Origin of the sequence: Clostridium pasteurianum BC1 (assembly GCF_000389635.1) — a bacterium.
GTDB classification, from domain to species: Bacteria; Bacillota; Clostridia; order Clostridiales; family Clostridiaceae; genus Clostridium_I; species Clostridium_I pasteurianum_A.
The window spans coordinates 749,729-1,211,101 of the sequence record NC_021182.1 but is presented as its reverse complement, the minus strand read 5'-3'; the positions used below and the strand labels follow the sequence as shown (position 1 = coordinate 1,211,101).

Sequence of the window (461,373 nt, the reverse complement as noted above, 5' to 3'; positions counted from 1 at the left end):
ACAGAGGAGAATTGAAAGTTGAAAGTTAAATTAAATTTTATATAAACATTGGATTAGGCATATGAAAATAAATAGTAAGTCAAAGATGCTAGTTAGCTATTTATTTTAATGTGCCTTAAAATATCCTAAGGCAACATTATTGTATATAATACATGGAAGCATATTATTGACATTGACATAAAAATTATTATTGTATAAAATAGTATTAATTTTTAGAATTTATTAATAAATAATATTTATTATAAACTAGGGGGAGCAGATTATGGAAAAGTTAGATACCAAGTATGGTGTTATTAAAGGTATATCTTCCATGGACTACTATAAAAACGGTAATCCACGAGATTGCGTTGTAACTGAAGTAAATGAATTAAAGACAAATTATGGAACTTTTATTCCACAATATGAGAATGGCAGCGAAAGACGTAAACATATTAAATCATTTTCTTTCTATGATAATGGAAATTTACAAAGTGTTTATTTAGAAAAGCAAGCTAAAATCAACACTTCTATAGGAATTTTACCAGCAGAATTAATTACTTTTTACCAAAATGGCAACATAAAACGTATATTCCCTTTAAATGGTCAAATTACAGCCTACTGGTCAGAACTAGATGAATATAAGCTAGCAGAGGATATTTCCTTTGATCTTTCTGTAGGAAAATTTGAAAAGAAAATTATAGCTGTAAATTTCTATGAAGATGGAGTTGTAAAGAGTATTACTTTTTGGCCTAATAATCCTGTAGAAATAACTTCACCCATTGGTAAAGTTATGGCACGTATAGGTTTGGCCTTTTACAATAGTGGAAAGCTAAAATCCTTTGAGCCACTTAAACCAACTAGAGTAGAAACTCCAATAGGTGCTATAACCTCTTATGATACAAATGCACTGGGTATTCATGGAGATTTAAATTCTATAAATTTCTTTGAAGATGGAAATATAAAATCACTGATAACTTCCTCAGATACTATAGAAATTACTACAAAGGCTGGAGAAAAGAAAATCTATAAACCAGGTTTAAAAGTAAGTGTTATCAATGATGAAGTTATGGAAGTAGTTCCAATGAGGGTAAGTTTCAATGATAATAAAGTTTGTTTCAACAACAGCGAAGATGCATATTCTATTGATGAATGTACTTTCAAAGTAGAATGTATACCTCTGCAGACTAAATCTCCTTGTGCAAACTGTTCTGGAAATTCAGACTGTAATGGTGACTGCTGTTAAAGTTTTACTGAAACTCTAATTAGTAATTTAAGAAGGTTGCGAACTAACATGAAGGTTTTTATTCATTAACCAGTGAAAACTTTTGTGGCTGTAAAATTCCAAAAACATGGAATTTTACAGCCACAAAAAACTAAAGATTTCACTTCGTGAAAGGTGAAAGCTTCAACATCGCTTTGCTTGTTGAAAGTGATAGATTTGGCTAAAGCCAAAAGTGAAGGATATTTTTTCTCCAATTCTCTACGAAAAAATTTTAAAATAAAACATAATTAGTCTTTTATAATCATTACATTTTTAGTTATAAAGCTTTTTTCGCAGCGCAGCAGAGAAAAAGCATCCTTATAATTTATAAAATTCCTCAAAAGATTTCTCTACATAGAAATGATCGTCAACGCCACATAGTTCCCTTACCGAGTGCATCGCAAGCAGCGGCGTTCCTATATCTACACTTCTTATACCCACATGAGTAGAAGATATAGGCCCTATTGTACTACCACCTGGCTCATCTGATCTGTTTACAAATTTTTGTACTGGTATATTTGCCTTTTTACATATTGTTTCATATACAGCAATACTATTACTATCCGAAGTATATTTCTGATTTGAACTTATCTTAATAACTGGTCCCTTGTTAATAATAGGTCTATTAGTAGGATCACTTTTGTCTCCCCTGTTAGGATGAACTGCATGAGCGGCATCTGCAGAAATCATGAAGCTTTTATAAAGAGCTCTAAAATAATCTTCTCTATCTCCACCAAAGGATATGACAATTCTTTCAAGAGTACTTGAAAGTAATTCTGAATCAGCTCCTTGTTTTGTAGAACTTCCCACTTCCTCATTGTCAAAACAGGCTAGAACACTAGTAGCTTCTATCACATCAGAATTACTAAGAGCTATCACTCCTGCATGAACCATCTCCAGATCATCTAGTCTGCTGCTGGAAACAAATTCATTATTAAGTCCCATTATATTTCCCTTGTCATATTCATATAGGAAAAGATCAAAATCAAGTATTTCATCTGCCTTTATATTAAATTCCTTAGCTATAGTTTTAACTAAGAGATTATCTTTTTCTAAGGTATTATTTATAAGTCCTAATAGTGGAAGCACATCTGTCTGTCTATTTAGTTCAACCCCTTTATTAATTGCTCTATTCATGTGTATTGCCAAATTGGGAATAATCATAATTGGTCTTTTTATATTCACAAGGGCTGCTTCTGGATAAAGTAGATCCTTTCCCTTTACAGTTACCCTACCTGCTAAAGAAAGGGGTCTATCAAGCCAGGTATTCAAGATTGGTCCTCCATATACCTCCGTATTTAGTTTTACATAATTTTTTTCTGATGTAATTTCAGGACAGGGTTTAATTCTAAAGCTTGGTGAATCCGTATGTGCTCCAATAATTTTAAAACCTTTTTTAGCTATAATTCCGCTCCCTACAATAAAGGATATAATAGCTGAATCATTTCTAACAACAAAATATTTTCCACCCTTTTGAAGTTCCCATCTATCGCCTTCGTTGAGTTCAATAAATCCCTTTTTGTCAAGGACTTTTTTAATACTTGTTACTGCATGAAAAGCAGAAGGACTTTCATATATAAAATCTATAAGATTTTCAGCTAATTCTATTTCAGTACTCATATTTAATTAAACCTCCAAGTTTATATTTTTTAGACAATATAAAGTATATCAAAAAATGGCTTTATTTTTCCATAATACTAAAAAATAAATTACATACATTTGTTTCTTAGTTCGTCTTTTGAACAAAAAATTACGAATTGAAGTAATAGTATAATTACTATACTATTTAATCAAAATATCGTATAATAGGACTTAAAATATTAAGCATGTTTAAAGAAATAAACCACTATATTTATTGAGCTATTTTTTTAACATGCCTCATGCAGGGAGTGTTTAAAATGACTGTAAAATTTATAATATCGCATTTTATAAAAAATTACGATAATATAAATGACAAAGATGTTAGAGAAAAATATGGAATTTTAAGTGGAATTATTGGAATTATAATTAATTTAATGCTCTTTATTATTGAAATCATCCTTGGTATTTTTACTAATAGTATTGCCATAATTGCAGATGCAGTCCATAATCTGGCAGATGTAACTTCTTCCTTGGTAACTCTTATAGGATTTAAACTGGCAGGAAAGCCTGCGGATAAAGAGCATCCTTTTGGACATGGAAGAATGGAATATGTTTCAGCACTGGTAGTTTCTTTCTTGATATTAATAGTAGGCTTTGAGTTTATAAAAAGCTCATTACAGAGAATATTACATCCAGAGCCTGTTAATTTTAATCTAATAACCTTTATAATCATACTTGTTGCTATACCCTTAAAGCTGTGGCTCAGTCACTTTAACAAAACTTTAGGCAAGTTAATTGAATCCTCTACTCTTGAAGCTACAGGAGCTGATTCCTTAAATGACGTAGCAATACTAGGTGGAGTTATAATATCTCTATTGGTATCGTATTTTACTCATATTTCTATAGACGGCTATGTAGGTATGGTGGTGGCAATTTTTATATTGATATCTGGAATTTCCTTTATAAAGGAAACCCTTAATCCATTGCTTGGTGAAGCTCCAGATCCTAAATTGGTAAAAGAACTGAGGAAAGGTGTGCTTAGCTATGATTATATTTCAGGAGTACATGATTTAATAATACACAATTACGGTCCAGGAAGAACCATGGCATCCCTTCATGCTGAAGTACCCTGCAATATGCCAATTATGAAAATTCATGATGTAATTGACACTGCCGAAAAAGAACTTTCTGAAGAACTGGATATGTTTATAGTTATACATATGGATCCCATATGTAATAATTCTGCTGAGGTAATCAAGACTAAAAATTCTGTTATAGAAATATTAAAAAACTTTCCCATTGTAAAATCCCTTCATGATTTCAGAATAGTTGGGGAAGGTAAAAATAGAAAATTAATATTTGACGTAGTTATAAGCTTTGACAATAAAATATCAGAAGAAGAGAAAGAAATCCTTAAAAATAATATTGATACGGCTGTAAGAGAGGCAAATCCTTTTTATAGTACGATTATAACTGTAGATCAAGACTATACTCATTAAACTTTAAACTAGTAATATAGAAAAAAGGACGAAGGAAAAGCAGTTGCCTATTTTCTCTTCGTCTTTTTCTATTTTTAAGTACTAATCCTGCTCTGTTAGAATTATTGGTCCATCCTTTGTTATTGCAAGAGTGTGTTCATATTGGGCTGAAAGACTTCCGTCTACCGTACGTGCTGTCCATCCATTTTTATCTTCCACAGTTTCATAGCTGCCTATATTTATCATAGGTTCTATAGTAATTACCATTCCCTCTCTAAGCTTTATACCTCTTCCTGGTTTACCATAGTGAGGTACACATATATCATCATGCATTTTTTGTCCTATACCATGTCCTGTATAGTCTCTTACTACAGAATATCCAAGAGACTCTGCATAAGTTTGTATTTCATGTCCTATATCACCTATGTGATTTCCCACAGCAGCTTTCTTTATTCCTCTATAAAGGCACTCTTTTGTGACCTTCATAAGATCTTCTGCTTCCTTTGATATTTTTCCTACAGCATAAGACCAGGCAGAATCAGCAAGCCAGCCATTTAAATTTACCACCATATCTATAGTTACAATATCTCCTTCTTTTAAATGATTCTTAGTTGGAAATCCATGGCAAATTTCATCATTTACTGAAGCACAAGTAGCATAAGGATATCCCATATAGCCTTTTTCTTCCGGAGTAGCATTATGCTCTTTTAAAAACTTTTCCACAAAACTATCTATTTCCATGGTAGTTATACCAGGCTTTATCAATTTTCTAATTTCCTTATGGCATGCTGCCAATATTTTGCCTGCTTCCTGCATATATTCAATTTCTTGTTTGGTTTTTATTTCTATCACTATTATCCCTTCTATCCTTAAATCTCATAAAGAAATATTCAGCCAGTTCAAGTTTATTTTGCATACTATTATTTTGATAAAAACTTTCATGTACATACTACTTTTCAATGCAGAATTCACTTTGTATCTTTGACTTGCTATTCTTTAAATACCTTAACTTTTTTCTTATTATACTAATTATTTGATTTTAAATCAATTTATTCATTTGTTACTTCCATTATATTAATAAAGAAAATTGTTGGTATACTATTTTATTAAATAAATTATACAATTACAAAAACCAATAATTCCAAAAATTTATTTAGTCATTATTCCTAATTATACCACAATATAATCACATATCAATCCGTATAATGATTGTTATATTGTATAAAATAAATATGATAATATTTTAATTTTAAAAGTTTTTTATTTTTAGCATCAGTATAATATTATAATAGCATCTGACTATAGTTATGTGGAAGGGAGACCTTATAAAATGGCAAATTTCAACTCATTGAATAGCTCAAAGGCTAATATAAAAAGTGTAGAAGATCATAATGAGAATGCAGAAACGGCTATGTCTCAGCAAGTTAAAGAAGTAAAGCAATTTGCAATGGATAAATATAATGTAAATGGTCAAACTCAGAGAGGATATAATAGACATAAGGATGACAGACAATAATTAAAAAAATTATTTGATTTTTTTAGCAATTTTTTTATATCATCAATGATTCAAATAATCATTGATGATATAACTTTTTATAAGTTGTACTTAAAAATTTTAAGCAGGGCAATCTCTGCCTAAAACTAAAAACCTTGTAAGGATCAATGAATCTTACTTAATGGAAGTTTTCACTCCCACTTGCTTAGATGCTATACTAACTAATTATTTATTTACCTGTCTAATATAAATCATATCCCAGTATTGTAAAGTGGGAACTGTAAATGTAATGTAATTTCCATTAGCATCAGTTCCTTTTGTAAATTGTACATTATAAGTTTTTCCATTATTGTAGTCAGGTGAAACAAAAGATACACTCCCTACTGGATTTGTATAGTAATATTTCACAGTAAAATTAGATAATGCAGTAGGTATTGGATAATCTGCATTAGTGTCTCTCCAAGAATTATTTGATTCTCCTCGTAGGTTTATCAGATGAATAATTTCATAATTTGAATCTTTTTTAGTAAATGTCCATACTTTATTTGCCTCGCTAGTTGTACTTGTAGCAATATCCTTTAATGATGAATCTTTCAATACAAAGTATACTTGCCACATGGGCAAACATGGGTGAATTTCTGGGATAATAAAGAGTACAAAGGTGGACAAACAATTACAGTTGATGCTCCATTAGACTATATGCCTATATTTATTAAAAAAGACTCTATCATCCCAACTCGTGATGTACAACAGTACACAGGAGAAAAACCATTAACAAACTTGATACTTAATACCTATTTAGATAACAAAGCAAACTACAGTTTTTATGAAGATGATGGCAAAACACTTGACCACAATAACGGAAAATATAATGTTACAAATTTTGATGTAAAACAAGCAGGAAATGAAATTGAGTTCTCTCAAGATAAAGTAAAACAAAACTACAATTCAAGCCTGCAACAATATACATTGAAATTAAATAATGTTAATAATCCATCTAAAGTTGAAGCAGCTAATGAAAAATATACAAGCGTTCAATCAATGGATGCCATGAACAATACAAATCGTTCTTATTTCTATGACACAAACAGTAAAACACTGTATGTTCATATTCCAGTTGATGAAAACCACAATGTGAAAATTCATCAGTAAAATAATTTTGAAGCTGTCTTAAAAGAAAATAAATATCCATTAAATTTGAGAACAGCATCATTCAACTACAAAAAATCAAATTTTAATAGTAGAATAAGCTAAGGAGCTGTCTCACAATATATGTATTGTGAGACAGCTCCTTTTTAGAAAGTAATTAAAAAGAAAATGTTCTTCTGAAAAATCTTATTAATTCTGAGAATATTACAACTGTAAAAGTATATCCTATAACTTTTAGCCACATTGTAAGAGATAATGGTACAGTTCTGAAAATTTCCCCTCCAAATTGAGTTATTATTATCTGCAGTATAAATGTGAGGCCTATCATAAGCAGCATAGCTTTATTTTTCAACAAATTCTTGAATATGCTTTCATCTTCTAATTCTCTGGAATTGAAGGCATTAAATAGCTGGAATAATACGAAACTAGTGAATATTATAGCATTTTGCTGCTGAGCATTTCCACCTAAAATATTATTATTTATTAGGAGCATCATCATAATAATTATGAATATGCCATTTACTATTATGCGAGATAACATGTGCCCTGTTATTATATTAGCATCTCTTTTCACGGGCTCTTTTTCCATAAGGTGTTCTCTTAAAGCTTCAAGACCTAAAGATAATGCTGGAGGACCGTCCATTATCAGATTTACCCATAACAATTGTATAGTAGTAAAGGGAAGCTCTTTCCCCAGTATTTCACAGACAATTACTGTAACCACAGCAATTAAATTTACTGTCAATTGAAACTGTATAAATCTCTGGAAGTTCTCATATATTCCTCTTCCCCACTCTACTGCTTTGACGATAGTTGAGAAGGAATCATCCAGAAGAATAATATCACTTGCTTCCTTTGAAACCTCTGTACCAGTTATACCCATTGCAATTCCTACATCTGCATTCTTTAAGGCTGGTGCATCATTAATACCATCACCAGTAACAGCTACTACATTACCAGTCTTTTTTAGTAGATTTACTATTCTCATTTTAGTGAGAGGTTTACTTCTCGCAATTACTACTATCTTATCCAATATTTTCAGAAGTTCTTCATCAGACATTTCATCTATTTGTTGTGCTTCAACAATTATGCTGTCCTCATTAACCATATTTAATTGCTTTGCTATAGAAGTGGCAGTTACAATATTGTCTCCCGTCAACATCTTTATATTTATACCAGAGCTCTTACATTTTTCTATTGCATCATATACATCATCTCTTAGTGGATCTGCTATGGAAACAAATCCATCAAAAATCATGCTATCTTCAAGTTTATTCTGTATTTTGTTCCATTCTCCCTTTACTTCATCAATATTTCTATGGGAAAATCCAAGTATTCTCTTTGCTTGTTTCTGCAATTTTATAATTTCGTTATTTATTTTTTCCTTCAATTCATCTGTAAAATCTTGTACTTCATCATTAATTATTATCTTATCGCATAATGAAATGACCTTTTCCGGACTACCCTTTGTATATACATTATATATTCCATCTTCCTTGGTAACTGTGGTCATTGATTTCTTTTCTGAACTAAATGGATACTGATATATAACCTCAGCGGCATTTCTTATATCAGTGTAATCTACAGCTACTTCATTATTGCCATCAGATACGTAATCACGGCATTTTGCCTCACATATAGTACCTGATGAAGAATAATTACTACATTGTGCCGGTTCTCTTGAACAGTCTGTTTCACTAAAAGCTTTTAACAATGCACATTCTGTGGGATTACCTATAAATTTTACGCTATTTTCTTGTATATTAATATCTGCAGTACTATTTATTGTAAAATTCTCAATCATGAATCTGCTCTTTAAATCTGATGGATTTAATAAATCACCATTATTCCATATATCTATTACTGTCATTTGATTTTTAGTAAGAGTTCCCGTTTTATCAGAACAAATCACATTTATACTTCCTATAGTCTCACAGGCAACTAATTTTCTCACAAGAGCATTGCTTCCTGCCATTTTAATTATATTTAAGGCCAGTGTTATGGCAACTACGGTAGGCAGCCCCTCGGGGACTGCAGCTACTATCAAAGCTATACTCGTCATAAATGCATTCTGAATAGTGTCAAAAGACAAACTGTTACTTGTATAAATTTTAAATAATTCATAGGAAAATATTAAACCAGCTGCAATTATTCCCAATAAACTTATGGATTTAGCAAGCTTATCTAATTTTTCCTGCAGTGGGGTAGATTTTGTCTCAGTACTCTTAAGCTCCTCTGCAATATTTCCCATTTCTGTTTTATCACCAATGGAGGTAACAACTATAGTACCTTGTCCGTAGGTTACAAAGGTACCTGCAAAAACCATATTTTTACGTTCAGACAAACTGGTTTTAGGTTCTTTAATAATAATGTCACTATCCTTGTCAACGGGAGCACTTTCTCCTGTGAGCATGGATTCATCAACTTTTAACTGCAAAGTATCTATTAATCTTCCGTCAGCAGGAACTTTATCGCCAGTATCAATTTTTACAATATCACCTATTACTACATCTTTCTTATGTATATATTGGATATCTCCATTCCTCAATACTTTTACTTTTATATCCTCATTTATGCTATTTAATGTATCAAAAGCTTTTTGTGACCTTCCTTCCATAATGATATTAATACCTACAGAAAGCCCTATAGCAATTAATATACCTATACTTTCTGTGAATTCAGCATGAAGTCCCTGAAAATATTTGTACAAATTCATCCCAATGGTTATCAATGCAGCAATTAATAGAATAAATATCATTGGCTCTTTTAATGCCTCTAATATTTTTTTTATAATAGATACTTTTTCAGATGGTGAAAATTGATTTTTACCATATTTTTTTTCATTTTCTAATACCTGAACATCATTCAACCCCCTAGACACATCTACTTGAAATCCATTTAAAATTTCTTCAATTGATTTTTGAAAGATTTCCATTTTTCCCCCTCCATTAAATATTTATCACATTTTTAACTTATCATTTTACTTGCATATTTAACTTATTATTAATTATTCTTCTTAAATGAAATAATTATATACCCTCCTCAACTTAATCTCTAATAAAAAATTTGTTATCACTCTATATTTATTTAATGACACAACCTTATTATTTTTGGCTGGATATCAAATAAAAAAGACTTTTAACACAACAAAACACTAATAGTGTGGTTGTGTTAAAAGTCTTACAGTGACAAATGTCATGATAAAGCCAGGTTATAAAAACCAGGATGTTGACTTTATCTCCCTTACGGGTAGTTACTCCCCTTTAACAATTTCATTAAATTATTCATATAATAATTAAATACAGTTAAAATTATAAAGGGAAAATTATTAAATGTCAATATATAATAATAATATTTACATTATGATGTATAAAATAACCCATTAAATTTATTTTAAAAAAATACTGTAAATAAATTTACCTTAAAAAAACTAGTTCGCCACTTTTCATTATGTAGTATTTCTTCAATCTTCTTTCTTGGACGAGGTTCTGGACTTTCAGCTGCATAACCAACAGTAACAATGCCAACTACGTATTTATCAGAAGGTATATTTAAAATTGGTCTAATGTCTTTTTGATCGTACCATCCAACCCAGCAAGTACCCAGCCCTAAATTATTGGCTTCAAGCTGTATATGTTCAGCAGCAATTGATGTATCACCAATTACACCCTTAAGCTCTACTTGTGGACTATTTTCATCTACCGTTATAACTTCAGTTCCATCTATTCTAGCAGCTATGTCTGCAATACATAGAATAAATACTGGAGCTGAAAGCATCCATTTTTGATTGTGAGCTGCTTCAACTAATTTTTCTCTAGTAGATTGTGATTTTACCACAACAAAGTGCCAGGGTTGTGCATTCATACCTGATGGTGCAAGCCTTGCACTATCAATTAATTGAATTATTTTCTCTTCCTCCACTGATTTATCGGTATACTTTCTTATACTTCTGCGATTTTTAATTTCTTTAGTCATAAATTTATTCCTTCTCGTATTCTCTTCTACAAGGTACCATGCCCCTTGTTATGGCTTATTTACTTAACTTCAACGATTAAAAATGCACATAAGTCCGTTTTCATTCATGCATTTACCACAGGATATGCATTTGGGTGCTTTATCTGAATCCTCTTCCCAAAGATTTACTAAATTACTTTCACTTATAAGTGGTCTTGAAAGTGAGAAATATTGAATTGCTGTTGTATTCAGTATCTCATTCATCACGTCAGGAGTTCTATTTTTACCTACTAAAATTACAGGTGTTTGTATTTCTGCTGCAATTTCAGCTGCATAATCTCTGTATATTGATTCCTTGTACTCAGTTATATCATTACCACCACTGATTTCTATACCATCGATTCCTTTGATTGAAAGCTGTATACATGTGTATTTACAAACTTTAAAAGCATTTTCATAATCATTAGCATCAATGCTGTTTACCTTAATGAATATAATAAAATCTTTACTGGTTCTCTTTCTTATTTCATCATATATTTCTAGGATAATTCTAGAATTATTCTCAAGATTCCCACCATAATTATCTCTTCTCTGGTTATGAATAGAGCTTAAAAACTGGCTTAGAAAAAATCCATGAGCAGCATGAATCTCAACACCATCAAATCCTGCCTTTTCAGCTCTGGCTGCTGCATCTCCAAAGTCAGTTGCTATTGCTTTAATATCCTCAGTTGTTACATCAGTAGGCTTTAACATTTCTCCCTTTAGGCTTGCATAGCTCATCTGAGCCAAAACTTTGCTGCCATATTTATGAATCATAGAAGTAAATTCTTTATATTCTCCTATAAATTCATCGCTATAGAGACCCAGTTGTCCATTTAAAGACTTTGAGTTTTCTGTAAGATATATTGCGCTAGTAATGATAAGTCCTATCCCGCCTTTTGCAAGATCTTCATATAATTTAATAAGCCTGTCTGTTAAATGCCCCTTCTGATCCGCCATATTTTCCCATGTAGCTGAACGCATAAGTCTGTTTTTTAGTTCCATTTTATTTATAATAGTTTTGTCAAATAATGTTTTCATAATGATTCTTCTCTCCTTAAATAAACTTTATTAGTTGTAATCAATCTGGTTACAACTTAAGTAAAAAAATCGAATAAATTCTATTCAATTTTTTTTAATATATCTTTCACAATATCCTCCATTGTAAAACTTTGGAGTACCTCCTCCATGGCTCCTTGAGCCTTAAGCAAAACACACTCAAGTGTATCCTCAATATTAGCTCCTATAGGGCATTCAGTGTTGCAATCTTCATGGATTTGAAAAAGTCCCCCTGGTTGAACTACTTCTACAGCCTTATATACATCAAGTAAACTTATATTTTTTATAGGCTTTAAAAGATATGCCCCACCACATCCTGCGTGTACGCCAGCTAATCCAGCTTTTTTTAACATTCCAGTAACTCTTCGAATAACCACAGGGTTAGTGTTTACACTGCCAGCAATTAATTCTGAAGTACATACATTATCTTTTGCAATAGATAATATTGATAGTATGTGGATTGCTACGGAAAATCTACTACTTATTTTCATATTAGCACCTCCCGTTGTAATCATTATAGTTACAGTAAAAACATTTGTCAATATATTTATTAAACATTTCTATATCTTTAGCTTTATGTACTTCAACCAAATTCGATAGTAATACAAGAACAAAGTATAAATCGTTACATTTTACTCCTTAGTTTCACTCTTTACTATTTCTTCTTTTTTTCCAATAACACTAAACACTACGCCACCAATGATTAGAATTGCACCAATAACAAAATTCACATTAATATTTTCTCCCAAAAACATCCATCCAAGGAAAACTGACATCATTGGCTGCACAGGATAAAATAGAGAACAATCACCCGCTTCTATCATGGATAAGCTTTTATTCCATAGAAAATGGGCAAGAGCTGTACAGACAACCCCTATATAAATCAGTGATAGAACAACGGTCCAATCGAGGTGAATATTAGGAGTTATTATAAATTCCCCAATAGAAAATGGTAAGGTACTAACAGCTGCTATAATAATACCATAGGTAGTAATCTGAATAGGATCATACTTTTGAGTAACTCTTCTAACTATGACAGATATCAGTGACCAAGATATCACTGCAAATAGAGAAATCAAAATTCCAATTACTTGTCCACTTTCATTTGATCCACCAATGATAGTATGTACACCAACAATAGCTAAAATAATACAAATTATTTTTTTCAAAGTTAATTTTTCTTTAAGTATAATTGCTGCAAACAACATGATCGTAATTGGATTCACTGAATTAACCAACGAAGCAAGAGAGGCATTAGAGAACTTTACACCTATTAATTGCGCTACAGTAGCTATAAAATACCCTATAAATCCTATTAAAAAAACATATTTATAGTCCTGCTTTTCAATTTTTTTAGTCTTCGTATGCTTCATTATAAAAAATAAAATTATTCCCGCAATTATATATCGTACAGAAGAAATCATAAGCACAGGGACTTTTCCCATTACAAATTTACCAACCACATATAAACTACCCCAAGCACAAAAGGTTATAATAAGATATAAATAAGCCATTTTTTTATTTTTCATTTTATGTTTTAGTGAGAAATTATATGTTTCTCACTAAGATTAGCCACCTTTCATTAAAATTTTAATTTAGCCTTTACTTCAAAGAATAGCGTTATTATTACTATTATTTTATCACAGAATTTATAACATATAGAAAAATGCCTATAAAAATACATAAAAAAAGTAACACTATGCAGCAATATTACTTTTATTTTAGGCTTTGTATCTTAATATTTAAATTTGTAATTTTTAAATATTGCGGACTGAAATGGAAAAATTTACACCCCTGGGTGTAAATTTTTCCATTTATTAATTCGTACTTTCTCACTATTACTAATTGAAATTTGATTTTCCTTAGATGATCTTAACCACGGTTCCCACAGGAACCAAACTACTAAGTTCAATTACATCCTTATTGTACATTCTTATACATCCATGAGAAACAGGTCCACCTATGGAACCGGGCCTGTTTGTACCATGAATTCCAACCCCTCTTGCACTAAGGCCAAGCCATCTAGCTCCATAAGGTCCACCTGGGTTTATTTGCTTGTTTATTATTTTAAAGGTGCCTGCTGGTGTAGGAGTAGCTCCTTTCCCTACGGCTACAGGATAAAGTTTATAAAATTTATTATCTTTATATAAAGTCAAACTTCTTGCATTTCTGTTTATTGTAATGCTATATGTTGCCCTATAGTATCCTTCACTATACCGAACCGGATAAAAAACCATTCTACTATCTCCCCAAACTTGCTATATAGAACTATTATATTAATACAGCTATCAGAAAGTGAGATTTATTCTAATTTTTGTAAATTTTAAATTCTTCCGTTTAATTTCAGTTTAAAATCTAAAATTTTTGACAATGTATCTATATCTCCAGCTAGCCTATTTTAAATCTTACTGCGTCAACAGAACCCTCAGATAGCTCACTATCTTCGGAACCTGTTTCCTTGTAGGCTTCAAAATATTCGTCGCATCTTTGACTTACTATTTATTTTCACATGCCTAGTATCTTTGTAATAAATTGCATTAGGGATAAATTTAAATTCGGCAAGCAAATTCCCTATTTACTACTATCAGCAATTAGAGTTATAAATGCATCAGTACTAATAGGATCAGCTTACCGAATTAAAGATTAAAATTTCTATATTTACTGTTGTGTATACTGAGGTTCTTCTTCTTGAATATGTTTTAATCTTCCATTCAAAATTTGTAATGAATCCTCAAAGGTTTTAGCTAACTGTTGAAAATCTTTTTTTGCAGCTTCATTTTCTGTTTGTAATGCAAAAGTCTTCATTGTAGCTGCTGCTGATTGAACGCCGGCTATAGCCTGCTGCATCTGTGTTCCTACTGTCATAATTCTCACCTCCCTTCAATAAAATAAGCTTAAGAAAATCTTTATATACTGTAATCTTCTAAATACAATAAGCTTAAAAATATTTATCTACCCCATATTAACCTTTAGTCTTAAATATTAATGAAGCTATAAAGCCAAATATTATAGCTGAGGAAATGCCAGCGCTTGTGATTTCAAATATGCCAGTGAGCACTCCGATAATACCATATTGTTTATTTTCCATTAAAGCACCTTTAACTAATGCATTGCCAAAGCTGCATATCGGTATTGAGGCACCTGCTCCTGCAAACTTTACTATAGGGTCATACAAACCGAAGCCGCCTAATATTGCTCCTACTACTACAAATGCAGTCATTGTATGGGCAGGTGTAAGTTTAAAAACATCCATCATTATTTGACCTATAACGCATATAAGTCCGCCTATAATAAAAGCCCAAATAAAAATTCCCAATTTTAATTAACACCTCACTTTAAGTATCTCAAAAGCCATAGAAATGTATACTTCTTTACATTTCTATAGATACTGCATGTGCAATACATGGAATACTTTCCTTTTGCTGATAGGACAATGGTGATAATAGCGCCCCCGTTGCAACAATCAGTATTCTCTTTAATTCTCCCTTTTTCATCTGTTTAAGTAAATGGCCATAGGTAACAATAGCTGAACAAGCACAACCACTGCCTCCAGCTATTACAGGCTGATCTTTTTTATAGATCAATAGACCACAATCTGTAAGTATGTCTCGTGGAATTTTCAATCCATGCTTTTCTAATAAGTCACCAGCAATTCTATGACCAACTCTTCCCAAATCTCCTGTCGCAATTAAATCATAATGGGACGGATCTATATTTAAATCCCTGAAATGTGCTTCTATGGTATCTACCGCTGCTGGTGCCATGGCCACTCCCATATTATAGGGATCTGATATGCCCATATCTACTACTCTTCCAATAGTAGCACAGGTTACTCTCGGTCCCTCACCTGCTTCACCTACCAGACATGCTCCAGCACCTGTTACAGTCCATTGAGCAGTTGGAGGTTTTTGTGCCCCGTATTCTGTAGGATATCTGAATTGCTTTTCAACGGTAATATTGTGACTGGAAGCACCTGTTACAATATATTTTGCTGACTTACTGTCAATCAGCAGTGAAGCCAGTGCAAGACCTTCCATGGAACTTGAACAAGCTCCAAAGATACCTAGGAAAGGCATTCCCAGTGTACGTGCAGTAAAGCTGCTGGATATAAGTTGATTCATTAAATCTCCACTTATAAAAAATTGAACATCGTCTTTTTTCATATTTCCTTTTCTTATGGCTGTTTCACAGGCCTCTTCCAATAATTTTTTTTCTGCTTTTTCACAACTGTCCTGTCCCAACCATACATCCTCATGGAGAATATCGAAATCATCAGCTAATGCACCCTGGGCTTCAAATGGTCCTCCTACGGCAGCAGAAGATAGTATCACTGGTTTAGAATCAAAAATCCATGTTTGATGTCCCTTAAGCATTTACATCCCACCTAACCACATGATAAGTATTTTTACAATAGCAACAACAAAAGCAGAGAAAACCCCAAAGGCAATTACCGATCCAGAGAGTTTGAACATATTACCGCCTACACCTAATACGTAGCCCTCCGTTCTATGCTCAATAGCAGCGGAAGCAATGGTATTTGCAAATCCAGTAATAGGCACGGCTGTACCTGCTCCAGCCCACTGGGCAATATGATCATAAATTCCAAGACCGGTAAACAGTGCAGAAGTTATTATTAAAATAGCAGCTGTAGGATTTCCTGCTGTCTTTTCTGTAAAATTAAAATATGTTATGAAAAACCACTGTAACCCTTGACCTATAGTGCATATGATACCTCCCACTAAAAAAGCCCTGATACAATTTTTTATGACTGGCCGCTTAGGTTCTCTATCAGAAGCAAAATCCTGATATTCCTGTTCTACAGGAGTGAGTTTTTTCTTTTTCATATTAGACATAACTGTCACCTTCTAACGTAATAAATATGGTTCTAATTTATCCATAATTTTTTTTATCCTATCAGCATTATATGAATACATTTTTCTAACCCTTAAATCTTTTGTCTCCAAGGAAAAGGTAAATAAATCAGCCTGAACCTTTGCCATACTTGAGTAAAGTAGCTGTTTAACCTGAGGCTGAGTGATATGCATAGAATCATCAAATACATCTATAAACAAATCCCCTGAAGAATCCACCTGACCAATAAATACATTGTCAAGTGATACACCAAAATTTGATAATTGAACTTCCAGCCATTCTCGATTCAAACCTCTATTTTTTAAAGCTTCGTCCAGAATATTTCCATCTAATATTACTGTTTCCGGCTCAGACAAAGGTGCGACCTCTCTTTGTAAGTCATGAGCAGTAACAGGTTTCTTATCCGACTTTAATAGTACATTTATTTCTCCAGTGGATTCCATTACAGCGAACTCCACATCTGCCAGATTAAAGGCATTCTTTGATCTCAATTCTCTTAATAGTTCTTCACCTGTATATCTCACTTCCATCAGGTTTTCTTCCATAACTTTTCCATCTTTTATTAATATGGTCTCTCTGCCATTTATAAAATCATGTATCCAATTACTTTTTATTGCTAAATAATCCAGCGCTACAGAAAATGCAATCCAAACTGCTAATATCATAAGTGCAAAAATAGTATTGGGTACTATACCTAATGAAATTAATGCTGTAATAATAGCGATTACAATATAACTTACAAATCTAAAAGGTGTTATCTTTAATAAATTTACCTTACCAATAATTCTAACTATCACTAAAGTTAAGAAAAATAAAATTACGGATCTTAAAAGTACTATAATCCAATTTTGCATAGCCTTTTTTCCTTCCCAGGTACCTTGTATCTTTATATAAATAATCAGTCAATTTTAACTGTTAAACTTGATATTTTTTAAGATACCTTAATTGCCTTTGTATTGAGGTTCTTCAAATTCTATCTTTTTTAATCTATGTTCCACATTCTTAGTAACTGCTTCTGTAATTTTAAGAGCTTCTTTATAAGCTATGACTTCCTCTTTATTTTTACTCTGCACAGAATAAGTTCTAAGTGTACTTTCAATTCCCTTTAAATCAGCCAATGTTTGCTTTACTCTAGCTCCTACTGTCATTATTATCAACTCCCTGAATATCATGCTAAAATTATTATTATCAAAAATCCAAAAAAGTATTACTATTTTTATTTTGTTATTTTTTACATGATCTGTAATTTATTTTTATACTAATAGTTAAAGTATACTAATAACCTACAATTCGGAAATTGACATTATAATAAACTAAAACGAATTATATAGAAGTGCTAGTAGTAATCTTGTAAAAAGAATTTAATAGATGGAAAGAAACTTATGAATAACAAATAATTACTAGCTAATTTCATCAAAAAATAAAAGTTGTCTCAAAAGTAATAAATATTAATTAAATTTGAGAGCAGCCTTATTCGTTTATTAAAAATCAGATTTCAATGATTATTTTTAATAGTAGAATATTTAAAAAAACCTGTCTCGCAATGTATAGATATACATTGCGAGACAGGCTCTAAGAATCTGTATTTATATTTAATTTTAAACTTAAGTCTACTATGTGTGCTGATACAATTAGCCAAGTACTAACTACACTTCATCAGCATTGAAAACTTATCTACATAATTGTTGGTAAGATCTTTTAATGAAATATTATTATAACCAGCAAATTCTATGCCATTTACCTTAGCAGCTTCATAGTCATTTATTGAATCTCCTATTAATATTACCTTTGAATTATCATATTTATTATCTTCTATAATACTTTTTACTATATCATTTTTATGTCTAGGTGAACCATAAATTGCAGAAAAGCAATGGTCTATACCTAATTCCCTGCATAAATAATTTAATTCTTCATTCTCAGAACCAGAGGCAATATATAATTTTTTTATGTCTTTATTTTTCTTAATAAATTCTACAGTATCTTTAATAAGATAGTCTAACTTAATTAACTCACTCTTCATTATTTCTGTAAATTCTTCTGCATATTTCTTTATTAAACTATCCTCTATATTCGATTTTAATATTTCTTCATAAAAGTATTTAATTTTATGAAATCTTGATAGTCCACCATTCTTTCGATTATATTTAACCAGTTTTTCTACGTCATCTGTATTAAAGTCAGAGAAAATAGCCCTAAATCCATTATCTCTTACTTTCATAGAATCTACTATGACACCATCGAAATCAAATATAATTACATCATATTTATTAAAGTCAACCATATTAGTCATCCCCTTATTAAAATATTATATAATCTTCAGTAAATACTATTTTACCATAGAGTTATCTTTTAAATTTTTTTATATCTGAGCCGCTCTAGTTAACAATTCACAATCATAATCCATACACTTTTTTGAAATATACTGGGTATATAAATCTTCTATATAAGTTTTATCAAATTTATTTTTCTTTTCATCAACTATATTTTTAATTATATTTTCTGTATCCTTTGCCGTAAGATTTGATTTGCCAGCTAAGTAAGTTGAATAATTTGGATGACAATTATAAATTGCAGATATATAGTGAGCAGGTGAATATCCCCAGTAATTTTCTCTATGAATCTTATTTAAAGAATTATCTATTATATCTAATAAAGGTTGTATTTTATAATCTTTATCAAAATTTCTTACTAAATAATCTACAAATAACTCTGTATTTAAGTTTCCTGCTCCCCTTCCCATTCCTAAAACTGATGAATCAATTATTAATTGTCTGTCACTAACTGACTGCAGTAAAGTTATGGCATTTGAAAAGGCAAGTTGAAGATTATTGTGTGCATGTAAGCCTAATCTAACACTAGCTTTTAAATTATTATCAACTAAGGAAGCTAATCTTAAAATATCCTTATCATGCATGGATCCAAAACTATCTACTATATAGAAAGCATATATATCTAATTTATTGAATTCATTTATAACTTCTAACAGTTCCTCTTCAGTATAAGATAAAGTCACCATAGGCTGAATAAAAACTTTAAAGCCCTTTTCTATTATTTTTTCGGCCTGCTGAAAAGCTTCTCTCCACTCTTCCTTACGAAAAGCAAGCCTTATACCAAAGATATTATCGTTATAGTCCATATTATCTACATCAAAATCTCCTAAATTCATCATAACAAGATATTTAGCATTATTATTAGTTAGTATGTTTTCAATACATTCTATGCTATTAAACATAGTACTATCTCCACATCTATCACTTTTTTTGCTTATATATCCAAGCTCTATGAATTCAACTTTAGATTCTATTAAAGAATCAATAAGGTTTGAAGCAGTATCATCGGAGAAGGACCAATTATTTATATATCCTCCATCCCTCAGTGTACAATCCAATATATTTACATTTTTCATTAAAATCACCTCTTATCTAATTATTTTAATACCCTTTAAATCTATAATTTATTGATAATCCCATTTTTTTGTCTCTATCATCATTAAATTGAACAAATAATCTATAAACTATTTATCTCATTTAATTTTTGTCTAAAAGCTGAAATAGATATTTATCATAAGTATATTTCTTATTTTAATATACAAAATCCAACATACAACCTTGACCGTTAATCAAGTTGTATGTTTATTATATTATATCATATATGAAAATACAATATATTTTTTTAAATATTCAGTAAATTTTTTATATATTTTTTGATAATCTAATAATATTGCATTATAAACGTAATTCTTGGTATCTATGATGCTTAGAGATATTTATGACTTAATTGAAATTGCTATCTAAAGAAATATTGAACTTTACTTTCAATTTAAAGAAAGATTGGAGTGCTAGATTTTCTAGTCATCGGATAAACAGAATTCTTGGCATCAGGTGGAGTTTTTATTCCATTTGATGGTTAGAAGTCGTTATCCAGGGACGTAGCCACTCTTTACTCCCACTTTGAAGAAGGTGGGAGTATTAGAGTGGGTAGTCATCGGATAAAATTCTATTTACAAAAAATAGAACTGCCAATTAGCTATATATAATATATAAACTAATTGGCAGTTAAACAACACTTAACTCATTTAAACTATCCTCTGTTATTTGAATATTTATCACCCTTTTTTAGTTATTTTATGCTGATTGCTGCATTTTCAAATTCAATCTTAAAAATTTTCTCCGAGATTTTATTGAACGTCTATTATTGAATCCACAATTAACATTTCTTAAAATCTACATTTATAATTTTTTAAAACTTATGAACATAATTTTAAGATAAAAGTTACTAAATTTTCTGTTCAAATAAAACCTAGCCTCCAGTGTATCTAGTCAGCTACTATATTTTCTATAATACACTATTTGTTGTTTGCTTAATTTACTACCATCCTACAAACTTACATCTAAATTTTATTAACCTAAAAACTATTTTGTAAGCTTTTAATGAGTTAGGGTTGTTTAGAAGAAGTTCTGTATCTTCTTCTTGATTTTATTATAATGTAAACGTTTGTATTTGTCAATTGTTTCTATTAAAATTTTTAAAATAAACTATTTTTTAATCTACCATTTAAACAGTCAATACAAAGATTGAGAAAAAATTATAATTAATTTGTCACTTTTGAATATACTTCAATATCATTTCCTTCACTGTCTTTAAATTCTAAAACCAAATTATCATTAATTTGAGTTAGTGGAAAAACTATTTCAGCTTCTAATTCTTCTATTTTTTTAATTAGCATATCCATATCATTTACCTGAAAGCTGGGCAGACAGTTATCCCCCCAAGTTACTTTTTCTTCTGCTTTTTCATTATTAAATAAGCAAAATCTAAAATTCTCCAGCTGAAATATACTGAAAACTTCATCCTTTATATAAATTTGCTTGTCCAAAATCTTTTCATAAAAATCTATTGCCCTTTTCATATCTTTTACACAGATATATAGTGAATTTAATCTCATTTCCAAATTCATTTCTTTATTTTCCTTTCCATAACTTAAAGATAGAACATATATTTTGAAGCATACAAAGAAGCAATTAACAGTTTCTAGTAAATATTCTGTTAAGGTGTTATGATGCAAAATAAGATGGTATACTGACTAGTTATTTTACACTGTCTTAAATCAACTTATAACTTTTTTAACAATAAAATATGCTTCATAGTAAAAATAGTATTTTGCTAGTCCAAAACAATAGAAAGTCTATTAATATCCTCAGTTTTAGGATCCTTAACAATTAAATGTGTTGAACGCCATATTTCTCCACAACCAATTACAAACACTCTATTAAAGAACTTCTTTAATTTTAAAAAATCTAAAGACCTTTCTATCTCTTCTAACTTCCAGCCCGACAATGGTACTCCAAAGCACCCATTATTTCTATCACATTCCCACAATAAATACATAACAAGTTTATCATTTATAAAATCCTCTATTTTATCCAAACGTTCATCTGATATTATCTCAAACGCAGTTGATGGTTTCCGATTTAAAGTAGGCAATATAGTATTAATTCTAAATATAGCTTTAATACTATTATCTATTTTATCTTCCCTATATAATTGTTCATATGCTAATTTCGCTTCTTCCAGTAATGTGCTTGCCCATATGCCAACTATTTTTTTATTAAATATAAAAGTCCTGATGTTTTTGAAAATACTTGGAAACAATCTAATTGTTGGTATATTTACAAACTCTGTAAAATTCATTTCCTCTTGGAAATATAAAGTTATTGGCATATTTTCAATACCATTGTGATATACTATGCCAGTTAAAACCTGCAGCAAATTATTTGTCATAAGTATTTCTCTGCAATCTGATTTTTCAATGTATTTAAAGAATGATGCTCTCTGAAAATTATATGATGTTCTAGAATCATTATAATGTTCCATTTTCAGCTCTTCCAACTGGACACCTTTTAACATAAATCTAATGCCCCCTCAGCTTAAAGTATATTATTTATCTTTTATATTGTACTTTATTTTTTAGCTCTGTGATGCTTTAAAAAAAACAGTATCAGTTATAAAAGAATACTTATTTCCATCAATAAAGCACACTAGCCTCTTAACTTATACATTAATATTATAATACAGCTTATTAACTATCAACTAGTAATTACAAATTAATGCAAATATGTCTACATAATGTATTGTAATTATAATCATTAGGAGTTTTATTCAAATTACTTTAATAGAGAGTTTGGTCACGTTAGTGATTTGCTGAATACTGTCTCCCTTAAAGAAAAAAATATCGTAGTATCCAAATATGGATTCCACGATATTTTTATACATATTTAATTTCTATAACATAAAAACAAATTTTTAGGCACGATATAATATTCAATCTGCTAACTGAAATATATTATGGCAATTTATTTCCTGCTGCTCTATATATTTCATACCATTCCGGTCTTGAAAGTTCTACGTTAGATGCTTTAGCAATATCTTTCAAACGTTTAACATTCATTGTACCAACTATTGGCTGCATTTTAGCAGGATGTCTTAGAAGCCATGCAATAGCAATAGCTGTATTTGGAACATCTTTCTTTTCTGCTATTGCATTTATGGTCTTATTTAATTCTGGAAATTTATCATTATCTAAGAATACTCCCTCAAAAAATCCATATTGAAAAGGAGACCATGGTTGGATTGTTATATTATTTAAACGACAATAGTCCAAAATACTTCCATCACGATCATTTGATGAGTCAATTTTCATGTTTACATTGATTCCAGCATCAATCATTCCAGTGTGCATAATACTTAACTGCAGCTGATTAATAATAATTTTCTGATTTAAATACTTATTAAGCAATTCAATTTGATAAGGATTTTGATTACTAACACCAAAATATTTAACTTTGCCGCTGCTATGTAGTATATCAAAAGCTTCAGCAACTTCTTCTGGTTCTACAAGGGCGTCAGGACGGTGTAATAACAAAACATCTAAATAGTCAGTTTTTAATCTCTTTAAACTGCCATCAACTGCATTTAATATATGTTCTTTTGAAAAATCAAAAAATCCTGATCTAATACCACACTTTGACTGGATTATAAATTTTTCTCTTACACTAGGCTTCATATCAACTGCTTCTGCAAATAGCTCTTCACATTTACCATTACTATATTTATCAGCATGATCAAAGAAGTTAATCCCCTCTTCTAAAGCAGTATTAATAAGATTAGATGCTTCACTGACACTAAGTTCAGTAAGTCTCATACATCCTAGAGAGATTTCAGAAGCATTAGTAATTTTCCCATTCCCAATATTAATTTTCTTCATTAAAGGCACCTCTTTTTGATGATATTATATTTTATTTGGATAGATTTATCCTTTGTAAACATTTTACACTAAAGGAATTGTAAATGTCTACATTAATTTATTTTATTAATTTTATCTTAACAATTAATCTGTTTTATTCACTGAAATTAATAATATAAAAACTATCAATTGATTATATTTTCACGCTTAACACACTAATAGCGTAAAATTCATTTCTGAGTTTTACGCCATTTAAATAAATTTATTAACTTTCAATACTTTTATTTGAAAATATCACCTTACAAAACTCTATTCTTCAATAAACTTCATTAATTCCTTATTAAATTCATCTTTCTGATCATAAAATGACCCATGACCACTGAATTTAAAAGGTAGAAGCTTTGAATTCCTAATACTTTGATTTTGTACTTCTCCTAATTGAAAGGGAACAACTTTATCATGAATTCCATGAATAATTAATGTTGGAACATTTATGGCTGCTAAATCAGAAAATAGCACTTCACGTATCCATGTATTTGCCACTGCAGCAGTTGCCCACCCAGCTGCCTGCAAGCCTAGATTTAAAAACCATGTGGCAAAGGGCTCAGTTATATGTTGAAAGAAAAATATATTACCAAAATCACTGAGCATTTGAGGACGGTCAGCATAGGTTCCATTAATAATATCTATTACAGTTTGCTCATCTAAACCATAAGGGAAATTGGGACGTTTAATAAGACTAGGTGCAGCTGCAGCAAAAAGAGCAAGCTTTGATACACCTTCTCCTTTAAATCTACCCATATACCTAATTGCTATGGCCCCTCCTGTTGAGTGCCCTGCCAAGGTAAAATTTTTCAATTTTAATGCCTTAACCACATGCCAAACATCCTCAGACAATCTATTGTAATCATATCCTGTAAAAGGTTTATCTGATTCACCAAAGCCTCTTTGATCTATACCAATACATCTGTAGCCTCTTTTAGGAAGCTCATCAAATTGGTACTCAAATAAATTATGGCTTCCAGGCCAACCATGTAAAAACACAATAGTCTTATCACCTTCTGGGTTAAGATCTTCTACATAGACTTTCACTTTTGGTTCTACTCTAACATAGTATCCCACCAAAATACCTCCCATATTTAAATAACTATATTGACATGTTATTCATATGGGTAAGAATTTATGAATGATTAAGCTAATTCTTAAATAGCATATTATTAATTTTTCAAAGAACACCATTTTCGTATTACTATTTTTAAATTTATTTTACTTTCAGAAATAAATAGTCCTGCTAAAGTAAGAGATGTGCCAACTAAGGCAATCCATGTGATTTTTTCATGTAGAACAACAGCTGCTGTCATAATAGTTATCACTGGAACCATATAAATATATATACTGGTTTTAACTGCTCCCAAAATTTTCACAGCCAGATTCCATGTTACAAAACAAAGAGCAGAAGCACCTAATCCAAGATATAAAATATTTAATAAATTAGGTATATAAACGAAAGATTTTAAATTCAATTTAAAATCAAAAATAAATAATGCAGGTATCATAAACAGAAGTCCATAAAAAAATATTCTACGAGTTGTTTGAACTGTATTATATTGAAAACTGCTTATCTTTTTTGTCACAACAGAATATACAGCCCATATAATAGCTGCAAAAATGGCTAATATATCTCCTAATGGATTTAATTTTAAAATCATATTACCATTAAAACTAATCATAAAAATACCAATAATAGCAAAAGCAAAGCCTATAAAAAATTGAGATCTTAATTTTTCACCATCTAAAAATAAATGTGCAAAAATAGCAGTAAAAAATGGTGCAATAGAAATGATAACACCAACATTTGATGCTAATGTATAAGTAAGAGCAATATTCTCTAAAAGAAAATATAAAGTCACTCCACATAACCCTGCCAAAACAAAATACAGCTCCTGTTTTTTCTTTATGATTTTAAGTCTATGGGGATAAATAATTAACAGCATAATAAATCCCATTGTAAAACGGAAAAACAATATCTCAATAGGAGAAAAATCCTTTAACAGAATTTTAGTTGATATAAAGGTAGTTCCCCAAATCACAATAGTAATTAGTGCTGATAAATGTCCATTAGTTATTTTATTTCCAGTCAACTTTTTCCCCCCTTAAACCCATGATACTGCTGCTTATCATCCTCAATAAATATATTCATATATTGTTTTGGCGTCAATCCAATAAATTTCTTAAAAAAATTTGAAAAATGACTTTGATCATTAAAACCAGTTTGTAGCGCAACATCAATAGGTGCTGTACATTTTTCCAATAATTTTTTTGCTTTACTAATACGAATAGTTTCTAAATAACTATATGGTGAAATTCCCTTTTGCCTTGTAAAAGAACGTAATAAATAATATTTGCTTAATCCTGTCAAATCACTTAAATTATTCAGAGTAATATTCTCTTTGTAATTTTTTTCTAAAAATTCACAGACTGCTTTTATCTCTGCACTAGGTTCTATTATTGCTACAGTTGCAGCTGGTTCGGTATATTCTTTAATTAACTGCTCTATCAAAAAAAAGAATATTTCTTCCTTTTTAAAATCCTTTTCTTCTTGCATTATCATAAGATGCAGTTCACTTAAAGATGAAACTAGTTCATTATGAAAAACAACTTGCTGAGTAAAATAAGGAAGATATTTTTTACCTTTTATTTCATAAGATACTTTACTCATAATTTCTGGCTTAATATTGATGCATCGATAATCCAAAGTTCTACCATCAATCTGTTCACAGGTATGATTATCACCAGGATTAAACAGAAGCAAATCTCCCGGTTTTATTGTATATTCTTTATTTTTACATGATAAATGCCGTTGTCCGCTTTCAATAAAACCAATTACATAATATTCGTGAAAATGATTAGGAAATTTTTGCATAATTCCTTTAAAATTATAGGCTTCAATGTTTAGTTCTGTATCAAAACGTACAGTTCGAATTTCTTTTTTCATTTATGCTCCTCCCCTCTATCTGTTTCTAAGGATACCATAAATAGATTTATTAGTTCTTGTATGATATTGCCTAAATTAATTTTCCAGTTGAAGCAGTTACCATGATTATATAATTAAAAATCTTTCATATTACTTATATTTTGCAGATTAATTTATACCTTCATATATTTTTTATAATTCGATTTTCAAATGTACTATTGGTTTATGCGAAATATTAGTTAGAATGAATATATACAACTTCACATTTGTAACAAATGTAAAAAGGTACTTACTTCTCAGTAAATACCTCTTATAACTTCTGCAAATTCATATATCCTTTTAAATAGGAAATAGCTTCACCTGATAACTCTACTATTCCTAATAATACAATACCAACTTGCATTTTCTCACAAAACTTACTTACAGCAGTTATGGATTGAATAAAAACTATTGAACAATATAATCATCTATTTTCAGATTAAAATATTTACATATTTCATCTATTTCCTTTAAAGTATTATCATTTATAGGAATACCATTTTTGATCTTATCATTATATGCCTCAAATTCCTTTTCTCCATGGATGTATACTCTATACTTTCCATTTGCCTTTTTAGATTCTCTAATTTCATTTAAGTACTCCGAAAAGTTTTTTTCAATTATTTTTTTGTCCCCAAACATTCCATAATCAATTGCAATGAATGAATGGCATGTACCAGAAACTCCATTCATATGAACATAGTTTGCCGTTAACCCACCAGATAAGATTGCTGTGAATAATTCAACTGTAAGTGCAAATCCATAGCCTTTATGTCCACCTGAAATTTCTTCTGATCCACCTAATGGAACTATTCCTCCACCCTCTTTATTAGCTATATCATATAAAACTTCTTTTGCATCTGATGTATCATCCCCCTCTGAATTAATTGCCCATCCTGCAGGAAGTTCCTCATTTCTCTTGTTATAAACTTCTATTTTCCCTCTAGTAACAACACTTGTTGACATATCCATCAAAAAAGGATATGGACTAGCCGGCATGGATATTGCAATAGGATTACTTCCCATCATAGCTTCTTTGCCGAATGTAGGTACTGTAATTGCTGGAGAATTAGTCATTGAAATCCCAAGCAATCCCTGCTCCTGGGCCATTCTTGCATAGTACCCTGCTATACCATAATGATTAGAATTATTAACTAGAACTATTCCCATTCCTGTATTTTTTGCTTTTTCTATGGCTATATTCATGGCTTTTTTGCCAACCACCTGTCCTATACTTTCTCCTGCATCTATAACAGCTGATATTGGTGTTTCCTTAACTATTTTTATTCTTGAGTTTACTTTCACCAATCCGCTTTTTATCTCTTTATAATATTTTGCCAGCCTCTGAATTCCGTGAGATTCAATTCCAAACAGATCTGATAATAGCAAAACATCAGTTATATTTTCACTGTCATTTTTATTGAATCCGAATTTTTCAAAAACTGCATTACATAATTTTTTTAAGCCTTCATATTTGTATGTTTTATAACTCATAACATCCTCCAAGAACTATAATTTTCCCCAAGAAAACTTAGGTTCACCTTCATAGAATTTCAAATCTTCAGAATTTGTTAAAATGTCTAAATTTGAATTTGATTTAACCTCTTCTATAAGAGGTTCACTAACTATAATATTTTCTAATTCCATAGTATTTTTTATCCACACAATCTTATATTCTCTATTTTTAACCCCATTGCAGATTTTAACAGCAATCTTTATTGCATCTTCTGAAGTTGATGCAACCATAGGTATTTTAGCTGGTTCCATATATGTACTAGTGAAACAATTTGTGTACATATCTATAAAATTTATTTTATCAAATAATTTTCTGGTAATAATATCTGATACACCTACCCCGTTGGCATTTCCATGAGATTCTTTAGTGATATCAAAAATTACACATTTTTTAAATTCTGGGCCACCACTGACACATCCAGTAAAATATAATCCAGTTACATTTGGATCTTGACCATTACCACTTATATTCTTACCTATTTCATCTATTATGAGTACATCAAACTTCGGTATAAGTATTTTACCCATAAGCTCTCGACTCTCTTTAAGTAGAGTCTCTTCTTTTTTTAGATCCAATATTTCATCTTTAGTTATAATTTCTATTTTATAAATTTCGTCATAAGCATTCTCCACTATAGCTACAGCAAATAATACTTTAGTCTTCTTAGCTATCATGCAGCCTATTTGAGGTATTAATTCTGGAAATCGTTCAAAGCCTTTACTGTGAATTGAATCTGCCCCCTTTTGCTTTCCAAGACCAATGCAAAGCATCTTGCAAACTCCACTTTCCACCTTTCCTCTAAAACCTGTGTGCGGCTTTATCCTCGGAATTATTACTATACCATCAGCATTTAGTGCGCTTTTTGCTACGTAAACAGGTAAATCAGATTCATATTCTCCTATAATTTCTGTATCCATAGACAAATCTATATTAACTCCCATGTTCTCTTCTGTAATTCCATAAGAACCTAAAATTTCTTTTTGTCCCTTCTCTGTTGCTCCACCATGACTTCCCATCGCTGGAACTATGAAGGGCCTCGCTCCAGCTTCCTTTAAAGAATCTATAACTGTTTTTGTTATTATATCTATATTGGCTATTCCACGACTTCCAACACCCACTGCAATTCTCTTATTCTTTAAATTATGTAACTGGGAATGAACTTTTTCTTTCACTTCATTTTTGATATCCACAATTCTATCTTTCTTGAAATTTTGTCTTACCTTTAAAAACTTAGGCAATTGTATTTGATTGAATTTACTTAAATTTAAAGATTCCGTAATATCACCTTCTCTCAATAGTTCCCACATGTTTTAAGTTTAGGCATCGTAAATAAATAACTAGTCAGTATGCTATATCCTACTGCGTCAACAAAAGCTTCAGATAGTTCACTATATCAGAACCTATTTTCCTGTAGGATAAAATTTAATATTACGTATAATAATTATAGATAGATTAAATCCTTAGTTCAGATTTACATAAACTAAGGACATTTTCTACTATTTTATTCCTGCATCTGTTGCATAAGTTTTATCTAGAAGATCCTTGACATCTACATCTTTTCTTACAGTATTATTTTCTCTTAAAGTTTTAATAGTTGATGTAAGTGAATTTACAACTTGATCTGTTAATCTTATATCAAAATCTTCTTTAGCTAAACCCTTTGCTGCAACTTCTTTATTTAACTTAAGTTCTTTTGAAATAATATCGGCTGTTTTATCTGGATTTGCCTTGACCCATTTTTCTGTTTTATCATAAACCTTCAAAATTCTCTTTACTATATCAGGATTATTTTTTGCGAAGGAATTACTTGCCAAAATCAAGTTTACTTCATATTTAAGACCAGTTCCATCACCAATTGAGTAAGCTGTATTTTCAGCTTCAGTAGAAGAAGCATAAGGCTCCCAAACAATTCCTGCATCAATATTTTTTGATGCAAAAGAAGTCTTTATATCAGTAGGTTGTAAGTTAACCAATTGTATGTCGCTTTGTTTAAGACCAGCTGACTCCAAATATCTGGCGAGCAGCATATGTGCAGAAGATCCCACTGTTACAGCAACTTTTTTGCCTTTTAAATCCTTAGCTGATTTTATATTTGATCCAGTTGCAGCAAGTATAGTGTTCAATTTATATCCCGATGCATAAACTCCTATACCCTTAATATCAGTATTATTTGCTCTTGCCTGAATAGCAGGCTGATCACCAACTTGACCAAAATCCAGTCTTCCACCAGCAAAAGCTTCCATCATTGGCGGTCCAGATACAAAGCTTTGAAAATTAATTTTTATATTATCCTTTTTAAATTCCTCATCAAACCATCCTTGGTTTTTTGCAACAATTAAAAGTGTATGATTTATTCCTGGTTGATAACCTATATTTATTTCTTTCGGTTTTGTTGATGCAGTATTGTTTCCTGCTGATGAATTTGTAGAGCTATTAGTTTGTCCACAAGCTGTAGACACCAATATACTTATTAATAATATGGAGATTAGAACAGTTATTTTTTTCAATTATAATTCACTCCCTTTTTTCTTATTAAGCTAAATAATATATAATTTAAATTAAATACTTAATCGTCTATAAATCACTTTTATTATGAATATAAATTAAATTTTAGTCAGTATATTTGTAATTTTTAATAAAACTTGGCTTATTTATATATCTGCATCTATTTCAAGTACTGGCAGTTTTTCATCTACTAAATTTGAATACTTTAATCCACTTCCAGTATTTAAAAGTACAATTTTATCAGTTGACTTTAAAAAACCATTTTTGATAAGTTTGTCCACTGCTGCAACTAATGTTGCTCCTTCCGGGCATATAAATAGTCCCTCTGTCTTGGCTAAAAGATTAAGTGATTCTATAATTTCAGAATCTTTTACTTCAATTGCTGTACCTTTACTTTGTCTCACAGCATCAAGAACTATAAAATCTCCTAATGCTTTAGGAACACGTATACCCCCCGCTATAGTATTTGCGCCATTGCAAAATTCAGAAGCTTCTGAATCTTCATTAAAGGCCTTTACTATTGGATTACATCCCTCAGACTGTACTGCTATAAGTTTTGGAATTTTATCTTTAATCCATCCTAGCTCCTTCAATTCTTTGAATGCCTTCCATATTCCAATTATTCCTACGCCTCCGCCAGTTGGATAAAGTATAGCATCTGGAAATTCCCAATTAAAATATTCGGCAATCTCAAGTCCCATAGTCTTTTTGCCTTCAATTCTATAAGGCTCTTTAAGTGTAGCTGCGTCAAACCAACCATGCTTTTTTACACCCTTAGCTATTATCTTACCTGCATCGGATATTAAACCTTTAACAAGATAAGTTTTTGATCCATATATGAAAGCCTCTTTTTTAGCTAAATCTGGTGCATCTTCAGGCATAGCAACCACAAGTTCAATTCCTGCTTTAGAAGAATAAGCAGACCAAGCACCACCTGCATTTCCTGCTGTAGGCATTGCTATTGTCTTTATACCAAGTTCCTTGGCCTTTGACACTCCAACTGCTGCGCCCCTTGCTTTAAAAGTTCCTGTAGGATTTAATCCTTCATCTTTAATGTATAAATTTTCTGCTCCTATTTTATCGCCTAAAGCTTCAAGTCTGAATATAGGTGTATCTCCTTCTCCAAGTGAAACTATGTTTTTTTCATCTTCAATAGGTAAAAGCTCCTTAAATCTAAATAGGCCTTTGCTTCTAGATTTAAATACATCCTTGTCCACATTCTCTTTTAACTTATGTAAATCATATCTTACAAGTAATGGTCCGCCACACTCACATAAATTATGTTTTTCATCCTTTGAATACTCTTTTCCACATTTTGAACACTGTAAATGACTAAAATAACTCATATAAAATTACTCCCTCTCCACTATGTTTTTGATATTTTAAGCATATAAAAATAAATATACTGCCTGTTATTTATTTAAATGCGCCTATATATTATATGAAAATGGATTTTCTACTTTTGTAAAAAATTCATCATATATTTCACCTTTTATGTAAGTAAAATCATATCCACTTCTATCACGCGGCCTTGATAATTCCACAGGAACTATTTTTTTAATTCTACCTGGTCTGCTGGATAGTACTACAACTCTATTTCCAAGGTATACAGCCTCATCTATATCATGAGTTACAAGAATCATAGTAGTTTTTTCTTTTTCCCATATTTTTAGAATTTCCTGCTGCATATTAATTCGAGTCATAGCATCTAAAGCTCCAAAGGGTTCATCCAATAATAAAATCTTAGGTTTATTGATAAGGGCTCTTGCAATGCTAATTCTCTGCTTCATTCCTCCTGATAACTGATCAGGATAAGCCTTTGCAAAATTGCTTAATCCTACTAATTCAAGTTGTTCATGGACTAGTTCCTTCTTCTCTGAATTTGATACTTTTTTACTGAGGCCAAAAGCTATATTTTTTTCAACCGTAAGCCATGGAAAAAGCCTGGATTCTTGAAAAATCATTCCTCTATCAACCGCAGGTCCCTGAATGGGATTTTCATAAGATAATATGCCTCCTGAATAATCTGTATCAAGACCTACTATCATTCTAAGTAAAGTGCTTTTACCACATCCACTTGAGCCTACAATACTTAAAAATTCTCCATCCTTAACAGATAAATCTATATCCTTCAATACAGTAAGTTCTCCATTATCTATTTTAAAAGTTTTATTTAAATTCTTTATTTCAATAGCTTTTTTACTTTTATCATCCATGGTTTTACCCCCTAATTTTCATTATTTATGTCCCATTTAATAACCAAGATTTGTAATTTCTTTATTAAATAATCAATTAAGAAACCAATTATACCTATTGAAAAAACTCCTACTAACATAACATCTGGCTGAGATAATTCCCTGGCATAGGAAATTTGATATCCTATACCTGAAGTTGCAGCAATAATTTCTGCCGTAATAACACTCATCCATGCACTTCCGATTCCAATACGCAGTCCTGTAAAAATAGATGGTAATGCCGATGGGAAAACAATTTTTATTAATGTGTCCAGCTTACTTTTTTCCAATATTTTTGAAACTTCTAGAAATTTTTTATCTGCTCCTTTTATACCGTAAATGGTATTTATAAGTATTGGCCAAAAGCTTCCTATAATTATTATTGTTATCTTTGATGCTTCATCTATTCCCATCCAAAGTATAAGTACAGGTACCCAGGCTACAATAGGTATTGGCCTTAAAAACCCTATAATTAAATCTAAAGCTTTTTCGATACCTTTGAATAATCCAATTAATATCCCAAAAATTATTCCGAGAATGGCGCCTATGGCATATCCTTTTAAAACTCTTAATATACTTATATACAAATTTTTAAATAAATCTCCACTTTTTATCATGTCAACTAAAGCTTCATAGATTACATAAGGTGAGGGAAGCACAGATGATCTAATAAATCCTTTGTCACTTAATACTTGCCATAATATTAATAATATTATGGGCACAATCAACGCTATGAGAATATTTTTAATTATCCTATATATCCTATGTAAAATAACTTTAAAATTCATACCTATACTCCTTTCAAATCTTGATAATAGCATAAATTTAGATTCTAAGTGTTAATCACTTTTTATCATTAAAGCAAAATATATTTAACCTACCGGAAAACTTGTTTATTGGGTAAAAAAATAATTCCTACTAATTGAATATGTATACTTTGATTAACTAAAATATTACACCATGTCTTTAATATTTGTCAATACTATATATAAAATAAATTCATTAATACATACTAATCTTATCTTTTTAGTAAAATTATAAAATATCACTTTTATAAATCTTTAACTTTGTGTATGATTATAGCAAATAGAAGCTTACATAACAAATATAAATAAAATATTGGATTTATATGAAATTAATATAAATCCAATATCAGAGGTGATTATTGATGGATATTAGACAGCTTAAGTATTTTTTAACTATAGTAGAAGAAGGCAGTATAACTAAAGCTGCAGAGCGATTACATATAGCTCAACCACCCTTAAGCCAGCAGCTGAAATTACTTGAGGATGAACTTGATATAAAACTTATAGATAGAAATACACGAAAAATTCAAATAACAGATGCAGGTAGGATACTTCAACATCGTTCTAAACAAATTTTAGAATTAACTCAAAACACTGAAAAGGAACTAAAAAACTTGAAACATGGCTTTAAAGGAATACTATCTCTGGGTACAGTTCCATCTTCAAGTACTACCATTTTATTAAAAAGATTAAATGAATTTCATAATAAGTATCCTCATATAAATTTTAAGATAAGAGAAAGCAACACTGATGAAATATTAAAATCACTTTCTATAGGCACAATAGAAGTAGGCGTTATTTTGACGCCCTTTAATTCTGAAAACTTTGAATCACTGCTGCTTTCCAGTGAACCTATGATAGCGGTCTTTAAACCTGATGCATATTTTATCAATAATAAAAAGAATCCTATAAGTTTAAATGATTTAATAAACAAACCTTTGATAATAGATCATAAATTCAAAGACATGCTAATTTCTTCCTGTCACCAAGCTGGATTTGAACCAACAATACTTTGTGAAAATGAAGATGCAAGATCAGTTCTTCTATGGGCTCACACAGAAATCGGCATAGGTATATTACCTAAATCCGCTGCTAACCTGATCCCAGGATTAGACTTAAAATACATTGAAATAGACGAATTATCTTTAAGAACTAGACCTGCAGTTGTATGGGTTAAAAACAGATATTTATCTGATGTAGCTAGAAACTTTATAGAATCATTTAAAACAGAATAGAAGTATACAACAATTTATTTTATAAAGATCAAAAAAGAGAGCCTCTTTTTACTTTGAGACCCTCTTCTCTATTATTTTTTCATTAATATTTCTATCTTTTTCTCTAGTTCATTTACTTTTCTATATAAGGCTATTTCTCTTTTAATTAAATTTTTCTCTGCTAAAGCTGTCATAAGCTGATCCTGTGCGTGTATTACTAAGAAATTAGGTGTTTCATTATCCATCTGACCTTGAATTAATTTATTTTGATAATCATGTCCTTGGTAGAATTCCTCATCTGCATCATCAAGACATTTTTCTGCAAGCTGAAAGTCTCCATTTTCTGCAGCATCCAATGCATCATAGGCCTTCCCCCTTGCATTTCCTCCATGAAGTACAAGATTAAAAACAATTTGTTCCAAATCAAATTTATTCTCTTCACTCACTGCTAAGACCTCCCTTTATTATTAATATATTTTATTAAACCTGTTCTCAATTTTCAATTTCAAGTTCTGCTTTCTTCTCATTTATTACAAGCTGTTTTTCAAACAATTTGAAGAAAGGAAAATAAATCAACGCAGATAGAATTAAATTTACAAGCTGAAGTGCTGCCCCCTGCCAATATCCACCAGTAGCAATAATTCCACCGAAAAATACCGGAACTGTAAATGGCGGCTGCATTACTATTTTAGGAACAATTCCGCTATAAAATGCAATATAATTTACGGTTACTGCCACAACAGGTGAAAGTATAAATGGTATGAACATTATAGGGTTAAGTACAAGAGGTGCTCCAAACATTATTGGCTCATTTATATTGAATATTGCTGGTATAAGTTCTATTTTTCCAATACTCTTAAGTTGTTTTGATGCTGAAAATAAAAACATTATTACCAGTGGCCATGTTAAACCTGAACCACCTATATGGGTAAACATATGGAAGAAAGGTTCAGTAATAATTCCATGCATTGGCGTTCCAGCACTTCGTGCAGCAGTATTTGCTGCTAATTGGGCTGTCCAGAATGGATAGGCAACAGATGATACAACATTCATTCCATGAATACCCAGTGACCATAATAGCATCATTAAAACAATTTCTATAAGTGCAGCAGGATAACTATTGGAAACTGCAACTAAAGGTTTGAATACTTCTAACACCAATTGCGGCAATGTTATGTGCAGATTTGCCCATACTATCCATTCCAAAGCCCAGGAGAAAGTAATCATTATAAAAAATGGTACCAGTGCACTAAAAGTTCTCACTACATAGGGTGGAACACCAGCTGGCATTTTTATTACCAAACCCTTTTTAGTAAATAATTTTACTATAAAAGTTGTTAAAATACCCCATATTATTGCAATAAATAAGCCTTGACCGCCAAGATAATTTAAAATATCTCCAAATTGAACCTTTGTAATATCTGAAGCTGGAAAACAAACAATAAAAAAGCATATCAATGATAGCATTCCACAAAGTGCTTCATCCATGTCCCATCTTGATGCTAGACTGTAAGCCGTACCAAAAGCAACAGCTACTGCCATAATACCAAAACTTAAATTAAAACCTATCATAATATTGCTTTGAATTGGAGTAATTGCATTATTCCATGCATTTATCACGCCCCACCCCAGTGCTGTTGGTGGATTGGCGATAATTAAAAATATTGAACCACTTATTATAAGTGGGAGGGCAAAAATACAAAAGGCATCACGTATTGATTGTAAATAAATATTTTGTGCTAATTTCCCAAGAACAGGCATTAAATTATCTTCCATCCATTTCATGAATTTACTATTTTCCATAAAATTCAGTCCTCCTTAAATATTTTATTTTAAGATAAGGGTAGTCCTCATCTTAATTACAATTTACCATTATCTTTTGCAAGGTTGATTATCTGGTCAAGAACCTTTCCACCATTCATCAAGGCAAAAGCCTGCATATCTACTATTTCTACAGGTATATTAAATTTACTTGCAGCTGCCTCAACTTCTTTTTTTAAATGTCTTACCTGTGGTTCAAGTAATGCTACAGAATAGTTTGCTGCCTTTTTCTTAAATTCTCCTGTGCCACCAGCATCCACTTCTATATCTAAATTTCTCTTTTTTGCTTCATCTGTAACAGCCTTTGCAAGTGAACTTGATGTTGCTCCCCAACTACATAAAATTATTGCTTTCATTTTAAATTCCTCCCTTTATAATTTTTCATTTTCTTCATGGATATATTTAAATTATTTTGATATTGAATAAGCATTTTTTTAAACCACTTTTGCATCCAAAATAAAAAAACTAAAAAAACAAATGCAAATATGGACAGTTCAAATGCTGAACCAGTTTTACCTGCTGATATAAGACTTTTTATTTGAATAATCCACGGCAAACTAATTAAAATAAAGAAAAATGCAATAGGTCCCTTAGCATTATATAGAAAATTTTTATTTTTCATATTGCACCCCCTAAATTATTTGAAGAGCCTCATTTCCCCATTAGTTTATTTATATGAAAAAATTTTTCCTATAATTCATTATGTCTTGCAATAAAATTCAAAACAACCACAAAAGGCTTCTCCTTTAATAATAGAGAAACCTTTTTACAGATTTAAACATATAAATTATATTTTAGTGATTAACATGTATTAGCCAAAATCTTATTTTCTTATCGCTCCATCCTAAATCCCATGGAACATTATTTCTATCTGCGTTATGACAGGTTACAAGAGAATATCCTTTTGAATCAACACCAGTTACTACGGATATATGAGTTATATCTCCCTTTTTTTCATAGGCTACAAAATCACCCGGCAGCAGTTTATAGGAAGCTTTATACACTTTTTCATAACTTCCATGGGCAATTACTGAAGCTCTGCCGCTGCCAACCCAGTAATTTTTAAATTTATCTGCATTTAGCCAAGGACCTGTAGCACCTCTACCATCGTAATTCCAAGCACCATTTTTCTTAAATTTTGCACCTTCAAAGAGAATTTGCGAAGCAAAGTTGGCACAATTTCCACCTTGTGAATTATAGTCTCTGTATTTTTTATTATATTTAAAACCATATTTTTCTTCACTGGCTGCACCACAATATTTTTCAGCATATTCCATGGCGCCTTTTCTTCTTTCTTCCATATTAGATAAATCTCTAGCTGGCTGGGAAAGTATATACTGTTTTATATCATCCGCTTTTATATTATCTAAATTTAAGGAGTCACCAAAGGGATCTTTATACCATTCTTTTGTAATTATCCATTGTCCATCCCTGTTTTCAAGATTTAAAACGTGATAAGTTCCTATTCGTGATGTATTGGTAATATCCGATTCATTTACATAGGAATATTTATACTCAGTGGAACATATAAGATTGGCAGAATACCTACCATCACTTCCCCTGACTTTTCTAATAATAACCTTAGGTTTTATCTCTTTAAATTTAATCCCTTGCTTTTCTGCCCAATTATGAATATATTTTGACTTTTTGACTTCGTACTCATAAGCCCAGGTCCCATATTTGGTTTTTATATCATATATAGACTTAATGTATTCTAAATCATTATCTATTATTGCTTTGTTTCTCTTTTGAAAAATTTCCTCTATAGCTTTGGAAACTTGTTCTTTTTCATCAATATCAATTTCCATTACTGCACTGGCAGTATTAAATGGAAAGAATACTAAGCAAGCTATTAAAATAAAAAGCTTTGACACACGCTTCATAAGTAAACCCCTTCTCTCAATTTATCCTTTAAATTATTCAACTGAAAAGTTTCCCTATTTATAGTGTTCTTAGTATTCCCAATAAATTATAAATATTATCTGTGAATTTAATCCAAATTACTTTTATTTTAAAGCATTTTCAATTTTTTCTATAAAATTTTTAACATTTTCTTGTTCTACAGGAACTCCATTATACCAAAGTTTATCAGATTCCTGGTTTTTACCAAAATATCTGGCCTTTAATATTATTTCAGGTCTGTATTCAAAATGAAGTATATCAAAATGTCCCCATTTTCCGCCCCAAACAAAATTATTCTTTTCGAATACTTCTACAACTTCTTTTGAGTAGGATAAAAGTCTTTTTTCACCCTGCTCTCTACTAGCCCATTTCCAATAATCTCTCCTGTCACTGGCTAAATCTATGGCCGTACCGAAGGCATGAGGACTTAATCTGCCTGTTCCTGCAATTATTCTGTAATTATAAGTACCACTGCAATGAGCCAAAAAGGCAGCAATTTTTTTATTTTCATTAGTCATTCCCCTAAGTTCTTTAAAGGAATTATTCAAGGCTTCTGATGCTTTGTTGTTTTTATTGAATTGAAAAGAGCCATAGCCTGTATGCACCATTGTAAGATTTTTTTCTATCTGCTGTCTTGAAGCTCCATAAACTGTTTCAGTAAGTCCATATACTCTAGAACGTCCTGGATCAAAATTTTTATCCATAAGTTTTGTAACAGGTTCTAAGGGATAAATTTGTTCCAACATATCCTGTAAATCTGGATTATTTAATTTTTCTTCAAAACTTTTTGTTTTTTTATCATCATAAAGAATTTTTTTCGCTGATTTCACTACTAAATACACATTATTATTACTATCTCTGGTAATGTTATCCACATATTCAGGATAGGCCATCATTAGTATCAAGAGATCCTGTTTCATGGTTAAATCATAATTAGGCTCCTCTGAATTCTTACTTAGAGCCTTAGTATTACAGTTAATACTGAAAATAATTAAAGCTGTCATCAGAAATGTAATTATCTTTCTCATAGAATTCACCCTTCAAATATATATTTAAAAATGTTTTATATATATTTTGGGCATTACTTCTAATAGTATGTGAACCAAATTCTAACATAAAGATCTTTATAACAATTCTTTTGAATAATTACTGATTTCCTGTATAATTCTATCTATATTTTCAACCTTTGCAAATCTGTTTTTAAAAATTCTAAAATTATGATATTGGTATACTTCCTTTGCAGATAGATCTCCATTGTCAAAGGTTGTATTGGTATCCTCTGGCATTATTAATTTATATCCTTTTTCAAAGGCTACTCTGCAAGTTGTGTCAATGCAATACTCCGTTTGCATACCTACCAATAACAATTCTTTTATATTTTTACTATTAAGGTATTCTTCTAAATATGTATTTTTAAATGAGCTGTTATAAGTTTTTCGTATGATTTTTTCTCCTTGTTTAGGAGATATAGATTTATGTATATCCCACCCTTTAGAAAAAGGCTCTAGATTGTCCTCTTTTTCACCATCATGCTGTACATAAATAACCTCTATTTTATTGGATCTACATACATCTAACAATTTTTTTATATTCATTAGAATTCTATCTATATTAAAAGGCTTATCATCAACTAATGCGTTTTGGACATCCACAATTAATAAAGCTATATCCTTCATTCTAAAAGTCCCCCTATTTTTAATTTAATTAACTTGGTATATAAAACTTTGGTTGGTAATTTTATCAATGATTATATCTTTTCTAATTATTTCATATTTTTATCTTAAAGTAACCCAATATCTTTGTGTAATTTCTCCATCTCCATAAACTTCGTTTTCAAGGATGCCACCATTCTTTACAATAGTTTTAGCAGATGCAATATTATTTTTATCACAAGTTATTAATACTTTTTCAAAATCAAGTTGTTTTGCTATTTTTAGTGCTGATGAAAGCATTTTAGATGCATAGCCTTTTTTACGTTCTGAAGGTCTTATCCCGTAACCTATATGTCCTCCAGTTTTCAAAAGATATTCATTTAACTGGTGCCTAAAATGCAAAGCTCCATATATTTTTTCTTTTTCGTCTACTAAAAAGTAAAGTGTAGCAGGCACAAAACCTTTTTCGCAGGCTTTGTCAGTTTTATCACTCTTCCAATTATCAATCAACTGAAGATATTCCAATTTATTTCTTCTGGAAGCATAAGGGACTATTTGTTCTTCTAAATTTTCCCATTCAGATATGTAGTCAATATATGATTTTTCTAACTTTACTGTAGGTTCTATAAGCTTAAAGTTCATATGAATCCATCCCCTTTCATTTAGATCTCTACAACATAGTTTTTCTAAGCTATTGGACAATTTATTCTATGACTAGGATTGTAATGCGACATTATCTAAAGATACAATAGCATTGAAAAACCATGAAATAATTAATATAAACTATAGTAGTAATAATTAACTATTACCATTATAATTTATTGTTTTATTCTTGTATATAAATAAAATCTCTCATTCTTCGTTCACAAAACTGTTTATTTAAATATCTAAAATCTAAATAGCATATTGACAACAAAAGATTTATGATATAACATTCAATTAAATATATATGAATTGAAGGTGTATTAAATGATAATGGTTATCGATTTGAGCAAGAAACAAGCTTACGGAATTAGCCTATCCAAAAATAAACATTATGTAAACTTGTTAGATAACCTGTCATTGGCACTTTTATGCTATTACTAAATGTAGTATAAAAATTAGTCTCCATTACTTGATAGGTTATCAAAATATGGAGGTTATTATATCATGCAAATCACACACAAAAATTTTAATTTAATTATCTACTTATTTGGAGTTTTTATATCTGGTATTGGAACAAGGCTTACCACTATCGCCTTATCTGATAAACTTATAAAACTTACTGGAAATGATTTAAGCATAAGCTTAGTTTTTATACTTCAAAGTATTCCAATTTTGGCTTTAGGTATGTTAGCTGGAAATGTAATAGATAAAAATAACAAAAAAACTTCCTTTATAATAATTAATCTTATATCTTCTTTTACTTCTCTAATTTTTGCTTTATCAAATAACATAATAATAATTTTTTCTGTTATACTTTTAAATGGTATTATTCAAGCATTCTATATACCAGTAGTTACTTCCTTAATGCCCTTATTAGTTGACGAAAAAGATTTAATTAAGGCAAATTCCATTAAAATGTCCATCAATGGAATTATAATGATAGCTGGTTACGCTTTCGCCAGCATTTTACTCAGTGCTGCCGGAAGTACTACAGCCTTTATGCTGGATAGCTGCTCTTTTATTTTTATCGCAATAGTATCAATTTTCCTAAAAAGCAGGCAAAGTAATACTTCTTCATATAATCATCTTGCTGCAAGTTATAAAAGAGACATGCTTCTGGGCTGGAACTTTATAAAAAACAATAAAATTATAAAGCATATGTTTATACTTGATATGATAATTAATTTTATTATATCCATGCAGGAACCCCTTACCTATATTTTTGTAGAAAAATATCTAGGTGGAAGAATCTTTATGGCAAAGAGAACTGCATTGCTGTTTACTTTTGCAGGAATAGGAACAATAGTTGGAGGTATAATTCTCAGACAGTTTAGGAGTAAAAATAAATTAGTACTATTTTCCTTTTCACTGATTTTTGATAGCATATTAGTTATAATTTTTTCACTAAACAGATATTTTCCAGTTTCATTATTAATATTTGCAGGCATGGGTATAGTTGGATCCTTTACAGGTAGTATACTACAAACAGTTATCCAGCAGTATACTCCTGATAATTTATTAGGACGGGTCTCAGGTTTTATTAATTCTATAGTTCAGCCTTTATGTGTGCTGTCTATTCTCATAGGTGGAATTTTTTCTAATTTAATTGAGGTAAAGTGGATTTTTATCATTGGCTCATTATTAGAACTATTAACAGGATTTTATTTTATTAGAAAATATAGAGATTAATTATTCTTTCTAAAGAATCCTATAGAAGATATATTAATATTTATGAGGATTATTTGCCTAATCCAATATAAAAACACTATGAAACTCATATGAGTGATTTTCATAGTGCTTTTATTATTTCATCAAAAATGTGTTTTCTTATTTAAGGTGGCTCCAATTAATTGCTTCCCTAATTTAAAATAATTGTTTAATTCTATATAGAAAGATAACCAAGAAGAATTTAAGGTGTGAAAAGATAAGTATAAAGTATTATGCACTCTTTTCAAATATCTTTAATAAACGTAAATAATGATTTGCTTCACGTAAAGTATGGTCACCTAATAATGGTATTATTATTGACTTGATTTTACACTCTACCAATCCCTGTGTACCTTGTGCTTTAAATTTACTTATTTCTGTAGTGGCCTTAAGACTGTCATCTGTAACCTTTGAAATTGGTATTGTCTTATCCATAGCTGCTTTTGCTTCTTTTGTCAATTTATCAAACTCGTTTCCAAAGTTATTTGCAGTATTTATGAGCTGCTCCTCAGTTGGATCAAGAAGACCACGAATAAATTTTGAGTGCTCAGCCATAATTCTATTCCAGAATGTTTCTTGCTCGTAAGCTTCTTGTTCCAAATTAATTTCTTCACGATTCTGCAATCTTTGAACTATAGAAAAATAAAACTTTGCTTCTCTCATAATATGGTCTATAAGTAGAGGATAATTATTTGTAAATATCCTGCAGGATATAACATCTGATAATATCCTAGCCTTAAACTGTATTAAAGATCTAACTAAATCCTGAGATCTTTCATTAAGTATATATACTCTTCGTTCAAGAGCAGGATTATCTCCTGTTAAACTATTACCCCTTAATCCTTCCTCTGCTTGTGTCAAACCAGTGGCAATATTTATTCCTGTAAAATATGCTGAAGCCATTTCAGCTTTTAATGTAAAAGGAGTTATTACTTCACCAGACTGTAACACGCTAGTACTAACAACACCATTAGAAAGTGATATAACATCTGCTAAAAATCTATCAAACGCTCTTCTAAAGTCATCTGCTTCATCAATAAACCTTGAATTCTTTTGCGTAAAGCCTGCTTCTAAAAAAAATGAGTGTTCTTTCATAATTCGTCCGAAAAAAAGATGCAATTCAAGAGATTGTCGTATAAAATTAATACTTGATAACATAATTTACCTCTCTTAATATAATAATTATTGACTATTATCTAATATACTAATTAAACTCGACAAATATTACTATATATTATCTGTAATATATAGTAATACATAATTCATTTTTTACAATCACATCTTCAATAATTCCTTTATATTTGTAACTTTATATTTAAAGTATATTTGCATCTTTTTTATTTGGCCATTCTCCTCTATGCTTCAAAGTATTAAATGCTGGCCCTTCCACATTACTACCATCATAGCTAAATCTGGAACCATGACAAGGACAATCCCAAGTTTTTTCTGCTTCATTCCATACTAGTTCACAGCCTAAATGGGTACAGGTTATATCAACCATGTGCAAATCGCCCTGCTCATCACGATAGGATCCAACCCTCTCACCATCAACAGTAATTATTTTAGCTTCACCAATATTAATTTCTACATCTTTAGGCGCTGGAGCAATTTTACCCTTTATAAGCTCTTCTGCCACATCCGCATTTTCACATACCAATTTGGCACCTGAAGCAGCTATATCAAATCTAGATGGATTATATACAGGTGACCATGGACTTTCTCCCTTTGTAATTAAATCCGTCAATATATTTGCAGCTGCTGTACTATTAGTCATTCCCCACTTCCCAAATCCTGTAGCTACCAATATATTGGTAGTATTAGATGCACAGTAGCCTACATAGGGAACATCATCTACAGTCATACAATCCTGTGTGGACCATCTATATAGTATTTCTTGTAAATCAAAGGACTCTCTAGCAAAATCCCCTAAATTTTTGTAATGTATATTAGTTTTACTCTCGCTGCCTGTCTTATGCTTTCCTCCACCTACCAGAACAATTTCCCCATCTCCATAGTTTTGGGAACGAAGAGAATGCACTGGATCTTCAGCTGTTATGAACATACCCTCTGGAAATTTTTCTTTAATCTTAACTCCAAGTACATAGGATTTTTCTGCATATATCCTTGCAAAATACATGGATCTTCCATCATAACAGGGAAAATGAGAAGCTATAATGACTTTATCAGCAGTTACCCTTTTTCCATCCTCTGTTACCACTGTACATTTTTCTCCATCTTTAATATCCACAACTTTAGTAGTTTCAAAAATCTCACTTCCATCACCTGGTATTTCCTTGGCTATTGAAAGCAAATATTTTAAAGGATGAAATTGAGCCTGATTATCAAATTTAATAGCAGCCTTTATATTAAAGGGTAATGGGATATTTTCTTCATAGGATGCCTTTATTCCAAGACTTGAAGCAGCTTCTACCTCCTTTTCAATTTTTTCTATATACTTTTCAGATTGAGTATATACATAAGCAGGACACCAACAAAAATCACAATCAATATTTTTTTCCTTTACAAGATTTGCAATAAAATGAATAGCTGATTCATTAGCTTCTGCATATTGCCTTGCTTTTTCTTCTCCAAATTTGGATATTATTTTATCATAAATCAAATTGTGTTGAGAGGTTATTTTAGCAGTTGTATGTCCTGTAGTTCCATGGGCAATTCTGTTAGCTTCTAATACAGCTACCTTTAAGCCTTTATTTTTTAAAAGAAATGCTGAAGTTATCCCAACTATTCCTCCACCAACTACGGCAACATCGACCTTTGTATTCTCTTTTAAAGCAGGATACTCTTTTCTCTCCGTAGATGCAATCCAGTATGGTTCATGAATACTAGAAAAAACATCTGAATTATATGATCCTATACCTTCCATTTATATCCTCCACATTTAAAATTTTTCATTATATTGTTTGCTTAAATGTGATAGTTTATACTTCATAATTCCCATCCTATTACATCAAGATTTCTCACTATATATTGTGGACAAAAAAGCTTTACTTTGTTGTGAATATTACTTACCCAATCCAATACAAAAACACTATGAAAATCACTCATATGAATTTCATAGTGTTTTTATCCAATGACTAATCGCTGTAATATTCTTCCTCACTTTGTAAAAGCAACTCACACAAAATCGAAAATTTTGCTTCTCTGCCTTTGTAAAGTTAGATATATTATTGGATATAGTTTAAATATAATTTCTTTTATCTACAGTGAAAGCCTCTGTATTCTTTCCCTATTACTCTTTTTAGTATGAATAATTAATATATAATTTAACATCAGCAAAAATGCCGTAAAAAAGAATACATGAGTAAATCCAAAATTTGACGATATCTGGCTGCCTATTAATGGCCCAATAACAAGTCCGGAAAATTGCGCAGCTTGATTATATCCAAATATTGTTCCCGATATTTCCTTAGCGGAAGTTTTCTTGAGCATAGTAGCTATTGCGGGCATAGCACCAGCTTGAGCAATTCCAAGTGCAAATCTCAAAATCATAAGTTCCCATGGATTTCTTACAAAGGCCATAGGTATAAATACCACAGCTGAAATTATAATAGAAATACTCAACACCTTGAAATAACTGCCTTTATCACCTAGCCTACCAATTTTTGATGCCGATATGAGAATACCAAAACCAGTAGCAGACATTACTATTCCAGAATAAATACTAATGTGAGAGCTTCCTATATGGGCAGCATTCAATAATTGCCTTACATATAGAGATACAATAGGCTCTATTGACTGATTTGAAGTATTTATTATACAGGTAGTTATTAATAATATGATTATGAAAGACCTTGATTCAACTCTATCCCAGATTGATTTTTCCTTATACTTTTTACTATTACTATCCTGCTTCTTTAAGTTAAGTTCCCCTTTATTCTCCACCAGAAAGAGCTTAACTACTAAAAATGACATGAACAGAAATCCTGCTGTTATAAAAAAGACTATTCTTATTCCCACAAGTTCATCCAGATATCCCCCTAAAATAGGTCCTAAAAGAGTACCTGCCATACTTCCTGTAGTAAGGGTTGCCAAAGCCCATCCCGTATGACTTTCTGGTGTCTCCTTTGCTACAAAGGACATAGCTGAAGGAATAAATCCTGATATCAGCCCTTGAAGTACACGAAAAAAAATAAGCATATAGACATTAGCAGCAAAGGCTGTACCAAAGCTTACCAAGGACAATCGAATAGCTGTACACATCATAACCAGCTTTCTTCCCTTTTTATCTGAAAGTTTGCCCCACATTGGAGACATAATTGAAGCAACTAAAAAGGTGATAGCAAAAGCTATTCCTGATAGTTGCTCTACAGATTTTATATTTGTAACACCTAAATTTTCAATATAAAAGGCTAAAAATGGAACAACTAAACTCATTCCTATAGAAGTAGTGAAAGAACCCATCCAACATACCGCTAAATTTTTTTTCCATACTGTCAAAAATATCACTCCCAAGTCTCAAAGTATTTTACCATAATAGATTGTATCATATTTTTGACAACAGTGAGTAATTTTAGCCATGGTATTAATAAAATCTTTATTTTATTTTTATCTTTGCTTCAGCTGACATTCCTGGAATGATACTGTTATTTCGATTAAAAAAATACCACAATATCCAAAATTCAATATTGTGGTATAGTAAAAGACTATAAATTATTATCTATGAAGCTTTTTATTTCATCAACATTGTCAAACTTAAATAATTATGCAATAGATTCAGCTGTTCCTGGTTTTAATATTCCACAACTGCCAGTTCATGAAGAGCTCTTGTAGTCATTACATACATAAACTTATCTTTTTCAGTGTACTTTTCATCTTCCACAATTATAACTGCATCAAACTCAAGACCTTTGGCAAGGTAGGAAGGAATAAGAACTGTTCCTCCTTGATAAATCATGTCTTCCCTGTCTATAACCTTTAAAGAATTATTTTTACTCAAAAGCTTTCCGTATCTATCAGTACTATCCAAATCCCTACAAACTACAGCTATACTATCAAATTCTTTTTTTGTATAGTCTTTGATGATATTATCTAAAGTCTTAATAAATTCTTCTTCTGATTTTGGATTAAATATTTTAACAGTCTCTCCACTTCTAACTAATGGAACTATTATATCATGCCCTAAAAATTTATTGGCATATTCCATTATTTCCTTTGTTGATCTATAGCTTTTATTTAGCTTAAAATGCTCTGTTTCTATATTTTCTATTAAATTATCAAGTTCATTAAAGGGTATTTCACCTTCTAAAGGTATAAGTCTCTGATTGCTGTCCCCTACTATTGTCATGCCCTTGCAGTCTGTAAGCTCTTTTATAACTTTAAAAGCCAGCTTGCTATAGTCCTGAGCCTCATCTATAACTACATGTTTTATTTCCTGATCAATAGTTAAGCCTTCAAATTTTATAGAAAGATACAGTAGTGCAGTTAAATCATCTACAGTATAAGGTTCTGTACCGTTTATACTGGTATATAGTTCTATTATAGAAGGTTCTCCAAGCCATGTCATACTTTTCTTTACATCCATAAGTGTCTTTATAACTTCTCTTATTTTAAGCTTTCTTTTGTAATCAAAGGATGTTCCCTGAAGTTTTAATTCATCTTCAGTCAATTTACTTATAGAATCTCTATAATTCTGTTCTATTTCTCTAACTATACTGTCTCTCTCATCCTTAAGTTTTGAAAAAATGATTCTCTTTAACTTTTTCACTCTTCTAAATATAGGCATATCACTATAATATTTTGTATACATTTCCTGAATTTCTGATTTTGGAACTATAATTTTATTGTTAAAAAACAAATCTGCAAATATATAGTGATTTTTTTCTACACTACTTACAAAATCATCTAAGTCCTTTATAAACTTATCACTATTTTTATAGCTTACAGATTTAATAAAATCACTATCTCCCTTTAAAATTCTCTCCATATATTCTCTAGTAGTCATGATATCACGCTGTCTTACATCTAAAAGTTCCACAGCAAAATCTCTATAGGTTTTCTGGTTAACCCCTACCTCACCAAGACTTGGCAATACAGAAGATATATATTCCATAAATATAGGATTAGGCCCAAGAATAAGTACTTTATCCTGAAGAGTATCTCTGTGATTATATAAAAGATAAGCCACTCTATGCAGTGCTATGGTGGTTTTTCCACTACCTGCTACTCCATTTACCACTACTATTTTATTCCTTGGCTGTCTTATAATATTATCCTGTTCTTCCTGTATGGACATTACGATATCCTTAAGCTTTTCCTCTGCATTTTTGCTTAACACAAGCTGTAATATGTCATCCTTAACATCTACAGAAGAATCAAACAGCCCCATAAGCTTCTTTCTTTTAATAATATACTGTCTTTTTTTTATTATATCTGCCTCTACCTGTCCTAATGGAGCAGTATATGCATTTTTTCCAAGGCTGCTAGTATAGAATAGTGAAGAAACAGGTGCTCTCCAATCTACCACCAGGGGTTCATAGGCACCCTCCGGAGTAACTCCAAATCTTCCTATATATATCCTTTGATCCTCCTCATCTTCTTTAAAATCAACCCGTCCAAAATAAGGGGATAACTCAAGTATTGTAAGTTCTTTCAATCTCTTATCTATGATTTTAAAAGCTTCCTCTTTTACAAATCTTTCATGGTCAAAGTATTCTATTATCTTATCTTCATCATCTTGAAATTCTTCAATATTCTTTTTTCTGCTGTCCAATATATATTGAGTTATATCTTTTCTCTTTTGTATATAGTTTAGTATTTCCTTACTTATTATGTCTATTACACCATGAAGTCTTATCTTTTCCTCCTGAAGCTCCAGTTCATCATTTTTGTCTTTATCTATATATCCTGTTTCTGCCAATTTGGACTCTCCTTTACAAGTTTCATAAATTCATCACCCATTAATGTTTCTTTCTCAAGAAGTATGCCAGATATATTTCTAAGGAGTTCTATATTCTCCTTTAGTAAATTCTTAGCTCTATTATGAGCTTCTTTTATTATATTCAAAGTTTCCGTATCAATTAATGTAGAAGTTTCGGAACTGCAATTTTGTACCGGTCTTCCATCTAAATATCTATTTTCTACTGATTCTAAAGCTACCATATCAAATTTGTCAGTCATTCCGTATATAGTTATCATATTTCTAGCCATCTTAGTTGCTCTTTCAATATCATTAGCTGCGCCAGTAGATATAGAATTAAATTCAACTTCTTCTGCAGATCTTCCTGCCAGCATAACAGTAATTTCATCTATCATTTCTTCCTTGGTAACCAAATATTTCTCTTCCTCTGGAAGCTGCATGGTATAACCTAAAGCACCCATAGTCCTTGGTACAATGGTAATTTTGTGTACAGGATCTGTATGCTTTAATAGGGCTGCCACCACTGCATGACCTACCTCATGGAATGCAACCTCTTTCTTTTCTTTATCAGATAAAATTCTATCTTTTTTCTCCTTACCTGCTATTATAACCTCTACTGCCTCTTCTAAATCACTCTGTGCTATTTCTTTTCTTCTACCCTTAACTGCTAAAAGCGCGGCCTCATTGACAATATTTGCAAGGTCAGCTCCCACTGCTCCAGGAGTTGCCTTTGCTATTGCTTCCATATTAACCTCGGTAGAGATTTTTACTCCCTTTGAATGTACTTTTAATATAGATTCTCTGCCTTTTAAATCTGGTCTATCTACAATTACTCTTCTATCAAATCTTCCTGGTCTTAAAAGAGCTTTATCAAGCACTTCCGGTCTGTTAGTAGCTGCTAAAATAACTACACCCTTTGATGAATCAAAACCATCCATTTCTGCTAAAAGCTGATTTAATGTCTGCTCTCTTTCATCATTTCCTCCTCCCATGGCATTATCTCTGCTCTTACCTATAGCATCAACCTCATCTATAAATACTATACAAGGTGCTTTTTCCTGAGCCTGTTGGAATAAATCCCTTACTCTAGCTGCCCCCATTCCTACAAACATCTCCACAAAATTAGAACCGGACATAGAGAAAAAGGGTACCTTTGCCTCTCCTGCTACAGCCTTTGCAAGAAGAGTTTTACCTGTTCCTGGAGGCCCTACGAGTAATGCTCCCTTTGGAAGCCTTGCTCCAATTTGAGCATATTTTTCAGGATAATGAAGGAAGTCCACTATTTCAATTAAAGATTCCTTAGCTTCTTCTTGACCAGCTACGTCCTCAAAGGTTATTCCCGTTTCACTTTCCGCGTAGAGCTTTGCATTATTTTTACCAAAGGACATCACCCCACTGCCAAGTTTTTTGTCCAGCATACCTAGCAAAAATCTACCAGCTATTAAAAATATAGCTATTGGAAACACAAAATTTATAATAAAGTTTTTTATAGGATCATCACTGCCAGAAGGTACTGTTATCTGTGCTCCTGAATCTTTAAGTTCTGTTTTTAAATCTGGATCATAAAGTCTTCCTGTGTACAATACTTTTTTATTTATTCCACTATTATCAGTAGGTATTACAGTTATTCTTGTAGGCGTAACCTGAACCTCTGATACTTTTTTCTGTGCTAATAGATCTAAAAATTTGTTATATGTTATTTCTTCTGTTTTTATACTCACCATTAGATAATTTAATATAAGTACTAAAATAATAACTCCGATGGAATAATAAGCTGCGTACTTAAATTTTTTGTCGCCGAAATTATTGTTAAACATATCTCTGTTCCCCTCCATTTCTTAATACTAAGTGTATCACTAAATACACGTTTTTTCTATTACAGTTTTTTTTACATGTGCAATAATTTAATATAGCATTAAGATTAATTATCAATGAATCTTACTTATAGATATCCAATATCATAAATAAAGGTTTATGAATTTTTTATATAAAAGTCCAAATACTATAAGTAATAAATATAGTATTGGAGTGAAATATATGGCAATGCATTTAGTAGAAGTTAAAACTTTACACGGATATACAATAAATGAATTAAATGAAATAATTAATAGTTCAAAGAGTAAGTACACCAAATCTCTTTTGAGTGCTGTCATAATGAGATATAACGGAATTCATACTGATGATATTATGAAAACTATTTGCAGAACACGCGCATCTATAACTACTTATATTCATAAATGGAATGAATATGGTATAGATTCAATTATAGATAATCGTGGTGGTTCTGAAAGTAGTTTTACAGATGAAATGCTTCAGGATTTAAAGGACGTAGTCCTAAGTAAATCACCTGAAACCTTCGGTTTTATGCGTTCCAGCTGGACAACAGCTCTATTGACTGAATATATTAAAGAAAAATATGGCAAGTCTTATTCTGCAGAATGGATAAGACAACTACTAATAAGTCTTGGTTTTTCTTTTAAAAGAGGTCAATATAAACCAACTAAAGGAGATCCTTATTTGCAAGCTATCTTTAAAAAAAATAGCTGACTTACTACCTATCATTGAGAACACAGAGGACTCCGTCCTATATGTTGAAGATGAAACAGGAATAAGGATAGAATCTGTTAATCGCAGAAGTTGGAGCCCGGTAGGGCAATCCCCTATAGTTGAAAGTAATAACACACACGCAGGTTTCAACATTATTGGTGCTACAGAAATATCTAAGAACTATAATACTTTAATCAATATATATCCAGCAAAGCATTCCATTACTTCTATAGAAATGCTTGAGTTTTTAAAGCAACTTCTTGAGCAAAACAAAGGTAAGAAGATATTTTTAATATGGGACAATTACAATATCCATAAAGCAAAAAATATCCAAGAATTTGCACAGCTGCATAACGAAGAATTGTTTCTGATTAATTTACCACCATATTCTCCTATGCTAAACCCACAAGAAAACGTATGGAAATGGCTTAAAGATACATGTTTTCAGTGTAAAGCTCGAGAATCTATTGATAAATTTAAAGAATTTATCGAAAAACTATTTCTTCATTGTAATTCAGATAAAATGCATTCTATTATAAAACCTCTTGTTACTGCCAAAAGTTACTATAAATAATTTATTATTGAACTTGGATATCTATAGTGGAAATTTGTACTTCCACTAAGTCTAGATGAATTATCCAGGGACGTGTCGCTGTTTTGGTATTACAGAGACTAGTCATCGGATAAATTATACAAATTTTATTTCAATAATTAAATAGTATAATGAAAATAATACTGTTAAGTTATAGTTACAACATGATTTGAAATAAATTTAAAGGTATACTATACATTTAGCATACCTTTAATATTTTATCATTCTTTAATTTTTCCATTTTCTAAATATTTTCACTTTACTTCATTGTTGAAACAGGTATGTAGGTAACTCTATCTCTTGGTTTTAAAAACCACTCTTCAACTATATTTATCCATTTTTTAAAGTGCTCTGTCTTAAGGTGCTCTTCCATGGCCTCCTCTGATTTGTAACCCTCATAGAGTAGGAACTTATTTGGTTCATCCTTGCATTGAAGAAAATCAAAGCATTCAACTCCCTTTTCTTTTCTTGAGTTATCTCGATTTTCTATAGTTGCCTCTATAAATTCTTCTATGTGTTCTGGTTTTATGTAAAAAGTAACGTTTTTTATTATCATAGTTAATCCTCACTTTATAATTCACAAAGAAATATTTTGATTTTTTAATATTTTGCCAGATTATATTAGTATAGTAGTAATACTTGATTCAACCTATTATAAACAGTGTCCATTAATGGTATATACTATGATAAGGTAATAAATCATCAATAGTAACTACTTTGTCTTTTTTTATCATTACTTCACATTTATAATTATCATCGTGGATTTGGCAAATAAACTCCCTACACCTGCCGCAAGGTGGAATTATTTTTCCATCTTTATATACAGCTATTAATTTAACTATTCTATTTTCTCCAGCAGTAATCATTGAAGCAATAGCAGAATGCTCTGCACAAAATCCCATAGATGAAGGTGTATCTATACATACTCCAGTATAAACTTTTCCACTTTCACTCAAAATTGCTGCCGCAACAGAACCAGCATAAGAATTTTTTGAAAGTTCTCTAGGATTTAATGTATTTTTCGCAATATCATATAGTTCATCAAATGTCATAGCTATCATCCTTTCAAGTATATATATAAACTTAAGATTTAACAATATGTCCATATGCTTTCTAATAGAAGATTATGATAGAATATTGTCTATTAGTTTACTAAAAAGTATCTAATATTTAGAAAGTTACATATTCTAAATATTGATTTTTACTTTGACCATATTTTATCAATAACCGCTTCACCAAGGGTATTTAGAGCTCTAACGACTCTATTACAGACAATGAGTAGACATTTCAGAAGAGTTTTCTAATAAATCCTTTAAATCATTTAAGAAATTTCCTGCATATGCACCATCAAAAACACGATGATCAAATGATAAAGTCAATGGGATATATTCTACTGCAACTATTTCTTTTTCCTTCATCTTTAAAAATGTATTCATTTCTCCAATACATAATCCGGCTACAACAGGTTTTGAAAGAGCTAATATTCCATTAGGAATATGGAAAGAACCAAAATTAGATACTGGAAAATTCCCATAATGTTCTTTTACGAACTTCAGAGAGAAATTTGGGCTTACTTTTTCCAATAGCCTTACATATTGCATTCTTTTTTCTATTTTCCGAATATCCTTATCATTTAATTGATCAGAAGGTTTCTTTCCTACAATTTTTTTCATTAAATTTATAATATACTGTGAAAAATTTCCTTTACCATCCGCTATTTTTTTTCTCTCCTCTATGCTTTCCTTAGCAATATCAGCCAGATTTTTTTTGTTAGCTTGACGGATTACTATATATTCAACATGTTTTCCCGTATCTACAGGAATATTCAGGACAACATCTTCATTTTCGATAATCTTTTTACCATCAAAATAAGAATATAAGAGAGGATATTGAATCAGCGTGTCCGCAACAGCTTTCATAATAATATTGGTTATTGTAATGTGTGGATTGGTTATATCTTTCTTGTATTCCAGCCTTTTCTTCATTATTTGTTCTGTTTCAATATTTATTGTCATTGCAACAGTAGGCACCATAGATTTTTGATTAAATTTTGCGATTTGAAATATCCTAAATAGTTTATCTGTCTGATTTAAATTGTTATCCATTTATATTCCTTCTCATTTGTAAAGATTATCACTACTTTAATTTTACATTTCTTCTTAACAATATTGTATCATATACAGCTATTTATTGTAATGACAAATACTCAAAGTCAGACTGAAAAATTATGATTTCATCTTGCAATTGTTTTTATTATATTTTCAAAATTTGACCCATGTAAACAATTCTCCTATCCCTATAGGTGGGCAGAGGTAATGCACCAATAATTATTACTATGTATCATAAAACAAATAAAATTTCTCCCTTCTATTGATATATTAAACTCTTTGTGAGAAAATAAATTTAGATTCAATTTACGAGAGTGTTCTTTTAGATTGGATTTACTATTGATACTGCATTCTGATTGCAAAGTAATTCTGAGCAAAAGGAAGGAGATAAAGCTAAGTAATTTTACCTTCCTGTTTTTTCAGGAAGGTTTTTTATTTTTATTGAATTTCATTACCCAGAATAAAGCATGTTAAAAAAATATCAAAAATCTAAAATACTTTAATATGCCTAAGGCATCTGAAAATAAATAACAAGTCAAAGATGCGGCGTATATTTTGAATCCAACAGGGAAACAGGCTCTGATGATAGTGAGCTATCATAGGCCTCTGTTGACGCAGTATGATTCAAAATAGACTAGCATACTGACTTAGGTATTTTTTAGAGATGCCTAAATAAGAGTCAGAGGTGAAGCTTTTGGATAAGAGATTAGGTGTCATTGGAATTATAGTTGAAGATATACGTAACGCACAGGAAGTCAACCAGATACTTCATAATTTCAGTGACATTATCGTTGGTCGAATGGGCATACCCCATAAAGAAAGGCAGGTATCTGTTATATCTTTAATAGTTGATGGCCCTATGGACAGCATAAGTGCCATGACTGGTAAACTGGGAAACATAAAAAGTGTAAGTGTAAAATCAGCAATATCTAAGAAGTAGCAATTAAAGTTAGTATTGCGTGGGTTTTAAAACTGAAAGCCATATCTTTATATGATTGTATATTATTATTAACTGGAGGGAATAAAATGAATATTGAAAAGGCAGATTTTATAGATGACAATGTTATAAGGGAACATCTTGCTAAGGGAAATGAGCTTGCTAAGGATAAAAATTATATTGAAGGACTTATAGAAAAAGCTTCTGAAGCACATGGTCTAACTATTGATGAGGTTTCTGCCCTTTTACATGTAGAGGATGATTCTCTATTAGATAAAATGTATAAAGCCGCAATAAAGATAAAGCAGGAAATCTATGGAAACAGAATAGTAATGTTTGCACCTCTTTATGTAAGCAGCTACTGTGTAAATGGCTGTGAATACTGTGGTTACAAATGTACAAATAAGGAAACTAGAAAAAAACTTACAAAGGAAGAACTCGTTAAAGAAATAGAACTTATTGAGGATCTAGGTCATAAGAGAATCGTAATTGAAGCAGGGGAAGACCCTGTTAATTGTCCAATTGATTATATAACTGATTGTATGAAAACCATTTACAGCGTAAAAAAGGACAATGGTTCCATAAGAAGAATTAACGTAAACATAGCTGCTACCACAGTGGAAGACTATAAAAAATTAAAGGCAGCCGGCATTGGTACTTATACTCTTTTCCAGGAAACCTATAATAGAGAAACCTATTCAAGACTTCACCCAACAGGTCCAAAACATAACTATGATTATCACACTACCGCTATGGATAGAGCCATTGAAGGTGGCATTGATGATGTTGGTATTGGTGTACTATATGGTCTCTATGATTATAAGTATGAGACTATAGGAATATTTTTACATTCAAAACATCTTGAAGAAAAATTCAATGGTGTAGGACCACATACAATATCTGTGCCAAGGCTAAGACCTGCAGAAGGTGTTAACTATGACAATTTTCCATACTTGGTTTCAGATCATGACTTTAAAAAGCTTGTGGCTATAATAAGACTTGCTGTACCTTACACTGGAATGATTCTTTCCACAAGAGAAGAACCAAACTTCAGAGAAGAAGTTATAGCTGTGGGAATTTCTCAGATAAGTGCTGGTTCTTGTACTGATGTTGGGGGATACGAAGATGAATATGGAAATGCACCTACTCCAGCAGCCTCTCAATTTGTGGTGAGTGATCACAGAACTCCTATTGAAATATTAAAGCTTTTATGCAAAAATGGCTATATTCCAAGCTATTGCACAGCCTGTTACAGACAGGGAAGAACTGGTGAAAGATTCATGAGTTTAGCTAAAACGGGAAATATCCATAATTGCTGTCTTCCAAATGCCATTATGACTTTCAAAGAATTTTTGATAGACTATGCTGATGATGAGTTGAAGGAAATTGGTACCAAAACTATAGAAAAGAATTTAGAGGATATAACTTCTGAAAAGGCAAAGGAAGAGACTATCAGAAGATTAGAGAGAATAGAGGCTGGAGAAAGAGATCTTTATTTTTAATATATAAATTATAGAATTATCCACTATATATTGTTAAAATTTTAAACAATGTTTCAGAATTACGTCTCAAAAAAAAGAAATATTCATTAAATTTAGGAAAGATTTCATTTACTTGTTATAATCAGATTTTAATAGTAGAATATTTGAAAAGCTGTGTCACAATGCATAGATACGCATTGTGACACGGCTCCTCTATTTACACCTTTGCTAGGAAACTTGTCCAGTATATATACTCATTAATAATTTTTTCCATATCCAAAATGTTCCGCTATTTTCTTATAGCCTGGAACTTCAATTCCATTCTTCTCGGAAATTCGTACAATATCAAATATGAGTTCATCCTTTTCACTTTGTTTACCCTTTTTAATATCCTTTTGCATGGAAGCCGTTATATTAGGGGCAAGTCCATCTAAAATATCCAAATTCTCTTTAACTAAATCATTAGTTAAATTAATATTCAAAGTATCCGCAACTTTTTCTAATTCCTTAAGAAGCGCTATGAACATCTCCCTGTATTTTCCCTGTTTTTGAACTTCACCTACGTTAACATCAAAATATGCACCAGTAGCTGCAAGTGGAGAGGTAAAGGAAAACTTTCTAAAAGTATCACGCTTTATATTATCTGAAATAATCCCATCAATTTGACATTCCATCAGATCATCCTGTATTTTCTTAAGAGAATACATATCTATTTCTGTGTTTTCCATAGGGCCAAATACAACGCGAAAGATCATCACACCTTGAGTAATTTCTCCTGGTGCTGATACGTATCCACTTACATAAATACAACCGTCCAGTACAGTTATATCAGGCAAAGCCTCTTTTAATTTTTCTCCTGCAGTTAAAGTGTTTAAAATTGGAATTACAACAGTTTTTTCATGAGAAGTCTTTTTTATTATAGGAATGATATCATATATTGAATATCCCTTAACGCATACAAAGATTACATCAAACTTTCCAATGTCATCACTTCCGTCAGAGCACTTAACATCTTTTATATGTATTTCACCCTTTCGCGAAGAATGAATAATAAGTCCCCTCTCTTTCATAGCCTTTAAATGAGCTCCTCTGGCAATAAATGTAACATCCTTTCCATAGCTGGCAAGATAGCCTCCAATGCACCCGCCAGTACCCCCTGTTCCTACTATTAAATATTTCATAACCTAATCCACTCCTTCGTAATCATCATGAAATTTTAATTATCGCTATCAAAATCCTTTATCTTATCATCATTGATAAGAATTTCATATTTGTATTGTGTATTGATCTTTCCATTACTATCTTTGTAGGAAACGGCAAAAACGGAAACTGTATTTGTCTCTCCTAAATTATTTTTGAAAATATCCATGGATTCTTTTGATACAGACTTATTAGCTTCTTTTAATATAGTGTCTTTTTCCTCTTTAGTATAGCTATTTTTTATGGTTACACCCTCTGTAACGTCTATATTATCGGATAAAGTCTGAGATCCATCTATAGGTTCCGTTTGAAAAATATATTCCATTTTATCATCTTCATTAGTTCCTTTACCTAGATAATATCCATCAGTAGCATGTAATTTATAAGTTCCAACATAAGACTGGCTTACAAGCTCTTCTCCACAGCCTGTAAATAGCAGAGAAACCAGTAATACTATTATTGCAATTTTAATTCTTCTCTTTTTCATTTTACACCACCCTAACAAACCTGTAATTTTTATTATCTCTCAAAATTTATTAATTTTACTTAATATATATAGGCATATACACACAATTTTCTTTAGTAATTAAACTGCCTAATCTGCAGTACATTCCAATGAATTCATTCTTGCTGTAGAAGCAGCCCAGTATGGGAAATAGATTTTTTCTTTCTCTCTTATAGGTTGAATTTAACATATAATTTACTGCCTTTATATTTATCCTCTCCTGAAATATATAATTTTTAAGATCATCTACAGAGGACAGTTGTCTCCGTGTATATATTCCCTGTCCCTCTCTTTCCAGTATAGGCTTACAAATATAATCTATAGTTTTCATGGATTTATGACTTACGTCTGTATAGGGAATATATTTTAATATAATATTCCTCTCATAAGCTGTAAAAAAATCTGTATTGAGCATTTCATATATAACAGCAAATAGAGCCTTACTTTGTGCTATCATTGTTACAGGCTGATTTATGCAATTTTTATTATTTATCCAGCTGCCCACCTGCTTAAGATTAAATTTTCCAAACCAATTTAGTGGGAAATATCTATAAATCATATCTATCTGTTCGTTAAAGTAGTATAATTTGTTATTTTCTACTCTTAAATTATAGACATTACCTTTTATAACTTTTATATTATATCTACTGCTGATTTTTCTTACTATGCTTACAATAATATCTATATTATAATAATCTTCATAATAGCAGCTGCTAAATATTCCTATGGTTGTTGGATAGTATTTCAATATATATTCTTCTATATTTTTGGTCAATATCTCTTCAAATTTTTCATTTGGATTTTCTATATCCACTTCATATCGTTTCATAAGATAGTCATTCAATATAGTGCTCTCATATAGACCCGCTGGAGTTTCATTATTCAGCTCCATTAATTTTAAATTATTATCTGCATCCAAAGCCCAATCCATTCTGCCTAAAATACTGAGGTAACTGAAATCCTTTGGTGAATATATATTTTCGCTCACCTCTGATATACCTAAAATCTCATCAAACCAACCCTTATTTCCATAAACAAATTCGGAAACTCTATTAAATATGTTTAGAATTTCTTCAGAGGCATTCTTCAATTCCTGAAATTTATCTTTACTTAAAAGAATTTTATCTAAGGATACATATTCCCTTGCATTATTATAAGCACCGAGGAAACCAAGTTTTACAAGATCTAGATTTACATTTTTAAACTCTGTTTTCCTACATTTTATTTCACCATTGTATTCAATGTTAAGTTTACTGTTTTTTACTCCTATAGGTGTAATAAAGGTAGTTTCATTGTCTGTAAGATAATCGTAATTCCATCTTGAACACATGCCTATGATTTCATTGCAGCATAAATACACTCCAAAATTACAAAAGGCATCCACATTATGGGCATAGCCTTCCTTTAATTCAACTATATTATCTTTTCTTATATCTCTAAATTCCTGCAAAATATAGTACTCTGTATAATTTTCAATATCCTCTATAATACTTTTCCACTCTTCTTCTGAATACAAACTTCCTATAAATACGTCTTCGCTATAACGTCCAAGTATAGGCTTTATCACATAACTGTCCTTATTTTCTGTGGCTTTATTTATATTTTTCTCAGATAACAGTTCTGTATAGGGGATACACTGTCTCACTATTTCTGAAGTCTGCGTATCTAATCTATTTTCTTTTAATAATTTGTGAAAGTAAGCAAATATGCTTTTACTCTGAAGAACTACTATTCTTGGATCATTTAATATCAGTACTTTATTCCCTGTATACAGATTTAAAATATTTTCTATATCATTCACTTCATATAAGTTTTCAGTTGGAAACTGCCTCAGTATGATATGAACAGGTTTATGAAAGCAGTATACTTTTTCATCTTTCACATACAGATTATTAGCCCCACCTAAAATTACATTTATTCTGCTGTCTTCAAGCCATTCTCTATAGAGCATGGACAAATGAACTTCCTCATAATGGCAGGGATCTGCTAGTATAAACACATTGACTTTTTTATCACCATAATATTTTTCCACTATTGAATTAAATTTATCTTTAAATTTTTCCACAAAATCTTCATTTACATTATTATCACAGTTAAAATACTGGCCTATGCCTAGTTCTCTCTGTGCACAGGGCTTATCATAATTGCCTTCACTAAAAAATATTTCTCCACTATTTTCAATAAAGCAATCATACCTTGTCCAAAATACATCAGCTATTTCTCTATTTAGATTTAATATTTCATTTTTAAGAGGAAAATCAGGAAGCATCTGTTTATAATCCACATATTTAGTATTTAGATTATTCAATATATCCAGAGATAATTTATCAATTACAGTGGTGAAGAGCTTAATTTTTTTATACTCCACTTCTGAAAGATAGAAAGGGTAAGGAGAGTAAATATCACCTTTCCTTTTACAATGTATAGCATAATAATTAAAAAGCAATTCATCTACCACATTATTATATTCCACTTTCTGAAATCTCCTTCCCGTTAACCTGCCGCACTGCCTCCATGAACGCCGCTGTATCCACCGGAATCAGAGCTGCTTCCTATATGGCTTGTTGAGGATGAAGAAACTCCCCCGCTGCTGCCTTTAATACTTGAATTTGAACTGGTATAGGGACTATTTACACCTGTTGTGTTGGTAGTCCAGCTGTGCCATCCAAAAAAATCCACATTGCCTCTAGCTCCATTATTTACAGTGTATCCTTGAAAAAAAGAATATGGATAATATACAAAGGGAGCAGAGTAATTCGATTGCTGCTGCTGTGCTTCTTCTTTATCCTTGTCTGTTATATTTTTTTGGCCGCATCCGTATAGAGGACTGGCAACCAACATGGAAACGACTAAACTCAACGCTATTTTTTTCTTATCCATATAATGTTAGCTCCTATTCTCCTTAGGCATATTCAAATAAATAACTAGTCAGTATGCTAGCCTATTTTGAATCCTACTGCGTCAGCAGAACCCTCAGATAGCCCAACTATCTTCGGAACCTGCTTCCTTGTTGGATTCAAAATATTCGTCGCATCTTTGACTTACTATTTATTTTCACATGCCTTATTTAAATTTACATATTCAATGTTTACAGTTATTTTATTGGCTTTAAGATAATTCAAATATCCTGCTATATCTTCTTTTACATTATCATTACATATATATGAAACAGTATTTATCTTTAAAAACTCCAGCATCTCTACTTCAGGTAATTCTTCCTCCGTTACTTCATATTGATTGTTATATTCATTTACGTTGTTTATTTCAATATCCCTATAACGATTGCTGTCCAGTATAATCATATACCTATCATTATTCCTCAAACTTATATTTGAAAATAAATTTAATTTTTCTAATAGGGGCTTACTTTTAACTATTCCAAAGTCATGACATACCATATTGAAATCTGGTATTATGGTGTATTTATCCCTATATTTATAGGCATATTCCATTCCTAACTCAGCTGGTATATCCAATATAACCAAATTATCTTCAGTTTTCAGAGCTTTAATTTTTGAAATGTCTAATTGTACCCTTGTACCTACATTTAAACCACTTAAATTTACAGCTGAAACAAAGGGTAGTGACTTAACAAAGCATGACATTATGCCTGCATTTAAATAAAAGTTTTTGTATATATTATAGTAATACTGTTTAATATCTTTGTCTATCAATATCTATTGCTCCCCTCAGGTTCAACCACTATAGAAAAGCATTTATCTAAATTAATGCGATGAACTATATCCTGCTCATCCTTAATGTCTATAAAATTCCCCTCTACTTTTTCAAGAGTTACTCCTTCTAATATAACATCGGCCTTCTCATTATTATAAGTCTGAGCAGTAGTATAAATATATATTTTTACCTTAGAGTATAAATATTTTTCCAATCCATTCATAGCAAAACTCTCCTTTAATTTTATTTTTTTACACTATTTCACAAGAAAATTAATTATATAACACAATAATCTATTAAATGCGGAAATTGCATAATTAATTTATTTATTACATTGGTTTATTCACTTCTTTCCTTATCATCTACGCTATAACCCACTCTTTCAATTACTTTTTCTTGAAGTCCTTATAATGCATATCTATATTTTTTCTTAAAACAAAACACTATCAAATTTATTTAAATCAAATTTGATAGCATTATTTCTAGTATTCTTTCTATTACCTATAAATTCCAATTAGAATTACGTTCTTATTCAATAATTCTTATAATTCAATGTGAAGTAAAGTCCTATTGTTCTGGAGGCTTATCCTCAGTTTTATTTTCATTACTTGAGACCTTCTTTGATAGGAAGTCCAAAATATTCACACCGGTTAAGGCCTCAACAGTCTCTGGAAGCTGGGATACAATATCATTTACATAGCCCGTAACCTTTGCAGCACCTTTATTACTGCCTTCTCCATTTCCATTATCAACAATAACAATTTTTTCTGTTTTTGCCAACGGTTCAGATATAGCTTTGGCAATTTCAGGTAATTTTTCTATTATCATTTGTGTCATTGCTGCATCATTATACATTTTAAAAGCTTCTGCCTTTTTCATCATAGCCTCTGCTTCTGCTTTACCTTTTTCTCTTATTATATCTACTTCTGCCATACCTTGAAGTCTTAGAGTTTCTGATTTTGCTTTACCTTCTAATTCAATTGACTTAGCCCTTGCTTCTGCATCTGCAATTTCCTTATATCTATCTGCATCTGCTGTTTGAACCTGTCTATACTTATCTGCTTCTGCCTGTTTCCTAACAGTAGCCTCCAGTTCTCTTTCTTTTCTAAGTGCTTCTTTTTCCGCAAGCTCTATTTCTCTTTCCTTTTTAGTAAGTTCCACCTGAAGTGCTGCTTCTGTAAGTTCCTTTTCCTTCTGTTTCTTTGTAATTTCTACCTGTACCTGAGTCTCTGTAACTTCTTTCTTTGCCTTATTGGCTTCTATTTCATAGGACAAATCAGATATAGCTTTTGCTTTTTCCTGTTCACTTCTATAGGATTGTACCTTTAATTCCTTTTCCTTAGAGGATTCAGCAATTTGAGTTTCTGATAGAATCTTAGCAGCTTCACCTAACCTGTTTGCCTCAGCTGTTCGTATTTTTGTTTCCTTTGCTGCCTCCGCTTCCGCAATAAGTGCATCTCTCTTTACAGCAGCTATTCTTGGTTTTCCAAGTGCTTCTAAATATCCGTTTTTATCTGAAATCTCCTTAATAGTCAATACCTTAAGTTCTAAGCCCATTTGAGAAAGATCAATTGCTGCAACCTCCTGTACATGGGAGGCAAATTTTTCTCTGTCCTTGTAAATTTCCTCTATAGTCATCTTTGAAACAATTTCTCTTAGTTTACCTTCAAGCACATTTTTAGTAGTATGTTCAATAACTTCAAGAGTATGCTGCATTCCATTGGAAGTGTTGAATTGTTCCGCTGCGGATAAAATTGAATCAGTATCTGATTTTACCTTTACTACAGCAACTCCATCGGCCATTATGCCAACACCTTGTCCAGTTAATGCCCCATCAATACGAACTTCAATCTCCATATTTTCAAGAGAAATTTTATCTGTTCTCTCTAATAGTGGAATTACAAAGCCACCACCACCAGTGATTACTCTCTTTTTAAGTCCAGTTATCACTAATGCTTTGTCTTGAGGCACTCTTTTCCACATGGAAAAAATACTTAGAATTAAGAGTATAATTACTCCTACGATAATTCCAGGAATAGTTAATATTGTTAAATCCATTTTCTTCTCTCCTCGTATAATAAGTTTATAGTCAGTTAAATAACTGCTATAGACTTATTTATTTTTTATATTTTGTATAGATTAAGAAAGCATCTCTATTTTTCTAATGGGGATTCTCCCAATTCAATATTGCTGATTCTTTAACTTTCAAATCTATACATTTTAACTTACTATTTATCAAAGGATTTCCTAATGCTAAAATAGTCCTTATGGAACTTTAGCAAAGGTTACTGCATTATCTCTCCTGCAAAACTTATTGTTATTGCCTAGAAAGCTTGCAGCCTGACCAAAGTATCATATTCTGCTTACACAAATGTTGCATATCCTTTCGTAGCCACCAGCAAGGTTTTTCGTCTGGATAAATGCTGATTACGCGAGGTTGCAGTCAGTACTTTGGATTAGGATAATTCCTTTCTAATTTCCTCATTATTTTTGAAAGGTGGTGATTTCATGAAGAAATTAGATTACTTATCAACTCTATTTGTTGGTATCGATATTGGTGCGAGACAAAATGTTGTCTCTGCTATTAATTTTGATCAAGAATTCTTGATTAAAATGGAATCTGTTCCTAATACACAATTTGGTGCAGAACAATTAGAATCCATGCTTGTTAAAGTGTTAGAAAAGAACACTTTTAAAACTGTAATAATCGGCTTAGAATCTACTTCCTTTTACGGAGTACATATTGCCAATTTTTTATCTTCAAGTGAAAGACTTATGCCTTACAAGCCTTATGTTTACTGCTTAAACCCTAAGGAAGTTGCTAACTACAAAGATTCCTTCAATTCTCTTGATAAAAATGACAGCATTGACTCTTTTGTTATTGCTGATTTTGCAAGAGTTGGCAGAATTCATACTGAACCCTGGCGGGGTTCTCAATATCTTGCTCTGCAAAGACTTACAAGACACAGGCTTCATATTGTTGAATGCTTAACCAGAGAAAAGACTTACATGTTATCCAATGTATTTCTCAAGTTTAGTGAATTTGCTTTGTTACAGGGTGATGATCATCCTTTTCTGATAAATATGGTGCTACTGCGTCATCTATATTGACAGATTTTCTTTCTTCTGAAGATATTGCAAATACTTCAATTGAAGATCTTGTTGACTTCGTCAATAAAAAAAGTCGCAAGCGGATTTCCAATCCACAGATGACTGCTGAAATTCTGCAGCAGGCTGCACGTAATTCATACCGCCTTGATAAATGTTTGTATGAGCCTTTAACAACCTCAATTGCCTGCTCTTTTAATTGTATTCAGGCTTTTGAGAAAGAACTTAAAGCTATTAACAAGGCTATTGAAAAAGCAGTTATGGGAATGAACCCCGTGGAATACCAAATTTTAATGTCAATACCTGGGTTCGGTCCTGTTTACTCTAGTGGTATTCTTTCAGAATTAGGTAGTGTTCATGCTTTCCCTAATAACAATGCCATTGCTAAATACGCTGGCATCGTATGGAAGGAAAATCAATCTGGTGGCTTTAAGGCTGAAAACACACCAATGAACAAAGCAGGCAACCGTTATTTGCGCTATTATCTGATAGAAGCTGCTGGAAGTATCGTAAGATATATTCCTGAATATCAAGAATTCTATCAGAAGAAATTTGCTGAAGTAACTACACATCAGCATAAACGAGCACTCGCACTAACATCTCGTAAATTGATTCGTTTGATTTTTGGATTGCTGGCTAAAAATCAACTCTACTCTTCAAATAGGGTAGATAAATAAATAGTTTTTACGAACATACGTTCTGAGTTTGACGTATGCTTGTTAAGATTACCTTTTTTTTCCAAAATCATTTTATTCTCTTTTCATTTTGTTCTTGACATATTACCAAATTGCTTTTATTAGGCATACTCAAAATCTTTTTATTCATTTTCAAATGCCTTATTTATTTTAATAAGCCTTTGCTTAATTAAACTTTATATTATTATTTATTTCAAGCTTTATCAACAAACAGTGCCCAAATAGATAGCAAAGATTACTTGAAATCTTTAGTTATTGGATAAATCTTGATTATTATTTAAGGGTTCAACATAAAAAACACTATTTTTTATTTCATAAATGAGTACCTCTTCCCCTTGCTTCACAGCTTTCTTAGCTACGTGCTGTGCTGGGGCATTGTATTTACTGCCATTAACAATATAAGCTATACTGCCAAACCCGTTTTCCAGTATGGGTGATATAACTACTGCCGTCATGCCAATAAGTTTGTCCTGAGAAACTGCGCTGGTATTTTGAGCTCTATATAGTGGCACTACTATAAATCTATATAATACCGTAGAAATTATAAATCCCAAAATAACTGCTATTATAACTACTGTCATCCAATTTAATTTATACCGTGTTCCAATAATTCCCACGCCACCAAATACCGTAATAAATGAAACTATAGTTATAGGCTTAAGTGGAAATGCGGCAAAGCCTCCTGAAGAACTTCCTCCATCTAGGTGAGCATCCATATGCAGATCTAATCCAATATGAACAATTCCAAAGAGTCCCCCTATTAAAAAAGTAAACACTGTGTAAATCACACCTACACAAAATATAATTGTGTATATTCTCTCCATAAAGATCCCCCTAAATTTCTTTATTTAACATTACTTTGATTACAGTCCATTATATTACAATATATAACATTATATCATAACACTGTTGAAGATTGTAGAATTTATTTTTAATAAATCTTATATAGATTGCTATCAGAAAATTTTGGGAACATATGATTCTAAACATCAAATAAATTTTTTGTGAAAATTTATTTAGAAATTTGATTTATATATCATAGATTAGGTACGATATAATAAAAGGTTTATCAATACACCTTAATATTATTTTTTATACTATATATTAAACCCTTTAACACTGGAAGGATGGTTGAATATTCAATATGCAAATTTGGATTATGAATTTTATGGAGCATTATGGTTACCTTGGCACTTTTTTAATGATTTTCTTTGAAAATATTTTTCCACCTATACCTTCAGAAGTAATTCTTACCTTTGGAGGCTTCATGACTACAAATACCAATATGACTATAATAGGTGTAATTATATCCGCTACCGCCGGTTCTGTTGCAGGCGCCGGTATTCTCTATTGGATAGGTCATTTGTTCGATGTGAAAAAATTTGAGAAAATAATAGATAAATGGAGTTATATTCTCAAATATTGTTCTTTATCCAATCTATTTTTTTGCTGATAAAAGGAATTGCTATAGATTCATCTACATCTAATATTTAAAGCAATTCCTTTTTATATTCTATTTTTCATCGCAATATTTTATTTTATATACTCAGTAACTAAATCAGTAAAAAGGATACCTTCCAAATGGTCTATTTCATGACAGAAACATTTTGCTAAATCTCCTGTACCTGTCAATATAATTTTCTCTCCATTTTCATTTAATGCTTGTACTGTTACCTTTGCAGGTCTTTTTAATTTTCCAAATACATTAGGAATACTTAAACATCCTTCTATAACTTCCTGCTCTCCCTGCTGCTTAATTATCTTTGGATTAACTAATTTTATAAGTCCTTGCCCCATATCTATTACAACTAATCTCTTTAATATTCCAACTTGTGGAGCCGCTAATCCTGCACCATTTTCTGAATTATACATAGTATCAGCCATATCATTTAAAATTTGTTTTATTTTATCATCCACTACTTCAACCTTTCTGCTTTTTTTCCTTAATAGTTTATCATCAGAAAGCCTAATTTGCCTTAATGCCATTTAAACAACACCTCTACTTTGTTGTGCTCTAGATTTCCTTTCACTTTCTTCAAATAGAAAAACTTCCTCTATTGAACAGTGAAATATTTTACCGATATCATAAGCCAACCATATAGATGGCTCAAACTTTTCTGTTTCAATAGCGTTAATCGCCTGTCTTGATACCCCTACAAGTTCTCCTAATTGTTCTTGAGTTAATCCAAAAGATTCACGTAATTCTTTCAATCGATTTTTCATTAATTATCACCTCTGTAATGTTGACCTTACATAACAAAATTAGCATTACGTAAGGTTCATGTCAAGTTAACCTTACATAATATAGATATCCAATTTCATAATTAAACATTGTTTTAAGCTACAAGGCTTTTTAATTTTATATATTAAAACATAAATTTATATATCAAGTTGTTTATCTATAAATCAGATTATATCCAGCCTTTTTCTTTCCAATATATCTTGTCAGAATTATCGTCAGGAAATTTTGAAATCATAATTTTCATAAGAGTAAATAAAAGCTTAGTGAAAATTCTTGTATGAATATGTTTTCTCTTTTTCATTACCTTGTAAAATTTATTTGCTTTTTTTATTAGAATATCGTTAAATTTATTTTGCTTTTTCTCTTTCATTTCTCCCCAGTTCTTTGCAAAAATAGTTAGTCCGCATTTATATATTCTTTTGATCATCTGATAAAGTTTTTTTCATGCATATACTATTTGTATTTCCCACATAAGGTTCATAATTTTGTATTAAATAATATCCGTTATTTTTATATAAATTAATTGCTTCGTTTTGCTTTATTCCCGTTTCCAATATAGCATATTTATATTCTTTACTTCTAGCTAATTCTTCCAATTTATTGATTATTAATTTTGATAATCCTTGTCCTCTATGTTCTTTCATTACAAATATTCGTTTTAATTCTATAGTATTAATATCATGTTCTTTAAATCCTCCACATGCAACTGGAACTTTATCTTTATAAATAATTACCACATCATTTATATAGTGAACTTTGTTGTGTTTTTTATATTGCTTTTGTAATTCTCCATATCTTTCCCCTAGGTCATCATCTAATAATTTTATAAGCTCAATAAAATCAGTATTCTTACTATCTGCTTTTACTACTTCTAAGTTCATTTTATTTCCCTCCATAAGTGTTAATATCTTAAGGGATATTAGCACAAGATTATTTTTCCTTCCATGAATAAAATAATTCCATCCACTGACATTTACTTTACCTGCCTAATTCACAAGAGCATAGATTAGTTCATACATAAATATTATAGTAAGGCATATTAATTATCAATCTATAAATTCAATTGAATACAAATATATATTATAGTTTACTAATAAATAAAAGAAGAATCCTTATTATCTAAAGATTCTTCTTAGCATTTGATAAAACATCTCTATTTTATCATGAAAATAAATTTTTTCACTTCTACTAGCGGAAGCTTAATAAAAACACATTACTATCTTTCATTTCTTATTAGTTCATGTATTACATATGTAGCATCCATAAATTTAGCAATGGACTGTTCCCTGTTCAATCTATTTATTATTATTCCTATAAGTTCGGACATATCAACTGGCTTAAACCACTCAGCTTTTTCAAGTTCAGGAGATATATAAGTCAAATTTGTTGAATAAACTCTAGTTATTATATTATCATCATAATATTTTTGGAACTTTTCTAGTCCTTCTGTAAAAAATGCAAAAGTAGTAGCAACATAAACATTTTTTGCCTTCTTTAATTTTAATTCTCTTGCTATATCAAGCACTGACTCTCCTGAGGCAATCATATCATCAACTATTAAAACATCCTGATTTTCAACATCTCTTCCCATATATTCATGTTTAACTATAGGGTTTTTGCCATTTACAATTGTTGAGTGATCTCTTCTCTTATAGAATAATCCAACATCCACACCAAGGACACTTGAATAATATATAGCTCTATCCATAGCACCTGTATCTGGACTTATAACAAGCATATCATTCTTAGGTATTTCTATATCCTTTTCTTCTGTGATAATAGTTTTAAGAATATCATATGTAGGGTATAAATTTTCAAATGACAATAGTGGAATTGCATTTTGAACATTAGGATCATGAGCATCAAAGGTCAATATCTCTTGTACACCTAAACGTTCTAGTTCTTGAAGCGCTAGTGCACAGTCTAGGGATTCTCTACCCTTTCTTCTATGCTGTCTTGATTCATAAAGCAGTGGCATTATAACAGTTATTCTTTTAGCTTTTCCTCTTATGGCTGATACGGCTCTCTTAATGTCTTGAAAGTGTTCATCTGGACCCTTATGATTCTCTATTCCAAACATATTATATGTACAACTATAGTTTCCTATATCGCAAAGTATATAGATATCCTTACCTCTAACTGAGTCTGAAAGTTTTACCTTACCTTCACCATTAGAAAAACGTATTTCTTCCACAGGTAATAAAAAGTTTTCATCTACGTTTCTTCTCTTTTTGATATGTTCATTAATTTTTTCCCCTAATTCTCTACAACTTTCCAAAACAATTAGACCTAGTTCTCCATTATTATGGGTGAAAACTTGACTGCTGCTCATATTTATCCTCCATATATCAATTTAAATTTATACATTTTTCGACTATTTTACTTAATTAATTTTAAGTATACAAACAGCTTATGTCAATGGTAAATTCATGCTTATAAATTTAATTTATTGAACATGCTTCTTTCACTCTTCAAACAAAAAGCTTTATCATCTACAGCTCTCATTGTGGCAAGTATTCCATCAAGATGATCATATTCATGCTGCAAAAGTTCTGATAAATCTCCCTCCAGCTTCATTGTAGTATCTTTAAAATCCATGTCCTTAAACTCAATGGTACATCTTTTATGACGCTTAACCTTTACCAATAGTTCAGGAAAGGACATGCAATCATCCATAACTTCCATTAGTTCATCATCTTCAAAGTGCAATATTGGATTTATAAAGACCATAGGTTTATCAATATACATGTATATTAATCTTTTAAATACACCTATCTGAGGTGCAGCAATGGCTCTACCTACTCCGTATTTATTTCTAAAATCTATAAGAGTATCATGCAAATCACAAACAATTTCCTTTATTCTCCCTAGTTCTTCTTTTTCTATGTTTGAACTAATCTTATAGAGTTTTGGGTTTCCTAATAAAATAATTTCTCTTACCATAAACTTCACTCCTAAAATATATTCTATTTACTATTATCTTTATCTTCTAATTTGTCCAAAATGTCATCTATCTTTTTGTCCATCTCTTTATTTTTGTTAATAAAATTTTTCACTGCTCTTATTACTATATATGCACCCACTATAAGTGCAAATAATATTAAGAAATTAATAACTGTAAAATAATTAATTTCTAAACAAATCTCTCCTTTTTTAATTTAATGACTTTTTCTACCATAAGGACATACGTATAAACACATGCCACATACAGGCACTTGTCCATTTTCTTCCATCTCATTAAAATATCTATCACATTTTTTTACATCAAATCTTTTTTCACGTGCTTCACCCTCGCTATAATTTCTTCCAAGCAAAGCTCCCTTTGGACATATTTTTACGCAAGCCATACAGTTTCCACATCTTTGCTCCAGCTTTTCTCCTATAACCTGTAATGGTGCATCAGTCAGTACACTTACCCATCTTACTCTTGGTCCATGTTTGTGAGTAATTAACAAACAATTTTTTCCTATCCAGCCAAGACCAGCTAACCTTGCTGCAATTTTGTGTGAAAAAGCTGCATTTATATAATCACTATTCACTCGCTCTGCTGCTGATATGGGTAAGGCTCTATATCCATTTTTCATTATATATGAAGTTATTATGGAGGCTATATTGTCTAATCTATCATTTATAACCTCATAGCAATGATGATATTCTAATTTAGCAATGTTATCAGACGGATTATTCAAATAATCAACAATGGTAGATGGAAATACTATTCCCATTGAAATAACTCTAGGATATCCTTTTACAAGTTCCCCTCCATATTTCATGACATCAGCCTCATATTCACTTATATCTGCAACTCCATAATAGTCAATCATAAAATTATTTAATATTTGTTGTATATCATCTTCCAAAGAAATACCTCCCTTGTGATTTATCATCTCTAATTGATCATAAATAAGTTGAAATAATATTTTTATAGTGCAGACTTTTCCTTATATCCTCCATAAATTTTATGCATTGCTTTTCTTATCATGATTTTCAGTTTAATAAGAAATAATATCGTTTAACTTTCTTGCAATTTCATTCATATGCTTATCATTTGTACCGCAGCAACCACCAAAAATCTTAAAATTAAAGTCTTTATATAATTTTAACATATCATCTTGATTTATAAGTATTGTATTTTCAGTTTAGTTTTCCATACATTGTATCATATTACTTTCTATTCTTACAAAATATATCTAATTTCTTTATAAATTCATCACTTTAATTGATAATAATATTACAAATTACTTTACAAAATTACAAAAATTGTGTATAATTCATATTTGCAAATATGAATTTACATATTATTAATATTTACAATTAAATGTTAATAATATATTGAATTTTAACTTTAAGTAGTCAAATAATCTAGCAAAATATTTATATAATTTAATTTACTCATAAAAAGTCTTATAACTAAACAATTATTTATAAAGACTACTTACTAAATCTAAATTTAATGCATTTATGAACTATTGTATTAATATTAAAATAAATCTTAAATTCTTGAGTATTTATAATTTTTTTAATATATACTATCTATTTTTTTATACCCATAAAATTAAGAGGAGATGTATGCAATGGATAATGTAAACACCGCTGATGACAAAGTAGTAGATAAGCAAGAATCTGTACAAGAAAAAAATAAGGAGTCAAAAAAAGATATAGCTTATAAAGTAGCAGCCGGAATTGCAAATGCAATACTGGTTATGCTTGGAATAGGACTTCTTTGCGAAACCATAGGAAAATTTATTCACTGGCAAGCCTTCATAGGCATAGGTACCATCGCAAAATCAATGCTTGCACCTGCTATTGGAGCTGGAGTTGCCTATCAACTTAGTGGAAATACACTTATTATATTCAGTGCTATGATTGCATCGGCAGTTGGAGCCAATGCAGTTCATTTCACTCCTGCTGGACTTACCTTCGTATCCGGTCAGCCAATTAGTGCAGTATTAGCAGCTCTAATAGCAGTATATGTAGGAAAAGCAGTAGCAGGAAAAACGAAACTGGATATGATGGCTATACCCTTTGCTGCAGTAGTAGTTGGAGGAGTTGCAGGACTTGGACTTGCTGCAGTAACAACACCGGCGCTTAACTGGCTTAGTCAGCAAATTGCACACTCAATAGAGATATCACCACTTATTGGCTCAGCAGTAATTTCTCTTACATGGAGTATTCTTCTAATGTCACCAGCCTCCTCTGCTGCAATAGCAATTGCACTTAAACTTGATCCGGTATCAAGTGCAGCAGCACTTATAGGATGTACTGTTCAGTTTGTGGGATTCACTATAATGTCCTTTAAGGAAAATGATGCAGGTGCAAATATAGCACAAGGTCTTGTAACACCAAAGGTACAATTCCCCAACTTAATCAAAAATCCAAAGCTTGTAATTCCAACATTTTTAGCATCACTAATATGCGGTCCTATAGCAATAGTTCTATTTAAATTCAGTGCTTCCTATGAGCTTGCAGGGCTTGGACTTAATTCATTAATTGCACCACTTAATATTACAGCAACACAGGGAGTAAAAGGACTTCTTATTTATATTTTTACAGGTATAATTCTTCCCTCTGCAATAATAATGCCTATTTATTTTGTAATGAAAAAATCAGGGCTCATAAAAGATGGAGACATGCATATGGAAATTCAATAAAAGGCAAATTATGTGATTTGTTTTTTATATAGCTCACCTGAAATTATAAAGATAATATTATATTGATTTTGGGTGAGTTATATTTTTTTCTTCAATATAAACTTTTAAGAATATCTCTTGTGGTGTCCAAAGGAATTCACCTATATCTTCTTTAAGTTTATAATAAAGTTCATCATCACCTTTTGAAAAGCCAACTAAAGGGGAATCCCATGCCCTTTCAATTATATCTGCACCTAATGAATTATTTGTTGACTTATTAACAAATTTATATTACAGAAAACCTAAATTTGACGCAGTTAAACTAAAATAGATGCACAGTTAAATGCACATCTATTTTATAAATTATTATCTATAAAGTTTTTCATTTCTTCGACATTAGTAAATTTTAAAGAGTGTGCAATAGAATTAGCTGTTCCTGGTTTTAAAATATCATTATCTTTGTGATAATCAAATTTACAAGTACGATAAATCCCATCTTTACCTATGCCACCGTAAATAAAGCTACCTTTTCTAAGCGGTTTCATATTAAAATATGCAAGTAATCTTTTTATTTGTCCCATGTTAAAACGTATCGGCATAATTCTTATAAACCTATCTCTTTCTTAAGTCTTTCTCTATCACCATCACAACGAATTAGCTTTAACATATAAACTTGTTTTGATATGCTCTCTACCTGATTAAACAAGTCAATTTTATCTATATAAATATCTATATATTCTAAAATGCTATCTATAAGATTTTCTTTTGCTTCTTCTAAAGTATCACCTTCGCCATACATATCAATTTCATTAAGAGCTATAGTATATCCCCCAACTTCTTCACCTAATTCTATAATTGGATCAATTTTTAGAAATCCCATCAAGTAATCTATATATAGTGTTTTTATATGACTTACTTCTTCATCCACTTTAGCATTCTTATTTATACCTTTAAAGGTTACCAATTCTAATCCTTTCAATGCTGCACTATTAAGATCGCTATAATATCTCTTTGTATCTCTAATATTAAATTTTCTCCTAATTAAAGCTTCCATGTTATCGCCACCTTTTATTATAGTTTTCATCTTTTCACCCCCATTATAATGTATGTAGTTACTGTAGTCAATGTAACTACATATATTATTTTATCCATATTTTATTATGTCATTCTATTTAAATTTATTTTGTAAAAATTAACTTATTGGTACTATTTAAATGAGGTGATGATGTGAAAATTGGATACGCTAGGGTAAGTACTGAGGAACAAAATTTAGATAGGTAAATAGATATTCTAAAACGGCCCAGTTCCAGTTACACCAAAGAGAAAGAGTACTAATGTTTAAGATAAGAATATGCTTAAATTAACTACTTTATATCAATTATATTTCCATCTTTGTCCGTTACATATCTGCCTTTTGTCATATCAAGTATAACATATTTATTCGACCACTTATCTCTTACAACAGCACATTTTCCAATTGGAATATCAAATGGTCCGTAAATAACTTGTCCTCCGGATTCTTTTATTTTTTCTACAGCTTTAATAACTGACTCTACTTTAATGTCAACATTCATCTTCTTTCTTTCATTTTGTAAAAGAATTTCTGTAAAATCATCTTCCAAACCCATTCCAACAGAAGTGTCATTCTTCCATAATACCTTTAAACCAAGCTTAGAATAATAGTCCACACCTGCTTTTAAATCTGGTACATACAGCTCTATACAATCTATGCATTTTAACAATCCCATTTCCTTTATCTCCTTATTTTATAAATAATTATCCCAGTTCCCTACCACAGGACTGTTAAAAATTTACGAACTATTATTTATTCATCTATATAAAAGTTCAAACAAATACTCATACTAAAGGATTAAATCAACTATTTCTAAAAACTTATCTGTCTGCATCACTTGTGCAAAAACACCATTAAGCGAAGCCATAAACGTATTGTGTACTATTTGAGCGGGGATGGCAGTGCCATGCCAAAGCAAATCTTTCGTAGTACACGCATCCTCAAGCACTGTCACCAAAAATCCTAAATCATGCGCTGCTCTGACCGTTGTATCAATGCACATGTGACTCATCATGCCGCAGATTACAATATGGTGGATATTATTCTGAAGTAGTTCCTCTGACAAACCAGTCTTCAAAAATGCATTGGGAGTATGCTTAACAAAAACTTTTTCACCAGCTTTTGGTAGAACACTTTGGTGTATTTCCGCTCCTGTGCTATTGGGCAAAAAGAAGGTTGCCCCCTGTTGAATGCTGATATGCTGAACGTGATATACTGCTAAGCCATTCATTCTATAGAAATCCAATGCTTGTTTTGCATATACTACTGCCTGTTTAGGAAGATATAATTCATTTTTTCCACATTCAAAATAGTCATTTTGAATATCAATTAAAATAATTGCACTTTTCATTTATTTACCTCCAATCTTTATTGAAATTATAACGTCCACTGATTGAAAGGTAAATTACCCACTTTTTTGTTTGTATAGATCATCTTTTATTTATAACAAATACCTTTTTTGTCAAGGAAATCTGTTAAGCCATGTTCCACCATATAGTCAACACCAATTTCTTGCATAATGTTTATAGCCTTCAGCATCTTCATACCCCTATCTGCTGTAAGGTAATATTCTACATGCAGAGGATATCCTTCAAAGTTATGTTTTCCTACTAAACCGAATTCCTGCAATTCTTTTAATTGCTGTAACAGCATCTTTTGGTTAATTCCTTCAATGTCTTGCTGTAATTTGGATAAAGATGTGTTGCCATATTGGAGCTGAAAAAGGATAATGGCTTTCCATTTCCCCTTTATAATGTCATGTGCAATTTCTAAAGGACAAGTATAATTATCTCTAATCTTCATTATAATCCCTCACAGTATAAGATTGCTTTTGTTAAATAGCATGATACTTCAATTTATTTTGCATTTTTTCAATACATGAATTTTCATTCTAAGACTGACTATATAATATTGACAACTCCGGAATATCTTCAATTCTCATTTTTCTTATTATCATTTTTGAGCACCTTTCCAATTATATAAATAATCTTCGTAATATCTTAAAAGCTTCGTATTATTGATTTCTCATTTTGCCTATATACTATTTTATTGAGATAACCACAAATGCTTTTATAGTGTGTTTATTTCCATATTTATCATTAAAATAATAATCTATCGGAATTATATTTATTTTTGAAAAATTTGAATATAATTCTTTTAGTTCCTCAGCAGTAGAATAATGATGTGGTATATTCTCTTCGCCCTCAACATTATTAATGAAAGTATCTTTTTCTATCGCCTTACCTTTACCATAATTTTCATCATCTATTGAAACATAATCAATAACCACTACCCCATTAGGTTTTAATACTCTATATATTTCATTTACATTTTCACGGGAATCCTCTAATGTCCCATGCCCAGTGGTCCATAAACATAAAATCCCATCAAATGAATCATTATAAAAAGATATATTTCTCATATCATGTTGTTTAAACTCAATATTACTCAAATTCAGTCTTTCAGCCTTTGATCTAGTTATTTCTAATCCTGTTTCAGAAATATCGGTAGCGTATATCTTAAATCCCCGCTCCGCAAGATATATTGAATGTCTGCCTGTACCACATCCTAAGTCCATTATATTTTTACAATTATTTTTTCTAAAAATATCTGCAGCTACTCTTGCAGTTGGTAGTACATCAATTTGAACTTCACCTTGGTCTTTATATATTTTATCCCATTCTTGTTCCCACTTAATCTCCATTATTCTCACCCTTTTATTCACATTTCTCACTGTAATTATAGATATTGTCTCTACTATAACTATGTAATCTTACATTAATTTAATAGCTAAATTTCCAAGTATATTTTCTAATAAAGTGTTTTGAAGTATATGTATATATCTACAACTTCATTATTATTTCTTGTAAATGCACTACTAACTTGTCCTATACGATTGAAGCCTAAACTCTCCCATAAATTTACTGAAGCAATATTAGTTGAAACTATAGAATTAAACTGTAGTGCTTTATACCCACATTCCTGTGCAACTTTTATAGAATGTTTACCAAGTATTTTCCCAATTCCCTTTCTGCGGAACTCCTTTGTTATGGCATAAAGTGCATTAGCTATGTGATTTCCTCTTCCTGGAAAATTATCATGCAGTATGTAAAATCCTATTACTTTTCCATTGTATTTTGCACAATATACTGCTCTTTGATTAAATAATATTTCGGAAATTTTACTATTAGAAAAATGTTCTCTCCAGAAAAAGCTCTCTCCCTCATCAATAACTTCATTCCATATATATTTAATGGAGTTTATATCTTCTTCTTTGAATTTCTCAATAATTACATTCATATGTTATTCACCTCAGCTAATTAAATAAATTTCGTAAGTTATTCAAAATACTCATTTCCAGCATTCTTATTTAATAATCCATTAACTCTGGGCCATTTTCCCGTTTCACTAATTGTAGAAGAATTTATAATTCCAATATGACACATAAAATGACGATATTGTCCTAATACTAAGGCTAATCTGGTATATTCACATTTTTCAGGTTTTTCGTACAACATATCATCTGTTAATTCATTCAAATATTTATTAATCTTAATTTTTATACCATCAAAATACTTAATTAGTTCTTCTCTAGTGAGGCTTGTATCACTTTTAATATCAAGAGAATTAAGATTCTCCTTGTGAAAAGCAGGCTCATCATATATTTCTGGATTAATAAACCATTGATCCAGAGAATGAAGTGTATGATACAAATGCTTCCAAATAGGCATTTCACAGATAATGGCATTTAAGTTACAAGTGTATAATGTTATTGTCATGTTAGAGAACATGATGTCAGTTTGTTCAATAATGGTGTTAATTAATGCTTTTTCCATTGCTATCCTCCTATTTAGTTCATATTATCTTACAAAGTTCAATATCTGTCTTTAAATCGTATCTAGTATTATAATAATTTTTAGAGATTCATTAACTAAATAGATATAAAAATATTTATCAGTTACTATATTCAGATAGAATATTATTACTTAGTATATTTTCTACTTCTCCCATAAAGCTATCACCTGCTCCCCAATCAAAGTTAAAAAATATGCCTTCTGAACTTGCTGTGGATATTACTCTCACCTTTGTATTATCATCAAAATTATCAGCAATAACAACTAAAGCAACTCTATTTTTTACTCTAAAGAAATACTTTTCAAAAACTAATGTTCCTATATATTTTTTATCCTGGACTTCATGAAACTCTTCATGTATAAGATCAGCATCAATATTATTTTTAATTTTACTTAAGACCTCATCTGGTAATATATTTACTATTAAACCTTTTTTATTCATTTATTTTCACCATCCAAATTCATCTATTCAACAAAAATTAAATCAGAATTAATTCTAAATTAGCTTATGTGGAAATTATAACATATTTTCCATATTTCATATAACTATTTTTAGGCAATATAATATACTTTTAATATTTTATATCTATCACATAATCAGGTTACTTCCCAGGAATAATATACTTTATTTAGACTTAATAGTTGAGTAAAAGACAGTACCTAAAATAACAATTCCTCCTAAAATTTCTCTCAATGTAGGTACTTCTCTCAATAGAAAAGCAGCAAAGATAATACCATAAACTGGTTCAAGGCTGGAAATAATTCCTGCTGTTTGCGTTTTAATATTTTTTAATCCTTTTATAAATAATGAATGAGAAACCCCGGTAAAAACCATACCTAAGAGTATGAGTAATAATATATCTTTAGTTTGAAAAACAGTTTTTTGCAAAAATAAGAAAGGAATTAGTACAATTGTTACCACAAGCTGTTCATAAAAAGCAATTACGGAGCTAGAATATTCTTTTACACATTTTCTATTGAGCATTGAAAGAATTGCATATGCAAAGCCAGATAGTATTCCCCAAAGAACTCCTTGAGTTAAATTATTACCTAATTGAAACTTTGGAATTACAAGCACTACTCCCAGAAAAGTAATAATTGCAATTACAATATCTGATAATTTAATTTTTTCCTTGAAAAAACATGGTTCAAGAAAAGTAACGAAAACAGGAGATGTAGAAAAAGTAAGTAGTCCTATTGCCACTGTAGAAATCTGAATAGATTTAAAGAAAGCACTCCAGTGAATTGCTAAAATTACTCCCATCACTATCAAATAAAAATAATGCTTTTGTTGTTTTAGTTTTATGTCTTTCTTAAGATAAAGCATTAAAATCAATAAAAAAATACTTGAAAAGAAAACTCTGCCAAGCACAATTATTATTGATGGCAGTGAGAGTAATTTCCCAAATAAACCCGATAGACCAAATAAAAAAACTGCTAAATGAATTTCCATTAAACTTTTAGTATTTTCTTTCATATAATAATCCCCTTGCTTCATGCATAGCTTGTCTTGCTTATACTTAACATATTAATTTTATACTTGAAAATACTTAAAGAACAAGGGCTAATTTTAAACTCACAGGAAAACCTATGAGTTTAAAATTAAAATGTACTAAATTATTATAGAAAATAATAAATGAATTTATTCTGGTAAGAACTTTCCGTCTACCATTTTTATTATTCTTCTTCCATACTGTGATATTGATAAATCATGGGTTATAAGCACAATTGTCTTTCCCATTTCATTTAAATTTACTAAAACATCCATTATTTCTTTTCCGGCTTTACTATCCAGATTACCAGTAGGCTCATCAGCTAATATAATATCAGGTTCACCTACAATGGCTCTTGCAATAGCTATTCTCTGCTGTTGTCCTCCTGATAATTCATTAGGTCTGTGATTAATCCTATCTATAAGTCCCACACTTTCAACAGCCTTAATAACCCTTTCATGTCTTTGTTTATTATTTATTCCTCTATACATAAGTGGCAACTCTACATTTTCAATGGCAGTAAGTTTTGGCAGCAAATTAAAATTTTGAAATATAAATCCTATTTTACTATTTCGTATTTCAGCTAATTTATCATCACTTAATTTTGCAACATTGATATTATCTAAATAGTATTCTCCATCATCTGGTACATCTAAGCATCCAAGTATATTCATCAATGTGGATTTTCCTGATCCTGAAGGTCCAATAATAGATACAAATTCTCCAGCATCAATTTTTAAATTTACATCTTTCAGTGCATATATTTTCTCATTTCCTAAAGTATAGGTCTTACTTATATTTTTCAACTCAATCATAATCCCTACCCTCTCACACATAATTATTGTAAACGTTATTATAGTATATGATTGTATTGGATATTATGATGCAACTAATTTGTTTAATTAATAAGAATATATCTCATCACTGAATTATAATCATATTCAATATATACTATATAATTTATTACGCAACTATTCAGGTCTTTACAATAAAACATCTTGATTATATGGCATTATAATTATTGCATTAACCCTAATTTCTGTCAGATTGATTTCCTTTATTTAAAGTAAAACTGTATAATGAACTTTTCTCTGATACGGGAACTGCCTTACTTGATCCCTTCAGCTTTTTCATGGTTATATAGTAAGCAATTCCTAATGGTATGCATGAACCAATCCATGCCAAAGGATTGGCAAGAGAGACACCTGCAAAGCCCAAATGCTTTGATATAATAACAGCTGCGAAGGTTCGCATACATAATTCCATTACCCCTGCTAAAGTAGGTGCAAAACTCTGCCCCAGCCCCTGCAGGCTATATCGATAAACAAAAAGTAGTGCTAACAGGAAATACATTGCCCCATTGATATTTAAATAAATTTGTGCAAGAGAGACTACTTGCGGCTGACCATTTCCGACAAAGAGTCTTATCATCCACTGACCGGCCAAAATATTAATTGCACCAACAACAATACTAAATCCTACTGATATGATACTACATTGCTTTACACCAATATGAATTCTCTTAATTTTGTTAGCTCCATAATTTTGGGCTACATAGGTGGCCATAGTGATACCAAATGACATCATGGGCTGAATGGCAATTATATCAATTTTTTGTGCTGCAGTATATGCGGCTACAGATACTTCCCCTAAATTATTCAGTGCAAATTGAAGAATAATAGCACCAATAGCAATAATAGAAGCCTGAAATCCCATAGGTATTCCCACTCTTAAATGCTCCCAAAGAATTTCCTTTGTCAAATACCAATCCTCCTTGTGAAGTTTCAAAATAGGCATTTTTTTTGTGATATATATAAGACATAATATTGCAGAAAATGCCTGGGATATTGTAGTTGCCCAGGCAGCGCCGGAAACTCCCATGGAAAATTTCAAAATCAATATAAAATCTAAAATGATATTTAAAATACTGGCAGCAATTAAAAATAGCAGAGGTGTTCGACTATCTCCCAAAGCTCTGATAACATTAGAAAACAAATTAAATAATACTGACACTATAATGGCCCAATAAATTACAATGATGAAATTGTAAGCATCTTCTATAATCTCTGCCGGCGTATGCATTATTTCCAAAATAGGTCGTGCTAATATAACACTGACAATTGTAAGTACTATTGTAATTAACAAACTCAGTATAATACTTGCCGCATAGCTATGTCTTACTCCCTGCTCATCTCCAGCTCCAAAACGCTGAGCAGTGATTATGGAAAATCCAGAAGTTATTCCCTGTGCAAACCCAATTATAAGGAACATAATACTTCCTGTACAACCCACTGCCGCCAAAGCATTTACCCCAAGGGTGCGTCCCACAATTAGAGTATCAGCTATACTGTAAAATTGCTGAAAAAGATTTCCAATCAGTAATGGTATTGTAAAAAAAATGATCAATTTAGCTGGATTACCCTTTGTTATGTCTCTTATCATAAGAACTACCTACCTTTATATATAATATTTGAAGAATTTTAATTATAACTGAATCCATATAATCTATCTACATGGCATTTCTTCTGTAAATCAGCCAATACCCTAACAAGATTCTTAGTTACTTTTGCATTAGAATTTCAAAATTATTTAGGCACATCAAAATAGACTAGTATCTCACTAGTTATTTATGATGACTTATTTCTATCAGTTCTTGTAATCGTTTTATCAAATAAAATATAAAGTCCTTCTAATCTTTTAACTTTTACTTCTGTAATTATCTGATTTTATATCTAGCCCATGACTAGTGGCAGTAATACTCCACCTCCTAATGGTAGAGATAACAGCCACGCGTCTAGATAATTCATCTAAACTTGGTTGTGAGTATAATTCCCACCAAGTAAGATTTATTTATCATACAAATTATATATTAATACTTAAAGTTAACTTTAAGTCAATAGTTTTTTATAAATTTGTAAATACTTATAATCTTACAGCACTTTTTTCTACGCTTTAATATATTGACAATTTCATCTTAAAAAAGTAAGCTTTATATTATATGAAATCGTTATCCAAGTTTTTCTCTTTTTTTGCTTTCACAGAGTAAAAGCATAGAGCAAAATCTTGAAGATTTTAAATCGATCAAAATATCATGGGAATATTAGCTCAGATAGTCATATAATAAATTTTGGGAGATGAAAATAGTGAGTTATAGCATTTCGCAGGTAGCCAAAAAATTTCATTTAGAAGCATATACCCTCCGCTATTATGAGAAAGAAGGTATCCTTTCTCCACAAAAAACAGAAAAAGGCATTCGTTATTTTACAAACTCAGACTTAGAAGAACTTGAGATGATATGCTGTCTAAAAAGCACCGGTATGTCACTGAAAGATATAAAAAAGTATTTTGATCTTTGTGCAAAGGGAGATGAAACATTAGAACATCGTATGGAAATTTTCACATCTCATCGAAATCATATTCTACAGGAAATGGAACAACTTCAAAAACATCTTGAGAAAATTCAAAAAAAGATTCAGTGGTACAGTGGGTATATGAAATCTAGAAGAAAAAAGTAATATTTCATATATCCTTTATATACTCACTGAATCTTATAGTTTCCTTATGTCTTACATATTGTAAATAAGTTATCCTATGCCTCAGTTTATTTAAAACTTGAAGCCTTAATCTTGTTTCTTCATTTCTAAAACTAATATATGAGAAATTTCTTTAGCTTCAATTAAGATATCTTCTTCAACAATTTCCATTGCATCTCTATCATCTAATTTAATATTATTTACTTCAGCACTTCCTTCTATCTGAACTAAATATGCCTGTCTTCCTTCTTTTACCGGAAGGCTACTTTCATTTCCCTTATCAAGCTGCAATGAGTAAATATTAATATCCTGATTTATTTTTACAGGTGCATTTCCCTCTTTACTTGAAACCATATGAAGCCATTTGTTTCTTCTATCATTCCACTGGAATTCATGATCCCCATAATTCGGTTTATATCCTTCCTTATCAGGTAATATCCATATTTGCAAAAATCTTAATGTTTTATTTCCAAAATTATGTTCACTATGATATACACCTGTTCCTGCACTCATGTATTGAACAGAGCCACGGGTCAAAGTTTTTTTGTTGCCCATATTATCACCATGAGTAAGTTCTCCCTCAACTACATAAGATACTATCTCCATATCTCTATGAGGATGGGTATCAAATCCGGTATTAGCTTGAACCAAATCATCATTTATAACTCTTAAAACTCCAAAATTAATATTGTCCGGATTGTAATACTCCGCAAAAGAAAAATGAAATACACTTTGTAACCATCCTAGATTGCTTCTACCCATATTTTTGTTTTCTATTTTCCTCAACATACTTTTCACTCCTTTTGATCCCTATATACTATAGGATTTTTATTTATATTTACCTATCTTACCAATACTTATTTAATATATTTTATATATTAAGTTACTTTTTATAACTTTATTATTACATATGTATTATTAGTAGTCAAGATTTATTTTAAAAAAGTCCTCATATGTTTCTAAAAAAATATAAACAGATTTCTTAGTATCGGTATTTATGATACTAAGAAATCATTGTCCTTTAGGGTAAATCGTTATCTAGAGACATAGCCACTCTTTACTCCCACAGCTTTCGCAGAGTGCCATGGGAGTATTAGATGTCATAGTCATCGGATAAAATATCTTTCACCTGTTATTTATTCTCATATTCTTAATTTTTTATATACATCTACAATAAAAAAATCCCCTAAAATCAACAGGAGGTTTTCTATGATAAAAACATACACTTAACATATTGTAATGATTTCATTTTTAAGCTCAAGTATATTAATAAGCTAAAATTATGAATACACTTTCTTTTTTATCTAAAATGTTTCATCTATTTAGTTTTTACTGGATTTATTGTAGAGCAAGGAACATTAACTAAACATTTGCCACAAACATCTGATAAACCAATATCTGAATGAAATTTATCGTTATACAAACACATTTCATAGCATTTATGTCTATCAAAACAATCAACTCCTAAAGCATTATTCACACATCTGTCTACACATTTTTTACATATATTCATATGCTTATATAAACAATTCTCTCCATTTTTTCTTTTAGTAGGCTCTATTTTTAGCTCAGTTAAAAAACTGCCAACTCTTCCGCAGCATCCTTTGTCAGTAATCAGCATGTTATTTAATCCGAATTTTCCTAATCCAGCAATAAAAGCAACATGCCTGTGAGACCAGTTACTAATCAATTTTTTACTATCAAAATTATGTGTTGCTGGTATAATATTTGTTTTGTATCCAAATTGTTGTAACTCATCTTTAATAAAATTATTTAAATCCAATATCAGCTGATTAGTCTCTATATATGCTTTTGCCCAAATTTTTGAACATTCTTTTCCTTCTATATTACTTTTAACCACTGCTTCATCAAAAGGTATGAAATACGCTACTACTGTTTCAGCTTCTGGTAATAAGTCCTTAGGTAGTGCATGAGAAGGACTTACTGCATCTGCATAGGCTACCAAAGGTTCTTTCCATTTAGTTTGAACATATTTTATTTCCGAATAGTGTTCTACAAATTTTTTTATTATAGTTTGTACCTTATTATCCATTTTTGCCACCCTCTATCCATCATTGAATTTAATCCTATTAATCCTATTAATCCTTTATCATAATTATTATACTTTATATATGGCAAGTTGAGTTTGACTTTTAAATTTTTTCTATATTATATATATCAATATGGTCTTTTATAATTATTCATTACAGAAAGTCTTGATACCAATAAAGATGTTTTTGAATCGTTAAGTATAGTAACTTTTAGAGTTGTAGTTTAGAATTCATCAAAAGATATTCACTACTTCTTTAGTAGTATAAAATATAAAGAAATGTTGCAAATTCAATAAAAAAACAGCTGAATATCTATTGATTATCAATAGATATTCAGCCTCCAGTTTTCTGGTAAACTAGTGACACTTCTCGGGTCATTTTATAGCAATCTGCTATAATTAGTATGTTAATATTATTATATTCCTCTAGTTTTGTCAATATAATTTTTAAATAACTTCAGTTACAAAGCTGAAAAATCCGTACCCTCAAATAGAATAAAGTCTTTTCTTAAACCCTCAGTAACATAAATTTCTTTATCCTTTGTAATAAATATGGCCTCCATATCTTTGAGGCTGTTAATTAATTTCATACCATCTTCAAGTCCTAAAATAAAAATAGCAGTAGATAAGGCATCTGCTCCAATAGATTTTTCTGATACAATTGTAGCACTCATTAATCCCGAATTTGCAGGATATCCTGTCCTAGGATCTAAAATGTGATGATATTTTACATTATCTTTTTCAAAATATCTCACATAATCTCCAGAGGTTACAATTGTCTTATCAACTGCCTTTACAGCCCCCAGGCACTGCCCTCTTTCAAGGAGAGGATTCTGTATACCAACCTTCCAGGGTGTTCCATCAGGTTTATTACCTAAAACCAGAACATTGCCCCCAAGATTTATAAAAGCGGATTCAATTCCCTGCTGCTTGTATATTTCTATGGCTCTGTCTGCTGCATAACCTTTTGCTATAGCTCCAAGGTCTACACTTTCTCCAGTCCTTTCAAGCTTTGCCGTACCCAGTCCATTATCAATGATAATATCTTTATATCCAGTAAAGCTTAAAGCCTTGTCAATTTCTTCTTTAGAAGGTACTTTTGCATGATTTGTGAATATACCCCAAAGTTTAGCTATCGGTCCTACAGTAATATCAAAAGTTCCGCCGCATATTTCAGAAAAATATTTGGCTCTATTTAGAACATATAGAGACTCACAGCCAAGCTCTACTTCCTGCTTTCCAGCAGCCCTATTTAACTTACTTATTTCACTGGATTCAAGAAAGAAACTCATAAGAGCTTCTAATCTTTTCATTTCTTCCTCTACCTTTGTTGCAGCTATTTCTGCTTTTTCTCCAAAAACCCTTTGACTTATAACCGTTCCCATGCAAAAAGTTTCCATTTCGTAAAATTCACTCATAAAATTCTCCCTTTAATTTTATTTAATAAAATATTACTGCAAATCATTTACAAGTTTTAATTATCTTTACGAAAAATTCTGTAAATTAATCAAAATATATAAATCAACATTTTCATTTGAAATTAATACTCAACTGCATTTTTATTATATATTATCTAAGTAATCTGTTCAACAGTTGACTATAGTTAACTAAAAACAATTACTTCGTTTTTGAAATAATTCCTCTAATTCATCCACTTTTTCCATCATTTTTATATCATTCAAATTCGGTTTTCTTTCTATATACCATCGGTAGGCTCTTTCTAATCCTTTTTCTAATGAAATATTAGGAATATACAGTCCATCTTCTACTAATTGTTTTATATCCAGCATGTATGTTACATCTCTGAAAGGAAAATATTTTCTTGGTTCCAATTGTATCTGGTTTATATCTATTTTCTTTATAATAGGATTTTTTCCTAAAACTTCCCCACATTTTCTTATAAAGTATTCCCATGAAATAATTTCAGCATTTGTCACATTGTATATCTTTGAAACACTTTTGTTATACATTGCACTTTCAAATATTCTAATCAAGTCATCAATATGTATAAACTGAGTTTTGATATTATTTCCAAAAGGTAATGGAATTACTTTATTATTGCTAATTCTATCAAAAAAGTACCCTTCTCTATACAGATTATTGTTTTCACCATAAATGTAAGCTGGTCTAAAGATTAAGTAGGGAATTCCACTATTAATAATAAAGTCCTCTGCTTCTTTTTTATCAATGCCGTACTTTCCCCAGTTAGGATTTTCTCCTTTTTCAAAACATTCTTCCATGGCAATATTACTTGGCTTGTATACTGCTCCTGACGAACAAAATATATACTTTTTTAATCTACTATAGATATCCAATATCATAAATAAAGGTTTATGAATTTTTTATATAAAAGTCCAAATACTATAAGTAATAAATATAGTATTGGAGTGAAATATATGGCAATGCATTTAGTAGAAGTTAAAACTTTACACGGATATACAATAAATGAATTAAATGAAATAATTAATAGTTCAAAGAGTAAGTACACCAAATCTCTTTTGAGTGCTGTCATAATGAGATATAACGGAATTCATACTGATGATATTATGAAAACTATTTGCAGAACACGCGCATCTATAACTACTTATATTCATAAATGGAATGAATATGGTATAGATTCAATTATAGATAATCGTGGTGGTTCTGAAAGTAGTTTTACAGATGAAATGCTTCAGGATTTAAAGGACGTAGTCCTAAGTAAATCACCTGAAACCTTCGGTTTTATGCGTTCCAGCTGGACAACAGCCCTATTGACTCAATATATTAAAGAAAAATATGGCAAGTCTTATTCTGCAGAATGGATAAGACAACTACTAATAAGTCTTGGTTTTTCTTTTAAAAGAGGTCAATATAAACCAACTAAAGGAGATCCTTATTTGCAAGCTATCTTTAAAAAAAATAGCTGACTTACTACCTATCATTGAGAACACAGAGGACTCCGTCCTATATGTTGAAGATGAAACAGGAATAAGGATAGAATCTGTTAATCGCAGAAGTTGGAGCCCGGTAGGGCAATCCCCTATAGTTGAAAGTAATAACACACACGCAGGTTTCAACATTATTGGTGCTACAGAAATATCTAAGAACTATAATACTTTAATCAATATATATCCAGCAAAGCATTCCATTACTTCTATAGAAATGCTTGAGTTTTTAAAGCAACTTCTTGAGCAAAACAAAGGTAAGAAGATATTTTTAATATGGGACAATTACAATATCCATAAAGCAAAAAATATCCAAGAATTTGCACAGCTGCATAACGAAGAATTGTTTCTGATTAATTTACCACCATATTCTCCTATGCTAAACCCACAAGAAAACGTATGGAAATGGCTTAAAGATACATGTTTTCAGTGTAAAGCTCGAGAATCTATTGATAAATTTAAAGAATTTATCGAAAAACTATTTCTTCATTGTAATTCAGATAAAATGCATTCTATTATAAAACCTCTTGTTACTGCCAAAAGTTACTATAAATAATTTATTATTGAACTTGGATATCTATAGTATTAATTGAAGTTAACAAGGTTTTCACATCATCTTTTGTATATGCAGATATATCGAAAATGAACTGGTATTCTCTCTCTTTTAGAACCTGCTGAAGTTCATTTTTTGATTTTCTGTTACAAATTAGGTGTTCTCTAAATCCATTATAATCTATTAATTCAAAACCTCTTGTAAGGATGTCAACATTATATCCTTGTCCAATAAGATATTTTGCCAAAGAACTACTTACAAATGTTGTGCCACCCATAATTAAAATAGATTTCATTTCAAAACTCCTCTTTTTTATTCTTGTAAATACTTTAATAATTATTAATTCACACTATCTTACAACTGTTATACTATATGAGAATAGTATGTATCAATCTGATGTTAAGATTATACCAACCATTTGAGTTTAGTAATCTAACCTCATAATATGTTCACTACCAAATAGCTGACCACTAAAATAAAAACCAAAACTTTGAGCTTTTCTACTATGCTTCATTGATATAATAATTGACACTTGATTCAAACTACAAAAAGAAATCGTATTAATTAAAAGATTATGTTCAAGATCCCCTATAGTTTTTTCTCAAGTAAATAAAACAATCCTTTTCTCCAGTTTGCTTCTCCAATCTTTTGATATTCAAGTTTTTCATACATTTTTAAGGCATATGGATTTAGAGAAAAAGCATCTAATCTAATAGATTGTATTCCTTTTTCTGTAAAAAATTTTCAATCATAATCATTGTATTCTCCCCTATTTTTTGATTCTGATAAATTGGATTAACACATAATCTATGTACTACAGCAAACCTTTCATTATCATATTTCCAATTTCCATTTTTATATTGTACGTCAAATTCATTATTAACGACTACAACAGAAACAATTGTATTATCTTTAATTCCAACATACATTTGTTTTTTTAATATATCTTGTTCAAGAATTATATTAGTAGGGTATATTTTATCCCATTGGGGTATATTATTGTCATTCATTACATTAATTGCATTTCTAAAGATGTCCATGATTATATTTAAATCCTCAAGTTCTGCTTTCCTTATTTTCATAACCCCACTCCTTCTCATTATATAAATAACCTTTACTATGCATAAAATTACTGTTCTGCATAGATTTATATAATAATTATATCTTTAATTAAACAGCATTTCCAGATTTTATTTATGAAATAAAGAATGCATATATAGCCCTAATAACTATATTTAAATAAAAATAAATTACTAAGTAAAAATCAAAAAAACAATATAAAAATTGTAAATGAATGTGTCTATTTAATTTATGTATAAATTTTCATTTAATATATTTACACTAAATAGAAATAAAAAAAGGCATCACTGCCTTTTTAGTTAATAAATAATATTAGAAGATTATGAATCAACTTTCATATTTACTTAATAAAACACGTGAACTACCACCACTTATAGAAGTGGGTGGCTTCGTGGTCAATACTCCTACTGTAGCAAGTTTACCCACGCTATCAAGGTCGCTCCGACCTCTCTAACATATATCTTTTATTACATTGCTAGTTTTAGTAGATTTTTACTGGCATTTATATCTCTGTCCATTATCATTCCACACACAGGACATATATAAGTCCTGCAAGATAAGTCTTTTGTTTGGCTTGATTTATTTCCACAATTAGAGCATAACTGACTACTTGCATAATTTGATGGTGCTATTATTATTTCTCTTCCATACCATTCTGCCTTATATGCAAGCATTCTTCTAAATTCTGCAAAGCTTACATCAGCTATTGATTTAGCTAATTTATGATTTTTTATCATGTTACTTACTTTTAAGTCCTCAATGACTATAACTTGGTTTTCGTTAATTAATTGAGTGCTTACTTTGTGTAACATATCTTTTCTTTGATTAGTTATTTTTTCATGTAATTTTGATACTTTTATTCTAGCTTTTCTCCTATTATTACTACCTTCTTGTTTTCTTGATAGGTCTTTTTGAAGTTTAGCTAATCTTTTTTCGGATTTCTTTAAGTGTTTGGGATTCCTGAAAAATTCTCCATCACTTGTTATTGCAAATTCTTTTATTCCTAAATCTACTCCTACCTTTTTATCTGTTTTAGGTAGTTGAATGTTTTCGCAATCAGCTAATATGGATATATAATATTTTCCACTAGGCACTTGAGATACAGTGCAAGACTTAATTAATCCATTGAATTGTCTATGCTCTTTTATCTTAATCATAGACTTTAATTTAGGTATTTTTATATGACTATTTTCAATGTATACAGTGCCATTTTGATTATTTGTTGTGTAATTATTGGTATTGGTTTTTTTCTTGAACTTAGGAAATCCCATTGATTTATCTCTAAAAAAATTCTTATAAGCTTTATCCAAATTCATTTGAGCATTAGCAAGTGCTAAACTATCAACTTCTTTAAGCCAATCAAATTCATTTTTATATTGTGCTGGTGTAGGATATTTTATTTGCTTAATATCTAAATCTTTGTTTTCCTCATAAGATTTAATTCTATCTGCTAACATTTTATTATATACAAATCTAGTACATCCAAAAGTCTTAGCTAAATATAATTTTTGTTCTTCATTTGGGTATATTCTGAATTTGTAAGCTTTTAGCATTTCCACACCTCATTTCATTCCTTGATCTTCAATATACTTTCTAACTATATCTATTGGAGCACCTCCAGTTGTTATAAGGCAATAACTCCTACTCCAAAAATATTCTTTCCATAATTGCTTTTTTATTGATGGAAACTCTTTTTTTATAAGCCTACTACTGGCACTTTTATAAGCATTTAGGAATTTTGATATATCTGTGTTTGGTGAACCTCTAAATAATATATGTACATGGTCTTTATCATGATTCCATTCACCTGAAGTAATATTATATTTAGGGCATATATACTCGAATATTTCCTTTAGCCTGTTTGATATTTCACCATTTATTACTTTTCGTCTATATTTTATAACCAATACTAAATGATAATTTAGTAAGAATACTGAATGATTATTTGTATCTAAATTCATTTGTTTACCTCATTTATATATTTACTACTGATTTTAGAATACTTCATCTATACTAATTCGTCAAGAAGTTATTATTTTAGGTATCGAACCTAAAATAATAAGGGCTATCCATCTCCCTCTTATAGAAGATGGGAGAATTCCGCCCTTTTAGTTAAACAGTATTTCCAGATTTTATTTGTGAAATAAAGAATGCATAGTTATAATAACTATATCTAAAGGAAAATGTGAATTAACTTAAAACTAATTTCATCGGAATAAATTTTATTCCATTTACAACTTGCTCTACATCCGTTTCGATAAAATCCATACTTTTGTAAATTTCAACAGCATAAGGCGATGAATTAACTTCAATTTCACTAATTGAATCATCTATATTTTTAGATTTATCTAATGATATTTTCAGTAAATTTTTTGCTATTCCAATTCTTTGATATTCTTTTTTAACAAATAATAATGAAATATGATTTGCGTTTCTCACTTCAATAGCTCCAACAATTTCATCTTTATACAATGCCACAAAAGAATAGCTTATATTTTTCAACCGTTCTTTTAACAAATCTGGTTTTACATAATTGATAAATTCTCTAACTCCTTCATAGGGATATTCTGGTGCAATAAAGTGATTAAAACAATCAATTACTAATTTACAAACAGTATCTTCCTCCCCTGAATGTAGTTCTCTAAAAGCTATATGAGATTTAGTCATTTTTTTCTCCTTTCATTCTCAAATAGGCATGCTTCTATTCCATAAAAATCCTTTCTGAAGTTCCTATCAAATTTTTTATAATTGTATTTTCCATACATTCCAATCATAAAATTATTCATAATCTTTCCCCTTTATTAATACTTCTGAGAATTGTATTTAGTAAACTATATTAGAAGGTTCTGTACTAAATTAGTTCAATATTATATTTATTTGATATGAATTAATTATTTTTTACTATGCTAACAAAATTAACAATATTACAATCAGGGTCTCTAAACCAGAAAGACCTCGCTCCCCATGGATGTGTTGTTGGTAGCATAACAAATTCTACACCTAATGCTTTGAGTCTTTCATATTCTGAATCAACATCCTTTACTCTAAAGTTTATTGTAAAGCCTCCATATCCTACTCCACACATAGAATTATGGGCCATACTTTCCATCCCTTCTACAGAAAATATTGCAATATTTCCTCCATCAGTTTTCAATTCTGCATGGACATTATTACCATGTAAAATTCCGTCAGGGCAGAAACATTACTTGTGATAAGACATACTCCTATAAATTCCATTAAGAATTCCCCTTTTTGACTTCATATTTTTTTACTTTGATTCATAATTTTTTACTATAAATAAACAACTTCATATATAAATTTATGTTTTAGGATATAAAATTAAAATGCCTTATAGCTTAAAATAATGTTTAATTATGAAAGTGGATATCTATAATGAGTATTAATTTAATATAATAATTATAATTTATAGAAAAGGAATTATTAGGTTAAATTATATCTCTGCAACAATTTTACCCATCTCACTTGTATCATATCCACCTATATGTTCAAACTCATTCTTAAATGCATCTGATCGGATAATTTTCAGCAAGGTTTCAATCTCTGTAGTGTGCAGGTCTTCTTTTCTGATAACCAAATCATATCTTTCTTTCTGGAGTGGAATAAATTCTATGTTGTCCACCTGTCTCGCTATCTTTTCGCTACCTACTGCCACATCAGCCTTACCGCTGCTGACTGCACTGGCAACCGCTAGGTGTGACTGGGTTTCATTATCGTATCCCTTAACGGAGCTTCCATATATTCCAAGAAGTTTTAAATTCTCATCAAGCAGTACTCTTGAACCAGCTCCATATTCCCTGTTAATCATGGTAATATCATCCCGTCGAAAATCTGCCCATGTAGGGGTAGCATACGCAAAAATGATATTTCGTACGTTAAGAAAAGCATATCCCCATAAATGTAATTATTTAGCCTATAATATGCTTTTCTTAACAATTCAAATCTTTGAAATTCATTCCGCGAAAGTTTGCCAGAGTGCATAAAGTCAATGTACTACATTTGTAATATATCATATAAAACAATACATTTAAATGTATAATAAGAAAAAAGGCTTTAGTTAAACCTACTATAAGCCTTTATATATCAACGCTTTATGCTATTTTTACGAATGTAAGGTTTTATCTAAAATCGTACATTAGTTTAAGACGTAATTAATGAACATTGTGAAGAAAAACAACATCTGATTATGCTTATTTTACGCTTAGGCAAAATGGGTGACCCTCGGGGTCAAACATAGTAACAAAGCTATTCCCACCAAACTGGCTTTCTGCTTTGCAAGCTCCTAATGCTTCTGCTTGTAATACAGCAGTAAGCAAGTCATCTACTTGGAAACCAAAATGCATTTGTTTTTGCTGTTTGCCTATCTCCTCAGGCCAAACAGGTTTAACATCTGACGTAAGGACAGTAAAAAGAGAAAAATTAACATGGAATAAAGTAACATGAAAAAAAGGATAGAAAAAAACATAGCCAAGCCCTAAAATATAAGTTAAATTCGGACAAACAAACTTATAAAAAAGGAGAATTGGCTATGCTTAACAATCAAGAATATATTACCGCAGAATTAGGAAAAATGCTATATGAGATTTTACCCATATCATCCAAGAAACTAAAAAATTTAGTATATATTGTTTTGGGAATATTGTTATCAAAATCAGTTATAATCTCAGAAATATCAGAAAAGCTAAAGGATTACTATACAGAAGCCAATGAAGAAAGTAAAATAAAAAGAATTTATAGATTTTTTTCAAGTTCAACAATAAAGTCAGACTACCTATATTATAATTTTATCGATGAAATTATGATAAATTATATAAAAAGAAGTACCACTAATAAACTGGTTGTAATATTTGACCATACAACACTGGAAGATAAATTTTTAATACTTAAATTTTCGCTGAAAGTGGGAAAAAGAGCAGTTCCACTATGGTATAAAATATTTGAATATAATGAAAAAGATAATAAAAATTTCAAACATATAAAACAGGGAATAGAAGAGATTAAGGATCTTATAAGTTCATATAATTATGAAGTTGTATTGCTGGCAGATAGAGGTTTTAAGAGTATAGATTTATTTAAGTTTATAAATAAAATAGGATGGAAATATTGTATAAGATGTACCAATGATATGCTTGTAAATATAGAAGGGAAAGAAAAAATAAAATACCTTAGAGATATAAAAACTCTAAAAAAAGGCGTAAAAAAGTTTAATGGAATTTTACTAAGTGCTGAAAAATATAGATGCAATTTAGCAGTTTGTAAGGCAGAAGAAGCAGCGGATACCTGGTATATAGTAACCAATCTTGATAGTAAGAATGCTGTTAATGAATATAAGAAAAGATTTATTATAGAAGAAATGTTTAGAGATTTAAAATCCAGTGGCTTCAATATGGAAGATACATGGACAAACAGTCTTATATATTTTGAAAACTTATATTTATGCTTATGTATAGCATATACATGGATGATAATATTAGGAGCAGATTGTTCTAAGAATAAGAAGAGTAAGATAATAGGCGCAACTAAAAAGATAAGAAATAAAATAGTTAGAATATACAGCTTATTCAGCAGTGGATTGACATGGTTTAACAGATGTTATGATTCTAATAGAAAAAAATATGCCTTAAAATTTAATTTGATACTTTATGACATCTAATATGGCAAAAAAAGTAAATATATTCTTTAATAGTAAGGCACCAGTATACCCATTCTCTATTACATTAATTTCATGTTTATGATTATATTATCTTTATAAGCATATTATTGCATTATTACTATTTGGAAATATAATCTTGTAAATGATTTTTATGTTTATTATTCTTATTTAATGCAATTCACTGTCCGTAAGTCAGGGTTTAACATATTCAAAATCTGCTTCCATAAACAATAACTCAAGACCTAATTGGGTGCGTAAAGTTGCGCAATTACCCATTATACAAGAGTCCCCACCAAGAAGTTCAGTATAAAAATTACAGAGTCTAACTGCGTCTTTGCTGTCGATAGCAATATTGTTTATGCAAATCCCTTTTATCATTTATATAACCTCCTTATAATAGATAATATTAATTCGCCATTTATTACAGTTGCGACTTAATCACTAGAAAAATAATACCATTAAACACCATTTTTACAAACTAATACAGCCTATCTATATACATTTCATAATTTAAATAGAAATTATAGTTTGATGTTAAAACGATTTGCCCTCCGTAAAGGTCTAAATTGGAATAGCTTAATTGTAAAGTCAATACCACTGGATTACAAGTGGTATTGACTTAATATTAATTATAGCGAGAATGTTTCAGGTTCATCAGTATAAGAATAAATAGTGGATGTTCCTTTTGTAAAGTATAAAACAGCAAAAACTCCATCATCAACGTTATGCCCAGATTTTAAAAATGGATTAGATTCTAGTGCAAATTCCTTTACTTCACGTCTGTCATCATTTGCAACTTCTCCAGTAACACGAATCCATTGTCCTTTTTTATTCATACAAGAAATTTCGACTTTAGGGTTTTCTACCATTTGTTTAAAGCATTTTTTTGTATTGTCTGTGACAATGTATAATTTTCCTTCATATTCAAAAACAGCGGCAAATGGTCTGACTCTTGGCTGGTTACCCTCAGTAGTTGCTAAATAAAAAGTACCACTTTCTTTTAAAAATTCTAATGTATTGTTCATAAGTATGCTCCTCTCGTATATGTGTGTTAAAATTGACTACATATTTCACCAAATATTTAATCAATTATACTGCTAAGATAAAAAGGGGCATTCAAGATAATTATTATTATTATGTTGAGTGCCCCTCATAGTTTAAATTTATTTCAATACTTATTTATCAGATAGTAGTTGTCCCCCTATACCGATATTTTCTTTTTCATTTTCTTTTATAAAAACATAAACTCCTTGTTGTGCAGCTTTTGTAACTTTAACAACTGTTGCTGTAAATTCTTTTACTAATTGGCTCTTTTGTTCATTACTTATTTTCCCAACTTCTAATTTTATTACTGGCATAATTTTACCTCCTTTGTTGTTTATTTAATTAATTAATTATAGTATCATTATAATAGATGGATGTTTTCCCCCCCCGATGTAATCAGTATAGTTACATCGGTAACAATTGTCAATAGTCCATTAATGTTACCCCATTCCTAATTTATCACGAATTCATTATAATGTTATAAGGAATATGTTAGATACAGTTAAATTTAATAGATATACTACTCTTCAATTTGTATAAAATGCTCTCCAGAAAGTGGTCCCCCCACAAATTGCATCATTTTACCTCCAATTGCAAGAGATCCTAGATCAACAGGGTAAAATCCCATTTGGTCGAATAATCCTTTAACTATGGATTTTGCTTCTAGATCATCTCCAGCATAAAATAGAACACGTTTGCCACCGTTAACTTCTCCGTCTATAAATTCTGCGTATAGTGTACTAAAAGCTTTAATTACCCTGGCACCCGGTAGAGCTTTTGATACCACCTCACTGGATGTTAGTGTCTCTTCTGCAATTATTAGTTCAGGAGATTGATTTGTAACATCAATAACAATTCTATTTTTCCAATTAGGCAATCCCTTTACAGCCTCAGATATTTTTTCCCATCGTACTGCTAGTACAACCACCTCTTGCTTAGAAGCTTCCAAAACTGTTCCAGCTGTAGCCTTCAATCCAATTTCAGTAATCTTTTCCGCTAATGTTTCAGGTCCTCTACTGTTACTAATAATCAATTCATGTCCTGCTTCGACTACTTTCTTGCCCACTGCAGTGCCTATATTTCCTGAACCTATAATACCTATTTTCATAATGTTAATCTCCTTCTGTAACAATTATAGTTACAACTAATTTTATTTTATTATTATTTACAATAATTCTATTATTATACTTCCATAAATTTTATTCACACAATCTATGGACATTCCAGCTAGACCTCTAAAAGACTATTTATTGTGGTGTATTTCAGCTAACGTCTGACCACCGACACCCATATTGTCATTCTCAAGCTCTTCAATAAGGACAGTAAAAACACTCGCAGGAGCTTTTGTAACCTCAACTGCTGCAGAAGTTAATTTCTCAATCAACATCTTTTTCATTCCAACATTAGCTTTTCCCATTATAACTTTAATTACTGGCTGACCACCGATACCCATATTTTCATGCTCAACCTCTTCAATAAAGACAGTAAAAACACTCGTAGGAGCTTTTGTAACCTCAACTGCTACAGAAGTTAATTTCTCAATCAACATTTTTTTCATTTCAACATTATTTTTTTTTCCCATTGTAATTCTAATTACTGGCATAATTGCATCTCCTTCAACTAATTTTATTTTATTATTATTTACAATAATTGTTTAACTCAAAACTATTTTCATAGTTACTAAATTTATGTAACTGCATTGGTTACAACACCTCCATGTAACTATTATAGTTACATCTATAATAATTGTCAATAGATTAAAAAAATATTACAACCTTACCGTATATCTCAAAGGTTATGAAATAAAGAATAGTAGTTATACCTATGATTTGTTTTGGATGCACTGATAATAGTGGTATGGCTTCAACACCTCACATAGATTATTTTTTAAACACTATAAATGCAAGTGATGTAACCATCACAGTTACATTGTTAAACAAAAAAAATTGATTTAATTCTACTCAATCTTTTTTAATATGTTTGTAACTATATACTCCATTGTAACATTCCGAAGTAAATCCTCCATGCCTTTCTCCGCTCTAATCAAAATAATATCAAGAACTTTCTCAATATTTCATCCCACAATACACTCTTGATCTGTATCCTTATGTATTTGAAAAAGATGTCCATCTTCCACTACATCTACAGCCTTATATACATCAAATAAAGTTATATTTTCTATGGATTTTAAAAGATGTACACCACCAAGGCCTGCGTTTACCTTAACTAACCCTGCCTTTTTTAACAAAACATTTAAATTGAATAATATCAAAAGCATTTTAAAACATTAGAGATTGTAAACAAACAAAAAAACATCTGTAGCTCTAGATGTTTTTTTGTTTGCAGTCTCTATTTAATTTTAATATATCTTCAACTATATCTGCTATTGTAACATTCTTGAGTTCCATCTCCATAGCTGTCTCTGTACGATGTAAAACTTCCTCAAGAACAAAATGAATTTTTGATCCTACTGTACAGTTGGGATCGGAATCTTCATGTATCTTAAATAGTTGCCCTTCTTTAACAACCTCAACTGCTTTATATACATCTAATAAAGTTATATTTTCTACTGGCTTCAAAAGATTAGCTCCACCACCACCTGCATTAACACTAACTAATCCAGCTTTTTTTAACATTCCTGTAACTCTCCGAATAACTACAGGATTTGTGTTTACACTGATAGCGATAACTTCTGAAGTAAAAACTATATCTTTGCCAATATCCAACATGGATAACATGTGGACTGCAACAGAAAACCTACTACTTATTTTCATATTTTTAGCCTCCTATTGTAATCATTGTAATTACATACAGCACAATTGTCAATAGCTTTTATTTTGGGGCTAGTAAGCTTTCCAATTATAATACTCTGAGTTGTTGATTTAAGAGCAAGTGACAATATTATACGCTGAATATTCTCCCACTCTTCCAGCTGCTTTTGCATGTTTTGTAACTGCATCCCAGGCTAATTCTTTAGCTTCTCTTGTAATTCTCCATAATTTATCATCATGTTTTCCTAATAAAAAAACACCGTATAATTCATTTTTTGAACACTACAATATTTTAATATTTGTAACCATTAATTTTATTTATATAATTTAAGTTGTGTTACTTATAATATTTTATAGATAACTATACAACAATCAGGTTTAAGTAACATTTTACCAAGGAACAGTTCCATTTTCATCGAAGAATCCACTTGTAGGGGTAGCGTACGCAAAAATGATATTTCGTACGTTAATGGAAGAATAATTACAAAAATATAATTATTTTACTTAATAAATTCATAGATCAGATTATTTTTATAAATTTTAACTTTTAAATTCTTATGTGCGAATGTAATCTTTTATGTAAAAGATTACATTGGACAAAACATCATAAAGCATTGATATACAAAGGCTTATAGTAAATTTAACTATAGGCTTTTTCTTATTATTCATTTGAATGTATTGTTTTATTTGATATAATATAAATGTATTACATTAATTTTGTGCCCACTCGGGGCACTTTTTAGGAGTGAATTTATGATAGTGGAACCCATAAAAGATAAAAAGAAGATAGAAGCTTTACTTACTTACCTAAAAGGAAAAAATGAAAGGGACTGGATCATGGCTAAGTTCCAATTGAATACTGGACTTAGAATAAGTGATGTGGTTAAGGTGAAGGTAAGTGATATTTTAACTGAAAACTTTAATTTCAAAGATTATTTTGTGCTGCAGGAGCAAAAAACAAATAAAGAAAAGAAGATAAAGCTAAATGACAGCATTAAAAAAGCTTTAAATTCCTATATAAAACAAAATAAGCTTGGATACGATAATTATATCTTTAGAAGTAGAAAAGGTCTAAATGGGCATATAACTGTCACACAAGCCTATAGAGTATTAAAAGAGGCAGCTGTAAGCATTGCTATAGAAGATTTTGGTACCCATTCTTTACGGAAGACCTGGGGTTATTGGACCTACAAAGCAAGTAGATATAATATAGGTTTAATAATGGACACGTTCAATCACAGCAGCCAGAAAATCACATTAAGATACATAGGAATAGATCAGGTGGCTAAGGATGAGCTTTATAGCTTAGTTCAATTTTAACAAAGGAGTAATTTCTATATGATTTTAAATAGAAGAGAGTTGCTTACTGAGCAGCAAAGAGAAGAATTTATAGGTATTCCATTTGAAAAAGATGAGCATCAAATGAGTGTGTTTTATATGCTATCAATTGATGATATTGAAATAATAAACAAACACAGAAGAGATTTTAATAAATTAGGATTTGCTCTGCAGTTGGCATTACTTAGATATCCAGGTTGTTCTATATCCAACATGAGAAATATTCCTTATTCAGTTGTTAAATATATTGCAGATCAATTAGATCTAGAGCCTGAGGTATTTAATTTGTATGCTGAAAGGGATACTACAAAAAGAGAACACCTAGAAGAAATATGCATTGAATATGGATATAGAAATTTCTCAAAGGATGAAGATAAATTTTTATTTGAGGAGATCTTAAATTATGCTATGGAAAATGAGAATTCAACTTTTCTCATAAAAAAGGCTTTAGAAATATTAAAGAAGGCTAGAATAATATTCCCTGCTATGATAACTATAGAAAGTATTGTTTGGTTTGCTCGTGAGAATGCTGATAACATTACATTTAAATGTTTAACGGAGAACATGCCATTAGCTCAAAAAAATCTTCTAGATACTATATTAACGCCAATGGAAGATATGGTAACAACATATTTATCATGGATAAAAAGTGCTCCATTAAATCCTTCGTCCAAAACATTTAAAGAAATAATAGAAAGAGTAAACTATATAAAAAGTCTTGAACTAAATATTGATATAAAATCAATACATCCGAACAAATTACGCTATTTATCAAGACTTGGGTATAAATATGATGCCTATGCATTACGTCGTTTTGAAGAAATTAAGAGATATTCAATAATGGCAGTTTTTCTAACTGATCTCAATGGAGAGTTAATTGATCAAGCTATTCAAGTACACTCAAAGCTTATGATTTCACTACATTCTAAAGGATTAAAACTTAGAGATGAACTGAATGTAAAAAGTTCAAAATCTGCAAATGAAATAATGCATCTTCATGTTAAACTTGTAAAAGCTATAGATACCGCACTTTCAGAAAAGAGAGATATTTCAAAAGAGTTAGGAAATTTAGGGGAGTGGGCAATTTTTAAAGAATCTGCATATAGTGCTGAAAAAATTATACGCCCCTTAAATAATGATTATCTTGATTTGCTAGATAGCAGTTTCGGAAATTTAAGAAAATATTCGCCAATTCTTTTTAAAAATTTAGATTTTCATCCATCAAATAATTCTACATCCTTAATAAATGCTGTTAATGTCATAAAAGATATGAATGATAACAACAAACGTAAAATTCCTGACGATGCTCCTATAGATTTTATCTCGAAGCGTTGGAAAAATCATGTATGTAATGAAGATGGCACAATAAATAAACGCTATTATGAAATGGCAGTCCTTACAGAATTAAATAATGCAATTCATGCAGGTGACATATGGATTAGTGATAGTAAGCGCCATAAGAATATAAATGAATATCTTATTAGCGATGAAGACTACCTGCTTAAAAAATGAAGCAGGTATTTCTGTAAGTTTATCAATAGATGATTATTTAAAAGAACGACAAGAAACTTTATTAGACAAGTTACAATATGTATCAAAAAACTCGAAAAATCTTGAAGATGTAAGTATTGAGGGCGGTAAAATCTCATTGAAAAAATTAGAAAAAAATGTTTCAGAAGAATCTGAAAAGTTTAATTCCATGATTTATGGAATGATTCCTAAAATAAGTCTTCCTGAATTACTTTTAGAAGTTTCAGAATGGACTAATTTTGAACAACATTTAACCCATGCATCTACAGATAAGCCTCCTAAGAATGAGGAAATTCCTATATTGATGGCCGCAATAATGGCACTTGGTACAAATATAGGAGTTCAGAAAATGGCAGATTCAACATCAGATATTACCTATGCTCAAATGGCAAATATATCAGAATGGAGACTCCATGATGATGCTTTAAAAAAAGCTCAAGCCACTCTTGTGAACTATCAACACCATCTTGACCTAGCTCAGTACTTTGGAGATGGCACAAGTTCATCCTCAGATGGTATGCGTGTTGAAGTTGGAGTTTCCTCAATTTACGCTGATAAGAATCCACACTATGGAATAGGGAAAGGACTTACTATGTATCGTCATGTAAGTGATCAATATTCTGCTTTTAATATAAATGTAATTACTACTAATTCAAGGGATTCTCTATACTTGCTTGATGGTATATTGGGACACGAATCTGAACTTCAAATAGAAGAACATTATACTGATACAGCTGGATATACAGACCAAATATTCGGATTATTTCATTTATTTGGAATTAGATTTGCTCCAAGAATAAGAGATTTATCAGAATGCGTTTTGTTTTCATTTAATGATACTGAGGAATTCTATAAAACTATTAAAGATATTGTTAAAGGCCGTATAAATGTTAAATCAATAACTGATGATTATGAATCTGTATTAAAATTAGCACATTCAATATTTATAGGTAAAGTTTCAGCATCCTTAATCTTAGAAAAACTAGGCTCTTACTCAAGAAAAAATAGTATGGCAAAAGCATTAAGGGAAATGGGTAAAATAGAAAAAACAATATTTATATTGGAATATATATCTGATAAAAACTTTAGAAGACGCATTCAAAGAGGATTAAATAAAGGTGAAACTATGAATGCATTGGCAAGAGCTATTTTCTTTGGTAAATTTGGAGAATTTAGAAGAAGAGCTTTACAAGAGCAACTGCAAAGTGCTAGTGCCTTAAATATTATAATTAATGCAATAACAATTTGGAATTGTGTTTATTTAAACAAAGCTGTTGATCATCTAAAGCAGAATGGTGGATTTGACGAAAGTCTCTTAAATAATATATCACCACTTGGATGGAAACATATAAATTTTTTAGGAGAGTATAAATTTGATTTAAATCAAAACGGACATTTAAAAGAGTTAAATCTTTAAATAAAACACGTTATACCCTAAATTATTGCATTTATGGAACCACATTTTTCTTAGCGTACAAAATATCATTTTTGCGTACGCTACCCCATATATATTTTATTCATTTCCTTACCTACTAAGTTTTAAAAATTTTACTTTACACTTATTTACTCTTATGAACTTTAAGAAAAAATGAGTATTAATAATTCAACTGTCTTATAAGTCTTTTATTAAGCTCCCAAAGTGCAGTTTTATTACCATCCCATTTTAGAAGAGAAATAGCATCATCATAATTCAACCATTTATATTCCGTATGCTCATTTGAAAGTTTTAATTCTTTATTTATAATTTTAACTCCATAACAATATTCATTTATAATATAAACATTTTCACCCCAAAGAAATTTTCCAACAACACCTTCAACAGACATTGAATTAACTGTATCTAGCTTCATGTACAATGAGTCCTTTAGAAGTTCTGCCTCTTCCCAAGCTTCTCTCATAGCAGATTCAATTATTGTTTCCCCTTCTTCACCTCCACCTGCAATGCCCTGCCAGTAATCTGCATCACTTCTATGAAAAATAGCATACTCTATTCCTTCATCACTCTTATGATAAGGGAATACTAAAACTTGATAAGGCTCCCTCACATTTACCACCTACTTTTTTGACTATATTTATTGTTTTCTTATAAAAGGTTCTTTTATTTCAATATCTAATAAACTTCCATAAGCATTTACCTTTCTATAAGCATTTCCCCAGGTTTCCTTTTTACGATAATCTCTGATTTTATCCATATCAAACTCAGCTATAAATATGTCCTCTGTTTTATCATCTGCCAGTAAAATTTTATTATCTACATATCCATTTTCGTTAAAAACAATGGGACTAAAAGCACAGGATTGCCCCCACCCCTTTGCAGGATAATTTGCCATTGCAACTCCTGTCATGTTCTCAAAGGCTCTTGTGGACAATTGATTAATTCTTGCTGGATTCATATCACATGCATTAGGAACAAGTATAATCTCTGCACCCTTCAGCATTAAAACTCTGGCACTTTCGGGAAATTCTCTGTCATAGCAAATCATTACGCCAAGTTTGATACCATTAAAATCGCAGGTTTTAAATTCCAATCCATTTTCCAATATTCCTTCTAGAGAAAAATCACATGTATGAACTTTAGAATATTTAATAAGTATATTTCCGTTTTTATCAATAACTAATGCCGTATTTTGAGGTGCTTCCTTTCCTTTTGACAGATATGTAATTACAATACCTACTTTTAATTCACTTGCTATCTTTTGAAAGCTGCAAATATAATTACTCTCTTCATCTATTGCAGAGTCTAGCCAATCCTGTCTCTCTTTTTCGAAATTAATATCTCTTGGATTATCAAATGCCCCATCGAATGGAGGAGCATAACCGTTAGACCACATTTCTGGAAATAAGACAATATCTCCACCTTTTTCTTTAGCCTGTTTAACATATTTAAACCCTAATTTCAAATTATCTGATAAATTATTTGGCTTTGCTTTATGCTGGACCAATGCTACTTTTAATATGCTCAAGTTATCAACTCCCTATATAAATTGCTACATACACCTATCAATGATAACGCCTATTTTACATTTAAATTCCTTCAAAGAGAATATATCAAATTTTTAAATTATTTTCTTGACTTAAAAAGACAAGATTATAAATACAAACGTTTTTACTCTATCCCTTCCCATTCATTCATAAACTTATTTAGATATTCTTCCATGTAACGGTGTCTATTTTCAGCTATACTCTTACCCATATCCGTGTTCATTAAATTTTTTATAAGTAGTAACTTTTCATAAAAATGATTTATTGATGTGCTAGTGTTAATACTATTCTTATACTGCTCAAATGTATCATATTTTTGCACACTTATGTCTGGATTATATATTTCTCTTTTAACTGCTCCTCCAAATGCAAATACTCTTGAGATACCTATAGCGCCTATTGCATCTAGCCTATCGGCATCTTGAACTACCATGCATTCCTTTGTACTAATTTGTGATTTTACATTCGCACCTTTAAATGAAATATTTTCTATTACATCGCACGCCTTTGAAATCACCTCTTCTTGTACATTATTACTTTCAAGCCATTCACTTACTACCTTTGAACTAATATCTGTATCCCCATTATAAAATTTATAATCAGCTACATCATGTAGGAGTGCTGATAACTCTACAATTAACATGTCAGCTTGTTCTTTTTCTCCAATTTTTATTGCGTTTCTCCATACTCTGTATGTATGCCACCAATCGTGTCCTGTTTCCTCTCCATAAAGTTTACTCTTAACAAACTCTTTGGTTCTTTCAATAATTAATTCCCTATCCATATTTTTTCTCCATTCTAAATATCTAATATAAGAATAGTTCCTCTTAGATTTTTATCTTACGAAAAATATAAGTAACAAAAAATCCTCTATCATCTTCATTTTCAATATATTCAATTAATTCAAATAACCTTTTAAAAACCTCATTCTTGATGTATTTCATAATCAACATAAACAGAGTTCTAAGTATCGGTATTTTCGATACTTAGAACTCGTTGTCCTTTAAGGTAAATCGTTATACGAGGGACGTAGCCACTCTTTATATTATTTTTCCTACAATATTAACTCATAATAAAATGATATAATAGTATATGCCACAATAAAGATCCTACAAAAACTATAGCTAGTCCTATGTGAACAAACCTCCAGATTCTTCTACTTGCTGGAGAAATTCTTTTTAAACATTTTATCACTATGCCTGATATGCAGAGTAAAATCATAGAGAAAAAACATATAAATCCTGCAGATATTTGAATAAAAAATATATTTTGTCCCACGTGAAGAATTGCTATTATAGTTCCGATAATGCCCAAATAGCAATGAAAATTTAATGCTTGCCTCAAATTTATTTTAATTTTTGGAGCATAGATTTTAATTCTTTTTAATATGAAATAACAAAGGCAGATTAAAAATACTGCCCCTGCAATCCAACCTAATTTATCTGTTTGTATGCCCATAAATTTCCACCTTTTTCCAGATTATTAAGGTATATGAAAATAAATAGTGAGTCAAAGATGCGACATATATTTTGAAGCCTACAAGGAAACAGGTTCCGACTATAGTGGGCTATATGAGGGTTCTGTTGACGTAGTAGGATGCAAAATAGACTAGCATACTGACTAGTTATTTATTTGAATATGCCTAAGCTTTACTGCCCTTTTCTAAAGCATTATCAATAGCCTTTAAAATGACCTTGCTGCTATTGGTTGCTCCAGAAACTGTATCCACTTGTAAGGATTGAGCTGCTATAACTCTCTCAGGTATCACTTCTGCTCTTTGACCTTTAACATTTTTGTGGTGAATTATTTTTATCGCCGTAATCTTATGATTATCCACAGTAACCCTTACTTCAGCTCCAACCTCTAATGCATCAAAAGACCCTAAATAAGTTCCATTTGAGACCTTAGATAAATCAACTTTTTCTATGTTTATATTTTTTATTATATTTTTGTAATTCTGTAAATAAATAAAATACCTTACTCCAAAGAACACTCCCGTAACTATTCCTAAACTAACCAATGTAACAATAACTCGCTTAATCATAATTCTCCCCCTAAATTATTATCATATTTATTATATACTTAAACTTACTAAGCAATAAACAGATTCCTAAGTATCAGTATTTTTGATACTTACTAACAGAGTTCTTAGTATCGGTTTGTGATACTTAGAACTCGTTGTCCTTTATGGTAAATCGTTATCCAGGGACGTAGCCACTCTTTACTCCAATTTTGAAGAAAAGCAGAGAACAAAAATCTTCGATTTTCTGTGAATCGCTTTCACAGAGTGCAATGGGAGTATTAGAGCGAATAGTCATCAGACAAATTTATCATCCGTTATTTATTAGAGAATTTATCATGCTATCAATAAGCTGCTTTTTATCTTTCCAGGGAAATTCCGTATGAACTATAAATAATGAGGTTAAGCCGTGTATCCCTGCCCACAAACATTGACTTATAATTTCAACATCTTTTCCTTTAAAGTTTCCCTGCTCCTTACAGCATTTTATTGTATTCAAGAGTATATCATAAGTTCTAAATCCTGAGGAATCTGTGTCATGATAAACTAAATTTTCCTCATACCTCAATACATTACTCATATAAGCCAACTCATAATAATTGGGATTTTTAAGTGCAAAATTCACATAAGCCTGACTCATCCTCTTCAATTTTTCCATACTGCTGCATTGTTCATCACTAATTTCACTAAAGATGTTGAGAAGTCTTCCATTGTTTTTATTGTAAATATGAAATAGAATATCGGCTTTATTTTTGAAAAACTGATATATAGTTGGTAAAGAATATTCAATTTTATCTGCAATTTTTCTCATTGATATATTTTGATATCCATCTTCTGCAAACAATTCCTCTGCTGCTGTAATTATTTTATTTTTCAATTCTATTTTTTCTTTTTCCCGTCGTTCCCTTATTCCCAAAACTTCTGTACACCTCATTATTTATAAAATAAGACATGTTAAAATAAATAGCAAAATAGACTTACTCACTAGTTATTCATTTACAATGCCTTATATCATAGTAATAAAATCTAACACTGTTATGATTTATAATTACATTTTATAACGAATTTTCTGTAAAAACAACCTGTTTAACAAATATTTTACAATACATAATCAATATATAATCAATGTAAAATTAATTACTTTAACTTAATATGCAGAATTCTCCACTCCTGCATAGTTAGGAGATAGATAGCACATATCACATTAATATAAAACAAAAAGACTACCCAAAAACTAAAATTTACGTAAATATCAGTTTTTTTAGATAGTCTTTATACCTGCTTACATATTTATTATTTTATATCACTTATCTTATTCATCATATCCAGACATTTTCCTGTGCCAATAACAACGCATTCAAGAGGAGTTTCTGCAATATGCACTGGTATATGTATTTCTTTAGATATTAGTTTATCTATATTCTTTAAAAGTGCACCACCACCTAAAAGCATTATACCATTATCCATTATATCTGATGCAAGTTCAGGTTGAGTTTTTTCAAGTGTAACTCTAATGGCATCAATCATCAAGTATATTTTTTCTTTTAGCGCTTCTCTTATTTCGCCCCTTGTAATATTTGCAATCTTTGGAAGGCCTGTAGTTAGATCTCTTCCCTTTACCCCCATACTGCCCTCTTCTTCATTCTCATCTTCATAGGCAGATCCAATTTCTATTTTAATACTTTCAGCTGTTTCTTCACCTATCATTAAATTGAATTTTTTTCTCACATATTTAATGATTTCCTCATCTAATGAATCTCCTGCAACTCTTAAGGTCTTGCTTGTAACAATTCCCCCAAGAGAGACAACAGCTATCTCAGTAGTTCCACCACCTATATCTACAATCATTCTTCCTACTGGCTCTTCAACAGGAATACCCGCTCCTATGGCAGCAACTACAGGCCCTTCAATCAGCATTACCTTCCGGGCTCCTGCCTGAGTTATGGCCTCATTAATTGCCTTCTTTTCAACTTCAGTAATCATGGAAGGATGACAAATTACAATTCGAGAACTGGTAAAAGTACTTTTACCAATGACTTTTGCAATAAAGTTTTTCAGCATGTGTTGAGCTATATCAAAATCACCAATCACTCCATTTTTTAAGGGCTTAATGGTTATAATGTTTTTAGGTGTTCTACCTATCATTTTTTTAGCCTCTGAACCTACAGCTAAAATTTTTTTATTTACCACATCTACAGCAGCTACTGAAGGCTCATTTAACACAATACCTTTTCCTTTTACATATAATAAGGTATTTGATGTTCCCAAATCTATACCTATATCTTTAGACGTTATAAAAAACTTCATCAAAATTTCTCCTTTCAACAATTGAATATATCTTTCTTTTTAGAGATACACAAATAAATATACTATTATTTAAATATGTCTCAATTAGAGAAGAATTGGATTTACATTTTTCATGAAGTCCTTCTCTGGATAAAGCTTGTCTGCCACTAGTATATATTTCATTGCTCCATTTTTCAATGGGTAAATATTCTCTATACATCCATTATTTATTCATATATCAACAATATTCTATTTATTAAACATTCTATGGGTAAATTAAACCATATAAAAAAACCACCTCCGGTGCATATTCATGCACTTTGAGGTGGTTCATTTACCCAGTTTATTTTTATTCTACATATTCCACTGGTATTATTATAAATTTTAATTCCTGTTTAAATTTAAGAAGACTGGCAATACTTCCAAACTCTACACCATTACTACCACATAAACTTGGAACAACATTACCATAGTACAGATTATCAAAATTAGTTACTTCGTATTTCTCAAACTTATCTTTTTCAATTTTTTCAGCCAAAGCCTCTCTGTCTTTCTCATTCACAAACAAATATTGTGTCTTTCCCATAAGACTATTGGGTTCAACAACATTTAATCCATATAAAACTTTTATATTATGCTTATCAAGATAATCTACTAAATCCCTCTGTTTCTCTGCATAAACTTCTTCTAATTCTCTTTCCATTTTCATCATCCTCCTACTAACGCACATAAAATAACTAATATCATATATTAGTTCTGAATACATGCCTAATATAATAATAAATTTAATCTAACGGCTAGTTGTTATAATATATACATTTATTTATTACAACATCTATACCATTCTAAAAAATTCATCTAAACTTTATGAGAGTGTACTCTCAAGAAGAAAGATGTGTTGATCAATAAGTTATATAAATATAATACACTAATATTCAATTTATTACACTCTATTTTTTATATTTAATTAATAATTGATCAATGGATCTTATTTATTAGAAGTTCATACTTTGCTAAGTTTATATGAACTATTTATATATTTTCTTGACATAAATATACTACACTTTTAATATATAAATTAGTACATATTTTATAAACAGAGTTCTTGGTATCAGATGGAGTTTTTTTCCACCTCATGGTTACTAACAGAGTTCTTAGTATGGGTATTTTTGATACTTAGAAATCGTTGTCCTTTAGGGTGAATCGTTATCCAGGGACGTAGCCACTCTTCACTCCCATTTTCACAGAGTGCCATGGGAGTATTAGATTGGGTAGTCATCGGATAGACCCATTTTCATTACAAAATATCTATTTTTTAATTCGGTATATTAACTATTATTGATTAAATATCTACTTCTAATTGAAACTGATATATTACAAAGATACAATACACAAAGGAGGAAAAAATTTGTTTAAAAAAATTAAATTTAAAATCGTTGTATGTTTTTTAGTTTATGAAATGGTTTTCATATTCATAACTTCACCTTTCTATATTTATAAAGGCCCCTTTAACACCCTAAAGAAAATTGTAGTTGCTACTATAATGGGTACAAGGCATCAATATTTGGTAACTTCATTTTTATCTCAAAATGAAATCAATAATATAATAAATAAAAATACTCTTAATAATACCCAAAAAGAGAATATCAATAATGTTAAAATTGTAAAAAATGAAAGTGATAAAATTACCCGTTATGAGGTAAAATCTGATTCTGGCAGATATAGTGGATATTTACTTTCCATACCATCCACCTATAAAATAAAAGTTGCATGGACAAAAAAATTGGGAACAGAAGGAGAAAGAACCAGCGAAATGGCAAAGGAGCATAATGCTCTAGCTGCAATAAATGGAGGTGCCTTTACAGATAACAAATCTCAAACCTATGGTGGCTCAGCAGCTTATCCTGGTGGCTTTGTAATATCCAATGGAAATATTATATATCCTACAAGTAATGTTAATATGGATAAAAAGGAAAGTGTAACAGCTTTCACAAAATCAGGACAGCTCATAGTTGGTGATTACAGTATAAACGACTTAAAAAGTATGGATGTTTCAGAAGCAGTTTGCTTCATACCACCAACTCTAGTCATTAAGGGTAAAGGGCAGATATCGGATAGTACTTCAGCAGGTTTAAATCCCCGTACAGCTATAGGCCAAACTGCCGATGGTACAGTTTTATTTTTAGTACTTGATGGGAGAAAAAATTTTATTGATTCAGGTGCCAGTCTGAAAGACGTTCAGGATTTAATGCTAAAATATGGTGCTGTTAATGCAACAAGTTTGGATGGAGGCTTTTCTTCTACCATGTACTATAATGGCAAGGTAATAAATAATACTCACAGCTGGAATGGTGAAAGATATGTTGCCACTTCCTTATATGTAGAGCCTTAGAGGAGAATTACTGATATGAAATGGATAAAAAATATAATAATTTGGAGTATAATTGCTATAGTATTACAAAGTGCAGTGTTTTTTGCTGCTGATAGATACTACAGAACCTCTTTACTAAACACTAAAACCACAGAAATAAAAATTGAAGATAAAACCCCAGCCAAAAAGATAAATATCAATATCCCTTTAGCTGCTACTAAAATAGAATCATCTTTTGATGGACAATACATATCCTACTATGAAAATAATAAATTAAATGTAGTTAATACCAGTAGCGGTTCAGTAGAAACAGTACCTTCGGAAAAAAACAATGAACAGGTATACAGCAAATGGCTGCCAGATATAAACATAATAATTTTATGTGAAAAATCTCTTGACGATCCAACTGAGATTAGTATTTACACCTATAATGCAGATACTAACAGTAAAGAGAGTCCTACAGACTCCTCTAATGCAGCCATAAAACTTAATCTAACTAGCAGTAGAGATAAAATTTCTGATATAGAATTTTCTACAGCTATGAATACCTTCTATATTAAAACTTTAAAAACCAATGAAACCAGCAGTATTTTCTTCAATGATGTAAATGGTAATATGAGTTCTTTAATTACCTCAAGAAAAATTGGTACTATGAAAACTTTTAAAAATAACCCAGGTCTTGTATACGAGGATTTAAGTAATGGTGTTATAAGATTTACCAATGAAAATAAAAGCATAGATAATGAAAATTATTGCATACTTAGTACGGATGATAATGAGAATGTATACATGGGAGCTCTTAAAAATGGTACAGTAACTAATATATTATATGGCTCTAGAGCTACTTCCGTATCACAGTGGCATCAAACAAACCTGGAAAGCCCTGTGAATAAAGATAATATAATAATAACTAATGCCGGCAAAATTTATATAAAATATCCTAGCAACAGCTATGTAATAGATGAACAGTCCAGTGGAAAAACCACCTATAAGGGTAATTTATTGAGTATAACTGATAAGGAAGTTCTTTCCTTAGATAATGGTAAATTAGAGAGTACAACACTAAAGTAACTTAAACTAGCAAGACTTTTATTATATTCATTAAATAAATCCATGGATAATGTTAAAGCCTATACATTATCCATGGATTTTATTTTTAATTAATCCACTTTTAATTAATTATAATAACTATGTTTATAACAATTTGATAATATGCTTCATTTAAGTTCATTATTATTTGTTTTTATTCGTTATTCATAGTTATTATTATAATAATGTAATTTTTTAAAATCAATATGTTTTTAAATATAAACTGCAATTAAACTATTATATTTTACTTAATAGTAAAAAAGCATTATAATTGTTGTATTGATAATACAATAATTATAATTAGAAAGGAAATTCCTTATGAGTGAAAATTCTTCACTAACACCACAAGAAGTAGCTGATATTTTAAAAATTGCGAAGACAACTGTATATGAATTGATTAAGCGAGGAGAGCTTAATGCCTACAGAATCGGCAGAAGAGTCAGGGTAGAACAAAGTGATGTAGAGGATTATAAAAATAGATCAAAAAATTTAAATAATGTTAATATCAAAGGATTTAATAATAACAATATTAGTAAAAATAAAACTATAAATAGTACTCCTATACTTAATTTCAATAATAATGATATTATAAAAACATATAACTCCAATGGAGAAGAACAAATAAAAACTAACTATAATACAATACTCAATAACAACATTGTACTAATGGCCGGAGAAGATGTACTTTTAGATATACTATCACGCTATCTATCCAGCCATCCTAAAGGAGCAAAAACCATGCTTTCCTGTGTTAGCAGTTACAAGAGTTTAGTAAGCCTGTACGAAGGTGAAGCACAGATTGCCACCTGCCATCTATGGGATGGTAAAACAGGAGAATATAATATACCTTATATTGAAAAGCTTCTTCCTGGAATTCCCGCAGTGATAGTGCATTTATCTTCTCGTACCCAGGGCTTTTATGTAAAAAAGGGAAACCCCAAAAAAATAAAAAACTGGGAAGATTTAAGACGTAAGGATATTACTATTGCAAATAGGGAAAATGGATCAGGCACCAGAGTACTTCTTGATCAGCATTTAAAGCTTCTTGGAATTTCAAGTCAAGATATAAAAGGTTACAATGAAAAATATCTAACCCATTTAACTGTAGCAAGTGTTGTTTCCAGTGGTAAGGCAGATTTGGGTCTTGGAATTGAAAAAGCAGCTTTTCAAGTACAGGGAATAGATTTTATACCTCTACAAAAAGAAAAATATGATCTTGTTATAAAAAAAGAAGATCTAAATAATCTCCCCTTTAAAGCATTAATTGAAATACTCAACTCAGAAAATTTTAGAATAGAATTAGATGGAATTGGTGGATATGATTTAAGTGAAACTGGTAAAATAGTTGAAATTTAAAATATAGCAATATTTTAAGATTTAATCATCCAGAACATCTATCAATCTTGTAATTAAAAATCACTATGAAATTAGTATAATTTCATAGTGATTTTATTTATGAACATAAGTATCAATATAATCTTAAAAGTTCATATTAAATTTAGACTTTATGATAAGTCCGCTATTTAATATATCCTATAGATCCATAAGACCATATTGCATTAATATTTCTTCAAGTCTTTCTTGAGTCATTGGCTTTGGTATAACAAATAATTTGTTTTCATCTACTTTTCTTGCTAATTCTCTGTATTCTTCAGCTTGTTCACAAGTAGGATCAAATTCTATAACAGTTTGTTTATTTATTTCAGCCTTTGTTACCATTGGGCTTCTTGGTACGAAATGTATTAACTGACTTCCAAGTTCTTTAGCAAATGCATCAAGTAGTTCATATTCATTTGCAACTTTTCTGCTGTTACAGATGATACCACCTAATCTAACTCCACCGCTCTTAGCATATTTTTGGATACCTTTTGAAATGTTGTTAGCTGCATATAGAGCCATCATTTCTCCACTTGCTACTATATATATTTCTTGAGCTTTTCCTTCTCTGATTGGCATTGCGAATCCACCACAAACAACGTCTCCAAGTACATCGTAGAATACATAATCCAAATCATCTGTGTAAGCTCCAAGTTGTTCAAGCATGTTTATTGAAGTTATTATTCCTCTTCCTGCACATCCAACTCCTGGTTCTGGACCGCCTGATTCAACGCATCTGATTCCACCATATCCATCTTTTAATATAGAATCTAATTCTACGTCTTCTCCTTCTTCTCTCAATGTATCAAGAACTGATTTCTGAGCTAGTCCTCCTAAAAGTAATCTTGTTGAATCTGCTTTAGGATCACAACCTACTACCATTATCTTTTTACCCATTGCATGAAGACCTGATGTTAAGTTTTGTGTTGTAGTTGATTTACCTATTCCACCTTTTCCATAAATAGCTACCTGTCTCATTTATAAAATCCTCCTAAACAAATTAAATTTATTATTTTAATTCTGTGTAATAAAATTTACGATCATATTAATATTTATTAAAATTCAGCAATAAAACTGCGTTAATATGAGTATATTATCTTTTAATAATAAAATCAATACATTTTTTAAAAAATTTTATATTTTTATGTTAAATTATCAATAAACAATATTTATATTTGATATTTTAACAAATGATGCGAAATCATTTACATTGGCTAAGATTATATGTTTATATAAAAATTTAATTTATACATTGATTAAATATTCTATTGTAATTTTTTAATTTTTAAATTTATAAAAATTAGTTACTTAGCTTTTCTAACTACAATCTAGCCTATATCTTTATACTTAATATTTTCTGAACTTATAGCCATTACCGGGCACACTTTAGCACATAGATGACAACCTACACATTTATCACTAAGTAAAATTGGTTTTCGATTATCTGCATCCCATTTTATAGCCTGATGACCTCCATCATAACAGGAAATATAACATCTCCCACAGCCTACACAAATATTTTCATCAAAAGAAGGATATAAAATAAAACTTCTATCCAGTTCTTCAGCAGGAACTATATTTTTAAGAGCAAGTCCAACCATATCCTGGAGCTTATTAAAACCTTTCTCCTCCATATAATAAGATAGTCCACTTATTAAATCTTCAATTATTCTATAGCCATACTGCATTACAGCTGTAGTTATCTGAATATTGGTAGAGCCAAGCAGTATAAATTCTGCAGCATCTTCCCAGGTTTCAATGCCTCCCATGCCGCTTATGGGCACACCTTTGAGTGTTTCATTTTTTGCTAAATCATGTATAAATCTTAGTGCTATAGGCTTAACAGCTTTACCTGAATATCCTGAAACAGAAGATTTACCATTGACTATTGGATAGGATAGGAAACTATCTAAGTCTATTTTAGTGATACTTTTAATGGTATTTATTGCAGCAAGACCTGTTGCTCCACCTTCCATAGCAGCAATTGCTGGGATCTCCATATTTCCTATGTTAGGTGTCATCTTAGCAAGTATAGGTAAATTTGTTCCCCTTCTCGTTGCCTCACAATATTTTTTAACTAATTCCGGATTCTGTCCAACATCACACCCCATATTATTGTCTGCCATTTGAGGACATGAAAAATTACATTCTATTATATCCGCACCTGTTTCTGTGACTAACTTTGCAAGTTCAGTCCATTCCTCCTCATCTTGGCCCATTATAGATGCTACTAAAATTTTATTTGGATATTTTTCTTTAATCTGCCTCATCCACTCCAAATTTTCCTCTAAAGAATGTTCTGAAATCTGTTCAAGATTTTTAAAACCTATGAAAGGAGTTCCCTCTTTACCTATGGTATCGAAACGTGGAGAAACCTCCTTTGCAACATAAAATCCAATTGTCTTAAAAACCACTCCTCCCCATCCCATTTCTAGAGCTTTTGCACACATTTCAAAATTATTTCCAACCACTGAAGAAGAAAGGAAAAATGGATTTTCACACTTCACGCCACAAAATTCAATTGATAGATCTCTCATATTAAGCATCCTCCTCACTCTTATTTTTATCTTCCATTAAAAACTCGTGCACCATATTTATCTGAATAGGTCTATCTATCTTTCCTCGTATGCAATTTCTCTGACAAAACCTTCCATTATTGCAAGCTTCACCGCATTTTCCTACTAATTCACTATTTCTCTTTACAGCCTCTCCAGCCCCTCTAAAGTTTTGAAATCTAACAGATCTCATATTCTTAGCTGGATCAAATCCCACCGGGCATGCCTTACTGCAAGGTGCATCATAACACAAAAGACATCTTGCTGTTTCTTCTATAATCATAGTTTTTGTCACTTTCTTTTTAATCATAATAATTTTCCTCCATTTCCCCATTAATTTTGTTTATCCAGTAATTATCTTCTCTAATTACATCCATACTATTCTATATACTAAACTGCTAATTTTGCAGTATATTTCTAAATTAAATATTTATATACTCACACATTAATAATTACAATATTGTAAATTTTCAATCAAATTAACAATGAACTTATCCTAACATATGAATTAATAAAAATTTATATCTTTAAAAGCAGCAAATTTCTATATGGCCGATTTAGATGCATTAGGCTCCATTATACTGCTAAAATCATCAATTCTTATCTATTCATTGGTGTTAATATATTTGTATTGCTTTATACACCCGTCCTCAAACATCACTTGAAATAATTTAACTTTCATTGTCAGAGTTTAAAGTAGGTATAACTGATATGGCATGTACATTGCAGATATCCTGAAATGAATATTAGAAAATCTTAGTTTTACGTGTTTCAAACACGTTAAGTGACTTCCTGAAGTACCTTAACTTTCATGATTAGATTTTAAAATAGGTCTCATTGGTATGACTTGTACATAGCAGATATCTTCGAATGAATAACTAGTAAACCTTACCTTGCGGACTTTAAAATACGTTAGGTGACTTTTACTGTCTGAGCGAAGGGAGTTTAAAAGTCATAGTATTTTAAACTAAGGCAAGGTTAGATTTACTTTATGAAATGAGGGATATCCTAGATGTACAAGTCATACCAAGTTTTGAGACTTATTTTAAAACACCCTCATCAAAACTCTAAATCACCACTTCAAGTGATAACTATTTTCTTCTACGTTTGAGCATTTTGCCCCATCCAGGTTTTCCCAGGAATTCTCCATCCTTAAACACAACACGACCTCTTGAAAGAGTCATAACAGGATACCCTTTAAGCTCAGTACCTTCCCAAATAGTGTGATCCACATCAGAATGCATATTATCCTTTGAAACTACAAAACTCTTATCAGGATCATAAATTACAATATCTGCATCACTACCTGGATTTATGCTTCCTTTTGCTGGTGCACAGCCAAATATCTTTGCAGGATTACTTGAGCAAAGTTCTACAACCTTATTAAAAGAAATTCTTCCTTTATTAGCTTCACTTAGCATATAAGGATACATATTCTCTATACCCATGCAGCCATTTGGAATCTTTGTGAAATTATCTTTTCCCCAGTCCTTCTCATAGCTTTTGAATGGACAATGATCTGTAGCTATAGTTGTTATATCTCCTGTCTTTATACCTTCCCACAAGGCATCTTGACTTTCCTGTCCCTTTATAGGCGGAGAACATACAAAATTTCTTCCATCTTCTCTCTTATAAACCTCACTAGTGAAATTAAGATATTGAGGACAAGTTTCTGCATAAATTTCATAGCCTTCATCTCTTGCTTTTTTAACTTCCTCCATACCCTCTTTATTTGCAAGATGTACTATATACAAAGGAGCTTTCAGAGATTTTGCCAAATGTATTGCCCTCTTATCAGCTTCTGCTTCTACAAATTCAGGACGGCTCAAATAGTGATACCAAGCTGAAGTTTTTCCTTCGTTTAAAAATTCTTCTATTCTCAAATCTATTAAATCTGGATTTTCAGCGTGGACACTTATAAGAGCACCTGTCTCCTTTGATTTTTGCAATATTTTATAAAAAACACCATCATCAACCATAAGCCCTTCTTTTTTATAAACCATAAACACCTTAAAACTAGGTATTCCATAATCCACCGCTGTTTGAATCTCCTCTAATACTTCTGGTCTTAAATCTGTAATTGCCACATGAAAAGCATAATCTACGCAGGCCTTTGGTGCACAAAGCTTATCCCTTCTAGCTGCCGTTTCAAGAATACCCTCACCTTTAGTCTGAAGCGCAAAATCAAACACTGTAGTAACTCCACCACAAGCAGCTGCTCTTGTTCCTGCTTCATAATCATCAGAAGAAACTGTACCTCCAAAAGGCATTGCCAAATGAGTATGTGCATCTATAGCCCCAGGTAAAATCAATTTTCCCTCTGCATCTATTATTTTTGCGTTTTCTGCATGTATATTATGTCCTATAGCCTCTATTTTCCCATCTTTAATTGCCACATCAGCCTTAAAAGTATCCGTAGCTGTGACTATAGTTCCATTCTTAATTATTGTATCCATAAAAAATCCCCCTCATAATCTATCTTTATTATTTGTGTATATAAAGTAATTATATATTTTTATACATAATTACTATTTTCCATAATTAATTTTACTTAAAAATATGATAAGTTATATGCCAATTTACTTTTTGCTTTATCCAAACTAAATAAAAGCTCATGCCATAATTGAAAATATCCTCAACTATCAGTAATTTATTTTATATTTATTTTGTAAATATACTTTGGTCACATTTAAAAATGTTAAACCATCAGCATCAGCAATTTTATAATAAACTTATGCCAATACTAATGGTTTATGATGCTATAGAAATTTAAAATATACTACAGAAAAATATTTTTAATTTTTACTATATATGTTTCAACAAATTATATTTATTATAAAATATTTATTTTAGAATATTTATTTTACTCAAACATTATTGATCAAATGTATAATTTTAATTACAACTTATATAATATGAAAATTCTATCTATATTTTATACAGCTGAACTTCCTTCTCCGTCTAAATTTTTACTATTTTCTTCCGAAACTCCATTAGAAGAATTTAAAAGTAAATAAACTATAAAAGATACTGCAAAACCTGCAAACCATGAATAATCAACTATTACGCTTAATGCTGGAACTACTTTACCTATAAGAGCTACAACTACCCCAATAACTAATGCTATAATTGCGTTTTTATTAAAACCATTTGAATAAGAGTAAATTCCATTTTCATCAAAAAGATCCTTAAGCTTAAGAGTTTTCTTTCTGCAAACCCAATAATCACAAATAATAATTGCTGCAATTGGTCCAAGTATTCCTGAATAGGTCCCAAGCCAATTGAATATATATCCACTAGGATCAGCTAAAAGTCTCCAAGGCATTATAATTATACCTAAGATACCTGTAATAAGTCCCCCTGTTTTAAAGTTTATACGTGTTGGCATTACGTTTGAAAAATCATTTGCTGGTGAAACAATGTTTGCCGCTATATTAACAGATAATGATGCAATAACTATTCCTGCAAAGCCTATAAAGAGAACTATAGGATTTGTAAATTTTGAAACTATATCAACTGGATCCCACATTGCTTTTCCAAATATAACAACTGTAGCTGAAGTTACTATTATACCCATTGCTGAAAATATTGTCATTGTTGGTGGTAATCCAATAGCCTGACCTATCATCTGCTGTCTCTGACTCTTTGCAAATCTCGTAAAATCAGGTATGTTAAGTGATAGAGTAGCCCAAAAGCCTATCATACCCGTTAATGATGGAATAAATACTTTTATGAATTCACCTGTAGTTTTAAATTTACTTGGTTCACTGAATAGTGGTCCAAAACCGTGTGCAGTATAAACTGCCCAAATTACAAGAATAAGTGCAAGAATTAATACTACTGGTGCAGCCCAGTTTTCAAATTTTCTAACCCAATCCATACCTTTATATATAATGTATATCTGTATTGCCCAGAATATCATAAAGGTTATAGCATTAGGCAGTGCCAATCCCAATATAGAGAAACTTCCACCCATGGTTTTCCAACCAGGTATTATTGATGCAAACAGTACATTTAGAGCACTTCCACCTATATAGGTATTTATACCAAACCACCCGCAAGCCACTATAGCTCTCAGTATTGCTGGTATATTGGCTCCCTTTGTACCAAAAGACACTCTTGCTAAAACCGGAAAGGAAATTCCATATTTAGCACCTGGATGAGCATTTAACAACATTGGTATTAAAACTATAAGATTTCCAAGAGTAATGGTTATTATTGCCTGCAGCCAGTTCATGCCCAGGGCAATAAGTCCACCAGCCATCATATAGGTAGGTATACAGTGTGCCATACTTATCCATAGTGCTGTATAGTTGTAAGTATTCCAGTTTCTGTCCTTAATAGCTGTCGGGGCAAGGTCCTTATTATATAATTTACTGCCACTTACATCTTCTTTTAATTCATACATCTCTTCTTTCATAACAAACTTCACTCCTCTTTAGTCATATTCAAGTAAATAGCTAGTCAGTATGCTAGTCTATTTTGCATCCTGCTGCGTCAACAGAGCCCTCAGATAGCTCACTATCTTGGTCACCCGCTTCCTTGTCGGATTCAAAATATTCGTCGCATCTTTGACTTACTATTTATTTTCATATGCCTTAATTTAATTTTTAAATTATTTTTTGTTCTCACTAAGTTTAAATGAATTTTAAAAAATTATCAATATGTTAATATTATTTACTTTAAATTTTAAATTTATTAATTTATACAGTAAATTCAGAAAAATTTTACCAATTTATCATCTGAGGAAGGGATGGGTAAAGCTCATCCTTTATCTTCGTAATTAAACGAACTAAATAGATGCCTCTACTTCTTATCGATATCCAACACCGTTTGCAGTAATACGTTAGCCCCTTTTAAGCAATTATCAAGGGGGGTTTTTTCTATTTCACAATGGCTGTGCCCACCAATACTTGGCACAAATATCATAGTTACAGGCAGCATATCAGCTACAAACTGGGCATCATGTCCAGGACCACTGTACATTCTCATATTGGAGTATCCATGAAGATTTGCATTTTTTTCAACGAAGTCCACCAATTCTTTATTATAGCTGACGGTTTTACGTGACCACAATTCCTTGTAGCTAACCTTACACTTTGCAAGTTCAGAAGGAATTCCCTTAATAACTTCAACCACTTGCTGTACTACTGCTGGATCTTGATGTCTTGCATCCAATGTAAACTTAACATCATCCGGTATAATTGTATGCACATTTGGCGAACAAATAATTCTACCAGTAGTATAAACTAGTCTTTCATCAAGTTTGTCAAGTTCTCTATGAAGATACTGAATAGCCTCAGAAGCTGCTAAAAGAGCATCCTGTCTCAATTTCTGCGGAACTGTTCCGGCATGACCAGCCTGGCCGATAAATTCAAATTCATAATTGACCATCCCAACAACGCCTTCTACAACGCCGATATCCATTTTTGCAGCTTCAAGCACTGGCCCCTGCTCAATATGCAGTTCTACAAAAGCCATATAGTCCTTAGGATTCATTCTGTTCTTCTCATCACCCTTATATCCGCTTGCATCAAGAGCTTCACCAAAGGTCATTCCTTCATTATCCTTTGACGCCAGCATCTTTGCCTTATCAAATTTACCAGTAATAACACCTGATGACATCATGGCAGGGTCGAAACGAGCCCCTTCTTCATTGGTCCATATCATAACTGTAATTGGATGGCGGTGGGGAATCTTCTCTGCAACGATAGTTTCAGCTACTTCCATTGCGGTCATTACACCTAAAATGCCGTCATAGTTTCCACCTTGTACTACTGAATCGCAATGTGATCCCATTGCAATATGCGGAAGATTTTCTGATCCTTTAAATGTGGCATATATATTTCCCATATCATCTATTACGATCTCTGCGCCCAGTGCTTTCATTCTCTTGCAGAATTCTTCTCTTGCCTGAAGGTCTGGTTCTGATAAGGATAACCTTGTTATCCCACCTTTTCCGGTATCACCGAATTTACTAAATGTAACAATCTTATCTTCCATTCTTTCTCTGTCACAACTAATATTTTTCATTATACATCCTTCTCTCTAAAATTCTTTATGATTTTCTCCTACCCCTATTATCATATAGTCTCTACATTATCTGTCGTTAAATACCTTCATCACTGCTCTGGTTTTAAAATAATGCTCCAGGATGTGGTATTTACGATTAAAAGTGCTTTGAACGAGTACTAGCAAAACTTAGATTTTCTTTCGCAGTGAAGGCACTCATAATTGAAAATATTACATCCTGCTTTAGAGCATTATTTTAAAGCTACTCCCATTAATGAGTTAAACTATCTGCATAATCAAGAACTTCATCTAGTATTGCCATAGCTTCCTTAATTTCCTGCTCTTTTATTATAAGAGGTGGAGCAACTAATATGCAGCTCTCATGAGAATAAGTTGAAAAGCCCTTCTCTTTTAACATTCCAACAAGCTTTGACATTATCTTCTCTGGATCTTTACCATAAGGAACCATTGGTTCTCTTGTTTCCTTATTTCTAACAAGCTCTACTGCTGAAAACAGTCCTATATACCTTACGTCCCCTACAGAAGCATGTTTTTCTTTCAATTTTTCAAGCTCTGCTCCAAGCACTTTACCCATCTCTCTTGAATTTTCAATAAGTTTTTCTTCTTTATACACATCAATAGTCGCACAGCCAGCAGCACAGCCAATTGGATGAGCGCTGTAAGTTAAACCACACATAAGCACATTATCATCAAAATGTTTTGCAATTTCCTTGCTGACAATAACTCCACCTAAAGGCACATATCCACAAGTTATACCCTTAGCAAAAGTAATAATATCAGGTTTTACATTCCAATTGTTACAAGCAAACCATTCACCAGTTCTACCAAAGCCAGCCATAACTTCATCATAAATCATAATTATGTTAAACTCATCACACAATGTTCTAACCCCTTCAAGGTATCCCTCTGGAGGTATTATGACTCCGTTACTTCCTGTTACAGTTTCCAATACTATTGCAGCTACAGTGTCAGCTCCTTCATAAGTAATCTGCTCTCTAAGTTTATTTACATAATACTTTGATGCCTCTTCTTCACTTTTAAATTCTATCTTTTCCTGGTATATATAAGGATCAAAGAATTTCACAAATCCAGGTATTCCAGGTTCACAAGTATATCTTCTAGGTTCACCTGTAAGATTTGCTGCACCAAAGGTTGAACCATGATAAGAACGATAACGTGAAAATATTTTATACTTTCCAGTAAACATTCTAGCCATCTTTATGGCATTTTCATTAGAATCCGCTCCTCCTAAGGTAAAAAATACCTTTCCCATGTTATCTGGTGCGATTTCTATTACTTTTTTAGCAAGTTCTGATCTTACATCTATAGCATTTCCTGGACCTGTGAAAGCAAGCTGTGACGCTTGTTTCTGTATGGCCTCTATAACTTTTTTATTTCCATAGCCTATATTTAAATTTACAAGCTGTGAAGACATATCATAATATTTTTTACCATTTTCGTCCCAGAAATAAATTCCCTCTGCATTTGTAATTACTGGAGGATTTAATTTAGCCTGAGCACTCCAGGAATGTAAATTATATTTTTTGTCATATTCTTTTATTTCAGCTACTGTTAATACAGCCTTTTCTTTATTTATTGTTTGTTCCATAATAATCGATCCCCCTAAAATATTCTTAATTGATTTATACATTGTGAAACTTTGCCAATTTCATATTTGATATTGTTAAAATAAATATAACCTTAAAAATAAAAAACTAACTATTTACTCATTGATTACTTTTTAGCACTGTGATCATCTTGTATATCCTGTTTAAAAACTTTATTTCTATCTAATCCTTGATTGCTCCTTAACATGCCCTAGTAAATACTCTTATAAATATCTATAAGATCTTCTAAGCTAGATTTTCTCGGATTAACTAACGCACTTCCACTTTTAATGGCATCCTTGGCAAGAGTTTCTATCATCTCTTCCTTAACTCCTACATCTCTTAGTTTTACTGGAAGCCCAGTTTCTGCATATAATTCCTTTACTGCCTTTACAGCAAGATTACTTGCTTCTCTTAAGGATAATCCCGCAGTGTTCTCCCCCATGGTTTTTGCAATATCTCTAAACTTTTCAGGGCAAGCTGCTCTGTTATATTCCATAACCCTTGGAAGAAGTATGGCATTTGCAAGTCCATGTGGCACTCCAAAATATGCACCAAGAGGTCTCGACATGGCATGTACTAATGCCACTGAAGCATTGCTAAAAGCAAGTCCTGCCTGCATTTGTGCAAAAAGCATGTTGTTCCTTGCATCCATGTTTTCTCCATTTTGTACGGCCTTTGCTAGATTTTCACTTATAAGCTTTATAGCCGAAAGTGCCTGCACACTAGTAGCTGGCTGAGCCTTTTTTGATATGTAAGCTTCTATAGCATGTGTCAATGCATCCATACCTGTAGCAGCGGTAACATCTGGCGGCACCATTAATGTCAATTCTCCATCTAAAATTGCAGCTTTAGGTATCAGTGCCTCTCCACCTATTAACATTTTAACCTTTCGTCTTGTATCAGTTATAACTATAAACTTACTCACTTCACTTCCTGTTCCTGCTGTAGTTGGAACTGCTATAACCGGTACTCCATGAACTTCTGGCTGCTTTTTCTCATAATCCACAATACTTCCACTGTTAGTGAGCATAATGCTTATTCCCTTTGCTGCATCAAGAGGGCTTCCTCCTCCTAAAGCTACAATTACATCGATCTCTTCCTCTTTGGCAATTGAAGTTCCAAGCTCTACTGTATCTACGCTGGGATGAGATTCAACTTTGTCAAAAATTATATATTGAAGATTTTCCACTTTTAAACTATCTATAACTTTGTCCAATGCTCCAGTTTTTTTAGATGAACTCTTCCCCGTGACAATCATTACCTTTTTGCCATATTTTTTAGTTTCTTCACCTATTTGTTTTACTGTACCTTGTCCATATATTATTTTACCTGGTGATTGAAAAACTGAACTTATCATCATTGTGCCTCCCAACTGAATTTATTGCCATTTTGTCAAATTATTTTTAATAAATTTGATAAATTAATAATTATTATGTAAGTAATTTATCATATTTCAATTGGTTTTTATATGTCCATGATGTACAAATATATATGACTTCATTTGTTTATTGGTATCTATTATTTTTAGCTATCTAAATATATTTCAAAAATTTTCCGATCTTTAAAGCCTCATTGAAATCAAATAGGGTATTTATATCTCTAAGATTGCATTGTAAAATTTCTTCCATTCTGCTCATTCTGTACTTCATAGTATTTCTATGAATAAAAAGCTTTTCAGCCGTTTTTCCAAGATTAGCACCTTCGGATAGGTAAGCTTCCAATGTTTTCACCAGATTTGTTTCATTTTTTAAATCGTAATCAATTAATTTACCTAAGGTTTCATAGTAAATTTCTTTCATTTCACTTTGTCTATTTCCATCAAAGAATATTCTATATATGCCAAGTTTTTTGTACTCTTTTAAACTACTTTTCTCTCCACATATTTTTATAATTTTTAATGCCTTTTGTGCTTGATTAACACTCTTCCTGAAATCCCTCAATTCACTCCATTTATTGCCTATTCCTATGCTTACAGTTAAATTTTTCAATTTTTCCTGAACACTTTTTATAATATCCTGTCCAATAGCTGCAGTTCCATCATATTTATCTCTTACTTCCCTTATAGGCATCATTAAAATAATGGAATCACCCTGTATTACATAAAGTACCTTTCTATTCCATTTGTTCATAACAGACAATACAATTTGTTCTATATTTTGTTTAATTTCTATAATAGTATCTTCCTCATTTATCTTTTTTTCTTTAATAAAATTTTTAAAATTATCTATATCTACAACCAATGCACAGTAAATCTTATTTGAATTATACCCATAGTTAGAAGCCCTATTTAAAATTTCGTCCGTAAAAAGTGAATCCCCCATAATAATTTCTTTCATGAAACTATGCATGGATTCATGTTCTACCTTATTCATAAAAATTGCTCTTGATATACTTTGAGTTACATCTATTAATTTAACTTCAAAAGGCAATTCAAATATGGGAAAGTCAAATTTATCAGCCAATTCTTTTACTTCTCTAGGCGTTTCTTTTATGTAAGGTCCCGTATTTATAACAAGTCCTGAAAGATTTCTGTCTATTAAGTCATTTACGAATTTCAACAAAATGTTTACATCATTTTTTATAACTACCCCTGTTATAAAAAGTAATTCTCCCCCTTTTACCCATTCCGACACCTGAGGACTTTCCACCACGTGAATCCACCTTATAACTTTATTAATTCCGCCCTTTCCAGCTACTAATCTCATTTTCTCAAAATAAGGTAATTTTAAAATACTCTCACAAGTAATAAGCATAAGTTTAACATCTCCTTTCTACCAATGAATCTTTTTATCAAAAATGTACAATTCCTAATTTACACTTACATATACTGCTATTATATATCATTATCTTAAAAAATAAATATTATAATTATCAAATCGTTAAAAATGCTATAAAATTATTTTCTGATGCTGTAATTTTATTTCTTCCCTTTGGAATTTTAAGCAGAAAATCACCCTTTGAAATACTACTGCATATTCAATCATATGGAATTAGACTAATTTTATCATTAATCCCTGCTATATATACACTAAAGAATAATTATTAGAATAGTTAAGAACGTAAAAAATCTGTGTAACCCCTATTACTAAAATAGACGTTACACAGATTTTTTATAACTAACTATGTTTTATTTTATACAAATCTACAATTTGAATATTTTCAATTATAATTATGCCTATTGTAAACCAGAAACTAGCAGCAGCAAACTGGAGTATTGTTCATGCACATCATAGCAGTACATCCACATTCCATCATGCTCATCATACATTCACAACATCGTTGAATCATAGAACACATCATTTCATCTCCACTAGTCCAAGTCATGCACATTCCGTCCATAGTCATTTCGCATTTGCACATTCCCATCATCATGTTGCATTCCATCATTTTCATTCCGTTCATCATCATACACATACTAGTCATTCCGCCGCTTAACATTGAGCAAAGATTCTGCATCATTGCAACTGCTGTTTCATCTTTTGACATGCACATCATTTTCATTCCATTTTTACATTTTTCCATTTTCATTTCCATACGTGGAATCATCATCATGTTCATTTGTGGCATTGGCATATCCATCATACCCATACCATTGTTCATCATCATTCCTTTATTCATCATCATATTCATACCTTTACCCATCATTTTTGTTTCCATTTTTATACCCTCCTAAAATTTAAAAAATCTACACAGATTTTTTAGTTACATACTTTTTTCCAAAATGGAATAAAGTATACATAGCCTACCGATTTATAAGTGTTTTGCATTATAATTATGTTTATTGTAAACCAGAAACTAGCAGCAGCAAACTGGAGTATTGTTCATGCACATCATAGCAGTACAACCGCATTCCATCATGCTCATCATACAATCACAACATTTTTGAATCATAGAACACATCATTTCATCTCCGCTAGTCCAAGTCATACACATTCCGTCCATAGTCATTTCGCATTTGCACATTCCCATCATCATGTTGCATTCCATCATTTTCATTCCGTTCATCATCATACACATACTAGTCATTCCGCCGCTTAACATTGAGCAAAGATTCTGCATCATTGCAACTGCTGTTTCATCTTTTGACATGCACATCATTTTTATTCCATTTTTACATTTTTCCATTTTCATTTCCATACGTGGAATCATCATCATGTTCATTTGTGGCATTGGCATATCCATCATACCCATACCGTTATTCATCATCATTCCTTTATTCATCATCATATTCATACCTTTACCCATCATTTTTGTTTCCATTTTTATACCCTCCTAAAATTTTAAAAATTTAAATAATAGCTTGTCTCTAGTTTACTAGTTAACTCACATTTCTGGTTTATTGAATAAACTTTGCCTCTAGTTTCTCCAGTAAGCTGTACCTCTGGTTTGTCCAGTAAGTTGTGCCTCTAGTTTATCTAGTCAGCCACCTGCCTCCAGTTTTCTGGTCAGCAGTGTTAATACACTTTTATTTTAATAACAAAAAACTACAGCAGTATTCATAAAATATTTCATAAATATTACTGTAGTTCTATATTTAACATATTGAAATTTTTTATTCATCATTTTACATAAGCAACTGCACATCATGTTCACATTATTCATCATACAGCAGCATAAGCATGACATAATCATACAGCATGCAGAGCACATAGTACTCATTAATTTATTCATAGCCATAGAAGGGAACATATCATTGATTTTTACATTTTCATTTAATAAATTTAGTTTTAATGATTTCATGTTTACACCCTCCTTAACCAATATTTTCTCTCATTAATTGTATTTTATTCCATATTGGTATTAACGTCAAGTGTAAAATCAAATATTACATTACATTTATTTTTTTAATTGATAGAAGATGGTAATTATAGTTTTCAAGATCATCGTTAAAATGTTTAAAAATCTATTTCCAATGTCCACTAAAAATACCTGAATATTTTAAAATACTTAGCACTTCATTGACAAAATATTTTCTAAAAGCTATAATTGGGCAGTATTTATTTTGGTAGTCAACAGTTATTGTATTCTTGAACTAAGAATAATTTAAAGTATGGAGTAGTACATAATCCCATATACTAACAAATGTACAAACACAAGGAATATAATAGTGTGTATTTCAGAAAGAAGGAATAGTTATGAACAATATTTATGCTGTTAAAGGTAATATTATATTTACTCCTAGTTTTGGTAAATACAATATATTTAAAAACAGTTATATTATAATAGAAGATAAATATGTTAAAGGAATATATGAAAAACTTCCTACAATATATAAGGATATATTAGTAAAGGATTATGGAACTTCACTTATAATACCTGGTTTTGTAGATTTACATCTTCACGCTCCTCAATTTGCAAATCTGGGGCTTGGACTTGATAAGGAATTAATGCCATGGCTGGAAACCTACACTTTTCCAGAAGAAAAAAAGTATTCTGATTTAGCTTATGCTAAAAGAGTATATTCTTATCTTATAAAGGAACTATGGAAGCTTGGCACCACCCGTTCTGTAATCTTCGCAACTCTTCATAAGGAAGCCTCTAAAATGCTTATGGATATGTTTAATCAGTCAGGACTTTCAGCCTATGTAGGTAAAGTTAATATGGACAGAAATTCACCAGATTTCTTGGTAGAAACTACTGAACAGTCTTTAAAGGATACGGAGGAAATTCTCATAGAATACTCAGATAAATACGATTTAGTTAAGCCAATAATAACTCCCAGGTTTGTTCCCACCTGTACTACTAAATTAATGAATGGTCTTGGAAAACTGGCAGTAAAGTACAATGCTAAGGTACAATCTCATTTATGTGAGAATAAAGATGAAATTTCCTTTGTAAAGCAGCTTCACCCTAATAGTAAAAATTATGCCAGAGTATATGATGAAGCAGGACTTTTAGGACAACTACCTACCTGCATGGCACACTGTGTATTATTAGATCAAGATGAAATTGATTTAATGGCTAAAAGACAAGTTTTTGCAGTACACTGTCCTAATTCCAATAGTAATCTATCCAGTGGCATGGCTCCCATAAGAGGACTTATAGATAGGGGTATCCCTGTAGGTCTTGGCAGTGATATTTCCGGTGGTCATAGTTTATCTATGCTTAACACCATAGTATCTGCGGCTCAAGTATCAAATTTAAATTATGCTATTAAGAGAAGATCTGAAAAGAGTTTAACTACCTCTGAGTTATTTTATCTTGCTACAAAAGGCGGTGGAAAATTCTTTGGAAAAGTTGGCAGCTTTGAGAAGGATTATGAATTTGATGCTTTAGTAATTGATGACAGTACTCTTCCAATAGTAAAACCTTTATCCTTAGAAGAAAGGCTTCAAAAATTCATCTATACTGGTGATGACAGAAATATAAAGGTTCGTTATGTGGCTGGAAATGAGGTTTTAGAGCCTGTATTTTAAACAATTCAAATATTTTTTTAGATGAAATACATTTAGGCATTTTTCAATTTTCTCCATTTAATAAAAAAAGCCTGAAGTTAGTATTAGCAGCTAACTTCAGGCTTTTTGTGCAGAATAAATTTACTTAACTTCCATATAAATTTATTTACCTGGTTTAAATGTTGTACAACAAGTATCATCACTAGTATGTGGATCATTTTTACCGCTCATTGGATTAACCTCCAAAGCACTTGCATTACAGACATTGTTTTTCCAGTAATTGCAGCTATCAACACCGCATTTGACTTCCATTTTAGGTGCGCTCATAATATAAATCCCCTTTCATTTGTGTATTACATAGCTTAGTATGCTGTAAAAAATAGATTTTATACGTAAAACTAAAAAGGATACCGTTTCATATTTTTAACATGTATCAAGGAAACATAATTGGCTAATCTATTATTTAAAACTCCCCAATTAATATTCTTTATAAATGTAGCTATATACTTTTTCTTATCCGTTCCAAAATCCATAAAATATGCATGCTCATAAAGATCCATAACTAATAGTGGATAAGAAAGCCATACAGCACCAGTATCATGTAAATCACTGCCTATTATGTGAAATTTATTATCTATGGAATCAATAGAAAGAACTGCCCAACCTCTCATAGACAACCCTACATTTGTGAGATAAGATATAAATTTATCATAGAAAGAAAACTGGTCTATTATAGCATTAAGTACAGGACCGAAAGGAGTATTATTTCCTCCTGTCATATTTTCAAAATAAAGCTGATGAAGTTTTACACCATCTAAGGAATATGTTTCTCCCAGCTTCAAACTACGCATATTTGAATAGGTTGCATTACTATCAGTGTAATTCTCAGGTACATAAGGTGTATTCCAAATTTTATTTAATGTATTTACATACCCTACATATAATTTGTAATGTTCGTCTAGTTGTTTAGTTGAAATTCCATTAACTGATTTTAGGTTAAAAGTCTCGGGTTTTATATTATACAATTAAATCACTTCTCCTATAAAACATATCATTATATACTATGTGATAAAAATTTAAATGTTCAACAATTCATACTATTATCTTAAAATAAAAGTTTATCCAATGACTCCTCCCTATAACACTCTATCACTATATGGGAAAAACCAAACAAATACAAAATGAAGTAAGATTCATTGATTAATACTTTTCAGTTAGCTTTATTGTTCATTATTTCCCATTGACAAATATAGGCTACACTACTATACTATATAGTAGTGTAGCCTATAAAGGAGGTGTAGCCTTGGTATCATCAATTGATTTAATAATTCTAGGATACTTATTTCGTGGTGAAAAAAGTGCTTATGAAATGGTTAAAGAGTTCGAAACCTGGGACTTGACTCATTGGATCAAAATAAGTAATGCTTCTATTTATAAGAAGATTATTAAGCTTTGCGAAAGTGGATATCTCAATTCAAAGACTATTAAAGAAGGTGAAATGCCAGAAAAGATTGTATATTCTATAAATAAAAAAGGTAATGAATACTTTCATAAACTTATGGATGAGTCTTCAACCAATATTTCCAATGTATATTTTGACTTCAGCGGCTTTATTGCAAACTTAAATAATGTTAGCGTTGATGAAAGACATACTTTGCTAAAAAAGTTCAATAATACATTAAAAGCAAAAAATGAATACATGAATGGCGCTCATAAAAAAGAACATAAAGACTTGAAAAATGAAAATAGTACTGCGGAGGATATCATAGGCCTTTATGAAGATCTATATAAACTTTTAGATAAATGGTCTTCAAAACTATTAGAAAAATATTGACATTATTTATTTTGTTAATAACAAGGATTCCATTTAGCAGGTAATTCATCAATGAATCTTACTTGGTGGGAGTTTGTTGTACTCCCGCCAAGTTTAGATGAATTATCCAGGGACGTGTCACTGTTATCTCCAGCTTTAGAAGGTGGAGTGTTACAGAGATTAGTCATCGGATAAATATGCTGAACACTGCTTACAAGGATTACCTTTAAAATCTAACATGAAAATAATAATAACAATTATGTTAAATAAAATGAAAAATACGAGGAGATTTAAAATGAACAAAAAATCTAATTCCAATACTGCCATTGCCTTTATTGCCATAATATTAGGTTTTTTTATGGCACTTTTAGACACAACCATAGTTAATATAACTCTGCCTAAAATGACAGAATACTTTAATACCACAGTACAAAATATATCCTGGGTAATAAATGGCTATAACATTGCCTTTGCTGTAATGATAATAACAGCTTCAAGACTTGCAGACCAATTTGGAAGAAAAAAATTATTTATTATGGGTGTAATAGCCTTTACTATATCTTCCTTACTATCAGGTCTATCCGCTTCTCCAGAAATGCTAATTGTATTCAGAGTAATACAGGGTTTATCTGCTGCTTTTGTAGTACCAGTTACTGTGCCCCTAGCAGTTAACATATTTCCTCCTGAAAAGCATGGAATGGTAGTTGGATTATGGGGAGCTTTTGCAGGTCTTGCTGCTGCTAGTGGTCCTTCTCTTGGAGGTATACTTACTCAATTTTTCAGCTGGAGATTTATATTCTTTATAAATATACCTATTGGAATTATTTCAATCATTTTAACAATAAAATACATTAAGGAATCCTATGATACCTCTGCTGATAGAAGTATTGATCTTTTAGGCATATTTACACTTTCTACTGCCGTATTTTCATTAACTCTTGCACTTATAGAAGCTAATGATAAAGGATGGACTTCAAGCTTCATAATTTCATTATTTGCCATATTTATAGTATCCTTTATACTGTTTATAGTATCAGAATTAAAAGTAAAAAGTCCAATGCTTCCATTTAGCCTTTTCAAAATAAAATCTTTTTCCTGTGGAGCAGTTGCCCTGTTTTTGCTGGGTCTTGGCATGATGTCTGGTGCATTTTTCTTAGCTTTCTTCCTAACTCAGGTTAAAGGGTTAGATCAACTTTACGCAGGTCTCATTATATCAACCATGGCAGCAGGTTCTATGGTAAGTTCAGCTCTATCCGGACGTTTTATGCAGAAATTTGGTGGAAGATGGTTCAGCGTTGCAGGTATGGCTCTTCTTTCCCTATCCTGCTATCTTTTCAGTACTCTTACTCAGTATTCAACAGATTTAGACATAATATGGAGACTTGTTGTAGGTGGTATTGGTATGGGGCTTTCTATGTCCTCCATGATGGGCTCTATGATAAAAAATGTGCCAAAAGACAAGGTTGGTATGACCTCAGGTGTAAACAATATGACAAGAACTCTCGGTACAGTACTTGGCGTAGCGGTACTTGTAACCTTATTTAATTCCAGCATGACTAGTGAAATGTCAACAGCTAAAACTGATGCCATTAATATAGTTAAAGCTGATACAATTTTTAATGCTGATGCTAAAACAGCTATGATAACTTCACTTAATTCAAGCAGTTCATCTAGATCTAGCAGTAAACCAAATATAAATGATATATTAAAACAAATTGATGCTAAAGAAAAGGAGACTTTACAAGCCTCTCCCCCTGCTATGCAAGATAAAATACAGCAAGGTTTTGAGGCTCAAAAGAAGGAAACAAAAACACTTTTTACAAATATACAGACTAAATTTACAGATCATACGGTAGCTGCCTTCAGTTCTAGCTTTAGATATGGATTTTTCATATTGATACCTGGAATATTCTTTGCTTTCTTTAGTGATGAAAAAAGAAGAAAAGAAACTGATTTATCAAAACATAAGGAAAATAATTTATCTGCAGTATAAAACATAAAACCTATGATGGAATATGAATTCTATCATAGGTTTTATGTTCTACAATTTTTTATGAAATCTATCAATGAATCTTACTCAGTGGGAGTTTGTATTCCCACTGAGTTTAGATAAATTATCCAGGGACGTGCCGGTGTTATCTCCACCTTGAGAAGGTGGAGTGTTACAGCGGCTAGTCATCGGATAAACTATCGGTAAGCAAACTTCATAGAATATTTTATCAATGAAATCTTAAAAATTGCTTCTAAGTAACTTTTAAGATTTTAAAAGTTACTATATATGCCAATTAATCAATTTAAAATAAAGTTTATATAGAAATCATCGTGAAATCAAATGACAAGCAACTTCATGCTTATCTCCCAGTTTTTTAAACTCTGGAATTTCTTTGCTGCAAATATCCATTGCATAAGGACACCTTGTGTGAAATCTGCATCCTGAGGGAGGATTTTCCGGACTTGGAATATCTCCTTTAAGAATTATCCTCTTCCTTTTCAGTGTAGGATCTGGAATCGGAACTGCCGACAAAAGAGCCTTTGTATAAGGATGAAGCGGATTTGAAAACAACTCATCCCTTTCCGCTAATTCTACAATTGTTCCAAGATACATTATGGCTATCTTTGAGCACAAATGTTCCACCACACTTAAATCATGAGATATGAAAAGATATGATAAATTACGTTTTTCCTGTAAATCAATAAATAAATTTATAATTTGGGCTTGTATTGATACATCAAGTGCAGAAACAGGTTCATCTGCAACAATAAATTCTGGATTTAAAGCCATGGCCCTGGCTATTACAATACGTTGCCTTTGTCCCCCGGAAAATTCATGAGGAAATCTGTCATAGTAATGGGCAGCTAATCCACACATTTCTAAAATTTTCTCCACTTTTTCATGGACTTCTTCCTTAGATGCAAGTTTATGTTCCAAAAGTGGCTCCGCTATAGCATCACCTATTCTTATTCTAGGATTGAGGGAGCTATAGGGATCCTGAAATATATACTGCATCCTGGGTCTTAAACTTTTCAGCTCTTTTTTACTTATATTATTAATATCTATATTATCGAATATAACTTCACCAGAAGTTTTTTCATGCATTCTTAGGATAGTTTGCCCTATTGTCGTTTTGCCACTTCCAGATTCCCCTACCAGTCCAAAGGTTTCTCCCTTATTAATCTTAAAGCTCACTCCATCTACAGCCTTCACATATCCAGTAGTTCCTCCGAACAATCCGCCTTTAATTGGAAAATACTTTTTTAAATCCTTCACTTCCAGCAATACCTCACTCATGTAAATTTCCCTCCTCATATAGCCAACATGCAATTTTATGATTATTATCTATAATATATGAGGGCATTTTTTTCTTACATATGTCCATGCAGTGTTCACAGCGGTCATTAAAATAACAGGATTCCTTAAGCTGAGATAGATCTGGCACATGTCCCTTTATTGAATAAAGACGTTCTTTACGCTGCCCTATAATTGGCTTCGACTGTAAAAGTCCTTTTGTATAAGGATGTTTAGGATTTTTAAATAGCTCTATTACAGGTGCCTCTTCTATAATTTTACCTGCATACATTACAATGACATGGTCAGCCATTTCAGCTACAACTCCCAAATCATGAGTTATAAATAAAATGGACATATGAAATTCCTCTTTTATTTCTCGAAGTATATCAAGAATTTGTGCCTGTATGGTTACGTCCAATGCCGTAGTTGGTTCATCTGCTATTAAAAGCTTCGGTTCGCAGCTTAAGGCTATGGCAATCATAACTCTTTGAAGCATTCCTCCACTAAGTTCATGAGGATAGGCTTTCATTATTTGCTCCTGCCTTGGAAGTCCAACCTTCTTAATAAGTTCTATTGCTTTATCGTAAGCTTCTCGTTTACTCAATAGGGTATGTTCTAATATTCCTTCCATAATCTGTTCACCTATTGTAATAACTGGATTCAGCGAAGACATTGGCTCCTGAAATATCATGGCTATTTCATTTCCTCTGAGATTAGTAATTTCTTTTGTATTCATGTCTAGAATATTTTTTCCTTTATAAATTATTTCTCCCCCTACAATTTTACCGGGATCATTTATTAATCTCATAATAGAAAGTGATGTAACACTTTTACCACAGCCTGATTCACCTACTATGGAAAGCACTTGTCCTTCTTTAATTGAAAAGCTTACATCATCTACTGCTTTACTTACCTCTTCTTCTGTATAAAAATAGGTTTTCAAATTATTAACTTCAATTAATGTTTCCTCCATAAGTCTACCTGCCTTTCATCTTAGGATCTAATGCATCTCTTAATGCATCACCTAATAAATTAATGGCTACCACAGTTAAGAATATTGCAACTCCCGGTGGAATCCACAGCCATCCACGTTTTTGAAAATCTAATAAATTATTTGCTGCATTTATCATATTTCCCCAGGATGGTGTTGGTGGAATAACCCCCAGTCCTAAAAAGCTTAAAGTGGATTCACTTAATATTCCGTTAGCAGTACTCAAAGTAGCCACAACAATTAAAAGTGGAAAGGTATTTGGAATTAGATGATTTAATATTTTCCTTTTATCACTTAATCCAAGTACATCAGCTGCTTTCATATAAGGCTGCTCACGAAGAGAAAGCACCTGACCTCTAATAAGTCTTGCAAGTCCAGGCCATCCAACAAAACTCAGCATAAACATTACAATATAAATTCTGTAATCATTTGGCACCTTAAATTCAGATAATAGAGCTGCAATAATAATTAGTAATGGCAGACCGGGTATGGACATCAATATATCTGCAATACGCATGATTATATTATCCACTATTCCACCATAGAAACCTGAAACTGCGCCAAGTATTGTTCCAAGTATTAGTGAAAGTATCATAGATGCTATTCCAACGGTAATGGAAATTCTTCCTGCCAGCATAAGTCTTGTAAGTACATCCCTTCCATATTCATCTGTACCCAGAATATGTGCAAGACTCGGTGCCTCTTTCATTATGGTAGTATCAATATCATTTGATCCATAAGGTGAGAATAGAGGTCCTACAAAGCTAAATAAAATTATAAATATAATAAAACCTATGCTGACAACAGTAAGTTTATTTTTTAATAATCTATGTAATGCCTGCTGCCATAAAGATTTAGATTTCTTTTTTGTTCCACTTTCTGTATTTCTTTTAATTAACGCCATTATTACTGCTCCTCCTTTTTATCTTTTCCTGACTGAAAGGTTCAGACCTCCACCTCTAAGCGAAGCGAAGGTGGTACTTTCCAATCAGGTGGGGTAGACTCCCCACCTGATTTACCGATGCTTCAGCCTGCTGAAACGAGTTCACTTTAGTCGAATTCTTGGATCCGCCACTGCATATAAAATATCAGCTAGAAAATTCCCAAAAATAGTTAGAAAAGAAAGAAGCATAGTCAATGTCATTAGCACCGGATAATCTCTAGCACTAAGAGCATCCAGTTGAATTCTTCCAATACCAGGCCAGTTAAAAATCTGTTCTGTTATAATAGCTCCAGAAAAAAGTCCTGGAATTTCAAATGCCAGAAGAGTTATAGCAGGAAGCATAGCATTTTTTAACGCATGTCTAAATATAACTGTCCTTTCCTTTAAACCTTTAGCTCTGGCCGTTCTTATAAAATCCAATCTAAGCACATCCAGCATACCGCTTCTAAAATATCTGGTAAGAGATCCCACACTTAAAAAAGTAAGCACTCCCACAGGTAAAATCATATGCCTAATTACATCTAATACATAGGTAATACCTGTATAATTGCTACCCGTTTCAATCATGGAGCCAACTGGCAAAAGCTTCAGATCCACTCCAAATATTTTAATCATAAGTAGTCCTATGAAAAATGATGGAACAGATAGTGAGGCAAAAACTCCTAGAGTTACTATTCTGTCGAAAAAAGAGTGCTGTTTTGTAGCTGAAAATATTCCTATTACCAGAGCAATAGACCAGGTAAAAATCAATGTGGCAATGGCAATTATAAAGGAATTCCATATAAATTGATTTATTAAAGAAGTAACTGATTGCAAATATTTTAAAGAAAATCCAAAATTACCATGTATGGCATTATTAAGCCAGATAAAATATCTATGTATTATGGGCTTATCAAGTCCGTATAACACTCTCAGTTCATGAGCTCTTTGAGGAGTTATTTTTCGGTTTCCGTCAATGTAATCCCCTGGCATCAGGGCAAATAGATAAAAAATTATAACAGAGACTCCAATAAGTGTTGGAATCATCTGCAAAAATCTATTTAAAACATACTTTTTCATATACACCCTCCTAAAAAGGGCTGTTTCAAAATGCATTGCATTATGCATTAGAAACGGCCCTTTTTATTAAACTAATTTTTTTATTTTTTAATTTTTAATTTTGAAAGGTTAGTTGAATCAACTCCAGCAAAATCATTATTCTCTAAGCCCTGTATTCTACTGTTCCAAGCTGATATTCCTTTTCTATAATCTATTAATATAACAGGAGGGTCATTGCTTAGTTCTTGGTAAAGCTTCTTGTAAGTTACTTTTCTCTTACTTTCATCTAAAGTGCTGATTCCCTCTTTAATAAGTTCATCTACCTTAGGATTAGAGTATCCAGAAACATTTACATTAGCTGACTGACCAGACGCAAATTCTGCTACTGCATCATTTGGATCCACTAGACCATTTGAGCGGAAGCCTCCAACTAAATCATAGTCACCTTTAGTTAACTTTCCAATCAAAGTATTAGAATCCATTACTTCAGGTTCAAAATCTATGCCAAGCGCCTTATAGTTTTCTTTTGCTATTGGTATATTCTTATCTGTATTCTTACTGGTTAAATATGAAAGTTTAAGCTTTTGACCGTCTTTTTCACGAATACCATCTGAACCTACTTTCCAACCAGCATCATCCAATAATTTTTTAGCCTTAGTCTGATCGAATTTATACTTATTTATGCCATCCTCTGTATAAGACCATAAGGTAGGTGCTCCTATAACATTTGCAACTTCACCATAGCCGCTATACATAGCATCAACAATTTTTTGACGATCAAGTCCATATATAAGTGCTTGCCTTACAGCTTTATCTTTCAAATATGACTTCTTGCTATTCATGTATATTAGTCCATAATCAGGAACTGTACGTATTCTTATATTGGCAAAGCCCAAACTCTGTAATTGTTCTATAGTATCTTTATCAGTAGCAAATGAATCTAAGTCAATTTCGCCAGTTTGAAAAGTCTGAAGTGCTGTGGTAGTAGATGAAACCTTAAAAATAAGATGTTCAATATTAGGTTTTCCACCATAATAATTTTCATTAGCCACATACCTTACTTCTTGTCCTGGTACATATTTGTCAAGTTTATAAGGTCCAGAACCTACTGGTGTTCCATACAGTGCCTTTAAGTAATCAAGTTTACCTCTCTGGTATTCTTTACCATAATAGGCCTTTGATAATACTTGTCCTCCTAATACGGTCAAATTTAAAGGATTTATTTTTTCAGTAGTAATTTGAATTGTCAATGGATCAATAACTTTAATTCCCTCTATAGAAGCTGCACTTCCATTTTTATATGCATCTGCACCCTTTATATACGACTGTGAAATATCCACATATCCTGAATATGCGGGATCATCTAAAAGAGTTAGAGTGAAGGCAACATCATCTGCAGTTATTGGTGAACCATCACTAAATTTTAAGTTTTTTCTCAAATGATAGGTATAGGTTAAGTTATCCGAAGATATATTCCAGCTTTCAGCTAAATCGGGAGTTGTCTTTCCTTTTTCATTAACAGCTACCAAAGATGAAAAAATAGGTCCTACAGCATTACCATCCCATCCATTATCATAGAAATAAGGCAGGAAGACTCCACCTGGTGAATGTATTGTAGCAATAAAGGTATCTGGACGATCTTTTACTGGACTTTTACTTGCATCCTTAGCAGTAATATATTTGTCCGTAGTATTTGATAATTTTGTTTCTTTAGCTGGCTGCTTTGATGCTGAAGAATTTCCGCAAGCACCCAAAAGCAGCATCACGCTAATAGCTGCTATAATTACACTAATAGTTTTCCTTTTCATTTAATTACCCCTCTCAATATATATATTAATTAGTATTACATCAAAACAAATAGTTTTTAAAGAAATTATTACAAAATTGTTTCCTATCATTCCTATTTGTTTACATTTATTTGAATTTTATAATAGAAATTTAACATTGTCAACAATATGATTAAATTAAACAGTATTACCATTTTGCTTTTTTATTAGTAAATAATTAAAATAAAAACATTTAATTAATAAATGAATATTTAATTACCTGTTTAATTAACAATTTAGGAAAATATAAATTTACTGTAGAGAAAGTCTATCTATAATAAATGGAGTAATACTCTTAAGTAACAATACTATTTTGTTTATAAATTAAATTCTAAACATGTAAAGGTACTTTACATAAAAATCTAAAAAAGCATATAAAAATTTTTAATTTTTACTTACTTCTAGGAGGAATATAGACTTATATGTAGAAATACTATAATGTAAACATTTTAATAATATATTTTACTTGTTTGTAATATATTTTATATTAAAGGAAGGTGTGTTAAAGTGAAAAGACTATTTATAAAACCAATTCAAGATCAATTTGAAAAAGTAAATCAACGTACGAGAAAATTAGTAGGTATTATCGACAAATCCGATGAAAACCATGTCATCCAGGGAATTATGAATGTGCTTCATAAAATAAACGATAATTTTTATATTATAACCAAAAGATCTGAGTATTATCTATATGGTTACGATAGCGATAATTTAGGTGTAAAAATAATTGTCAATCATAACTTTTCTGAAGTTGATGCCAAAACTTCTAATATAGAAATGCACATGAGTCCTTCTGAAGATAATGAAAACGATTTGGTTATATCTATAGAAACTGACAATCCGGAACACTCTAATGACGTAGAAGCCTTTAATAATTTTTGTCTACAGCAATTGTTCATATATGAAGAGTAAACTACCCAACTTAAAGAAATAAGAGTTTTCTGCTTTCAAGAGTTCCTAATCTATACTCTCCACGGGCTTGAAATCCCTTTTCACTGAAGATACTGTACCATAGTGATCTGCATGAACATCGAATATTTTACGTAATGTAATATCTATCTCTTACCTATAGAGGATTGGAAAATTTCACACATTAGGTTAAAATAGACATGAGAATATTTCAATATGAAATGTTTTCATGTCTATTTTTTTATTTTCATAGATATAGTTATATATTTTTCAAAATATATCCATTAATGACTTACTATCTATGTTATTCTTTGATAAAATATTGTCATACATAATATTTTTCATATTCATATGTCATATAGTTAGACATATGAAAATAAATAGTAAGTCAAAGATGCGACGTATATTTTGAATCATACAAGGAAACAGGTTCCTTTATATTAAAACTTTTATCCCATGGCTATCCACTCTAATACTCCCATCGCTTTTCGTAAAGTGTGAATAAAGAGTGGCTACGTCCCTGGATAACGACTTATCCTAAAGGACAACGAGTTCTAAGTATCAGAGGTTATAACCAAAGACTCCACCTGATGCCAAGAACTCTGTTTATATGAATATAAAGTAATTTTGAAGTAAAAACTACTTAAATGTGTTGCAATTATCATTATAATGTATTAAAATAATACTTAATAATTATTATTTGTTAATAGTACATATTATAAATGAGGAGTGATTATAATGAAAGCCCTAGAAGTAAAGAAAGATATTTATTGGGTAGGTGCCCTAGATCCAGGTCTTAGAATATTTGATATCATAATGTATACACCTTTCGGAACAACCTATAATTCTTATATAGTTAAAGGCAAAAACAAAACAGCTGTCTTTGAAACCGTTAAAGAGAAGTTTTTTGATGAATATCTTGAAAGATTAGAATCCTTAAATATTGACATAACAAGCATAGACTACATTATAGTTGACCACACAGAACCGGATCATGCAGGCTCTGTAGCAAAACTCCTTGATATATCGAAGAATGCAAAGGTAGTTGGTTCTTCTACTGCCATAAAATTCTTAAAAGGCATTGTAAATCATGACTTTGATTATATTGAAGTAAAAGATGGTTCTAGCTTAGATTTAGGTGGAAAAACTCTTAAATTTATTTCAGCTCCTATGCTTCATTGGCCTGATTCCATATATACTTATATACCTGAGGATAAGTTTTTAGTGACTTGTGATTCCTTTGGATGTCATTACTGCTTTGAAGAAATGTTTGATGATAAAATAGAAAATTATGATGATTATCTTGAGGCATTAAAGTATTATTTTGATGGCATTATGGGGCCTTTTAAACCTTATGTTTTAAGAGCCTATGAAAAAATAAAAGATCTCCCTATCGATACAATCTGCACAGGTCATGGACCAATTTTAAGAAAACACCATAAGGAAGTTATAGATCTCTACAAAAAATGGGCTTCTGAAAACACATTAAATCCTAAAAACATTGTAATCAGCTACGTTTCTGCTTACGGATATACAAAAGCTTTAGCTGAAAAGATAAGTGAAGGAATACAGTCCACAGGTGATTTTAATGTGGAATTACTAGATGTAATATACAATAAACAGGAGGATGTAATAGATAAAATAACTGATGCCACCGGTGTATTGTTTGGTTCACCTACCATTAACAGTGACGCACTTAAGCCAATTTTAGATCTTCTCAATATATTAAATCCAATAATTCACGGCGGAAAAGTTGCCGCTGCCTTTGGTTCCTATGGTTGGAGTGGAGAAGCTGTTCCAAATATAGAGAGAAGACTTAAGGAATTGAGATTTGATGTTCTCACTCCAGGGCTAAAAGTAAACTTTAAACCTTCTGAGGAAGACTTTATTTCTGCCTATAAACTTGGTGAAAGCTTTGGAGAAAAAGTAAAGGAGCATCTCAATAAGGGTGTGAAAAATAAAAAAAAGGCTAACACAAAGAAATGGAAATGCCTTGTATGCGGAGTAGTATTTGAAGGAGATAAACCTCCTAAAGTCTGCCCTGTATGTGGTGCTGGAGAAGATCAGTTTATAGAGGTAAAACAGGAAGATGTAACCTTCGCTTCAGATAAAAAAGAAAAATTTCTTATAATAGGAAATGGTGCTGCTGGCTTCTATGCTGCTGAAGCTATAAGAAATAGAAATAAAGCTGCTGATATTGAGATAGTATCTTCGGAAAAATATAGAACTTATTATAGACCAGAACTTTCAGATTATCTAAGTGAAAATCTTCCGGATAATAAGCTCTACGTTGCGCCAGAGATCTGGTATACTGAAAATAATGTAGTACTTACTCTAGGTACAACAATAAAAGAAATAAAATCAGAGGAAAAAAAGGTAATTCTACAGGATAATACTGAAAAGTCCTATGATAAGCTGATACTGGCAAATGGAAGCAGAAACTTTATTCCACCATCCATAGAAGGTATTGATAAGAAAGGTGTTTACACACTAAAATCTTTAGATGATGCTTCTGAAATAAAAGATAATTTATCTAAAATAAAGAATGCAGTAGTAGTAGGTGGAGGTCTTTTAGGACTTGAAGCTGCTTGGGAAATGAAAAAGCACGGTATAAAAGTATCCGTTATAGAGTGCATATCAAGACTTTTACCTAAACAATTAGATGAAGCTGGTGGTAAAGTATTTAAACAAATTGCAGATAAATCAGGTATAGATATAGTGCTTGACGAATGTGCAATTAAAATACACGGTAATGAAAAAGTCACTGGTGTAGAATTAAAAAGCGGTAAAATTATAGATGCAGATTTAGTTCTCTTCTCCGTTGGAATAGTTTCAAACAAAGAAATTGCTGAAAATGCCGGTATTACTGTTAATAGAGGTATCTTGGTAAATGAAAAAATGGAAACAAATAAAAAGGATATATATGCCGCTGGTGATGTTGCCGAATTTAACAGCTTAGTTTATGGTAACTGGAATGCAGCAGTAGAAATGGGTAAAGCTGCTGGTGCCAATGCTGTTGGAGATGATGTTAAATTTGAAGACTTTGTTTCTTCTGTAATATTCAATGCATTAAATACCTCCGTACTGTCTCTTGGAGAGATTTCACCAAAGGATGGCAAAAAAGTGGAAGTTGCAGATGATAACAGTGAAAAAATCAAAACCCTATTCTTTAAAAAGGATGTATTTGCAGGTGGTTATCTAATAGGCGATACCAAGGAAGGTGCTAAGCTTATTCTGGCAATGGAGGAAGGCAAAACTCTCAATGAGGCTCTTTCTGAAGGCCTTATAGTTTAATTGACAACGTCCATTTGGTAGTACCCTCGGGGTAATTTCCAATAAAAAATCACTATGGGATTCATATGAATCCCATAGTGATTTTTTGCTGCTACCCTAGGGCTGCTAATTTAACCCTTCTTTACATTTTTTATTAATTCTTTAAATATATTAAGCATTTCAGGAGAACTGCTGCTCATCATTTCAGGATGCCACTGAATTCCCATGACAAAATTTTCTTCCTCCTTTTCTATGGCTTCAATAGTACCATCCTTTGTCCTAGCTGCAATTTTAAAACCTTCTGCCACTCTATTCAAGCTTTGATGATGAAAACTATTTGTAGTTACTTTTGAGCCCAGTATAGAGTTCAATCTGCTTCCCTCCACAATTTCCACCGTATGCCCCGCAGTAGAAGGACTGCTTTCTTGAAAATGCTTTATATAACAATTTTCATCATAGGATAGATCCTGATTTATAGTTCCTCCAAAGGCTGCATTCATAAGCTGAATTCCCCTGCATATCCCAAGTACAGGTTTATTCATTTTACAGGCCTCCTTTAACAGCCATATATCAAATTCATCTCTCTCTGGTAATATAGCCCCCAATTTTTGCTTTGGCTCTTCACCATAAATTAATGGATTCACATCATAACCACCGGACAAAATTAACGCATCTGCATTTGACATTTGTTCTTTAGCTAGTTCCTCATCATTTACAATGGGAATTATATAAGGTATACCCCCTGCCATAGCCACAGACCTTACATAATCATCATTTACATAAGCCCTTTTATAGCCTGGAAACATTCCGCCTTGATCAATTTAAAACTTCCCGATATACCTATAATAGGTTTCTTATTCATTTCATTCCCTCCTGTTAATCCAGTTATTGCTTTTCATTCATATATTTTTTCTTCTAAAACATCCTTCTTTAAGTTTGATAAATATACATTTTCTTGTAAAATTAATCACAGTTCCCAGTACTGGACATCCAGCTTCACATCGCCATCTTTTGAGTAGAAAATGATATTTCTGCTGTCTCTATGTGGATATATTCTTGCTGTAAAAACTTCTTCTCCACCATTTACAAAAACCTCAATAGAAGATGTATCCATAAATATATGCAGCTTTAAACTACCATGATTTTTGACCTTACATTTTCTAACTCCCTTTAAGCTTAATCCACTTTTATCTCTATCTAAAACTAATTTTTCACTTTTCGCATCATAATAAATAAGTGTCTCTTCACTGCAATCTTTATTACATCTAAGTTTTATTCCAAGTTCTGAAACAGTATTCCATGAAAAATCACACAATAATTCGCAGCTATCACCATTTATATTATGAAATTTAACTTTATCACTTTTTATTCCAACATTTTTATACTTTATCTCATTTTTTCTTAAAAGCTTCATTTCCGATACTGGCTTTTGAATGATTTTATCATTTTTTATACCAAGTTCTCTTACAATTGTGAGACAATGCAGCCAACCATTTTTAACTGTAGGACTTTCCTCTTCATCGGGCAATCCCATCCATCCTATTAAAAGCTGTCTTCCTCTACTATCTTCAGTAACTTGCGGAGCATAGAATTCAAAGCCTCTATCCAATTCCATAAAGCTTCCATAATTTAATTTTCCCCTTTTATAATCAAGAGTTCCCATTAAATATCCACATTGATGCCTGTTATTATATAAATCCTCTTTCCTCTTAACTCCCTGAGGACAAAAAATCAATATATCCTTACCCTCTACATTTAATAAATTAGGACATTCCCACATGTATCCTAAAAAATTCAATTCATCTATATTTGCTCCTGCAACTTCACCTATCATCTTCCATTTAAATAAATCCTGTGAACTATACAATAATGCAGCACCCTGTTCTTCTACAGTTTGAGTTCCTATTACCATATACCATAATCCGTCATGTTTCCAAACCTTAGGGTCTCTAAAATGTCTTGTATATCCATCTGGTTGATTATATATGACAGGATTATTTTTATGCTTATTAAAATTCAAACCATCTTCAGTCCGTGCAATACACTGATAGGTTTCTCTATTATTAGAAGCATCTTTAACATTTCCAGTATACATTACAGTAAATATGCCATTACAGTTAACGGCACTGCCGGAATAGCAGCCATGAGTTTCATACCATTCACTGGGACAAAGTGCTATAGGCAGCTGCTGCCAATTAACCAAATCAGTACTCTTTATATGGCCCCAGTATACTTTTTTGCCTTCAGGGAAAAAAGGATTAAATTGATAAAAAAGATGATACTCACCATCTATATAAATAAATCCATTTGGATCATTCATAAAACCTACTGGTGGCATTAAGTGGTATTTTAGCCTATAGTAATCACTATTAACTTTTTCTTCTCCATTTGCAATTGCTCTATATGCTAATTTCATTAGCTCTTCATTATTATTCATTATTATCACCATCAAAATTTAATTATTTTTAGTTCATTTAACTGTTATGCCTATTCAATATTAAAAAAGAGGATTGTATCCTCTTTTTTCTAGTCTAATCTAATCCAATTCGCACTAATTCATCACCTTGTTTTACTTTACCATATTTTAATGATTTAACAAACTTCATTGAATCTGAATTTGTAACAATAACCATAATTATTGGAGATTCAGCTTCCTTTTTTACTAAGTTCAGATCAAATTCAACTAATTTCTGTCCTTTCTTAATAGCATCACCAGTTTTAACAAATGTATTAAAACCTTCCCCGTTCATTTTCACAGTATCAATACCTATATGAATAAGCACTTCAATTCCATCACTTGTTTTGATGGCAATAGCATGTTTTGTATCAAACACAAGTGTTACATTTCCATCAACCGGTGAAACTACCACCCCATCTTCCGGATCCACTGCTATACCTTTTCCCAATAGTTCTTCAGAAAAAGTTTTATCTGGCACATTTTTAAGTGACATTGCTTTTCCATTGCTTGGTGATGCTAAATTAGAAAGAATATTTGCATCTGTTTCATGAATTTCTGTATCATCTAATTCTTCAACCTGTTCATCACTTTCAATATCTTCAACTTCTTCTATATCCTCAGCTTCTTCTTTTATACCAATAATAAATGTAATGATAAATGCACCTCCAAAAGCTAAAACCAAACCTATTAAATAGTGAATTATAGAACCCTGCTGTACAATTGCGGTTCCTGGTATACCTGTTACACCAATACCAGTCATTGCAACTTTAGTTAATACAATATAACCTCCTCCTATGGCACCTCCTATAGCCGCTGCTATAAAAGGTCTCACAAACCTTAAATTAACTCCAAAGATTGCTGGTTCAGTTATTCCAAGCAAGGCTGATAAAGAGGCAGGAGAAGCAATTGCTTTTATCTTCTTATTTTTTGTCTTAAAGTAAACAGCAAGAGCAGCTCCACCTTGAGCTACATTGGCCATTGACCAAATTGGCAGTAGAAAATTTTTATGAATCTGTGGATTTGCAAGTAATCCTGCTTCTATAGCATGAAAACTGTGATGTATCCCGGTAATAACAATTAATGAATAACAACCGCCAAATAATATTCCGGCAAATACACCTGCTGTATTATACAAACCCTGAAGGCCAAAGGAAATTCCATCTCCAAGCAATCTTCCTGCTGGTCCTATTACTAATAGTGAAAAAAATGCACTAATCATCAATGTTAAGAAAGGGGTAAGCAAAATATCTAGTACATCTGGAATAATTTTTCTTAAATTTTTTTCTATATGACTCATTATCCAGACAGCAATTAATATTGGAAGAACAGTTCCCTGATAACCTACCATGCCCACGTGAAGTCCAAACACAGAAATAGTGGTTTTAATTCCCTCTCCAACTGTCCAGGCATTTTGAAGATCCGGATGTATCATTATCCCGCCTAGTGCTGCTGCAAGAAATGGATTAGTGCCAAATTCCCTAGCAGCACTGAAGGCAATTAAAACAGGCAAAAATACAAAAGCTGCATTTGAAAACATATTTAGCAATATATATATTCCACTTTTGTCATTTACCCAGTGAAAGGTCTGAAACATACCCAATAGTCCCATCAAAAGACCACTGGCAACTATGGCAGGTATAATAGGAATAAATATGTTTGATAACATTCTTGCAAATTTTGCGAAGATATTCATGTTTTTCATTGCGGCTTTTTTAGCATCACTTAAACTGGCCTGTTGAATAGAGGTTCCTTCTATAAATGCATCATAAACCTTATTTACTGTTCCCTGTCCAATTATAATCTGCAGCTGACCTGAACTGTTAAATACCCCTTTAACTACATCAATTTTTTCAATTTTTTTTACATCTGCCCTTTTGTCATTTTTTAAAACAACTCTCAGCCTTGTTGCACAATGTGCTGCACTTAATACGTTACTTTCACCACCTAAATACTTTAAAATCTCTTTAGCTATTTTGCTATAATCCATTATTTAACCCTCCTCAATAATTTAATTTTTTCTATGTCAGATATTATTGTTTTTACTAAAAAAATAGCAGTAACTTTTTCATAGGCTTTACTCATCAACCTTGTATAAATTTAACTTTATGCTTGTTAAATTTCCTGACATAACCAATATTCTAAATTTATATAAATTAGCAATTGCTAATACAAAATAAAAAAACCTAAATTGATGAAATATACCTACTGTATATCCTTCAACTTAGGTTTTGCCTGCATAACCAGTAACAATCCCGGATATTAAGTTTTATTTTTTTCATGATTCTCCACACTGGAAATAACTCTCTGTATGTGCAGAGTAAGATAAACTATTTCTCCATCATTTATTTTATAATGATAATTTTTTTCAATAAATTTCTTTACTTTTAAAGCACAGTTACAGGGCTGTTTATAATTTATCTTTACCATTTCTAAAAATTCGTCATGATCTTGAGACAAAGTTTTATTTGAAACCACCCTCTGAGCAAAATACTTCAGGTGTGTTATCAGTCTGTCATAGGATATATCATCCTCATTAAATTCTATTGTGAAAAAATATTTTATTATATTCAATATTTCCTGAACAATTGTAGTTATGTTCATAGTATTGTTCATACTCTCATTTAGTGAAGCGTCAATTAAGTGCAAAGCAATATAACCAGCTTCATCTACATTCATTTTAATGTCCAATTCTTTTTCAATAAGTTTTAGTGACCATAAACCAACTTCATATTCATTTTTATGAATCCTCTGAATTTCCCAGAGTAAATGATTTTTAAGACTAATCCCTTCTTTAAATCTTTTAATTGCAAATGCTATGTGATCTGTAAGTGCTATATAAATATGATCATCGAACTCTGTATTTAATTTTTCTTTACCGTAACTTATTATAGCTTCAGATAATTTTACATACTCCATAGGAATTTCATTTACTAATTTTTGAAACTTTTCATTTTCAATTGTGTTTTCCAAAATAAAAACCTTTTCAATTTTTGAACTATCCAGCATGTCCCCTATCTTTTTTTGAAAGGCAATTCCTCTACCCATAACTACTTTTTCAAGCTTTGTATTTTCATCTAAAGTTGTAACTACATTGTTATTTAATACTTTTTTAATTATCACAGTAATCACCCCAATGTTATGTGCTATAAACAGAGTTCTTGGCATCAGGTGGAGTTTCTATTCATCTGATGCTTAGAAATCGTTATCCAGGGACGTAGCCGTTTTTTACTCCCACTTTGAAGAAAAGCAGAGAACAAAAATCTTCGATTTTCTGTGAATCGCTTTCACAGAGTGCAAGTAGAGAACCAAAATCTTTGATTTTGTGTGAATCACTTTCACTGAGTGCGAGGAGAGTATTAGAACGGGTAGTCATCGGATAAAAATGCTATTACTCTATAACCCAATCACAGGCATCTTCAATATAATAATATAACTAGCAAATTTATTGTTCACATAATAAAACACCCAAATCAAAATAAATATAAAATTTATCTTAACTTGGGTTTTGCCTGCCTAACAGTTACAATCCCTTTATTCATTTCATGAATTTATGATAACATTTTCATTGGCCTCTGTCAACGTATTTTCAACAAAATTTTGTCAATATGTTTAATATAAAATAATTATCAGAATATATTTAATTTACAATAAATTAAAATTAATAATTTGTTAATAATTATTTTTAAAAATAAAACCATACAAAAATCAACAAAAAATTTAATTATAATCCCTGTATGATTGATTTCGTATCATATGGTAATTAAAATTTAATCCCATATATTATATACAAGTACATAACAAGACGATTATACATATAAAGGTACATTGCCCAAAATTTTATTTTTCATAAAATTTATGTATAATTATAGACAAAGGGAAGAAAATATATATATATATAATAAAAAATAAAGAGAAAATGGGAGGAAACAATTATGTCTATTAGTGCAAGAAACCAATTAAAGGGAAAAGTTACAAATGTAAAAAAAGGTGTTATAACTGCTGAAGTGGTTGTAGACATCGGTGGGGGAAATCATATTACTTCAATAGTATCTCTTGAATCCATTGAAGATCTTGGTATCAAAGAAGGCTCAGAAGTAACTGCTCTTGTTAAATCAACATCAGTTTTACTTTTAGCTTAGTATTTTCCTATATAAAATATATTTTTATTGTCACAATGAAATGTTCTGTTAAACATAAAATAAGAGGAAAACTTTCAAATAAGCTTTTCTCTTATTTTTATTTAAAATATCTCTAAATTTTTCCCTGATTGCCACTTCAGATATTTCTAAATTTATTTTCATATTAATCCTCCCATGATTAAAAAAATCATATAGCACTATATTCTCCAAGTAATTCTCATAGGCAGTAATAATGCAAAATTTACCTGTGAAAATTTTCTAATCACATATTGATAATAATCAATACTTTGTCGAATCACCCGGAAAATTAGACTTAATAAACATGTAGAATACTATTATATATATCTTCAGTGAGAGTTAATGCACCACTGTAACCAACATAATTCTTATCCAATATAAGACTGTTTAGTATTGGAATTGAAATATCCAATTCATATCCCTTCAATTCAGAAACTATATCCTTATCCCAAAAGCTACCTATAATTAGTGGTTTATGGTTTTTATGATCATAATTTCTTATGCCCTCATGGATTTTTCCACCATCAGTTTCAAATATAACCTCTGCCGAAACGGCCTTTGAAGAGTTTTCAAATTCATTTCTTATAGATTCCTGATGTTCCTTTGGAGTATCCTCAGTAATATACTGCTGACCTGGTACAAGCCCAAGCTCCTTTATTAAGAATTTATTTATACCAAGAGCATAAAAGGAATCAGTGATAGTAAAGAACCTATGAAATAAACCATAACGAAATTCTAAAAAAAAGTCAGCTGATCTCCCCAAGTAATAGTAATAATTTTTTTCTTCTTCTCTTATAAAATCTTCCGCCTTATTTTTATCCAGATTTCCAAATCCAACTACTTCTCTCAAAAACTCTGTGGTTTGTTTAGCACCTATAGGAAGTATTGGATGATATAAATAGGGTGTTCCATATTTGTTTTTTAATAGTTTTGCTGTTTTCAGTCCTACCCATGGAGATAATACAATGTTAAACTCAGCATTGGGAATAGTTTTCCATTCCTCTACCCCCTTGGATTTTGGACCAAATAGTATATTTACTTTTAGTCCTATTCCCTCTAACAGACGCTTAATCTCTGCCAGATTCCCAGCCCAAAATGGATCCTGATAAGGAACTGAAGACCAAACATTAACCAAACTCTTTTTAACCTTTGGCTGAACATCTCCTATAAATTGATTTATAATAGCTTCAATTACCAATTCATGTCCCACATAATTAGTTCCTTTAAAGCCACCAGTTTCTGCATATACTATTGGTACACCCTCTTTTTGGTATTTGGAAACTACCTGACCCACATCATCTCCTATAATATCAGAAGTGCACCCAGTCATTACTACAAACAAATCTCCTTTCAAAATCTTAAGGGTTCCATCTATTACTTCTCTTAATCTATCTTCCTCTCCAAATACTACTTCTTTTTCTGAACTGTTTGTGCAGGAAACAGCAGTACCTCCAGCATAACCAGTTCCCTGATATCCAGCATCACCAGCATCAAGACTTACACCACTAAAGACTTTTTCACTGCCGCCTGGTCCAGAATTAAGGATTGGTATTGCCTTATTTATAGCTAAAACAGTTTGCTGTGCTCCTATAGCGCATACATATCTTGGTTGTTCAATTATCTCTGCCATTTATTTTCCCCCTTGAAATTTTATATTAATAAATAAATTTATAATTAATTTAGCAGCTAATTTAAGTGATATTTTCAATAAAAAGGCCAGAGACTTTAAATAAATATTTATTTAAAGTCTCTGGCTTACCAGTCAACTAAAACAATCCTAAGCACTGGCACTTACTGTAGTGGTATAAATTTTTTCAAGAAGAGTAAGTGCTCCTCTATAGCCTACATAGGACTTTGATATAACCACCTCATAAGAAGCTGGAAAACCTATTTCCACTATATGTCCTTTTAGCTCCTTTGCCAAGTCTCTCTCCCAGGTAGTACCAAAAATAATAGGCGGCTTATTTCCAAAATCTGTTTTTCTTATTTTTTCATGAATAATATAGCTGTCCTCTTCAAACTCCACCTCTGTAGACACATCTTCTGCTATATTTCTATATTCTTCCACAATGAGCTTTCTGTATTTTTCAGGCGGATTATCTGTAATGATCTGTCTTGCAGGTATTACCCCCAGCTGATTGACTAAAAATTTTGTTATTGCCAAGTTATAAGCGCTATCCCCTATAACTGCAAATTTTGCTGGAAGTCCCCAAAAATACTCTGCATAAAAATCAGAAAATCCTTCTAGATAGTTATAATATTCCTTTCTCTCCTGTTCAATAAACCTTTCTGCTCTCTCTTTATCAATCCCTGCAAAATCCACTACTTTTCTAAGGAAACTGCTGGTTTCCTTAGCTCCTATGGGGATTACAGGAATATGCAGATAGGGCTGCCCATACTTTTCTTTTAAGTGTTCTGCAGTCTGAAGCCCCAGCCAAGGAGATAAAACCAGATTAAACTGTGCTTTTTTTATATTTTTCCACTCTGAGACACCATCACTTTTATTTCCGAACAAAATATTGACCTTTAATCCTACACCCTCTAAAATTCTCTTTATTTCTGTAAGATCACCCTTCCAAAAAGTATTATGATAAGGAAGCAGTGACCATACATTTACAACACCCTTTTCTTTAGGTCCATCATAGTCACCTACATACTGATCAATAATGGCCCTGGTAACAAGTTCATGACCAGTGAAATTATTACCTTTAAAACCTCCCGTCTCTGCATATACAATAGGAAGTCCTTTTTTTTGAAATTCACCTACCACAGCTCTTACATCATCCCCCACTGTGTCTGGGATACATCCTGTCATCACCACAAATAAATCTGCCTTTAAGATTTTAAAGGTAGCTTCAATTAATTCTCTTAATCTGTTTTCTCCCCCAAATACCACTTCTTTTTCATTTATGTTAGTACTTGGAATAACAGCACCGCCTCCATAGCCACCTCCTTGGAAACCGTTGTTAAAGGATATGCTAGTAACCTGCTTCTGCGCACAGCCCGGACCGCAATGAGTAATTGGTATTACTCTTGGAATGGCGAAAGCACTGTGTATAGCTCCCAAGGCACAACCATACCTAACCTGTTCAATAGAATTTGTCTTCTTTAATTTTTCACATTCTCCAAAATCTTTATCTGTATCTTTTGTTCCTGAAATAGACATTCTGTTAACTCCTTTTATGTTAAATAAATCTTACTCAATGAAAGTTTGTACTTACACTAAGTTTAGATGAATTATCTAATAGACATGCTGCTGTATTAAATAAACTAATTTCATATATTTTACTTTGAAAGCACATAGGGATCTTTCTGACTGAGCCACCAATCTGTATAGGGCAATTCTACATTTTCAGATAGATCCTTATGAAATTTCTTACGTGCCAGTATCTCAAGAATAGTTTCTCCTAAATTTATAATTCCCTGATAGCCTACAGCATGATGGCCATCTCCAAGAGGTGCTGCTGGAATGCCCATTCGCGAAGCTAGTGGAGCAAGTCCATTATGTCTTATGATGATAAAATCAGGATTTATATTTTTAAGCAGTCCATAAAATTGATATTGTTGACCATTACTTACACTAAACTGTGAGACATCTCCATAGTTTTCCACTAAAAATTTTAGAGAATCCTTTTTATCAGCATCTTCACCATCAAATATTGGTTCATGGTGAAAGGTAAGGGATCCATCTATCTCCACTCGAAGATCTCTAAGCACTGCAATAATCCCATGGGCATAAGAAGATCCTGTGGCTACATATCCTACTTTACCCTTAAGGAGTTTTCTAAGTTCCTGTAATCTTTTTTCTATCCTCTTATGTTCTTTCTCTATATAGGCTTCCGCTTTTTCCTCTCTATGAGTAACCCTTCCCAGTTCTCTTATCCATGCATCTGTGGCAAGAATTCCATAGGGCTGAGGAGCTTTAACATCTATAACCCCAAATTGTTTTTCTAAAGCAGCGGACATATAGGAAGATAGTGTGTAACAAAAGGAAACACTGGCAGCGGCTTCTGACATTTGCTCCAAATCCTCTACACTAGCTAGATCCACCACATAATTAACCCTAAGACCCAGTTCCCCAAGCATAGGTGTAAATATATCTTCACCCCAAAGATCAATTACATTAACTAAATCCTCCTGTCTCTTAGGATTTTTACGGGCTACCTGCCTTATAATTCCATGGTAGGCTGCATCAAAGCCTGTAGTCCAGTGTTTTGATCTGAAGCCTTCACAATAGGTAGGAATAACAGGTATTTTAAATTCCTCTTGTAATTTATTTGTTACACTTTCTATGTCCTCTCCAATAATTCCTGCAGCACAGGAGGTGCCAACAAAAATCACTTTAGGATTGTGTCTATTAAAAGCATCTCTTATAGACTGTTCTAACTTTTTTAGTCCTCCAAAAACTACATCACTTTCATCCATATTTGTACTAATTATTTTAACATTTTCTACCGGCAATCCTCTTATAGCAAGACCATTACGATATAAGGAATTGGATAATACCTGACCTGCACCACATCCTACAGGAGAATGCTGAATAAAAACCGCATCTCTTACATTACTATGCTGACATGATACCATCTCTTCACTGCACTTGGATCCCTGACTAAAAGGTCCTCTGGCCTCACAGAGCCTCTTACCTCCATTATCCTTGCAGCCTCCGCAGGTGTATTCAGAATCCCTTAAAATTTCTGATGCCTTTCCGGTTTTCCATGCAATGATGGTTCCAAGCCTCTCTTCACGAGTCTGCACCAAGGAATTATCCAGATTCAGTTTCTTCATAAAATTCCCCCTTTTTTGTTTTTTGCTATAAACATTGCTTTATCATCAATGAATCTTACTTAGTTGGAGTTTGTATCCCCACTAAGTTTAGATGAATTATCCAACCACTAGTCATCGGATAAATTATTAAATTTAAGTATTTAGATCTGCAGTTTATCTAATGAACTCATTTATCGATTATTATGTCATTTTTGGATATTTCTACACCTCTGAGGTAAATGAAAATAAATAAAAAACACTAGAAACTTATCTCACCTTAAAAAATGAAGTGATAAGCCTCTAGTGTACCTAGTCAACTTTAAATATTAAATTTATCTTATGAACATAGTATCAAATCATCCATAGTTTGTCAATAGGTTTAGTATATATTATGCTCTATAGGCCAGATTGTTCAAATTTTTTTTCCATAAATTCTGTTATCTTATGAAATAGTGGCTTTAAAATTACAAGAAGTAAAAATATAATTGTAAAATAACCTAAGGCTTTAAAACTACTGTATACATTACTCCATACTGGCCCGGCTATAGCTTCCCTGAAACCATTTATCGCATAGGTAAATGGCCATAATGGCTCAAGAACTCCAAATATTTCAGGATTGGTTTGTATTGGATAAATTCCTCCAGATCCTGCAATTTGAAACACCATCATTACTACTGCAATGGCTTTTCCCACATTACCCATTAAGGATACCAGCGTGAATATTATAATGGTAAAGGTGACTGCAGATGCCAATGAAAATTCCATCATAAGTGCCATATTTTTAGGATTTACTCCAAGTATATACTTATCCCCAAGAGTAACTATGGCAGCCTGAATAAGTGCTAACATTAAAAATAAAAGCAGTTTTCCAAAATGTTTTTGTATAAAATTTAATTTTTCCTTACCCTCAAAATCTCTGTATTCTGTAGTCAATAGAGCACATAAAAGCAGCGCACCTACCCAAATTGCAAGTACAGTATAAAAAGGAGTCAATCCAATTCCAAATATACCTTCTCCGTATACATCAACTTCTTTTACGTCCATAGGTGAATATATAAAACTTGACAATTTATTTGGATTCATTTTAAGTATCTTTACTAAATCATTTAAGTCATCCCCATTTACAGTATTCATTTTAGAAGTTAACTGATTTAGCTGATTTTGAATACTACTTAATTTATCCTTTAATTGATTTGCCTGATTAACGGATAACTTACTGGTAGCTATTCCATACTGAGCTAAAGCTCTTAACTGGGGAACTATGACTTTTGTTGCTTCCAGTACAGAATTAACATCATCTAAACTTGTATTTAAATTATCCCCTATATTATTAAGTACTGGTAATGCACTGGAATAAAATTTATTTGATGTATTATCAAGGCTATTTGAGACTTGATTATTTTCTGCCAAAAGTTTATCTATTTCATTATTTAAGGAGTTATTATTTCCCGCATTTATGTTGTTTCCCAGCATAATTTTTAATTGATTTAAATTATTACCCTCTGTCTTTATTAATCCATCCAGGAACTGAAGAGAATTTATGGTATTAGTTAAAGCACTATTATTATTGGTTTCAGCTATGGACTGAATAAAATTAATATCAGTTGCTGCAGTTTTATCTAGCGAATTATTTATATTGATAAGCTCATTTATATTCTTTGCAGTATCCGTAGAATTAGCTAAATTACTGGCACTGTTATTGGTATCCTTAATTTGCTGCAGCAGTGTTTGAATTCTATTATTTATAGATTTAGCCTGAACCATATCATTATTCAGTGTACTGGCTGTGGAATTTACAGCCTGCTTTGTATCTGAAACTAATATTTTACTGCTCTCTGTAGCTTGCTGCAAACTATTAATCTGCTGAGTTATCTTAGGAAGATTATTTTGTACCTTTCCCAAGTAATTCTGTAATCCTAGAGAATTTGAATTTGCTTCATCTATATATTTTTTTATGTCCGCAATATTGTTATTTGCTTCATCCAGAGTTTCTTTAAACTGAATAATTTGTGCCTTCTGCTTATCCGGATTATCTACTATGGAATTCAGGGTATTTAGTGCTTCCCTATTGACAGTACTCACAAATTCAGCCTTTAAATCACTGGCAAATCTTTCTTTTACTGAGTTTGTTATCTTAGCAGCAATAGCATTTAATTTTTCATTACTTCTGTATATAATATTAGGCTTTTTAGGATTTGCAGAAGCTAAACTTACCATTCCCGCTGAAAAATTATTTGGGATTTCTATAAGTGCATAGTATTTCCCCTCATTTAGTCCATAGTTTCCCTGCCAATCATCTACAAATATCCAGTCTATTGTCTTATTCTTTTTAAGATTGGCTACAACCTCATCGCCTACATTTATATTTTTTCCATTAAAAGTGGCTCCCTCATCCTCATTGACTATGGCAATAGGGAGATTTCCTGTATTGGCATAAGGATCCCAACAGGCTTTTATGTTTATCCAGGCATACAAAGATGGTAATATACACAGTCCTATAACTATTACAATGGCCGCAGGATTCACTACTATATTTTTTATATCTCTCACAAATATGTTAAGTAATTTTTTCATACCTTCACCCCACTTTCTAACTATTCTCCTATACCTGACTTTTTGAATTTAGCTTCAAATTTTGAAATTACAGGATCCAGTGGTCTTTTAAAAAATAATCCAAGCAATATAAATAATATTGATATTAGTATCAGCATGCTGAAATCCATCATTACAGTGCTTATAAGAGGACCACCTATGGCCTCTCTAAAGCCACCTACACTATAAGTAAAAGGTAACATTGGCTGCACTATTCTAAATGCCAATGGATCTAATTGTATAGGATATGTTCCACCACTTCCGGCCACCTGGACTATGAGCAGTATAATGGCTAAAGCTTTACCTACATTACCTAACACTGAAACTAAAGTGTATACAATTATTGAAAAAGTTATTCCTGATACCACTGCGAAGGCTATCATTAAGGATGTATTTACAGTATATACCCCTAGGAGAAATTTATCTCCCAAAGAGACTATGAGGGACTGTATTACTGATAGACTAATAAAAGTCAGCATTTTACCAAAATGTTTTTCTCTCAGACTAAGCTTTCTATATTCTTCTGTAGGAACTGTCTTAGTTGTAAGTATAGATGTAAGTAAAAGTGATCCCACCCAAATTGCCAGTACAGTATAAATTGGTGCCATACTGGAACCGTAATTTGGCGTAGTATATATGGATTCATCCTTCAGATTAAAGGGGTTTGCTATAAAATCTGCCATAAACTGTGGATTACTCTGAAGTATGGATATTATTTGCTGCAGATCATTATTGTTAACCAGTTGGAGTTTGCTGGCCAATTTTGCAATTATATCTTTAAATTCTAAAAGTCTACTATTTAAATCACCACTTACTTTAGAAGCTAAAGTAGTACCTTCAATTGCACTGCCCATAAGTTTGTCTATTTGCTTATTTGTGTCCTGTGCCTGCTGCATTAGATAAGTGGCATCATTAGTTGCGGTTATAAGACTGTTTCCTATAGAATTTAATGAACCTCTTGCTTTTGAATTGTACTGATTTATTGAATTTGTCAATTGGCTGTTTACACTGGCAGTACTATTGTTTAGAGAATTCAGTATCCCTTTGTTAATATTATTTGTCTTACTGAAATTCTGCTGCAAATTATTAACATTGTTTTTTTCACCATTTAAAGAAGTCTGTATATTATTTAAAGAACTTACCATATTTGCTATATCTGCATTTGGAATAGCACCATTAATCTTTTGCAAATAATCAATTATGGCATTATTGGAATTATTGGCCCCATCTATAGCCGAATTGATTCCAGATGCAACAGAATTAAACTGCGAAGTATTGGAATTTAAGCTCATTTCATTCAAGTTATTAAGCATGCTCTGAATTCTATAAATTGAAGCATTTTCATTATTTAAATTGATCTGAATATTATTAGCAGAATTATTTAATGTAGTCTGTGTAGATTTTATCATAGCTGCATTATTCTCATTACTTTGTATTACGGAATTCAATCCACTTTCTACAGAGGGAATAGTAGCTCTCAGTTCCGTTAAAAATGTCCCTAGATTTCCAGAACTGATATTTATGCTCTGCAGTGTACTAGTTATTAAATCCATATTATTATTTATATTTATTATGTCATCCTTCACCTTAATTATATTATCTCTATTTTTTTGCGCATCTTGTCCAACTTCATTTAGAGAAGAAAATAAAGTCTGATTCACTGTAACAATAAAATTTGAAGTTATCTGATCTATTAAGGTATTCTTAGCTACATCTGTTATTTTACCGGCTACTGGATTTTCTTTTGTATTTACCTTATAGGTTATCTGAGGCTTTTTAGGATTATCTGAAAGAATACTTACAAAGCTTGAGGAAAAATCTTCTGGTATTTCTATCTCTGCATAATATGTACCATCTACAATTCCCAAATCCCCTTCCCTTTGACTTACAAATTTCCATCCAATCTTATTGTTGCTCTTCAAGTTTTTAACTATTTCATTTCCCATATTCAAATTCTTATTCTTAAAGGAAATCATTTTATCCTTATTTACTACAGCTACAGGGATTGTACCAGTATTTTCATAGGGATTCCAGCAAGCCTTTATGTTTACCCAGGCATACAAAGAAGGAAGAATACAAAGCCCTGTAATAATTATCAATGCTATGGGATTATGTATTATGCTCTTCATATCTCTTTTAAAAATAGTAACTATATTAAAAATATGTTCCATTATCAATACCCCTCTGTTTATTAGTATTTCACTGAAAGTAAAAATTATTTATTCTAATTATATGATAGCTTTTATTATATAATTATACTTTTATTCTATAAATAACAATAGTCCCCCTAGGAGGTAACTGGCACTTATCTCCTAGGGGGGACTATTGTTTTAATAAAGGCTTGTCTTAAATGTCTAGTATTTTTTATTTACTCTTATACCCTAGATTATATAGATGTTCTATGTAATCCGGATCATAAAAATGTTCTAGTTCCAATCTTTGATTTACTCTTTTCATGATTTCTAAAAGTTTATAAGATACTTGCACTTCATCTTCTAAATTCCAATAAAAACGACATAATTCTTCTAACAGATTTACCATAATTTTAATCTTAGATAAATTATTTCTTGTCCATTTATGTATTGGGTACACACAAAAACGTATATAGCATGCATCCTCATTAGAATCAAGTACAAAAGTGACTTCATTAGAATCAGTAAATATGCAGTTACAAGTTGGAATATCCAGCTTATTTTCATATTCAAATTGATCTGCCAATTTGGTTGAAATTAAATAAATTAATTCTCCAATATTTTCATCTATTTCAGTAGTTCCAAATAACTTGATATTTGAAGCAACTCTCTCATCAACCTTAACTGACAATTCTTTTAGTGCATTTTTTAATGTAACCATATATTATAAAGCCTCCTTTTAGTAAACTATCTCCATAACTATTTATACCTTTGTAAATATCAAATACTTATTCCTATTTCTACTTCTTATAAACGATTATACGCGATATGATACATTTTACAACATAAATAACTACTATTGTACACTATATCATATATTTTACTATATAATAAATATTCATTTATGGTTTTTCCAAATGGTAGTTTCTTTTCATTATTAAGTTCAATTTAAAATATTGTTCTATTCGTTTACGTATGAATTGAGCATTACCGAGTTAATGTATTTTTATTTCTTTTTATTATTAACAACAATCTACCATTTATAACAGTGATAGTAATAACTATTAATTCACTTAACAAAGCTATTTTTTCTATGTCATCAATATTATTTGTATACCTATTATAGACATTATCAAAACCATTTTCATTAGCATTTCTGAGCTGCATATCATCTACAATAGTTTTTTTATAAAAATTGATATCAAAAATATTATCAGTTGGTAGGTATTTATCCTCAATAGTTATATTAAATTTTATCAGGCTAAAAATTATAACTATACTTATTAAACATAATAATATTTTTGAAAAAACAAACAAAATTTTCTTCCTGTTATTACCTAATATTTCATTAAAATAATTGGTTTTAAGTTTCTCTTTAAAAAATGTTAGTAAATCCCTAAAATATTTTAATGTTATTTTTATTAGAACAATAATTCCACAAATACCTATTATAAAATATAGTATTCGTGTATACTGAAAGCTTATTTTTTTTAGTGTTATATAATTAACCATATTATATAAGGATAAGCTTCCTCCCAGTGTTTTGCTTAAGTTATTATTAATATTTTTATAACTTATTTGTGCCGTTTCCTTAGTTGTAAAGATATCTAAAAATAAATTTTGATTTTTATCATTTATAGTATAGGATGAATATGGAACATATATCCTTTCATAACCATCTTCTGAGGTACTGTAAATAAAGGATTGATTTTCTTTGTATACTCCAACAATTTTATAATTTTCATTATTTAAAGTAATCATGTTTCCAATTACTTTGATGCTTTTAAATACATCATTAGCCAAAACATCACTTATTACTGCAACCTTATTTCCACTTTCTACAGATAAGAAGTCAATTTTACCTCCTGCTACCATATTATAAGGATATAGACTAAAATAATTTTCATCTGTTAGCACCATTTTTGTTTTTATTTTTTTACTAGGTGAATTCCCGTATTTGTTCGTTACATCACATAGAGTTTCTTTGTAGCCTGTAAAGATAAGTTCTTTATATTTTTCCTTTACTTTATTGAGGTCGTCAAAGGTTATGCCGTTATCCTTTGTACTCAAACTTTTATTTATTTTTTTATACTCTAGTATATTGGAAACATTTTTGTTTAAAGTTAAACTAAAATAAGTACTCAATATAATTAGCATAATTAATACAATTAAACTTATTATGAATCTCAGCTTTATGACTTTTTTTATATTCATAAAATCACCTCTACTAATTTCCAGTATCTAATTTAACTTCTGAATTATCATCTATAGCTTTGGAGGTACTCATGACAATGCCAAGACTATTATTGGGGATTGAAGTTCCATTCTCTGGCTTAATAGAACAATTTTCATCATCGGAAGCTACCACCTGTACTTGAACTTTTTGAACATATTCATAGAATCCTAATGCTCCACCCTTTTGATTTACAACATATATATAATTCAATCCATTTTCTTCGGTTAAACAACTTTTAGGTATTACATTGTCATATCTTTTTGTATTATCTACAGTACTTATAATAACATTGTCATCTTCTTTAAGATTGGGTTTACCATCTATGCTAGCAGAAAATTCATATTGACCCGTTTGATCATTAAATTGTTTTTGCAAAACTTCAGCGGTCAATTCCTTTGCTGAATTATTATTATTACTGCTGGAGGCTATAATGTTTACTTTATCACCTACTGCAATATTTTTTGCATCATTAGAAGTGTTAGTCCAATTAACGAGAAAATCAGGCTGGCTGCCTACAATTTCAAACAACGCATTATTACCTGCTACCGTACTACTATTTGATGATTTATTAGAGGATGAATTTTGAGTTGCATTTTGTGAATTTATAGCTACTATTTTCCCATCTATGTCTGACAATATACTTCCATCTGAAGTTAATCCCTTACGAATCTGTTTATATTTAATATTCTCCGTATCCAATTGAAATTGATATTCATTAATCTTATTCTGATCAGGATTAGGTGCATTTTTTAAAGATTCTATTTGATTTTGAAGGTTTATTATTGTTGCTTTCTCTTCTCTTTCACTTAAAGTTATTTCATCATTATCTACTTTAGCTAAAACATCCCCTTTTTTAACATCTTGATTTATTTTTACAAGAACATCTTTAACATTCCAATTATTCATAGCATAAATTTTATGAGTATTTGCATATTTTATAGTTCCTTCTGTCTGATAACTATTTCCTATAGTTCCTGACTTCAAAGTAACTACACTAACTTCAGGAAGCAGCATATTTTTTATTGTTTTAGAAAAATATGTGCAGAAAACTATAATACTAATGAAAATTATAATAATTATATTAATAGTCTTATTTCTTTTATTCATATAAATCCTCCTATTTTAAATCAAGATGCTGTATTCCTTCCATCAGTTGTTTTTCCCCTTTTAAGAATATAAGTATTGATGGAATCATAAATAGTACTCCTGCTGCAAAAGCTACTCTAAGTTCTGTTTCATTAATTTGTGATAAAAAAATAGACATTGGTTGTTTTGCATTTTCTAGTAAGATTAAAGGTTGTTCAATCATATTCCAGTTATCTAAAAAGCTGAGTATGGCAAGTGAAGCCACAGCACCTTTGCATTGAGGTAGTATAATTTTAAATAATATTTGTATATGATTAGCTCCATCAACCTTTGCTGACTGACACTGTTCATCCGGAATAGCTTTTATAAACTGTGTTAATAAGAATACACCAAAGGTTGAAAACATTCCTGGAAGTATTACTGAAGCATAGCTCCCTACCAAATTCATCTTTTTGAGAATAATATATATTGGTACAAGTGTTACCTGATAGGGCATTAGCATAAGTAAAATAAACATAAAAAATATAGGTTTATTAAATGGAAATTTTATTTTTGCAAAAGCATAAGCTCCTAAAACAGATATTACTATTTGCCCAATAACTGTAGGCAGTGTAAGTATTATAGAATTCCAAAATTTCAATAAAAATTCAGGACTTCTAATAAAAACTTCATAATATTGAATTAGTGTAAAGGAGTCTGGAACAATATGAAAGCTATAATCTGAAAGTGATTGATTAACTTGTGCCATTCCCATAAATGAGCTAGAGATCATATATACTACTGGCAGTAAAGCACAAACAGCACAAATAATTAAAATTAAGTATTTAATTACTTTTAAAAATATATTTTCTTTTATCACAATTTCCTACCCCCTATATATCGTATTTGCTTTGCAATTTAAATAAAAAATAAATAGAAATTGCTATAAAAATAAAAACTATAACTGATGCGGTAGAAAGTCTTTGATAATTTAAATTGGCAAAATTATTGTTTATAAAATGCTGCAGCATATAAATGCTTGAATTTGGATATTGTCCCGAAAGCAAGTATGCTTCTCTATAAATCTTTAATGAATTTATCAGTGAAATTATAAATACGAAGAATATAGTGGGAACTATTAGTGGTAAAGTAATATTAAAAAAAATACCCACTTTCCCATAGCCATCAATGGCTGCCGCTTCATAGTATTCCTTTGGTACATTATTTAGTCCTGCAAGAAATATTATCATATTGTAACCACAATTTTTCCATATATAGAGTAAAACAAGAATAAAAAATGACCACCCCGTATTAAGATAATCGGGTCCAACGATACCCAGTTTTAAAAGCAGCTGGTTAACAGTACCTGTCTGAGCAAAGAATATTTGCCATACAAGCACTACAGATGCTATGGGAATGACAAGTGGTAAAGTTAATACTGTTCTAAAAAAGGAGCCTTTTTTTATTTTACTATTCAAAATAATAGTAATTCCTAAGGATATTATCATAACTAACGGAACACTTATTAAATTAAACAATAATGTATTTCTAACTGCTAATTGAAAGGCACTATTGTTGAATAAGTCTATAAAATTTTTAAAACCTACGTACTCTACATTTCCAACTCCCTGCGTGAAACAATACACTAAACTTATTATGAAAGGAATTCCAAAGAATAAGAGAAATCCTATTATTGATGGTACAGCAAAAGCATATCCAATTATACTTTCACGCTTATTGTAATTCATAATTTATACTTCCTCCCGCTTTACTCATTAAAGATATAGCTCAACTAGTGCCTGCTATATCTTTAATCTAGGATTAATTTGATATTTTAATTATATATATATATAATTACATTTTTAGCTATAATAGTATTTCCACTTTTTTCACCCCATACCTCAACTAAGGAATCTACTTTAATATCTGATATAGCTCCAGCTTTATCTGTGGAAGTATTTCCCTTATCGGATGAGGTTCTAATAGTAAAAGCAGTATCTTTATTAACTTCAAATGTGCCTGTATTATTTGCAGCTGCTTTTGAGCTTTTTTTACTTCCTGTAACTGTTCCATTAGATTTTTGGGTTATTTTCGAAATGTTTATCTTATTTCCATCTAATTCTGTAACATTACCTTTTATATCTGGGTTATTTATTGATGCTGTTGTATCCGAAGGCTTATTATTGCCAGAATTGCTATTTTGTGTTGAAGATTCGTTATTAACATTTTTATTTGAAGTTGAACATCCTGTTAAAAATATAAAAATAATTATACTAACTATACATATTACAATTTTAATATTATTTTTACTTTTCATTATACATACTCCTTTATTCATTAATATATAATTTGATTTTGTTTTCTAAAGCTTTAACACAACTTTCATAAGATGATTTATCTTCAAAATATGGAGTCAAAGATTCCATCATTATCTGCTCTACTTCAGAATCAGTAATTACAGCATTCTCTATATTATTTGTTATCTTACTATAATATTTTTGAAAATTATCAGATAATGGCTGTTCTACTATTTTTATATTTTTATTGTATTCAAAAGTACCATTTACTTTCTCCTTCATATATTGGTTTTCCAGATCTTTTGCAGCTTTCTTATTAATTGGTATAAAGGAAGGTAAATTAGAGGATGATTGTATATCCTCAGAAATAGCAGTTTTTATAAAATTATATGCTGCTGATTTATTTTTACAATTTTTACTTATAGCTAGGGATTGAGCAACAATAGCAGTAGCTTTATCGCCCCCTTTATAGGTTGGCATACTATTTATAATTTGTGTCTCTCCAATAACTTGGTTTATTAGAGATTCGTATACAAAAAAAGTGTCTCTTAGAGCAATAGGATCATTTGAAAATAGAGTATTTCCATTTTTTAAGTTTTCAAAGCCTTCAACGCCAGAATAACCTGAAATGTCTGCTGGCTTTTTAGATGCTTTATAAATCTTCTTATAATTATCTATTATTTCTTTAAATCCCGGTTTATCAAAGTATACTCTCTTATTGTTGTAATCAATAAATTCTTCACCACTGCTGGCTAAAAAGTCTCCTATATTCATTGGCATGGCAAAGAGGAATTTGTTTTTATTGCCATTTATTGAAGAAATATATCCATCCAATGCATTCATAAAATCTTTTTGAGAGTAGTTGTCTTCCAATTTAATATTGTTATTTTTTAAAAGCTGTTCAGTGGTTATATATTGATTAACATAATAATCCAAAGGCATTATTAATTGTTTACCATTATACAAACCTGCCTCAATAACTTTTGTATTATAATCTTCTTTTTTAAAATCCTTATCCTTTTCCATAAGAGGTTTTAAATCCAGAAGCATTTCAGATCTTTCTAGCTTTCTTATACTCATATAATCTAAATCTAATATATCTGGACCATTCCCTGCTAAAGTATCCGCAAGCATTTTTTTTACATATCCATTGATTCCATCACCTTCATTAATATCAAATATCACTTTTTGAATCTTTATATTGGGATATTTTTTTTCAAATTCATTAATAATACCCTCAATCCTTTTATCATAACTTCCATTTTGTCCCGTAACATAGATTTTTAAAGTATTACTCTCCTTTGAGTCTAATTTTTTCTTATTTATTACCGGATAAATACCCAGAACTGATATAATGATTATCAGGGTTACAAATAATATAATTTTTTTTCTCTTCATTAATTCACCTTCTTAATATTTTTTCTTATTATCTATATATTACCAAAACAAATATTAAGACAACGTTAAGATGGTGATGAAATACAATAAATTTTTTCTTTTTTACTATATATCTTCTTTTTGTAAAACAATTTATTTATATTAGATTTGATATTAAAAAATATAAAAACTCATTAAATGGGTAATTGTTGTTTGCCAATTACACTATAAATATCCATTCAATGAGTTTTAAATATTTAAGCTGTTTTCTAAAAACTAAAGGAAATTTAGAATACTTTCCATTTTTGATCTCAACAAAAACCTTGCCTATATACAAGTCCATTACATACTTTACGTAAGCAAAGCCAATACCTGTAATTATTCAGTTAAAGGTCTTAAAGTGAAAGGAAAATATTTTCTGTGTGAAAGAAAATTAATAAACAAAACATATAATCTTTTGAATGTCAGTCTTTCTATAAATTTGTGGTATACATGATTTTACGAATATATTTCAGAAAAGTAAAGATACTTATCAACTAACCACGTCAACAGAATTATCTAAATATCCTTCTGCTTGCATATTGTATAACTTTGAGTAGAGTCCTTCTTTTAACATTAAACTGTTATGTGTCCCTTTTTCAATAACTGTACCTTCATTCAATACTATTATTAAATCAGCCATCCTCACTGTAGAAAATCTATGAGATATTAATATACTAGTCCTATTACCTACTAATTCTTTGAAATTTTTAAACAATTCATATTCTGTTTCAGCATCAACGGAAGCTGTTGGTTCATCTAAGATTAAAATTGATGAATTACTCATAAATGCTCTGCTAATGGCCAACTTTTGCCACTGACCCAAGGATAATTCAACTCCATTTGACCACAATTTTTCTAATTTTGTATCAAATTTATTTTTTAATGACTGAATAAATTCATAGGCATTTGCCTTTTTAGCGGAAAGCTCTATCCTATCCATATCACCAAGGTTCTCTATATTTCCAAAGCCTATATTTTCTTTAACTGTAAATGGATACTTCATAAAATCTTGAAATACGACATTTATACATTTATATAATAACTCTAAACTAAATTCATTAATGTTTATTCCGTCAATAAAAATTCCACCTTCTGTTGGCTCATATAACCTTGCTAAAAGTTTAATAAGAGTTGTTTTCCCGCATCCATTTAGTCCAACAAGGGCACAATTTTGGTTTGCTTTTATTTTGAAACTAACATTTTTTAGTACATATTTATTTGATTCCGGATACTTAAAGGATACATTTCTAAATTCAATACAATCCGTTATGCTATTCTTAAGAATTTTTGGTACCTCTTTAGCTACAATTATTGGCTTCAAATCTAATACGTAAAACAAATTTTCTATATAAAGATTATTTGAATATAACTCTGCCATATTATTCAGAGTACTTTTAATTGAGTTATCTACATTAGTTATTGCTGTCACATACATATTCATTGATCCTATAGTTAATCCTTTGCTAATAGTAAGAATAACTATATAAAATTTATAGCAATATGTAATTATCACACTTAAACAATCAGCAAGACTTAAACGTCCAAATCGCTTCTTCTCTACAGATTTATCTTTATCAAGATTTTCCTTATATATTGATAAGATTAAATTCTCAAAATATTTTCCCAATCTACTTAATTTTATTTCCTTAACACTATTGTAATGAAGCATTAGCTTCTGAAGATGTTGTGCAAATCTGGTTTTTTCTATTCTCTTACTATAAACACTATATTTAAATTCCGATATCTTTAGGTTTAAAATAAACATGGGAATAGACGTTAGCAAGCATAAAAGCAGCATAAATGGACTTAGCTGAATTACAATTGCTATAGATCCTACTAATATAGTAAAGTTTTTTATCACTTCCATTAATGCATTGATAATTGCCATTGCAGAATAGGCCGCTTGATCATTTGCTTTTTCAATTTTATTATAAAAATCGTTATTTTCAAAAAAAGAAAGATCTAATTCATTTGACTTCTTCACAATAAGTTTGCATATATGATTATTTAAAGTCCTCACTTGGATTACAGAGTAATATGTATTTACTCTCTGAATCAATTGAGAAAAAACAGTAATTGCAAATTCTATGCCTAACCACAAAAACACCACATTATAATATTTGTGATTATTTGCATTAGCCAAAGCAGCTACAACACTGTCAATCAAATATTTAGAAATTACTAAGTTCAAAGGAATAATTACACCATTAATAATTGTAATTATCAATGTAACTATGAAACTTATTTTTGAACTATCCCATAATAATCTTATTGCTTTTAATAAAAAAGTACCCATCTTTTTTATTTCATTAACGGAGTTTTTAATTTTTACCATGTATTGAACATATCCTTTCAAACTTATTTTTGTTTATAATAAATAATTTTTCAACATCAACATTTGGTTTCACATGATAACTTTTTTCTTAACAAAAAAGCGTTCCATTTCTGCTATAGAAAAAATTAAATTTCTCGCATAATAAAAATTATGCGAGAAACTTTTATGTTACTTTTATACAATATATGATGAGTTAAAGTTTGAATTTAGATTGCTAGTATTACCACTTTGGCAGTTACATGAGCATGTGTAGTCATCTGCACCGTTATATGCTGAAGACCATGAATTGTAGCACATACATGCGCAACGATTCACCTCTGTTGAGAATGTTGTAAAATCTCTTCCTGCTGGATTTACTAATTTCATAATTTTTTCCTCCCCTAATCTTTAAAAAATTTATAATTTATAATAAACATTAATTTCCCCTTATGTACATTATGGCGCCTTTAGAGAAATTAAAGTTACTATTGATTGAAATTCAATATTCTCTCAAATTTGTCCTTACTTTCAAACAAATCTTCTTTAGAATTGAATGAAAGTAACAAATTTTCATTTTTCAAGATTTTTTCTATGAGAATATTGAAGTCTTTAAGTTGAAGTTCCTGAACAATGGAACAACACAAATTATATTCATGGTTAACAGAAATTAATGGCTCATTAAACAAATAGTTGCTTACACATTCTTTAGCTATTTCTTTATTACTAACCACTTTATTCTGTCTATAATATTCTGTTAACTCGTATATAAAATTTTGCTTATACTTTATAAATTGTTTTTCTGAGAGTCCATGAGATGCCAGTTCCTTTATTATAATATTAAAGACACATTCAGCTTTCTTAAAAAGCCCTTCTTTAACCTTCAATTCCAGAACATTAAAATTCATTTCACTTAATAATCTTTCTGAAACAAAGGCCAAGCTAATAAAATCTATTTCGTTGATCATCAATACTTCTTTAATATATTTTTCAATCAATGTTAAGCCAAAATAATCTGTTATTTTCGACTTGAGGTCATTTATTGAATTGTAACGTAAGCTTGGCTTCAAGTAGTATAACTGCATCTCATCATACTTCAGATTATGAACAGTATTCATTAATACTTTACTTGAACTTATATTACTCTTAAACGATGGTTTTACATAACTTGAATTACTTCTTTCAATGGTTGAAAAAATCTCTTCCAACAATGCTTTAGCTTTACATTTTTCAATTGAGCCAACTATAAAAACAGCACTGTTTTCTGGCTTGTACCATTTGTTATGAAATCTTTGTACGGATTCAAAACTTAAATCCTGAACACACTTTAAACTGCCCAAAGGAAATTTATCTTTTAGCTGTTTAATACCTACCAGCTCCGGCAAAATAATTTGCTGTAATCTAAATTTTGAAGTTTTGCTTTCAGTAATTATTTCAAGCCTCAGTTCCTCTTTTATTTCATTCATGCTGCTCATTACAAGATTGCGTCCAGTTATTATGTCCCTAAAGGCCACTAATCTATATTTAAGCTCTTCAATTTGACAATTTAAAAAGTAAACCGTCTCTTCGAAATTGGTATAGCCCGACATTAAACTGTTTTTCTTAACCTCTATATTGTCTTCATTTGTATATACAAAATTACTATTATAAATACACATATGCTCGATAAAATGCGCTATTCCCGCTTGACTATCTTCTTCCATTAAAGAACCAACTTTTACCACTAAAGATATTCTTATTACATCACCTTCAGCAGCATTGTCGTATATATAATAACTAAGGCCATTTTCTAATGTTCCCAGTTTTAGTTTGTCCATGTCACTGTAATATTTATTTATATTTACTTTCATAATGATGTTCTACCTTAATATAAAATCATTTAAATACTCTAGTTCTTTGGGATTAATTTCCAAACATTTATGGTAGAGTATTATGGATTTTTCCATATGTTTTCTAACAAAATTACAGTAATACCTTTTCTTTTTCATATCAATCTTTCCGCTATTAAAACACATTGCATAGCATATTTCACATAGCCTAGAGGCCCAACAGTTTTTGCAATCATTTAAAGCCTCATTTGCATATTCTTCTACTAATAGTTCTTTCACCTTTTTCTTATCTACTCCATCGTATACATTCCCTATTACTGGTGATCCATCAATTCTTTCACATACTAAGAAATCTCCATTTGCTGTAACATATATCTTTCTGCCACCGGGAACACAGCATCCATTTAAATTGTTATCCTTAATATACTTTATAAATATTGGGCGTCTATGAATTCTAACGAATGGCGATTCAATAATTGTTTTTGAAAAGAATTCCTTATCCTCTGAATTTTTTAACTTGTGTAAGTATGATTCTTCGGACCAAATTCTTAGATAGTCAGGGGATTCACCATTTTGGGAAATTATTCTTTCAACTTCATCATAGTCGATATTGTTTACAGTGGGATATGTCACATTTTTGCTGATTTTTTCAGGTAACCAATCCAGACCTTTAAAGAAAAGAGCTATTTCTTTAAGTTTCTCAAAGGAATATGGTCTATTAAAAACCATACTTAGTGTTACTCTCTCCTCTGCACTATCACGTAAAGTCTCTACTATGTATTTCAAACCTCTTATGGCTCTTTCGAAACTGCCGTTACCATTGATGTCCTTTCTTGAACTATCATGAACATCTTGCGGCCCATCTATACTACAGGTTATACTAAGCCCCTCTACAGATGCCAAGTATTCAGCAATTTCCTTTGTCATCAATGTCAGATTGCTTGTCAAAGAAAAAGTAAGCTCTTTATCTTTGATTGTCTTCTTTGCGTACTCTATACAATTTTTCAATAAATCAAACTTTATAAGTGGTTCTCCCCCATAGAAAGTGATGGCAACCCCTTCTTCTTTATCTCCATGCAAATTGGCATAATCAATTGCTTTTTTAGCAATATCTTCTGTCATATCATTTTCGTTGAAGTTTCTCCTATCATTATAGTTCTCAGAATAAATACAATATCCACATCTCAAATTGCATTTCCCGGTTAGTTCTAGCACAATTTGCCTTACACGGCTATCTAGTTCTTCATCCAATTCTTCAAGATGTCCAGGAGAAACAAACTTGAAATCATTGCCTGCTTTTAGAATATCTTCTTCTTCTATGGCATTCTTAATATTTTCAATTGCTTGAAAATATTCTTCATCACTAACATCATTCCTCATATTCACTATCTCATCTATTTTACCGCTTATAATTTTTTCCAATGTCTTATACTCAAATTCACTACAACTTATAACTTTACTTGTTCCAGTATCATAGATGTAGTAAGATGAATCTGTTTTAAAAAGTTTAGCTAAAGCTCTTGGCTGATTTGTATTCTTTTTTAAATAGCTTATGTATTCATCAATTTTACTAGATGATTCTTGAAGTTCCAACATATTTTACCTCCTAAAAATAATAATATATAATTAAATTTTGTATTTATGCACATGCTTTAGAAACATTTGCAATTATTGTATGTTCAGAGAATAACATGATTTTATTTCTATTACAATAAACTTTCCTCAATATATATCTTATTCATCCTAAAGGAATATTTTTATCGTATAATGATTTTAGGATGTAATTTATGCATTTATGGTATAAGTACTACAACTATTAAATTTTATATATTATAATTAAATATAATAAAAAATCAGCTTAGTTTAAGCTAAACTGATTGCAATTATTTATTATTGTTATATAAGAGTATGAAAAATTTAGAAATCACACTAAAAATACCTGTAATAGTTCTCGTAAACAGATAAATCTTCGTGATTTAGAGCATACTTATAGTGAAACGAAAGGAATGGATATAATTATGAAAACACCAAACATAAAAAAATTCATGGCAATTGCCATATGTACAGTATCAATGATAATTGCTGAAACTTCATCTTCCATGTGTTTGTTTTTCTTAGCCAAAGAAACTAAAATGCCAAAATCTTTATACAAAGTGGATTAAATTAGTTTAAGTCCTTAATAACTAAATCTTGTTTAAATACACAATCCTTAACTTTAGTATGCAAAAATACATTTGCATACTTTTCCTTTATAATTTTTCTAACTATCTTTAAGCCTACTCCTCTCCCGTAACCTTTAGTTGAAAAACCATCTTCATATATCTTATGTATAGGGGGGGTATTTTCATGGCAAATATTGCTAATTATAAAAGATGTATAATTCTCTTTCTTTATTATAGCTAAACGAATAACTTTTTTATCACATAAAACTGCTGCTTCTATTGCATTATCAAGAAGAATGCCAATAATTCTACATATATCTATTTCGTTAATTGATAATTCATGTATATCATCATAGATTTCTATATAAGTATTAATATTATTTGAATTTGCACTATAAATTTTAGATGAGATTAATCCCTTTAGGGAATTAATTTTTATATTCTTAAGTAGATATAAACTCCTATTCTTATTTATTATTTTTTCACTCTCAGGTTGGAGTTCATTTTTATAAAATGTTTTTACACCTTTCATATCATTAGACTCTATATAGCTTCCTAATACCTGGAATATATTGGCATAGTCATGCTTAAATCTTCTTAAGTCATCTGACATAGTTTCAATCATGTCTGTATACTCTTTCAGATGCTTTAATTCTTTATCTTTATATTCCTGAAGCAACTTATTTTTAATAATTCTATTATTTAAATATAATAAAATAATAACAATAATAAAGTCACTAACTGTATTAAAAGCATTTAAATTCACAACAAAATTATCTAGATTTTTAGCAAAATACTTATAATCAAATATATTTATGTTTACTATAATTAAAACAAATCCTGCATAAAAAAATACAGCTAACCTATTTCTCAAATTTTTTGAAATCTCATAGTTATGGATATTTACTTTGTTCAATATTTTTCCCAACAATCTACTTATAATAAAAGATATAGATGTTATAATTATTGCTATAACAAAGTATTCTAAAGATCGTTTTGATATGCTATTAAAATTTACATGAAAAAAAGTAATTGCAAGAAAAGCAGTAATAGAATCGCTAACTGCAAAAACAAGATCTGTTAAAATGACTATAAATATAGAATAAGATATTTTTCTTAAATTCATAAAACTAAAACAAGTTAAAATTACAGTTGATATTGGAAGTAATAAAAATTCTTTTCCTATTGCAACAATAATTAAATCTATTAAAGTATTTATTAATAGATAAAAGATAGTACCTTTTGTAATTTTATTATAGGTAAAATTATAAAATATAATTAGAAAATTTACTGATAAAATAAGTAAGTATAAAAAATAATATATTATGTCATACATTTTTTTGCATTCCCTTCATATAGCGTTTTGAGACATAGCATTTATCACCGTTAATCATATATATAGTAAGATTGTCTTTATCAATTGATTTTATATTCCTAGTATTAACGATATAGGACCTATGACATTTATAAAAATGTGGTGGTACTATTATTTCTATTTGTTTTAATGAACAATAAAACTCTATATTCTCATCAAAGGTGTGTAATCTAATTCGATGATCTTTATCTGTTTCAAAAAAAAGAATCTGTTCAGGTTGTAAATTTACAATCTTATGTCCAATATCTATAGAAATATATTTTTTTTCAATATTTTCAAGTCTTTTGAAGTTATTATAAGCTGCTCTTAAACATTCAATAATCTTAACCTTCAGATTTTCACTATTATACTTAAGTATATAGTCCATAGCTTGTACTTTATATTCAAAAGTTAACAGAGTTAATTCTGCATGTGATGTAACAAATATAATGTATCCTTTAGGATCATATTTTCTAATTATAGTAGCAAGCTCTATTCCGTTAATATCACTATTTAATTCAACATCTAAGAAATAAATAAAGTTCGTATTTTTAGAATTTGATATATATTCAATTACTTGTTTAGGGTTAAAAGTACTAAGAGTTATATTTAGATCAAGATTTGAGCTATTTATTTCTTCTATAATAATGTTTTCAATCTGTATTCTTTGAGCATTGTTATCTTCACAAATTATAATATCCATCATTTTATTATTATTACCTACCTTAATTTTTTATTATTACAACTTAATTATTAAGACATTTATTATAGAAAATTATATCAATTTAAGTAATAATTTTCAATTAATGTACATAATTTTTACAAAATAATTATATATTTTAACACTAGTGTTTAATAAATGGATTTAAAATACTATTGACAGAAATATAATGTAATAAATTGCAATTTTATATAAAAATATATAGATGAAAATAGCCAGCAATCTTGCTTTAATATAATTATCCACTAACCATAAAAGCAAGGAGGTTGCTGACTATCTATGGATAAGTATATCACTATCTTTGAAAAATTATTAGATATTATTAATTGGAATACCTTGAAAATATCTACGTATAAGCTAGATGTTGACTATAATGTTGCATCTAATCATCTAAAAACACTTCTCTATTTCCATTTAGCGAAGCTAGATAGTTTAAGAGATATTGATGATTTTATGCAGTCTGACTCTAAATTAACTTAATCAATAAAAAGCGTTAGCTTGGGAATGTTATCTAATTACAATAATTATATTGATTACAATATTTATCTTCCGGTACTTAATGAATTAATTTCTAATGCTTTAGAAAATTTACCTGTAAATGAAAAATCAAAAAAGTTTGGAACTGTAAAACTAATAGATTCTTCAACTATTACAATGGCTAAAACTTACTTTCAATGGGCAGAATTTCGTTCTTCTAAAGCTGGAATAAAGCTTCATACAAAATTTAATTTGAATAAAGGTATTCCTGAAATTATACTTGTATCCAATGCTAAACCTCATGATAGAAGTAAAATGGAAGATGTCATTACTGAGAATAACTGTATATATATCTTCGATAAGGGTTACGTTGACTACAAAAAGTTTGATTCATTTAGTGAAAAAGGAATACGCTTTATTACAAGATTAAAAGATAATGCTGCATTAGATGAAATAAATAGTTGGTGCTATGTCAATAAAAAGTACAAATTAAAATGAGAAAGTTCTAATTAACTTCCATATTTTAACTTGCCATTGACATACTAAGTTCCTTGACTTTTTCATATGTTTTTTCAAACTCATTTGGTGACATATAATTGCAGTGACTATGAATTCTTGTGGTATTATAAAACGTTTCAATGTATTCAAATACAAGAATATAAGCATGACGATAATTTTTAATTCTAAAACGATTTATCCATTCACGTTTAATAATTGCGTGGAAAGATTCAATACATGCATTATCCCATGGAAAAGCTTTCTTGGAATAACTAAGTATCATTTTTGAAGCAGCCTTTTGATATTCTTTTGATACGTACTGACTGCCCCTGTCACTGTGTATAATAACTGGGTTAGCAAGTTTTCTATTTTTCTTAGCTTTATTAATTGTGTCAATAACACATGAAACAGCTAAAGTTTCCGTAAGCGTCCAAGCTATAATTCTTCGAGAGTATAAATCCATGATGCTTGTAAGGTATACAAAACCTGCATTAGTCCAAAGATATGTAATATCTGTGCACCATACTGCGTTTGGTGCAGATGGATTAAATTGCTCATTTAGAACGTTTTCTAGTTTGCTGCTGAAATCAGAATCCTTTGTAGTAACGGTATATGGTTTTACATATTGAGCTTTAATGCCAAGCTCCTTCATGTATTTCCCAACTGTACGTTCTGATATTTTTTCACCAGCTTTTTGTATTTCTTTTGTGATTTTAGGAGCACCATAATTTTGGTGGGATTGATCATAGACTTCCTTAATTTTTTCCTTTACAATTTCTTTTCTCTTTTGTTGATTTGAAGGTAGGCGATGCAGCCATGAATTATACCCTGAACGTGAAACGCCTAATATACGAAGCATTCCGTTGACAGAAACTTGGCGTTTCCACTTGAGGTCTTCACATTTATCTTGGACTTCAAGATATATTGCTTCTGTCACTTTCCCAGAATGCTTATGGCTTTTTTTAATACATCAAGAGCATCCTTTGTATCACGAAGTTCACGCTTTAATCGTGCAATTTCCTTTTGTTCATCACTGGAATAATTACCTGAACCTCGAACTTGAATACCATTTTCGCTTTTAGAATCTCTAATCCACTTTGACAAAGTGCTACCACCTATATCAAGGTTTTGAGCACAACCTCTTACTCCAAGTTCTTTATGATCCATGTAATATTTTACAGCATCTTCTTTGAACTGCTTGTCATGTTGTTTTTTCATGATTAAGTTCCCCCATCTCTTATATTTATTCTAAAACTTATTAGGAACTTTCTCAATTTCTCTTGTACTTTTTTTATTCTAACACCAAGTTGTAAAATCACATACTCAGATATCACTTTACTAGATGATTCTATAAATATCATTGAAGATATTATTTGTAATCTTGGAACAAAAGGCATTAATTTAACTAAAAACCAGTACAGAGTTATTAGTGTACTTGATTCGGAAGGTAAAATATTAACTTTTGTAACTAATATATTTGAATATACCAGTGAAGAAATAGCATGGTTATATAAAAAACGTTGGGATATAGAGTTGTTTTTTAAATGGATTAAGCAGAATTTAAAAATTAAAAGATTTATAGGACATAGTCTTAATGCAGTTATGATGCAAATTATCTCTGCAATAATAACATTTATCATAATAAAGTTAATACAGGATATATCCCAAACATCCTACGGCTTGCTGAAAATAAAAGGGTTAATAAAACACTCACTTACAAAATTAGTATATAATAATTTATTTTCTTGGAGTCAATGGCTGGGCAGTTAAATCTTCTTTATAATCCATATATAACCATGCAAACTATCGCTTTAAGGGCATCTTTGCTCATTTTAATAGGAATTATATTCTATTATCATTTTCTTTAGTAATTTATTTAGAAAATAATTAAACTAAAAATGTCAATGAAAATATTTACTAATAATTAAACACTAGTGATATTTTAATTAATTTATATTATTTACTATTAAGTTATTATATTAAAAAACTATGTTATGATATAATATTACGTATAGACTTATAAAAATTGAAATATATGTAAGGTAATGGTGTTATAATGGATATAGTTGATAAGATGAGCAGAATATGTATAAAATTTGTAGCTAAAAATTTACAAAAGACTGAAGAAGAATTAGAAAAAATAAAATATGGAGTACACGTAATTCTTGTAAACTTGGTTAAATTAACTATTTTATTTTTGATTGCGTCTATTTTAGGAATAACAACTTATACATTTATTGCTGTCATAAGTTTTGCTTCTATTAGGATATTTGCTTCTGGTGTACATGCTGAATCCAATTTAAATTGCACTATAACTAACATAATATTATTTCTAGGTAATGTCTATTTAAGTATAAATATCCTCTTAGATAAAACCATGATTATAGTTATTATTACTTTAAGTTTAATACTAGTTTTTCTATATGCTCCTGCTGATACTAAAGCTCGACCTCTTGTGAGTAAGAAATTACGAAAAAAGCTTAGAATTTATTCTATTGCAATTACTTTCCTACTTGGCATTATAGCTTTAACATGTAAAAATAATATATTTGCAAATCTGATTATTTTTTCTGTATTAGAAGAATCATTATTAATTACACCCTTAATTTACTATATTCTTAATAAAACATACAAGAATTATGAAAATATAAATATATAAGTATCTATATTTTACAAGATGAAAGGAATAACATAAATGAATAGCATAAATAATTTAATATTTACCATTATATACTATCTTTTCATGTTTATATTGCCAATTTATTTTTACTTAAAATTTAAGAACAAAGTTAGTCCATTTAGCTATCTAAAACTTAATAATAAACCTTTAAAAGGAATTGTTATTGGGTTATTGATATCACTAATATATCTGCTACTTCTTATAATAAGAAATTATATATATGGCTGGAAACCTATAAATTTAAATATTGGTGTATTATGGATAAACATTTTATTAGTTGGAATATTTGAGGAGGTACCTTTTCGAGGATTTGTGCTTCAAAAGCTTCAAGATAGGACAAGTTTTCTAACTGCAAATATTATGACTACATTATTATTTGTATTTATGCATTATCCTTTATGGATTTTGACAGGAATAGACATATTACAATCTTCTATTTCTATTGCATTTATTAGTTTCATCTTCGGATATGTTTACAAAGAATTTAATTCATTATGGGTTCCTATAATATGCCATTCTATATTTAACATGTCAACTTGGATAGGTTTAAAATAGAATTCAAATTCCAACCTATAATTTCTCTAAAACTTTCAATATTGTCTCACTCATTTGAAAAAACTTCGTTAATTTCAATATTACAGATTTATTTAAACATTCATTAATCAATTGAATCTCTGTTCTTACATACTTACTTCTTTATTCATTAATATACAATTTGATAATGATATAATTATTATCATGGTTAAAAATAATATAAATTTTTTTCTCTTCATTGCATCATCACCTTCTATTTAACATTTTTGTTTGTTGTGTTGCATGTGTCTATATTAGCAAAGCAAATGTTAATATAACGTTAAGATGGTGTTATGTAAACAAATAAAAAAATCTCTAAATTCATAATTTTGTATAGCAGTGTTTGCTGGTTATACTAAAATTACAAATTTAGAGAGTAGCAATTAATTAATCAAAGATAGTATTAGAGATTTATCTATTAGTTTTTTTATCCGATAACTAGTCGCTGTAACACTCCACTGCACTCTGTGAAAGTGATTCGCACAAAATTAAAAATTTTGGTTCTCTACTTTTCCACAAGGTGGAGATAACAGCGACACGTTCCTGGATAATTCATCTAAACTTAGTGGTAGTACAAACTCCCACTAAGTTTAGATGAATTAATATTTTTGAGTAAATGTAGTATTACTTTATAAACACTAAAGAAAATTTAGAATATTCTCCTTTTTTGCTTTCAACTAAGACTCTGCCTTTATGCAGGTCCATTACATGCTTTACGTAGGCAAGACCAATACCTGTACTTGTTCGACTTTTAGTTCCATAGTAGGGTGTAAATATTTCATCAAATTTAAACTCATCAATACCAATGCCATTATCGTAAACTTCTACAATGATATTGGTGTCATTTTCTGAAACTTGAATATTTATTTCATTACTAGTTTTATTTTCATCTACAAATTTCATAGCATTATCAATAAGATTAGCAATACATCTTTCTATCCAGATTTCCTTTCCTTTAATTGTTTCAACACCTTCTTCTGGCATATTGAATTTTATATTATTGAAAATTACAGTATATTCATCAACTATCTTGGCACAGACTAAAGCTAAATCTACACTTTCTTTATTATTAGATAAACTGAAAGTAGACATAGCTAAAATATCAGTAATAACTCCATTTAAGCCATCTATATATTGTGCAATTTCCTTAGTATCTTCTCCGATTTCTATTTTGGCCCTTAAAACTGCTAATGAATTTCTAAGTTCATGGGACGCATAGGAATTTAACCTTTGCAAGTTTTCATAGGATAATTTAATTTTACTTAAAGCCTCATTATAAGCCACTGTTAAATCATAAATTTCATCTTTAGTTTTTGAAGGCCGAATAAGCTCTATAGTTTTAAAATTTCCTTGGTTTTTAACTTTTCCTGTAAATTCAATTAAAGGTTTTAATGCAAATGAGGCATATTGCCTGCTTAAAATAAAATTTATAACTAAAATTATAGCTATTACTATTAAGATAATTATAATAAATCTATTATAAAGAGTATTCATAAATATATTTTCAAAATTTTGTCCAGTAAGTTGTATACTGCTACTAGAATTGTCTATGTTATCTACATTAGAATTATTATTAACATTCTTTTGACCTTCTTTTAAAATAATAACATTACTATTTTTACCACTTGCATCTAAATTTTTAGAAGGCTTTTTTGCAGTCACAGATTCTGTCTGTATTGGTAGATTTTTATTAAATATAAGACTTGATATTATAGGCTGTCTATTGATATTTATTTTTAAAAAGCAGTAAAACAAAATTATACAAATAATGATTAAAACAATGGTAAGCAAACTATATAATAATGCTATTCTATTTCTTATTTTGAGCATACTCTGTATCCCTTTCCTCTTAATGTTTCAATTAAAGTTTGACCATTTCTATCTTTTAATTTCCGCCTTAAATTGGTAATATGTACTCTAATGACATTAGAAAATTCGTTGGCATCTGTTCCCCATACATGTTCAATTATTTTCTCCGATGATAGAATGCCTGGATAATTATAACACAATAATTCTAAAATATCATATTCTCTTGAAGTTAATTCAATTTCTTTTTGATTTAATTCTACTGTTTTTTCTTTAGTATTTATACACAATTCTCCTATTGTAATTATATTGGAAGGCTTATTGTAATTACGTCTAATTAACGCATGCAATCTTGCACTTAATTCTTTAAGTGCAAAGGGCTTTCCTAAATAATCATCTGCACCACTGTCCAGCCCAATTATTTTATCCTCTGTATCTGTTCTTGCTGTCAGCATTATTATTGGTGTTGTTATAAGTTTTTCTCTTACAGTTTTACAAAGGGTTATTCCATCAATCTTTGGTAAATTTATATCTAAAATGATTGTATCATATTCATTTATTCCTATATAATACAATCCTTCTTCTCCGTCGTAAGCAGTATCACATATATAATTATATTTTTTCAACCCATCTTTCAATAAACCACATAGTTCTTTATCATCTTCAACTATTAATAACTTCATATTTTCTCCTTCTATTAATTTATCGGATAAATTAATACTAAATATCATTAAAATAATATTTTAAATCTCTATATAAAAGCAGCATTTCTTATTAGAATACTTCAATATTGCACTATTATAATATAACATAAGTTTCTGAAAATATTAGGCAAGTTCAGTTTTTTCTATTCTTTCATTATAAAGATAATATTTTAATTTTAATATTTTAAATTTACAAAAAACATTGAAATAAAAGTGGATAAATATAAAAGTACTATCAATGAATTTAGTTTAATTACAATTATAATATCATATACTAATATTGTAAAATTTTTCATTACCAAAATTGTTGATGTCTTTTTACTCATTTCTTAAGTTTTTCTGAACGCACCTGCATAACAAGTTGTTTTCTTAATACAATAAAAAAACTCCAACAACTAAAATGAGTTATTGGAGATTTGCATTTCCATCATAGCTTTTTTACCTTTATTTATAAAGGCACTGTTAACTTTATCAAAATTTTCATTTTGCTTTATTATGGATTGAAGCTCACTACTTTCTGCTAAAAACTCTTTTTCCTGTAAGTTTGCAGTGTCAAGCCAAGTAACATCATTATCAGATGCAACACCATAATCATTTAATATATACCAGGAACCATTTTTATTTACAAAAGATACAATTTCCACATCTGGTCTTGGCTTTTGTATATTCTGAAAATAAGTATTATAGGCACAAATCATTACTGCATAATTACCCTGCTTTTTTATATTAAATAATTTTATTACTTCTATTTTATTCACATTAAAGGCATTCAGTTTCTTTTTAACAGAACCGACTTCTGACATCTGTGGGTTTACAAAATATTTACTGAGGAATTGTGCATCTTTACTTACTTCACTGCTGTAATAACTTTTTACAGTTTCCTCTGCAGTGCTTCTCTCTGAGTTTTCTGTTACCTTAGTCTTTTGTATCTTTGCATCCGTTGGCGTTATCTTTGAATTTTCACTACATCCAGTAAGTATCATTGCTGCTAACATTATAATTGAGAATTTTTTCAAAATGGTTCTATTCACCCTGCATACCTTCTATCTTCAATTTTTAAGGGGTTTATTTTATTTTTACACCTCTAACAAATTGAATTCTACATCAAAAAAATTCTTATGTAAATAGCATAAATAAAGTTTTTCCAAGGAAATATTTTCATCACAAATCATTTGCATTTTTTCAATAGTACGGAGTTTATTTCGCCACCTAAAATAATAACAATGGCAGTAATAAGAAGCCACAGCATCAGTATTATTACCGCGCCGATACTTCCATAGAATTTTGAATAATTTGCAAAATTATTTATGTAGAAGGAAAAGACTAGAGAAGATATTATCCAGCCTAAAGAGGCAAATAGAGCTCCAGGCATAACCTCTCTTAAACTATGTTTTTTACATGGAGCAAATTTATATACAGCACTAAATATACTTATCATAATTGCAATGCTCAATATGTATTTCATAAAATTCCATATAATTTTAAATTCCTTTGAGAGCCCAAACCATTTGATCAAAAAATTGCTGTTAGTCTCCCCAAATATAAGTAAAAATACAGAAAACATGATTATTATTACCATTCCAAAGGTAAAAGCCAAAGATATAAGTTGTACTTTTATTATGCTTCTGGACTCTTTTTCATTATAGGCCTTGTTTAATCCCTTTATCACTGCATTGAAGCCAGCAGAAGCGGACCATAGTGTAAGTATTATACTTATGGATAAAAGTCCTCCCTTTTTGCTACTTACTACCTCAGAAATAGTTTTATCTGCTAAACCATAAGCCTCTCTTGGAATTACAGTTCTTAAATTATTCATAATATCACTTGTTTTTATGTCACTATAACCTACTATAGTCATTAAAAATATTAGAAATGGGAAAAAAGCAAATAGTAAACTATAGGCAAGCTGAGAAGACAGTGCCAATATATCATCTGCCAATGCTTTTTTAGTCATACTTATAAGTCCACACTTAAGTTTTTCCATAGAAAAAAGCATATAATCATCCTCACTCCACAAATTATTTGATCTATGGGTGTAGTATTTCCAATTAATATCGCTTCATATGCGCTAAAAAAACTATCAATAATTAGATTTCATTAACTTTCAACTGTACATTGTGCACTCTGTGAAAGCGATTCACACAAAATCCAATTCATATTTCATTAATTGTTCACAATCTCAATTTGACATAAAAGACCTACTTCATTTATAATTGAACATACAAATTTCTGGGAGGTGCATTTTATGAGATTACTGTATATAGTAATTTTCTTCCTAGGTATAGGATTATTATGGTCACTGCTTGAGGCTCAGGTAGTTAGAGTAAATAAAATTAAATTTAAAACAACAAAAGTTACTGATAAAATTAAAATAGTATTTATATCAGATACACATTATGGTGATTATTATTTCAAGCATAGATTAAAAAGTATAATAAATAAAGTTAATAGACTTGAGCCTGATCTGGTAATACTGGGCGGTGATTATCTATTTGTAGAAAGAAATACAAAATTTAATAAGACTGATTTAGATAAATTTTTTAATGAAATAAAACAAATAAAGTCTAAACACGGCATAGTTGCAATTTTAGGTAATCATGAGTATTATCTCAAGGAAAATATAAATCTATTGCTGGAAAGTATGGAAAAGTGCAAAATAAATCTACTGAAAAATAAAACTTACTCTATAAATTTTAAAAATTCCACAGTGCTTTTTCATGGAGTTGATGATTTAAAAAGTGGACAGGTTAACACTGACGTTCTTCAAATAAATGAAAAATATTTAAATATTATGATTTCTCATAATCCAGATTTCTTTGAAGAATACAATATAAATTTTGATATTGGCTTAAGTGGTCATACTCATGGAGGTCAGATAAATTTATTTGGACTATACGCTCCTGCAACAGAATCCTCCTACGGTCAAAAATTTATAAAAACTATTAATACTAAAGGTAATTCAATGATAATAACTTCGAAAGGTCTTGGCTGCAGTAGACTTCCTTTAAGATTTTTTGCTGTTCCTGAGATAATTGAATTAGATGTTAAACCGCAGTGATTACCTTTAGAACTTGAAAACTCTTGCTTGATCTAATTATTTTAGAAATAATTAGATCAAATATATTACCTATTTTTAATCTTCATAATTTCTATAGTATCTCCTGGTTTTATTATTCCACCTTTTAATACTCTTGTAAATACACCCTCCGTTGGCATTATACACTTTCCTACCTGCTGCTTTATGGCACAGCCTTTATGACACTCTTTTCCGATCTGAGTTATCTCTTGAACAGTGTCACCTATTTTTAATTTTGTACCTACAGGAAGCCTGTAGAGTACTATATCCTCTGTAGTAATATTTTCGGCAAATTTACCTGGCACTAGGCCTGTTACACCCATTTCTATCATTTTGTCTATACTTTCCTTAGCCAAAAGGCTTACCTGCCTGTGCCATTTTCCCGCGTGAGCATCTCCCTTAAGACCATATTCCTCTATGAAAATGCCTTCTTTTATAGAAGTTTTTATAATTCCTTTTTTATCACTAATGTTAATTGCTATAACTTTAGCCATTTCCCAAAATCTCCTCTTATATATATCTTGTATTGCTGTTAACCACCAATATCCATCATATTTCTGCTTATATAATTTCCATCCTCCAAATTGTGTTCCTTAGGCTTATTTATAATAATATTATCTATTAATTCACCAATATTTTTTCCCTGCCTAAGGGGCACTTTTAAGTCTATCTCCTCATTAGAATGAAGGCATGGCTTTATCTTACCATCTACAGTAAGCCTCATTCTATTGCAATTTTTACAGAATTTACAGGATATAGGGTTAATGAGTCCCACTCTACCCTTACCTGCTGAAAGTTTATAGTATTTTGCCGGAGAAGAAATATCTGTGGCTGCAGCTTCTGTTAATTCCGGCACCTTTTCCAGTACTATGTTATTTGAAATATAATTATTAAGAGACCAATATTTTAAAGCACCTATAGGCATAAGCTCTATAAATCTTACATCTATTTCTTCATATCTTGTTAAATTTACAAAGCTCTCTATTTCATCTTCATTAAAGCCCTTTATCAATACCACATTAATTTTTATGGGAGTAAGTCCAGCATTTTTAGCAACTTCTATTCCCTTCAGTACATCAGCTAATCTTCCGCCTCTGGTGATTTTGGAATACTTCTTTCCATCTAAAGTATCCATGCTTATATTTACTCTGTTAAGTCCAGCATTTTTTAAGTCCTCAGCATATTTACCCAGTAATATTCCATTGGTAGTCATGGAAAAATCCTTCACCTTTTGTAAGTTTCCTATGCCTTCTATTAAATTCAACAGCCCTCGTCTTACTAAAGGTTCTCCGCCAGTTATTCTAATTTTATCTACGCCCTTTTCTACAAAGCTTTCAGCTAAACTCTGTATTTCCTCCAGACTTAAAATTTCTTCATGGAGCATTTTTTTTATTCCCTTTTCAGGCATACAGTATTTACATCTTAAATTACATAAATCCGTAACTGATATTCTCAAGTAATTTATTCTTCTTCCATATGAATCAAACATCTCCCACCCCCGTTGTTATAGTTAAATTCATCTTATCCATATTTACTTATTTATATATAGGAACTTTTAAAGATAATCAAAACTATAAATAGTTATTTTCCGACAGATAAATATTCAGCTATTCCTTCTTCTACATGAATATATATCCCAATATTAATGCGAATTATATTATATTCATTATCATATAATGTATTTATGGAATTATCAATATCTTTCTCTTTCACAATCATATAGTATCTTCTGGAAAAATTTACACCCCTGGGGTGTAAATTTTACCATTTATTAGTTACTTCACTCTTTCTCACAATTATGAATTACCTTATCTTCACTGCTTACTCATTTTACTATACTTGATTACATCCTCTTGTGTATTAAGATTTAGAAACATATAAAGATTGCCGTCATATTTTCTTGCAATATTCTCTTTAATAAAATGAGTATTTATGATATTAATAAGTGCTAGCATAGATCTTCTATTTTCCATTATAAGCTTTTCTATTTTAGGAAATATTTCTGCAGAATAGAAGGCATTAAAGGGTTGTACTTTATCCCCCTGTTCTGTAACACAGGCATCCGCTTCAGTTCTAATCAGTTCCTTTTTCATGTATCTTATATAATCCAAATTTATATTTGGCATATCACAAGCCATAAAATATGCATATTTACTCTTACTCTCTTTAAGTCCTACATGAATTCCCGATAAAGGCCCCTTTTGCTTTATCTCATCAGACACTATTCTGCAGCAGCTGAAATCATCTCCATATTCATCCGGTTTATTAGTTACAATTACTATGTCCTGAAATTCCCTTTTAAGTTCATCTATTAATTTATACATCAATTTTACTTCATCTATTTTTAAAAACTGCTTGTCAAAACCCATACGGGAACTTTTCCCCCCAGCAAGGATTACTGCAGTTTTGAAATTATCCATAATTTACTCCATATTGGCTAGACTGCAGGCAGTGTTTTTTCTCTTTTTCTCAATATCCTCACCTATAGTCTCACCTTCAACCAGCCTTAAAGCATCCATAGGGCATACTTCCACACAAGCTGGCCCGTTTTCTCTTCCCACACATAAATCACATTTGTTGGCCACTAATTTTTCTTTACTGACAAATTTCCCATCTCTATTGCATTTAAGTCCTGTTTGTTTTATTACTTCGCCCTCTTCATCATGCTGTACAATTAGATCTATAGCTCCAAAAGGACAAGCAACCATGCAGGATTTACATCCAATACAGGTATCTTTGTTTATTAAAACTACTCCATCCTCATTGGTTATGGAACCATTAGGACATGCATTTCCACAGGGTGCATTTTCACAGTGTCTACACTGTACAGGCGCAGTTATATCTGCAGTTTTTATAACCTTTAGGCAAGGATTAAAATTTAACTTATCATTTTTCTTTGCTAATATATTTTTTTCTGAGTGAGCCATTACACAAGCTGCCTCACAGGTTTTACAACCTATACATCTGTTTGGATTTGCTATAACAAAACTGTTCATCTACTCTCTCTCCTTAATTCTAAAATCCCTTAGGTAAATTAATAGCTGCTTCTATACTTCGCTTTTCTTTCTCCTCTAATGGATTAATAAATCTTAGTGCCTTTTTAGGACATATTTTTACACATGCCTGAGTATCTTGCTCCTTACATAAATCACATTTATATGCAAATTTTGCTGAATCCTCAGCTTCACTTCCTACTTCCACTGCTCCAAAAGGGCAGGCCATTACGCAGGCTTTACAGGCAATACAGGCTTTTTCATCAATTATTATAGCATTATCTATTTCTTTTATAGCCCCTACAGGACATACATTTGCACAGGGAGCATTCTCACAGTGTCTGCACTGTATTGGCACTGAAAATTCTTCATTTTTAATTACATGAATTCTTGTTACTATAGGTATTCTCTTTCCTCCAACAAAAATCGGCTTATTAGCATTCTCCTTGCTGCTGTGGGCTCTAAAGCATGCCACTTCACAAGCTCTGCAGCCTACGCATTTACTGGCATCCCCTATTACAAAAGAATTAGTGTTCATAATTTTATTCAACCTTTCTTAAGTGTTTAGGCATCTGAAAATAAATAACAAATCAAAGATACCACCTATATTTTGAATTTAATAGTTTTTTCACTTTATAACCCTTTCCTCAATAAAACAGGCTACTTTTTCCACATCATTCAGATCAAGTTGTGGAAGCTTTATATCTTCTAATCTTTCATCTGTTGCCACAGCTATAATATTAGAGGAATCGAATTCGCTGCTATTTATTAGAAGCTTTGCTGCCCTTCCCTTTCTGTGTACTTCTATCTGTGGATAGCCATTACTTTTAAAACCCTCAATTATTATCAGATCCATACTTTGAAAGCGGTCTATTACACTTTCAATACTTTCCTCTTTCCGTAGTCTTTCAATCATGGCAAGTTTCTCTGCTGAAGCAATTATCATAGTATCTGCTCCAGCCTCAGTAAACCTGTAACTGTCTTTACCCTCTTTATCTATTTCAAATTTCTTTACATCATATTTTAGTACTCCTAGTCTGTAGCCCTTACTTTTAAATATTCTAATGAGATCCTCTATTAATGTAGTTTTACCCATATCCGATTTAGCTGAAATTATAGAAATCACTTTTTTATGAGAAAATGAAGTATCCATTTAAAATCTCCCCTGACTTTACACAGCTCTTTTCTTCCGGCACTATTACAACTCCATTTGCCTCAGTTACAGAGGCTAGTCCACTAGAACTCTGCCAACCTATTCTATATCCGTAATAGACTCCATTTACCTTTTGTATATTTACGTATATATACATTCTTTTTCCCTTTTTAAAATTATAATCATCCTTTAAAATCACAGGTAAAATATCAGTACATCTCTTTTTTCCCATAAATTTATCACAAGCTGGTATTATAAACTCCTGGAAAGTATTTATTGCTGCCAGTGGATTGCCAGGCAAACTAAAAAACAATTTATCCTTCACCACGGCAAAGGTTAGAGGTTTTCCAGGCTTTATTGCTACAGAATTAAATTTTATATCTGCTCCAAGCTCCACCAGCACATCTTCCACAAAATCATAGTCTCCTTTAGAAGCCCCTCCTGAAGTTACAACTATATCAGATACCTTTAGCGCTTCTTCAATCTTTTCCCTTATGAGGTTCTTATTGTCTTTTACCAGTCCAAAGGATATAGGCTTAAGTCCTGCATTTTTCAGCAGTGAAATCAGTGTATATTCATTGCTATTTCTTATCTTCCCCGGATAAAGCTCCTCTTCTATATTGATCAATTCATCACCAGTAATTATGAGAGCAACTGTTGGAGTTCTATATACAGGAATTTTACTATAGCCAAGGGAAGCCAAAAGCCCTATTTCAAAAGGCCTTATGACAGTGCCTTTAGCAAGAGCAAGGTCTCCTGAATTAATTTCTTCACCACGTTTAATTACATTTCTATCTGCTTTTACCTTATCATATACAAAAAGACTGATGCCCTCAATTTTTACCTTTTCAAACTGTATTACGGCATCTGCCCCTTTAGGTAGTGGTGCTCCTGTCATTATCCTAATAGCTTCACCCTTTTGCAATTCTCCTTCAAAAAAATCTCCTGCTTTAATAATACCTGTTATATTAAATTCTATTGGAGCTTCTCTTAACGCCTCTGCTGTTTCCTCACTCTTTATTGCATAACCGTCCATGGCAGATTTACTAAAGGGTGGTAAATTGTCTTTTGAATATATATCCTCAGAAAGAACCCTGCTTAAACTATCTAATATATATTTTTCCTCCACATTACCCAGAGGTGTTTCCTGTAAAATTATGTTCAAAGCCTCATCTCTACTAATCATCTAAATTTTCCTCACATAAAATTATTTTTATTTTACGTTTTTTACTCTCATTTGCTTCTTTATACTATCATAATTATCTTGAACATTTTTCTCTGCTTCTTCCTGATCCTGAATCCTCTCAAGCCTAACTGCACAGTATTTAAATTCAGGTGTCTTGGAAATTGGATCCAAGCTATCAATAGTAAGTTCATTACATGCACCTACCCACCATTGATAAGTCATATAAGTAGCACCTTTTTTTACCCTTTCCGCAACAGCAGCACGAGTGATTATACTACCTCTACGAGAACTGACTCTTACCAGTTCCTGATCTTTTATATTAAGTTCTTCTGCATCTTCTTTACTTATTTCTATATATCCAGGTTCATCTGCCAGTCTCTGAAGTGCACGACAGTTTCCTGTCATAGTCCTTACAGAATAATGTCCAATCTCTCTCACCGTAGAAAGTACCAAAGGGTAGCTTTCATCTACTAATTCCAGAGGAGACCTCCATTCACAGGCAAATAATTTTCCCTTTCCGCTTTCTGTCATGAATTTACCACCTTTATACAGATAAGGTGTACCTGGATCTTCCTCTGAAACACAAGGCCAAAGTACTGCCCCCTGTTTTTCTATCTTTTCATAACTTGCTCCAGCAAATTTTGGGCAAAGACTTCTCATTTCATCCCAAATTTCTTCTGTATTTTTATATTTCATAGGATATCCCATAGCAGTAGATATTTCACAGATTATTTCCCAATCATCCTTAACATCTCCCATTGGTTCTACAGCCTTTCTTATTCTCTGAAAGCCCCTGTCTGCAGCGCTGTATACACCATCGTGCTCTCCCCAGGAAGTGGCCGGAAGAATTACATCTGCATGAAGAGCAGTTTTATTCATAAATATATCCTGAACTACTACAAACTCCAGCTTATCGAGAGCCTGTCTAAGTTCTGCTGCATTAGGATCACTTTGAGCCGGATCTTCTCCAAAGATATAGTAAGCCTTTATCTTGTCCTGTTTAAGCACCAGCGCTGGTACCTCTGTTAAAAAGTGTCCTTTTTTACTAGGAAGCTTTACTCCCCAGGCCTTTTCAAATTTTTCCCTAACCTTTTTATCTTCAACAGATTGATAACCTGGAAATTTATTAGGAAGCATTCCCATATCGCAAGTACCCTGTACATTATTTTGTCCACGAACTGGTCCAATTCCCACATTAGGCTTTCCAAGATTTCCTGTTAATAGTGCCAGGGAAGCCAGTCCCTTTACTACATCCACTGCCTGTGAAAATTGGCATACTCCCATGCCGTATAAAATAGTAGCAGTTTTAGCTTTAGCATATATCTTCATAGCTTTTCTTATATAATCAGCACTGACACCAGTTATCTCTTCTGCGTATTCAGGAGTATATTTTTCTACTGCAGCTTTGTATTCCTCAAAACCCTCTGTATACTTTTTCACAAATTCGCTGTCATATAATTTTTCATTTATAAGTACATTGCCCAAGGCATTTACAAGAGCCATATTAGTTCCACCCTTTAGTTGAAGCCACAAATCTGAAATTTTTACAGTTTCTATTTTTCTCGGATCTGCTACAATTATTTTTGCACCCTTTTCCCTTGCCTTAATTATCCTTCTGGCTACAATAGGGTGGGTTTCAGATGGGTTATAGCCAAATACAAACACCACATCTGTGTTTTCAATCTCAGGAATTGAATTTGACATAGCCGCACCGCCTAATGAATAGTCAAGACCTGCTACAGAAGGGCCATGGCATACTCTGGCACAGTTATCAATATTGTTGGTACCCACTGCTGCTCTTATAAATTTCTGCATTACATAGTTCGGTTCATTTCCAGGCCCTCTTGCAGAGCCTGTACCTAAGATAGCATCAGCACCATATTTAGCTTTTATTCTCATAAGATTTTCTGCTGTAAATTTTATAGCTTCATCCCAGGAAACCTCTTCTAAAACACCACTTTTTCTTATCATTGGTTTCTTTAGTCTTGAGGTTAGAAGTTGAGGATCATTTAAAAAGTCCCAGCCGTAATATCCCTTTAAACAGAGCTTACCTTCATTGGTTACACCATTAGCTGGTTCTGCACGTACAATCTTTCCATCTTCTACTACTAAATATAAATTACATCCACTACCGCAATAGGGACATACTGTTAAAACTTTTTCTTCCATACACTACACTCCTCATATATCTATAAAATTATCCACAGATATTTCTTTGATAAGGCATATGAAAATAAATAATAGATCAAAGATGTGACGTATATTTTAAATTAAACAAGGAAACAGGTTCTGATGATAGTGGGCTATCAGAGGGTTCTGTTGACGCAGTAGAATTTAAAATATACTAACATACTGGCCTATTTATTTTTTGAATATGCCTAAATTAAAGTTATCCACATATTAACTTAGTTTATTGTATAAACAGAGTTCTTGGCATCAGGTGAAGTTTTTGTTTATGACCTCTGATGCTTACTAACAGAGTTCTTAGTATCGGTTTGTGATACTTATAAATCGTTGTCCTTTAGGGTAAATCGTTATCCAGGGACGTAGCCACTCTTTACTCCCACTTGTAAGATTCATTGATAATTTTTACACTGATAACGTATAAAAGACAAAACAAAAAACCAGTACAATGCATTTTCAATTTTATACATCTGCACTGGTTCATCTAAAAGTTAAAATATTAACTAAATATCTTTCTTTCCAATCAAACCATTGGGTCTATTAACTTTATTGTTATTAATATGGTTCTATCATTTTCTAGTACATATTTTACTCTCTTTATTTCTAATAGTCAAATCATAATACGACTTATTTTTCATACTTTTAGTTTAATATGACAAGTCACCACATTATATAATATTCAAATATTACAAATTGAAGTTTATTTACTAAAAAAAACTGTAGTATAATTACTATTAATAAGCTAACTAGGAGGAATAAAAAATGATAAGCACTGCAATATTAACCATAAGCGATAAAGGCTCCAGAAATGAAAGAGAAGACACCACAGGTCCATCTATAAAAGACACTCTCCCAGAGGATAAATACTCTGTAGACTATTACAAAATAATACCTGATGAAATTGACATTATAAAGAAGGAATTAATATACCTTTCTGACACTGTAGGCATCAATTTAGTGCTTACAAACGGAGGTACAGGTTTCTCTAAAAGAGATGTGACTCCTGAGGCCACAATAGATGTAATAGAAAAACAGGTGCCTGGAATCCCTGAGGCAATGAGAAATGCCTCTCTAAAGATAACTCCTAAAGCAATGCTGTCAAGAGCAGTAAGCGGCATAAGAAAAAGCACTCTCATAATTAATTTACCTGGAAGTCCAAAAGGAGCAGTAGAAAATTTAGAAGTAGTATTACCCGCACTTCCCCATGGTATTGACATTTTAACTGGAAATGCATCTGAATGTGGACGAAAGTAAAAATCAAGTTTTATTATTATTTTTAATAGTGGAGTAATCAAAAGGCTTCCTCATTATGCATAAATATACACAATGAGGAAGCCTCCTTATATGTTATATAATCTCCCGACCTTTGCCGAGTATGTTAGCGAAAAATATGAGAAAGAATCTCCTAACCAAAGCTAGGTATGTATCACACAAGTCTTATAATAACACCTTGTTATTATATAATCAATAGTTTTGTATAAATTTTTCTATTAATACCATAGTTATTTTTATGAAAACATATACATTTTATTAATAATTAATACTTATTATTAATAGATATTCATTTTTAATTATAATTTATACATTTATGGATAGCTTTAATTTTGGTTTTAAAATATTATTCAGGAAATCGTCTTCAAGTGTAGCAACGTGTCTGCCAAGCCTAACTTTTGATACCACCTTAATTTGCTCACATAAAATAGTTCCTGTAATTAAATTTTTTTCACCTTCTACTAGTTTGTAATCATTTTTTTTAATTTCAATATGAGTGGCAATTTTTTTTGGTCTATTGGATATAGGCACTATTATGGTTGTTGGTCCCCTATCGTTTCCCGTATTATTTTGGATAATTATTGCAGGTCTAATTTTATTCTCCTCTGAACCTATATTTTTTCCCAGCTGACAAGTCCAAATTTCTCCACGCCTAGGTTTAATACGGTTACTTAGATCTACATTTCCAATAATTGCTATTTTATCCATGTTCCATTGAACATATTCAAATATTTCTCTTATATTATATGCTCTTTTGGCAAAATCATGCATTTCAGAATTATTTATTAATTTTTCTTCAGTGGCATTAGCATAATCTTTTACTAATTCTCTAATTTTATACTCTGCTTTTTTAATATAACCCTCAATTTCAGTAATATTCATATCTTTAATCAACACATTACTCACATTATCACGCCTCCCTTAAAAGATTATATCATAAATTTTGAATATGTAAAAAGCACCTTAGAAGTAATTTAATAAATGTTTTACTCCCTAAGGTACTTATATATATTAAAAAATTTTACTCACTGGAAACATCTATGCCTTTTATAATATAATGACTTTTCTTTTCCTTTTTTACTTCCTTTTTTACAGCCGCTACAGATTTGGAAATCTCAGAAGAATTTGAAAAACTATTAAATTTTCCATAAATGCCAGCAATAGCTATGGAAGTCAACCCAAACATATTCTTACTTCCATTCCTATCGGAGGCTATTACATAACCCTTTTCTCTATCTTCTTCACTAAAGAAATTCAAAATTTCCTTATCAAAGACGGAAATAAAATCCTTACATATATCTGTGCAGTTTTCATAACCAGTTTCAACTACACATACAAAATCATCGCCTCCAACATGTCCAACAAATCCATTGTATGTTGTAGAAGAATTAATTTGATTCTGAATACAATTGGCTGTAAATTTTATAACCTTATCTCCATTTTCAAAGCCATAAGTGTCATTATAAACTTTAAAATTATTTAAATCAAAATATAGAACACAGAATTCTCTGCCATAAGAAATCGTATCATTCAGTACTCTGTCAATAATAATATTTCCTGGGAGTCCAGTTAATGGATTCAATTCCTTTGCATAGTTTTTTTCCAGTATGGTATAGTTACAATAAATTTTTTATTGTAACTATACCACAGTACTTAGATTCTTGGGTAACAATGACATAGTCATATATTTTTTCATTATTTCTTGCCATGGCAGCTTTTGAAACTTTATCTATAGGTGTATAATAATCTACAATTAGAGCTTGATTATCCATTACTAGAGAAACCGCTCTCTTTGAAAAAATAGCATTGCCATACTGTGTAGCTAGCATGGAATTTAAAGTATGCTCCATTACAAGGCCTGCTGGATAATTTTCGTCATCAACAATACACGCTCCTGCTGCTGTTGATTCAACGAAATAATTTTTTATTGCACTGCACAGTATTTTTAAGTTAAAAGCTGGTTCCTTTTTTACAATATGTCCAATATAGTGAGTTTTAAGCTCATAATATGAATTTAGACTTTTATTTAAATTAATTATTTTTTCTCTTATTTCCTCAGTGATATCAAAAAAAGTGTCTTTTGGCTTTTGGAGAAAGAAACCCTGTCCAGCATAAACTCCTAATTTAATTAAGGTATTAAGTTCTGCTTCGGTTTCTATACCTTCTGCTATAATTTTAAAATTTGTATTTTGTGCGAGACTTACAAAATTTTTAATTATTGCCTGTTTAAAACTATCCTTATCAATATCTCTTATGATATCCATATCTATTTTTATGTAATTGGGTTTTGTTTCCGCTATAGTTTTTAATCCAGAATAGCCCGATCCTACATCATCTATAGCAATTTTATACCCATGTTCAATATAATTATTTAAAATAGCTCTAAAACTTTTATAATCTTTAATAGAAGCCCTCTCCGTAATTTCAAAAACTATAGCTTCTGAAGAAATCTTATGTTTCATTAAAAGTATCTTGGAAAATCCCTTAGTGAACTACCACCACTTATAGAAGTGGATGGCTTCGTGGTCAATACTCCCAACGGAGCAAGTTTACCCACGCTAACAAGGTCGTTCCAACCTCGCTAATACCAAAATTATATTGCTAATTTCAGTAGATTCTTACTAGCATTTATATCTCTATCGTGATGTGCACCACAGCTAGGACAAATCCACCCTCTTAGTGCCAGATTTTTTACTTGTGGATTTTTACAGCCACATTCTGAACATAATTGGCTGCTGGCATAATTACTAGGTGCAATTATAATATCTCTGCCATACCAGCTTGCTTTATACTCTAACATTGTTCTAAATTCACTCCAACTAGCTTCGCCTATTACTTTAGCTAATTTTTCATTTTTCATCATATTTTTTATTTTCAAGTCCTCAATAACTATAGATTGATTTTCTCTAATAAGTTTAGTTGATAACTTGTGTAAGAAATCTTTTCTTTGATTCATTATTTTCTCATGTAACTTAGCAACTTTTAACCTGGCTTTATTTCTATTCATACTACATTTTTGTTTTCTTGATAAGTACTTTTGTAACTTTGCTAATCTTTTCTCTGATTTCCTAAACCATTTAGGATTACTGAAAACATCACCATTAGAGCATATTGCAAAATCTTTCAAGCCAACATCTATCCCTACTTTAGTATCAATTTTATGTAGTTTTATATTTTCTGTATCTACTAAAATTGATATATAATACTTGCCACTTGGGGTTTTAGAAACAGTACAACTTTTTATAATTCCATTGAATTTTCTATGTTCTTTTGTCTTAATCATGGATTTTAGTTTAGGTATCTTAATATATCTATTTTCTATAAACACAGTTCCATTTTGATTATTGGTAGTAAAGCTATGATAATTACTTTTCTTGCTTTTGAATTTGGGAAATCCAACAGTTTTATCTCTAAAAAAATTTTTATAAGCCTTATCTAGGTTTAATTGAGTATTACAAAGTGCTAAACTATCAACTTCTTTCAGCCACTCAAATTCAGCTTTATATTGTGAAGGTGTGTTTTTCAACATTTTACCAGTCTTTTCATAGTGATTTATTTTATCTGCTAACATCTTATTATATATGAATCTAGTACAGCCAAAAGTTTTTGCTAAATATATTTGTTGTGCTACATTTGGGTAAATCCTGTATTTATAAGCCTTTAGCATATCATCACCTTATTTCATCCCCTAATTTTCTATATACTTTCTAACTATATCTATAGGAGCGCCACCAGTTGTTATAAGACAATAACTTCTACTTCAAAAATACTCTTTCCATAACTATTTTATTATATGTGGAAATTCTTTTTTTATAAGTCTGCTGCTAGCACTTTTATAAGCATTTAGGAATTTAGATATATCTGTGTTTGGAGAACCTCTAAACAAAAGATGTACGTGATCTTTATCATGATTCCACTGGCCTAAAACAATATTATATGTTGGACATATATACTCGAATATTTCTTTTAGTCTGTTTGATATTTCATCATTTATTACTTTTCTTCTATACTTTTATAACTAATACTAAGTGATAATTTAACAAGAATACTGAATGATTATTAGTATCTAAGTTAATTATAATAACCTCATTCTCAATTTTACTACTGATTTTATAATATATCACTTTTTATAACTTATCAAAGATTTATTATTTTAGGTATCGAACCTAAGATAATAAGAGCTATCCATCTCCAAACTATTGAGGATTGGAGAATTACGCCCTTTTAGTTAAAATATACTTCAAAAAGGTTCTTTTTTGAGGGTAAGGCTTTTTTTACACTGACCTTTAAGATCGTTCCAGATTAATCCAAAAGATGTTATAATACACAAAGAGGTGATTTGTATGAAATCAAATATCAATATATTGATAACTGAGGATGATACAGATATCAATACATTACTGTGTGATATATTGACAAAAGAATGCTATAACGTCCGGGCTGCCTATTCCGGTTCTGAAGCTAGAATGTGCATAGAACAGTATGACTATGACATAGTTCTTCTCGATTTAATGCTTCCGGGAATCAGTGGCGAAAATCTCATATCTGAAATAAGAAAGCTGAAAATTATGCCTATTATAGTCATATCGGCAAAAGTATCCCAGCAAGATAAAATAAATGTATTAAGACTGGGAGCAGATGATTTTATAGGAAAGCCCTTTGATATACATGAAGTACTTGCAAGAATACAAGCTCAATTAAGGCGATATAAAGAATTTTCATCAGTAAACATAACAGATAAAAAATTGAGCTATAAAAATATAATTTTAGATATGGAATCAAAAGAAGTTTTAATTAGAAATAATCCTATTATTCTAACCTTTAGAGAATACTCCATATTGGAATTATTAATGTCTAATCCAAAAAAAGTTTTCACAAAGGCCAATATATTTGAAACTGTGTGGAAAGATAATTTTTTTGGTGATGACAATACAATAAATGTACATATAAGTAATCTCCGAACAAAGCTTGCTCAGGCAGATAATGAAACAAAATATATTCAGACAGTATGGGGTATAGGGTTTAAACTGCATGAATAAAATAATTTTTTCCAATTGTCAATTTACACTGGCGAAAGTTTGTCTCGTTCTTTTCTTAAATTGTAAATTCAAATCTTAATGTTTTCTTAAGATTTGCTTTAATCCATCTTATCTATTCTATATGATAATAAGTTTGAAATCTTTAATATACATTAAAGAAAATCTACTATAGGATACCAGTTAGTAGATTCTGCAAGAATTCTATATATGAATAAGAAGGAGTGATTTTTATGGTTAGTAATATGTCAATAATAGCTATGATTATTTCTATAATTTTATCTATTGCTTTTCCATTGGCCTTATTAATTTATTTTCGTATTCGCTGTAAAATAAGTTTTGCCGCTGTAGGTATAGGTGCCGCAATATTTATTGTGTTTTCACAGATATTAGAGAGATTAATGCATTCCTATATGTTATATGACAATAATGCTACTTCCAACCTGCTGAAAAACCCATTAGTCTTTGCCATCTATGGCAGCTTAGCAGCAGGAATTTTTGAAGAAGTAGGCAGATTTGTAGGTTTTAAGTTTTTTCTTAAAAAACATAGAGAGTGGAAAGACGGAATAGCCTATGGCATTGGGCATGGTGGTATTGAAGCTATACTAATTGGTGTTTTGGGAAACTTAAATAATATAATATATTCAAAAATGATTAATGCAGGCACTTTTGAAAAAACTTTAGGCCAGGCATTATCAGTAAGTAAATTGGAACAAATTAAATCTTCTCTAATTAATACTTCCCCCTTAATTTTTACTGTATCTGGAATAGAAAGAATACTAGCAGTAACACTCCAATTAGGGCTTTCTCTTTTAGTACTTTATTCCATTAAAAAGAGAAAATATGTTTTTCTTCTGCTGTCTATAGTTATTCATGCGTTAGTTGATTTTATGGCAGTTTTTTTGGCGCAAAAAGGAGCCAATACCTGGACAATAGAAGGCATTGTACTGGTATTTGCAGTAATCAGTGTTGCATTTATAGTTAAATCAAGAGAATTATTTTTACTTGAGAAAATTCAAAAGCCTGACAATATAATGAGGTAAAAGATATGAAAGATATAGTATTAAAAACCCATAAACTCTGCAAAAAATATGGCAGCGAATTTGCTGTAAACAATATTAGCATAACCATAAACAAGGGAGACATATACGGCTTTATTGGAAGAAACGGAGCTGGAAAAACTACCTTAATAAGAATGATAACTGGACTAATCCATAAAACCAGTGGTGAAATTGAACTTCTTGGAAGCTCAGGCAATATAACTTTAGATGAAGCCAGGTCCATGACTGGAAGTGTTATAGAAACTCCTACCTTTTATGGTGATATGACTGCCAGAGAAAATCTTGAAGTTTCAACACTGGTCAGAAATATTCCCGGAAAACAGTGCATAGAAGATGTTTTAAATATGGTAGGTTTAAAGGATGTTAAGAAAAAGAAGGTCAAAAATTTTTCCTTAGGCATGAGACAGCGTTTAGGCATTGCCAATGCACTTTTAGGAAATCCCCGTTTGCTAATATTGGATGAACCCATAAACGGACTGGACCCAGTAAGTGTAGTGAAAATAAGAGAACTGCTAAAAAAAATAAATAAAGAAAAAGAAACTACTATATTAATCTCCAGCCATATATTAAGTGAACTCTCAGAGCTAGCCACCTGCTATGGAATAATTAATAATGGCAAATTGGTAGAAGAAATTACTTCAGAGGAACTAAGTGAAAAGTGTAAACAGTATATAGAACTTAAGGTAAATAACACTAAAGGAGCTGTAGTTTTATTGGAAACTGAGCTTGACATTAAAGACTATGTGGTTCATGAAAATAATATAATAAAAATTTATAGTAATCTTGATGATGTCGGGAAAATCAATACCTTACTTTCCACTAATGGTATAATTATTGAAAAAATTCTTTCCAAAGGACAAAATCTAGAAGAATATTTCTTAAATGTTATAGGAGATGAGGCAAATGTGTAGACTAATTCATGCAGAAATCTATAAATTATTTAGAATGAGAGGCTTTAAAATATTGTGTATAATAGCACTAATACTTGGAATATCTATGGCTGGTTTATCAAAATTATCTTCTTCTGAAGATTTTTTGAAAAGCAGTTTAAAAAGTTTTCCTCCAGAACAGCAGCAGACATATATAGAACAGCTAAAAAAAGCAAATGCAGAATCCTATTCTAAAGTAACAATTGGCAGTATGGGGTTTTTTGTCCATTCCAAGGACATCTTCCATCCTACTGGTAAAGATGTTTTCCGTGCTTCCTTTGGCATAGGTGTAATAGAAATATTGGCATCAGTGCTTATAGGCTCTATGATAGCCATAGAATACTCTTCTGGAACCATAAAAAATATACTTGCCTATGGCAAAAAAAGAGAATATTATTATATAGCTAAAATAGTTGCTGCTTTTGTTGGCTTTACTATAATATTAGGCCTAATGGTTACTTCAACTACCATTATAAGCAGTTTTACTTTTGGATGGGGGGCTCCATTTGCCATTAACGATGCACTTTATATATTAAAAATATTTGCTGCTGCCCTAGCAGTTGGTCTTGGAACTATTTCTTTTTTAATATTTATATCAACCCTTGTAAAAAGCAATGGTGGCACTATACTGATAGGCATAATATTATTTTCAATTTCACCTATGTTCATTGCTTTTTTATATGGAAAATATACCTGGTTTGACAAACTTTATAAGTGTATACTACCCTATAATTGGGCTTTAGCTACCTCCGCTGCTGTTACTAATAATGAACTTTTAAGAGCCTCTTCATTAGGAATTATAACATTATTAATAACTGCTGCAGCTGGAATTGCTGTATTTAAAAATCAAGACATAAAATAATTAGAAAAATTCGCACCCCTAGAGTGTAAGAATTGGAAATTTACATCCCAGGGGTGTTCTTAAAAGGAGGTCATTATTATGACTGAAAAAAGACCTGTTTTAAAATTAAAATATTCAATTTCTGAAAAAATCATTTTTGCATTAACTGTACTAATACTTATATCAGACTTTATACTTATTGCAATATATTGGAGAAATATGCCTTCCATAATACCAACACATTTTAATTTTTCTGGTAAACCTGATGGCTGGGGGGGAAGAGGTAGTCTTTTAGTGGTTCCAATAACAAACCTGTTTATATTCATATTACTTGCAGTACTCAGCAAATTCCCTCACATTGGTAATTATCCTGTAAATATTACTGAAAAAAATGCCAAGTATCAGTATAGTAATGCTAGAAAATTAATGATTGTAATGAATTTGGAAATAGTGTGTCTTTTTTTCTATATATTCTTAAGCGAAATATATTCAGCCCTAGATAAAAGCAATGGACCTGGAATTTTATTTTTACCTGTATTCTTATTAGTGATTTTTGGTACTACTGCATACTTCGCAATTAAAATGTATAGGAACAAACCCCCTATCACATAACTTTTACCTACTATAAACTTAAAGCTTATGTACATTCCATTTATGGCAATGTTGTCAATAGGCATATATGCTTTATACAGACTGATAAAACAAGCTTCTGCCTTTGCAAGCCTTGGTATGAGTATAATAATCCTTGGAATAAATATATTTTCTATCTATGTAAATGTTTTTCATTAGATTTTTGATAACACCCTAAGGGTGAAAATTGAAAATTGGAAAAAATTGCACCCCTGGGGTGCAAAATTAGGAGGTAGATTAAAATAAAACTTTAACTTTTCCTGTCTATCTTTTTATTTTTAGCAAGCTTTTGAAAGCACCTCCACTTTTGTTTTGAGACTCCGTTTTTTATATTGGAAGCGCAAAACAAATAGTTGTCCCATTAGATGAAGATTCAACGCAATTTATAAAGCCACCATGGGCTTCAAGAATATATTTAGAAATAGAAAGACCAAGACCGGAACCGGGAATATTCTGATTTCTGCACTTTTCCGCTCTATAAAATTTATTAAATATAAATGGAATATCCGCAGAGGAAATGCCTATGCCTGTGTCCTTCACATAAACCTTAATATACCTTCCTGTATTTTCGAAGAATATAGAAATGGTTCCCCCCTTTTTTGAATACTTTATACTGTTTGAAACCAAATTATACATTACCTGCGAAAGTCTCTTTTTATCTCCATTTAGCACTAAGTTAGGAATTTTATCAAGAACAATAAAATGAAGTCCTCTACTCTCTACTTCCACAGATAAGTCCTCCAATAAATCTTTAAAAAAATCACCACAGTAGAGCTTAACAAAGTGATATATTCATTTTGTTAAGCTCTGCCTTTGAATGTTCTAAAATATCCTCAAGAAGCTTAGATAACATTCTTACTCTGTTTAAGATTATTGAGCAATAATTTTCAATACCAGCCTTATCTTTAACAATACCATCCTTAATTCCTAAAACGTATCCATGAATAGCCGTTAAAGGGGTTTTAATATCATGAGACAAGCAAGCTAAGAGCTCTTTTTCCTTTGATTTTATTGAGACTTCCTTTTCCTTTGAATACTTAAGTTCGTCTCTCATAGCCTCAAAATCGTGGCAAAAGAGGCCAATCTCAGTATCATAATCGTATTGTATTTTATAAGAAAAATCTCCTTTTAAGATTCTGCGAGCACTTTCATGAAGAGTAGCCAAGGGAGATAAAATATCTTTTCGTGTAAAAATATAAGTAAGAATTACTAGTATAATTATAATAAGCAAAGCAATTGTTATAGGTATTATATTTAAAAAGGTTAAAAATCCCGGAGCAATAGATAAAAATTTATCCTTGGGAATTAGAAAAATTACTGTACCTACTTGAGTATTATCTATAATCAATGGCTCAGTATATTTAATAATTTCGGGCTGCTCAAGGGAAGCTTTGTTATCATATTCCATAAAGTCGTTTAAATTTACTACAGTATCTTTTTTATATTTAACAATAGAGGAGGACAAAACCCTGCCATTTAAATCTATAACTGCATAGGGAAAATCGGTTTTCAAAGGAGTGGTAAAATCCCTTTTAATTAAAGCTTCTTCTATATTAGTTTTTATAGAAGAAGTTAAAAGTCTACCATTATTAACAGTAGGATAAAAAGTATTTTTGTTATATATGAGAGCAGAAGAATAAATGATAACAAAAGTAATTAATACAATTATTGATAAAGACAGCACTTTTAATTTGAAGGATATGCTTTGGTTATTCATCTAAATCCTCCTCCCATTTATAGCCAACGCCCCACACAGTCTTAATATAATTTACATTGTATAAAGAAAGTTTTTCGCGAATTCTTTTTACATAAACGGCGATAGTATTTAAATCTCCAAAGCCGCTTAAACCCCATACATTATCATAAAGCTGTTCCTTTGAGAATACTTGAGATGGATATTGAGATAGGAAGTCTATTATTTCAAATTCCCTAGAGGTTAAATGAATCTCTTTATCCTTGTAGGTTACTTTATAGCTTTTACTATCGATAATTAACTGGCCAAACTCCTTCTTATCAGGAATATTTTTTAAAGGAGTTGAAAATGTTTTATATCTTCTAAGATGAGCTTTTATTCTAGCTATTACCTCCATGGGAGAAAATGGTTTAGTAATATAATCATCAGCACCAACCCCTAAGGATAAAATCTTATCTATATCACCACTTTTAGCAGATATCATTACTACAGGTATATGGGAAGAACTTCTGATGGTTCTGCAGATCTCAATGCCATCAATCTCCGGCAGCATTATATCTAAAATAATAATATCAGGATTAAAGGAGTTAAAATCAGAAACAGCAGTTCCTCCATTATGGCAGCACTGAACTGTGAAACCTTCACTTGTTAAATAATCTCTTAATAAATTTCTAATATCCTCATCATCCTCAATTATAAGAATTTTTTCATTAGACATATTATCCCCCCGAAATACTTTAATAAGGCATACGAAAATAAATAGTCTAGCATATTGACTAGTTATTTATTTGAATATGCCTAAATATATTTTATCATAAAAGAAAGAGAGTTTTACCACCCTCTTTCCTTTAAAAATTCGAATATTAAAATGTCTCTATTTTTGTAGTCTTCCTTTGAGAACTTACCTAAGGACAATTCACCGTCAATTCTGCCATCTTTAAGGTATATTAATCTAGAAGCACGGGAGGCAGCCTTTAAATCATGGGTAACCATTACCACTGTTTGTCCCTTATTATTTAAGTCTGTTAATATGTCCAGAACTTCTTCCCCTGCTGTGGAGTTAAGAGCTCCAGTAGGCTCATCTCCAAATAGTATTTCGGGAGAGGTAATTATGGCCCTGGCCATTGCTACTCTTTGCTGCATACCACCAGAAATTTCCGAAGGGTATTTATCCTTGGCCTCTGTTAACCCAAAGGTTTCAAGAAGCTTTAAGGTTTTTTCATTAATATCTTTCTTATTTTTATTTACTCCATAACCGCAATAAGCTATATTTTCAAACACAGTTATATCTGGCAGTAAATTTATACTTTGAAATACAAAGGAAATGTCTTTCTTTCTAATGAAGGAGAGTTCCTCCTCTTTCATTGAAGTAATTTCATTATCAAGAAGCTGTACAGTACCGCTGGTTGCCGAATCCATACCACTTAAGGTGTATAGCAGCGTAGACTTACCAGAGCCGGAGCTGCCCATAATTACAGTAAAATCTCCTTCATATATGTCTAAATTTAAATTTTTTATCACATTAAGAGCAGTTTTCCCTGTGACAAAGGATTTACAAAGATTGTTAGCTTTTATAACTGAAGTTTTCATAAAATCACTCCTCCATTAATTCAGTAGGCTTAGTATTTTTTATAGCGGTGCAGCATATAAGTGTAGTTACTAATATTAAAAGGACCATAGCCGTTATTAGCAGCAGCATTGTTATAGGAGATATTATTAAAACATCTAGATTACTAATTACTGCAGCAATCATAGGTCTTGCTACAGTTAAATTTAACAAGATAGATATAATAGTACTAAATAATGTTAATATCAATATTCTATATAGATATCTGTTTCTTATTTCTTTAGTGGTAAAGCCTAGTGCCTTCATTATTCCAAAGTTTCTTCTATTATCTCTAATATTCATTATGATAATATTTAGTATTGTTATGGAACAAAAGGCTATAAATACCACAGTTAATAAATTGCTCATAGGGAGCATGGTACCAGGGATAGAATCAATGTTATATTTAAGCAAAGGGTGAATATCACTGGCATCTAAATTGGAATATCTATTATTAATATATTTCTTAAATCCTTCTATATCAGTACCAGCTTTAAGGTTTACAAATATTTCACTGCCTATAAATTCAGGAAGCTCTTTTTCTACTGCAGAGTTTAATATTCTTATACCATATCCGTTGGACATCATTGAACTATAAGAGCCTGATATTAAATAGGAGGCTTTTTTATTATTTATAGATAACTCTATATAGTCTCCTACAGATAGCCCTGCTTCCTTTAATATTCTTAAAGAAACAGCTACTTCCTTAGAATTTTCAGGATTATGACCCTCAATGATAGTAAAACCTAAATCATTATTATAAGAATTCATGGCAAACACATTATATATTGTGCTTTTTATAGAATATTTTTTAGTATCAAGTTCTACCCCAGTTAGCATTATGGAACCATAAGCATAATTTTTAACTCTATTATCCTTCTTTACCTCATTCAAAACCTCCTTTAAAGCTCCTGCTGAGGTAACCGATGGGGCACTAATGGTTACATTACTTTTAGGTAGCCCAAGCCAAATATTAGTATTTTCCTTCATCTGGGACATAGTTACATTAAAATTACCAAAGAGCAATACTAAGCTTAGCGATAAGGTTAAAGTCAATGTAATAAGAGCAGTAACCTTTTTATATTTAAACATATCGTTTATTGCCAGGGCTAAGGGAAAAGTAGTGTTTTTAATCAGTGATTTTGTCAGCTTTTCCCTTGAAGAAGTAACACCAGTTCTAAGAGCCTCCACTGGGGAAATCTTATTGGTTCTTTTGATTACAAAATATAAATTTATAATTACTACTAAGGGAAATAAAATTATTGTAGCTAGAATAACCTTAAAGTTAATATTTACATCTTGAAAATCACCAATATACTTTAAAATCTTAGAGGCCGTATAGTTTAAGATAGGAATACTGCACAGAGCTCCAAGTATACTTCCAATAAAGGCAGTTATTGAATAACCTATAATGTAGAATTTAAGGATTTCTCTTTTAGAAAAACCAAGAGCTTTATATATTCCAATTGATTTATACTCTTTTAAAATATTATTCCATAGGATAAATCGTATCAGCAGCACTGAAACAATAAACACCAGAATTGAAGCTAAGGTGGAAGCACCGCCTATCATAGAAGATGTACTAGTCGAACCTAAGATTAATAAATCTTTATCCGCTACGAATCCACCAACCTTTACAGCCGAGGTTAAGTCTTTTTCTACATTAGCAACATTAGTCCCCTTTTTATTATCTATAAAAATAAATGTTGCTTTCCTAAAGGAAGAAAAATCCTGAGCACTGTTCTTATTGATATATAAAATAATTATACCAATCATAGGAGAGGGTTGAAGAGAGTCATTAATTAGGGAAGTAACCTTTAAAGTGACGTCCTTAGTCTTTGTTTTAAAGGTTAAGCTATCTCCAATGGCAATATTATAATTATCTGCTAGAAGCTTTGTAATCCACACTTCACCTTCTTTTGGACAAATGGTGTTATTTGATGAGTCACCTTTATTTAAGCCAAAGGGAAGATTTTTGATATCTTCTATAGGCATGATGTCATACATTGAAAGCTTTAAATTTTTACCCTTGTGATAAAGGTCGTTGCCAGAGGTGAAAGCCTCAATAGCTTTAACATCCTCAATAGCTGAATTGCTTTTACCCCATTGCAGTACATCCTTTGTAGAACTTTCATTAGCATTATAACAAATTAAATCGTAAAATTTATCGTTGGAGTAAAATTCATTAACATACCCTTGAATAGAGGTTAGCATTGACAAACTACTTGTAAATATTAAGGAAGATAGAAATAATAAGATTCCTATTAGAAAACATTGAAGTTTTTTCTTTTTCAGCTTTTTCCACCACATATAAGCACATCCTTTCTTTAATTCTATAATACCTAAGAAAAATTAAAGAAAAATAGTTAAATTATTAATGAAATCTTACAACATTTCTTGTCAGTATATTTTTAAACTGATCATTCGTGAATCTATTTTTATTCACCTCTTATAAAAAACCTATATTTTACAGTAAACCTGTTTCTTATTTAATACCCAGCATAATATTTATAATTACTCTTTAACTCTATACCAATATTGATACAATTCTTTAAATCCAAGTTTTGAATACAATTTTAGTGCAGGTAAATTATTTAACATAACTTGCAAATAAGCTTTTTCTATTCCTCTATTTTTACCAAATTTTATTATGTTCTTAATTAATTATTCACCATATCCATGATTTCTGTAACTTTTATCAACAACTATATCAAACAATCCTATATAATTATTTTCTAATACACCCAATCCACAAGCTATAATTTCGCCGCTTAATGATAATGAAACAAAACAACTTTCATTATTAATATTTTGAAGTATTTTTTTTAATGTAATTTTATCATTAATATTTACAGAATTTAATTTACAATAATTATTTAACCATTCTTCATTAACCTGGGTATATACCTTTATCTTAGTAAATTCAGGTTCATCAATATCTGATAAATTCAATAATTGTACACTTGTATGGTCAATAGATTTATACCCTCTATCTTCTAAAATATTATCCAAATTTATTGGAAAAGCCTTTGAAGTCATTTTAAACACAGTCTTTAAATTTTTTTTCTCAAAAATTTGTTCACATAAATTAATTTTTATATTAATATCCTTTGATGAATAATATAATGGATTAACAGAATTGGCTCTCTTCGTATATCCATTTGCAAATCTAATTATCCATCCATCAATAAATAGATTTTGAATAGATGGCCATGCATTCATTGATAATTCTTCTATTTCTCTCATTTTGTCCCCCATGTGAAATTTAAATTTTTTTCAAATATTTAAAATAGACAATAGTTCTAATATCTATTCTGATTTCATAATCTATATCCAACAATTTAAAATCTGAATACTTTAATAAATATTCATGAATTTTCAAACCAATTAATTCATATTGCCCATCTACCAGTATATTATATATGACTTTTCAATGCCTCCTTAGAAATTTATATTTTGCATAATTATTTATATTTATTTATAATTATACATTATATCATTTTAAAGTAAAGATTTGTGATGATATATTCATACCTTGATACTTATTAAAATTTAATTCCTTCAAAGGGCTTATATAAATTTACAGATATATCCATTGACACCTACCCTATTAATATAGCATATACTACTGTGACTATAGAGCCTGACTTTCTAAATAGTATTTGCAAGTTTAAGTATGTACAAAAGATACTTTTTTATAAAATAAGGAGAAGGAATATGAATGGATATAAAATCAAGGCTGAGAAATAAGACATTTATTTTATGTATAATAGCATTTATAGTATTGGTAATAAAAACATTCACCAATATTCAAATACCTGATAATTTTGATACTGTAGTGAATATGGCACTTTCAATATTAATAGGGCTGGGAATAATTATTGATCCATGTTCACCAGGAATATCTGATACGAAGTTTAATTTAACCAAAAATTTAAAAACTAAAAGAAGATATGTTTTAAAGAAAGATTCACAAGATAATAGAGATTATTTATTCAAAAATTTATTTAATAATATAGAATTACCTTTGAGCATTGATTTACGTGAAAAAATGCCACCGTTATTTGATCAGGGTCAAGAAGGAAGCTGTACTGCAAATGCTGGAGCAGGTGATAGAGAATATATGCTTCAGAAAGATTCAATTAAATTATCAAGGCAGTTTCTCTACAACGTAGAGAGAATAATTGAAGGTACTTTTCCTGATGATAATGGTGCTCAGATGCGTACAATTTGCAAGGCTCTTAATAAGTACGGTATAAGTGAAGAAAGTTATTTGCCTTATAATGAAGAAAATTTAAGTGCTGCACCAAGTGAGGAGTCATATAAAAATGCCTTACAATATAGAATTTCAAGTTATTACAGAGTACTATCAGAAACAGAAATAAGACAAGCTTTATCACAAGGGCAAGCAGTTTTATTAGGTATGATTGTCTATGAAAACTTTGAAGATGTTGGAAGTGATGGTCTTGTAAGAATGCCAAATAAAAAAACTGAACAGATACTAGGTGGTCATTCTGTATTGATTGTAGGTTACAGGGATAATGTAAAAAATAAGTTTAAAACTTTAATTAACAAACTAATAGGAAAATCAAATGGATATTTCATTGTGAGAAATTCCTGGGGTGAAAATTGGGGAGATAAAGGATATTTCTATTTACCTTATGAAGTATTTTCAAGAATCAAACAGGATATATGGGTAATTATTAAGTAAGCAAATAAGTCTGGTAAGGACAAGCTTGCCAGATTTTAATCAAGAAACCTAACCTTCTATGAGTATTTTTCCACACTTCATCATTTGCTAAAATCCTTAATATTTAATACAATTTATCTTAGAATTAATTCAAAATTTCTTAAATTTCACTTGTTCAATTATATAATTATTTTTAAAACAATATTTAATGTTTTAAAATAATCTATTATCTATAATGAAAAGAGGACTATTATGAAACACATAGCAAATATTATTTCCATAATAAGGATTATTGTTTCCATTATAATGATTTGTTTTTATAGAAATAAATTGTTATTTATTTCTTTATACTTAATTTGCGGGCTTAGTGATATTATGGATGGATATATTGCACGTAAAACCAATACACAAAGCTCAATAGGTGCAAAACTCGATTCATTTGCTGATTTAATAATGTTTGGAGTTATAACAACATTTATACTGATTAAATCTTTGGATAAAATTGCAGTCTTTTTACCGTGGGTGATTGCCACTGCGATTATTCGCTGTATAAACATGATTATTGCGGCATATAAATATCGTTCCTTTATCAGTTTACACACCTTAGGCAACAAGTTGGCTGGATTTCTTGTTTTTATAAGCCCTTTACTATTTGTTACATTTCATACGGTAAAAATTTTCTGGCCTGTGTGCATCATTTCTGTCTTATCAGCTATTGAAGAAGGGGCTATACACCTAACTACAGATAAACTTGATTTAAATAGAAAAAGTATATTTCATCATGAATGATGAAATAAAAAGAGTTTTCAATAACTCAATTGTAGAAAAAATAATCTGTGATTTTTTAAATTTATCATTAAAAGCGGTTAATATATTAAAATAACCACTGGAAAAAATGATAACAATTTTGTAATATTAAATATTATAATAATAGATACATTTATCTTTAGTAAGGAATGATCAAATGAGTTCAGAAATACATTTTTGTGCAATATGCGGAAGCAGCTATGCTGTGGAAGATCATCATATAATGTTTAGAAGTCAGATAAAGCCTTTAGAGAAATGCCCCTATAATCACATTTATCTATGTCCAAAGCACCATAGAGATCCTAAAGAAGGCGTTCATTTTAATGCAGAATTAGATGCAAAGTTAAAAGCGGCTTTTAAACTTCAATTGGAAAAATTGTTTACCAAGGATACCTATACACTTAGAGAAATAAGGGATATATTGAAGATAGGAAATAATGCTGTAAACAAGTTGTGTAAAAATATGTGGACCTATGAAGGACGATATAAAAGAGATGATATTATAAGAGCATGCACTTCCAAATATATAGAATGAAACTCCATCTGATGTCAAGAATTCTGTTTATTAGAATGTACTGAAATATGTTTTTAATGAGAGATTAATGGTTTAAAATAAAATTATTCAGCCAAATTTTGCAGCTGCATAGCTTTAATTATTTTCTTGAACTACTTTTCCATATCCTTTGCCAATAACATCAGCTTATTTATTGTTTTCCAATTGCGGACAGTATAGGGTACATCTAATCTGTGAAGATTATTGGCAAGCTTAGAGTTTCGAATACTATTGCGGAATAAGAGAAATACCTCTCGACCTTTAATTATGTAATCATCATTTTCATTTCTATAGTCATTCAAGCATTCAATCTTTTCTTCTGAAGGAGCATGAGTCAGTAGAGAAACATATAAGCTCTCAACTTTTGATGATGCCTCTGCTTCTGATATTGCTTCCTTAGAAAATGGACAATTTTCAATAATCATTTCTAAATCCTGAGCCCTTCTCAAAACAACTTTAACTGAAAATCCAAAAACATCCTCAATCTGATTCTCAATCTTCTTGCGCAGTACTTCTTCCTCTTCATTTGACTTAAATAGTACATTACCACTTTGAATATATGTTTTAACTCCGCAAAGTCCAATGGATTCAAGTGCTTGTCTCAGATTTGCCATCTTAATAATATTCTTTCCACCTACGTTAATACCCCGTAGTAATGCAATATAAATCGTCATAATAGCCCCCCTGATTATATCCTATTTACTTTCAATCTTCTTAGCAGAAATTATCATAAGTATTTCTGCAACAATCATAACACCACTCATTATAAATAGAAATGGTTTTAATTTTTATTATTCTCAATTTAATTTCTCGCACACATATGGAGATTATAACATATTTTAATATTATTATGCCTTTATTTTCGTCAGGAAAATTTATTCAGAAATTCTATTTACAAAATATTTATATCAGATTATTAAAAATTATCTCTTACAGTAATCTTATCCATATGATTAGTAAACATTATTAAGGCAAATATAAATATCCATAATTGTAAAGATCCTATGTTTATTCTTTCTATAGCCCCAAAAATAGAAATTTTATTGGCTATAGCAATAACAGACATTCCGCCAGACACAAATATAATTACACTTGTAGCAATAGAATAATTAGAAAACTTTTTAAAATTCTCAAGTTTTCTAAATCCAAGTCCTGCAAATAAAGGTGTTAAAATAGCTGTAGGAACAATTAGGGCAGTGATAACAAGATGCATGAAGCCTTCAAATGTCATAGTAGCACCTGCCATATCTTCAGGAAAGAATCCATAGGAAACACCAATTAACACCATTGCTATAAAAATAATCATAGAAACATTTATAATTTTTACCTTAAGTTTTTTTAAATAATTAAATGAACCTATTGAAAATATTAGCCCACATATACCATACATATTTGTAAAAATACTTAGTATTTCTCGATTTGGAGCATCTGCTGCAGTTAAATCACTTATAGGCTGTGTGATGTTATTATAACCACTCCACAACATACTTCCAATAATAACATGTATTAAGTAAAACAAAGGTGAAATCATTCCAAATATCGAATAAATTTTTTTCATTTTTACCCACACCCCTTTTTATATATTTTCGATTTGTTAAACATTTATGGATATGCCGATGTTATCTATATGTTTATAAGTCTAAGGATTACAGCAACTATTCATTGAACAAAATATTACTTTATTTTATTAGTCCTTAGATAATTACAGATAAAATTTATATTATTGAACATTTTCTTAATTATTGGAGCTGTATTCTCTCCATTGTTTACTGCATGAGCATATTCAAAGGTTATTGCAACTAATGCGTAATTATATTCTTCAGCAACTAATTTACTATCTACTTTCTTAATAAGCTTTTTCTCCATCATCATATCTATTAATTTAGCTATAAATTCCGAAGGCTCCCTCAATATAACTTCAAGCATTAATTTTTTTGCCTTTTCATTTCTAAATTGTTCTGAATATATTATCCTTGCTATACTGTCAAGTTTTCCATTTAACGATCTTCCATAGCTTATTACAAGATGTTTAAATAAATCTTCTGGTGACATGAAATCCATCATTTCATTTAATTCTAATTCAGAAGGTCTGTAATTTTTAATAGAACCTGCAAAATAATCAAATATATTATCTATTATTGCATCCTTACTTTTATAGTGATTATAAATTGAACTTTCCCTAATTCCAACCCCCTTTGCTATTTCTCTCATGGATACACCATTACAACCTTTTTTTGAAAATAGTTCTATAGCCTTTTCAAATATTTTTTCCTTTGTATTTATTTTAGTTTTTGTACTTTCCATTTTTGACTACCTTTCTATTATAGATAAACAAACTATCATATGTTAGTTTATAATTTAATTATACTAACATATGATAGTTTAATCAATATACTTTTAATAATTCATTAGAATCAAAAAACCATCTTAACATAGACGTATCAAATACTATATCAATTGAATAAACAAATTATTTAAAAAATTTTATATCTCATTTTATAGTCATCTGATATTTCTAAATAAAATATGATAAAATATTAATATAAAACTATAATTTATAAGATGCTATAAAGGTGGATTACTCAATGGATACAAAAATAAGAAATACAGAAGATGCCATTATGAAAAGTGTAATGGATGTTTTTAGAGAAGATGCTTTAAAATTTTTCGGTGTAAAAGCTAAAATAGTATCATCCGCTAGAACTGAGCTTAAGAATTTACAAATTACTACAGCCTTTATGGATTATACTTTTTTATTAGATGATAATTCCTTCGTACATCTTGAGTTCCAAACTACTGATAAAAAAGATGATTTGTCAAGATTTCTCGCTTATGATGCTGCGTTACACTATAAAGAGAATAAAAATGTTAATACAATTGTAGTTTATTCCTCTGATATAAAAAAGGCTGTCACAAGTATCAATATTGGCTCCATAAAATATTCAGTAAAAGCCTTTTATATGAATTCTATCGATGGAGATAAAAAATTAGATTATTTACGTAATAAAATTTATAACAATGAAATTTTAACTAAACAGGATATATTAACTCTTGTATTTTTACCTATAATGAGCAGCACTAAAAATAAAACTGACAGGATAGTGGATGCTATAACACTTTCAAAATCTATTAAGGATAAAGAAGCTGAAAGCAATTCCCTTGCCCTGCTCTATGCCTTTGCTGAGAAATTTGTAAGCAAAGAAAATATGAATAAAATTAAGGAGGTGTTCCGCATGACTGAGCTTGGTAAATTATTAAAACAAGAAGGTATTGAAGAAGGTAGAAAACAAGGTATTGAAGAAGGTAGAAAAGAAGAACTAATAAGGACCTCGATTAAACTATTAACTAAAAAATTTGGAATTCTACCTGATGATATAAAAAACAAGATAGAGAATTCTGACACTACAGCATTAGAAATTATAGTTGATGGAATACTTGATTTTGAAAAATTAGAGGATATATTTAAATATTTAAAATAGAAGTTATTATGTGCTATTGACTTAATAACACATAATTTTTTCTGTGTATAATCTACTTCTTACTTAAATAACAAAGAAATATTTTATTTTGCAAAGGTAGTCCATAGATGCTATATGTTAATACAATTACTGCACTGAAAAGTAAACATATTAATACAATAAACTATAATCCTATTCATAATTAAAGTGCTTTTAACTTAAACTATATCAAGCCCAACTTTCCTAGTTGGTCTAGAAAACACCTTATCCAGTTCATCCAATTCACTTTCTGATAATACAATAGAAGCAGCTTCCGCATTTTCCAGTACATGTTCTGCTTGAGAAGCCTTTGGAATAGCAATTATATTTCTTGATCTCATGCACCAAGCTAAAATTATCTGCAGCGGCTTTACACTATGATTTTCTGCTATTTTCTTTACTGTAGAATCCTTTAATAATTGCGTTCTCAGTGATCCACCCTGAGCCACAGGACAATAAGCCATAATAGGCATTTTATGTAATCTTTGCCATGGTAATAGATCAAATTCAATTCCTCTGGAGCCTAAATGATATAAAACCTGATTGGTAACGCAGTTGCTGCCATCCTCACACTCCAATAACTCCTCCATGTCTTCTGTATCGAAATTTGAAACACCCCATCTGAGTATTTTCCCCTGTTTTTTCAATTTCTCCATACCTTCTATAGTTTCTTCTAGTGGTACATTCCCTCTCCAATGCAGTAAATATAAATTCAAATGATCTGTTCCAAACCTTTTCAGGCTATTTTCGCAGGAGCTAAAAATATTGTTTAATCCAGAGTTATGAGGATAAACCTTAGATACTAAAAATACACTATCTCTAATCCCCTTTATAGCTTCCCCTACTAAAGTCTCAGATCTTCCACTGCCATACATTTCTGCCGTATCTATTAGTGTCATTCCTAGTTCTATACCTAGCTTTAGTGCAGCCATTTCTCTTGCTCTGTCATTTGACTTTTCACCTAAGTACCAAGTCCCTTGACCTATGATTGGAACTTTCGTCTTATCTGGTAGTTCTATTAAAAGCTTTCTGTTTACATCAGCAATTTTTTCTATTTTGTTTTTATTTATTTCAATCATAATTTTACACTTCCTTCAATTCACTTATATATCTAATTACATTTGTTTTGAGTAATAGTTTGTCAGCACAATTGCTAATATAAGTTCTAACAAAAATACAGAGGAAATCATGATAATAATAACAACATTTACCCCCATAAATCCAAGAACTAAAACAATAATGCTAAGAACATAAATAAGAATTCGGTTAATTTTTGCTCCAACCTTCTCTCTAATTCTTATATTACGTTCATCATTTACCTCAATATTTTTCTTACGAATAATTTCTTCTGTTTCTACTTTTGAAATAATGAAAGCTCCAATAAAATTTCCTATTCCAATTGAGAATATGGCTGCACCTAAACCAATACATAATCCAGACACCCCTTTTAACTTTTCACTTATAACAAAGCCTCCAATGTAAATTGAAATAGCACCTATAATTGTTAGGACAGCATAAATCCACATATTATTTTTCTTAATCATTATATTCATTCCTCCTCATAAATAAATATTTCTTCAATACTCATATTAAAATATCTTGCAATCTTAAAAGCAAGAAGAATTGATGGATTATATCTTCCATTCTCAAGAGAACCTATTGTTTGTCTTGATACCTCTAAGACTTCTGCAAGTTCTTCCTGCTTCATACCGTGTTGCTTACGTATTTCTTCTAATCTATTTTTCAAGCTTTCACCTCCGGAGATTATGGAAAGTATACTTTCCATAACTATAATACTATACCTTTCACTTCATGTAAAGGTAGCTTTCCATAATATAAGATTATTAAATTATAATTGTAACAATGGATTACACAGAATAATATGCTATAATTTCTATATTAATTAAGTTTTTATTTAAATAAACACCATTTTGAAGGGATGTGTATTTATTGAAAAGTTTTGAAAGTAAGAAACTTTTTATATACATTTTAGGTGCTTACGGTCTATCAGGATTATTTGCATTGCCATTAATATTAAACTCTGATTTAAATTCAAAAATAATTTACTATATATTGATGTTCTTGTCCCAATTATGGACAACATTGTATTTGATAATTGAATAATACAGTAGTTATACAATAAATATATAATATATTTTATCTTTAATAATGGAATTATATAGATAATATGATATAATTTTTACATCAATTAAATAGAAAATATAAGATATTAAAAACTAAATAATTTAAAGAAATATTAATTGAGTATATACATATAAGGAGGTTAAGTATGATTGATTTAGGTTTAACTGATAAAATCGCTTTAATAACTGGAGGTACTCGTGGGCTTGGTCGAGCTATTGCAGAGAAATTAGCAAAAGAAAAGGTAAAGGTAGTTGTAACTGGCATTAATGAAGAACGAGCAAAACAAGTAGCAAATGAAATATCATTAGCTTACAACGTTGAAACTTTAGGTTTAAAACATGATGTAAGTTCCGAGGAATCAACAAAGGAAGTTGTAAAAGCTATACTTGAAAATTTTAAACGAATAGATATTTTGGTGAATAATGCAGGTATTACAAGTGATGGTATAATGATGATGATGAAAAAAGAAAAATGGGATAAGGTAATTAGCGTAAATCTTACAGGAGCATTTAACTGCACTAAGTTTGTATCTAAACATATGTTAAAACAAAAATCAGGCAGCATAGTAAATATAACAAGTGTTGTAGGAATAACAGGCAACGTTGGACAGGCAAATTATTCTGCTTCTAAAGCTGGACTTATTGGTTTTACTAAAACAGTGGCTAGAGAATTAGCAGACCGAGGCATAACTGTAAATGCCATTGCTCCAGGATATATTTCAACGGATATGACATCTACACTTTCTGATAAAACCACTGAGGAAATATTATCTAAAATTCCAATGAAAACCTATGGTAAGCCAGAAGCTGTAGCAAATGCAGTTTTGTTTCTTGTTTCAAATATGTCGCAATATATTACAGGTCAAGTTATTAATGTAGATGGTGGAATGGTTATGTATTAGAGTTTATTGAATTTTACATGCACAGAGTTTTGAAGAAATTTCTAAGGAAAAACTGAAATTTCTATTAATAAAAATCAAAGTGTTGAAATAACAAAAAAATAGAAAAACTCATGGGACAACAATTTGCAGGTATGGTGTAGAAAGGGTACTTCTTGTTTCAGTTAATCCAAAAAATCTTTCAAATTCTTTACTTTTAAATTATAATCCTTAACCCATGTTTTATAAGCTTGACTATCTAAAAAATCAACCATTTTATTTATTTCCTGCGTTTCGTTAAAATATTCTAATGCTAAATAGTATTCTTCTCTATCATTCTCAAATAGAACAATTGGCGGAAGATTATTACCTATAAGCAGATAGTTAAGCAGCATTCTCCCCACTCGCCCGTTGCCATCTGCAAAAGGATGTATGGTCTCAAACCAACAATGGAAATAACTAACTACTTTTAAAGCATTATTCTCATTTATCTGTATATCATTAATTTCTTCAATTAATGATTTTAAATTTTCTTCTACCTCTAATGGACTAACACCTACATCATGTAATCCAACTATATAATCACCTTTTTTAAATTCGCCAGGTTTTTCACCTTTCTTTAACAAATTCTCTGTGAAACAATCTTTCATTAAAACATAGTGAAAATTTTTAATTAAATCAATGGAAAGTTTCGAGCTATTTTTTTCACTTAATTTTATAATATTTTCGCAAAGTTTTTTATGGTTTTCAATCTCTTTGATTGTCTTCTTATTTCCTGTGAAATCTGTAACTTTCTCTCCCCTAAAAACAGTTTCAACGTCCCTAAGTCTTGTTTCATTGTTTTCTATCTTATTTGAAGAATATGTGAATTTCAAAAAGAACCTATTTAATAAATCCTTAGTTCTCCCTTTTCTCCACACTTTCACAGCCTCATCATACAACATCTTTTAAACCTCCTATTTTGTTATTTTTAGTTAAAATATAATATAGATTATATCACATATTTTAACCTGACTTCTCATAATAAATTACCTTTTCTTTATAAAATTTTATCTTTAACTCATATTCCGCACAATGATTTTCATATTTACGATATTTAAATTTTTGCCTTAAACATTCGTTAATTATCAAGAATTTAATTAAAAAAACGGTCTCAATCTTCGTAGGTTGATACCACATAAAGGCAAAAATTGCATAAAGCCATAAATTTAGTTGTATTTTTATGCATTCAGCGGAATATGAGCTTTAAAATACCTTTTGTATATGAACGTTATTTCAGAAGATAACCCTTCTCTTGAAGTGATAGACATTAATTGATATGAATATTACTGAAATTTTCCGTAGGTATCATGACCATATCCTGCTGCACTATCCTTTTCTTCCAAAACTGATAAAATTATAAATAACTGCAACCTTTCTACTGTTATCTTAGTCTAATTAGTATAGCACAAAATATTAACCCTATTAGAGGTGATGAAATGGACGACATAAAATTAATTGCAAAAAAGGCTAAGAAAGGAGATGACAAAGCTTTTGCCAAACTCATTGATATAAATAAAGAAAAACTTTATAAAATAGCTTATATTTACGTAAAAAATGAGCAGGATGCTCTAGATATTTTAAGTGATACCATATACAAGGCCTATTTGAACTTAAATAAACTTAAAGATCCCCAATTTTTTAATACTTGGATAGTGAGAATACTTATAAATACTGCTGCAAATAAAGCTAAAAGCAATAAGAAAATAGTATACATTGATGACTATGAGCAGGTAAAATCAGAAGCAATACATAATATGAGTGACTTAGATTTTAATATACCAAAGAATATAGATCTATATAATGCCATAGATAAACTGGATACAAAATATAAAAATGTAGTGATCCTAAGATATTTTCAGGATATGACCATTTCTCAAATTGCAAAGATATTGAATTATCCAGAGGGAACAGTAAAATCTTATTTATTTAGAGCATTGAAAAAATTAAAAATTGAGTTAAAGGAGGAATGTATTTAATGAATACTGATTTTAAAGATATTTTTGATAATATACCTGTTTCTGATAAATTGGATAAGGTTATTAAGGGGAGCATAATTAAGGCTAAAATTGAAAAGAAAAAAAGCTTTATAAAAAATGTTTCATTTAAGCTTCTGCAGGAATTGCCGCAATAGCTATATTTTTTACTGCTGGTATTAATTGTAGTCTATCCTTTGCAAGTACAATTAATAATGTACCTATAGTCTCATCTATAGCACAAGCATTACAATTTCATTATGATAAAAATATGATTAGTGCTGTAAATCAAAGTGACTCTCAAAATGTAAATCAGACAGTTTCTGACAATAATATAAGTTTAACTATTAATAGTATTGTCGGTGATGATAAAGATAAATTTATATTGTATACATTGAAAAGCAGTGATAAAAAAATTAAGAATTTACTTCTGAACAGCTTTACCATAACTGATAGCAATAATAATATTATTGTTGATAGTAATGGATTCAGATCACAGATACTTCCAGTTACTTTGATGGATCAAGAGGGAGATTTCCTGTCACTAAATAGTTCAAAGGATTATAAAGTCATAGTTTCCTCTTTAGGAGATTCAATTAAGGACTATGCTGATACGGGGGAAACCTACGGCTCTATAGAAATAATATCTCTAAATAATACTGCAATACCGGATAAATTAAATTTAGAAGTTTCAAGCTTTACGGAAGCCTATAATATGACCTATTCTCAAAAAAAATATGCAGATTTTATATCTAAATTTAATAGAGAGCCTATGAATATTAAGGGTAATTGGAATTTAAGTATAAAAGCTGCTGCAAAAACCGAAAAACCGGAAGAATACAATAATATTAAGTTTTCTGCCAATAATACAGATCTTGAAATAAGATATTTGAAAATTTATCCAACTCATATAGAAGCAAATATTAAGCTCGGTATGGATAAAACCAATAATTCACAGGCCTGGGGGATTGGTACAAATCATGATGGAGCATCGCACACGGATAATTATAATAGGCTACCTTATTTAATTGATGAAAATGGAAACAAATATATGCTTTCTCCAAGTAATTTTTCATACAATCATGAAGATAAATCAGTAAAAGCATCATTTCAAAGTTCTTATTACAGACATCCAAAACATTTGTATTTAGTAATAAGCAGACTTAACTATTCACCAGGGCCACCTTATACAAATATTACCCCAGTTAAAATACAAATAAAATAACTATGAGATTAATTCTTGTCATTAGCAAAGTAAAGCCAGCATTCTTCTAATTTATTAAATGCTTAGAAGAATGCTGGCTTTATAAATTTATAGTTATCAATTATCACGATACTATTTAATAAATCCTAATGATACTTTTAACATTGTCTGTTAAAAATGCATCATTTAGCATATGTAATGCTATTAAGCAAACATTAGCATTTCAATTCTTATATTTCTCATTGAGCATACCTTTCAAGCCATAGCATCATAACTTACTATAATTAACATGGTAAATTTCTTCATATTGTTCTTTATGCATTTTTGTCCATCAGATTATACCTTCAATAATTTATTTGGATGATGATTTACTATGTAAACACCAATACATACTAATATAAGTGCAACAGCATTTTCCCAGTCAAAAATATTTTCTTTCAGAAATATTGATGATAAAATAGCACCAGATATGGGAATTAAAAAATTGAAAAGAGCAATTGAACCAACTTTATTATATTTTAAAAGTATTGTCCATATGGAAAAAGCTACAGCTGAAAGCAGTCCAAGATATAATAAGACAAGCGTAGAACCTATTGTAAAGTTTGTAACATGACCTTTATTGGAAATACCTAAAATTAGTAAAACTAGTCCACCAATTAGCAATTGATAACCAGTTACCAGCATGGAATCTATGCTTTTGCAAATCTTTTTTCCATAAATTGAGCAGGCAGAAAATGCAAAGGCAGCTACAGCAATAAAACCCTCACCGTTAATTTTAAAGCTGAAATTTAAAAGGTCACTGCTGAAATTTACTAACAATACACCAATAAATCCTAGTATACAGCCAATTGCTTTTCGAGAATTTATTCTATCATCATTATATAGGAAATGAGCAAGGATGACGCTGAAAAAAGCAGATGTAGAGTTCATTATAGAAGCCTTTACACCACTAGTATGAGCAAGTCCAATATAAAAAAACATATACTGCAAGGTTGTTTGAGTTAAACCTAAAAGTATAAGTTCTTTTATATTTTTTCTTGTTAATGAAAATAAATTCTTAGATGAAAATAAAGCAACTATTAAAACCATCAATCCTGCTATTATAAATCTGTACCCTGCAAAAGACAATTCAGAAAATATATTATCTGTACTTATTTTAAAAAGAGCATATCCACTCTTAACTCCTGGGTAGGCACTTCCCCATAATATGCAACAAAATGAGGCAAGCAGTATTACTATTTTTCTATTTGTAAAAATTTTTTTGTTATTCAATTCTGTCAAATCCTTTATTTTGTATTTCGTCTAAATTTACTACTATTCCCCTTAAATCCAGTAATATCATTAAATCATTTACCCATTAAGAATACAATAAATTGCGTCCTATAACAAATGAAAGTAGGGAAAATTTACACCCCTAGGGCAAATTAAAAGCTGTGAATTATCTTCATTAAAATGTAGCTGATTATTATAATCCAAATACATATTATAATGACTCCAGCAATCCATTTTTTAGGCTTACCCTCTTTAAAAATATTTTCTGATTGTTGTCTGCATTCATTCATAATATCACTTGGTATTAGCTTTATAGCAAAGGCAATACCAAGTGGCAATATAATCAGATCATCAACGTATCCTAAAATTGGTATAAAATCAGGTATCAAGTCAATAGGACTTAAAGCATAACATACCACTAATATTGAAACTAATTTTGCATAAAAAGGTACATCCGGTCGTTTATATGCAAAATATAATGCCCCAATCTCCTTTTTCATTTTTTTAGCTCTTTTCATAATTATTGAAATACCCATATTATATCTTTTATTTAATTTGTTTTTCATAAATCACCTCGGGGTTAATCAATTTTTTATTTGAACTTAAAATAAAGTTATAAATCATTACTCTCCTATGAAATTATATCATAACTTTATCCTATAACTAGCCTCTGTAATAATGGATTATATAGAATAATATGTTATAATTTTTATATTAAAAAAGCACCCCCGGGGTGTAAAATCAGGAAATCATAGATATATATCAGAAAACTCCGCCTTTATCATTTCATCACTAAAGAAGATATTCTTCTTATTATTTGTTTCTACGGTTCTTGCAGGTAATGTTACTTTAAATATACTACCCTCGCCCAATTTACTTTTTACGCTTATATTTCCATAATGCAATTCAACAATTGACTTTACTATATATAACCCTATACCAATGCCCTCTGTAGCTCTTTGAAATGACTTGTCCACTTGTTTAAATTTTTCAAATATATGCTGTAAATGATTTTTTTCAATACCAATTCCTTTATCCTTTACAGATATTTCAATAAAATTATTTTTATCTATAAGTTCTATAGAAATCTCACAACTGTTTTCTGAAAATTTAATTGCATTGGAAATGAGATTAAGTATAACTCTGCAGATATTATTGGCATCATATGCAATAATCTTCTCATCTATATTTGTATTAAAAACAATATTAATTTCTTTGTCTTCAAAGTATTCCGATATATCTTTAACTATGGTTTTAAGCATACTAACTATATTTTGATTAGATAAATTTACTTCGAAGTAACCTAATTTTATTCTTGATAGGTCCACCATATTATTTATTATTCTTGATAATCTATAACAATTTTTCTTTATTGAATGTATATCTCTATTTAATTTCTCCTTATCTCCACATAAGGATTTATTATTTGAATACAATTCAAATAGCTGAACTGCACTGAAAATTACATTTAAAGGTGTTCTCATCTCATGAGATAAATTTGCAAAAATTTCCTCCTGTACTTTAAGAGTTTTCTCCATTTCCTTATTAGCCATTATTTCTTCAGTAACATCGATTCCAATAGCAAGTATTTCTAACACTTCATTATTAATTCCCAAAATAGGCTGATATATTGTATTTATAAATTTTTCTTTACCAAAAACTGTGAATTTTCTATATTTAGAATAAGATTTTTTATTTTCCTCTATTATGCCCTTAACATGTTTAAGAATATAATTTTTATCAAAACTATTTACTACATCTTTATAGTTCATACCTTTAATAGATGATATAGAACCTATATCTGAATTTTCTAGCTTTAGAAAATTGTAGGCTTTTTTATTAATATCTATAAGTTTTAAATCTGGATAGGATAATCTTAGCACTGGTAAATCCAGTTCTTCTATCATACGATTTAAAATTTTATATTGTTTATCTATAAACATATGATTATCATTTTTTACTTTTTCAGTAATATCATTAATGCACATTACTCCTGCTATAAAATCTCCTTCATTATCGTATACAGGTGCAGCATTTACATTATAATACCTAAAATCATTATTATATTTTACAATACTTTTAAATTCCGATATTTTTTCACCTCTTAATAATCTATTAACAGGTAAATTCTCTTTAGGAATTACTTTCCCATCAATATCAAAATACTCAATTTTATCATAAGTCTTCCCTGCTTCTCTTAAATTTCTATACATGGGATACTTATTTCTTGCTGCCTTATTTATATCTATGTACTTACCATCTTTATTGACTATTAATAGAGGCTCTGCCATATTTTCAATTATAGCCTCTAATTGTTTTTTTTGGTTTTCAATGATTTTGCTCTGTTTATCTCTTAATTCTCTACCTCGTATTTTCTCCGTTATATCCCATTTATTTTCTACTATATATTTAATATTACCATCTACATATATAGGTACAAAAATTAAATTCCAATAGCTAGTTCCATTCACTTTATCTTCATGTTTAAATTCATTTATATGATATGATTCTCCAGTCTTTTTTATTGTAGACCATATTTTATCTATATTATCGTCCTCAATACCATTTACTATTTCCTTCTTATATTTTCCTATACAATTTTCTCTTTTAGCATAAGATGGATAAAAGTATTTTAAAAACTTATTATTACAATTAAGCATAATAAAATCAGGAAAACTCCAAATTGAAGTTCCAATTTTATCATTTTTACAAATCTGTGCCACAAACATCATCTTATCCTCAATACGTGAATTTGGTTTTTCTCTAAAATAATATTCTCTTTCATTATTACCTTCTAAATTTTTGCAAAGAATAGTTACCTCTCGGGCATTGCACTGTTTAGTAAACATATAGCCCTCAAATTTATCTTTAATATCTTCAAAATTCACTACAGAATTAATTCTAAGTAACATACTTATTTCATTAAGAGATTTTCCAACCAATTCATATTCTGAATATCCACTAAAATCTACAAAATCCCTACTAACTTTAGTAATAAAATTATTATTACTACAAAAAAATAGTTTTTTAATAGCTTTTAAAGTATACTTCATTACATATCCCTCTGCTTTCAATTAATGTTCTTTTTACTTTTGTTATTTATAGTAAAAATTTCATATACTTTATTTAATGATACTGATATTTACCATTACGTATAATTATACTATATTAAATAATCAAAAATATAAAAAAAGAATTCTCTTTTTTTTGACATATTATGCAGTTTATATATATTTATATGCTTTGTATTTTCAAAATTCTATGTAGATACATATTTTATCACATCAATTCATCTAAACTTAATGGGATTTTGTACTCCCATTAAGTTTAGATGAATTATCCAGGGACATGCGGCTGTTATCTGCACCTTTAGTAGGTGGAGTATTACAGCCACTAGTCATCGGATAAAAATAATGAGCATTAACACATAATATTTATGTAATAATGCTCATTGGTTAATACCCCAGTGGAGTAATTTATGTATATTTTTAATTTCTGTCCTTAATTCGCCTCTGGGGTGAATTAAATCTCCGTCAACGCCTTAAACACCTCAACATATTTAGAAGCTTTCCTGTAAAATACAGCCGGTTTACCAAGTGGTACATCAACTTCTATCTCTCCACCCCTATATACATCACCAGTCCACAGATGCACCCATTCATCTTCTGGAAGATATACCTTCCAGACAGCTTTACCTGGTTCATAAACTGGTGCCACTAATATATCTCTTCCATATAAATATTCATATTTAATATCATAAGCCCTTTTATCCTGTTCATAATGCATAAATAGAGGTCTTTGTACAGGCACTCCAGTTTCTGAATTCTCCTTTACCAGAGCTTTAGTGTATGGTTTTAAAGTAGTATATATTCTGCTCATCTTTGCAAAATGCTGCAGCGTTTCCTTATCTGAATCGAACTGCCAGTTATCCTTTGGTCTATTGCCTTCGTGAGTTCTCATTATTGCAGTAAAGGTAGCCATTTCAGCCCATCTCATAAATAATTCTTTTGTTCTCTTCATTTCAAATAGAGTAGTATAGCCTCCAATATCACTGTGATGAAGTCCCCATCCTGTCATTCCTAGGGATAATGCTGCTGGAATTACAGAAGCTAGTCCATCATCCAAACTCCAATCCACATTTTGATCCCCTGCCCACATCATTGTGCAGTATTTTTGACTTCCTGTATAACCTGCTCTCATGAAGAATGTAACATCCTGAAGCTTTCCTGCCTCTTCTACTGCTTCTCTATTTATCTTCGCCCATATAGCAGGCCATGCATTATGCATTATTTCAGCACTGACTCCATTGTTTAAAATAACATCTGTTGGCAGATATTCACCAAAATCAGCCATCCATCCAGAAAGTCCAAAATCAATCATTTCTTTTTTGATTACACCCTTATACCATTCACAGGCTTCAGGTATGGTAAAATCCACTACTCCTGCATAAAACTCTCCAAATTCCACCAAGTAATCTTCATTATTATTATTCTTAGCTAAATATCCTCTTTTACTGGCTTCCTTAAATAAATCACCTTCTACAGCAATATAAGGATTTATATAACCTAAAAATCTTATTCCTCTTTCTCTAAGTTCCTTTATTTTCACATCCAGCTTTGGGTATAATTCTTTATTCCACTGCCAGTTCCACATAAGCCGCTTTCCAAAGGAGGTCATTCTTATTCCTTCCCAATCCTGAGCCCATATACCGCCTACTTTTAGTCCCTTTTGTAGAGCATTTTCCAATTTATTTAATACTACTTCTGTTCCGCCTTGAATACCAAGCCATACACCCTCATAAACCCATTCAGGAAGTTCTGGCTGTTTTCCAAGGAGTCCGGTTAATTTTCCCACTAATTTCACATAGGTTTCCCCTGTTTCGAAAATCAATTTCTCTGGCACACCCCATATTTGCAGTTCATGAAACTCCTCATGACTAAAATCAAAATCCATATAGACGCTGCTGTCTACATGGCAATAGTATTTTCTGCTGGATACAAAGGTAGGCTGTGGGAAAAATGTAGTATAATAATCCCCTCCAGCATTGCCACGTTCATCAGCCTTAAAAGTTATATAAGTATTTTTATTTCTCCCAACACCTTGCTCAGAAGTCCACAGCGGATAATTCTTTCCTCTTAAATCAAAATCTGAAAATTGTTCTCCACATCCATATATATGTTCTTCCTTCTCAGCATCTATCCTCAGCCAAAGCCTATTTAGTTTATCAGGATTTTCTAAAAATTTAACTACTGTTCTTTCATCTTCTACTGTAAATAAAACCTTTAAAGAATTAAGTCCTCTTTTAGAAAAAGTAACTATTACTCCATCAACATTCTTATAGACTTCAAAATCATCAAGAGCTACCTTTTCTATTAAATAGTCTTTTATTTTAAAATTACCACGAAACATATCATAGGTGGCCTCTCCCTTTCCTGCATATATCCATGGTCTTTCAAGAGTATGAGTAATTATTTTCTTACCATTAACCAGTATACTAAATCCATTTTCTATCTTAATAAACTCCATTTATTGAATCTCCTAATCATTTTGAAATCTTATCTCAATATTCTCACCAATTATTCCAGCATAGGCTCCTTTTTCAATAAGAAGTTTTCTTTCCGGATGAGCTAAAAGCCATTTATTTTTTGCAAATAAAAGTATATCTCTGTTATGTTTTAATGTAGCTTCTCTTAAAGGCTCATTAGTTCCTTTAATTAATATCACTATACATTTAAAGCCATCCTTTGAAGTTTTGCAAGGGCCAAAATGTAATGTAGTTTCATATAGCTGTATTGCTGTACTCTTTTTAACAAAGAAAGCTTCAACCTTGCTGGAATCATATTTATTATTATTTACATCTTTTAATTGCCCAAGGAGCAGCACCATATCCGTAACAGCCACATTTATCTCGCTGCCCTTATGATATTCAAGACCATTTAAAGTTGAATTACTTCCATTACAATAACCTATTTCTATAGGTATTTCACCATAGAATTCATTTTCTAATTCTTCTCTTATTTTTGTATTTTCCATTTCACTAACTGAAGCTATATAAATATTTCCTTCAGAGGGTATTTGTGTCTTTTCCTCCATATATTTAGTTAACTCATTAAAATCATAATCATCTATTATTTCCCCATATCTAGTAAAGGCTTTATCCTGAATATCTTTAATATTTATACGGTTATTTGTCTCTATCAATTGTTTTAAATCCATTATTATTTTCCCCCATGTATCAATAAATATTACTTAGCAGAAGCTTGTACTCATCCTACTAAATTTACATGAATACCTAGTTTCTGAAGTTGCTCATCTCCACTTTTTGATAAACAGAATTCTTGGCATCAGGTGGAGTTTTTGTTTATGACCTCTGATGGTTAGAAGTCGTTATCCAGGGACGTAGCCACTCTTTACTCCCAATTTGAAGAAGGTGGGAGTATTAGGGTGGGTAGTCATCGGATAAACAGAATTTACAGCAGCTAATTATAGGACAAACTGATAACCACCTGCTAAAAGAGTGGTGGTTATAGTAATTTTCAAAACATAAAATGGGTTGAAACTCATATAATTGATATTCCAACACAAAATGCAAACAAACATTATTGAATATTTTATTAATGTTTGAAACTTTTATTATTAATACTTTAAAACTTTAATGCCTAATAAACTACACATAGTCTTAATCTCTTCCGTCACATCACCATAGGCAACCACAAAATGAGGCTCCCAGCCATCTCTAACAAATTCTGCTATCTTTTCAGCAGCCTTTCCTCCTTCTGGTCTTACGGTTACAGAAGTACCAAAAAACTTTTGTGGCTCTTCTAAAGCTTCTCCTTTAAAAATAAACATGCGAAAACCATCTCTATCTTTTCCAAGTCTTAATACAGTAACTCCACCGCTTTTAAGACCAAACTCCATAGTTGGTCCAATCTTACGATTTGGATGAACACCTAGTTTAGAGCCTTCTTTATCATTTGCAAGAGTGCTTGCCCCAGCTCCGCAGTGCCAGTAAACTATGCTGTCACATTTTTCGTCCACTGCTACCGGATCACCAAAATAGGTTGCCTCCCCACTAAAACCGGCACCAATAAACATACTTATCACACCGCCAATATCTGTTTCACAGGAAGCGGCAATACCGTTATCATTTAACATGGAGAGTACAGCACAAACCGGCGCTCCAAAGCCTGTAAAAAAATCTGGCCAGCAGCGGGATGCCACTGCACCGGCTCCTGTTTCTTCTATAAAGTCTTCATAGGATCTGCGCAGTCTAGCATATTTTTGCAAATTTTCCTCTGGCATTTTATCATAGCCTTCTGTACGAGACTTTAGCTCGTCTAAAGCTTTAGCAATTTCCTCATTACTATAAGTAGAAGCCTTATTCATTATACTTGCAGCCTCTGTCCTCACAATTCTAGTGCCAAAGGTACCTGATAGTTTAGCCTCATCTATATTACCGAAGCCAAAACCCTGTGGCTGTGAACCTATTACTCCTATAACTAGATTCCTTAATTTTTTAGTCATTTCCACTGCACTGCCAATTTTACGCAATTTCGTAATAACAGTCTCTTCCTCTGGATTTCCAAAAACAAATTCATGCTGATGCCCCTGCATACGTATGCTGTTACCAGCAGAAAATGCTCCCGTTAAAGAGTTAAGCTTTAAGCGTCCTCCATCAATAGAAGGCTCCCTTACAGCCCAAACAACTATAGGACAATTAAAACGTCGAGTTAGTTCAGTAACAAACTCCCCCCCTACAAAGGTACTGCATTGATAGATAATTAAATCCTGCTGCGGCAGAGTATCTGCGAATTCGCTCAGCATTTCTGGAGAAGTAAGCAGCTCTTCTGGTATACTTATATTATTGAAGATTCCCTTCAACATATCACAGGATTTTTTAAAATTCTCCTCAGCACTGGGCATAAAAAAGGTAGTACGAGCAAGTGAGAAAAATGCTATTTTTATATTCATACGTAAACATCTCCCGTTGTAAATATCTAATGTTCAAGGCATTAAGCCCCTTGACATAGCTGATTTTGTATGGTCATAATACAAAACTTTAAATAAGTTTTTTCAATTCTAATGAAAATGAAAACTTACTTTGAGATTAATACGTCTTATTGCTTGATGTAATATTCCAACTCAAAGCCTCAGATTAACAGTATGGATGTTTTAGACCATACAACCAGATTTTTTACTTATAACTTCTTTTGCCGCCTTAACTATATGTTCTTTTGTCATTCCATACTTTTCTAATAGATAAGGAGTAAAGCCAACCTCTCCAAAATGATCTTTTATTCCTATTGTCTTAACAGGTACAGGATTTTCTTCTATTAATACCTCCGCTACGGCACTTCTAAGTCCTCCAATTATATTGTGATTTTCACAGGTTACTACTGCCCCTGTCTTTTGTGCAGATTTTATTACAGCTTCTCTGTCTATTGGCTTAATGGTGTGTATATTTATTACTTCAGCATTTATATTTTCCTGTCTTAATATTTTTTCTGCTTCAATAGCTTCCTTCACCATTATTCCTGTGGCAAAGATACTTACATCTGCTCCTTCTTTAATTAGATCTGCTTTAAATAGATCAAATTCATAGTTTTCATCAAATACTACAGGAGCAACTTTTCTAAACATTCTTATATATACAGGTCCCTCATAATTAATTATTTTAGGTAATGCTTTTTCAAGCTGAACAGCATCTACTACTTCATAAATTACTATATTGGGAATACTTCTCAAAACTCCAATATCCTCAAAACTCATGTGTGTACCACCATTTAGTTCTGCTGCAATCCCCGGGTCTGTTCCAAGTATTTTTACATTTCTATTTGCATAGCAAACTGATATTGTTATCTGATCACATATTCTCCTGCTGGCAAAAGGAGTAAATGTACCTATAAAGGGAATCATTCCGTAAGCTGCCATGCCAGCAGCTACTGAAGTCATATTCTGCTCTGCTATACCAATATCAAAGGCTCTTTCAGGATACTTTTCTCTCAGCGAAATAGTTCCGTTAGCTTTGGCTAAATCTGCATCTAATACTACTATCCTATCATCCTTCTCCATTATTTTATCCAAAGTATTTCCAAGTACCTGTCTTACTTCCACATCTTCATACATATAAATTCCCCTCCTAATTTAGCTCCTGAAGCGCTTTTATTTTATCCTCTTCACCAAAAGGCATATTGTGATTAGCTGCCCCTTTGTCCTCTACAAAGGAAACACCTTTACCTTTTATTGTATTTAAGATAATCATTGTAGGTTTTTTCATAGATTTTTTTCCTTCTATAACAGCAGTATCTATTTCTTTTACATCATGACCATCAGCTACATTAATAACATTCCATCCAAAGGCTTTCCATTTATCCTGTAAAGAGTCCAGATTATTTATATCCTTTACCTCACCGTCTATCTGCAATTTATTGTAATCAGTGAAGGCAATTAAATTGTTCAATTTTAATTGTGAAGCAAGCATAGCTGCTTCCCAGATCTGCCCTTCCTGACTCTCTCCATCTCCAACCACAGCATAAATATATGCACTGTCTTTCTTTATTTTTGAAGCCTTTGCCATACCCACTGCACAGGATAGGCCCTGACCTAAAGATCCTGTTGTCATATCAATACCAGGAGTTCTCAGCATGTCACAATGGCTTGGCAAATTAGTCCCAGGCTGATTTAAAGTATGAAGTTCTTCTAGTGGAAAGTAGCCTTTATCTGCAAGAATGGAATATAGTGTTGGACCTGCATGTCCCTTTGATAACACAAATCTGTCTCTGGCTTCTTTTTTGGGATTACCTGGATCAATATTCATATGTTTATAGTATAGAACAACCAGCACATCCACTATAGATAGAGAACCACCAATATGTCCAATTCCCAAAGTACCAATTTCATCTACAGTAAGTCTTCTTATATGTTTACTTTTTTCTATTAAAAAGTTATTTTCACTCTCATTCATATTACAAACCTCCAAAAATTTCACTTAAAACTTCTAAACATCTCAATCAAATCTTTTTTTTCCATTTTCACCGGATTATTTAATAAATTAGGATGAATACTAAGTTCTGCAAGTGTCTCAACCTCTTCATCCCTTATTCCTGCATCCTGTAAACTTACTTTCATGTTCATTGAAAACTTTAGTTCTTTAATTCTGTCTGCCATATCATTGGCATCCTTAAAACCCAATTGTTTGGCAAAATCATTCACTCTGCCATCTTCAGCCTCAGCATTTATCCTGGTAAAATAATCTAAGGTAAAGGCACAGGCTTCTCCATGGGGCAGTTTGTATATATTAGTCAGTGGAAAAGAACAGGCATGGGAACCTGTGGTCTTTGGAAGGCCAAAAGCAAGTCCTGCAATTAAACTGGCCTCACTCATCTTTTCTCTTGCTTCTATATCTTCACCATTTATATAAGCCTTTTCTAAATATTTAAAAACCAAAGAAGCTGCATGCAGTGCCAAAGCATCGCAAATTGGCTGATGATCCTTACTCCAAAAACCTTCAAGGGCATGGGATAACACATCAAGGCCTGTAGAGGCTGTTATCTGTTTTGGCACAGTTAAAGTTAATGTGGGATCCACAATGGCATATTCAGGATAAAAATTTTCACTGGCAAGAGGTGCTTTCCTCCCAATATGAGGATTAGTAAGCACGGAAACCGCTGTAACCTCACTTCCCGTTCCAGAGGTAGTTGGTACAGCTATAAGTGGAATATGTTCTTTTCCAAACTTCTTTTCCTGATTATGATAAAGCACTATAGAATCCTCAGTTTTACATAGACTTGCCGCTGCTTTGGCACAGTCTATAGGACTTCCTCCTCCAAGAGCTAATACAAATCCAATGTTATTCTTTCTTATAACATCTGCACAATTATCTACATTATCTACTGTAGGGTTTGGTACAATATTAGAAAAAATTTTAGTTATTAATCCTTTAGAATAGTCTAAAATCTTTTCTGCTGCTCCATTTTCAGCAAAGCTGGGACCACACACTAGAAGTCCATTTTTATAATTTAAATCTTTAAGAATGTTGTATAGATCTTTAACCTTATCAATTCCAAATATTATCTTTACAGGCTGTTTATAAAACCAATCCATAATCTCTTATTGCATAATGAGTATCTAACAATCTCATTATACTTCCTTTCTTCAGAATTATTTCTCCTTGTTAATCCTTAAAATACTACTTATCGAACTTAAGTCGATATTAATTCTTATTTTCTGAATCATTGCTTTAATATACAAGATTAAATAACACTTAACTATAGCTTCTCTTCTATTCCCTTAACTTCTTTATAGGCATTTTTCAAAAATTCCTGTCTCCATTCTTCAAGTCCCTCTGTAAATTCAGTATTTAAAAAGCTATCTACTATATCTAAACCAAGTTCCGGAGCTATTATCCAACCGCCCAGTGTAAGTACATTGGCATTATTTATTGCACGAGATTTCTTAGCTCCATAGACACTTTCCACTACAGCTGCATAAACTCCCTTATGCTTATTGGCAACTATGGACATTCCCATACCTGTGCCGCAAATTAATATACCCTTTTCAAATTCTTTATCTTGAATAGCTTTAGCAACTATAGGAGCAACTTTAAAATATGGAAGTGGTTCGTTGATGTCTTTTGTACCCACATCTGAAACCTGGTAACCTATAGAACTTAAATGCTCCTTTATAGCTTCCTTAAGAGTGAAACCTGATTTGTCAGAACCAATTATTATTTTCATAAATAAACCCTCCAATTTTTTATACTTTATTTTTGGTTAAATCTTTCACCTTGGCGCACCGCGGCAATCTTTCACTTTTTCACCTCGTGAGCCTGATGAAAAGCTTTCACTGGTTAATGAGTAAAACTCACTTTCAGCTAAAAAATTAGCTTTTGACTGCCCCGCTTGTAATACCGGATATAATTCTTCTTTGAAAAATTAATACCATAACTATAACTGGAACTGTTATTATAATAGATGCTGCTGATATCTGACCCCAAGGTACGTTGTATTCTCCCTGAAGCATAATTATACCTACTGGTACAGTTCTCATATCTCCATTTGTAGCAAAAATGAGTCCAAATAGGAATTCATTCCATGCTGTTATAAAAACCATTATAAAAGTAGTAAATATTCCAGGTGTGACAAGGGGCATTATTATTTTTAAAAATATTATGAAAGGCGATGCTCCATCAATTTTTACAGATTCATCTACCTCTTTAGGTATATCCTTGAAAAAAGCTTGAAGATTCCAAATGGCAAGAGGAAGAGCAAAGGTAATATAGGGAAGTATTAATCCCCAATAGGTATTAAGTAAGGATATTTTTTTAAACATTACGAATAGTGGACTAACCAAAGCTATTCCAGGGAAAATCGATACTGAAAGCACGAAAGCCAATATAAAATTTTTACCCTTTATATTAAGCCTTGCTACTGCATAAGAACAAAATAGACCTATAACTAAGCTTATTACCGTTGTAGCCATAGAAACTATAAAACTATTTAACATATAATTTAAAAACTTGGTTTGAGTAAAAATGTATATATAATTTTCCAGATGTATTCCATTTGGAAGTAAACTCATATCCGAACTGTTTAATTGTGCAGAACTTCTAATAGATATGATAAATTGCCAGTAAACCGGAAAAAGCAATACTATAATTACCAAAGCTACTAATATTGTAAAAAATATCTTATTTCTGATTTTAGTATTCATCTTTAATCCTCCCCGTACTTTTAATCTTCATTTTTAGAACCCAAAAGTTTAAGATAAGCTAAACATAATATAAATATTAAGACAAAGGATAACATTGCAACTGCTGAACCATAACCAATATCCAAATTATTAAATAGCTGTTTATATGCATACATTATAATGGATACCGTTGAGTTTCCAGGACCTCCCGCAGTCATTCCATATATGGTATCAAATATTCTAAGAGCTCCGATAATCCTAAAGAGCAATACAACAATGACTACATTCTTTATGTAAGGTAAAGTTATTCTCCAAAATTTTCCAAAATAGCTGGCTCCGTCTACATCGGCTGCTTCATAAAGTTCTTCCGGAACAATCTGAAGTCCTGCCAAAAGCATTAAAGCCATAAATGGCAACTGTTTCCAAACGTCAGCTATTATTACAGCCCACATAGCATATCCCTTGGTTCCAAGCCATACTATTGGAGTTTTAATTATATGCAGATTCATAAGTATTTCATTTATTACACCTAATTTATCATTGAACATAAATTGCCACATCAAAGCAACTATAATACCTGGTATAGCCCAAGGAATAAGTATGGAAGTTCTCACTATTCCTTTCCCTCTAAAATTGCTATTCATAATAAGTGCCAGCACAAACCCTAAAGCCAGCTCAATTATTACTGAAAAAAAAGTAAAATAAAAAGTATTCCATAAACTCTGCCAAATAACCGGATCTGCAAGCATTTTTATATAATTTTTTGCTCCGATAAATTTGGTTGCATCTGGATTCTGAAGCTGCATATCAAAGAAACTGTTCCAAAAGGTTTTTATTATAGGATATACTGCAATGAGAATTATTATAATCAATGCTGGTGCTACCATTAAATATCCCAATCTTTTTTCAGAATAATCCTTTTTATGTCTATTTTTTTTATTATTAGTAATATCAGGAGTAACTGTAGTTTCAACATTTTCTGTTAATTGACTCATTCTATAATTCCTCCATATTATTTTTTTAGAGACTATACCAAAGTTGTGTTATCTATCTTTATATTATCAATAAATCAAATCATTAAGACTTTGTTTTTTATACCTAAATTAGATAAATTATCTATATGAAATTTTAGTATAGTCTCTTTAATTTTTTATTTTTTATTTATTACTTATTATGTCATTCAATTCCTTTGCAGCCTCTTTCACTGCACTATCTACAGGAACTTCACCAGTAACTGCTTTATGCAAATTAACCTGCAGTGCATCTGATATCTTTGCATAATATGGAGAAATCGGTCTTGGTTTTGCAACCTTTAATATAGGTAATAAGTCTTTATATTGTGGGGACTTAGCTAATACATCATTATCAGAATACAAACTTTCCCTTGTAGACATGTATGAACCTTCAATAGCATTTATCTTCTGTCCTTCTTCACTTGTAACAAACTGAATAAATTTCCAAGCCTCTTCAGGATGCTTTGAATTCTTGTTTATACCAAGATTCCATCCACCTAAAGTAGCTCCTGCTTCAGTTCCGTCTGGGCCCATTGGCATAGGTACTATGCCTACCTTTCCTTTAACTGCTGATCCGTCTGCATTTACACTTGTATAATTAAGTGGCCAGTTTCTCATAAATAAAGTCTTTCCCTGTACAAATTGATCTGTACAATCCTGTGGCTTATATGTAACTACACCTTTAGGTGCAACATTCTCATCTATAAGACTTTTCATTATTTTTATTCCAGCAATTGACTTAGGTGAATCAATTACAACCTTTCCTTTACTGTCAAGAATATTTCCTCCATTACCAAATATAAATTCAGCAGCATTACAAACTATTGCTTCATTTTGAAATGCCTGAAATAATATTCCCTGAGTTATACCATTTTTACCTATGTTATCTTTACTTATCTTTATTAAGTCATCCCAGGTTTTTGGAGGTGTAGGAATTAAATCTTTTCTATAAAACAATACTCCTGCATCTGTAGAGAATGGAACTCCATAAATATTATCCTTATATTTTACAGAAGCAATATTTCCAGGGAAAAACCCCTTTTGCTCATCTTTAGTAAAATATTTATCTAGTGGAAGAAGCCAACCTGCAGATGAAAATTCGCTTGCCCATACTACATCCATTGTAACTACGTCTATGCTGTCATCTCCTGTAGATAATGCAGTTGTATAAACATTATGCTGTTCTGTTGAAGTTGAAGGTAAATTCTCAATTTTAACTTTTATATTAGGATATTTCTTTTCAAAGGCTTCAACTATTTTTGCAGCAGCAGGAGTTGCATCCTGACCTCTCTTCCAAACTATAGTAACTGGTTGATTTGGATCTGATTTTTCACTGGAACTCTGTTGTCCACAACCTGCTAGCAGTGTACTAACTCCCAATATACCTGCTAATAAAGAGATGATTATTTTTCTTTTTTTCATATTTATCCCCCTAAATTTATTTATTATATTGATTTTTATAATTTTTTAATTATTTAATACTATTAATAGTCTCCGCTATAACCTTAAGCTTTTTCATTTTCTCCATATCAAGTTTCACCTCATCCATAGGATACTGCCTGTCTATATATTCATACTTAGGTTCACCAAGACGATGATAAGCTAAAAGTTCATAACTTACGTTTGGCTTGCCTTTAAGAAAATTAACTATTTCCTCTATATCTTCTTCTGAATCATTAAAACCTGGAATCACTGGAGTTCTCACCAATTTATTAAGTTTGGGAAATTTTTCACACAGCTTAATAAAATTATCTAATATTAGTTCATTAGATGCCTTGGTGAATTCTAAATGCTTATCTTTATTCACAGATTTTATATCAAACAAAATTGTATCTAAAAATTCTGCAACCTGTTCTAAATTACTCCAATTAGTATATCCACAGGTTTCTATGGCTGTATTCATTCTGCGTTTTTTTGCAGCCTTAAGAAGTTCAATGGTAAATTCAGGTTGGCTTAAGGGTTCTCCACCACTGATAGTTAACCCTCCTCCGGATCTTGCATAGAATACACTGTCTTTTTCAACTAACTTTAAAACTTCCTCCACAGTCATTAATTTACCGTAAACAGATAGCGCTTTTGATGGACAGGCATCTGCAAAAATATTGGGGTCTATGTCTATATTTCTGTCAATTATAATTTCATTGCACTCTGTCTTTCTAATTTCATCATTACTGCATAAACTTAAACATTCAGTGCAGCCACTGCTTAATATACATTTACAGCTGTTATAAGCAAGCTCCAGTTCACTTTTTTGTGATTCTGGATTACTGCACCATCTACATTTCAGAGGACATCCTTTTAAAAAAACAATTGTTCTAATACCAGGACCATCATGAACAGAATAGGACTGTATATTGAACACATATCCCTGTTTGCTCTTATCACACTGCTTACTTTCAATCATTCTATTCCTCCAAAAGATTTCTATGTATACATACTTATTAAGTATGTTTTTCTCGGTAGTACTTTAAACACACATATACAAGTAGTAACTTGAATACAAAGGAACCAGTTTTTATTTATAGTAATTTAAATACTAAGATAACAAGTTAAAGATACTGATTTTTTATCAGAGAAATACTTAGTTCTTTATCCATGATTTTGGATTATCCAAAGCTTTTAAAAAACTTAATCCAGTTCAAAAATAAACCGGCATCTAACTTATTATATATTTAAATACCTAACCTAAATTTTCATGTTCAGTTCTTGCTATTATATCATTCTGTAAATCTGGTGAAAGATCTGTAAAATAAGCACTGTAACCTGCAACTCTTACCAATAGATTGCGGTATTTTTCAGGCTCCTTTTGTGCATCCAGAAGGGTCTGTTTATTTATAATATTAAATTGAAGATGCCACAATTTTAAATCACACCAGGTTCTTATAAAGGATACCAGCTTTTCACTTCCACTGTTTCCTTCCACGCAGGCAGGACTTAATTTTACATTTAAAAGTCTTGCTGCTCTTTCTCTGTGACTGTAGTTCTTAGATGTAAAGTTTGACAGAAGTACCGCTGTAGGTCCATTCACATCAGCTCCATGGGAGGCAGAAGAACCATCAGCCAGTGGTGTATAAGCCTTTCTTCCGTTTGGAGTGGCACTAACTACCTTTCCAAATGGTACATGGGAGGTAAATGGTACATATCTTAAATCAAGATGTACACCTAGTTCCTCAGAATATTTTTCTGTGAATTTAAGAGCTTCTAAGTCTAATGCTTTAGCTATAGAGTCTGCATAGGAATCATTGTTTCCATAGCTTGGTGCATTGATAAGCATCTGTCTTATTACTTCGTAGCCTTCAAAATTATTTTCTACAGCTTCTATTAATTTTTCCATTGTAATTCTTTTATCTTCAAATACAAGCTTTTTAATTGCTGCTAGAGAATCTATAACTGTACCATAGCCTATAAATTCAAAGTATCCAAGATCAATCCCACCTTCTATTTTAGGAGTATGAAGATCCTTAAGATTCTTCATGCATAGGTCATGTAATGCTGATCCCATAGGAGCAGCAAAGTGTTTGGGTCTTAAATTGATTATTTCATGCTGCTGAATAAAAGCATGTTTTAAGAAGTTTGTCTGCTGAGCCAGGTATGCCTTCCAGAATTCTTCCCAGGTGGTGAAATTTCTTGGATCTCCAGTTTCAAGTCCTATAGTTTCATCTCCATAAAGTTTCATTTTACCATTATAAAGTACCATTTCTACCGCAGCTGCAAAATTAATATAAGCACAAGGACTTGTATAAGTATCTCTGTTTGGCATTCTGCATTCTGCACAGCCAGATACTGCATAGTCATAAGCTTCTTCAAATTTAGCACCTTTAGCAAGAAGTAATGGTACAACTTCTTCATCATTTATTAGTTTTGGAAAACCTGAACCATCTTTTATGGTTTCTGCTACTTCATATAAATATCTTTCAGGTGATCTTGCATGAATCCTTGCTGCAAGGTCAGGATAATTTAAAGGAAATTCCCTTTTTGATTGTAAAAACAAATAGGTAAGCTCATTGGTAGCATCCACTCCATTCTTTGTTTGTCCTCCAATGGTAACAGCCTCCCAATGTGCATAACCTTCATTAAAAGCTCCTCCTGTTGGAGAAATATAAAGATCAATAAACTGAGCCATAGCTCCCCATACACATTCTAATAATTCAATTGCACCCTCATCTGTTAATGTACCATCTTCTATATCTTTCTTATAATAAGGATATAAATACTGATCCATTCTGCCGTTAGAAATAACTGTACCTGTCTTTTGTTCTATTCTTGAAAACATTTGCGTAAACCACTGAGATTGTACTGCTTCACGGAAATTACGTGCAGGATTTTCTGGAACCCAGCTGCATCTTTCTGCTATTTCCTCTAATTCTTTTTTTCTCTTGGCATCAGTTTCTTTAAGTGCTAATTCATCAGCTAATTTTCCATGTCTCTTAGACCATAGTATAATAGCTTCGCTCACAGTAATTATAGCCTTAAGGAAAGGTTCTTTTTCCATACTGTCTACAGGACTAAGCGGATCAAGAGCTTTCAGTTGTTTTTCCGCATCTTCTTTTATTCCCTTAAATCCCCTTTTAAGTACCTTTTCATAGTCATGAACCCACTGTATGGATGAACGAAAAGATGCAGTTTCATTTACAATAAATCTTGATTTTAGAGAATCCTTTGGATCGTATGTAAACTTTACTGTTTCCTTTGGCAGTGCCTTAGCTAAATCCTCATGAAAAGTCTTACCCTTCCAGTAAGGTGCAATGTCTTTTACTATGATGTCAGCATCTTCTTTTGAAATATCAAAAGGAGACTTAGTTCTTTTTGGAAGTTCCTCAATAGCTAGATCCAAGAAGTCCCCATCAAGTTCAGGATAAAGTATTCCGTATCTGCCTTCATAACCTGATCTTCCCACAATAAGCTGATTATCTTCAATGTAAATAGTTATGTTTTCAGCTATATGTTTTAGTGCCTTTGACCATCTTAGAACAAGAGGTTCCCCCTCAGTTTCTCTAAAGGACTCTGTAAAATATTTTGCTCTTTCCACATCAATACGAGGACGGGTATTTTGGAAGCTATCTAATATTTCGTAGGATCTTTTTCTGCCATAGATTTTATGTTTACCTTGGAGTTCTTCCTGTATTCTTTCTTCTTGGGGTGACAAAACTGAATAAGTTGTTGACATAGTAATCTCCTCCTGACTAATTTTAGTAAATCTTTAATATTTCCGTTTTGTGCATATGATGTGAAATTCAATAATCTATATAGATTCAATGCTTTTTACTTTAGATTGATTTATAAAATATTTAATTCTAACATATAAAAATCACTACTTTTTGAAGTAAAAATATTAATGTAATTCTTCTCTAAAATAAATTTAACCTTCAGTATTTCTGATCAGCCTCATTTATATACTATTCCTATATGTTTAATTAATAGTAGCACAGATATTTTTCAGTGTCAATAATTAATTAATAGTTTTAATTAATTAAAATTATTTCATTTTTCATCTAAATTTTCTAATTAGTTTCTCTTATATTGATTAATCATATGATATTTATAAATTACATAATTTCAATGATTATTATGTAATGTAAGTTTGCATTAATACCAGGTTCATATGAATTGTTTAAGGATGTGGCAATGCTATGGCTTTCTCTAGTATATACATATTACAACGGCTAGTTATCATATAAATTTAATATCTTAATTTAATTTTATTACATCTTCATATTTGTGTATTAATTAAAATTATTAATTATTGACTTTAAAAACTATTGATGATAGTCTAACTATATATTTAAAAATTAAGAATTAATGTTGCTTTTTCTCAGCATAACTGATAAAAAGCTTTATAATTAATTTTTTATGAAATGGAGTTTTATAATGGAAAAAGGCATTAATTTTTTAGACTTAAAGAAAAAGAATAGAAAGCAAATATTAATGACCATAAAAAATCACGGTGCTCTTCCACGTATAGATATATCAAATATAATTAACCTGACTCCGGCTGCAGTAACTATAATAACAAATGAAATGAAAGAAGAAGGAATTATTACTGAAAGAGGTCAGCAAATAGAATCCAATAAAAGAGCAGGAAGAAAAAAAGTACTAATAGATATAAATTATGATTCAAAATATGTTGTAGGCGTTTCCATTGAAAGTGAAAGTCTCAGTATAGGACTTTGCAATTTAAAGGGGCAAATTTTAGATAGTAAACAGTTTGATATTTCTCAAAAAATCAGTAAATCCACACTTAATATTTTAAAGCTTATAAGTGATACTTGTATTAATTTGTTTTGGAAAAACAATGTGAAGAGACAGGATATCTTAGGATTAGGAGTTGGAATTATTGGCTCTGTAGACGCATTAAAAGGCATGAGCAAAAACGCTTATGGTATTTTCGAAAAAAATATGCCAATAAAAGAGCTTCTTGAGCAACAGCTTAATATTCCAGTATGTGTTGATAACAATGTACGGGCTTTGGCTATGGCTGAAATAGATTTTAAATCCTCTGAAACTATTGAGAACAATATGATATTCGTTAAATATGGTCCCGGAATAGGAACAGCCATCGTTATTAATAATGAAATATATGAGGGCAGCAATAATAATGCTGGAGAACTGGGCCATATAATAGTCAAACATCCTGGAGAATTATGTAAATGTGGTAAAAGAGGTTGTCTGGAAACAGTAGCTTCCCCAAATGCAATTCTGGTTAAAACTAAAAAAATTTTTTCTAAAGATAAAGCCCCTTTTCTCCATAAAATTACTGAAGGAAAGTCTGAAAATATAAATTTACTTCATATTATTGAAAGCTATCAAAATGGAGATAAAAACGTAGATGTTATTCTTGATGAAGCTACTTTTTATTTTGCTGTAGCTCTATCTACAGCTATTACCCTGTATGATCCCAAACAAGTGGTTCTTTATGGTGAAGCCTTTAAATATAATTTCTTCCTAGACAAATTAAAATTATATTTAAAAGAAGTTGCAGGTAATGATAGTTTGCCTGATATTATAAATGTTAGCAGCATAGAGTTTGAATATAAATTTTTAGGTGGTGTAGCTCTGGCATTAAGAAAATTTTTCTACGATGAAGGTGGAAAGGCTTTGCTTGAATCAGTAAATTAGTTCCAAAAATAGCTGCATGAAATACATTTCATGCAGCTCTAATACAATTTGAAGTATCATTATATTACAAAAAGTATACCCAATAAAAGATAGTACTACACATATCCTTGGATTGAACAGTTTACTGGTTTAAAATAATAATATAAATTTTAAACTCACTTTGTATTTTCAATAGTATTTATAACAGATGCGCTTTCACTAGAAAGTTGTCTATAGGTACCAAACTCTGGATTATTTTCAGGAAAATTTACATCTGTAGAACTACCTATAACAAAAGTAGTACCTTTTGCAGTAAAATATCTTTTAGCACCATTAATAGTATCTAACATACCTTCATCAAGATTCGGTGTTTTCTTCACAATTCTAAAAAGCAAACCAGCACCGGCTACCGGATGACTAACTGGCTTAAAATAAACAGTTAATCCATTATTGTCTTCTACAACACTGTATTTATTTTTCCAGGAAGCAGGAAAAGTAATGGAGAACCCTAAGTTATTACTAACATATTTTTGCGATGCTGATGAAATTGGCGGTTGAACTGCTGTTTTCGGAGGTGTTGGCTGTTCAGCTGGCTGCTGTATTGGCTTAGATTGCTGCGGCGGTGTAGCATCCTGTGAAGTAGGTGATGAATTTGTATTTACAGTTTTATTTGTGTTATTAGTAGTAGTTGATTGATTAGATAATGAACCTGTATTAGACACAGTATTACCAGAAGTATTGGCATTGGCAGAAACTTTATTTGTTTTGTCATCTGGATTTTTTCCATTTACTATAACAAATACTCCCACGAAAACAATAACTACAAGAACTGCAAGAATCCATATAGATGATTTTTTCTTGAATAAATTAATCATATCTACCATCCCTTTAATATAAATTTTTTTTACAAAAAGTTTATGGCTAATAATTTTTTCACCTAATATTCTATCCATCTCTAATATTCTATAGATTGGAATAGTTCATGAATGCTAATCTATACAGAGAATAAATGTATTACTATATTTGCTTTCCATTTATCATTTATATGTCTATAATATCATTATATCACATAAAATTCCAGAATACTATCATCCTTACATAGCATTAATCTTATAAAGATGTAATTTTGCATGAAAAATATCTGTTTGCCTTTTGGTGAGTCCAGCGCATCATACTGCTCCCACCATTCTTTAAATTCCTCACTTATCTTTGAAATTTCTTCTACAATTTTATCCCACCAAGGATCACAGTTGTATATGCTGTAATTGGCGTGAAATTGTTATTTTGTATTTGATATATTATAAATAATTTCTAGTTATACTGGGGAAAATAAAATATCAAAGAAAATTTTCCGAAGATTAAAGAACTTTACCTGAATCAAATATATTTTCTAATCAGTATAGAAAGGAGCACATAAATATATGTTAATGAAAGAACGGGTACCACATGATAAAAGCCACACTCTCGCTCTATCTCAGGAGGGTTATTTATTTATCAAAAACAGGATTGATCAGTACCAGTCCAATCTATTTGAGGCACACTTACTTGGAGAAAAAGTAATTTGTATGGGTGGAGAAGAAGCGTCGAAGGTGTTTTACGATCCGGAACGGTTTCAAAGAAACGGTGCGGCACCTAAACGGATACAAAAAACATTGTTTGGTATGAATGCCATCCAAACTATGGATGGTGACGCACATATTCACCGAAAGCTTCTTTTCATGTCACTGATGACTCCAACTCATCAAAAGCGTCTTGCTGAGCTTACAATGGAGAAGTGGCAAGCTTCTATTGACAAATGGAAAAGTTCCGAAAAAATTATACTTTTTGATGAAGCAAAGAATATTCTATGCTGGGCAGCATGCCATTGGGCTGGAGTTCCACTTTCCGAATCTGAAGTAAAAGATCGAGCAGAGGATTTTAGTGCAATGGTTGATGCTTTCGGAGCGGTGGGACCGCGGCACTGGAAAGGAAGAAGAGCAAGGTCTAGAGCTGAGGAGTGGATAAGTGGTGTCATTGAAGATGTCCGAGTTGGTAAGCTAAAGTCTGAAGAAGGTTCAGCACTTTATGCAATAGCATTTCACAGAGAACTCCATGGCGGTGAGCTTGATACTCAAATGGCTGCAGTAGAACTTATTAACATACTACGGCCCATTGTGGCTATTTCAACCTTTATAACTTTCACTGCTTTAGCTTTACATAAACATTCAGAGTATAAAGATAAGTTGCTTACAGGCCACAGTAATGATCTTGAAATGTTCGTACAGGAAGTTCGTCGCTACTATCCATTTACCCCTTTCCTAGGTGCAAGGGTACGAAAGGATTTTATTTGGAATCAATGTGAATTCAAACAGGGAATGCTCGTGCTGCTTGATATTTACGGTACCAATCACGACTCCCGAGTTTGGGAAAATCCTTATGAATTCCGACCTGAGCGTTTTAAGAATCGTAAGGACAACTTATTTGATTTCATCCCCCAAGGTGGAGGCGATCCTGCCAAAGGGCACCGCTGCCCGGGTGAGGGTATTACCGTGGAAATCATGAAAACGAGCTTGGATTTCCTTGTGAACAAGATTGAATTTGAAGTCCCCCATCAAGATTTAAGCTATGATATGGCCAGAATACCTACATTGCCTAAGAGTGGATTTGTTATGAATAATATTAGGCGAAAATTTTAAACTGTAGGTAAATAAATTGAATAACCAACGGTCCGGGTATCACAACCCGGACTGTTTTAAACTTTTTATTTAAACAGCTTCTCTCCTATTTCCACAAAGGCCTGGAAAACCATATAGGCCTTTATATCAATTTTAACATCTTTTTTAAGTAAAGCTTTTACTTCCTCTTGTGAAAGAAGCATTACTTCTATATCCTCTTCTTCTTCAAGTTGCTGATCCGAGCCATCTCCAGTGCAGGTACAGAATACCATAGCCGCTGATTCATCAGTCATACCTGGAGAGGCATATATCCTCTTTCTAGTCTTTTCATGATTTATTTTTGCAAGTTTGAAGCCTGTTTCTTCTCTAAGTTCTCTGGCAGCGGATTCCTCAAAATCCTCTTCCCCATCAATGAGCCCTGCTGGCAACTCATATATGTAATCATTTAAAGGTACTCTGAATTGTCTTATGCAAACTAATTTATTTGATTTTTCATGCAGTGCAGCAATTATGGCCGCATCCGTTTTCTCTTCTCTATTTTCAAAGCACTGTCCATTAAGAGTTTCAAGATCCTTTCTTGAGGCCATGGCCCACTGCCCTGTTTTTCCATTTTTCTTTTCATATTCTACATCATAAAGATTTAGAAATTTTGTCTCTGCTAATGCTGATAGTTTCTTTATTCTATTTTTATTCATAATAACACCTTCTATCCCAATATAAGTTGCAACCTAATTATCAAATAATCCTTGATATTTATTTTTGAAATTTTTCCATCTATCATGTTTATTATAATCTATAATAATCATTCATTTCCATAAAATTTTTATTTATAATTTTAATTTCTATAAAAAAATGCAATTCACTTATGAAATGTAAATTATATAAAAAGGACTTATACCTATTTCTTAGAATTAGAAAATATTGATAGTTTAATCCTTGAATTTACAAATCATTAGGTAAAATGTATAAAAATATACTTTTTGTTTGAATTTGAGTGATAAAATTCCTTATTTTACACATTACACTTGATTAAATCATATTTATATGATAATATGATAGTAATCTTATTAAATCAATTGTATTAATAGGTAATAGTTGTGAATTGTGATGATAGGAAAAGTAAATTATGATTTGACTAAAAGAGAGGATTTCTCTTGGATGAAAAGAAATCTTAGCCAATAATAATTGAAATGCATCCTAGAGCTCTGAATTGAAGCCTAGTAGACTTCAGCGAGTGTGCTCGTTAAAGCATTAAAGTATAATTGTACTAAAGAGAGTTGCTTATATTTGTGTGAATTAATTTTTATACTGTATAAGATAAACAGAGTGGAACCGCGGAAGTAACCTTCTGCCTCTGAATAGAGACAGAAGGTTTTTTTGCTTTTTAGAGTCCGGAATCTAAAAAGTAAATTTTTTATTATCATTAGGAAGCTATCTATAGTAAAAATTTAGGGGGAAGTCCAAGTTATGAAAATCAAAAAATTATTTATGATACTCTTAGCTATAATAATATGTATAGGTATGGCCGCCTGTTCAAAAAGCTCAGGGAATAATAATAGTACAGCAGCTAATAGTAAATCCAATTCTAAGGAAATAGTAATAAAATACCCTAACACTCAATGGTATGATCTGGTATACATAGCCGATGCAAATGGTTATTTTAAAGAGCAGGGAATAAAGATCAATTACGTTGGTGAAGTACCTGCTGCACAAATTGTTCCATCTGTTGCATCTGGAAGTATTGATTTTGGCTTGAGGCATACACCTCTTGTTGCAATGGCAAAAGCTCAAGGTTCAGACCTAAAAATAGTTGCAGCAGGAACTCAAACATTAGCTGATTATCCTCATATGAGATATATAGTAAAAAAGAATAGTGGTATAAATACCCTTAAAGATATTGCTGGTAAAAAAGTTGCTATAAATTCTTTTGGAGCTTGTTCTGAATTTGTTACAAGAGAATTTTTGAGACAGCAAAATCTTGATCCCAATAATGTACATTTTGTTGTTTTGCCTGATTCCCAACAAGAGCAAGCTGTTGACAACGGTTTAATCGACATTGCTATTGTACACGCTCCCTATACACAAAAAGCCTTAAATAATCCAGATTTAAAGGAATTGACTAATGACTATGCCCTGCAGCAAGGTATAAGTGGAATGTGTCCATATTTTACAAACGGAGATTTTGCCAAGAAAAATCCACAAGCAGTAAAAGGATTTGTAGCTGCTGTAGGTAAAGCTGCAGATTGGTCAAAAACTCATGAAAAAGAAGGTAAGGAAATAATATCTAAAAAATTAGGCATTAAAGTTGATGATGTTGAAGCTTGGAATTATTATCCTCATCAAGTTATTCAAAAAGATGCAGTGGACTGGTGGATAAATTATTTAGAGAAAAATGGAAAATTGAAGCCAGGTCAAGTTAAAGCTGATGATTTATATACAAATGAATTTAATTCTTATAGTAATTCATCAAAACAGTAAATCGTCAAAATAATCAGCTTTACACAAATGTAATTTAATTATTATATAAGCATAGTAAATTTTTCAAAAATTCTTTACTATGCTTATGCTATTGATAATGATAACTACAATATTATAAAGGGGATGGGAATTTTGTCAAAAATATCAGTAAGAAATGTGAATCAATTTTATAAACATCCTACTGACAAAAAAGCTTATAAAAAAGTATTGGAAGATATAAATTTAGACATTCACGATGAACAATTCATATGCCTGGTTGGACCAAGTGGATGTGGAAAATCAACTCTGCTTAATATTATAGGAGGTCTAATTAAGCCTAGCAGTGGAGATATCCTAGTTGATTCAAATAAAGTAACCGGGCCTGGAAGTGATCGTGGCATGGTATTTCAAGGATATGCACTTCTTCCATGGAGAACAGTATTAAAGAATGTAGAACTCGGCCTTGAAATAAATAAAGTTCCTAAAAAGGATAGAAAAAAAATAGCAAAAGAGTTTATAGATTTAGTAGGTCTCTCTCAATATGAAAAATACTACCCTGGTCAATTATCAGGAGGTATGAGACAGAGAGTAGCTATAGCAAGAGGTCTTGCTTACAATCCCAAAGTACTTTTGATGGATGAACCCTTCTCAGCATTGGATGCTCAGACTAGAGAAATTCTACAGCACGAACTGCTTAATATATGGAAAAAAACTAAAAAAACAATTATCTTTGTAACTCACAGTGTAGATGAAGCCATATATTTAGCAAATGAAGTTGTTGTACTTGGAGCAAATCCAGGCAAAATAGTTAAAAGGTTAAAAATTAATCTTCCCTATCCACGAAGCCATGACAATAGAGAATTCCAAAACTTAAGAAAAGAAATATGGTCTGAAATAAGCAGTCAAGTAAATAAAAGTTCTGACATAACAAATAAACAAGGACGTGATAATTGTGAAATTGCTTAAATTATTTGGTTCAAAATTAAATTCTTTTTTATTTTCAAATTTATTACTAATTGTATTTCTTATTCTATGGCAGGTATTGCCACAAATTGGAGTGTTAAAAGAAACCTATACAAGTACTCCAACAAAAGTTCTATTATCAATTATCACATTACAGGAAAATGGAGAACTGAAAGTACATTTATTGATAAGTCTAAAGAGAATTATGTTTGGATTGATTCTCGCTATCATAGTTGCCGTTCCCCTTGGTTTATTCATTGGCAGAATAAAACTTCTAGAAGCCTTATTGGATTCTTTCTTGCAAATCTTCAGGCAAATATCTGCTTTAGCACTTTTCCCCGTTTTCATATTGTTTTTTGGAATCGGAGAAACTTCTAAAGTAGCAATTATATTTTGGGCTAGTTTATGGCCAATATTGATAAACACCATAAGTGGAGTAAAAGATGTTAATCCTCTATATGTAAAATCAGTATTGACTATGGGCTCTGGAAAATTCGTAGCATTTATAAAAGTTATACTTCCAGCTTCAATCCCTTCAATTTTAACAGGAGTTAAGCTTGGAAGTGCCTATGCCGTTATGGTTTTAGTTGCAGCTGAAATGATAGGTGCACAATCTGGATTAGGATTTCTAGTTAATAATTCTCAGGAAACATTTAATACATCATTGATGTATGGAGCAATAGTTTTGTTATCAATATTAGGCATTGTATTGAATTTCATTTTAACATTTCTTGAGGGTAAGTTAGTTTTTTGGAGAAAATTTGACGCATAATTTATATAAAAAATATACAAATGTTTAAAATTCCATGTGCATTTAATATCTTAATATGAAATGTACATAGAATATTATTAATTATATGAGGTGAATTAAATGACAAATTTTACAAACAAAAGTTACCAATTAAAATTCAATATTGTAGATAAGGCAAAGGATTTAGGTATAAATCTTGTAGGCTTCGCACCTGTAGATAGATGGGGAAAATTTGAAGAAACTAGTGCTGAATATTATCCACAAAATATATGGCCTGAAATGAAGACGGTTATTGTATTTGCTACTCAAATATTTTTACCCATGCTTGAAACAACTCCTTCCGTAGTTTACTCAGAGTTATATAATACAACAAATAGAGTTCTAGATGAAACTGCATATAAAATAGCAAATTATCTAAATACCCTGGGACATCAAGCAATTTTCTTTCCAAGAGACTGTTACGGAGATATTTCCGTACTTGTGAGAAAGCCAGTCGCAGCATTTTCACATGTATTAGCAGCCAAATATGCTGGTCTTGGAACCATTGGATATAATCATACTTTGTTAACAAAAGAATTTGGTCCAAGAGTAAGACTAGTTTCTGTTCTCACCAATGCAGTAATACCACCTGATCAGGTAATAAAAAAAGATCTCTGTATAAAATGTGAAATGTGCAGAAAATGCTGTCCAACTTCATCTTTTGAAACTACAGAAAATTTAGTTGCTGATATGAATAAAACAAGATGCGCTGAATATCATGCCAAATTAAAAAGTGCATATTGCTATCCCTGTGGAGTATGCATAAAAGTCTGTCCTATTGGTGACGATAGGAAAATATATGGATATGATTCAAAAAAATATTTAAATGAACGTAAGGCATTAGAAAAAAATATAAACGATCCTGAATATGCCGGATGGGTTCATTGCAGAGATCATGGTTCTAACCCAATTGAGTAATGATTTTTTATATTTAATAATTATTAATGCATTTTATTGTTTATAAACTTCATTACTTTCCTCTTGTATACTATATAACATTAAAGTGCATACTAGCTTTCGTTATTATTTATGTGTTACTATTTTATTATATGAGTTAAATATCAACTATATATTAAAATAGCTAGTCACTATATGAATTTAACCATAATTAGGGTGATTATACCCTATAAAATTAGGTGTTAGAAGGAGAGCAAATTATGAGCAATTTTACAGAAATCAAACCTGAAGAATTAAATAAAAATCTATTTCAAATTGTAGGCACTGATTGGATGCTTATTACTGCAGAAAAAGATAACAAAGTTAATACAATGACTGCATCTTGGGGCGGTTTTGGCGTTATGTGGGGTAAAAATGTAGCCCACATTGTTATAAGACCTCAGCGTTATACTAAAGAATTTATAGATAACTCAGTCAGCTTTTCTCTATCAGTTCTTGATAAAAGTTTCAAAAAACAATTGAGCTATCTTGGAACTGTATCTGGTAGAGATGAAGATAAAATTTCCAAGGCTAATTTGACAATTGAGCATTCAGATGCTACACCATATTTTCAAGAAGCAAATCTTGTATTTATATGCAAGAAACTATATGCACAGGAGTTTAAGCCTGAATTCTTCATTGAAAGTGAACTTGATACAAAATGGTATCCTGACAAAGATTACCACACACTGTATATAGCAGAAATTGAAAAAGTACTTATAAAATAATAGTAAAAGGCAGTTTGTTTTTCACAGCACTATTGACATTAGTAGTGCTGCTTGTAAAAATCTCAACAAAAATAGCAGCTCCATACAATTGGTGAGCTGCTATTTTTTAATTATAAAAAAATCAAAAAATGTTATTTTTAAACTCTGCTAACTGAAGTTGATGCTAAAAGTACACCTGCATCAGCAATTCCAAGAGGTACTGTTCCAAAAATTGACCCTATAAATGGAACATATATTATGGCTCCAAGTAATGCTGCTGAAGATACGGTAGCATAGGACATGTACCTATTACTCATTATTTTTTTATTATTCCTGCAATCATGTACATTAACAAGCTGAGTCAAAATCAAATTGCAAAAAGCCATTGTTCTTGCCTTTTGAACTCCGAACCCCAGGATATTATATCCCTCAAAAACGGCTGCACTAGTAAGTCCAATTCCAATTCCTCTTTTTATAATTTTAGAGCTTATCTCTTTACCAATAAGAGGTGCATTTCTTTCAACAGGAGGATAATCCATAACATTTTCAGAAGGAGACTCAACTGCAAGAGATGCTCCTAATATTGTTTCGCAAATAACATTAGTCCAAAGTATTTGAATTGGAATTAGTGGCAGCATTCCACTGACAAAAGAACATGCTCCTATTGCTATTATTTCTCCAAGACTGCCTGCCAAAAGATATTTTGTTGTATTCTTTATGTTATTAGATACAGCTCTACCCTCCTCAATTGCCCTTACTATAGTTGAAAAATCATCATCTACCAAAGTAATGTCTGCCGCATCCTTTGCAACGTCACTTCCATTGTTACCCATAGCAATACCTATGCTAGCTTCTTTTATAGCCGGTGCATCGTTGACACCATCCCCGGTCATTGCCACCACATATCCAAACCGCTTAAAAGCTTTTACAATTCTAAGCTTTTGTTCTGGTGATGTTCTTGCAAATACTTCTATATTACTTATTTGGGAGTCCAATTCCTCATCACTCATATCTTCAAGTTCAGCTCCGGAAACTACCAGTCCACCGTCTAATAGTCCAAGCTGTTTTCCTATGGCAGAGGCCGTATCCTTGTTATCTCCAGTTATCATAACAACCTTTATTCCTGCATTATAACATTTTTTTATAGAATTTTTTACTTCAAGCCTTGGTGAATCTTCCATGGCAACTAAGCCTAGAAAAGTAAAATTACCATCAATATCATCCTTTTCACAATCTAGGTCCTTATACGCAAAAGTCAATACTCTTAAAGCTTCACCTGTCATATCATCACGAATTGATATTATTCTTTCTTTATCTGCCTTTGTAAATAATCTTTCCTCTCCATCTTCATAAATCATACTGCATTTATCAATAACCTCAGTAAAAGCCCCTTTACAATAGGCTCTTATGTGATTCTCACTTTTTACTACCACTGTCATGCATCGCCTACAGCTATCAAATGGAACTTCTCTTATTCTTTCAAATGATTTTTTTACATCTTCTTCATCTATACAACATTTTGCAGCTGCAGTTAAAAGCGCTCCTTCTGTTGGATCTCCCTGCACCTGCCATTTATTTTCTTGTTTCATAAGCTTTGCATCGCTGCATAAAACTCCTGCCCTTAAAAGTTCTTCTGTGGAATGAGTTTTATTAGGCTCCCCCTCTAAAAGCATCATTTCTCCCTTTGGTTCATAGCCAAGTCCCGTAACTTTATACAATGACTTATCACAGTATATCTTTTTTACTGTCATTTCATTTAATGTAAGTGTTCCAGTTTTATCACAGCAAATGACATTAGCACATCCCAGTGTTTCCACAGCATTCATTTTTCTAACTATGGCATTTCTATTTGCAAGTCTTTGAACACTTAATCCCATGGCAATAGCTACTACTGCTGGCAAACTTTCAGGTAAAGCACCGACAGAAAAACTAACGGATAGGGTTAAAACTTCAGCTAAGCTTCTTCCTGAAAGAATTCCCACTGCACCTACTCCAATACAGAACAAAATACAAATTCTTGTTAATTTTTGTGTAAAATTTTTCATCCTTCTCTGCAGTGGAGTTTCATCTAATTTTATATTCTGAAGCATTGCAGCAATATTACCTATCTCAGTATTCATACCTGTTTCTACAACTACAGCTGTGGCATTACCTGAAACTACATTAGTTCCCATATATAACATGTTGTCCCTGCTTGCAAGTTCAACATGTTTATTACAAATTCTTGTACTCTTTATTATTGGTACTGCTTCACCTGTAAGTGAGGATTCATTAACCGTAAGGTAGTTACATTGAATTATTCTTGCATCTGCGGGAACCCTTTCTCCAGCATCAATTAATATAATGTCTCCAGGCACTAAATTTTTTGATTCTATTTCTAATTCTCTTCCGCCTCTCAATACTGTTGCCTTATGGACAATCATATTCTTAAGTGAATGTATAGATTTTTCCGCCTTATTCTGATGAATTATTCCTAATGAGGTTTCAACAAAAACTATACCAAGTACAACTATTGCATCTGCAATTTGCCCCAAGAAAAATGAAGCTACACCCACTCCAACTAAAAGTTTTGCAGAAGTATCATTTAGATTGCTAAATAACTTTTGAAGTATGGATTTTCTTTTTTTTTCAGAAATAACGTTTAGCCCAAAATCCCTTAACCTATCCTCTGCAGATTTATTTGATATACCCTTTTCGTAATTTGTCTTTAAAACAGCCCTTATATATTTAATATCCATAGCATGCCACATATTGTCATTGGATTCAGCCTCAGGTAAATTTGGTGCTATAGAGAGTGCTATTTCTTCATTGTAATTCTTACTGCTATTTTTTCTAGAATTTTTGTTCTGTACTTTTAGTTCATCAATAACTCTTTCCAAAAAACTTACTATAGTTTCTTCATCAATTATGTATTCATCATATAAAATAAGTACTTTTGAAGTTATTGGATTTGCTTTTACAAATTTGATGCCCTGTCTTTTATACAATAGTAATTCTACATGTTGAGCATTTTGTTTGCTTCTGTAAATATATCTTACTGGTATTCTTATTCTTTTGTAAAGTATGAATTCTTTATTACGTGTATTCTTGCAATCAATACTGACAGCAGTGCTCTGGCTCATATTCATCATCCTTTTTTGCATTTTAAAGTATAATATAATTTCTATCTAATCATCTTCAAATAAACAGCAAGTCAAATAATTAATTATTTATTTGAAAATACCTTAATTAGTTGTTTTAGTTTTCCAAGCTTTATAAAAAATATTCATATTTGTGAGAAAGAGTGAACTAACTACCAAGTTGGTTAAAGTAATTAATGAGCAGAAACTATCAAGTTGCTTTGCACTTTTCTCATAAAAACATTTTTACAAAATACAAAACTATTTTTCAGTTTCTATGTATTAAATTTTTATTTATAGTAAATGATATATCTATGTATTTATTCGTTTTTTCTTTAGGCGTCAAGAGTGTCACAGCGTCTAATAATCGGATACATTAATAAATTTAGGAATACTTTAGGAGGTATATGTAATGGATACATATATGGAAAATAACAATAACAAAATAGAAAACAGTACTGGCAAAATTAATACTGCTGATACTACTAAAAATAATAAGGTTACTGAGGATGATTTAAAATCACTTCAAGAAAAATATGATAATTTAAGTAAAGAAATTCAATCACTGGAAAACATGAGAGTCGGTATGAAGGAAAGCATAGAAACTATGCATTCAAGCTTTGGAGATATTAATAAAAATATTGGAGATATACTTGAAAGATTAGATAGAATTACAGTTGATTCAGATACTACTAGGCATACTAAAGATGATATATATAGAATGAATTTTTCACTAAGAAATTTAGTAGGCAGACCTTTAAGAAAATTAGCAGTTGGAACCCTAAGCGGGATTTATACTGTAGCTGATAAAGCTTTAGAAAGTGCATACAATGCAAAAGAAAATGCTGAAGATATTTTTGCAGAAGCACAATATGAGAGCAAAAAAAGAAGAATGCATACTGCACACCAAGGTTAACTCTAATCCTTGCTGCAGCCTAGACATCTGAAAATAAATAGCAATCTGCACTAATTCATGGCTAGTTATTTTTTAAAATGTCTTTTATTAATGGGAAAGGAGTCTGTATATGAAGTTTACTGCTCTAGATGAAAATACCTCTTCTAAAACACAAAATCTTAAAAATGTAGAAGAGAGACTATATAATGCTCAGTCCATAATAAAGGATTGTATAAAACTTACCTTGGAAGATATCAATTCTAATCCATCCTGTGAAAAAGAATATGTTGTCTCCTGGGCAAATTACCTAAAAAGTTTAAGTGATTATTTTTTTGTAGCTAGTGAAAATAGTGGGAATAAAGACATTTATAAAAAAGTATTTAGGCGTATGATGTTTAAATAATTTTAAAAAAATATTAAAATATGCTCTCCATGTTATTAAAATATAAACATTAGTCAATAATTAAAATACAGTATCTGAAAGTATACTGACTAGTTATTTCTTTACGACGCATACAGACTAATGTTCAATTACTTTTTAACGTGGAGGTGCATAATATGAATATTAACAAATTACTTTTGGGAGCAGCAGCAGGAATAATCCTAGTAAAAATTTTACCAAAGACAAAATCTTATTTAAAACCTGCAGCAATAACTTTTCTAAGTAAAGCTGTAACTATGAAAGATGAAGCAGTAGACTGTTTGAACAGTATCAATGAGGAAGCACTTGAAAATCGTACTAAAAACAAAGAAGATTTAAGCTAAAAATAAAAGTGCATAAATCACACAAAAAACCGTTGGGCAAACGGAGTTAGCTTGGTAAGTATACTGACGTTAGTTAGTACATCCCAAGAAACCCCCGCCTCTAAGCATAGCGTAGGTGGTGGGAGTATGTCACATTTACAGGTGGTGATAATTTTGTATGAATTACATGTTTTACCTGGACGTGTAAGATTTAAAGCTAACAGTATTTATAAGGACAGAGCACTGGCTAAATATATAAGTGTTTATATTGACAATTTGTACGGAGTAAACTATAGTAAAATAAATATTAATACTGCCACAATACTTGTTATTTATGATGAAAAAAAATCAGATTATAACCTTATAAAAAGCAATATTAAAAAAGCTCTTTTGTCCATATTGAAGAACGAAAGAAGAGACTTGAAAAATTATGATAAATATTTTGAAACAATTGAAAAACGAGATAAAGCAAAACTAAAACTTATTTCCTTTGGTGTCGCTTATATTTCTTTTAAAATTAAGCAAAACTTTCATGGTAACTTTTCATTTAGTACAAATATAAAAGTGTTAGAGGCAGCTTCAGTTGTTACTATTATAGGCGGATATCCTCTTTTAAAAACATTCTATAAAAAATTTACAAAACACATTCCAACAGATACAGATATATTATTGAAATTAACTGCTCTTGGACTTATAATCATGCGTGAAAATTCAAAGGGTATGTTTGTATTGTTCTTAAAATCCTTAAGTGAGTACATAAAATTATCAGCTGAAGTAAATTGCATAAGGCAGCTAGGTCAAAGTACAAGGAAAAATGCTGGCATGGCATGGCTTATTGACAATAGCAATAAAGAATTTTTAGTACCGGTAGAGACACTAAATATTGGTGACAACATACATGTTCACACTGGAGAAATGATTCCATCAGAAACTATTATTGAAGATGGTAACTGTACTGTTAATACCCTCTACTACAATGGTCAGCCAGTAGTCAGTCAATTAAAAAAAGGCAGTACTGCCCATGAAGGAATAACCTTGCTTTCCGGAAATATAAAAGCTAAGGTTCTAGAAATTCCAAAACCCTCTATGAAACCTAAGGATATACTGGAAAATATGACTATAAGCAAAAAGATTAGACGCTACCAAAACAATGTTGCTCCTATTTCTATAGGTGTAGCTGCACTAAACTACATATTAACAGGAGATATGCTGAATGCTCTTTCCATATTGTTAGTTTTATGTCCAGCAGCTTCCACTACTGCATTAAACAGTGGAATGAGAAATTATTTTTCACTTCTGCACAAACATAAAATCTACTATAAGAATCCAAACTCCTTAGAAAAAGTTATAAATATAGGCAGTATAGTTTTCGATAAAACTGGTACTCTCACTGAAGGAATTATGAGGATAAAAGAAGCAAAACTCTACACTGATTTTTATTCAAAAGATGAACTTTTAAAGATGTGTGCTGCAAGCGAGTTAGATAATTATCACCCTATTTCTATATCTCTTCAAAAAGAAGCTAAAAATTATGACATCAGTAAAGTAACCAATTCTACTCTCATACCATCTAGTGGAATTGAAGCAAGCTTTGACAACCACAATATATTAATTGGAAATATAAAGCTTATGAAAGCTAAAAATATAAATATTAAAATAGCTGAAATGGACTACTACAACTTTGAAAAAAATCTCTACACACCAATATTAGTAAGTGTTGATGGAAAACTTTGTGCTGTATTGGTTTTAGAAGATATTATAAGAGATGGATCTATGAATTTAATTAAAGGGTTAAAGACTTCAGGTCTTGATGATATATACCTTCTAACAGGAGATGTTGATGAAAAGGCAAATAATACGGCTAAATCACTGGGAATAAACAATGTCTATAGTGAATGTACTGCTCTAGACAAGGAAACTGTTATAAATCACATGAAGAGGAAAAAAACTGTAATGATGATAGGTGACGGTGTAAATGACTCACAGGCAATGAAAGCTGCCGATATAAGCATATCCTTTTGCAGTTCTGCCTGCGATAAAGTAAAGCTTCATTCAGATTGCATTGTATTTGATGATAATATGGAAAGCCTTGCAGATTTTATTTCACTATCTAAAAAATCATATAAACTTATGAAGCAAAGCATCGCTGTTTCTGAGTTATACAATATATTTTTAGGAACAATGGCATTTTTCGGGTATTTTGATGCCTTTACTGCAAAATCTTTAAATACCATTAATTCAATAATTGTATTAACTATGAATGAAAGAATAAAATTTAAATCTCCTGGAAGCTTTAAATTTAATGATAATTATCATTTTTCTAAAATTAATCAATTAAATAATAATTGCAAACATCAATAATCATCACTTATTCATGTTTCTTTAAATAGATTAATGCTTCCATATAAAAAATCTTTCAGCAGTACTGATATAATCTCGGTTTGCCATGAGGCATCCCTCTGCATTAAAACTAGCACTAACTACTCTATTATTCGCTAAAGCTACAATTGCATAGGCCCCTTGATCTTGCCATATAAAAATAAACTTTTCATAAGTGTTAATATGAATACTGTCTGCTATAAGCTTACCATCCTCTTTTAAATTAACACTGACATACTTATTATTATCCAGAGATTTCAATGATACTGCACCATCATTTTCACTAACTACTAAAAATCTTTCCCGGTTATTCATGAAATTGGAATGTGCCATTAAATGTCCACCATTTTCAGCATTTACAGTTACTACTTTACTACTGTATTCATTATCTCCATATACACAGGAGCTAAGTGAAATAATATCTCCATCTTTAAGTATGGGTGAAGCTTCATTAATGCTGCATTTAGCTAAAAATAAAGCCTTATTTTGTCTAATCACACCGCAATTTAACTGTTTTATATTCTTTATTTTGTACATCCTGCTACTTCCAATATAGAAAAATACAACAGGATTTATTTCCTCTTCTGCATCAAATTCAAATAATTTTTCACCTAAACTTACCTTGTCCCCCTCTTTTACAAACATTTCAATAGATTTTATATTTTTTATAGAAATAAATATTCTAACTCCAAAAAATGTCTTTATTTCAATATTGTTTTCATTTTCTTTCAATGAGGAAACAATACCTTTTACCGGTGAAACTATTGGATCATTTTTATTCTCTTCATTTATGTAAATTAAATGACGTTTCAGCACCTTTGTACGAGAAATAAAGGGTGACAGGTAATTATATAATTTACATAGGTAAAGAAAGAACACAGCTCCTGGTATAATCATTATAAGTTTAAGTGGAAACTTCAGTTCTACAATAAGTAGTACACTAAGTGCTAGCGTAATTATTAATACTAAAAGCAGATTCATAAAAACATAATTATAATAGGAATTATAAATCTTCCCACCAATAGGTGCATATATTATTTTATTATAATACTTCTTTTTTTCTCTATTTATACTTTTAGTATCTTGAAAAACCTTTTTTCTTTTTACCTGTCTTGTATAAATGTTCTCTATGTATTCCCATATTCTAATTAATTTATCAATGAGAGGTGAATATACTATTTCTCTATTTTCCTCTTCTGAAGCATCAATATCTTCTTTTGAAGCATTAATATCCGCCATCTCTGAAAAATTGTGTTCTCTGCTAAAAATTGTAGTATTTTCTCCATTAAAGCTTTCATTTCCTTCTTTGCTAAAACTTGCAGTTTCTTCTCTGCTAAAAGCCGGTTCATCATTTACTTCCAACTGCTCTTTGCTGTTTTTTCTTGTATCTTTAAACATTATTCTAAGTGCAAAGAAAACTATTAAGTATACAATTCCAATAAAGATAATCTTAAAAATGAAACTAAATTTACTCATTAACAAGTACTTCACCATCTTATAATTAGTCATCTTTGAAAATAATCAATTCATTATTTTCATATGCTTTTTATTTAAATTTTATGTACATATAATATATTTCATAAAACTTGTAAACACAGCCAACATAGCTTATTATAAATTATAGCTTTAAGTACAGAATATTTCTATGCTTAATTTTAATTTTTTTGTGAACTTTAGTTTTTTAGTTAAAAATGCACTATATAAATCCATATTTAGTGCTGATTTCTTACACTATAACAAAAGGCTGCCAGCTTTTATCAAATAAATAATTCTTAATAACACATTCACATAAATATATTTTTTCTTTTGCACAAAAAAATAGGTAGTCATTACGAACTACCCACAAATAGGTTGATTATATTTCATACATATATTACCATATTTATTTAAATAATGCAATCAATTATTCATAAATATTAAAAAATAGGAAACACTATGTTTATTCAATGTAAATATAATATGGAGTGAATATAAATGTTAAATAATTTTTTTAATTCAATAGAGCGTAGTGGTCATATAAATCTCGTCATGGGATCAATTGTCATTATTTCATTTATTATTGCATTAACTATCATTGGAATAGTTATCTATAAATCTGATAAGAAAAAATAAATATATTGATGGAGGAGAATGTTAAATCCCGAACTTGTTTATTTATAATTAAGCAAGCTAGTTTGAATTTCACTTTGCATCCACATTTTTAGTAGCTATAATATTTATACCAGTATCAGCCACATCTCTTATTATTATATCATTTATTGCTACAGGTGCTTCTACAACTACATCTTTAAGTGCTTCCAGGCATTGAAATATTTTACCTTTGGGAATATCCTGCTCAGTCTTTACAGAAACAACATTTTCAACTCCATCCTTTACTTTCACGCAGGAAGTCACAATCCTAGTTGGATTGGTACATTCCTTCTCGCCATATACATAGCCTCTATTACAGGCATTTCCAGTTACATTTTTTACAGTAGTACCCTCTAAATATACTTTTAGAGAGCATCCCCTTGGACATCCTATACAGGTTAACTGTCTCTCTTCACTCATACTCTATCACCTCTCAACCATTACATCTATTTTCTTACAATCACTGTGTTTATCCAACATCTGCTTTGTAATTTTTATAGTTTCCATTTCACCTGGGGTTAAAATACTCTTTTTTATATGAATTTCTCTTTCATTATCAAAATAGGCAGATACATAGCTATTTTCAAATACATCGCCGACTCTAAATCTTACATCTACAGCTTTTTTTACATTTTCCCTATTTATATAAGTTGGTACAGTATATCTTACTCCATTAGAAGGCACAATTTCTATGCCTTTATTATCAAATTTTTTACCTTTCACATATTCCGCGGCATTTGCTCCTGCAGCCATGCTCTCAATAGTAACGTTATCAACTAAGTCGTGTACATGAAGCACATTACCACAGGCAAATATGCCCTCCACGCTGGTTTGCAAACTTTCATTCACAAAAGCTCCTGAAGTAACCCTTGATAATTTAATCCCTGCCTTTTGTGAAAGATCGTTTTCTGGTATAAGTCCTACAGATAAAAGTACAGTGTCACAACTAATAAATTCTTCAGTTCCCTTAATTGGCTTTCTATTATTATCTACTTCTGCTATGGTAACACCCTCTACTCTATCCTTACCCTTTATATTTGTTACTGTATGAGACAATTTAAGTGGGATATCATAATCATCCAGACACTGAACTATATTTCTCTTTAGTCCTCCTGAATATGGCATCACCTCGACTACTGCCTTTACCTTAGCTCCTTCAAAGGTCATTCTTCTTGCCATAATAAGTCCAATATCACCTGAACCAAGTATTACAATTTCTTTTCCTGGCATATACCCCTCTATATTTACAAACTTTTGTGCAGTACCAGCTGAATATACGCCTGCACATCTGCTTCCAGGTATATTAATAGCTCCCCTTGGTCTCTCCCTACAGCCCATTGCTAACACAATAGCTTTAGCCTGGATTTCTATAATTCCATCTACGTCATTTACTGCAGTAATTTTTTTGTCCTCTGTTAAATCAATTACCATGGTATTTAATTTATAAGGAATTTTCATATAAATTGCCTTATCTATAAATCTTTGTGCGTATTCGGGTCCTGTTAGTTCTTCCTTAAAGGTATGAATGCCAAATCCATTATGAATACATTGATTTAGTATGCCGCCAAGTTTATTATCTCTTTCCAGTATCAATATATTTTCAATACCCTCTTCTTTTGCCTTTATTGCAGCAGCAAGACCTGCCGGTCCCCCGCCAATAATTACAATATCATATTGCTGCATTATTCTAACCTTCCTCTCTCTATACTTTAAAATCCCAGTGCTATCTTTCTTATTGATCAATGAATCTTACTTGGTGGGAGTTTGTACTACCACCAAGTTTAGATGAATTATCCAGCGACTAGTCATCGGATAAACAGAAACTTCAATAGCTATCTGGTATGAGTTCAAATCTTTTTTACTAATATTAAATAATCCTATTCCTTTATTTTTCCTATTAGTATCTTTGAACCACTGCCAAATTTGCTCACATCTTCAGGAGATGTGAGCAGCTCCCTTGATAAAATATCAACTATTTTATTTGAACAAAATCCTGATTGACATTTACCCATGCCTGCTCTGGTTCTTCTTTTTACACCATCTAAAGTTCTTGCTCCAAGAGGTCTTTTAATTGAATTTACAATTTCCCCTTCAGTAACAATCTCGCACCTGCAAACAATTCTTCCATAAGCTCTATTTTCAGCTATCAGCTTTGATCTTTCCCCATTACTCAATTCTCTAAATTTAGGAATGCCTTTTCTAATAGGATTAAAGTCTTTATTCTTATCTGGTGAAAGCTTCTGTACTACTATATCCCTGACCATTTCTGCAATGGCTGGCGCACTGGAAAGTCCTGGAGATTCAATTCCTGCAACATTGATAAAATTATCCACATCTTCAGCTTCACCTATTATAAAATCATTTAATTCTGAATGAGCCCTAAGTCCAGAAAAAGAAGTTATTACCTGTCTCATTGGAATTGTATCAATTGTGAGCTTTGCCTTAGATAAGATATCATCTATACCCTCTTCAGTTGTTGAAAGATCATCTTTATCTTCTATATCTATTGCATTAGGTCCTATTAGTAGATTTCCATCCACAGTAGGTGTGACAAGTACCCCCTTACCCATTTCAGTAGGAAGCTGAAATAAAGTTTTTTCTAAATTGTCTCTTGCATCCTTGTCAAACAGACAATACTCTCCTTTTCTTGGTATAATATTAAACTTATTTGCACTTAACCTATTATTTATTGTATCTGCATATAAACCCGCTGCATTTATAACTAATTTTGCACTAAAGTCACCTTTATTGGTTTTTATAATAAAATGAGAATCATTTTTTACTATGTCCTCCACAGCTGTCAGTAGCTGAAATTGTACTCCATTATCATAGGCATTTTCTGCGTAGGCTATAGTCATCTCATAGGGACATACAATTCCACCTGTAGGTGCATACATGGCTGCAGCTACCTTATTTGATATAATGGGTTCTATGGCTTTTACTTCTTCCCTATTAAGTATTTTTAAATCTTTAACTCCGTTTCTTTCCCCATTTTCCTTTATTGCTCTCAATTTATCTAAATCTTTTTCATTAAAACAAAGTACTAAAGATCCATTTCTTTTAAAAGGGAAATCTAATTCTCTAGATAGCCTATCAAACATCTGATTTCCCTTAACATTTAGTTCTGCTTTAAGTGAACCAAATTTTGCATCATAGCCAGCATGCACTATGCCGCTATTTGCTTTACTGGTTCCATTGGCAACATCTATATCCTTTTCCAGTACACAGATATTTAAATCATATCTGGATATTTCTCTCGCTATACTGCAACCGATTACGCCAGCTCCAATAATAATTACATCAAACATTTTATACCCCCCAATTTTTTATTTATTCATTACTTGCATTACACCAATTCCTCGATCTATCTACCGCTGCATGCCAATGTTTCAATAAATCTTCTCTTTTTGACTCTTCCATATTTGGAGTAAATATTCTTGAGGTTTCTCTGTTTCTTGTAATGTCTTCTCTGTCTTTCCAATATCCCACTGCTAGTCCTGCAAGATAAGCCGCTCCCATTGCCGTAGTCTGTACTACTTTAGGTCTGTCTACTTTGATATTTAAAAGATCAGCATGGAACTGCATAAGGAAATTATTAACGCAGGCTCCTCCATCTACTTTTAAGATTTTCAATTTTATATCAGAATCCTCTTCCATAGCTTTTAACACGTCATAGGTCTGATATGCCAAAGCTTCTAATGTGGCTCTGATTAAATGTTCCTTTTTAGCACCTCTCGTAAGCCCTACTATAGTACCTCTTGCATAGGGATCCCAATAAGGAGCACCAAGTCCTACAAAGGCAGGAACTACATAAACTCCATTGGTATCTTCTACAGCCTCTGCGTATTCTTCAGTGTCTTTTGCACTTTTAATCATTCTAAGCTCATCTCTTAGCCACTGAATGGAAGCTCCACCCATAAATATGCTTCCTTCCAATGCATATTCTATCTTTCCATTTACTCCAGCAGCTATTGTAGTAATCAAGCCATTTTTAGATTTTACAGCCTTCTCTCCTGTATTTAAGAGTATAAAGCATCCAGTACCATAGGTATTTTTTGCAGTTCCTTCATTAAAGCAAGTCTGGCCAAACAAAGATGCCTGTTGATCCCCTGCATCTCCACATATGGGAATAGGTTTCCCAAATATGACTTCATCGGTATTACCATAAATACAGCTGGAGGGTTTTACTTCTGGAAGCATAGATTTTGGAATACCAAATATATCAAGTAATTCATCATCCCACTTTAAGTCGTAAATATTATATAACATAGTTCTTGATGCATTTGTGTAATCGGTTACATGAACCTTACCCTTTGTCAGATTCCAAATTAGCCAGGTATCCACATTTCCAAATAATAAATTACCTCTTTCTGCTTCCTCTCTGGCTCCTTGAACATTATCCAAAATCCATTTAATTTTTGTTGCTGAAAAATATGCATCCAGCATCAATCCTGTTTTCTCTCTTATAACATCTTCAAATCCTTGTTCCCTAAGTTCATCACAGAACTCTGCTGTCCTTCTGCACTGCCAAACTATTGCATTATATACTGGGACTCCCGTTCTCTTATCCCAAATAATTGTAGTTTCTCTCTGATTTGTTATACCAATTCCTGCTATATCCTCAGCTAATATATTACTTTTTGCCATTGCCTCCGCTGCCACACTGAACTGTGTAGCCCATATTTCCATAGGACTATGTTCAACCCATCCAGCTTTTGGATATATCTGAGTAGATTCTTTTTGTGCACTGGTGACTATATTACCACCTTCATCAAAAATAATACATTTTGAACCTGTAGTTCCCTGATCTAAAGCCATTACATATTTATTCACTTTCCCACCCCACTATTTTAATAAATCTTTCCTTAATTAAATGATACTACAATTATTGAAAACCTTATCATTGTATTTTGTTTTATTTTTGTTGTATATTGTCTTATTTATATTTTAAAATAGTATTATCTTGTTGTATACTATTTTTTTGTCCTGCTGTAAATATTACACCAATATATAGAAAGACTATCTTAAGATGCATATCAATGTATTTCAAGATAGTCTTTTTTATTTTTTATATAAGCCTATTTTTTAATAATGTTTCTATAATTAGTGGGCGTTATTCCATTAATTTTTTTAAAGATTTTTGTAAAATATCCACATTCATAATATCCAAGTTCTGCAGCTATATCCACTATTGGTATATCTGTATATTTCAGCATTTCCTTTGCTTTTTTTATTTTGCATTGATTTACGTAAGTTGTAAAATTAATTCCTATTTCTTTTTTAAATAATCTGCTAAAATAATACATACTGAGATTAGTAACGTTAGCCATCTTTTCCAGACTTATTTCATCTCTGTAATTTTCCTCTATATATTTTAGTGCAGGTTGTAAAGCCTTATTTATGCAATTTCTATTTTCTTTATCTGCTTCATCCTTTTCCATAGAACATAATTTATTTTTTTCGCCATAACCATCCTTGTCAGCTAATTTCAACTCTGCTTTTTTTCTTTTATTTTCATGAAGTTTTAATGTGGTAATTTGTGTATTTAGAACCTCATTTAATTGTGCATCTCTTACAGGCTTTAATATATAATCGTTTACATTTAGTAGCAAAGCTTTGTGAATTAAATTAAAATCATCGTAGGCTGTAATCATTATAATTATTTTATTATGATTTCTATTTTTAATTATTTCTGAAGCTTTAATACCATCTATTCCAGGAATTCTTACATCCATAAAAATTATATCTGGATCTAATTTTTCATCCAATTCTATAGCTTCTCTACCATTTTGTGCCTCACCTATAACTTCTATTGCATCCTTAAAGTTTTTTAACATAATTTTTAAAGCTTCTCTCTGTAATTCTTCATCATCTACTAATAATATTTTATACATAAAAATCACCTGAACAATTTTTATATTATATAATCTGCAATTTATTTAAATTATATATCACTGATATTAGATACCTATACCATATTTATTTAAATAAAATACCTCGTTTTAATAAAATATAATCTATTGCACTATATAACATATTATACACTTTCAAAATAATCATAGCACAACAGTATATGAAAGAGTACAACATATATTAAAATCAAAATAAAATTTTATACAATGCAGCCCCTACTATTCCTCCACATATAGGTGCTATTACTGGAATCCATGCATATCTCCATTCAGAGCTTCCTTTTTTATATATAGGCAAAACATAGTGGGCTATACGTGGCCCAAGATCTCTAACAGGATTAATAGCATATCCTGTTGTTCCCCCTAAAGTAAGTCCAATTGCCCAGATAATACAACCAACTACTATAGGTGACAGCCCTTCCGCCATATGTGTATTTCCTATACCCAATATTGAAAAAACTAATATAAAGGTACCAATAAATTCAGAAATGAAATTTGAAAATGTATCTCTAATAGCTGGCTGAGTACAGAATACAGAAAGTTTTGCGTCATGATTTTCCGTAACATTAAAATGAGGTCTATAATATATCCAGACTATTACAGCCCCAAGAAAAGCACCTGTTAATTGAGCAGTTACATATATGGGTACACTATTCCAGGGAAATTTTCCTATTACAGCCAGGCCAATTGTTACTGCTGGATTAAAATGGGCTCCGCTAATATTTCCAAATATAAAAACAGGTATAGCAACTGCCAATGCCCATCCAGTTGTAATAACTATCCATCCTGAATTTTCAGCTTTTGTTTTATTTAATACTACATTGGCAACAACTCCATCGCCTAGGATAATGAGAATCATGGTTCCTAACATTTCGGCTATAAATTTTGACATAGCTATCTTCCTTTCAAGTTAATTTACCTCATAAACAGAGCTCTTAGCATCAAGTGGAGTTTTTGTTTATGACCTCTGATGCTTACTAACAGATTTCTTAGTATCGTTATTTTCCATACTTAGAAATCGTTGTCCTTTAGTGAAAATCGTTATCTAGGGACGCAGCCACTCTTTACTTCCACTTTGAAAAAGATGGTAGTATTAGAGTGGGTAGTCATCGGATAAAATAATTAAGTAAGCCCCCATAGCAAACGTTTTCAATTCTTACAATAAAATTCCACCCTCTTTAAAATTATTTTACGAAATTAATTTCCCTATCTAATATGATACAATATATTATTAAATGGTTATTAAAATATTTTGTCTTATATTTGTAAATTCTTGCTTACCTATATATTATTAAACAATATTATTTTGACTTTGGTACCTTTATTTTCTGAACTGGTTATATCAACAGAATAATTTTTTCCATAGAAATAATTCATTCTTTGCTTAACATTGACAATTCCAATTCCATGGGAAGAGTCTTTTTCACTGGCTTTTCCACCGCTTATTAATTCCAGTTTGTCCTCATCAATACCCACTCCGTTATCTTCAATAGATATAATTAAAGCTTTACAAGATTTATATGCTTTAATTTTTATCAATCCACCGTCTTCTTTTAATCCTATTCCATGAATTATAGAATTTTCAACAAAAGGCTGTATAATCATAAATGGAATCTTTATTTTCTGATATTTATCATCTACATCAATGTGAAATTCTAGTCTTGAACCAAATCTTATTTTCTGTAAATTTAAATAAGAAGTAATGTAATTAATTTCATCTTCTAAATCTACAACTGCACTTGTCTTTTTTAATGTATATCGGAGAATTTCTGATAGATTGCAAACAACTTCCTTTGTTCTTGGAGCTTCTTCAATTAACGCCAGCGCTGAAATGCTGTTTAAAGTATTAAATAAAAAATGAGGATTAATTTGGGATTGCAATGCCTTTAACTGTGAATCTTTTAATTCCTTTTCAAGTTCTGTTTGAATCTTCTCAGCCTTCATAAATCTTACATTTTTCTCGCTAAGTTCTTGCTGCAGCATTTTTAAAGCTCCCTGATCTACAATATAATTACTTATACTAAAGATCATTTTAGCAATGGCCTGAATTTTATCGTAGGGTATAACAGGTATATTTTTATACTTATCCATAATTTTATCTTTATTAGCTGCTTTTTCATGGATTTCAATAATACTTTCCAATGCTTCAAGCTTACTTTCCTCTGTTAAGACTTGTCCTGCCATTAAACTACCAAGATATTCTCCTTTAAATATAATTGGAATTGCAAAATCTATAATTCCCATATGACATTTATATATATATGGACTTCCCCTCCTTACTGACTCTAGTCCACCTATAGAATCACATTTCTCACATAAGTCTCTTAAATTACTTTTTTCCCGAATATTTCTACAAAAATCAGTACACATACTATGACTGGTCAATGGTTTTCCATGGCAATCCGTTGTAATAATTGCCGTGCCCGTAGAATAGGCAATATCATCCTGTATCTTTTGGAATTCCTCCATATCTATAATATCTTTTAAATTAAATTTTCCAGTCAATATTTTCCACCCCAAACAATTCTTATTTCATACTATATATTTTAACCTTTTGAGCAACAAAAAAACAATGTGAAGATCAACATAATCCCATGAAATTCACATTGCTAAAGTTTAAAATAATATCTATTTGCTTTTTTTAGGCAAATGTGACTTAATACTATCTGCCTTGCCAGCTGCAATTTCATCATAGTTTTTGCTATCTTGTTTTCTCCAACCCTCTTTGTCAGACAAATTTATTAAATATTTCATGAAAGGTTCTCTCAAATCCTCTCTCTTTAGTGCCATTTCCACAGTAGCCTGTAAATAACCAAATTTATCTCCTACATCATATCTTCTTCCCTTGAATTCATAAGCATAGATAGCCTGATGCCCAAGGAGATTCTTCAATGCATCTGTTAGCTGTATTTCATCGCCTTTTCCCGGCTTAGTTTTTTCCAAAACTTCAAATATATCAGGCATTAGTATATATCTTCCAAGGATTGCTATATTGGAAGGAGCTTCTTCCACGCTTGGCTTTTCAACCAAATCCTTTACCTTATATACTCCCCTTTCTATATTTAAATTTTTTACTATTCCATATTTTGACACCTGATTTTTTTCTACCTGCTGAACCCCTAAAATAGATGTTTTGTATTCGTTGTAACAATTTATAAGCTGCTTTAAGCATGGTACCTGAGCATCCACTACATCATCACCAAGCATTACCGCAAAAGGCTCTTCACCCACAAAACTCTTTGCACAATGAATAGCATGCCCAAGTCCTTTAGGCTCTTTTTGTCTTATAAAATGAATATTAGCCAGATTAGTTATGTCCTTTACTATCTTTAGTAATTCTACCTTATTATGACTTTCCAATTCTAATTCCAATTCTACAGATTTATCAAAATGATCCTCTATAGATCTTTTATTTCTTCCTGTAATTATAAGAATTTCTTCTATACCAGAGGCCACTGCTTCTTCTATTATGTACTGTATGGTTGGTTTATCTACTATTGGCAGCATTTCCTTTGGCTGGGCTTTTGTAGCTGGTAAAAATCTTGTTCCAAGACCTGCTGCTGGTATTACTGCCTTTCTTATTTTACTCATATTCTATTTGTCCCCCTCTAAAATAGTTATACTTTTATGTTATTACAGCATATATTATTTTTCAACATATAATTTCCATGCATCTCAAATTTATTTAACTATTTGTTCAAAATTTATTTTTTATATTAATTAAAAATTTTACTTATATATAAATTGTAGCGATATAATAATAGAATTTCCCCATCTTCAAATTTATATATAAGATTTTTAAAAAATAAAATTTCTAATTTTTCTGAAAAATTGTCTATAATATCATATATATTAAGCATAACGGCATAACGGGAGGTTGAGAGTATGTATGACGAAATAGTCAAACTCATAAACACCGTTGGTTTCCCCATAGCAGTTAGTCTATTTCTTCTCATTAAGTTAAATGGACAGCTTGATACCCTAATCAAATCTATTCATGAATTAAAAGAAGAAATAGCTGCCGTTATAAAAAACCAGGACAGGAAGTAAGACCCAAGTCTTACTTCCTTCTTATATTGATTTCTATAATATTTTCTCAAATATAAATTGCAATTAAGATTATACCCTTACTGAATAATAAATTTTTTTATTAAAATTTATTATTTAATATTTTTTATTAAAATGAGCATACTAATTATATGTTCATAAAATCTACTATTTAGGTGCTTGTGAAATTAAAAATAAAAATTTTAAGTTAACTTAAAGGAGGTAATTATTCATGGCACAAAATGAAGATCACAATAAAGGAGACCGCTCAGGTGGCGGCATGCTTCACTGGGTATGGAGATTGATATTAGTAGCAATTGTTTTAGCAGTAACATCATTTTTGACACCAGGCTTTTCAATTAGAGGATTATGGTCATTTCTACTAGCAGCAGTTATAATAATTGTAGTAGATTATTTGATAGAATCTTTTATGGGAGTTGATGCATCACCTTTTGGTAAAGGATTAAAGGGATTTATTATCTCTGCTATAATAATATATCTAACACAATTTATAGTTCCAAATATGCATGCATCTATAATAGGTGCAATACTAGCAGCTATAGTTATTGGAATAATAGATGCAGTTATTCCTGGCAGAGCAATGTAATCCAAATTCATATCTTAGTTTAGATGAATTATTCAAAGACTTGTAGTTATTGTATTCATTTTTAGAGATGAAGTATTACAGTAACTAGTCATAGAATAAAATAAGAAGGAAAGTAAGACTGTAAAATGTCTTGCTTTCTTTTTTATTTATAATCTCATATTTAGCAAGTAGTTCCTACAAGCCTTCATATTGCTAGGATTACTGGTAAAAATTTTTGTAATAAAAAATCACGTATTCTCAATGAATCGCGGAATTACTTGCAAGGTTAGAAATAATTCTTGTAATAAATTTTTAAATTATTCTGTAATAAATTTCTCTTCGTCATATATATAGTCAGAAGCACAGAAAGGAGGTGATAATATGGCAGCAGCACTAACTAAAGTTTCTTCTTCTGTAGTTATAGTAATAAACACAGGCAAAGATGCAAATGGAAAAGACACCAGCAAAAAATTAAACCTCGGAGCTGTAACCACTACAGCTGCAGAACAGGATATATATGACGTAGCTTCAGCTATTGGAAATATCCTTAACTATCCTGTACAGACAATTCAAAAAGTGGACAACAGTTTATTAACTAATGAGTAAAGCTCACCAAGTAAATTTCGTAGATAATAATATGGATTAGAATTCTGCAAAAGAATACAGATAATAAAGAAAGGAGGAATTGTAAATGGCACATAAACTAACTTTAAAATTTACTACTGAAGAAGATGGCAAATACTTCTCATTATCAGTAGACAATGTTAAGCAAGATGCAAATGGACAACCATCTGTAACTGAAGCAGAGGTAAACAGCCTAATGGATCTTATAATCCAAAAGAAAATTTTCTCCACAAAAACTGGAGATATAACTGGGAAAAAAGATGCCAAGCTAGTAACTACTTCTTCTGCAAGCTTTGGACTTAACTAATATTGACATGAAAACTTCTAGCCCTGCTGAAAATGCAGGGCTATTGTATTTTAACCTAATTATGTAAAATAACATAAGGCATATTCAAATAAATAACTAGTCAGTATGCTAGCCTATTTTGAATCCTACTGCGTCAACAGAACCCTCAGATAGCCCACTATCATCAGAACCTGTTTCCTTGTATGATTCAAAATATTTGTCGCATCTTTGACTTACTATTTATTTTCACATGCCTAAAATTTCAAAACCTGTGAAAATTTTTTATACAAGTTCTTGTACTTTATTTTTACCCTGACATTTACATACAAAATATTATATAATGTTATTATTACTGAACTTCAATTCAGAAAGTAATTCAGAAAACCTTTCATAATGCTTAATTCTATTTAAGAAAAATTTTTACAGACAAATCTAGTGGTATGAAGGCTTATAATGATTACTTGCCGAATATAGGTTGAAAATATAATAAATTTATGGAGGCATAAAATAAAATGATTTTTTCTAAAAAAATGGACAAACTCACTTCAGCTATATTTTCTCAGCTCAGTGACAAAAAAAATAAACTCATAGCTGAAGGTGCACAAGTGATAGATTTTAGCATTGGTACCCCAGATATACCACCAGCACCTCATGTTATTGAAACAATAGTTAAAGAATCAAGTAAAATAGAGAACTACATATATTCTATAAATGATACAGATGAATTACTGAGTTCAGTACAAAAATGGTATGGTAAAAGATATGGAGTAAACCTTGAAAAAGATGAAATAGTATCACTGCTTGGATCTCAAAGTGGCTTTGCAGAATTAGCTTTAGCCCTGGTTAATCCTGGTGACATAGTATTAACTCCTGATCCTGGCTATCCTATTTTTACTGTGGGACCTTATCTTGCCGGTGCAAAGATAGTCAAAATACCTTTGTTAAAAGAAAATAATTATCTAATTAACTTTAACGCCATAGATGAAGAAACAGCAAAAAAAGCAAAACTTATGGTGCTATCTTATCCCAATAACCCAACGGCAGCCACAGCCCCTCATGACTTTTATGTGAAGCTTGTAGCCTTCGCAAAAAAGTATAACATAATTATACTTCATGATAATGCCTATAGTGAGCTTGTATTTGATGATACAGAAGGCGGTAGTTTTTTGTCAATCCCTGGAGCTAAGGATATTGCCGTAGAATTTAACTCACTATCTAAAACTTACAGCATACCAGGCTGCAGAATTGCCTTTGCGGTTGGAAATAAAGAAATTATAAACCAATTAAAAACCTTAAAATCCCATGTAGACTACGGAATGTTTTTACCCTTTCAAAAAGCTGCAATTTCAGCTTTGGAAGGCCCTCAGGATTATGTCCAATTAGTAAAAAATACTTACAGAGAAAGAAGAGACCTCCTTGTAAATGGATTAAATAAAATTGGCTGGCCTATTGACAACACGGGAGGCAGTATGTTTGTATGGGCTGCCATTCCTCCAAAATATAAATCTTCCCTGGAATTTACTTTTGATCTCATGGAGAAAACAGGAGTTATTGTAGTTCCCGGCAGCAGCTTTGGAGAATATGGCGAAGGCTTTGTACGTTTTGCCCTTGTACAAAATAAGGAAAAAATAGCTAAGGCAATACAAAACATTGAGCTTAGTGGAATATTGGAAATCTAAAAACAAATTAATAAATGGAAAAATTTACACCCCAGGGGTGTAGATTTTTCCATTTTTAGTTTGCAATCTTCTCATAAGTTTAAATTGCAACTACCATTCCCCCCTTTTTTTGGAAATTATCCTATATTCATTAAAGCATATTTGACAGTTTCTAATCTAACACCTCATAGTAATTTCCAGCATAAAATACTATTGATAATTAATGTTAAGGTGGTTCACAATATGCCCATATATAAATTAGGTTCTAGTGGAACAGAAGTAATGAAAATACAGGCAGTATTAAAAAAAATAGGCTATAATCCCGGTGCTATTGATGGAGTATTCGGAAGTCAAACTGAAGCAGCGGTAAAAAATTTTCAAAGAAATAATGGATTAACTCCAGATGGAATCATCGGTCCTGACACTTATAGACTACTGGAAAGATATATTCTGGGCTATTATACTTATACCATAAGACCGGGAGATACTCTGTATAATATAGCCAGAAAATATTATACTCAGGTAGATAGAATTATTGCTGCAAACCCTGGTATAAATCCTTCTAATTTAATACCTGGCACTACTATAGTTGTTACCTATGGGATAGATGTAGTTGATACAAATATAAACTATACTTATGATATTTTAGACAGTGACCTTCGAGGCTTAAAGGCAAGATATCCCTTCATAACCATTGGGAGTGCAGGGAAAAGTGTGCTTGGAAGAGAACTTTATTATGTAAAGCTTGGGACAGGACCAAATGAGGTTTTCTATAATGGTTCTCATCACGCTTTGGAATGGATTACTACCCCACTGCTCACTAAATTCATAGAAAATTTTTCTAAAGCCTATGTAGATGGAACAAATATAAGAGGATACTCTCCACGGGATATTTGGAACAGAAGCAGTATATATATAATGCCCATGGTAAACCCTGATGGAGTTGATCTTGTTCTTAATGGATTATCCAGAAGTAATCCTTACTATAATGAATTAATAAGGTGGAACAAAGGAAGCACAGATTTTTCACAGAACTGGGAGGCCAATAATCACGGTGTCGATTTAAACCATAATTACAATGCATTGTGGCAATTATCAAAAGATGCTGAAGCCAGCTATGGAGTATTTGGCCCAGGTCCTACAAGATATTCAGGTCCTTCTCCAGAATCAGAACCGGAAACTAAAGCAGTTGTCAGTTTTACAAGATCTCATAATTTTAGACTGGTAATTGCTTACCACAGCCAAGGAGAAGTTATATACTGGCAATTCTCCAATCTTACTCCCCCTGAATCCTTACCAATAGGTAATCAATTTTCAAATGTAAGCGGCTATGCCCTAGCTGAAACTTCAGGAATAACCTCTTATTCAGGCTATAAGGACTGGTTTATTCAGGATTTTAGAAGACCTGGCTATACCATTGAGGTTGGTCGAGGAAGAAATCCACTTCCAATAAGTCAATTTAATGAAATATATAATGACAATGAAGAATTGCTACTGCTGGCATCTATTATCTAAATGAATTATATACACATGCTGTCTCAAAATTTTATTTTAAGGCAGCTTATTTTCTAAATTTCTAAACATTACTACCAATAGGATATATTGTATACATATTTTATTAAATATACTTTTTGCAATATATTATATACTAACTCTTTTATTCAAATATTTATCTATACTACTTTACTAATCCATTTAATTATATGTATTAAAGAGGATTTTTGTATTTTATGTAGAATATATTTAAGTTGATTGGATCCAATTCTATAAACTGAAATTAAAGACCATACTAAAGCAAATAATTCTTAATTTCACGGAGGTATTAACCATTTTGGGCTTTTTCAAGTATAAATATATAAAACACTGCATTTTTCTAATAGTTCTTATTGTTTTTATTAATTTATGCCAAAATACTGTCTATGCAAAAGGTGAAACAGAAAAAAACATACTCATTATAAGTTCAGACGAAAATTATGGTAATTTTATGGATGGAAATAAATCAATGTCCTGGGATAATTCAATATTATCTTCTATAGATTCAGTTTTTATAAATAGCAAGCAAAATATAAATGTGAACCTCCAATACCTTGACTTTAATAATGTCTCTCAAGATACATACTTTCAGGAAATTTATAATTTATACAAAACTAAATATAAAAATACTAAATTTGATGCTGTAATTACTATAGATGATTTGAATGATAGTGCCTTTAAGTTTATGCTTAAGTATAGCAATGAATTATTTCCCAATACCCCTATTATATTTTCGGGAGTATCTTCTTTTGATAAGTCTTTGCTTAATAATCATCCACTCTTTACAGGAATAACAAAGAATTCTGATGTAAAAAGTACCATTGACGTTGCTTTGAAACTTCACCCAAAAACTAAACAGGTATTTGTAATTACAGATAAAAGTGCATATGGGGTTTCCAATAAAAATATTATTAAAAGCTTTATGCCTTTATATAAAGATAAAGTTAAATTTTTATTTTCTGAGGAAAGTGATATAAATAAACTAAAAAAAGAGATAGATAGCTTACCAGAAGATACGGTTATTTATTTAAATGCAAGTTTTAAAGATAGTAATAATAAAATAATTCCAGCTACAACAGCTGCAGATATACTCTTTAAAGATTCCAATATACCTATGTACAGCAGAGAAAGCTTATCCACAAACAAGCAAAGCCTAGGTGGAATGATGACATATGCTGATAGTTATGGAAATAGTATAGGTAAACTAGCTTTAAAAATATTACAGGGAGAAAAACCTTCCAATATACCAGTTACGGAAGATGCCTCACATAACTATGAATTCAATTACACACAGTTAAAAAAATTTCACCTTGACATAAACTCTTTACCTAAAGGATCAAAAATAGTCAATGAACCTATTGGATATTTTGATATATATAAATCTATGGCTATACGTATTTTTATTCTTATTGTCATATTTGTAGTTGTTTTAGAAACACTTTTTATAATTTTTAATATATCTAAGCGTAGACTTGCTGAAAAACTACTGTCAGATCACGAAAGTTTACTAAAAACATTGATAAATTCTACTCCTGATTTAATTTATTTTAAAAATGAAAAAAATGAATTTCTTGAAATAAATGATGCAACCTTGAAACTGCTGAACATTACAAGAAAAGATTATAAAAATATCAATATGAACAAACTAAATGATATATCAATTTTTACTAAAGAACTGCTTGATAAATTAAAAAGAAATGATAAAAAAGCCTGGAAATTAGGTACTATGTATAGAATGGAAGAACTTATGCTGGATCAAGTTGATAACGTAAATAAAATTTACGATACCTTGAGAATCCCTTTATTCAATGAAGATAAAAGTCCTAAGGGATTAATTTTACTAGGTCGTGATATAACCCAACATAAACAAAATGAGAGAAATGAAAAATTTATTAGGGAGTTAAAATACTATGATGAATTAAAAACCAATTTTTTTTCTAATATCTCTCATGAACTTAAAACTCCACTAAATTTAATTTTTAGTGCTCTTCAAATCATAGAACTTAAGAATAGACGTACTCTTGAAGATAAAGATTTAGAAAAATACACAGCTGTAATGCGACAAAACTGCTATAGATTACTTAGAATTATTGATAATCTTATAGACATAACAAAAATTAATTCTGGTAATTTTTTTACACACCTTGAAAATAACGATATAGTATTTATAATAGAAAATATTGTAACATCTATTGTAGACTATGTAGAAAGTAAAGGTATAAATATTACCTTTGATACAGAAATTGAAGAAAAAGTTATGGCTTTTGATCTGGATGCCATGGAAAGAATCATATTGAATTTGCTATCTAATGCAATAAAATTCACACCTACTGGGGGAAGTATAGAAGTTAATATACATGATAATAAGGACAGTATAGTTATTTCTGTAAAGGATACAGGCATAGGAATACCTAAGGATAAACAAGCTTCAATATTTAAAAAGTTTGTTCAGGTGGACAAATCTTTATCCAGAAGCAGAGAAGGCAGCGGCATAGGCCTTTCCTTAGTAAAGGAACTAGTAGTTTTGCACAGTGGAACTATTGAATTAGAAAGTGCTCCAAACCAAGGAAGTGAATTTAAAATAACCCTTCCAGTGAAACTAGTAAAAGAAGATAAAAACAGCAGAAATGATACAATCATTAAACATAATAGCAAAATTAAAAGAATTAAAATAGAGTTTTCCGATATATATGATTACTAAAATTAACTGGACTAATACATAGTCAGAGACTCATATGACATCCCTAGGTTAATTTACTTGGCGTACAGTCAGACACCTATGCAGCTAACTTATATTTCTGATTTTTACTTAGTTATTTAGTTAATCCCTAATACTTCATTTCTTAGCATTTGCTTATGAGATTCCATAAGCATTTTTTTATGTTAAATCTACACAGACTAAACTTTCTAAAAAAGGAATTTTATATTTTATGTAGAATATATGCATATGTAATATAACAAAATCTACAAATTTAGATATAAAATTACATTAAGATAAATAATTCTTAATGTAGACGGGGGTATTAACTATTGTGAAAATTTTTAAACATACAAAACAATATATTTTTCTAATATCTTTTGCTATTTTTCTTTCTTTATTCCAAAGTACTGCTTATGCTGAAAATGAAACTGAAAAAAATGTACTTATTTTAAATTCAAACAAAAATTATAATAATTTTACCAATGGCACTGAGTCAATGAGTTTTGAAAATACAATAATATCATCAATAAATTCAAAATTTATAAAAAGTAAAAAAAATATAAATGTTGCAATTGAATATATGGATTACAATAATAACTTGGGGGATACCTATTCCCAGCAGCTTTATAATCTGTATAAAGTTAAATATGAGAATACAAAATTTGATGCTGTCATCACTTTAGATGATATGAATGATAATGCCTTTAAATTTATGCTTAATTATGGAGACAAATTATTCCCCAATACCCCTGTTGTATTTAGTGGAGTACCTTCTTTTGACACTTCTTTGGTTAAGGGTCATTCGAACTATACTGGAATAACAAAGAATCCGGATATCAAAAGTACTCTTGATGTAGCTTTGAGTCTTCATCCAAAAACTAAACAAATATTTGTAATCACAGATAAAACTCAATTTGGAATTTATCATAAAAAACTTGTTGAAAGTTTAATACCTCTATATAAAAACAAAATTAATTTCTTATTTTCTGATGAAAGTGATATCTTTAAATTAAAAAAAGAAATAAATAACTTACCTAAAGATACTGTTATCTATTTTAGTGCAACTGCTGATGCCTATAAAGGCATCAGCGACAAAGTAATCTCACAGTCATCAGCTGCAGATATACTCTTTAAAGATTCTCGCATACCTATTTACTGCAGAGCAAGCTCATATATAAATAATCAAAGCATAGGCGGTATGCTTACATACGCAGATAGTTATGGGAGTAGTATAGGTGATTTAGCTTTAATGATATTAAATGGTGAAAGGCCTTCCAGTATACCTGTTACAGAAGACACCGCCCATAACTATGAATTTAATTACCTGCAATTAAAAAAATTTGGCATTGACCTAAAATCTCTGCCCAAAGGATCAATAATACGCAATGCACCTATAGATTATTTTAATATTTATAAAAACATGTTTTTCCCCATTGCTGCTTCTATTATCATATTTATAATTGCTTTACAAATGTTTTTAATAATTTTTAATATATACAAGCGCAGACTTGCTGAAAATTCGCTGTCCGATAATGAAAACCTGCTAAATACATTAATAAATTCTACTCCTGATATAATTTATTTTAAAAATGATAAAGGAATTTTTCTGGAAATAAATGACGCTGCTCTCCGCCTCTTAAACATTAGCAGAGATGATTATGAAAATATTAATATGAATGATATAAATACATCTCCATATTTTAACGAAGATTTACTTGATGAATTTGAAACCAACGATAGAAAAACATGGGAAACAGGAACTATATATAGAACTAAAGAAGTTATTCTAAATAGAAGAGAAGAAACTAATAAAATTTATGATACCTTGAGAATTCCTCTATTTAACGAAGACGGAAGCCGTAAAGGATTGATGTTATTAGGTCGTGATATAACTGAGCATAAACTAAATGAGAAAAATAAAAAACTTATTAAGGAGTTAAAATACTACGATGAATTAAAGACCAACTTTTTTTCTAATATTTCTCACGAATTTAAAACTCCCTTAAATTTAATTTTCAGTGCTCTTCAAATTATAGAACTTAAAAATAGAACTACTGAAGGTAAAGATGAAACTTCAGAAAAATATATAGATATAATGAAACTAAACTGTTATAGATTGCTTAGAATTATTAATAACCTTATAGATATAACAAAGATCGATTCAGGTAATTTTTCTACGCACTTTAAAAATGATGATATAGTCTTTACTTTAGAAAATACTGTAATGTCTACTGTTGATTATGTAAAAAGCAAAGATATTAATATTACTTTTGACACAGACATTGAAGAAAAAGTTATGGCTTTTGATTCAGATGCTATAGAAAGAATTATACTTAATTTATTATCCAATGCAATAAAATTTACACCTCCTGGCGGAAGCATAGAAGTTAATATACAGGATAAAGTAGACAACATAGTTATTTCCGTAAAGGACACAGGGATAGGAATACCTCCTGATAAGCAAGCTTCAATATTTAAAAAATTTGTTCAAGTGGATAAATCTTTATCAAGAGGTTCAGAAGGCAGTGGCATAGGTCTCTCCTTAGTGAAAGAACTAGTGGTTTTGCATAATGGAATAATTGAGTTAGAGAGTGCTCCAAATAAAGGAAGTGAATTTAAAATAACCCTTCCCGTAAAGCTGCTAAAAGGTGATGAAAATTGTAACAATGAAGAGAAATTTGCAGACCATAGCAATATAGAAAAAATTAAAATAGAGCTTTCGGATATATATGTATGATTCTTTGGCTACTAAGAAAAGGACTAAACAAACTCTCGCAAGTTGAAAATTAAAATTGGAAAGAATTACACCCCTAGGTTATATTCCTCTTATGTAGCAATCAAGACTTAACAAATATTTGATGAGGTGCTGAAGTTCATATGTTGGACAAGCAGTATTAAATTGTAGTAATAAAAAAAGAAAGGATGATAACACAATGAAATTAAGAATTAAATTTATAAAATCATTAATAACTTTAAAATTTATAACTATTTTTTCTATATTTATTATCCTACTAGTTTCAGGAGTCGCTTATTCTCAATATGCAAAAAATCAGTCTGCTGAAACTGCGCATGCTGCTGAATTGTCTACAAAAAATAAATTGGAACAGCAAAAAAATGAAAAGGATGAAGCAGATAATAAATTAGAGCAAGTTAAGCTGGCAAAACAACAAAAACAGGAGCAAGAAAAACTAGCAGCACAAAAATCACAAGCTGAAGAAGAAAAACAAAAACAATCAGAACAAGAAAAACAGAAAGAACAAGAACAAAAAGCTGCCCGGCAAAATTCACAAAAACAACAATCTGCATCTACAGCCAATAATTCAGCTAAGCCTATAATAGTTCAGTCACAAGAAGCTGCTCCAACCCCACCAGTACAACAAAATTATATAGTAAATTTTCTAAATACAGGAAACTCCAATCAGGTAGTTGTTGTTTATACAAATAGCTATGGTCAAATAAGTGGAACTTGTGAAACCTTTCAAAAATCAAATGGAGTATGGCAAAGAGCATTAAATCCTTTCCCTATAAATGTAGGAGCAAATGGTTTTGCACCATTAGGTCAGAAGAGAGAAGGTGACACGAGAACTCCCTCAGGTAAGTTTGGATTTGCCAGCATGATGTTTGGGAGATTGCCAAATCCAGGAGTAAACTACACCTATAAACAAGTTAATGATAATGACTACTGGGTAGATGATAGTAACTCCAGTTATTATAACCAATATAAAAGAGGCTCCGGAGGCTTTAGTTCAGCAGAACGTCTTAACATAGCAAGTTATAATTATGCCGCAGTAATAGATTATAACAGCAGCAGGACACCCTACATGGGAAGCGCAATATTCTTCCACGTATGGGGAGGATCTGGTCACGGTACCGCTGGCTGCGTAGCAACTGACCAACAAACACTTATTAGTTTTCTAAAATGGTTAAATCCTTCTCAAAATCCAATTATTATAATGGGAGTAAAAAATCAATTGTCAAATTTTTGATGCTTCAAAAAATTATTGATACTTCTTCTTACTTCAATAGTATTTCTTCCTTGCTCTATATTAGCGTGATGGGTTGACTTAAATTATAATCAATAGCTCTTTATTTCACAATTTTTATTTTCAGATATGTTATAATTTAGATTGTTCAATATTTTACATGGAAAAATAAAATTACTAAAAGCACCCCTGGGGTGTAAAAATTGGAAATTTACATTCCAAAATCACCGCCCCAGGGGTGTAAAAATTGGTAAAATAATTACTTCTTTTTATATTTAGAACTTTCTATAGTTATAGTTTGACTGCCTTTTGTCAAGTCTACTTGCTGGCTCCAATTTTTATCCAGCTCATAGGGTCCCTTCGGAGCCTTTATTTCCTTTAGTACGTATTTACCTGGTGCTAAATTTGCTGCAGTAGCCTGACCCTTTGAATTAGTTTCAATTTTGTCAGTTCCTATAGCATTTCCATTAAGGTCATAGAGTTTAAATTCTGCTTCATTTAATGATTTTTTACCATTGCCGGCGTCTTCTGCATTTATTTTTAACGTAGTTGCATCACTTTTCCATATGCTATTGATTGGATATAGAGTAATATTAGCCTTTGAATCTCCATTTTTTGAGTACGTTTCCATACCAGTGCTTGTGTCATCTGGGAATATAAGTGAAGCCCCGGTTACTTCTCCATCATTGCCAAATACCTCTATAGAAGACCAGTCAAGGAAGATTCTAAGTTTGATTTTACCATCTGCAGTCATACTCATATCTCCAGTTTCTAAAGCCTTAAACAAATCACTTTCATAGTATCTATTGCCATTTTCTGTTGGTATCTTTCCTGATTTACTTCTGTCAATGGATACCTTTTTACTTGCTATATTGTAATTTACCACAGTTTCCTGATTGTTGCCTACTCTAAGCTTAAAGCCCACATCTGTAGTATTCGCTCCTGGTGTAAATTCAGCATCAATTTCAGTCTGTTTACCTGTAACCCCTTGAAGTATATTGCCAGTAGCACTGACAGTAGCGTTTTCTATTACTGTAGGAGCTAAGCGTAAACTGTTGTATTCTTTTATAGGCTCCTGAACTAATCTAATCTGTCCATCTCCATTTTTCTTCAATTTCAATTCATGCTGCAAAGTGAAAGAACCATTATATGGGTCTGTAATAGCTGACAGCGCATTACAATAGTTATCCCAGGTGTTCATCCAGTTAATCATAATCCTTCTGCCATCAGGAGTATTGTTGTAAGTCTGTGCCGCATAAGAGTCTTTACCAAAATTTGTTGGAATTCTATCTGATTCTGATACAAAGGTCAATTTTCCATTTACCTGTTTCAAATCACCAATTCTATAGTATCTTCCACCTTCACTTAGTACCCATTTTGATTCATTTGTTCCTTCCACATTAAGTTTGAAGATATCAGGGCATTCAGTTTGAATTTCTGGCTGCATTGCTTCTGGTGTCCAGTTTTTAAGATCTGAAGATGAGAAAAATCTAAGTGGGCCTCCAGCAGCTACCATAATCCACTTTTTAGCATCTTCATCCCAAAATACCTTTGGGTCTCTGAAGGCACCGTTGGCAATATCCTTTAAAGGATCATCAGCAGTTTTTATAACAGGATTTCCAGTATATTTAGTCCAGGTTCTTCCCTTATCAGTGCTGTAGGCAATATTCTGCTGCTGTACCCCACTATTATCAGTAGTGTAAATTGCAACCAAGCCTTTTTTCTCCGGAGTATTAGTGAAGAAACCTGTGGTATTATTTTCATCTACTACTGCAGAGCCAGAGAATATAGCTCCAATATTATCTGGATAAAGAGCAATAGGAAGTTCTGTCCAGTGAACTAGATCTGTACTTACTGCATGTCCCCAGTGCATAGGACCCCATTCTTTACCATAAGGATAATATTGATAGAATAAATGATATTCTCCTTCATAGTAAACCATACCATTAGGATCATTTACCCAATTTTCCTTTGCTGAATAGTGAAACTGTGGCCTATACTCCTCTGAATAATAGGAGCTTGGATCCTGTTCTCTCTTAACTTGTACTAAATATGTGCTTTCATTATTATCTGAATCCTTAGCAGTTACATAGACTTTATTCAGTCCCACAGGAATGGCAATTTCATTAAAAGTATTGTTTTGGACTGTATTATTAAATACCTCAGAGCCTTTACTGTCCAAAACTCTTACATTTACAGTACTAGAATTAACTGCCACAGGTTTTATACTTATTTTATCTGTTGCATAATCTATAGTAGTATTATATGAGTATATGTTTTCATTAAATGCTGGTTCTAAATTTATCCCATTAATCTGAAGATCTGTTAGTTTAGGATAAGTTGCAGCATTTATGTCATATTTATTTAAATTTTGATATATTTCTGCTCCACTATAAGTCAATACTCCAAATTTTCCGGAACTTAAACTGCCGTCGCTGCAATTTGCCACAAGTGAACCATCAATATAGTACTCTATATGTGAACCTATTGCCTTCACCTTCAAATTATAAGTATCCTTTGTAGAAGCTAGCCTAAATTCGCTTAAAACAGTAGCTGCGCCATTTACAAATTTAAATAGTTTACCCATGCCAGCGCCCTTGTCTACATTAGCCACATAGGAACTGGAACCGTTGTCATTTGATCTGAACACTAAGGATGCTGCTCCTGTAGATGGCAGAGTTACATCACTTTGATAAGTAAAATCTGTTCCTGTAGTCTGTGATATAGCAAAATTATCTCCTCTTCCCAGTGAATATAATCCCTCATTAGTCTTGTTCCAGGTTCCAGCCTTTACTGCCTGAATATTTGTCAAATTAGTTAAAAATCCATTTTCATCATTATCTACTGCACTGTCACTAAATCTAACATTGCTAAAGGTAGCCTTAGTATTATAGGTTAAAATACCTACATTTCCGCCTGTCCAACTTGGATCATTTTGCATAAGTACAAGGTTGCCATCTAAATAGAACTTAATGTTTTTATTGCTGTCCACAGTTACTTTATAATGGAAAGTATTTTTTGCCTTCTGAGCATCTGTAAGCGCTGCTACTTCATTGAATCCAAGAGGTTGCCCAGGAATAACCTTAAATAATCTTATTACACCAGTTACATTATCGTTTTGAGAGTATGAATATCCCTCTGTTTTATTGATATTAACACCATACCATACTCCACTGGATGGGTTGTCCTTATTTGCTACTCCAAAGGTTAGCGCTGCTGAAGGCCCATCTTCAAGATTAACATCTGCCTCATAGGTGAATGTTGTGCCGTATGTACTAGTAACGCCAGCATTGTCACCATTATTTTTTAAAAGTTCAACACCATTGTCTGTATTTCCAAAATTACCATTTATAAAATCTTGTCTAGTGATAAAGGTAGCTGTTTCTGCCTTTGTTACTACAGGTGATACTGTAATACCAGTAGTTAAAAACATGGCGAAGCATATAAAAAAACTAAATACACTCTTAAACTTTTTTTTCATTAAAAAATTCCCCCTATAAATTTATATTTTTTTAATTAAGTCGTACAAGTAATTCAACTGTGTCGTAAAACTAAACTTCCCTCAGTAAAATTCATTGGTAACAGAGCCAGATGTAAGTCAAATATTTATGTCTACGCCATATAAACGTTTACATCAATCACCACCAATCTACTTTTATTTCTATCTATATAATCCAGCAATTTCTATGCCACATATATGTATCAAAATTATATTGAGTAAAATCAACGTATTTTTGAATTTTATTCAATGTAAATAATACACTCTATTTTACTTTTCAAATACTGTATTATATTCTTGATACAATTTTAAGGATATTTCTTCAATTTTGATACATAAGTTTATTATATATTGCAAAGATTTCACAATCTTTTAAAGAAATAAAAAAACGAACCCCTTTTGGATTTCGTTTTTATTGTTCTAAGAATAAATAAAATTCGTAATATTACTAAAATGCTGCTCATAATAAACTTTATTCAATTTCCCTGTAATACTTCTCTTATTTCTAATAATTGTGCTTCATCTGCATAAAGCATAAATTTGCCATTTCTGCCAATAAAACTCTTACCACATTGCTTCACACTTTCCGGTATAGCATATCTAAATTCTATTTCTTTAAACTTTTTTATATAAAAAGACTGTAAATGAAAGCAATAAAATCTATATCCAATATAGGAGATAAATTTTTCTCCCTTTTTTAATTCTGTATCTGCCAATTCTAAATCCTTAACTGGTCGACGCATCTTCAATAGTAATTTTATTATGGATCTGTTTAGTTCTTTTAATTCTCCATCTGTTATCACACACTTCGCCCCCAATTTGCATTTCTAAAAACACCAATAAGTATATTATATCTAAAATTCTCAAAAAGTTCATCCTAATTTTAGATTTGTTCATAGAAAATACCCCTGAGCTGCATTATTGCACCTCAGGGGCCCATTATTTACCAAAATCACACAGTATTGCACTCCAGTGGTGTAATATTTACCAGTTGTGCACTAGTTTGATACTGTTATGTTCCTTCCACTTAAACTGGTCTGGGAATTATTATTTCCTGTTTCCCTTATTACTATGGTATGTCTTCCATTAGTAAGTTTAGTTGTATCTAGACTATAGTGATAACCGCTGTTTACGTTGTTATAGGATGGATATACTTTTGACACATCCAATCTTCCATCTCCATAGCTGGCTGTTCCTACTACTGTTCCATCCACCAGCACCTCTACCTTTTTTACTCCATTTCCATCAAGAAACCAACCGTTAATCATATTGCTGCCACTTATGGTCTGTCCCTCTGAAGGCGTATCTATGCAACCTACGGGATTATTTGATACTGTTATGTTTCTTCCCCCTAAATTGGTCTGAGAATTATTGTTGCCTGTTTCCCTTATTACTATGGTATGTCTTCCATCCTTTAGCTTTGTGGTATCAAGATTATAGTGATAACCGCTGTTTACGTTGTTATAGGATGGATATACTTTTGACACATCCAATCTTCCATCTCCATAGCTGGCTGTTCCTACTACTGTTCCATCCACCAGCACCTCTATTTTATTTACTCCTGTGGAATCCAGAAACCAGCCATTAATCATGCTGCTTCCGCTTATGGCCTGTCCCTCTGAAGGGGTATCTATACAGCCTATTACTGGATTAGCCACTGTTATATTTCTTCCACTTAAATTGGTCTGGGAATTATTATTTCCCGTTTCCCTTATTACTATGGTATGTCTTCCATTAGTAAGCTTAGTTGTATCAAGACTGTAGTGATAGCCGCTATTTCCGTTGTTATAGGATGGATATACCTTTGACACATCCAATCTTCCATCTCCATAGCTGGCTGTTCCTACTAATGTTCCATCCACCAGTACTTCTACCTTTTTTACTCCATTTCCATCAAGAAACCACCCATTAATCATATTGCTGCCACTTATGGTCTGTCCCTCTGATGGAGTATCTATACAGCCTACGGGATTATTTGATACTGTTATGTTTCTTCCCCCTAAACTGGTCTGAGAATTATTGTTGCCTGTTTCTCTTATCACTATAGTATGCTTTCCATCCTTTAGCTTTGTGGTATCAAGATTATAGTGATAGCCACTGTTTCCGTTGTTATAGGATGGATATACCTTTGACACATCCAATCTTCCATCTCCATAGCTGGCTGTTCCAGCTACGTTTCCATCCACAATCACTTCTATTTTATTTACTCCTGTGGAATCCAGAAACCAGCCATTAATCATGCTGCTTCCGCTTATGGCCTGTCCCTCTGAAGGGGTATCTATACAGCCTATTACTGGATTAGCCACTGTTATATTTCTTCCACTTAAATTGGTCTGTAAATTATTGTTTCCCGTTTCCCTTATTACTATGGTATACCTTCCATTAGTAAGCTTAGTTGTATCTAGACTATAGTGATAGCCGCTGTTTCCGTTGTTATAGGTTGGATATACCCTTGCCACATCCAATCTTCCATCTCCATAGCTGGCTGTTCCAACCACTGTTCCATCTACCAGTACTTCTACCTTTTTTACTCCATTTCCATCAAGAAACCACCCATTAATCATATTGATGCCACTTATGGTCTGTCCCTCTGAGGGAGTATCTATACAGCCTGCAACTGGATAAATAGAATTCCATTTTGCATATAATGTTACACTAGAATTTCCCATAGTAAAAATACTATTAGGTGAATAATCTATACCGCTTCCATCTGGTGCTGTATTCCATCCTGCAAATCTATAACCTGTTTTTACAAGATTACCTACATTACCAGATACAATTGCTGTTTCCCCTGAAGCATATGCTTTACTATCAACAGGTACACTTCCACCATTGCCGCCACTTCCATTATAGGTAACAGTATAATTTTCTGTATTAACATCTGATAAGGCACTAACCAATTTCCACACATCGACTGACCCTAACCCGGTCACCATATCATAACCTAGTGAAGAGGAATATTCGCCATTTGATCCACTAACAATATCATGAAATACTGATTGATTGGCCAATGAATACAATCTTGAATTTGCGAGTCCTATAGTACCTAGGCCTTTACTTTCTCTACTCTGGTTAACTAAAGCAAATATAGCAGCCCATTCTGGAGCAGCCGCACTGGTACCTCCATACTGATACCAGTTTCCATTAGAATAAATAGTATATCCGGTATTAGGATCAGCATCAAGGGAAACATCTGGAATCATTCTGTGTCCATTATTTAAAGGTGTTATTCCCTGCTGCCATGATGGTGTTGAAAAAAATGAGCTGCTGCCGCCTCCACTACCATATCCGTAACCATCCACACCCCAACCTGTTTCACTGGAAATTTCCCCGGAACTATTATTTATTTTTAACGTTGTTCCTCCAACAGCCGTAACATAAGGGTCTGATGCTGGATAATTAATAACATTACTTCCATAGTCCCCTGAAGCTACTACAAAAGTAATTCCCTTTGCTGCACCAGCCATAAATAAATTGTTCATTTCAGCTAACTCAGAAGGGCTAAAGTATTGCTCTTCACTTCCCCAAGAATAACTTACTACGTTAGCTTGTCCATCATCTACGATTTGTGTAAACAAATCCGTTTCTGTAGCTGTATCTGCATTAACTCCATCATAAACAAGTAATTGTGCTCCTGGAGCACTTGATAGGGCACACTCTATGTCCATTGTAGTTTCTTCAGAGCCAATTTCATCATACTGCGGAACACCACCCACATTTATAGTAGTAATAGCATTAGTTCCTTTAATGTCAAAAGTATTAAGAAAATTATCTATATCACTTTTATTAAAAGAATTATAAGATGCTATAGCTAATTTGATACCCTTGCCATTAACATTATTTGCATAAGCAGATGTAAAATCATATGCTTTTTGTAATTGTTGTGGGGTAAAGGATGATGTACTTAATGATTGAGACTTTATTTGTTTATTGTAAGATGATGATGGTTTAAGCTTAAAATTATTGAGACCAGAAATATTTTGCACCAATCCTACTATATCATCTGGTAGTTGTGGCTGGGTGCTATTAGCCAAAAACTCTACTCCATCTTTAGAGTAATAATTTAGCTTTACTTTAAATGCCTTTTCTATATCCTGTACAGAGCCAGTGGCTTTAATTGTCATATGGCTATTGTAAGTTTTAGTAATTTTTAATCCACTGTTTTTCAAAAATTCAATAACCGTGTTATTTGCACTTTTGCTAGGTAGAAAATTATTATTCATATCCTGGGCACTTACTACTCTCCCAGCTTTACCAGCGTCATGTGCTGCTTTAATTTTATGTTGCAGCTGATCCTTATTTCGAAATTTTAATCCTATTGTTATACTTAACTGCTTATTAGCTTCTACATCCCCCAATTTTGTAACACCACTGCTGCTAAGTACAGGTAAAATATTACTGTCCTCCATGTACTTATAATTTTGATTTCCAGTGGTGCTGGCAAAAACTGGTTGTGAAATCATAAGAAAACTTATCACTACTGCTAATATTCTTAAAAATTTAAATCGATTACTCTTTCTCATTTATTCACCCCTATTACATTTATAAAAAATAGTATATTAAGTACATTATACATAAAATTATCACAAAATTCATATTATAATTTTATTAAATTTCATTGAAAATTTATCCATTTCTAAGCATCACATAGAATAAAAACTTCACCTGATACCATGAACTCTGTTTATCTAAGCTTTTAAGCATGACAAATAAATAATTATTCAGTATCTTTTACCAGATAATTATCTTCACAAGCCTCATATTCACGGAAGAAACTTTTCACCAGCGCCAAACTCTGTCATATATTTCCAGTAACGCTTTGGCATATGACTCATGCGGCACTTTGGATTATGACGCCCTTCCACCTCAATGGTATTATAAAAAAGCCTCCACAGTTTACGAAAATGCAATTCCTCCTCATCTGGTTCTGGAATCTTAAGATCTTCAATGGGAATAATAGAAGGCTTATGTGGCTTATATATTAGCGCCATACCATGGGTTTTATCATAAATTAAAAAGTGTTCCTCCGGATATCTCTGGCAAAAGTGCTGTACCAGTAATGGCAACACATAATTTTTAGGCTCTATTTCCGCCACTAGCCCACCCTTAAAAACAGAAAAACGAATAAACCCCTTAAGTAAGTGACTTTCGTTATTCAAATGTTTCACTGCCTTAAATAGTCTGTTTACTACATCGTCAGTAAGCATATCCATTACTTTACTTCCGTAACGATAGCCTCTACGAAGAAACAAAAGTATGTATAATTCCTTTTGCAAAAGGCAAGTTAAGAAGGCGCGATGCACAAAATCCAGGGCAGCAATGCCCATTTTTTTAGGTATGGAACTAAAAACTCTAGTGGATTTCTGCAAATCCGTTGAAATTTCCTTTATGGGAAGTAGTAAAGTTTGAGATGCGCTGGGCAGAATAATATCCATGGGGATTTCTTTTTTATCATAACTTTCAAATACACAGCACAGCAATCCGTCAAAGCTTCCATCATATTGATAAATAATATTTGATTCACTAAGCATTTTATCTATAATTCATCACCTTTTTTATTCAAATTATTTGCACAATCTAAGTTAGTGTAAGTTCATCAAAAAAAGATAACTGCTCTGGTTTTTGTTCAAGGTTTAAATTCTGTTTATACATGTCCAGTGTTTTTTCAGACATCAAAGACCTCAATACTGAAGCCTCCGTTATTTTTAAGCCCTCAGCAATTTTACCAGAGCAGGTTATAAAGTACTGTGCTCGTTTTAGTACAACTCCCATTCTCTTAAGATGTTGAAAATCAAGTTTAGAGGTACGACGAGCAGTTACAATCCGCTTAGCACTGTTTACCCCAATGCCCGGTACTCTCATTAAATCCATATAGTGTGCGCGATTTACCTCCATAGGGAAAGTATCCATATGATTTATTGCCCAGTTACATTTTGGGTCTATATAAGGATTAAAACTCTGGTGATCCTTATCCAAAATCTCATTAGCCTTAAAGCCATAAAACCTTAGAAGCCAGTCAGCCTGATAAAGTCTGTGCTCCCTCAAAAGCGGAGGCTTAGTGCTCACCTCTGGCAGCACAGAATTCTCAGCAACTGGTATGTAAGCAGAAAAGAAAACACGTTTAAGCTTATATTTTTTATAAAGTCCTTCTGTTAAATTTAAAATTTGAAAATCCGTTTCTGGTGTAGCACCTACAATCATCTGTGTGCTCTGACCGGCGGGGGCGAACTTAGGTGCATGCTGATATTTTATCAAATCTGTAGAGTTTTCATGTATCAGATTTTGAATATGTCCCATAGGCGCTAAAATGGAATGTTTTGACTTGTCCGGAGCCAAAAGCTTCAAGCTATTTTGTGATGGAAGCTCTATATTAACACTCATTCTGTCTGCCAGCATCCCAAGAACCCGGATTAAATCCCTATCCGCTCCAGGAATGGCCTTTGCATGAATATATCCAAAGAATCTGTACTCTTCTCTCAGTATACTCAGGGTTTCAATCATTCTTTCACAGGTGTAATTAGGATTTTTCAGTACACCAGAGCTGATAAAAAGACCTTCGATATAATTACGACGATAAAAATTCATAGTAAGGTCTGCAAGCTCTCGTGGCGTAAATGAAGCCCTTGGAGTTGAATTTGAACGGCGGTTCACACAGTATTTGCAGTCATAGGCACAGGCATTACTCATCAATACCTTTAAAAGGGAAATACATCTCCCATCCGCCGCAAAGCTATGGCATATACCACAGGCTGTAGAATTTCCAATCCCCCCAGCAGCAGCCTCCCTATTTACTCCACTAGAAGTACATGCTACGTCATATTTTGCTGCATCCGTGAGAATTTTCAGCTTATCAAAAACATCCACCTAAATCATCTCCATAATCCTCTATAATTTCTTAAGCAATAATTCCTTTTGCATTAGCTAGCATATGTTTTGAGAAATTTAACTTGATTTTTTAAATCCTCATTATATTTATACCCATAATATCACAGAACATACGTTCTTGTAAAGAAGATATACTAATTTAAAATTACATTTTAAATCTTAATATTTTTATATTTCTGGATAAAAATTATATTTCCAATGAAAAAAAAATGCTAAAAAGACACCGTAAATTTTAAAAACCCAAGCTGTAAAGATCTTATATAAATATATTAAAAAACGCCTCAAGATAAAATATACTTTCTATCTTGAGGCAATATAAGCTAACATCTTTATTATATACTGTTGGAGTACTTTAATTTGCTTCTTCAAGTATTTCTTCAGATTCCATTGTCTTTCTATCACTCTTTAATAAAAACACCATGAATACTGCACTAAGGGATATAACAGCGGCTATGATGAATGATGTATGCATTCCCGCTACCTGAGCATCAAGGGGATTTGCATATTTACCATTCTTGCCCCAATTACTCATTATGGATATCAATACTGCGGTCCCCATTGAAGCACCAACTTGACGAAAAGTATTATTCATAGCAGTACCATGAGCTATTAACCTGTTTGGAAGAGCATTGAGACCAGCAGTTGTCAAAGGCATTAATATCATTGCTATTCCAGCCATACGTACAGCATACACAATTACAATAAATGTAACTGATGTATTTAGATTCAGGGAAGAGAAAAGAAAAGTTGTTACAGTTATAATTCCCAACCCCACAAAGGCCAATAATTTACTTCCTATCTTATCAAAAATTATACCTGCTACCGGTGACATAATCGCCATCATAACAGCACCTGGGAGTAACATTAATCCAGAATGAAAAGCAGATATACCACGCATATTCTGTGTATATATAGGCAGTATGGTTTCTATTGCCATCATCATTGAGAATGCAATAGTACCAAGTATAGTAGTTAAAGTAAATATTCTATCCTTAAATACTCGAAACTCCAGTATAGGAGATTTTATTTTCAGTTGTCTCCACACAAACAATAACAGACTAATTATACCAACAACAAGTGTTGCAATTACCCATCCATCTGACCATCCATTTGCACCGGCGGTACTGAAGCCATATAATATTCCTCCAAATCCCAAAACAGATAGGATAACTGACAGAATATCTAAATTACTTTCCTTTTGCTCAGTAACATTTTTAAGTATAAATAAAGATACAATCAAATCAATTACTGCAATAGGTAAAATAATATAGAATAAATAATTCCAGGAAAAACGATCTACAATCCATCCGCTTAAAGTAGGACCTATGGCTGGTGCAAAGGCAATTACAAGACCTATCATTCCCATTGCTGCACCACGCTTTTCCTTTGGAAAAATAATGATGAATACAGTCTGCATAAGCGGCATCATGGCACCAGCACCTACAGCCTGCAGAATGCGGGCAATTAATAAAATTGTAAAATTAGGTGATACAGCGGCTATTAAAGTACCCACACTAAAAATACCCATAGAAAATATGAATAAAGCACGTGTTGAATACCTTTCAATTAGAAAAGCCGTTATTGGAATGAATATTCCATTTACAAGCATAAAAGCTGTTGTAAGCCATTGAGCTTTATCTGCTGTAATATTAAAACTTCTCATAATATGAGGCAGTGCTGTAACAAGCAAAGTCTGATTTAAAATTGCCACAAAGGCCCCAATAATAAATACAAGGACAATTGCATTACGATTACTTGGCTTTAATGATGTTGTATTGTTCATTGAAAATCTCCCCTTCTCTATATAAGGCACATTCAAATAAATAGTCAGTCTTTAACTTACTATTTATTTTCATATGCCTAATGCTTTTAGTTTGCTGATTATGGGTTTAAGGTTATCAATTTCATTTAAGTATCCTAATAGAGAGTCTACTAAATAAATTGCCTTTGTTGTTTTGGAAAGTTCCTTACTAAGATGATCTAAAGCAGCTAATGATTCCTTTTTTCTTGTATCACGGTCTGGAAGATTATTTAATTCATCTGCAATATCTAATAGACATTTTTCAATCATATCCTCTTCAAAAATATCTTTATTTTCCCTATAATTAAATTTACTATTCACCTTCTCTTCAGCAAATAGAGCAGGCCTGTTTTTTTTATCCTTAACCAGTACATCTAAATTTTTCTTTATTTCCTGAACAATTTGCTCCGTAGTAACTATTGATTTATTATCTATCATGATTTGTGCGAGCATATTTACACTTCCCATAAGTATAAAGGTTAAATCCCATACAATATTTAGAATATCCTCTCCATAGTATTCAAGTAAATTATTTTTATTCCAGTTCATAATTGTAAATCTTACAAATTCTATATGCTTTTTTATCTCTGTACAATCAACAGAGGATGATGTAAAAATAAGCATTTTAGAAAGTTCTTTGTTTTCTATGTAAGATTCAATTTCATAATAAATCTTTGCTTTAAACTTTTCTTCATCATTCATATTCGCTTTAGAATCAATAGTAGAAGCTTCATGGAGCATCTGTTGAATATTATATTCCAGCAGCTTTCTCAATAATTCATTTTTGGATTCAAATAATTTATAAATTGAAGCCTTTGATATGCTGCAGGCTTCAGCTATACACTGCATTGATACATTATTATATCCATGTTCCGAAAAAAGTTTTTTTGCCTCTAAAAGAATCTTCGTACGTTTTTCCATATCTATTTTCACCCCTAAAAACCAGTTGGTTTTTTAAAAACTCATTGGTTTCCAAAACTATTATATAATTTATTCATAATTAAATCAATAGTAAATTTGTTATTATAACTTTACATATGATCAGTTTCCAAAATTTACATCTATAAGGTGTAGATTTATACTCTTATGGAAATATTTTTACCTCAGGGGTGCGAACATATTCAACTCTGGAAAAATTTACACCACTGGGGTATATTTATATATTCATATATTCATGTATTCATAAAAAAGTTTATCTTTCTGTAACAAAATCTATAGAAATTTATGATAATATATACATATAAATGCCATTAAAAGCATTTCAATGTCATTTTAATACTTTATGCAAGGGGGATAATATGAACAGGAAGAAAATATGTGCAATAATTTTGGCTTTCAGTATTGGAAGTACATTATTTTTGTCAAAAGATTATTTATTAGGAACAACAAACAGCGTTTACGCTGCAACTATTAATGAAAATCTGTCACCAATAACAGATATAGACTTCCCAAAAGACAACAGTAATAATAGTAAGTCTATATTTGTAGGTGGCTGGGCATTAAATAAATCTGGTGTAAAGCAAATTCAAATACTTGTAGATGGACAATTTAAAGGCAATGCAAATATAGGTGGTTCAAGACCAGATGTGGATAAATTCTATTCACAATATAATGATACTAATAGCGGCTATTCCTACACTATAGATTTCAATTCCATTGGAGCAGGATCCCATACTTTATCAGTACAAGCTATAGGTAATGATGGCACAACAAATTTAAATTCGGTAAAAATAAATGTAAATAAGCCTGCACCTTTAATATGTGTGGATATTCCTCACAGTGGAGATGCTACCTTAAATCAAACTACCATAGCAGGCTGGTCCTTAAATGCCTCAAAGGTATCCAGTGTAGACATACTTGTAGATGGTACTAAAGTGGGAAATGCATCTTTAGGCATAGCAAGACCGGATGTAGCCAATATTTTTCCTGCCTATAATGACGGAACAAGTGGTTTTACTTATACTTTAGATACAAGTAAATTATCTCATATAGCTCATACCATAACTGTACAGTCTAACGGTAATGATGGAAGCTCTGCCATACAAAATTTCACACTAAACAGGCCTTCAAATATTACAACTATAGACACTCCAAAAGGTTCAATTAGTGGAAGTGCCACCAATGTAGATGTAGCTGGCTGGGCACTGAATCCTTCTGGAGTAAAACAAGTTAATATTCTAGTGGATGGTACACCTGCAGGTACAGCATCCCTTGGAGACTCAAGATCTGACGTAGCAAAGGTTTTCCCTCAATATCAAAACAGCACAAGCGGATACCATTATACTTTAAATACTTCTGCTATTGAAGGTGGCAAACATACCATAACTGTACAAGCAGTTGGTAACGATGGAACTGTGGAGCAAAACAATTCAACCATAAATTTTGATAAACCACTACCTATCATGTGCCTGGATACTATAAAAAATGGTACCAACGCTCTAAATTCTCTGCCAATAAACGGATGGGCACTAAACATTTCAGGCTTAAAACAGGTAGAAATATCTGTTGATGATAATAAAGTAGGCACTGCAGATATAGGTACAGCAAGACTGGATGTAGCTAAAGTGTTTCCAGACTACAACCAAAACAATAGTGGATTCGACTATACCCTTGATACAGGTAAATTAACTGCTGGAAACCATAAAATAACAGTAAAAGCCACTGGAAATGACGGCACTACTTCTTCTCAGAATGTTACCATATACAGACCAGCTGCTATGACAGACATAGATTTTCCTCAAAATGGCTTGCTGCTTAAAGGAAACAGTACTAATGTTACCGGTTGGGCACTGAATCCTTCCGGAGTAAAGCAGGTTAATGTATTAGTGGATGATAAACAAGCAGGTATAGCAGCTATAGGAGATGGAAGACCAGATGTGGCCAAAGTGTTCCCTCAGTATAATGACACTAAAAGCGGATATCACTATACTCTAGATACTTCCACTATTGGAGGCGGAAAACACACAATAACTGTGCAGGCAGTGGGCAATGATGGTTCTGTACAAGCTAGCAGCATTACTATTACAAGACCAGATAGCCTGCTAACTATAGATTCTCCTCAGGTAAATCAAAGCTTTGACAATCAAAACAGTGTTAATATAGGAGGCTGGGCACTAGACATTACAGGCGTAAAACAGGTATCTATAGTTGTAGATACTCAGCCAGCTGTAAACATAACTCCTGGAGTTCCAAGGCAAGATGTATACAACGCTTATCCAGATTACAATAATAAAAATAGCGGTTATAATTATACTTTAGATCTTACCAAATTAGAAACCGGTACTCATACCATAACTGTATCCAGCACAGGAAACAGTGGACAGACAGTATCATCAAGCAAAACAATAAAAGTAAATAATCCATCGCTGATCCCTGTAACATCAGTAAGCCTAAATAAATCCATAGAGAATTTAACAGTGGGTGATACTGATACCCTTACAGCCACTACAGTACCAACAAATGCTACAAATAAAGATGTAACATGGGCATCTTCAAATAGTGCTGTAGCAACAGTAGATGCTACTGGAAAAATAACTGCTGTAGCCGCAGGTACTGCTACAATTACAGCGACAACTGTGGATGGAAGCAAAACTGCAAATTGTACTGTTACCGTTAATAACAAAAAAGGCTATGTAAACAATGCTTACCTTAATGTAAGATCAGCCCCAAGCTTAGATGCCAACAACATTGTAGGAGTCCTATATGACTATCAGAGTATTGACATCTTAGACAGCGTAACTGATAGTGCTGATAATATTACATGGGATAAAATTATTTATAATAATAGCACTGCCTATGTATCTGATGCCTATATACAACACTATACTTCTCCTCCAAATAATGTAGTTAATATTGCCTCAAATATAACCAAGCAATTCGAAGTTGGAACCTCCGATCAGATTGTAGGAAATTTTGATGGTGAAGGTTTATCTCTTGGATATCTTCAGTGGTGCATAGGTCAGAATACTCTTCAGCCTCTTCTTAACAGAATGGATAGTCAATACAACAGTGAGATGAAAAGTATTTTTGGAACTAATTATGATTCCATCCACAACATGCTGCAGGACACTCCGGCTAATCAACTTAACTGGGCTAAGAGCATTAATGATTCCTCAAATAATATTACGAACTCCTGGTATTCACAGCTTGTAAATTTAACTAATAATCAGGATTTCATAGGTATTGAAAAAGATGCGCAGGTATATACAGTACATCAGGCAATGCTTATATGCGATAAATATAAGCTAAATACAGTAAGAGGCTTTGCCCTTGCCTTTGATATTGTCAACCAGAATGGCAGTATATCCACAGCTGCTCAGGAGATTATATCTAGTACTTATGTTACAAATCCTAATATGAGTGAAAAAGACCTTCTTAAGGTTATTGCAAACGCCATAGCAAGTACTTCAACTACTAATTCCAGTGATATTCTGGCCAGAAAAATGGCTATAATTAACGGACAAGGAACTGTTCATACAATTGATCTTAACCTTGATTCAAATTATGGCCTAAGTGATAATTTGTGGAGATAAGAAAATTGAAAATGCATAATTTCTAAAATTTGCACCCCTGGGGTGCAAATTTTTTTTTACTGAATTTAGACAAAATATACTATTTAATTACAAATCTAATCTAAAATTAACATTTGGTATTTATTGTATATGTTAAATTTAATTATATTTTCTACTTAATTCTATAAGTATAAACTTTTTTAAAAATCCTTATAGCATTGATTCTATCTATAAAAATATCCACAAAATCCATTTACAACTAGTATAAGAACGCCCATGTAAAACACCTCAAAAAATGGTATTTTATATATAAATAAAAGGAAATAAGCGATATGATGAGAAAATTAAAAATAGTCAATAAAATCTGACTTTTTCCCAACAAATAGGATATTGCCAATATATACCATAAAATATTATAGTTACATCAATGAAAATAATATTGCTTGTAAATTCAATAAAAAAACAGATGAAAGGGTGTATACATATGTATAAAATATTTAAAGAAAAAACACTAAATTACAAATGGAATAATTGGATGAAATTTTTAAGAGACCTTAACAAATGGACTAAAAAAGAGGCTGCTGAGAGATGTATGACAGACATTAAACTATATGGAATGTGGGAAAATGGAGTGCACACCCCAAGGAAAGAATCTCAAAAGAACATAGCAAAAGCCTTTGGAGTGAGAGTGGAAGACTTATTTATAGACATTCCCAAAAAAAGTTTATTTATCATGGTCATATGTTTTTCACTTACGTAATTATCTTTCTGTACAAAATTCATAAATATATTTTTATAAAAGCTAATAGGAATATTTTTTTATTAGCAAATGCAGTGTGTGCAAGGAGCCTATAGGTATTGCTGTAATCACCAATATATTAAATTAAATATAATATTATAAGGGGTGTTAATCATGGAACAATCTATTAAAAATACAGATACATCAAAACTTACCAAAGCTGATATGGAGGCACTAGTTAAAAGTGCTAGGGATGGAAATAGTGAATCTATGGAGATAATCCTAAATAAGTTCAACTATTTTATAATAAAGCATGCTGGAAAATACATAGTACCTTCTCATGATTTTGATGACCTTATCCAGCACGGCTTTCTCTCCATAATAAAAGCTGTATATCTTTACAAACTGGGAAGCAACAACTTCACTACCTATTGCACTAATGCAATTATAAATAATTATAAAGCTCTTTTAAAAGGTCATATAAAACACTTTAGAGAAATTCAAAACGAGGCAATTCTGAGTTTACAGGTTTATGACTTCACCCTAGAAGATGAAGTTATTGCCTACGATGAGACAAAACGCATTATGGAAGCTTTAAATAAGCTCCCTGATGAAGAAAAAAATATAATTATTGGAGTATATCTTCAGCATAGACCGCTTACAGAAGTGGCTGCCACCTTGAAAATTAGTTATAGACAAGCAGTTGAAATAAAGAAAAAAGCTCTTCATAAGCTAAGGCAGGCTGCTAACAGGAAATAGTCAATTCACCCCTGGGGTGTAATATTTTCATTTTCAATTTTTGGAAATTTTTACACCCCAGGAGTGCTTTTAAATACTAGTGAGACCCTTTAGGAACCACTTGTTAGAAGATGACTAGAAGTCATTTCCTTGCTAATATTTAGTACTAATTTTCATACTTCTTCTTAAGTTCCAATATCTTTTCTATACTTAATCCTGTACCCTTTGCTATTATTTCTTCATCTACTCCAAGCTTCAGAAAATTTATAGCTGCTTCTTCTTTTCCTTTAGCTTCTCCTTTAGCTTCTCCTTTAGCTTCTCCTTCAGCCCTTCCTTTAGCTTCAGCAGATTTTATTCTAGTCAGTTGATCACTTATTTCAGCTTGCTGAGCTTCGTATAACATTCTAGCTTTTTCATCTTTACTTATTATCTGCAATAAATCATAGGCCTTTTTTATATCCTTATTCTTTTTGGCTAACATCTCTACCTCTCCTTTCGTTCTTGCATCCAGGAATTCCATCCATTGGACTATAGGGTCATCCTCATCCATCTCCACATCTTTATCAAAACGTTTTGGTAATTCTAAAAAATACACTTCCAGTATATCGGTTAATCTATATCCTGTTTCATCCTCTGTTATATGATAACTGGAATACAGCTTATTTAATGGTGTACACTTGAAGTCTACTATATTTATTGTTACACATTTCTTTAGCTTATCGTAGGTATCTCCTGGCTTGATCTGACCTGTATACATCTTACTCCAATAGAATATAGTTCTTTCTGCCATGTACTCTGTTGGCAGTATTTGTATTTCTACATCTATCTGTTTGCCTAACTTAGTTTTTATCCTTACATCAAGAATTCCTTTTTTGTCTTCCTTGAATTCCTTTATAAGTTCACTATTTATTATTTCTATGCCTTCAAATTCTTCTTCTGGAACAGTCAATATGTCACTGAGCAATGCTATTGATAAGTCTTTATGTTTCTCATTACCAAATATATACTTGAAAACGAAATCATATTTAGGTGACATTATGAAATTATCATCTAGTATTTTTTTCTTTTTTCCAGCCACTGTATCACATCCTCTATATTTGCCACTAAATATTAAAATACATTATCTTTACATCTTCATACTTTTATTTTATCAGAAAATTAAGTCTTATTCTACACTATCTATAATAACTACATCAAATTAATGTTTAGCCCATAAAAAAACAGAGCACATTGAACTGTTCTATTTATCAGCTTTATTCCCATTTTTTCATGACTCTCAGTCACCATGGCAGAAATTTGAAACAAAGTAAACAATTTCTGCTATGCAATAGGAGGATTTAACCTAATGTGCGGAATTCTTTAATCCTCTATATTTGTTTTATGACAACTAGTATTGTAAAAACCTATTTAAATCGTAGTTTTTTCATAAGGCACTATCCACGTTGTGGTTTTTTTACTAAAATCCAAACAATTTCAAGTAAACGATACCAAAACATATTTAAAGTGTTATAATTAAGTTGTAAAAATTTATGCAGAGAGGTGAAATATTGTGGGAAATAAATCTTTGTTTGAACCTATAAAAATAGGTAATGTGGAAGTAAAAAACAAAATATCAATGGCACCTATGGGAGCTTTCGGACTTATAGACAATGAAGGTTGTTATAATCAGAGAGCTATAGACTATTATGTTGAAAGAGCTAAAGGTGGTACAGGCCTTATCATAACAAGCATTACTAAAGTTGAAAATGAACTTGATAAAGCTGTACCCGGTGTAATTCCAATGATATCCATCAATCCAGGAAGATTCTTAATGACCTCCGCAGAGATGACTGAAAGAGTTCATGCTTATGGTACAAAAATATTTTTACAACTTACAATGGGTTTTGGAAGGAGTGGTGCTCCTGGAACACTTTTGACTTCCCAGCCTGTTTCTGCTTCAAATATCCCAAATTATTGGAACCCAACTGTTACCTGCAGAGAGCTTACAACCTCAGAAGTAGAATGGATAGTTACAAAATTTATTCAGTCTGCTGAAATCGCACAAAAAGCGGGTTTTGATGGTGTTGAAATACACGCCGTACATGAAGGCTATTTACTTGATCAGTTTACCCTTTCCATATTCAATAAGCGAACAGATAAATACGGAGGAGATTTAAGAGGAAGACTTCAGTTACCTATAGAAATAGTCCAAGGAATAAAAGGCCGATTGGGAGATAAATTTCCCGTTGGTTTAAGATATAGTGTTAAAAGCTGTATAAAGGATTGGAGACAGGGAGGACTTCCAGATGAAGATTTTGTGGAAAAAGGACGTGATTTAGAGGAAGGCCTGGAAGCTGCAAAAATTTTGGAAGCTGCAGGATATGACGAACTAAACACAGATGTAGGAACCTATGATGCATGGTATTGGTCACATCCGCCTCTTTACCAAAAAGATGGTCTCTATCTTCCATATACCAAAGAATTGAAAAAAGTTGTAAAAATCCCTGTTATAGTTGCAGGAAAACTTGGTGCCCCTACTGAAGCTGAAAAAGCTCTAGAAGATGATGCCGCTGATATGATTGGGCTTGCAAGACCACTTCTTTCAGATCCATACTGGCCTAAAAAGGTTCTCTCAAATCATCCTGAAAAAATTCGTCCCTGCATCGGATGCCATGCTGGCTGCCTTGGCAGAGGCTTTGAAGGAAAACCTTTAAGCTGTGCAGTAAATCCAGCTGCCGGCAGAGAAAGATATTATAAAATAGAGCCCGTACTAAAACCAAAAGATGTAATGGTAGTAGGTGGTGGACTTGCAGGAATGGAAGCAGCCATAACTGCTAAAAAAAGAGGCCATAAAGTTACACTCTATGAGAGCACAAATGAACTTGGAGGAGTGGTTATTCCAGGTTCAGTACCTGATTTCAAAGTTGATGATAGAAGATTACTTAACTGGTATAGAAACGAAATAAAAGAATCTGGAATTGAAGTTGTTTTTAATACAAAAGTAACAGAACAATTTGTAAAAAATGAAAATCCGGAGGTTGTAATTATTGCAACAGGTTCAAAGGAAATTAAGTTAGATCTACCTGGAATAGAAAAAGATAAAGTTTTAACAGCGGTGGAAATTCTAAATACTAAAAAGAAAGCCGGGAAAAATGTACTTATCATTGGAGGCGGACTTGTTGGCTGTGAAACTGCTCTCTATCTTGCAAATCAAGGTAAAAAAGTTACAATTGTTGAGTCAAAAAATAATATATTAGATTCTGGCAAGCCAATTCCTCATATGAACAAGATTATGCTTATTGATCTTCTTAAAAGCCACAATATAAATACTATAACAGGTAATTCTTTACTTGAAGTAACTGATGAAGGTGCAGTATTAATCAGCAATAAGTTTAAAAAACAAAGTGTAGAGACTGATACTATTATAATTTCTGTTGGATTTAAATCTGATAGAAAATTATATAATAAACTTCATGGTAAAATCACTGATTTGTATCTCATTGGCGATGCCTATGAAACTGCAAATATAATGGATGCAATTTGGAGTGCCAACGAAATTGGACTTAACTGCTAATAAAATAATACCCCAGGGGTATACTATTTTCAATATTTGGAAATAGTACACCCCTGGGGTAAATTGAAAAAATTTAAATTCAATCACTGTACTTGGCAGCAATACCAAGTATAGCCCAATATATCACTGCAGTAGATATAAAGCTTATATTGAAAAATGCCTGTATTAAATAACCTGTTATACAGCCAAATAAAATCCATATGTGTATTCCCTTTTTGCGCCTTTTAAAAAGTCTAAAAAGGATAATCAATACAATAGAAATATATACTGCTAAAGCTGGATAGCCTTCCGTTATGAGTATTTGCAGATATTCATTATGAGCTTTAAAATATAGAGCTCTTTTTTTGGACTCAGCATCATTTAACACCAGATTATAAGTATCCGGGCCAGAACCCAGTATAGGATTTTTAAATAAAAAAGGAATGGCCTTCTTCCATATAAATATTCTACTGGAACCTGAATCATTATTATCAATATTCTTTGCATCTGTATAAACAGTTTTCACTCTATTTGTGAGGGCATCATCTTTATTCTTACTTTTAAAGTCATGATTCATAAAGTTAAAAATTAATGCAGCAGCAATGAACACCAGTACTAATCTCATAATAAGCTTCTTATTACTATTTATATTAATGAGGCAATAAATAGCGAAGATTACAGAGTAAAAAATGGCTGCAATCCATGCACTTCTGGTGGTGGAACTAAACATCAGTCCGATCACAAGGGCAGTTACAATAAAATATTTTATTTTACCACTATGTATAAACAATCCAATAAATATAGGAATAAAAAGTGTACAATAAGTTCCCACGAAATTTCGCTGACCTATAGTAGAGGTAGGCTGACCTCTGAATTCATTGTTGACTATGTTGAGTATAGGATCGATTTTAAAATACTGTAAAATACCATATATAGCAATTATTGAAGCACTGATCAAGATTACATTAAGGCTTTTTTTAGAGAAGTGAAAGTTTTTATAAAATATAGTGAAGATTATTAAATAAGTCAAAAGAGAAAATATACCTTCTCTACATCTAGGTAATCCAAACAAACTCAAATTCATTTCCTTAGAAAATATAGTTGAAAGTATAAGTATTACTGCATATATGAATAATAGTTTGTCCAAAAGTTTAATTTCATATTGTTTTCTGTAATAAAAAGTAATAATAAATACTATTGCACTAACCACAACCACAGCAATTATCCTGTAATCATTAAAAATATCTGTTCTCCAAGGGGTAATAAACAGTGGTATAAATGCCATTATGAAAATAGCATAGAAATTAAAAATATATTTTTGAATATTATGGTCAGATATTTTACCACTAGTCATAGCATTTGTATTTTCTTTCATTTACTCACATCCTTCCAATGTTCATTATAGCTTATTTACAATATTACAATGTTTTTTATGCAAGAATTTAGCAGTTTTGCTTTTAACTGCTGATCTCTTAATCATTTGTAACCGCATATATTCACTTCTCATAATACTTATAACATAATATTCATTATATAATATAAATTGGTTTTCTTAAACAATAACTAAATTAAAAAAGTGTTAACAACCTAAATAAAGCAGTTCAAAATTCTGCTCTGTTTGCCAACTTTATTTTCATTTTTTCATGAGGGACTGCCCCTATAGTGAGGGCTTGCCCGAACTTACTAATTTATGCTTGCTATTAGCTTAACTTCTTCTCATAAATAACTTTAATACAAAATTCATAAAATACAGCAAATTCGATAGATAGTATTTTACCGGTATAAACATTTTCCTTTATAACTCTCTATTTAATAATGAGTTACACTGGTTTTATGAGTTTAAAAAGATTTATATCATGTAAAAATTTTTCTTATAGCATCCTTCCACATAGTGAGCAACACTTTACTTCTAATATAAAAAAGGCTATATTTTTAGAAATAACTTTCTAAAAATATAGCCTTTTACACTATTTCTTAAAAAAGAAAGAAAACAACCCCTTCTTCTTTTCTATCTTTTTTATTGTAACATCTATTTCTTCATTTTTTAAAATGCACTGTGCATTCCTTTGAACAGAGTCATAAACCTCTCTGTATTCTTTCCTTATATCTTTCATAACTAGTCCCAGATTTGGACATCGCTTTCCCGTAGAATGAGCATCAGAAGCAATGAAATGACAAAGACCATTATCCATAAGAGCAAAAGCTGCTTCCTTTACTCTGCTTCCAAGGAGTCCCATTATACTAGAGGTATTCAGCTGAAATAAACAACCTTCTTCTACAAACTTATTTATATTCATTAGATTACCATTAATATAGAGATATCTTTCAGGATGGGCAACTATAGGTCTTACTCGCAAAAGTTTTAACTCATAAATAATATCTATAGCATCATCAGGAAGTATATCCATAGGGAACTCAATGAGCATATATTTTGAAGCATTTAAGCAATGTATACTTCCCTGTTTATAGGCATCTAAGGTATACTTGTCTACAAAAACTTCTTGCCCGGGAAATACGTCAATATTTATTCCTCTGGACTTAATCTCAGCATTTAAATTTTCTACATAACCCAACACATCTTTAAATTCATTTTCATAGCTTCCCCTATAATAGTGAGGAGTAGCTATAATCTTTGTAGTATTATTTTCTTCTGCAATGCCAAGCATTTCAAGGCTCATATCTAAATCCTCAGAACCATCGTCAATACCCGGCAGTACATGACAATGGATGTCTATCATTATTCTTCCTTCTTTCCCTTTTTACTTTTTCCTTCTCCATAGTAATAGTAATAATAACCGTATTTCTTGCCACCAGTAACTTCTGACTTATTGAGTACAACCCCAACAATATTAGCTTTAACATTATTTAATAATTCCTTAGCTTTCTCAACTGCTGATATTTCAGCTTGTCCTGCGGCAACTACTAAAAGTACCCCCCCTACCATAGTAGAAAGAAGTTGAGCATCTGTGACAGCTACCACTGGAGGTGTATCTAATATTATAAAATCAAAAATTTTCTTTGCTTCATCTAAGAATTGCCCCATCTTTTTTGATCCAAGCATCTCTGAAGGATTAGGTGGTACTGTTCCTGAAGTTAAAATACACATATTATCATTATATTTTTGAGCTACTTCATCAAATTTAAGCTGACCAATTAGAAGATTTGAAAGCCCCTTATTGTTAGAAAGATTAAATTTTTTATGTATTGAAGGTTTTCTAAGATCACAATCTATTAAAAGAACCTTTTTACCAATCTCAGCCATAGAAAGGGCTAAATTAGAAGAAGTAACTGTCTTTCCTTCATTAGGCCCTGAGCTGGTAACCAAAATCGTATCCAATTTATTATCAAAACTTGAAAACTGTATATTAGTTCTAAGTGTTCTGTATGCCTCTGATATAGGTGACTTAGGATTATCCTTAACTATTAACATTACTTTTCCCCCTCGTAATTGTCATATCATTTTTAACATTAAATCAATATTTTCATAATTTATTGACTTTTTAAGCTTATCTTACATATCCTCATGCATAGGGATAGTTCCCAGCACTGGTAAATCAAGATATCTTTTAACATCTTCAGATGTCTTTAATGTGCTGTCCATATATTCTAATAAAAATGATATACCCACAGAAACCATAAGTCCCAAGAAAAATGCAATGGCAATATTCATCTTCTTATTAGGTTTAACAGGGCTCTTTGAAAGTTCACCCTTATCCATAATCTTTACTTCACCGGCATTGTATACACTTGGTGAATTCTCTACAAAGGCTTCTGAAACAGCTGTAACTCTATCTAAAGCTTCCTTAGCTGTGCCACCCTGAGCAGTTATATCCAATATCTGAGTACCAGTTTCAGGAGTAACCGTAATTAGCTTGCTTAATTTATCAGCAGTCATACCATTACCAAGCTTTTCTGCTGCCTTTCCTTGAATTAACTGTGAAGTGGCAATAGAAGCATAGGTCTTTGTTAAATTTTGATACATCATAACATCATTGTATTGAACAGTTGAATTGCCAGTATCATTTTTCTTTCCCACTATTGTAGTAACCTGTGATTGATATACTGGAGACGCTACAAAATAACTGAATATTCCTGCTATAATAACTGCCACTAAAGTAATTGCAATTATTATGTACTTTCTCTTGTTTAATACATAAACAAATTGACTTAAGTCTATAGTATTTTCGTCATTCATAAATTAACCTCCGATTTTTCATAAATTGTATATTATAAATTATACAATTTTTTTTACTAATTTTCTATAATTTTTATTTACCAATTGTTTGAACTGTATTTAATACACTCTTATTATACCAAATATGTTTTTATTTTGCTTTTATTGACATAATTGCGTATCTTTTATTATATAGTATTTTATGATACTTTCCAATATGTTTTTATAGCAGTGACTGACACCATATTCCTTACTTGGAAAATGTTCTATAACTACCAAGATAAATTAATATTTCATCATATACATTATAAAAGTTAAATTTATTTATAAAATATCCTCAAGAAATCAACTTCATGGTAACCTGCTAAAATCATCATTCTCGCCTAAAATTATCTAAAAAAATCCACATTATACCAAAGTTTATATTGCATCATGTTTAATTAGATGTTAAACTAGATTATAGAAATAATTAAAAAAATATTTTTATTTTGTTAAATCTGTGTAAATTCCCCACGTTTCTTTGAAAGGAGGTGAATTTAATGAAACTAAGAAAAAAACTTATCGGCCTTTTAGTAGCTGCATCATTAATTGTTGGTACAAGCGTTACTGCTTTTGCTGCGCCAAATAGTGTTGTTGGTACTAAAGTAAATAATGCTAGTAAAACTGTTACTGCCTTTGTTACAAAAGGAAGTGATGTTATTACTACATTAACTCATGCAGATTTTCAAGCATATGTTCATTTTGCTGCTACTTATTTAGCACATAATAAGTCATTATCAGCAGACAGTTTACAAACTGTTATAAATGACATTAAAGATGTTCATTCTAAGTATCCAAGTGTTACTAGTGTAGCTGATTACAAAAGCTTAAGTGAAGCTGATAAAACTGTAATCAGAAACGATGTTAGTGATGCTGCTGCAGCAGTTGGATTAACAGTTACAAGAAGTGCTGATGGCTCATACGTAGTTACAGACAGTTCCACTGGTTCTGTAATAGACACAATAACAAAATAACGACAATAAAAAAAGATCCCAACAACAAAAATAACTGACATATACTACTCCGACCATCAAAGTGACTAGCAACTAATACTTAACGACTAGATTTTAAAGGGAGTTTTTTGCTTATGGTTATAAATAGTACAACCTTAAGTAATAAAGCTCCCAAGCACAAATAGGAAAGGAATTCCAATTAGAATTCCTTTCTTCCCATATGTTAAATTAAATTATTCATATTATTTGTAAGGAAGTGAATTTAATGAAACTAAGAAAAAAACTTATCAGCCTTTTTGTAGCTGCGTCACTAACTCTTGGTACAGGCATTACTGCTTTTGCTGCACCAAAAAATGCTACTGCCGCTGATTTAGGTATTGTTAGTAAAGCCGTTACTACCTTCGTTGAATTAACTAATGCTAGTAAGACCATTTCTGTTCTTTTTACAAAAAGAAATGATGTTATAACTGCATTGACTCATTCAAAATTTGATGCATTCGTTTCTGTAGCTGCTAAATATTTAGCACATCATCCGTCATTATCAGCAAGCGACTTACAAACTGTTATAAGTGACATTACCGATGTTCGTTCTAAGTATCCAGGTGTTACAACTGTAGCTGATTACCAAAAATTAAGTGAAGCTGATAAAACTGTAATCAGAAACGATGTTAGACATGCTGCTGCTGCACTAGGATTAACAGTTACAAGAAGTGCTGATGGCTCATATGTAGTTAAAGACAGTACAACTGGTTCTGTAATAGACGTTATAGTATCTAGTAAAAAAATTAATGACAAGCAAAATAAGGACAAGCAAAATAAAGACAAACAAGATAAAGACAAGCAAAACCATGGCAAATAAAATCACAGCAATGAAAATGACTAACCTCTAATTCCACGACTATAAAAATGATTAACATATAATACTTAGCAGAAGTAATACTTAATAACTAGATTTTAAAGAGAGTTTTTACTTATTCAACCTCAAGTAATAAAACTCCCAGCAAAAATAGGAAAGGAATTCCCAATGGAATTCCTTTCTTTCACTGCCTATCACCCTGTAACTACTCCGTCTTTTATATTAATTCTTCTATCTGCTTTTTTAGCTATTCTCTCGTCATGAGTTATTATAACAAAAGTTGTCTTAAAGTTCTTATTTATATCCCTAAATACATTATATATATTCTCTGCTGAATTAGAATCCAAATTACCTGTAGGTTCATCTGCAAGTATTATTTTAGTATTATTCATAAGGGCCCTTGCAATGGCAACTCTTTGCTGCTGTCCCCCAGATAAATCATAAACTTTATTCTCTTTAACTGAAGAAAGTCCAACTAAATCCAAAAGCATCTCTGCCCTTTCACGAGTTTGTCTTCCATAAAAAAGTCTGTTTATTGCACGGGGCATAATGACATTCTCCATGGTATTAAACTCTGGCAAAAGATAATGAAACTGAAAGATAAAACCTATCTTTCTATTTCTAAGAGCTGCCAAAGCCCTTCTACTCATTTTATCAATTCTTTTATTCTCAATATAAACTTGTCCAGTAGTAGGTTTGTCTAATGTTCCCATTATATTTAAGAGAGTACTTTTACCACTGCCTGAAGCCCCTACAATTGAATTAAAGGATCCTTCCTCAATAGATAAATTAACATTATGCAGAATCTTAGTTTTAATCCTTTTGCCCTGTACTTTATTTATATCTTTAAGTTCTATAATATTACCCATTCTTTATTACCTCCACTGGATTTAATTTAAAGGACTTTAAAGCTGGGAGGATTGCCGCTAAAGTAGATGACGCCACGGCAATTAAAGAAGAGACACCAATAAATCTAATACTTATAATTATATCTACAATAGGCTTTCCATCAGAAGTAATTATGTACTTATTAAATCCTTTTATATACAGCAGCGTGAAAAAAATACCAACAGCAGTTCCTATTACTCCCAGGATAAAGGCTTGTAATATAAATACAAGAGCTGCAGAATCATCCTTTATTCCCATAGCCTTAAGAATACCAATTTGTTTATATTTTTGTACTACACTTATATTAAGTATGCTTATTATGCTTAAAGCAGCAGCAAGAAGTACAAAGAACTGAATTATAATAGAACATATTCTCTGCCCAATTATTGCACTTGCTATAAGTTCATTTTCTTCTTTCCAATTTTTAATATTTAAATCTTTATCCTTAAAGAAACTTTGCATTTTATTTTGAATAACATCTGCATTATAAGGATCTTTAACAGAAATCTCCATAAAGGTAATTTCATCTCCAAGTTCAGATAAATCTTGTGCAGTTTTTAAATTAGTTATAATCCAAGCACTGTTTATTTTAACTGCCCCTAAATCATAAAACCCCACTACAGTAAGCTGCGTCTTTTTTCCATCAAAATTTACTATATTTATTTTGTCCCCTATATTTATCCTCAATTTATCCTTTAAATCTTTACCAATAAGAGCTTCTCCATCTTTATCAATCATCTTTCCTTCATAAACTTTATCTTTCATGTTATATAACTCATCAGCATCCTTAGGAAAAAAACCTCTTACTTGTATATTTTCTTTTTTTCTACCAAGCTCTATAAGAGCATTATACTGAACTCCCGGGGCCACTGTAGTTATCTCATTACTTATCTTTTTTATTTCATTTTCTATAGTCTGCCATGACTCTATACCATCTTTATTTGAAGTTACACTGATATGAACCATACTACCTATAACTTTACTTAAAAGGCTTTTCTCAAGACCCTGACTCAGTAAACCTACAAAAATCTGTACTGATATTCCTATAGCAATACCAAAAATTATAATAAAAGTTTGTATTTTGCTGCTTCTCAGAAACCTTATAGCTATTTTCAAAGACGTTAGCATAATTTGTTCCTCCACAAAATCGATGAAAAGATACACCATATTTCTACAATTTAATAAGTATTTTAATATAATTATAACATAGATTTAAAAAGATTAGTTAATATATGCCTGTTTTTTATCATTTTTTACATTTTTATAATAATTAATTGTATATTTTTTGCTGTTACTTAATCTTTCCATATAGACTATTTCCGTTGCAGCCCCAAATATTTTTGTAGCATAATTCAAAATTAACCATAGAATGTAATTGATCATATTCATAAAAAAGCAACAAAATGCAAGGAGGTTTTCATTGATACTTTTGTACGCAGCATTGATAATGCCCTTTGGCACAAATGGTGGAATGGTTCCAGATGGAGTGGCCGGAAAAGTCTTGGCGGAACATTAACCTCGGCTCCTGTAGCTGTGTCCTGGGTACCAAACAGAACTGACGTATTTGCAAGAGGCACAAATAATGCAATGTGGCATATTTGGAGGAATTAGTTATATATAGCTTCCGTGCGCTACTGTTTTGTTGAATTTCAGCTATTATTACACCTTGCCCTATAGCATGAACTAATCCACTTTTTGCAAAATAGACTTCACCTTTTTTAACAAATATATTAGGGATACATATATAACCTCCTAACAATATATTTTTTATTCTAAAATCATACATACTCTTATATTATAGATAAGACATTTCTTAATTTTTTTGTAGACTTGACCAAATTTGCTATTAAATAAAGTGGCTATATAACCCTATAGCCACTTTGTACAACATTTATTAAATAATCAAAAATACTATATCTTATATCTCAATCTCTAAAGAAAGATTCATCGTCAGTTTTTCATTCGGATTAATATTTATCAAATCCTTTTTAGTATAGAGAGAACTATTTTGGGCAGACCATGGTTCTACACATATAAAATCTTTTCCAATGACTGACCATACAACCATATATTTAAAATAATGATCATAGGTAAAAGTAAACTTTCTATTGAGGTCTTTTAAATTAAATGAAAAAGAGTTCCCTATATGATCCAATAACAGCTTGGATTCCACACTTTCTGATATATCAATATTTTCACGGGAATAAAGTTTAATTTTCATATCATTACTATCTAATAATTCAGTAGCATTTGTATCATAATAAACATTAGTTTTATCTTTTACATCAAAGTATGGATGATAACCTATTGACATAGGCATAGTACTATCTGATTTATTTTTAAATTCATGTGAAATAGTTAGCTTACCACCCTTTAATGAATATTTTAATATAAATTCAAAATCAAAAGGGTAAGATTTTTTAGTATTATTATCACTTTCAAATTTTATTGTTATAGAAGCATTATCCCCTGTTGATTTATCTACAACTTCCCAGTTATTTATTCTGGCAAGTCCATGATTTTTCATTGAATATTCCAAACCATTCAGCTCATATTTACCATCAGGTAATTGTCCGCAAAGTGGAAATAAAATAGGGATTCCTCCTCTTATATTTGAATTCAAGTCATAAAAGGTTTCCTTATCCAGGTACAGCATTTCAGTATCATTTATACCAAAGCCTATTATTATGCCACCTCTTTCGGGACATACTTTTATATATGAATTACTTTCAGTGTCAATTAATTCATATATTTTATACTTATCTTCATATTCCTTTACTTCAAACATTTTAAAATTTCCTTTCATACCCTTTAGCTGTTACATGCTTTATTTATTATTTCCATAACAGCTTTATTAAAGTTCTCCATTTTTTTATCCGCATGGTCAAGATCACTGCCAACTACAGCCATATATACCTTCATCTTTGGTTCCGTTCCTGATGGTCTTACAACAAACCAGGAACCATCTTCTAATATGAATTTAAGTACATTGGACTTTGGAAGTTTTATTTCAATTTCTGAGTTTTCTAGTATATCCTTTTCTATACTTAATTTATAGTCAAAGCTCTTTACTATCTTTACTCCATCTACAATAGGTGCCATAGAATGTCTTAAATTTTCTAAAGCTCTTTGAATTTTTTCCTGGCCCTCTTTACCTTTAAGTTCCAAAGACACTAAACTTTCTTTATAAAAACCATATTTATTATAAAGATCCATTAATGCGTCATACAAACTTAATCCTTTATTCTTATAATATAATACCATTTCACATATTAGAGTAGCTCCTATTACTGCATCTTTATCTCTAACAAAAGTTCCAGCAAGATATCCATAGCTCTCTTCAAATCCAAATAAGTATGTATTTGATCCGGTCTTTTCAAATTCCTTTATCTTCTCACCTATATATTTAAAACCAGTAAGCACATCTATAAGCTCAATATTAAAATCCTCAGTTATTTTTCTTGCCATTTCAGAAGTAACTATGGTTTTTATAACTGCTCCATTTCTAGGCAATTTATTCAGTTCCTTTAAAGATGAAACAATATAATGTGTTAAAAGTACACCTGTTTGGTTACCAGTCAATACTCTATATTCTCCCTGCTTATCTTTTACAACTACACCGATTCTATCACAATCAGGGTCTGTACCAAAAATTACATCAGGATTTACTTCTTTAGCTAAATTTAATGCTAGTTCAAATACTGATGGCTGCTCTGGATTTGGATAGGATGCAGTTGGAAAATTTCCATCTGGCAATTCCTGTTCCTTTACTACAAATACATTATCATATCCAAGTTCACTAAGTACTCTTCTCACAGGTACATTTCCCGATCCATGAATAGGAGTATATATTATTTTTACATCCTTAGCATTGCTCTTTACTAATTCTTCTCTTATTGTAAGAGCTTTAACCTTATCAATATATGTTTTATCTACTTCTTCACCAATTATATTTAAAAGCTTAGACTCTTTAGCCTTTTCTAAATCCATAGTCTTTACATTTTTAAATTCGCTTATTGCATTAATACAATCCAGTATTTCCTTAGCTGCCTTATCCGTTACCTGACCCCCGTCTTCGTTATAAACTTTGTAACCATTATACTGTTTAGGATTATGTGAAGCCGTTACAACTATCCCTGCTTTGCTTTTTAAATGTCTAACAGTATAAGAAAGCATTGGTGTTGGTCTTAAAGACTCAAATAGATTTACCATAATTCCATTAGCACACAAAACTGCTGCTGCTCTTTCAGAAAACTCTTTGGACATATTCCTTGAATCATAAGCTATACTAACAGAAATTTCTCCCCTATAATTTTTATTTAAATAATCAGCTAGTCCCTGAGTAGCCTTACCTATAGTGTATACATTCATTCTATTGCTTCCTGCAGCTATAACTCCTCTAAGGCCACCTGTACCAAATTCTAGATCCCTATAAAATCTATCTTCTATTTCCTTTTCATCCTCTATACCCTTTAGCTCTTCCTTTGTGCTTTCATCAATATACTCTGATTTTAACCAATGGTCATAATTTTCTTTAAATGTCATGATATAGCCTCCCCTATATTGCTATTTTTTAACTCCTCCTTCTTTTTACTCTTATCTCGTCCATAATAATAGTGATAATAGCCATATTTCTTGCCACTATTAATATTTTCTTTATTTAACACAACTCCTATAATATTAGCTTTAACCTGATCCAATAATTCCTTAGCTTTCTTAACCCCTGCTATTTCTGCCTCTCCAGAGGCAATTACCAGGAGTACCCCTTTAACCATAGTTGAAAGAATCTGAGCATCTGCTACTGCTATAACCGGCGGTGTATCAATTAATACAAAATCAAATTTACTCTCTGCTTCCTCCAAAAATGATTTCATCTTATTTGATTCAAGCATTTCTGAAGGATTTGGTGGTACAGTACCGGAAGTTAAAACATACAGGTTTTCAGTATATTTTTGAACTACTTCATCAAACTCAGACTGCCCAATTAATAAATTTGAAAGTCCTTTGTTATTAGAAACATTAAATTTTTTATGAATTGAAGGCTTTCTCAAATCACAGTCTATTATGAGTACTTTTTTCCCTATTTCAGACATAGCTACAGCTAAATTAGAGGCTGTAACCGACTTTCCCTCAGAAGGACCTGAACTGGTAACCAAAATCGTATCTAAATTATTATCAAAACTTGAAAACTGTATATTAGTCCTAAGTGTTCTATATGCCTCTGATATAGGTGACTTAGGATTATCCTTAACTATTAACATTACTTTCTCCCCCTCGTAATTGTCATACCATTTTTAAGATAAAATAAATATTTCTATACTTTATTAACTTTTTATAGCTGATTTTACATATCGTCATGCACAGGAATAGTTCCCAGCACTGGTAAATCAAGATATCTTTTAACATCTTCTGATGTCTTTAATGTACTGTCCATATATTCTAGTAAAAATGATATACCCACAGAAATCATAAGTCCTAAGAAAAATGCAATGGCAATATTCAGCTTCTTATTAGGTTTAACAGGAACCTTTGGAAGTTCACCCTTATCCATAATATTTACTTCACCTGCATTGTATACACTAGGTGAATTCTCCACAAAGGCTTCTGAAACAGCCGTAACTCTGTCTAAAGCTTCCTTAGGTGTACCACCCTGAGCAATTATATCCAATATCTGAGTACCAGTCTCGGGAGTAACTGTAATTGACCCGCTTAATTTATCCCCAGTGATACCGTTGCCAAGCTTTTCTGCTGCCTTTCCCTGAACTAACTTTGAAGTAGCAATAGATGCATAGGTTTTTGTTAGATTTTGATACATCATTACATCATTATACTGAACAGTAGAATTTCCTGTATCATTTTTCTTTCCAACAATTACAGTTACTTTAGATTGGTATACAGGTGACGCTACAAAATAACTGAATATTCCAGCTATAACAGCTGCCGCTAAAGTAATTGCAATTATTATGTATTTTCTCTTATTTAGCATATAGACAAATTGACTTAAGTCTATATTGTTTTCTTCATTCATAATTTAACCCCCATCTTTTAACTTAATTTGACTTTATTTTGTTACTTCCACTTTTTTATCAATTTCTACTTTAGTAGCTGCAACTTGATCATTATTTTCATCAGATGAATACTTCCAGCTTTCATTCTTAGATAAATTTGATAAATACTCCATAAATGGACCTCTTAAATCATCCCTTTTTAATGCCATATCTACAGTGGCTTGTAAATATCCAAACTTATCTCCTACATCATATCTTCTTCCCTTAAATTCATAAGCATAAATAGCCTGGTGTTCCAGTAAAGTTTTTAAAGCATCTGTTAACTGTATTTCGTCACCTTTTCCCGGTTTAGTTTTTCCCAGTACTCCAAATATATCAGGCATTAGTATATATCTTCCAAGGATTGCTATGTTAGAAGGTGCTTCTTCCACATTGGGCTTTTCAATTAAATCTTTAACCTTATACACACCCTTTTCTATATCTAAATTTTTCACTATTCCATATTTAGATACCTGACTTTTTTCTACCTGTTGAACTCCTAAAATTGATGTTTTATATTCATCATAGCAATTTATAAGCTGCTTCAAGCATGGCACTTCAGCATCCACTACGTCATCACCAAGCATTACAGCAAAAGGTTCTTCACCTACAAAACTCTTTGCACAATGAATAGCATGTCCAAGTCCCTTAGGTTCCTTTTGTCTTATAAAATGTATATTAGCTAAATTAGTTATGTCTTTTACTACCTTTAGTAATTCCGCCTTATTGTGATTTTCAAGTTCTAATTCTAATTCTACAGACTTATCAAAGTGATCCTCTATAGACCTTTTATTTCTTCCTGTAATTATAAGTATTTCTTCTATTCCAGATGCTACTGCTTCTTCTATTATGTACTGTATAGTTGGTTTATCCACTATTGGAAGCATTTCCTTTGGTTGTGCTTTTGTTGCTGGTAAAAACCTCGTTCCAAGACCTGCTGCAGGTATAACTGCTTTTCTTATTTTACTCATATTATAATCATCCCCCTAAAAATAGTTATAATTTTATATTATTACAGTATATGAAATATACTGTATCTATTTCATATACTGTAAATTACATAGCGTATGTTCCTACATCAAACCATGCCATTCCTCTTTTAAATAGTTCAAGTTTGACTCTCACAATTTAATCTCCAGAATATACATTAATTTTTAACATCAATTTTAATATAATTATAACATGAATTAAAATAGATGTAATCAATAAAAACCTATTATTTATGATTTTTTACATATTTATAACAATTGATGATATATTTTAGCACATTAGGTAGTTTTTAGTTATAAATATTTTCAACTCTTTGTTTTGGACTATATTCATCTATAGTTATTTTTAAGAAAAACGAATAAAAATCCACCAGCTTAGCTGGTGGTATTTCCTCAGCCCTATAAGGGCATATTACCAGCGTTGTGCCTTAAGGCACTTAAAAAGTCCCGCCAGCCGCATTTTATCGTTACTTGCTACCCTTAAAAGGGTCTGCATATTCTTTGATACTTATTTGGTCGGCGATCATATCTTCTTGTTGTTGATTTTTTATATATTCTTGTATTGCTTTTTTATTTCTTCCTACTGTATCAACATAGAAACCTCTACACCAAAAGTGCCTATTTCCATATTTATATTTCAGATTTGCAAACTTTTCAAATATCATCAAACTACTTTTTCCTTTTAAAAATCCTACAAACCCAGATACACTCATTTTAGGTGGTATGGATACAAGCATATGTATGTGATCTTCACATGCATTTGCCTCTATTATATCCACTCCTTTCCAATCGCATAATTTTCTCAATATCTTTCCTATTTCTTTTTTCTTATCTCCATATATTTCTTTTCTTCTGTATTTCGGCGCACACACTATGTGGTATTTACAATTCCACTTTGTGTGTGCTAAACTGTTACTGTCCATACTGGGCAGACCTCCTTTAGTTCTTAGATTGGCTGGCGAAACCATATCTATTATACCAAAGTGAGGTCTTTTTGCTCACCGCTTAAGCTTTTCTGAACGCACCTGCTTAGCAGGTGGTTTTCTTTATACAAATAAAATTCAGCAGATTTCTGCTGAATTAACTAAATACTTTTTCCATTTTTTACATGAACGCATAATAAATTAACTCTAGAAAATATCCAGACTTATCTCCTACATCATATCTTCTTCCATTAAATTCATAAGCATAAATAGCCTGGTGTTCCAGTAAAGTTTTTAAAGCATCTGTTAGATTTATATTTAAACATAGTTATAAAATTAACTTATTTAAAAAAGTTTTTTGTATTATTTTATACAACAATAATGTAATTATTATATCTAATATGCATCTTCCAATAACAAGTAAGAAAAAGTTGTCAATATTAATACTAATGAAATATTTTGATATAAATTTACCTATTATTGGTTCATGAAAAAGAAAAATATAAAAAGAATATTTACCTAATAAATTTAAAATTCTATTATTTTTCAATTTTAAACTAATTAAATAATAAGCAATCGAACCTGTTGTCCAAAGTAAAAAATATTGCAATGGCACAGATATCTTAGAAGGAATTGGGGCTATTGCAAAACATAATACTAATACTATATAAAATAAAATAAACAAATCCTTATTTTTTATTTTTTCTTCTATATTGTGTTTACAAAATAATACCCCCATTTCAAAAAGTAAATAGGAACATAAAAAAACTATTGGATAACTAGTTAATATGCTATATTTTAACCCAGCCCCTCTTATTATTAACGATATAAAAACAAATATCATGATTCTAACTTTATCACTTTTAATATATCTATAAATCAATGGATAAGAAGTTATTATAAGTATATACAGTGGAATATACCACAATTGATAAACAACATTATATCCTAAAAATATTTTAATAAATTGTTTAATAATTAATATAAGATTAAAATTATTAAAATTTCCAATTGTATCAAAAATTATAAATATAATACTTATTATTAGAAATGGCTTAATAACTTTTGTTAACCTTTTTTTAATGTAAACATTATAATCTGTGTTAAGATCTCTTAATGCATATTTGTATCCAGCAATAAATATAAACATTGATACTGCACCTTTAATATAATAATCTAATAATCGTACAATAAATGGTGCTTTTTCTACTGCTTTTACATTGATAACATTATTCATAAAATATGAATTGCTATGTATTAGCACTACAAACAAAATAGCAATTCCACTGTAAACAGTAAGTTCTTTTTTATTCATTTTACCTACACCCCCTAATAATTAAACTTACATTCGGCAAGTAATCCTCGTAAACATTGATATATCTATATTTATTTGTAAATTTTTTTATAGAGAGAATTAAGTATTATCAATGGATTGCTTGCCGAATTGTGGTTAAATATATTATATCAAGAAATTTTTTTGCGAAAGTTTAATATATTGTTAAATAATTACTAATTATAGGGTATTTATGCAAATTATGCCTAAAAACTTCCCAAACCTCTAATCACTTTTTGTTGTTCAATTTGTTGATTTTTACGCTTTTGTCTAATTGCATATATCCATATAACCATACATTACTTCTCCCCTTGATTTAAACTTTCTTTAAAAGGTAAATTTAATAAATGTGGAGCTTGTGTATTAGCAGTAGATTCATGGATTATTGTTTGAGTTCCGTTGTTTATTATGGTTTACTAGATATTAAATTTCTTTTTATTTTAATACTGAATATAAAACTAACAAAGACATTTAAAATTTTAGATAATATTACTGTTATTAAAAAAGCTAATAAAAAGAATAAGCTACTAATTTCATTCTTTGTTTGAAAAACTATATTCAACGCAATAAGCTGAAACAAATAAAACTCAAAGGATATTCCATTCATAAAATAAAAAAACTGAGATTTTAAATTAACTTTCATAAGCAATGATAAAATTAATATAACAAAGAATATTGGAATAATAAATTGTAACTTGTCAATTCCTTTTATATAGAAAGTCATTCCCAATAAAAACAATACTACATTTGCTGATAGTACCAATAAATAATATTTTTTAGCTACCTTAAATATTTGTTCATTATATTCAGCAACTATAATACCTAAAGGAAAACAAATTGCAGAATTATAGTACCAAGCCCCATGATGTAAAAATATATTTAAAGCTATCCAAATTCCTAATGAAACAGACATGAGTAATATTGCAGTGTTTTTATTAAAAAGCTTAAATGCTATATAAAATATTATATAAAAATATAAAATAACTGCAACAAACCATAATACTCTCCCATCTGCAAAATTCATAAGAAGTGACGATTTAATTATATCTATTATCGTGTATTGATTATTTAAAAATATGTTACTTAATAATGTAGAAATAATATTTGCACAAAAGAAAATTAAGTATAATCTTAGTATTTTGTTTTTAAAATATCCTTTAAAATATCTTTCTTTTTTTCTGGTAAATTGCACCATCAAACCATATCCCGATACAAATAAAAAAATAGATACCGCTAAAAATCCCATTCGTGAAAAGATTGTCTTAAATATTCCATCATTAACCAAAAATAAAGACAAATGATGAATAATAATTATTACTACAGATAATCCTTTTAATATGTTTGTATTATCTTTAGATAGATAATTAGAATTATAAGTATTTTTCTTAAATATGTTACTGTCTTTAACAATTAAAAAAGGTAATATTATGCCGACACAAAAATATAAGATTGCCATGTGTTTTAGTGATATTTGCATATTAACTCCCCTTTTTTTACAAAATAAACTTCGCCTTTTTTAACATATATTTTATTTAGATATTTATCGAGATTTCCTGTGTCCATAGCTTTTTTAAACTGTTCCTTTGTACAATCTTTAATTTCAACTACTAGATTAGCACCTTCAAACGCTTCAATAACGTACTAAATTTCTGTTTTTCCAAGTTCACCTTCAACTCTTTTGCCATATTCATCATTAGGATGAACTTGTACAGATAATTTATCTTTGGCATTAATCAATTTAATTAAAAGTTGGAATTTATCTTTATGTATCTTATTTCCTAATATTTTTTCTTCTTCTAATTTAATTACTTAATGATATGCCAGCAGAAACCATAAGTCCTATTTTACTTTAGTAGCTGCAACCTCATCATAATTCTCATCAGATAAATACTTCCATTCTTCGCTGTTAGATAAATTTGACAAATACTCCATAAATGGACCTCTTAAATCATCCCTTTTTAATGCCATATCTACAGTGGCTTGTAAATATCCAAACTTATCTCCTACATCATATCTTCTTCCCTTAAATTCATAAGCATAAATAGCCTGTTGTTCAAGTAAAGTTTTTAAAGCATCTGTTAACTGTATTTCGTTACCTTTTCCTGGTTTAGTTTTTTCCAGTACTCCAAATATATCAGGCATTAGTATATATCTTCCAAGGATTGCTATATTAGAAGGTGCTTCTTCCACATTGGGCTTTTCAATTAGATCTTTAACCTTATATACACCCTTTTCTATATCTAAATTTTTTACTATTCCATATTTAGATACCTGACTTTTTTCTACCTGTTGAACTCCTAAAATTGATGTTTTATATTCATCATAGCAATTTATAAGCTGCTTCAAGCATGGCACTTCAGCATCCACTACGTCATCACCAAGCATTACAGCAAAAGGTTCTTCACCTACAAAACTCTTTGCACAATGAATAGCATGTCCAAGTCCCTTAGGTTCCTTTTGTCTTATAAAATGTATATTAGCTAAATTAGTTATGTCTTTTACTACCTTTAGTAATTCCGTCTTATTGTGATTTTCAAGTTCTAATTCTAATTCTACAGACTTATCAAAGTGATCCTCTATAGACCTTTTATTTCTTCCTGTAATTATAAGTATTTCTTCTATTCCAGATGCTACTGCTTCTTCTATTATGTACTGTATAGTTGGTTTATCCACTATTGGAAGCATTTCCTTTGGTTGTGCTTTTGTTGCTGGTAAAAACCTCGTTCCAAGACCTGCTGCAGGTATAACTGCTTTTCTTATTTTACTCATATTATAATCATCCCCCTAAAAATAGTTATAATTTTATATTATTACAGTATATGAAATATACTGTATCTATTTCATATACTGTAAATTATATAATAACTTTATAGTATAGCTTAAAATTTTTAATTTAATTAAAATTGTATTTTGCTTTCAGTTAAAGTTTTCCACTTTTTATCTTTTTCTGAAAATATCAACTCTTTAATGCCTTCAGTTGGCCATTCAATTCCTACTTCTGGATCATTCCAGGCAATTCCACCTTCAAATTCTGGATGATATAAATCTGTACACTTATAAACAAATTCAGCCTCTTCTGAAAGTACTAAAAATCCATGGGCAAAACCTTCTGGAATGTAAAATTGTTTTTTATTTTCATCGCTTAATTTTACTCCTACCCATTTGCCATAGGTTTCAGAATTCTTTCTTAAATCTACTGCTACATCAAAAACTTCACCTTTTATTACTCTAACTAATTTTCCTTGAGAATGCTGAGTTTGAAAATGTAATCCTCTTAGAACACCTTTTTTGGATTTAGACTGGTTATCTTGTACAAAAGCCATATCTAATCCTGCTTCTTTAAATTCGTCTAAATTATAAGTTTCCATAAAATAACCTCTGTTATCTCCAAACACCTGAGGTTCTATTATATATACTCCTTCAATTTCTGTTCTCTCAAAATTAAAATTTCCCACTAAACTCACCCCTTAGTTATTCCCATACATTTTTTCATAATAGTTTTGGTATTGTCCTGATGTTATATTATCCATCCATTGTTTATTGTCTAAATACCATTTAATTGTCTTCTTAATTCCTACCTCAAAAGAGGTTTCTGGTTCCCAACCTAATTCTTCTCTGATTTTAGTTGGGTCTATTCCATATCTTCTATCATGGCCTTTTCTATCTTCCACATATTTTATAAGTTCTTCTGTTACTGAACTATCTATATTTCCTGACACATAATCTATTATAGTTTTAACTATGTATACATTAGTTCTTTCATTATGTCCACCAACGTTATAAACTTCACCTAATCTACCTTTATTTATAACCATATCTATTGCTTTGCAGTGGTCTTCTACATAAAGCCAATCTCTTATATTCATGCCGTCTCCGTAGATTGGTAAATCTCTTTTAGCTAAACAATTGTTTATTATAAGTGGTATTAACTTTTCTGGGAATTGATATGGGCCGTAGTTATTTGAACATCTTGTTATATTTATAGGCATTTTAAAAGTGTCTCCATAAGCTTTAACCATGAGGTCTGCTCCTGCTTTACTTGAGGAATATGGACTGTGAGAATCCAGTGGTGTTGTCTCTGTAAAGTAACCAGTTTCTCCTAATGAACCATATACTTCGTCAGTTGATACTTGAAGATATTTTTTTCCTTCTTTAAAGCCATTTTCAGTTTCCCAATATTGTTTTGCAATATTTAATAGATTTACAGTTCCTAATACATTAGTCTTTACAAATACTTCTGGTTCTCTTATGCTTCTATCTACATGGGATTCAGCTGCAAAGTTTACAACATAATCTATTTCATTATTATTAAATATTTTTTCTATAGCTTCTTTATCACAAATATCAGCTTGAACAAATGTATAATTAGGATTATTTTCAACACCTTTTAAATTTTCTAAGTTTCCTGCATAAGTTAGCTTGTCTACATTTATTATTTTTATATCCTCATATTTATTCAGCATATAGTGCACAAAGTTAGCACCTATAAAGCCAGCTCCTCCAGTTACAAAATATGTTTTCATACTATTTTTCTCTCCTCTGCATCTATTTAAATGATATTTTTTAATTTTAATTATTACAAGGGATTAGATAATATAATAAATTTAATTACAAGTTTTATATGTATTATTATTTTTCATCTTCATCCATTAGATTCATTAAATATTGTCCATATTCCGTCTTCATTAAAGGCTCAGCAAGTTCTTTCACTTGCTCTTTATGAATAAAGCCATTTCTATATGCTATTTCTTCTATACAAGCCACATATAATCCCTGCCTTGTCTGAATTGCTTCTACAAAATTTGAAGCATCTAAAAGACCTCTATGCGTTCCTGTATCAAGCCATGCCATTCCCCTTCCAAATAGTTCAACCTTTAGTTTACCTCTATTTAAGTATTCATTATTTACAGCAGTAATTTCTATTTCTCCTCTTGCTGATGGTTTTACATTTTTAGCTATTTCTACAACATCATTGCCATAAAAATATAGTCCTGGCACTGCATAATTTGATTTTGGCTTTTCCGGCTTTTCTTCTATGGAAACCACATTGTTGTTTTCATCAAATTCTACAACTCCAAAGGCTTTAGGATTACTTACATGATACCCAAATATTGTAGCCTCTTCTCTTTCGGCAGCTCTTTTTAATCTTTCTGTAAAACCATATCCATGGAATATATTATCTCCTAATACTAAGGCTACCTTGTCATTTCCTATGAATTCTTCTCCAACTATGAAAGCATCTGCAAGTCCTCTAGGTTCATACTGTACTGCATATTGAAGAGTAAGTCCTATTTGGCTCCCATCTCCCAATAATTCTTTAAATAAATTTATATCTCTTGGCGTTGAAATAATTAATATTTCCCTTATTCCCGTAAGCATTAATACAGAAAGCGGGTAATATATCATTGGTTTATCGTATATAGGCAATATCTGTTTTGATGCTGCTTTTGTTATTGGATACAATCTAGTACCTGACCCACCTGCTAAAATTATCCCTTTCATTATTTTACCTCCAAAATATACTTTAATTTTTAATAGTAATTTTAATATAATTATAACATAAATTAAAAGAATATTTATGATTTTTTACATTTTTTTAACAACAAATAATATATTTTGGGTATTATGTAGTTTTTGCATGAATTTAATAAACTTAAATCATATTGAATTGAAAAAAAAAAAAAAGCGACCTCAGTCGCCTTTTTTGAATCTAATTATATATATAATTTATATTCCTATAACAATATCTTGCTTAAGTCTTACTTCAGATAAGATAAATACTGAAGCTATTGCTAATTTGACCATCTGCTATTACCTATTCTTATCCAAAAGTAAACTTGTTAAATGTAATTTTTATACTATTTAGTAACATTCAACACAACTTCTGCTACTTCAATAGTATAAAGTATATTTATTCTATATTTATATTGTAATTTCTAAACTTATATTTTAGAATTTTAAATAATATTTTTTCTATATAATATATTCTATATATACTTTAATTTTCCTTTTTATCTTTTATATTATTATAAGAAAAAGTAGACACTTATTGATCCTATTTTTAGAACTCTAAAAATACAATCAGATTCTATTACCTTCTTATAGTTAACTATTTTTTAACAATCTCTCTAATTATATAAATTATATAATAATAAGCTTATAATTTATATAAATGCATCCATCGGTATTTAGATTAGAAATAATGGCTTAAGATTTTAACATAAGTTTGTTCATTATTAAATTTCTTCCATCTTGAATTATTATTTCAGATTCAGTTCTAGAAAACATATTTACTAAAAAATATTATGGTTCTTGGTTTGTTGAAGCTATATCCAATGCTTATGATGTATTTAACACAAACTCTATCTTTTTATCATTAAAATATTTTTCGTGTTTACAATAGCATAGTGAATCAGCTTTCGGAAAAATTTTTTTTGAAAACTTAGTATTATCAAAGCATTTTTAATTATTGAGTTTTGTGTTAGCTTTAACAAACTGCATTAAAGGAAATAAAATTGTTATCAATAAATCCTAATTGTCTTAGAACGGTAACTTGATGTTCATGATTTATTAAGGTATAAACTTGAAACATTCATAATGAATTTTTCAAATTTTCAGTAGTATGCTAATTTTTTTAAATGTTAAAGGGATTTCCTCCATTTTAAAGTTTTATCTGCTTATATTATAAAATTTTACAAATATGTTAATAAATTTTATAATATAAATTAAGCGACTAAAAAATTAACCATACGATCCAGTAAAATCAGGCCTTAGAATTATTTACAAGGCTATAATATATAAATTTATGAGGGTGGCTTTAAAATGAAAAGTATTTACAAGAAATTTTTTTTAATTACTATGGTAGTTATCATAATTCTTTATTCTATCTCTAATTTAATTTTATATTCTTCAAAAAAAGTTTCTAATCCAGAAATATATAAGGCAGACTCTCAACATATTATTAAATTATTAAAACAAAATAATAAAAATAACCAACATCCTAGATTGATGGCTACAAGTAAGGATTTTCAAAATATAAAATTAGAAATAATTATAGATAAAGCAATGAAGGAAAGATTTAATTATTTAGAAAAACAGGCAGATGCTATATTAAAACAAGAACCTGTTAAATATGAATTTTCAGATGGATTAAGTTTTTTATCCACAAGTAGAAAAGTTCTAAATAGAATACAGACTCTAGCTTTTGTATATCAAGTAAGTGGGCAAAAAAAATATGCAGATCGTGCCTGGCTTGAGCTAGAAACTATTTCAAATGATAAAAAATTTCCTGACTGGCATCCCGGACAGTTCCTTGATACTGCTGAAATGACTAATGCAGCTGCTATAGGTTATGATTGGCTCTATAATTATTTATCTGCCAATCAAAGAGCTGTTATACGAAATGCTATTTTAAATAAAGGTCTTAAACCAGCAATAGAATTTTATAGTAAAGAAAATTCTATTATAAAAGGTGATAACAATTGGAATAGCGTTTGTAATGGTGGAATAGGTATGGGTGCTCTTGCTATAGGCGATGAAGGTGGAGAATTTGAATCAACTTCAGGACAAATACTTCAGAATGCAGTTAAATATCTACCTATAATGTTAAATAAATATGCTCCTGATGGCGCTTGGTATGAAGGTCCAACATACTGGGATTATGGTACTACATATCTTGCTTATTTTATATCTGCATTAGATTCAAGTTTAGGTACAGATTATAATCTATCAAAAGCACCTGGTTTCTCTTCTACTGGTGATTTTCCAATTTATATGGCTGGTCCAGGAGGAATGTTTAATTTTTCCGATTCTTCTTCTAATAAAATAAAATCCCCTGTACTATTATGGCTATCCAACAAATTTAAAAATGGTGAATATGCATGGTACTACAATAAGATAACTAACATAAAAAATACAACCGCTATGACATTTATTTGGGGAAATAAAAAAGTTAATGAAAAATCAATAAAAATACAAGATAAATATTTCAGGCAATCAGAAGTCGTCACATTACATAGTTCTATAACTAAATCTACCGATTCTTTTATTGGTTTTAAAGCTGGTACAAATGGTTTATCTCATAGTAATCTAGATATTGGTACCTTTGTATATGATGCCTTAGGCGTAAGATGGTTTTGTGATCTTGGTGCTGACAATTATAATCTTCAAGGATATTTTAATGGAGCATTAAATGGACAACGTTGGCAATATTATAGAGAAAGAGCAGAAGGTCAAAATACTTTAGTTATAAATCCCAGCTCAAAACCAGATCAAAATGTATATGCAAAAACAAAGATAGAGACTTTTAAATCAGATTCTAGAAAATCTTTTGCTATTGCTGATATAACAGATGCCTATAAGCCCAATGCCATATCTGTAAAAAGAGGAGTGGCACTTTATAAAAATACTGGAACAATGTTAATACAAGATGAAATTATAGCTAACAAGTCATCAGATATATGGTGGTTTGCACATACACAGGCAAAAATTGAAATAAGTGAGGATAAAAAAAGTGCTATACTTTCAAAAAATGGTAAAAGAATATTAGTTTCTATTTTATCACCATCTGACGGTTATTTTAGTAAAATGAAGGCTGAACCATTACCCAGCTCCCCTAATCCCATTAATCAGGCACATAATAATATGGAAAAATTAACAATACATCTAACAGACGTAGATGACACAACAATAAGTGTTGTAATATCCCCATTAGTTAATGATAAGAATTTACATTCGCCTAATTTAGTAAGACTACAAGATTGGAATACGGATAATTAAATTTATCTGATAACTAGCCGCTGTTAACAACACTTCAGCTTCTACAACTATAGATAACAGCTATAAACATAATAAATTACGCTAATTTTTATACTTAACGTAATTTATTATGTTTATTGTTACTATTTACTATAATTTTACATTATATAGCAATATTATCCTTATACAATTATCATATCTATATTGTATCTTTTTATTCTTTATCCTTTAATCATTTGCTACATTTACTGTGTATATCTGTTGAATGAAATATGTTATTCCCTTTACATCCAATATTTTTATATTCATATTTGCAACAAATTTACTACTCTACACTTAACATGTCATGTATTTAAACTTGCAAATTTTGTTTTTACTGGATATAAGAAATCTAGTTGAACTTTACCATAGGATATATGGAGTATATTGATTAAAAAAGGAACCTTGAATTTTTTGAAAACTCCTTACAATCTAGTTCGCTTAAATATCATATTACCTCCAATAAATAATTATAGTATAATATAATTATTAAAATTATATGGAGGTAAATATATGTTAAAAAAAGTTATTAATGCTGTAATTAAACGTAGTAGAACAAAATTTTATTCGCTTAAACACGATATTGGTAAGGACTGCTCTTTTCAAAATATCAAAATTTATTCAGAAAAACATTCAATAAAAATAGGACATAATACTGTAATTTTAAGATATACAGAATTGTGCGCTAACTCTAATTTCCCAGTTATTATAGGTAACAATACTTTTATAAATCAAAAATGTATAATTCGACCTAATATAATAATAGGTAGTAATGTAGATATAGGTCCAGAAGTTTTATTAATATCTGATACCCACGAAATAGGCGATAGTAACAAGAGAGCTGGTATATCAGTATTCCCGCCAATTCGTATAGAAGATGGATGTTGGATCGGAGCTAGAGTTACTATCTTGGGCAACGTAACAATTGGTAAAGGTACTATTATTGCAGCAAACTCTTTAGTTAATAAGAATTGTGAACCAAATTGTATATATGGAGGAGTTCCAGCTAAATTAATAAAAAGACTGGACGTTTAATTTTATTAGTATAGAAGGAAATTTATATATTTATTCTTAATGATAATTTCCCTCTGTACTTTTAGTTGAATTTCCAGCAGCTAACAAAAATTGATAACAACATTACTAAAAGTATTATTCATATTTTTAAGAATCAGATCACCATTTATTGAAAATTGTTTAATTGTATATTTTAATTATATATAGTATAATTAAAAACTATTAGAAATTTCAAACCATTTTGCACCACTTTGCTTACTTAAATTTATAGTTTTGTCCAAAGTCATTAATTTATTAGCAGCTCCTCCAGATAAATATATGTTGATTTATAATAAAAATTGGTTCTTCGTCAAATTTCATGAAAGTTTTAAATAAAACAATTATTTCAAATATTTGATAATATCTTTTTTCTTAATAGTTGAAAACCAGCTCTAATCAAACATAGAACGTTTTATCATTTTTAATCTGTTTACATTCGCTTCTAAAACACCGTTATTTTCAATACAAACAACAGCGCTTTTAACACTTGTGTAATCTTTTTTTACACCACTTATAAAGTAGCTTATACTCGAATTGCAGTACACTTATGAGTTAGCTATAATAACCATATGGAGGGAAGAGAGAAATGTCAAATAACGGTAAGAGGTATAATAGTCAGTTTAAAGCTGATGCAGTGAGATTAGTAGATAAAGAAGGCAGGTCTGTAAGTAGTGTTATCTTGGTATAAGTGATCAAGCATTAAGAGATTGAATTAATAGAGATAATAGAGATAATAGAAAACATGATCCTGAAAAATCAAGAATTGATGAACTTGGGCATGAACTTAAAGAGAAATAGCAAAGAATTGACGATTTGGAGGATTCTGTTGATATATTAAAAAAAGCTGCTGCTGAACTCTTTGTTCAGGACAACCGAAGATAATTTATAAATCTATAAAAAATCAATGCTCTGTGCATTCGGTTGCAAAAGATGGGCAAATTATTTCATGTATCACAGAGTGTTTATTACAATTGGCAAAATAACTCCAAAAGTAAAAGAAAAATTGAAAACGATAAAATATTAAAAACTGCAAAAGATAGCTATAATCAAAACAAATGTATTTACGGGCTTGATAAAAGGCTTTCTAATGTAAGGGAGAAGTTCCCTAAAATGCGAAATGCTATACCGGAAACAATACGCAACACGTGAAGAAGCTCGTCGTGATATACTTTGGTATATAGAAGTTTTCTATAATAGAAACAGGAAAAATCAGGCATCAGGATATATGACACCATCTCAATTTAGGGATAAATATAAAATTTTGTTAGCATCTTAGCAGAATTTAATTAAAATTTCTATAAGATGCTAACAATAGTAATATTGCGATTTAATTAGTGACAGTTATTTAAGCATTAGCACCTATTGAGCAATACAACTAAAAAACATTTACTCATTTTATTCCAGTTGTAGTTGAATAAACTTTTATTTATGTTTTTGTAACATTATGTACAAACTCAAAAAAATCAACATATTCACCAGAACTTTGGGTTAAAACTAATCCTGTGTTTTAGATTTGTTAAATAATTATATTTTACTTCTTAATAAACTCGTCAAATTTTTTATAATCAGTTCCTATTTCTATAGCTGGTTTATAACTTATTATTTTAGCAGGTGATCCAGCTATCACAACATCATTAGGTATATCTGTTGTAACTACTGAATTTGCTCCAATTGTAACATTATTTCCTATTGTAATGGGTCCAATTATTTTAGCACCTGCACCTATCAAGACATTATCTCCAATTGTGGCAATTTTATATCTAGATTTAAAAAGATTAGAACCAATGGTTGTACCTTGCAATATTGTACAGTTTTTACCTATTACAACATTTTCGCCCATAATAATGTTGTTAAAATGGGGTATTGATAAACCTTCACCTATTTTACTTTTATAACTAATTTCAACACCATGTTTAACTGACATTCTGTTTAAATGTATAGATAATATCATACGAAATAAATTTTTATTAGTTTTTTTAAAATAATTTGCTAATCGCATGTAAAATATGTATTTTGGACCTTGATTAGAAAATCTAAAAAGCAGTTTTAAAATTTGCTTTTTAGATACTTTTGCTCCATAAGCTCTATAAAAATCAGCATAAATATTATATCGTAGAATATCTTTTTCTCTCATTTCCCACCCCTCCATAGCATTTTTTCTATATTATAATAACTTGCCCCACACGGCCTGTAATACCAGATATGTTTTGTTCCGTTGAACCTAAGACTCAACATCAGCATAAACAGTATCTGAAACATCAAACTTAGCTGATTGTAATGTTGTATTATTAAGAAAATTCTTTCTAGCTTCATAAGTTTTTTAAAATATGTCCATATAATAAGTAGGAATTAAAAGCAATTTATTCAAAGCCTTACTCACATTAGAACCAAATCTTCTTGCTATTCAAGTATTGCTAAAAAACAAACCTCTATTTATATTATTGTTAATGTTAATAATTCCTAACTTAGAAAGTGTTGTAACGCCTCTCAAGCTAGATTTACTATAAAGATAACTATATGTAATTTTTTAATGTTTTAGCTAATTTATCATAATATTTATATTTAAATCCTAATTCCTCATTAACTTGTTTTAATTTAAATCTCTCTATAATAGGTTTTAATTTATCATAATCTAAATCATCAACTAATTCTACATAGTCTAAATCTTTAATCCACTTATAACTTTCTACTACTTTATGATCAAGGGATTTTAATGCTATACATGGTGTTTTAGTAATTACACAAAATATCATACCATGTAATCTATCTGTTACTACTACTTTTGATTTTTTAAAATTATCCCACATAGTATTTAATTCAGGTATCCTAGATTTAAATGTAACTTGCCTATTTATTACAGTATCATATATAAATACATCATTATATTCTGATTGCAACCTATCCTTAAATTTATCCTTCTTATTTTTCCAAATAGATTCTTTATCGCTTCTTAAACATGTAGTAATAAGAGTTCTATTCTTGTCACTATCCATTGTATCTGCAAGGTAAAATACTATGTCAGGCACCTTAATTACATTTACAGTAAATAATTTAATCATTTCATTATATGAAGTATCTTCTCTAGCTAATAAAATTAATTTCTTATTTTTGTTATAAATTTGTTGAGTTTTTTCTTTTTCCTTTTTTCCGAATTCATCATTTGTAAAACTAATTGTTTGAGTCATAGATATTATTTTGTTATCTCTGAAATTATTTATAATAAAACGTCGTGGTTTTTCCTCTTGCATATATAGATTACCCATGTTACCACCACCATGTAAAACAATAATATCATCTTTATTTAAACAATTTTTTATAGCAAAATATTCTGAATATATACTATCTCTGTCGAATTCTATAATCTTATAATCTGAAAATTGTTCTTGATAGAATTTTAAAGTTGCATATGCAATAGCTTGATCTCCCATATTTCCGTGTAAAGGTGATAACAAATATATGATCTTTTTTTGATGTTTATATTCTTTATATTTATTTATTTTTTTTATGCTAAAGATAATTATAATTATTTTTTTCACCTTTTCTTTTAATCTCAAATTTATTCCCCCCATTTTTTATTAATTTAAGCATTTTAAATTAATTCTATTCTAATCTGAATCATAACTTATATACTCTCATCACTTTTTAATTTTATCTTTTTTATATGCAATAATGTAAAAATAGTTTTCATAATTTCATTTCTATCTTCTTTTTTAAATACAATAAACATATTAATAATTAAAGAAATTATTGAACATACACCCCCTGCTATTATAAGCTTAATCCATGAATTTATATTAAAACCATGCTTAACCACATAGCATAATACCATCATTGTCAATGCACAAATACACCCTCTAGCTATGGCTTTATAAAAAGTATTCCATCTTACTTCCAAGCATCTAGCGGCATATATTGGTGTAAAAATCAAATTTCTTAATAATCCTATAATAAATGAAGTTATTGGAATTGATAAAAGTCCCAGATTAGTAGTTTTAAGGAGTATAAAAACTACAGATGTATTAATAATCCCCGTTATAAGTAGAACAAAAGCTGGTATTTTTAATTTGTTTGTAACTGTATACACATTAAATATTGTATTTATACTACCAGTGACTATCATAGGAATAATAGTAAGGTTTGATAACAGATACAATTTACTGGCATTTTCACTTGGCACCCATAATTTAAAAAAAGTATCTCCAAATATAATTAAAAAGGCTATAGGTATTGTTATAAGTAATCCCATAAATTTAATGGATTTATTAATATTATCTAATAGCTCATCGTGTTTTTTTTGTGCATATAATATTGTAAATTGAGGAACAAAAACTGCTACTAACATTCCTACTAGCTGTTGCATAAAATTAGGAACAGTTTTAACTATAGAATATTCTCCTGCTGCTGTTGCATTTATAAAAATATTTGCTATTAATAAATCTAAACTAGTTAACAATACCATACTTAACTGATTTACTGAATTCCATACTCCAGATGAAAGTAATACTTTAATAGCCTTAAAATCAAAATACTTTTTATGTATAGTAACTTTCGGTAATAATTTTTTTGTATAATATATATTTGTAAATAATATGAATATAATAACTATAAGGTTTGCAACTCCAACATATGATACACTAGGTCTAAACAAGCTAAACATAAAAATTAAACTTATAACTCTAATAAAATTAGATTCTATATTTCTTTTAGAAGATAAATCCAATCTATTTTTTGCAAAGGTTGCAATTCCAAAGACTGATGTTAATATACTTAATATCATTCCAAAGAATACAAAACCAAATAGAAATTTTACATCTCTTAATATCGCAATAGGTACATGTAAAATTTTATTCATAAATAATACAAATACTATTGATGGTACTGTAACTAATAATGCAAGCACTGTATTAGCTATTAAGACAGAATTAAAATATCTATTAGCCTGCTCATTATCATTCTCGTGAATCTTAATTGTTATAAATCTACTTGCCATAGAATCTAATGCAACTGTAATTATATTAACATATCCTATAAAGTTAGTTGATAAAGGAAAAAAACTATACGCTTCCTTTCCTATAGTCTTAATTAAATATGGTGTAAAAAAAAAGTTAATACCTATATTCACAACAAATGCAAATATATTAGCTATCATATTTATTGATAATTGTTTATTTTTCATATTTCTTACTCCTAAAATTATATATATTTAGTATGCCTGTTTACCTCTTAAACTTTGTAAAATTTTATAAGCCTTTGGATTTATAAAAAAGAATATTCCAAGCAACTTATTTTTAACCCCAAAACTACTATTAGATATATATTCTTTAAAAATTTCATCATAGTTATTTTTAATTTTTCTCAAAGTTTCTTCATTATCCTGGAGTAAATCTTCGCATTTAAAATAATATTTCTTTAAATTATCAACATATCTGATTGTAGTCATATTATATAAATATTCATTATTTACTTTCTTAAAAAAGCTTAATGTTTCCTCTAAAGCTTCTAAATAATCCAAACGTTTCTTATTAAACTTAGCATTCATTATGCTATTAGACGTTTGCCTATAATAATATAGCTCGTTTTCTGTTAAAGCTACTTTGTTTGACTTATACAAAAGTTTATATGTTGTAAATTCATCTTCATGTATCTTTCCATTTGGAAATCTAATTTCATTAAATAAGCTTTTCCTATACAATTTATTCCAAGCTACAACCATTTGAACATGCATTTCACCATAAGCAATAAGATTATTTAAAGCTTTAAACTTATCTATTAATTCAAATTTATTGGTATTAGTCTTTATATTATTTATTTTTTCATCATAAGATTTTTTAAATCTACATTGAACTATGTCTGCATCAGTTTCTTTAGCTATAGAATATAACCTCGTATACATATTTGCATCTACCCAATCATCGCTGTCTACAAATCCAATATATTCTCCAACTGCGATATCTAATCCTGCATTTCTTGCAGAGCTTAAGCCTCCATTTTCTTTATGTATGACTTTTATTCTAGAATCAAGTTTTAAATATCTATCACATATACTTCCACAATTATCAGGTGAGCCATCATCAACTAATATTAATTCAAAATCTTTAAAAGCTTGTCCTAATATTGAATCAAGACATTTTTCAAGATATTTTTCTACATTATATATAGGAACTATTATACTTATTTTACTCATTAATCTCCTCCATAATACACTTCATTTAGCACAATATTATTATGAACTTATTTAGATTGTCTTCTTACTCTCTTCAAGTTACTTATATTTTCTACATAACACTAAATATATAAATTAAATATTTAAGTCTATATTTTGCTAGAAATAAAATAAAATTATTTTTTTTCCCATATAAATTCAAATCAACACTTTCAAGAGCATCCATAATAATTTTATCCTCACACATCTCTTTAATTGTATTTATTTTTTCCACTTTTATTTTAATATTATCTTTGCTTCCTTCATTTATTACGGACATTAAAAAATATTTTATAATTAATTTATTTACTTTATCCTTAGCTTCTAAATATAAATTATTCTTCTTTAAAAAATCTTCTAAATATAAAATTGTATTTCTATAGATTAATCTCCAACAATCCTTCTTATATTTCATAGTTATGGAATTACTATTAGTTAAATAATGATAATAAAATCCTTCATTTATAACAGCTTTATTTATATAAACTAGGAATTCTAGATTAAAGATAAAATCTTCTCCTACAATTAAATCTTTTTTGAATTTTATATTATATTTTTCTATTATATCTCTTTTAAAAAGCTTTCCCCAAGGTCCCCTAAAGCTCGCTAAAATATGTTCCTTTTGATTATTTTCTCTTTCTATTAATGGAATCAACAAGTACTCTTTTATCTCATTATCTTGTAGTTTTTTAAGTTCTATATTAGCATCTACATATTGACTTTTACTTTCGTTTTCTCTTATATAATTACTCATACAAAATTCTGCATTATTAGACGATACTGAATTATAAAGTTCTTCAATCATATTAAGTTCTATCCAGTCATCTGAATCTACAAAAGAAATATACTCTCCCCTAGCACATAAAAGCCCTACGTTTCTCGCCTTAGAGACCCCTTCATTTCTTTTATCTATTATTTTAATTCTTTTGTCTTTGTTAGAATATTCTTTGCATATATTTAAACTATTATCAGAAGATCCATCATTGATTAAAATTATTTCTATATCTTTAAATGTTTGTTTTATCACACTATCTAAGCATTTTCTTAAATAAGCCTCTACATTATATATAGGTATTATTATACTTACTTTAATCAATAAATCACCTCCTCCATCTATTTATTTCATGTTAATGATTTAATTTTCTTCTTGTAAACAAAACAATACATTAGTAAATAATATAGCAAATTATTTACTATATAATATTGATTAGGATTAAAATTACAAACAATTAAATTAGCGAAAAACAAGCTTATTACAAATGCTATTTCTGTTCTATTATCACATTTTTTTAGTGCACCTATCATTAAATATACATTTAACACAATAAATAATATAAACATTATTATTCCATTTTCTACCAATATGCTGATATATTGAGAATGTATATCTAAATCATTATATCCAAGAGAATATAGTGCATAAAAAGTATATTGTCCAGTTCCAATGCCATTCCATAAGCTATTATGTTTAATGATATTATTAAATAAGAATTGAAATTGAATTCCTCTTGAGTCTTGAGTATCTCCTCTCTGTTCAAAAAGTATATGATAAATTTGACTACCAAAAATAGCTAATATTAGTCCTACTACTATCGCAACTATAATAATTGTCAATACTTTTCTTAATATTTTGTCTTTTGAGTTCCATTTGGATATTATAAAATGAATACAAAGTATAACAATTATCCCCAAATAGCCTATCCTAGTTAATGTTAAAATTGAGAAAATTGAAGTTAATATAAGAGCAATCAAATTAATTTTATTCTTTCTTTTTACATAGTTAAAGAATACTATTGCAAATAATATACATCCTAAATTTCCCCCCGCATTATTTGTACCTGCTATTCCAACTACTCTTTTTACTGCTTCTCCTCCTTGATAATAGTAAATATTATCATTAAATTGTCCGTATAATAATTTTTTATTTGTTATAAATTGAGCTATTCCTAACAATCCATTATAAATTGCAATATAACTAAAAAAATTAGTTATATTATTATAGTCATATCCCTTAATATTTTTGTATATAATTCCAATAAAAAAAATACTTATATATACACTAGCTACAAGCCAAAATCTAACTGTATCATTTATTTCATTATTTATGTAAGGTACAAAAATTAATGCTAAAAAAATTATCATAAAAAAATTATCTAAGCTAATTTTTTTTGTATAATGATTAATAGTAAAAATAGCTATCATCGCAATTAAAAGTACTGTTAATGATATATATAAATATTGGTCTTTTCCCATTATAGATTGATTATAATTAAGCTTAATTGACATAGCTGAACATATTGAAAGTAACAATATTATTACATTTCTATATTTTTTATTTTTAAAATATACTAAATTATTAAAAATAAGCATAATAATAGCCAATACAAATAATATAATATAATTTCTTACGCTCATTGTGTACCTCCTATCCTAAAATTCTATATTAGTAAATTAAAAATGTTATTCCAATCACTGGATATTTTATTTATTGAAAAGTCCTTTGCTCTATTTATAGCTAATTCGGATATCTTTTTTCTTTTCTCTTCGTTGTTTATTAAATCAAGTATTGCATTAGCTAATGAATCAACATCTTCACACGGTACTAATATTCCATTTTCATAATTCTTGTTTATTATTTCTCTTGGACCCGAATTATCAAATGCCACTACTGGTAATCCACATTCCATAGCTTCAGTTATTACAAGTCCAAATCCTTCCCACCTTGATGAAGAAACAAATATTGAAGAATTTAAATAATATTCTTGTATATTACTTGTAGATGGTTCAATCTTAATCCTTTCAGACAACTTTAAATTTTCAATTAATTGTTCTAATTTTTCTTTATCAGGTCCATCTCCAACTATTTTTAATATCCAATCCTTATTTTTTAAACAAACTCTATTAAATGCTTGTATAAGTAAATCTAATCCTTTTTGCTGTTCTACCAATCTTCCAACAAATAAAACATTTTTTTTACTACAAGTAGATTTTTCATTAGATTCAAAACTAAGTGGATTATATATTACATCGCTTTCTATATTTTTTTCGTTTTTGTACATAACTTTATCATAATTAGTTAGAACTATATATTTATCTAATTTGCATATATATTTATTAAATAAGACATCTAAATTCCAAAAATATCTATTTGGATTTTTTAAATATGCATCATAAGAATTATGTTGCCATCCTAAAACTTTTGAATTTAGTTCCTCTTTAATTGAACCTAGTAATATACTAAATAAACCCTCAACCCCTATAATTATATCATATTGCTTTTTATTAAAGTATTTCACAAAGTTTTCTCTAACTTTATTAGGGAAATACACATTGATTAATTTTTTATAATAGTATTCGTTATTTAGTATTCCAGTTTTCATATTAATATTTTTAATTATTTTTCTAAAAACTTTGCTAAATATATCAGTTTTAACTAAGCTATAATTAAATTCTACATTTATTCCAAGGGCTAAATTATATAAATCATTATTGCCTTTTGGTTTTTCTGAAATACATAATATATCTATTTCATTTTTTTTAATTAATTCATTAGATAAAACTGATACAACTCTTTGTACTCCACCCAGACTAAATATATTAGTCATAATAAAACAAATCTTCATTAATCAGCCCCCCCTTCTATAACATTTTTTATTTGCTTGTCCCATAGCACATGTTCTTCTGCAAATACCTAATGGTACTAGCGAATTTTTATACCCTGTTACTACTAATTAACTTTTTCTAAATCTACTCTATTATCTATTTGTATCGTTTTAATATCAAAAAATTTTTTCCTAAATACGAAGTGATTAAATGTATCATTACTTTGGAATTCAAAGGATATGAACTCAAAGATTTTTTGAAATACTTTCTTCCTGAACTAAATTGTCTAAATTTCATATAACAATGTCCAATTCTTTCATAATTTTGTGCTAATATTTTCTTTCTATGAACTTTTAAATTAGTATCCGAATTAATAATATTTTCAATTTTTTCCATTACCTTTTTATGTCCATTAATAACCTTATCAATATTTCCTGTTATACTTGAATCGTGATAGTAATATTTTACAAGCGGTAACTTTACTCCACATATATTAAACTTATTTCCTATTCTTATATATAAGTCCCAATCTTGACAACTAGGTAAATCTTCATCAAAACCATTAACTGCATTTAAGACTTTTTTTGTCGTTAATATTGTAGATGTTGTACCAATAAAATTACTTCCCAATAAATCTATAAAATTATATTTTTTACTAGAATTATTAAAAACATGCTCTTCTTTTGTTTTTTCATTAAACAATATATAATCTGTATATACTAAATCTGCTTTTTTTTCATGCATTAATAAAAGTTGTTTTTCTAATTTTTCTGGAAACCATTCATCATCACTATCTAAAAATGCTATGTATTTACCCGAACTATATTTTAAACCAGTATTTCTTGCTGCATTTCCACCTCTATTAGTTTCATGTCTTATATATTTTATATTTTTTAATTTACTATATACTTTTGATACCAAATCTTCTGTACCATCATTGGAATTATCATCTACTATTATTATCTCTATATTTTTATATGTCTGATTTAAAACACTATTTACTGCTCTCTCAATAATGTCCTTTCTATTATAGGTTGGTATAACAACACTAACAAGTTCATTTATATATGTATCTATTTTAATCACCTTCATACTTTATTTAGTACTAATCATAATTCATATTAAAATTGTTTAATCTAAATATTACTGTTATTAGTTTGTGAATATAATAACTGAAAATTTTTCACATAGTTTTCTTTAGAAAATTTATCCTTTTGTCGTTTTAATGAATTATATCCAAATTGTTCTATAAGATTGTTATCCCCTATAATTTTTTCAATTTTAAAAGCCAAATCTTTAAAATTACACGGTTCTGCTAATAACCCATTGTAATCTTCCTTTACCATTTCACAAATTCCTCCATGCCTATATCCAAGAACAGGAGTACTACTTGCCATAGCCTCTAATACGACTGTAGGTAGTGGGTCTGGATTAGTACTTGGAAGTACAAATATATCATACAAAGCATGAATATTCTTACTATCTTTTCTGTAATCATCAAATATAACCTTTTCTTTATGTTTCATTGACTGTATTTTCTCTTTTAACTCAGTTATTCTCCATTCTTCACCATCAAACACTCCACCAACTAACATTGCATAAACATTCTTATTATTTTCTAATACTATGTCCATTGCATCTAAAAAATCATTTTGACCTTTCCATGCATTTACTCTTCCTATCATACCAACTATAATAGCATTTTCAGGTATATTAAATTCTTTTCTTATATAATCAGTTTCATTATCTTTGTTAAACATCTTATTATCTACACCATTATATATAACCTTAATTTCATTTTTAAAATATCCTGTAGATTTTAAATGCATTTTTACAGCTTCAGATACAGTTATAACTTCATCTGCATTTTTAGCTATTAAAAAGCTCAAAAATTTATGTATTAATTTAGGTCTTACAATAATCTCATGTATATGCCATATTAGTGGTCTTTTTAATTTTCTTTTAATGTATATTCCTTCTAATACGGCTGCTGTATTAGTATGAATAATGTCAATTTCTTTACTTTTAGCTATTTTAGTTATTTTTGATGAAAAGGTTATATAATCCTTTATATATGTAAGTAACCCTATTGGATTAAAATACTTCCTTCTAAGTATTGGATATTGTATAACTTTAACCCATATATTATTTTGTCTTAACTTCTCAACTAATGGACCATCACATGGCAAAATTACATATGGAATAAATTTTGTTTTATCTAAATTCTTCAACAATTCTAAGAGAACGATATCTGCTCCATATAATTCTGCCCCTGCATGCAAATATAAAATTTTTTTCATATTATTTCTCCATTCTAGCTCTTAATAATTTTTCTCTTTTATCAATAACTATACTATATGCTGGTACATCTTTAGAAACAATAGTCCCTGCTCCTATTACACTACCTTTTCCAACCACAACACCATCTAATATTATAACACTACTTCCAATCCAACAATCATCTTCAATTTTTACACCTTTTCTAACTACACCTTGAGATTTTATTGTGGTATTTACATCATTAAAACTATGATTTTCTGCAAATATACTAACTTTAGGCCCGATCATTACATTTTGTCCTATATCAATATAACCAGCGCATCCAATATAACCAAGCGGACCTATAGATGAATTATTACCCATCTTAAGCCCCTCTCCTATCTCCACACCATAATAACTAGATGGTCTTATCATTGTTGAATTTCCAATTGTTACATTATCTCCGAAGATCAACCCCTTCTTGCTTAAACCTTGCACCTCAGAATTTTGTTCGAATTTAACATTTTTCCCAGCAATAATATTATGTTTATGGCTTATCCTTGCTCCTTTTCCTACAAACAACAACCCCTTTGATTTTTTAAGAAAAGGCTTAATTATTAATCCTCTTATTATTTTTATGGAAGTATTAATTATTATTAATAATATATCTAATTTACTAATGTTCATCTTGTCCATTTTTTCTAACATAATCATACTCTCCATGCTTCATTATTTTAATACTTTAATTATTCATTAATAATTGTTCATATCGACTGCCACTTCATTTATTCTTTCAAGTATTTTCGGTAGATTATTTATTAATAATTGTTCATATCGACTTACTATCATATCCCAAGAATATTCATCAACAATTCTTCTTTTTGCATTTTCTGATAATTGGTTTATTATTTTATCATCTAATTTATCTACATTATCAATTAAATTAGCTAAAGACATGTCTTTCTTATTAAAATACATTGCTCCATCTTTACCAACCTCTTTATTGAAATTAACATCTAGCAACAGATTAATTTTTGTACTTGCCAATGCTTCCAATAACGATGGATTTGTTCCACCGACCTCGTGTCCATGGATATATGCATAAGCATTTTCTCTTATTTTCTTTACTAACTCTTCATCATAAACAGTACCAACAAATTTAATTCTCTTATCATTAGTAAAATTTGTTCTCTGAAGTAATTCTTCATAGAATTTATTTTTTTCTACATTAGTTATTATAACTAAATCCTTTGTTGAATTTGATTTTATAAATTCACTAATCATAGTTTCATAGTTATTCTCCGGAACAAATCTCCCAAGAATTAAATAGTATTCATCCTTAATTATGTTAAACTTATTATACCATTCAACTAATTTATCATTATCATCATCTAAAGTAGATTTTTTTACATCTGCTCCATAAGCAATAAATGTTGTTTTAGGATTATATTTTTTATATTCCTCTTGAATATAGGTTTCTATTCCTTTAGAATCGCATACAAGTAAATCAGAATTCTTTACCATTAAACGTTCTGAATATTTCCAATAAGCTTTAATATACTTATTCCACTTGCTTCTTTTCCACTCATGTCCGTCTGGATTTACATAAACTTTAATTCCTTGTTTTTTTAATCCTTTTTTATACATAGCCAAAAATGGTCCAATTCTACAGGCTAATATATAAATGATACAATTCTTTAAGTTGTTTTTCTTTATGTATTGTTCACACGCCTTCAAAGCTTCAATATCATAGAGAACAGCTTTTGCACTTCCTATATTTTTTACTTTAACATTAAAACATCTGGCACCATTGTATTCAAATTCGCCTTCATCATCAGCTAAGCATGCAACATGATACTTAATATTATCTTCTTTTCTATAAGTAACTAACTTATCTACAAATGTTTCAAAACCACCATATTTAGCTGGAATACCCTTTGATCCAATTATAAAAACATTTATCAATTTTTTCACTCCAAACAACTTTTGTTTAAAAATTTTTTATTGATTAATATAATTTTATCTATACTTATTTTACAACTGGACGTCCAATTGAGTAATATTCTACTCCAGCTTCCTCTGCCTCTTCAAGGCTATAGCAGTTACGTCCATCAAATATTACAGGCTTTTTCATCAATTCACTATATCTGCTTAATTTTATTTCAGTGATTTCCTTCCACTCAGTAAAAAGAAAAGCTAAATCTGCATCCTTTAGAGCTTCTTCAGGAGCTTGTACATAAGTTATCTCTGTAGGAAATAACTTTTTAAAGTTTTCTTCTCCCACTGGATCATAGGCAATTACCTCTGCTCCTTCTTCTAAAAGCATTTTTACATTTGGAATAGATGGTGCTTCTCTTAGATCATCTGTACCAGGTTTAAAAGTAAGTCCAAGTACAGCTACCTTTAGACCTTTTAATATTTTACATTTCTGCTTTGCTTTCTTTATCAATCTAAACTTTTGATTTTCATTGACATCTATAGTTGCTTTAACAGTTTTCACTTCATATCCGCAGCCATCTGCCAGCCAATGAAGTGCTTTTGTATCTTTAGGGAAACATGAACCACCGTATCCGATACCTGCTTTTAGGAACTTATCTCCTATACGTGGATCATAGGACATACCTTCTGTTACGTGTTCTATGTTTGCTCCTACTAATTCACAAAGATTTGCAATTTCATTTACAAAGGAAATCTTTAATGCCAAGAAATCATTTGATGCGTATTTTATCATTTCTGCACTTCTTCTATCTGTCACTACAATAGGCTGATTGAATCTATTGTAGATTTCTCTCATAATATTTTTTGCATATTCAGATTCTACTCCAACTACAATACGTTTAGCATAAAGTGTATCCTTAACTGCTGTACCCTGTGCTAAAAATTCCGGATTTGATGCTACTTCTATATGTACGTCATTCACTAAATTGTCCTTAAGAAATTCTTCTACTTCATCATTAGTTCCTATAGGTACTGTAGATTTAACTACTACTAAACAATCCTTAGTTACATTTTGTGCAATTTGTCTCGCTACTATATAAACATAATCCAGATTAGCTGAACCATCTGATTTTTCAGGAGTACCTACTCCTATAAAGATTACATCTGCATCTTTATATGCGTTTTTATAATCTGTAGTAAAATCAAGTCTACCTTCACTATAGTTTCTCTTTAATAAATCATCTAACCCTGGTTCATATATTGGAGAAATACCATCCTTCATAAGTTGAACCTTTTTTTCATCAATATCTACACAAGTTACATTATGTCCTACCTCTGATAAGCAAGCTCCACTTACCAGACCTACATATCCAGTTCCTGCTACAACTATTTTCATCTAATCGTTCCTCCTTAATCTATCTGTCTCTATATATTTAATGAGCATTCTTATCTCCAAACAATACAAAGAATGTCTTAACTATTAATTTTATATCTATCCATATATTTCTTTCTTCTATATACTTTATATCAAGCTTCATCCAATCCTCAAAACCTATCTCATTTCTACCCATAACCTGCCAATAACAAGTTAGTCCTGGTTTTGCAAGAAGCTTTAATTTATGATAATCACTGAATTCAGCTACCTCACTTGGTAGATTTGGTCTTGGTCCAACCATTGACATATCCCCTTTAATTATATTAAATAGCTGTGGGAGTTCATCAAGGCTTGTCTTTCTTATGAATTTACCAACTCTAGTTATTCTAGGATCTTCTTTCATCTTGAACATTGGACCAGACATTTCATTTTTATCTTTTAATTTTACTAATAATTCCTCTGCATTTACTACCATAGATCTGAATTTATACATTTTAAATAGCTTGCCATTTTTTCCCACTCTCTCTTGAGAGAATAGTACAGGACCTTTAGAATCAAGTTTAATTGCTATTGCGGTTATTATTATGACAGGACTTAAAAGAATAATTCCAATTACTGAACCAAATATGTCCAGTAATCTTTTTAGAAAAAAATACATGAAACTTTTTGAATATTCAGCAGTTTCAATATTTTCCCTTATTTCTGCATTTTGCAACATAGATTCCCCCTTTTACCCTTTTTATATTTTTCATATCTAGTTGAACCCATAAACAATGGCACAAATTATTAACATTTCAATACAGTCAATTCTTTTCTTATGAACACTTTGTGAATTTCATATTGTGTGTTTATTGTATCATCATTTTATAACCATTACAAGAAAATATGGAATATTGTGTAATTACATTTTCTTAAAAATATTTTAATGTTATTAAACTTCTTATTATATTTTTATTTTTTCATATCTTCTCTATATTGTTATCTTTGTATTATATATTATATATCATATTAATTCAATATGATTAATTGGTTATCAAAACTCTAACTCTTATTCTATATTATAATTATTTTACTTATTATTATTGCAGTACTTTTATTTATTATGGAACACAATAATCTAGCTATCTTCATCAGTTAGATTGTTTATTCTCTCATAGCTGGAGGGTTATTATCTTTATTTCCATCTCTTGTGGGTATATTTTCTAGATTTACTGATAATATAGCCGTAGGCATACCTACTATAAAAATAATCGTAGACTCAATCATCAGTGATTATTTGAAATTTTTTACATATAATAATATTATTTTTATAGTACTTGGAATTATTCTGGTAGTAATTTCTACATATTTAGAAAGAAATTCAAGAGGTTTAATAAGTTCTATTTAAAAAGGTTACACATATGTCTAAAGTGATCCTTAAAGTCTTGTAATGTTTTTTTAATTTACTTAATTCAATAATGGCATAAAATAATTGTAAATTATATACTTATTTATATTATTAATAGAATTATTAATGAAGTTTTTATCTGAATTGGAACATGGAAAGCAACATTGCTATTTTGAGGAATATTTGGAAGTAAATATATCTATATACTAAGAAAAATATAAACTTATACCACGCTCTTTTTTAATATAAAGTAAAATTTTTCAATTCGCAATAGGCATCATTAGTTAAAAAGATGGTATTGTATGGGTATAATCCTACAGAGAATTATTATGTAAAATATGTTAAAAGAAATGTAACTCAGCAAGGACATGAGATTTATGCAAAAGTAAAAGGCACTGCACAAATTACTGCTATAGTATTAGACAAATCACCAAGCACGTACCCTGCCATATTAGCAGTTAAAATTGATGATAGTGATTGGGTGAGATACACCATAGACCCAGGAATGACCTCAGTGCAAATTGCAACAGGACTTGATTTAGATGAGCATTGGGTAAGAATAATGGCTAGCATGAAAACCGATGGTCGATTTGATAACAAAGAGAGTAGGAGTTTTACCAACGCTTCTATTGAAAGTTGTATGTAACACATATATAATAAAGAATGGAATATAGGTTTAAATTTCATATTATCCCTTATCATAGTTGATTAATATAATTTTAGGAGTTGATAATGGTGAAAATATTAATAACGGGAGCAAACGGACAACTTGGAAGAGAACTTCAAAAGCAGTACAAAGGAAAAGACGTTGAACTTATTCCTACAGATGTAAAGGATCTGGATATAACAGATGTGAAGGCAGTAAATAAATTTGTAACTGAACATAAACCAGACGTAATTATAAATTGCGCAGCTCATACACAGGTGGATAAATGTGAGGAGCAGATAGATCTAGCCTATAAAATTAATGCCATAGGGCCTAAAAATTTAGCTTCCGCTGCTTATAATATAGAGGCCGAGATTGTGCAGGTCTCTACTGATTATGTATTTAATGGAGAAGGAAACACTGAACTCACAGAGTTTGACACACCTGATCCTCAAACAGTATATGGAAGAACTAAATTAGATGGAGAAAACTTTGTTAAAACTCTAAATCCAAAACATTACATTGTTAGAACTGCATGGCTATATGGGGATGGAAATAATTTTGTAAAGACTATGATAAAATTAAGTGAAAATCACAGTGAATTAAAGGTGGTAGATGATCAAGTTGGTACTCCTACCAGCACTGTAGATTTAGCTAAGGTAATAATAAAACTTTTAGATGATAAAAATTATGGACTATTTCACTGTACCTGCAAAGGTGTATGTACATGGTATGATTTTGCTAAGGAGATATTTAGACTAAAAAATATTGATGTAAATGTTATTCCATGTACTACAGAAGAATTTCCAAGGCCAGCTAAAAGGCCTAAATATTCTGTACTTAGAAATTATATGCTGGAGCTTACCACAGGTGATATAACAAAACAGTGGCAGGAATCTTTAAAGGACTATATTGAAGATTTACATATGTAAGCCTCTAAAACTCGTACTTCAAAAGTGCGAGTTTTTATTAATATTCTATTATATTATTTTAGTAATAATTGTACTTTTATTGAGTATAAGGATAATAGTACTTACTAATGTGTATTAATTCTGTCTAAGTTCTCCATTTACTTTACTGCTTAGCTATAATTCCACAGGAAAATTAATATTTATATGCAGCTAAGTCTCATTTTTAAGTTTACCTTTTTTCCCTTTTGTTACTATGTAAAGTAACATACTTATATCATTTCTCCTAACAGATAAAGCTGCCCATATTAAAAATAGCACAACTTCAATAGCATATTTTAATAATATATTATTAATAAATAAATCAGAAATAACACTTAAAACTATAATTCCAATAGAAGTAAAAATCAATTTATAATTGTATTTACTAAACTTAAAATTTAATTCCTTTTTCATTACAAAATAATTAAAAATAATTTCTACTAAATTCATCAATATGTATCCTATCACTACACTATATAATCCTAATTTGTCTATAAAAAAATATGTACTAGCAGTAATAATGATAAAATCCAAGGTATTTAGTATTGCAAGCTTTCCAAGTTTAGGGATAGTCCATAATGGTGTTCCAATTACCCAGGCTATACATTTTAAGATATCGCCTAAAATAAACAATGGCAAAATATTTGCTGCTTCTAAAAACTTAGTGGAATAGAAAAGTATAATTACTATTTTTCCAAATATAATTATACATAGCATAATAGGCATTGCTATTAATACTATAATTTTTAACGTTGAATTTAATTCATCATTTATTTCTTTTTTGGTTTTTAATGAACATAGAGTTGGAATAAGATATACTCCTAAGGAGGATAAAACTAATCCTAAATATTGATTTATTAAGGACCAATCCGCCTGGAATATTCCAGAGCTATCAATTCCCATTTTACTTATTATAATTTTTCTTATAAGCAACACATACATATTGCTTAAAAACATTGTATAAAGTGCTATAACGCTATATTTTATCAATATTTTTAATAAAGCTAGATCATAAAATCCTTTTATTCCCTTAATTATTCTGTCATCATGGCTTCTGCCCAAATACCAATAAACTAAACTTGTAATAACTGCTGTTATAAATATTGATATTATAGCTCCTTCTAATCCATAAAAATAAGTTAAGGCTACACTTACTACCAAAGTTATTATAGATGAAAAAATATTAGCTAGTCCGAGTATTTTAATTTTCTTGAATCCATTTATCAGGGCTATATTTATCTGATTAAAAGTTAAAAATGGTATTGAAAACATAGCAATGTAAATATACTTTTTATCAAAGGAACCTATATTTAATATACCTATACTTTTATTAAATATTATTATAGATAATGTTATAATTATAGATAAAATAATAGTTGTAATGTAAGAAGTAACTATTATACTCTTAATTTTCTTTTTATCATCTATATTTTCATTGATTTCCTTAATAATCCCCTGATTCATACCCAAAGAAGAAATTGGAAGAATAGTTGTTATTATGTTATTGATAAATGAAGTTACACCTACCCCTGCCGTTCCAAGCAAAACTGCTATTATTTTTACTTTACCAATATTAACTAAAACCTGAATAACTGATGCAAATCCCATTCCTAAAATTGATTTTAGCCTATTATTTTTCATATGAGTACATCCCTTCCAATATTACTATCCATTTTATTTTATAGGGTATCTATAGATAAATATTAAACAACATCTTTTTTAACAAATATAAGTTTATTAGTAAGATACTTTATTGTCTTACTTACTAAGTTCTTATTGTAAACTAAAAATATTATAAATGATATTATTAATAAGAATATCTCCACCATAATATTGTTATTATAGTAAAAAAATATATATAATGCTGAAATTAAAGATAGGGATAATAATTTTATTTTGTTAATATATATAGTAAAATATTTTTTTGTTTGAAATATTCTTAAAATCCACATAACAAAAAATGAAATCATAGTTGATATTGAAGCTCCCTGTATTCCAATCACAGGTATCAAAATAATATTAAATATAACATTTACTATACCACCAATTGAAGATGTATAAAATGCACCTTTAGTATCTTTAGTACTAAGATATCCCGTACCATAAAAAGAAGAAAAAGCATTTAATATAGTAGCTACATACAAAAATGGGATATACAATGCAGCTTCATGAAACTTATCATTTACTGCATATTTTATAGCGAATTTTGTTAATGGTAACAATACAATTACAGATGTAAATTCAATAATCATAAGAATATTAAACATATTTGAATAAAATTTATTTCTATCTTTCGATTTATATTCACTAATAGCACTTTCTTGCCATGCCAAAGAAAATATAGCATTCACCATAATTAATATAGCTGGAAATTTATTTGATACTGCATATATTCCATTTGCTTCAATACCTTTATATAAATTTATAAAATACCTATCAGAAACATTCATGAACCACCAGCTAACTAGATTGGGTATTAATGGAATTGAAAATAATAACAATTCTTTCTTTAATTTTTTATCATATAAACTATATCTTATATACTTACAAATCTTCAATCTAAATTCTAAATAGATTATCACTCCTATACATGATATAATATTAGATAATATTAATGATGCAACGCCAAAGTGAAACACTATAATAAATATTATATTTAAAGATAAAACAATGATGGTTCCAACTATTCCAGAAATAGAATATTCAGCATTTTTTCTAATACCTCTAGAAATTTGAGCCCAAAAAGCAGATATTATATTAAAATTAATTTGTGACAAGATTAAGTATTCGTATTGAAAACTTTTAAATTGTACAAAGATAATATAAATTACATTGAAGAAAAATAAATTTGTCAATGTAATAAAAAATGAATTTGAAACAACTCTAGATATATCATTGTCATTTTTGGAATCTAATAAAAATCTATATAATCCATCAGTTATTTGAAATGTTATAATTGGAATTAGTAATGTCACTGTAGTTGTAATCAAATCAAAATAACCATAATCACCTGTTGATAAATAATATGTATAAAATGGCAATAGTAAAAATGTTAAAAACTTAGATCCAAAATTACCTACTGCATATATAATTGTGTTTTTAACTAATAGTTTATTTCTGTTCATTTTTTACCTCTATAAATTTAAATTATTTTAAATTTTCGATTATATAAAATTTGCACATTCCTTAATATCATTAAGCACATGCTCTGTCAATTCACTAGGCTTTAATTTATATTTATAATCATTTTTTATTAATCTGTCTATTACTGATAGATATTTAATCACATCAAACTTTTCCACAATAATTCTATCTTTCTGTGAATATCCTATTGAATTTAAGAACTCAGTACATTTTTCATGATATTCAAATAGTACGAAAGGAATATTAGCCATGTAAGACATAATGGCTGAATGCAGTCTAATTCCTATAAATAAGTTACATTTTTTCATTTCATTCCAAAACCACAAAGTATCTTTTGTATAATTGATGAGCTCCACTTTACATTTACTCTTAAATATATTTAGAGATTCTATAGTGATTTCATTATCACCACTTATTTTATTATTATTAAACACAAAAAACTTTAACGTTATGCGTTTATATTTTTCAACCATTTTATCTATTAACAGCTTCATTACTTCTTCTCTTTGTATTTCTCTATTAATGTCTTTTCCTGAGTACCTTTCGCAATGACAAAGGCTTATACCTACAACAAGCTCATCTTTTTTATTATTATCAATCCTTTGTCTATAATATTTTTTATTAATAACTGGAAGTAAGCTTGCTATATCAAAACTTTGTTTACAAACTCCCCTCAAGTTCATCTTCTTTGCTATTTCATAGGAACGTTTATCTCTTAACGAAATATATGTAAAATTATTTAAATAGTTTTTTATAGACTCATAATCTCGTTTTGTATCAAATGGTCCTAAAGAGACTCCTAAAGCATATAGTTTCTTTGTAAACTTTGTGGAAAATCTATAAAAATTTCTTAGATCTCCTATACCTGATAGTGCAGTGTGAAAATTTGATCCGCCAGCATACACTATATGTGAACTTTTAAAAAGAGTCATCAATGTAGAAAGTTTTTTAATTTTTTTATTCATTTTAGTACTTTGATTTTTTCTTGAATTATTATATAATTTGGGGATATTTTCGCCATTAAAATATATATTATTAAATTTCCAACATTCATTTGCTATCCATTCGGCAACTAGACAAAAAACATCATCTCCAACATTCTGGAATCCGTAATATCCATCAAACATTATTGTATCTTTTTTCATAGTTTCTCCTTAAAGTTAAATGAAAATTTACAATCATATAACCGTCTTCTTAATCTCCTTTATATCCTTAATATCATCTTTATTACCTATCAGAATAATATCATTGCTTTCAACTACAAATATATCTTCAAGACCGAAAATAATAACAGGTTTATTCTTTCCTACTACAATATTATTTTTGCTGTTTATATTTATTATATTTCCTACACAAACATTGTTATTTTCATCCTTATCTCTATATCTCTCCACAGAATACCAGGTTCCCACATCATCCCAACCGAATTCACTTGGTATCACATATATATCTTTAGCTTTTTCCATTATGGCATAGTCTATGGAAACACTGTCTACTAAAACATAATTACTTTTAAGTTTATTCATATATTCTTCTTCTGAAGTACAAGCTATTTCCTTAAGAACATCATAGGTGTTTTTCATATATTTTTCTGTAAGTCTTAATATGTTTTTTGCCTTCCAAACAAACATTCCACCGTTCCATAAAAAGTTTCCATTGTTTAAATACTGCTTTGCTTTTTCAAGATTTGGCTTTTCAACAAACATATCTACATTTCTTATCTTTAATCCATTTACTATAGAAGAAGTTCTATCACATTTTATATACCCATAGCCTGTCTCCGGTCTGTCAGGTTTCATTCCTAGAGTTACAATGGAATCCTGATTTTCTTCTATAAAAGAGTCCGCTGCCGCTATAACATTTCTAAACTCCTCTTCATTTTTTATAAGTTGATCTGATGGAAGCACTGCAATAGTGGCATCTTTATATTGTTTTTCTATTTGAAAAGCAGATAGTGCTATACAAGGTGCTGTATTTTTACCTATTGGTTCCACTATTATATTCTTTTCAGAAAGTTCAGGAAGCTGTTCTTTTACTAAGCTTATATATCTTTCTCCTGTAACCACAAATATTCTATCAACAGGTATCAAATCTTTTAATCTGTTTACAGTCATCTGTATCATAGTTTCCTCACCAAGTAATTTTAAAAATTGCTTAGGTTTTTCATCTGTAGAAAGAGGCCAGAATCTTTCACCTTTTCCCCCTGCCATTATAAGTGCACATAACATTTATTTTACCTCCCCTAAAGTATTATTTTTATACAATAGCTAGTGATACTGATATTTAAACTTGCCGTAACTAAAAATAACCACCCATAATTTTTTATTTATGCCTAATGAGCATTCTTATCCCCAAACAGCACAAAGAATGTCTTGATTATAAGTTTTATATCCACCCATGTATTTCTTTCTTCTATATACTTTATATCAAGTTTCATCCAATCCTCAAAGTCTATCTCATTTCTTCCCATAACCTGCCAATAACAAGTTAGTCCTGGCTTTGCAAGAAGTTTTAATTTATGATAATTACTGAAATTAGCTACTTCTCTAGGTAAATTTGGTCTTGGTCCTACAAAAGACATGTGGCCCTTTAATATATTAAATAATTGCGGAAGTTCATCAATACTTGTCCTTCTTATAAATTTACCAATTCTAGTTATTCTGGGATCCTCTTTCATTTTAAACATAGGGCCTGACATCTCATTTTTATCCTTTAATTTTATTAATAATTTTTCTGCGTCTGGCACCATAGATCTAAATTTATACATCTTAAACAACTTATCATTTTTACCAACCCTATACTGCGAGAATATTACGGGACCTTTTGAATCAATCTTAATTGCTATAGTGATTATTATGAAAACAGGACTTAATAGAATTATTCCAACTAAAGATCCAAAGATATCAATTATTCTCTTTAGGCAATAATAGATACTGCTTTTCCAATATTTATTTTCATAATGGTTAAAATTTATTTCCTCACTTAACTTTTCATTTTGCAATAAAATCCCTCCCGACCCTTTTACTTTAAATTTTTATATCTTTGTTATAATAACTGTTATATTTTTTTATGCTTTTCCTGCTGTATTTAAGCTTATTTGCTACAATCCCTATTATATTAGCTTTAACATAACTTAATAGCTTAATTGCTTTATTGACTTCAGTAATTTCTGATTCACCAGAAGCTAGTACTAAAAGTACGCCATCTGCTAACGTTGCTAAAGCTTGAACATCTGATAGGGATACAACAGGTGATGTATCCAAAATAATATAGTCAAAGTCTTCTTTAACTTTTGTCAAAAAATCCTTCATCTTATTAGAGGAAAGCATCTCTGAAGGGTTTGGAGGTATTGTTCCAGAAGTCAAAATATATAGATTGTCATTGTATTTTTGAACTACCTCATTAAACTTATATTCTCCTATCAATAAATTTGAAAGACCCTTTTCATCGGATAAATGAAATTTCTTATGTATTGAAGGCCTTCTTAAATCGCAATCCAAAATCAAAACCTTATTGTTTAATTCTGCAATGGACAGAGCCAAATTAGATGCTACTGTGGATTTTCCTTCGCAAGGAGAGGAACTTGTTATCAATAGTGCTTTTATATTATTATCTAAACTAAAAAATTGTATATTATTTCTTAATGTCCTGTACCCTTCTGATATAGATGATTTAGGCTTATCTTTAAATATCAGCATATTTCAATATTCCTTTCTAACTTTTTTCTTCCATCTGTATAGTTCCTAGTATTGGTAAATCAAAGTTTCTTTTAATATCTTCTATGCTCTCAACGGTGTCGTCAAAATAATCTAATAGAAAAATTAATCCTATTGAAATTAGTATACCTATTAAAAATCCAACTATAATATTAAATTTTTTATTAGGTTTTATAGGAGCTTTAGGAAGTTTTCCCTGATTTACAATTCTAATATCTCCAGCAGGATAAACACTATTTGCTACTTCAATAAAAGAACCTGTTATTGATTTTATTGAATCTAAAGTTTTTGTAGGACTTGTACCGTGCACAGTAACTGTAAGCATTTGAGTATCTTGAATTGGTTCAATTGTAGTACTTTTAGCAAGTTCATCAGCAGATATGGTATTATTTAATTTTTCAGCTGCTTCAGAATATATCTTATCTGAAAGAGCAATATTTGCATAAGTTTTAACAAGATTTTGATACATCATTACATCGTTATATTGAACATTTTGTGTTGATCCATCTCCCCTTTTATCAACAATTACACTAGCCTGTGATTCATATACAGGAGACATCATAAAAAAACTGATAAATCCAGAAATCAAAACACTTATTAGAGTTATGATAATCATTATCATTTTTCTTTTGGCAATGATACAAAAAAATTCATTAAACCCAATTAATCGTATTTGTTCATTTTTTTTCATTTTTTATTACCTCAATTCTCTATGCTACAATTAAGTATAATTTAATAGTACAAATTTCTACTGAACATATTCTGAACACATTTAAAAAATATTCATTAAATTTAAGAATAGCATTGTTCAATATTTTAATAATTATTTTAGCAGTACAATAGTTAAAAGAGCTGTCTTACAATTCATATATGTATTGTAAAACAGCTCCTTTTCAATAAGTTAAAATATATTTTACACTTCCATCTAAATTGATACTGTATTTTTTATCAGAAGCTTTGTCTCTACGAATTCCTCCAATAAGATCTATAATCTGAACATTATTATTTTCTACAGATATATTTATATCATGACTTTCACTGCTTGTTGTCCATACCGCATAGGCTATTTTACTGCCCTTTCTAAACATGAGTACATAATCATTTTTTGATGCCGTATCCACTCTTTTTATGTAGTCATACCCTTTCAATGTTTCATTCATAGTCTTAATTGCATAATAAGTTGGTTTAGGGGTTGAATCACTATACATTACTCCAAAATTATGTTCGGGATTGTTTTTATCATTTCCATCATTAATCCAGTCATACCAAATGCTTGTATTAACTCCACTGATGGTGTTTGATAAATATTGACGAATGCAATACTGTGCCTGCTTTGTTTCACTCATTCCTTCCCATGAAGTAGAATATCCCCATTCACCAGAAAAAATTTTAATATTTCTATTGTGAGGATAATTTTCTATTAAATTTTTTAAGTTTTTATAATCCTCAATAACGGTCTCCGGATTTGATTTTCTGTATGGGTGAACGCTGACAGCATCTATATATTTGAATAATCCTTTACTCCCTAAATAATCAAAAAAATTATATTGAACTTCTGATGCTGCTGGTGCCGCTATAAATGCATCTTTGTCTACTGATTTAATTGCTTTTATTGCATCCATAGCTAAATTAAAGTAATCTTCCCAATTAGCCTTTGGATGCCAAAAACCTCCATTGGGTTCATTCCAGATCTCCCACATAATGCTTTTTCCTCTATAACGTTCTACAGCGGCTTTAGCAAAATTAGTAAAGGCTTTTCGTCCTTCATCCGTATGTGGAGAAAGTCCATCATCATAAAATTTATTCTCATAATCTAACACAAAAAGTATTTTTACATTATTTTTTTCCATATCATTTACAAATTTATCATACTTAGAAAAATCATATGTACCTTTTTTATATTCCACAGAAGACCAAAATAAATCTATTCTTACAATTTTCAGTCCGGCTCCAGTAATTTTTTTTATTTCGCTGTCCTTCATTCCTAAAGAATGAATATTTACTCCTGTTAATGTCATAGAATTATTGTTGTTTATTGACCTGTATACTTTAACTAAAACAAAAATACTAATTATTATAATTGGTACTATTAAAAATATTACCTTTTTATTTTTCAGCATTATTTATTCCCCATTTATTTATTCTTTTTCATGTACAACTTAGGTTATTTCTTAACTTCTTTCACTGTCTTTTCAGTTCTTCGCTCTAAAGAAATTGCTGTAGTTATAGATAGTAAAATTCCTATAATAAATGATATGGCAATATATAATTTTTTATTTGGCTTAATAGGAGACTGTGGCAATTGTCCATTATCAACTATATTTACTTCTGCTATACTGCTAATACTATTTATATTCTCTGAAAAGGCCTCTGAAATAGCTTGTACTCTCTCTAAAGCTTCTTCTGGTGTATTACCATTAGCTTTTATATCAATAAGCTGAGTTTCATCTCTTGGAGTAACTGTAATAGAACTACCTAATTGAGATGCTGTTATACTTTTACCAAGTTTTTGAGCTGCTTTTTCCTCAATAAATCTTGATGTAGCAAGATCAGCATAAGTTTTTGTGAGACTTTGATACATCATCACATTAGTATACTGGCTGCTGGGGTCCTGTACCTGCATATCATTTTTATGTCCAATTATTATTACAGTTGAGGATGATTCATACACTGGAGACATAATAAAAAAGCTTATAATTACAGATATAATAACAGGGACTAAAGTAATTATTATTATTAAAACTTTTCTCTTTTTTATGGTGTAAAAAACTTCATTTAAGTCTATAACATTTTCATCCTTCATAGAGTACCTCCCAAGTATAATTTACTACGTTTTTGCTTTATTAATATCATTCTAAATTTTTACGAGGCCTGTATTTATATAGTCTAAAACGCATTAGATACAATTTTACATATAGCTTTAAACTCTTTAATCCGTTAATTAAACTTAAATTTTTCATATGATTAGTGTATAATTTTTCATATACTGAATTGAAATTTTTATGTATATCTTCATTACTGGAAGTATTTATATAAGCATAAGTATAGTTAATTAAAGAAAAAGGTATCCTGAACTGATAAATTAAATTTGATATTTTATCTATATTTTTATAGATAAGTTTATCAGCATTTTGTTTCATCCATTTATCTAAATTAATTAAAACATGTATATCCTCACTTCGTTTTAAAAATGATGAAGAAGTGGTTAATGAATTGGGTCTTATTCTGTATAACGCTAAATATTCTCCAACACAGCATACCTCTGTTATTGCAGCGATTTTAAAGAAAAATTCAAGATCCTCTCCCCAATTGCAATTTTCAGTAAATCTAATATTATTTTTATCAACTAAGGATTTTTCCATAACCCAGGTGCCTGTCCAACATATCACGTCATCTTTTAAAAAATCATATAATATTCTTCCTGAAAGCAGCTTCATTTTTCTTTTCTTTGTTAAATTATCTTCTTGAAAGAAATCTAAAAATCCACAATAGCAGGCTTTCATTGAAGTTTTCTCAATCATTTTCATTTGAGCCTCTATTTTAGTATCTTTCCACAAATCATCACTATCCATAAAAGCTATATATTTTCCAGTAGCTTTTTCAATTCCGCTATTTCTGGCTATAGATACTCCTGAGTTTTCTTGATAATAGTACTTTATTGTTTTTTTACCCTTATAAATACTTATGAGCTCTTTTATAACTTTAGCAGATTCATCAGAGCTGCCATCATCAATTGTAATGATTTCAATATCATCATAGGTTTGATTCAATATACTTTTTATAGTATCCTCTATATATTTTTCACTGTTATACACAGGAATTATTACAGACACTAAATATCCCACTAATATCCATTCCTTTCATAACTACTTATCTCCAGAATAATCATTAATCATGATTTTAAATTCAATATTTCATTTAATCTTGTGTCTTACATATTATTTTTCATCTACACTGCTTAATGATACAAATTTATATTGAACATTTTCTGAACATAATTAATAATAATTAATTTTATTTAATATTTTATAAATCCCAAAAGCCTTCCTAAAAAAATTCCTTTATATCTCTTTGCACTTTTAATTCTAAATTTTAAAAGGGAGAGTATTAATCCACCAATTGGTCTTATAAATATATATTGAAACCCTTTAAAAAAATATTTATAATTTTTTCTATAAAAAACTTCCTTTTTTACAAAGGCTCCCATACCCAATGCATACTCAAAATATCTATCACTTACTTCTATTTTAATGGGATGATATGCAAATATATTTGGATAATATTTTGACTTATAGGATTTACTCAGCAGATTGGATAACATATCGCTTTCTTCAGCAGAGCCAAAATACGCTCCAACTCCTAGCTTTTCATCAAAACTTATATCTTTTATATTTTTAACCTTAATGAATATAGTGTAACTTATTGATGTTTTAAATATATTAAATATACTTACTTCCTGCGTAGTGCTCTCCCATTTATTATTACTATCAGCCTCACTTATTTTATCAATGGATTTAAATGTTACTATGTCTATATTCTCATTTTCAAATTTATCGATAATCCGTTCTAACATTCCCTGGCTATACTCACAATCATCATCTGGAAAAGCAATTATATCACCAGACACATGTTTTAATCCAAGATTCCTTGATAAACTTAGCCCCTTTTTCTCAGAGTATATATATACTATATCCATTTTCCCCCTGTATTCATCAGAAATTTTTTTTATAAAATCCCCATCATTTTGGTCCACAATGATTAACTCATAATTTTTATAGTTTTGCACTAGTAATGACTCAATAAAATTTCTTACTTCTATTTCTCTTCCCAGTGTAGCCATTATTAAGGATATTTTATATTTTTTATTCATAATTTATCACTCCTAATAAGTGTGTTCTAAAATAAGCGATTATTAAATAATTTGTCAAAAATAAAAATAATAATTGTATATTCATAAATATTTTACTATAATTGTAATATCATTCAATATATTTTTGTGTAAAGAATTATATAAAATTATCTAACTAAGTTTGTTAATGTAATTTTTATAGGATTTATACAAAAATATATTTATAATATTACATAAAAGCTAGGAGGAATAACATGGAACTTGGAATAATAGGATATTTTTTAATTCCATTAGGAATCTACTTATTTTTTAAAGATGCTAAATATCTTTTATATTTAATAGTATTTTTTTCAGGATTTACTGCTGCTAGTGTTATCAATTTTGGCAGCACTTTTAGTCTACAGCCAGGTTATTATTTTGGAATTTTCTTTATAATAAAGACCTTTTTATCTATGTACAATAAGAAAACACTAATAAGACCTAATAAATTTTTATTTATTTTTGTGATTATAAGTATCTTATCCATAATTATGCCAACCTTAATCAATTCAAAGAGTATATTTATTATGAATCAATCTAGTTTAATTACTAATATTTTCTTTACATCTTCTAATATAACCCAGCTGTCTTATTTACTATTTTGTTTTATCCTATACTTATGTATAAAAAATTATTTTTATCATAATCCCGATGAAATAGAAAAATCAATAAAAATATTAGTATATAGCACAATAGCTGTCTGCTTGTTAGGTTTTTATCAGGAATTTGCATACTTAAAACATTTAGAATTTGATAAATTCTTTAGAAACGGAATACGTGGTAATACACAGGGTGCACAAAATTATTTTGTAAGGATATATAGTGTTACACAGGAACCCTCTATGTTAGGCTATTTTTTAGCTCCCATGATAGCATTAGGTGTATCTTTAGAAAAAAATATATTAAACAATAAATACAAGATACTATTTCTATTATTAATCATTGTAACTGGTATCTTATCCACTTCTACTACCTTTGTCGTAGGTTTAGCAGCACTAATATTAAAAGTAATCTTTGATAAACTCATGTTATTCATAAAAGATATTCACAATGAAAGCGAAAAAGTAGGTTATATTCTTCCCATAATATTTTTTACTTTTATACTGCTTTTAATTGTTGTAGTAAACTTAAATCCAGTTATTAAAGATACTCTTATAACCGGTTCTTATGATAAATTTATGGGAAATAATTTATCCGGTGAGGAGCGCTCATCAATTTTTAAGCTTCTCATAAATGCAGCCATGCACTATCCAATTTTAGGTATTGGTTTTGGTACTGCACGGGGTAAGGATTTATTATCCACGTGGCTCTGTAATGTTGGCTTTATAGCAGTGGGAGTATTTATAATATACCTTTATAAACTTATAACAAAGCTAAAAAATACAAGCAAATTGAGCTATGGAATTTCTAATTATATATTTGTTCTGTTTGCCTGTGCTTTTACCTCTGTACCGGAACCTTATAATCTGTTTATTTGGATCATATTTGCTGCAGCCGAAGTCTTAATTATAAAAAGCATATAAATTATCCTTATTAACATTGTATAGTTAATTTTCAACATAATATAAAATGGGCTTTCTCAAAATGTATAGATACCATTAGAGATGACCCTTTTTAAGATATCGGCTTTTAAAAAGCCCTTTTTACAATAATAAAATTCAGCATATGAGTTAACATAGCTGAATAATTATTATACTTTAATATAAAGTTGCAACGATGCGAGCACACATTTCCCAAGAAAATTTTTCAATTCTCTCAAATCCTTTGTTTACTATGGCTTCGCGTAACTTTGAATCGCTATACACTTGTACAATTCCATTAGATATTGCTTCTATTACATGTGGGTTTATACTAAAGGCTGCGTCACCAACAACTTCTAATAGAGAATCTGCATTTGACACGATGCATGGAATTCCATAGGACATAGCCTCTAAAGGGGGTAATCCAAAGCCCTCATAAAAAGAAGGGTAAATAAATGTGTTTGCATTTTTATATAAGGATTTCAATTCATCATCGTTTATACCACCAGTAAAAGTCACCCTGTTTTCTATATTTAAATCTTTTACAAGTTTAAATATATCTTCATACATCCATCCGTTTTTACCAGCTACCACTAAATCACAATTGATTTTATCTTTTATTAAATTGAATGCCTTTATCAATCCATCTATATTTTTTCTTGGTGATATAGTACTCACCGTCAAAATATATGGTTTATTAGAAAACTTCAAAATATTATTTGATATATTTTTTAGTTCTATGGAATCTTTTGAGAAATTATTGAAGCCATTGTACACTACGCTGATTCTATTAGAATCAACATTATAATATTTTAATATTTCATCCTTAACAAAATTAGTTATAGTTATAATTTTATTTGCCTTTTTTATTGATAAATCTGTGATAAGATTCTTCCATAACGTTGTTTTTAATGTAAAAACATTTTTTAAACTCTTAAATGCCAGGTCATGAACTGTGATTACAACTTTATTTTTTGCAAATAAAGGAGCCATACTATCTGGATAATGTACTATAGCTTCCGGATACAACTCATTTATCAAATCAGGTAATTTAAATTGTTCATAATAATTTCTGCTTTTACTGTTATCTATGCCTTTAGCTATCACTAAATCTTCTTTCTCTGCAAACCTAAATAAATGTTTATCTTCTTCTCTAATTACAATTTTTAAATCAACTTTATTTAATTTATAAATATTTTTCGCCAATTCATAACTATATCTGCCAATACCACCGCTTAGAGAAGTTTGTAATGCGTTAAATACAATCTGCTTCATCATAATATCTTCCATTTACTAATTTTTTCAAACTCATGATATTTACTGCTTACAAAATCATGAATTTTATTTTTAAATATTTCTTCGCTGAATCCTTCTGCATGTTTTCTGATGGTTTGCTTATCAAAATTAATATGCTGAAATCTTTTAACTGCATCCTTTAAACTTTCCACTGTCTGTTCATTGAAAAAAACTCCCGTCTCATCTTTTACAACAGTCTCAAGTAATCCGCCTTTTTTTAAACCAATTACAGGTCGTCCACTAGCTTGAGCTTCTAAAGATGTTATACCGAAATCTTCTTCACCAGGAAATATAAATGCCCTACATTTTGAGTAATATTCTTTTACTACATTATCTGGCTGCCTGCCTAAAAATTTAATATTATCTTTGGCTATAGACTGTAAATTTTCCCTTTCCACTCCATCACCTACTACAACTAAAGGCAATCCTAGCTCATTAAATGCCCTTACAGCTAAATCAATTTTTTTGTATGGTACAAGTCTTGAAAGTATTAAGAAATAATCTTCATCAATATCACTTATATCAAATAAATTACACCTTACAGGAGGGTGTATAACTACACTTTCTCTTCTGTAATGCTTCCAAATTCTCAATGCTACATTTCTTGAATTTGCAATAAAATAATCTACTCTGCTTGAAGATACATTGTCCCATACTCTCATATAGTTGATAAAGTACTTGAGCATATTTCTCTTTATTTTTTTCATATTCCAATCCTGTGCATACTCATAATAAAATTCCCAGCCATACCTCATAGGAGTATGACAGTAACATACATGCATAGAATTTGGACTTGTTACTATTCCCTTGGCACAGGAAGAACTACTGCTCAGCACAATGTCATATTCGTTCAAGTCAAAACTTTCAAAGGCCATTGGCATATATGGTAATAAACTTTGATGTCCTTTTTTTAAATTTTTTTCACTTTGTAAAAACGATGTTCTTACATCAATATTTCTTAGTTCATCATCTAATTTTGTCGGATTATAAAGTGTGGTGTATATTGGGGAATCATTATATATTTTCTTAAAATTTATAAGGACTCTTTCTGCTCCACCCATATTTGTTAACCAATCATGTACTAAAGCTAATTTCACATTTTACAGCTCCAATCACATAAAATATTTTTTATAAGTTTTTAGTTCAATTCTCACTAATACATGACTTTATAATACAAGTTTACCATGGACATTTTCTGAACATTTTACAATTAAAAACCAGGTAAATACAAAACTTATTTTGTATTTACCTGGTTTCCTTAGGGCAATGTTAAATTGTTTTTCTTTCATATCAATGCAGTTACTAAATTTTAAGTAGAAAATAAGAATTCGTTTAATTTTAAAATTTTTTTATTCAAGCTAAATTTGTCTTTAATAGTAAAATTGGCATTAATACAAATTTTACTATATGTTTCTTGGTTTAAATTTTTAATTTTGGAAATTACATTATTAAAATCTTCATTGTCTTTAAACAGGTATCCATTAAATTGTTCTGTAATCATTTCTGGTATTCCATCAATTCTTCTACCTATAACGGGAGTACTGTAATTAAAAGCTTCAAGAACTACAGTGGGAAGGGGGTCCTCTTTACTTGGAACAAATAGAAAGTCTATTTTATCATAAAATTCTCTCATATTTTCTCTTTCTACTTTTCCTATTAATTCAATGTCCACATTTTCCTTCTTAATTTTATCCTTAACTTTATTTTCCATATTGCCTTCTGAAATATGATATGCCATTAGGCCCTTGTACCCTGATTTTTTAATAAAATCCACAAAGGTTAAAGGAGATTTTCTATCACTTAAAGCCCCCAAAAATCCAAATACTAATTTATCATTCATACGCCTTTCAATGAATTTTAAATCCTGTAATCCATTATAAATTAATATTATTTTATTTTCATTTATACCTATATTACAAAGAGAATTTTTAACTGCCATGGACACAGCAAAATATTTGTCCACATATTTGTCAAATTTTAATATTACTTTGCTTATAAAACTTTCTTCATTAACTATATCATGAACATACTGATAATATGTAGCTTCTGGAATTCTTTTTACCCATGCAGAATATATAATGTCTGTAGTATTATTACCCATAATCTTTTTAATATTAAATTTATTAATTGTATTATATATTACTTGTCTAGATAATATGTATCTTAATAATTTTTTAACTTTTCCAAACATTTTCTTGTTTGTTACCGCTCCTGATGGAGTCAAGTATTTAGAACTTATAACTCTGTTAATATTTAAATCTTCATAAAAATTAATAACTTTATTGTTATCAGAAGTGAGAATTATAAATTTATTTTTATTGGAATATTTTAAATAGTCCGCTAAGACATATTCGGCTCCACTTATAGTGCTGCTTCCAGATATTATCAAAATCATATTGTTACAATCCTCCAATAATTTATTAATATTAAGTTTCTAATATATCTTTACTCTATTATCCTCATTATTAAACAGGAAATAATCGATTATTCCAAAATATATCCATATATACAAGTAAAAAATTTCCGGTACTGAAATAAAAAGCACTGCTATAGTAACAAACATTATGGCGTATAATATTTTAGAAAATTCACTGCCGATTCTCTTTAATAAATATAATCTAGCTGATATATATATTATTAAAGGTATTCCTCCGCACAGTCCTACATCAGCTAAAATTGTGGATATTAAATCCTTTGATCTTACACTTCCAAATCCAATTCCCGTAATAAGATAATTTTTAAATACATTCATATGATACTGAAAATCATATTTTCTCATACTTCCTGATTCACCCTGTCCATTTAACTTTCCAGTTATATTTCCCAAAATATATATAAACTTGTCCTTAAATATTATAGTTAATACTAAAATTAATAATAATGTTGATGATACAATAATTATTTTTGTACGAGACAATTTTTTATTCTTTACAAACAGGCTTAAAAATATTTCAAAGCCAATAAATATAAATACTCCTACGAAAAATGAAGAACTGCCGTTTTCCAAATTAATAGCTATAGATAACATAATTAAAACTAAATCCAGTAAATTAAATTTATTAAAAAAATTAATGATAACTCCAATAAACAAAGGAGTCACAAATAGTGCCAAAATCGAAGCTTCCATTGTAACAGAAGAAATTCTTACTCCTAATGCCACGATTTGGTCATTACTGTGAAAATCATTTCTAAAGATATTGTTATATGCTTTTACTGGCATTATAAATTGAATAATACCTAATATCAGTATGACTGATAAAGTAATACGAATAATATTTAACACACTATTAGCCTTTAACCCTTTTATTTTAAAAAATGCCAGCACGGATAAATATGTTAAATATCCTAGTAATAAATATAAAAATTGTGTACTATTCTGAGATGAAAATGATATTGGAAGATACTTATCACTTGAAGGGGTTTTTACAATAGTACCTCCAGAAAAAATAAGTGGGTAAAATAATGAAAAAAAACATACAAATATAAATACAAATAATATTCTACTATGTAAATTTTGTATACTTAAATTTCTTCTTTTCAGTTCCACAAAAATTCTTATAATAAAAATTATTGCAACTACATGATATATTTGAAATGATTTTTCGCTGCCAGAAAATTTAAGTAAAGCTGTAGATGTAAACGCTGAGAAAAAGAACAATAAATAAAATAAATATTTTATATCACAAAAAATAAATACAATTAAAATAAGTGGTAATATTACAATTCCCGTTAATGTTATAGTCATAATTTACACCCAACTTTTTCAGAATTAATAATCATTAAAAATATATAAATATTCTTAATATGTAAGTGATTTTTTATATTTACTTTAAATAATTATTTTTACAATTTTAACTTATTATACTATCATATCTATTATATAACAAGTAATATTAACATAACATCTCATGTCATGGAATTTATATTTCATAGATAATCGGTATTATACTCCATTATAACTAAAAATTCTGTACAAATACTGAAATTGATGCTATGCTTAATATATATTTTTAGTTCATATTATACTCATCTAATAAAATCACAAATAAAATATTTACTAATATAAAAATTAGTCTTCACTAACTACTACCTGAGTAGATTACTCTTTCAAAATTTCAAAAATAATTACAATACTAATAATACTATATAATAAAGGAAGGGAAAAAATGAATATTCCTAAGAAGATTCATTATTGTTGGTTTGGTGAAAATCCCAAATCCCAATTAATGAAAAAGTGTATAACTAGTTGGAAAAAAAATACAGACTATGAAATTATAGAGTGGAATGAGAAAAATTTTGATGTTCACTGTCATCCCTTTGCCAGTGAAAGCTATAAATTAAAAAAATATGCGTTCTTATCTGATTTTGTCAGATTAAATGTCATCTATGAATATGGTGGTATTTATTTAGACACAGATGTTGAAATGAAAAAGAATTTTGATGAATTTTTAAATAATGATATGTTTTTAGGTTTTATGTTCGACTGTACTTTAGGTACAGCAATATTTGGTGCAAAACAGGGCAACGGAACAATAAAAAAGCTGCTTGCATTATATGATAACGATCCATATTCTGTAAATTTAAATAACAATGACCTATTTACTAGATTTTTTATGAAAGAGTTTTCAAGCTTTCAATTAAACAATAAATTACAGACTCTAAATGACGGAGCTAATGATATTATTGTCTATCCAAAGGAATATTTTGAGCGTCCTACTTATAATAGAAATATGGGTTATTCAGTTCATTATTACAACGGTTCCTGGTACAATAAAAAAGTAGGTAATTTTAGAAAGTTTATTAAATTTATAACAGGTGAAGTACTCTATGGAAAAATGTCTCATTATAAAGCTTTAGTAACATCACCCTTTTATAAAATATATTTAGAACAGAGAAAACAAAATAATTATAAACAAGAATAAATTCAGGTGGCGGTCTCACAATGCATAGATATGCATTGTGAGACCGCCTTTTTGCTCGTCCATAATCATATTTATATATGTAATTTATCTAATAATCTGGTGCATAACCTCTTTACCCATCATATTATATTACAAGAAAAGAGGAGGTAACCAAATATGATAAAAGGTTTAACTGAAAATTACCAAGTTAACCATACAAAACAAAATTTATCAGACGAAATCTCAGCAGATATATATAATTCAGATGAAAGTACACTTTCAATATCTTCATACCCAAGAATGACAGGTGAAACCGATGACAGAGGAAGATTTCTGAGATTATTAGCTGACTGCAAAACTCAAGGTAAAAAAGCTAAATTAGAAGCATTTAAAATCTATAAAATAACAAGTTATGACACTTCTAGCAATATTTCTTTAACAATAGACTTATCTTATATAAATTTAGATGGTAATTCAGCCACTTTGGATTTTACAGGTAATCCTGCACAAACCAGCATCTACGTAACCGCCACTAGGATACCACCCTATTTTAACAATCACATTGGTGAAATTAAAAATTTATTTATTGATGGTAAAAGCAGCGGCACTGTAAGAAATAATTCTACAGCTTTAAATATAGACAGCAGTGTAAATGGAAGCGGTGTAGCTCATATAAATCTTACGAAACTAAATATAAGAGGATTTTCCGCTGGTATTAGATACTGTAATCATGCTTATTTAATCAGACACACTTCTTTAGATATATTTGATTGTGATACTTGTATTATTATGCCATCAGGTTACACTGATTATGGAGAGGGTATATCCTTCTATGGATGTACATTTTATAATTCAGGTACAGCAGTAAACCTTCAAAATCCTTCAGGTGAATTCTATTTCTTTGGATGCTCTTTTGATTATAATTCTTTGCAATTTGATATTAATTCTTCTGCAGCAATGCTTTCACAGTGTCATATAGAAGGCTCCTGTAAAATGAAAGTATCAGGCAGCGGCGGTACACTTGAAATAAGTAATTCAAGACTTGTATTTCAAGATGTCTCTGCATATGCCCCTTTTAATGTGAGCACTAATTGTGAGGGAATTTATATAAAAGATTCTTATATTGATGGTGGACTTTTTAATAATACGGGTAAATATGATATAGTTACCGGCGGAGGAATTGTTAAAATAGAAGGTTCTAAGTCCTATAATATATATACTGGTTTCTTTACTAATTATTTGGATGAAAACAGTTTAAACTTCTCACCTAAACGCATAGATGCAGAAGTATTCAGTTATACAGATAATGAAATATACAATACTCTCAGTGCAAAAAATATTAGTGTTGCTAGAGATACTACTGTTTTTGAATCTGGTGCCTTTTCAACAAAGATTACAAAACAATTTGGTGCCTATTCCAGTTCCGGCTGCTATTTATTTGTGAAATTACAACCTAATACAAAGAGAGTTAGTTTCAGATTGAGATGGAAATCCAATATAAATATACCAACTAACACAATTGACTTTTACACTATGTGGGCAGATGCCCTTAGAGGTCAGAAAATAGTTACAACAACTACTGTTAATAAAACAGGGACAGGTGGCACTGATAATCACACCCATACCTATGGGCAGGATATTTATTTGACAGACTTTGCTAAGACTCAAGACCTAGGTCATTTAGGACAATGGATTTCAATAAACAGCAATTGGTCTACTTTAGCTCCAGGGGCTATTCAATCCATAAGACCAAGCTGGGCAAATTATTTTGTAATAGTGCTAAACTTAGCTATTCTGAACGGTCCGGGAAGTATTTATATAGATAGATTAGAAGTCTATGAGTTCTAATCTGCTTATGAAAATCAACTTTCCTATGAAATACTCTGCCAATTTAAAATGAAATTTATTTAGTGGGAGTTTGTTCTCTCACTAAATTTATCTGAATTATTCCTTATTAAAAAATCCTTTCATCCACAGCTTAATATCATCTTTTTATACATACCTTTTAAAGTATTCCTTGGCTCAATACCCAGTTCTTCATTAAATAATTCCCATAATAAATTATAATGCTGTATAAAAGAAATTCTATCCTCTGTTAATACATATACGTATAATAAATTTTCATGTAAGTCTTCTTCCAAAGGCGATATTTCCAGTCCCCTTTTTATAACCCTAATGGCATCATCATAATTGCTCTTTTTTATATAAAAATCTGATAGATTCTTTGATATTTTTATAAATTTTTGTAGATAAGTTTCTTGCAATTCAATAGCCCACAAATAATCATTTTCCTCTAAATAATTATTTGTGTATATGGAAAAGGCTCTTTCATATTGTTCAACATTATCATCTTTTATATCTATTTTATCATTAGTTAATGATTCAAACTCACCTACATCACTGTATATATCTTTTATATTCATAATATAAGTTTTATTAATAAACTTTATATCTACATCAATATTAGAATTACGCAAAGTTTTTTTCATTTTATAAATAGTGGTATGCAAATTTATATCTATTTTATCCTGATTACCTTCCGGCCAAAGTACTTCACAAAGTTTCCATTTACTTATAGGCATACCTCTATTTTGAAAGAAATAGGCCATTAACTCCTTTGACTTAGATGTTCTCCATTTTATAGGTTGTCCACTTGAACTGCTGTATACTTCAAAGCATCCAAAGCATTGTATTTTGGCTTGCGATTTAATTTTTTGTTCCATTGGTAAATCTCTACATACTTTCATTAGCCTTTTAACGGTTTTATTCACATCTTTAGGTAAAATAGGCTTTAATAAATAAGCTACGGCATTAACGTTAAAAGCCTGTAATGCGTATTGATCATATGCAGTTACAAAAACTATTTCAATATCATAATCCATTAGGGCTATATTACTAGCCAATTCAATACCAGACATTTCAGGCATTTCTACATCAAGGAAAATCACATCCGGTTTTAATTTTTCTATCTCATTGAGTGCCTTTATTGGATTTTGAAAGGTGTCAACAACCATTATTTGCCCAGTCTTCTCCAAAAACATTTTTAAGATATTAATAGAAGGCTTTTCATTATCTACAATTACTGCTTTTAACATAGGTCTTCTCCTCTCGTAGTTCATATTGCCTAACAACATTTGTTTTTCAATATGTAAAATAAATACATTTGTTTTTATTTTTTTTGTATTATATTTAAATTTATATTTTGATAGATTAAATCCTATAAATAGGTTATTATGTAATAAATTCTTTACATAAAATATACCAATTTGTTCTGTACATTTTCTGAACATTATTATACAATATTGCATTTATTTGAAATTAATGTAATTTATTATATATATTACATTAATTTACAATTTATTTATATTATACCACAATACATTACGGGATACTATCTTATATGTAATATATATATGACATATATATTACGGCATACTATCTTATATTACATATTGTCTTTTAATAGGTATTTAGGGGGTATTTAATTCATGAAAAAAATACTTATAATTTGTACCAGTATTATATTTGCTCTTATCCTAATTTTTCTCTTTCAATATGATCAAAATAAAAATCTACCCAAAATAGATAATGGAGTAATTGATATTTCAAATTGGAATCCCTACACAGAAAATTCCATAGTACTATCTGGCAAATGGGATTTTTATTGGAAAAAGCTTATTTCTGACGATAAAGATTATTCTAAAGATGCCCCCGCATCAATACCTGCTTATTGGAATGGAATAGTAATTCATGGAAATTCTCTTCCGGGATATGGTTTCGCAACATACCGCTTAAAAGTTAAGGCAAAACAAGGTGAAAAATTGTATTTAAAGATAAATTCTCAATCTACTGCCTATAGATTAATTATTTCAGGAAAGGAAATAGCTCATAATGGTATTGTCTCATCTAATTCTAATACTGGTGCAGCAGAATATCTTCCTCTGGTCACTTATTTTACAGCTCCTTCTGATGAATTTTATATTAATTTTCAGGTTTCAAATTATGCTACCTGGCGTGGAGGTTTTAAATCACCAATTATAATGGGTTCAGAAGAAAAAATTAGGATTATTAATAATTGGAATACATTTTTTCTCGATTTATTATCTGGATGTACATTTATTTTATTTTGCTTTTTTCTTATAATCTTTTTCACAGAAAATAGGAATGTAAGTTTTTTATATTTTTCCCTATGTGGACTTGATATTCTTTTATCAAGATTCTTTTCATATAACTATGTTGCTAGAAATTATTTTCCCCATATTAGTTTCCATCTTTCCCTTACCATTGGAGTGATTATATATTATTGGATTAGCGTAACTTTTCTTCTATACATAAACAGTATTTTTTCAAAGAAAATTACTCAAATAGCAACCCATATTGCAGTAATTATTGCTTTAAGTCTTTCATTACTAACTTTAATACTTCCTACAAATATTTTTTCTGCTTTACAGGACTACTTTAGTTGGCTGCATATTATATATTTAAGTTTTATTATTTTTACTTTAGTTAAAGAATTCAAAGATGGCAATAAAGATGTGTTACCAATGTTAATAGCTACTTCTTTAATTTTCACAACAGTTGCCAATGACATTTTATATTCATATAATCTTTTTAGAATTGTAGATATGCCCTTAGCTCCTTTTGGAGTTTTTGCACTTATGATCAGTATTGTTTTTGTTTTTGCAAAGCAATATATCAGAAATTATAATAAAAATAAAGAACTTTTAGATCAGATAATCTATATTAATGCTGTGAAAGATGAATTCCTTGTAAATGTTTCAAAAGAACTCAGAACACCAGTTAACAGCATTATAGTGTCTACGGAGAAATTTAAAGCTTCAACTTATAAACACATTGAATCCCCAGAACTTAAGGCTATAGAGCAGATTCATTCAAGCGGCTTAAGAGTACTTGATATGCTGAATAATATTATGATCTATTCAAAACTTCAGTATGATGAACTGAAATTTAATAAAGAAATCTTTTCAATTTCCATACTTCTTAAAGGTATAATAAGCGAATATTCTTACTTAATAGGCAATGATATTTCCTATATTCCATCAGAAAATTCTGAGAAGACTCCTCTGGTATATGCTGATAGATACTGGATTTCCAGGGTTCTTTACAACCTTTTTAATATATGCCTTAAACACACTGAGAACAGAAATAATATTTTAGTGAAAACTAAGATTGAACATAAAAAGGTATATATTCATATCTATTCTTCAGGAATGCCTTTAGAAACTATAGAGCTTATTCAAGGACATTTTATGGATGATGAAAAACATTCCACTATACCTGACAATTTAGGTGTCAGTATATATATAATTAAATATATTATTAAAAATCACAACAATATTATTAGTATAAAGCCTACATATTCAGGATATAAATTTACTTTTACATTAGATATATCTGATGAGAAGTTATTCAATGGAAATAATGATCCTAGTTTTGAAGATTTGGGTAAAAATAATATCATTACTCCTTGGATCACTTTTAAAACAGATGGTGCTAATAAAACTGCTGTAATTATAGCTAACGATGTTCCCAATATTAAAGCTATATCTGGAGCTTTAAATCAAATTGACTTTTCAGTTAATGGCTTTATAATAGGCAAAAATGCACTTAAGTATATAGAAAATGAAAAGGATATTGATGTTGCCATTATGGAAGCCGCAATACCTGATATTTCTGGTTTTGAAATATGCAGTCGTCTTCGTAAAAAATACACCAAATTGGAACTGCCAGTAATTATAATAACTTCCAGAGTTGAATCAGAAAGCGTAATACAAAGTTTTGAAGCTGGTGCCAATGACTGTGTCTTTGAGCCCTATGATATTGTAGAACTAAGAGCTCGAATAGATACACTTTGTTCTTTGAAAAAGGCAATTAGTACATCCATAGAAAATGAAATGGCTTTTCTCCGGGCACAAATTAAGCCTCATTTTCTCTTTAATGTATTAAACACTATCACTTGCTATTGCTATACTGATCCTTCTGCTTCTATCGAACTTATAGAAAAATTATCTATGTATTTACGCTATAGCTTTGATTTTGATATTGAAAAAAAAGAATGTTTACTGTGTGATGAAGTTGAATTTACACGTAATTATCTGGACATTGAAAAAGCTAGATTTGGTGAACTAATATATTATGAATTTAATATTGAAAATTCCGATAACATCTATGTTCCTCCATTTATTGTACAACCTCTTGTAGAAAATTCATTAAAGCATGGTATACTAAAAAAACCTAATGGAGGAAAAGTTTTAATTTGTGGTAAACAAAATAATGGTAATTATATTTTAACCGTTGAAGATAACGGCATAGGTATGAGTGAAGATAAACTCAAAGGAGTACTTTTAGGGGAACTAGCGGATGGAACTGGTATAGGCCTTAAAAATATAAGGAAGCGGCTTAAACACATATATAATACTGATTTATTAATTGAGAGTACTCTAAATAAGGGAACAAAAGTAACAATAACTTTAAAGATATAGTGTTTGAATAAATATTCGAAATAATGTTGAATAATTTTAAGGTAAGTCGAAGAATTTTTATGTATTTATTGACACTTTTTTTGTAAAAATATTATATATATATTATTCTAATAAGGCGTATTAGATGTTGTTCCATTTGATGGAACATTATTCATTAAAAGTATATAATATAATTTAATGGATCTTATATAAAATAAACTTTGGAGGAAAGCAATGAAAAAGAAAATTTTTGTTCCTGTTACAATAGTACTTGTAATCATTGCTATTATTGCCGGAAGTGGCTATTTAGCTATTAACAGCAAACTATCAAAAATTAAAATTACAAAGATATCAAAAAATCCTTCAGATCTTAGTATAAATACGAAAAGATTTAATACTGCTAATGATATTAGTAAAAATTATACTAATATCTTGCTTATGGGTTCAGACAGTCGTGATCCTGAGACTGATCCAGGTCTTGTAGATTCTATAATGATTCTAACGTTGGATAAGGCTCACAACAAGATAAAAATCACATCTCTTATGAGGGACATGCTTATTGATAACATTCAAGGTGAAGGAGCTACTGCAGGTACAACTCAGGATAGAATAAATGTTATTTATAAGCAAGGCGGCGGTCAATACTCCATAAAAGCCATAAACAGTAATTTTGATATGGATATTAAGGACTACATAAAAGTAGACTTTACCCATTTCGATAAAATTGTGGATGCTGTTGGTGGTATAGACATGGATGTATCTGCCGATGAAGTGGAAGTTGCCAATGGGTATATAAGAGAAGCGGCAAAACTTGAAGGAACAACTCCACCACTCTTGACCCAAGGCGGAATGCAGCATCTAAATGGTATACAAGCTTTAGGCTATTCCAGAATAAGATATGTAGGAAGAACTGATTTCCAGAGAACAGAAAGACAGAGAGCTGTTTTGACTCAGGTGTTCAGAAAACTATATTCATTGAATATTGCTGATGCTACCGCTGCACTTGATACTATTTTCCCTGATGTGGAAACTTCACTATCAAAGACAGATATTCTTTCAGATGTCTCTTATATAGTCACTAATAAAATTAGAACTATTGAACAGTTCAGGCTTCCAGAGGACAAACCTGGCTATAATTACACTAAGATGATTAATGACACCTATTTCTTAGGATGGGACAAGACTCTCAATGTGGCTGATCTTCATCAGTTTATATTTGAGGGTGATTTGAAGTAATATTCAATATAATTTAAAATCTAGTTATATCTATGAAGCTAATAACCATTATAATTCACCTATACTAACATATAGTTGCTAATAACAGTATATATTCTACAAAAGCTAACTATATCAAACTTAGGAGTGTGATTATAATGGCTATTTTTCTTTTTTAATCAAAGTACTCGATCTATCCTATGTTAAAGTTCAACTATTGAAGAAAGACAGTTATTTTATAGTTTCTTAATTCAAATACATTCCATGCTATAGTTCAACTCAATTCCACCTAGTCAGATGAAGTATCACAAAGCTAGATAAATCAACGTTTACAGGTATATTTTTGTAAGGGATAATTGATCGAGTATAAGTTAATAGTAAAAATATTAAGCAAGAACTTATCAATATATATTAAAAGCTCTTGCTTAACACTTATTTACCTACAACTTTAAGATTATTTTTTCTAAATGCTTTTTCTGATAATATAAAGGATTTTATAAAATTTTGTAGAAATTAAAATATGAGGTTAATTCTACGGATATAGTAATGTCAATAAATCATCTAATTAAAACATAATTTTAGGAGGTATTATTATGGCTATTTTAGTTTGTGGTGGAGCCGGATATATAGGCAGCCATATGGTAGCACATCTATTAGAAAATAACAAAGAGGTTATCATAGCTGATAATCTTCAAAAGGGTCATAGAGATTCTATTTTAGGTGGAAAGCTCTATGTTGGAGATTTGAGAGATACAGAATTTCTTGACAAAGTTTTTTCTGAAAATGAAATTGAAGCAGTTATAGATTTCGCAGCAGACTCCTTGGTAGGAGAAAGCGTTGAAAACCCATTAAAATATTTTAACAACAATGTTGGCTCAACAATCAATCTTTTACAGGTTATGCAAAAACACAATGTAAAATATATTGTATTTTCCTCTACCGCTGCAACTTATGGGGAACCAGAAAGTGTTCCAATACAGGAAAACGATAAGACCTTCCCTACTAATCCATACGGAGAGTCCAAGCTGGCAGTAGAAAAAATATTGAAATGGTGTGATAAAGCTTATGGCATAAAATACACTGCTCTAAGATATTTTAATGCTGCTGGTGCACATGTAAATGGAAAAATAGGAGAGGATCACAGACCGGAAAGTCATCTTATACCATTAATTTTACAGGTAGCTCTTAATAAGAGAGAAAAGATAATGATATTCGGTGATGATTACAATACTGCTGACGGGTCCTGCGTAAGAGATTATATACATGTATCTGACCTGGCTGCAGCTCACCTTCTGGCATTAAAAAGACTTGAAAATGGTGGAGACAGCAGAATCTACAACCTTGGAAACGGAAAGGGGTTCTCTGTTAAAGAGGTAATTGATGTTACTAGAAAAGTTACTGGATTAGATATTAAAGCAGAAATAGCACCTAGACGTGCTGGCGACCCTGCCACTCTTATAGCTTCCTCTGAAAAAGCCATTGAAGAATTAGGTTGGAATCCTAAATATAATTCATTGGAGACAATAATCGAGACAGCCTGGAACTGGCATAAAAATCATGTAAATGGTTATGAAAAATAATTAGTAGATACGCCAAAGGATAATATGACTAACTAATTAAATATTAAAATTCAAAGGATTTAGATTAATTTCTAAGTCCTTTTTTATATACTTAGAAATTAAGTTTTACTATATAACATAAATTCAGCATAATAATTTTGACACTTAAATTAGAGTATTACAATAATATAAATTACAGCGATATATATTAGGGTGATTTAATATGTATATAATAATTTTTATTTTATGTTTAGTTTTCTCTTATGGAACAGCAGTTGTATTAGACAAAACTTCAAATGAAGAAGAAAATAAAAAGGAAAAAGAAAGTGTTAAAGGAAAAGAGCTTTGAGAAATCAAGGCTCTTTTTTAATCCACAGTTAATACTTCCTCTAATTTCAATGCATTAATCATATTATCAAAAATGGTTTCTACTTTTTCTGGAGTATCATATCCCACTTCTTCCACGAATTTTAATATAGTTTTTGAAAATGGTACAAGTCCATTATAATTTTTATTTATCCATTTATTGAATTCTACTTCTTCATCATTAATATTAGCTATATGCAGCTAATTCTCATTTTTAAGTTTACCTTTTTTACCTTTTGTTACTATGTAAAGTAACATATTTATATCTCTTCTCCTAACAGACAAAGCTGCCCATATTAAAAATAATAAAACTTCACTAGCATATTTTAATAATATATTATTAATAGATAAATCAAAAATAACACTTAAAACTATAATTCCAATAGAAGTAAAAATCAATTTATAATTGTATTTACTAAACTTAAAATTCAATTCCTTTTTCATTACAAAATAATTGAAAATAATTTCTACTAAATTCATTAATATGTATCCTATAACTACACTATATAATCCTAATTTGTCTATGAAGAAATATGTACTGGTAGTAATAATGATAAAATCCAAGGTATTTAGTATTGCAAGTTTTCCCAGTTTAGGAATAGTCCATAATGGTGTTCCTATTACCTAGGCTATACATTTTAAAATATCACCTAAGACAAACAATGGCAAAATATTTGCTGCTTCTAAAAACTTATTAGAATAAAAAAGTATGATTACTATTTTCCCAAAGATAATTATACATAACATAATAGGCATTGCTATCAATAATATAATTTTTAATGTAGAATTTAATACATCATTCATTTCTTTTTTAGTTTTTAATGAACATAGAGTTGGAATGAGATATACTCCTAAAGATGACAATACTAATCCTAAATATTGATTTATTAAAGACCAGTCTGCCTGGAATATTCCAGCACTATCCATGCCCATTTTACTTATTATTATTTTTCTTATAAGTAAAATGTACATATTACTTATAAACATTGTATAAAGTGCTATAATACTATACTTTATCAATATCTTTAATAAAGATAAATCATAAAATCCTCTTATTCCCTTAATAATTCTATCATCATTACTTCTTCCCAAATACCAATAAACTAAACTTGTAATAACTGCTGTTACAAATATTGATATTATAGCTCCCTCTAAGCCATAGAAATAGGTTAAGACTACACTTATTGTCAAAGTTATTATAGATGAAAAAATATTAGCTAGTCCAAGTATTTTAATTTTCTTGAATCCATTTATCAGGGCTATATTTATCTGATTAAAAGTTAAAAATGGTATGGAGAACATAGCAATGTAAATATATTTTTTGTCAAAGGAACCTATATTTAATATACCTATACTTTTATTAAATATTATTGTAGATAAGGTTATGATTATGGATAAAATAATAGTTGTAAAGTAAGAAGTAACTATTATACTCTTAATCTTCTTTTTATCCTCTATATTTTAATTGATTTCCTTTATAATTGCCTGATTCATACCCAAAGAAGAGATTGGAAGAATAGTTGTTATTATGTTATTGATAATTGTATTGGTTCCTCGTAAAAATTTAAATCTTTCATAGGCTGTCAATATTGCATTAAATGTAGCTCCTGGAATCTGTAGAATAATATTAATTAAGGCAACAAAAAAGCCATTCTGAATAAATACATCTGATTATTTGTTAAATTAGGAAATATAATATTGCTAGCAAATAATAAAGCCCCTATTATACCAAAAGGAATGTTTCTTTGCTTTATATCTTGAAAATTGAGGCTTCCGCCTTTATTTTAATGTGCGAAAGTTGAGTGTATAATAAAGAGTTAATTATATCCCCATATTATTTATTCGAATCAGTGTTAAATAATTTTGGGGCCAATCAATAAAATATGCCTAATAATTTCTATATTTAATACCAAAAAATTGCATTGTACTTTTTTATATGGTAAAATTAAGTACAAGATTCATAAATATATATATAATTAGGGGAGGGTTTAATCATGAAATTTAGTAAAAGATTATTGACTGCTGTAGTAGCTGCTTCATTAGTTATTGGTACAAGCGTGACTGCTTTTGGTGCAACTAAAGATAATGTTATCACTGCATTACAAAATGCTAGGGTAGCTCAACCTTACATTTCTCAAGCACGAGTATATTTAAATCAACACGATGTTAGTGCATCACAATTAGATGTAGTTGTAGCTAATATCAATGCTGCTGCACCAAAATTACAGGCTGTAAATGGTGATGTATCTAAACTATCTGCTGCTGATAAAAAGACTGTGCAAGCTAATATCACAGCTGCTGCTAACGCTATTGGATTAACAGTTTCCTTTATAGGAAATCAAACAGCTGTATTAAAAGATGCTGCTGGAAATGTAATTTTCACTGGTACAGGAAATCCAGTTCATCCAACTAATGCCAATTCAACTTCACAACCAGTTGGCAATACTCTAGCTAAGACAGCTACTAACTATGAAAATTTTGCTGCTTTAGGTGCATTCTTAATAGCAACAGCAGCTGCTGGTTCTGTAGTAGTTGCAAAAAAAAGACAGCTTGCTTAATAATAAAAATTTAACTTAAGGGGAGTTTAATATGTCAAAGCATAGTTCATTAAATGATACAAGCTTTACTAATAAAACTTCCATCAAAAGAAAGAAAGGAATTCTGTTTGGAATTCCTATCTTTCTTTTCTTATGTGGTGTTGCGTTAATCAGCTATGCTGGTTTTGGATTGATAAAAGAGGCTTATTTTTGGGGAAGTATTTTCACAAATAAACCTGCTGTTAAAGTCAGCTATAGCAAATTTACTGTTAGTAATAGACAAATACAATACCCTGAGATTGGAAGCGATATTGGAACAATAATAATCCCATCCATTTCTGCTAACATACCTGTTATTCAAGGGGCTAGCGATAGTGATTTATCAAAAGGCGTGGGACATCATATAGACACAGCCCTCCCAGGTGAAAATGGCAATGTGGTATTAGCCGGCCACAGAGATACTTCTCTTGTGAAATTAGGTGATGTAAAAGTTGGTAATATAATAACTATTAATACTTATTATGGCACCTATAATTATAAAGTATCCGGATTTAGAATTGTAAATTCAGATGATAAGACTGTAGTAGTTCCTTCTGATAAAGAAAAATTAACAATATATACTTGTTATCCTTTTAATTTTATTGGCAGTGCACCAAAAAGGTACGTTGTATCAGCAGATTTTGTTGATGGCAGTTTAAACAAAGATTTAAAAGTGGAAGGCGGGAAATAAATATATGAGAACAATTAAATTCATTTTTTCATTTTTTTTAAGTTTTATTTTGATGTTCGTTTTATTAATTTTTCAATTTTCACTTTTTACACACTATAAGCTTTATAATGCTAATTTTTATATGGATAAGTTCCAAAAGCTTGGATTATATTCCTATTTACAGAGCTCTACTAATAGCTCACTTGATACTATAGCCAGAGTTTCTAATTTACCTAAAGCCGTTTTTAATAACGTGGTTTCACAGACCTGGCTTAAATCTCAAGTTGAAAACTCAACTACTGGAACTATTGATTATATGACCTATAAAACCAATAATTTACCTGCTATTGATACGAATTCTTTACTTAAAACCTTTGATGAAAATTTAGATAAATTTATAAAGTCCTCTAATATTACTGTGGATAAATCTGTACAAGACCAGCTTAATTCTATTAGATCTCAAAGTGGAGGATCAATAAAAGATGAAATTAATCTGTTTAGTTTTGATACAGTGAGTAAATCTTCTTCATTTCAAAAAATACGCAAATACTTAAATTTACTGTATTCCTATGAAAATATAATTATTTTAATAATAATTATTATTGCCATACTTTTATTTATTATAGAACATAATAATATAGCTATCTTCATCAGTTGGATTGGTTATTCCCTCATAGCTGGAGGGTTATTATCTTTAGTTCCATCCCTTGTTGGTATATTTTCTAGGTTTACTGATAATATAGCTATAGGCATACCTACTATAAAAATAATTGTAGGGTCAATCATCAGTGATTATTTGAAATTTTTTACATATAGCAGTATTATTTTCATAGTACTTGGAATTATTTTGGTAGTAATTTCTGCATATTTAGAAAGAAATTCAAGAGGTTTTATCTCAAGGTGATTTTATGGAATCACCTATTTTTTTGATTTAATAATTTTAATAAAAATTAAAAGCACCCCTTTACACAATATTTATATTTTATCTTACTCAATGTAAAGAGGTTTTTTTATTAATCATTCTTATTTAATTCTATCCACAGCTGGACATCATCTTCTGATACATGCCTTTTAAAGTATTTCTTGGCTCAATTCCCAGCTCTGTATTAAATAATTCCAATAGCTAATACTTCCTCTAATTTCAATGCATTAATCATATTATCAAAAATGGTTTCTATTTTTTCCGGAGTATCATATCCCACTTCTTCCACGAATTTTAATATAGTCTTTGAAAATGGTACAAGTCCATTATAATTTTTATTTATCCATTTATTGAATTCTACTTCTTCATCATTAATATTAGGATAAATATTTCTTAATTCCAAAGTCTTTTTCACATATAGAGTGGTAATAAATACTACATGATCTGGTGAAAGGCTTTCAATTGGTTGAATTCCTATAGTTTTAATTTGAATTTCATCATCCTTTTTGTAATGATCATTTAAATTGAATCCATATTTAATTAGCCTGTTATCTATTATTGGATCATATATCATATCATTAATAACTCTACATAGAAGACTACTATAATTACCCTCTACACCTTCTTTAAATTTAACAGTTTTAAAACCTTCTTCAAGGCAAATTATACGTTGAAGTTCATGGGCAGCCTCAAAAGATTCCTCTAATAGTATTGGCACATTTTTTACTGCAATACAGTATGGATTACCCTCTATAAATGGCAATGTTCCATAGGACATATTTGCCCCTGAATCGATGGTCTTTTTTAGCCAAAGTAATTCTCTTTTAATCTTTTGTCTTTCATTTTCATAAAATATATTAAAATATTGGCTTTCTCTTTTTACTTTACTAAGTATATATTCTTCATCATAATATTTTAAATTTTGTTTTTCTAATTCTTCTAAAAAATCCTTACCCAAGCAACAATTTTTGTACTTTTTACCACTCATACATGGGCAAAGATCATTTCTACTCACTCTGTTCACAATATCACCATCCCATAGGTATTATACCATAAACATATGTAACCCTTTTTATATTTTTACATACTCTATTTATGTAGTAAATTTTATGGAGGTAGTTATGTACTACAGAGCTTATAATGAAAACTCTAACTCAAACGATAATTTAACCACTAATGGAGATTTTGGCGATAGAGCTAATCCCTCTATCAATCCTAATCCTCCTATTAATCCTAACCCATCTCATTATGTCAATAAAAAGCCTTATAAATTACCACATACATTTAATTGCCCTATGGCTAACCCTAACTCACATATGGGTCAACCAATGTACCATCCAATGATGCATGGTATGAGTTATGATTATGATGACGACTATGATGATGATTATGATGACGGCTATGATGATGGATACGATGATGGACTTAGCGATGCTTATGACGACAGCTACGGCGACGATGACCCAGATCCTGATCCTCGTCGCCGTAGACGCCGCAGAAGACGAAGAAGAAGAAGACGTAGACCTATGCCTTATGGACCTATGACCCACGGACCTATGCCTTATAGATCTTGGATATATTAAAACAAAACTTAAAAGGGGCATTCCACTTGGTATGCCCCTATACAATATATATCGTCTATTCCTCTATTTTTAGTATATAAAATTAAACTATTTTATTCTCCAGCACTCCTATATTCTCCACTTCACATTGAACTACATCACCTTTTTTCAAGAACTTAGGAGGTTTAAATCCCATTCCAACTCCTGAAGGGGTGCCTGTGGCTATAATATCTCCTGCCCTTAATGTCATTCCCTGGGAAATATCGTGAATTATAGTCGGAATATCAAATATAAAGTTTTTAGTATTAGAATTCTGTCTGAGTTCTCCATTTACTTTACTGCATAGATCTAATTCCACAGGAAATTTAAGCTCACTTTTATGAACTATACAGGGTCCTAAGGAAGTGAAGGTGTCAAGACTTTTCCCTCTGTACCACTGCACATGCCTTTGCTGCACATCTCTGGCACTGACATCATTCATAATAGTATATCCAAATATATATTCCTCAGCATCTTCTTTAGCTATATTTATTCCATCTTTCCCTATTATAACCGCCAGTTCAACTTCATAATCTAACTGTTCTGTCACCTCTCCATGACTGTCTATATTATCCCCTGGTCCTATGGGACTAACTGCACGTTTTGAAAAATATACTGGATATTCTGGTATATCTATAGAGTCATCTTTAAAACTTCTGGCAGTTTCCTCTACGTGTTCCCTGTAATTAAGCCCAAGACAGAGGATATCACTTTCTAGAGTTTCAATAGGTGTACATATTTTTATATTATCTATAGAATATCCATTTTCTCTAATACAGCTTTCCTCATCATATACTTTCTTTAATAATTTCAAATCATGCCTACTGGAGTTTTTTATAAGATCCATCATGTCATTGTATGTTCTGTATAGATTTAAATTATTTATATTTACCACTTTTGTCATATCTCTATTGAGCATACCAAGTTTCTTTTCATTGTCTACTAAAAAAGTTACAAATTTCATAAAACCATCCTTTACTCATATTATAGTTAATTGAGGAAATTGCATATTCCAAAATTTTAAAAATCAAATGCAATATATAGTACATATTTGTAAGTATAAATATTATATATAGATTTAATATGATAAATTAATTATACAATTTCTCAATTATATATCTTGTTTAATATTATAATAATACACAAGTGCTACAGCCTTTATGCCTGCTATATTATACATAGTTACATACTCTGCTTATGGCAATATCATTGAAGCCAAAAGCTTCAGCCTTTACAACCTTTCCATTGGCAACCGCTACTATTTCCTCAAGAAGCTCCTCTCCCATTTTTTCAATGGATTTAGTTCCTGCAATTACGGGACTTGCATCAAAATCCATATTTTCCTTCATCTTTTCGAAAGTTATTTTATTTGCTGTCATTTTTAAAACTGGAGCTAAGGCATTTCCTGTAGGTGTCCCTCTCCCCGTTGTGAACACTACCATTTGGGAACCCCCAGCTACCAGTCCTGTTACTGATGCTATGTCATATCCTGGAGTATCCATTATGACTAATCCTTTTTTACTTGGGCCTACACCGTAATCTGTAACTTCCATAATTGGTTTGTGCCCACCTTTGTGTATGCAGCCCAGTGATTTTTCTTCCAGTGTGGTTATTCCACCAGCCTTGTTGCCTGGAGATGGATTACCATTTCTTAGATTTTCTCCAGCATTCTTTAGATGATTTTCATATCTTTTAATTATGTGATAAATTTGCTCCTTTATTTCCGGAGTGGCTGCTCTTTCTGCTAATATGTGCTCTGCACCTATAAATTCTGTAGTTTCACATAGAATTGAAGTGGAGCCTAAGTCAACTAGTCTGTCGCTGGCATTTCCAAGTACCGGATTTGATGCCAGTCCTGAAGTTGGATCTGAACCGCCGCAGTTAGTTGCTACTATGAGCTCTGATAATGGATATTCCTCTCTCTTTAACATTGAAGCTTCCATAACCAGCTGCCTTGCATATTCTACGCCTTTCTTTATAGTAGCAGTAGTCCCACCTTCCTCTTGAATAACCACCAGCTTAAGTGGTTTATTGGTCTTGGATTGTATTAAATTATACATATCTTCCGGCTGAGCATTTTCACATCCAAGCCCCACTAATATAGTACCATAAACATTGGGATTAGAGGCAAGACCTGATAATATATCCATGGTAATTTTTAAGTCTCCCTGTACCTGTGCACATCCATTCTGATTTATAATGTGCACTGCCCCCTGTACCTGATTTGCAATTACCCTGGCAGTTTCACTTGAACAGGCGCAGGTAGCTAGCACCAATACATGATTTCTTATTCCAACTTTCTCATCTGGTCTTTTATATCCTAGAAAATTCATAATTAACCCCTCCTATTAACCTTCTATTGCTTCACGAATACTTACTATATTGTGAGTGTGTATATGCTGACCTATCTTTATATCCTGCGTTGCCCTGCCTATTACCTGTCCGTATTTGTAAACTAAGTCTCCATCTTTTATATTTATAATGGCGAATTTATGATATATGGGGATGTTTTGAATTATATTTACCTCTTTTATTTCTTCTCTATCCTTATAACTAGCAGCACTGCCTTCTTTTAATTCCTCTATTGCCACTGCAACACTATCTTTTGCATTAATTAATAATGAATTGATTTTATTTTCCATAGTTATCATCCCTGCATAATATATTTAGGTTAGTAAAGGCAACCTATAAACCTTTGTCATATGAAAGATGTTAAAAGCGTAAATCAAAATAGTATAAAACTATGGTAACCTATAAACAGAGTTCTTGGCATCAGGTGGAGTTTTTTTCCATATGGTGCTTACTAACAGAGTTCTAAGTATCGATATTTTCGATACTTAGAAATCGTTGTCCTTTAGGGTAAATCGTTATCCAGGGACGTAGCCACTCTTTATTCCCACTTTGAAGAAGGTGGGAGTATTAGAGAGGGTAGTCATCGGATAAATCTTTGCTATCTGAAAGATCCATTAAAGTGTATAATTCGGTTATTGTATAAATTCCCTATGGAATAGTTTCTATGTTGCTGTCTACGCTGCTGCTTACATTACCCTCTGCTTTACTGTTTTGGAGCTTAGGTGATCCATATTTTTTTGCCATTCTATCAACAAAAGGTGGAACTATAATAGCTGTTATAACTACCGCTGCTGCTATTTGTGCAGTAGCTGATGCAACAAAAGGCGCATAGGTTTTATCAACTAAAGCAATAGCTGCCGGTGTTGCGATTGTATTTCCTGCTGCACTTGCTATAGCAGCTCCTGCATAACCTGGTCTTCTATTGATAAATTTATCTCCGAGAATTGCACAGCCTCCACCAATGATAAATACCATTGCTGCTAAAATCACTCCACTAAAGCCAGCCCTTACAATACTGAAGAAGTTTATTCCTGCTCCCAGTGCAAAGCCAATGAAGGGTATTGTTATACTTACACCCTGTGAAAAGAATTTTCTGAAATCCACATCTAAATTTCCTAGTATGCATCCTATAATTAATGGAACAATGGCAGCAAATAGAGCCATTAAAGGTATATTGGCTAAACCTGATACACCAAAGGTGAGAAGAGCTAAAAAGGGTCCATCATGGATATTCATAATACTTTGAGCTGCAAGGTCTTTTGAATCTCCATACTCTCCCATTAGAGCAAGATATAAGCTTCCATTGGCACCTGTAACGGAACTTATAATAGCTAGAACTGACACTCCCAAGATACCTGCTGTTCCAAATAACTTAGCTATAACAATTCCTAAAACTGCCCCTGCAATATACTTCGATATAAGTAAAACAGATCCTCTTTTAATTGCTTCTGGAGCTTCCTTTATCCTTAATCCTGTTCCTATAAAGAATAACTGCAATCCCACTACTGTAGCTGCTGCTGTGTTAGAAAAAACTGCTGTGGTAAAAGATCCTATTTTTAAAGCATTAGGTGCGAAGGTATTGATTAATGCCGCTAATAATAAGGGTATAACCATCATTCCCCCTGGAACTTTTTGAATGGTTTTCATTATTTTCATAAGACTTTTCCCCCTAATCTATAATTTTTGATTTATCCTATAACTGGCTGCTGGAATATTTAATTTTACAAAAAGCGTCACATCCATAGATAATTTATATAACCTGGTTAGAGTACAGACTCACATTGAGCTAGATTCATTAGCGTCATCCTTTTAACTGACTATTACATCACAATGGTATAGACCTACAGCAAGCTGGATTCATTGACTATTAATTTGCCTCTTATGAGAATTTCTTTAATTTCTTCTACCTGACTTTCACTTAAGCTGGAAGCTGGACTTTTACAGACAGGTTTTATGTTGTATCCTGATAACATTTTTGCTGTCTTAATTGCTGGAATAAAGAAATCTGATACTGTGTAAATATTCATCAAAACGTTTACAAGCAGTTGTAATTTTTCAACAGTGTTAAAGTCTTTGTCATTATAAGCTTTATAGAGCTTTGCAAATTCTCCTGGTGCAATATTTGTCAATCCTCCAATAAGTCCATTTCCACCGGATAATAAATTAGGTATAAAATATTCATCAAAGCCTGAAAATACCGCAAAATCTTTTACTTGTGATTTTACTGTATCTATTAATTGCCTTGTATGACTAATGTTATCTACTGTATCCTTTATGCCTACAATATTCTTAAATTCCTTTGCCAATTTTAAAACAAGCTTAGGATTAATATTTACTGCTGTTCTGTCAGGGAAATTGTAAAGAATTAATGGCAGTTTTGTATTTTTAGCTACTTCAGAAAAATAGTTATAAAGACTTTCATCATTTAATTTAAAATAATAAGGCGATATAACAACTGCATAATCAGCTCCCTGCCCATAGGCAAAATTAGTCAGCTCTATAACCTCTTCCACTACAGTGCCTCCTGTTCCTATTAGAACTGGTACTCTTCTATTTACTGTCTTTATAACAAAACTTATAAATTTCTTTTTCTCTTCCATTGTTAAAGCAAAGAATTCACCTATACTTCCCAGGAACAAAAGACCGTTTACCCCTCCACTTATTAAACTATTGATTACCTCTTCATTCCCTTTAAAATCTAAATTTCTTTCTTCATTAAGAATTGTTATAACTGGTGTAATGACCCCTTTTAACATAATTTATACTCTCCTCCTATTGAAATACTATTTTGTTTGCAACTTTTAAAATACTTATTTTGCTTACACACTTATTAATAGCAAGTATGATGCCAAATTTTTGAAATTAATTTTATTTTATATAATATTAATGGCAGGGCTTGAATTTACATGGATTGTTAAAATAACTTGAAAAAAAGTGAATCCCTAAAACATTAAGAACTCACTTTTTAAATCGTTTTCATTTCAAATGTGAAATATGCGCTTTCATATTTGAAATTCTATATTTTTCTATGTTGCCACATGATATTTATCTATTGTACTTATTGTGAAATATCTATTTTAAATCCTGCTTTTCATCTGCTATCAATTAAATGTATAGTTTTAATTGTAGCTTATAGCTTGTCTTTACTACTAAAGCTTAGTTTTCTCCAAAGTGTAGTTTTACTTATGGAGAGGTCTTTACACAATCTATCTCTATCCCCGTTATAATTATTTAATAATGTTCTTAAAATTTCACTTTCCATTTCCTTTAGATTGTTTGATAAATTTATCTTTATTTCTCTTTTAACAAGTTTCCTTTTTCTCTTGGAATTTAACATTTCTAGTACAAACTCTTCCCGAAGTTCACTGCCTTCACAGCATATTACAAGTGCTTCCATAAGGTTTCTAAGTTCTCTTGCATTCCCCTGCCATTTGCAATGCATAAGACATTTAAAAATATTATCATCCTTCCAATATATTTTTTTATTTTCTCTAATGCATTCCTCTTTCAGAAATGAAACAGCCATGGGTATAATATCTTTTTTTCTTAGCCTGAGAGGTAATAATTCCAATTCAAGGGAGGTAATTCTATAATATAAATCTTCTCTAAAATTTCCCTTTTCTATTTCCTCTAAAAGATTTCTATTGGTGGCACATATTATTCGTACATTAATTGGTATAACCTTATCTCCACCTATTTTTCTTATTTCTTTTTCCTGAAGTACTCTCAACAATTTTGACTGGAAGCCAAGAGATATTTCACCAATTTCATCCAGAAACAGAGTTCCTCCGTGAGCTAATTCAAATAATCCCTTCTTTCCACCTTTCAGTGCTCCAGTAAAGGTTCCTTCCTCATATCCAAAGAGTTCGCTTTCCAGTAAAGTTTCGCTTAAAGCTGCGCAGTTTACAGATACAAAGGGCATATTTATTCTTCTGCTTTCATTATGAATACTTTGTGCAAATAGTTCTTTTCCTGTGCCAGTCTCACCATGAATCAATATTGTACCCTCAGATTTGGCAAATTTAGCTGCTTGATTCTTAATCCTTATAATTTCATTACTGCTGCCTATAATATCAGCAAAGGTATGCTTAGCCACAAAACCCTTTTCACTTAAATTCTTTCTTATCTTTAGTTCAAGTTTTTCTATATTGGAGGTCTCCTCCAGTATCATAACTGTATCACAAAGCTTATGTTCAATACATATAGGAACTTTATTAAATAATATCTTTTTTCCACCTATATCAGTAACTATATTTTCCTCTTTATTTTTTTCACTGAGCTTATTTATAATATTTTTAGGTAAACATTTATTTATATTGTTCCCCAGTACTTTTTCTTTAGAATATGCTAATATTTTTTCTGCGGAAGAATTATATACCGTTATATTATCCTTTGGATCTACAGTAACAATTCCCTCTCTTACCATGTTTAATATAATTTCAAATTTCTTTGCTCTTGCCTTCTCTTTTAAAGTAAGTTCCAATATTTCCTTTGCTTGAACTAATGCCTGTACAACAGACTCCTCACCAGATTCCAACAGTTCACCATGTATACCTTTTCTTAAAGCTTCCCTGGTAGCTATAACATCTCCTGCAATGGCATCTACACCTTTATTATTTATTAGATACTCAACCTTACCTGGGATTTCACTTACTTTACTGCAGCATTCAAAATCTAAGGTTACATCAAGAATTTTGTTAAAATAATCTCTTTTAAATATGATATTTGAGGTTGTTACAAAGGCAATTTTTTTGTAGCCTTTACTGCTGATGCTGCTTATGGCTCTTAATATATCGAAAGAAGTTACGGGAATATCTATAACCTGAAGGTCAAATTTCTTTCTTAAATATTTTGCTGTTCCACCTCTGCTCACTAGAATTTTTGTTCCTTCTTTTATTTTCTTTTCCACTTCATCAACCCCCTGATCCAAGTTCCCAGCTACAACTGAAAAGGGTATGCTAATTGACTTTTTTATTTTTCCAGCTAGTTGTTTTAAGCCGTCGTAGGGTGCAATTAGTAATATCTCATTCATAAAATCCTCTCCACAAAACTTTTAAAATAACTGAATTCTTGCGAAAAATTTCACCTCCTGGGATTAATTTATTATACATATAGTTAATCTATGTTAACTATATGTATAATAGGAGTTTTATCTTATAGATTTATCAATTTACCTTGAATAAATTAAAGACGACCTAAACACTTTACAACAAATTTATCCAATTTCTTCTGCCATATAATATTCTAATAATTGTAACTGTTTTGCTTTCTTCATTGACAATGTAAAATACTATATAGTTGTCTACCATAATTTTTCCAATACACTTATATGACAATATATCATCAGCTACTAATACATTTCTTAATGGCATATCCTCTAAAGTACTAATTCCTTTAGCAATTTTTGAGACAACTTTTTTTGCAGTTTTAGGTTCTAGAAGTTCTTTAGATATATAAACACCAATTTCATATAGATCATTTTCTGGATCTTTTGAAACAGATTGTCAATTATTAGGTATATCATTAACTTGATATATTGTTGCATTATTCTAATTTAAAATACTATAATTGGTATATATTATTAAAAATACTATACCAAACATTTCAATTACAGTTAATTTATGAGATAATATTTTTGAACAGTAATGTTAATATATCAATGTTAAAGGGGAAATTTTTTATGCAATCTAAATCTTATTATTCTAAAAGAATAACCTGTGCCATTTTATCAATATTTTCATGGGGATTAATATACTTAATTTGTACAAGACTTTTAAATGACCCTGATATGATTACTGATTCAGCTGCAATTATATTTAGAACTATAATAATTATTTTGGCGATATTGGGAATCACAACACTTTTAAAAGCAGTTGACACAAGACCTATTGTAGAGATTTCTGAAGAAGGCATTAAAATTCAGAGTTTTATATTCTTTAATGTATTTATTAAATGGGATGAATTGGAAGGCGTTAATCAGGAAAAATATACTCAACTTGTAGTAAATCCTTCAATGATTGGCTTTTCCACAAATTACATGTTAAGATTTCACAGGAGAAATGGCCGTTCAGTTGCAGTAAATCTTTCTTTGCTGAATACACAAAATAATGATTTTTTTAGGACTTTAAATAATTTTATAAAAAAATACAATAAAGTTTAATGATAAAAACAGCTTGTATGTAAATTTTATTGATATAAGCTGTTTTTATCTAAGTAGATTAGAATACTCTGTTGCCCAAGGTGCTATATGATAAACATATACAATCTCTCCAATCAGCCTGTAAATACATACATATTTGTCACATACAAGCATTCTATAATCTTGCTATTTCATCTAATTCCCTCCATGCAGGTGCTAATATTTCAAGTCTAAATTTAGCCATTTAACTTTTCCCGGAGACGTTTTTTAGCTTCTTCTAAAGAAACAGTAGCCTCACCAGATAATCTGGATTGCTCTGATATTTCTATCTTTGAACGTAACTTCAATATTTGATTTCTTTTTTCAAAGGCTTCAATGCTCATAACAACAATGTCACCCTCCCCATTTTTTGTTATATAAATAGGTTCCTGATTTCTAAAATCATAACAAATAGTAACTTATACTACTTGATATAATTTTTCACTTCACCGACTAAATAAAGTGGTAGTATCACAGGATTCAACTACTGAGGTTAATACTCTCGTATTAAAATTCCATATATCTATTACTAAACTGCCTTTATAATTTAATATTTCATATCCTTATAAAGTCCAACAGAATTGCCAGTGTTACTAGCCCCTAAAATATACTATATCCACATAAGCCTTTCCTACTAGGTGTACTTATGCAGTTTATTATCTATTTTAAAGTTAATACTAAGCTGTTAATCCTAATAATTTCTTCCTATTCACTATCCAACAATCAGGTTTTTTCACCTCATCTTTCTTTTTAATATTTTCATCTATCATTGACACTTTTTCCATTCGTGATAGTAATTAAATTTATCTTTATATTTTAAATCTATATATTTATCTATCAATATTTGTGGAATCAGTTCTTTGAATTTATAGCTTCTTCTTGCTATAACCATAGCTGCTCCGTTATGTACTAGCATTCCATACTGATGACAGTATTTATATAATCCTATTTTACTTGTATAAGTAGGATGTACCTTTAACAATTCTATTCCTTCTCTATAGCAGGTACTTTCCATCATAGTTAACAATTTAGAATATATAAAATTATTTTTAATTCTGGCAAATTTACTATTTACATCTTTATCATCTTTAAACTTTAAATCTTCAATCCTGGCACTTTACTGTTGTACAAAATGCTGAATTACTTAAAAAATTTACTCAAACTGCAAAAAATACTTTTGCTAAGTCTAATATTGATCAATTAAAGAGTATGGCAAACAATGATAAATATAAAGTATTTTACAATGCACCTACAGCTATAATTATATCTGGAAATGTTAAGGCTACTAATACTGAGGCTGATACCGCAGCTGCCACTGAAAACATGTTACTTGCAGCTAAAGCTATTGGCTTAGGTACTTGCTGGATAGGCAGTATGCCCTTCATATTCGGAAATGGAAACAATGCTGATTTTAAAAAGGAACTTGGAATACCTGAACGTTACAATCCAATAAACTCCATTGCTCTAGGTTATGCTGCATCTGAAAATGCTAAAGCCCCTGCAAGAAAAGAACACAAAGTGAACATAATTAAATAATGCTATTTACTTCTGATAAAAACAGCTTATATTCAAATTTATTGATATAAGCTGTTTTCATTTTAATTAAAGAATAACTTTACAATTTTCTAATTTCTCCAACTGTAAGCCCAGTCCCTGATGCTATTTGTTCTATACTCAATCCCATTTTTAATAAGCTTTTTGCCACTTCAATTTTTCCCTTTTTTATGCCTTTTCTCTCAGCAGTCTTAAGTCCCGCCTTATAATCTCTCATAGCCTTTAGGTCATTCTCATATATTTCTCTTTCTTCACTATCCAGATACATAATATCAAGTTTTTCAAGTGCCTTCCTTATTTCCTTGTCTACTGCTAGCTCTTCTGGTATTTTATTTACATCTATCTCATAGGCCCTATTTAAAAAGGTTACCCATCTATCCAAAGTACTGGTTAAACTGCTGTAATCCTTATTAAATTTATTTAATTCAACAAAATGCATTTCAAATATATTGGAAAATTCTTTCCCACTCTTTTCATTAAATACTTTATATACATTGTGAAAATCGTCTTCATCTATATAATTAAAATCCAGTATATTTATTGCTATAGTTTTTCTTAATACTTCAAAATCATCCCCACTTTCTATCTGATCTGAATACACTTTTGCCCAGTAGTAAAAAGCTCTCTTATCGTAAAAATTCTGCTCTGCCAGCTGCATCTCTATGTCATACCATACCCCTTTTTCGTCCACTGCCTTTATATCCAGTATGGTCATTTTACCTTTTCTATAATTTGCTATATTGTATGGATTCTTTAATTCTATATCTAAAATTTGCTCATCTTCTGAAAGCATTGAATTTATGAAGGATATCAGCAGATCCTTATTCTCTTTGCTTGCAAATAGTTTTTTAAATGCAAAATCTACTTTTGGATTTAATCTACACATTTTTATACCTCCCTTACGTTTATTTCCTATTGTATTGTTAATTACCAATCAACTAATTCTAAAAATCACTAAAGTAAATTCATTTCACATTTTCTATTAGCTATATTATATCCAAATTCTATAAAAACTTCATTATTTATTTAAATTGTTTAAAACTAAAAATTTGGAATAAGTAACAAAGGCATTCTTTTATAAATGCCTTTGTTACTTATGAATGAACCCTTGAAAAATATGATTTTGGATATTATTTTAAATCAAATAAATTTAATGCTTACCCTATATCCTCTATTATTTAGTTATTCCTTTCAATTAAAAACAGTTAAATATAAACAAATTATGTTTAATAATTTTTTAGATATAGTTCACTATAAATTAAAATACAGTTAATATCTATGCAATTAATAGCTCTTATAATTACTTATACTAATATACAGTTGCTAATACGTATATAATTTAGAGAAGGTGATTATAATGGATATTTTTATTGGTGCTTTTGTAGGTGTCACTTATTTAATTGTATTTGCCTTATGTAAGGCAGCAAGTAAAGGTGAAAATTTATAAATTTATTGGCGTAAACTCTTTATATATTGAAGGGATTCTATTTTATAGTATCTACTGGTATATTGTATATTAAAAGTATATAATATACCCTAGTTGTTTTTACACAAAATTACTTTTGTTTAAAGTAAATAATTTATGGATTTTTGTAAAAATTATATTATGTATAGATAATTTTATAGATAAAAATTTATAAATCGAGAAGGTTTACAAATGAAAGAAAAATTAACATCATATCAAATTTTAGCAATAATGTTTTTAGTGCCTTACGGAACTGCAAGCTTATTTTTTCTAGCACCAGATACTAAGAACGATATTTGGGTTGCATTGTTGTTTTATTCAATAGTTTTTATAATTATGCAAATGGTTTATATAAGTCTTTTTAATAAATACCCTGAAGATTCCATAGTAACATATTTACCTAAAATATATGGGAAATATATTGGATTTATATTAGGCATTATATACATGTGGTTTTTTGCCTATGATGCTGCCAGAGATTTAAGGGATTTTACTGAACTTACAACGTCTTTTGCACTGATAAGAACACCTGCGTACATAATATCATCAATTTTTATAGTTATTATTACTTATAGTGTTTATAAAGGCATTGAGAATATAGGAAATATGGTACAGATAGGCTTTATCGTTGTAATATTTTTCAGTATTCTTGCTTTTATATTACTATCTATAAGCAAAGGTGCTTTAAAATTTTACAACATATATCCAATTTTACATATGAATTTCATAAAATTAATTTCAAAAGGATGGAAACTTTCTATGTTTCCCTATGGTGAATTTATAACTATGACTATGTTATATCCTTTCCTAATGCAAAAAAGTAAATTAAATAAAACTGTGATTTTTGTGTCAATTTTAGAGGGTATATTTATTGCATTAAACCATATTCTATTTATAGTAACTTTAGGATATGAATTTGCCAGTTCAACTGCCTATCCTTTACTTGAAGCTGTTAGATTAATACATATTGGCGACTTTTTAAATAGGTTAGATATAATATTTATAGTGGTTTTAATGCTAGGTGGATTTTTTAAAATATCTATACTAATGTATGCATCAGCACTAGGAATTTCACAGGTATTTAAGATTAAAAATTGGGGGCTACTGTGTACTATATTAGGAGTATTAATATTAATCACTTCATTTATAATTGCAGATACTTATCCAGAACATATGTATATTGGTTGGAATATTGCTTTAACGTATATTTTTCCTCCAATTGTTATTGGAATTCCGTTAATATCCCTTATAATTTATTATTTCAAAAAAATGATAAAAACATAGGAATATTTTACAATATATTTTTAAAGTTTCATAATCAAATAATGTTATTCTACTTCTAATAAAAGCAGCTTATATCCGAATTTATTGATATAAGCTGCTTTTATTTCAATTCTTTACTAAAATCTACATAATTTTTTATTCCATTCTGAAATAGAAATATAGTCTAGTGCATTATCATAGAAGAACCATTTAAATGCCGCACGTTTTGAACCAAAGGCTTTATTATATTTCTCCATCATATTATTAAATTTATCATCAGCATGTAAATAAGGATCATTTTTATCTAGCTTTACAATATATCTATACTTAAAAAAGTTACCTCCATTGTCATTTTCGTAGAATATATTAGGATTGGTAGTTAAAATCATCATCTTTTTTCCTGTAGACTTTTCTTCGCCTAAATGTGATTTTAATTCTGATTTTGGAACTAATCTGCTATAATTCCCTTCTGAAAAATGATAAAGTATCATTTTCTTACACCCCATTTCACTTATAATGTTATCATTAATTAGTGTAAAAGTACAATATTACCTAATTTCTCCTTCATAATAACTTATAATTATAAATACCGCTAAAAATGTCCTTAAAATCTGTATTTATTATTTCACTTAAGTAGATTCGAATACTCTGGATATATCATTGTCTTCGTGACAATTTTTCAATTTCTTCAACAGTAAGCCCAGTTCCTGCTGCTATTTGTTCTATACTTAATCCTATTTTTAAAAAGCTTTTTGCCATTTCAGTCTTAGCTTCAGCTTTTCCTTCTTCTCTTCCTTCAGCTTTTCCTTCTTCTCTTCCCTTTCTCTCAGCAGTCTTAAGACCGGCCTTATAATCTCTCATAGCCTTTAAGTCATTCTCATATATTTCTCTTTCTTCACTATCAAGATACATAATATCAAGCTTTTCCAGTGCTTTCTTTATTTCTTTATCCACTGCCAATTCTTCTGGTATTTTATTTATATCTATCTCATAGGCTCTATTTAAAAAGGTTACCCATCTGTCTAAGGTACTGGTTAAATTGCTGTAATCCTTATTGAATTTATTTAACTCAACAAAATGCATTTCAAATATATTGGAAAATTCTTTTTTACTCTTCTCATTAAATACCTTGTATACATTGTGAAAATCTTCTTCATTTATATAGTTAAAATCCAGTATATTTATAGCTATGGTTTTTCTTAATACTTCAAAATCATCGCCACTTTCTATCTGATCTGAATATACCTTTGCCCAGTAGTAAAAGGCCCTTTTATCATAAAAGCTTTGCTCTGCCAGCTGCATTTCTATGTCATACCATACCCCTTTATCGTCCACTGCTTTTATATCCAGTATTGTCATTTTACCTTTTCTATAATTTGCTATATTGTATGGATTCTTTAATTCTATATCTGAAATCTGTTCATTTTCTGAAAGCATTGAATTTATGAAGGATATCAACAAATCCTTATTTTCTTTGCTTGCAAATAGTTTTTTAAATGCAAAATCTACCTTTGGATTTAGTCTGCACACGTTCTAATCACTTCCCTTCATTTTTTAACTATATTTTTTATATTAAACTGATTGCAAATAATTAAAGTTAAGTTACCTTACTATCTCTATTACCTAAAAATGCAACACCATCTAAGTTCAAAACCTTTTTTCAGTTAATTGACCATTTACCTTATCTATATTATATCCAAATTCTATGGCAACTTCATTATTTATAAAAATATTATCAAAACTTATATACTTTCTTATTTTTGTTTTATCAGAATTTTCTGCAATAAGTTATATTTTGTGTATAGCTTTCTATGAATATTAATTGATTTTCTCACTTTATCTCCATGTCAGTAAATATTAATTTAAAAGAAGTTCTACCATTGGATAAAGTGTTCTTTAAGGAGACGGAATAATGTTAAGTAAACAACAAATAAAAGACCATGAAAAATGTGGAAAAATGTTAGATAATGGAGAAGATATGGAATATATATTGCAGCTGTAGTGTACATATAGCACAGTTACCTGATAATTTTGAGGTAGGAATTCGAAAAGCTATAGAGATTACAGAAAAAGAAATGGAATTTGCTAAGCTGGTTAATGGCCAGATGGCAATGGGTATGTTACAAATATTAATGATTTTAGAAAAAGAGTTTGAGAAACAATATTTATTTTGAAAGGATAGATAAACAATGAAAAATCAAAAGACAAGATGTAGTGAGTGTTTATATTCAATTAACAGAGTTACTCAGGAGCCTTGCAGTAAGTGTAATGAAATACAGCTTATTCAATATAATTATGACAATCATTTTATACCAAGTGAGAAGAATTTTATGGGAAGTGAATTGAATGTTGTATAAAGCAACAGTAACAATGCCATACAAAGAGCTTAAAGATTTGTTAAATCAAATAGAAGAATACAGTGTAATAGTCCAAAGAGATAAAAGGGGCACATCAATTGATTATAAAGCCAACTAGATAGATTGGCAAAACTGTACTTTGAAAATTAAATAATGAGGTGTTTATGGAATAAACTCCTAATATATTTTATTTGTAATAATGGATTATAAAATAATATGGTATAATTTCTATATAAATCATTAAGATTTAATAGAGAATTGAGGAGACTTTATAGTGAATAGAAAACGGATATTATATATTTTATCAGCTGTAATATTATTAGTAATTGTAGCATTGTCCTTGTATTTCTCAACTTTTGTTCAGCCTAAGATAGTTTTCATTCCACAAATTAACAAAATAAGTAGTGAAGAATATAAAACAATACTAAATAATAGACAAGTAGTTGCAGAAAAAGGGATTGAAAAATATAGAAACATAGATTTACAAATAAAAATTACAAATCCAATTTTATTAATAAGAAATGTAAAAATAGAAGAAGATAGAACAAATATGTTGTATGAATATATAAAAAATAATAATAACATACAGATATTAGATGATAGCAATTCTAGAATGGGAAATGATACACAATATAATGAAAATATTAATATTTATCTAAAAAATACATCTCAAAATGATCTAAAAAATATAATTGGAAACTTTAGAGTTAGAGTTTCATGGAAAAATATATGGGGTAGTCAAAACTATAAGATATTTTATCTTAAAGATTACTTAAAATAGTTTTATTAAGCATATTAATCACAAAAATAAAATATCTTATTCAAGCACCGTATTATTCAATCAAGAATTTTACGGTGTTTTGTTTCGTACTTCAAATATAGTTCGCTTCAATTACCTAATAAATTGCTCTTCTTTAAAATTATATCGTATCTATTCTACGTCAGTTGGAGTATCATTCCAAAGGATTGTTTTACATAATATCATAACACTCTTCATAATTGTAGCTTCCATAAAATTTATTAAAATCAATTTAATTATAACTGTATAATACTTTTTTAAACACTATTTAAGCAACTGCAGCTATTAGTCTTTTACTAATCCTATGAATATGTAATATTTATAGAATAATTTTCAATCCTTTTTCTAATAATACTATTGAAATATAATTAAAGAGGTGAGCTTATGTCAAATTTAAATTTAGTAGAATTACAAAATCTTCGTCATCTTATTGGAGCACACGAAACAGTAGCAAATAAGTTAGATGACTATGCTAATCAATGTACTGATCAGAATTTAGTCCAAATGCTTCATGCAGATGCTCAAGAAGCAAGAACCGCTAAACAAACTTTACTGACATTTTTAAAATAGGGAATAGGAGGCACTTAAAATGAAAGAAAAAGATATAATGAACGATTATCTAAGCATGATTAAGGGCAGTTTATCAACTTATGCTACTGTGATATCAGAAACTAATGATGAAAGATTACGTCAACAATTTCAACAAATGAGAAATTCAGATGAAGCTCGTCAATATAAAATTTATTCAGCTGCTAAACAGAAAGGTTACTATGTACCTGCCCAGCCAGCAAGTCAAACTGAAATAGATGCAGTTAAAACAGAATTAACTAGCCAACAATAATTTATTAAAATTATATTAAATATATATACCATAAAGAATATAATAAAAAGTACTTGGAGTGATCTAAGTACTTTTTATTATTGTAATATATCATATTACCTTACATTAAATGCTACAATCAGTTTATTTTCTACAGCGTTTATACTCTGGTATTATTGTAATGATTGTGTATTACATTGTCCTCAAACTTATATAGCCATATATATAGTGCTTAACGCTTAATAATCCTATCTGGTATACTGATATTATGATTTCGTAAATCTCCACCTATATTTTCAATAATATTTTTAGCTTTTTCTACATTATCCTTTTCTGTCTCCACTGTTACCTTATAATTTATATTTGCAATCTCTTCAAAACTTCCCATTCCACTTACCATAGGACTGGCTGCCTTTGCAGCTGAACCAGCATCATCAGCTCTATAATTTTCTGTATCCAGTACAAGACTTGATAGACTGAAACCATTTCCCGCTCCAGCTACTCTAGGCGAACGATGCATAGTACTCAAATAATGATCATTTAGATCCACCTGAGTATTTTCAAAGCCTTGCCCTTTTAATTTTTCCACTGCTTCATTTGCATTTTTTATTCCACTAAAAAATCCTTCCACTTTCATATTATCGCTCCTTTATATGATATAGCCACAGATTCATTAGAAACTGCCTAAAATTCTAAAGAATATTACAATTCATCTCATTAATATTATTTCATGATTTTTATAATATTTTTCCCATAAGTATATATCTTTATTCCAGATACAGTTAAGTATTAATCTTAGATTTATGAAGTAATTCCTGTAATTATTTTTATTGTAAATGTATGTATTAGCATAAGGAAATTACCTTTACATAATTTACTACATATATATTGACAAATAGAAGGAAAACTATTATGTAAAAGGAGTTCTCAGCCTATAGAAATTTTTAGATTAGCATATGTAGTAACAAAGTATATTTTAGGTATCTAAAAAGAAATAACAAATGAAGGATGTACCATTTATTTTCATAGAATCAAGTCTTATTGGTGCTGTGAAATGCTCCTACAGAGACAGTATGATTGAAAATATACTATATTATTTCTTTACCGCGTGCCTGACTGGAGAAAAACTATGAGAAAAAGGAGAATTTTTATTTCTATATTAGTAGTACTTGCTGTAATAATTACTATTGCTGTCAGCGGCTATTTAACTATTAACAGTAAACTTTCAAAACTTAAGACCACGAAAATATCACAAAGCCCCTCCAGTCTTGGTATAAATACAGAAAAATTTAATACCAATGATATCAACAATGTGGAGGAAAATTATATTAACATATTACTGCTGGGTGTGGATAAATTAAATGAAACTAATGACACTGGCCGTGCAGATTCTAATATAATACTTACACTGGATAAGGTTCACAAGAAGATAAAATTAACTTCCTTAATGCGTGATATGCTCATGAATAACGTAGGAAGCAAAGCTCAGGATAAACTTACCCATGCCTATGCTTATGGTGGACCAGAATTATCACTAAAGGTAGTGAATGATAATTTACAAATGAATATGAAGGATTTTGTAAAAGTAGATTTTGTCAGTTTTTATAAAATTGTAGATGCTATAGGTGGTGTAGACTTAAATGTAGCTGACAGTGAAATAGCGTCTATTAATAAATATATAAAAGAAGTAGCTGTTGTGGAAAAAAAGACACCTTTCTATTTAACTAAAGGTGGAATGCAGAAGTTAAACGGTATGCAGGCTTTAGCCTATTGCAGAATAAGGTCTGTAGGCAATGGAGATTTTGAGAGAACACAAAGGCAGAGGGCTGTTCTCATTGAGATTTTCAATAAAATATCTTCTATGAATTTATCTCAGATTTCCAATATGCTTGATACTGTTCTTCCCTATGTTGAAACTTCTCTATCAAAGAAAGCTATTCTTTCCTACACCTCTTACGCACTTATAAATAATATAAAAACCGTAGAACAATTAAGGCTGCCGGAGGATAAGACTGGCTATAGTACTAATAGAATAATCCATGGCGTTTTTTACCTGGATTGGAACAGAGAAGGCAATATTGCAGATCTTCATCAGTTTATATTTGAGGGAGATTTAAAATAGTGATAAATGGCGAACTAATTATTAGGTTATTTAAGCTAACACATGGTAATTTTTCCACATTAACTAGTGAAAGCTTTAACCGGCGAAGCCAAGGTTAAATCTTTCACCTTGACGCTTTGGCGGTAATCTTTCACTTTTTCACCGCGCAGCCGGATGAAAAGCTTTCACTCCTATAAAAATTAAAACTTACAGTTAATAATAAACTTTAATAGTCATATATTTATATTGTGTAACTAATTCTTAGGGGGTTAAAATATAAATGATTTATAATTCTTCCAATTTTAAAAAGGATATTATACTATTTTTTATAATGGGTGCCTTATATATGGTGCTGGAAGGCTTGTGGCGTGGATGGACAAACATCTCTATGCTGGTAGTAGGCGGGTTGTGCTCCTTTTTAATAGGCAGACTCAATGAAAGGCAAGGCTTCTGCAACTGTAAAATGTGGCAGCAATGTGCCATTGGTACTGCAATAGTTTTAGCCATAGAATTTACTTCGGGAGTGATCCTCAATGTATGGCTTAAGCTTAATATCTGGGATTATTCAAATACCTGGGGAAATCTATATGGTCAGATATGTATTCCCTACGCTGTGATTTGGTTCTTCCTTGTTCCACTTGGTGTATACGGAGATGATTATTTAAGATACAAGATATTTGGACAAAAAAAGCCAGTTGGACTATTAAAGAACTATAAAGATTTGTTTACCTGTGAGTAAGCCTATAAAAACCAATACTCTATAATTTACAATGACAAATGGCTTACTAATATTCCTATAAAATCAAGTTTTTAAAAACATAAATAGCTTTTTAGCAATGTAAATTATAGAGAATACTGACCAAATTCCTTAAAAGCATATGTAAAACAAAAAAAGCCTGTATCCACTTAGATATAGGCTGTTACTCTATTATTTTACTGACTTCAGTTTTGCTATGTCATTCCAATTACTGCTTGTAATTATCTCAACATTTGTAATATCTTTTCTTAACCCTTCAATGTCACCTTTTATATGTGCTATATCATTACTCATCTTATCATGTTCTGCTTTATTTACGTCGGCTTTATGTTCAAGTGCTTTTAATATTTGTGTATTTTCATCTAATTGTGTTTTTATTGATTGTATATCTGTTTTCATTGATTGAGCTTCTGTCTTTGTTAATTGAACTTCCGTTTTTATTGGCTGCAGCTCTTTTTTTAGCATAACTTCTATAGCTTTCAATAAATCATTATTTAAATTTTCCATTCAAGCACCTCCGTATTTATATTATACATTATTTACGGTACTCTTCAATACATATATTAAACCTTTTGCTTTCAATTATTGTATGCACACTGCTAACAAAAATCTCATTCCCCATAAGATGCTTATAAAAAATAAGCACTTACGTACATCTCTTAGACTACTTCCATACCTACGTCTTTTATCATCTTTATGTCATCTACAATCTTGTTTCCTACAGTTGTAAGATAATTGCCTGAAATAGTAGCATTGGCACCTGCTCTAAGACAGTCTTTACCATCTTTAGCTATAAGACTTCTTCCTCCTGCCAGCCTTATTTGACTTTTTGGATTTATAAATCTGAACACTGCTATAGTTCTAAGTATCTCTTCATCAGTAAGGCTTTGGGCATTTTCTAGAGGGGTTCCCTTTACAGGATTTAGTACGTTTACAGGTATGGAATATACTTGAAGCTTTTGAAGGTCCATAGCCATTTTTATTCTATCCTCCATAGTTTCTCCCATACCAATGATTCCACCAGAGCAGACTCTAAGTCCTGCTTCTTTTGCTGCTTTTATGGTATCTATCCTCTCCTCATAGCTGTGAGTTGTGCATATATCCTTATAGTAATCTCTGCTGGTTTCAAGATTATGATGATACATTGTTATTCCAACTGCTTTAAGTTCTTCCAGCTGTTCTTTATTTATAATTCCAAGGGAAGCACAAAGATCCATCTTTACTTCATCCCTTAAGGTACTGTATATTTTAACAGCTTTTTTAAATTCTTCTCCCGTCAAAGCTCTGCCACTGGTAACAAGTGAAAACCTGTTTACACCCTCTCTTTCATTTTCTCTGGCTAGCTCCACTGCTTCCTTTGTATCCACCAATCCGTATTCCTGTACATTTGTCTTATAATGGGCAGATTGCGCACAGTATTTACAATCCTCTGTACATTTTCCAGACTTGGCATTCATTATGGAGCATATATCCACAACTTTTCCATTAAATTTGTCACGAATTCTATCTGCTGCCTTTATAAGTCCTTCTAAATCCTCTGTCTTTGAAATTTCCAGTGCTTCTGCATAAGTTATAAGTTCTCCACTGTTTATCTTTTCTTCTAATTTTGAAATAATACTATCCATTTTATTCCTCCATGAATTTGATTTATTATTTTATATAATTTTTAACCTAATGTGCAGAATTCTCCAATCCTCTATAGGTGGAGAGTAGTTCACTTACAAATAGCAAATAATAACAATGCGGCTTTGTGCTTTTGTAGATATTAATTATGTTAACCAATATATAATATTACAGTTACCAATTAATTTAAAATAATTTTATCCATCTTTTATTAATATTCTACACTTCTTTACGTTAACCATATCGATTTTATAAGTTAACGATTAATTCAATTTTATACAACTTATAACCTATTGTCAAACATATGATATCTACTAATTTTCTCATCTACTATTCTTAACAAAAAAATAAGCACTAGTATTTCTACCAGCACCAATAATTATATGGATTAAAGGGGTAATCCTATATTGTTATAATAACAATTCAATGTTACGTCATTATTCCAACATTGTAACTATTACTTAACTTTGTTGAATGTTTTATGAACGCCGTGAAAGTGATTCGCACAAAATTAAAAATTTTGGTTCTCTACTTGCACTCTGTGAAAGTGATTCACACAAAATTAAAAATTTTGGTTCTCTACTTTTCTCCCTGAAAGAAAACTCCGTCCCATAAATATATTATAGTATTGTTATCCAATAAGTAAATCATATTATAGGCCTTTCCCTCTGGGTTGTATATGGTAAGTTCCCTAATTGAATCTCCATTTACTTCAATGGCACTTAGTTTTGTTTTGCTTTCATCAAAAAATTCACTGCCGGAAACAGTCTTCACTTCATATCTAGGACTTTGTACCGATCCATTTGTATCGGCAAATTGATTCTTTGATATAGTTATTGTTTTACCAATATAACTCTTTATATCGTCCTCTGACATGGCATAAATAGGTACAGTTCCAACAGATTTTGTAATTTTCCACTGACCAAAATATGCTTCATAACCTTTAACATTTGCGTTGTTATTTGTACTATTAGCTGAATTCATATTTGCAGAAGAGCTATTATTGCTTGAAGCTGCTCCATTGTTTACATTACTACTATTAGAATTGGTACTATTGCTGTTATTTATGCTGGAAGAATTACTAGTTCCTGTACCAGTGCTGCTATTGTTTGAAGCAGAGGAAGAATTATTAGTGTTATTTTCTAAGACTGACGAATTATTTGTAGTAGAATTTGTATTATTTTGTGATGCAGCCAGACTGCTATTTTTTCCATGTATATATGCTATTGACCCAGCTGCCAGTATTACTGCTGCTATTATTACTCCAATCAGAAAATTTTTTTTCATTTTCGTTCCCCCCATAGCTAGTTGTTAAAATTGATTATTGAGAATTTATAGTAAAATATTCCATAGTAATACATCTTTATTAATTCAGTAATATTATATCAAAAAATAAATAAATATTTTGTCGAAATTTACAATATTGCATTTTTAAATTGAAAATCAAGTATTATCAATGCTTTGCCAGATCACTTCCTAATTTAAATTTATATAAACAGAGTTCTAAGTATCGGTATTTACAATACTTAGAACTCATTGTCCTTTAGGTTAAGCCGTTATCCAGGGACACAGCCACTCTTTATTACAATTTTGAAACAGATGGGAGTATTATTAAAGCAAGTAGTCATGGGGTAAAAATTATATTTTATGAATCTTTTCATTTTTCTTATCCAATAATATAGGCGCTTTATCTGTTATTATCCCGTCCACATTTGATTTCATTACCTTTTGCATATTCACAGGATAATTAACTGTCCACGCATACACAAGTCTATTGGTTTTGTGAATATTATTCACTAAATTTGGTGTTATAATTTTCTGTTCTATACTATAGAAATCCACACCTTCTGTGGGGATCTTCTCTTTAGAGTTACCGACTATATATCCTGTTCTAATATTAGGATTTTGTCTTTTTACATCCAGTAGAATCTTATAACTCAATGAATGAACCATGCACTGATTAGTAAAATTATTTTCTTCTATAAGATTAACAACTTTACGGGTAAGATCCACAGTGTTTCCATAAGGCTTTATTTCTATTATAATCTTGAGCTTATGATTGGATGCTTTTATTACATCATCCAGAGTTGGAATTTTATCCTCTTTATATTTAGAACCCGAAGGTGTGCGTAATGTAAGTTTTTCCATTTGCTTGTAAGTTAATCTATTTACAGGAGCATTTACTCCCGTCAATCTTTTCAAGCTTGGATCATGCATTAAGACCACTACTCCGTCCGCAGTTTCCTGTACATCAATTTCTGCATAATCTACTTTGCGCTCTATGGAACTCTTAATGGAACTCATGGAGTTTTCAGGTTCGTTAGCGCAAACTCCTCTGTGAGCTATAACTATCACTGGATGTAAATTCATAGTATTATCTATATATTGAACACTTTCATTTTCCTTTAGATTATTTGCTTTATAAACTTGGTCATCATGAATATCTGATCTAATCAAAACAAATACAAAAATAAATATTACTACAACTGGAAATACACATATTCTTAATAAATTTTTAAAATTAGCATTAATTGTTTTCATAAGATTATCCTCTTTGAAAAATAAAATTTTAATATATCCATTAAAACAAACAATAAAATAAAAGCACCAAATTATTACATATTTATTAAACAGAACTCTATTATATTATAATATATGTATTTTAACACTTTATGCATTATATTTAAATAAAATTTATATTTTAAATTTCTGTACTACTTCGTTTAATTTTTGTGCAAACTCTGCCTGAGTCTGAGAAGTTCTGGCTACCTGTTCTACTCCCTGAGTTGCATCATTCATGCTGCTTTGTATTGCTTCAATATTGCCAGAGGATTTTTCTGCAATTTCAGCTGTATTTTGTATAGCTTCAGCTACTTGTCCCATTGTAGCAGTTATCTCTTCCGTCATAGCTGCTATCTCTTCAGTTACAGAACTTATAAAATTTGCATCATTATAGTATTGATTTCCCATATCTAAAAAAGCTTTAAATTGTGAATCTACATCTTTATTGATAAATGTCAATACATCATTACTATTATCAGAAAGATTTTTAAAAGCCTCCTGTACCTTCAAGATAGTATCCTTTATACCTGATACTGCCTCTGATGACTGTTCTGCCAGTTTTCTTACTTCTTCAGCTACCACTGCAAAGCCTTTACCATGTTCTCCGGCTCTTGCCGCTTCAATAGCTGCATTAAGTGCCAGTAAATTTATCTGCTTTGCTATGGCTGCTATAGTATCTGACATTGCTCCTATATTTTCTACCACTTTCCCAGCTTCAATAGCCTTTAATATTTTATTTTTCTTTTCAGCATATATTTTACCCACTGTCTCTGCAGACTTATTACCTTTATCCTGTACTTCAATTGCTCTTTCCTTAGATTTAAAAGAATTATTACTTCCTTCCATGGATTTTTGCGATAATTGATTAATACTAGAATCTACTTCCTGTACAGATGCACTGATTTCCTCTGAAGAAGCACTGGTTTCCTGCACTCCACTTGTTATTTCCTTTGTAGCAGCATCTATACTTTCAAAATTTGCTGTAAGTTCCTCAGTCATAGCTGAAAGTTCCTCACTGGCAGCGCTCATATCCTGGGCATTATCCATAATATTTTTTATAAGTTCCTTCACATTGTTTTGAGCAGTATTAAGAGCTAAAGCTGTTAGTGAAAATTCGTCTTTCCCCATTACAATCATTGGTGTAGAAAAATCATATTCCGCCAATCGTTGTGCAAAAACTCTTATTTTTCCAAGAGGAGTAGTTACTCCCTTTGCAATTGCAAAAGATAAAATTATGGCAATAATAATACCTGCCAAAATAAGTATAAGCATGGTATTCCCAGCACCTATGTATACATTATGATTATCGGAATTTGTCTGTTTGGCATGAATATTACTCATATTTACCAACTTATCAATGGAATTAAACATAATCTGCCATTTTTCATCCATTTGACCATACTGATTTACTGCCGCATCAAAATTATTATTATTTATTAAAGTCAATAAGTAGTCCTGCTGCTCAATAAAGTCCTTAACATTAGCATTAAACAAGCTGAATTCCTTCTTTTCCTGATCATTTATAGGGCTATTGCCATACTCTTTTATATAGCTGTAATTTTGATCTGTATTTTTTTTAATGTCTTCTAATAATGCTGTCTTTCGACTGTCATCTTTTACATAAACTAAGTCTAACATATCTGCCCTAATTTCAGTTAGATTCTGCTCCATATCAGTAAGTATATATACATTTCTAAGACTATTACTATACATTCCCTGTGAATTTCTATCCAGTTTTTGCAGTGAAGTCATACCTATAATTCCTATTATTGCAACTACTAAAACTATGATAAAAAAAGCTATAATTATGTTTGTTCTTACTTTAAGATTATTAAGTATTTTCATTGTTTTTCGTCCTCCAACTATGTTATATAATTTACAATGGCAAAATATTTCTATGAAGTCAGGTTTTCACAGATATACATAGCTTTTTACTAATGTAAATTATATAAAACAAATTTTTTAATTAATCACATACTATAATGCTAATAAATTTATAATCGTTAATATGGTGAATTTCTTTATAAGCTTTCAAATTTAACCTGATGTGCAGAATTCTACTACCTATTTTAATAATTATTTTTATTGTCAGAATAATTAAAAAGCTGTTTCGCTATGCATAGATATGAATAGCAAAACAGCTCAAATTGCGAATGTATGTCTTCATTTTATTCTTATTTTCTTTTACTTTGGAAAATTGGAGTTTTAAAGCATGATCACTTTTAAAGATGCACTTTATTTTTTAATTTTTTTACTGCTGATAATATACTAAATATCAACTCTGAGAAAAAATACACAGCTATGAATATTACAGGGAAAGAATAACGTCCCTGACCCTCTGTAACAAAATATACACAGGTAAACATATAAAAACATATAAGAGAATATAGGGTAAAGCTTTCAATTGATTTTCTGCCAATTAAATTTAGGATTACCTTTACAGTAGATATTATCATTAATACTATGGCAGGTATAAATAATATATTCTTTGCCAGGCTAGCATAGGCTATAAATATATACTGCAAATATGCACTGATGCCTGCTCCATCAAAAGCATAGAGTATATCGTCTCCTACAAAATATGTATTAATCAATCTTTTAAAGCCCAATCCTATGAATCTTCCCGGATGGCTTACTATCCATTTTTTGGCTGCTGTACTCAACATTTTATTTTTAGCTGTCATATTGGCTTTTTTATATTCCTTTGTATTTACAATGGAATTCTCCACATTGGCAGCCGCCATCCATCTTCCATAGTTATTCTGAGAATTGTTGTTTATGTACATCACTATTCCACCATTATTGGAAATAAAGGTGAACTGTCCCATTAATTTTGTATTTCTATATACCCAGGGAGAAAGCACCAGGAAACTTACTGCCAATATTATTACTGTATGCTTTATTACCTGTAAAAATTTTATCCCTGACAAAAGCTCTACTAAAAATATGGCAAAAAAGAGCGCCAGAAAAAAGGGTTTTATCATGGAGTTTACTGCAACCAAAATACCAATAAGTACATATTTATATTTTATTTCACTGAAATATATTAATGTAGCTAAAAGAAATATAGTAGTAAATATTATTTCCGTACCCAATATACTGTTATAGAAAATATTGCTTGGGAAAAGTACGAATAAGGTATATACAATTTTTCGTCTGCCCTCTTTTATAGGAAGCTTAATTAATAATTTATAAAATATTAAATAGCTTAAACAAGTTAAAACTAAGTTAAAAAGTTTTGCAGTTATTAAACTGCTTCCAAATAATTTATACACAAAGCCTAAAATTATGGAATAACCCACAGAGGTATAGGTATTTCCCCACTGTCCCCCATTAGCCACCTGCTTTGCTATGGTATTGTAATAGGCAAAATCTGAATAGGGCTGTGTATTTACAAAAATAACCCACAGCAGTGAAAGAATTATCCCCAGTAATGCAACTATTTTATAATAATTCTGTTTAAAACTCTTCATTTTTATCTCCTTGCAACTCTTTTACTGATATATTTTAACATATTTACTAATATATTATACACTAAAAAAATTCAGCTGATGAAACTCCACTTTTATCTGTGCAGTCCATCAGCTATCATTCACCACATTATCCACCCTTTGGGTGTATATTCTTCCATTTATGTTTTTAGTACTGTTTTTTACATTTTTACACTGAAAAATGGCAGTGCCGAATAATTGAGTACTAACCAAAGTGATGATGACTGTTAAGAAGCCTTACTTTCAAGATCCATGCTTCTGGCTTTTGGCAAAAGAGTAATCAATCCTACAATAAACGCAAATACTATAACAAAGCCTGCAATGAAAAGTGCATGATCTACTCCAGATATAATATTTGCAGGTTTCATTTTCTCTACAGTTTTAGTATTTGTAAAGAAATAAAATATAGCGCCCAAAAATGCCATACCTGTAGTCTGTCCTATGGTACGAGATAGATTAAGAAGGCCTGATGCAAGTCCTCTCTGTTCTGGTTTTGCAGTAGATATTATAGCTGCATTATTTGGTGTCTGGAAAAAGGCCAAACTTCCATTAAATAAAATAATTGTACCAGCAAATCTAAGTATACTGGAATAACCGTTTAATGTGGCCATTACAAATGAACCCGCAGCAAAGGCAAATATGCCTACAAGCATTATTGTATAGTTTCCAAATTTTTTTGCTGCCCATTGAGAAATAGGAGTAAAAATAGCGCAGCTTACAGGTCCTATAGTCATTAATAATCCTGATTTGGATGTGGAAAACCCTCTTGCCTGCTGAAGATAAAAAGGAAGTATTAATAAGGTTCCCGTTATTACGGCATACATTAGTACAGATATGATAAGACTTCCACTGAATACATGATTTCTGAACATACTGAGTTTTACAAGTGGATACCTTATTCTATGCTCTAAGGTTAAAAATGCTATAATACCTGCTATAGTTAAAACTACACATAAAATAACTTGTATGCCCATGCCATCACTTTCAGCAAAAGTGACACTCAATACATAACATATAAGGGTAAAGCACAATAAAATAAGACCTAGTATATCAAATTTTTGAACCTTCTCTGATATAGGTATCTTAGGAAATCTTGCCACTAAAATTAATGTTATAACCCCTATAGGTACATTGAAGAAAAATACAGCTCTCCAGCCAAAGTATCCTATGAGTAAACCACCTATAGATGGTCCAAGGGCAAAACCTATAGGCAGCATAGCTGTAAGCACTGACATACTGGTTACGAGTTTCTCCTTAGAAACTAAATCTCCTATAATAGCAAAGGACAGTGCCATAAGTACAGCTCCTCCTACCCCTTGCAGTGCGCGAAAAACTATAAGCATATAAATGGAAGTGGACATACCACATAGTAAAGAAGCAACGGTAAATAATATGATACCATAGATAAAAATAGATTTTTTCCCAAACACATCTCCAATACGCCCTATACCAACTATAAGAGAGGTCACTGCCAAAAGATAACTCAAGGCTATCCACTGAATACTGCCAAAGCTTGCATTAAGTTCCCTGGCTATAGTAGGAAGACCAATATTTACTATATTTGTGTCTATTGAAGACATAAGGGTAGTAAGTGAAAGTACTATGATGACTAAAAGGTAACTGGTTTTAACAGAAGCTGTATTGTTTTGATTTGTCATAATTTTCCTCCTTTTCATCCTGCCTGCGCACTATAAAACCATGCTTTTCATTTCGCATAAGCATTTCAGTCATGGAAGATGGTCTCATGTCCATTTCCCTAGCCAGATCTTTTTGAATAATTCCATCATTCTGAAAAATTAATGACAATAAACGTGATTGTTCCTTATAGGAATGCCCTTTCGGTTATGCCTGATGTGAAAAACGGTGGATTTGTCGTCCAATCAATTTAAAGTTGTATATAATTTAGCTGAATCTGACTTTAACATTATTGCTCTCCCCATATATAATTAGGTATCTAATTAATTAGAGAATAGCACTGGGAAATAAATTTGTCAATGAAGTGTGCTGTCTAGTGCCATCTCATAATTTCCAAAATTTGTACCCCTAAGGTGTAGAAAATGAAAATTATGCAATAATCATAAATAAAAGAAGCGACTATATATGAGCCGCTCCTTTTATTCATGCAAAATAATCTTATGGATAATTTCAATTACCTTTATTATTTTATTATTTCTAAAAGCATATTATAATTTTTTTCTTTAGTTCTTTTCATTACAGTGAACCAATCAATTATAGCCCAAATGCCGAATCCTCCTAAAGTTATTAACTTAATTATTCCTAATCCTACTTGCCCTAAAATAAATCTATCTACTCCAAGATAACCAAAAAATATTGAAATCAAAAAAACAACTATTGGGTCTTTATAATTCAAAGATTGTAGTATTATTAGTTTACTATCCTCTAATGTCTCAATACTGCTTCTTACTGCCATTAACTTTTCACTAGGTAAATACTTAGTACCTGTACTAGCTATGAACATATCTACTTTGTTAGAATCCATTTTATCTCTCCTTATAAATCATTACAATTTAGTGGATTGCAGAATACTGCAATCTTAAAAAAATTTTTCTAAATTACCAACAAATTTTAATTTAAAATTATGCAGGCATCTAAATTACTATAATTTATTACAGTAAGACAAATAACTCATTAATAAATATATTCACGAACATAACAAAAAATGTTAAATTATAATATTTTTTATTTATTGTTCTGCTGAATTTTTAGTATTACTCAAAGGAATTTCCTTCATAAATAAGACAACTACTAAAGCCAGTATTGACATAACAACACAAATTACAAACACACTGTGAATAGAATTAGAGAGAATGCCCTTTATATCCTCTATTAATTTCATAAAACGTGGCAGCATTTCCTTAGGCAATTTTGCAGCTATGCTTTTCATGGAATCTCCTCCACCAGTTAGTGCATTTGGATTCTTTAATACACTAGTAATAGAAGCTGGTAAACCTGTAGTGTCAAGATCCTTTAATCCATTTGTCACAACTGTACTCATAATTGTTCCAAGTATTGAGGAAGCAATAGTCTGTCCAAGAGATTTAAAAAATTGTGTTGATGAAGTTACAACTCCAATTTGACTCTCAGGGAAAGCACTCTGGGCAGTAACACTGAAGATAGGCATTACAATCCCTATTCCAAATCCCAAAACAATCATGTCAATTATTATCTGTAAATTACTAGTGTTAACTTTTAAATTCAAAAGCAGTGCAGATCCAATAACTGCAATGACAAATCCAATTATGGCCTGAAGCTTATATTTATTAGTCTTTGATACCAGAACTCCACTTACCATGGCTCCTACAATAAGGCTGAGCATCATAGGGGTAAGTATTGCTCCAGATTTACTGGCACTGGAACCTGTAACTTCTTGCACAAATAGTGGTATGAAAATTGCAGCTCCCATCATTACGGCACTGATTAAAAACATTTCAATAGCTGAAAAGTTAAATATGGAATTCTTAAATAGGGTCATTGGTATTATAGGATCTTCGGCTTTTATTTCAATAACTGCAAATATAATTAGCATAACCGCTGAAAATATAAGCATGTCTACAATTTGAACTGAATTCCAGTCATAATCCTTTCCTGCCCAGGTAAAAGCAAGAAGCATTGGTACTAAAGCTACAATTAAAGCTACAGCTCCAAAATAGTCCACTTTTTTCCTCTCCTCTGCCTTATGAGTAGGAAGTACTAATATTATTATAATAAGCGCTATTATGGCTATAGGGATATTTACGTAAAACACCCATCTCCAACTGAAATTATCTGTAATAAATCCTCCAAGGGATGGTCCCACTATGCTGGCAAGCGCTCCTGCGGAAGATGCTATTCCCACATATTTTGCCCTTTCTGCCGGAGCAAAAAGTACTCCTATAATTGCTAGAGAATTTGATATTAAAATAGCCCCACCGATTCCCTGAAAACCTCTAAAGAAGATAAGCTGCATCATATTCTGAGAAACTCCGCATAGAGCTGACCCTATAAAGAAAACAATAATTCCAAATATATATACAGGTTTAAAACCATACATATCTGCCAGCTTTCCAAAGAGAGGCATTGAAATTGTTATGCAAAGTAGATAAGCTATCATAGGCCAGGTGTAGTAATCAAAGCCTTGAAGACTGCTTATAATTTTTGGCATAGCAGTAGTGACTATAGTACCATCAAGAGATGCTAATAGTATACTCATCATTACTCCTATCATTATTAATACTGTGTTTTTTTTGGTTAGATTTGTAAAAGTCATGTAAATCACTCTCCTCCAATAAATTAAAATATCTTTAAATTGTATTTTATTATTATCAATTTATTGATGATATTGATAATTAATAATAATTGATAATATATTGACGCACTTCTCCCTATTTAATTTTAAGCAAGATTAATTTATTATAATGCTTGCTGAAAGCAGTATAAAAAGCTTACAGTCACATTAGGTAATATGAAGATTTCTAAAATCACCTGCTAATTACAGGATTATCCTGATAATATATAATTTGCATTATCAAATTGCTGAATGGTATTCAGCCTAAAATAATAAAATTATGATTTTAATTAGCTGTTTAGCAGTATAAATTATATGGATAATGTAAAACCTTCTTATTTAGCCTTCTTCAAGAATGATGTTTTCATAAAGATAACATCATTGCTGCTATACTATATAGGTTCTTTCTTAGAATAATTATAATATTTATGAAATAAATCACTCTTTATATTTCATATTATATTTTATTAAAATTGAAAATGCAATAGTTTTGTAATATAATTATAAATATATTTCATATCTTGGAGGAATGTAAAGATGAATGGCTTTGAAAAAAGACGTGAAGATAAAAAAGAATCTATATTAGATGCAGCTTTAGAACTATTTAAAGAATTTGGATATGACAAGGTGAGTATTGCTGAAATTGCGAAAAAAGCTTCTGTTTCACAGGTTTCCATATATAATTTTTTCGATAGTAAAAAAAATCTCAGAGATGAGCTGTTGAAAAAACTTGTAAATGCTAATCTAGTTGAAACCTTAGATATTTTAGAAAGCAGTGATTCTGTAAAGGTTAAAATAGAAAAATTATTGATGTCAAAAATAAATTTTTGCAAAAGTTTTTCCATGCATTTCTTGGTAGAATCCGTACATAATAATTCATCAGAAAGTGCACCTGGTTATTTTGCTATAGAATATATAGGTAAAGATAATTATAAAAAAATAGAAGATGGCTTTACTAAACTCTTCGAGCAGGGAAAAAAGGAAGGTCTTATTGATAAAGACATTTCTATAGAATCAATACTGTATTATACAGATGCTATACGATATTATTTTCTAAATAATCCCTCCAGCTTTGATAAACTTGAAAATAATCCAAAGCTGGCAAAGGAATTCTTTTCATTAATGTATTATGGAATTATGAAGAGATGATTTAAGGAGATTAGAGGTAAATTCTTTTTTATCATCACATCTAATCTCCTCAAATATTTACCTTCTCCTCAGATTAATTAGTTTATTTGATTATTGCTATTACAGTCATAACTATACCCATAGCCATAAAGCATATACCCACAGCACTTTGTAAAGTCCTTTCATTAACCTTATTAGCATAACGAGAACCTAAAATTCCACCTAAGACTGCTCCCCCAGCCAAGAAACTGCCTAATATAAGACTGATATTGCCTCTAGCCGCATAGCCCACAGTAGAGGAAAAAGCTGTTATAGCCATTATAAGAGTAGAAGTACCTATAGCTTTATGAAGTGGAAATGACATTAATATTATTAAAGCTAAAAGTACCATAACTCCACCACCAGCTCCAAACAGTCCACTTAATATTCCTATACCTAATCCTGTAATTAAAACTGCTAGTATTTTTTGCCATTCTCTTTTAAAATGAATAAATCCTCTTACAGTATCTAATGAATCATTTTTCCCTTTAAAACTATTATAAAACATTGATAAGCCTCCAATAACTAAAAAAATTCCAAAGCTAGAGGATAGTTTACCTTCTTCCATTTTGTTTGCAAATGATGCACCTAATTGAGCTCCAATAACAGAAGTTAAAGCTATCCAGACACCTGATTTAAGGTCTATATTGCCATTTTTGTAGTAAGAATAAGATACAGTTAAAGAAGCTATAACATCCACAAAAAGGCTTGTGCCTATTGCGGCATGAACACCAACTTTAAAGAACATAGTTAAAATAGGAACTATAATCATAACTCCACTAGCACCTATAAGACTTGTCATACCGCCAGTAATAATACCTATACCTATTGCTAATAAATAAAACACCAAATTCATAAAAATATGTCTCCTTTGTAGTTGCTAATTATAGATTGCGATTTACTTAAAGTAACTTGTACGAAAAATATTTATTATATCGTAATATTTTACAGGGCTTACTTAATTCATGGAGAAATTATATCATACTATTCTTTTCAATCCATTATTTTAGATGAAAAGAATTAATAAATTAAAGTAAAAGAAAGCCTGCTACATAAAAAAGTATATTTCAATGTTACCAAAATTTTAATGACAATTTAATGATATTTTAATGAATTCTTGGTAAAACATGAATATCAAATAAGTAATATATTAAGACTAAAGTTAAATATAATATTGAGGAGAATAAATAATGATGCTTAACGATGAGCTATTAGAAAGTAAGAAAATTAATAAAAAAAATGATATATTCCATAAAAGTTTTGAAATCGGAATATTATTAAAAGGAATTGATTCAATACTACAAATTACAGGTGGAATCTTACTGATATTCTTAAATCCACATAGATTAAGTAGAATAGTTGTTTTATTAACGCAGCATGAATTATCAAAAAATCCAAGAGATACCATTGCAAACTTTATTGTAAAATCAAGTTTAGGATTTAATTTAAGTGTTCAACATTTTGCTGTCTTTTATTTGATCTCTCATGGGGTGATAAAATTAGTTCTGGTTATTTTGTTATGGAAGAAAAAGATGTTCGCCTATCCACTTACTATATTTTCTTTAGCTCTATTTATTATATATCAAATATATCATTATACAATTAGGCATTCCCTATGGCTTATTGGATTAACGATTTTTGATATTGTAATGATAATATTAACACTTATAGAATACAACAATATTAAGAATGAAGTTTATGAATAAGTATATTACAAGGCTACTATATCAACATAACTTTAATGTAATTTTAATCTTCTTGAGATATAATAGAGAATAAGAAGGTAGCGATAAAATGATTAATTTTATAAGTAATATCACTATTGAACAAAGCATATCTATGGTAAACATAAATAATATAAATGGAGGAAGTTAAGTTATGAATATAATTGTAGCAGGGGGAGATGGATTTTGTGGCTGGCCAACAGCACTCTATCTTTCAAAGCAAGGACATGATGTAGCTATTGTAGACAATTTAGTGAGAAGGAAGATCGATAAAGAATTAGGTTCTAACTCTTTAACACCAATAGCCTCCTTAGAAGAAAGAGTAGAAAAATGGAAAGAACTTACGGGCAAGGAAATTAAAATCTACATAGGTGATTTAAATCACTATGATTTTTTAAGTGAGGTATTTCGTCAAGTTAATCCAGAGGCCTTCATTCATTTTGCAGAGCAACGTTCTGCACCTTATTCTATGATAGATAGAGAACATGCAATTTATACTCAATCTAATAATGTATTAGGAAATCTAAACGTGCTCTATGCAATTAAGGAATTTGCTCCTGACTGTCATCTAATTAAACTAGGAACTATGGGTGAATATGGAAATCCAAATATTGATATAGAAGAAGGTTTTATTGAAATTGAACACAAAGGCCGTAAGGATAGATTGCCATATCCCAAGCAGCCAGGATCATTCTACCATCTATCAAAGGTTCATGATAGTAATAATATCATGTTTGCATGTAAAATCTGGAATATACGTGCTACTGATTTAAATCAAGGGATAGTATATGGCTTACGTACTGAGGAGACCACGATTGATCCCATTTTAAATAATAGATTTGATTACGATGGAGTTTATGGGACAGCCTTAAATCGATTTCTAATTCAAGCAGCAATTGGCTATGATTTGACTGTATATGGTAAAGGAGGACAAACGAGAGCATTTCTAAATATCGAAGATACAGTAAGGTGCATCGAAATAGCTGTTAATAACCCTGCTAAGAAGGGAGAGTTTAGGGTTTTTAACCAATTTACCGAGTATTTTTCTGTATTGAATTTAGCAGAAAAAACGAAAGAAGTTGGAGAAGAATTAGGCTTAAAAGTTAATATTCAGCATATTAAAAATCCAAGGGTAGAATTAGAAGAGCATTATTTTCATGCTGTAAATACAAATCTGATTGACCTAGGGCTAAAACCTCATTTGCTAACTAATGAAGTATTAAAGGAAGTCCTGAAAGTAGCTATCGAAAACAAGGATCGAGCTATAATAGAAAATATACTTCCAAAGGCAACCTGGAGGTAAGAATTTACTATGAGAATAGCCATTGTTACGGAGACATTTTTGCCTTCAACTGATGGGATAGTAACTAGACTCATCAATGCCATAAGGTATATGAAACAACAGGGGCATGACATTTTAGTTATTGCTCCTGATCTAGGAAAAGTGAATTATTTAGATGCAAAAATAGCAGGAATAAGAAGTATTAACTTGCCATTTTATAAATCAAGAGGTTTTTCACTTCCATCAGCTAATGTAAAAAAGATCCTGGAAAATTTTAAACCTGATGTAGTCCACGCAGTCAATCCATTGTTATTGGCTGCATCTGGAGTTAAATATGCAAAAAAATTAGGTATTCCTCTTATTGCGTCATACCATACGAATATTCCAAAGTATTTGAGATATTATAATTTTCACGGTCTGGCAGAGTCCTTACTATGGGCATATATTTTACATCAACACAAGCAGTCCTTGATAAATCTATGTACTTCAAATAGTATAAAAGAAGAACTGGAAGCTCATAATATTCCAAATTTGCACGTTTTAAAGCGAGGCGTAGATACTATTAATAGACATCCGCGATTTTATGATGCTGATATGAGAAGTCGCCTTCTGCATGGTAATAATGATAAGCATTTGCTGATTTTTGTAGGAAGATTAGCAGCTGAAAAGGAGATTCACAAAATAAAACCACTTCTTAAAGCAAGAGATGATATTTCATTAGCAATTATAGGTGATGGACCAGAGCGCGAGAAACTTGAGAAGGAATTTCAAGGTACTCATACGGTATTTACAGGTTTTTTGCATGGAGAGGAACTATCCAAGGCTTATGCCTCTGCAGATGCTTTTATCTTTCCATCAGTTACTGAGACACTCGGACTTGTTATATTGGAGGCTATGTCTTCTGGACTGCCTGTAATTGCTGCTGAAAGTGGACCAACACTGGAACAGGTTAAACATATGGAAAATGGATTAATCTTTCAAAATGAAGATTTAAAAAGCATGGAAAATGCAGTAAAGTTATTAGATGACAAGGAACTGTTACAAACTATGAAAAAGAATGCTCGGCGAGAAGCGGAACAAATTAGCTGGGATAAAGCATCACAGCAGTTATTGGATTTTTATTATAAAACTGTTTACATACACAACTTCAATTGTATATAAGATACATACTGATTGCTGCTTGTGGCGAAGGTTGCTTTGCCTTTTAAACTATTGTATACTTAAAGCAAAATTAATATTATTAATTATAGGTTACTAAAGTGTAAATTCTTGTTTCTGTATTGTCTATTATATTTTCAAAGTATTAATTAGCATGGGCTTTTACATAAACTAAATCATCCTAGTGCTATTTCATATTTACTCTAAATATAAATTAAACATACAATAACCTTTATCAGTTTAATACTTTAGTTTAAGGCACATTCAAATAAATAACTAGTCAGTATGCTAGTCTATTTTGAATCCTACTACGTCAACAGAACCCTCAGATAGCTCAACTATCTTGGTCACCTGTTTCCTTGTATCATTTAAAATTTACGTTGCATCTTTGACTTACTATTTATTTTCATATGCCTAAAAGGGAAGAAAGGTTAAATTCCTTCACGGTCCCGCCGCTGTAATAGAGGAATCCTTATAGATATACCACTGGGAAACTGGAAAGGTTATAAGGGTGATGATGCTTGAGTCAGAAGACCTGCCTGTAATTCTTCGCCAAATAAGCTCTACGGAAGATGGAGAGGTGACTGGATTATCTTTTATATAATTACATAGGATATCTATGCCTTTTAGCCGTCAGACTAAAAGGCTTTTTAGCGTTCACTTACATTTTTCTAGAGATTTATTTCCATTACAAATATTAATTTAAATTTATTATTAATATGGAGGTTTTTTTAATGCATATCGAAGACGGCATTTTATCCCCAGCAGCCTGGGTACCCATGTATGCTGTCAGTGCAGCATTTATACTGCCTGGAGTTCGAGAAATTAAGAGAAGAGCTGATGAAAACTTATACTACAAGCCTTTTCTTGCCATGATTGGAGTGGGAGTATTCATTATATCCTGCATGCACTTACCCGTGCCAGTAACAGGTTCCTGCTCTCACCCCTGCGGTACAGCCCTTGCAGCAATTCTAGTAGGCCCTTTTGCAACGGCGGTAATTTCGGCTATTGTACTTTTTTTCCAGGCTATATTCCTAGGTCATGGAGGTATAACAACTATTGGTGCCAACACCCTTTCCATGGGAATTGCAGGAGGATTCTCAGGTTATTTCTGCTGGAAGGTTTTAAGAAAATTCAACATCCCCCTTTGGCTTGCAGCTGGAACAGCTGGTTTTGTAGGAGATATTGTCACTTATCTTGCCAGTGCCTTTGAACTTGCAATTAGTCTCCATGGTAATATTCCCCTAGTTAAGCAGTGGATGATATTTTTTATGGGATATGGCCCAACACAACTGCCGCTTGCTATAGCTGAAGCTGTATTCACAGCGGTTGTACTAAAGGCAATGGTAAGTCGTCGTCCCGATTTGTTACCTGGAATTTTGAAAAAAACTCTTAAAAAGGAGGTACGTAATGGTGAAATCAAAGCTTAATGTTGAAAAATCCTCTACCCCTAGTACTATAAAAACTTCAGAGATTAATGACAAAAAATCCTCTTCTGTTGAAATAAAATGGTTTGATTCCTTTACAAAAACCATACTTGCAATTATGTGCGTAATTTTAACCTTTATAGTCATATCAGGCACTTATATGGCTAAACATAATATGGAGGCCGGTGGTACTGATGATAAAGTCAATACTCTTGCCACAAAAAAGCATCATCCTCTTATAGAATTGCCGGGAGATGCACAGGTTGGAGCTTTCTCCGTTACCAATTTGTTTGCTGGAATAATACTAGGTCATCACTGGGATAAACTTTTTGGAAAACGTAAAGATGACAATTTACAGGAAGAATAGACTATGTTAGGGGATTTTAAGAATATATCTGAAAAAAATAGCCTTCTCCATGCTCTAGACGGAAGAGTAAAAACCATTGTATTTTTAAGTGCTATTATTGTGGCTGCTTGTCTTACAAAATGGTATTTAGTTGTAGGGATTTGGATAGCCTCTCTAGCTATCTTCCCCTCTCTACATATTCCTATTGGAGCCCTAATTAAACGTCTCCTAATGCCCTTTAGTATAGCCTGGCTAGTCTTTTTAAGCCTTATATTCACCAATGGGACTCATGCTATCTTTGTTATTCATATTGGCAAAATATATATACCTGGATATTATGAAGGTTTAAAATTAGGCTTTCTAATTTTATTGAGAATTATGACAGCAGTCACCATAGGTTCTCTTCTTTCCTTTACTACACCAATGATAGAGATCCTAGAGACACTTAGACTTTGTAAAGTGCCAAACACCATAATAGATTTAGCTGCTATGATGTATCATTATGTATTTGTATTAGAAGAAACTGCCCACAGTATGCATAGAGCTCAGGTTAGCCGCATGAGTGACAACACCTCTTGGTTTTCAAGAGCTAAAGATGCTGGAAATGTGGCAGGTCATGTTCTCATTAAATCTCTGGATCGCAGTGTTAAAATTTATAATGCTATGCTTTCTAGAGGTTATGATGAAAATAGTACAAGTAGTGATTTTTATGTTGATGCTGTGCCTTTTTCCCATATTATTTATGGAGTGTTATGTGGGATTATATTAGTAGTTTTGGTACTGATAAATATCTTTATTTAGATTTAATAAGTAATTTTTATCCGATGACTAGCCGCTGTAATACTCTACCACTCTAAAGAGAAAGCGATTCACACCGAATCACATATTTAGGTTCTCTACTTAAGGTGAAGATAACAGCGGCACGGCCCTGGATAATTCATCTAAACTTAGACGGAGTACAAACTCTCCTTCTAAGTAAGATTCATTGATAGTCATTGGTATGAAGAGATTTATTTACAGGTTGTTGTGCTATAATTATAGAATAATGTTATTAAATTTGATTCAGAAATTGATTATTAGGCGAACTAAATAAGGTAGACGGAATTGTACTTTGAAAATTGAATAATGCGATGTTTAAAGAATAATATTTGACATATTTTATTTGTAATAATAGATTATATAGGATAATATGGTATAATTTTCACATGGTTTAATTAGAAATCGTATTTTTTTGTGAATTTAAATTATTATTTAGGAGGCAAATATTAATGAGGATTTTAATTACACCCATGTCAGCAATGGTTGAAACTAGTGGACCTTTTTCAAGAGTAATTGCATTATGTAACAAGTTACTTGAAGGACAGCATGTAGTATCGATGTGTGCAGCTGAGGATGTAAATTATCGTAGGATAGAAGGTGTTAAGAATTATTTTGCACCTGTTCCATCACCTTTAGGAATGCCTATGTTCATTGGAAAAAATGTGCTTAAGGTAGCTCAGTTTAGTGGGATACAAAAGAAAAAGAAAGTCAATAGTTTCGAAGAAGTTCTACATTTTGTAGGAGCAATTGACAAAAAGCATTTCGCAAATGATGTCAATTGTATTAGAAAAGCAATTCAAGATTTTAGACCCGATGTAGTGTATTCAGAATTTAGGATTGCTTCGATTGTTGCTGCAAAATTAGAAAATATTAAGGTGATTACAGGATATAGCTACCCAGTTCAAACCTCTTTTGCATCTAATCCTGAATATAGTAAAGGAGTTAAAGAATTTTTAAAAGAAAACAATCTTCCTAACGTTGAGTCATGTCTTGATATATTTAATTGGGCTGATTTAAAAATAGTGCCAAGTTCCTATGAGTTAGAACCTATAAATGATAAAAGTGTTGTTTTTACAGGACCTTTTTCTGTACCTGAACGAAGGTCTTTAGATTTGAATAGGGATAAAATTATAGCATATATGGGTAATGGTACAATTTCGCCAAAGAAAGAAATAGATGAGCTTACTAAAGCATTTGAAAAATCTAATTACAAAATATATATTGCAACAGAGCAAGTAAATCCCTACAAGAAAGATAATATTACAATCGATAGGAGGTTCGATTTTAATAAACTTATGCCAGAAGCAATAGCATATATAAACCACGGTGGGCAGAATAGTATAATGACAGGTTTAATATTTGGGGTACCTCAAATCATATGTGCTGGTAATGTATTTGAAAGACAATATAATGCTTCTTCAATAGTCAAATTAAAAGCAGGGGTTTCGTTAGAAACAGAACAGTTTACATCACAAATTATTAAAAATACAGTTAAGACTTTTGAAAATGAAACATTTCATATTGAAAATTCAAAAAGTGCTGGAGAAAAACTAATAAAACTTGGCGGGGTAAGTAAGGTGGTTGAAATTTTAGAAAGCATAGCATAGTTCAAAACATTCTTATTAGATGGGGTAATGGGAGCATATCTACAAGCAAGGGCAAAGTAACTAATTAATAGTAGTTTGTCATGTTTTCAAGTGAAAATTATATGGAATTTATTGTAAAACAAATTTTACATAAGTAGGTTTTGTGACATTAAATAATGCCAACGCAAAAGGTAAGATTTTTGTGTTGATAACGCCTGAAAGTGGCTATTTTACTTATTTGAAATGATAAATACTGTCTTGCGGCTGTTTTTTTGCACGAATCGTTCCCGTACTCCGTATTATGGATAGTACGAACATACGTGTCATGTACTGAAAAGTAGATACCATTATATGTAATTTGCTTCATAAAATTAGATTTGAGATGTAGGTATTTGCAGTAAAATAAAGGTTGTAAGGTGTAAATACCTTTACTAGTTAAAATAAATAATACAAGCGTTTATTTTATCCAATTTATTGAAGTCACTTTGCACTTCATGACACGTTTGCTGGTACTGGGCCCAAAAGATAACTGGAGGGGTGCTGTATAATGATGCATAAACAAATTTTAGAGAAAGAATTTTTAAAATATAAACAGCCAGAGGAAGAAATTTTAAGTGTAGATTGTAATGGAATACAACTACAGGCTATTACATTATGGAATAATGTAATATATATTTACCAATATTGGTATAATGACAAAATAAATACAATACAAAATAATTATTCTTATGTTAATAAAAAGGTATTTTTAGATGCAAATAATAAGTTTAATGAATTAAATAGTAAATAGTATTCATGGCACATCATATTTTATTTTTACTTTACTTTACTTTTGGTTACACGGATGCTCCCATTACCCCTAGATGTAGCAATGACAAAAATAAAATATTTTATAAAACATCGTATTATTCAATTAAGAATTCTACGGTGTTTTTGTTTCGCACTTCAAAAATAGTAAGAATAATCCCAAAATAATTATATGTAAAATTTGTTGTAAATAGGAAAAAATAATCTTACAATAAAAGAAAATTTAATTATTTTCATAAGGAGTTGTTTTCCATGAAAAAAATATTGACAGTTTTATTAATTATTGTATCAATAACTTTATTAAGCTGTGATAATTCACAAAAATAAGAGGTGAAGGTAGTCCCATAAAACTAGTAAATAGAAGTAATAATATTGATGTTAAATATTATTTTACAAGACAAAATCAGCATCCAGACCAACAATTAATTCAGGTAATAAATTCTAGTGATGTTAAGTTAGATATTGCTATTTACTCTCTTAATAAACAAAGTATTGTAGATTCTATAATTAATGCAAAAAATAGAGGCGTAGACGTAAAAATTATAACTGATGGAACTGAATCTAAAAATAAAAGTGAATCAAAAGAATTGAAAGAATTACAAAGTAAAGGTATACCAATAAAAATAAATGAGCATTCTGGATTAATGAATCTAAAATTAACTATTGAAGATAATACACAGGTTGCTACTGGAAGTTACAATTATACTGAAGATTCTTCAAAAGAAAATGATGAGGTTTTAGTAATAATAAATGATGTAAACACAGCGCAAAACTTTGAAAATGAGTTTAATACTATGTGGAATGATAATAAAAACTACACAAATTATTAAATAAAATACATATAATAAAAAGTTGCAAAGATTAAGAAAACTGCTCTGGTACTTAAATAAATAATTTATGTATTTTACAATGAGTAGCTCAGACTTTAAGTCTATTATCGGAAAGGAATTAAACTATGGAACTTATAAACGTATCTAATGTTACCTACACTTATAATGATGGTCACTCAGCTTTAAAAAATGTTAACCTTAAGATTAACAAAGGCGATAGAGTAGCTATTCTTGGTCCCAATGGTGCTGGAAAATCTACTCTATTTCAGCTTTTTAACGGGCTCCTTACCCCTACTTCTGGTTCAGTTACCATAGGAGGCTTAGCTACTACTAAGAAAAATTTACCTGCCATTCGCAAAAATGTAGGTATGGTTTTTCAAGATTCAGATGATCAGCTATTTAATTCCACAGTAAGGCAGGAGATTGCCTATGGACTTATGAACATGAGAATATCAGGAAAAGAGCTGGAAGACTCTATAAATTGGGCTCTTAAAGTTGTTGGAATGTCTGATTATATAAATAAAAGCCCTCATAATTTAAGCGGTGGTGAAAAAAAGAGAATAGCCCTTGCCAGTGTACTAGCTATGAAACCTGAAGTTATGGTACTGGATGAACCTACCTCTGCCCTAGATCCAAAAGGTGTTAGTAATCTTTTAGACTTGCTAAACTCTATTAACAAAGACTTGGGGATAACTCTAATATTTGCAACACATGATGTGGATATAGTTCCCCTTCTTGCAGATAAAGTATATCTTTTAAGTGAAGGTGAAGTTGTCCTATCCGGTACCACAGAAGAAGTATTCATCCATAGAGAAACTATTCGAAGCATTGATCTTCGCCTGCCTAGAGTAGCTCATCTAGTGGAGCTTCTCGTAAAGGATGGACTAATAAAAACAGATGAATTACCTCTTACTATTGGACAGGCTAGAAAACTTTTTCAAAAAGCCATCAAAATACCCTAGGATTTAACTTAGGTATATTTAGTGAATTATATCCAATATTATGACAAAAAAAACAGTTAGCTAGTTAATAATTCCTTTATAGCCTACTAACTAGTTTAACAATAATTATTGGCGAATTTTATGTTGTCCTATTACCCTTGGAGTAAAATCATGTAATGATGTTGAAATAAAAATAGAAGATGCTCTGACTTATTCAAAGGATCTTTTAAGTAAAATCAAGAATTAAGCGTACCAGAGAAAAATTCCCATAATTTACACCTTTGAGGTGCAAATTATGGGAATTCTAATTTATACTTATGCACTTTCCAAATCCAATCTCTTCCATATGAAATAGGACAATCCCCAGGACAGAACAAATAAACCCACCAGCAAATACCCAATATTTCCGAAATCAAGATTACTTATCCATTTCCAGATACCACTATTTAGCCCAAGCTTAGGAGCCAATATTTGAGTTAATTCAATAAATCCTATACACAGTGCTGCTACTACAGATATTCCAGTAACAGATAAATTATAGTATATTTTACGTAAAGGTGTTGAAAATGCCCAATTATATGCATTAGTCATGAATACTCCGTCTGCAGTATCCATAAGACTCATTCCTGCTGCAAAGATAATTGGCAAAGCTACTAGAAGGTCAATTGGAACAGCTTGAGTTGCAGCATTTACTGAGATGGCCAAAAGTGCCACTTCTGAAGCAGTATCAAATCCAAGTCCAAATAAAAAACCCATCGGATAAACATGCCAGCTTTTATTTATAAATCTATAAAGTGGTCCTCCAAAACGTGAAATAAAACCTCTATTCAGCAAAAGCTTGTCTAATTGTTCTTTATTATATTTACCCTTACGTGTAATCCCAAAAATTTTATAAATATCAAACCATATATACAGATTCAATATTCCTATAAGTAAAAGAAATCCCCCAGATACTGAGGTACCAATTACACTTCCAATCTCCTTTATTTGTGGAATATTTCCTTGAGCCCACTTCATTGAAAACGTAGTTATTATTACCATGATAAATACTACAGAAGAGTGTCCCAGTGAAAAGAAAAATCCAACACCTGTAGATTCTTCTTTCTGCTCTGTCAATTTACGAATAGTATTATCAATGGCAGCTATATGATCTGCATCGAAAGCGTGTCTAAGTCCAAGAGTATATACCAGAAACCCAAACCCCATCATTTCAGGATGTTTGCCAGCATGAGCTACTAGTATTGCAATACCGACTATATGCAGTATGGCCACTACTATTGCATAATAAATCCATTTAGTATTTTTATTCAATTTAAGATTTATTTTAATCCCCCCTAAACACAGAATGTCATTAGGTTAAAATCTACACTCATAAAACAATTTTATTAAAATACTACTAACTTTATAGCTTATTAATAATACTAGCATTATAACCAGCACCAAATCCATTATCTATATTTACCACACTGACACCACTGGCACAGCTATTTAACATTGATAAAAGAGCCGAAAGTCCTTTAAAGTTTGCTCCATATCCAACACTGGTAGGCACTGCTATAACTGGTTTGTCTACAAGCCCCCCCACTACACTGGCAAGGGCACCTTCCATTCCTGCCACAACTATAACAACCTTTGCTCCTCTTATAATATCTAATTTTGAAAATAATCTGTGAATACCTGCAACTCCTACATCTATAAGCTTCTCCACTCTATTTCCAAATATCATTGCCGTTTCCGCTGCTTCTTCCACCACTGGCAAATCAGAGGTTCCTGCTGAAACTATGACAATATAGCTATCAGTAAGTTTTTCTTCTCTTTTTTTAATGGTTATTGTTTTGCCAAGCTTATTGTACCTTGCATCCGGACATAGTTCTTTTACTGAATTGTACATCTTTTCACTAGCCCTAGTAGCCAGTATATTATTATCCTTTGTAAGCATAAATTCAATGATACTTTTTACTTGCTCAACTGTTTTACCAGCGCAATATATTACCTCAGGATATCCTACCCTTATCTCTCTATGATTATCAATCTTAGCAAAACCCAAATCCTTAAAGGGAAGATCTTCAATTTTTTTCATGGCTTCTTCTATTTCAACTTTATTATTTTTCACAGCTTCAAGCAGATTTCTTATATCATCTTTATTCATGGTTTAATTTTAGCGAGAAATTTTCACTTCCCACTAAAAATTGCCTCCCTTCCTTTCACTATCAAGCTTTCTCAAAGTATATTAATCTTAAATAATTCTGCATCAAATTTATTTCCCTACGATAGCCTCATTAAGGCTGCCTACTCTGTATCCCTGTATATCAAGTGTTACGTATTTAAATCCAATTTCTTTAAGTTTGTTAGAGATATCATCCATTAACTTTTCATCAAATAATCTAGCTCTATCTTTCCTATCAACCTCTACCCTGGCCAGATTTCCATGGCATCTTACCCTGACTGCCCTGAAGCCTATTTTCATCATATACTTTTCAGCTTCCTCAATTTTTTCAAAATCTTCTACTTTGAGTTCATCTCCATAAGGTATTCTAGTTAGTAGACATGCATACGATGGCTTATCCCAAGTTTTTAACCCTAACTCCTTGGAGAAACTTCTTATATCTGCTTTAGTAAGTTTACATTCCAGTAATGGGCTTTTTACATTTAGCTCTTTTAGAGCTTTTAATCCTGGTCTATAGTCTCCCATATCATCAAGATTTGTTCCATCAATTACATAGTTGTAACCCTGTGTTTTAGCAATATTGTGGATCATACTAAATACTGCCTTTTTACAAAGATAGCATCTGTTTTCAGGATTATTTCCGATTTCTTCTATAATAGGTACTTCTATAATTTCATAATCTACACCTAATTCATTAGCTAATTGTTTTGCTTCCTCCACTTCCCATTTGGGAATATAGGGTGAAAGTATGGTTACCGCTTTCATATTATCACCAAGAGCTTCTCTAGCTGCTTTAAGTAAAAACGTACTGTCCACTCCACCGGAAAAAGCCAAAACTACCTTTTCCAGCTCTTTTAGATAATTAGTCAAATTTATATACTTTTCATCATTCATCATTGTATCACCTCTATCCCTATGTATTATACATATCAAATCAATAATCGTCCCAATTTCACTGATTCAACAAATTCACAATTTACCTATTATCTACTGTTTATCCGATGACTAGCCACTGTAACACTCCACCTTCTAAAGGTGGAGATAACACTGGCACGTCCCTGGATAATTCATCTAAACTCAGTGGGAATACAAACTCCCACTGAGTAAGATTCATTGATATTTAATTCTATTGATAACATTCATACCATTGTTACACTATTTTCTCTATCCAGAATTTATTTCACTTAATTATTAATTCTTCACAAATTATTACGATCTCATATTTTCGCTTATAAGTGATTATTTTCTTCTATAGCCTTATGAATATCTCTATAAACCTTGGCAATAGGTAAATTATTTTCTTCTGCTATTCTCTTGCAATCTTCATATTCTGCCTTATATTTTACCAGTTCGCCTTCATAGTAGGAATTTTTCACATTTACCTCTCCATAACTGGTTTTAACTTTTGAAAATTCTCTATGAAGCATTATTTTCTCAACCTTAAATTTTCTAACTCCAATGGAAGTAGTTTCTTTAAAAATTACCTCCAGTACATCTTTTTCTTTCTTGGCATTTACCAATATACTCAGCTTTATGGCGGGTCTTCCTTTTTTCATAATGATAGGTGTCTTGAATACATCTAAAGCGCCTCTATGAAAAAGCTTTTCCTCCACATAGCCATATAATTCCGGATTCATATCATCTATATTTGTTTCTAGTATATATTGTTCCTCTATTTCTTCCTTACTTTCTTCTTTTCCCAAATAGACTCTTAACACATTGGGAATCTCCAGATCTCTGGTTCCCAGTCCATATCCTATTTTGTCTATAGAAAATTCTATTTTATCTGTAAACTCCTCAACATTTGAAGCTAAAATAGCCGCTCCTGTAGGAGTGGTAGTTTCAAAGGATACTATACCTGATTTTATTGGTATACCCTTTAATATCTTAACAGTTGCCGGTGCTGGCACAGGTATAACCCCATGAGCGCATTTTACAAATCCGCCTCCTACCTGAACAGTTGAAGCAATAATCTTATCTACTTTTAAATAATCTAATGCCACCGCTGCTCCTACAATGTCTATAATAGAATCTATGGCACCAACCTCATGAAAATGCACTTCATATAGGGATTTTCCATGAACCTCGGCCTCAGCCTCCGCTACTTTCATAAACATATGCAAACTTGTTTTTTTCACTGTTTCACTTAAATCACTTCTATTTATTATATTTTCAATGTCCTTCAAATTTCTATGGTCATGATGATGGCTATGCTCATCTTCAGCCTGGTGATTCTGTTCAGCCACTTCATAGTGAATATGGCTATGTTCTTCATGATTATCATTTCCTACTTCATGATAATCATGAAGAACAGACTCCTCATTGTGAGTATGATGAAGTTCACTACCATGATAATGTTCATCTTCTGTCTGCTGTGCCTGATGGACATGGTGGTGATCATTATTGTGCTGATTTTTTAGAATCACATCCACCTTAGTTCCCATTATACCATTTTTAATATCTTTTTTAATCTGTATTTCATATTCAGAGTCCAATTTAAGTTTTGAAATTTCTTTTATCAAATACTCCTCATCTACCCCTAAATCAATCAATGCTCCTAAGTTCATATCGCCGCTTATTCCACAAAAACAATCATAATATAATACTCTCATTTTATACTCTCCAATATTAAGTAAGATTCATTTATACCTTAATTGTAAACTAATATTTGCCTTTTACGCAATATTGCTCTTAAATATTCTCTGCAATAATCACATTCTTAAAATTATTGATAGTAGTTTTTCATTAGGTAAAGGCCTATTTGTACTATGTTTTATCCGATAACTAGTGGCTGTAACACTCCACATTATAAAAGTGGAGATAACAGCCACACGTCCCTGGATAATTCATCTAAACTTAGTGGAAATACAAACTCCACTAAGTAAGATTCATTGATGACAAATAAGCCTTTACTAATAAATATCAGAAAATTTTACTCAAATAACGCTTTAACCTTTTTTAATTCCTGACGAATAGGAATTCCCTGTGGACAATGAGTCTCACATTTTCCACATTCTACACAATTTGATGCTAATTGATTTCTTGGTTTAAGCATCATGTTATAGACTTCGTCTTTACCAAACATACTGTAATTATTATAGGCAGTAAAACATCCTGGAATATTGACACCTGCTGGACATGGCATACAGTACTCACAGGCTGTACAGCTAACCTTTACTTTATTTTTAATAATGTTATTTACTTTATCAATTAACTTTAATTCTTTTTCTGCTAATGAATTTGCCTCTGTTTCACTGGCTACCTTTATATTTTCTGTAATCTGATCCATTGAATTCATTCCACTTAGAATAACTGATACTTCAGGATGGTTCCAAACCCATTTTAATGCCCATTCTGCTGATGTTCTCTTTATATCCCCTTCATTGAAGGCATCTTTGGCTTCCTCTGGAAGATTATTGACAAGTTTACCACCTCTAAGTGGTTCCATGATTGTAATTCCTAGACCTCTTTCAGCAGCATATTTTAAGCCTTCTGTTCCAGCCTGAAACTCCTCATCTAAATAGTTGTATTGTATCTGACAAAATGACCAATCATAGTAATCCACTATTTCTTTAAAGAGATCCAACTTGTCATGAAATGAGAAGCCTGCATATTTTATTCTGCCGTCTTTTATGGCAGAATCCAAAAATTCATCAATACCATTTTCTTTTAGTCTTTCCCAATCTTTACGATTAAGTGCATGTACTAAGTAAAAATCTATATGATCTGTTTGAAGACGTTGTAATTGCTCGTTTAAGTATTTATCCATGTCACTTCTTGTTTGTATGAGCCAGCTAGGAAGTTTGGTAGCTAATTTAACCTTTTCTCTATATCCATCCTTTAATGCTTTTCCTACAAAAGGTTCACTGGCACCACCCTGACCCATTCCTGTTCCATGATAAGGGTAAGCCGTATCTATGTAGTTTACACCTCTATCAATTGCACTGCGAACTAATTCTATAGATTTTTCTTCATCAATTTGAGTTGCGTCTCCCCCAGGAAGCAATGGAAGTCTCATGCATCCAAAGCCCAATATTGAAACCTTTTCATTAGTTTTCCCAAAATTTCTGTATAACATTATAAAACCTTCCCCCTAAATAAATAATTTGCCAGATTAATTTTTCAATTGAAGATAATTTTATTTTGCAATAATCTCAGCATAGAAATATTATAAATCTTAGAGTGAACTCTAAGTCAATAGTGTATTTATAAAATTTTCTATAAATTACAAATATATAATATTAATTATTTGTAAAGTTTATTCACAATTAATTATCATATATTCGCAAATAATACCTGTAGATATTGATATTGCTAGGATTATTTATCAAAAATCTTTTAATAGAGAATCAAATATAAAAAAATAAGCTGCTGGATTGCTTATGGAATTAATATTCCCATGTTTAAAGCTAGATGTTATATAGGTTAATCTTAATTCTAAATATCATCTTCACTGGTACTTTCAACTTTTATAGTGTTGCTTTGATTACAAGGATCCCTATGCTTACCTGCTACAAACTCATTGTAATGTTTAAGTTTTTTATTAATCATATCTAAATTCTTATTCATTCCCTCTATTTTTTGTTCAGTAACCATTTTTTGATTTAGAATTATTTGCCTGCGCAGTTCTATAGTGCTATCTCCTTCTATAGAAAGGTCAACATAATCCTTTATCTTTGAAATTGACATTCCTGTATCACGGAGACAGCATATCAATCTAATCCATTCTATATCATTTTCTTTAAATTGTCGTATCCCATGTTCATCACGCTCTATAGATGGCAATAAGCCTTCCTTTTCGTAATACCTGAGCGTATATTCTGTGAGATCAACTCTTTCAGCAACCTGTTTTATTGTGTATTCCATAAAAACAACTGCTACTCATAATATAATCAAAAGCATCCATTTTAGATATTTTGTCGAGTAGCTTCTCCTTTCATTTTTTATCTCTTAATTTTAGGACTTTCATATTTCCTTGTCCCATCTTTGTACCATTCTAACTGCTGCATTTATTAACTCTACAAATTCATTTGGTTTGTATTTCACCAATATATGATTTAACTTACTAATCAATATCATACATCTTAGAGTTAACTCTAAGTCAAGAGGTTTTTATAGAAATTTTAAACTAAGCAGGTGATATCCATCTCCCATCTGTAGATAGTGGGAGAATTCCGCACATTAGGTTAAAGTTTTAAGATACATAGTATAATTATAGAAGGGCAGAAAAGAGAAGTTTATTTACAATCTAATTTAGGTTAAAAAATAAAGAGGTTGTCTCAAAAGGAATAAATATTCATTAAATTTGAAAATATCCTCATTTGTTTATTAAAAATAAGACTTTAATAATTATTTTCAATATAAAATAGTCAAAAACTGTCTCGCTATGCATATATATGCATTGTGAGACAGCTCCTCTAAGTTTAATGATAATTATATTAATTATTTAGGGTAAAAAATTGACTTTCAATGGATTTCTCTCTACTAATCTAGGATAATTATATTTTGGATAGCCTACCATAACAACTCCAGTTATTTTTTTACCTTTAGGTATATTAAATAATTCAAGCATTGGGGAATTGTCTTTAAGAGCGATCCTTTCAAATACACCTGCCCAGCATGAGCCTAATCCAAGAGTTGGTGCATATAGCTCCATATATGTCAGTGAAAAAATGGAGTTTTCTCTCCCTCTTGGAAAATCTGCATCTGCAATTGCAAGGACAAGACTAGGTGCTCCTCTTAAAATAGTATCTATTCCCTTTTCAATATACACTTTAACAAAATCATCAAATTTTCCATTCAATGTCTTATCATTTTTTAAATTCTCGGCAGTAATTTCAACAGCTTTATCAAGTATTTTTCTATCATCTATGATAATATAGGATACACCTTGTAAATTATGTCCACTAGGAGCAAAATGGGCAATATTGACAAGATCTACTAACTTTTCTCTTGGAACTGAAGTTTCTTTGTAAGATCGTATTGAACGTCTTGAACGAAGAAAATTTTCTGCTTCTTCAGGACTTAATTTTCGAAACTTTTTTGAACTTTTTTGATCAACTAATGGTGTTTTTATGTTATCCATAGCTTCTTTTGGACAGACAGCTACACAATGCCCACAGGCAATACATTTTTCGGGGCAAATATCTTCCGGACCATTTTCCCCAATTCTCAATACCTGCACGGGGCACTCCTTTACACAAATTCCGCATTTGATACATTTCTCTTGATCTACAGTTATTAAATTCATTTTCTTATTCCTCCCAATAATAATCTCTGATAAAATTTAAATTAATAAAATTATTTTGCAGTTTTATGGACAATAACTGCTATAATTTGAGTAGCTATTCCAAAGATACAAACTCCATACCATCCAAAGTGTGAGTAGCTGTAAGATCCCAGAAAAGAACCTAATGCTCCTCCAAGGAAAAAACTTACCATATATACAGTATTAATTCTGTTACGCATTTCTTCATTTAAAGAATGCACTCTGGTTTGATTGGAAACATTTCCAGATTGGACTCCTAAATCAAGTAATATAACTCCTATAATCAATCCCCATACTTTAAATCCAAATAGAAGAAAGAATATATAAGAAATTATTATAACAACTAAACATATTCCTATAACAAATCTAGAACCTTTCTTATCAGCCGTTTTTCCAACTAAAGGAGCTGCCAAAGCACCGCTGACTCCAACTAATCCAAATAAACCCGCTGCCTGGGGGCCCATGTTGTAATGAGAGCTTCCAAGTAAAAATATAAGTGATGTCCAGAATGCACTGAAAGCTGCAAACATCAGGGCTCCATTAATAGAAGCTTCTCTTAAAACAGGTTCCTTTTTTATTAAATGAAACATTGATTTTAATAATTCAGTATATTTAATGTTAGAAACAGGTTTACTTACTGGTATTAATTTTCTTAAAGCTATCATAAGAATTATCATCATAATTGCTGCAATAATATATACTATTCTCCATCCTAAATATCCACCCAAAATACCGCTGAATGTACGTGATACTAATATACCAATTAATAAACCACTCATTACCGTGCCTATTATTTTACCTCTCTCCTTTGGATCTGATAATTGAGCGGCCAAAGGTATAATAAGCTGAGGAATAATTGAAGTAAATCCAACTGCAAAAGAAGAAATTATCAGCATAAATATATTATGAGAAAAAAACATACTTATAAGAGATAGTATTGAGAATAAAAGCATTACAGTTATTAAATTTCTTCTTTCTCTTATGTCCCCAAGGGGCAATATAAATATCATTCCAACTGCATATCCTATTTGTGTAAGCATTGCTGCAAAGCCCACACTAATTTCACTGACATTAAATGTCTTAGCTATATCTGCAAGAAGCGGCTGTATATAATATAAATTTGCTACAGTGAGCCCGCAAGCTATAGCCATAACCATAATTAATAAATTACTTAGTACAGGTTTATTTTCCACAAAATCATTATTTAAGCTTTCCATAATACTCCACCCCTTTAACGAATAAAATTAGTAAATATTTTTGTTTCCATTTCAGGCTTCTTTACAATTCCTTCACCGTTTTCAATAAGCTTCATAAGCCATGCCATATTTTTACCCAGTATCCTCATTATTTGAATACCTTCTTCATCCTGCATTGCCTCCCCTGGTGCTGTCCCGTTAATAACATTCCAATAATTTGAAGTTGGTATAAGCATTTCAGAATGATTAATGTAGTTATTTAACTGATCGAAGGTTGGAATCCCACCTGCACGTCTTACTGCTACTACTGCTGCACCAACTTTATGTCTTAACATACTATCATTGGCTTCTGCCACACGAAAAGCTCTGTCTAAAAATGATTTCATTGCTCCAGCAATTGCTGAATAGTGAACTGGTGACCCTAAAATTATTCCATCAGCTTCCTTCATCTTTTCAATCCATTCATTAACTGGATCAGTAGTAATAACACACTTTCCATTTTTATTTTTTGTACAATTTTTACAAGCAATACATCCTCTAATAGGTTTATTCCCTACATGAACTATTTCTGTTTCTATACCTTCTTTTTCAAGTTCATCAATAACTATTTTTATTCCATGATAAGTATTTCCTGCTTTAGCAGGACTTCCGTTAAAAGCTACAACTTTCATTAAAAATTCCTCCCTTTATAATCTTGATTTTTTTCACTATAATAATTTCAAATTTCTAAGGCAAATACTGAACGTTTAGTTTATATTTATATAATATACTAAACGTTCAGTATTGTAAAGTATATTTTTAAAATTTTTTAATGTATAATATACGTATAGTTTTTAAAATACATTTTAATATAACAGGAGGTATAATTTACAATGGATAAAAAATTAGGACGCTCTCGTAGTGAAAAAACAAAAACAGATATTCTTAATGCGTCATATGATTTATTAATAGAAAATGGTTTTGCATCAATAACTGTTGAAAAGATTGCTGAAAAAGCTGGAGTCAGCAAAGCTACTATTTATAAATGGCGGCCAAATAAAGCTGCTGTTGTTATTGATGCTTTTCTAAATGCTACCAATGAGAAGCTGCCAATTCCTGATACAGGATCAACTATTGAGGATATGTTTATTCAGGTAAATAATTTTGTAAGATTTCTAATGAGCAAGAAGGGAAGTGTAATTGCTGAAATAATAGCTGAAGGACAGTTTGATCCAAAACTGGCTGATATATACCGTAAGGCGTATTTTAAGCCACGTCGAAATATTTCAAAAGAAATTTTGGAACGCGGAATTTTAAGAGGGGAATTGAGAAAGGATTTGAATATAGAGTTGACTATGGATTTAATTTGGTCCCCAATATTCTATAGACTCCTTATAACTGGAGATGCACTTGATGATATTTTCGTAAGAGAATTAATAAATTATGCATTTGAAGGGATCAAGCTAAATTCTTAGAAAAGCTAAAAGTTGAGAAAGTTTATATAGATAATAATTTAGTTTTGTGACATACTCCCACCATCTATGCTATGCTAAGAGGTGGGAGTTTCTTGCTATGTACCAACTAACGTCAGCATAACTACCAAGCTAACCACGTTTGCCCAACGGTTTTTTCATTTATGCTTATGTACTTTTACTTTTCTCGTATATTCTTATTCCTGTAAACAAGTGCTATCCATCTCCAATCTGTAGAGAGCGGGATAATTTCGTACATTAGTTTAAATAAATATCGGGGATCTAAGTATAAATTTTTCGATAAATTCTATTATTATTTATTCTCATCCTACTATTTAAATCCATAGTCTTCTTTACAATAGTAATAAATTCACGGGTTGCCTTTGAAAGATATTCTCCTGGTCTATAAGCTATAACAAGTGTAAAGGTCATATCATCTATTAAGAAATAATTGTCATATTTATTTGTATTTAAAAGCCATATAACATTTTCTGGCACAAAGGTTAAACCCATACCTGCAGCAGCAATACGATGTGCAGTATCAAGATTTTCAATTTCAAGAATGATATTAGGTTTGAATTGTGCACGTTGAAATATTTCATCTTCAATAAGTCTCATTCTCTGCCCTTGTTTTGATATGATAAAATTTTCATTTTGTAAACAGCTAAAATGAAGCTCATGCTGATTTTCTGATTCTACTCGTAAACAAATACTGTGATTTTCTGGAGCTACAAGGAATATTCTTTCAACGGATATAGTCTCATATAAAAATTTATCATGCTGTATTGGAAGATTCAATATGGCAATATCTATTTTACCATTTATAAGCATTTCTTCTAATTGCATTGTTACATCTTCTTCAATATCTATTTCTATTTGTGGAAACTGTCTATGAAATTGCGGCAATATTAATGGCAATATATGTCTTCCTGCCTGATTTGGAATCCCAATTGTAAGACGTCCTTTTTTTGAACCAGCTATATCACTAAGTTCCATTTTTAATTGTTTATTTAAATTGAGAATACTTTTAGCTGTTTTAATATATTGCTCTCCTGCAAAAGTCAAAGTAATAGAGCTCGCTGTTCTATCAAATAATTTTACCCCTAAATTATTCTCCAATCTTATAATATACTGACTTAAGGAAGGCTGAGATATATACAATTTTTTTGCTACTTTAGAAATACTCTTTTCTTCTGCTATAGCTATCACATACTCTAATTGATGAAAATCCATATAAAAACCTATCCCTTCTGCACATTCAACTCTATAATGCTATATTTTGCAAGCAGTTCCTATAAAGCTTCGTATATTACTAGATTTACCTGTAAAATTTTTTATAAAGGAAATTCAGTATTATTAATAAACTGCTAATTATCTGCCAATTAAAAATAATAATACTCGCTTATTTAATATAACTTTATCCTATTGATTATATAATATTAATAGTATTATACATATAACTGAAATAAAAGTATAATATAAACAGAGTTCTTAGTATCTGTTTGTGATACTTAGAACTCATTATCCATGGACATAACCACTCTTTACTCACCCTTTGAAAAAAATTAGAGAGCCAAAATTTCAAATTTTGTGGGAATCGCTTTCACAGAGTGCGATGGAAATATTAGAGTGGGCAGTCATCGGATAAATTATTAGTTCTGTAGATTACAATACATAAGATATTATTGAAAGGAGTTATTGGAATATTGATTATGGAACACATTGACTCAGTGAAAAAGAGTAAAATAAAAATACATCTACCCAGCATTAATTCTGAATCCCTTCTGCTGGGAATACTTCTGGCAACAGTTGGAGGATTTTTGGATGCCTATACCTATATTGGCAGGGGTGGCGTTTTTGCTAATGCTCAAACAGGAAATCTTGTTTTAGTTGCCATAGAAGCTGTTAATAAGAACTATAGACAGTCTTTAATACAGGCATTGCCTATTTTTGCATTTATAATAGGAATTATGTTTTTTGAAATTATAAAAAAAAATTCATCTATTTTTTCCATAGGGCATCCTGAACGTTTTATTTTAATTATTGAAATAGTAATACTTTTTTTTGTAGGATTTGTGCCCTCTGGTGCTTTGAATACTATTGCAACTGTTACCATTTCCTTTGTTACTTCACTCCAATTTGCTTCCTTTAAAAAATTAGTTGATTCCCCATATGCCACAACCATGTGCACTGGTAATTTGCGTTCAGCTTCCATAGCTGCTTACACTGCTTTTACAAAAAAAGATCACAAATCAGCTATAAAGTCACTTCGCTACTTTGCAATTGTATTATCGTTTTTATTAGGAGCTTTTTGCGGCGGTTTTCTAACTTCTTTTATTGGGCCTCACGCAGTATGGGCTTCTGATATCCTATTGATATTTTCTCTGATTTTATTGCATATAGAAAATATAAATGTGCCTTCACTAGGTTGAAAATCTAGTGAAGCCATTTCATACTGACGATTAGTAATAGCCCCTCACCTTTTTCCATTCATATCTTACTTCTTCAACAAGTTTTAATATAGTATTTGAAACTGGTACAAGTCCATTATAATTTTTACTTATCACCTATTTTACAGGTAATTCATGCTTTATCTTATCTATATTATCTACAAATTCTATGGTAACTTCATTATGTATTTAATTATTTAGGAACCATTTCAATTCAACTAATTTATAGATAAAAAATTTGGTGAAATTGTTAACATATATTTATTAATTTATTCATCAGAATTAAACGTATACATTAAAAATGTAAATTGACAATAAATAACATTGTAGTAGAATACCTATATAAAATAAGATAAGGATGTGGTTATATGGCAAATGTACTTTTCTTAAACTTTCCGGGTCATGGACATGTTAATCCTACATTGGGATTAGTAAGTGAATTAATAAAAAAAGGGGAAAAAGTAACTTATTTTTGTGCTGAGAATTTTAGAGAAAGAATTGAAAAAACAGGTGCTGAGTTTAAAAGCTACAGTGGTGAATCAAATCCCTTCACAAAAAGGCGTAAAATGACCAGCGAACCTGATATTAGTCAATTTTTTGACCATATGAGTGAGATAATCAATTCAAGTGATGCCATTATAAAGGATATTTTAGGTCAGACTAAAAATACAAAATTTGATTACATCATCTATGGAGCTATGTTTCCCTTTGGAAATATTATTGCTCAAATATTAAAAATACCTTCTGTTTCTTCTTTCGCAGTATTTGCTACTCCAAAGGAACTAATGGAGCAAAGAAAAGAATTCATGGATATAAACTTAATAAAAAATCATCCCGTTAATGATATCTATAAAAAAGTTTCAAAACAATTAGAAGAAATTTATAATATAAAAATGCCTGATAGCATGTTTAGCTTGTTTTTCAATAAAGGTGATATAAATATCGCCTATACTTCTAAATATTTTGTTGCACATACTGAATATTACGATGACAGCTTTAAATTTATAGGACCACCAATATATGATAGAAAAGAAAATTTAGATTTTCCTTTTGAAAAATTAGAGGGTAAAAAGGTTGTTTATATTTCATTAGGCACAGTGTTTAATAATACTAACAGTAAACTTTATGATATTTTCTTTAAAACTTTTGCCAATACTGATGCTGTTGTAGTTATGGCAGCATACAATGTAGATTTATCTGAATTTAATATACCCGATAATTTTATTATAAAAAATTATGTCCCTCAATCAGAAATTTTAAAGTATACTGACGTGGCAATAACTCATGCAGGTATGAACAGTACTAGTGACTTGTTATATAATAATGTACCCTTTGTAGCAATACCTATAGGAGCAGACCAGCCCTATATGGCTGGAAGAGCTTCTGAACTAGGAGCAGCAATTTCTCTTGACAAAGACAACCTTACTCCAGATATATTAAAAAATTCAGTTAAAAAGGTTTTAACTGATCCAAGCTATGTTGAAAATATTAAGAAAATAAGTGATTCTTTTAAACAGACTGGTGGTTATAAAAAAGCTGTTGAAGAAATTTTTAAATTAAAAATGGAAAGAGGCATTCTTGCCTAAATTTTTAAATATCCAATATAGAAAAACAAAAGCCGATTTTTCCTAAATCAGGAATTAATCGGCTTTATATTATTTCATTTTACTAAAATCAGTACCATTACCTATTCCAATGAAAGCGACTTTCATTACGTCTCTGAATATGTCTTGTAAACCCATTTAATCCATATCCAAGAGTTGAGTTGGTATTTGTGGTGGCTGTGGTGCTAGTAGTTGTGGTGAATGATTCACCATCTGTCCCAAGTTCAGAAGGAGAAATCATAACAGTTCCGTTACTTGATACCATAGCAACAGGCTGAACATTATTGCCTAGAGCATTCAACGGCTGACCATTGACCAACGCCGACTGGTATTTCACTATACCCATATTCGCTAAAGGAATCAGTTGACTATTTTGGTTGGAAGGATCTTCACTAATCCATTCCGCTGATGTTCCAATTCCTTGAGCATAAGAAGAATCTAACGTTACAGGTATAGTTTGAGTTTGTGTCTTACCCCCAGGTGTACGTACAGTAAATGTTAAATTCCATATGGAACTTGAACTTGACGAATTAGATATACTAACATTAATAATTGAACCAATGGGAACGCTCATTACATTTTGAGAAACATCCGGCAACTGTTCCCAAAACACCTCTGCCATCGGTTGTCCATTTTCTATTTGCTCCATTGTCCCCATTTGAAGAAGGTCTGTAGAGTTTACTCCACCCAAGCCAATCCATTGTGCAGCTACTGCATTTCTCTGACTTTCTGAAATATTAGGGACTGTCCAACTGCCAGAAATGCTAGTATAACCACTATTAGAAGTAGGAGTAGCTATATATCCTGACCAATTGCTAGATCCTTCTGTATTATTAGGAAGGCTTGTTGTAGTTATATTATTTTGCGGTTGCCGATTTTCCCAATTATTGGATTCTTCTGTATTATTAGGAGAACTTGTTGTAGTTACAGTACTCTGCGATTGCTGACCACTCCAATTGTTAGAGCCTTCTGTGTTATTAGGAAAACTTGTTGTAGTTATAGCACTTTGCGATTGCTGACTTTCCCGTGAATGAATTGAATTCCACTTAGGAAAATACTTAGATAAAACGTATTGGGTATTGGTAGTATGCTGAAACGAAACACCATTAATAATAGATATGGCTCCAAATCCCACTAATGCCACCAACGATATAATTTGAATTTTTTTCAACACAGTTTTCATTACTTATCCTCCTTTGCAAAACATAAAAGATGCGTTGACACAAGTATCTTCCCTATCACTATTACTTGTATTAGATTTTATTTTATTAATTGTTTGTGCCAGTTAAGTTGCAAATGTGTTATTAATTTGTAAATAGGCCAAACGTTTATAACTTGATGTAATACTAGAATGTCTTTCGGAGCAATTACTTGTAAAAGACGCATAAAAAAATTACACCCCAGTGGTGTAATTTTTCTTACATCTTATTTTAATAATAAAGCCACTTCTTCACTTGTTCGAATCTTACCTATCCTAGGGAAAATGTATTTACAAACATAATCATGCTCATCTTTTGCTCTCGCTGTCATTGCATCTTCCACAAAAATTTGATTATAACCATGTTGATAAGCCTCTCTTGCTGTAGTGTCCACACCAATTCCAGTAGAAATACCGCATAGTACAATGGTATCAATTCCGCGACGTCTTAACTGTAAATCAAGGTCAGTACCATAGAATGCCCCCCATTGCCTTTTGGTAATAGTATGAGCATTTTTACTATTTGCTATTTCAGGTACATAGCTATCCCATCCTTCTTGAAATTGCACTAGACTAATTTTCAAATCTACACTTGGTTTAAACATATCTTTTCCATCTACAGAAGAAACTTTTACAAGAACTACAAAGGCTCCCTTCTCTGTGAATGCATTAATTAATTTGCTTGCGTTTTTAACAACCTCTGCACTGCTGTAAGGTGAATGCTCCCCGCTTACAATTCCATTTTGCAGGTCTATAACTACCAAAGCTGTTTTTTCTGCTTTTATTAATTCAGTTTCTGATCTTTTTAAATTTTCCATTTCCTTCTCTCCTCGTATAATAAGTTTATAGTCAGTTAAATAACTGTTATAGACTTATTTATTTTTTATATTTTGTATAGATTAAGAAAGCATCTCTATTTTTCTAATGGGGATTCTCCCAATTCAATATTGCTGATTCTTTAACTTTCAAATCTATACATTTTAACTTACTATTTATCAAAGGATTTCCTAATGCTAAAATAGTCCTTATGGAACTTTAGCAAAGGTTACTGCATTATCTCTCCTGCAAAACTTATTGTTATTGCCTAGAAAGCTTGCAGCCTGACCAAAGTATCATATTCTGCTTACACAAATGTTGCATATCCTTTCGTAGCCACCAGCAAGGTTTTTCGTCTGGATAAATGCTAATTACGCGAGGTTGCAGTCAGTACTTTGGATTAGGATAATTCCTTTCTAATTTCCTCATTATTTTTGAAAGGTGGTGATTTCATGAAGAAATTAGATTACTTATCAACTCTATTTGTTGGTATCGATATTGGTGCGAGACAAAATGTTGTCTCTGCTATTAATTTTGATCAAGAATTCTTGATTAAAATGGAGCCTGTTCCTAATACACAATTTGGTGCAGAACAATTAGAATCCATGCTTGTTAAAGTGTTAGAAAAGAACACTTTTAAAACTGTAATAATCGGCTTAGAATCTACTTCCTTTTACGGAGTACATATTGCCAATTTTTTATCTTCAAGTGAAAGACTTATGCCTTACAAGCCTTATGTTTACTGCTTAAACCCTAAGGAAGTTGCTAACTACAAAGATTCCTTCAATTCTCTTGATAAAAATGACAGCATTGACTCTTTTGTTATTGCTGATTTTGCAAGAGTTGGCAGAATTCATACTGAACCCTGGCGGGGTTCTCAATATCTTGCTCTGCAAAGACTTACAAGACACAGGCTTCATATTGTTGAATGCTTAACCAGAGAAAAGACTTACATGTTATCCAATGTATTTCTCAAGTTTAGTGAATTTGCTTTGTTACAGGGTGATGATCATCCTTTTTCTGATAAATATGGTGCTACTGCGTCATCTATATTGACAGATTTTCTTTCTTCTGAAGATATTGCAAATACTTCAATTGAAGATCTTGTTGACTTCGTCAATAAAAAAAGTCGCAAGCGGATTTCCAATCCACAGATGACTGCTGAAATTCTGCAGCAGGCTGCACGTAATTCATACCGCCTTGATAAATGTTTGTATGAGCCTTTAACAACCTCAATTGCCTGCTCTTTTAATTGTATTCAGGCTTTTGAGAAAGAACTTAAAGCTATTAACAAGGCTATTGAAAAAGCAGTTATGGGAATGAACCCCGTTGAATACCAAATTTTAATGTCAATACCTGGGTTCGGCCCTGTTTACTCTAGTGGCATTCTTTCAGAATTAGGTAGTGTTCATGCTTTCCCTAATAACAATGCCATTGCTAAATACGCTGGCATCGTATGGAAGGAAAATCAATCTGGTGGTTTTAAGGCTGAAAACACACCAATGAACAAAGCAGGCAACCGTTATTTGCGCTATTATCTGATAGAAGCTGCTGGAAGTATCGTAAGATATATTCCTGAATATCAAGAATTCTATCAGAAGAAATTTGCTGAAGTAACTACACATCAGCATAAACGAGCACTCGCACTAACATCTCGTAAATTGATTCGTTTGATTTTTGGATTGCTGGCTAAAAATCAACTCTACTCTTCAAATAGGGTAGATAAATAAATAGTTTTGCGAACATACGTTCTAAGTTTGACGTATGCTTGTTAAGGTTACCCATTTTTTTCAAAATCATTTCTTTTTCTTTTCATTTTGTTCTTGACATATTACCAAATTGCTCTTAATATATTGTGTACAAGGTACTGTAAGCCCCTTGCCATGGCTATTTATACATAGATATATTATCTATAATTTAATTTTATAATTATGATTATTTAATTTAAACTAAGTTTTTTATAAACTTTAAAATAAACCCACACTGCATTTATCAGCAGCAATGCACTTGTAATAAAAAATACATATCTAATACCCAAATAAGCTGACACTTGCCCTCCTAAAACTGAACCTCCAAATACACCTAGATATCCTGCTGACATATTAATACCAAAAACTCTGCCTGTAAGAGAAGATGGTGTGATTTTCTTCACCAGTATATTAACAGAGGGAATCAACCCTGCAGATGCTAATCCCAATAAAAATCGAAGGCCCATTAACTGCCAAGAATTTTTTACAAAGGCTTGTGGTATAAAAATCAGGCCTGCCGCTGCAAGTGCTACTAATATAACTTTATGTGCTCCAATTTTATCAGAAAGCTTTCCAAGTCTCGGAGCAGCAATTATATTTGCAAGTCCTGAGGCTGAAAATGCCATTCCTGCGATTAGCGCAACATGACTGGTATTTTGGGATAACTGGGTAACATATACTGTTATGATTGGTTCAACAGAATATAATGACACAGTTAATATAAAAAAGGTCACAAGAATGGTAATAGTCAAGCTCTTTTCAGGAACAATACTCCATATTTCTTTGATACTAAGTACCTTTTTATCTTCACGAGTAAAGGATTCCCTTACAAATAAGGCGGTTGTAATAAATGCAATCAGCAGCAGTGCACCTGTTATGGAAAATACATTTTGTAAACCAAAGATCTCTTCTATAAAACCACCAATGGTTGGTCCAAGCAAAGAACCTGCAATATTTGCTGTTGAAAGTGTACCTAAAGCCCAACCTGCATGTTCATCATCCGTCTGAGTTGCAATCAACGTAGTACAGGCTGTACTATAACCTGTTATAGTCCCCTGCAATAATCTTAATCCTATAAGTACATATACATTTTTTGCAAAGCCCATGCTGCCTACAACTATTGCCATACCAAGGCTTGCTCTTAAAAGCATTGGTTTTCGTCCAACCTTGTCAGCAGCCTGACCCCAAATTGGTGAGAAAATAGCTGAAATTATAAAAGTAACACCAAAAGCAATTCCTGAAAATTGTTCAATTAAAGCTGTATTAGATATACCAAGATGCTTTATATAAAGTGGTAATACCGGTGCAATCTGACTCATTCCTATGCTTGTTACAAACATCCCAAACCAACAAACTATTAAATTTCTTTTCCACATTTTCATAATATTGATATACTCCTTCCCTTACTGTAACTCAATTTATCCGATGACTATCCACTCTAATACTCCCATCGCTTTTCGTAAAGTGGGAGTAAAGAGTGGCTACGTCCCTGGATAACAATTTACCCTAAAGGACAACGATTTCTAAGTATCGAAAATACCGATACTAAGAATTCTGTTAGTAAGCATCAGAGGTCATAAACAAAAACTCCACCTGATGCCAAGAACTCTGTTTATGTATAAAATTACTTAAGAATGGAAATGCCCATTAATAAATAACTAGGTATCAATAAAATATATGTTGTATCATAGTTTATTTCTTAATATAATTATAAACTATATAATATAGTTTGTAAACTATTATTTATAGTTTGATAAAAATGTTTTTTGATGTTAAACTATTTTTATAAAGTGAAATTACAAGGAGTGGCATATTAATGCAAAAACGAAATTTAACCAAGGAAAAAATTATTCAGGTTGCTTTTTTATTGGCTGATGAAATTGGTCTTAATCAAGTTACTTTTCCAAAAATTGCAGAAAAACTTGGTATAAAATACCCATCTCTATATAATCATTTCAACAATATGGATGATCTTAAAATAGAAATGACAGTTTATCTTTTGAATAAATTGAATTTGAAATTAATGCAAAAATTAATTGGTAAAAGTGGTGCAGATGCTGTCAGAGAGTTTGCCTATGTTTATCGTGATTTTGCCTTTGAAAACAAGACTGCTTATGGGCTTTTTATGAATATTCCAAGTACAGAAGATGAGGAAGTAAATCATTTAGCGAGAGAAACTACAGGTATTATTCATCAGGTTTTAGATTTTTATATCAAGGATGAGACACATTTAATTCATAAAAGTCGAGCATTAAGAAGTTTTTTACATGGCTTTATCTCCTTAAAATTCCTTGGATATTTCCAAAATGCAGCAAATTCAGAAGACAGCTTTCAATTGATGGTAGAGGATTTTATTTTGTCCCTTCCAAGAAAATAGAAAAGGCATACAATGAAGTACGCCTTTTTAGCAGAAAACAAATTATTATAAAAATTTTATTTGTACTGCTTAGGTATTCTATTTTCACAAGGTACTCCTGTTTGACATTTTCCACAACCGTACCATGGTTTATATTTTTCAACTATCTTTCCTAAAAAGTCAGAACATAGAATATGATTTTTTCCTTTATCTATGGATATAGCTTTAGCTGGACAATTTTTTGCACAGGCACCACACATGGAACAATATTCATAGACATCTTGGTACTCTCTTTTGTCAGCACTCAAATATAATTCTGTAACTATACTTCCAAACCTTCCGGCTATACCTTTTTTCGTTATAAGTCCTTTAGATAGACCAAAAGTTCCAAGTCCACATACAAAAGCAACATGTCTTTCAGACCAATTACTTGTAAAGGACACATCAGAATGCAAAGAATTGTTATCAAATCCTTTTTTAGCCCAAAAGCGTTCATCTTGAGATGGTACAATGCTATTATATCCGGCATCTATTAATGAGTCTCTTAAATACTGGCACAATTTAGCTAAGAAAGCTTGGCCTTCAATACGGCCATGTAACCATTCTTCTGAAGGCCATAGCTTGTCTTTTCTATTTGATATCCTTACTCTTTCAGTAAAGGGTAAAAAAAATGAGATAACTGTTTTCGATTCAGGTAACCATTGTTTAGGAGGTAAAAAATGCTCCCCTATTATTTCAGGTTTCTTCAATAATTCAAAATATTCATCACTTGCATCGCCAAAACCAAAAATAGGGTCATCATAAATTTTTATTCCCACAACATTTTTTGAAAGTGCAATTTTTTCATTTATAATATTTTCTTCTGAGTTTTGCACAAAATAGGATGCCATTTTTATTAATTTTTGCTTGTCCATATTACAACTCTCCAATCATATTAATTTCTCATTGTTGAATATGATATCATAGGTTTTATCATTAATAAAACTAATAATTTGAATAATATGATTCGAAAAAACCGATTGATTTAATTTAAAAAAATTTAGCTTTTAATAACAATTTCACTTAAAATTCATTTTCTTGTATTATTTTAATAAATTCTTTTTTAGTTTTTTCTGCATTATACCTACTGAATATAAGTTAATAGATACCTTTCTTCATCTTACCTTTAATAATAAAACTTCCTAAAAGCCACAGTGCAACAATCCAAGCAAGTAAATATATAAGCTGTCCTTTGAATTCTAACATGGCACTTCCATTTTCTATCCCCTGGCTAAGGGTCATATATGATTTTTGCGGCAGGATTTAGATACTTATCCAAAGACTATTTATCTGATAAACTTCCAAAATAGTCTCTTTCAAATTGATCTAAATAATATTTTTTATCTCCATAATTATTTATTACATATTCTATATAATCACACACTTTTATATAATCCTTTTCATACAGATTTCGACCTTCTTTTATAGTCTTAAATTGAAGAGTAATTGGTGCTTTTCTTAAATTTATAGTATCAATATTGTCTATTTTAAGTATTTCCGTAATATCGCAGGCAAACTTAATTTCTTCTAAATCATTTATATTTTTATTATAAAGTATGGCAAAATCAATATCGCTATTTTCTCTTTGATATTCAGTTCCATAAGAACCTATTATCCACACCCCCAAAATGTCAGGCTGCTGGCTGAAATATTTTTTTAGACTTTCTATTTTATTTTCTATATTAAGCAAAATTACTCACCTCCAGCTTTAATTTTTCTAAATCATTATTCTTGTACATCTATATTTTTAACTATATTATTAACAAAAACTTCAAATTCTTCTAAATTATTCTGATTTATTTCATAGATCATTTCATCACTAACATTAAAATACATATGGACAATTCTGTTTCTAAATTTAGCCATAGAAAAATAAGTATCTACATATTTTTCTTCAATAATATTTTTACCTGCAAGTATTTCAAAACTCTCTTTGTTAGTTTCTGGTTTTCCCCATCTATTTCTAGCTATTATATGATTACTTATATCCAGCATAGCTTCAATTGTAACCTGTAACAAATACTTTGCACTATCTACATTTCTAAAATCTTTTAGAAATATATCTTTCGAAATATTTTGTAATTTCTTCAACTTATCTAAATTGCCTTGCATAAACACTATTTTTTGTTTTATTTTAGGTAAATCAATATTATTCATCATTGACACACTCCTACATACCTATTATTCTATCTGGCAAAGACATTATATACTATATGATTTTAATTTTTAAGTACTATGAAATAAATAATTCATTTCGTAATCAATTTGTGTTAAAACTATATTTTTAATTTTAAATTTTCCAATAATTATATTTTACTATTATTTATATGTTACCACAATAAAATACCAATATTTAAAACTAACTTAGTATATTTATACAAATTTTATTTTAACTTATAAAGATACACTTGACCTCTATATTATGCAAAGGTTTTATAATATAATACAATGAAAGGTGGATATGCTTATATGAAATGGCTATTTGGGGAGCTGGTTCCATAGCAAAATCTATGGCGGCAACTATAAATAAGTAAGTAAAATTTTTATTTATCTTGCCTATTGCATTTCAATAAGCAAGATAAATTATTTTTAGAGCTTAATACTTTATTTTTTAAATAAAGTTTATCATTTAAATTTCACAATTTATTAATTTTCTATCTTAACTTTAAAAAATTTGGCTTTACCAACCTGAATAACAAAGCTAATATGTGGGTTTGGCATTAAAAAATCACTAAACTTTTTCCCGTCTATTTTCACTGCATTTTGGATAATAAGTCTTCTGGCTTCGCTAGTACTTTTGGCAATCCCACTTTTAGTCATAATCTTTGTAAGATCTATTTGGTCATCTTTAACACAGCAATCCAATGATAAAATAAATTCATCAATATCATCTGGAATTAAATTCTTTTGAAATACAGTCTTAAAATGTTCTTCTGCTATTTCAGCTTCTGATTTTCCACAATATAAAGTGGTTATCTCTCTTGCAAGACGCATTTTAACATCACGCGGATTTATTTTAGGATTCTCAAGTTCCAGCTTAATTTTATGAACTTCATCTGGATGAATATCTGTTGCAAGTTCAAAATATTTAATGATAAGATTATCGGGAACAGTCATAGTTTTTTGAAAAATTGTAACTGCATCTTCACATATTCCTATATAATTTTTAAGACTCTTACTCATCTTCTCAATTCCATCGGTACCCTCAAGCAAAGGCATAAATAAAGCTACCTGGCTATCCTTACCATAATCCTTTTGAAGAGTGCGCCCCATAAGAATATTAAAAGTTTGGTCAGTACCCCCCATTTCAATATCTGCCTCTAATTCTACTGAATCATAAGCCTGCATTAATGGATAAAAAAATTCATGAAGTCCAATAGACTGATTATTTTTATATCTGTTTTCGAAATCATCTCTTTCAAGCATTCTTGCAACAGTAACCTTGCTTGCAAGCTTTATTACATCTTGAAAATTAAGTTTTGACAGCCATTCACTATTAAACTTCAGCTCTGTCTTATCTCTGTCAAGTATTTTGAAAACTTGATGTTCATAGGTTCTTGCATTTTCAAGTATCTGCTCATCAGTTAATGGCTTACGTGCTTTGCTTTTACCTGTTGGATCACCAATCTTACCAGTAAAATCACCAATTATAATCACTGCCCTATGTCCTAAATCCTGCATTTGCTTAATTTTACGCAATACAACCGAATGACCAAGATGTATATCCGGTGCAGTAGGATCAAGTCCAAGCTTAACTACAAGCGGAGTATTGGTTGTAATGCTTTTTTCCAATTTTTCCATCAAATCTTCTTTATTGATAACCTGGCTTACTCCTTTCATAATAATTTTAAATTGTTCTTTTGCATTTATCATTATTTCTCACTCCTTCTAAAAATCAATAAATCTTAATTAATGGGACTTTGCACTCCAACTAAGTTTAGATTAATTATCCAGGGACATGTGGCTGTTATCTACACCTTTATAAAAGCAGAGAACCAAAATCTTAGATTTTGTGTGAATCGCTTTCACAGAGTGCGGTGAAGTATTGCAGCGACCAGTCATGTAATAAACAAGAATATAAAAAAAGCTCCTGTCATCTGCTTTATGCAGAGGACGGGAGCTTTGCTCACGTGTTACCACCTCAATTTGTTTACACATTACTGTGCAAACCTCGTCAGGTACGGCAAAAAATGCTTATACCTTATCCATATAACGGTGGCAGCCGACAAAAGTCTACTGAGATTGTGTAATTCAATCCTTTCAATTTGTAACTCAGAGATGTATTCAAAATCCGTTTTCTGCCCCTCTCATCATCCGGTAACTTTCTGTTGAAAACCCATGACTTCTACTTCTTCTCTTCACAGTTTTATTATATAAGCAATAGACTATCAGTAAAATCCTTTAATGTCAATATCCTGTAATATTTTTTCTCTATTACCTAGATTAATATATAGTGAAAATCATTTAAGTCATTAGCATAATTTAACATTTACCCTTTATAATTTCTCTTGTTACCTTTGCTAATCTCTTAATACCTTCTTCAATCATTTTCTCATCACAATTTGTATAATTTAATCTTAATGTATTGGTGTGTTCTTCATTAGCATAAAATGGATCACCAGGTACAAAAGCAACATTTTCTTTAGCTGCAAGATCAAATAAGTTTAAGGATGAAACTCCTTCAGGCAGTGTTATCCAGAGGAACATGCCACCTTCAGGCTTTGTACTTTTTACCTCTTTCGGAAAGTACCTTTCAATCATTGATACCATACAATCCCTTTGTCCTTTATACAATTGCTTAATTTTTTTTATATGCCCATCAAGATCGTTATCTATTAAGAACTGATATACTACTCTTTGTGAATAATAATTACTATGCAAATCAGCTGATTGCTTTGCAATTATCAATTTTTCCATTATTTCACCTTTGGCACATATCCATCCAAGCCTCATTCCCGGGGCTACTATTTTAGAAAATGACCCCAACATAATTGAATTATCTTCCAAATAACTCCTTATAGGAGGTAAGTCCTGCCCCATAAATCTTAGTTCACCATAAGGATCATCTTCAACAATAATTGTATTATATTTTTTCAAAATATTTGCTGTGGTTTTTCTATTTTCTGCCGAATATGTAATGCCAGAAGGATTTTGGAAATTGGGAACTGTATAAAATAACTTAGGTCTATGCATATCCAAAGAACTTTCCAGCAGATTAGTATCAACACCATCCTCATTCAGAGGTACAGAATTAAAAACTGGTTCAAAAATTGAAAATGCCTGTATTGCTCCTAAATAACCTGGACGTTCAATAAGAATATTGTCATTTTTATTCAGCAATACTTTTCCTATTAAATCTAAGCCTTGCTGGGATCCATTTGTTATTAATATCTCATCAGCATCAATCTTTAATCCAAATCTCTTAAAATATCTTTCTGCAATATATTGTCTTAAGGGAAGATAACCTTCAGTTGTACTATACTGAAGTACATCGTTACCATTTTCACTCAAAACCTTTTGCGAAGCTTCTTGTATTTCTTTAATCGGGAAAGATAAAGGATTAGGAAGACCACCTGCAAAGGATATTACTTCTGGATTTTCTGTTACTTTAAGAATCTCCCTTATAAAGGATTTTTTAACATTATTCATTCTTTCAGCAAATACTATACTCATTAATACTTCACCACTTTCTTAAAATTTTTATATATAATCTAATTTTTTGCCGTCTTCTTGTAGGATTTAAAATAAACCTGACATCTTTGACTTACTATTTATTTTCATATCCCTTAGGAAAAATAAAAAACCCTTCGTCCTATAATATTATATAGGGCGAAGGGTAAAATTCCGTGGTACCACCTAATTTTGTACAAATGTACACTCTCAATATAGTGCAGGCATATATGCCGATACTATTTCCCTTTTAACAGTGGGAATCCGTTAAAGCCTACTCACATAAACAGAGTTCTTAGCATCAGGTGGAGTTTTTATTCCATCTGATGCTTAGAAATCGTTATCCAGGGACGTATCCGCTCTTTACTCCCACTTCGAAAAAAGATGGGAGTATTATAGAGCGGATAGTCATCGGACAAAGCTTTCAGTCCAAAGCTCCGCGGCTACCTTCATTACATCAATCATGGGAAATTTCCACCAACATTCCCTCTCTTTATTTCAACAATATAATTACTCTTCCACATCAATGCCTTTAGTTACGTTATTTATTATACACATAATATCAGCATTACATGATACTGTCAATACAAACCGCAAATGATTTTTTTCATATCCCCTACTTCTAAAGATGGATTTTCAATAAATGTATATTTATTATTACTTTGATTTTGTCTATTAGATATTATGCCTTCATTACCTTATCGGCCTAATCCTGTGCAATAACTTTGCTACTAACTAATTCAGTGAATATTATAATATTGTATTTGATACATATACAAATAATGGCATTTTAGCATCCGTCTCATTTATATCATCACATAATCCTACAAATTTTAATTTACAAAATATTAATTTATTTTTGAAATCAATCACATAAACAAAAGTTAATATTAGTACATATAGAATTATTTGAGAAGGGTGTGAGATAAAATAAAAAACTTTAAATTGCTTAATAAGACAACAGTTATATTTCTAGTTCTTATTGTATCCATGTTTTTGTTTGGTGGATGTAATAAAAATATTTCAGGTTATCAAAATTCAGTACAAAATTTAATTAGAAAAAACCCTATTAAGGAAGCAATTGAGAAAGATTATGAAGCTAAAATCCAACCATTAATAAATGATTCTACAATAACCAAATATCAAGCCAATAAACTATTAACTTATCTTATGGGAAACATAAATACTATAACTAAAGAAAGCATACAAAAGCAAGATAATGAACTGAATAAACTAGTGAATGATAAGGTTATTACCCAGCAGCAGGCATACAAAATAATTAATGCTTTAAGAAAATAGATGTAAAATATTACACTATTATTTATTAACCTGCATTCAGAAAGTAACTCCTGGAAATATTTATATTGCTAGGATTACTTTCTGAGTCACAGTTCATTATTACAAATTCCGTTATCATGTATATTAACTAATAGCTCTGAGTTTCTCAAGACCGGGAAATGCTGATACAATTGCTTCCATTCCAGCACTGGCACTAACTGCAACTGTCAGTATATAGTCAATAAGCAGCGCTGCTGCTGCAATTAATCCATCCTGAACGCCTAGATTTTCCTTTGCCACAACATATGCTCCACCACCCTGAGGATATGCTCTTATAATTTGAATATAAGAAATTGTAAGCATAAAAAGCAGCCCTATAATCATTAATGAAATTTTTCCAAGCCATTGATAAGATGCTAAGCCTATTACACCTATTAATACCCCTAAAATTTCTTCTGCTACATAGGCCACGGATGATACTGCATCACTGGCCATTACTGCTAGTCCAAAAGGTACATTATATTTTTCACCAGAACGTTGTTCATTGGATAATGGTTTTCCTGTTAATATATCAAAAAATCCTTTTAACATTATATTTCCTCCTATGTATTATTTTTGCATATGATATCCATTATAAGATATAATTACTAAAATAAAATATAGAGAAATCAATTACATTATTACAATTATGTTAATTTTGTTATTTAAACTTTATGTATTATAACATGACTAAGAGATAAAAAGCTGTAAATTAATTTTCATTATTATACTATTTTCGGATTAAAAATTCCCTAATGAAATAAAACTAGAGTGTTTTTACTCTAGTTTGTGAATAATAATAGAATTATACGTCCTAGCAATATATCATTAATCATTGCTTTGGCAAAACTGCACGCATTGGATAGAATTCCGTCTTCAAAAGTCCTGATTTAATTGCAGGGTCATCTGCAATGAGAGAATGTACTTGTTCTTCATTCGCTACCTCCACAATTGCCAGTCCATACCCGCCTTTTGGGTCAAATACCGGCCCGAAAACAATGGCAATTCCCTTATCTGCCTTATCTGTCCAGTAAACAATGTGTTGTTTCATAATATTCCGCTCTTCTTCCGTCATATCCTGTTGAAAAGTTGGCCTTGGCCCAATGCTCTTTAACACGAAGTGATTTCTTTCTAATTTATTTTTTTCCATAATATTCCTTCTGATGTATTTTAGGATGTTATCTTTTATACGTCTTATTTTACCAAGACGAAGTATCACTTTGTAATATTTTATACCATCACATACTATTTTCATAAACTTATATATCAATATACCAATTAAAATAATACAGTAGCTATCGCAATGAGGTATACCCTAATGAAACTATCTAAAAATATTAATTTTGAAATGTTGCAATTTTATATAGAATTCATAAGCAGTACGTGCGAACGCTCCGATGTCGTCGGCCGCAATCATATCCAAAATTGAAGCCCATGTAATTACTGATACAATACATCATTCCTTATTTTACAGTTGTTCCAATAACTTACCCTTAAAAATTGTGACTGCATTTCCTCTCAATAATATCCTATCTTCTAATAATTCTAAATTCACATATCCACCACGCTGAGAACATTGGTAAGCTCTAAATTTAGTATTCCCTAATCTATCATTCCAAAATGGAGCTAAAACACAATGTGCCGAACCTGTTACTGGGTCTTCAGGGACTCCAACTTCTGGTGCAAAAAATCTTGATACAAAATCATATTCCTCTGAACCTTTAGCTGTAACTATAACTCCATGCATGTTACATTCTAATAATTTAGAAATATCAATCTGTATATCTCTCACTTCCTCTTCAGTTGCAACTTCAATTAAATAATTTTCTCTTGATTTACCCATAAAAGTAGGTATTATTCCCCCTAGACCTTCAATTAGTGAATTTGGTACTTCAATTACCTCTGAATACTCTAAAGATGGAAAATCCATTTCTATAAAATCATTTATTAGATTAATAATAAGCTTTCCACTTCGTGTATTAAATATAATAGGTTTATTTTTGTCCCAAAAGCCTTCTGTCCATAAGATATGAGCAGTTGCTAAAGTAGCATGCCCACATAAATCTATCTCAAATGTAGGAGTGAACCACCTAAGGGTAAACTCATCCTTATCTCTAACCACAAAAGCAGTCTCAGACAAATTCATCTCTCTAGCCATATTAAGCATATTTTTAGAATCAGGGAATTTATCTAAAACACATACACATGCTGGATTACCCTTGAATCGTTCAGTAGTAAAAGAATCTACTTGGTAAATATCAATCATAATTAGCATTCCTCCATATTAACGAAATCGAAATGTTGACGGCACATCTATATTTCTCACAATAATGCCGGGAATACTTTTCTATAGATCATAAGTTGTCAATACTCCAAACCACCGCATATCTAAATAATATTATACCCATAATAAATTATCAACTAACAATTACAATACTATATAAATATATCGATTATAGTTACATAGTAGAAACACAGCTTTTTATAATTGCCAACTATCTCTCTTTTATATAATCTATTTTTATCATAAGACTATTAGATTGTAATATTGAACTCATAGTCGCTGATTTTAATGATTATTTTTCAAATTAAATAGAACAAGAAACCCATAAGCTTTCTTGTTCTATTTTAGTTTCTTCCTACATTATGCTTACTGAATATGACTTAATAGATACCTTTCTTCATCTTACTTTTAATAATAAGGCTTCCTAAGAGCCAAAGTACAACAATCCAGATAAGTAAATATATAAGCTGTCCTTTGAATTCTAACATGGCATTTCCATTTTCTATACTTTGACTAATCGTCATATATACCTTTTTAGGAAACTGAACAACTACCCATTGCTAAATTGAGCATGGATCGATAAACTGGATTTTCAAATCATATGATGCTATTGAAATTTATAATTTGGGTTGCTTATTCTGTCTTTAAAGATATCCATGTTAAATTGAGAACTTATGTAAACTCTGTCTAAAGAAAAAATTCCATTTTTCTTCATAGACCATCTGCCATCAGTAGATAATGCCATTTTATATCCTGCTTGCTTAGCACACTCCAATGTATTGTTATCATATTCTCCATAAGGGTATGCTATATAATTTATTTTTTTATTCAATAACTTTTCAAGAAAA

427 protein-coding genes, 13 pseudogenes, 1 riboswitch and 2 other annotated features (1 of these 443 running past the window's edge) are annotated in these 461,373 nt (G+C 30.7%); of the genes and pseudogenes, 123 read left to right on the top strand and 317 right to left on the bottom strand.

Features of this window, described 5'->3' with window-relative positions; genetic code table 11:
- The first annotated feature begins 262 nt into the window (after positions 1-262).
- Positions 263-1,222 (top strand): MORN repeat protein, encoded by a 960-nt coding sequence (locus CLOPA_RS05610; protein WP_015614495.1) that lies wholly within the window; start codon positions 263-265, stop codon positions 1,220-1,222.
- A 336-nt stretch (positions 1,223-1,558) separates the two neighbouring features.
- Here the strand turns inward: CLOPA_RS05610 and CLOPA_RS05605 are convergent, their stop codons facing one another.
- Positions 1,559-2,860, bottom strand: coding sequence for a M18 family aminopeptidase (locus tag CLOPA_RS05605; RefSeq protein WP_015614494.1), 1,302 nt, complete (start codon positions 2,858-2,860; stop codon positions 1,559-1,561).
- A gap of 278 nt (positions 2,861-3,138) precedes the next feature.
- Here CLOPA_RS05605 and CLOPA_RS05600 point away from each other — a divergent pair, with 278 nt between their 5' ends.
- Positions 3,139-4,320 (top strand): cation diffusion facilitator family transporter, encoded by a 1,182-nt coding sequence (locus CLOPA_RS05600; protein WP_015614493.1) that lies wholly within the window; start codon positions 3,139-3,141, stop codon positions 4,318-4,320.
- Positions 4,321-4,401: 81 nt separating this feature from the next.
- On the opposite strand, the gene map is transcribed toward CLOPA_RS05600, so the two are convergent.
- Positions 4,402-5,151, bottom strand: coding sequence for a type I methionyl aminopeptidase (gene map / locus CLOPA_RS05595; RefSeq protein ID WP_015614492.1), 750 nt, complete (start codon positions 5,149-5,151; stop codon positions 4,402-4,404).
- Between the two features lie 478 nt (positions 5,152-5,629).
- Between map and CLOPA_RS05590 the strand changes: the two genes are divergently transcribed.
- Positions 5,630-5,815 (top strand): hypothetical protein, encoded by a 186-nt coding sequence (locus tag CLOPA_RS05590; RefSeq protein ID WP_015614491.1) that lies wholly within the window; start codon positions 5,630-5,632, stop codon positions 5,813-5,815.
- A 204-nt stretch (positions 5,816-6,019) separates the two neighbouring features.
- Here the strand turns inward: CLOPA_RS05590 and CLOPA_RS05585 are convergent, their stop codons facing one another.
- Positions 6,020-6,391: a glycoside hydrolase family 66 protein gene (locus CLOPA_RS05585; protein ID WP_041710816.1), complete on the bottom strand. Its 372-nt coding sequence runs from the start codon at positions 6,389-6,391 to the stop codon at positions 6,020-6,022.
- A 12-nt stretch (positions 6,392-6,403) separates the two neighbouring features.
- Between CLOPA_RS05585 and CLOPA_RS05580 the strand changes: the two genes are divergently transcribed.
- Positions 6,404-6,946, top strand: coding sequence for a DUF5110 domain-containing protein (locus CLOPA_RS05580; RefSeq protein ID WP_278246034.1), 543 nt, complete (start codon positions 6,404-6,406; stop codon positions 6,944-6,946).
- A gap of 154 nt (positions 6,947-7,100) precedes the next feature.
- Here CLOPA_RS05580 and CLOPA_RS05575 read toward each other — a convergent pair whose 3' ends face one another.
- From CLOPA_RS05575 to CLOPA_RS05450, 26 genes are all read right to left on the bottom strand, one after another.
- Complete coding sequence (locus CLOPA_RS05575; RefSeq protein ID WP_015614490.1) at positions 7,101-9,878, bottom strand: cation-translocating P-type ATPase; 2,778 nt, start codon at positions 9,876-9,878, stop codon at positions 7,101-7,103.
- 458 nt (positions 9,879-10,336) lie between these two features.
- A complete protein-coding gene (locus CLOPA_RS05570) occupies positions 10,337-10,918 on the bottom strand; it encodes a nitroreductase family protein (protein ID WP_015614489.1) in 582 nt (193 codons plus the stop codon).
- 69 nt (positions 10,919-10,987) lie between these two features.
- Positions 10,988-11,977 carry an NADH:flavin oxidoreductase gene (locus tag CLOPA_RS05565; RefSeq protein ID WP_015614488.1) on the bottom strand — a complete coding sequence of 330 codons (990 nt, stop codon included), beginning with the start codon at positions 11,975-11,977 and terminating at the stop codon, positions 10,988-10,990.
- Between the two features lie 80 nt (positions 11,978-12,057).
- Positions 12,058-12,486, bottom strand: coding sequence for an Rrf2 family transcriptional regulator (locus CLOPA_RS05560; RefSeq protein WP_015614487.1), 429 nt, complete (start codon positions 12,484-12,486; stop codon positions 12,058-12,060).
- A 141-nt stretch (positions 12,487-12,627) separates the two neighbouring features.
- On the bottom strand, positions 12,628-13,524 hold the full coding sequence (locus CLOPA_RS05555; RefSeq protein ID WP_015614486.1) for a DMT family transporter: 897 nt from the start codon (positions 13,522-13,524) through the stop codon (positions 12,628-12,630).
- Positions 13,525-13,857: 333 nt separating this feature from the next.
- Positions 13,858-14,232 carry a L,D-transpeptidase gene (locus tag CLOPA_RS05550; protein WP_015614485.1) on the bottom strand — a complete coding sequence of 125 codons (375 nt, stop codon included), beginning with the start codon at positions 14,230-14,232 and terminating at the stop codon, positions 13,858-13,860.
- 421 nt (positions 14,233-14,653) lie between these two features.
- Positions 14,654-14,860, bottom strand: coding sequence for a DUF1657 domain-containing protein (locus CLOPA_RS05545; RefSeq protein ID WP_015614484.1), 207 nt, complete (start codon positions 14,858-14,860; stop codon positions 14,654-14,656).
- A gap of 97 nt (positions 14,861-14,957) precedes the next feature.
- Positions 14,958-15,311: a stage V sporulation protein AE gene (gene spoVAE / locus CLOPA_RS05540; protein WP_015614483.1), complete on the bottom strand. Its 354-nt coding sequence runs from the start codon at positions 15,309-15,311 to the stop codon at positions 14,958-14,960.
- 55 nt (positions 15,312-15,366) lie between these two features.
- Positions 15,367-16,368 carry a stage V sporulation protein AD gene (spoVAD, locus tag CLOPA_RS05535; RefSeq protein WP_015614482.1) on the bottom strand — a complete coding sequence of 334 codons (1,002 nt, stop codon included), beginning with the start codon at positions 16,366-16,368 and terminating at the stop codon, positions 15,367-15,369.
- On the bottom strand, positions 16,369-16,848 hold the full coding sequence (gene spoVAC / locus CLOPA_RS05530; RefSeq protein ID WP_015614481.1) for a stage V sporulation protein AC: 480 nt from the start codon (positions 16,846-16,848) through the stop codon (positions 16,369-16,371). It lies immediately after the preceding gene.
- A gap of 12 nt (positions 16,849-16,860) precedes the next feature.
- Positions 16,861-17,721 (bottom strand): DUF421 domain-containing protein, encoded by an 861-nt coding sequence (locus CLOPA_RS05525; protein WP_015614480.1) that lies wholly within the window; start codon positions 17,719-17,721, stop codon positions 16,861-16,863.
- Positions 17,722-17,808: 87 nt separating this feature from the next.
- Entirely contained in the window at positions 17,809-18,015 is a 207-nt protein-coding gene (locus CLOPA_RS05520) for a DUF1657 domain-containing protein (RefSeq protein ID WP_015614479.1), read from the bottom strand.
- A gap of 494 nt (positions 18,016-18,509) precedes the next feature.
- Positions 18,510-19,151, bottom strand: a complete 642-nt coding sequence (locus CLOPA_RS05515; RefSeq protein ID WP_015614478.1) for an HAD family hydrolase — start codon at positions 19,149-19,151, stop codon at positions 18,510-18,512.
- Positions 19,152-19,229: 78 nt separating this feature from the next.
- Complete coding sequence (locus CLOPA_RS05510) at positions 19,230-20,276, bottom strand: aldolase catalytic domain-containing protein (protein WP_015614477.1); 1,047 nt, start codon at positions 20,274-20,276, stop codon at positions 19,230-19,232.
- 1,185 nt (positions 20,277-21,461) lie between these two features.
- Positions 21,462-21,827, bottom strand: a complete 366-nt coding sequence (locus tag CLOPA_RS05505; protein ID WP_015614476.1) for a VOC family protein — start codon at positions 21,825-21,827, stop codon at positions 21,462-21,464.
- 206 nt (positions 21,828-22,033) lie between these two features.
- Complete coding sequence (locus CLOPA_RS05500; protein ID WP_015614475.1) at positions 22,034-22,777, bottom strand: hypothetical protein; 744 nt, start codon at positions 22,775-22,777, stop codon at positions 22,034-22,036.
- Positions 22,778-23,213: 436 nt separating this feature from the next.
- On the bottom strand, positions 23,214-24,134 hold the full coding sequence (locus tag CLOPA_RS05495; protein ID WP_015614474.1) for an aldo/keto reductase: 921 nt from the start codon (positions 24,132-24,134) through the stop codon (positions 23,214-23,216).
- A gap of 288 nt (positions 24,135-24,422) precedes the next feature.
- Positions 24,423-25,235: an alpha/beta fold hydrolase gene (locus CLOPA_RS05490; protein ID WP_015614473.1), complete on the bottom strand. Its 813-nt coding sequence runs from the start codon at positions 25,233-25,235 to the stop codon at positions 24,423-24,425.
- 95 nt (positions 25,236-25,330) lie between these two features.
- Positions 25,331-26,254, bottom strand: a complete 924-nt coding sequence (locus CLOPA_RS05485) for a DMT family transporter (protein ID WP_015614472.1) — start codon at positions 26,252-26,254, stop codon at positions 25,331-25,333.
- Entirely contained in the window at positions 26,251-27,108 is an 858-nt protein-coding gene (locus tag CLOPA_RS05480) for an AraC family ligand binding domain-containing protein (protein WP_015614471.1), read from the bottom strand. The genes CLOPA_RS05485 and CLOPA_RS05480 overlap by 4 nt, the downstream gene beginning before the upstream one ends.
- Positions 27,109-27,534: 426 nt before the next feature.
- Positions 27,535-28,620 (bottom strand): Ldh family oxidoreductase, encoded by a 1,086-nt coding sequence (locus CLOPA_RS05475; RefSeq protein WP_015614470.1) that lies wholly within the window; start codon positions 28,618-28,620, stop codon positions 27,535-27,537.
- A 15-nt stretch (positions 28,621-28,635) separates the two neighbouring features.
- Positions 28,636-29,937, bottom strand: coding sequence for a lactate racemase domain-containing protein (locus CLOPA_RS05470; RefSeq protein ID WP_242834273.1), 1,302 nt, complete (start codon positions 29,935-29,937; stop codon positions 28,636-28,638).
- A 201-nt stretch (positions 29,938-30,138) separates the two neighbouring features.
- On the bottom strand, positions 30,139-31,149 hold the full coding sequence (locus CLOPA_RS05465; protein WP_015614468.1) for an ABC transporter substrate-binding protein: 1,011 nt from the start codon (positions 31,147-31,149) through the stop codon (positions 30,139-30,141).
- Between the two features lie 144 nt (positions 31,150-31,293).
- Positions 31,294-32,493, bottom strand: a complete 1,200-nt coding sequence (locus tag CLOPA_RS05460) for a threonine synthase (RefSeq protein WP_015614467.1) — start codon at positions 32,491-32,493, stop codon at positions 31,294-31,296.
- A gap of 84 nt (positions 32,494-32,577) precedes the next feature.
- Positions 32,578-33,363, bottom strand: coding sequence for an ABC transporter ATP-binding protein (locus CLOPA_RS05455; RefSeq protein ID WP_015614466.1), 786 nt, complete (start codon positions 33,361-33,363; stop codon positions 32,578-32,580).
- Positions 33,364-33,374: 11 nt separating this feature from the next.
- The gene (locus CLOPA_RS05450; protein ID WP_015614465.1) at positions 33,375-34,169 is read right to left on the bottom strand and encodes an ABC transporter permease; all 795 of its coding nucleotides are present in this window, start codon (positions 34,167-34,169) and stop codon (positions 33,375-33,377) included.
- Positions 34,170-34,549: 380 nt separating this feature from the next.
- On the opposite strand from CLOPA_RS05450, the gene CLOPA_RS05445 reads away from it, so the two are divergent.
- A complete protein-coding gene (locus CLOPA_RS05445; RefSeq protein WP_015614464.1) occupies positions 34,550-35,422 on the top strand; it encodes a LysR family transcriptional regulator in 873 nt (290 codons plus the stop codon).
- Positions 35,423-35,493: 71 nt separating this feature from the next.
- Here CLOPA_RS05445 and CLOPA_RS05440 read toward each other — a convergent pair whose 3' ends face one another.
- From CLOPA_RS05440 to CLOPA_RS05405, 8 genes are all read right to left on the bottom strand, one after another.
- A complete protein-coding gene (locus CLOPA_RS05440; protein ID WP_015614463.1) occupies positions 35,494-35,847 on the bottom strand; it encodes a PTS lactose/cellobiose transporter subunit IIA in 354 nt (117 codons plus the stop codon).
- 46 nt (positions 35,848-35,893) lie between these two features.
- Positions 35,894-37,204 (bottom strand): PTS sugar transporter subunit IIC, encoded by a 1,311-nt coding sequence (locus tag CLOPA_RS05435; RefSeq protein ID WP_015614462.1) that lies wholly within the window; start codon positions 37,202-37,204, stop codon positions 35,894-35,896.
- Between the two features lie 56 nt (positions 37,205-37,260).
- Entirely contained in the window at positions 37,261-37,578 is a 318-nt protein-coding gene (locus CLOPA_RS05430) for a PTS sugar transporter subunit IIB (RefSeq protein ID WP_015614461.1), read from the bottom strand.
- Entirely contained in the window at positions 37,575-37,844 is a 270-nt protein-coding gene (locus CLOPA_RS05425) for a hypothetical protein (RefSeq protein ID WP_015614460.1), read from the bottom strand. The genes CLOPA_RS05430 and CLOPA_RS05425 overlap by 4 nt, the downstream gene beginning before the upstream one ends.
- A gap of 172 nt (positions 37,845-38,016) precedes the next feature.
- The gene (locus CLOPA_RS05420; RefSeq protein ID WP_015614459.1) at positions 38,017-39,105 is read right to left on the bottom strand and encodes an amidase domain-containing protein; all 1,089 of its coding nucleotides are present in this window, start codon (positions 39,103-39,105) and stop codon (positions 38,017-38,019) included.
- A gap of 123 nt (positions 39,106-39,228) precedes the next feature.
- Positions 39,229-40,152, bottom strand: a complete 924-nt coding sequence (locus CLOPA_RS05415) for a M15 family metallopeptidase (protein ID WP_015614458.1) — start codon at positions 40,150-40,152, stop codon at positions 39,229-39,231.
- Between the two features lie 96 nt (positions 40,153-40,248).
- Entirely contained in the window at positions 40,249-40,800 is a 552-nt protein-coding gene (locus CLOPA_RS05410; protein ID WP_015614457.1) for a cysteine hydrolase family protein, read from the bottom strand.
- Positions 40,801-40,899: 99 nt separating this feature from the next.
- Positions 40,900-41,418 carry a GNAT family N-acetyltransferase gene (locus tag CLOPA_RS05405; RefSeq protein WP_015614456.1) on the bottom strand — a complete coding sequence of 173 codons (519 nt, stop codon included), beginning with the start codon at positions 41,416-41,418 and terminating at the stop codon, positions 40,900-40,902.
- A gap of 507 nt (positions 41,419-41,925) precedes the next feature.
- Between CLOPA_RS05405 and CLOPA_RS05400 the strand changes: the two genes are divergently transcribed.
- Entirely contained in the window at positions 41,926-43,110 is a 1,185-nt protein-coding gene (locus CLOPA_RS05400; RefSeq protein WP_015614455.1) for an MFS transporter, read from the top strand.
- A gap of 249 nt (positions 43,111-43,359) precedes the next feature.
- Here the strand turns inward: CLOPA_RS05400 and CLOPA_RS05395 are convergent, their stop codons facing one another.
- From CLOPA_RS05395 to ftsH, 5 genes are all read right to left on the bottom strand, one after another.
- On the bottom strand, positions 43,360-44,286 hold the full coding sequence (locus CLOPA_RS05395; RefSeq protein ID WP_015614454.1) for a DUF2935 domain-containing protein: 927 nt from the start codon (positions 44,284-44,286) through the stop codon (positions 43,360-43,362).
- Positions 44,287-44,443: 157 nt separating this feature from the next.
- Positions 44,444-46,012: an FAD-dependent oxidoreductase gene (locus CLOPA_RS05390; protein ID WP_015614453.1), complete on the bottom strand. Its 1,569-nt coding sequence runs from the start codon at positions 46,010-46,012 to the stop codon at positions 44,444-44,446.
- Positions 46,013-46,347: 335 nt separating this feature from the next.
- Positions 46,348-47,595: an MFS transporter gene (locus tag CLOPA_RS05385; protein ID WP_242834272.1), complete on the bottom strand. Its 1,248-nt coding sequence runs from the start codon at positions 47,593-47,595 to the stop codon at positions 46,348-46,350.
- A 283-nt stretch (positions 47,596-47,878) separates the two neighbouring features.
- Positions 47,879-50,005, bottom strand: coding sequence for a HelD family protein (locus CLOPA_RS05380; protein ID WP_015614451.1), 2,127 nt, complete (start codon positions 50,003-50,005; stop codon positions 47,879-47,881).
- Positions 49,984-51,822, bottom strand: a complete 1,839-nt coding sequence (gene ftsH / locus CLOPA_RS05375) for an ATP-dependent zinc metalloprotease FtsH (protein WP_015614450.1) — start codon at positions 51,820-51,822, stop codon at positions 49,984-49,986. Before ftsH ends, CLOPA_RS05380 begins: the two co-directional genes overlap by 22 nt.
- Positions 51,823-52,042: 220 nt before the next feature.
- On the opposite strand from ftsH, the gene CLOPA_RS25900 reads away from it, so the two are divergent.
- Both CLOPA_RS25900 and CLOPA_RS25895 read left to right on the top strand, forming a co-directional pair.
- Positions 52,043-52,552 (top strand): helix-turn-helix domain-containing protein, encoded by a 510-nt coding sequence (locus CLOPA_RS25900; RefSeq protein WP_051115611.1) that lies wholly within the window; start codon positions 52,043-52,045, stop codon positions 52,550-52,552.
- Positions 52,470-53,126 carry an IS630 family transposase gene (locus CLOPA_RS25895; protein ID WP_051115609.1) on the top strand — a complete coding sequence of 219 codons (657 nt, stop codon included), beginning with the start codon at positions 52,470-52,472 and terminating at the stop codon, positions 53,124-53,126. Before CLOPA_RS25900 ends, CLOPA_RS25895 begins: the two co-directional genes overlap by 83 nt.
- Positions 53,127-53,403: 277 nt before the next feature.
- Here the strand turns inward: CLOPA_RS25895 and CLOPA_RS05365 are convergent, their stop codons facing one another.
- The 3 genes from CLOPA_RS05365 to CLOPA_RS05355 form a co-directional block, all read right to left on the bottom strand.
- The gene (locus CLOPA_RS05365) at positions 53,404-53,700 is read right to left on the bottom strand and encodes a putative quinol monooxygenase (protein ID WP_015614448.1); all 297 of its coding nucleotides are present in this window, start codon (positions 53,698-53,700) and stop codon (positions 53,404-53,406) included.
- A gap of 112 nt (positions 53,701-53,812) precedes the next feature.
- Positions 53,813-54,196: a cytidine deaminase family protein gene (locus tag CLOPA_RS05360; protein WP_015614447.1), complete on the bottom strand. Its 384-nt coding sequence runs from the start codon at positions 54,194-54,196 to the stop codon at positions 53,813-53,815.
- Between the two features lie 213 nt (positions 54,197-54,409).
- Complete coding sequence (locus CLOPA_RS05355) at positions 54,410-55,249, bottom strand: 2-oxo acid dehydrogenase subunit E2 (RefSeq protein ID WP_041710812.1); 840 nt, start codon at positions 55,247-55,249, stop codon at positions 54,410-54,412.
- Between the two features lie 697 nt (positions 55,250-55,946).
- Here CLOPA_RS05355 and CLOPA_RS05350 point away from each other — a divergent pair.
- Both CLOPA_RS05350 and hydG read left to right on the top strand, forming a co-directional pair.
- On the top strand, positions 55,947-56,192 hold the full coding sequence (locus tag CLOPA_RS05350; protein WP_015614446.1) for a TM1266 family iron-only hydrogenase system putative regulator: 246 nt from the start codon (positions 55,947-55,949) through the stop codon (positions 56,190-56,192).
- A gap of 86 nt (positions 56,193-56,278) precedes the next feature.
- Positions 56,279-57,691 (top strand): [FeFe] hydrogenase H-cluster radical SAM maturase HydG, encoded by a 1,413-nt coding sequence (hydG, locus tag CLOPA_RS05345; RefSeq protein WP_015614445.1) that lies wholly within the window; start codon positions 56,279-56,281, stop codon positions 57,689-57,691.
- Positions 57,692-57,927: 236 nt separating this feature from the next.
- Here the strand turns inward: hydG and CLOPA_RS05340 are convergent, their stop codons facing one another.
- The 7 genes from CLOPA_RS05340 to CLOPA_RS05310 all read right to left on the bottom strand — a co-directional run bounded on the left by CLOPA_RS05340 (position 57,928) and on the right by CLOPA_RS05310 (position 65,108).
- Complete coding sequence (locus CLOPA_RS05340; protein WP_015614444.1) at positions 57,928-58,851, bottom strand: ketopantoate reductase family protein; 924 nt, start codon at positions 58,849-58,851, stop codon at positions 57,928-57,930.
- Positions 58,852-58,886: 35 nt separating this feature from the next.
- Positions 58,887-59,357, bottom strand: a complete 471-nt coding sequence (locus tag CLOPA_RS05335) for a hypothetical protein (protein ID WP_015614443.1) — start codon at positions 59,355-59,357, stop codon at positions 58,887-58,889.
- Positions 59,358-59,412: 55 nt separating this feature from the next.
- Positions 59,413-61,848 carry a glutathionylspermidine synthase family protein gene (locus tag CLOPA_RS05330; RefSeq protein ID WP_015614442.1) on the bottom strand — a complete coding sequence of 812 codons (2,436 nt, stop codon included), beginning with the start codon at positions 61,846-61,848 and terminating at the stop codon, positions 59,413-59,415.
- A gap of 20 nt (positions 61,849-61,868) precedes the next feature.
- Entirely contained in the window at positions 61,869-62,255 is a 387-nt protein-coding gene (locus tag CLOPA_RS05325) for a hypothetical protein (protein WP_015614441.1), read from the bottom strand.
- A 164-nt stretch (positions 62,256-62,419) separates the two neighbouring features.
- Positions 62,420-63,049, bottom strand: a complete 630-nt coding sequence (locus CLOPA_RS05320) for a hypothetical protein (RefSeq protein ID WP_015614440.1) — start codon at positions 63,047-63,049, stop codon at positions 62,420-62,422.
- Positions 63,046-63,273 (bottom strand): hypothetical protein, encoded by a 228-nt coding sequence (locus tag CLOPA_RS05315; RefSeq protein ID WP_015614439.1) that lies wholly within the window; start codon positions 63,271-63,273, stop codon positions 63,046-63,048. The genes CLOPA_RS05320 and CLOPA_RS05315 overlap by 4 nt, the downstream gene beginning before the upstream one ends.
- 344 nt (positions 63,274-63,617) lie before the next feature.
- Positions 63,618-65,108 (bottom strand): flotillin family protein, encoded by a 1,491-nt coding sequence (locus CLOPA_RS05310; RefSeq protein ID WP_015614438.1) that lies wholly within the window; start codon positions 65,106-65,108, stop codon positions 63,618-63,620.
- Between the two features lie 450 nt (positions 65,109-65,558).
- Here CLOPA_RS05310 and CLOPA_RS26755 point away from each other — a divergent pair.
- A pseudogene (locus CLOPA_RS26755) lies at positions 65,559-66,835 on the top strand (IS110 family transposase).
- A gap of 266 nt (positions 66,836-67,101) precedes the next feature.
- On the opposite strand, the gene CLOPA_RS05300 reads toward CLOPA_RS26755, so the two are convergent.
- Positions 67,102-67,677 carry an NfeD family protein gene (locus CLOPA_RS05300; protein ID WP_015614437.1) on the bottom strand — a complete coding sequence of 192 codons (576 nt, stop codon included), beginning with the start codon at positions 67,675-67,677 and terminating at the stop codon, positions 67,102-67,104.
- A gap of 335 nt (positions 67,678-68,012) precedes the next feature.
- Here CLOPA_RS05300 and CLOPA_RS05295 point away from each other — a divergent pair, with 335 nt between their 5' ends.
- Positions 68,013-68,306: a DedA family protein gene (locus CLOPA_RS05295; protein ID WP_242834271.1), complete on the top strand. Its 294-nt coding sequence runs from the start codon at positions 68,013-68,015 to the stop codon at positions 68,304-68,306.
- Between the two features lie 80 nt (positions 68,307-68,386).
- On the opposite strand, the gene def is transcribed toward CLOPA_RS05295, so the two are convergent.
- The 8 genes from def to CLOPA_RS24835 form a co-directional block, all read right to left on the bottom strand.
- The gene (gene def / locus CLOPA_RS05290; RefSeq protein WP_015614436.1) at positions 68,387-68,839 is read right to left on the bottom strand and encodes a peptide deformylase; all 453 of its coding nucleotides are present in this window, start codon (positions 68,837-68,839) and stop codon (positions 68,387-68,389) included.
- A complete protein-coding gene (locus CLOPA_RS05285) occupies positions 68,840-69,076 on the bottom strand; it encodes a helix-turn-helix transcriptional regulator (protein ID WP_015614435.1) in 237 nt (78 codons plus the stop codon).
- Positions 69,077-69,264: 188 nt separating this feature from the next.
- Positions 69,265-69,522: a hypothetical protein gene (locus tag CLOPA_RS05280; protein WP_207637899.1), complete on the bottom strand. Its 258-nt coding sequence runs from the start codon at positions 69,520-69,522 to the stop codon at positions 69,265-69,267.
- A complete protein-coding gene (locus CLOPA_RS05275) occupies positions 69,503-69,976 on the bottom strand; it encodes a GNAT family N-acetyltransferase (RefSeq protein ID WP_015614434.1) in 474 nt (157 codons plus the stop codon). Before CLOPA_RS05275 ends, CLOPA_RS05280 begins: the two co-directional genes overlap by 20 nt.
- Before the next feature lie 335 nt (positions 69,977-70,311).
- The gene (locus tag CLOPA_RS05270; protein WP_015614433.1) at positions 70,312-71,427 is read right to left on the bottom strand and encodes a ribose-phosphate pyrophosphokinase; all 1,116 of its coding nucleotides are present in this window, start codon (positions 71,425-71,427) and stop codon (positions 70,312-70,314) included.
- Positions 71,428-71,528: 101 nt separating this feature from the next.
- Positions 71,529-72,038, bottom strand: a complete 510-nt coding sequence (locus tag CLOPA_RS05265; protein ID WP_015614432.1) for a peptide deformylase — start codon at positions 72,036-72,038, stop codon at positions 71,529-71,531.
- A gap of 215 nt (positions 72,039-72,253) precedes the next feature.
- Positions 72,254-72,955 carry a 4Fe-4S double cluster binding domain-containing protein gene (locus tag CLOPA_RS05260; protein WP_015614430.1) on the bottom strand — a complete coding sequence of 234 codons (702 nt, stop codon included), beginning with the start codon at positions 72,953-72,955 and terminating at the stop codon, positions 72,254-72,256.
- Between the two features lie 132 nt (positions 72,956-73,087).
- Positions 73,088-73,201: a homocysteine S-methyltransferase family protein gene (locus CLOPA_RS24835; protein WP_155241872.1), complete on the bottom strand. Its 114-nt coding sequence runs from the start codon at positions 73,199-73,201 to the stop codon at positions 73,088-73,090.
- A gap of 468 nt (positions 73,202-73,669) precedes the next feature.
- Here CLOPA_RS24835 and CLOPA_RS05255 point away from each other — a divergent pair, with 468 nt between their 5' ends.
- Positions 73,670-74,746, top strand: a complete 1,077-nt coding sequence (locus CLOPA_RS05255) for a PTS transporter subunit IIC (RefSeq protein ID WP_015614429.1) — start codon at positions 73,670-73,672, stop codon at positions 74,744-74,746.
- Between the two features lie 335 nt (positions 74,747-75,081).
- Here the strand turns inward: CLOPA_RS05255 and CLOPA_RS05250 are convergent, their stop codons facing one another.
- The 12 genes from CLOPA_RS05250 to CLOPA_RS05195 all read right to left on the bottom strand — a co-directional run bounded on the left by CLOPA_RS05250 (position 75,082) and on the right by CLOPA_RS05195 (position 83,586).
- Positions 75,082-75,324 carry a hypothetical protein gene (locus CLOPA_RS05250; RefSeq protein ID WP_015614428.1) on the bottom strand — a complete coding sequence of 81 codons (243 nt, stop codon included), beginning with the start codon at positions 75,322-75,324 and terminating at the stop codon, positions 75,082-75,084.
- Between the two features lie 5 nt (positions 75,325-75,329).
- Positions 75,330-75,809 carry a hypothetical protein gene (locus CLOPA_RS05245; protein ID WP_015614427.1) on the bottom strand — a complete coding sequence of 160 codons (480 nt, stop codon included), beginning with the start codon at positions 75,807-75,809 and terminating at the stop codon, positions 75,330-75,332.
- A gap of 280 nt (positions 75,810-76,089) precedes the next feature.
- A complete protein-coding gene (locus CLOPA_RS05240) occupies positions 76,090-76,473 on the bottom strand; it encodes a VOC family protein (protein WP_015614426.1) in 384 nt (127 codons plus the stop codon).
- 114 nt (positions 76,474-76,587) lie between these two features.
- On the bottom strand, positions 76,588-77,148 hold the full coding sequence (locus CLOPA_RS05235; RefSeq protein WP_015614425.1) for a cysteine hydrolase family protein: 561 nt from the start codon (positions 77,146-77,148) through the stop codon (positions 76,588-76,590).
- A gap of 86 nt (positions 77,149-77,234) precedes the next feature.
- Entirely contained in the window at positions 77,235-77,600 is a 366-nt protein-coding gene (locus tag CLOPA_RS05230) for a winged helix-turn-helix transcriptional regulator (RefSeq protein WP_015614424.1), read from the bottom strand.
- A 238-nt stretch (positions 77,601-77,838) separates the two neighbouring features.
- Positions 77,839-78,501, bottom strand: coding sequence for a class I SAM-dependent methyltransferase (locus CLOPA_RS05225; RefSeq protein WP_015614423.1), 663 nt, complete (start codon positions 78,499-78,501; stop codon positions 77,839-77,841).
- A gap of 107 nt (positions 78,502-78,608) precedes the next feature.
- The gene (locus CLOPA_RS05220; protein WP_015614422.1) at positions 78,609-79,097 is read right to left on the bottom strand and encodes a GNAT family N-acetyltransferase; all 489 of its coding nucleotides are present in this window, start codon (positions 79,095-79,097) and stop codon (positions 78,609-78,611) included.
- Between the two features lie 38 nt (positions 79,098-79,135).
- Positions 79,136-79,633, bottom strand: coding sequence for a hypothetical protein (locus CLOPA_RS05215; RefSeq protein ID WP_015614421.1), 498 nt, complete (start codon positions 79,631-79,633; stop codon positions 79,136-79,138).
- A gap of 118 nt (positions 79,634-79,751) precedes the next feature.
- Entirely contained in the window at positions 79,752-80,093 is a 342-nt protein-coding gene (locus CLOPA_RS05210; protein WP_015614420.1) for a DUF6054 family protein, read from the bottom strand.
- A 183-nt stretch (positions 80,094-80,276) separates the two neighbouring features.
- Complete coding sequence (locus CLOPA_RS05205; RefSeq protein ID WP_015614419.1) at positions 80,277-81,128, bottom strand: DMT family transporter; 852 nt, start codon at positions 81,126-81,128, stop codon at positions 80,277-80,279.
- Between the two features lie 165 nt (positions 81,129-81,293).
- A complete protein-coding gene (locus CLOPA_RS05200) occupies positions 81,294-81,959 on the bottom strand; it encodes an ABC transporter ATP-binding protein (protein ID WP_015614418.1) in 666 nt (221 codons plus the stop codon).
- A 217-nt stretch (positions 81,960-82,176) separates the two neighbouring features.
- Positions 82,177-83,586 (bottom strand): MATE family efflux transporter, encoded by a 1,410-nt coding sequence (locus CLOPA_RS05195; RefSeq protein ID WP_015614417.1) that lies wholly within the window; start codon positions 83,584-83,586, stop codon positions 82,177-82,179.
- Between the two features lie 692 nt (positions 83,587-84,278).
- On the opposite strand from CLOPA_RS05195, the gene CLOPA_RS05190 reads away from it, so the two are divergent.
- Positions 84,279-84,659 carry a MerR family transcriptional regulator gene (locus tag CLOPA_RS05190; RefSeq protein ID WP_431602566.1) on the top strand — a complete coding sequence of 127 codons (381 nt, stop codon included), beginning with the start codon at positions 84,279-84,281 and terminating at the stop codon, positions 84,657-84,659.
- Positions 84,660-84,764: 105 nt separating this feature from the next.
- Here the strand turns inward: CLOPA_RS05190 and CLOPA_RS05185 are convergent, their stop codons facing one another.
- From CLOPA_RS05185 to CLOPA_RS05170, 4 genes are all read right to left on the bottom strand, one after another.
- Entirely contained in the window at positions 84,765-85,466 is a 702-nt protein-coding gene (locus CLOPA_RS05185) for a pirin family protein (RefSeq protein WP_015614415.1), read from the bottom strand.
- Positions 85,467-85,995: 529 nt separating this feature from the next.
- Entirely contained in the window at positions 85,996-86,730 is a 735-nt protein-coding gene (locus CLOPA_RS05180) for a hypothetical protein (RefSeq protein ID WP_015614414.1), read from the bottom strand.
- A gap of 458 nt (positions 86,731-87,188) precedes the next feature.
- Complete coding sequence (locus tag CLOPA_RS05175) at positions 87,189-88,145, bottom strand: FAD:protein FMN transferase (protein ID WP_015614413.1); 957 nt, start codon at positions 88,143-88,145, stop codon at positions 87,189-87,191.
- Positions 88,146-88,334: 189 nt separating this feature from the next.
- Positions 88,335-89,048, bottom strand: coding sequence for an NAD-dependent epimerase/dehydratase family protein (locus tag CLOPA_RS05170; RefSeq protein ID WP_155241871.1), 714 nt, complete (start codon positions 89,046-89,048; stop codon positions 88,335-88,337).
- 75 nt (positions 89,049-89,123) lie between these two features.
- Here CLOPA_RS05170 and CLOPA_RS25890 point away from each other — a divergent pair, with 75 nt between their 5' ends.
- A complete protein-coding gene (locus tag CLOPA_RS25890; RefSeq protein ID WP_051115610.1) occupies positions 89,124-89,633 on the top strand; it encodes a helix-turn-helix domain-containing protein in 510 nt (169 codons plus the stop codon).
- Positions 89,551-90,207: an IS630 family transposase gene (locus CLOPA_RS25885; protein WP_051115609.1), complete on the top strand. Its 657-nt coding sequence runs from the start codon at positions 89,551-89,553 to the stop codon at positions 90,205-90,207. Before CLOPA_RS25890 ends, CLOPA_RS25885 begins: the two co-directional genes overlap by 83 nt.
- A 4-nt stretch (positions 90,208-90,211) precedes the next feature.
- Here CLOPA_RS25885 and CLOPA_RS05160 read toward each other — a convergent pair whose 3' ends face one another.
- From CLOPA_RS05160 to CLOPA_RS26605, 9 genes are all read right to left on the bottom strand, one after another.
- Positions 90,212-90,499, bottom strand: coding sequence for an NAD-dependent epimerase/dehydratase family protein (locus CLOPA_RS05160; RefSeq protein WP_041710806.1), 288 nt, complete (start codon positions 90,497-90,499; stop codon positions 90,212-90,214).
- A gap of 409 nt (positions 90,500-90,908) precedes the next feature.
- Positions 90,909-91,286, bottom strand: a complete 378-nt coding sequence (locus CLOPA_RS05155; protein ID WP_015614411.1) for a hypothetical protein — start codon at positions 91,284-91,286, stop codon at positions 90,909-90,911.
- 465 nt (positions 91,287-91,751) lie between these two features.
- Positions 91,752-92,837, bottom strand: a complete 1,086-nt coding sequence (tnpB, locus tag CLOPA_RS05150) for an IS200/IS605 family element RNA-guided endonuclease TnpB (protein ID WP_015614410.1) — start codon at positions 92,835-92,837, stop codon at positions 91,752-91,754.
- 9 nt (positions 92,838-92,846) lie between these two features.
- Positions 92,847-93,245 carry an IS200/IS605 family transposase gene (tnpA, locus tag CLOPA_RS05145; RefSeq protein ID WP_015614409.1) on the bottom strand — a complete coding sequence of 133 codons (399 nt, stop codon included), beginning with the start codon at positions 93,243-93,245 and terminating at the stop codon, positions 92,847-92,849.
- A 229-nt stretch (positions 93,246-93,474) separates the two neighbouring features.
- The gene (locus tag CLOPA_RS05140; RefSeq protein ID WP_015614408.1) at positions 93,475-93,951 is read right to left on the bottom strand and encodes a GNAT family N-acetyltransferase; all 477 of its coding nucleotides are present in this window, start codon (positions 93,949-93,951) and stop codon (positions 93,475-93,477) included.
- Positions 93,948-94,070, bottom strand: coding sequence for a hypothetical protein (locus tag CLOPA_RS26420; RefSeq protein WP_015614407.1), 123 nt, complete (start codon positions 94,068-94,070; stop codon positions 93,948-93,950). The genes CLOPA_RS05140 and CLOPA_RS26420 overlap by 4 nt, the downstream gene beginning before the upstream one ends.
- 101 nt (positions 94,071-94,171) lie before the next feature.
- Complete coding sequence (locus CLOPA_RS23600; protein ID WP_080648279.1) at positions 94,172-94,468, bottom strand: VOC family protein; 297 nt, start codon at positions 94,466-94,468, stop codon at positions 94,172-94,174.
- Between the two features lie 267 nt (positions 94,469-94,735).
- A complete protein-coding gene (locus tag CLOPA_RS05130; RefSeq protein ID WP_278246049.1) occupies positions 94,736-95,164 on the bottom strand; it encodes a substrate-binding domain-containing protein in 429 nt (142 codons plus the stop codon).
- Positions 95,165-95,492: 328 nt separating this feature from the next.
- Positions 95,493-95,666, bottom strand: coding sequence for a VOC family protein (locus CLOPA_RS26605; RefSeq protein ID WP_347460072.1), 174 nt, complete (start codon positions 95,664-95,666; stop codon positions 95,493-95,495).
- 164 nt (positions 95,667-95,830) lie between these two features.
- Between CLOPA_RS26605 and CLOPA_RS23595 the strand changes: the two genes are divergently transcribed.
- Positions 95,831-96,955 carry an IS4 family transposase gene (locus tag CLOPA_RS23595; RefSeq protein WP_015614406.1) on the top strand — a complete coding sequence of 375 codons (1,125 nt, stop codon included), beginning with the start codon at positions 95,831-95,833 and terminating at the stop codon, positions 96,953-96,955.
- 192 nt (positions 96,956-97,147) lie between these two features.
- Here CLOPA_RS23595 and CLOPA_RS05115 read toward each other — a convergent pair whose 3' ends face one another.
- From CLOPA_RS05115 to CLOPA_RS24830, 8 genes are all read right to left on the bottom strand, one after another.
- On the bottom strand, positions 97,148-97,333 hold the full coding sequence (locus CLOPA_RS05115) for a hypothetical protein (protein ID WP_015614405.1): 186 nt from the start codon (positions 97,331-97,333) through the stop codon (positions 97,148-97,150).
- 251 nt (positions 97,334-97,584) lie between these two features.
- A complete protein-coding gene (locus CLOPA_RS05110) occupies positions 97,585-97,980 on the bottom strand; it encodes a pyridoxamine 5'-phosphate oxidase family protein (RefSeq protein WP_015614404.1) in 396 nt (131 codons plus the stop codon).
- A 150-nt stretch (positions 97,981-98,130) separates the two neighbouring features.
- Positions 98,131-98,313 (bottom strand): 4-oxalocrotonate tautomerase DmpI, encoded by a 183-nt coding sequence (dmpI, locus tag CLOPA_RS05105; RefSeq protein ID WP_015614403.1) that lies wholly within the window; start codon positions 98,311-98,313, stop codon positions 98,131-98,133.
- Between the two features lie 206 nt (positions 98,314-98,519).
- Entirely contained in the window at positions 98,520-99,107 is a 588-nt protein-coding gene (locus tag CLOPA_RS05100; RefSeq protein ID WP_015614402.1) for an NADPH-dependent F420 reductase, read from the bottom strand.
- Positions 99,108-99,242: 135 nt separating this feature from the next.
- Positions 99,243-99,602: a 4-oxalocrotonate tautomerase DmpI gene (gene dmpI / locus CLOPA_RS24160; protein WP_015614401.1), complete on the bottom strand. Its 360-nt coding sequence runs from the start codon at positions 99,600-99,602 to the stop codon at positions 99,243-99,245.
- Between the two features lie 471 nt (positions 99,603-100,073).
- Positions 100,074-100,277 (bottom strand): Rrf2 family transcriptional regulator, encoded by a 204-nt coding sequence (locus CLOPA_RS23590; RefSeq protein WP_051115607.1) that lies wholly within the window; start codon positions 100,275-100,277, stop codon positions 100,074-100,076.
- Positions 100,278-100,323: 46 nt separating this feature from the next.
- Entirely contained in the window at positions 100,324-100,773 is a 450-nt protein-coding gene (locus CLOPA_RS05080; protein ID WP_015614400.1) for an Rrf2 family transcriptional regulator, read from the bottom strand.
- Positions 100,770-100,958, bottom strand: a complete 189-nt coding sequence (locus CLOPA_RS24830) for a hypothetical protein (protein ID WP_155241870.1) — start codon at positions 100,956-100,958, stop codon at positions 100,770-100,772. Before CLOPA_RS24830 ends, CLOPA_RS05080 begins: the two co-directional genes overlap by 4 nt.
- A 565-nt stretch (positions 100,959-101,523) precedes the next feature.
- On the opposite strand from CLOPA_RS24830, the gene CLOPA_RS05075 reads away from it, so the two are divergent.
- The 3 genes from CLOPA_RS05075 to CLOPA_RS25875 are packed head-to-tail and all read left to right on the top strand — an operon-like array spanning position 101,524 to position 105,055.
- Complete coding sequence (locus CLOPA_RS05075; RefSeq protein ID WP_015614399.1) at positions 101,524-102,090, top strand: tyrosine-type recombinase/integrase; 567 nt, start codon at positions 101,524-101,526, stop codon at positions 102,088-102,090.
- An 18-nt stretch (positions 102,091-102,108) separates the two neighbouring features.
- Entirely contained in the window at positions 102,109-103,620 is a 1,512-nt protein-coding gene (locus CLOPA_RS25880) for a DUF4158 domain-containing protein (RefSeq protein WP_242834268.1), read from the top strand.
- Positions 103,577-105,055 carry a Tn3 family transposase gene (locus tag CLOPA_RS25875; protein ID WP_242834267.1) on the top strand — a complete coding sequence of 493 codons (1,479 nt, stop codon included), beginning with the start codon at positions 103,577-103,579 and terminating at the stop codon, positions 105,053-105,055. The genes CLOPA_RS25880 and CLOPA_RS25875 overlap by 44 nt, the downstream gene beginning before the upstream one ends.
- Positions 105,056-105,233: 178 nt before the next feature.
- Here the strand turns inward: CLOPA_RS25875 and CLOPA_RS05065 are convergent, their stop codons facing one another.
- The 9 genes from CLOPA_RS05065 to CLOPA_RS05025 form a co-directional block, all read right to left on the bottom strand.
- Positions 105,234-105,683, bottom strand: coding sequence for an NUDIX domain-containing protein (locus CLOPA_RS05065; protein ID WP_015614398.1), 450 nt, complete (start codon positions 105,681-105,683; stop codon positions 105,234-105,236).
- Between the two features lie 27 nt (positions 105,684-105,710).
- Positions 105,711-106,601, bottom strand: a complete 891-nt coding sequence (locus tag CLOPA_RS05060) for a carbon-nitrogen hydrolase family protein (RefSeq protein WP_015614397.1) — start codon at positions 106,599-106,601, stop codon at positions 105,711-105,713.
- Between the two features lie 143 nt (positions 106,602-106,744).
- Entirely contained in the window at positions 106,745-107,404 is a 660-nt protein-coding gene (locus tag CLOPA_RS05055; protein WP_015614396.1) for an HD domain-containing protein, read from the bottom strand.
- A 278-nt stretch (positions 107,405-107,682) separates the two neighbouring features.
- Positions 107,683-108,078 carry a DUF4405 domain-containing protein gene (locus CLOPA_RS05050; protein ID WP_015614395.1) on the bottom strand — a complete coding sequence of 132 codons (396 nt, stop codon included), beginning with the start codon at positions 108,076-108,078 and terminating at the stop codon, positions 107,683-107,685.
- Between the two features lie 184 nt (positions 108,079-108,262).
- Complete coding sequence (locus tag CLOPA_RS05045) at positions 108,263-108,664, bottom strand: FMN-binding protein (RefSeq protein WP_015614394.1); 402 nt, start codon at positions 108,662-108,664, stop codon at positions 108,263-108,265.
- A 286-nt stretch (positions 108,665-108,950) separates the two neighbouring features.
- A complete protein-coding gene (locus CLOPA_RS05040; protein ID WP_015614393.1) occupies positions 108,951-109,556 on the bottom strand; it encodes a TetR/AcrR family transcriptional regulator in 606 nt (201 codons plus the stop codon).
- Between the two features lie 377 nt (positions 109,557-109,933).
- Positions 109,934-110,947 (bottom strand): rod shape-determining protein, encoded by a 1,014-nt coding sequence (locus tag CLOPA_RS05035; RefSeq protein WP_015614392.1) that lies wholly within the window; start codon positions 110,945-110,947, stop codon positions 109,934-109,936.
- Positions 110,925-111,146 (bottom strand): hypothetical protein, encoded by a 222-nt coding sequence (locus CLOPA_RS05030; RefSeq protein WP_041710803.1) that lies wholly within the window; start codon positions 111,144-111,146, stop codon positions 110,925-110,927. The genes CLOPA_RS05035 and CLOPA_RS05030 overlap by 23 nt, the downstream gene beginning before the upstream one ends.
- 129 nt (positions 111,147-111,275) lie before the next feature.
- Positions 111,276-111,629, bottom strand: a complete 354-nt coding sequence (locus tag CLOPA_RS05025) for a hypothetical protein (protein ID WP_015614391.1) — start codon at positions 111,627-111,629, stop codon at positions 111,276-111,278.
- A 705-nt stretch (positions 111,630-112,334) separates the two neighbouring features.
- On the opposite strand from CLOPA_RS05025, the gene CLOPA_RS05020 reads away from it, so the two are divergent.
- The 3 genes from CLOPA_RS05020 to CLOPA_RS05010 all read left to right on the top strand — a co-directional run bounded on the left by CLOPA_RS05020 (position 112,335) and on the right by CLOPA_RS05010 (position 115,742).
- Positions 112,335-113,318 (top strand): phosphodiester glycosidase family protein, encoded by a 984-nt coding sequence (locus tag CLOPA_RS05020; RefSeq protein ID WP_015614390.1) that lies wholly within the window; start codon positions 112,335-112,337, stop codon positions 113,316-113,318.
- Between the two features lie 15 nt (positions 113,319-113,333).
- A complete protein-coding gene (locus CLOPA_RS05015; protein WP_015614389.1) occupies positions 113,334-114,368 on the top strand; it encodes a hypothetical protein in 1,035 nt (344 codons plus the stop codon).
- Positions 114,369-114,704: 336 nt separating this feature from the next.
- Complete coding sequence (locus CLOPA_RS05010) at positions 114,705-115,742, top strand: substrate-binding domain-containing protein (RefSeq protein WP_015614388.1); 1,038 nt, start codon at positions 114,705-114,707, stop codon at positions 115,740-115,742.
- 177 nt (positions 115,743-115,919) lie between these two features.
- Here the strand turns inward: CLOPA_RS05010 and nifH are convergent, their stop codons facing one another.
- The 12 genes from nifH to CLOPA_RS04950 form a co-directional block, all read right to left on the bottom strand.
- Positions 115,920-116,741, bottom strand: coding sequence for a nitrogenase iron protein (nifH, locus tag CLOPA_RS05005; protein WP_015614387.1), 822 nt, complete (start codon positions 116,739-116,741; stop codon positions 115,920-115,922).
- Positions 116,742-117,091: 350 nt separating this feature from the next.
- Positions 117,092-118,300 carry an NAD-dependent dihydropyrimidine dehydrogenase subunit PreA gene (preA, locus tag CLOPA_RS05000; protein ID WP_015614386.1) on the bottom strand — a complete coding sequence of 403 codons (1,209 nt, stop codon included), beginning with the start codon at positions 118,298-118,300 and terminating at the stop codon, positions 117,092-117,094.
- Between the two features lies 1 nt (position 118,301).
- Positions 118,302-118,628: a hypothetical protein gene (locus tag CLOPA_RS04995; protein ID WP_015614385.1), complete on the bottom strand. Its 327-nt coding sequence runs from the start codon at positions 118,626-118,628 to the stop codon at positions 118,302-118,304.
- A 781-nt stretch (positions 118,629-119,409) separates the two neighbouring features.
- The gene (hydA, locus tag CLOPA_RS04990; RefSeq protein WP_015614384.1) at positions 119,410-120,774 is read right to left on the bottom strand and encodes a dihydropyrimidinase; all 1,365 of its coding nucleotides are present in this window, start codon (positions 120,772-120,774) and stop codon (positions 119,410-119,412) included.
- A gap of 479 nt (positions 120,775-121,253) precedes the next feature.
- A complete protein-coding gene (locus CLOPA_RS04985) occupies positions 121,254-122,738 on the bottom strand; it encodes an NCS1 family nucleobase:cation symporter-1 (protein WP_015614383.1) in 1,485 nt (494 codons plus the stop codon).
- A gap of 386 nt (positions 122,739-123,124) precedes the next feature.
- Positions 123,125-124,351 (bottom strand): Zn-dependent hydrolase, encoded by a 1,227-nt coding sequence (locus CLOPA_RS04980; RefSeq protein WP_015614382.1) that lies wholly within the window; start codon positions 124,349-124,351, stop codon positions 123,125-123,127.
- A gap of 250 nt (positions 124,352-124,601) precedes the next feature.
- Entirely contained in the window at positions 124,602-125,960 is a 1,359-nt protein-coding gene (locus CLOPA_RS04975) for an aminotransferase class III-fold pyridoxal phosphate-dependent enzyme (protein ID WP_015614381.1), read from the bottom strand.
- A gap of 209 nt (positions 125,961-126,169) precedes the next feature.
- Positions 126,170-127,318: an iron-containing alcohol dehydrogenase gene (locus tag CLOPA_RS04970; protein ID WP_015614380.1), complete on the bottom strand. Its 1,149-nt coding sequence runs from the start codon at positions 127,316-127,318 to the stop codon at positions 126,170-126,172.
- Between the two features lie 175 nt (positions 127,319-127,493).
- A complete protein-coding gene (locus CLOPA_RS04965) occupies positions 127,494-128,714 on the bottom strand; it encodes a PucR family transcriptional regulator (protein WP_015614379.1) in 1,221 nt (406 codons plus the stop codon).
- Positions 128,715-129,153: 439 nt separating this feature from the next.
- Positions 129,154-129,618 carry a hypothetical protein gene (locus CLOPA_RS04960; protein ID WP_015614378.1) on the bottom strand — a complete coding sequence of 155 codons (465 nt, stop codon included), beginning with the start codon at positions 129,616-129,618 and terminating at the stop codon, positions 129,154-129,156.
- 138 nt (positions 129,619-129,756) lie between these two features.
- Positions 129,757-130,221 (bottom strand): hypothetical protein, encoded by a 465-nt coding sequence (locus CLOPA_RS04955; protein ID WP_015614377.1) that lies wholly within the window; start codon positions 130,219-130,221, stop codon positions 129,757-129,759.
- A 210-nt stretch (positions 130,222-130,431) separates the two neighbouring features.
- Positions 130,432-130,701, bottom strand: coding sequence for a hypothetical protein (locus CLOPA_RS04950; RefSeq protein ID WP_015614376.1), 270 nt, complete (start codon positions 130,699-130,701; stop codon positions 130,432-130,434).
- A 395-nt stretch (positions 130,702-131,096) separates the two neighbouring features.
- Here CLOPA_RS04950 and guaD point away from each other — a divergent pair, with 395 nt between their 5' ends.
- Complete coding sequence (gene guaD, locus CLOPA_RS04945; protein ID WP_015614375.1) at positions 131,097-132,377, top strand: guanine deaminase; 1,281 nt, start codon at positions 131,097-131,099, stop codon at positions 132,375-132,377.
- Positions 132,378-132,518: 141 nt separating this feature from the next.
- On the opposite strand, the gene CLOPA_RS24155 is transcribed toward guaD, so the two are convergent.
- Entirely contained in the window at positions 132,519-132,683 is a 165-nt protein-coding gene (locus tag CLOPA_RS24155; RefSeq protein WP_015614374.1) for a DUF1540 domain-containing protein, read from the bottom strand.
- Between the two features lie 71 nt (positions 132,684-132,754).
- Positions 132,755-133,381 (bottom strand): superoxide dismutase, encoded by a 627-nt coding sequence (locus CLOPA_RS04940; protein WP_015614373.1) that lies wholly within the window; start codon positions 133,379-133,381, stop codon positions 132,755-132,757.
- Positions 133,382-133,659: 278 nt separating this feature from the next.
- Between CLOPA_RS04940 and CLOPA_RS04935 the strand changes: the two genes are divergently transcribed.
- From CLOPA_RS04935 to CLOPA_RS04930, 3 genes are all read left to right on the top strand, one after another.
- Positions 133,660-134,190, top strand: coding sequence for a PadR family transcriptional regulator (locus CLOPA_RS04935; protein ID WP_015614372.1), 531 nt, complete (start codon positions 133,660-133,662; stop codon positions 134,188-134,190).
- A gap of 51 nt (positions 134,191-134,241) precedes the next feature.
- On the top strand, positions 134,242-134,364 hold the full coding sequence (locus CLOPA_RS26410; RefSeq protein WP_015614371.1) for a hypothetical protein: 123 nt from the start codon (positions 134,242-134,244) through the stop codon (positions 134,362-134,364).
- 100 nt (positions 134,365-134,464) lie between these two features.
- Entirely contained in the window at positions 134,465-136,162 is a 1,698-nt protein-coding gene (locus tag CLOPA_RS04930; RefSeq protein ID WP_015614370.1) for an MFS transporter, read from the top strand.
- Positions 136,163-136,486: 324 nt separating this feature from the next.
- Here CLOPA_RS04930 and CLOPA_RS04925 read toward each other — a convergent pair whose 3' ends face one another.
- The 5 genes from CLOPA_RS04925 to CLOPA_RS04905 form a co-directional block, all read right to left on the bottom strand.
- Positions 136,487-137,458, bottom strand: coding sequence for an ABC transporter ATP-binding protein (locus CLOPA_RS04925; RefSeq protein ID WP_015614369.1), 972 nt, complete (start codon positions 137,456-137,458; stop codon positions 136,487-136,489).
- Positions 137,451-138,431, bottom strand: coding sequence for an ABC transporter ATP-binding protein (locus CLOPA_RS04920; protein WP_015614368.1), 981 nt, complete (start codon positions 138,429-138,431; stop codon positions 137,451-137,453). Before CLOPA_RS04920 ends, CLOPA_RS04925 begins: the two co-directional genes overlap by 8 nt.
- Before the next feature lie 4 nt (positions 138,432-138,435).
- Positions 138,436-139,353, bottom strand: a complete 918-nt coding sequence (gene opp4C / locus CLOPA_RS04915; protein ID WP_015614367.1) for an oligopeptide ABC transporter permease — start codon at positions 139,351-139,353, stop codon at positions 138,436-138,438.
- Positions 139,354-139,494: 141 nt separating this feature from the next.
- Complete coding sequence (locus CLOPA_RS04910) at positions 139,495-140,451, bottom strand: ABC transporter permease (RefSeq protein WP_041710801.1); 957 nt, start codon at positions 140,449-140,451, stop codon at positions 139,495-139,497.
- An 80-nt stretch (positions 140,452-140,531) separates the two neighbouring features.
- Positions 140,532-142,238: an ABC transporter substrate-binding protein gene (locus CLOPA_RS04905; protein ID WP_015614365.1), complete on the bottom strand. Its 1,707-nt coding sequence runs from the start codon at positions 142,236-142,238 to the stop codon at positions 140,532-140,534.
- Between the two features lie 525 nt (positions 142,239-142,763).
- On the opposite strand from CLOPA_RS04905, the gene CLOPA_RS04900 reads away from it, so the two are divergent.
- Positions 142,764-143,168 carry a hypothetical protein gene (locus tag CLOPA_RS04900; RefSeq protein ID WP_015614364.1) on the top strand — a complete coding sequence of 135 codons (405 nt, stop codon included), beginning with the start codon at positions 142,764-142,766 and terminating at the stop codon, positions 143,166-143,168.
- Positions 143,169-143,903: 735 nt separating this feature from the next.
- A complete protein-coding gene (locus CLOPA_RS04895; RefSeq protein WP_015614363.1) occupies positions 143,904-146,459 on the top strand; it encodes an FAD-dependent oxidoreductase in 2,556 nt (851 codons plus the stop codon).
- 110 nt (positions 146,460-146,569) lie between these two features.
- Here CLOPA_RS04895 and CLOPA_RS04890 read toward each other — a convergent pair whose 3' ends face one another.
- The 4 genes from CLOPA_RS04890 to licT all read right to left on the bottom strand — a co-directional run bounded on the left by CLOPA_RS04890 (position 146,570) and on the right by licT (position 152,016).
- Complete coding sequence (locus tag CLOPA_RS04890; protein ID WP_347460035.1) at positions 146,570-147,244, bottom strand: gamma-glutamyl-gamma-aminobutyrate hydrolase family protein; 675 nt, start codon at positions 147,242-147,244, stop codon at positions 146,570-146,572.
- A 161-nt stretch (positions 147,245-147,405) separates the two neighbouring features.
- Positions 147,406-148,875 (bottom strand): glycoside hydrolase family 32 protein, encoded by a 1,470-nt coding sequence (locus CLOPA_RS04885; protein ID WP_015614362.1) that lies wholly within the window; start codon positions 148,873-148,875, stop codon positions 147,406-147,408.
- A gap of 94 nt (positions 148,876-148,969) precedes the next feature.
- Positions 148,970-150,883 carry a sucrose-specific PTS transporter subunit IIBC gene (locus CLOPA_RS04880; protein ID WP_015614361.1) on the bottom strand — a complete coding sequence of 638 codons (1,914 nt, stop codon included), beginning with the start codon at positions 150,881-150,883 and terminating at the stop codon, positions 148,970-148,972.
- A 272-nt stretch (positions 150,884-151,155) separates the two neighbouring features.
- Positions 151,156-152,016 carry a BglG family transcription antiterminator LicT gene (licT, locus tag CLOPA_RS04875; protein WP_041710799.1) on the bottom strand — a complete coding sequence of 287 codons (861 nt, stop codon included), beginning with the start codon at positions 152,014-152,016 and terminating at the stop codon, positions 151,156-151,158.
- 812 nt (positions 152,017-152,828) lie between these two features.
- On the opposite strand from licT, the gene CLOPA_RS04870 reads away from it, so the two are divergent.
- Entirely contained in the window at positions 152,829-153,035 is a 207-nt protein-coding gene (locus tag CLOPA_RS04870) for a TOBE domain-containing protein (protein WP_015614359.1), read from the top strand.
- 313 nt (positions 153,036-153,348) lie between these two features.
- Here CLOPA_RS04870 and CLOPA_RS04865 read toward each other — a convergent pair whose 3' ends face one another.
- The 16 genes from CLOPA_RS04865 to CLOPA_RS04790 all read right to left on the bottom strand — a co-directional run bounded on the left by CLOPA_RS04865 (position 153,349) and on the right by CLOPA_RS04790 (position 175,294).
- Entirely contained in the window at positions 153,349-154,683 is a 1,335-nt protein-coding gene (locus CLOPA_RS04865) for a nitrogenase component 1 (RefSeq protein WP_015614357.1), read from the bottom strand.
- A gap of 147 nt (positions 154,684-154,830) precedes the next feature.
- Entirely contained in the window at positions 154,831-156,219 is a 1,389-nt protein-coding gene (locus CLOPA_RS04860; protein ID WP_015614356.1) for a nitrogenase component 1, read from the bottom strand.
- Positions 156,220-156,338: 119 nt separating this feature from the next.
- The gene (locus CLOPA_RS04855; protein WP_015614355.1) at positions 156,339-157,838 is read right to left on the bottom strand and encodes a nitrogenase component 1; all 1,500 of its coding nucleotides are present in this window, start codon (positions 157,836-157,838) and stop codon (positions 156,339-156,341) included.
- 375 nt (positions 157,839-158,213) lie between these two features.
- Positions 158,214-160,391, bottom strand: a complete 2,178-nt coding sequence (locus CLOPA_RS04850) for a YhgE/Pip domain-containing protein (protein WP_015614354.1) — start codon at positions 160,389-160,391, stop codon at positions 158,214-158,216.
- A gap of 20 nt (positions 160,392-160,411) precedes the next feature.
- The gene (locus CLOPA_RS04845; protein WP_015614353.1) at positions 160,412-162,580 is read right to left on the bottom strand and encodes a YhgE/Pip domain-containing protein; all 2,169 of its coding nucleotides are present in this window, start codon (positions 162,578-162,580) and stop codon (positions 160,412-160,414) included.
- Between the two features lie 193 nt (positions 162,581-162,773).
- Positions 162,774-163,262: a hypothetical protein gene (locus CLOPA_RS04840; protein ID WP_015614352.1), complete on the bottom strand. Its 489-nt coding sequence runs from the start codon at positions 163,260-163,262 to the stop codon at positions 162,774-162,776.
- Between the two features lie 266 nt (positions 163,263-163,528).
- A complete protein-coding gene (locus CLOPA_RS04835; RefSeq protein WP_015614351.1) occupies positions 163,529-164,755 on the bottom strand; it encodes an ABC transporter permease in 1,227 nt (408 codons plus the stop codon).
- Between the two features lie 13 nt (positions 164,756-164,768).
- Positions 164,769-165,884 carry an efflux RND transporter periplasmic adaptor subunit gene (locus CLOPA_RS04830; RefSeq protein ID WP_015614350.1) on the bottom strand — a complete coding sequence of 372 codons (1,116 nt, stop codon included), beginning with the start codon at positions 165,882-165,884 and terminating at the stop codon, positions 164,769-164,771.
- Positions 165,885-165,894: 10 nt separating this feature from the next.
- On the bottom strand, positions 165,895-166,722 hold the full coding sequence (locus tag CLOPA_RS04825; protein ID WP_015614349.1) for a carbohydrate ABC transporter permease: 828 nt from the start codon (positions 166,720-166,722) through the stop codon (positions 165,895-165,897).
- 13 nt (positions 166,723-166,735) lie between these two features.
- On the bottom strand, positions 166,736-167,590 hold the full coding sequence (locus CLOPA_RS04820) for a carbohydrate ABC transporter permease (protein ID WP_015614348.1): 855 nt from the start codon (positions 167,588-167,590) through the stop codon (positions 166,736-166,738).
- An 86-nt stretch (positions 167,591-167,676) separates the two neighbouring features.
- A complete protein-coding gene (locus CLOPA_RS04815) occupies positions 167,677-168,159 on the bottom strand; it encodes a hypothetical protein (protein ID WP_015614347.1) in 483 nt (160 codons plus the stop codon).
- Between the two features lie 13 nt (positions 168,160-168,172).
- Entirely contained in the window at positions 168,173-169,537 is a 1,365-nt protein-coding gene (locus CLOPA_RS04810) for an ABC transporter substrate-binding protein (RefSeq protein ID WP_015614346.1), read from the bottom strand.
- 511 nt (positions 169,538-170,048) lie between these two features.
- Entirely contained in the window at positions 170,049-171,893 is a 1,845-nt protein-coding gene (locus CLOPA_RS04805) for an ABC transporter ATP-binding protein (protein ID WP_015614345.1), read from the bottom strand.
- A gap of 174 nt (positions 171,894-172,067) precedes the next feature.
- Positions 172,068-172,259 carry a CA_C0660 family putative sactipeptide bacteriocin gene (locus CLOPA_RS26750; protein WP_015614344.1) on the bottom strand — a complete coding sequence of 64 codons (192 nt, stop codon included), beginning with the start codon at positions 172,257-172,259 and terminating at the stop codon, positions 172,068-172,070.
- Between the two features lie 98 nt (positions 172,260-172,357).
- Entirely contained in the window at positions 172,358-173,719 is a 1,362-nt protein-coding gene (locus tag CLOPA_RS04795; protein ID WP_015614343.1) for a M16 family metallopeptidase, read from the bottom strand.
- Positions 173,720-173,728: 9 nt separating this feature from the next.
- Complete coding sequence (locus CLOPA_RS04790; RefSeq protein WP_015614342.1) at positions 173,729-175,294, bottom strand: radical SAM protein; 1,566 nt, start codon at positions 175,292-175,294, stop codon at positions 173,729-173,731.
- Positions 175,295-175,716: 422 nt separating this feature from the next.
- Between CLOPA_RS04790 and CLOPA_RS24805 the strand changes: the two genes are divergently transcribed.
- Positions 175,717-175,860 carry a cyclic lactone autoinducer peptide gene (locus CLOPA_RS24805; protein ID WP_155241865.1) on the top strand — a complete coding sequence of 48 codons (144 nt, stop codon included), beginning with the start codon at positions 175,717-175,719 and terminating at the stop codon, positions 175,858-175,860.
- A 1-nt stretch (position 175,861) separates the two neighbouring features.
- Here CLOPA_RS24805 and CLOPA_RS04785 read toward each other — a convergent pair whose 3' ends face one another.
- The gene (locus CLOPA_RS04785) at positions 175,862-176,986 is read right to left on the bottom strand and encodes a sensor histidine kinase (protein WP_172638598.1); all 1,125 of its coding nucleotides are present in this window, start codon (positions 176,984-176,986) and stop codon (positions 175,862-175,864) included.
- Positions 176,987-177,188: 202 nt separating this feature from the next.
- A complete protein-coding gene (locus CLOPA_RS04780; RefSeq protein WP_015614340.1) occupies positions 177,189-177,920 on the bottom strand; it encodes a LytR/AlgR family response regulator transcription factor in 732 nt (243 codons plus the stop codon).
- Positions 177,921-178,214: 294 nt separating this feature from the next.
- Here CLOPA_RS04780 and CLOPA_RS23585 point away from each other — a divergent pair, with 294 nt between their 5' ends.
- Positions 178,215-178,415: a DUF4372 domain-containing protein gene (locus CLOPA_RS23585; protein WP_015614339.1), complete on the top strand. Its 201-nt coding sequence runs from the start codon at positions 178,215-178,217 to the stop codon at positions 178,413-178,415.
- 24 nt (positions 178,416-178,439) lie between these two features.
- The gene (locus CLOPA_RS04775; RefSeq protein ID WP_051115605.1) at positions 178,440-178,910 is read left to right on the top strand and encodes a transposase; all 471 of its coding nucleotides are present in this window, start codon (positions 178,440-178,442) and stop codon (positions 178,908-178,910) included.
- Between the two features lie 25 nt (positions 178,911-178,935).
- Here CLOPA_RS04775 and CLOPA_RS04770 read toward each other — a convergent pair whose 3' ends face one another.
- Positions 178,936-179,847, bottom strand: a complete 912-nt coding sequence (locus CLOPA_RS04770; RefSeq protein ID WP_015614338.1) for an IS3 family transposase — start codon at positions 179,845-179,847, stop codon at positions 178,936-178,938.
- Positions 179,844-180,128 (bottom strand): transposase, encoded by a 285-nt coding sequence (locus tag CLOPA_RS04765; protein ID WP_015613496.1) that lies wholly within the window; start codon positions 180,126-180,128, stop codon positions 179,844-179,846. Before CLOPA_RS04765 ends, CLOPA_RS04770 begins: the two co-directional genes overlap by 4 nt.
- Positions 180,129-180,149: 21 nt before the next feature.
- Here CLOPA_RS04765 and CLOPA_RS26745 point away from each other — a divergent pair, with 21 nt between their 5' ends.
- The 3 genes from CLOPA_RS26745 to CLOPA_RS04750 all read left to right on the top strand — a co-directional run bounded on the left by CLOPA_RS26745 (position 180,150) and on the right by CLOPA_RS04750 (position 182,145).
- The gene (locus CLOPA_RS26745; RefSeq protein WP_080648278.1) at positions 180,150-180,680 is read left to right on the top strand and encodes a transposase; all 531 of its coding nucleotides are present in this window, start codon (positions 180,150-180,152) and stop codon (positions 180,678-180,680) included.
- 286 nt (positions 180,681-180,966) lie between these two features.
- Entirely contained in the window at positions 180,967-181,569 is a 603-nt protein-coding gene (locus tag CLOPA_RS04755; RefSeq protein WP_015614337.1) for an accessory gene regulator B family protein, read from the top strand.
- A gap of 36 nt (positions 181,570-181,605) precedes the next feature.
- On the top strand, positions 181,606-182,145 hold the full coding sequence (locus tag CLOPA_RS04750; protein ID WP_015614336.1) for a CPBP family intramembrane glutamic endopeptidase: 540 nt from the start codon (positions 181,606-181,608) through the stop codon (positions 182,143-182,145).
- Between the two features lie 642 nt (positions 182,146-182,787).
- On the opposite strand, the gene CLOPA_RS04745 is transcribed toward CLOPA_RS04750, so the two are convergent.
- The 4 genes from CLOPA_RS04745 to CLOPA_RS04730 all read right to left on the bottom strand — a co-directional run bounded on the left by CLOPA_RS04745 (position 182,788) and on the right by CLOPA_RS04730 (position 186,657).
- Entirely contained in the window at positions 182,788-183,993 is a 1,206-nt protein-coding gene (locus tag CLOPA_RS04745; RefSeq protein WP_015614334.1) for a sensor histidine kinase, read from the bottom strand.
- Positions 183,981-184,652 (bottom strand): response regulator transcription factor, encoded by a 672-nt coding sequence (locus CLOPA_RS04740; RefSeq protein WP_015614333.1) that lies wholly within the window; start codon positions 184,650-184,652, stop codon positions 183,981-183,983. The genes CLOPA_RS04745 and CLOPA_RS04740 overlap by 13 nt, the downstream gene beginning before the upstream one ends.
- Positions 184,653-185,068: 416 nt before the next feature.
- Positions 185,069-185,704, bottom strand: a complete 636-nt coding sequence (locus CLOPA_RS04735) for a hypothetical protein (protein ID WP_015614332.1) — start codon at positions 185,702-185,704, stop codon at positions 185,069-185,071.
- A gap of 137 nt (positions 185,705-185,841) precedes the next feature.
- Complete coding sequence (locus CLOPA_RS04730; protein ID WP_242834266.1) at positions 185,842-186,657, bottom strand: YihY/virulence factor BrkB family protein; 816 nt, start codon at positions 186,655-186,657, stop codon at positions 185,842-185,844.
- A gap of 261 nt (positions 186,658-186,918) precedes the next feature.
- On the opposite strand from CLOPA_RS04730, the gene CLOPA_RS04725 reads away from it, so the two are divergent.
- The gene (locus CLOPA_RS04725) at positions 186,919-187,731 is read left to right on the top strand and encodes a metallophosphoesterase (protein ID WP_015614330.1); all 813 of its coding nucleotides are present in this window, start codon (positions 186,919-186,921) and stop codon (positions 187,729-187,731) included.
- 65 nt (positions 187,732-187,796) lie between these two features.
- On the opposite strand, the gene CLOPA_RS04720 is transcribed toward CLOPA_RS04725, so the two are convergent.
- The 9 genes from CLOPA_RS04720 to fdhF all read right to left on the bottom strand — a co-directional run bounded on the left by CLOPA_RS04720 (position 187,797) and on the right by fdhF (position 195,250).
- Positions 187,797-188,243 (bottom strand): MOSC domain-containing protein, encoded by a 447-nt coding sequence (locus CLOPA_RS04720; RefSeq protein WP_015614329.1) that lies wholly within the window; start codon positions 188,241-188,243, stop codon positions 187,797-187,799.
- 38 nt (positions 188,244-188,281) lie between these two features.
- Positions 188,282-189,238: a GTP 3',8-cyclase MoaA gene (moaA, locus tag CLOPA_RS04715; protein WP_015614328.1), complete on the bottom strand. Its 957-nt coding sequence runs from the start codon at positions 189,236-189,238 to the stop codon at positions 188,282-188,284.
- A 92-nt stretch (positions 189,239-189,330) separates the two neighbouring features.
- Positions 189,331-189,462, bottom strand: coding sequence for a hypothetical protein (locus tag CLOPA_RS26405; protein WP_278246033.1), 132 nt, complete (start codon positions 189,460-189,462; stop codon positions 189,331-189,333).
- Between the two features lie 101 nt (positions 189,463-189,563).
- Positions 189,564-190,169: a molybdenum cofactor guanylyltransferase gene (locus CLOPA_RS04710; protein ID WP_015614327.1), complete on the bottom strand. Its 606-nt coding sequence runs from the start codon at positions 190,167-190,169 to the stop codon at positions 189,564-189,566.
- Between the two features lie 3 nt (positions 190,170-190,172).
- On the bottom strand, positions 190,173-190,745 hold the full coding sequence (locus tag CLOPA_RS04705) for a 4Fe-4S dicluster domain-containing protein (protein ID WP_015614326.1): 573 nt from the start codon (positions 190,743-190,745) through the stop codon (positions 190,173-190,175).
- A gap of 19 nt (positions 190,746-190,764) precedes the next feature.
- Positions 190,765-191,280 carry a 4Fe-4S dicluster domain-containing protein gene (locus tag CLOPA_RS04700; RefSeq protein ID WP_015614325.1) on the bottom strand — a complete coding sequence of 172 codons (516 nt, stop codon included), beginning with the start codon at positions 191,278-191,280 and terminating at the stop codon, positions 190,765-190,767.
- A gap of 90 nt (positions 191,281-191,370) precedes the next feature.
- Positions 191,371-191,895: a molybdopterin-guanine dinucleotide biosynthesis protein B gene (mobB, locus tag CLOPA_RS04695; protein ID WP_015614324.1), complete on the bottom strand. Its 525-nt coding sequence runs from the start codon at positions 191,893-191,895 to the stop codon at positions 191,371-191,373.
- Positions 191,873-193,081, bottom strand: a complete 1,209-nt coding sequence (locus CLOPA_RS04690; RefSeq protein ID WP_015614323.1) for a molybdopterin molybdotransferase MoeA — start codon at positions 193,079-193,081, stop codon at positions 191,873-191,875. The genes mobB and CLOPA_RS04690 overlap by 23 nt, the downstream gene beginning before the upstream one ends.
- 27 nt (positions 193,082-193,108) lie before the next feature.
- Positions 193,109-195,250, bottom strand: coding sequence for a formate dehydrogenase subunit alpha (gene fdhF, locus CLOPA_RS04685; RefSeq protein ID WP_015614322.1), 2,142 nt, complete (start codon positions 195,248-195,250; stop codon positions 193,109-193,111).
- A gap of 777 nt (positions 195,251-196,027) precedes the next feature.
- Here fdhF and CLOPA_RS04680 point away from each other — a divergent pair.
- Entirely contained in the window at positions 196,028-196,519 is a 492-nt protein-coding gene (locus tag CLOPA_RS04680; RefSeq protein WP_015614321.1) for a MogA/MoaB family molybdenum cofactor biosynthesis protein, read from the top strand.
- 324 nt (positions 196,520-196,843) lie between these two features.
- On the opposite strand, the gene CLOPA_RS04675 is transcribed toward CLOPA_RS04680, so the two are convergent.
- The 5 genes and pseudogenes from CLOPA_RS04675 to tnpA (CLOPA_RS24145) all read right to left on the bottom strand — a co-directional run bounded on the left by CLOPA_RS04675 (position 196,844) and on the right by tnpA (CLOPA_RS24145) (position 200,613).
- Positions 196,844-197,419, bottom strand: a complete 576-nt coding sequence (locus CLOPA_RS04675) for a type II toxin-antitoxin system PemK/MazF family toxin (protein ID WP_155241978.1) — start codon at positions 197,417-197,419, stop codon at positions 196,844-196,846.
- A gap of 139 nt (positions 197,420-197,558) precedes the next feature.
- A complete protein-coding gene (locus CLOPA_RS23580; protein WP_051115604.1) occupies positions 197,559-198,119 on the bottom strand; it encodes a GGDEF domain-containing protein in 561 nt (186 codons plus the stop codon).
- Between the two features lie 34 nt (positions 198,120-198,153).
- Positions 198,154-198,999, bottom strand: coding sequence for an EAL domain-containing protein (locus CLOPA_RS23575; protein WP_051115603.1), 846 nt, complete (start codon positions 198,997-198,999; stop codon positions 198,154-198,156).
- A 131-nt stretch (positions 199,000-199,130) separates the two neighbouring features.
- A complete protein-coding gene (gene tnpB / locus CLOPA_RS04665; RefSeq protein WP_015614319.1) occupies positions 199,131-200,204 on the bottom strand; it encodes an IS200/IS605 family element RNA-guided endonuclease TnpB in 1,074 nt (357 codons plus the stop codon).
- Between the two features lie 21 nt (positions 200,205-200,225).
- A pseudogene (gene tnpA, locus CLOPA_RS24145) lies at positions 200,226-200,613 on the bottom strand (IS200/IS605 family transposase).
- Between the two features lie 267 nt (positions 200,614-200,880).
- Here tnpA (CLOPA_RS24145) and CLOPA_RS04660 point away from each other — a divergent pair.
- From CLOPA_RS04660 to CLOPA_RS26400, 6 genes are all read left to right on the top strand, one after another.
- The gene (locus CLOPA_RS04660) at positions 200,881-201,576 is read left to right on the top strand and encodes a response regulator transcription factor (protein ID WP_015614318.1); all 696 of its coding nucleotides are present in this window, start codon (positions 200,881-200,883) and stop codon (positions 201,574-201,576) included.
- Positions 201,577-201,806: 230 nt separating this feature from the next.
- Positions 201,807-202,616, top strand: coding sequence for a YhfC family intramembrane metalloprotease (locus CLOPA_RS04655; protein ID WP_015614317.1), 810 nt, complete (start codon positions 201,807-201,809; stop codon positions 202,614-202,616).
- 5 nt (positions 202,617-202,621) lie between these two features.
- Positions 202,622-203,545, top strand: coding sequence for an ABC transporter ATP-binding protein (locus CLOPA_RS04650; protein ID WP_015614316.1), 924 nt, complete (start codon positions 202,622-202,624; stop codon positions 203,543-203,545).
- Positions 203,538-204,425 (top strand): ABC transporter permease, encoded by an 888-nt coding sequence (locus tag CLOPA_RS04645; protein WP_015614315.1) that lies wholly within the window; start codon positions 203,538-203,540, stop codon positions 204,423-204,425. Before CLOPA_RS04650 ends, CLOPA_RS04645 begins: the two co-directional genes overlap by 8 nt.
- 78 nt (positions 204,426-204,503) lie before the next feature.
- On the top strand, positions 204,504-205,016 hold the full coding sequence (locus tag CLOPA_RS04640; protein ID WP_015614314.1) for a DUF1648 domain-containing protein: 513 nt from the start codon (positions 204,504-204,506) through the stop codon (positions 205,014-205,016).
- A 42-nt stretch (positions 205,017-205,058) separates the two neighbouring features.
- Positions 205,059-205,193: a hypothetical protein gene (locus CLOPA_RS26400; protein ID WP_278246032.1), complete on the top strand. Its 135-nt coding sequence runs from the start codon at positions 205,059-205,061 to the stop codon at positions 205,191-205,193.
- 168 nt (positions 205,194-205,361) lie between these two features.
- Here the strand turns inward: CLOPA_RS26400 and CLOPA_RS04635 are convergent, their stop codons facing one another.
- The 6 genes and pseudogenes from CLOPA_RS04635 to CLOPA_RS25865 form a co-directional block, all read right to left on the bottom strand.
- Positions 205,362-205,763 (bottom strand): sensor histidine kinase, encoded by a 402-nt coding sequence (locus tag CLOPA_RS04635; protein WP_041710793.1) that lies wholly within the window; start codon positions 205,761-205,763, stop codon positions 205,362-205,364.
- Positions 205,764-205,809: 46 nt separating this feature from the next.
- Entirely contained in the window at positions 205,810-206,751 is a 942-nt protein-coding gene (locus CLOPA_RS04630; RefSeq protein WP_041710791.1) for a histidine kinase dimerization/phospho-acceptor domain-containing protein, read from the bottom strand.
- Positions 206,744-207,445, bottom strand: a complete 702-nt coding sequence (locus tag CLOPA_RS04625) for a response regulator transcription factor (protein WP_015614313.1) — start codon at positions 207,443-207,445, stop codon at positions 206,744-206,746. Before CLOPA_RS04625 ends, CLOPA_RS04630 begins: the two co-directional genes overlap by 8 nt.
- Before the next feature lie 113 nt (positions 207,446-207,558).
- Complete coding sequence (locus tag CLOPA_RS04620; RefSeq protein WP_015614312.1) at positions 207,559-208,317, bottom strand: ABC transporter ATP-binding protein; 759 nt, start codon at positions 208,315-208,317, stop codon at positions 207,559-207,561.
- Between the two features lie 4 nt (positions 208,318-208,321).
- Complete coding sequence (locus CLOPA_RS04615; RefSeq protein WP_015614311.1) at positions 208,322-210,643, bottom strand: ABC transporter permease; 2,322 nt, start codon at positions 210,641-210,643, stop codon at positions 208,322-208,324.
- Between the two features lie 204 nt (positions 210,644-210,847).
- Positions 210,848-211,579 (bottom strand): annotated as a pseudogene (locus tag CLOPA_RS25865) (GNAT family N-acetyltransferase).
- Between the two features lie 475 nt (positions 211,580-212,054).
- On the opposite strand from CLOPA_RS25865, the gene CLOPA_RS04605 reads away from it, so the two are divergent.
- From CLOPA_RS04605 to CLOPA_RS04595, 3 genes are all read left to right on the top strand, one after another.
- On the top strand, positions 212,055-213,044 hold the full coding sequence (locus CLOPA_RS04605) for a phage holin (protein ID WP_015614310.1): 990 nt from the start codon (positions 212,055-212,057) through the stop codon (positions 213,042-213,044).
- Between the two features lie 231 nt (positions 213,045-213,275).
- Positions 213,276-213,812: a CDP-alcohol phosphatidyltransferase family protein gene (locus CLOPA_RS04600; RefSeq protein ID WP_015614309.1), complete on the top strand. Its 537-nt coding sequence runs from the start codon at positions 213,276-213,278 to the stop codon at positions 213,810-213,812.
- Positions 213,813-213,987: 175 nt separating this feature from the next.
- Positions 213,988-214,365, top strand: coding sequence for a hypothetical protein (locus CLOPA_RS04595; RefSeq protein ID WP_015614308.1), 378 nt, complete (start codon positions 213,988-213,990; stop codon positions 214,363-214,365).
- A 131-nt stretch (positions 214,366-214,496) separates the two neighbouring features.
- On the opposite strand, the gene CLOPA_RS04590 is transcribed toward CLOPA_RS04595, so the two are convergent.
- The 3 genes from CLOPA_RS04590 to CLOPA_RS04580 form a co-directional block, all read right to left on the bottom strand.
- Entirely contained in the window at positions 214,497-215,057 is a 561-nt protein-coding gene (locus CLOPA_RS04590; protein WP_015614307.1) for a DUF1697 domain-containing protein, read from the bottom strand.
- Positions 215,058-215,299: 242 nt separating this feature from the next.
- Entirely contained in the window at positions 215,300-215,941 is a 642-nt protein-coding gene (locus tag CLOPA_RS04585; protein ID WP_015614306.1) for a DUF998 domain-containing protein, read from the bottom strand.
- A gap of 116 nt (positions 215,942-216,057) precedes the next feature.
- Positions 216,058-216,687, bottom strand: coding sequence for a TetR/AcrR family transcriptional regulator (locus CLOPA_RS04580; protein ID WP_015614305.1), 630 nt, complete (start codon positions 216,685-216,687; stop codon positions 216,058-216,060).
- Positions 216,688-216,968: 281 nt separating this feature from the next.
- Between CLOPA_RS04580 and CLOPA_RS04575 the strand changes: the two genes are divergently transcribed.
- Positions 216,969-217,862 (top strand): DUF4351 domain-containing protein, encoded by an 894-nt coding sequence (locus CLOPA_RS04575; RefSeq protein ID WP_015614304.1) that lies wholly within the window; start codon positions 216,969-216,971, stop codon positions 217,860-217,862.
- 197 nt (positions 217,863-218,059) lie between these two features.
- Here the strand turns inward: CLOPA_RS04575 and CLOPA_RS04570 are convergent, their stop codons facing one another.
- The 3 genes from CLOPA_RS04570 to CLOPA_RS04560 are packed head-to-tail and all read right to left on the bottom strand — an operon-like array spanning position 218,060 to position 219,627.
- Positions 218,060-218,959, bottom strand: coding sequence for an aldo/keto reductase (locus CLOPA_RS04570; protein WP_015614303.1), 900 nt, complete (start codon positions 218,957-218,959; stop codon positions 218,060-218,062).
- Positions 218,960-218,995: 36 nt separating this feature from the next.
- Entirely contained in the window at positions 218,996-219,424 is a 429-nt protein-coding gene (locus CLOPA_RS04565; protein WP_015614302.1) for a hypothetical protein, read from the bottom strand.
- A 5-nt stretch (positions 219,425-219,429) separates the two neighbouring features.
- Positions 219,430-219,627 (bottom strand): helix-turn-helix transcriptional regulator, encoded by a 198-nt coding sequence (locus tag CLOPA_RS04560; RefSeq protein ID WP_015614301.1) that lies wholly within the window; start codon positions 219,625-219,627, stop codon positions 219,430-219,432.
- Between the two features lie 543 nt (positions 219,628-220,170).
- Between CLOPA_RS04560 and fabG the strand changes: the two genes are divergently transcribed.
- Positions 220,171-220,926, top strand: a complete 756-nt coding sequence (gene fabG, locus CLOPA_RS04555) for a 3-oxoacyl-[acyl-carrier-protein] reductase (protein ID WP_015614300.1) — start codon at positions 220,171-220,173, stop codon at positions 220,924-220,926.
- A 161-nt stretch (positions 220,927-221,087) separates the two neighbouring features.
- On the opposite strand, the gene CLOPA_RS04550 is transcribed toward fabG, so the two are convergent.
- The gene (locus tag CLOPA_RS04550) at positions 221,088-221,846 is read right to left on the bottom strand and encodes a Fic family protein (protein WP_015614299.1); all 759 of its coding nucleotides are present in this window, start codon (positions 221,844-221,846) and stop codon (positions 221,088-221,090) included.
- A 534-nt stretch (positions 221,847-222,380) separates the two neighbouring features.
- Here CLOPA_RS04550 and CLOPA_RS04545 point away from each other — a divergent pair.
- Genes CLOPA_RS04545 through CLOPA_RS04540 form a run of 3 tightly spaced genes read left to right on the top strand, consistent with a single transcriptional unit; the run spans position 222,381 to position 224,142 of the window.
- The gene (locus CLOPA_RS04545) at positions 222,381-222,920 is read left to right on the top strand and encodes a sigma-70 family RNA polymerase sigma factor (RefSeq protein WP_015614298.1); all 540 of its coding nucleotides are present in this window, start codon (positions 222,381-222,383) and stop codon (positions 222,918-222,920) included.
- Positions 222,920-223,075, top strand: coding sequence for a hypothetical protein (locus tag CLOPA_RS25860; RefSeq protein WP_242834265.1), 156 nt, complete (start codon positions 222,920-222,922; stop codon positions 223,073-223,075). Before CLOPA_RS04545 ends, CLOPA_RS25860 begins: the two co-directional genes overlap by 1 nt.
- Entirely contained in the window at positions 223,063-224,142 is a 1,080-nt protein-coding gene (locus CLOPA_RS04540) for a DUF4179 domain-containing protein (protein ID WP_347460071.1), read from the top strand. The genes CLOPA_RS25860 and CLOPA_RS04540 overlap by 13 nt, the downstream gene beginning before the upstream one ends.
- A 315-nt stretch (positions 224,143-224,457) precedes the next feature.
- Here CLOPA_RS04540 and CLOPA_RS04535 read toward each other — a convergent pair whose 3' ends face one another.
- From CLOPA_RS04535 to hpsG, 15 genes are all read right to left on the bottom strand, one after another.
- Positions 224,458-225,393, bottom strand: a complete 936-nt coding sequence (locus CLOPA_RS04535; protein WP_015614297.1) for a DMT family transporter — start codon at positions 225,391-225,393, stop codon at positions 224,458-224,460.
- 152 nt (positions 225,394-225,545) lie between these two features.
- Entirely contained in the window at positions 225,546-225,959 is a 414-nt protein-coding gene (locus CLOPA_RS04530) for a YkvA family protein (RefSeq protein ID WP_015614296.1), read from the bottom strand.
- Between the two features lie 183 nt (positions 225,960-226,142).
- A complete protein-coding gene (locus tag CLOPA_RS04525; RefSeq protein ID WP_015614295.1) occupies positions 226,143-228,446 on the bottom strand; it encodes a sensor histidine kinase in 2,304 nt (767 codons plus the stop codon).
- A gap of 469 nt (positions 228,447-228,915) precedes the next feature.
- The gene (locus CLOPA_RS04520; protein WP_015614294.1) at positions 228,916-230,919 is read right to left on the bottom strand and encodes an alpha-glucosidase; all 2,004 of its coding nucleotides are present in this window, start codon (positions 230,917-230,919) and stop codon (positions 228,916-228,918) included.
- A gap of 12 nt (positions 230,920-230,931) precedes the next feature.
- Positions 230,932-231,609: a DUF4867 family protein gene (locus CLOPA_RS04515; protein WP_015614293.1), complete on the bottom strand. Its 678-nt coding sequence runs from the start codon at positions 231,607-231,609 to the stop codon at positions 230,932-230,934.
- Positions 231,610-232,029: 420 nt separating this feature from the next.
- On the bottom strand, positions 232,030-233,364 hold the full coding sequence (locus CLOPA_RS04510) for an L-fucose/L-arabinose isomerase family protein (RefSeq protein ID WP_015614292.1): 1,335 nt from the start codon (positions 233,362-233,364) through the stop codon (positions 232,030-232,032).
- A 201-nt stretch (positions 233,365-233,565) separates the two neighbouring features.
- Positions 233,566-234,519: a transketolase family protein gene (locus CLOPA_RS04505; protein ID WP_015614291.1), complete on the bottom strand. Its 954-nt coding sequence runs from the start codon at positions 234,517-234,519 to the stop codon at positions 233,566-233,568.
- Positions 234,520-234,532: 13 nt separating this feature from the next.
- Positions 234,533-235,357: a transketolase gene (locus tag CLOPA_RS04500; RefSeq protein ID WP_015614290.1), complete on the bottom strand. Its 825-nt coding sequence runs from the start codon at positions 235,355-235,357 to the stop codon at positions 234,533-234,535.
- A 20-nt stretch (positions 235,358-235,377) separates the two neighbouring features.
- Entirely contained in the window at positions 235,378-236,496 is a 1,119-nt protein-coding gene (locus CLOPA_RS04495; protein ID WP_015614289.1) for an iron-containing alcohol dehydrogenase family protein, read from the bottom strand.
- Positions 236,497-236,660: 164 nt separating this feature from the next.
- The gene (locus tag CLOPA_RS04490; protein WP_015614288.1) at positions 236,661-237,128 is read right to left on the bottom strand and encodes an RpiB/LacA/LacB family sugar-phosphate isomerase; all 468 of its coding nucleotides are present in this window, start codon (positions 237,126-237,128) and stop codon (positions 236,661-236,663) included.
- A gap of 145 nt (positions 237,129-237,273) precedes the next feature.
- A complete protein-coding gene (locus CLOPA_RS04485; protein ID WP_015614287.1) occupies positions 237,274-238,104 on the bottom strand; it encodes a carbohydrate ABC transporter permease in 831 nt (276 codons plus the stop codon).
- A 20-nt stretch (positions 238,105-238,124) separates the two neighbouring features.
- The gene (locus tag CLOPA_RS04480) at positions 238,125-239,078 is read right to left on the bottom strand and encodes a carbohydrate ABC transporter permease (protein ID WP_015614286.1); all 954 of its coding nucleotides are present in this window, start codon (positions 239,076-239,078) and stop codon (positions 238,125-238,127) included.
- A gap of 162 nt (positions 239,079-239,240) precedes the next feature.
- Complete coding sequence (locus CLOPA_RS04475; RefSeq protein WP_015614285.1) at positions 239,241-240,518, bottom strand: ABC transporter substrate-binding protein; 1,278 nt, start codon at positions 240,516-240,518, stop codon at positions 239,241-239,243.
- Between the two features lie 49 nt (positions 240,519-240,567).
- A complete protein-coding gene (gene hpsH / locus CLOPA_RS04470) occupies positions 240,568-241,500 on the bottom strand; it encodes a (2S)-3-sulfopropanediol dehydratase activating enzyme (RefSeq protein WP_015614284.1) in 933 nt (310 codons plus the stop codon).
- Positions 241,501-241,776: 276 nt separating this feature from the next.
- Positions 241,777-244,263: a (2S)-3-sulfopropanediol dehydratase gene (hpsG, locus tag CLOPA_RS04465; RefSeq protein ID WP_015614283.1), complete on the bottom strand. Its 2,487-nt coding sequence runs from the start codon at positions 244,261-244,263 to the stop codon at positions 241,777-241,779.
- Between the two features lie 701 nt (positions 244,264-244,964).
- Between hpsG and CLOPA_RS04460 the strand changes: the two genes are divergently transcribed.
- Positions 244,965-246,212 carry an ROK family transcriptional regulator gene (locus CLOPA_RS04460; RefSeq protein ID WP_015614282.1) on the top strand — a complete coding sequence of 416 codons (1,248 nt, stop codon included), beginning with the start codon at positions 244,965-244,967 and terminating at the stop codon, positions 246,210-246,212.
- 155 nt (positions 246,213-246,367) lie between these two features.
- Here the strand turns inward: CLOPA_RS04460 and CLOPA_RS04455 are convergent, their stop codons facing one another.
- Together CLOPA_RS04455 and CLOPA_RS26740 are read right to left on the bottom strand one after the other, a co-directional pair.
- Positions 246,368-247,066 (bottom strand): hypothetical protein, encoded by a 699-nt coding sequence (locus tag CLOPA_RS04455; protein ID WP_155241862.1) that lies wholly within the window; start codon positions 247,064-247,066, stop codon positions 246,368-246,370.
- A 185-nt stretch (positions 247,067-247,251) separates the two neighbouring features.
- Positions 247,252-247,458, bottom strand: a pseudogene (locus CLOPA_RS26740) (hypothetical protein); the annotation flags it as partial.
- A gap of 154 nt (positions 247,459-247,612) precedes the next feature.
- Between CLOPA_RS26740 and CLOPA_RS04450 the strand changes: the two are divergent.
- Positions 247,613-248,866: a cytochrome P450 gene (locus CLOPA_RS04450; protein WP_015614280.1), complete on the top strand. Its 1,254-nt coding sequence runs from the start codon at positions 247,613-247,615 to the stop codon at positions 248,864-248,866.
- A 65-nt stretch (positions 248,867-248,931) separates the two neighbouring features.
- On the opposite strand, the gene CLOPA_RS04445 is transcribed toward CLOPA_RS04450, so the two are convergent.
- The gene (locus CLOPA_RS04445; RefSeq protein ID WP_015614279.1) at positions 248,932-249,540 is read right to left on the bottom strand and encodes an NUDIX hydrolase; all 609 of its coding nucleotides are present in this window, start codon (positions 249,538-249,540) and stop codon (positions 248,932-248,934) included.
- A gap of 772 nt (positions 249,541-250,312) precedes the next feature.
- Between CLOPA_RS04445 and CLOPA_RS04440 the strand changes: the two genes are divergently transcribed.
- From CLOPA_RS04440 to CLOPA_RS04420, 5 genes are all read left to right on the top strand, one after another.
- The gene (locus CLOPA_RS04440) at positions 250,313-251,323 is read left to right on the top strand and encodes an ABC transporter substrate-binding protein (RefSeq protein WP_015614278.1); all 1,011 of its coding nucleotides are present in this window, start codon (positions 250,313-250,315) and stop codon (positions 251,321-251,323) included.
- 123 nt (positions 251,324-251,446) lie between these two features.
- Entirely contained in the window at positions 251,447-252,268 is an 822-nt protein-coding gene (locus tag CLOPA_RS04435; RefSeq protein WP_041710788.1) for an ABC transporter ATP-binding protein, read from the top strand.
- Entirely contained in the window at positions 252,255-253,037 is a 783-nt protein-coding gene (locus CLOPA_RS04430; RefSeq protein WP_015614276.1) for an ABC transporter permease, read from the top strand. The genes CLOPA_RS04435 and CLOPA_RS04430 overlap by 14 nt, the downstream gene beginning before the upstream one ends.
- A 99-nt stretch (positions 253,038-253,136) precedes the next feature.
- Complete coding sequence (locus CLOPA_RS04425) at positions 253,137-253,973, top strand: epoxyqueuosine reductase (RefSeq protein ID WP_015614275.1); 837 nt, start codon at positions 253,137-253,139, stop codon at positions 253,971-253,973.
- A gap of 239 nt (positions 253,974-254,212) precedes the next feature.
- Complete coding sequence (locus tag CLOPA_RS04420) at positions 254,213-254,719, top strand: flavin reductase family protein (protein ID WP_015614274.1); 507 nt, start codon at positions 254,213-254,215, stop codon at positions 254,717-254,719.
- Positions 254,720-254,856: 137 nt separating this feature from the next.
- Here the strand turns inward: CLOPA_RS04420 and CLOPA_RS04415 are convergent, their stop codons facing one another.
- Positions 254,857-257,820 (bottom strand): cation-translocating P-type ATPase, encoded by a 2,964-nt coding sequence (locus CLOPA_RS04415; RefSeq protein WP_015614273.1) that lies wholly within the window; start codon positions 257,818-257,820, stop codon positions 254,857-254,859.
- Between the two features lie 409 nt (positions 257,821-258,229).
- On the opposite strand from CLOPA_RS04415, the gene CLOPA_RS04410 reads away from it, so the two are divergent.
- The 4 genes from CLOPA_RS04410 (at position 258,230) to CLOPA_RS04395 (ending at position 261,817) form a co-directional block, all read left to right on the top strand.
- A complete protein-coding gene (locus CLOPA_RS04410) occupies positions 258,230-258,733 on the top strand; it encodes a hypothetical protein (protein WP_015614272.1) in 504 nt (167 codons plus the stop codon).
- Between the two features lie 109 nt (positions 258,734-258,842).
- Positions 258,843-259,115, top strand: coding sequence for a hypothetical protein (locus tag CLOPA_RS04405; protein ID WP_015614271.1), 273 nt, complete (start codon positions 258,843-258,845; stop codon positions 259,113-259,115).
- A 155-nt stretch (positions 259,116-259,270) separates the two neighbouring features.
- Positions 259,271-259,477, top strand: a complete 207-nt coding sequence (locus CLOPA_RS04400; RefSeq protein ID WP_015614270.1) for a hypothetical protein — start codon at positions 259,271-259,273, stop codon at positions 259,475-259,477.
- Between the two features lie 126 nt (positions 259,478-259,603).
- On the top strand, positions 259,604-261,817 hold the full coding sequence (locus CLOPA_RS04395) for an HAD-IC family P-type ATPase (RefSeq protein ID WP_242834264.1): 2,214 nt from the start codon (positions 259,604-259,606) through the stop codon (positions 261,815-261,817).
- 30 nt (positions 261,818-261,847) lie between these two features.
- On the opposite strand, the gene CLOPA_RS04390 is transcribed toward CLOPA_RS04395, so the two are convergent.
- From CLOPA_RS04390 to galU (CLOPA_RS04350), 9 genes are all read right to left on the bottom strand, one after another.
- A complete protein-coding gene (locus tag CLOPA_RS04390) occupies positions 261,848-263,311 on the bottom strand; it encodes a glycoside hydrolase (RefSeq protein ID WP_242834263.1) in 1,464 nt (487 codons plus the stop codon).
- A 705-nt stretch (positions 263,312-264,016) separates the two neighbouring features.
- Positions 264,017-264,385 (bottom strand): DUF1667 domain-containing protein, encoded by a 369-nt coding sequence (locus CLOPA_RS04385; RefSeq protein WP_015614266.1) that lies wholly within the window; start codon positions 264,383-264,385, stop codon positions 264,017-264,019.
- A 6-nt stretch (positions 264,386-264,391) separates the two neighbouring features.
- Positions 264,392-265,648 carry an NAD(P)/FAD-dependent oxidoreductase gene (locus CLOPA_RS04380; RefSeq protein ID WP_015614265.1) on the bottom strand — a complete coding sequence of 419 codons (1,257 nt, stop codon included), beginning with the start codon at positions 265,646-265,648 and terminating at the stop codon, positions 264,392-264,394.
- A 194-nt stretch (positions 265,649-265,842) separates the two neighbouring features.
- Entirely contained in the window at positions 265,843-267,273 is a 1,431-nt protein-coding gene (locus CLOPA_RS04375; RefSeq protein ID WP_015614264.1) for an NAD(P)/FAD-dependent oxidoreductase, read from the bottom strand.
- Between the two features lie 22 nt (positions 267,274-267,295).
- A complete protein-coding gene (gene glpK / locus CLOPA_RS04370; RefSeq protein WP_041710785.1) occupies positions 267,296-268,798 on the bottom strand; it encodes a glycerol kinase GlpK in 1,503 nt (500 codons plus the stop codon).
- 245 nt (positions 268,799-269,043) lie between these two features.
- Positions 269,044-269,859 carry a response regulator transcription factor gene (locus CLOPA_RS04365; RefSeq protein WP_015614262.1) on the bottom strand — a complete coding sequence of 272 codons (816 nt, stop codon included), beginning with the start codon at positions 269,857-269,859 and terminating at the stop codon, positions 269,044-269,046.
- Between the two features lie 205 nt (positions 269,860-270,064).
- Positions 270,065-270,769: an MIP/aquaporin family protein gene (locus CLOPA_RS04360; RefSeq protein ID WP_015614261.1), complete on the bottom strand. Its 705-nt coding sequence runs from the start codon at positions 270,767-270,769 to the stop codon at positions 270,065-270,067.
- A 389-nt stretch (positions 270,770-271,158) separates the two neighbouring features.
- Complete coding sequence (locus CLOPA_RS04355; RefSeq protein ID WP_015614260.1) at positions 271,159-272,382, bottom strand: sensor histidine kinase; 1,224 nt, start codon at positions 272,380-272,382, stop codon at positions 271,159-271,161.
- A 123-nt stretch (positions 272,383-272,505) separates the two neighbouring features.
- Complete coding sequence (gene galU / locus CLOPA_RS04350) at positions 272,506-273,468, bottom strand: UTP--glucose-1-phosphate uridylyltransferase GalU (protein WP_015614259.1); 963 nt, start codon at positions 273,466-273,468, stop codon at positions 272,506-272,508.
- A 294-nt stretch (positions 273,469-273,762) separates the two neighbouring features.
- On the opposite strand from galU (CLOPA_RS04350), the gene CLOPA_RS24140 reads away from it, so the two are divergent.
- The 9 genes from CLOPA_RS24140 (at position 273,763) to CLOPA_RS23570 (ending at position 285,298) form a co-directional block, all read left to right on the top strand.
- The gene (locus CLOPA_RS24140; protein WP_015614258.1) at positions 273,763-273,927 is read left to right on the top strand and encodes a YvrJ family protein; all 165 of its coding nucleotides are present in this window, start codon (positions 273,763-273,765) and stop codon (positions 273,925-273,927) included.
- A 277-nt stretch (positions 273,928-274,204) separates the two neighbouring features.
- The gene (locus CLOPA_RS04340; RefSeq protein WP_431602572.1) at positions 274,205-274,531 is read left to right on the top strand and encodes a phage holin family protein; all 327 of its coding nucleotides are present in this window, start codon (positions 274,205-274,207) and stop codon (positions 274,529-274,531) included.
- A 360-nt stretch (positions 274,532-274,891) separates the two neighbouring features.
- Positions 274,892-275,116: a DUF1659 domain-containing protein gene (locus CLOPA_RS04335; protein WP_015614256.1), complete on the top strand. Its 225-nt coding sequence runs from the start codon at positions 274,892-274,894 to the stop codon at positions 275,114-275,116.
- Between the two features lie 85 nt (positions 275,117-275,201).
- The gene (locus CLOPA_RS04330; RefSeq protein WP_015614255.1) at positions 275,202-275,441 is read left to right on the top strand and encodes a DUF2922 domain-containing protein; all 240 of its coding nucleotides are present in this window, start codon (positions 275,202-275,204) and stop codon (positions 275,439-275,441) included.
- 491 nt (positions 275,442-275,932) lie between these two features.
- Positions 275,933-277,099 carry an aminotransferase class I/II-fold pyridoxal phosphate-dependent enzyme gene (locus tag CLOPA_RS04325; protein ID WP_015614254.1) on the top strand — a complete coding sequence of 389 codons (1,167 nt, stop codon included), beginning with the start codon at positions 275,933-275,935 and terminating at the stop codon, positions 277,097-277,099.
- Between the two features lie 222 nt (positions 277,100-277,321).
- Positions 277,322-278,593, top strand: a complete 1,272-nt coding sequence (locus CLOPA_RS04320) for a M14 family metallopeptidase (protein ID WP_015614253.1) — start codon at positions 277,322-277,324, stop codon at positions 278,591-278,593.
- A 469-nt stretch (positions 278,594-279,062) separates the two neighbouring features.
- The gene (locus tag CLOPA_RS04315) at positions 279,063-281,312 is read left to right on the top strand and encodes a sensor histidine kinase (RefSeq protein WP_242834262.1); all 2,250 of its coding nucleotides are present in this window, start codon (positions 279,063-279,065) and stop codon (positions 281,310-281,312) included.
- Between the two features lie 331 nt (positions 281,313-281,643).
- A complete protein-coding gene (locus tag CLOPA_RS04310) occupies positions 281,644-284,049 on the top strand; it encodes an ABC transporter substrate binding protein (RefSeq protein WP_015614251.1) in 2,406 nt (801 codons plus the stop codon).
- 196 nt (positions 284,050-284,245) lie between these two features.
- On the top strand, positions 284,246-285,298 hold the full coding sequence (locus tag CLOPA_RS23570; protein ID WP_015614250.1) for a L,D-transpeptidase family protein: 1,053 nt from the start codon (positions 284,246-284,248) through the stop codon (positions 285,296-285,298).
- A gap of 256 nt (positions 285,299-285,554) precedes the next feature.
- Here CLOPA_RS23570 and CLOPA_RS04300 read toward each other — a convergent pair whose 3' ends face one another.
- From CLOPA_RS04300 to CLOPA_RS04265, 7 genes are all read right to left on the bottom strand, one after another.
- A complete protein-coding gene (locus CLOPA_RS04300; RefSeq protein WP_015614249.1) occupies positions 285,555-288,776 on the bottom strand; it encodes a GH32 C-terminal domain-containing protein in 3,222 nt (1,073 codons plus the stop codon).
- A gap of 494 nt (positions 288,777-289,270) precedes the next feature.
- Positions 289,271-289,597 carry a hypothetical protein gene (locus CLOPA_RS04295; RefSeq protein WP_015614248.1) on the bottom strand — a complete coding sequence of 109 codons (327 nt, stop codon included), beginning with the start codon at positions 289,595-289,597 and terminating at the stop codon, positions 289,271-289,273.
- A gap of 195 nt (positions 289,598-289,792) precedes the next feature.
- Positions 289,793-293,317 carry an Ig-like domain-containing protein gene (locus CLOPA_RS23565; protein ID WP_015614247.1) on the bottom strand — a complete coding sequence of 1,175 codons (3,525 nt, stop codon included), beginning with the start codon at positions 293,315-293,317 and terminating at the stop codon, positions 289,793-289,795.
- Positions 293,318-293,557: 240 nt separating this feature from the next.
- Positions 293,558-294,325, bottom strand: coding sequence for a TIGR03915 family putative DNA repair protein (locus CLOPA_RS04280; protein ID WP_015614246.1), 768 nt, complete (start codon positions 294,323-294,325; stop codon positions 293,558-293,560).
- A 46-nt stretch (positions 294,326-294,371) separates the two neighbouring features.
- Positions 294,372-295,658 (bottom strand): putative DNA modification/repair radical SAM protein, encoded by a 1,287-nt coding sequence (locus CLOPA_RS04275; protein WP_015614245.1) that lies wholly within the window; start codon positions 295,656-295,658, stop codon positions 294,372-294,374.
- Positions 295,659-296,031: 373 nt separating this feature from the next.
- Positions 296,032-297,462 carry an MDR family MFS transporter gene (locus CLOPA_RS04270; RefSeq protein WP_015614244.1) on the bottom strand — a complete coding sequence of 477 codons (1,431 nt, stop codon included), beginning with the start codon at positions 297,460-297,462 and terminating at the stop codon, positions 296,032-296,034.
- Positions 297,463-297,531: 69 nt separating this feature from the next.
- Positions 297,532-298,401, bottom strand: a complete 870-nt coding sequence (locus tag CLOPA_RS04265; protein WP_015614243.1) for a TetR/AcrR family transcriptional regulator — start codon at positions 298,399-298,401, stop codon at positions 297,532-297,534.
- Between the two features lie 377 nt (positions 298,402-298,778).
- Here CLOPA_RS04265 and CLOPA_RS25500 point away from each other — a divergent pair, with 377 nt between their 5' ends.
- The 3 genes from CLOPA_RS25500 (at position 298,779) to CLOPA_RS04245 (ending at position 303,489) form a co-directional block, all read left to right on the top strand.
- Positions 298,779-302,012, top strand: coding sequence for an Ig-like domain-containing protein (locus tag CLOPA_RS25500; protein WP_015614242.1), 3,234 nt, complete (start codon positions 298,779-298,781; stop codon positions 302,010-302,012).
- Between the two features lie 463 nt (positions 302,013-302,475).
- The gene (locus tag CLOPA_RS04250) at positions 302,476-302,751 is read left to right on the top strand and encodes a helix-turn-helix transcriptional regulator (RefSeq protein ID WP_015614241.1); all 276 of its coding nucleotides are present in this window, start codon (positions 302,476-302,478) and stop codon (positions 302,749-302,751) included.
- A gap of 153 nt (positions 302,752-302,904) precedes the next feature.
- Positions 302,905-303,489: a sigma-70 family RNA polymerase sigma factor gene (locus CLOPA_RS04245; RefSeq protein WP_015614240.1), complete on the top strand. Its 585-nt coding sequence runs from the start codon at positions 302,905-302,907 to the stop codon at positions 303,487-303,489.
- 145 nt (positions 303,490-303,634) lie between these two features.
- Here CLOPA_RS04245 and CLOPA_RS04240 read toward each other — a convergent pair whose 3' ends face one another.
- The gene (locus CLOPA_RS04240; RefSeq protein ID WP_015614239.1) at positions 303,635-304,546 is read right to left on the bottom strand and encodes an Rpn family recombination-promoting nuclease/putative transposase; all 912 of its coding nucleotides are present in this window, start codon (positions 304,544-304,546) and stop codon (positions 303,635-303,637) included.
- A gap of 471 nt (positions 304,547-305,017) precedes the next feature.
- Here CLOPA_RS04240 and CLOPA_RS04235 point away from each other — a divergent pair, with 471 nt between their 5' ends.
- Entirely contained in the window at positions 305,018-307,021 is a 2,004-nt protein-coding gene (locus tag CLOPA_RS04235) for an FAD-dependent oxidoreductase (RefSeq protein ID WP_015614238.1), read from the top strand.
- Positions 307,022-307,100: 79 nt separating this feature from the next.
- Here the strand turns inward: CLOPA_RS04235 and CLOPA_RS04230 are convergent, their stop codons facing one another.
- The 4 genes from CLOPA_RS04230 to CLOPA_RS04215 form a co-directional block, all read right to left on the bottom strand.
- On the bottom strand, positions 307,101-308,375 hold the full coding sequence (locus CLOPA_RS04230; RefSeq protein WP_015614237.1) for an O-antigen ligase family protein: 1,275 nt from the start codon (positions 308,373-308,375) through the stop codon (positions 307,101-307,103).
- Between the two features lie 592 nt (positions 308,376-308,967).
- A complete protein-coding gene (locus CLOPA_RS04225; RefSeq protein ID WP_015614236.1) occupies positions 308,968-309,738 on the bottom strand; it encodes a tyrosine-protein phosphatase in 771 nt (256 codons plus the stop codon).
- A complete protein-coding gene (locus CLOPA_RS04220; protein ID WP_015614235.1) occupies positions 309,738-310,430 on the bottom strand; it encodes a CpsD/CapB family tyrosine-protein kinase in 693 nt (230 codons plus the stop codon). The genes CLOPA_RS04225 and CLOPA_RS04220 overlap by 1 nt, the downstream gene beginning before the upstream one ends.
- A gap of 81 nt (positions 310,431-310,511) precedes the next feature.
- On the bottom strand, positions 310,512-311,195 hold the full coding sequence (locus tag CLOPA_RS04215) for a YveK family protein (protein ID WP_015614234.1): 684 nt from the start codon (positions 311,193-311,195) through the stop codon (positions 310,512-310,514).
- Between the two features lie 518 nt (positions 311,196-311,713).
- Between CLOPA_RS04215 and CLOPA_RS04210 the strand changes: the two genes are divergently transcribed.
- Positions 311,714-312,187 carry a hypothetical protein gene (locus CLOPA_RS04210; RefSeq protein WP_015614233.1) on the top strand — a complete coding sequence of 158 codons (474 nt, stop codon included), beginning with the start codon at positions 311,714-311,716 and terminating at the stop codon, positions 312,185-312,187.
- 244 nt (positions 312,188-312,431) lie between these two features.
- Positions 312,432-313,025, top strand: a complete 594-nt coding sequence (locus CLOPA_RS04205; RefSeq protein ID WP_015614232.1) for a hypothetical protein — start codon at positions 312,432-312,434, stop codon at positions 313,023-313,025.
- 191 nt (positions 313,026-313,216) lie between these two features.
- Here CLOPA_RS04205 and CLOPA_RS04200 read toward each other — a convergent pair whose 3' ends face one another.
- Both CLOPA_RS04200 and CLOPA_RS04195 read right to left on the bottom strand, forming a co-directional pair.
- Positions 313,217-313,891, bottom strand: a complete 675-nt coding sequence (locus CLOPA_RS04200) for an ABC transporter ATP-binding protein (protein WP_015614231.1) — start codon at positions 313,889-313,891, stop codon at positions 313,217-313,219.
- Complete coding sequence (locus CLOPA_RS04195; protein ID WP_015614230.1) at positions 313,884-315,038, bottom strand: ABC transporter permease; 1,155 nt, start codon at positions 315,036-315,038, stop codon at positions 313,884-313,886. Before CLOPA_RS04195 ends, CLOPA_RS04200 begins: the two co-directional genes overlap by 8 nt.
- Before the next feature lie 291 nt (positions 315,039-315,329).
- On the opposite strand from CLOPA_RS04195, the pseudogene CLOPA_RS24130 reads away from it, so the two are divergent.
- Positions 315,330-315,518 (top strand): annotated as a pseudogene (locus tag CLOPA_RS24130) (carbohydrate-binding protein); the annotation flags it as partial.
- Positions 315,519-315,543: 25 nt separating this feature from the next.
- On the opposite strand, the pseudogene CLOPA_RS25855 reads toward CLOPA_RS24130, so the two are convergent.
- The 15 genes and pseudogenes from CLOPA_RS25855 to rfbA all read right to left on the bottom strand — a co-directional run.
- A pseudogene (locus CLOPA_RS25855) lies at positions 315,544-315,639 on the bottom strand (mannose-6-phosphate isomerase); the annotation flags it as partial.
- Positions 315,640-315,828: 189 nt separating this feature from the next.
- On the bottom strand, positions 315,829-316,716 hold the full coding sequence (locus tag CLOPA_RS04190; RefSeq protein WP_242834261.1) for an aldose epimerase: 888 nt from the start codon (positions 316,714-316,716) through the stop codon (positions 315,829-315,831).
- A 5-nt stretch (positions 316,717-316,721) separates the two neighbouring features.
- A complete protein-coding gene (locus CLOPA_RS04185; protein ID WP_015614228.1) occupies positions 316,722-318,455 on the bottom strand; it encodes a phospho-sugar mutase in 1,734 nt (577 codons plus the stop codon).
- Positions 318,452-319,171, bottom strand: coding sequence for a CpsD/CapB family tyrosine-protein kinase (locus CLOPA_RS04180; RefSeq protein WP_015614227.1), 720 nt, complete (start codon positions 319,169-319,171; stop codon positions 318,452-318,454). The genes CLOPA_RS04185 and CLOPA_RS04180 overlap by 4 nt, the downstream gene beginning before the upstream one ends.
- 83 nt (positions 319,172-319,254) lie before the next feature.
- Positions 319,255-319,938, bottom strand: coding sequence for a YveK family protein (locus tag CLOPA_RS04175; RefSeq protein ID WP_015614226.1), 684 nt, complete (start codon positions 319,936-319,938; stop codon positions 319,255-319,257).
- 33 nt (positions 319,939-319,971) lie between these two features.
- On the bottom strand, positions 319,972-320,928 hold the full coding sequence (galU, locus tag CLOPA_RS04170) for a UTP--glucose-1-phosphate uridylyltransferase GalU (protein ID WP_015614225.1): 957 nt from the start codon (positions 320,926-320,928) through the stop codon (positions 319,972-319,974).
- A 485-nt stretch (positions 320,929-321,413) separates the two neighbouring features.
- On the bottom strand, positions 321,414-321,869 hold the full coding sequence (gene tnpA / locus CLOPA_RS04165) for an IS200/IS605 family transposase (RefSeq protein WP_015614224.1): 456 nt from the start codon (positions 321,867-321,869) through the stop codon (positions 321,414-321,416).
- 214 nt (positions 321,870-322,083) lie between these two features.
- Positions 322,084-322,185 (bottom strand): annotated as a pseudogene (locus CLOPA_RS25850) (UTP--glucose-1-phosphate uridylyltransferase); the annotation flags it as partial.
- 12 nt (positions 322,186-322,197) lie between these two features.
- Positions 322,198-323,184 (bottom strand): acyltransferase family protein, encoded by a 987-nt coding sequence (locus tag CLOPA_RS04160; protein WP_015614223.1) that lies wholly within the window; start codon positions 323,182-323,184, stop codon positions 322,198-322,200.
- A 424-nt stretch (positions 323,185-323,608) separates the two neighbouring features.
- Positions 323,609-324,679, bottom strand: coding sequence for an acyltransferase family protein (locus CLOPA_RS04155; RefSeq protein WP_015614221.1), 1,071 nt, complete (start codon positions 324,677-324,679; stop codon positions 323,609-323,611).
- An 8-nt stretch (positions 324,680-324,687) separates the two neighbouring features.
- Positions 324,688-324,993: pseudogene (locus tag CLOPA_RS24125) on the bottom strand (type I phosphomannose isomerase catalytic subunit); the annotation flags it as partial.
- Positions 324,994-325,041: 48 nt separating this feature from the next.
- Complete coding sequence (gene galU, locus CLOPA_RS04150; protein WP_015614220.1) at positions 325,042-325,971, bottom strand: UTP--glucose-1-phosphate uridylyltransferase GalU; 930 nt, start codon at positions 325,969-325,971, stop codon at positions 325,042-325,044.
- A 128-nt stretch (positions 325,972-326,099) separates the two neighbouring features.
- Positions 326,100-326,657: a dTDP-4-dehydrorhamnose 3,5-epimerase gene (rfbC, locus tag CLOPA_RS04145; RefSeq protein ID WP_015614219.1), complete on the bottom strand. Its 558-nt coding sequence runs from the start codon at positions 326,655-326,657 to the stop codon at positions 326,100-326,102.
- A gap of 12 nt (positions 326,658-326,669) precedes the next feature.
- Positions 326,670-327,725, bottom strand: a complete 1,056-nt coding sequence (gene rfbB / locus CLOPA_RS04140; protein WP_015614218.1) for a dTDP-glucose 4,6-dehydratase — start codon at positions 327,723-327,725, stop codon at positions 326,670-326,672.
- A 106-nt stretch (positions 327,726-327,831) separates the two neighbouring features.
- On the bottom strand, positions 327,832-328,704 hold the full coding sequence (gene rfbA, locus CLOPA_RS04135) for a glucose-1-phosphate thymidylyltransferase RfbA (protein WP_015614217.1): 873 nt from the start codon (positions 328,702-328,704) through the stop codon (positions 327,832-327,834).
- A gap of 1,320 nt (positions 328,705-330,024) precedes the next feature.
- Between rfbA and CLOPA_RS04130 the strand changes: the two genes are divergently transcribed.
- Positions 330,025-331,980, top strand: coding sequence for a heparinase II/III domain-containing protein (locus CLOPA_RS04130; protein WP_015614216.1), 1,956 nt, complete (start codon positions 330,025-330,027; stop codon positions 331,978-331,980).
- A gap of 531 nt (positions 331,981-332,511) precedes the next feature.
- Positions 332,512-333,033: an acyltransferase gene (locus tag CLOPA_RS04125; RefSeq protein ID WP_015614215.1), complete on the top strand. Its 522-nt coding sequence runs from the start codon at positions 332,512-332,514 to the stop codon at positions 333,031-333,033.
- A gap of 364 nt (positions 333,034-333,397) precedes the next feature.
- Here CLOPA_RS04125 and CLOPA_RS26735 read toward each other — a convergent pair.
- A pseudogene (locus tag CLOPA_RS26735) lies at positions 333,398-333,509 on the bottom strand (transposase); the annotation flags it as partial.
- Positions 333,510-334,165: 656 nt separating this feature from the next.
- On the opposite strand from CLOPA_RS26735, the pseudogene CLOPA_RS24120 reads away from it, so the two are divergent.
- Positions 334,166-334,327, top strand: a pseudogene (locus CLOPA_RS24120) (IS3 family transposase); the annotation flags it as partial.
- Between the two features lie 255 nt (positions 334,328-334,582).
- Here the strand turns inward: CLOPA_RS24120 and CLOPA_RS04110 are convergent.
- From CLOPA_RS04110 to CLOPA_RS26395, 14 genes are all read right to left on the bottom strand, one after another.
- A complete protein-coding gene (locus CLOPA_RS04110) occupies positions 334,583-335,185 on the bottom strand; it encodes a serine O-acetyltransferase (RefSeq protein ID WP_015614214.1) in 603 nt (200 codons plus the stop codon).
- 379 nt (positions 335,186-335,564) lie between these two features.
- Positions 335,565-336,605 carry a polysaccharide pyruvyl transferase family protein gene (locus CLOPA_RS04105; protein WP_015614213.1) on the bottom strand — a complete coding sequence of 347 codons (1,041 nt, stop codon included), beginning with the start codon at positions 336,603-336,605 and terminating at the stop codon, positions 335,565-335,567.
- A gap of 68 nt (positions 336,606-336,673) precedes the next feature.
- Positions 336,674-338,227 carry a lipopolysaccharide biosynthesis protein gene (locus tag CLOPA_RS04100; RefSeq protein ID WP_015614212.1) on the bottom strand — a complete coding sequence of 518 codons (1,554 nt, stop codon included), beginning with the start codon at positions 338,225-338,227 and terminating at the stop codon, positions 336,674-336,676.
- Positions 338,228-338,254: 27 nt separating this feature from the next.
- Positions 338,255-339,235 carry a glycosyltransferase family 2 protein gene (locus CLOPA_RS04095; protein ID WP_015614211.1) on the bottom strand — a complete coding sequence of 327 codons (981 nt, stop codon included), beginning with the start codon at positions 339,233-339,235 and terminating at the stop codon, positions 338,255-338,257.
- Positions 339,236-339,326: 91 nt separating this feature from the next.
- On the bottom strand, positions 339,327-340,349 hold the full coding sequence (locus CLOPA_RS04090) for a glycosyltransferase family 2 protein (protein WP_015614210.1): 1,023 nt from the start codon (positions 340,347-340,349) through the stop codon (positions 339,327-339,329).
- Positions 340,350-340,375: 26 nt separating this feature from the next.
- Positions 340,376-341,668, bottom strand: a complete 1,293-nt coding sequence (locus CLOPA_RS04085; protein WP_015614209.1) for an O-antigen ligase family protein — start codon at positions 341,666-341,668, stop codon at positions 340,376-340,378.
- A gap of 23 nt (positions 341,669-341,691) precedes the next feature.
- Positions 341,692-342,876 (bottom strand): glycosyltransferase family 4 protein, encoded by a 1,185-nt coding sequence (locus CLOPA_RS04080; RefSeq protein ID WP_015614208.1) that lies wholly within the window; start codon positions 342,874-342,876, stop codon positions 341,692-341,694.
- 136 nt (positions 342,877-343,012) lie between these two features.
- Positions 343,013-343,948: a glycosyltransferase family 2 protein gene (locus CLOPA_RS04075; protein ID WP_015614207.1), complete on the bottom strand. Its 936-nt coding sequence runs from the start codon at positions 343,946-343,948 to the stop codon at positions 343,013-343,015.
- Positions 343,949-343,992: 44 nt separating this feature from the next.
- On the bottom strand, positions 343,993-345,156 hold the full coding sequence (locus CLOPA_RS04070; protein WP_015614206.1) for a glycosyltransferase family 4 protein: 1,164 nt from the start codon (positions 345,154-345,156) through the stop codon (positions 343,993-343,995).
- 1 nt (position 345,157) lies between these two features.
- A complete protein-coding gene (locus CLOPA_RS04065) occupies positions 345,158-345,823 on the bottom strand; it encodes an acyltransferase (protein WP_015614205.1) in 666 nt (221 codons plus the stop codon).
- Between the two features lie 45 nt (positions 345,824-345,868).
- On the bottom strand, positions 345,869-347,080 hold the full coding sequence (gene cps2T, locus CLOPA_RS04060; protein ID WP_015614204.1) for a beta 1-4 rhamnosyltransferase Cps2T: 1,212 nt from the start codon (positions 347,078-347,080) through the stop codon (positions 345,869-345,871).
- Between the two features lie 64 nt (positions 347,081-347,144).
- On the bottom strand, positions 347,145-348,449 hold the full coding sequence (locus CLOPA_RS04055) for a UDP-glucose dehydrogenase family protein (protein WP_015614203.1): 1,305 nt from the start codon (positions 348,447-348,449) through the stop codon (positions 347,145-347,147).
- 37 nt (positions 348,450-348,486) lie between these two features.
- Entirely contained in the window at positions 348,487-349,146 is a 660-nt protein-coding gene (locus CLOPA_RS04050) for a sugar transferase (protein ID WP_015614202.1), read from the bottom strand.
- A gap of 425 nt (positions 349,147-349,571) precedes the next feature.
- A complete protein-coding gene (locus CLOPA_RS26395) occupies positions 349,572-349,694 on the bottom strand; it encodes a hypothetical protein (RefSeq protein WP_278246031.1) in 123 nt (40 codons plus the stop codon).
- A gap of 413 nt (positions 349,695-350,107) precedes the next feature.
- Between CLOPA_RS26395 and CLOPA_RS04040 the strand changes: the two genes are divergently transcribed.
- Both CLOPA_RS04040 and rfbD read left to right on the top strand, forming a co-directional pair.
- Entirely contained in the window at positions 350,108-350,461 is a 354-nt protein-coding gene (locus CLOPA_RS04040) for a hypothetical protein (RefSeq protein WP_015614201.1), read from the top strand.
- Positions 350,462-350,550: 89 nt separating this feature from the next.
- Positions 350,551-351,393: a dTDP-4-dehydrorhamnose reductase gene (rfbD, locus tag CLOPA_RS04035; protein WP_041711231.1), complete on the top strand. Its 843-nt coding sequence runs from the start codon at positions 350,551-350,553 to the stop codon at positions 351,391-351,393.
- A 189-nt stretch (positions 351,394-351,582) separates the two neighbouring features.
- Here rfbD and CLOPA_RS04030 read toward each other — a convergent pair whose 3' ends face one another.
- The 11 genes from CLOPA_RS04030 to CLOPA_RS03980 form a co-directional block, all read right to left on the bottom strand.
- On the bottom strand, positions 351,583-353,052 hold the full coding sequence (locus CLOPA_RS04030) for an oligosaccharide flippase family protein (protein WP_015614199.1): 1,470 nt from the start codon (positions 353,050-353,052) through the stop codon (positions 351,583-351,585).
- Positions 353,053-353,114: 62 nt separating this feature from the next.
- Positions 353,115-354,536: a lipopolysaccharide biosynthesis protein gene (locus CLOPA_RS04025; RefSeq protein ID WP_015614198.1), complete on the bottom strand. Its 1,422-nt coding sequence runs from the start codon at positions 354,534-354,536 to the stop codon at positions 353,115-353,117.
- A gap of 39 nt (positions 354,537-354,575) precedes the next feature.
- Positions 354,576-355,700: a polysaccharide pyruvyl transferase family protein gene (locus CLOPA_RS04020; protein WP_015614197.1), complete on the bottom strand. Its 1,125-nt coding sequence runs from the start codon at positions 355,698-355,700 to the stop codon at positions 354,576-354,578.
- A 33-nt stretch (positions 355,701-355,733) separates the two neighbouring features.
- Positions 355,734-356,783 (bottom strand): mannose-1-phosphate guanylyltransferase, encoded by a 1,050-nt coding sequence (locus CLOPA_RS04015; protein WP_015614196.1) that lies wholly within the window; start codon positions 356,781-356,783, stop codon positions 355,734-355,736.
- A 104-nt stretch (positions 356,784-356,887) separates the two neighbouring features.
- The gene (locus CLOPA_RS04010; RefSeq protein ID WP_015614195.1) at positions 356,888-357,556 is read right to left on the bottom strand and encodes a sugar transferase; all 669 of its coding nucleotides are present in this window, start codon (positions 357,554-357,556) and stop codon (positions 356,888-356,890) included.
- Between the two features lie 25 nt (positions 357,557-357,581).
- A complete protein-coding gene (locus tag CLOPA_RS04005) occupies positions 357,582-358,253 on the bottom strand; it encodes a CpsD/CapB family tyrosine-protein kinase (protein ID WP_015614194.1) in 672 nt (223 codons plus the stop codon).
- Positions 358,254-358,269: 16 nt separating this feature from the next.
- The gene (locus tag CLOPA_RS04000) at positions 358,270-358,962 is read right to left on the bottom strand and encodes a YveK family protein (protein WP_015614193.1); all 693 of its coding nucleotides are present in this window, start codon (positions 358,960-358,962) and stop codon (positions 358,270-358,272) included.
- Between the two features lie 202 nt (positions 358,963-359,164).
- The gene (locus CLOPA_RS03995) at positions 359,165-360,391 is read right to left on the bottom strand and encodes a beta-galactosidase (protein WP_015614192.1); all 1,227 of its coding nucleotides are present in this window, start codon (positions 360,389-360,391) and stop codon (positions 359,165-359,167) included.
- Positions 360,392-360,435: 44 nt separating this feature from the next.
- Positions 360,436-361,074 carry a YveK family protein gene (locus CLOPA_RS03990; protein ID WP_015614191.1) on the bottom strand — a complete coding sequence of 213 codons (639 nt, stop codon included), beginning with the start codon at positions 361,072-361,074 and terminating at the stop codon, positions 360,436-360,438.
- Between the two features lie 46 nt (positions 361,075-361,120).
- Entirely contained in the window at positions 361,121-362,116 is a 996-nt protein-coding gene (locus tag CLOPA_RS03985) for a glycosyltransferase family 2 protein (RefSeq protein ID WP_015614190.1), read from the bottom strand.
- 173 nt (positions 362,117-362,289) lie between these two features.
- Positions 362,290-363,141 carry a glycosyltransferase family 2 protein gene (locus CLOPA_RS03980; protein ID WP_015614189.1) on the bottom strand — a complete coding sequence of 284 codons (852 nt, stop codon included), beginning with the start codon at positions 363,139-363,141 and terminating at the stop codon, positions 362,290-362,292.
- A 233-nt stretch (positions 363,142-363,374) separates the two neighbouring features.
- Between CLOPA_RS03980 and CLOPA_RS03975 the strand changes: the two genes are divergently transcribed.
- Positions 363,375-364,682: a hypothetical protein gene (locus CLOPA_RS03975; RefSeq protein WP_015614188.1), complete on the top strand. Its 1,308-nt coding sequence runs from the start codon at positions 363,375-363,377 to the stop codon at positions 364,680-364,682.
- 174 nt (positions 364,683-364,856) lie between these two features.
- Here CLOPA_RS03975 and CLOPA_RS03970 read toward each other — a convergent pair whose 3' ends face one another.
- The 5 genes from CLOPA_RS03970 to CLOPA_RS03955 all read right to left on the bottom strand — a co-directional run bounded on the left by CLOPA_RS03970 (position 364,857) and on the right by CLOPA_RS03955 (position 369,720).
- Positions 364,857-365,957 (bottom strand): glycosyltransferase family 4 protein, encoded by a 1,101-nt coding sequence (locus tag CLOPA_RS03970; RefSeq protein WP_015614187.1) that lies wholly within the window; start codon positions 365,955-365,957, stop codon positions 364,857-364,859.
- Complete coding sequence (locus CLOPA_RS03965) at positions 365,954-367,072, bottom strand: glycosyltransferase (protein WP_015614186.1); 1,119 nt, start codon at positions 367,070-367,072, stop codon at positions 365,954-365,956. Before CLOPA_RS03965 ends, CLOPA_RS03970 begins: the two co-directional genes overlap by 4 nt.
- A gap of 69 nt (positions 367,073-367,141) precedes the next feature.
- Entirely contained in the window at positions 367,142-367,264 is a 123-nt protein-coding gene (locus tag CLOPA_RS26390; RefSeq protein WP_278246030.1) for a hypothetical protein, read from the bottom strand.
- 20 nt (positions 367,265-367,284) lie between these two features.
- Positions 367,285-368,370, bottom strand: a complete 1,086-nt coding sequence (locus tag CLOPA_RS03960; protein ID WP_015614185.1) for a glycosyltransferase family 4 protein — start codon at positions 368,368-368,370, stop codon at positions 367,285-367,287.
- 39 nt (positions 368,371-368,409) lie between these two features.
- A complete protein-coding gene (locus tag CLOPA_RS03955) occupies positions 368,410-369,720 on the bottom strand; it encodes a hypothetical protein (RefSeq protein ID WP_015614184.1) in 1,311 nt (436 codons plus the stop codon).
- A gap of 367 nt (positions 369,721-370,087) precedes the next feature.
- On the opposite strand from CLOPA_RS03955, the gene CLOPA_RS03950 reads away from it, so the two are divergent.
- Positions 370,088-370,897, top strand: a complete 810-nt coding sequence (locus CLOPA_RS03950; protein WP_347460070.1) for a glycosyltransferase family 32 protein — start codon at positions 370,088-370,090, stop codon at positions 370,895-370,897.
- A 156-nt stretch (positions 370,898-371,053) separates the two neighbouring features.
- On the top strand, positions 371,054-372,724 hold the full coding sequence (locus CLOPA_RS03945; RefSeq protein WP_015614182.1) for a hypothetical protein: 1,671 nt from the start codon (positions 371,054-371,056) through the stop codon (positions 372,722-372,724).
- Between the two features lie 119 nt (positions 372,725-372,843).
- Here CLOPA_RS03945 and CLOPA_RS03940 read toward each other — a convergent pair whose 3' ends face one another.
- Complete coding sequence (locus CLOPA_RS03940) at positions 372,844-373,971, bottom strand: response regulator (RefSeq protein ID WP_041710773.1); 1,128 nt, start codon at positions 373,969-373,971, stop codon at positions 372,844-372,846.
- 393 nt (positions 373,972-374,364) lie between these two features.
- Here CLOPA_RS03940 and CLOPA_RS03935 point away from each other — a divergent pair, with 393 nt between their 5' ends.
- The 4 genes from CLOPA_RS03935 to CLOPA_RS26385 all read left to right on the top strand — a co-directional run bounded on the left by CLOPA_RS03935 (position 374,365) and on the right by CLOPA_RS26385 (position 380,481).
- The gene (locus tag CLOPA_RS03935; protein WP_015614180.1) at positions 374,365-377,379 is read left to right on the top strand and encodes a histidine kinase; all 3,015 of its coding nucleotides are present in this window, start codon (positions 374,365-374,367) and stop codon (positions 377,377-377,379) included.
- 213 nt (positions 377,380-377,592) lie between these two features.
- Positions 377,593-378,594, top strand: coding sequence for an LCP family protein (locus CLOPA_RS03930; RefSeq protein WP_015614179.1), 1,002 nt, complete (start codon positions 377,593-377,595; stop codon positions 378,592-378,594).
- A gap of 572 nt (positions 378,595-379,166) precedes the next feature.
- Positions 379,167-380,153 (top strand): UDP-glucose 4-epimerase GalE, encoded by a 987-nt coding sequence (gene galE, locus CLOPA_RS03925; protein ID WP_015614178.1) that lies wholly within the window; start codon positions 379,167-379,169, stop codon positions 380,151-380,153.
- Positions 380,154-380,355: 202 nt separating this feature from the next.
- Positions 380,356-380,481 carry a hypothetical protein gene (locus tag CLOPA_RS26385; RefSeq protein ID WP_015614177.1) on the top strand — a complete coding sequence of 42 codons (126 nt, stop codon included), beginning with the start codon at positions 380,356-380,358 and terminating at the stop codon, positions 380,479-380,481.
- Between the two features lie 218 nt (positions 380,482-380,699).
- On the opposite strand, the gene CLOPA_RS25845 is transcribed toward CLOPA_RS26385, so the two are convergent.
- A complete protein-coding gene (locus CLOPA_RS25845) occupies positions 380,700-380,978 on the bottom strand; it encodes a hypothetical protein (protein ID WP_015614176.1) in 279 nt (92 codons plus the stop codon).
- A gap of 144 nt (positions 380,979-381,122) precedes the next feature.
- Positions 381,123-381,926, bottom strand: a complete 804-nt coding sequence (locus tag CLOPA_RS25840; RefSeq protein WP_278246046.1) for an oligosaccharide flippase family protein — start codon at positions 381,924-381,926, stop codon at positions 381,123-381,125.
- A gap of 566 nt (positions 381,927-382,492) precedes the next feature.
- Here CLOPA_RS25840 and CLOPA_RS03915 point away from each other — a divergent pair.
- From CLOPA_RS03915 to CLOPA_RS03905, 3 genes are all read left to right on the top strand, one after another.
- Positions 382,493-383,056 carry a hypothetical protein gene (locus CLOPA_RS03915; protein ID WP_015614175.1) on the top strand — a complete coding sequence of 188 codons (564 nt, stop codon included), beginning with the start codon at positions 382,493-382,495 and terminating at the stop codon, positions 383,054-383,056.
- Positions 383,057-383,087: 31 nt separating this feature from the next.
- Positions 383,088-383,765, top strand: a complete 678-nt coding sequence (locus tag CLOPA_RS03910) for a class D sortase (RefSeq protein ID WP_015614174.1) — start codon at positions 383,088-383,090, stop codon at positions 383,763-383,765.
- A gap of 121 nt (positions 383,766-383,886) precedes the next feature.
- Complete coding sequence (locus CLOPA_RS03905) at positions 383,887-384,648, top strand: hypothetical protein (RefSeq protein WP_155241860.1); 762 nt, start codon at positions 383,887-383,889, stop codon at positions 384,646-384,648.
- A 202-nt stretch (positions 384,649-384,850) separates the two neighbouring features.
- Here CLOPA_RS03905 and CLOPA_RS03900 read toward each other — a convergent pair whose 3' ends face one another.
- Positions 384,851-385,690 (bottom strand): YecA family protein, encoded by an 840-nt coding sequence (locus CLOPA_RS03900; protein WP_015614172.1) that lies wholly within the window; start codon positions 385,688-385,690, stop codon positions 384,851-384,853.
- 271 nt (positions 385,691-385,961) lie between these two features.
- Here CLOPA_RS03900 and CLOPA_RS24785 point away from each other — a divergent pair, with 271 nt between their 5' ends.
- A complete protein-coding gene (locus tag CLOPA_RS24785; protein WP_207637898.1) occupies positions 385,962-386,249 on the top strand; it encodes a hypothetical protein in 288 nt (95 codons plus the stop codon).
- Between the two features lie 82 nt (positions 386,250-386,331).
- On the opposite strand, the gene CLOPA_RS03890 is transcribed toward CLOPA_RS24785, so the two are convergent.
- The 7 genes and pseudogenes from CLOPA_RS03890 to CLOPA_RS03860 all read right to left on the bottom strand — a co-directional run.
- A complete protein-coding gene (locus CLOPA_RS03890; protein ID WP_015614170.1) occupies positions 386,332-387,231 on the bottom strand; it encodes a fumarylacetoacetate hydrolase family protein in 900 nt (299 codons plus the stop codon).
- Between the two features lie 208 nt (positions 387,232-387,439).
- Complete coding sequence (locus CLOPA_RS03885) at positions 387,440-388,600, bottom strand: UxaA family hydrolase (protein WP_015614169.1); 1,161 nt, start codon at positions 388,598-388,600, stop codon at positions 387,440-387,442.
- A gap of 15 nt (positions 388,601-388,615) precedes the next feature.
- Positions 388,616-388,909 (bottom strand): UxaA family hydrolase, encoded by a 294-nt coding sequence (locus CLOPA_RS03880; RefSeq protein WP_015614168.1) that lies wholly within the window; start codon positions 388,907-388,909, stop codon positions 388,616-388,618.
- Positions 388,910-389,267: 358 nt separating this feature from the next.
- Positions 389,268-390,275, bottom strand: coding sequence for a 2-keto-3-deoxygluconate permease (locus tag CLOPA_RS03875; protein ID WP_015614167.1), 1,008 nt, complete (start codon positions 390,273-390,275; stop codon positions 389,268-389,270).
- 185 nt (positions 390,276-390,460) lie between these two features.
- Entirely contained in the window at positions 390,461-391,375 is a 915-nt protein-coding gene (dapA, locus tag CLOPA_RS03870) for a 4-hydroxy-tetrahydrodipicolinate synthase (protein WP_015614166.1), read from the bottom strand.
- A 374-nt stretch (positions 391,376-391,749) separates the two neighbouring features.
- Complete coding sequence (locus CLOPA_RS03865; protein ID WP_015614165.1) at positions 391,750-393,651, bottom strand: sigma-54-dependent Fis family transcriptional regulator; 1,902 nt, start codon at positions 393,649-393,651, stop codon at positions 391,750-391,752.
- A 172-nt stretch (positions 393,652-393,823) separates the two neighbouring features.
- Positions 393,824-394,099, bottom strand: a pseudogene (locus CLOPA_RS03860) (type II toxin-antitoxin system RelE/ParE family toxin); the annotation flags it as partial.
- Between the two features lie 200 nt (positions 394,100-394,299).
- Between CLOPA_RS03860 and CLOPA_RS03855 the strand changes: the two are divergent.
- Positions 394,300-394,779, top strand: coding sequence for a hypothetical protein (locus tag CLOPA_RS03855; RefSeq protein WP_015614164.1), 480 nt, complete (start codon positions 394,300-394,302; stop codon positions 394,777-394,779).
- A gap of 215 nt (positions 394,780-394,994) precedes the next feature.
- Here CLOPA_RS03855 and CLOPA_RS24115 read toward each other — a convergent pair whose 3' ends face one another.
- A complete protein-coding gene (locus CLOPA_RS24115; protein ID WP_347460069.1) occupies positions 394,995-395,180 on the bottom strand; it encodes a hypothetical protein in 186 nt (61 codons plus the stop codon).
- Between the two features lie 383 nt (positions 395,181-395,563).
- Positions 395,564-395,815, bottom strand: a complete 252-nt coding sequence (locus tag CLOPA_RS25835) for a hypothetical protein (protein WP_242834260.1) — start codon at positions 395,813-395,815, stop codon at positions 395,564-395,566.
- Between the two features lie 140 nt (positions 395,816-395,955).
- Here CLOPA_RS25835 and CLOPA_RS03840 point away from each other — a divergent pair.
- Positions 395,956-396,333 (top strand): annotated as a pseudogene (locus CLOPA_RS03840) (nitroreductase family protein); the annotation flags it as partial.
- 79 nt (positions 396,334-396,412) lie between these two features.
- Here the strand turns inward: CLOPA_RS03840 and CLOPA_RS03835 are convergent.
- On the bottom strand, positions 396,413-397,237 hold the full coding sequence (locus CLOPA_RS03835) for an Rpn family recombination-promoting nuclease/putative transposase (RefSeq protein WP_015614162.1): 825 nt from the start codon (positions 397,235-397,237) through the stop codon (positions 396,413-396,415).
- A 771-nt stretch (positions 397,238-398,008) separates the two neighbouring features.
- Between CLOPA_RS03835 and CLOPA_RS03830 the strand changes: the two genes are divergently transcribed.
- Complete coding sequence (locus CLOPA_RS03830; RefSeq protein WP_015614160.1) at positions 398,009-399,100, top strand: GerAB/ArcD/ProY family transporter; 1,092 nt, start codon at positions 398,009-398,011, stop codon at positions 399,098-399,100.
- A 116-nt stretch (positions 399,101-399,216) separates the two neighbouring features.
- Here CLOPA_RS03830 and CLOPA_RS03825 read toward each other — a convergent pair whose 3' ends face one another.
- Together CLOPA_RS03825 and CLOPA_RS03820 are read right to left on the bottom strand one after the other, a co-directional pair.
- Entirely contained in the window at positions 399,217-399,570 is a 354-nt protein-coding gene (locus tag CLOPA_RS03825; RefSeq protein WP_041710768.1) for a hypothetical protein, read from the bottom strand.
- Between the two features lie 166 nt (positions 399,571-399,736).
- On the bottom strand, positions 399,737-400,609 hold the full coding sequence (locus tag CLOPA_RS03820; RefSeq protein WP_015614158.1) for an Rpn family recombination-promoting nuclease/putative transposase: 873 nt from the start codon (positions 400,607-400,609) through the stop codon (positions 399,737-399,739).
- Positions 400,610-401,046: 437 nt separating this feature from the next.
- Here CLOPA_RS03820 and CLOPA_RS03815 point away from each other — a divergent pair, with 437 nt between their 5' ends.
- From CLOPA_RS03815 to CLOPA_RS03800, 6 genes are all read left to right on the top strand, one after another.
- Positions 401,047-401,253: a hypothetical protein gene (locus tag CLOPA_RS03815; RefSeq protein WP_015614156.1), complete on the top strand. Its 207-nt coding sequence runs from the start codon at positions 401,047-401,049 to the stop codon at positions 401,251-401,253.
- A 15-nt stretch (positions 401,254-401,268) separates the two neighbouring features.
- On the top strand, positions 401,269-401,436 hold the full coding sequence (locus CLOPA_RS24780; protein WP_015614155.1) for a hypothetical protein: 168 nt from the start codon (positions 401,269-401,271) through the stop codon (positions 401,434-401,436).
- Entirely contained in the window at positions 401,426-401,554 is a 129-nt protein-coding gene (locus tag CLOPA_RS26380) for a hypothetical protein (RefSeq protein ID WP_015614154.1), read from the top strand. The genes CLOPA_RS24780 and CLOPA_RS26380 overlap by 11 nt, the downstream gene beginning before the upstream one ends.
- Positions 401,555-401,710: 156 nt before the next feature.
- Complete coding sequence (locus tag CLOPA_RS03810) at positions 401,711-402,217, top strand: hypothetical protein (protein ID WP_015614153.1); 507 nt, start codon at positions 401,711-401,713, stop codon at positions 402,215-402,217.
- A 402-nt stretch (positions 402,218-402,619) separates the two neighbouring features.
- A complete protein-coding gene (locus tag CLOPA_RS03805) occupies positions 402,620-402,805 on the top strand; it encodes a hypothetical protein (RefSeq protein ID WP_015614152.1) in 186 nt (61 codons plus the stop codon).
- 19 nt (positions 402,806-402,824) lie between these two features.
- A complete protein-coding gene (locus tag CLOPA_RS03800) occupies positions 402,825-403,076 on the top strand; it encodes a spore coat protein (protein WP_015614151.1) in 252 nt (83 codons plus the stop codon).
- Positions 403,077-403,287: 211 nt separating this feature from the next.
- Here CLOPA_RS03800 and CLOPA_RS03795 read toward each other — a convergent pair whose 3' ends face one another.
- Positions 403,288-403,692 (bottom strand): hypothetical protein, encoded by a 405-nt coding sequence (locus CLOPA_RS03795; protein WP_015614150.1) that lies wholly within the window; start codon positions 403,690-403,692, stop codon positions 403,288-403,290.
- 492 nt (positions 403,693-404,184) lie between these two features.
- On the opposite strand from CLOPA_RS03795, the gene CLOPA_RS03790 reads away from it, so the two are divergent.
- Together CLOPA_RS03790 and CLOPA_RS03785 are read left to right on the top strand one after the other, a co-directional pair.
- Positions 404,185-405,177 carry an LCP family protein gene (locus CLOPA_RS03790; RefSeq protein WP_015614149.1) on the top strand — a complete coding sequence of 331 codons (993 nt, stop codon included), beginning with the start codon at positions 404,185-404,187 and terminating at the stop codon, positions 405,175-405,177.
- A 259-nt stretch (positions 405,178-405,436) separates the two neighbouring features.
- Positions 405,437-405,895 (top strand): putative ABC transporter permease, encoded by a 459-nt coding sequence (locus tag CLOPA_RS03785; RefSeq protein ID WP_015614148.1) that lies wholly within the window; start codon positions 405,437-405,439, stop codon positions 405,893-405,895.
- 189 nt (positions 405,896-406,084) lie between these two features.
- Here CLOPA_RS03785 and CLOPA_RS03780 read toward each other — a convergent pair whose 3' ends face one another.
- From CLOPA_RS03780 to CLOPA_RS03735, 10 genes are all read right to left on the bottom strand, one after another.
- Positions 406,085-406,420 carry a hypothetical protein gene (locus CLOPA_RS03780; protein ID WP_015614147.1) on the bottom strand — a complete coding sequence of 112 codons (336 nt, stop codon included), beginning with the start codon at positions 406,418-406,420 and terminating at the stop codon, positions 406,085-406,087.
- 152 nt (positions 406,421-406,572) lie between these two features.
- Positions 406,573-407,538, bottom strand: a complete 966-nt coding sequence (bioB, locus tag CLOPA_RS03775) for a biotin synthase BioB (RefSeq protein ID WP_015614146.1) — start codon at positions 407,536-407,538, stop codon at positions 406,573-406,575.
- Positions 407,539-408,115: 577 nt separating this feature from the next.
- Complete coding sequence (locus CLOPA_RS23555; protein ID WP_015614145.1) at positions 408,116-408,823, bottom strand: hypothetical protein; 708 nt, start codon at positions 408,821-408,823, stop codon at positions 408,116-408,118.
- Positions 408,824-409,174: 351 nt separating this feature from the next.
- Positions 409,175-410,077: a glycerophosphodiester phosphodiesterase gene (locus CLOPA_RS03765; protein WP_041710765.1), complete on the bottom strand. Its 903-nt coding sequence runs from the start codon at positions 410,075-410,077 to the stop codon at positions 409,175-409,177.
- Between the two features lie 153 nt (positions 410,078-410,230).
- Positions 410,231-411,943: a methyl-accepting chemotaxis protein gene (locus CLOPA_RS03760; protein ID WP_015614144.1), complete on the bottom strand. Its 1,713-nt coding sequence runs from the start codon at positions 411,941-411,943 to the stop codon at positions 410,231-410,233.
- A 377-nt stretch (positions 411,944-412,320) separates the two neighbouring features.
- Positions 412,321-413,571: a hypothetical protein gene (locus CLOPA_RS03755; protein WP_015614143.1), complete on the bottom strand. Its 1,251-nt coding sequence runs from the start codon at positions 413,569-413,571 to the stop codon at positions 412,321-412,323.
- 245 nt (positions 413,572-413,816) lie between these two features.
- Positions 413,817-415,247 (bottom strand): MFS transporter, encoded by a 1,431-nt coding sequence (locus tag CLOPA_RS03750; RefSeq protein ID WP_015614142.1) that lies wholly within the window; start codon positions 415,245-415,247, stop codon positions 413,817-413,819.
- Positions 415,216-415,395: a MarR family transcriptional regulator gene (locus tag CLOPA_RS23550; RefSeq protein WP_051115599.1), complete on the bottom strand. Its 180-nt coding sequence runs from the start codon at positions 415,393-415,395 to the stop codon at positions 415,216-415,218. Before CLOPA_RS23550 ends, CLOPA_RS03750 begins: the two co-directional genes overlap by 32 nt.
- A gap of 352 nt (positions 415,396-415,747) precedes the next feature.
- Entirely contained in the window at positions 415,748-416,089 is a 342-nt protein-coding gene (locus CLOPA_RS03740) for a TM2 domain-containing protein (protein ID WP_015614141.1), read from the bottom strand.
- A 204-nt stretch (positions 416,090-416,293) separates the two neighbouring features.
- The gene (locus CLOPA_RS03735; protein WP_015614140.1) at positions 416,294-417,856 is read right to left on the bottom strand and encodes an MDR family MFS transporter; all 1,563 of its coding nucleotides are present in this window, start codon (positions 417,854-417,856) and stop codon (positions 416,294-416,296) included.
- Between the two features lie 555 nt (positions 417,857-418,411).
- On the opposite strand from CLOPA_RS03735, the gene CLOPA_RS03730 reads away from it, so the two are divergent.
- Positions 418,412-419,023, top strand: a complete 612-nt coding sequence (locus CLOPA_RS03730; RefSeq protein ID WP_015614139.1) for a TetR/AcrR family transcriptional regulator — start codon at positions 418,412-418,414, stop codon at positions 419,021-419,023.
- Positions 419,024-419,105: 82 nt separating this feature from the next.
- On the opposite strand, the gene CLOPA_RS03725 is transcribed toward CLOPA_RS03730, so the two are convergent.
- A complete protein-coding gene (locus CLOPA_RS03725) occupies positions 419,106-419,897 on the bottom strand; it encodes a sulfite exporter TauE/SafE family protein (protein ID WP_015614138.1) in 792 nt (263 codons plus the stop codon).
- A 334-nt stretch (positions 419,898-420,231) separates the two neighbouring features.
- Here CLOPA_RS03725 and CLOPA_RS03720 point away from each other — a divergent pair, with 334 nt between their 5' ends.
- The 10 genes from CLOPA_RS03720 to CLOPA_RS03675 all read left to right on the top strand — a co-directional run bounded on the left by CLOPA_RS03720 (position 420,232) and on the right by CLOPA_RS03675 (position 429,982).
- Positions 420,232-420,747: a DUF2127 domain-containing protein gene (locus tag CLOPA_RS03720; protein ID WP_015614137.1), complete on the top strand. Its 516-nt coding sequence runs from the start codon at positions 420,232-420,234 to the stop codon at positions 420,745-420,747.
- 172 nt (positions 420,748-420,919) lie between these two features.
- Positions 420,920-422,068: an NAD-dependent epimerase/dehydratase family protein gene (locus CLOPA_RS03715; protein WP_015614136.1), complete on the top strand. Its 1,149-nt coding sequence runs from the start codon at positions 420,920-420,922 to the stop codon at positions 422,066-422,068.
- Between the two features lie 9 nt (positions 422,069-422,077).
- Positions 422,078-423,208 carry a glycosyltransferase family 4 protein gene (locus tag CLOPA_RS03710; protein WP_015614135.1) on the top strand — a complete coding sequence of 377 codons (1,131 nt, stop codon included), beginning with the start codon at positions 422,078-422,080 and terminating at the stop codon, positions 423,206-423,208.
- Positions 423,209-423,567: 359 nt separating this feature from the next.
- Positions 423,568-423,762: riboswitch (cobalamin riboswitch) on the top strand.
- Positions 423,763-423,939: 177 nt separating this feature from the next.
- Positions 423,940-424,635: an energy-coupling factor ABC transporter permease gene (locus tag CLOPA_RS03705; RefSeq protein WP_015614134.1), complete on the top strand. Its 696-nt coding sequence runs from the start codon at positions 423,940-423,942 to the stop codon at positions 424,633-424,635.
- A complete protein-coding gene (locus CLOPA_RS03700) occupies positions 424,616-424,999 on the top strand; it encodes a hypothetical protein (RefSeq protein ID WP_015614133.1) in 384 nt (127 codons plus the stop codon). The genes CLOPA_RS03705 and CLOPA_RS03700 overlap by 20 nt, the downstream gene beginning before the upstream one ends.
- A gap of 3 nt (positions 425,000-425,002) precedes the next feature.
- Complete coding sequence (gene cbiQ / locus CLOPA_RS03695) at positions 425,003-425,779, top strand: cobalt ECF transporter T component CbiQ (RefSeq protein WP_015614132.1); 777 nt, start codon at positions 425,003-425,005, stop codon at positions 425,777-425,779.
- 467 nt (positions 425,780-426,246) lie between these two features.
- Entirely contained in the window at positions 426,247-427,404 is a 1,158-nt protein-coding gene (locus CLOPA_RS03690) for a glycosyltransferase (RefSeq protein ID WP_015614131.1), read from the top strand.
- Between the two features lie 526 nt (positions 427,405-427,930).
- Complete coding sequence (locus CLOPA_RS03685) at positions 427,931-428,173, top strand: hypothetical protein (protein WP_015614130.1); 243 nt, start codon at positions 427,931-427,933, stop codon at positions 428,171-428,173.
- 340 nt (positions 428,174-428,513) lie between these two features.
- Entirely contained in the window at positions 428,514-429,020 is a 507-nt protein-coding gene (locus CLOPA_RS03680; RefSeq protein WP_015614129.1) for a phospholipase D-like domain-containing protein, read from the top strand.
- Between the two features lie 125 nt (positions 429,021-429,145).
- The gene (locus tag CLOPA_RS03675) at positions 429,146-429,982 is read left to right on the top strand and encodes an energy-coupling factor ABC transporter ATP-binding protein (protein ID WP_015614128.1); all 837 of its coding nucleotides are present in this window, start codon (positions 429,146-429,148) and stop codon (positions 429,980-429,982) included.
- Positions 429,983-430,276: 294 nt separating this feature from the next.
- Here the strand turns inward: CLOPA_RS03675 and CLOPA_RS03670 are convergent, their stop codons facing one another.
- From CLOPA_RS03670 to CLOPA_RS03630, 9 genes are all read right to left on the bottom strand, one after another.
- A complete protein-coding gene (locus CLOPA_RS03670) occupies positions 430,277-431,284 on the bottom strand; it encodes a HoxN/HupN/NixA family nickel/cobalt transporter (protein WP_041710763.1) in 1,008 nt (335 codons plus the stop codon).
- A 79-nt stretch (positions 431,285-431,363) separates the two neighbouring features.
- On the bottom strand, positions 431,364-432,110 hold the full coding sequence (gene larB / locus CLOPA_RS03665; RefSeq protein WP_015614126.1) for a nickel pincer cofactor biosynthesis protein LarB: 747 nt from the start codon (positions 432,108-432,110) through the stop codon (positions 431,364-431,366).
- A gap of 108 nt (positions 432,111-432,218) precedes the next feature.
- Positions 432,219-433,025 (bottom strand): ATP-dependent sacrificial sulfur transferase LarE, encoded by an 807-nt coding sequence (larE, locus tag CLOPA_RS03660; RefSeq protein WP_015614125.1) that lies wholly within the window; start codon positions 433,023-433,025, stop codon positions 432,219-432,221.
- Positions 433,026-433,357: 332 nt separating this feature from the next.
- On the bottom strand, positions 433,358-434,740 hold the full coding sequence (gene larC / locus CLOPA_RS03655; RefSeq protein ID WP_015614124.1) for a nickel pincer cofactor biosynthesis protein LarC: 1,383 nt from the start codon (positions 434,738-434,740) through the stop codon (positions 433,358-433,360).
- 320 nt (positions 434,741-435,060) lie between these two features.
- Complete coding sequence (locus CLOPA_RS03650; RefSeq protein WP_015614123.1) at positions 435,061-436,206, bottom strand: aldo/keto reductase; 1,146 nt, start codon at positions 436,204-436,206, stop codon at positions 435,061-435,063.
- 359 nt (positions 436,207-436,565) lie between these two features.
- Positions 436,566-436,994 carry a MerR family transcriptional regulator gene (locus CLOPA_RS03645; protein ID WP_015614122.1) on the bottom strand — a complete coding sequence of 143 codons (429 nt, stop codon included), beginning with the start codon at positions 436,992-436,994 and terminating at the stop codon, positions 436,566-436,568.
- Between the two features lie 580 nt (positions 436,995-437,574).
- On the bottom strand, positions 437,575-438,378 hold the full coding sequence (locus tag CLOPA_RS03640) for a nitroreductase family protein (protein ID WP_015614121.1): 804 nt from the start codon (positions 438,376-438,378) through the stop codon (positions 437,575-437,577).
- 50 nt (positions 438,379-438,428) lie between these two features.
- The gene (locus CLOPA_RS03635; protein WP_015614120.1) at positions 438,429-439,613 is read right to left on the bottom strand and encodes an MFS transporter; all 1,185 of its coding nucleotides are present in this window, start codon (positions 439,611-439,613) and stop codon (positions 438,429-438,431) included.
- A 14-nt stretch (positions 439,614-439,627) separates the two neighbouring features.
- Entirely contained in the window at positions 439,628-440,263 is a 636-nt protein-coding gene (locus CLOPA_RS03630) for a flavodoxin family protein (protein ID WP_015614119.1), read from the bottom strand.
- Positions 440,264-440,464: 201 nt separating this feature from the next.
- Here CLOPA_RS03630 and CLOPA_RS03625 point away from each other — a divergent pair, with 201 nt between their 5' ends.
- Complete coding sequence (locus tag CLOPA_RS03625) at positions 440,465-441,046, top strand: TetR/AcrR family transcriptional regulator (RefSeq protein ID WP_015614118.1); 582 nt, start codon at positions 440,465-440,467, stop codon at positions 441,044-441,046.
- Between the two features lie 279 nt (positions 441,047-441,325).
- Here CLOPA_RS03625 and CLOPA_RS03620 read toward each other — a convergent pair whose 3' ends face one another.
- Positions 441,326-442,276: a LysR family transcriptional regulator gene (locus tag CLOPA_RS03620; RefSeq protein ID WP_015614117.1), complete on the bottom strand. Its 951-nt coding sequence runs from the start codon at positions 442,274-442,276 to the stop codon at positions 441,326-441,328.
- 473 nt (positions 442,277-442,749) lie between these two features.
- On the opposite strand from CLOPA_RS03620, the gene CLOPA_RS03615 reads away from it, so the two are divergent.
- Both CLOPA_RS03615 and CLOPA_RS03610 read left to right on the top strand, forming a co-directional pair.
- Positions 442,750-443,475, top strand: coding sequence for a YoaK family protein (locus CLOPA_RS03615; protein WP_015614116.1), 726 nt, complete (start codon positions 442,750-442,752; stop codon positions 443,473-443,475).
- 386 nt (positions 443,476-443,861) lie between these two features.
- Complete coding sequence (locus tag CLOPA_RS03610; protein WP_015614115.1) at positions 443,862-445,079, top strand: macrolide family glycosyltransferase; 1,218 nt, start codon at positions 443,862-443,864, stop codon at positions 445,077-445,079.
- A 97-nt stretch (positions 445,080-445,176) separates the two neighbouring features.
- On the opposite strand, the gene CLOPA_RS03605 is transcribed toward CLOPA_RS03610, so the two are convergent.
- Complete coding sequence (locus CLOPA_RS03605) at positions 445,177-446,280, bottom strand: G1 family glutamic endopeptidase (protein ID WP_015614114.1); 1,104 nt, start codon at positions 446,278-446,280, stop codon at positions 445,177-445,179.
- Positions 446,281-446,522: 242 nt separating this feature from the next.
- Positions 446,523-447,113: a hydrolase gene (locus CLOPA_RS03600; protein ID WP_015614113.1), complete on the bottom strand. Its 591-nt coding sequence runs from the start codon at positions 447,111-447,113 to the stop codon at positions 446,523-446,525.
- A gap of 450 nt (positions 447,114-447,563) precedes the next feature.
- Here CLOPA_RS03600 and CLOPA_RS03595 point away from each other — a divergent pair, with 450 nt between their 5' ends.
- Positions 447,564-448,841 carry an IS110 family transposase gene (locus CLOPA_RS03595; RefSeq protein WP_015613850.1) on the top strand — a complete coding sequence of 426 codons (1,278 nt, stop codon included), beginning with the start codon at positions 447,564-447,566 and terminating at the stop codon, positions 448,839-448,841.
- A gap of 209 nt (positions 448,842-449,050) precedes the next feature.
- Here the strand turns inward: CLOPA_RS03595 and CLOPA_RS03590 are convergent, their stop codons facing one another.
- Complete coding sequence (locus CLOPA_RS03590) at positions 449,051-450,241, bottom strand: multidrug efflux MFS transporter (RefSeq protein ID WP_015614112.1); 1,191 nt, start codon at positions 450,239-450,241, stop codon at positions 449,051-449,053.
- 434 nt (positions 450,242-450,675) lie between these two features.
- Between CLOPA_RS03590 and CLOPA_RS03585 the strand changes: the two genes are divergently transcribed.
- On the top strand, positions 450,676-451,236 hold the full coding sequence (locus CLOPA_RS03585; RefSeq protein WP_015614111.1) for a TetR/AcrR family transcriptional regulator: 561 nt from the start codon (positions 450,676-450,678) through the stop codon (positions 451,234-451,236).
- Between the two features lie 56 nt (positions 451,237-451,292).
- Here CLOPA_RS03585 and CLOPA_RS03580 read toward each other — a convergent pair whose 3' ends face one another.
- The 6 genes from CLOPA_RS03580 to CLOPA_RS03560 form a co-directional block, all read right to left on the bottom strand.
- Positions 451,293-452,129 carry a 4Fe-4S binding protein gene (locus tag CLOPA_RS03580; RefSeq protein WP_015614110.1) on the bottom strand — a complete coding sequence of 279 codons (837 nt, stop codon included), beginning with the start codon at positions 452,127-452,129 and terminating at the stop codon, positions 451,293-451,295.
- 223 nt (positions 452,130-452,352) lie between these two features.
- Positions 452,353-452,496 carry a hypothetical protein gene (locus CLOPA_RS24775; RefSeq protein WP_207637897.1) on the bottom strand — a complete coding sequence of 48 codons (144 nt, stop codon included), beginning with the start codon at positions 452,494-452,496 and terminating at the stop codon, positions 452,353-452,355.
- Between the two features lie 40 nt (positions 452,497-452,536).
- Positions 452,537-452,944, bottom strand: coding sequence for a type VII toxin-antitoxin system MntA family adenylyltransferase antitoxin (mntA, locus tag CLOPA_RS03575; protein WP_015614109.1), 408 nt, complete (start codon positions 452,942-452,944; stop codon positions 452,537-452,539).
- Between the two features lie 35 nt (positions 452,945-452,979).
- A complete protein-coding gene (hepT, locus tag CLOPA_RS03570; protein ID WP_015614108.1) occupies positions 452,980-453,414 on the bottom strand; it encodes a type VII toxin-antitoxin system HepT family RNase toxin in 435 nt (144 codons plus the stop codon).
- A gap of 486 nt (positions 453,415-453,900) precedes the next feature.
- Complete coding sequence (gene tyrS, locus CLOPA_RS03565) at positions 453,901-455,127, bottom strand: tyrosine--tRNA ligase (RefSeq protein ID WP_015614107.1); 1,227 nt, start codon at positions 455,125-455,127, stop codon at positions 453,901-453,903.
- Between the two features lie 233 nt (positions 455,128-455,360).
- Positions 455,361-455,625, bottom strand: a binding site (T-box leader).
- Between the two features lie 111 nt (positions 455,626-455,736).
- The gene (locus CLOPA_RS03560; protein WP_015614106.1) at positions 455,737-456,927 is read right to left on the bottom strand and encodes a PLP-dependent aminotransferase family protein; all 1,191 of its coding nucleotides are present in this window, start codon (positions 456,925-456,927) and stop codon (positions 455,737-455,739) included.
- A 149-nt stretch (positions 456,928-457,076) separates the two neighbouring features.
- Positions 457,077-457,460: a binding site (T-box leader), on the bottom strand.
- A gap of 409 nt (positions 457,461-457,869) precedes the next feature.
- Between CLOPA_RS03560 and CLOPA_RS03555 the strand changes: the two genes are divergently transcribed.
- The gene (locus CLOPA_RS03555; protein WP_015614105.1) at positions 457,870-458,223 is read left to right on the top strand and encodes a hypothetical protein; all 354 of its coding nucleotides are present in this window, start codon (positions 457,870-457,872) and stop codon (positions 458,221-458,223) included.
- A 147-nt stretch (positions 458,224-458,370) separates the two neighbouring features.
- On the opposite strand, the pseudogene CLOPA_RS03550 reads toward CLOPA_RS03555, so the two are convergent.
- The 5 genes and pseudogenes from CLOPA_RS03550 to CLOPA_RS03535 form a co-directional block, all read right to left on the bottom strand.
- Positions 458,371-458,793: pseudogene (locus CLOPA_RS03550) on the bottom strand (amino acid permease); the annotation flags it as partial.
- A 280-nt stretch (positions 458,794-459,073) separates the two neighbouring features.
- A complete protein-coding gene (locus tag CLOPA_RS03545; RefSeq protein ID WP_242834259.1) occupies positions 459,074-459,496 on the bottom strand; it encodes a YciI family protein in 423 nt (140 codons plus the stop codon).
- 213 nt (positions 459,497-459,709) lie between these two features.
- The gene (locus tag CLOPA_RS03540; RefSeq protein WP_015614102.1) at positions 459,710-460,507 is read right to left on the bottom strand and encodes a PhzF family phenazine biosynthesis protein; all 798 of its coding nucleotides are present in this window, start codon (positions 460,505-460,507) and stop codon (positions 459,710-459,712) included.
- A gap of 398 nt (positions 460,508-460,905) precedes the next feature.
- On the bottom strand, positions 460,906-461,049 hold the full coding sequence (locus CLOPA_RS24770; RefSeq protein ID WP_207637896.1) for a hypothetical protein: 144 nt from the start codon (positions 461,047-461,049) through the stop codon (positions 460,906-460,908).
- A gap of 83 nt (positions 461,050-461,132) precedes the next feature.
- Positions 461,133-461,373: the 3' portion of a polysaccharide deacetylase family protein gene (locus tag CLOPA_RS03535; protein WP_015614101.1), read on the bottom strand. Its footprint extends 623 nt past the window's final position; the window shows 241 of its 864 coding nt (coding positions 624-864); the start codon falls outside the window, past its right edge — the gene reads right to left on this strand; it ends in the stop codon at positions 461,133-461,135.

What these genes read in the sequence shown, in the direction of transcription:
- CLOPA_RS05570 (WP_015614489.1), bottom strand. Translation starts at nt 10,918, where the DNA reads ATGACTAAAGAAATTAAAAATCGCAGAAGTATAAGAAAGTATACCGAT.
- CLOPA_RS04690 (WP_015614323.1), bottom strand. Translation starts at nt 193,081, where the DNA reads ATGATTAGTAGAGATGAGGCTTTGAACATAATTTTACAGGAAACACCT.
- CLOPA_RS03835 (WP_015614162.1), bottom strand. Translation starts at nt 397,237, where the DNA reads ATGTGTAGATTAAATCCAAAAGTAGATTTTGCATTTAAAAAACTATTT.
- CLOPA_RS05075 (WP_015614399.1), top strand. Translation starts at nt 101,524, where the DNA reads ATGATAGTGGAACCCATAAAAGATAAAAAGAAGATAGAAGCTTTACTT.
- CLOPA_RS24835 (WP_155241872.1), bottom strand. Translation starts at nt 73,201, where the DNA reads ATGTTAAAATTATATAAAGACTTTAATTTTAAGATTTTTGGTGGTTGC.
- CLOPA_RS04315 (WP_242834262.1), top strand. Translation starts at nt 279,063, where the DNA reads ATGGATGGAAATAAATCAATGTCCTGGGATAATTCAATATTATCTTCT.
- CLOPA_RS03640 (WP_015614121.1), bottom strand. Translation starts at nt 438,378, where the DNA reads ATGAATTTAATAACTGTAGATCAAGAGAAATGTATCAAATGCGGAATT.
- CLOPA_RS05200 (WP_015614418.1), bottom strand. Translation starts at nt 81,959, where the DNA reads ATGATTGAGTTGAAAAATATAAGTAAGACCTATACTTTAGGAAATGAG.
- CLOPA_RS05110 (WP_015614404.1), bottom strand. Translation starts at nt 97,980, where the DNA reads ATGAACAATACATTAGAATTTTTAAAAGAAAGTGGTACTTTTTATTTA.
- CLOPA_RS03760 (WP_015614144.1), bottom strand. Translation starts at nt 411,943, where the DNA reads ATGAAAATACTTAATAATCTTAAAGTAAGAACAAACATAATTATAGCT.
- CLOPA_RS05050 (WP_015614395.1), bottom strand. Translation starts at nt 108,078, where the DNA reads ATGGGCATACAAACAGATAAATTAGGTTGGATTGCAGGGGCAGTATTT.
- CLOPA_RS05185 (WP_015614415.1), bottom strand. Translation starts at nt 85,466, where the DNA reads ATGTTGAGGAAAATAGAAAACAAAAATATGGGTAGAAGCAATCTAGGA.
- CLOPA_RS05455 (WP_015614466.1), bottom strand. Translation starts at nt 33,363, where the DNA reads ATGGATGATAAAAGTAAAAAAGCTATTGAAATAAAGAATTTAAATAAA.
- CLOPA_RS03730 (WP_015614139.1), top strand. Translation starts at nt 418,412, where the DNA reads ATGAATGGCTTTGAAAAAAGACGTGAAGATAAAAAAGAATCTATATTA.
- CLOPA_RS04850 (WP_015614354.1), bottom strand. Translation starts at nt 160,391, where the DNA reads ATGAAAAAATTACTTAACATATTTGTGAGAGATATAAAAAATATAGTA.
- CLOPA_RS23555 (WP_015614145.1), bottom strand. Translation starts at nt 408,823, where the DNA reads ATGAAAAAAAATTTTCTGATTGGAGTAATAATAGCAGCAGTAATACTG.
- CLOPA_RS24805 (WP_155241865.1), top strand. Translation starts at nt 175,717, where the DNA reads ATGAAAACACCAAACATAAAAAAATTCATGGCAATTGCCATATGTACA.
- CLOPA_RS05310 (WP_015614438.1), bottom strand. Translation starts at nt 65,108, where the DNA reads ATGGATTTAACAATATTAACTATTCCTGGAATTATCGTAGGAGTAATT.
- CLOPA_RS04215 (WP_015614234.1), bottom strand. Translation starts at nt 311,195, where the DNA reads ATGAATGACGAAAATACTATAGACTTAAGTCAATTTGTTTATGTATTA.
- rfbA (WP_015614217.1), bottom strand. Translation starts at nt 328,704, where the DNA reads ATGAAAGGGATAATTTTAGCAGGTGGGTCAGGTACTAGATTGTATCCA.
- CLOPA_RS03990 (WP_015614191.1), bottom strand. Translation starts at nt 361,074, where the DNA reads ATGAAGGATGAAAATGTTATAGACTTAAATGAAGTTTTTTACACCATA.
- CLOPA_RS04225 (WP_015614236.1), bottom strand. Translation starts at nt 309,738, where the DNA reads ATGATAGACATCCATTGTCATGTACTGCCGGGTATTGACGATGGTTCT.
- CLOPA_RS03630 (WP_015614119.1), bottom strand. Translation starts at nt 440,263, where the DNA reads ATGAAAGTTGTAGCTTTTAACGGAAGTCCTGCTAAAGCAGGAAATACT.
- CLOPA_RS05045 (WP_015614394.1), bottom strand. Translation starts at nt 108,664, where the DNA reads ATGATTAAGCGAGTTATTGTTACATTGGTTAGTTTAGGAATAGTTACG.
- CLOPA_RS04845 (WP_015614353.1), bottom strand. Translation starts at nt 162,580, where the DNA reads ATGGAACATATTTTTAATATAGTTACTATTTTTAAAAGAGATATGAAG.
- bioB (WP_015614146.1), bottom strand. Translation starts at nt 407,538, where the DNA reads ATGGATAGTATTATTTCAAAATTAGAAGAAAAGATAAACAGTGGAGAA.
- CLOPA_RS04505 (WP_015614291.1), bottom strand. Translation starts at nt 234,519, where the DNA reads ATGTATGAAGATGTGGAAGTAAGACAGGTACTTGGAAATACTTTGGAT.
- CLOPA_RS04425 (WP_015614275.1), top strand. Translation starts at nt 253,137, where the DNA reads ATGACAAATTTTACAAACAAAAGTTACCAATTAAAATTCAATATTGTA.
- CLOPA_RS04530 (WP_015614296.1), bottom strand. Translation starts at nt 225,959, where the DNA reads ATGAAAAACAAATTAAATAAAAGATATAATATGGGTATTTCAATAATT.
- CLOPA_RS24770 (WP_207637896.1), bottom strand. Translation starts at nt 461,049, where the DNA reads ATGACGATTAGTCAAAGTATAGAAAATGGAAATGCCATGTTAGAATTC.
- CLOPA_RS04790 (WP_015614342.1), bottom strand. Translation starts at nt 175,294, where the DNA reads ATGTTGGAACTTCAAGAATCATCTAGTAAAATTGATGAATACATAAGC.
- CLOPA_RS04175 (WP_015614226.1), bottom strand. Translation starts at nt 319,938, where the DNA reads ATGAATGAAGAAAACAATATAGACTTAAGTCAATTTGTCTATATGCTA.
- CLOPA_RS03940 (WP_041710773.1), bottom strand. Translation starts at nt 373,971, where the DNA reads ATGTTAAAAGCAGTAATTGTAGATAATGAAAAGCCTTCTATTAATATC.
- CLOPA_RS03830 (WP_015614160.1), top strand. Translation starts at nt 398,009, where the DNA reads ATGAAAGAAAAATTAACATCATATCAAATTTTAGCAATAATGTTTTTA.
- CLOPA_RS23585 (WP_015614339.1), top strand. Translation starts at nt 178,215, where the DNA reads ATGGATAAGTATATCACTATCTTTGAAAAATTATTAGATATTATTAAT.
- CLOPA_RS04725 (WP_015614330.1), top strand. Translation starts at nt 186,919, where the DNA reads ATGAGATTACTGTATATAGTAATTTTCTTCCTAGGTATAGGATTATTA.
- CLOPA_RS04645 (WP_015614315.1), top strand. Translation starts at nt 203,538, where the DNA reads ATGTGTAGACTAATTCATGCAGAAATCTATAAATTATTTAGAATGAGA.
- CLOPA_RS23565 (WP_015614247.1), bottom strand. Translation starts at nt 293,317, where the DNA reads ATGAGAAAGAGTAATCGATTTAAATTTTTAAGAATATTAGCAGTAGTG.
- CLOPA_RS03700 (WP_015614133.1), top strand. Translation starts at nt 424,616, where the DNA reads ATGGTGAAATCAAAGCTTAATGTTGAAAAATCCTCTACCCCTAGTACT.
- CLOPA_RS04780 (WP_015614340.1), bottom strand. Translation starts at nt 177,920, where the DNA reads ATGATGGATATTATAATTTGTGAAGATAACAATGCTCAAAGAATACAG.
- galU (WP_015614225.1), bottom strand. Translation starts at nt 320,928, where the DNA reads ATGAGTAAAATAAGAAAAGCAGTTATACCTGCAGCAGGTCTTGGAACG.
- CLOPA_RS05245 (WP_015614427.1), bottom strand. Translation starts at nt 75,809, where the DNA reads ATGAAAACTATAATAAAAGGTGGCGATAACATGGAAGCTTTAATTAGG.
- CLOPA_RS04155 (WP_015614221.1), bottom strand. Translation starts at nt 324,679, where the DNA reads ATGCAAATATCACTAAAACACATGGCAATCTTATATTTTTGTGTCGGC.
- CLOPA_RS05425 (WP_015614460.1), bottom strand. Translation starts at nt 37,844, where the DNA reads ATGAAAAATAAAAATTTTCTATATAATGCTAAGGGACCTATTGCATTT.
- CLOPA_RS03595 (WP_015613850.1), top strand. Translation starts at nt 447,564, where the DNA reads ATGAAGAAATTAGATTACTTATCAACTCTATTTGTTGGTATCGATATT.
- CLOPA_RS04340 (WP_431602572.1), top strand. Translation starts at nt 274,205, where the DNA reads ATGCTTCACTGGGTATGGAGATTGATATTAGTAGCAATTGTTTTAGCA.
- CLOPA_RS03880 (WP_015614168.1), bottom strand. Translation starts at nt 388,909, where the DNA reads ATGGAAAATAAAATCAATTCATTATTAATTAATGCAAAAGATAGTGTT.
- CLOPA_RS04200 (WP_015614231.1), bottom strand. Translation starts at nt 313,891, where the DNA reads ATGGGTAATATTATAGAACTTAAAGATATAAATAAAGTACAGGGCAAA.
- tnpB (WP_015614410.1), bottom strand. Translation starts at nt 92,837, where the DNA reads ATGCTAAAAGCTTACAAATTCAGAATATACCCAAATGAAGAACAAAAA.
- CLOPA_RS05265 (WP_015614432.1), bottom strand. Translation starts at nt 72,038, where the DNA reads ATGGTAAGAGAAATTATTTTATTAGGAAACCCAAAACTCTATAAGATT.
- CLOPA_RS03740 (WP_015614141.1), bottom strand. Translation starts at nt 416,089, where the DNA reads ATGGATTCTAACAAAGTAGATATGTTCATAGCTAGTACAGGTACTAAG.
- CLOPA_RS24155 (WP_015614374.1), bottom strand. Translation starts at nt 132,683, where the DNA reads ATGAGCGCACCTAAAATGGAAGTCAAATGCGGTGTTGATAGCTGCAAT.
- CLOPA_RS05500 (WP_015614475.1), bottom strand. Translation starts at nt 22,777, where the DNA reads ATGTTAAAAGGTGTCCAGTTGGAAGAGCTGAAAATGGAACATTATAAT.
- CLOPA_RS03765 (WP_041710765.1), bottom strand. Translation starts at nt 410,077, where the DNA reads ATGAAAACAATTAATGCTAATTTTAAAAATTTATTAAGAATATGTGTA.
- CLOPA_RS04620 (WP_015614312.1), bottom strand. Translation starts at nt 208,317, where the DNA reads ATGAAAACTTCAGTTATAAAAGCTAACAATCTTTGTAAATCCTTTGTC.
- CLOPA_RS04220 (WP_015614235.1), bottom strand. Translation starts at nt 310,430, where the DNA reads ATGTTAATAGTTAAGGATAATCCTAAGTCACCTATATCAGAGGCATAC.
- fdhF (WP_015614322.1), bottom strand. Translation starts at nt 195,250, where the DNA reads ATGGAAGAAAAAGTTTTAACAGTATGTCCCTATTGCGGTAGTGGATGT.
- CLOPA_RS04475 (WP_015614285.1), bottom strand. Translation starts at nt 240,518, where the DNA reads ATGAAAAAAAGAAAAATAATCATCTCTTTATTAGCAGGTATATTGGGA.
- CLOPA_RS05215 (WP_015614421.1), bottom strand. Translation starts at nt 79,633, where the DNA reads ATGGAAAAAGCATTAATTAACACCATTATTGAACAAACTGACATCATG.
- CLOPA_RS04905 (WP_015614365.1), bottom strand. Translation starts at nt 142,238, where the DNA reads ATGAAAAGGAAAACTATTAGTGTAATTATAGCAGCTATTAGCGTGATG.
- CLOPA_RS03725 (WP_015614138.1), bottom strand. Translation starts at nt 419,897, where the DNA reads ATGAATTTGGTGTTTTATTTATTAGCAATAGGTATAGGTATTATTACT.
- CLOPA_RS04955 (WP_015614377.1), bottom strand. Translation starts at nt 130,221, where the DNA reads ATGGAAACAAAAATGATGGGTAAAGGTATGAATATGATGATGAATAAA.
- larB (WP_015614126.1), bottom strand. Translation starts at nt 432,110, where the DNA reads ATGAATAAAGATGATATAAGAAATCTGCTTGAAGCTGTGAAAAATAAT.
- CLOPA_RS04660 (WP_015614318.1), top strand. Translation starts at nt 200,881, where the DNA reads ATGAAATCAAATATCAATATATTGATAACTGAGGATGATACAGATATC.
- CLOPA_RS26385 (WP_015614177.1), top strand. Translation starts at nt 380,356, where the DNA reads ATGTATATAATAATTTTTATTTTATGTTTAGTTTTCTCTTATGGAACA.
- CLOPA_RS03905 (WP_155241860.1), top strand. Translation starts at nt 383,887, where the DNA reads ATGGATAAGTTCCAAAAGCTTGGATTATATTCCTATTTACAGAGCTCT.
- CLOPA_RS05565 (WP_015614488.1), bottom strand. Translation starts at nt 11,977, where the DNA reads ATGAAAACATTATTTGACAAAACTATTATAAATAAAATGGAACTAAAA.
- CLOPA_RS03585 (WP_015614111.1), top strand. Translation starts at nt 450,676, where the DNA reads ATGCAAAAACGAAATTTAACCAAGGAAAAAATTATTCAGGTTGCTTTT.
- CLOPA_RS04525 (WP_015614295.1), bottom strand. Translation starts at nt 228,446, where the DNA reads ATGAAGTATACTTTAAAAGCTATTAAAAAACTATTTTTTTGTAGTAAT.
- CLOPA_RS04865 (WP_015614357.1), bottom strand. Translation starts at nt 154,683, where the DNA reads ATGGCAGAGATAATTGAACAACCAAGATATGTATGCGCTATAGGAGCA.
- CLOPA_RS04520 (WP_015614294.1), bottom strand. Translation starts at nt 230,919, where the DNA reads ATGGAGTTTATTAAGATAGAAAATGGATTTAGTATACTGGTTAATGGT.
- CLOPA_RS26400 (WP_278246032.1), top strand. Translation starts at nt 205,059, where the DNA reads ATGGCAATGTTGTCAATAGGCATATATGCTTTATACAGACTGATAAAA.
- hpsG (WP_015614283.1), bottom strand. Translation starts at nt 244,263, where the DNA reads ATGTCAACAACTTATTCAGTTTTGTCACCCCAAGAAGAAAGAATACAG.
- CLOPA_RS04885 (WP_015614362.1), bottom strand. Translation starts at nt 148,875, where the DNA reads ATGAATAATAATGAAGAGCTAATGAAATTAGCATATAGAGCAATTGCA.
- CLOPA_RS05300 (WP_015614437.1), bottom strand. Translation starts at nt 67,677, where the DNA reads ATGGAGAGAATATACACAATTATATTTTGTGTAGGTGTGATTTACACA.
- CLOPA_RS05460 (WP_015614467.1), bottom strand. Translation starts at nt 32,493, where the DNA reads ATGAGTTATTTTAGTCATTTACAGTGTTCAAAATGTGGAAAAGAGTAT.
- CLOPA_RS05450 (WP_015614465.1), bottom strand. Translation starts at nt 34,169, where the DNA reads ATGAATTTTAAAGTTATTTTACATAGGATATATAGGATAATTAAAAAT.
- CLOPA_RS05325 (WP_015614441.1), bottom strand. Translation starts at nt 62,255, where the DNA reads ATGGATAAGAAAAAAATAGCGTTGAGTTTAGTCGTTTCCATGTTGGTT.
- CLOPA_RS03815 (WP_015614156.1), top strand. Translation starts at nt 401,047, where the DNA reads ATGGAGAAGATATGGAATATATATTGCAGCTGTAGTGTACATATAGCA.
- CLOPA_RS05355 (WP_041710812.1), bottom strand. Translation starts at nt 55,249, where the DNA reads ATGGATAACAATTTAAATCAGACAGATAAACTATTTAGGATATTTCAA.
- CLOPA_RS25835 (WP_242834260.1), bottom strand. Translation starts at nt 395,815, where the DNA reads ATGATGGAAAGTACCTGCTATAGAGAAGGAATAGAATTGTTAAAGGTA.
- CLOPA_RS04860 (WP_015614356.1), bottom strand. Translation starts at nt 156,219, where the DNA reads ATGTCTATTTCAGGAACAAAAGATACAGATAAAGATTTTGGAGAATGT.
- CLOPA_RS05520 (WP_015614479.1), bottom strand. Translation starts at nt 18,015, where the DNA reads ATGACAGTAGGAGCTAGAGTAAAGCAAACATTGGCTGATTTAAAGGGA.
- CLOPA_RS04870 (WP_015614359.1), top strand. Translation starts at nt 152,829, where the DNA reads ATGTCTATTAGTGCAAGAAACCAATTAAAGGGAAAAGTTACAAATGTA.
- CLOPA_RS03590 (WP_015614112.1), bottom strand. Translation starts at nt 450,241, where the DNA reads ATGAAAATGTGGAAAAGAAATTTAATAGTTTGTTGGTTTGGGATGTTT.
- CLOPA_RS03690 (WP_015614131.1), top strand. Translation starts at nt 426,247, where the DNA reads ATGAGGATTTTAATTACACCCATGTCAGCAATGGTTGAAACTAGTGGA.
- CLOPA_RS03600 (WP_015614113.1), bottom strand. Translation starts at nt 447,113, where the DNA reads ATGGAAAATTTAAAAAGATCAGAAACTGAATTAATAAAAGCAGAAAAA.
- CLOPA_RS24785 (WP_207637898.1), top strand. Translation starts at nt 385,962, where the DNA reads ATGGCTAACCCTAACTCACATATGGGTCAACCAATGTACCATCCAATG.
- CLOPA_RS04890 (WP_347460035.1), bottom strand. Translation starts at nt 147,244, where the DNA reads ATGTTTCCAGGCTATAAAAGGGCTTATGTAAATGATGATTATGTAAGG.
- CLOPA_RS04435 (WP_041710788.1), top strand. Translation starts at nt 251,447, where the DNA reads ATGGGAATTTTGTCAAAAATATCAGTAAGAAATGTGAATCAATTTTAT.
- CLOPA_RS23575 (WP_051115603.1), bottom strand. Translation starts at nt 198,999, where the DNA reads ATGAAACATAAGATTTCTTCAGAAGCTATAGTTTTTGAAATTACGGAG.
- guaD (WP_015614375.1), top strand. Translation starts at nt 131,097, where the DNA reads ATGAACAATATTTATGCTGTTAAAGGTAATATTATATTTACTCCTAGT.
- CLOPA_RS05280 (WP_207637899.1), bottom strand. Translation starts at nt 69,522, where the DNA reads ATGATCAAAAGAATATATAAATGCGGACTAACTATTTTTGCAAAGAAC.
- CLOPA_RS05205 (WP_015614419.1), bottom strand. Translation starts at nt 81,128, where the DNA reads ATGAAAGAAAATACTAAAAGTTTAATGGAAATTCATTTAGCAGTTTTT.
- CLOPA_RS04415 (WP_015614273.1), bottom strand. Translation starts at nt 257,820, where the DNA reads ATGAGCCAGAGCACTGCTGTCAGTATTGATTGCAAGAATACACGTAAT.
- CLOPA_RS04445 (WP_015614279.1), bottom strand. Translation starts at nt 249,540, where the DNA reads ATGAATAAAAATAGAATAAAGAAACTATCAGCATTAGCAGAGACAAAA.
- cbiQ (WP_015614132.1), top strand. Translation starts at nt 425,003, where the DNA reads ATGTTAGGGGATTTTAAGAATATATCTGAAAAAAATAGCCTTCTCCAT.
- CLOPA_RS05365 (WP_015614448.1), bottom strand. Translation starts at nt 53,700, where the DNA reads ATGATAATAAAAAACGTTACTTTTTACATAAAACCAGAACACATAGAA.
- CLOPA_RS04030 (WP_015614199.1), bottom strand. Translation starts at nt 353,052, where the DNA reads ATGAAAAATAATAGGCTAAAATCAATTTTAGGAATGGGATTTGCATCA.
- CLOPA_RS04830 (WP_015614350.1), bottom strand. Translation starts at nt 165,884, where the DNA reads ATGAATAAAAGAAATAAGACTATTAATATAATTATTATAATTTTCATT.
- CLOPA_RS03930 (WP_015614179.1), top strand. Translation starts at nt 377,593, where the DNA reads ATGAAAAAGAAAATTTTTGTTCCTGTTACAATAGTACTTGTAATCATT.
- CLOPA_RS05015 (WP_015614389.1), top strand. Translation starts at nt 113,334, where the DNA reads ATGAAATGGATAAAAAATATAATAATTTGGAGTATAATTGCTATAGTA.
- CLOPA_RS05550 (WP_015614485.1), bottom strand. Translation starts at nt 14,232, where the DNA reads ATGGTTTTTTATCCGGTTCGGTATAGTGAAGGATACTATAGGGCAACA.
- CLOPA_RS03955 (WP_015614184.1), bottom strand. Translation starts at nt 369,720, where the DNA reads ATGACTATAACATTAACGGGAATTGTAATATTACCACTTATTTTAATT.
- CLOPA_RS03650 (WP_015614123.1), bottom strand. Translation starts at nt 436,206, where the DNA reads ATGTTATACAGAAATTTTGGGAAAACTAATGAAAAGGTTTCAATATTG.
- CLOPA_RS03875 (WP_015614167.1), bottom strand. Translation starts at nt 390,275, where the DNA reads ATGAAAATAATGAAAACCATTCAAAAAGTTCCAGGGGGAATGATGGTT.
- CLOPA_RS04065 (WP_015614205.1), bottom strand. Translation starts at nt 345,823, where the DNA reads ATGTTAGAAAAAATGGACAAGATGAACATTAGTAAATTAGATATATTA.
- CLOPA_RS04210 (WP_015614233.1), top strand. Translation starts at nt 311,714, where the DNA reads ATGAAACTAAGAAAAAAACTTATCGGCCTTTTAGTAGCTGCATCATTA.
- CLOPA_RS03970 (WP_015614187.1), bottom strand. Translation starts at nt 365,957, where the DNA reads ATGATGAAGCAGATTGTATTTAACGCATTACAAACTTCTCTAAGCGGT.
- ftsH (WP_015614450.1), bottom strand. Translation starts at nt 51,822, where the DNA reads ATGTTTAACAATAATTTCGGCGACAAAAAATTTAAGTACGCAGCTTAT.
- galU (WP_015614259.1), bottom strand. Translation starts at nt 273,468, where the DNA reads ATGAGTAAAATAAGAAAGGCAGTAATACCAGCAGCAGGTCTTGGAACA.
- CLOPA_RS05590 (WP_015614491.1), top strand. Translation starts at nt 5,630, where the DNA reads ATGGCAAATTTCAACTCATTGAATAGCTCAAAGGCTAATATAAAAAGT.
- CLOPA_RS05525 (WP_015614480.1), bottom strand. Translation starts at nt 17,721, where the DNA reads ATGCAAAATTGGATTATAGTACTTTTAAGATCCGTAATTTTATTTTTC.
- CLOPA_RS04365 (WP_015614262.1), bottom strand. Translation starts at nt 269,859, where the DNA reads ATGTATAAAATATTATTAGTAGATGATGAAGAATTACAGAGAGAAGCT.
- CLOPA_RS03620 (WP_015614117.1), bottom strand. Translation starts at nt 442,276, where the DNA reads ATGGATTTTCATCAATTAGAGTATGTGATAGCTATAGCAGAAGAAAAG.
- opp4C (WP_015614367.1), bottom strand. Translation starts at nt 139,353, where the DNA reads ATGGCGTTAATTAAAAGAAATACAGAAAGTGGAACAAAAAAGAAATCT.
- CLOPA_RS04480 (WP_015614286.1), bottom strand. Translation starts at nt 239,078, where the DNA reads ATGAGTCAATTAACAGAAAATGTTGAAACTACAGTTACTCCTGATATT.
- CLOPA_RS05395 (WP_015614454.1), bottom strand. Translation starts at nt 44,286, where the DNA reads ATGTTATCAAGTATTAATTTTATACGACAATCTCTTGAATTGCATCTT.
- CLOPA_RS05025 (WP_015614391.1), bottom strand. Translation starts at nt 111,629, where the DNA reads ATGGAAAGAGAATTAGAAGAAGTTTATGCAGAGAAACAGAGGGATTTA.
- CLOPA_RS05295 (WP_242834271.1), top strand. Translation starts at nt 68,013, where the DNA reads ATGAATTTTATGGAGCATTATGGTTACCTTGGCACTTTTTTAATGATT.
- CLOPA_RS04160 (WP_015614223.1), bottom strand. Translation starts at nt 323,184, where the DNA reads ATGAATAAAAAAGAACTTACTGTTTACAGTGGAATTGCTATTTTGTTT.
- CLOPA_RS05390 (WP_015614453.1), bottom strand. Translation starts at nt 46,012, where the DNA reads ATGGAAGGTATAGGATCATATAATTCAGATGTTTTTTCTAGTATTCAT.
- tnpA (WP_015614409.1), bottom strand. Translation starts at nt 93,245, where the DNA reads ATGAATTTAGATACAAATAATCATTCAGTATTCTTACTAAATTATCAT.
- spoVAC (WP_015614481.1), bottom strand. Translation starts at nt 16,848, where the DNA reads ATGTCTAATATGAAAAAGAAAAAACTCACTCCTGTAGAACAGGAATAT.
- CLOPA_RS04605 (WP_015614310.1), top strand. Translation starts at nt 212,055, where the DNA reads ATGGATATAAAATCAAGGCTGAGAAATAAGACATTTATTTTATGTATA.
- CLOPA_RS03795 (WP_015614150.1), bottom strand. Translation starts at nt 403,692, where the DNA reads ATGAAAGTGGAAGGATTTTTTAGTGGAATAAAAAATGCAAATGAAGCA.
- CLOPA_RS05240 (WP_015614426.1), bottom strand. Translation starts at nt 76,473, where the DNA reads ATGGGATTGTTAAAATGCATAGATTGTATAGAGCTGTATGTACCAGAT.
- CLOPA_RS04585 (WP_015614306.1), bottom strand. Translation starts at nt 215,941, where the DNA reads ATGAAAAAAATTTATTCGATATTTGGAATGATTTCACCTTTGTTTTAC.
- CLOPA_RS04095 (WP_015614211.1), bottom strand. Translation starts at nt 339,235, where the DNA reads ATGAGTAAAATAAGTATAATAGTTCCTATATATAATGTAGAAAAATAT.
- CLOPA_RS04960 (WP_015614378.1), bottom strand. Translation starts at nt 129,618, where the DNA reads ATGGAAACAAAAATGATGGGTAAAGGTATGAATATGATGATGAATAAA.
- CLOPA_RS05445 (WP_015614464.1), top strand. Translation starts at nt 34,550, where the DNA reads ATGGATATTAGACAGCTTAAGTATTTTTTAACTATAGTAGAAGAAGGC.
- CLOPA_RS03580 (WP_015614110.1), bottom strand. Translation starts at nt 452,129, where the DNA reads ATGGACAAGCAAAAATTAATAAAAATGGCATCCTATTTTGTGCAAAAC.
- CLOPA_RS03755 (WP_015614143.1), bottom strand. Translation starts at nt 413,571, where the DNA reads ATGAAGAGTTTTAAACAGAATTATTATAAAATAGTTGCATTACTGGGG.
- CLOPA_RS05230 (WP_015614424.1), bottom strand. Translation starts at nt 77,600, where the DNA reads ATGAAGATTAGAGATAATTATACTTGTCCTTTAGAAATTGCACATGAC.
- hydG (WP_015614445.1), top strand. Translation starts at nt 56,279, where the DNA reads ATGAATATTGAAAAGGCAGATTTTATAGATGACAATGTTATAAGGGAA.
- CLOPA_RS04785 (WP_172638598.1), bottom strand. Translation starts at nt 176,986, where the DNA reads ATGAATTTAAGAAAAATATCTTATTCTATATTTATAGTCATTTTAACA.
- CLOPA_RS26380 (WP_015614154.1), top strand. Translation starts at nt 401,426, where the DNA reads ATGTTGTATAAAGCAACAGTAACAATGCCATACAAAGAGCTTAAAGAT.
- CLOPA_RS04565 (WP_015614302.1), bottom strand. Translation starts at nt 219,424, where the DNA reads ATGATTAAGAAAAATAATATGTGGATTTATGCTGTCCTAACAATTATA.
- CLOPA_RS04515 (WP_015614293.1), bottom strand. Translation starts at nt 231,609, where the DNA reads ATGGATTTAAAACAATTGATAGAGACAAATAACCGTATAAATATTAAA.
- CLOPA_RS03855 (WP_015614164.1), top strand. Translation starts at nt 394,300, where the DNA reads ATGCAATCTAAATCTTATTATTCTAAAAGAATAACCTGTGCCATTTTA.
- tyrS (WP_015614107.1), bottom strand. Translation starts at nt 455,127, where the DNA reads ATGATAAATGCAAAAGAACAATTTAAAATTATTATGAAAGGAGTAAGC.
- CLOPA_RS05115 (WP_015614405.1), bottom strand. Translation starts at nt 97,333, where the DNA reads ATGATAAAAGGGATTTGCATAAACAATATTGCTATCGACAGCAAAGAC.
- CLOPA_RS05480 (WP_015614471.1), bottom strand. Translation starts at nt 27,108, where the DNA reads ATGAAAAAAGAAATTCGAACTGTACGTTTTGATACAGAACTAAACATT.
- CLOPA_RS04390 (WP_242834263.1), bottom strand. Translation starts at nt 263,311, where the DNA reads ATGAGTAAATTTAGTTTCATTTTTAAGATTATCTTTATTGGAATTGTA.
- CLOPA_RS04055 (WP_015614203.1), bottom strand. Translation starts at nt 348,449, where the DNA reads ATGAAAATAGTTGTAGCAGGAACTGGATATGTAGGTCTGGTAAGTGGA.
- CLOPA_RS03800 (WP_015614151.1), top strand. Translation starts at nt 402,825, where the DNA reads ATGAAAGAAAAAGATATAATGAACGATTATCTAAGCATGATTAAGGGC.
- CLOPA_RS04680 (WP_015614321.1), top strand. Translation starts at nt 196,028, where the DNA reads ATGATAAGCACTGCAATATTAACCATAAGCGATAAAGGCTCCAGAAAT.
- CLOPA_RS04100 (WP_015614212.1), bottom strand. Translation starts at nt 338,227, where the DNA reads ATGAAAAATAAACAATTATCAATAAATATGATAGCTAATATATTTGCA.
- CLOPA_RS04000 (WP_015614193.1), bottom strand. Translation starts at nt 358,962, where the DNA reads ATGAAAAAAAATGAACAAATACGATTAATTGGGTTTAATGAATTTTTT.
- CLOPA_RS05415 (WP_015614458.1), bottom strand. Translation starts at nt 40,152, where the DNA reads ATGAGAAAGATAATTACATTTCTGATGACAGCTTTAATTATTTTCAGT.
- CLOPA_RS04925 (WP_015614369.1), bottom strand. Translation starts at nt 137,458, where the DNA reads ATGAGTGAGGTATTGCTGGAAGTGAAGGATTTAAAAAAGTATTTTCCA.
- CLOPA_RS26395 (WP_278246031.1), bottom strand. Translation starts at nt 349,694, where the DNA reads ATGATTGAGTCTACGATTATTTTTATAGTAGGTATGCCTACGGCTATA.
- CLOPA_RS24780 (WP_015614155.1), top strand. Translation starts at nt 401,269, where the DNA reads ATGAAAAATCAAAAGACAAGATGTAGTGAGTGTTTATATTCAATTAAC.
- CLOPA_RS04675 (WP_155241978.1), bottom strand. Translation starts at nt 197,419, where the DNA reads ATGAATATTACTGAAATTGAGGGTTATATTAAAAAAGCAGAGTATAAA.
- CLOPA_RS04810 (WP_015614346.1), bottom strand. Translation starts at nt 169,537, where the DNA reads ATGAAGAGAAAAAAAATTATATTATTTGTAACCCTGATAATCATTATA.
- CLOPA_RS04025 (WP_015614198.1), bottom strand. Translation starts at nt 354,536, where the DNA reads ATGAACAGAAATAAACTATTAGTTAAAAACACAATTATATATGCAGTA.
- CLOPA_RS04050 (WP_015614202.1), bottom strand. Translation starts at nt 349,146, where the DNA reads ATGTTGCAAAATGCAGAAATAAGGGAAAATATTGAAACTGCTGAATAT.
- CLOPA_RS04650 (WP_015614316.1), top strand. Translation starts at nt 202,622, where the DNA reads ATGAAAGATATAGTATTAAAAACCCATAAACTCTGCAAAAAATATGGC.
- CLOPA_RS04085 (WP_015614209.1), bottom strand. Translation starts at nt 341,668, where the DNA reads ATGAGCGTAAGAAATTATATTATATTATTTGTATTGGCTATTATTATG.
- CLOPA_RS04130 (WP_015614216.1), top strand. Translation starts at nt 330,025, where the DNA reads ATGAAAAGTATTTACAAGAAATTTTTTTTAATTACTATGGTAGTTATC.
- CLOPA_RS04545 (WP_015614298.1), top strand. Translation starts at nt 222,381, where the DNA reads ATGGACGACATAAAATTAATTGCAAAAAAGGCTAAGAAAGGAGATGAC.
- CLOPA_RS04600 (WP_015614309.1), top strand. Translation starts at nt 213,276, where the DNA reads ATGAAACACATAGCAAATATTATTTCCATAATAAGGATTATTGTTTCC.
- CLOPA_RS04400 (WP_015614270.1), top strand. Translation starts at nt 259,271, where the DNA reads ATGAATATTAACAAATTACTTTTGGGAGCAGCAGCAGGAATAATCCTA.
- CLOPA_RS05220 (WP_015614422.1), bottom strand. Translation starts at nt 79,097, where the DNA reads ATGAATGTAATTATTGAGAAATTCAAAGAAGAAGATATAAACTCCATT.
- CLOPA_RS04455 (WP_155241862.1), bottom strand. Translation starts at nt 247,066, where the DNA reads ATGATTAATTTATTCAAGAAAAAATCATCTATATGGATTCTTGCAGTT.
- CLOPA_RS05515 (WP_015614478.1), bottom strand. Translation starts at nt 19,151, where the DNA reads ATGGTTGACTTTAATAAATATGATGTAATTATATTTGATTTCGATGGT.
- CLOPA_RS03785 (WP_015614148.1), top strand. Translation starts at nt 405,437, where the DNA reads ATGATTTATAATTCTTCCAATTTTAAAAAGGATATTATACTATTTTTT.
- CLOPA_RS05405 (WP_015614456.1), bottom strand. Translation starts at nt 41,418, where the DNA reads ATGAACTTTAAGCTTATAGAACCTACAGTAAAGTTAGAAAAATCATAT.
- CLOPA_RS25500 (WP_015614242.1), top strand. Translation starts at nt 298,779, where the DNA reads ATGAACAGGAAGAAAATATGTGCAATAATTTTGGCTTTCAGTATTGGA.
- CLOPA_RS05510 (WP_015614477.1), bottom strand. Translation starts at nt 20,276, where the DNA reads ATGAAAAATGTAAATATATTGGATTGTACACTGAGGGATGGAGGATAT.
- CLOPA_RS04250 (WP_015614241.1), top strand. Translation starts at nt 302,476, where the DNA reads ATGTATAAAATATTTAAAGAAAAAACACTAAATTACAAATGGAATAAT.
- CLOPA_RS25890 (WP_051115610.1), top strand. Translation starts at nt 89,124, where the DNA reads ATGGCAATGCATTTAGTAGAAGTTAAAACTTTACACGGATATACAATA.
- CLOPA_RS05400 (WP_015614455.1), top strand. Translation starts at nt 41,926, where the DNA reads ATGCAAATCACACACAAAAATTTTAATTTAATTATCTACTTATTTGGA.
- CLOPA_RS03865 (WP_015614165.1), bottom strand. Translation starts at nt 393,651, where the DNA reads ATGAATGAGATATTACTAATTGCACCCTACGACGGCTTAAAACAACTA.
- CLOPA_RS05210 (WP_015614420.1), bottom strand. Translation starts at nt 80,093, where the DNA reads ATGAATAAAAAAGGTTTAATAGTAAATATATTACCAGATGAGGTCTTA.
- CLOPA_RS04795 (WP_015614343.1), bottom strand. Translation starts at nt 173,719, where the DNA reads ATGAAAGTAAATATAAATAAATATTACAGTGACATGGACAAACTAAAA.
- CLOPA_RS04320 (WP_015614253.1), top strand. Translation starts at nt 277,322, where the DNA reads ATGCCCATATATAAATTAGGTTCTAGTGGAACAGAAGTAATGAAAATA.
- CLOPA_RS04125 (WP_015614215.1), top strand. Translation starts at nt 332,512, where the DNA reads ATGTTAAAAAAAGTTATTAATGCTGTAATTAAACGTAGTAGAACAAAA.
- CLOPA_RS05410 (WP_015614457.1), bottom strand. Translation starts at nt 40,800, where the DNA reads ATGAAGGATATAGCTTTATTAATTGTGGATGTCCAAAACGCATTAGTT.
- rfbB (WP_015614218.1), bottom strand. Translation starts at nt 327,725, where the DNA reads ATGAAAACATATTTTGTAACTGGAGGAGCTGGCTTTATAGGTGCTAAC.
- CLOPA_RS04630 (WP_041710791.1), bottom strand. Translation starts at nt 206,751, where the DNA reads ATGAATAACCAAAGCATATCCTTCAAATTAAAAGTGCTGTCTTTATCA.
- CLOPA_RS04570 (WP_015614303.1), bottom strand. Translation starts at nt 218,959, where the DNA reads ATGATTGAAATAAATAAAAACAAAATAGAAAAAATTGCTGATGTAAAC.
- larC (WP_015614124.1), bottom strand. Translation starts at nt 434,740, where the DNA reads ATGAGAGTATTATATTATGATTGTTTTTGTGGAATAAGCGGCGATATG.
- CLOPA_RS04280 (WP_015614246.1), bottom strand. Translation starts at nt 294,325, where the DNA reads ATGCTTAGTGAATCAAATATTATTTATCAATATGATGGAAGCTTTGAC.
- CLOPA_RS05225 (WP_015614423.1), bottom strand. Translation starts at nt 78,501, where the DNA reads ATGGAGATTAAGTGGGAACAAGAATGGGATAAAATATATAAAGACCAA.
- preA (WP_015614386.1), bottom strand. Translation starts at nt 118,300, where the DNA reads ATGAGAGATCTATCAATTGAATTTTGTGGCGTGAAGTGTGAAAATCCA.
- CLOPA_RS04410 (WP_015614272.1), top strand. Translation starts at nt 258,230, where the DNA reads ATGGATACATATATGGAAAATAACAATAACAAAATAGAAAACAGTACT.
- CLOPA_RS04420 (WP_015614274.1), top strand. Translation starts at nt 254,213, where the DNA reads ATGAGCAATTTTACAGAAATCAAACCTGAAGAATTAAATAAAAATCTA.
- CLOPA_RS03945 (WP_015614182.1), top strand. Translation starts at nt 371,054, where the DNA reads ATGATAAAAGGTTTAACTGAAAATTACCAAGTTAACCATACAAAACAA.
- moaA (WP_015614328.1), bottom strand. Translation starts at nt 189,238, where the DNA reads ATGTTTGATTCATATGGAAGAAGAATAAATTACTTGAGAATATCAGTT.
- CLOPA_RS04805 (WP_015614345.1), bottom strand. Translation starts at nt 171,893, where the DNA reads ATGGTAAAAATTAAAAACTCCGTTAATGAAATAAAAAAGATGGGTACT.
- CLOPA_RS04985 (WP_015614383.1), bottom strand. Translation starts at nt 122,738, where the DNA reads ATGAAAGAAGAGATGTATGAATTAAAAGAAGATGTAAGTGGCAGTAAA.
- CLOPA_RS04705 (WP_015614326.1), bottom strand. Translation starts at nt 190,745, where the DNA reads ATGAACAGTTTTGTTATAGCAAATCCAAACAGATGTATAGGTTGTAAA.
- CLOPA_RS05435 (WP_015614462.1), bottom strand. Translation starts at nt 37,204, where the DNA reads ATGGAAAATAGTAAATTCATGAAATGGATGGAAGATAATTTAATGCCT.
- CLOPA_RS03995 (WP_015614192.1), bottom strand. Translation starts at nt 360,391, where the DNA reads ATGCTGAAAAATAAAAAGGTAATATTTTTAATAGTACCAATTATAATA.
- CLOPA_RS03960 (WP_015614185.1), bottom strand. Translation starts at nt 368,370, where the DNA reads ATGATTTTGATAATATCTGGAAGCAGCACTATAAGTGGAGCCGAATAT.
- CLOPA_RS05035 (WP_015614392.1), bottom strand. Translation starts at nt 110,947, where the DNA reads ATGAAGTTTTTTATAACGTCTAAAGATATAGGTATAGATTTGGGAACA.
- CLOPA_RS03605 (WP_015614114.1), bottom strand. Translation starts at nt 446,280, where the DNA reads ATGAAAACTGTGTTGAAAAAAATTCAAATTATATCGTTGGTGGCATTA.
- CLOPA_RS05140 (WP_015614408.1), bottom strand. Translation starts at nt 93,951, where the DNA reads ATGACTAAATCTCATATAGCTTTTAGAGAACTACATTCAGGGGAGGAA.
- CLOPA_RS05555 (WP_015614486.1), bottom strand. Translation starts at nt 13,524, where the DNA reads ATGAAAAATAAAAAAATGGCTTATTTATATCTTATTATAACCTTTTGT.
- fabG (WP_015614300.1), top strand. Translation starts at nt 220,171, where the DNA reads ATGATTGATTTAGGTTTAACTGATAAAATCGCTTTAATAACTGGAGGT.
- CLOPA_RS03975 (WP_015614188.1), top strand. Translation starts at nt 363,375, where the DNA reads ATGGAACTTGGAATAATAGGATATTTTTTAATTCCATTAGGAATCTAC.
- CLOPA_RS04360 (WP_015614261.1), bottom strand. Translation starts at nt 270,769, where the DNA reads ATGTCAAAATTTATAGCCGAAATGTTAGGAACCATGATTCTCATTATC.
- CLOPA_RS03610 (WP_015614115.1), top strand. Translation starts at nt 443,862, where the DNA reads ATGGCAAATGTACTTTTCTTAAACTTTCCGGGTCATGGACATGTTAAT.
- tnpA (WP_015614224.1), bottom strand. Translation starts at nt 321,869, where the DNA reads ATGGACAGTAACAGTTTAGCACACACAAAGTGGAATTGTAAATACCAC.
- CLOPA_RS04615 (WP_015614311.1), bottom strand. Translation starts at nt 210,643, where the DNA reads ATGTGGTGGAAAAAGCTGAAAAAGAAAAAACTTCAATGTTTTCTAATA.
- CLOPA_RS04510 (WP_015614292.1), bottom strand. Translation starts at nt 233,364, where the DNA reads ATGAATATAAAAATAGCATTTTTCTCACTTGCTCGTACTACCTTTTTT.
- CLOPA_RS05315 (WP_015614439.1), bottom strand. Translation starts at nt 63,273, where the DNA reads ATGAATGGATTGGAAAAATATTTATACTCTAAGGTAAAAATATATATT.
- CLOPA_RS05270 (WP_015614433.1), bottom strand. Translation starts at nt 71,427, where the DNA reads ATGAGCAGCAGTCAAGTTTTCACCCATAATAATGGAGAACTAGGTCTA.
- CLOPA_RS26390 (WP_278246030.1), bottom strand. Translation starts at nt 367,264, where the DNA reads ATGAAAGAAAAACAATTTAACATTGCCCTAAGGAAACCAGGTAAATAC.
- CLOPA_RS05160 (WP_041710806.1), bottom strand. Translation starts at nt 90,499, where the DNA reads ATGAAATCTATTTTAATTATGGGTGGCACAACATTTGTAAGTAGTTCT.
- hepT (WP_015614108.1), bottom strand. Translation starts at nt 453,414, where the DNA reads ATGATGAATAATATTGATTTACCTAAAATAAAACAAAAAATAGTGTTT.
- CLOPA_RS05255 (WP_015614429.1), top strand. Translation starts at nt 73,670, where the DNA reads ATGGATAATGTAAACACCGCTGATGACAAAGTAGTAGATAAGCAAGAA.
- CLOPA_RS04195 (WP_015614230.1), bottom strand. Translation starts at nt 315,038, where the DNA reads ATGCTAACGTCTTTGAAAATAGCTATAAGGTTTCTGAGAAGCAGCAAA.
- CLOPA_RS04640 (WP_015614314.1), top strand. Translation starts at nt 204,504, where the DNA reads ATGACTGAAAAAAGACCTGTTTTAAAATTAAAATATTCAATTTCTGAA.
- CLOPA_RS04230 (WP_015614237.1), bottom strand. Translation starts at nt 308,375, where the DNA reads ATGAAAGAAAATACAAATGCTATGACTAGTGGTAAAATATCTGACCAT.
- CLOPA_RS03645 (WP_015614122.1), bottom strand. Translation starts at nt 436,994, where the DNA reads ATGGAATACACAATAAAACAGGTTGCTGAAAGAGTTGATCTCACAGAA.
- CLOPA_RS04750 (WP_015614336.1), top strand. Translation starts at nt 181,606, where the DNA reads ATGAATAGCATAAATAATTTAATATTTACCATTATATACTATCTTTTC.
- CLOPA_RS05475 (WP_015614470.1), bottom strand. Translation starts at nt 28,620, where the DNA reads ATGAGTTATAAAACATACAAATATGAAGGCTTAAAAAAATTATGTAAT.
- hpsH (WP_015614284.1), bottom strand. Translation starts at nt 241,500, where the DNA reads ATGATTGAAAGTAAGCAGTGTGATAAGAGCAAACAGGGATATGTGTTC.
- dmpI (WP_015614401.1), bottom strand. Translation starts at nt 99,602, where the DNA reads ATGCCAGTAATTAGAATTACAATGGGAAAAAAAAATAATGTTGAAATG.
- CLOPA_RS04485 (WP_015614287.1), bottom strand. Translation starts at nt 238,104, where the DNA reads ATGAATACTAAAATCAGAAATAAGATATTTTTTACAATATTAGTAGCT.
- CLOPA_RS03675 (WP_015614128.1), top strand. Translation starts at nt 429,146, where the DNA reads ATGGAACTTATAAACGTATCTAATGTTACCTACACTTATAATGATGGT.
- CLOPA_RS03790 (WP_015614149.1), top strand. Translation starts at nt 404,185, where the DNA reads ATGAGAAAAAGGAGAATTTTTATTTCTATATTAGTAGTACTTGCTGTA.
- CLOPA_RS04495 (WP_015614289.1), bottom strand. Translation starts at nt 236,496, where the DNA reads ATGGATTGGTTTTATAAACAGCCTGTAAAGATAATATTTGGAATTGAT.
- CLOPA_RS04335 (WP_015614256.1), top strand. Translation starts at nt 274,892, where the DNA reads ATGGCAGCAGCACTAACTAAAGTTTCTTCTTCTGTAGTTATAGTAATA.
- CLOPA_RS05610 (WP_015614495.1), top strand. Translation starts at nt 263, where the DNA reads ATGGAAAAGTTAGATACCAAGTATGGTGTTATTAAAGGTATATCTTCC.
- CLOPA_RS03750 (WP_015614142.1), bottom strand. Translation starts at nt 415,247, where the DNA reads ATGACAAATCAAAACAATACAGCTTCTGTTAAAACCAGTTACCTTTTA.
- CLOPA_RS05175 (WP_015614413.1), bottom strand. Translation starts at nt 88,145, where the DNA reads ATGAGTGAATTTTACGAAATGGAAACTTTTTGCATGGGAACGGTTATA.
- CLOPA_RS05560 (WP_015614487.1), bottom strand. Translation starts at nt 12,486, where the DNA reads ATGAAAATAAGTAGTAGATTTTCCGTAGCAATCCACATACTATCAATA.
- CLOPA_RS03560 (WP_015614106.1), bottom strand. Translation starts at nt 456,927, where the DNA reads ATGAGTATAGTATTTGCTGAAAGAATGAATAATGTTAAAAAATCCTTT.
- CLOPA_RS04815 (WP_015614347.1), bottom strand. Translation starts at nt 168,159, where the DNA reads ATGAAAAGTAAAAATAATATTAAAATTGTAATATGTATAGTTAGTATA.
- CLOPA_RS05335 (WP_015614443.1), bottom strand. Translation starts at nt 59,357, where the DNA reads ATGAAAAAGAGAAGAATTAAAATTGCAATAATAGTATTACTGGTTTCT.
- CLOPA_RS04580 (WP_015614305.1), bottom strand. Translation starts at nt 216,687, where the DNA reads ATGGAAAGTACAAAAACTAAAATAAATACAAAGGAAAAAATATTTGAA.
- CLOPA_RS04590 (WP_015614307.1), bottom strand. Translation starts at nt 215,057, where the DNA reads ATGACGATTTATATTGCATTACTACGGGGTATTAACGTAGGTGGAAAG.
- dapA (WP_015614166.1), bottom strand. Translation starts at nt 391,375, where the DNA reads ATGTTAAAAGGGGTCATTACACCAGTTATAACAATTCTTAATGAAGAA.
- CLOPA_RS04070 (WP_015614206.1), bottom strand. Translation starts at nt 345,156, where the DNA reads ATGAAAAAAATTTTATATTTGCATGCAGGGGCAGAATTATATGGAGCA.
- dmpI (WP_015614403.1), bottom strand. Translation starts at nt 98,313, where the DNA reads ATGCCAGTAATAAAATTAGAAGTTGGGAAAATAAGTAATGAACAAAAG.
- CLOPA_RS05055 (WP_015614396.1), bottom strand. Translation starts at nt 107,404, where the DNA reads ATGGATAGGGAATTAATTATTGAAAGAACCAAAGAGTTTGTTAAGAGT.
- CLOPA_RS04820 (WP_015614348.1), bottom strand. Translation starts at nt 167,590, where the DNA reads ATGAATTACAATAAGCGTGAAAGTATAATTGGATATGCTTTTGCTGTA.
- CLOPA_RS04980 (WP_015614382.1), bottom strand. Translation starts at nt 124,351, where the DNA reads ATGAAAAATATTAGTTGTGACAGAGAAAGAATGGAAGATAAGATTGTT.
- CLOPA_RS04755 (WP_015614337.1), top strand. Translation starts at nt 180,967, where the DNA reads ATGGATATAGTTGATAAGATGAGCAGAATATGTATAAAATTTGTAGCT.
- CLOPA_RS04490 (WP_015614288.1), bottom strand. Translation starts at nt 237,128, where the DNA reads ATGAAAATAATAATTGGTTCTGACAAATCAGGTTTCACTCTTAAGGAA.
- CLOPA_RS03710 (WP_015614135.1), top strand. Translation starts at nt 422,078, where the DNA reads ATGAGAATAGCCATTGTTACGGAGACATTTTTGCCTTCAACTGATGGG.
- CLOPA_RS04330 (WP_015614255.1), top strand. Translation starts at nt 275,202, where the DNA reads ATGGCACATAAACTAACTTTAAAATTTACTACTGAAGAAGATGGCAAA.
- CLOPA_RS24140 (WP_015614258.1), top strand. Translation starts at nt 273,763, where the DNA reads ATGTATGACGAAATAGTCAAACTCATAAACACCGTTGGTTTCCCCATA.
- CLOPA_RS04595 (WP_015614308.1), top strand. Translation starts at nt 213,988, where the DNA reads ATGAGTTCAGAAATACATTTTTGTGCAATATGCGGAAGCAGCTATGCT.
- CLOPA_RS04395 (WP_242834264.1), top strand. Translation starts at nt 259,604, where the DNA reads ATGTCACATTTACAGGTGGTGATAATTTTGTATGAATTACATGTTTTA.
- tnpB (WP_015614319.1), bottom strand. Translation starts at nt 200,204, where the DNA reads ATGCTAAAGGCTTATAAATACAGGATTTACCCAAATGTAGCACAACAA.
- CLOPA_RS04020 (WP_015614197.1), bottom strand. Translation starts at nt 355,700, where the DNA reads ATGAAAAAAGATACAATAATGTTTGATGGATATTACGGATTCCAGAAT.
- CLOPA_RS04920 (WP_015614368.1), bottom strand. Translation starts at nt 138,431, where the DNA reads ATGGAGGAAACATTAATTGAAGTTAATAATTTGAAAACCTATTTTTAT.
- CLOPA_RS04720 (WP_015614329.1), bottom strand. Translation starts at nt 188,243, where the DNA reads ATGGCTAAAGTTATAGCAATTAACATTAGTGATAAAAAAGGAATTATA.
- CLOPA_RS03625 (WP_015614118.1), top strand. Translation starts at nt 440,465, where the DNA reads ATGGATAAAAAATTAGGACGCTCTCGTAGTGAAAAAACAAAAACAGAT.
- CLOPA_RS04730 (WP_242834266.1), bottom strand. Translation starts at nt 186,657, where the DNA reads ATGGAAAAACTTAAGTGTGGACTTATAAGTATGACTAAAAAAGCATTG.
- CLOPA_RS05190 (WP_431602566.1), top strand. Translation starts at nt 84,279, where the DNA reads ATGAAAATAGTGAGTTATAGCATTTCGCAGGTAGCCAAAAAATTTCAT.
- CLOPA_RS25860 (WP_242834265.1), top strand. Translation starts at nt 222,920, where the DNA reads ATGAATACTGATTTTAAAGATATTTTTGATAATATACCTGTTTCTGAT.
- CLOPA_RS03915 (WP_015614175.1), top strand. Translation starts at nt 382,493, where the DNA reads ATGAAATTTAGTAAAAGATTATTGACTGCTGTAGTAGCTGCTTCATTA.
- CLOPA_RS05505 (WP_015614476.1), bottom strand. Translation starts at nt 21,827, where the DNA reads ATGAATTTGGAAATGAGATTAAATTCACTATATATCTGTGTAAAAGAT.
- CLOPA_RS24830 (WP_155241870.1), bottom strand. Translation starts at nt 100,958, where the DNA reads ATGCAGTTACAAAACATGCAAAAGCAGCTGGAAGAGTGGGAGAATATT.
- CLOPA_RS05420 (WP_015614459.1), bottom strand. Translation starts at nt 39,105, where the DNA reads ATGAAGCGTGTGTCAAAGCTTTTTATTTTAATAGCTTGCTTAGTATTC.
- CLOPA_RS04625 (WP_015614313.1), bottom strand. Translation starts at nt 207,445, where the DNA reads ATGTCTAATGAAAAAATTCTTATAATTGAGGATGATGAGGATATTAGA.
- CLOPA_RS04080 (WP_015614208.1), bottom strand. Translation starts at nt 342,876, where the DNA reads ATGAAGATTTGTTTTATTATGACTAATATATTTAGTCTGGGTGGAGTA.
- CLOPA_RS05010 (WP_015614388.1), top strand. Translation starts at nt 114,705, where the DNA reads ATGAGTGAAAATTCTTCACTAACACCACAAGAAGTAGCTGATATTTTA.
- CLOPA_RS05430 (WP_015614461.1), bottom strand. Translation starts at nt 37,578, where the DNA reads ATGAAAGCAATAATTTTATGTAGTTGGGGAGCAACATCAAGTTCACTT.
- nifH (WP_015614387.1), bottom strand. Translation starts at nt 116,741, where the DNA reads ATGAGACAGGTAGCTATTTATGGAAAAGGTGGAATAGGTAAATCAACT.
- CLOPA_RS04970 (WP_015614380.1), bottom strand. Translation starts at nt 127,318, where the DNA reads ATGATAAGTTCAGTTTTTCAATCACCAGGTAAAATAATATATGGACAA.
- CLOPA_RS05195 (WP_015614417.1), bottom strand. Translation starts at nt 83,586, where the DNA reads ATGATAAGAGACATAACAAAGGGTAATCCAGCTAAATTGATCATTTTT.
- CLOPA_RS04245 (WP_015614240.1), top strand. Translation starts at nt 302,905, where the DNA reads ATGGAACAATCTATTAAAAATACAGATACATCAAAACTTACCAAAGCT.
- CLOPA_RS04740 (WP_015614333.1), bottom strand. Translation starts at nt 184,652, where the DNA reads ATGAAGTTATTAATAGTTGAAGATGATAAAGAACTATGTGGTTTATTG.
- CLOPA_RS05360 (WP_015614447.1), bottom strand. Translation starts at nt 54,196, where the DNA reads ATGACATTTGATGAACTATATGATATTGCGAAAAATACATTAAATCCT.
- CLOPA_RS23570 (WP_015614250.1), top strand. Translation starts at nt 284,246, where the DNA reads ATGAAATTAAGAATTAAATTTATAAAATCATTAATAACTTTAAAATTT.
- CLOPA_RS03935 (WP_015614180.1), top strand. Translation starts at nt 374,365, where the DNA reads ATGAAAAAAATACTTATAATTTGTACCAGTATTATATTTGCTCTTATC.
- CLOPA_RS03705 (WP_015614134.1), top strand. Translation starts at nt 423,940, where the DNA reads ATGCATATCGAAGACGGCATTTTATCCCCAGCAGCCTGGGTACCCATG.
- CLOPA_RS04835 (WP_015614351.1), bottom strand. Translation starts at nt 164,755, where the DNA reads ATGAATATAAAAAAAGTCATAAAGCTGAGATTCATAATAAGTTTAATT.
- CLOPA_RS04910 (WP_041710801.1), bottom strand. Translation starts at nt 140,451, where the DNA reads ATGAAAAAGTATGTTTTAAATAGATTTTTGCAGATGATTCCAACACTT.
- CLOPA_RS03980 (WP_015614189.1), bottom strand. Translation starts at nt 363,141, where the DNA reads ATGAATAAAAAATATAAAATATCCTTAATAATGGCTACACTGGGAAGA.
- CLOPA_RS05605 (WP_015614494.1), bottom strand. Translation starts at nt 2,860, where the DNA reads ATGAGTACTGAAATAGAATTAGCTGAAAATCTTATAGATTTTATATAT.
- CLOPA_RS03805 (WP_015614152.1), top strand. Translation starts at nt 402,620, where the DNA reads ATGTCAAATTTAAATTTAGTAGAATTACAAAATCTTCGTCATCTTATT.
- CLOPA_RS05080 (WP_015614400.1), bottom strand. Translation starts at nt 100,773, where the DNA reads ATGAAAATAAGTAGTAGGTTTTCTGTTGCAGTCCACATGTTATCCATG.
- CLOPA_RS04710 (WP_015614327.1), bottom strand. Translation starts at nt 190,169, where the DNA reads ATGGATAATTTCAAAACTGCAGTAATCCTTGCTGGGGGGAAAAGTTCC.
- CLOPA_RS04185 (WP_015614228.1), bottom strand. Translation starts at nt 318,455, where the DNA reads ATGACATTTAAAGAAAATTATGACCATTGGTTAAAATCAGAGTATATT.
- CLOPA_RS05495 (WP_015614474.1), bottom strand. Translation starts at nt 24,134, where the DNA reads ATGAAGAAAATTAATATTGGGAATGGGAAAATTACTAATGCTTCTGAA.
- CLOPA_RS05545 (WP_015614484.1), bottom strand. Translation starts at nt 14,860, where the DNA reads ATGACAGTAGGAACACAGATGCAGCAGGCTATAGCCGGCGTTCAATCA.
- CLOPA_RS03715 (WP_015614136.1), top strand. Translation starts at nt 420,920, where the DNA reads ATGAATATAATTGTAGCAGGGGGAGATGGATTTTGTGGCTGGCCAACA.
- CLOPA_RS25900 (WP_051115611.1), top strand. Translation starts at nt 52,043, where the DNA reads ATGGCAATGCATTTAGTAGAAGTTAAAACTTTACACGGATATACAATA.
- CLOPA_RS03910 (WP_015614174.1), top strand. Translation starts at nt 383,088, where the DNA reads ATGTCAAAGCATAGTTCATTAAATGATACAAGCTTTACTAATAAAACT.
- CLOPA_RS03780 (WP_015614147.1), bottom strand. Translation starts at nt 406,420, where the DNA reads ATGGAAAATTTAAATAATGATTTATTGAAAGCTATAGAAGTTATGCTA.
- CLOPA_RS05180 (WP_015614414.1), bottom strand. Translation starts at nt 86,730, where the DNA reads ATGGATAATAAGGTACAAACTATAATAAAAAAATTTGTAGAACACTAT.
- CLOPA_RS04965 (WP_015614379.1), bottom strand. Translation starts at nt 128,714, where the DNA reads ATGCTTATTACTTGTGAGAGTATTTTAAAATTACCTTATTTTGAGAAA.
- CLOPA_RS04500 (WP_015614290.1), bottom strand. Translation starts at nt 235,357, where the DNA reads ATGAATGAGAGTGAAAATAACTTTTTAATAGAAAAAAGTAAACATATA.
- spoVAD (WP_015614482.1), bottom strand. Translation starts at nt 16,368, where the DNA reads ATGCTTAAGGGACATCAAACATGGATTTTTGATTCTAAACCAGTGATA.
- CLOPA_RS04880 (WP_015614361.1), bottom strand. Translation starts at nt 150,883, where the DNA reads ATGGATTATAGCAAAATAGCTAAAGAGATTTTAAAGTATTTAGGTGGT.
- CLOPA_RS04380 (WP_015614265.1), bottom strand. Translation starts at nt 265,648, where the DNA reads ATGCAGCAATATGATATTGTAATTATTGGCGGGGGACCGGCAGGTCTT.
- CLOPA_RS23595 (WP_015614406.1), top strand. Translation starts at nt 95,831, where the DNA reads ATGCTTAACAATCAAGAATATATTACCGCAGAATTAGGAAAAATGCTA.
- CLOPA_RS04575 (WP_015614304.1), top strand. Translation starts at nt 216,969, where the DNA reads ATGGATACAAAAATAAGAAATACAGAAGATGCCATTATGAAAAGTGTA.
- CLOPA_RS04895 (WP_015614363.1), top strand. Translation starts at nt 143,904, where the DNA reads ATGAAAGCCCTAGAAGTAAAGAAAGATATTTATTGGGTAGGTGCCCTA.
- CLOPA_RS03885 (WP_015614169.1), bottom strand. Translation starts at nt 388,600, where the DNA reads ATGAATTTTCTAGGATATAAAAGACCAGATGAGAAAGTTGGAATAAGA.
- CLOPA_RS26420 (WP_015614407.1), bottom strand. Translation starts at nt 94,070, where the DNA reads ATGAATAATTTTATGATTGGAATGTATGGAAAATACAATTATAAAAAA.
- CLOPA_RS05250 (WP_015614428.1), bottom strand. Translation starts at nt 75,324, where the DNA reads ATGCCGATACGTTTTAACATGGGACAAATAAAAAGATTACTTGCATAT.
- def (WP_015614436.1), bottom strand. Translation starts at nt 68,839, where the DNA reads ATGGCATTAAGGCAAATTAGGCTTTCTGATGATAAACTATTAAGGAAA.
- CLOPA_RS26750 (WP_015614344.1), bottom strand. Translation starts at nt 172,259, where the DNA reads ATGAAATTAGTAAATCCAGCAGGAAGAGATTTTACAACATTCTCAACA.
- CLOPA_RS03635 (WP_015614120.1), bottom strand. Translation starts at nt 439,613, where the DNA reads ATGGAAAGCTTAAATAATGATTTTGTGGAAAATAAACCTGTACTAAGT.
- CLOPA_RS04460 (WP_015614282.1), top strand. Translation starts at nt 244,965, where the DNA reads ATGGAAAAAGGCATTAATTTTTTAGACTTAAAGAAAAAGAATAGAAAG.
- CLOPA_RS03825 (WP_041710768.1), bottom strand. Translation starts at nt 399,570, where the DNA reads ATGATACTTTATCATTTTTCAGAAGGGAATTATAGCAGATTAGTTCCA.
- CLOPA_RS04375 (WP_015614264.1), bottom strand. Translation starts at nt 267,273, where the DNA reads ATGTTTGATGTAATTATTATTGGAGCTGGCGTAATCGGTTGCAGTATA.
- CLOPA_RS04005 (WP_015614194.1), bottom strand. Translation starts at nt 358,253, where the DNA reads ATGCTGATATTTAAAGATAAGCCTAAATCATCTATATCAGAAGGGTAC.
- CLOPA_RS04655 (WP_015614317.1), top strand. Translation starts at nt 201,807, where the DNA reads ATGGTTAGTAATATGTCAATAATAGCTATGATTATTTCTATAATTTTA.
- galE (WP_015614178.1), top strand. Translation starts at nt 379,167, where the DNA reads ATGGCTATTTTAGTTTGTGGTGGAGCCGGATATATAGGCAGCCATATG.
- CLOPA_RS04405 (WP_015614271.1), top strand. Translation starts at nt 258,843, where the DNA reads ATGAAGTTTACTGCTCTAGATGAAAATACCTCTTCTAAAACACAAAAT.
- hydA (WP_015614384.1), bottom strand. Translation starts at nt 120,774, where the DNA reads ATGGATACAATAATTAAGAATGGAACTATAGTCACAGCTACGGATACT.
- CLOPA_RS04440 (WP_015614278.1), top strand. Translation starts at nt 250,313, where the DNA reads ATGAAAATCAAAAAATTATTTATGATACTCTTAGCTATAATAATATGT.
- CLOPA_RS04855 (WP_015614355.1), bottom strand. Translation starts at nt 157,838, where the DNA reads ATGAAGAAACTGAATCTGGATAATTCCTTGGTGCAGACTCGTGAAGAG.
- CLOPA_RS04190 (WP_242834261.1), bottom strand. Translation starts at nt 316,716, where the DNA reads ATGAAAGGAAATTTTAAAATGTTTGAAGTAAAGGAATATGAAGATAAG.
- CLOPA_RS04975 (WP_015614381.1), bottom strand. Translation starts at nt 125,960, where the DNA reads ATGGAACAAACAATAAATAAAGAAAAGGCTGTATTAACAGTAGCTGAA.
- CLOPA_RS04205 (WP_015614232.1), top strand. Translation starts at nt 312,432, where the DNA reads ATGAAACTAAGAAAAAAACTTATCAGCCTTTTTGTAGCTGCGTCACTA.
- mobB (WP_015614324.1), bottom strand. Translation starts at nt 191,895, where the DNA reads ATGGATACTTCATTTTCTCATAAAAAAGTGATTTCTATAATTTCAGCT.
- CLOPA_RS04930 (WP_015614370.1), top strand. Translation starts at nt 134,465, where the DNA reads ATGAACAAAAAATCTAATTCCAATACTGCCATTGCCTTTATTGCCATA.
- CLOPA_RS04300 (WP_015614249.1), bottom strand. Translation starts at nt 288,776, where the DNA reads ATGAAAAAAAAGTTTAAGAGTGTATTTAGTTTTTTTATATGCTTCGCC.
- CLOPA_RS04270 (WP_015614244.1), bottom strand. Translation starts at nt 297,462, where the DNA reads ATGAACAATACAACATCATTAAAGCCAAGTAATCGTAATGCAATTGTC.
- CLOPA_RS04765 (WP_015613496.1), bottom strand. Translation starts at nt 180,128, where the DNA reads ATGAAAAAACAACATGACAAGCAGTTCAAAGAAGATGCTGTAAAATAT.
- CLOPA_RS04550 (WP_015614299.1), bottom strand. Translation starts at nt 221,846, where the DNA reads ATGTTGTATGATGAGGCTGTGAAAGTGTGGAGAAAAGGGAGAACTAAG.
- CLOPA_RS05575 (WP_015614490.1), bottom strand. Translation starts at nt 9,878, where the DNA reads ATGGAAATCTTTCAAAAATCAATTGAAGAAATTTTAAATGGATTTCAA.
- CLOPA_RS25845 (WP_015614176.1), bottom strand. Translation starts at nt 380,978, where the DNA reads ATGAATTTAGTAGAAATTATTTTCAATTATTTTGTAATGAAAAAGGAA.
- CLOPA_RS04950 (WP_015614376.1), bottom strand. Translation starts at nt 130,701, where the DNA reads ATGAAATCATTAAAACTAAATTTATTAAATGAAAATGTAAAAATCAAT.
- CLOPA_RS04700 (WP_015614325.1), bottom strand. Translation starts at nt 191,280, where the DNA reads ATGAACACTAATTCTTTTGTAATAGGGGATGCCAGTAAATGCGTAGGC.
- CLOPA_RS05235 (WP_015614425.1), bottom strand. Translation starts at nt 77,148, where the DNA reads ATGAAAAGTGCAATTATTTTAATTGATATTCAAAATGACTATTTTGAA.
- CLOPA_RS04325 (WP_015614254.1), top strand. Translation starts at nt 275,933, where the DNA reads ATGATTTTTTCTAAAAAAATGGACAAACTCACTTCAGCTATATTTTCT.
- CLOPA_RS04995 (WP_015614385.1), bottom strand. Translation starts at nt 118,628, where the DNA reads ATGATTAAAAAGAAAGTGACAAAAACTATGATTATAGAAGAAACAGCA.
- CLOPA_RS25875 (WP_242834267.1), top strand. Translation starts at nt 103,577, where the DNA reads ATGAATATCTTATTAGCGATGAAGACTACCTGCTTAAAAAATGAAGCA.
- CLOPA_RS04840 (WP_015614352.1), bottom strand. Translation starts at nt 163,262, where the DNA reads ATGGTTACATTAAAAAATGCACTAAAAGAATTGTCAGTTAAGGTTGAT.
- CLOPA_RS03545 (WP_242834259.1), bottom strand. Translation starts at nt 459,496, where the DNA reads ATGAAAATAGTATGTGATGGTATAAAATATTACAAAGTGATACTTCGT.
- CLOPA_RS03540 (WP_015614102.1), bottom strand. Translation starts at nt 460,507, where the DNA reads ATGATTGATATTTACCAAGTAGATTCTTTTACTACTGAACGATTCAAG.
- CLOPA_RS04075 (WP_015614207.1), bottom strand. Translation starts at nt 343,948, where the DNA reads ATGAAGGTGATTAAAATAGATACATATATAAATGAACTTGTTAGTGTT.
- CLOPA_RS05600 (WP_015614493.1), top strand. Translation starts at nt 3,139, where the DNA reads ATGACTGTAAAATTTATAATATCGCATTTTATAAAAAATTACGATAAT.
- CLOPA_RS05275 (WP_015614434.1), bottom strand. Translation starts at nt 69,976, where the DNA reads ATGAACTTAGAAGTAGTAAAAGCAGATAGTAAGAATACTGATTTTATT.
- CLOPA_RS25880 (WP_242834268.1), top strand. Translation starts at nt 102,109, where the DNA reads ATGATTTTAAATAGAAGAGAGTTGCTTACTGAGCAGCAAAGAGAAGAA.
- CLOPA_RS04040 (WP_015614201.1), top strand. Translation starts at nt 350,108, where the DNA reads ATGGTATTGTATGGGTATAATCCTACAGAGAATTATTATGTAAAATAT.
- larE (WP_015614125.1), bottom strand. Translation starts at nt 433,025, where the DNA reads ATGATGAATGATGAAAAGTATATAAATTTGACTAATTATCTAAAAGAG.
- CLOPA_RS23590 (WP_051115607.1), bottom strand. Translation starts at nt 100,277, where the DNA reads ATGCTTTTGATATTATTCAATTTAAATGTTTTGTTAAAAAAGGCAGGG.
- CLOPA_RS04385 (WP_015614266.1), bottom strand. Translation starts at nt 264,385, where the DNA reads ATGAGTGAAGAGAGACAGTTAACCTGTATAGGATGTCCAAGGGGATGC.
- CLOPA_RS04745 (WP_015614334.1), bottom strand. Translation starts at nt 183,993, where the DNA reads ATGCTCAAAATAAGAAATAGAATAGCATTATTATATAGTTTGCTTACC.
- CLOPA_RS04180 (WP_015614227.1), bottom strand. Translation starts at nt 319,171, where the DNA reads ATGTTAATAGTTAAGGATAATCCTAAGTCACCTATATCAGAGGCATAT.
- CLOPA_RS04265 (WP_015614243.1), bottom strand. Translation starts at nt 298,401, where the DNA reads ATGGAAAAACGTACGAAGATTCTTTTAGAGGCAAAAAAACTTTTTTCG.
- CLOPA_RS03890 (WP_015614170.1), bottom strand. Translation starts at nt 387,231, where the DNA reads ATGAAATTTGTAACTTTTTTAGTAGACAATGAAAAGAAACTTGGTATG.
- CLOPA_RS05155 (WP_015614411.1), bottom strand. Translation starts at nt 91,286, where the DNA reads ATGAAAATAAGGAAAGCAGAACTTGAGGATTTAAATATAATCATGGAC.
- CLOPA_RS04015 (WP_015614196.1), bottom strand. Translation starts at nt 356,783, where the DNA reads ATGTTATGTGCACTTATAATGGCAGGGGGAAAAGGTGAAAGATTCTGG.
- galU (WP_015614220.1), bottom strand. Translation starts at nt 325,971, where the DNA reads ATGAGTAAAATAAGAAAAGCAGTTATACCTGCAGCAGGTCTTGGAACG.
- CLOPA_RS05340 (WP_015614444.1), bottom strand. Translation starts at nt 58,851, where the DNA reads ATGAAATATTTAATAGTAGGAACAGGGGGTACTGGCGGGTGCATTGGA.
- CLOPA_RS03685 (WP_015614130.1), top strand. Translation starts at nt 427,931, where the DNA reads ATGATGCATAAACAAATTTTAGAGAAAGAATTTTTAAAATATAAACAG.
- CLOPA_RS03720 (WP_015614137.1), top strand. Translation starts at nt 420,232, where the DNA reads ATGATGCTTAACGATGAGCTATTAGAAAGTAAGAAAATTAATAAAAAA.
- CLOPA_RS05170 (WP_155241871.1), bottom strand. Translation starts at nt 89,048, where the DNA reads ATGATATTGGATATCTATAGTAGATTAAAAAAGTATATATTTTGTTCG.
- CLOPA_RS04450 (WP_015614280.1), top strand. Translation starts at nt 247,613, where the DNA reads ATGTTAATGAAAGAACGGGTACCACATGATAAAAGCCACACTCTCGCT.
- CLOPA_RS05100 (WP_015614402.1), bottom strand. Translation starts at nt 99,107, where the DNA reads ATGAAAATAGGTATTATAGGTTCAGGAAATATAGGCACTGCAGTGGGC.
- CLOPA_RS03735 (WP_015614140.1), bottom strand. Translation starts at nt 417,856, where the DNA reads ATGACTTTTACAAATCTAACCAAAAAAAACACAGTATTAATAATGATA.
- CLOPA_RS04775 (WP_051115605.1), top strand. Translation starts at nt 178,440, where the DNA reads ATGTTATCTAATTACAATAATTATATTGATTACAATATTTATCTTCCG.
- CLOPA_RS04110 (WP_015614214.1), bottom strand. Translation starts at nt 335,185, where the DNA reads ATGAGAGAAAAAGATATTCTACGATATAATATTTATGCTGATTTTTAT.
- CLOPA_RS26410 (WP_015614371.1), top strand. Translation starts at nt 134,242, where the DNA reads ATGAATCTTACTTGGTGGGAGTTTGTTGTACTCCCGCCAAGTTTAGAT.
- CLOPA_RS24775 (WP_207637897.1), bottom strand. Translation starts at nt 452,496, where the DNA reads ATGACCCTTAGCCAGGGGATAGAAAATGGAAGTGCCATGTTAGAATTC.
- CLOPA_RS05030 (WP_041710803.1), bottom strand. Translation starts at nt 111,146, where the DNA reads ATGTATAGAGAATATTTACCCATTGAAAAATGGAGCAATGAAATATAT.
- CLOPA_RS05285 (WP_015614435.1), bottom strand. Translation starts at nt 69,076, where the DNA reads ATGAAAAATCGATTGAAAGAATTACGTGAATCTTTTGGATTAACTCAA.